The sequence below is a fragment of the Moraxella sp. K1664 genome (assembly GCF_039693965.1).
In the GTDB taxonomy this organism is placed as follows: domain Bacteria; phylum Pseudomonadota; class Gammaproteobacteria; order Pseudomonadales; family Moraxellaceae; genus Moraxella.
In genome coordinates, this window is record NZ_CP155576.1 from 2,131,810 (window position 1) to 2,593,182 (window position 461,373).

At 44.0% G+C, this 461,373-nt stretch carries 397 protein-coding genes, 5 tRNA genes and 7 pseudogenes (2 of these 409 cut by a window edge); 214 read left to right on the forward strand and 195 right to left on the reverse strand.

Annotated elements, in window-relative coordinates:
• On the forward strand, positions 1-935 hold the 3' portion of the coding sequence (gene prmB / locus AAHK14_RS10500) for a 50S ribosomal protein L3 N(5)-glutamine methyltransferase (protein WP_065256663.1). The gene continues 187 nt to the left of window position 1, outside the view; only the last 935 of its 1,122 coding nucleotides appear in the window; the start codon falls outside the window, past its left edge; its stop codon occupies positions 933-935.
• A gap of 114 nt (positions 936-1,049) precedes the next feature.
• On the opposite strand, the gene AAHK14_RS10505 is transcribed toward prmB, so the two are convergent.
• The 5 genes from AAHK14_RS10505 to AAHK14_RS10525 form a co-directional block, all read right to left on the reverse strand.
• The gene (locus tag AAHK14_RS10505; RefSeq protein ID WP_065256662.1) at positions 1,050-1,436 is read right to left on the reverse strand and encodes a hypothetical protein; all 387 of its coding nucleotides are present in this window, start codon (positions 1,434-1,436) and stop codon (positions 1,050-1,052) included.
• Positions 1,437-1,456: 20 nt separating this feature from the next.
• Positions 1,457-1,924, reverse strand: a complete 468-nt coding sequence (gene ybaK, locus AAHK14_RS10510) for a Cys-tRNA(Pro) deacylase (RefSeq protein WP_065256661.1) — start codon at positions 1,922-1,924, stop codon at positions 1,457-1,459.
• Positions 1,921-2,460 carry a hypothetical protein gene (locus tag AAHK14_RS10515; protein WP_065256660.1) on the reverse strand — a complete coding sequence of 180 codons (540 nt, stop codon included), beginning with the start codon at positions 2,458-2,460 and terminating at the stop codon, positions 1,921-1,923. Before AAHK14_RS10515 ends, ybaK begins: the two co-directional genes overlap by 4 nt.
• Positions 2,461-2,477: 17 nt before the next feature.
• Positions 2,478-3,566, reverse strand: coding sequence for a chorismate synthase (gene aroC / locus AAHK14_RS10520; protein ID WP_065256659.1), 1,089 nt, complete (start codon positions 3,564-3,566; stop codon positions 2,478-2,480).
• Positions 3,567-3,892: 326 nt separating this feature from the next.
• Positions 3,893-4,723: a glycosyltransferase family 25 protein gene (locus AAHK14_RS10525; RefSeq protein WP_065256658.1), complete on the reverse strand. Its 831-nt coding sequence runs from the start codon at positions 4,721-4,723 to the stop codon at positions 3,893-3,895.
• A gap of 75 nt (positions 4,724-4,798) precedes the next feature.
• Here AAHK14_RS10525 and AAHK14_RS10530 point away from each other — a divergent pair, with 75 nt between their 5' ends.
• Positions 4,799-5,779 carry a glycosyltransferase family 4 protein gene (locus AAHK14_RS10530; RefSeq protein WP_065256657.1) on the forward strand — a complete coding sequence of 327 codons (981 nt, stop codon included), beginning with the start codon at positions 4,799-4,801 and terminating at the stop codon, positions 5,777-5,779.
• An 8-nt stretch (positions 5,780-5,787) separates the two neighbouring features.
• Here AAHK14_RS10530 and AAHK14_RS10535 read toward each other — a convergent pair whose 3' ends face one another.
• The 5 genes from AAHK14_RS10535 to aspS are packed head-to-tail and all read right to left on the reverse strand — an operon-like array spanning position 5,788 to position 11,603.
• Positions 5,788-6,540: a glycosyltransferase family 25 protein gene (locus AAHK14_RS10535; RefSeq protein WP_065256656.1), complete on the reverse strand. Its 753-nt coding sequence runs from the start codon at positions 6,538-6,540 to the stop codon at positions 5,788-5,790.
• A complete protein-coding gene (locus AAHK14_RS10540; protein WP_227514755.1) occupies positions 6,537-8,129 on the reverse strand; it encodes a glycosyltransferase family 2 protein in 1,593 nt (530 codons plus the stop codon). Before AAHK14_RS10540 ends, AAHK14_RS10535 begins: the two co-directional genes overlap by 4 nt.
• Positions 8,126-8,872, reverse strand: coding sequence for a glycosyltransferase (locus AAHK14_RS10545; protein WP_065256655.1), 747 nt, complete (start codon positions 8,870-8,872; stop codon positions 8,126-8,128). Before AAHK14_RS10545 ends, AAHK14_RS10540 begins: the two co-directional genes overlap by 4 nt.
• Positions 8,869-9,786 (reverse strand): lysophospholipid acyltransferase family protein, encoded by a 918-nt coding sequence (locus AAHK14_RS10550; protein WP_065256654.1) that lies wholly within the window; start codon positions 9,784-9,786, stop codon positions 8,869-8,871. The genes AAHK14_RS10545 and AAHK14_RS10550 overlap by 4 nt, the downstream gene beginning before the upstream one ends.
• Positions 9,787-9,803: 17 nt before the next feature.
• Positions 9,804-11,603: an aspartate--tRNA ligase gene (gene aspS, locus AAHK14_RS10555; protein WP_065256653.1), complete on the reverse strand. Its 1,800-nt coding sequence runs from the start codon at positions 11,601-11,603 to the stop codon at positions 9,804-9,806.
• A 275-nt stretch (positions 11,604-11,878) separates the two neighbouring features.
• On the opposite strand from aspS, the gene AAHK14_RS10560 reads away from it, so the two are divergent.
• The 4 genes from AAHK14_RS10560 (at position 11,879) to tpx (ending at position 16,383) form a co-directional block, all read left to right on the forward strand.
• The gene (locus tag AAHK14_RS10560) at positions 11,879-13,741 is read left to right on the forward strand and encodes a potassium/proton antiporter (protein WP_065256651.1); all 1,863 of its coding nucleotides are present in this window, start codon (positions 11,879-11,881) and stop codon (positions 13,739-13,741) included.
• A 63-nt stretch (positions 13,742-13,804) separates the two neighbouring features.
• On the forward strand, positions 13,805-14,788 hold the full coding sequence (gene sohB, locus AAHK14_RS10565) for a protease SohB (protein WP_065256650.1): 984 nt from the start codon (positions 13,805-13,807) through the stop codon (positions 14,786-14,788).
• Between the two features lie 143 nt (positions 14,789-14,931).
• Positions 14,932-15,798 (forward strand): SDR family oxidoreductase, encoded by an 867-nt coding sequence (locus AAHK14_RS10570; protein ID WP_065256649.1) that lies wholly within the window; start codon positions 14,932-14,934, stop codon positions 15,796-15,798.
• A gap of 81 nt (positions 15,799-15,879) precedes the next feature.
• Positions 15,880-16,383: a thiol peroxidase gene (gene tpx / locus AAHK14_RS10575; protein ID WP_065256648.1), complete on the forward strand. Its 504-nt coding sequence runs from the start codon at positions 15,880-15,882 to the stop codon at positions 16,381-16,383.
• 231 nt (positions 16,384-16,614) lie between these two features.
• Here the strand turns inward: tpx and AAHK14_RS10580 are convergent, their stop codons facing one another.
• Positions 16,615-18,453, reverse strand: coding sequence for a phosphoenolpyruvate carboxykinase (GTP) (locus tag AAHK14_RS10580; RefSeq protein ID WP_065256647.1), 1,839 nt, complete (start codon positions 18,451-18,453; stop codon positions 16,615-16,617).
• A gap of 194 nt (positions 18,454-18,647) precedes the next feature.
• Positions 18,648-20,102, reverse strand: coding sequence for a DASS family sodium-coupled anion symporter (locus tag AAHK14_RS10585; protein ID WP_065256646.1), 1,455 nt, complete (start codon positions 20,100-20,102; stop codon positions 18,648-18,650).
• Between the two features lie 426 nt (positions 20,103-20,528).
• Here AAHK14_RS10585 and xseB point away from each other — a divergent pair, with 426 nt between their 5' ends.
• Both xseB and AAHK14_RS10595 read left to right on the forward strand, forming a co-directional pair.
• Positions 20,529-20,753: an exodeoxyribonuclease VII small subunit gene (xseB, locus tag AAHK14_RS10590; protein ID WP_227514754.1), complete on the forward strand. Its 225-nt coding sequence runs from the start codon at positions 20,529-20,531 to the stop codon at positions 20,751-20,753.
• A 15-nt stretch (positions 20,754-20,768) separates the two neighbouring features.
• Positions 20,769-21,446 carry a TerD family protein gene (locus AAHK14_RS10595; RefSeq protein ID WP_065256645.1) on the forward strand — a complete coding sequence of 226 codons (678 nt, stop codon included), beginning with the start codon at positions 20,769-20,771 and terminating at the stop codon, positions 21,444-21,446.
• A gap of 151 nt (positions 21,447-21,597) precedes the next feature.
• Here the strand turns inward: AAHK14_RS10595 and AAHK14_RS10600 are convergent, their stop codons facing one another.
• The 4 genes from AAHK14_RS10600 to AAHK14_RS10615 all read right to left on the reverse strand — a co-directional run bounded on the left by AAHK14_RS10600 (position 21,598) and on the right by AAHK14_RS10615 (position 24,779).
• Complete coding sequence (locus AAHK14_RS10600) at positions 21,598-22,434, reverse strand: peptidoglycan DD-metalloendopeptidase family protein (protein ID WP_172823644.1); 837 nt, start codon at positions 22,432-22,434, stop codon at positions 21,598-21,600.
• A gap of 37 nt (positions 22,435-22,471) precedes the next feature.
• On the reverse strand, positions 22,472-23,320 hold the full coding sequence (locus AAHK14_RS10605; protein ID WP_065256644.1) for a symmetrical bis(5'-nucleosyl)-tetraphosphatase: 849 nt from the start codon (positions 23,318-23,320) through the stop codon (positions 22,472-22,474).
• A gap of 32 nt (positions 23,321-23,352) precedes the next feature.
• Complete coding sequence (gene rsmA, locus AAHK14_RS10610; protein ID WP_065256643.1) at positions 23,353-24,198, reverse strand: 16S rRNA (adenine(1518)-N(6)/adenine(1519)-N(6))-dimethyltransferase RsmA; 846 nt, start codon at positions 24,196-24,198, stop codon at positions 23,353-23,355.
• Between the two features lie 164 nt (positions 24,199-24,362).
• Complete coding sequence (locus tag AAHK14_RS10615; protein ID WP_065256866.1) at positions 24,363-24,779, reverse strand: DUF4377 domain-containing protein; 417 nt, start codon at positions 24,777-24,779, stop codon at positions 24,363-24,365.
• Between the two features lie 589 nt (positions 24,780-25,368).
• Here AAHK14_RS10615 and AAHK14_RS10620 point away from each other — a divergent pair.
• Positions 25,369-25,860: a septal ring lytic transglycosylase RlpA family protein gene (locus AAHK14_RS10620; RefSeq protein WP_065256865.1), complete on the forward strand. Its 492-nt coding sequence runs from the start codon at positions 25,369-25,371 to the stop codon at positions 25,858-25,860.
• 243 nt (positions 25,861-26,103) lie between these two features.
• Here the strand turns inward: AAHK14_RS10620 and AAHK14_RS10625 are convergent, their stop codons facing one another.
• Complete coding sequence (locus tag AAHK14_RS10625) at positions 26,104-26,541, reverse strand: HIT domain-containing protein (protein WP_065256864.1); 438 nt, start codon at positions 26,539-26,541, stop codon at positions 26,104-26,106.
• A gap of 230 nt (positions 26,542-26,771) precedes the next feature.
• Between AAHK14_RS10625 and AAHK14_RS10630 the strand changes: the two genes are divergently transcribed.
• The 6 genes from AAHK14_RS10630 to AAHK14_RS10655 all read left to right on the forward strand — a co-directional run bounded on the left by AAHK14_RS10630 (position 26,772) and on the right by AAHK14_RS10655 (position 35,510).
• Positions 26,772-28,061, forward strand: a complete 1,290-nt coding sequence (locus AAHK14_RS10630; protein ID WP_065256863.1) for an adenylosuccinate synthase — start codon at positions 26,772-26,774, stop codon at positions 28,059-28,061.
• A 342-nt stretch (positions 28,062-28,403) separates the two neighbouring features.
• Complete coding sequence (locus AAHK14_RS10635) at positions 28,404-30,056, forward strand: ABC transporter substrate-binding protein (protein ID WP_065256862.1); 1,653 nt, start codon at positions 28,404-28,406, stop codon at positions 30,054-30,056.
• Between the two features lie 176 nt (positions 30,057-30,232).
• Complete coding sequence (locus tag AAHK14_RS10640) at positions 30,233-31,873, forward strand: peptide ABC transporter substrate-binding protein (protein WP_065256861.1); 1,641 nt, start codon at positions 30,233-30,235, stop codon at positions 31,871-31,873.
• Positions 31,874-32,080: 207 nt separating this feature from the next.
• Positions 32,081-33,001 (forward strand): oligopeptide ABC transporter permease OppB, encoded by a 921-nt coding sequence (gene oppB, locus AAHK14_RS10645; protein ID WP_065256860.1) that lies wholly within the window; start codon positions 32,081-32,083, stop codon positions 32,999-33,001.
• 12 nt (positions 33,002-33,013) lie between these two features.
• On the forward strand, positions 33,014-33,910 hold the full coding sequence (gene oppC, locus AAHK14_RS10650; RefSeq protein ID WP_216635283.1) for an oligopeptide ABC transporter permease OppC: 897 nt from the start codon (positions 33,014-33,016) through the stop codon (positions 33,908-33,910).
• A gap of 1 nt (position 33,911) precedes the next feature.
• Positions 33,912-35,510, forward strand: coding sequence for a dipeptide ABC transporter ATP-binding protein (locus AAHK14_RS10655; protein WP_194092549.1), 1,599 nt, complete (start codon positions 33,912-33,914; stop codon positions 35,508-35,510).
• Between the two features lie 76 nt (positions 35,511-35,586).
• Here the strand turns inward: AAHK14_RS10655 and AAHK14_RS10660 are convergent, their stop codons facing one another.
• A complete protein-coding gene (locus tag AAHK14_RS10660; RefSeq protein ID WP_065256857.1) occupies positions 35,587-36,813 on the reverse strand; it encodes a divalent metal cation transporter in 1,227 nt (408 codons plus the stop codon).
• Positions 36,814-37,058: 245 nt separating this feature from the next.
• On the opposite strand from AAHK14_RS10660, the gene xthA reads away from it, so the two are divergent.
• The 11 genes and pseudogenes from xthA (at position 37,059) to purF (ending at position 49,680) form a co-directional block, all read left to right on the forward strand.
• Positions 37,059-37,874 carry an exodeoxyribonuclease III gene (gene xthA, locus AAHK14_RS10665; RefSeq protein ID WP_065256856.1) on the forward strand — a complete coding sequence of 272 codons (816 nt, stop codon included), beginning with the start codon at positions 37,059-37,061 and terminating at the stop codon, positions 37,872-37,874.
• A gap of 267 nt (positions 37,875-38,141) precedes the next feature.
• Positions 38,142-38,768, forward strand: coding sequence for an alpha/beta fold hydrolase (locus AAHK14_RS10670; RefSeq protein ID WP_065256855.1), 627 nt, complete (start codon positions 38,142-38,144; stop codon positions 38,766-38,768).
• A 3-nt stretch (positions 38,769-38,771) separates the two neighbouring features.
• Entirely contained in the window at positions 38,772-39,326 is a 555-nt protein-coding gene (locus AAHK14_RS10675) for a hypothetical protein (RefSeq protein ID WP_194092548.1), read from the forward strand.
• Positions 39,295-40,392: a cell division protein ZapE gene (zapE, locus tag AAHK14_RS10680; protein ID WP_065256853.1), complete on the forward strand. Its 1,098-nt coding sequence runs from the start codon at positions 39,295-39,297 to the stop codon at positions 40,390-40,392. Before AAHK14_RS10675 ends, zapE begins: the two co-directional genes overlap by 32 nt.
• Before the next feature lie 114 nt (positions 40,393-40,506).
• Complete coding sequence (locus AAHK14_RS10685) at positions 40,507-41,079, forward strand: nitroreductase (protein ID WP_065256852.1); 573 nt, start codon at positions 40,507-40,509, stop codon at positions 41,077-41,079.
• Between the two features lie 239 nt (positions 41,080-41,318).
• Positions 41,319-42,641, forward strand: a complete 1,323-nt coding sequence (locus AAHK14_RS10690; protein WP_194092547.1) for an NAD(P)H-dependent glycerol-3-phosphate dehydrogenase — start codon at positions 41,319-41,321, stop codon at positions 42,639-42,641.
• Between the two features lie 107 nt (positions 42,642-42,748).
• Positions 42,749-43,246, forward strand: a complete 498-nt coding sequence (gene sixA, locus AAHK14_RS10695) for a phosphohistidine phosphatase SixA (RefSeq protein ID WP_065256850.1) — start codon at positions 42,749-42,751, stop codon at positions 43,244-43,246.
• Between the two features lie 458 nt (positions 43,247-43,704).
• Positions 43,705-45,969, forward strand: a complete 2,265-nt coding sequence (locus tag AAHK14_RS10700; protein ID WP_065256410.1) for a nitric-oxide reductase large subunit — start codon at positions 43,705-43,707, stop codon at positions 45,967-45,969.
• Between the two features lie 474 nt (positions 45,970-46,443).
• Positions 46,444-47,454, forward strand: a pseudogene (locus AAHK14_RS10705) (quinone-dependent dihydroorotate dehydrogenase); the annotation flags it as partial.
• 104 nt (positions 47,455-47,558) lie between these two features.
• Positions 47,559-48,062 carry a CvpA family protein gene (locus AAHK14_RS10710; RefSeq protein WP_062499396.1) on the forward strand — a complete coding sequence of 168 codons (504 nt, stop codon included), beginning with the start codon at positions 47,559-47,561 and terminating at the stop codon, positions 48,060-48,062.
• Positions 48,063-48,165: 103 nt separating this feature from the next.
• A complete protein-coding gene (purF, locus tag AAHK14_RS10715; protein ID WP_065256411.1) occupies positions 48,166-49,680 on the forward strand; it encodes an amidophosphoribosyltransferase in 1,515 nt (504 codons plus the stop codon).
• A gap of 460 nt (positions 49,681-50,140) precedes the next feature.
• Here the strand turns inward: purF and nrdA are convergent, their stop codons facing one another.
• From nrdA to msrB, 9 genes are all read right to left on the reverse strand, one after another.
• On the reverse strand, positions 50,141-52,417 hold the full coding sequence (gene nrdA / locus AAHK14_RS10720) for a class 1a ribonucleoside-diphosphate reductase subunit alpha (RefSeq protein WP_065256412.1): 2,277 nt from the start codon (positions 52,415-52,417) through the stop codon (positions 50,141-50,143).
• Between the two features lie 567 nt (positions 52,418-52,984).
• Positions 52,985-53,614: a DUF2057 domain-containing protein gene (locus tag AAHK14_RS10725; protein WP_065256413.1), complete on the reverse strand. Its 630-nt coding sequence runs from the start codon at positions 53,612-53,614 to the stop codon at positions 52,985-52,987.
• A gap of 74 nt (positions 53,615-53,688) precedes the next feature.
• Positions 53,689-54,456: a DnaA/Hda family protein gene (locus tag AAHK14_RS10730; protein ID WP_062499406.1), complete on the reverse strand. Its 768-nt coding sequence runs from the start codon at positions 54,454-54,456 to the stop codon at positions 53,689-53,691.
• Between the two features lie 107 nt (positions 54,457-54,563).
• Complete coding sequence (locus tag AAHK14_RS10735; RefSeq protein WP_065256414.1) at positions 54,564-56,060, reverse strand: SulP family inorganic anion transporter; 1,497 nt, start codon at positions 56,058-56,060, stop codon at positions 54,564-54,566.
• 141 nt (positions 56,061-56,201) lie between these two features.
• A complete protein-coding gene (locus AAHK14_RS10740; RefSeq protein ID WP_194092546.1) occupies positions 56,202-57,299 on the reverse strand; it encodes an AI-2E family transporter in 1,098 nt (365 codons plus the stop codon).
• Positions 57,300-58,105: 806 nt separating this feature from the next.
• A tRNA-Asp gene (locus tag AAHK14_RS10745) sits at positions 58,106-58,182 on the reverse strand.
• A 39-nt stretch (positions 58,183-58,221) separates the two neighbouring features.
• Positions 58,222-58,297: transfer RNA gene (locus AAHK14_RS10750), tRNA-Val, on the reverse strand.
• Between the two features lie 186 nt (positions 58,298-58,483).
• Positions 58,484-58,963, reverse strand: coding sequence for a glutathione peroxidase (locus AAHK14_RS10755; RefSeq protein WP_065256290.1), 480 nt, complete (start codon positions 58,961-58,963; stop codon positions 58,484-58,486).
• Positions 58,964-58,996: 33 nt separating this feature from the next.
• The gene (msrB, locus tag AAHK14_RS10760) at positions 58,997-59,419 is read right to left on the reverse strand and encodes a peptide-methionine (R)-S-oxide reductase MsrB (RefSeq protein WP_062499744.1); all 423 of its coding nucleotides are present in this window, start codon (positions 59,417-59,419) and stop codon (positions 58,997-58,999) included.
• A 408-nt stretch (positions 59,420-59,827) separates the two neighbouring features.
• On the opposite strand from msrB, the gene AAHK14_RS10765 reads away from it, so the two are divergent.
• Positions 59,828-61,414 (forward strand): aminotransferase class I/II-fold pyridoxal phosphate-dependent enzyme, encoded by a 1,587-nt coding sequence (locus AAHK14_RS10765; protein WP_083108283.1) that lies wholly within the window; start codon positions 59,828-59,830, stop codon positions 61,412-61,414.
• Between the two features lie 179 nt (positions 61,415-61,593).
• Here AAHK14_RS10765 and AAHK14_RS10770 read toward each other — a convergent pair whose 3' ends face one another.
• From AAHK14_RS10770 to AAHK14_RS10780, 3 genes are all read right to left on the reverse strand, one after another.
• Positions 61,594-62,544 carry an IS3 family transposase gene (locus tag AAHK14_RS10770; protein WP_115246899.1) on the reverse strand — a complete coding sequence of 317 codons (951 nt, stop codon included), beginning with the start codon at positions 62,542-62,544 and terminating at the stop codon, positions 61,594-61,596.
• Positions 62,517-63,053, reverse strand: a complete 537-nt coding sequence (locus AAHK14_RS10775) for a helix-turn-helix domain-containing protein (protein ID WP_065256690.1) — start codon at positions 63,051-63,053, stop codon at positions 62,517-62,519. The genes AAHK14_RS10770 and AAHK14_RS10775 overlap by 28 nt, the downstream gene beginning before the upstream one ends.
• A gap of 76 nt (positions 63,054-63,129) precedes the next feature.
• Positions 63,130-64,401 carry a divalent metal cation transporter gene (locus AAHK14_RS10780; RefSeq protein ID WP_065256983.1) on the reverse strand — a complete coding sequence of 424 codons (1,272 nt, stop codon included), beginning with the start codon at positions 64,399-64,401 and terminating at the stop codon, positions 63,130-63,132.
• A gap of 324 nt (positions 64,402-64,725) precedes the next feature.
• Here AAHK14_RS10780 and accB point away from each other — a divergent pair, with 324 nt between their 5' ends.
• The 5 genes and pseudogenes from accB to AAHK14_RS10805 all read left to right on the forward strand — a co-directional run bounded on the left by accB (position 64,726) and on the right by AAHK14_RS10805 (position 68,498).
• Positions 64,726-65,178 (forward strand): acetyl-CoA carboxylase biotin carboxyl carrier protein, encoded by a 453-nt coding sequence (gene accB, locus AAHK14_RS10785; protein WP_062499750.1) that lies wholly within the window; start codon positions 64,726-64,728, stop codon positions 65,176-65,178.
• 16 nt (positions 65,179-65,194) lie between these two features.
• Positions 65,195-66,016, forward strand: a pseudogene (locus AAHK14_RS10790) (biotin carboxylase N-terminal domain-containing protein); the annotation flags it as partial.
• 151 nt (positions 66,017-66,167) lie between these two features.
• Positions 66,168-66,785, forward strand: a complete 618-nt coding sequence (locus AAHK14_RS10795; RefSeq protein WP_065256984.1) for a hypothetical protein — start codon at positions 66,168-66,170, stop codon at positions 66,783-66,785.
• A 194-nt stretch (positions 66,786-66,979) separates the two neighbouring features.
• A complete protein-coding gene (locus AAHK14_RS10800) occupies positions 66,980-68,212 on the forward strand; it encodes a virulence factor TspB C-terminal domain-related protein (protein WP_156065273.1) in 1,233 nt (410 codons plus the stop codon).
• The gene (locus tag AAHK14_RS10805) at positions 68,205-68,498 is read left to right on the forward strand and encodes a DUF2523 family protein (RefSeq protein ID WP_065256986.1); all 294 of its coding nucleotides are present in this window, start codon (positions 68,205-68,207) and stop codon (positions 68,496-68,498) included. Before AAHK14_RS10800 ends, AAHK14_RS10805 begins: the two co-directional genes overlap by 8 nt.
• Before the next feature lie 142 nt (positions 68,499-68,640).
• On the opposite strand, the gene AAHK14_RS10810 is transcribed toward AAHK14_RS10805, so the two are convergent.
• Positions 68,641-70,014, reverse strand: coding sequence for an FAD-linked oxidase C-terminal domain-containing protein (locus AAHK14_RS10810; protein WP_065256987.1), 1,374 nt, complete (start codon positions 70,012-70,014; stop codon positions 68,641-68,643).
• A 385-nt stretch (positions 70,015-70,399) separates the two neighbouring features.
• Here AAHK14_RS10810 and AAHK14_RS10815 point away from each other — a divergent pair, with 385 nt between their 5' ends.
• From AAHK14_RS10815 to AAHK14_RS10825, 3 genes and pseudogenes are all read left to right on the forward strand, one after another.
• On the forward strand, positions 70,400-72,205 hold the full coding sequence (locus AAHK14_RS10815; RefSeq protein WP_194092619.1) for a transferrin-binding protein-like solute binding protein: 1,806 nt from the start codon (positions 70,400-70,402) through the stop codon (positions 72,203-72,205).
• A 177-nt stretch (positions 72,206-72,382) separates the two neighbouring features.
• A pseudogene (locus AAHK14_RS10820) lies at positions 72,383-75,138 on the forward strand (lactoferrin/transferrin family TonB-dependent receptor).
• Between the two features lie 104 nt (positions 75,139-75,242).
• A complete protein-coding gene (locus tag AAHK14_RS10825; protein WP_172823664.1) occupies positions 75,243-76,736 on the forward strand; it encodes a surface lipoprotein assembly modifier in 1,494 nt (497 codons plus the stop codon).
• A 149-nt stretch (positions 76,737-76,885) separates the two neighbouring features.
• Here the strand turns inward: AAHK14_RS10825 and AAHK14_RS10830 are convergent, their stop codons facing one another.
• Entirely contained in the window at positions 76,886-77,446 is a 561-nt protein-coding gene (locus AAHK14_RS10830; protein ID WP_065256991.1) for a transferrin-binding protein-like solute binding protein, read from the reverse strand.
• Positions 77,447-77,480: 34 nt separating this feature from the next.
• Between AAHK14_RS10830 and AAHK14_RS10835 the strand changes: the two genes are divergently transcribed.
• Positions 77,481-77,615: a hypothetical protein gene (locus tag AAHK14_RS10835; protein ID WP_255518745.1), complete on the forward strand. Its 135-nt coding sequence runs from the start codon at positions 77,481-77,483 to the stop codon at positions 77,613-77,615.
• Positions 77,616-77,921: 306 nt separating this feature from the next.
• Here the strand turns inward: AAHK14_RS10835 and hutI are convergent, their stop codons facing one another.
• The 3 genes from hutI to hutH form a co-directional block, all read right to left on the reverse strand.
• Positions 77,922-79,154 (reverse strand): imidazolonepropionase, encoded by a 1,233-nt coding sequence (gene hutI, locus AAHK14_RS10840; protein WP_065256992.1) that lies wholly within the window; start codon positions 79,152-79,154, stop codon positions 77,922-77,924.
• 63 nt (positions 79,155-79,217) lie between these two features.
• Positions 79,218-80,225 carry a formimidoylglutamase gene (hutG, locus tag AAHK14_RS10845; RefSeq protein ID WP_065256993.1) on the reverse strand — a complete coding sequence of 336 codons (1,008 nt, stop codon included), beginning with the start codon at positions 80,223-80,225 and terminating at the stop codon, positions 79,218-79,220.
• Positions 80,226-80,523: 298 nt separating this feature from the next.
• Positions 80,524-82,083: a histidine ammonia-lyase gene (gene hutH, locus AAHK14_RS10850; protein ID WP_065256994.1), complete on the reverse strand. Its 1,560-nt coding sequence runs from the start codon at positions 82,081-82,083 to the stop codon at positions 80,524-80,526.
• A 202-nt stretch (positions 82,084-82,285) separates the two neighbouring features.
• Here hutH and AAHK14_RS10855 point away from each other — a divergent pair, with 202 nt between their 5' ends.
• From AAHK14_RS10855 to AAHK14_RS10880, 6 genes are all read left to right on the forward strand, one after another.
• The gene (locus AAHK14_RS10855) at positions 82,286-82,591 is read left to right on the forward strand and encodes a hypothetical protein (RefSeq protein WP_065256995.1); all 306 of its coding nucleotides are present in this window, start codon (positions 82,286-82,288) and stop codon (positions 82,589-82,591) included.
• Between the two features lie 64 nt (positions 82,592-82,655).
• Positions 82,656-83,768 (forward strand): AAA family ATPase, encoded by a 1,113-nt coding sequence (locus AAHK14_RS10860; RefSeq protein ID WP_065256996.1) that lies wholly within the window; start codon positions 82,656-82,658, stop codon positions 83,766-83,768.
• 88 nt (positions 83,769-83,856) lie between these two features.
• On the forward strand, positions 83,857-86,382 hold the full coding sequence (locus tag AAHK14_RS10865) for a DUF5682 family protein (RefSeq protein ID WP_194092620.1): 2,526 nt from the start codon (positions 83,857-83,859) through the stop codon (positions 86,380-86,382).
• Positions 86,383-86,394: 12 nt separating this feature from the next.
• Positions 86,395-87,588 carry a VWA domain-containing protein gene (locus tag AAHK14_RS10870; RefSeq protein ID WP_083108419.1) on the forward strand — a complete coding sequence of 398 codons (1,194 nt, stop codon included), beginning with the start codon at positions 86,395-86,397 and terminating at the stop codon, positions 87,586-87,588.
• A gap of 21 nt (positions 87,589-87,609) precedes the next feature.
• Positions 87,610-89,769, forward strand: coding sequence for an SWIM zinc finger family protein (locus AAHK14_RS10875; RefSeq protein WP_065256998.1), 2,160 nt, complete (start codon positions 87,610-87,612; stop codon positions 89,767-89,769).
• A 234-nt stretch (positions 89,770-90,003) separates the two neighbouring features.
• Positions 90,004-93,771: a DUF4132 domain-containing protein gene (locus AAHK14_RS10880; RefSeq protein ID WP_065257000.1), complete on the forward strand. Its 3,768-nt coding sequence runs from the start codon at positions 90,004-90,006 to the stop codon at positions 93,769-93,771.
• A 66-nt stretch (positions 93,772-93,837) separates the two neighbouring features.
• On the opposite strand, the gene AAHK14_RS10885 is transcribed toward AAHK14_RS10880, so the two are convergent.
• Positions 93,838-95,142: a YjiH family protein gene (locus AAHK14_RS10885; protein WP_065257001.1), complete on the reverse strand. Its 1,305-nt coding sequence runs from the start codon at positions 95,140-95,142 to the stop codon at positions 93,838-93,840.
• 98 nt (positions 95,143-95,240) lie between these two features.
• Complete coding sequence (gene hutU, locus AAHK14_RS10890) at positions 95,241-96,953, reverse strand: urocanate hydratase (RefSeq protein ID WP_065257002.1); 1,713 nt, start codon at positions 96,951-96,953, stop codon at positions 95,241-95,243.
• Positions 96,954-97,152: 199 nt separating this feature from the next.
• Here hutU and AAHK14_RS10895 point away from each other — a divergent pair, with 199 nt between their 5' ends.
• Positions 97,153-97,857 carry a GntR family transcriptional regulator gene (locus AAHK14_RS10895; protein WP_065257003.1) on the forward strand — a complete coding sequence of 235 codons (705 nt, stop codon included), beginning with the start codon at positions 97,153-97,155 and terminating at the stop codon, positions 97,855-97,857.
• Positions 97,858-97,999: 142 nt separating this feature from the next.
• Here AAHK14_RS10895 and AAHK14_RS10900 read toward each other — a convergent pair whose 3' ends face one another.
• The 3 genes from AAHK14_RS10900 to betB all read right to left on the reverse strand — a co-directional run bounded on the left by AAHK14_RS10900 (position 98,000) and on the right by betB (position 106,482).
• Positions 98,000-102,808 (reverse strand): NAD-glutamate dehydrogenase, encoded by a 4,809-nt coding sequence (locus AAHK14_RS10900; RefSeq protein WP_065274058.1) that lies wholly within the window; start codon positions 102,806-102,808, stop codon positions 98,000-98,002.
• Between the two features lie 258 nt (positions 102,809-103,066).
• A complete protein-coding gene (gene betA, locus AAHK14_RS10905) occupies positions 103,067-104,779 on the reverse strand; it encodes a choline dehydrogenase (RefSeq protein WP_065257005.1) in 1,713 nt (570 codons plus the stop codon).
• 185 nt (positions 104,780-104,964) lie between these two features.
• Positions 104,965-106,482, reverse strand: a complete 1,518-nt coding sequence (gene betB / locus AAHK14_RS10910; RefSeq protein WP_065257006.1) for a betaine-aldehyde dehydrogenase — start codon at positions 106,480-106,482, stop codon at positions 104,965-104,967.
• A 464-nt stretch (positions 106,483-106,946) separates the two neighbouring features.
• Between betB and betT the strand changes: the two genes are divergently transcribed.
• Both betT and AAHK14_RS10920 read left to right on the forward strand, forming a co-directional pair.
• The gene (betT, locus tag AAHK14_RS10915; protein ID WP_065257007.1) at positions 106,947-108,974 is read left to right on the forward strand and encodes a choline BCCT transporter BetT; all 2,028 of its coding nucleotides are present in this window, start codon (positions 106,947-106,949) and stop codon (positions 108,972-108,974) included.
• A gap of 127 nt (positions 108,975-109,101) precedes the next feature.
• Complete coding sequence (locus tag AAHK14_RS10920; protein ID WP_065257008.1) at positions 109,102-109,860, forward strand: MipA/OmpV family protein; 759 nt, start codon at positions 109,102-109,104, stop codon at positions 109,858-109,860.
• A gap of 137 nt (positions 109,861-109,997) precedes the next feature.
• On the opposite strand, the gene AAHK14_RS10925 is transcribed toward AAHK14_RS10920, so the two are convergent.
• Together AAHK14_RS10925 and AAHK14_RS10930 are read right to left on the reverse strand one after the other, a co-directional pair.
• Positions 109,998-110,948 (reverse strand): IS3 family transposase, encoded by a 951-nt coding sequence (locus tag AAHK14_RS10925; protein ID WP_115246899.1) that lies wholly within the window; start codon positions 110,946-110,948, stop codon positions 109,998-110,000.
• Positions 110,921-111,457, reverse strand: coding sequence for a helix-turn-helix domain-containing protein (locus tag AAHK14_RS10930; RefSeq protein WP_065256690.1), 537 nt, complete (start codon positions 111,455-111,457; stop codon positions 110,921-110,923). Before AAHK14_RS10930 ends, AAHK14_RS10925 begins: the two co-directional genes overlap by 28 nt.
• Positions 111,458-112,233: 776 nt before the next feature.
• On the opposite strand from AAHK14_RS10930, the gene AAHK14_RS10935 reads away from it, so the two are divergent.
• The 8 genes from AAHK14_RS10935 (at position 112,234) to AAHK14_RS10970 (ending at position 118,722) form a co-directional block, all read left to right on the forward strand.
• Positions 112,234-112,887: a hypothetical protein gene (locus tag AAHK14_RS10935; protein WP_065254935.1), complete on the forward strand. Its 654-nt coding sequence runs from the start codon at positions 112,234-112,236 to the stop codon at positions 112,885-112,887.
• Between the two features lie 100 nt (positions 112,888-112,987).
• Positions 112,988-114,235 (forward strand): serine hydrolase domain-containing protein, encoded by a 1,248-nt coding sequence (locus AAHK14_RS10940; protein WP_065254936.1) that lies wholly within the window; start codon positions 112,988-112,990, stop codon positions 114,233-114,235.
• Positions 114,236-114,352: 117 nt separating this feature from the next.
• Complete coding sequence (locus AAHK14_RS10945; RefSeq protein ID WP_029102826.1) at positions 114,353-115,285, forward strand: branched-chain amino acid transaminase; 933 nt, start codon at positions 114,353-114,355, stop codon at positions 115,283-115,285.
• A 216-nt stretch (positions 115,286-115,501) separates the two neighbouring features.
• Entirely contained in the window at positions 115,502-115,696 is a 195-nt protein-coding gene (locus AAHK14_RS10950; RefSeq protein ID WP_062501173.1) for a (2Fe-2S)-binding protein, read from the forward strand.
• A 423-nt stretch (positions 115,697-116,119) separates the two neighbouring features.
• Complete coding sequence (bfr, locus tag AAHK14_RS10955) at positions 116,120-116,614, forward strand: bacterioferritin (protein WP_062501171.1); 495 nt, start codon at positions 116,120-116,122, stop codon at positions 116,612-116,614.
• 96 nt (positions 116,615-116,710) lie between these two features.
• Entirely contained in the window at positions 116,711-117,184 is a 474-nt protein-coding gene (gene bfr, locus AAHK14_RS10960; protein WP_062501169.1) for a bacterioferritin, read from the forward strand.
• 78 nt (positions 117,185-117,262) lie between these two features.
• Complete coding sequence (locus tag AAHK14_RS10965; protein ID WP_065256690.1) at positions 117,263-117,799, forward strand: helix-turn-helix domain-containing protein; 537 nt, start codon at positions 117,263-117,265, stop codon at positions 117,797-117,799.
• Between the two features lie 2 nt (positions 117,800-117,801).
• Positions 117,802-118,722: an IS3 family transposase gene (locus AAHK14_RS10970; RefSeq protein ID WP_264753555.1), complete on the forward strand. Its 921-nt coding sequence runs from the start codon at positions 117,802-117,804 to the stop codon at positions 118,720-118,722.
• A 64-nt stretch (positions 118,723-118,786) separates the two neighbouring features.
• Here the strand turns inward: AAHK14_RS10970 and AAHK14_RS10975 are convergent, their stop codons facing one another.
• Positions 118,787-119,662: a MaoC/PaaZ C-terminal domain-containing protein gene (locus tag AAHK14_RS10975; RefSeq protein ID WP_065255991.1), complete on the reverse strand. Its 876-nt coding sequence runs from the start codon at positions 119,660-119,662 to the stop codon at positions 118,787-118,789.
• Positions 119,663-119,784: 122 nt separating this feature from the next.
• Positions 119,785-121,143, reverse strand: a complete 1,359-nt coding sequence (locus AAHK14_RS10980) for a 3-oxoacyl-ACP reductase (protein ID WP_065255990.1) — start codon at positions 121,141-121,143, stop codon at positions 119,785-119,787.
• Positions 121,144-121,370: 227 nt separating this feature from the next.
• Here AAHK14_RS10980 and AAHK14_RS10985 point away from each other — a divergent pair, with 227 nt between their 5' ends.
• The 7 genes from AAHK14_RS10985 (at position 121,371) to AAHK14_RS11015 (ending at position 130,907) form a co-directional block, all read left to right on the forward strand.
• A complete protein-coding gene (locus tag AAHK14_RS10985; RefSeq protein ID WP_065255989.1) occupies positions 121,371-122,654 on the forward strand; it encodes an acetyl-CoA C-acetyltransferase in 1,284 nt (427 codons plus the stop codon).
• 814 nt (positions 122,655-123,468) lie between these two features.
• A complete protein-coding gene (locus tag AAHK14_RS10990; protein ID WP_065255988.1) occupies positions 123,469-125,031 on the forward strand; it encodes an ABC transporter substrate-binding protein in 1,563 nt (520 codons plus the stop codon).
• A 120-nt stretch (positions 125,032-125,151) separates the two neighbouring features.
• Entirely contained in the window at positions 125,152-126,315 is a 1,164-nt protein-coding gene (locus AAHK14_RS10995) for a hypothetical protein (protein ID WP_065255987.1), read from the forward strand.
• 115 nt (positions 126,316-126,430) lie between these two features.
• Complete coding sequence (locus AAHK14_RS11000; protein ID WP_065255986.1) at positions 126,431-127,366, forward strand: ABC transporter permease; 936 nt, start codon at positions 126,431-126,433, stop codon at positions 127,364-127,366.
• A gap of 353 nt (positions 127,367-127,719) precedes the next feature.
• Complete coding sequence (locus AAHK14_RS11005; protein WP_065255985.1) at positions 127,720-128,517, forward strand: ABC transporter permease; 798 nt, start codon at positions 127,720-127,722, stop codon at positions 128,515-128,517.
• Between the two features lie 2 nt (positions 128,518-128,519).
• Complete coding sequence (locus AAHK14_RS11010; RefSeq protein WP_194092740.1) at positions 128,520-129,971, forward strand: ATP-binding cassette domain-containing protein; 1,452 nt, start codon at positions 128,520-128,522, stop codon at positions 129,969-129,971.
• Positions 129,972-130,178: 207 nt separating this feature from the next.
• Positions 130,179-130,907 carry an NBR1-Ig-like domain-containing protein gene (locus tag AAHK14_RS11015; RefSeq protein WP_194092739.1) on the forward strand — a complete coding sequence of 243 codons (729 nt, stop codon included), beginning with the start codon at positions 130,179-130,181 and terminating at the stop codon, positions 130,905-130,907.
• Positions 130,908-130,931: 24 nt separating this feature from the next.
• Here AAHK14_RS11015 and AAHK14_RS11020 read toward each other — a convergent pair whose 3' ends face one another.
• Positions 130,932-131,219: a hypothetical protein gene (locus AAHK14_RS11020; protein ID WP_194092738.1), complete on the reverse strand. Its 288-nt coding sequence runs from the start codon at positions 131,217-131,219 to the stop codon at positions 130,932-130,934.
• Positions 131,220-131,388: 169 nt separating this feature from the next.
• On the opposite strand from AAHK14_RS11020, the gene AAHK14_RS11025 reads away from it, so the two are divergent.
• The 3 genes and pseudogenes from AAHK14_RS11025 to AAHK14_RS11035 form a co-directional block, all read left to right on the forward strand.
• The gene (locus AAHK14_RS11025; protein ID WP_065256690.1) at positions 131,389-131,925 is read left to right on the forward strand and encodes a helix-turn-helix domain-containing protein; all 537 of its coding nucleotides are present in this window, start codon (positions 131,389-131,391) and stop codon (positions 131,923-131,925) included.
• 68 nt (positions 131,926-131,993) lie between these two features.
• Positions 131,994-132,503, forward strand: a complete 510-nt coding sequence (locus AAHK14_RS11030) for an IS3 family transposase (protein ID WP_346818202.1) — start codon at positions 131,994-131,996, stop codon at positions 132,501-132,503.
• 22 nt (positions 132,504-132,525) lie between these two features.
• Positions 132,526-132,963, forward strand: a pseudogene (locus tag AAHK14_RS11035) (IS3 family transposase); the annotation flags it as partial.
• A 193-nt stretch (positions 132,964-133,156) separates the two neighbouring features.
• Here the strand turns inward: AAHK14_RS11035 and mqo are convergent.
• The 3 genes and pseudogenes from mqo to argJ all read right to left on the reverse strand — a co-directional run.
• A pseudogene (gene mqo, locus AAHK14_RS11040) lies at positions 133,157-134,761 on the reverse strand (malate dehydrogenase (quinone)); the annotation flags it as partial.
• Between the two features lie 339 nt (positions 134,762-135,100).
• Complete coding sequence (locus tag AAHK14_RS11045; RefSeq protein WP_065254879.1) at positions 135,101-135,292, reverse strand: NF038104 family lipoprotein; 192 nt, start codon at positions 135,290-135,292, stop codon at positions 135,101-135,103.
• A gap of 43 nt (positions 135,293-135,335) precedes the next feature.
• Positions 135,336-136,550: a bifunctional glutamate N-acetyltransferase/amino-acid acetyltransferase ArgJ gene (argJ, locus tag AAHK14_RS11050; RefSeq protein WP_065254880.1), complete on the reverse strand. Its 1,215-nt coding sequence runs from the start codon at positions 136,548-136,550 to the stop codon at positions 135,336-135,338.
• A gap of 278 nt (positions 136,551-136,828) precedes the next feature.
• Here argJ and AAHK14_RS11055 point away from each other — a divergent pair, with 278 nt between their 5' ends.
• The gene (locus tag AAHK14_RS11055) at positions 136,829-137,194 is read left to right on the forward strand and encodes a hypothetical protein (RefSeq protein ID WP_062498992.1); all 366 of its coding nucleotides are present in this window, start codon (positions 136,829-136,831) and stop codon (positions 137,192-137,194) included.
• Positions 137,195-137,333: 139 nt separating this feature from the next.
• Here the strand turns inward: AAHK14_RS11055 and recD are convergent, their stop codons facing one another.
• The 4 genes from recD to AAHK14_RS11075 form a co-directional block, all read right to left on the reverse strand.
• Positions 137,334-139,454, reverse strand: coding sequence for an exodeoxyribonuclease V subunit alpha (gene recD / locus AAHK14_RS11060; protein WP_065254881.1), 2,121 nt, complete (start codon positions 139,452-139,454; stop codon positions 137,334-137,336).
• A gap of 114 nt (positions 139,455-139,568) precedes the next feature.
• A complete protein-coding gene (locus tag AAHK14_RS11065) occupies positions 139,569-143,438 on the reverse strand; it encodes a UvrD-helicase domain-containing protein (RefSeq protein WP_194092744.1) in 3,870 nt (1,289 codons plus the stop codon).
• A gap of 183 nt (positions 143,439-143,621) precedes the next feature.
• Positions 143,622-144,650: an IS110 family transposase gene (locus AAHK14_RS11070; RefSeq protein ID WP_083108321.1), complete on the reverse strand. Its 1,029-nt coding sequence runs from the start codon at positions 144,648-144,650 to the stop codon at positions 143,622-143,624.
• A gap of 189 nt (positions 144,651-144,839) precedes the next feature.
• The gene (locus AAHK14_RS11075; protein ID WP_194092762.1) at positions 144,840-149,153 is read right to left on the reverse strand and encodes an exodeoxyribonuclease V subunit gamma; all 4,314 of its coding nucleotides are present in this window, start codon (positions 149,151-149,153) and stop codon (positions 144,840-144,842) included.
• A 112-nt stretch (positions 149,154-149,265) separates the two neighbouring features.
• On the opposite strand from AAHK14_RS11075, the gene AAHK14_RS11080 reads away from it, so the two are divergent.
• The 21 genes from AAHK14_RS11080 to AAHK14_RS11180 all read left to right on the forward strand — a co-directional run bounded on the left by AAHK14_RS11080 (position 149,266) and on the right by AAHK14_RS11180 (position 173,596).
• Complete coding sequence (locus AAHK14_RS11080) at positions 149,266-149,430, forward strand: hypothetical protein (RefSeq protein WP_156065270.1); 165 nt, start codon at positions 149,266-149,268, stop codon at positions 149,428-149,430.
• A 289-nt stretch (positions 149,431-149,719) separates the two neighbouring features.
• Positions 149,720-150,748, forward strand: coding sequence for an IS110 family transposase (locus AAHK14_RS11085; protein WP_346818194.1), 1,029 nt, complete (start codon positions 149,720-149,722; stop codon positions 150,746-150,748).
• 469 nt (positions 150,749-151,217) lie between these two features.
• The gene (gene dnaE / locus AAHK14_RS11090; RefSeq protein ID WP_194092556.1) at positions 151,218-155,012 is read left to right on the forward strand and encodes a DNA polymerase III subunit alpha; all 3,795 of its coding nucleotides are present in this window, start codon (positions 151,218-151,220) and stop codon (positions 155,010-155,012) included.
• A gap of 22 nt (positions 155,013-155,034) precedes the next feature.
• Positions 155,035-155,835, forward strand: coding sequence for an RNA methyltransferase (locus AAHK14_RS11095; protein ID WP_065256189.1), 801 nt, complete (start codon positions 155,035-155,037; stop codon positions 155,833-155,835).
• Between the two features lie 119 nt (positions 155,836-155,954).
• Positions 155,955-156,704, forward strand: coding sequence for a molybdate ABC transporter substrate-binding protein (gene modA, locus AAHK14_RS11100; protein WP_083108303.1), 750 nt, complete (start codon positions 155,955-155,957; stop codon positions 156,702-156,704).
• Positions 156,705-156,817: 113 nt separating this feature from the next.
• On the forward strand, positions 156,818-157,504 hold the full coding sequence (gene modB, locus AAHK14_RS11105; RefSeq protein WP_065256191.1) for a molybdate ABC transporter permease subunit: 687 nt from the start codon (positions 156,818-156,820) through the stop codon (positions 157,502-157,504).
• 2 nt (positions 157,505-157,506) lie between these two features.
• On the forward strand, positions 157,507-158,148 hold the full coding sequence (locus AAHK14_RS11110) for an ATP-binding cassette domain-containing protein (protein ID WP_065256188.1): 642 nt from the start codon (positions 157,507-157,509) through the stop codon (positions 158,146-158,148).
• A 174-nt stretch (positions 158,149-158,322) separates the two neighbouring features.
• Positions 158,323-160,632, forward strand: coding sequence for a P-loop NTPase fold protein (locus tag AAHK14_RS11115; protein ID WP_194092555.1), 2,310 nt, complete (start codon positions 158,323-158,325; stop codon positions 160,630-160,632).
• 14 nt (positions 160,633-160,646) lie between these two features.
• Positions 160,647-161,126: a hypothetical protein gene (locus tag AAHK14_RS11120; protein ID WP_194092554.1), complete on the forward strand. Its 480-nt coding sequence runs from the start codon at positions 160,647-160,649 to the stop codon at positions 161,124-161,126.
• 9 nt (positions 161,127-161,135) lie between these two features.
• Positions 161,136-163,628 (forward strand): hypothetical protein, encoded by a 2,493-nt coding sequence (locus AAHK14_RS11125; RefSeq protein ID WP_065256186.1) that lies wholly within the window; start codon positions 161,136-161,138, stop codon positions 163,626-163,628.
• A gap of 20 nt (positions 163,629-163,648) precedes the next feature.
• A complete protein-coding gene (locus AAHK14_RS11130; RefSeq protein WP_156065139.1) occupies positions 163,649-164,119 on the forward strand; it encodes a hypothetical protein in 471 nt (156 codons plus the stop codon).
• 102 nt (positions 164,120-164,221) lie between these two features.
• Positions 164,222-164,506, forward strand: coding sequence for a helix-turn-helix transcriptional regulator (locus tag AAHK14_RS11135; RefSeq protein WP_065256184.1), 285 nt, complete (start codon positions 164,222-164,224; stop codon positions 164,504-164,506).
• The gene (locus tag AAHK14_RS11140) at positions 164,503-165,855 is read left to right on the forward strand and encodes a HipA domain-containing protein (protein ID WP_065274038.1); all 1,353 of its coding nucleotides are present in this window, start codon (positions 164,503-164,505) and stop codon (positions 165,853-165,855) included. Before AAHK14_RS11135 ends, AAHK14_RS11140 begins: the two co-directional genes overlap by 4 nt.
• 147 nt (positions 165,856-166,002) lie before the next feature.
• Positions 166,003-166,131, forward strand: coding sequence for a hypothetical protein (locus tag AAHK14_RS11145; RefSeq protein ID WP_255518630.1), 129 nt, complete (start codon positions 166,003-166,005; stop codon positions 166,129-166,131).
• Between the two features lie 2 nt (positions 166,132-166,133).
• Positions 166,134-166,343 carry a transposase gene (locus AAHK14_RS11150; RefSeq protein ID WP_253842414.1) on the forward strand — a complete coding sequence of 70 codons (210 nt, stop codon included), beginning with the start codon at positions 166,134-166,136 and terminating at the stop codon, positions 166,341-166,343.
• Positions 166,328-167,407 carry an IS630 family transposase gene (locus tag AAHK14_RS11155; RefSeq protein WP_156065137.1) on the forward strand — a complete coding sequence of 360 codons (1,080 nt, stop codon included), beginning with the start codon at positions 166,328-166,330 and terminating at the stop codon, positions 167,405-167,407. The genes AAHK14_RS11150 and AAHK14_RS11155 overlap by 16 nt, the downstream gene beginning before the upstream one ends.
• A gap of 252 nt (positions 167,408-167,659) precedes the next feature.
• The gene (tssH, locus tag AAHK14_RS11160; RefSeq protein ID WP_065256181.1) at positions 167,660-170,311 is read left to right on the forward strand and encodes a type VI secretion system ATPase TssH; all 2,652 of its coding nucleotides are present in this window, start codon (positions 167,660-167,662) and stop codon (positions 170,309-170,311) included.
• Positions 170,302-172,140, forward strand: coding sequence for a PAAR domain-containing protein (locus AAHK14_RS11165; protein WP_065256180.1), 1,839 nt, complete (start codon positions 170,302-170,304; stop codon positions 172,138-172,140). Before tssH ends, AAHK14_RS11165 begins: the two co-directional genes overlap by 10 nt.
• Entirely contained in the window at positions 172,137-172,748 is a 612-nt protein-coding gene (locus AAHK14_RS11170) for a hypothetical protein (RefSeq protein ID WP_065256179.1), read from the forward strand. The genes AAHK14_RS11165 and AAHK14_RS11170 overlap by 4 nt, the downstream gene beginning before the upstream one ends.
• 19 nt (positions 172,749-172,767) lie before the next feature.
• The gene (locus AAHK14_RS11175) at positions 172,768-172,989 is read left to right on the forward strand and encodes a M43 family zinc metalloprotease (RefSeq protein WP_156065135.1); all 222 of its coding nucleotides are present in this window, start codon (positions 172,768-172,770) and stop codon (positions 172,987-172,989) included.
• Positions 172,990-172,999: 10 nt separating this feature from the next.
• A complete protein-coding gene (locus AAHK14_RS11180; RefSeq protein ID WP_065256177.1) occupies positions 173,000-173,596 on the forward strand; it encodes a hypothetical protein in 597 nt (198 codons plus the stop codon).
• A gap of 818 nt (positions 173,597-174,414) precedes the next feature.
• On the opposite strand, the gene AAHK14_RS11185 is transcribed toward AAHK14_RS11180, so the two are convergent.
• From AAHK14_RS11185 to tssI (AAHK14_RS11315), 27 genes are all read right to left on the reverse strand, one after another.
• Positions 174,415-174,771, reverse strand: a complete 357-nt coding sequence (locus AAHK14_RS11185; RefSeq protein WP_065256175.1) for a hypothetical protein — start codon at positions 174,769-174,771, stop codon at positions 174,415-174,417.
• Between the two features lie 101 nt (positions 174,772-174,872).
• Entirely contained in the window at positions 174,873-175,331 is a 459-nt protein-coding gene (locus AAHK14_RS11190) for a hypothetical protein (protein ID WP_065256174.1), read from the reverse strand.
• 242 nt (positions 175,332-175,573) lie between these two features.
• Entirely contained in the window at positions 175,574-175,720 is a 147-nt protein-coding gene (locus AAHK14_RS11195; protein ID WP_156065133.1) for a hypothetical protein, read from the reverse strand.
• Positions 175,713-176,081 carry a hypothetical protein gene (locus tag AAHK14_RS11200; protein ID WP_065256173.1) on the reverse strand — a complete coding sequence of 123 codons (369 nt, stop codon included), beginning with the start codon at positions 176,079-176,081 and terminating at the stop codon, positions 175,713-175,715. The genes AAHK14_RS11195 and AAHK14_RS11200 overlap by 8 nt, the downstream gene beginning before the upstream one ends.
• A 40-nt stretch (positions 176,082-176,121) precedes the next feature.
• Positions 176,122-176,562, reverse strand: a complete 441-nt coding sequence (locus AAHK14_RS11205) for a hypothetical protein (RefSeq protein ID WP_143821943.1) — start codon at positions 176,560-176,562, stop codon at positions 176,122-176,124.
• 7 nt (positions 176,563-176,569) lie between these two features.
• Complete coding sequence (locus AAHK14_RS11210) at positions 176,570-177,211, reverse strand: hypothetical protein (protein WP_062498967.1); 642 nt, start codon at positions 177,209-177,211, stop codon at positions 176,570-176,572.
• Positions 177,212-177,499: a hypothetical protein gene (locus AAHK14_RS11215; protein WP_115247916.1), complete on the reverse strand. Its 288-nt coding sequence runs from the start codon at positions 177,497-177,499 to the stop codon at positions 177,212-177,214.
• A 335-nt stretch (positions 177,500-177,834) separates the two neighbouring features.
• Positions 177,835-178,179 (reverse strand): hypothetical protein, encoded by a 345-nt coding sequence (locus AAHK14_RS11220; protein WP_062498971.1) that lies wholly within the window; start codon positions 178,177-178,179, stop codon positions 177,835-177,837.
• Positions 178,172-178,918, reverse strand: a complete 747-nt coding sequence (locus AAHK14_RS11225; RefSeq protein ID WP_065256171.1) for a hypothetical protein — start codon at positions 178,916-178,918, stop codon at positions 178,172-178,174. Before AAHK14_RS11225 ends, AAHK14_RS11220 begins: the two co-directional genes overlap by 8 nt.
• Positions 178,915-179,466: a PAAR domain-containing protein gene (locus AAHK14_RS11230; RefSeq protein WP_065256170.1), complete on the reverse strand. Its 552-nt coding sequence runs from the start codon at positions 179,464-179,466 to the stop codon at positions 178,915-178,917. Before AAHK14_RS11230 ends, AAHK14_RS11225 begins: the two co-directional genes overlap by 4 nt.
• A gap of 61 nt (positions 179,467-179,527) precedes the next feature.
• Positions 179,528-181,015 carry a type VI secretion system contractile sheath large subunit gene (gene tssC / locus AAHK14_RS11235; protein WP_065256169.1) on the reverse strand — a complete coding sequence of 496 codons (1,488 nt, stop codon included), beginning with the start codon at positions 181,013-181,015 and terminating at the stop codon, positions 179,528-179,530.
• 9 nt (positions 181,016-181,024) lie between these two features.
• Positions 181,025-181,546, reverse strand: coding sequence for a type VI secretion system contractile sheath small subunit (tssB, locus tag AAHK14_RS11240; protein ID WP_065256168.1), 522 nt, complete (start codon positions 181,544-181,546; stop codon positions 181,025-181,027).
• A gap of 28 nt (positions 181,547-181,574) precedes the next feature.
• The gene (gene tssA, locus AAHK14_RS11245) at positions 181,575-182,606 is read right to left on the reverse strand and encodes a type VI secretion system protein TssA (protein WP_065256167.1); all 1,032 of its coding nucleotides are present in this window, start codon (positions 182,604-182,606) and stop codon (positions 181,575-181,577) included.
• 9 nt (positions 182,607-182,615) lie between these two features.
• Positions 182,616-183,131: a TagF domain-containing protein gene (locus AAHK14_RS11250; protein ID WP_065256166.1), complete on the reverse strand. Its 516-nt coding sequence runs from the start codon at positions 183,129-183,131 to the stop codon at positions 182,616-182,618.
• Positions 183,125-186,694, reverse strand: coding sequence for a type VI secretion system membrane subunit TssM (gene tssM, locus AAHK14_RS11255; protein ID WP_065256165.1), 3,570 nt, complete (start codon positions 186,692-186,694; stop codon positions 183,125-183,127). Before tssM ends, AAHK14_RS11250 begins: the two co-directional genes overlap by 7 nt.
• Positions 186,695-186,704: 10 nt before the next feature.
• Positions 186,705-187,964: a type VI secretion system protein TssL, long form gene (gene tssL, locus AAHK14_RS11260; RefSeq protein ID WP_065256164.1), complete on the reverse strand. Its 1,260-nt coding sequence runs from the start codon at positions 187,962-187,964 to the stop codon at positions 186,705-186,707.
• A gap of 60 nt (positions 187,965-188,024) precedes the next feature.
• Positions 188,025-189,359, reverse strand: a complete 1,335-nt coding sequence (gene tssK, locus AAHK14_RS11265; RefSeq protein ID WP_065256163.1) for a type VI secretion system baseplate subunit TssK — start codon at positions 189,357-189,359, stop codon at positions 188,025-188,027.
• Positions 189,360-189,392: 33 nt separating this feature from the next.
• On the reverse strand, positions 189,393-190,136 hold the full coding sequence (gene tssJ, locus AAHK14_RS11270; RefSeq protein WP_065256162.1) for a type VI secretion system lipoprotein TssJ: 744 nt from the start codon (positions 190,134-190,136) through the stop codon (positions 189,393-189,395).
• The gene (locus AAHK14_RS11275; protein WP_062498958.1) at positions 190,123-190,731 is read right to left on the reverse strand and encodes a hypothetical protein; all 609 of its coding nucleotides are present in this window, start codon (positions 190,729-190,731) and stop codon (positions 190,123-190,125) included. Before AAHK14_RS11275 ends, tssJ begins: the two co-directional genes overlap by 14 nt.
• Positions 190,721-191,149, reverse strand: coding sequence for a hypothetical protein (locus AAHK14_RS11280; protein WP_062498957.1), 429 nt, complete (start codon positions 191,147-191,149; stop codon positions 190,721-190,723). Before AAHK14_RS11280 ends, AAHK14_RS11275 begins: the two co-directional genes overlap by 11 nt.
• Positions 191,150-191,614: 465 nt before the next feature.
• Positions 191,615-191,914, reverse strand: a complete 300-nt coding sequence (locus tag AAHK14_RS11285; protein ID WP_194092553.1) for a hypothetical protein — start codon at positions 191,912-191,914, stop codon at positions 191,615-191,617.
• A gap of 234 nt (positions 191,915-192,148) precedes the next feature.
• Positions 192,149-192,856, reverse strand: a complete 708-nt coding sequence (locus AAHK14_RS11290) for a hypothetical protein (protein ID WP_065256160.1) — start codon at positions 192,854-192,856, stop codon at positions 192,149-192,151.
• 19 nt (positions 192,857-192,875) lie between these two features.
• Positions 192,876-194,417 (reverse strand): hypothetical protein, encoded by a 1,542-nt coding sequence (locus AAHK14_RS11295; RefSeq protein ID WP_065256159.1) that lies wholly within the window; start codon positions 194,415-194,417, stop codon positions 192,876-192,878.
• Between the two features lie 11 nt (positions 194,418-194,428).
• Entirely contained in the window at positions 194,429-197,275 is a 2,847-nt protein-coding gene (gene tssI, locus AAHK14_RS11300) for a type VI secretion system Vgr family protein (RefSeq protein WP_194092552.1), read from the reverse strand.
• A gap of 174 nt (positions 197,276-197,449) precedes the next feature.
• Positions 197,450-198,439, reverse strand: coding sequence for a T6SS immunity protein Tdi1 domain-containing protein (locus AAHK14_RS11305; protein ID WP_194092551.1), 990 nt, complete (start codon positions 198,437-198,439; stop codon positions 197,450-197,452).
• Entirely contained in the window at positions 198,439-200,190 is a 1,752-nt protein-coding gene (locus AAHK14_RS11310) for a polymorphic toxin type 15 domain-containing protein (RefSeq protein WP_065256506.1), read from the reverse strand. Before AAHK14_RS11310 ends, AAHK14_RS11305 begins: the two co-directional genes overlap by 1 nt.
• Before the next feature lie 11 nt (positions 200,191-200,201).
• The gene (gene tssI / locus AAHK14_RS11315) at positions 200,202-203,066 is read right to left on the reverse strand and encodes a type VI secretion system Vgr family protein (protein WP_194092550.1); all 2,865 of its coding nucleotides are present in this window, start codon (positions 203,064-203,066) and stop codon (positions 200,202-200,204) included.
• A 255-nt stretch (positions 203,067-203,321) separates the two neighbouring features.
• Between tssI (AAHK14_RS11315) and AAHK14_RS11320 the strand changes: the two genes are divergently transcribed.
• The 9 genes from AAHK14_RS11320 to AAHK14_RS11360 all read left to right on the forward strand — a co-directional run bounded on the left by AAHK14_RS11320 (position 203,322) and on the right by AAHK14_RS11360 (position 209,651).
• Positions 203,322-203,807: a type VI secretion system tube protein Hcp gene (locus AAHK14_RS11320; protein WP_062500990.1), complete on the forward strand. Its 486-nt coding sequence runs from the start codon at positions 203,322-203,324 to the stop codon at positions 203,805-203,807.
• Positions 203,808-203,883: 76 nt separating this feature from the next.
• Entirely contained in the window at positions 203,884-204,645 is a 762-nt protein-coding gene (locus AAHK14_RS11325) for a type VI secretion system accessory protein TagJ (protein WP_065255549.1), read from the forward strand.
• Positions 204,646-204,648: 3 nt separating this feature from the next.
• Positions 204,649-205,104, forward strand: coding sequence for a GPW/gp25 family protein (locus tag AAHK14_RS11330; RefSeq protein WP_062500995.1), 456 nt, complete (start codon positions 204,649-204,651; stop codon positions 205,102-205,104).
• A 16-nt stretch (positions 205,105-205,120) separates the two neighbouring features.
• Positions 205,121-206,950 (forward strand): type VI secretion system baseplate subunit TssF, encoded by a 1,830-nt coding sequence (gene tssF / locus AAHK14_RS11335; RefSeq protein ID WP_065255550.1) that lies wholly within the window; start codon positions 205,121-205,123, stop codon positions 206,948-206,950.
• 2 nt (positions 206,951-206,952) lie between these two features.
• The gene (gene tssG, locus AAHK14_RS11340) at positions 206,953-207,927 is read left to right on the forward strand and encodes a type VI secretion system baseplate subunit TssG (protein WP_065255551.1); all 975 of its coding nucleotides are present in this window, start codon (positions 206,953-206,955) and stop codon (positions 207,925-207,927) included.
• 8 nt (positions 207,928-207,935) lie between these two features.
• The gene (locus AAHK14_RS11345; RefSeq protein WP_065255552.1) at positions 207,936-208,148 is read left to right on the forward strand and encodes a hypothetical protein; all 213 of its coding nucleotides are present in this window, start codon (positions 207,936-207,938) and stop codon (positions 208,146-208,148) included.
• Positions 208,099-208,566, forward strand: coding sequence for a hypothetical protein (locus AAHK14_RS11350; protein ID WP_156065041.1), 468 nt, complete (start codon positions 208,099-208,101; stop codon positions 208,564-208,566). The genes AAHK14_RS11345 and AAHK14_RS11350 overlap by 50 nt, the downstream gene beginning before the upstream one ends.
• A 73-nt stretch (positions 208,567-208,639) precedes the next feature.
• On the forward strand, positions 208,640-209,338 hold the full coding sequence (locus AAHK14_RS11355) for a hypothetical protein (protein WP_065255554.1): 699 nt from the start codon (positions 208,640-208,642) through the stop codon (positions 209,336-209,338).
• On the forward strand, positions 209,331-209,651 hold the full coding sequence (locus tag AAHK14_RS11360; RefSeq protein ID WP_065255555.1) for a hypothetical protein: 321 nt from the start codon (positions 209,331-209,333) through the stop codon (positions 209,649-209,651). The genes AAHK14_RS11355 and AAHK14_RS11360 overlap by 8 nt, the downstream gene beginning before the upstream one ends.
• A 4-nt stretch (positions 209,652-209,655) precedes the next feature.
• Here AAHK14_RS11360 and AAHK14_RS11365 read toward each other — a convergent pair.
• Positions 209,656-210,425, reverse strand: a protein-coding gene (locus AAHK14_RS11365) for an IS5 family transposase (protein ID WP_345952322.1) whose coding sequence is annotated in 2 segments (ribosomal slippage) — positions 209,656-209,937 and positions 209,940-210,425 — 768 coding nt in all. Because the reading frame shifts where the segments join, the coding sequence is not laid out codon by codon here.
• 231 nt (positions 210,426-210,656) lie between these two features.
• Here AAHK14_RS11365 and AAHK14_RS11370 point away from each other — a divergent pair.
• The 3 genes from AAHK14_RS11370 (at position 210,657) to AAHK14_RS11380 (ending at position 212,670) form a co-directional block, all read left to right on the forward strand.
• Entirely contained in the window at positions 210,657-211,496 is an 840-nt protein-coding gene (locus tag AAHK14_RS11370; RefSeq protein ID WP_083108361.1) for a polymorphic toxin type 44 domain-containing protein, read from the forward strand.
• A complete protein-coding gene (locus tag AAHK14_RS11375; protein ID WP_065255557.1) occupies positions 211,493-212,020 on the forward strand; it encodes a hypothetical protein in 528 nt (175 codons plus the stop codon). Before AAHK14_RS11370 ends, AAHK14_RS11375 begins: the two co-directional genes overlap by 4 nt.
• Before the next feature lie 110 nt (positions 212,021-212,130).
• Positions 212,131-212,670 (forward strand): hypothetical protein, encoded by a 540-nt coding sequence (locus AAHK14_RS11380; protein WP_065255558.1) that lies wholly within the window; start codon positions 212,131-212,133, stop codon positions 212,668-212,670.
• Positions 212,671-212,929: 259 nt separating this feature from the next.
• On the opposite strand, the gene AAHK14_RS11385 is transcribed toward AAHK14_RS11380, so the two are convergent.
• The 4 genes from AAHK14_RS11385 to AAHK14_RS11400 form a co-directional block, all read right to left on the reverse strand.
• Positions 212,930-213,005 (reverse strand) — tRNA-Gly (locus tag AAHK14_RS11385).
• Between the two features lie 91 nt (positions 213,006-213,096).
• On the reverse strand, positions 213,097-213,393 hold the full coding sequence (locus AAHK14_RS11390; protein ID WP_065255559.1) for an SH3 domain-containing protein: 297 nt from the start codon (positions 213,391-213,393) through the stop codon (positions 213,097-213,099).
• A gap of 126 nt (positions 213,394-213,519) precedes the next feature.
• Positions 213,520-214,854 carry a glyceraldehyde-3-phosphate dehydrogenase gene (locus tag AAHK14_RS11395; RefSeq protein WP_065255560.1) on the reverse strand — a complete coding sequence of 445 codons (1,335 nt, stop codon included), beginning with the start codon at positions 214,852-214,854 and terminating at the stop codon, positions 213,520-213,522.
• Between the two features lie 116 nt (positions 214,855-214,970).
• Positions 214,971-215,414 carry a (deoxy)nucleoside triphosphate pyrophosphohydrolase gene (locus AAHK14_RS11400; protein ID WP_062500229.1) on the reverse strand — a complete coding sequence of 148 codons (444 nt, stop codon included), beginning with the start codon at positions 215,412-215,414 and terminating at the stop codon, positions 214,971-214,973.
• Between the two features lie 224 nt (positions 215,415-215,638).
• Here AAHK14_RS11400 and AAHK14_RS11405 point away from each other — a divergent pair, with 224 nt between their 5' ends.
• On the forward strand, positions 215,639-215,800 hold the full coding sequence (locus AAHK14_RS11405) for a hemin uptake protein HemP (protein WP_227514671.1): 162 nt from the start codon (positions 215,639-215,641) through the stop codon (positions 215,798-215,800).
• A 240-nt stretch (positions 215,801-216,040) separates the two neighbouring features.
• On the opposite strand, the gene AAHK14_RS11410 is transcribed toward AAHK14_RS11405, so the two are convergent.
• Positions 216,041-221,122, reverse strand: a complete 5,082-nt coding sequence (locus AAHK14_RS11410; RefSeq protein WP_065255561.1) for a translocation/assembly module TamB domain-containing protein — start codon at positions 221,120-221,122, stop codon at positions 216,041-216,043.
• Positions 221,123-221,509: 387 nt separating this feature from the next.
• Positions 221,510-224,467 carry a BamA/TamA family outer membrane protein gene (locus AAHK14_RS11415; protein WP_065255562.1) on the reverse strand — a complete coding sequence of 986 codons (2,958 nt, stop codon included), beginning with the start codon at positions 224,465-224,467 and terminating at the stop codon, positions 221,510-221,512.
• A gap of 72 nt (positions 224,468-224,539) precedes the next feature.
• Between AAHK14_RS11415 and AAHK14_RS11420 the strand changes: the two genes are divergently transcribed.
• A complete protein-coding gene (locus tag AAHK14_RS11420) occupies positions 224,540-225,868 on the forward strand; it encodes an MFS transporter (RefSeq protein ID WP_065255563.1) in 1,329 nt (442 codons plus the stop codon).
• Between the two features lie 26 nt (positions 225,869-225,894).
• Here AAHK14_RS11420 and pdxA read toward each other — a convergent pair whose 3' ends face one another.
• Complete coding sequence (pdxA, locus tag AAHK14_RS11425) at positions 225,895-226,935, reverse strand: 4-hydroxythreonine-4-phosphate dehydrogenase PdxA (RefSeq protein ID WP_065255564.1); 1,041 nt, start codon at positions 226,933-226,935, stop codon at positions 225,895-225,897.
• A gap of 115 nt (positions 226,936-227,050) precedes the next feature.
• Here pdxA and dnaB point away from each other — a divergent pair, with 115 nt between their 5' ends.
• From dnaB to purH, 8 genes are all read left to right on the forward strand, one after another.
• Entirely contained in the window at positions 227,051-228,466 is a 1,416-nt protein-coding gene (dnaB, locus tag AAHK14_RS11430) for a replicative DNA helicase (RefSeq protein ID WP_062500053.1), read from the forward strand.
• 31 nt (positions 228,467-228,497) lie between these two features.
• Entirely contained in the window at positions 228,498-229,601 is a 1,104-nt protein-coding gene (gene alr, locus AAHK14_RS11435; protein ID WP_065255565.1) for an alanine racemase, read from the forward strand.
• Between the two features lie 99 nt (positions 229,602-229,700).
• Complete coding sequence (argF, locus tag AAHK14_RS11440; protein ID WP_065255566.1) at positions 229,701-230,621, forward strand: ornithine carbamoyltransferase; 921 nt, start codon at positions 229,701-229,703, stop codon at positions 230,619-230,621.
• A 271-nt stretch (positions 230,622-230,892) separates the two neighbouring features.
• The gene (gene cysE, locus AAHK14_RS11445; protein WP_065255567.1) at positions 230,893-231,756 is read left to right on the forward strand and encodes a serine O-acetyltransferase; all 864 of its coding nucleotides are present in this window, start codon (positions 230,893-230,895) and stop codon (positions 231,754-231,756) included.
• A gap of 84 nt (positions 231,757-231,840) precedes the next feature.
• On the forward strand, positions 231,841-232,767 hold the full coding sequence (gene prmA, locus AAHK14_RS11450; protein ID WP_194092514.1) for a 50S ribosomal protein L11 methyltransferase: 927 nt from the start codon (positions 231,841-231,843) through the stop codon (positions 232,765-232,767).
• Positions 232,768-232,885: 118 nt separating this feature from the next.
• Positions 232,886-233,986 carry a DUF3426 domain-containing protein gene (locus tag AAHK14_RS11455; RefSeq protein ID WP_065255569.1) on the forward strand — a complete coding sequence of 367 codons (1,101 nt, stop codon included), beginning with the start codon at positions 232,886-232,888 and terminating at the stop codon, positions 233,984-233,986.
• Positions 233,987-234,461: 475 nt separating this feature from the next.
• Positions 234,462-234,719, forward strand: a complete 258-nt coding sequence (gene fis / locus AAHK14_RS11460) for a DNA-binding transcriptional regulator Fis (protein ID WP_065255570.1) — start codon at positions 234,462-234,464, stop codon at positions 234,717-234,719.
• A 104-nt stretch (positions 234,720-234,823) separates the two neighbouring features.
• Positions 234,824-236,416 carry a bifunctional phosphoribosylaminoimidazolecarboxamide formyltransferase/IMP cyclohydrolase gene (purH, locus tag AAHK14_RS11465; RefSeq protein WP_065255571.1) on the forward strand — a complete coding sequence of 531 codons (1,593 nt, stop codon included), beginning with the start codon at positions 234,824-234,826 and terminating at the stop codon, positions 236,414-236,416.
• A 150-nt stretch (positions 236,417-236,566) separates the two neighbouring features.
• On the opposite strand, the gene AAHK14_RS11470 is transcribed toward purH, so the two are convergent.
• The 6 genes and pseudogenes from AAHK14_RS11470 to AAHK14_RS11495 all read right to left on the reverse strand — a co-directional run bounded on the left by AAHK14_RS11470 (position 236,567) and on the right by AAHK14_RS11495 (position 243,845).
• Complete coding sequence (locus AAHK14_RS11470) at positions 236,567-237,205, reverse strand: trimeric intracellular cation channel family protein (protein WP_156065043.1); 639 nt, start codon at positions 237,203-237,205, stop codon at positions 236,567-236,569.
• A gap of 86 nt (positions 237,206-237,291) precedes the next feature.
• Positions 237,292-237,822, reverse strand: a complete 531-nt coding sequence (gene hpt, locus AAHK14_RS11475; RefSeq protein WP_065255573.1) for a hypoxanthine phosphoribosyltransferase — start codon at positions 237,820-237,822, stop codon at positions 237,292-237,294.
• 91 nt (positions 237,823-237,913) lie between these two features.
• Positions 237,914-238,255, reverse strand: coding sequence for a hypothetical protein (locus AAHK14_RS11480; protein ID WP_156065045.1), 342 nt, complete (start codon positions 238,253-238,255; stop codon positions 237,914-237,916).
• 13 nt (positions 238,256-238,268) lie between these two features.
• On the reverse strand, positions 238,269-239,354 hold the full coding sequence (gene ttcA / locus AAHK14_RS11485; RefSeq protein WP_065255575.1) for a tRNA 2-thiocytidine(32) synthetase TtcA: 1,086 nt from the start codon (positions 239,352-239,354) through the stop codon (positions 238,269-238,271).
• Between the two features lie 642 nt (positions 239,355-239,996).
• Positions 239,997-242,360: pseudogene (gene rlmKL, locus AAHK14_RS11490) on the reverse strand (bifunctional 23S rRNA (guanine(2069)-N(7))-methyltransferase RlmK/23S rRNA (guanine(2445)-N(2))-methyltransferase RlmL); the annotation flags it as partial.
• Positions 242,361-242,597: 237 nt separating this feature from the next.
• The gene (locus AAHK14_RS11495) at positions 242,598-243,845 is read right to left on the reverse strand and encodes a mechanosensitive ion channel family protein (RefSeq protein ID WP_065255577.1); all 1,248 of its coding nucleotides are present in this window, start codon (positions 243,843-243,845) and stop codon (positions 242,598-242,600) included.
• Positions 243,846-244,010: 165 nt separating this feature from the next.
• On the opposite strand from AAHK14_RS11495, the gene AAHK14_RS11500 reads away from it, so the two are divergent.
• The 9 genes from AAHK14_RS11500 (at position 244,011) to AAHK14_RS11540 (ending at position 253,008) form a co-directional block, all read left to right on the forward strand.
• A complete protein-coding gene (locus AAHK14_RS11500) occupies positions 244,011-244,226 on the forward strand; it encodes a hypothetical protein (RefSeq protein WP_065255578.1) in 216 nt (71 codons plus the stop codon).
• Complete coding sequence (locus tag AAHK14_RS11505; RefSeq protein ID WP_065255579.1) at positions 244,213-244,587, forward strand: PIN domain-containing protein; 375 nt, start codon at positions 244,213-244,215, stop codon at positions 244,585-244,587. Before AAHK14_RS11500 ends, AAHK14_RS11505 begins: the two co-directional genes overlap by 14 nt.
• A gap of 736 nt (positions 244,588-245,323) precedes the next feature.
• Positions 245,324-246,463 carry an aspartate-semialdehyde dehydrogenase gene (asd, locus tag AAHK14_RS11510; protein WP_065255581.1) on the forward strand — a complete coding sequence of 380 codons (1,140 nt, stop codon included), beginning with the start codon at positions 245,324-245,326 and terminating at the stop codon, positions 246,461-246,463.
• A gap of 239 nt (positions 246,464-246,702) precedes the next feature.
• A complete protein-coding gene (locus tag AAHK14_RS11515; RefSeq protein ID WP_065255582.1) occupies positions 246,703-248,163 on the forward strand; it encodes a FimV/HubP family polar landmark protein in 1,461 nt (486 codons plus the stop codon).
• A gap of 58 nt (positions 248,164-248,221) precedes the next feature.
• Positions 248,222-250,189, forward strand: a complete 1,968-nt coding sequence (locus AAHK14_RS11520; protein ID WP_065255583.1) for a FimV/HubP family polar landmark protein — start codon at positions 248,222-248,224, stop codon at positions 250,187-250,189.
• A gap of 107 nt (positions 250,190-250,296) precedes the next feature.
• Complete coding sequence (locus AAHK14_RS11525; protein ID WP_194092513.1) at positions 250,297-251,268, forward strand: asparaginase domain-containing protein; 972 nt, start codon at positions 250,297-250,299, stop codon at positions 251,266-251,268.
• A 6-nt stretch (positions 251,269-251,274) separates the two neighbouring features.
• Entirely contained in the window at positions 251,275-252,081 is an 807-nt protein-coding gene (gene truA / locus AAHK14_RS11530) for a tRNA pseudouridine(38-40) synthase TruA (protein ID WP_065255585.1), read from the forward strand.
• A 62-nt stretch (positions 252,082-252,143) separates the two neighbouring features.
• Positions 252,144-252,365, forward strand: a complete 222-nt coding sequence (gene infA, locus AAHK14_RS11535; protein WP_029102801.1) for a translation initiation factor IF-1 — start codon at positions 252,144-252,146, stop codon at positions 252,363-252,365.
• Positions 252,355-253,008, forward strand: a complete 654-nt coding sequence (locus AAHK14_RS11540; RefSeq protein WP_065255586.1) for an alpha/beta fold hydrolase — start codon at positions 252,355-252,357, stop codon at positions 253,006-253,008. The genes infA and AAHK14_RS11540 overlap by 11 nt, the downstream gene beginning before the upstream one ends.
• Positions 253,009-253,034: 26 nt before the next feature.
• Here AAHK14_RS11540 and AAHK14_RS11545 read toward each other — a convergent pair whose 3' ends face one another.
• The 4 genes from AAHK14_RS11545 to AAHK14_RS11560 all read right to left on the reverse strand — a co-directional run bounded on the left by AAHK14_RS11545 (position 253,035) and on the right by AAHK14_RS11560 (position 256,104).
• Positions 253,035-254,234 carry a TIGR03862 family flavoprotein gene (locus tag AAHK14_RS11545; RefSeq protein ID WP_065255587.1) on the reverse strand — a complete coding sequence of 400 codons (1,200 nt, stop codon included), beginning with the start codon at positions 254,232-254,234 and terminating at the stop codon, positions 253,035-253,037.
• Entirely contained in the window at positions 254,224-254,889 is a 666-nt protein-coding gene (locus tag AAHK14_RS11550; protein WP_065255588.1) for an SAM-dependent methyltransferase, read from the reverse strand. The genes AAHK14_RS11545 and AAHK14_RS11550 overlap by 11 nt, the downstream gene beginning before the upstream one ends.
• Before the next feature lie 96 nt (positions 254,890-254,985).
• The gene (locus AAHK14_RS11555; RefSeq protein ID WP_065255589.1) at positions 254,986-255,324 is read right to left on the reverse strand and encodes an ATP-dependent Clp protease adaptor ClpS; all 339 of its coding nucleotides are present in this window, start codon (positions 255,322-255,324) and stop codon (positions 254,986-254,988) included.
• Between the two features lie 21 nt (positions 255,325-255,345).
• Entirely contained in the window at positions 255,346-256,104 is a 759-nt protein-coding gene (locus AAHK14_RS11560) for a hypothetical protein (RefSeq protein WP_156065049.1), read from the reverse strand.
• Positions 256,105-256,414: 310 nt separating this feature from the next.
• Here AAHK14_RS11560 and AAHK14_RS11565 point away from each other — a divergent pair, with 310 nt between their 5' ends.
• A complete protein-coding gene (locus AAHK14_RS11565) occupies positions 256,415-257,029 on the forward strand; it encodes a carbon starvation CstA family protein (RefSeq protein ID WP_255518731.1) in 615 nt (204 codons plus the stop codon).
• A 181-nt stretch (positions 257,030-257,210) separates the two neighbouring features.
• Positions 257,211-258,116 (forward strand): carbon starvation CstA 5TM domain-containing protein, encoded by a 906-nt coding sequence (locus tag AAHK14_RS11570; RefSeq protein ID WP_345894482.1) that lies wholly within the window; start codon positions 257,211-257,213, stop codon positions 258,114-258,116.
• 213 nt (positions 258,117-258,329) lie between these two features.
• Here the strand turns inward: AAHK14_RS11570 and AAHK14_RS11575 are convergent, their stop codons facing one another.
• Genes AAHK14_RS11575 through AAHK14_RS11590 form a run of 4 tightly spaced genes read right to left on the reverse strand, consistent with a single transcriptional unit; the run spans position 258,330 to position 262,809 of the window.
• Positions 258,330-259,643, reverse strand: coding sequence for an AarF/ABC1/UbiB kinase family protein (locus AAHK14_RS11575; RefSeq protein WP_062499090.1), 1,314 nt, complete (start codon positions 259,641-259,643; stop codon positions 258,330-258,332).
• A 26-nt stretch (positions 259,644-259,669) separates the two neighbouring features.
• On the reverse strand, positions 259,670-260,458 hold the full coding sequence (locus tag AAHK14_RS11580; protein WP_065255591.1) for a HesA/MoeB/ThiF family protein: 789 nt from the start codon (positions 260,456-260,458) through the stop codon (positions 259,670-259,672).
• Positions 260,451-261,287: a peptide chain release factor N(5)-glutamine methyltransferase gene (gene prmC, locus AAHK14_RS11585; protein ID WP_065255592.1), complete on the reverse strand. Its 837-nt coding sequence runs from the start codon at positions 261,285-261,287 to the stop codon at positions 260,451-260,453. The genes AAHK14_RS11580 and prmC overlap by 8 nt, the downstream gene beginning before the upstream one ends.
• 1 nt (position 261,288) lies before the next feature.
• Entirely contained in the window at positions 261,289-262,809 is a 1,521-nt protein-coding gene (locus AAHK14_RS11590; protein WP_065255593.1) for an MFS transporter, read from the reverse strand.
• Positions 262,810-263,111: 302 nt separating this feature from the next.
• Between AAHK14_RS11590 and AAHK14_RS11595 the strand changes: the two genes are divergently transcribed.
• Positions 263,112-263,510, forward strand: a complete 399-nt coding sequence (locus tag AAHK14_RS11595) for a type II toxin-antitoxin system HicB family antitoxin (protein ID WP_194092512.1) — start codon at positions 263,112-263,114, stop codon at positions 263,508-263,510.
• A gap of 133 nt (positions 263,511-263,643) precedes the next feature.
• On the forward strand, positions 263,644-264,588 hold the full coding sequence (locus tag AAHK14_RS11600) for a LysR substrate-binding domain-containing protein (RefSeq protein WP_065255595.1): 945 nt from the start codon (positions 263,644-263,646) through the stop codon (positions 264,586-264,588).
• A gap of 94 nt (positions 264,589-264,682) precedes the next feature.
• Here AAHK14_RS11600 and AAHK14_RS11605 read toward each other — a convergent pair whose 3' ends face one another.
• Entirely contained in the window at positions 264,683-264,988 is a 306-nt protein-coding gene (locus tag AAHK14_RS11605) for an HU family DNA-binding protein (RefSeq protein WP_065255596.1), read from the reverse strand.
• A gap of 344 nt (positions 264,989-265,332) precedes the next feature.
• Between AAHK14_RS11605 and AAHK14_RS11610 the strand changes: the two genes are divergently transcribed.
• The 11 genes from AAHK14_RS11610 (at position 265,333) to AAHK14_RS11660 (ending at position 274,151) form a co-directional block, all read left to right on the forward strand.
• Positions 265,333-266,031, forward strand: coding sequence for a hypothetical protein (locus AAHK14_RS11610; protein ID WP_227514669.1), 699 nt, complete (start codon positions 265,333-265,335; stop codon positions 266,029-266,031).
• Positions 266,032-266,398: 367 nt separating this feature from the next.
• Positions 266,399-266,914: an Rrf2 family transcriptional regulator gene (locus AAHK14_RS11615; protein ID WP_065255597.1), complete on the forward strand. Its 516-nt coding sequence runs from the start codon at positions 266,399-266,401 to the stop codon at positions 266,912-266,914.
• The gene (locus AAHK14_RS11620; protein WP_065255598.1) at positions 266,911-268,134 is read left to right on the forward strand and encodes an IscS subfamily cysteine desulfurase; all 1,224 of its coding nucleotides are present in this window, start codon (positions 266,911-266,913) and stop codon (positions 268,132-268,134) included. The genes AAHK14_RS11615 and AAHK14_RS11620 overlap by 4 nt, the downstream gene beginning before the upstream one ends.
• A 3-nt stretch (positions 268,135-268,137) precedes the next feature.
• A complete protein-coding gene (locus AAHK14_RS11625) occupies positions 268,138-268,464 on the forward strand; it encodes a hypothetical protein (protein ID WP_065255599.1) in 327 nt (108 codons plus the stop codon).
• Positions 268,465-268,674: 210 nt separating this feature from the next.
• Positions 268,675-269,061 (forward strand): Fe-S cluster assembly scaffold IscU, encoded by a 387-nt coding sequence (iscU, locus tag AAHK14_RS11630; protein WP_065255600.1) that lies wholly within the window; start codon positions 268,675-268,677, stop codon positions 269,059-269,061.
• A gap of 32 nt (positions 269,062-269,093) precedes the next feature.
• Entirely contained in the window at positions 269,094-269,414 is a 321-nt protein-coding gene (gene iscA, locus AAHK14_RS11635) for an iron-sulfur cluster assembly protein IscA (protein ID WP_065255601.1), read from the forward strand.
• Between the two features lie 3 nt (positions 269,415-269,417).
• On the forward strand, positions 269,418-269,960 hold the full coding sequence (hscB, locus tag AAHK14_RS11640) for a Fe-S protein assembly co-chaperone HscB (RefSeq protein WP_065255602.1): 543 nt from the start codon (positions 269,418-269,420) through the stop codon (positions 269,958-269,960).
• 267 nt (positions 269,961-270,227) lie between these two features.
• Positions 270,228-272,099 carry a Fe-S protein assembly chaperone HscA gene (gene hscA, locus AAHK14_RS11645; RefSeq protein WP_065255603.1) on the forward strand — a complete coding sequence of 624 codons (1,872 nt, stop codon included), beginning with the start codon at positions 270,228-270,230 and terminating at the stop codon, positions 272,097-272,099.
• A 127-nt stretch (positions 272,100-272,226) separates the two neighbouring features.
• Positions 272,227-272,568: an ISC system 2Fe-2S type ferredoxin gene (fdx, locus tag AAHK14_RS11650; protein WP_062499074.1), complete on the forward strand. Its 342-nt coding sequence runs from the start codon at positions 272,227-272,229 to the stop codon at positions 272,566-272,568.
• 201 nt (positions 272,569-272,769) lie between these two features.
• The gene (locus AAHK14_RS11655) at positions 272,770-273,936 is read left to right on the forward strand and encodes a hypothetical protein (protein ID WP_065255604.1); all 1,167 of its coding nucleotides are present in this window, start codon (positions 272,770-272,772) and stop codon (positions 273,934-273,936) included.
• 23 nt (positions 273,937-273,959) lie between these two features.
• Positions 273,960-274,151 carry a hypothetical protein gene (locus tag AAHK14_RS11660; RefSeq protein ID WP_062501566.1) on the forward strand — a complete coding sequence of 64 codons (192 nt, stop codon included), beginning with the start codon at positions 273,960-273,962 and terminating at the stop codon, positions 274,149-274,151.
• Positions 274,152-274,192: 41 nt separating this feature from the next.
• Here AAHK14_RS11660 and AAHK14_RS11665 read toward each other — a convergent pair whose 3' ends face one another.
• Positions 274,193-274,498 (reverse strand): transporter substrate-binding domain-containing protein, encoded by a 306-nt coding sequence (locus AAHK14_RS11665; RefSeq protein ID WP_194092844.1) that lies wholly within the window; start codon positions 274,496-274,498, stop codon positions 274,193-274,195.
• A complete protein-coding gene (locus AAHK14_RS11670) occupies positions 274,467-275,081 on the reverse strand; it encodes a transporter substrate-binding domain-containing protein (RefSeq protein WP_065255606.1) in 615 nt (204 codons plus the stop codon). The genes AAHK14_RS11665 and AAHK14_RS11670 overlap by 32 nt, the downstream gene beginning before the upstream one ends.
• Positions 275,082-275,452: 371 nt before the next feature.
• On the opposite strand from AAHK14_RS11670, the gene fba reads away from it, so the two are divergent.
• Complete coding sequence (fba, locus tag AAHK14_RS11675) at positions 275,453-276,490, forward strand: class II fructose-bisphosphate aldolase (protein WP_194092511.1); 1,038 nt, start codon at positions 275,453-275,455, stop codon at positions 276,488-276,490.
• A gap of 63 nt (positions 276,491-276,553) precedes the next feature.
• The gene (ruvA, locus tag AAHK14_RS11680) at positions 276,554-277,180 is read left to right on the forward strand and encodes a Holliday junction branch migration protein RuvA (RefSeq protein WP_065255608.1); all 627 of its coding nucleotides are present in this window, start codon (positions 276,554-276,556) and stop codon (positions 277,178-277,180) included.
• 43 nt (positions 277,181-277,223) lie between these two features.
• Here ruvA and AAHK14_RS11685 read toward each other — a convergent pair whose 3' ends face one another.
• Together AAHK14_RS11685 and tsaA are read right to left on the reverse strand one after the other, a co-directional pair.
• Positions 277,224-277,775 carry a DUF2059 domain-containing protein gene (locus AAHK14_RS11685; RefSeq protein WP_065255609.1) on the reverse strand — a complete coding sequence of 184 codons (552 nt, stop codon included), beginning with the start codon at positions 277,773-277,775 and terminating at the stop codon, positions 277,224-277,226.
• 58 nt (positions 277,776-277,833) lie between these two features.
• Positions 277,834-278,538 carry a tRNA (N6-threonylcarbamoyladenosine(37)-N6)-methyltransferase TrmO gene (tsaA, locus tag AAHK14_RS11690; RefSeq protein ID WP_065255610.1) on the reverse strand — a complete coding sequence of 235 codons (705 nt, stop codon included), beginning with the start codon at positions 278,536-278,538 and terminating at the stop codon, positions 277,834-277,836.
• Between the two features lie 151 nt (positions 278,539-278,689).
• Between tsaA and AAHK14_RS11695 the strand changes: the two genes are divergently transcribed.
• The 3 genes from AAHK14_RS11695 to AAHK14_RS11705 all read left to right on the forward strand — a co-directional run bounded on the left by AAHK14_RS11695 (position 278,690) and on the right by AAHK14_RS11705 (position 280,680).
• Positions 278,690-279,463, forward strand: a complete 774-nt coding sequence (locus AAHK14_RS11695) for a ferredoxin--NADP reductase (protein ID WP_065255611.1) — start codon at positions 278,690-278,692, stop codon at positions 279,461-279,463.
• 74 nt (positions 279,464-279,537) lie between these two features.
• Entirely contained in the window at positions 279,538-279,966 is a 429-nt protein-coding gene (locus tag AAHK14_RS11700) for a hypothetical protein (RefSeq protein WP_065255612.1), read from the forward strand.
• A gap of 126 nt (positions 279,967-280,092) precedes the next feature.
• Positions 280,093-280,680 (forward strand): L,D-transpeptidase family protein, encoded by a 588-nt coding sequence (locus AAHK14_RS11705; RefSeq protein WP_065255613.1) that lies wholly within the window; start codon positions 280,093-280,095, stop codon positions 280,678-280,680.
• Positions 280,681-280,698: 18 nt separating this feature from the next.
• Here AAHK14_RS11705 and AAHK14_RS11710 read toward each other — a convergent pair whose 3' ends face one another.
• Complete coding sequence (locus AAHK14_RS11710) at positions 280,699-281,178, reverse strand: pyrimidine dimer DNA glycosylase/endonuclease V (protein ID WP_065255614.1); 480 nt, start codon at positions 281,176-281,178, stop codon at positions 280,699-280,701.
• 6 nt (positions 281,179-281,184) lie between these two features.
• Positions 281,185-281,607, reverse strand: a complete 423-nt coding sequence (locus AAHK14_RS11715; RefSeq protein WP_065255615.1) for an HIT family protein — start codon at positions 281,605-281,607, stop codon at positions 281,185-281,187.
• Positions 281,608-282,008: 401 nt separating this feature from the next.
• On the opposite strand from AAHK14_RS11715, the gene AAHK14_RS11720 reads away from it, so the two are divergent.
• Complete coding sequence (locus AAHK14_RS11720) at positions 282,009-282,488, forward strand: thioesterase family protein (protein WP_194092510.1); 480 nt, start codon at positions 282,009-282,011, stop codon at positions 282,486-282,488.
• A gap of 95 nt (positions 282,489-282,583) precedes the next feature.
• Here the strand turns inward: AAHK14_RS11720 and hemE are convergent, their stop codons facing one another.
• The 8 genes from hemE to AAHK14_RS11760 all read right to left on the reverse strand — a co-directional run bounded on the left by hemE (position 282,584) and on the right by AAHK14_RS11760 (position 288,669).
• The gene (gene hemE, locus AAHK14_RS11725; protein ID WP_065255617.1) at positions 282,584-283,690 is read right to left on the reverse strand and encodes a uroporphyrinogen decarboxylase; all 1,107 of its coding nucleotides are present in this window, start codon (positions 283,688-283,690) and stop codon (positions 282,584-282,586) included.
• A 61-nt stretch (positions 283,691-283,751) separates the two neighbouring features.
• Positions 283,752-284,867: a glutamate 5-kinase gene (gene proB, locus AAHK14_RS11730; protein WP_065255618.1), complete on the reverse strand. Its 1,116-nt coding sequence runs from the start codon at positions 284,865-284,867 to the stop codon at positions 283,752-283,754.
• Between the two features lie 25 nt (positions 284,868-284,892).
• Complete coding sequence (cgtA, locus tag AAHK14_RS11735; protein ID WP_065255619.1) at positions 284,893-286,107, reverse strand: Obg family GTPase CgtA; 1,215 nt, start codon at positions 286,105-286,107, stop codon at positions 284,893-284,895.
• Between the two features lie 303 nt (positions 286,108-286,410).
• Positions 286,411-286,668: a 50S ribosomal protein L27 gene (rpmA, locus tag AAHK14_RS11740; protein ID WP_065255620.1), complete on the reverse strand. Its 258-nt coding sequence runs from the start codon at positions 286,666-286,668 to the stop codon at positions 286,411-286,413.
• Between the two features lie 40 nt (positions 286,669-286,708).
• Positions 286,709-287,020: a 50S ribosomal protein L21 gene (rplU, locus tag AAHK14_RS11745; protein ID WP_065255621.1), complete on the reverse strand. Its 312-nt coding sequence runs from the start codon at positions 287,018-287,020 to the stop codon at positions 286,709-286,711.
• A 116-nt stretch (positions 287,021-287,136) separates the two neighbouring features.
• Positions 287,137-288,003 carry a dihydropteroate synthase gene (gene folP, locus AAHK14_RS11750; protein WP_065255622.1) on the reverse strand — a complete coding sequence of 289 codons (867 nt, stop codon included), beginning with the start codon at positions 288,001-288,003 and terminating at the stop codon, positions 287,137-287,139.
• Between the two features lie 13 nt (positions 288,004-288,016).
• Positions 288,017-288,418 carry a type II toxin-antitoxin system VapC family toxin gene (locus AAHK14_RS11755; protein WP_065255623.1) on the reverse strand — a complete coding sequence of 134 codons (402 nt, stop codon included), beginning with the start codon at positions 288,416-288,418 and terminating at the stop codon, positions 288,017-288,019.
• A complete protein-coding gene (locus AAHK14_RS11760) occupies positions 288,418-288,669 on the reverse strand; it encodes a type II toxin-antitoxin system prevent-host-death family antitoxin (RefSeq protein WP_062499013.1) in 252 nt (83 codons plus the stop codon). Before AAHK14_RS11760 ends, AAHK14_RS11755 begins: the two co-directional genes overlap by 1 nt.
• A gap of 152 nt (positions 288,670-288,821) precedes the next feature.
• On the opposite strand from AAHK14_RS11760, the gene hflX reads away from it, so the two are divergent.
• The gene (hflX, locus tag AAHK14_RS11765; RefSeq protein WP_065255624.1) at positions 288,822-290,207 is read left to right on the forward strand and encodes a ribosome rescue GTPase HflX; all 1,386 of its coding nucleotides are present in this window, start codon (positions 288,822-288,824) and stop codon (positions 290,205-290,207) included.
• Between the two features lie 42 nt (positions 290,208-290,249).
• A complete protein-coding gene (locus tag AAHK14_RS11770) occupies positions 290,250-290,624 on the forward strand; it encodes a hypothetical protein (RefSeq protein WP_065255625.1) in 375 nt (124 codons plus the stop codon).
• Between the two features lie 154 nt (positions 290,625-290,778).
• Here the strand turns inward: AAHK14_RS11770 and AAHK14_RS11775 are convergent, their stop codons facing one another.
• A complete protein-coding gene (locus tag AAHK14_RS11775; protein ID WP_065255626.1) occupies positions 290,779-291,348 on the reverse strand; it encodes a hypothetical protein in 570 nt (189 codons plus the stop codon).
• A gap of 129 nt (positions 291,349-291,477) precedes the next feature.
• Positions 291,478-295,692 (reverse strand): ATP-dependent RNA helicase HrpA, encoded by a 4,215-nt coding sequence (gene hrpA, locus AAHK14_RS11780; RefSeq protein ID WP_065255627.1) that lies wholly within the window; start codon positions 295,690-295,692, stop codon positions 291,478-291,480.
• A 188-nt stretch (positions 295,693-295,880) separates the two neighbouring features.
• On the opposite strand from hrpA, the gene tolQ reads away from it, so the two are divergent.
• From tolQ to AAHK14_RS11810, 6 genes are all read left to right on the forward strand, one after another.
• A complete protein-coding gene (gene tolQ / locus AAHK14_RS11785; RefSeq protein ID WP_065255640.1) occupies positions 295,881-296,570 on the forward strand; it encodes a protein TolQ in 690 nt (229 codons plus the stop codon).
• An 8-nt stretch (positions 296,571-296,578) separates the two neighbouring features.
• Positions 296,579-297,046: a protein TolR gene (gene tolR, locus AAHK14_RS11790; RefSeq protein ID WP_083108354.1), complete on the forward strand. Its 468-nt coding sequence runs from the start codon at positions 296,579-296,581 to the stop codon at positions 297,044-297,046.
• 17 nt (positions 297,047-297,063) lie between these two features.
• Positions 297,064-298,008: a hypothetical protein gene (locus AAHK14_RS11795; protein WP_065255628.1), complete on the forward strand. Its 945-nt coding sequence runs from the start codon at positions 297,064-297,066 to the stop codon at positions 298,006-298,008.
• A gap of 47 nt (positions 298,009-298,055) precedes the next feature.
• Positions 298,056-299,366, forward strand: a complete 1,311-nt coding sequence (locus tag AAHK14_RS11800; protein ID WP_065255629.1) for a PD40 domain-containing protein — start codon at positions 298,056-298,058, stop codon at positions 299,364-299,366.
• 247 nt (positions 299,367-299,613) lie between these two features.
• Positions 299,614-299,967 (forward strand): hypothetical protein, encoded by a 354-nt coding sequence (locus AAHK14_RS11805; RefSeq protein ID WP_062501681.1) that lies wholly within the window; start codon positions 299,614-299,616, stop codon positions 299,965-299,967.
• Between the two features lie 36 nt (positions 299,968-300,003).
• Positions 300,004-300,363 (forward strand): hypothetical protein, encoded by a 360-nt coding sequence (locus tag AAHK14_RS11810; RefSeq protein ID WP_346818203.1) that lies wholly within the window; start codon positions 300,004-300,006, stop codon positions 300,361-300,363.
• A 54-nt stretch (positions 300,364-300,417) separates the two neighbouring features.
• Here AAHK14_RS11810 and AAHK14_RS11815 read toward each other — a convergent pair whose 3' ends face one another.
• The gene (locus tag AAHK14_RS11815) at positions 300,418-300,540 is read right to left on the reverse strand and encodes a hypothetical protein (protein ID WP_255518641.1); all 123 of its coding nucleotides are present in this window, start codon (positions 300,538-300,540) and stop codon (positions 300,418-300,420) included.
• Positions 300,541-300,797: 257 nt separating this feature from the next.
• On the opposite strand from AAHK14_RS11815, the gene AAHK14_RS11820 reads away from it, so the two are divergent.
• The 5 genes from AAHK14_RS11820 to AAHK14_RS11840 all read left to right on the forward strand — a co-directional run bounded on the left by AAHK14_RS11820 (position 300,798) and on the right by AAHK14_RS11840 (position 304,129).
• Complete coding sequence (locus AAHK14_RS11820) at positions 300,798-301,010, forward strand: hypothetical protein (protein WP_156065051.1); 213 nt, start codon at positions 300,798-300,800, stop codon at positions 301,008-301,010.
• A 252-nt stretch (positions 301,011-301,262) separates the two neighbouring features.
• A complete protein-coding gene (locus tag AAHK14_RS11825) occupies positions 301,263-302,183 on the forward strand; it encodes a transaldolase (protein WP_065255641.1) in 921 nt (306 codons plus the stop codon).
• 110 nt (positions 302,184-302,293) lie between these two features.
• Complete coding sequence (locus AAHK14_RS11830; RefSeq protein ID WP_029102102.1) at positions 302,294-302,458, forward strand: rubredoxin; 165 nt, start codon at positions 302,294-302,296, stop codon at positions 302,456-302,458.
• A gap of 6 nt (positions 302,459-302,464) precedes the next feature.
• Entirely contained in the window at positions 302,465-303,469 is a 1,005-nt protein-coding gene (locus AAHK14_RS11835) for an alpha/beta hydrolase (protein ID WP_065255632.1), read from the forward strand.
• A gap of 57 nt (positions 303,470-303,526) precedes the next feature.
• The gene (locus AAHK14_RS11840; protein ID WP_065255633.1) at positions 303,527-304,129 is read left to right on the forward strand and encodes a fumarylacetoacetate hydrolase family protein; all 603 of its coding nucleotides are present in this window, start codon (positions 303,527-303,529) and stop codon (positions 304,127-304,129) included.
• A 31-nt stretch (positions 304,130-304,160) separates the two neighbouring features.
• Here AAHK14_RS11840 and AAHK14_RS11845 read toward each other — a convergent pair whose 3' ends face one another.
• A complete protein-coding gene (locus AAHK14_RS11845) occupies positions 304,161-305,372 on the reverse strand; it encodes an NADH:flavin oxidoreductase/NADH oxidase family protein (RefSeq protein ID WP_065255634.1) in 1,212 nt (403 codons plus the stop codon).
• A 143-nt stretch (positions 305,373-305,515) separates the two neighbouring features.
• Between AAHK14_RS11845 and AAHK14_RS11850 the strand changes: the two genes are divergently transcribed.
• Both AAHK14_RS11850 and AAHK14_RS11855 read left to right on the forward strand, forming a co-directional pair.
• Complete coding sequence (locus tag AAHK14_RS11850; protein ID WP_065255635.1) at positions 305,516-306,424, forward strand: ATP-binding protein; 909 nt, start codon at positions 305,516-305,518, stop codon at positions 306,422-306,424.
• Entirely contained in the window at positions 306,421-307,404 is a 984-nt protein-coding gene (locus tag AAHK14_RS11855; RefSeq protein ID WP_065255636.1) for a hypothetical protein, read from the forward strand. The genes AAHK14_RS11850 and AAHK14_RS11855 overlap by 4 nt, the downstream gene beginning before the upstream one ends.
• 1 nt (position 307,405) lies before the next feature.
• Here AAHK14_RS11855 and AAHK14_RS11860 read toward each other — a convergent pair whose 3' ends face one another.
• Positions 307,406-307,756, reverse strand: coding sequence for a metalloregulator ArsR/SmtB family transcription factor (locus AAHK14_RS11860; protein WP_227514670.1), 351 nt, complete (start codon positions 307,754-307,756; stop codon positions 307,406-307,408).
• Positions 307,757-307,874: 118 nt separating this feature from the next.
• Here AAHK14_RS11860 and AAHK14_RS11865 point away from each other — a divergent pair, with 118 nt between their 5' ends.
• Positions 307,875-308,468 (forward strand): glutathione S-transferase N-terminal domain-containing protein, encoded by a 594-nt coding sequence (locus tag AAHK14_RS11865; RefSeq protein ID WP_065255637.1) that lies wholly within the window; start codon positions 307,875-307,877, stop codon positions 308,466-308,468.
• A 202-nt stretch (positions 308,469-308,670) separates the two neighbouring features.
• On the opposite strand, the gene AAHK14_RS11870 is transcribed toward AAHK14_RS11865, so the two are convergent.
• Together AAHK14_RS11870 and AAHK14_RS11875 are read right to left on the reverse strand one after the other, a co-directional pair.
• On the reverse strand, positions 308,671-309,699 hold the full coding sequence (locus tag AAHK14_RS11870; RefSeq protein WP_083108321.1) for an IS110 family transposase: 1,029 nt from the start codon (positions 309,697-309,699) through the stop codon (positions 308,671-308,673).
• Between the two features lie 204 nt (positions 309,700-309,903).
• On the reverse strand, positions 309,904-310,842 hold the full coding sequence (locus AAHK14_RS11875; RefSeq protein WP_065256517.1) for a nitronate monooxygenase: 939 nt from the start codon (positions 310,840-310,842) through the stop codon (positions 309,904-309,906).
• A 226-nt stretch (positions 310,843-311,068) separates the two neighbouring features.
• Between AAHK14_RS11875 and AAHK14_RS11880 the strand changes: the two genes are divergently transcribed.
• Positions 311,069-312,283 carry an ATP-binding protein gene (locus tag AAHK14_RS11880; RefSeq protein WP_065256518.1) on the forward strand — a complete coding sequence of 405 codons (1,215 nt, stop codon included), beginning with the start codon at positions 311,069-311,071 and terminating at the stop codon, positions 312,281-312,283.
• Complete coding sequence (locus AAHK14_RS11885; protein ID WP_065256519.1) at positions 312,280-313,131, forward strand: LysR family transcriptional regulator; 852 nt, start codon at positions 312,280-312,282, stop codon at positions 313,129-313,131. The genes AAHK14_RS11880 and AAHK14_RS11885 overlap by 4 nt, the downstream gene beginning before the upstream one ends.
• A 32-nt stretch (positions 313,132-313,163) precedes the next feature.
• Here AAHK14_RS11885 and AAHK14_RS11890 read toward each other — a convergent pair whose 3' ends face one another.
• The 3 genes from AAHK14_RS11890 to AAHK14_RS11900 all read right to left on the reverse strand — a co-directional run bounded on the left by AAHK14_RS11890 (position 313,164) and on the right by AAHK14_RS11900 (position 317,352).
• Positions 313,164-314,549: an MFS transporter gene (locus AAHK14_RS11890; protein WP_062500194.1), complete on the reverse strand. Its 1,386-nt coding sequence runs from the start codon at positions 314,547-314,549 to the stop codon at positions 313,164-313,166.
• A 157-nt stretch (positions 314,550-314,706) separates the two neighbouring features.
• Positions 314,707-316,458 (reverse strand): phospholipase D family protein, encoded by a 1,752-nt coding sequence (locus AAHK14_RS11895; RefSeq protein ID WP_065256521.1) that lies wholly within the window; start codon positions 316,456-316,458, stop codon positions 314,707-314,709.
• 171 nt (positions 316,459-316,629) lie between these two features.
• Positions 316,630-317,352 carry a Bax inhibitor-1/YccA family protein gene (locus AAHK14_RS11900; RefSeq protein ID WP_065256522.1) on the reverse strand — a complete coding sequence of 241 codons (723 nt, stop codon included), beginning with the start codon at positions 317,350-317,352 and terminating at the stop codon, positions 316,630-316,632.
• 240 nt (positions 317,353-317,592) lie between these two features.
• Here AAHK14_RS11900 and AAHK14_RS11905 point away from each other — a divergent pair, with 240 nt between their 5' ends.
• Positions 317,593-318,573 carry an NAD(+) kinase gene (locus AAHK14_RS11905; RefSeq protein WP_065256523.1) on the forward strand — a complete coding sequence of 327 codons (981 nt, stop codon included), beginning with the start codon at positions 317,593-317,595 and terminating at the stop codon, positions 318,571-318,573.
• Positions 318,574-318,588: 15 nt separating this feature from the next.
• Here AAHK14_RS11905 and AAHK14_RS11910 read toward each other — a convergent pair whose 3' ends face one another.
• Together AAHK14_RS11910 and AAHK14_RS11915 are read right to left on the reverse strand one after the other, a co-directional pair.
• Complete coding sequence (locus AAHK14_RS11910) at positions 318,589-319,257, reverse strand: glutathione S-transferase (RefSeq protein WP_065256524.1); 669 nt, start codon at positions 319,255-319,257, stop codon at positions 318,589-318,591.
• Between the two features lie 252 nt (positions 319,258-319,509).
• Positions 319,510-320,766: a nitrate/nitrite transporter gene (locus AAHK14_RS11915; protein WP_065256525.1), complete on the reverse strand. Its 1,257-nt coding sequence runs from the start codon at positions 320,764-320,766 to the stop codon at positions 319,510-319,512.
• Between the two features lie 320 nt (positions 320,767-321,086).
• Here AAHK14_RS11915 and AAHK14_RS11920 point away from each other — a divergent pair, with 320 nt between their 5' ends.
• Together AAHK14_RS11920 and narL are read left to right on the forward strand one after the other, a co-directional pair.
• On the forward strand, positions 321,087-323,150 hold the full coding sequence (locus AAHK14_RS11920; RefSeq protein ID WP_065256526.1) for a type IV pili methyl-accepting chemotaxis transducer N-terminal domain-containing protein: 2,064 nt from the start codon (positions 321,087-321,089) through the stop codon (positions 323,148-323,150).
• A 94-nt stretch (positions 323,151-323,244) separates the two neighbouring features.
• Entirely contained in the window at positions 323,245-323,904 is a 660-nt protein-coding gene (gene narL / locus AAHK14_RS11925; RefSeq protein ID WP_065256527.1) for a two-component system response regulator NarL, read from the forward strand.
• 2 nt (positions 323,905-323,906) lie between these two features.
• On the opposite strand, the gene AAHK14_RS11930 is transcribed toward narL, so the two are convergent.
• Positions 323,907-324,746 carry a Crp/Fnr family transcriptional regulator gene (locus AAHK14_RS11930; RefSeq protein WP_065256528.1) on the reverse strand — a complete coding sequence of 280 codons (840 nt, stop codon included), beginning with the start codon at positions 324,744-324,746 and terminating at the stop codon, positions 323,907-323,909.
• A 150-nt stretch (positions 324,747-324,896) separates the two neighbouring features.
• On the opposite strand from AAHK14_RS11930, the gene can reads away from it, so the two are divergent.
• Entirely contained in the window at positions 324,897-325,574 is a 678-nt protein-coding gene (gene can, locus AAHK14_RS11935) for a carbonate dehydratase (protein ID WP_253842409.1), read from the forward strand.
• Between the two features lie 32 nt (positions 325,575-325,606).
• Here the strand turns inward: can and dnaX are convergent, their stop codons facing one another.
• From dnaX to prfA, 7 genes are all read right to left on the reverse strand, one after another.
• A complete protein-coding gene (dnaX, locus tag AAHK14_RS11940; protein ID WP_346818204.1) occupies positions 325,607-327,637 on the reverse strand; it encodes a DNA polymerase III subunit gamma/tau in 2,031 nt (676 codons plus the stop codon).
• A 153-nt stretch (positions 327,638-327,790) separates the two neighbouring features.
• Positions 327,791-331,354 carry a bifunctional proline dehydrogenase/L-glutamate gamma-semialdehyde dehydrogenase PutA gene (putA, locus tag AAHK14_RS11945; RefSeq protein WP_065256529.1) on the reverse strand — a complete coding sequence of 1,188 codons (3,564 nt, stop codon included), beginning with the start codon at positions 331,352-331,354 and terminating at the stop codon, positions 327,791-327,793.
• Between the two features lie 156 nt (positions 331,355-331,510).
• Entirely contained in the window at positions 331,511-331,708 is a 198-nt protein-coding gene (locus tag AAHK14_RS11950) for a hypothetical protein (protein ID WP_065256530.1), read from the reverse strand.
• Between the two features lie 4 nt (positions 331,709-331,712).
• Complete coding sequence (gene lysS, locus AAHK14_RS11955; RefSeq protein ID WP_062499331.1) at positions 331,713-333,239, reverse strand: lysine--tRNA ligase; 1,527 nt, start codon at positions 333,237-333,239, stop codon at positions 331,713-331,715.
• Between the two features lie 244 nt (positions 333,240-333,483).
• Positions 333,484-333,888, reverse strand: a complete 405-nt coding sequence (locus AAHK14_RS11960; protein WP_065256531.1) for a hypothetical protein — start codon at positions 333,886-333,888, stop codon at positions 333,484-333,486.
• 11 nt (positions 333,889-333,899) lie between these two features.
• On the reverse strand, positions 333,900-334,658 hold the full coding sequence (locus tag AAHK14_RS11965; RefSeq protein ID WP_062501425.1) for a phospholipase D family protein: 759 nt from the start codon (positions 334,656-334,658) through the stop codon (positions 333,900-333,902).
• Between the two features lie 14 nt (positions 334,659-334,672).
• Positions 334,673-335,752: a peptide chain release factor 1 gene (gene prfA / locus AAHK14_RS11970; protein WP_065256532.1), complete on the reverse strand. Its 1,080-nt coding sequence runs from the start codon at positions 335,750-335,752 to the stop codon at positions 334,673-334,675.
• A 172-nt stretch (positions 335,753-335,924) separates the two neighbouring features.
• Here prfA and AAHK14_RS11975 point away from each other — a divergent pair.
• Positions 335,925-340,842, forward strand: a pseudogene (locus AAHK14_RS11975) (type ISP restriction/modification enzyme).
• Positions 340,843-340,892: 50 nt separating this feature from the next.
• On the opposite strand, the gene trmA reads toward AAHK14_RS11975, so the two are convergent.
• Positions 340,893-342,026: a tRNA (uridine(54)-C5)-methyltransferase TrmA gene (trmA, locus tag AAHK14_RS11980; protein WP_065256533.1), complete on the reverse strand. Its 1,134-nt coding sequence runs from the start codon at positions 342,024-342,026 to the stop codon at positions 340,893-340,895.
• A 56-nt stretch (positions 342,027-342,082) separates the two neighbouring features.
• Between trmA and AAHK14_RS11985 the strand changes: the two genes are divergently transcribed.
• A complete protein-coding gene (locus AAHK14_RS11985; RefSeq protein ID WP_083108232.1) occupies positions 342,083-342,649 on the forward strand; it encodes an ATP-binding protein in 567 nt (188 codons plus the stop codon).
• 185 nt (positions 342,650-342,834) lie between these two features.
• On the opposite strand, the gene AAHK14_RS11990 is transcribed toward AAHK14_RS11985, so the two are convergent.
• On the reverse strand, positions 342,835-343,980 hold the full coding sequence (locus tag AAHK14_RS11990) for a beta-ketoacyl-ACP synthase III (protein WP_065256536.1): 1,146 nt from the start codon (positions 343,978-343,980) through the stop codon (positions 342,835-342,837).
• A 200-nt stretch (positions 343,981-344,180) separates the two neighbouring features.
• Here AAHK14_RS11990 and AAHK14_RS11995 point away from each other — a divergent pair, with 200 nt between their 5' ends.
• On the forward strand, positions 344,181-344,717 hold the full coding sequence (locus AAHK14_RS11995; protein ID WP_065256690.1) for a helix-turn-helix domain-containing protein: 537 nt from the start codon (positions 344,181-344,183) through the stop codon (positions 344,715-344,717).
• A gap of 2 nt (positions 344,718-344,719) precedes the next feature.
• The gene (locus AAHK14_RS12000; protein ID WP_264753555.1) at positions 344,720-345,640 is read left to right on the forward strand and encodes an IS3 family transposase; all 921 of its coding nucleotides are present in this window, start codon (positions 344,720-344,722) and stop codon (positions 345,638-345,640) included.
• Between the two features lie 73 nt (positions 345,641-345,713).
• Here AAHK14_RS12000 and AAHK14_RS12005 read toward each other — a convergent pair whose 3' ends face one another.
• Positions 345,714-350,525, reverse strand: coding sequence for an Ig-like domain-containing protein (locus AAHK14_RS12005; RefSeq protein WP_065256294.1), 4,812 nt, complete (start codon positions 350,523-350,525; stop codon positions 345,714-345,716).
• A 568-nt stretch (positions 350,526-351,093) separates the two neighbouring features.
• On the opposite strand from AAHK14_RS12005, the gene AAHK14_RS12010 reads away from it, so the two are divergent.
• From AAHK14_RS12010 to dusA, 3 genes are all read left to right on the forward strand, one after another.
• Complete coding sequence (locus AAHK14_RS12010; protein ID WP_065256295.1) at positions 351,094-352,488, forward strand: DUF3482 domain-containing protein; 1,395 nt, start codon at positions 351,094-351,096, stop codon at positions 352,486-352,488.
• Between the two features lie 49 nt (positions 352,489-352,537).
• Entirely contained in the window at positions 352,538-353,113 is a 576-nt protein-coding gene (locus AAHK14_RS12015) for an N-acetyltransferase (protein ID WP_065256296.1), read from the forward strand.
• A 62-nt stretch (positions 353,114-353,175) separates the two neighbouring features.
• On the forward strand, positions 353,176-354,147 hold the full coding sequence (dusA, locus tag AAHK14_RS12020) for a tRNA dihydrouridine(20/20a) synthase DusA (RefSeq protein WP_065256297.1): 972 nt from the start codon (positions 353,176-353,178) through the stop codon (positions 354,145-354,147).
• A gap of 50 nt (positions 354,148-354,197) precedes the next feature.
• Here dusA and AAHK14_RS12025 read toward each other — a convergent pair whose 3' ends face one another.
• From AAHK14_RS12025 to ccsA, 3 genes are all read right to left on the reverse strand, one after another.
• Positions 354,198-355,157, reverse strand: a complete 960-nt coding sequence (locus tag AAHK14_RS12025) for a WG repeat-containing protein (protein WP_194092709.1) — start codon at positions 355,155-355,157, stop codon at positions 354,198-354,200.
• The gene (locus AAHK14_RS12030; protein ID WP_194092708.1) at positions 355,151-356,095 is read right to left on the reverse strand and encodes a WG repeat-containing protein; all 945 of its coding nucleotides are present in this window, start codon (positions 356,093-356,095) and stop codon (positions 355,151-355,153) included. The genes AAHK14_RS12025 and AAHK14_RS12030 overlap by 7 nt, the downstream gene beginning before the upstream one ends.
• A gap of 359 nt (positions 356,096-356,454) precedes the next feature.
• Positions 356,455-357,249, reverse strand: coding sequence for a cytochrome c biogenesis protein CcsA (gene ccsA / locus AAHK14_RS12035; protein WP_194092707.1), 795 nt, complete (start codon positions 357,247-357,249; stop codon positions 356,455-356,457).
• Between the two features lie 111 nt (positions 357,250-357,360).
• On the opposite strand from ccsA, the gene ffh reads away from it, so the two are divergent.
• The gene (ffh, locus tag AAHK14_RS12040) at positions 357,361-358,914 is read left to right on the forward strand and encodes a signal recognition particle protein (protein WP_065256300.1); all 1,554 of its coding nucleotides are present in this window, start codon (positions 357,361-357,363) and stop codon (positions 358,912-358,914) included.
• A gap of 297 nt (positions 358,915-359,211) precedes the next feature.
• Here the strand turns inward: ffh and pyrF are convergent, their stop codons facing one another.
• The 8 genes from pyrF to AAHK14_RS12080 all read right to left on the reverse strand — a co-directional run bounded on the left by pyrF (position 359,212) and on the right by AAHK14_RS12080 (position 366,080).
• Positions 359,212-359,922: an orotidine-5'-phosphate decarboxylase gene (gene pyrF / locus AAHK14_RS12045; protein ID WP_065256301.1), complete on the reverse strand. Its 711-nt coding sequence runs from the start codon at positions 359,920-359,922 to the stop codon at positions 359,212-359,214.
• Between the two features lie 24 nt (positions 359,923-359,946).
• Positions 359,947-360,345: a LapA family protein gene (locus tag AAHK14_RS12050; protein WP_065256302.1), complete on the reverse strand. Its 399-nt coding sequence runs from the start codon at positions 360,343-360,345 to the stop codon at positions 359,947-359,949.
• Between the two features lie 8 nt (positions 360,346-360,353).
• Positions 360,354-360,692: an integration host factor subunit beta gene (locus tag AAHK14_RS12055; RefSeq protein ID WP_167346510.1), complete on the reverse strand. Its 339-nt coding sequence runs from the start codon at positions 360,690-360,692 to the stop codon at positions 360,354-360,356.
• Positions 360,693-360,875: 183 nt separating this feature from the next.
• Positions 360,876-362,549, reverse strand: coding sequence for a 30S ribosomal protein S1 (rpsA, locus tag AAHK14_RS12060; protein ID WP_156065151.1), 1,674 nt, complete (start codon positions 362,547-362,549; stop codon positions 360,876-360,878).
• Between the two features lie 157 nt (positions 362,550-362,706).
• On the reverse strand, positions 362,707-363,396 hold the full coding sequence (gene cmk / locus AAHK14_RS12065) for a (d)CMP kinase (protein ID WP_065256304.1): 690 nt from the start codon (positions 363,394-363,396) through the stop codon (positions 362,707-362,709).
• A 250-nt stretch (positions 363,397-363,646) separates the two neighbouring features.
• Entirely contained in the window at positions 363,647-364,126 is a 480-nt protein-coding gene (tadA, locus tag AAHK14_RS12070) for a tRNA adenosine(34) deaminase TadA (RefSeq protein WP_065256321.1), read from the reverse strand.
• A 199-nt stretch (positions 364,127-364,325) separates the two neighbouring features.
• Complete coding sequence (ung, locus tag AAHK14_RS12075) at positions 364,326-365,045, reverse strand: uracil-DNA glycosylase (RefSeq protein ID WP_065256305.1); 720 nt, start codon at positions 365,043-365,045, stop codon at positions 364,326-364,328.
• A gap of 78 nt (positions 365,046-365,123) precedes the next feature.
• Entirely contained in the window at positions 365,124-366,080 is a 957-nt protein-coding gene (locus AAHK14_RS12080) for an RDD family protein (protein WP_065256306.1), read from the reverse strand.
• A 168-nt stretch (positions 366,081-366,248) separates the two neighbouring features.
• Here AAHK14_RS12080 and corA point away from each other — a divergent pair, with 168 nt between their 5' ends.
• Both corA and AAHK14_RS12090 read left to right on the forward strand, forming a co-directional pair.
• Complete coding sequence (corA, locus tag AAHK14_RS12085; RefSeq protein ID WP_083108262.1) at positions 366,249-367,469, forward strand: magnesium/cobalt transporter CorA; 1,221 nt, start codon at positions 366,249-366,251, stop codon at positions 367,467-367,469.
• A gap of 866 nt (positions 367,470-368,335) precedes the next feature.
• Complete coding sequence (locus tag AAHK14_RS12090; RefSeq protein ID WP_194092586.1) at positions 368,336-370,513, forward strand: CHC2 zinc finger domain-containing protein; 2,178 nt, start codon at positions 368,336-368,338, stop codon at positions 370,511-370,513.
• Here the strand turns inward: AAHK14_RS12090 and AAHK14_RS12095 are convergent.
• The 8 genes from AAHK14_RS12095 to ispF all read right to left on the reverse strand — a co-directional run bounded on the left by AAHK14_RS12095 (position 370,510) and on the right by ispF (position 375,875).
• A complete protein-coding gene (locus tag AAHK14_RS12095) occupies positions 370,510-371,463 on the reverse strand; it encodes an AEC family transporter (RefSeq protein ID WP_065256308.1) in 954 nt (317 codons plus the stop codon). The genes AAHK14_RS12090 and AAHK14_RS12095 overlap by 4 nt on opposite strands.
• A gap of 8 nt (positions 371,464-371,471) precedes the next feature.
• The gene (locus AAHK14_RS12100; RefSeq protein ID WP_172823643.1) at positions 371,472-371,630 is read right to left on the reverse strand and encodes a DNA cytosine methyltransferase; all 159 of its coding nucleotides are present in this window, start codon (positions 371,628-371,630) and stop codon (positions 371,472-371,474) included.
• Positions 371,627-373,513, reverse strand: a complete 1,887-nt coding sequence (gene mnmG, locus AAHK14_RS12105) for a tRNA uridine-5-carboxymethylaminomethyl(34) synthesis enzyme MnmG (protein WP_065256309.1) — start codon at positions 373,511-373,513, stop codon at positions 371,627-371,629. Before mnmG ends, AAHK14_RS12100 begins: the two co-directional genes overlap by 4 nt.
• A gap of 109 nt (positions 373,514-373,622) precedes the next feature.
• Positions 373,623-373,943, reverse strand: a complete 321-nt coding sequence (locus AAHK14_RS12110) for a hypothetical protein (RefSeq protein WP_065256310.1) — start codon at positions 373,941-373,943, stop codon at positions 373,623-373,625.
• Positions 373,940-374,287, reverse strand: coding sequence for a hypothetical protein (locus tag AAHK14_RS12115; RefSeq protein ID WP_065256311.1), 348 nt, complete (start codon positions 374,285-374,287; stop codon positions 373,940-373,942). The genes AAHK14_RS12110 and AAHK14_RS12115 overlap by 4 nt, the downstream gene beginning before the upstream one ends.
• Positions 374,288-374,359: 72 nt before the next feature.
• Positions 374,360-374,695, reverse strand: a complete 336-nt coding sequence (gene grxD, locus AAHK14_RS12120; protein ID WP_065256312.1) for a Grx4 family monothiol glutaredoxin — start codon at positions 374,693-374,695, stop codon at positions 374,360-374,362.
• Positions 374,696-374,747: 52 nt separating this feature from the next.
• A complete protein-coding gene (locus tag AAHK14_RS12125; RefSeq protein ID WP_065256313.1) occupies positions 374,748-375,314 on the reverse strand; it encodes a cysteine hydrolase family protein in 567 nt (188 codons plus the stop codon).
• Between the two features lie 75 nt (positions 375,315-375,389).
• Positions 375,390-375,875, reverse strand: coding sequence for a 2-C-methyl-D-erythritol 2,4-cyclodiphosphate synthase (gene ispF, locus AAHK14_RS12130; RefSeq protein ID WP_065256314.1), 486 nt, complete (start codon positions 375,873-375,875; stop codon positions 375,390-375,392).
• A gap of 119 nt (positions 375,876-375,994) precedes the next feature.
• Between ispF and mnmA the strand changes: the two genes are divergently transcribed.
• The 4 genes from mnmA (at position 375,995) to AAHK14_RS12150 (ending at position 379,811) form a co-directional block, all read left to right on the forward strand.
• A complete protein-coding gene (gene mnmA / locus AAHK14_RS12135; protein WP_065256315.1) occupies positions 375,995-377,149 on the forward strand; it encodes a tRNA 2-thiouridine(34) synthase MnmA in 1,155 nt (384 codons plus the stop codon).
• Between the two features lie 266 nt (positions 377,150-377,415).
• Positions 377,416-378,189 carry a TonB-dependent receptor plug domain-containing protein gene (locus AAHK14_RS12140; RefSeq protein WP_065256316.1) on the forward strand — a complete coding sequence of 258 codons (774 nt, stop codon included), beginning with the start codon at positions 377,416-377,418 and terminating at the stop codon, positions 378,187-378,189.
• Positions 378,186-378,335, forward strand: coding sequence for a hypothetical protein (locus AAHK14_RS12145; RefSeq protein WP_156065153.1), 150 nt, complete (start codon positions 378,186-378,188; stop codon positions 378,333-378,335). The genes AAHK14_RS12140 and AAHK14_RS12145 overlap by 4 nt, the downstream gene beginning before the upstream one ends.
• Positions 378,336-378,416: 81 nt before the next feature.
• The gene (locus tag AAHK14_RS12150; protein ID WP_083108260.1) at positions 378,417-379,811 is read left to right on the forward strand and encodes a TonB-dependent receptor; all 1,395 of its coding nucleotides are present in this window, start codon (positions 378,417-378,419) and stop codon (positions 379,809-379,811) included.
• Positions 379,812-379,901: 90 nt separating this feature from the next.
• On the opposite strand, the gene ubiA is transcribed toward AAHK14_RS12150, so the two are convergent.
• Positions 379,902-380,825 carry a 4-hydroxybenzoate octaprenyltransferase gene (gene ubiA, locus AAHK14_RS12155; RefSeq protein WP_065256318.1) on the reverse strand — a complete coding sequence of 308 codons (924 nt, stop codon included), beginning with the start codon at positions 380,823-380,825 and terminating at the stop codon, positions 379,902-379,904.
• 394 nt (positions 380,826-381,219) lie between these two features.
• Between ubiA and lysA the strand changes: the two genes are divergently transcribed.
• Complete coding sequence (gene lysA, locus AAHK14_RS12160; RefSeq protein WP_065256319.1) at positions 381,220-382,536, forward strand: diaminopimelate decarboxylase; 1,317 nt, start codon at positions 381,220-381,222, stop codon at positions 382,534-382,536.
• A gap of 193 nt (positions 382,537-382,729) precedes the next feature.
• Complete coding sequence (locus AAHK14_RS12165; protein ID WP_065256320.1) at positions 382,730-383,434, forward strand: hypothetical protein; 705 nt, start codon at positions 382,730-382,732, stop codon at positions 383,432-383,434.
• A gap of 39 nt (positions 383,435-383,473) precedes the next feature.
• Here AAHK14_RS12165 and AAHK14_RS12170 read toward each other — a convergent pair whose 3' ends face one another.
• Positions 383,474-383,617 (reverse strand): hypothetical protein, encoded by a 144-nt coding sequence (locus AAHK14_RS12170; RefSeq protein WP_194092588.1) that lies wholly within the window; start codon positions 383,615-383,617, stop codon positions 383,474-383,476.
• A 255-nt stretch (positions 383,618-383,872) separates the two neighbouring features.
• On the opposite strand from AAHK14_RS12170, the gene ubiE reads away from it, so the two are divergent.
• Together ubiE and AAHK14_RS12180 are read left to right on the forward strand one after the other, a co-directional pair.
• Entirely contained in the window at positions 383,873-384,766 is an 894-nt protein-coding gene (ubiE, locus tag AAHK14_RS12175) for a bifunctional demethylmenaquinone methyltransferase/2-methoxy-6-polyprenyl-1,4-benzoquinol methylase UbiE (protein WP_065255493.1), read from the forward strand.
• Between the two features lie 204 nt (positions 384,767-384,970).
• Entirely contained in the window at positions 384,971-386,602 is a 1,632-nt protein-coding gene (locus AAHK14_RS12180) for an AarF/UbiB family protein (RefSeq protein ID WP_065255494.1), read from the forward strand.
• Positions 386,603-386,672: 70 nt separating this feature from the next.
• On the opposite strand, the gene AAHK14_RS12185 is transcribed toward AAHK14_RS12180, so the two are convergent.
• A complete protein-coding gene (locus AAHK14_RS12185) occupies positions 386,673-386,960 on the reverse strand; it encodes a DUF1315 family protein (RefSeq protein ID WP_065255495.1) in 288 nt (95 codons plus the stop codon).
• Between the two features lie 427 nt (positions 386,961-387,387).
• Between AAHK14_RS12185 and AAHK14_RS12190 the strand changes: the two genes are divergently transcribed.
• Both AAHK14_RS12190 and AAHK14_RS12195 read left to right on the forward strand, forming a co-directional pair.
• Positions 387,388-387,699, forward strand: coding sequence for a hypothetical protein (locus tag AAHK14_RS12190; protein WP_194092585.1), 312 nt, complete (start codon positions 387,388-387,390; stop codon positions 387,697-387,699).
• A 134-nt stretch (positions 387,700-387,833) separates the two neighbouring features.
• Positions 387,834-389,132, forward strand: a complete 1,299-nt coding sequence (locus tag AAHK14_RS12195; protein WP_065255497.1) for a hypothetical protein — start codon at positions 387,834-387,836, stop codon at positions 389,130-389,132.
• Positions 389,133-389,172: 40 nt separating this feature from the next.
• Here AAHK14_RS12195 and AAHK14_RS12200 read toward each other — a convergent pair whose 3' ends face one another.
• Genes AAHK14_RS12200 through AAHK14_RS12210 form a run of 3 tightly spaced genes read right to left on the reverse strand, consistent with a single transcriptional unit; the run spans position 389,173 to position 391,997 of the window.
• Entirely contained in the window at positions 389,173-390,108 is a 936-nt protein-coding gene (locus AAHK14_RS12200; RefSeq protein WP_065255498.1) for a bestrophin family ion channel, read from the reverse strand.
• On the reverse strand, positions 390,105-390,902 hold the full coding sequence (locus tag AAHK14_RS12205; RefSeq protein WP_065255499.1) for a polyphenol oxidase family protein: 798 nt from the start codon (positions 390,900-390,902) through the stop codon (positions 390,105-390,107). The genes AAHK14_RS12200 and AAHK14_RS12205 overlap by 4 nt, the downstream gene beginning before the upstream one ends.
• Positions 390,903-390,926: 24 nt before the next feature.
• Complete coding sequence (locus AAHK14_RS12210) at positions 390,927-391,997, reverse strand: RluA family pseudouridine synthase (RefSeq protein WP_065255500.1); 1,071 nt, start codon at positions 391,995-391,997, stop codon at positions 390,927-390,929.
• A 150-nt stretch (positions 391,998-392,147) separates the two neighbouring features.
• On the opposite strand from AAHK14_RS12210, the gene AAHK14_RS12215 reads away from it, so the two are divergent.
• The 9 genes from AAHK14_RS12215 (at position 392,148) to purB (ending at position 400,731) form a co-directional block, all read left to right on the forward strand.
• Positions 392,148-393,209 (forward strand): outer membrane protein assembly factor BamD, encoded by a 1,062-nt coding sequence (locus tag AAHK14_RS12215; RefSeq protein ID WP_062500242.1) that lies wholly within the window; start codon positions 392,148-392,150, stop codon positions 393,207-393,209.
• Between the two features lie 107 nt (positions 393,210-393,316).
• Entirely contained in the window at positions 393,317-393,664 is a 348-nt protein-coding gene (locus AAHK14_RS12220; protein ID WP_065255501.1) for a PilZ domain-containing protein, read from the forward strand.
• 111 nt (positions 393,665-393,775) lie between these two features.
• Complete coding sequence (locus AAHK14_RS12225) at positions 393,776-394,291, forward strand: adenine phosphoribosyltransferase (protein WP_065255502.1); 516 nt, start codon at positions 393,776-393,778, stop codon at positions 394,289-394,291.
• A 49-nt stretch (positions 394,292-394,340) separates the two neighbouring features.
• Entirely contained in the window at positions 394,341-395,213 is an 873-nt protein-coding gene (locus AAHK14_RS12230) for a DMT family transporter (protein ID WP_065255546.1), read from the forward strand.
• Between the two features lie 96 nt (positions 395,214-395,309).
• Positions 395,310-395,948 carry a DedA family protein gene (locus AAHK14_RS12235; RefSeq protein WP_065255547.1) on the forward strand — a complete coding sequence of 213 codons (639 nt, stop codon included), beginning with the start codon at positions 395,310-395,312 and terminating at the stop codon, positions 395,946-395,948.
• A gap of 10 nt (positions 395,949-395,958) precedes the next feature.
• Positions 395,959-396,672 (forward strand): Smr/MutS family protein, encoded by a 714-nt coding sequence (locus AAHK14_RS12240; RefSeq protein ID WP_156065037.1) that lies wholly within the window; start codon positions 395,959-395,961, stop codon positions 396,670-396,672.
• Between the two features lie 331 nt (positions 396,673-397,003).
• Positions 397,004-398,008, forward strand: coding sequence for a hypothetical protein (locus AAHK14_RS12245; protein ID WP_065255504.1), 1,005 nt, complete (start codon positions 397,004-397,006; stop codon positions 398,006-398,008).
• A gap of 109 nt (positions 398,009-398,117) precedes the next feature.
• On the forward strand, positions 398,118-399,248 hold the full coding sequence (locus tag AAHK14_RS12250; RefSeq protein ID WP_065255505.1) for a L,D-transpeptidase family protein: 1,131 nt from the start codon (positions 398,118-398,120) through the stop codon (positions 399,246-399,248).
• Positions 399,249-399,333: 85 nt separating this feature from the next.
• Positions 399,334-400,731: an adenylosuccinate lyase gene (purB, locus tag AAHK14_RS12255; protein WP_065255506.1), complete on the forward strand. Its 1,398-nt coding sequence runs from the start codon at positions 399,334-399,336 to the stop codon at positions 400,729-400,731.
• A gap of 155 nt (positions 400,732-400,886) precedes the next feature.
• Here purB and purN read toward each other — a convergent pair whose 3' ends face one another.
• From purN to purM, 5 genes are read right to left on the reverse strand one after another with little or no spacing between them, the layout of a single operon-like run.
• On the reverse strand, positions 400,887-401,528 hold the full coding sequence (purN, locus tag AAHK14_RS12260) for a phosphoribosylglycinamide formyltransferase (RefSeq protein WP_065255507.1): 642 nt from the start codon (positions 401,526-401,528) through the stop codon (positions 400,887-400,889).
• Position 401,529: 1 nt separating this feature from the next.
• Positions 401,530-401,919, reverse strand: coding sequence for a type II toxin-antitoxin system VapC family toxin (locus AAHK14_RS12265; protein ID WP_065255508.1), 390 nt, complete (start codon positions 401,917-401,919; stop codon positions 401,530-401,532).
• Positions 401,919-402,152 (reverse strand): hypothetical protein, encoded by a 234-nt coding sequence (locus tag AAHK14_RS12270; RefSeq protein ID WP_065255509.1) that lies wholly within the window; start codon positions 402,150-402,152, stop codon positions 401,919-401,921. Before AAHK14_RS12270 ends, AAHK14_RS12265 begins: the two co-directional genes overlap by 1 nt.
• A 30-nt stretch (positions 402,153-402,182) precedes the next feature.
• Positions 402,183-402,614 carry a hypothetical protein gene (locus AAHK14_RS12275; protein ID WP_065255510.1) on the reverse strand — a complete coding sequence of 144 codons (432 nt, stop codon included), beginning with the start codon at positions 402,612-402,614 and terminating at the stop codon, positions 402,183-402,185.
• 18 nt (positions 402,615-402,632) lie between these two features.
• Positions 402,633-403,679 carry a phosphoribosylformylglycinamidine cyclo-ligase gene (gene purM, locus AAHK14_RS12280; protein ID WP_194092584.1) on the reverse strand — a complete coding sequence of 349 codons (1,047 nt, stop codon included), beginning with the start codon at positions 403,677-403,679 and terminating at the stop codon, positions 402,633-402,635.
• Positions 403,680-404,001: 322 nt separating this feature from the next.
• On the opposite strand from purM, the gene AAHK14_RS12285 reads away from it, so the two are divergent.
• A tRNA-Ile gene (locus AAHK14_RS12285) sits at positions 404,002-404,078 on the forward strand.
• A gap of 467 nt (positions 404,079-404,545) precedes the next feature.
• On the opposite strand, the gene clpB is transcribed toward AAHK14_RS12285, so the two are convergent.
• A complete protein-coding gene (gene clpB / locus AAHK14_RS12290) occupies positions 404,546-407,119 on the reverse strand; it encodes an ATP-dependent chaperone ClpB (RefSeq protein ID WP_194092583.1) in 2,574 nt (857 codons plus the stop codon).
• 351 nt (positions 407,120-407,470) lie between these two features.
• Here clpB and AAHK14_RS12295 point away from each other — a divergent pair, with 351 nt between their 5' ends.
• From AAHK14_RS12295 to AAHK14_RS12330, 8 genes are all read left to right on the forward strand, one after another.
• A complete protein-coding gene (locus AAHK14_RS12295; protein ID WP_065255513.1) occupies positions 407,471-408,025 on the forward strand; it encodes a carboxymuconolactone decarboxylase family protein in 555 nt (184 codons plus the stop codon).
• 356 nt (positions 408,026-408,381) lie between these two features.
• Positions 408,382-408,744 carry a roadblock/LC7 domain-containing protein gene (locus AAHK14_RS12300; protein ID WP_062499263.1) on the forward strand — a complete coding sequence of 121 codons (363 nt, stop codon included), beginning with the start codon at positions 408,382-408,384 and terminating at the stop codon, positions 408,742-408,744.
• A 59-nt stretch (positions 408,745-408,803) separates the two neighbouring features.
• Positions 408,804-409,292, forward strand: a complete 489-nt coding sequence (locus AAHK14_RS12305) for a PAS domain-containing protein (RefSeq protein WP_255529089.1) — start codon at positions 408,804-408,806, stop codon at positions 409,290-409,292.
• The gene (locus tag AAHK14_RS12310) at positions 409,292-410,038 is read left to right on the forward strand and encodes a phosphate/phosphite/phosphonate ABC transporter substrate-binding protein (RefSeq protein WP_065255514.1); all 747 of its coding nucleotides are present in this window, start codon (positions 409,292-409,294) and stop codon (positions 410,036-410,038) included. Before AAHK14_RS12305 ends, AAHK14_RS12310 begins: the two co-directional genes overlap by 1 nt.
• A gap of 63 nt (positions 410,039-410,101) precedes the next feature.
• Complete coding sequence (locus tag AAHK14_RS12315; RefSeq protein WP_194092582.1) at positions 410,102-410,701, forward strand: hypothetical protein; 600 nt, start codon at positions 410,102-410,104, stop codon at positions 410,699-410,701.
• 135 nt (positions 410,702-410,836) lie between these two features.
• Positions 410,837-412,117 carry a hypothetical protein gene (locus AAHK14_RS12320; RefSeq protein ID WP_194092581.1) on the forward strand — a complete coding sequence of 427 codons (1,281 nt, stop codon included), beginning with the start codon at positions 410,837-410,839 and terminating at the stop codon, positions 412,115-412,117.
• A gap of 25 nt (positions 412,118-412,142) precedes the next feature.
• Entirely contained in the window at positions 412,143-412,691 is a 549-nt protein-coding gene (locus tag AAHK14_RS12325) for an ATP/GTP-binding protein (RefSeq protein ID WP_062499259.1), read from the forward strand.
• A gap of 22 nt (positions 412,692-412,713) precedes the next feature.
• Positions 412,714-413,340: a hypothetical protein gene (locus tag AAHK14_RS12330; protein ID WP_065255517.1), complete on the forward strand. Its 627-nt coding sequence runs from the start codon at positions 412,714-412,716 to the stop codon at positions 413,338-413,340.
• Between the two features lie 30 nt (positions 413,341-413,370).
• On the opposite strand, the gene AAHK14_RS12335 is transcribed toward AAHK14_RS12330, so the two are convergent.
• Both AAHK14_RS12335 and AAHK14_RS12340 read right to left on the reverse strand, forming a co-directional pair.
• Positions 413,371-415,137, reverse strand: a complete 1,767-nt coding sequence (locus AAHK14_RS12335) for an ABC transporter ATP-binding protein/permease (RefSeq protein ID WP_065255518.1) — start codon at positions 415,135-415,137, stop codon at positions 413,371-413,373.
• Positions 415,138-415,203: 66 nt separating this feature from the next.
• Entirely contained in the window at positions 415,204-417,369 is a 2,166-nt protein-coding gene (locus AAHK14_RS12340; protein WP_065255519.1) for a TonB-dependent siderophore receptor, read from the reverse strand.
• 602 nt (positions 417,370-417,971) lie between these two features.
• On the opposite strand from AAHK14_RS12340, the gene AAHK14_RS12345 reads away from it, so the two are divergent.
• The 3 genes from AAHK14_RS12345 (at position 417,972) to AAHK14_RS12355 (ending at position 420,752) form a co-directional block, all read left to right on the forward strand.
• Positions 417,972-418,952, forward strand: a complete 981-nt coding sequence (locus AAHK14_RS12345) for an ABC transporter substrate-binding protein (RefSeq protein WP_227712963.1) — start codon at positions 417,972-417,974, stop codon at positions 418,950-418,952.
• Between the two features lie 79 nt (positions 418,953-419,031).
• Positions 419,032-419,961 carry an ABC transporter permease gene (locus AAHK14_RS12350; protein WP_065255521.1) on the forward strand — a complete coding sequence of 310 codons (930 nt, stop codon included), beginning with the start codon at positions 419,032-419,034 and terminating at the stop codon, positions 419,959-419,961.
• Positions 419,958-420,752, forward strand: coding sequence for an ABC transporter ATP-binding protein (locus AAHK14_RS12355; RefSeq protein WP_065255522.1), 795 nt, complete (start codon positions 419,958-419,960; stop codon positions 420,750-420,752). Before AAHK14_RS12350 ends, AAHK14_RS12355 begins: the two co-directional genes overlap by 4 nt.
• Positions 420,753-420,966: 214 nt before the next feature.
• Here AAHK14_RS12355 and AAHK14_RS12360 read toward each other — a convergent pair whose 3' ends face one another.
• Positions 420,967-421,995: an IS110 family transposase gene (locus AAHK14_RS12360; RefSeq protein WP_083108321.1), complete on the reverse strand. Its 1,029-nt coding sequence runs from the start codon at positions 421,993-421,995 to the stop codon at positions 420,967-420,969.
• 303 nt (positions 421,996-422,298) lie between these two features.
• Here AAHK14_RS12360 and purU point away from each other — a divergent pair, with 303 nt between their 5' ends.
• Entirely contained in the window at positions 422,299-423,156 is an 858-nt protein-coding gene (gene purU / locus AAHK14_RS12365) for a formyltetrahydrofolate deformylase (RefSeq protein ID WP_062498304.1), read from the forward strand.
• 95 nt (positions 423,157-423,251) lie between these two features.
• On the opposite strand, the gene ndk is transcribed toward purU, so the two are convergent.
• Together ndk and AAHK14_RS12375 are read right to left on the reverse strand one after the other, a co-directional pair.
• Positions 423,252-423,683, reverse strand: a complete 432-nt coding sequence (gene ndk / locus AAHK14_RS12370) for a nucleoside-diphosphate kinase (protein ID WP_062498305.1) — start codon at positions 423,681-423,683, stop codon at positions 423,252-423,254.
• A gap of 190 nt (positions 423,684-423,873) precedes the next feature.
• Positions 423,874-426,066: a carboxy terminal-processing peptidase gene (locus tag AAHK14_RS12375; protein ID WP_065256279.1), complete on the reverse strand. Its 2,193-nt coding sequence runs from the start codon at positions 426,064-426,066 to the stop codon at positions 423,874-423,876.
• A 43-nt stretch (positions 426,067-426,109) separates the two neighbouring features.
• Between AAHK14_RS12375 and AAHK14_RS12380 the strand changes: the two genes are divergently transcribed.
• The 8 genes from AAHK14_RS12380 (at position 426,110) to AAHK14_RS12415 (ending at position 431,184) form a co-directional block, all read left to right on the forward strand.
• Positions 426,110-426,298, forward strand: coding sequence for a hypothetical protein (locus tag AAHK14_RS12380; protein ID WP_156065147.1), 189 nt, complete (start codon positions 426,110-426,112; stop codon positions 426,296-426,298).
• On the forward strand, positions 426,246-427,313 hold the full coding sequence (gene nagZ, locus AAHK14_RS12385; protein ID WP_065256273.1) for a beta-N-acetylhexosaminidase: 1,068 nt from the start codon (positions 426,246-426,248) through the stop codon (positions 427,311-427,313). Before AAHK14_RS12380 ends, nagZ begins: the two co-directional genes overlap by 53 nt.
• A 112-nt stretch (positions 427,314-427,425) precedes the next feature.
• Complete coding sequence (locus tag AAHK14_RS12390) at positions 427,426-428,097, forward strand: hypothetical protein (RefSeq protein WP_065256272.1); 672 nt, start codon at positions 427,426-427,428, stop codon at positions 428,095-428,097.
• A 67-nt stretch (positions 428,098-428,164) separates the two neighbouring features.
• On the forward strand, positions 428,165-428,728 hold the full coding sequence (locus AAHK14_RS12395) for a hypothetical protein (RefSeq protein WP_065256271.1): 564 nt from the start codon (positions 428,165-428,167) through the stop codon (positions 428,726-428,728).
• Positions 428,729-428,887: 159 nt separating this feature from the next.
• A complete protein-coding gene (leuE, locus tag AAHK14_RS12400) occupies positions 428,888-429,538 on the forward strand; it encodes a leucine efflux protein LeuE (RefSeq protein ID WP_065256278.1) in 651 nt (216 codons plus the stop codon).
• Between the two features lie 185 nt (positions 429,539-429,723).
• Positions 429,724-430,200: an SMI1/KNR4 family protein gene (locus AAHK14_RS12405; RefSeq protein WP_065256270.1), complete on the forward strand. Its 477-nt coding sequence runs from the start codon at positions 429,724-429,726 to the stop codon at positions 430,198-430,200.
• A gap of 64 nt (positions 430,201-430,264) precedes the next feature.
• Positions 430,265-430,741: an SMI1/KNR4 family protein gene (locus AAHK14_RS12410; RefSeq protein ID WP_065256269.1), complete on the forward strand. Its 477-nt coding sequence runs from the start codon at positions 430,265-430,267 to the stop codon at positions 430,739-430,741.
• A gap of 95 nt (positions 430,742-430,836) precedes the next feature.
• Positions 430,837-431,184 (forward strand): hypothetical protein, encoded by a 348-nt coding sequence (locus AAHK14_RS12415; RefSeq protein WP_065256268.1) that lies wholly within the window; start codon positions 430,837-430,839, stop codon positions 431,182-431,184.
• A 158-nt stretch (positions 431,185-431,342) separates the two neighbouring features.
• Here the strand turns inward: AAHK14_RS12415 and AAHK14_RS12420 are convergent, their stop codons facing one another.
• Positions 431,343-433,505 (reverse strand): malate synthase G, encoded by a 2,163-nt coding sequence (locus AAHK14_RS12420; RefSeq protein WP_065256267.1) that lies wholly within the window; start codon positions 433,503-433,505, stop codon positions 431,343-431,345.
• Positions 433,506-433,752: 247 nt separating this feature from the next.
• Positions 433,753-435,351 carry an isocitrate lyase gene (locus AAHK14_RS12425; protein ID WP_065256266.1) on the reverse strand — a complete coding sequence of 533 codons (1,599 nt, stop codon included), beginning with the start codon at positions 435,349-435,351 and terminating at the stop codon, positions 433,753-433,755.
• Between the two features lie 423 nt (positions 435,352-435,774).
• On the opposite strand from AAHK14_RS12425, the gene AAHK14_RS12430 reads away from it, so the two are divergent.
• Positions 435,775-436,230, forward strand: a complete 456-nt coding sequence (locus AAHK14_RS12430) for a chorismate lyase (RefSeq protein WP_065256265.1) — start codon at positions 435,775-435,777, stop codon at positions 436,228-436,230.
• 80 nt (positions 436,231-436,310) lie between these two features.
• On the opposite strand, the gene AAHK14_RS12435 is transcribed toward AAHK14_RS12430, so the two are convergent.
• Positions 436,311-437,624 (reverse strand): citrate:proton symporter, encoded by a 1,314-nt coding sequence (locus tag AAHK14_RS12435; RefSeq protein WP_065256264.1) that lies wholly within the window; start codon positions 437,622-437,624, stop codon positions 436,311-436,313.
• Positions 437,625-437,883: 259 nt separating this feature from the next.
• Between AAHK14_RS12435 and glyA the strand changes: the two genes are divergently transcribed.
• Positions 437,884-439,266 (forward strand): serine hydroxymethyltransferase, encoded by a 1,383-nt coding sequence (gene glyA, locus AAHK14_RS12440; RefSeq protein ID WP_065256263.1) that lies wholly within the window; start codon positions 437,884-437,886, stop codon positions 439,264-439,266.
• A gap of 46 nt (positions 439,267-439,312) precedes the next feature.
• Here glyA and AAHK14_RS12445 read toward each other — a convergent pair whose 3' ends face one another.
• The 8 genes from AAHK14_RS12445 to AAHK14_RS12480 form a co-directional block, all read right to left on the reverse strand.
• Positions 439,313-440,245 (reverse strand): HrgA protein, encoded by a 933-nt coding sequence (locus AAHK14_RS12445; RefSeq protein WP_065256262.1) that lies wholly within the window; start codon positions 440,243-440,245, stop codon positions 439,313-439,315.
• 47 nt (positions 440,246-440,292) lie between these two features.
• Positions 440,293-442,386 carry a glycine--tRNA ligase subunit beta gene (gene glyS, locus AAHK14_RS12450; protein ID WP_065256261.1) on the reverse strand — a complete coding sequence of 698 codons (2,094 nt, stop codon included), beginning with the start codon at positions 442,384-442,386 and terminating at the stop codon, positions 440,293-440,295.
• A gap of 47 nt (positions 442,387-442,433) precedes the next feature.
• Complete coding sequence (gene glyQ / locus AAHK14_RS12455) at positions 442,434-443,384, reverse strand: glycine--tRNA ligase subunit alpha (RefSeq protein WP_065256260.1); 951 nt, start codon at positions 443,382-443,384, stop codon at positions 442,434-442,436.
• Between the two features lie 186 nt (positions 443,385-443,570).
• Positions 443,571-443,656, reverse strand: a tRNA-Leu gene (locus AAHK14_RS12460).
• A gap of 333 nt (positions 443,657-443,989) precedes the next feature.
• Positions 443,990-446,350, reverse strand: coding sequence for a phosphoenolpyruvate synthase (gene ppsA, locus AAHK14_RS12465; RefSeq protein WP_065256259.1), 2,361 nt, complete (start codon positions 446,348-446,350; stop codon positions 443,990-443,992).
• A 130-nt stretch (positions 446,351-446,480) separates the two neighbouring features.
• Positions 446,481-447,749, reverse strand: a complete 1,269-nt coding sequence (locus AAHK14_RS12470) for a GDSL-type esterase/lipase family protein (protein ID WP_065256258.1) — start codon at positions 447,747-447,749, stop codon at positions 446,481-446,483.
• 167 nt (positions 447,750-447,916) lie between these two features.
• A complete protein-coding gene (locus AAHK14_RS12475) occupies positions 447,917-449,143 on the reverse strand; it encodes a DUF459 domain-containing protein (protein ID WP_083108174.1) in 1,227 nt (408 codons plus the stop codon).
• Positions 449,144-449,166: 23 nt separating this feature from the next.
• On the reverse strand, positions 449,167-450,669 hold the full coding sequence (locus tag AAHK14_RS12480; RefSeq protein WP_194092630.1) for an MBOAT family protein: 1,503 nt from the start codon (positions 450,667-450,669) through the stop codon (positions 449,167-449,169).
• A gap of 324 nt (positions 450,670-450,993) precedes the next feature.
• On the opposite strand from AAHK14_RS12480, the gene AAHK14_RS12485 reads away from it, so the two are divergent.
• The 3 genes from AAHK14_RS12485 to sthA are packed head-to-tail and all read left to right on the forward strand — an operon-like array spanning position 450,994 to position 453,973.
• The gene (locus AAHK14_RS12485) at positions 450,994-451,887 is read left to right on the forward strand and encodes a pyruvate, water dikinase regulatory protein (protein ID WP_083108170.1); all 894 of its coding nucleotides are present in this window, start codon (positions 450,994-450,996) and stop codon (positions 451,885-451,887) included.
• A 55-nt stretch (positions 451,888-451,942) separates the two neighbouring features.
• Positions 451,943-452,320, forward strand: a complete 378-nt coding sequence (locus AAHK14_RS12490) for a DUF4377 domain-containing protein (protein ID WP_172823627.1) — start codon at positions 451,943-451,945, stop codon at positions 452,318-452,320.
• A 21-nt stretch (positions 452,321-452,341) separates the two neighbouring features.
• Positions 452,342-453,973, forward strand: coding sequence for a Si-specific NAD(P)(+) transhydrogenase (sthA, locus tag AAHK14_RS12495; protein WP_227514722.1), 1,632 nt, complete (start codon positions 452,342-452,344; stop codon positions 453,971-453,973).
• A gap of 148 nt (positions 453,974-454,121) precedes the next feature.
• Here the strand turns inward: sthA and AAHK14_RS12500 are convergent, their stop codons facing one another.
• The 9 genes from AAHK14_RS12500 to AAHK14_RS12540 all read right to left on the reverse strand — a co-directional run.
• Positions 454,122-454,694: a YceI family protein gene (locus AAHK14_RS12500; RefSeq protein ID WP_062498330.1), complete on the reverse strand. Its 573-nt coding sequence runs from the start codon at positions 454,692-454,694 to the stop codon at positions 454,122-454,124.
• Positions 454,695-454,820: 126 nt separating this feature from the next.
• Positions 454,821-455,870 (reverse strand): RsiV family protein, encoded by a 1,050-nt coding sequence (locus tag AAHK14_RS12505; protein ID WP_065256256.1) that lies wholly within the window; start codon positions 455,868-455,870, stop codon positions 454,821-454,823.
• 255 nt (positions 455,871-456,125) lie between these two features.
• A complete protein-coding gene (leuB, locus tag AAHK14_RS12510; RefSeq protein WP_065256255.1) occupies positions 456,126-457,196 on the reverse strand; it encodes a 3-isopropylmalate dehydrogenase in 1,071 nt (356 codons plus the stop codon).
• 21 nt (positions 457,197-457,217) lie between these two features.
• A complete protein-coding gene (locus tag AAHK14_RS12515) occupies positions 457,218-457,805 on the reverse strand; it encodes a hypothetical protein (protein WP_065274014.1) in 588 nt (195 codons plus the stop codon).
• A gap of 17 nt (positions 457,806-457,822) precedes the next feature.
• Positions 457,823-458,473 (reverse strand): 3-isopropylmalate dehydratase small subunit, encoded by a 651-nt coding sequence (gene leuD / locus AAHK14_RS12520; RefSeq protein ID WP_065256253.1) that lies wholly within the window; start codon positions 458,471-458,473, stop codon positions 457,823-457,825.
• Between the two features lie 167 nt (positions 458,474-458,640).
• Entirely contained in the window at positions 458,641-458,928 is a 288-nt protein-coding gene (locus AAHK14_RS12525) for a GIY-YIG nuclease family protein (RefSeq protein WP_065256252.1), read from the reverse strand.
• 103 nt (positions 458,929-459,031) lie between these two features.
• Positions 459,032-460,060 (reverse strand): IS110 family transposase, encoded by a 1,029-nt coding sequence (locus AAHK14_RS12530; protein WP_083108321.1) that lies wholly within the window; start codon positions 460,058-460,060, stop codon positions 459,032-459,034.
• A 306-nt stretch (positions 460,061-460,366) separates the two neighbouring features.
• On the reverse strand, positions 460,367-460,900 hold the full coding sequence (locus AAHK14_RS12535; protein ID WP_065255842.1) for a YbhB/YbcL family Raf kinase inhibitor-like protein: 534 nt from the start codon (positions 460,898-460,900) through the stop codon (positions 460,367-460,369).
• Between the two features lie 55 nt (positions 460,901-460,955).
• On the reverse strand, positions 460,956-461,373 hold the 3' portion of the coding sequence (locus tag AAHK14_RS12540; RefSeq protein ID WP_065255843.1) for a hypothetical protein. The gene runs 389 nt beyond the window's last position; 418 of the gene's 807 nt are visible here — the last part of the coding sequence; its start codon lies off the right edge, out of view; it ends in the stop codon at positions 460,956-460,958.

The following is a 461,373-nucleotide window of genomic DNA, read 5'->3' on the forward strand; positions in this document are numbered from 1 at the left end:
GCAAACTGCGTGAATATGACGTGGTGGTGGCACAGGGGACGACTGACGAATTTGCCGAAAGCTCGGCTATTGTCCTGCACACGCTAAACCTAGATTGGGGGGCGAATCCTGAGATTTTGGATTGTCGTTTGACCGACAGCGAAAAACAGGCGGTGCTTGACCTACTCGCTGAGCGGATTATTCAGCGTAAGCCGTTGTCGTATCTTATCAACTTGGCGTATTTTTGTAATTTGCCGTTTTATGTGGATGAGCGTGTGCTTATTCCACGCTCGCCCATTGCCGAACTTATCAATCAAAACTTCTACCCGTATTTTGATGTGGATAATGCCAATAAAACCAAGTTTTTTGCCCACGGTTTGCAAGAGTTGCAACTGGCTCCGCCTGAGCGGATTTTGGATTTATGCACGGGGTCGGGTTGTATCGCCATTGCTTTGGCGGTGGCATTCCCTGATGCCAATGTGGACGGGGCGGATATTGATAAAGATGCCTTGGAAGTGGCATGGACGAACGTGGAACACCATGAACTGTCTCATCAAGTCAATCTGATTGAGAGTGATTTGTTTGCCAAAATCCCTGCCGAAAATCAGTATGAGCTGATTGTAACCAATCCGCCTTATGTGGATGCGGCGGTCATGGCGGAGCTACCGCCAGAGTTTTTGCATGAGCCAGAACACGCCTTGGCGGCAGGACAAGACGGTTTGGATTTGGTACATCAGATTTTGTACCACGCCCCCGATTATCTGACAAAAGACGGGCTATTGGTGTGTGAAGTGGGCGATAGCGAATGGGCGTTACGTCAATCCTATCCTGAGATTCAGTTTGACTGGCTTACCTTTGAAAAGGGCGGAAGCGGGATTTTTGCCATTACCTGCGAGGAGCTTTTGGAGTATCGTGATGAGTTCAAAAGACAGGTGGATAGGGTGAAGGGGGAGTAATGGATGAATTGCTTTATTGATGATAAGGTTTTATTTATCGCTTTGACGTTATGACTGCTGAGCGATAAGTGGGTATTTTAAAAACCCAAATCACTAGATTTGGGTTTATGCTTATCAAATACCGCCAGCAAACTCACTCACGCAGGCATTAATCGTCTTGCTTACCGCAGATGTGGCGATTTGCACACGAGCATTTTCATCAATCACAGCTTGACCTAGTTCGGCAAGGGTGACACTTTGCGGGGCTTTTTCGCTGACACAGCCACATACTTTGTTTTCAAGAGCTGTCTTTTGCTCGGCAGGCATCAGCATGGTAATGGTTTTGTAGGCATTATAGCCATTGAGCTGAGTGCGACATTGGATGTCCACAGCATTTTTAAATACTGCCATACCAGCATTGGTTGCGGTATTGATGGCATTGGTTGTGCCATCCGTGCCTGTGGTAGCACAACCTGTTAGCATGGCAACACTCGCCATCATGCTAAGCATTAATTTTTTCATAAAACCTCTCTGATTAAAAATTACTCATCTATGATATCACAAAACTGTGCCGTTAAAACACCTGCTAACTCATCAGGGGCAATGCCAATATCCAGTCCACGCTTGCCACCGCTCACATACATTTTATCAAGGTTTTGGGCGGAAGAATGTATCACGGTTTTTAGGCGTTTTTTCTGTCCAATGGGGCTAATCCCGCCCACGATATAACCTGTTAAACGTTCGGCGTCGCTAGGATTTGCCATAACAAGCTTTTTTACACCCACGGCATTCGCCATTTTCTTCAAATTAAGCAGATGACACACGGGCAATATCGCCACAAAATACGCCTTACCGTCCGTAACGAGTAAGGTTTTAAACACCGTATCAGGCGACAAACCTAACTTTTCGGACGCTTCTAGCCCAAAATTTGTGTTATTTGGGTCGTGGTCGTATTCGTGGACGCTATGGGCGATTTTTTGCTTTTTTAATAGGCGAATGGCAGGGGTCATTGTTGATTATCTTTTAATTGAGAAATTCGCTCTCGCACGACTTTGTGAAAATCGCGATTATCATAGCCATTTGCTCGGTTTTGTTGGATACGTTGCCATGCCTTTTGTTCGGTCATGGGGAAATGATAGCGGTCAGATGCGAGCAAAATATTATAAATGTCATACACATCCTCGTGGCTTTGGTATAATTGCAACAGTTGGTTGGTAATCTCGTCTAAATCATCATCGCCATACATCAAAGTTAGCCGATGATAACCCCACACCATGCAATGATAATAGGCTTCATCGGAGAGTTTCGCCCCAAGCTGTATTTTTTCTGAACTTAACGGCTCATCTGAAAAATATTGCTCATCGCTGGGGCGTAGCATTTGCGAAAATACCGTACCGTCCAAATCTGACCCATAAACCGATTGAAATTGGGCGTAATTTGGGGGCATGACTTTGTACCAATCCATGAGTGTAGGCTCACTGGCAACAGACGACTGCCCAACCAATAATAATGCCAAGCCGATGATTTTAAAAAGTTTATTTTTCATCTTAAACATGATAACTTTTATTCAATCGGCTTTAATGGTTGCACAACATCGGCATTTTGCCCACGATGACGCAAATAATGGTCAAGTAGGACAATGGCAAGCATCGCCTCAGCAATCGGTGTGGCTCGCACGCCCACACAAGGATCATGGCGACCTTTGGTAATGACGTCTGTTGCCTCACCATCTAGGTTAATCGTCTTGCCTGCGGTGGTGATACTGGCGGTCGGTTTTAGGGCAATGGCAACACGAATAGCCTGCCCACTACTAATCCCACCCAAAATCCCGCCTGCGTGATTGGCACAAAAACCGTCAGGGGTTAGCTCGTCTCGGCTGTCATGCCCAAACTGCTCGGCAACCGCAAACCCATCACCAATTTCCACACCTTTGACAGCATTGATAGACATCATCGCATGGGCAATGTCCGCATCTAGGCGGTCAAAAATCGGCTCGCCCAAACCCACGGGGACATTCTCGGCAAAAACCTCCAATTTCGCCCCACAGCTTGTGCCTTGTTCACGCAAGGACGTAACCAACGCCTCAAAACGTGGCAGAGCGTCAATATCTCCACAAAAAAACGGGTTTTGGTTTACAATATCCCAATCTAGTTTCTCAGCCTTTTCAGTGCCAATTTGGGTAACGTGTCCACGAATGACAACGCCCAAACGTTCTTTTAAATATTTTTTGGCAATCGCTCCTGCCGCCACACGCATGGCAGTCTCACGAGCAGACGAACGCCCACCGCCCCGATAATCCCGAAAGCCGTACTTCATCGTGTAGGTATAGTCGGCATGATTGGGGCGAAAAGTTGTGGCGATATTGCCATAATCTTTGGATTTTTGGTCGGTGTTGCGAATGAGTAGCCCAATCGGTGTGCCTGTGGTACGCCCCTCAAACACCCCAGAGATAATCTCCACCACGTCATCTTCTTTACGTTGAGTGGCGAATTTAGAAGTCCCCGGTTTACGGCGGTCAAGCTCGGCTTGCAAATCCGCCTCGCACAGCTCCAAATTGGGCGGTACACCGTCCACAATCGCCATAAGCCCCACGCCATGCGACTCGCCACAGGTGGTTACGCTAAAAAGTTGTCCTATTGTGTTGCCTGACATGGGTTGCTCTCTTTGATTGTCTTATGTTTGGATAAGTATAATTAATTACATAATGATTTTTGATGATCTTGGAAGCTTGTAATCGTAAATTTAAAAGCTTTCAATATTGGCAATCTTGCTTTTCTAAATTACAATTAATTTTTAGCTAATAATTTTTGTGAATGTCACTAGGACGTGCCTGCCTTTTGCATTTGCAATGAAAAATGCCCGTTTAAAAAAGCAGGGGAATTGCACGTTTCTCATGCAAAAACGGTTGGTTTGTTTCTAAAATATGTCTAAATTGTAAATGTTGTTATAAAGGTTCAGTGCGCCCCATATCAAGTGTATTAATCAAGTGTCAAGTAAACAGTTTTTCTCTTTCTATCTATATGGGTGATAATTTTTTTTATCCATCTATAAAATTGCCAGAATGGTCTTTTTACCTCTCTCCAAATCTTTTTATACAAATTTTGATGAATTTTTTCACGCTCAATTCTAAGTATGTTTTCAAATCTGTTTCGACGATCTTGTTCTAGTTGACTTGAAATAATAGTTTGATTGGTCTGTCTGTCGCTTTGTATGCATAGACAGGGGTTTAATTGATATGGATGATACTTGCCATGCTGTATGTAATGTTCAAATACAATGTGATCGACAGCAATAATGCCGTTATATTTAGTATAATCTTTATGAAAGTCCACAAGATTGATAGCGGCATCTTTGGACAATATATATCCTGCACACCCAAGATGAATGTCAATAAGAGGGATTAAAAACCTGTCTTTTGCAGAAATCTTAGTGCCTTTTGACAAAATGATTTTGTCAAACAACTCTATTTTGATAATGTGGCAATCTTTGGGAATCCAGTCGGTATTATTTAGAAATGACTGGCTTGAATTGGCTAAGTATACATCATCCTCAAAGATTCCAATATACTCCAAATCATCATCAATGGCTTTTTGCCATAAACTAACATGACTAAATAAGCATGCCAACTCTCCTTTGGTTAGATTGGCATTGGTGATATCTAGCCCAAATTTAGTCGCTAACTCATCAATTTGGTCTGGTGTAACAGCATCAAAAAATTCAAAATTAATCTCTTTTTGTCCAAATTCTTGTATAATATGTAGACGTCTTTCTTGTGCATTGGCAAGGCTGATGACATAATTTTTAAGCATGGCGTTGGCGAATGAGAAAATTTATGGTATATTGCCTAAATTTCGTCATTTTGTCAAGCTACGATTGGGAGTTGCATGAAAATATTACACGTTTTATTAACTTCCCTACCTATTCCGCCCAATGATTATGGTGGGACGGAACGGGTATTATGGGCGTTATATCAAGGGCAAAAAGAGCTTGGGCATGATGTTAGGTTTTTGACCAAATACGACAATAAAAATCCCGATGGCTTGATATATGATGAAAATAAACCCTTGGAGGGTCAAATAGAAGGCTGGGCGGATATTATTCACTTTCATTTTCCCTATGATGGCGAGATAAATACGCCATTTGTCTGTACTGAGCATAGCAATAGTGATATTGAAAAAGAATTTAATATCAACACCATTTATTTATCATCCAAACACGCTGAGAATTATCATGCCAATTGCTATGTGCATAATGGGCTGTATTGGGCGGATTATGGCGAGCCAAATTTGGACAAGCCACAAAATTATGTGCATTATTTGGCAAAGGCGACATGGCGAATCAAAAACGTACAAGGAGCGATAAAAATCGCCAAAAATGCCAATATACCCATACATATTTTGGGCGGTAAACGCTTTAATCTAAAACGCAATCCATATTTTTATTTATCATCGGATTTGACTTTTCACGGTATGGTGGGTGGCATGGCTAAAAATGACCTTGTGAGAAATTCAAAAGGGCTGATTTTTCCTGTGTTGTGGCATGAGCCGTTTGGGCTTGCCATGATTGAAAGTTTATATTTGGGTTGTCCTGTATTTGCCACGCCATTTGGGGCAATGCCCGATATTGTCAGCGATGACGTGGGGGTGTTGTCGGACAGTTATGCGGTGCTGACCGAAGCGGTCAAAGATGTTGATAAGTTTGACAGACGAGCATGCCATGAGCGAGCCAAATCGCATTTTAGTCATCTGTCCATGTCAAAGGCGTATGTGGAATGCTATGAAAGAGTATTGGCAGGCGAGAATTTAAACGCACAACGCCCAAAATCAAAGGCGAATATCAAGGATAGGCTAAACATGAGAGTGTAGACAGTCAACTACTTAAATGGTACTATCTTGTAGACAAGTCTTTTTAAAATGCTTCGCTTCCATGTTTTCATGCGACGGTTAAATTGTTGGATTAAAGTCATAGGTTGCTCATAACGGTTGTTGCGAGTGGCTTCGAGTGTGCTTTTTAGGGTATTGTCATGCCTATCTGACTGAATGGCTAGAGCAGGGTTTAGCTGATAGATGGTTGAATTAATGCAAGTGTTTCCAAATAAAATATGGTCTATGGCTTGTCCGTGAATATCAAAATCGTGTTGCAAATAACCCATGAGCGAGCAAGCATGGTCTTTTGAGATGATGTAACCGCATGCTCCAACGTGGGTGCTTTTTAGGGGGTGTAATGCCCTGCCATGATGATGAATGATAGGTTTGCCCAAATGCACCAATTCATGCCATGTTTCTAGCTTGATAATATCAAAAGGAAAGTTTAACCAGTCGTCTTGTAAAAAGGCAACGGCATTTTCGCCCAAATATACGTCATCTTCAAAAATGGCGATATGCTCTAAGTTGTCATCTATCATCTTTTGCCATAAAAAGACATGACTTAAAAAACATGCCTTTTCGCCCAATGACAAGCGTTGGTTGTTTGCCAAAGGAATGTTTAATTGCGTGGAAATACGCTCTATGTTGTCTGGCGTAACCGCATCAAAAAATGCAAATTCAATACCTTGTTTGCCGAATTCCGCCTTGATATGCTCTCGGCGGTCATGAGCGGTAGCTAGACTGATGACATAGTTTTTCATGGCTTATTCCGATTCATCTGCCACAGCATGATGTATTTATCCAAGGTATAACCCAAAGACGCCACCGCCAAGATATAGCCGTACGCCCCGCCCATAAAGTCGGCACGGATGACATGCTCACGCACAAACGAAAACCACGAGCGAACAAGCAGTCCTGCCATGCTCACGGTTTTGCCTTTGGTGTGTTTTTCTTTTGCCCAGTCGTGGCTGTATCGGATATTTTTTACCAAAAAATGATGCAGATTGTCGTTGGTGATGTGGGGCAAATAGCCCTTTAATACCACGCTTGGCACGCCTTGTTGGTCAAGCGATTCATGCACTTCTAAGTCTGAATATTTAAACTGCGTGCGAGCATAGAGCCGAGCAAGCTTATCGGTGTACCATGAGCGTGGCTGAACTTCCACGCCACAAAAGGTATTGACCCGAGCAATGGCAAAGACCTTATCTGTCTGCACGGGTTGCCTTAATATATCAGCAATAGACTGCCTTAATTCTTGGTCAAGGCGTTCATCAGCGTCCAGCACCAGCACATAATCGCTTGTAGCATAAGACTGGGCAAGTTGGCGTTGTTTGCCAAAGCCTTGCCAGTCGGTATTGGTGTGCCATTTTGCTCCAAAAGATTCGGCAATCTTGCGGGTATCATCGGTGCTACCGCTATCCAAAATGATAATCTCATCTACCAAATCATGCACGGTATCAAGGCACGCTTTTAGGTGCTTGGATTCGTTTTTGCAAATCATGACAAGCGACAGCGTGCTTTTTTTGTTGGTCAAATCAATGGGCGTGAGATTTTTGGCAAATTCTACCGATTTTAAAAACGCTTGTTCGGCTTGGTTGTGGGTCAAATCGTACAAAATGGCGTATTTGTTAAAGGTGTATTGGGTAAACATCAGCGAATAAATCAACCCATACCTGCCCTGCAAAAAACGCCCGTCCACAAAATACTGTTTAAAAAACGCCCAAAACGGGTTTAAAATTACCTTACTAAATTTGCCTTTTTTGCCCTGTCTGTGCCTATCGTCCGCCCATGCTTTGGCGTATTCTAGACGTTTGGTGAGCCAAAATAGGGGCGTGTCTGCCGTGTGATGTCGCATAAAGCCGTCAAGCGTGGCAGTGCTTGCCCCATTTAGCACGACCGATTCATGCACTAAGTTATTGTCATAGTTATATTTTTTTGGATACAGTCGCCAATGAGCCTTAACCGCCCATAGCCTGTTATCAATCTCATGCCCAAAAATACAGTCTATGCGTTTGATCCCATATACCGTATCATTGGGTGGATTTTTAATGACCGCCAAAATGCTCTGTTTTAGCTCATCGGTAATCTCTTCATCAGCGTCTAATGCCAATATCCATTCGCCTGTGGCGTATGATTGGGCAAGTTGGCGTTGTTTGCCAAAGCCTTGCCAGTCGGTATTGACGTGCCATTTTGCCCCATATTGTTCGGCAATTTCTCGGCTGTTGTCGGTGCTACCGCTATCCAAAATGATAATCTCGTCCGCCAAGCCGTCTAGAGCAGGCAAGCTGATTGCCAAATTTTTGGCTTCATTTTTGACAATCATGACGACTGATAGGGGGTATTGACTCATTGCCAAGCATCCTTAATCCACTCACTTGGCAAAACATGGCGATACCATTTACCGCCCCCACCTGTGATGGCGTCTGGTGGATTAATCTCGCCATGAAAGATGACGATTTTTGCCCCGTGTGGTTTTTTGGGTGGGACAAAATACGCCATGGGAATTTTTTGCAGGCAGTGATATTTAAAACTCACACACCAACTGGCGTCCCAATATTCCAAATGATGATGTTCACGCAGATAATTGGATAAAAACGCCTGTTCGTGGCGAACTTCTGAACGGATTTTTTCAAAATTTTGTTCAAAATAACTAAGTAAGTTCGGATAAGTATTTTGCCCCACTTTAAAGCGATATACCGAACTGTTGCCGACCATTCGCCACGGCTTTTTCCAATCACGGATAATCATCACGCTGTCATCATGCTCCGCTTTGTGCGTAAAAAAGCAGTCAATATTATCCACGATGACAATGTCAATATCCAAAAATAACGCCGTGCCTTTTAAATCATACAATTCTGGCTTAAAGGTGGTGAGTTTTTTCCAGCCACGTTCGGGCAGGTTGGCAGGTAGGTTTAGCTCGGGAATGGGATAGCATTTGACATTATCATCAATGCCCGTGGGGTCGTCCGTCAAGCACACCATTTGAAAATCAAGGGTCAAATGGCGTTTTACCATATTATACAGGCGATTGACGTACTCGGCACCGTATTTGGTTCCCCATTTCATGCAAATCACATAGCGGTTGTCGGTCATGGATTTTCCTTGTTTTTGTCTATTTTATAAGATTTTATTTGGGCGTGCAAATCATCAAAAGGCAACAGATAGGGATTTTCGCCAAAAGGCGTGGTCTTAAATCGCCGATAGCCCCACATATAATGGGCAAAATGCTCATTTATCATCATCTGCATACTATTATTTAAAGCAGTGGTGGCGATGATGTCGTTTTTGTCGTACAAATTGGGGTCGGTCAAATCATAACAAAATATCTCAAATCCGTCCTTGCCTTTAATACACGCCAGACCAACCAACGCACAGCCTGTTTTTTGAGCAAGTTTGGTGGTGAGCGTGCCTGTCATGGTGGGAATGCCAAAAAACGGTACAATCTCTCCGCCATTTTTATCAGGCACATGGTCGGGCAAAATCACAGTAAATCCGCCTGATTTTAGCGTTTTAAAAATCGCCTTAACGCCTGTGCTGTCGGTGGGGACAAGCGTAGCGGACAGCCGTTCACGACCGCTTAGGATAAATCGGTCAAGGCTAGGATTGCCAGACGGTTTATACATAATCGTCAGATCGCCAAAACCGCACAGCCATGCGTTCATCATCTCCCAAGTGCCGATGTGTGGCACCACCAAAATCAGCCCCTTGGGATTGGCAAAACCACGCTCCAAAATCTCACGGTTATGCACCGTTTTGATTTGGGCGATAGACCATTCTGGGGACATTGCCCAGCTTTTGGCACTGTCTAGGGTGCTGATAAGCTGATTTTGCAAGGCGGTAAAGGCAAGCCTGTCTCGCTCGTCCTTATCCATAAAAGGGCGGACTAGCATGAGATTGGTGCAAATACTGCGGTAAATGCTGGCATTTGACCATTTGGCAAGATAAGACGCAAAACGAGCCAATGCCCCCAAAAAGGACATTGGCACGAATTTGATAAGATTAAGCATAAATCACAAGTCTATGATTATTCAGCTTTTTCTTTTTCACGCACACGAATGCCAAGCTCACGCAGTTGCTTATTATCCACGCCAGCAGGGGCTTCGGTGAGCGGACATTCTGCCGTTTTGGTCTTAGGAAAGGCAATAACGTCCCGAATAGAGCTTGCTCCTGTCATGAGCATGACCAAACGGTCAAGACCAAATGCCAATCCGCCATGCGGTGGCGCACCGTATTTTAGGGCGTTCAGTAGGAAGCTAAATTTCTCTTCGGCTTCGGCTTCATTAATGCCTAGTGCTTCAAAGACTGCCTTTTGCATATCTAGGGTATTGATACGAAGACTTCCACCGCCAATCTCGGTACCGTTTAGCACCATGTCATAAGCGATAGACAGAGCGGTCTCTGGGCTGTTTTTCATCTCTTCTACTGTGCCTTTTGGCTTGGTAAATGGGTGGTGAACTGATGTCCACTTACCGTCATCAGTCTCTTCAAACATGGGGAAATCCACAACCCATAGTGGAGCCCACTCACAGGTCAAAAGATTTAAATCATGACCGATTTTGACACGCAACGCACCCATAGCGTCATTAACCACTTTGGCTTTGTCGGCACCAAAGAAAATGATGTCGCCATTTTCGGCACCTGTGCGTTTGATAAGTTCTACAAGCACGTCATCGGTCATATTTTTGATGATAGGCGATTGTAGTCCGCTTTCTTTATCTACGCCGTTGTTGATGTTAGATACATCATTTACCTTGATGTAGGCTAGACCTTTTGCCCCATAAATGCCAACAAATTTGGTGTAGTCATCAATCTGGCGACGCGTAATCTCACCACCTTTTGGAATGCGTAGGGCAACCACACGACCTTTGGGGTCTGCCGCAGGGGCGGAGAATACTTTAAACTCCACGTTTTGCATGATGTCCGCCACGTCCACAAGTTTTAGTGGAATACGCAAATCAGGCTTGTCGGACGCATAATCACGCATGGCTTGTGAGTACGGCATACGCTCAAATTTATCAAATTTTACGTCCAAAAGTTCATCAAATAGCTTGGTGGTCATGCCTTCCATTAAGTCCATGATGTCGTTGTCATCAAGGAATGAGGTCTCGACGTCAATTTGGGTAAATTCAGGCTGGCGGTCGGCACGCAAATCTTCATCACGGAAACACTTGGCGATTTGATAATAACGGTCAATACCGCCTACCATAAGAAGCTGTTTGAATAGCTGTGGCGACTGTGGCAGGGCATAAAACTCGCCATTAGACACACGGCTTGGCACAAGGTAATCCCTTGCCCCTTCTGGGGTGGCACGAGTTAGGATAGGTGTTTCAACGTCCAAAAAGCCATGCTCGTCTAGGTAGTTGCGGATAAGGCTTGTTACCTTTGAGCGAAAACGCAAGCGGTCAAGCATTTCAGGACGGCGAATGTCAAGGAAGCGGTATTTTAGGCGTAGCTCTTCTGAAACGTTGCTAAAATCATCGTTTAGCGGAAATGGTGGCGTTTCGCTCGTGGCAAGGGTTTCAATTTCTTTGGCAAGAAGTTCAATTTGACCGCTTTTCATGTTGGGGTTTTGGGTGCCTTCGTATCTGGCACGCACACGCCCTGTGATTTTTAGGATAAATTCAGAACGTGCCTTATCAGCGGTGGCAAAGGCTTCTGGCGTGTCGGGGTCAATGACGACTTGTAATAGTCCGTCCCGGTCTCTCATGTCCAAGAAAATTACGCCCCCGTGGTCGCGACGGCGGTGTACCCAGCCGACAACGGTAATGGTTTGGTCAATGTAGCTTTCGGTAACACTACCGCAATATTCTGTGCGAATTGCCATAAATTTGCCTTTTTTAAAGTTGCTTTAATTTTGAAAAAGTTGAAACCTGCTATTATGCCTTTAAAATGCAATTTGGGCAAGTTTTTTTGTAAAAATTTGTCAAAAGGATATGACGGAGCAAGTTATCCCTTTGAGCATTTTTGACACTGGCTTTTGGACAAAAATTGGCACGTTTGGGGCGATTTTGTGTTACAATTAGTCTTTTTGACTTACCCTTTGGCGATTGACCGCTGTCAAGTTTTGCCCACAAATTACCCAACCCAAAAAGGAGCGTGATGGACACCCTAAATATTTTGTACCTTGTCTCGGCGGTGCTGATTTTTGTAAGTATTATGACAAGCCAGTTGTCGGCTCGTTTGGGCGTGCCTTTGCTGTTGTTCTTTTTGGGCGTGGGTGTGCTTGCTGGCGAAGAAGGGATTTTGGGGATTGAGTTTGAGCAGTATGCCCTTGCTAATTTTATCGGACAAGCTGCCCTTGCGTGCATTTTGCTTGATGGGGGACTTAGAACGTCTCTCAACTCGTTTCGGGTGGGGTTAAAACCTGCCGTTACCCTTGCCACTTGGGGCGTTGTGGCAACTGTATTGACGCTTGGGGTGTTTATTGCGTATCTTTTGGGGGTGGACTGGCGACTTGGGCTGTTGATTGCCGCCATTGTGGGCAGTACCGATGCGGCGGCTGTTTTTAGCCTGCTTAGAAATGGTGGGGTCAAGCTCAACGACCGTGTGCAAGCAACGCTTGAACTTGAATCGGGGGCGAACGACCCGTTGGCGATTTTGCTTGTTACGGTCATGATTGCCCTAAACCTTGACCCCGAAAGCCAAACAATCTGGACAATTTTGTCGCTACTTGCCACCCAAATTGGCGTGGGGCTGGTCATGGGCGTGGTGTCGGGCTTTGTGCTGTCAAAACTGCTCCCCAAGGTGCATTTGGCGGACGGTATGTATGCCATTTTGATTATGTCAGCAGGCATGGCGGTATTTGGGGCGACCAACCTGTTGGGCGGTTCGGGCTTTTTGGCGGTGTATTTGACGGGCGTGGCGATTGGTAATACCAAAGTGCGTGCCACCGAACACGTCCTTCGGGTCATGGACAGTTTTGCGTGGCTATCGCAGGCGGTGCTGTTTGTGGTGCTGGGGCTACTGGTTACGCCATCTAGTCTTTTGCAAGTGTGGCATTACTCTTTGATTGTGTTTTTATTTTTGTTGTTTGTCGCTCGTCCGTTTGCGGTCATGACAAGCCTGTTGCCTTTTGGCTTTAATTGGCGTGAAATTGGCTTTATCTCATGGGTGGGTCTGCGTGGGGCAGTACCGATTACCCTTGCCATTATTCCCATCATGATGGCAGTTCCCCAAGCCAATTTGGCGTTCAACATCGCCTTTGGGCTTGTGATTTTGTCGCTACTTGCCCAAGGGGCGACCATTCCTTTTATGTCCAGAGCCTTTGGGGTATGGGTGCCAACCGATAGCGAACCAAAGGCGGAGCATGAGATTTGGGTAGGCGACCATGCCAATATTACGCTTTATGAATTTGAAGTGGGCAAGGGGGCGTTTGCCGTGGGACGACACCCTGTCAATATCTCAAGCCGTTTTAATGCTAATGATGTCAATTTGTTTGCGGTGGTAAGAAACGACCATTTGCTTGTTGTCAATGACGACACGGCATTGCGAGCGGGCGATGTGGTGTGGTATGCCATGAGTGGGGACAATGCCAGCTCTGTGGCAAAGATTTTTAACAACTCTGCCACCCAATACCAAAAAACAAGCGAGTTTTATGGCGATTGGCTACTGTCTCCCCACATCAAAATTGCCGATTTGCCGTTTTTTAGCGGTGGGCAATCCTTGCTCAAAACAGACCGACCCAGCACGTCCAAATCCACCAAAAAAACGCCCTTTGACTTTTTTGAAGTATTTACCCCACCCAAATCAACGCTTGGCGGAATTGATGATGAGTTGATTGAAATATTTGATAAGCACAAAAATGAGACCATCGAAGAGTATATGCTAAACCATTTTCATGCTGAGCCTGTCAGTGGCGATAAGGTGCGACTCAACGACCATTGGAGTCTCATTGTGCGTGATGTGGACAATCGGGGCAGACTGCGTGGCGTGGGGCTAAAAAATACGGTCAAAAAGGAATAAGGGACTTTTAAAACGCCAAACAAACCCCATTATTTTTTAAAATTTATCAAAAAAGGTAAAACCATGCTATTTCATTCATCAAAAAAGCCGACTGAATTATCCATTATTCATCTTAATAAACTCCAAGACAAACGCCAAGAGCAACTCAAAGACGCTCTAAAAAACAGCCAAAAAGACGACAAAAAATGCGGTCTGTTTGGCAAATTGTACAAAAAAGCCAAAGATAAGGCAAAAGACAAAAAAGACAAGGCGGACGATAAGAACAAGGGCGACAACAAAAGCGTCTTTGTCCTAGATTTTGACGGCGACATCAAAGCGTCTGCGGTGGCTCATCTGCGTGAAGAGATTAGCGTGATTATCAGCTCGGCAAAATCAGGCGATGAAGTGGTGGTACGTTTGGAGAGTGGTGGCGGACAGGTGAATGCTTATGGTTTGGCAAGTGCTCAACTTGCTCGCCTAAAACAAGCAGGGCTTATTCTCACCGTCTGCGTGGACAAAATCTCGGCAAGTGGTGGCTATATGATGGCGTGTGTGGCGGACAAGATTATCGCCAGTGATTTTGCGGTCATCGGCTCGGTGGGTGTGGTAAGCCAGTTGCCTAATTTTAATAAACTTCTTAAAAAGCATGATGTGGATTTTGAGCAATTTACCGCAGGCGAGTACAAGCGTACCGTTACCATGTTTGGCGAAAATGACGATGAAGACCGTGCCAAGCACCAAGCGGACATTGACCGCATTCATGAATTGTTTAAAACCTTTGTCAAAACGCACCGCCCAAGCCTAGATGTGGAGAAGATTGCCACAGGCGAGATTTGGTTTGGGCAGGACGCTTTGGATTTGGGGCTTGTTGATGCAATTGGTACGTCCGATGCCTATGTGCTTGAACTGATGAAAGAGCATGATGTTTTTGTATTACACACTCGCACCAAGCCGACTTTGGCAGAAAAGTTAGGCTTGTCTGAACAAATGGGCGTAAAGATGGGTGATATGGTTGGACAAATGGTGTCATCGGTAGGCGAACAACTTGCCAAATATCAACGTCCTTAAAGAGTCTTACAAGTGATTGAATGTACACATCATTTTGCTTAAAATTTTGATAAAAATGGTGTAAAATAAGCCATTCAACTTTTTAAAAGCGGACAATGGTTGTTCGCTTTTTTATTGATTTTAACGTATGATTTGGGTTGTTTATGAAAAAACTGGAAGAAGTCTTTGCCAAAGCCGATAAGTTCGGACGAGTGGTTGCCAATAGATTTAGCAAAATCAAAGATTTAAATGACATTCGTGGTATCGGTCAAGGCAAAACGGTGCTGATTACAGGAGCAAGCTCGGGGCTTGGGGCGATGATGGCTCGCAAATTTGCCTTTTTGGGCTATGATTTGGCGATTTGTGCCAGACGACTTGACCGCTTGGAGACCCTAAAAGCCGAGCTAGAAAAAGAATTTGGCGTAAAGGTTTATGTGCGTACGCTGGACGTTACGGTGTATGATGATGTCTTTACGGTGTTTGAAGACTTTGCCAAAGATGTGGAAAATGACGGTGGCACACTTGATAAAATTATCGTAAACGCAGGCGTGGGCGACAGCCGTGTCATCGGGCATGGGCGATTTGCGATAAATCGTGCCACTGCCGAAACCAACTTTATCTCCGCCCTTGCCCAGTGTGAATCCGCCATGCAGATTTTCCGCCGTCAAAACAGCGGTCATCTGGTGGTCATATCTAGCATGTCTGCGGTGCGTGGCTTACCACGTCATTTGACGACTTACGCCGCTGCCAAAGCAGGCTTGGCGGCTCTTGCCGAAGGGATACGAGCTGATACCATTAGTGAAAAACTGCCGATTACGGTGTCCACAATCTACCCTGGTTATGTGCGTACCGACCTAAATATCGGAGCAAAATACCTGCCCTTTGAAGTGGAAGAAGACGAAGGGGCGGACGTGATTGTTAAAGCCATTGAAGCCAAGGTAGATGAAGCCTATGTCCCTGCGTGGCCGTGGTTGCCGATTGGACTGGGTATGAAATATTTACCGTTAAGACTGATTACCAAATTTTTGTAATTAAAAGGTATAGATGATTTGCATTTTATCCCAAAGCGGAGTAATATAGACTATCCCTTTACCGATAATATAGGAGTACGTATGAGCAGTCAAATTACCTTAGGTGGCAATGCCGTAGATGTGGCAGGCGAGTTTGCCAAAGTGGGCGAGACGGTCGCTGATTTTGTCTTAGTGGGCAATGATTTGGCGGATGTCAAATTGTCTGATTTTGCCGGCAAACGCAAGATTTTAAACATTTTTCCAAGCATTGACACGGACATTTGTGCCACGTCCGTGCGTGTGTTTAACCAAAAAACAGGTGAGCTTGATAACACCGTGGTACTGTGCATTTCGGCAGATTTGCCCTTTGCCCAAGCCCGTTTTTGTGGGGCGGAAGGACTGGATAATGTCAAAACTTTGTCCGCTTTTAGAAATGCTGATGTCGCCAAAAACCTTGGCGTTGCCATGACATCAGGGGCGTTGGCAGGGCTAACTGCTCGTGCGGTCATTGTGCTAGATACCGATAACAAAGTGTTGCATAGCGAGCTTGTGCCAGAGATTAAGAGTGAGCCTGATTATGATAAGGCGTTGGCATCTTTGGCTTGATTTACTTGGTTTGCTCAAAAAATAGCCCAAATATGGGCTATTTGTTTAACGGTTTGAAATTTATTTAACATAATCCAATTTTTATCTGGTTATTATCTGTGATAAACATCAAGTTCGTTAAATAAGTTCGTTAAATGGGATTTTCTAAGCGGACAATCCAAGCCGTTACCAAATAAAAACGCCCCAAATTTATTGGAGCGTTTTTTGTACCAAAAGATGTCATATTATTGCTTATGACATGGTTTGTACGCCTTCTAGGATTTTGTCGGCGTGGTCGATTAGTGCTTGTGGCATACGCTCACCCAATTTGTCAAACAACTCTTTGTGGCTTTGGATTTCTTTGACCCACTCATCTTTGTTTTGACGGGTAACGGTTTCAAAGTCTTCTTTGGTAAAGTCAGAATGCGTCCAATTTAGGTCTTCATAAGTCGGCACAAGACCAATCGGTGTGGCATGAGCATTGGCATTGCCTTCACAGCGGTTGATGATCCATTCTAGCACACGCATATTTTGTCCGAAACCCGGCCATACGAAGTCGCCATTTTCATCACGGCGGAACCAGTTAACCTTAAAGATTTTTGGCAGTTGCGTGCCATGTTCTTTAGTTAATTTTTCTAGTTTTTCGCCCATTTCTAGCCAGTTAGTGAAGTAGTCTGCCATGTTGTAGCCAGCAAATGGGAGCATAGCAAATGGGTCTCTGCGGACAACGCCCTGCTGACCAACTGCGGCAGCGGTGGTTTCAGAACCCATCGTGGCGGCTTTATATACGCCATCAATCCAATCGGGGGATTCAGAGATGAGTGGCACGGTGTCGGCACGGCGACCGCCAAAGATAAAGGCAGAGATTGGCACGCCTTCGGGATTTTCCCAGTTGGGGTCAATCGATGGGCATTGGCTTGCCGATACGGTAAAGCGGGCATTGGGGTGCGAGGCTTTCTCGGTGCCGTCATGCTTTTTGCCTTTCCAGTTGATGAGATTGTCTGGTACTTCTTTGGTTTTGCCTTCCCACCATGCTTCGCCATCTTCGGTCATGGCAACGTTGGTATAGATGACATCATGCGATAGCGATGCCATGCAGTTGGAGTTGGTTTTGGTGTTGGTGCCAGGGGCGACACCAAAGAAACCTGCTTCGGGGTTGATGGCGTATAGTTTGCCGTCCGCCGATGGTTTAATCCAAGCAATGTCATCGCCCACGGTTTCGACTTTCCAGCCTTCATAGCCTGCTGGTGGGATAAGCATGGCGAAGTTGGTTTTGCCACAGGCGGATGGGAAGGCAGCTGCCACATAGTGCTTTTTGCCTTCGGGGTTCGTTACGCCTAGGATAAGCATGTGCTCGGCAAGCCAACCTTGTTCACGACCCATGACAGATGCAATGCGTAGGGCTAGGCATTTTTTACCAAGCAGGGCGTTACCGCCATAGCCTGAACCAAATGACCATATTTCACGAGTTTCTGGGTAGTGAACAATATACTTATCATCGTTGCATGGCCATGCCACATCTTTTTCATCATCTGCCAATGGCTTGCCAACAGAATGCACACACGGAACAAATTCACCATCTGTGCCCAGCACCTCGTAAACTGCCTTGCCCATGCGAGCCATTTTACGCATACTGACAACCACATAAGGACTGTCGGTCAGCTCTATACCAATGTGGGCAATATGGCTGCCCAAAGGGCCCATACTAAATGGCACAACATACATGGTACGCCCCGCCATGCAACCGTCAAATTTGTCATTTAAGATGGCACGCATCTCATTTGGGTCTTTCCAGTTATTTGTTGCTCCTGCGTCAATCTGTTTTTCGCTACAAATAAAAGTGCGGTCTTCAACACGAGCCACATCTGATGGGTCAGAAAATGCCAAATAAGAATCAGGATGTTTCTCTTCATTCAGTTTGACCATTGTGCCATTATCAATCATGAGTTGGATTAGGCGATCATACTCTTCTTGTGAACCATCACACCACTCAATGCGAGCAGGTTTGGTCAGTTTGGCAATCTTAGCAACCCAATCAATGATGGCTTGATGGCGAACAAAATCAGGAGTGTTTAGAGTGATTGTGGTCATAAAAATCTCGCTTGATAAAAGTGGGTTTATGGTGAGTTATTTATCAGTAGAATTAAAAAAATACGCTATTAAACCATATTTTCTTATGAATTGTAATATTTATTTTTTTAAAAAATGAATGTATTTTCAAAAAAAATGAACATATCTGAATATGTTCATTTTAGGTTAAGTACTGATATATTAAAGTCAAGAGACTATCTTAAAAAGAAAAAAGCCCATATTGTAACGATGGCAATGGATATGAAGTTTAGGATAAGACCAACTTGCATCATCTCTTTTTGTTTGATGTATCCTGTGCCCATGACGATGGCATTTGGTGGTGTGGCAACAGGTAACATAAACGCACAAGAAGCGCCGATGCCAATGACCATGATAAGTGCCTCAGGGGGAAGACCAAGCTGTACGCCAATCGGAGCAAATAGTGGCACAAGTAAGGCGGCAGAGGCGGTATTTGAGGTGAATTCGGTCAAGAAGATAATGAATGCAGTGATTGCCAAAATAACTACAAATATCGGTGCAACCGATAAGGCATTGGCGATTTGCTCGCCAAGCAAGGCAGAGGCACCCGAGTCTTTCATGATATTAGATAGAGCGATACCGCCACCAAAGAGCATGAGTACGCCCCAGTCGGTATTATCAGACACTTGTTTCCAGCTGACCAAACCGCAGGCAAGCACCGCAACCGCTGCTGATAGAGCGATGATGGTGTCGGGGGATTTAAAGGCGAACATCTCACCGAGTTGTTTGCCAAAAATCCATGATAGGGCAGTAGCCACGAAGACAACGATGGTTAAAATGCGTGATGGTGTCCATGGAATGATCTCATCGGTCATGACCACATTCTGTTTTAGGTTGGGTTTTAAAAAGACGTACATCGCCCCAAGCAGTATCGGAAGCATGACAAGCATCATCGGTACACCAAATTTCATCCACTCTATAAAACTAAGCTCCAATGCTTTGGCAGCAATACCGTTTGGTGGTGAACCAATCATCGTGCCCAATCCGCCGATACTGGCACAATAGGCGATACCTAGTAGGACAAACAAAAAGGTAGAACGGTCTTTTTCTTTGTCAATCTGCCCCAAAAGTCCCAATGCCAATGGCAACATCATGGCGGCAGTTGCGGTGTTGCTAATCCACATGGACAAAATGGCGGTGGCAAAAAAGATGTAAAACACCGCCAAGCCCAGCTTGCCCCCTGCCAGTTTGACCAAGCCAAAAGCGATTTTGCGGTCAAGTTTTTGCACATGCAACGTGGCAGCAAGGGCAAAACCGCCAAAGAATACAAAGATGATGGGGTCGGCAAAACTTGCCAAGGCTTTTTTGGTGTCAAACTCAGGCACGCCAACCAGCACCGCAAGAATCGGCACTAAGATGGCAGTGGCGGTGACGTGAATGGCTTCGGTCAGCCATAATGTGCCGATAAAGACAAGTATCGCCAAGCCTTTATTGACGTCGGTGCCAAACGGCATGACTTGATATAATATGATGGAGACGATGGTGGCGACGGCAAAAATAATCATGCCCTTGATGGCGTCTTTGGTGATGACACCTGATGGCGTTTCGTCGTTACTGTCACCCATAAAGTCGGTGTCTAAGGTAAGCTCGGAGACGTGTTCGTCGTTGTGGGGTTTTTTAGAGTCAGTCATGATTTTCCTTTTTCATCAAATACATGTCATCGCTTGAAAATCAGTCATTGAAAGGTCAATTAGTGAGCATGCATAAAAATGCCAATATCAACACATCATGACTGATGGTTCCTTGTGGTGTCATGTGCGTTGGTATTGGCGTGTTTGACTGTACCATGCCAAATATTGATAAAATGGCACGTTTACATAAATTTAAGCTATGATAACAGAATTGTAATCGTTTGAAAATAGTTTGTTGGTTTTGTTTTTAAAATGAATCGTACCCAACTTACTTGGTAAATCCGTTCTTGGTAAGTCCGTTTGTAACAAAAATACTTACAATAAAGACAGTGGGCTTGACAAAATCTACTTGCTTGATAAGAAGTGATTGGGTAAAATGGGATTTTATTTGTCTAAAATTATCCAAGAAAATTACCTGAGAATGACATGTCCCAAGCCAGTGATACCCCATCTTTGATGACTTTTAAAGAAGCCTACGACATCTTAAAGCACAACGCAGACTCGCTAGAACAAAGTCAGACACTAGACATTGACAACCTAGTGAGCGTGGTAGAGCAGTCCATTGATGCTTATAAAGTCTGCCAAGAACGCATTAACGCCGTAGAGCAGGCATTAAAACATGCCTTTGATGAGACCGCCCTAAAAAACTAACCCATTGATAAGTTTATGACTGATTTTAACCAACACAAAGACAAGGACAACCCGTCCTTAAAAACTTTTTTTGAACCCAAAACCTTGACCGAGCTTGGTGTGTATGGACGGACTTTGACGGTGTCTGTCAATTATGAAGCATGTCAATTTGAAAAAACAGGCGTGCTTGCTTTTGTCAGAAAAATCCCCCTGCTAAAGGGGCTAACCCCGTTTCGCTCGCCAACGCTTGACATGGACATCGATTTGTCCTGCGTGATGCTAGATGGCTCACATCAGGTGTTGGACAAGATTTGGTATGGCAATGTGCGAAGTGCTGATGAGAGCGTGCGTCATGTTGGGTCGCTGGCAGGGGCAGGTCACTTTGAAGAGACGCTCATGCCACAGGAGTTAATAAGTGTTAAGCTAAATGAGTTGCCCAGTGAGGCACAGCGGTTGGTGTTTGTCATGTCAAGCCATCACAAGCATCCGCTTTTCCAAGCCAAAAAAGGCATCACAAAAATCAGTGATGACGACAGCATCATTCACGCCTATGAGCTGGCAACAATCACCGCAGGCGAGCACGGTGTTGTGGCGTGGGTCGTTGAACGTGATGGCGATGATTTTAGAATATCCGCCCCACAAAAAGTTTTGGGCACGTCATTTAATCCTGCCAAACTGGCTGATGAGTTGGATAAACTGGCAAGTGGGTTTTGATGCGTTATGGCATGTAGCATGTAGGGTGTGCCAGATAAGCACGCCTTGATGATGTTATTTGGCGTTGTTTATAAGGTGCTTTTGCAACTGGCCATGCAGTAAACACAACGCCTTGGCATGGAGCAAACTGCAATTTGCCCCATCATGCCGATTATTTTAATACCGTCACAGGGTCAATGTACACGCCATTTTTGGCGATACGAAATTCTAATAAGGTTGCCCCGTTTTGTTGTTGCTTCATTTTGGCGATGAGGTCGCCCACACCGATGTTCTGCCCTTTGCGGACACTCACATCTTTGACATGCAGATAGCTACTGACAAAGCCATCAGAGTGTGAGATGGTGATAATACCCCCTGTGTTAGTGTTGTCAGCATGCACGACTGTGCCTGAGCGAGTGGCACGCACGATGTCGTTATTACTGCCCGTAAACCACATGCCTTCGGCTTTGGTGTTAATGCCGTTAATGTTGCTAATCTCGCCAAAGTGACGAACGATTTTGTTGTTTCTGCCCACAGGATAGTCAAATTTCATGACACCAACATTGCCGACCATGGGATTTTTGACCGTGATGACCCTAGGCGTGGTTGCTGTGGCGGGTGTTTGGGTGATGGTGGTGGTTGTGCCAGCTTGGGCGGGATTTGATGTGTGCCATAGGGTCAGCCACTGCCCCACACGGATGGTGTGATTGCTGTCTAGGCGGTTGATGCGACTGACTTCACGCCAATTAAGACCGTAGCGAGCGGCGATTTTTGAGACGGTGTCGCCACGTTGGACTTGATAGCGTTGGGGTACACCTTGTCTGGCAGGACTGCTGACGGGGGGCGTGATGGTGGTTTGGGCGTTATTTTGTTGGTAGGTGGGTTTGTTGGCACAGGCAGATAGTGCCAGTCCCAGCGTGATGACCACTCCCAATGACATGTTAGAAAATCCACTTTTCCCAGTTAAGGCATGAGATGGGGTGTTGGTACAATAAGATGATTCAATCATGGTTGCTCCCATTATCAAGTATCTGGTAAAATAGTTGTCAAGCATCAAAGCCACTGACGGTAATAATATGCTCATCAGCAAGGCGATAGGCGACAAGTTTACCGCCCCACACACAGCCCCCATCTAAGGCACGGACGTGTTGGGTGGCAATCTTTGCTTCTAGGGCTGCCCAATGCCCGAACAGAATCTTGCGTTTGCGTGCCACTTCCCAATCAAACCAAGGACGATAGCCCAAAGGCATGGTGTCGCCAAGACTTTCTTTAAAAGAAAATTCAAGCGTGCCATGTTTGTCGCACAGTCGCATGCGTGTCAAGTAGTTGGCAATCAGTCGCAGGCGAGTATGACCTATCAGCTCATCCGACCAAGGCTCGGTGGCTTTACTGTATAAATTGGGCAACAGCTTATCAAGCTCATCCAAATCACCACCAAAGGCTTGTGCTAGTTCATTAGCATAACCTTTGGCATCTTTGACCTTCCAATGGGGCGGTATGCCCGCATGAGTCAGTACCGTTGTGTCATTGGGATATACCAAAAACGACTGATGACGTAGCCAGTCCAACAACTCATCACAGTCGGGAGCGACAAATATCGGTGCGGTGTTGTCCTTGGGTTTGATGGGTAAAACGCCCCGCCATGTGGCAATGAGCGTGATGTCATGATTGCCAAGCACCGTGGTTAATGCCCCGATGTCGGACAAACGCTTGACTTGTCTTAGGGTGTCTAGGGAGTTTTCCCCACGAGCCACGATGTCGCCGCATAGCCAAATCTTGTCTTGGGTTTCATCAAAATCCAAAGCAACAAGCAAACGGTTAAAAGCATTAAAACAGCCCTGCAAGTCGCCAATGACGTATTCATGGCGATAAGTTTTTTGTAAATTTTTTGTCATATGGTTTTATTATATCAATTTATCTTATTGTATCAAGTTTGCTTTAATTTTTCAAAAGCCACATCGGACAGTCGCACAAAATCTGCCACACTCAGCGTTTCGGGGCGGGCTTGGGGGTTGATGCTCGCCTTGGCAAAATCATCATCGTCCAATATCGGCAACATGTTCACACTTTTAAAAATTGCTCGCAAAGTTTTGCGTCTGTGGTTAAAGGTCTCACGCACGACATCGGCAAAGAGTTTCTCATCTTGGGCTTGCAAGGGCTTGACCTTAAAAGGCGTTAGGCGAAACACGGCAGACGTTACCTTTGGCGGGGGGTTAAACGCCCCATTTGGCACGGTCAAAAGATAATCAGTGGTGCAATGATACTGCATGATGACAGACAGTCGCCCGTAGGCTTTGGTGTTTGGCTCGGCGGTGATGCGATCCACCACTTCTTTTTGAAGCATAAAGTGCATGTCGGTGATGACATCGCTAAATTCTAACAAGCGAAATAAAATGGGCGTGGAGATGTTATAGGGTAGGTTGCCCACCACACGAAACGCCCCACGCCCCACCTGCTCGGCAAGCGTGCGATAGTCAATGTGCATGGCGTTGTCATTGATGATGGTAAAATCAGGATGGCTGTTCGCCCCGATGTTGATTTTTAGACCATTTGCCAAATCACGGTCAAGCTCGATGACTGTCATGCCATCCACTTCTGCCAATAGTGGCTCGGTCAATGCCCCAAGCCCCGGCCCGATTTCTAGCAAGTTATCGGTGCGAGATAAGCGAACGCTATCAACGATTTGGCGGATGATGTTTGTGTCGTGTAAAAAGTTTTGCCCAAAGCGTTTTCTGGGGGCATGGTTAAATTCTTTTGGCGTGCGAATGGTCATGATGCGTTTGTCTTAAAATTTAGCCAATTATAACACCCTTTGCCAAAAAATAAAAATTGGACGAACCAACCAGTCATTTTATGACGGTAAGCTCGCCCAAAGATGGGTTGAACTAACTTTTAAAACAAAGTCTTTACAACCAAACAATAATTGGCAAACACTAATTACTGTGTAGGGTTGATGATTTCAGGAGTAACTGAGACGATGTTGTTTAGTTTCCATACAGGAACAACTTTGCCCGCAGCTTCGTCATTGACTGCCGTTTGGCTGATGTTTAGCACATAACGGTTACCTTCTTCAAAGGTAAATCCTTCGATGTTGCCACTTAGTACATTGTAGTTACGCTCGTGGGTGCGACGGTATTGTAGGCATTCGCTGGCAACGGCATTGCCTGCGGTGTCGGTCAGCTGACAAGTGGCTTTGCGTGGGGCGATTTCAATATCAAAACTTGGAATATTAACCACTTTAACGGCTTTGACTTCGCCTTCAACGGTTTTAACACGAGTATTGTCAAGCTGAGTGCCAGCACAACCAGTTAGTGTTAAAGCAATAATAGATGATAGTGCGATGATTTTTTTCATGGGACATCCTTTGGGTGTTTGTGATAAAATGATTTAGCAAGGCAAAGACAAAATGAGTAGATAAGCCATTGCCTGCAAATTTATTGTAGACCTTTTTTATTGCTACATCCTTTTTAAAATGTAATAAAAAGTAATAAAGCGTTGATTTTGCCTTATATTTAGACAGTTTTTTCACAAAAAATGAACATGTGATGAGTTTAATTTGGGATATATTGTATTTTGATTTGTATTTTAAAAAATAAAAGCATGGGATGGCTTTGTCTCAATCTTGATTTGTGCTAAGTTTTAGGCTGTATGTTGCTTCTTTGGTTTGCATATCGGTGTTGTTTTTACAAAAAATAGCAATCGCTTAACAAGATAAGCCCATAAATTTGTTATAATAGTCAGCCTTTGCTTGCCAAACTATTTTTGTAGACATTGACTTTTGTAGCATTGACAGTTAATGGATTTGTTTGTTTTGGGGCGTGTCAAATTTTCATCTTATTTTATAAAATGTTATCAATGGTAGGCACGCCCTAATAAAAACATCATCAATGGCAGGCGTGTTTTATTCATTTTATCCATAATACCATCAACCAAGAGAGTAATCATGCGTTTATTTAACATCACTACCTTAACCTTGACCGCTCTAATCGGCATGCAGGCATCTGCCCACTCAACCACGGCGTCTTATTATGCTGATAAATTTAATGGTCGCAAAACTGCCAATGGCGAAGTATTTAGCAATAATGGCATGACCTGTGCATCCAACCGCTACAAACTTGGGACGTATGTGGAAGTTACCAATGCCAAAACGGGCAAATCCATCACTTGTAAAGTCAATGACCGCATTGGTAAAGCAGGGCGTATTGACCTAACCAAAAACGCCTTTAAACAGCTTGCTCCGTTGTCGGTTGGTTTGGTAAAAGTGCAAGTAAAACCTGTGGACAAAGATGCCAAAAACACCAAACAAGATAAGGCTGGCGATGTGATGCTAGCCAAAGACAGCCTTGCCAAAGATAAATTGGCACAAGATGAGCAAAAGACAAGCGAAAATAATCAAGATGGCACGATTAATTTGGCACTTGAACAAGACAAGTGATTGATAAGACAAGCGATTAAATCATCTTTAAAGACCACAAAAATCCGTCATTGGGCATAATGACGGATTTTTCGTTTTGGTGCTAACTGCCAATATAATTTACTTCATTCTCAACTTAAAATAGTAACTTGTTGATTTTTCAATAATTATTTTTTGGTCGTAGGGGCGAATTGCAATTTGCCCTTAATAAATCAATCACTGATATAAAGTTGAGAATGGGGTATAATTTGGAAAATCAACAGCTTAAATGTTGAATTTCCAGTCAAAGGGCATTTCATGATGCCCACGGAGTGCCATCATCAGAGTCTGTTTCATGTGTTGCAAGACTTCGGGGGTGTAGGCGATGGCAGGGCAACCCCAAACAGGGTTAGGCCAGCGAGCGTCATTTTGATAGCGGACGACATGATGAAAGTGTAGTTGTGGCACTTGATTGCCAAGGGCGGCGACGTTCATTTTGTCCGCCCCAAAGATTTTCGCCATTTGGCTAGATACCCAGCTTGATTCGCGCAAAAATTGCACTTGGTCAGCGTCAGACAGCTCGTAGATTTCTTTGATGTTTGAGACACGTGGCACCAAAATCAGCCAAGGAAATTGACAGTCATTCATCAAACGCACGGTACACAGCGGTAAGTCGCCAACCAAAAATGTGTCTTTGGCAAGCGTGGGGTGTAACTGAAACATGGATTCGCCTTTTTTTAATTATGAATTTTAACAGGATATTGTAACATGATTTTGGTAAAAATTTTAAGGGCTTTGGCAAAATTTTGCAAGTTTTTATCAATTTAAATTGATTTGATAAATTTTCAAAATTTGTTCAATTTAAGCTAGTTTTCCCCCTTGATTGTGTGTTAAACTAGATAGGAAAAACGCCAAAATTTGGCATTGGTTTAACTTAAATTAAGGTGAAAGACATGGGTAAAAATGTTGTCGTGCTTGGCAGTCAGTGGGGCGATGAAGGCAAAGGCAAAATCGTGGATTTATTGACCGAAAAAGCAACTGCCGTGGCACGCTATCAAGGCGGACACAATGCAGGGCATACGCTTGTTGTTGGTGGCGAAAAGACGGTGTTGCATCTTATTCCATCGGGGATTTTGCGTGAAGGCGTAACCTGCTTTATCGGCAATGGCGTGGTACTAGCCCCCGATGCTCTACTAAAAGAGATGAAAGGCTTATCCGAAAAAGGCGTGCCTGTGCGTGAAAGACTTCGTATCTCGCCTGCCTGCCCGCTCATCATGCCTTATCACACCGCCCTTGACCAAGCCCGTGAATTAAAGCGTGGCAACGGCAAAATCGGCACAACAGGTCGTGGTATCGGTCCTGCCTATGAAGATAAAGTGGCTCGCCGTGGCTTGCGTGTGGCGGATTTGTTCCGTAGTGATTTGGCGGACAAATTGGCAAATATCTTAGAATATCATAACTTTGCTTTAACCCAGTACTATAAAGCCGAAGCGATTGATTATGATGCCACCCTTGCTCTATGCCAAGAATGGGCAAGCGAGCTAAAAGACTTGGTGGTGGACGTAACAGACGAGCTAGAAACACGCCGTCAGGCAGGCGAGAATTTGATGTTTGAAGGGGCTCAAGGTACCTTGCTTGACATTGACCACGGGACTTATCCTTTTGTAACCAGTTCAAACACCACCGCAGGGGGCGTGGCAACAGGCACAGGTCTAGGTCCTTTGTATTTTGATTATGTGCTTGGCATCACCAAAGCCTATACCACCCGTGTCGGCTCAGGACCTTTCCCGACAGAGCTGTTTGATGATGTGGGCGAGCATCTAGGAACGGTGGGACATGAGTTTGGAGCGACAACAGGGCGTGCCAGACGTTGCGGTTGGTTTGATGCGGTGGCACTTAGACGTGCGGTCGTGCTAAACTCCATGAGCGGTATTTGCCTAACCAAGCTTGACGTGCTAGACGGTCTTAGCGAGATTAAAATCGCCACGGACTATACCTTGCCAGAAGGCGAGATTAAGGGGGCGTATGATGCTGAGTATTATGCCAAAGTAACGCCTGTGTATGAGACCTTGCAAGGCTGGACGGAGTCCACAATCGGTATCACCAAGTTTGATGATTTGCCAGACAACGCCAAAACGTACATCAAGCGCATCGAAGAGCTTGTGGGCTGTCCTGTGGATATCATCTCAACAGGGGCGGACAGAGCAGAAACGATTGTGCTAAGAGACCCATTTGATGCGTGATATTTTTTAACACAAAAACCACTTATTTTTACAATAAGTGGTTTTTTGTTGTCATTATTTTGTCATAATCTTTAAAAAATTCTTGACTTTGGGGTTGTAAAACGATTATATTTAGTTGTCATTTGGGCGTGGGGCATGCCTACCTTTTATATTTGCCGTAAATATGAGAATGATTCTCTGTTTTTAAGAGCCATGTTATTTGTTGTTTTAAAAATGATTTTTAAAAGGTTTTGCTTTATAAAACCTTGACAAATGGATAGGGCTTAGCAAAAGGATGAACGGTGGCGTGTCATGACCCAGATTACAAAAGTCAATTCATTTTTCTGACATAAGGACATCCCCATGAATGCAAAATTTGCACCATCAGCCTTGCTCGTTTCGCTTAGTCTTGCCTTATTTGGCTGTGGCGACAACGAGTCAAATACCAACGCATCAGGCAGTGCATCAGTTGTGACAGGCGAACTTGCCGATACACAAGAGGTGACCATTAACAACGCCGCCGAGCCTGAGTCGCTAGACCCGCACAAAGTATCAGGCGTGCCAGAGTCTAATATCATCCGCCAGCTATTGGTTGGTCTGACATCAACGGATGCAGACGGCAATACCGTGGCAGGCATGGCAGAATCATGGGAGAGTGATGATAATAAAGTGTGGGTGTTTAAAATCCGTGATGCCAAATGGTCAAATGGCGACCCTGTGACGGCTCAGGATTTTGTGTATAGTTTTCAGCGTCTGGTAAATCCTGAAACAGCATCGCCTTATGCTACTTATTTGGCGGCGGTCAAAGTGGTCAATGCTCAGGACATCGTGGATGGCAAGGCAAATCCTGATACGCTGGGTGTCAAAGCCATTGATGACAAAACGCTTGAAATCACCTTGTCTGAGCCTGTGCCTTATTTGCCTGACACGCTCATCCATACATCTGTCAAACCAGTCAATCAAAGAGCGGTAGAACAACATGGCGACAAATGGACAGCGGTAGGCAACTATGTCGTTAATGGTGCCTACAACCTAAAAGACTGGCAGGTTAATGAGCGTATTGTGTTAGAGCGTAATGCCAGTTATTATGACGATGCCAAGACTACCATCGATACTGTCACGCTACTGGCTATCCCATCGGAGGTTACCGACGTGACTCGCTATAAGGCAGGCGAGGTGGACGTCACGGCAGATTCTTTGCCGTCAGAGCAGTTTAAACAGCTCCAATCCGAGCTGGGCGAGCAGGTCAAGGTTCAGCCGAAGTTATGTACTTATTATTATGAGTTTAACCACACCAAAGCCCCGTTTGATGACGTACGTGTGCGTAAGGCGTTGTCATTGGCACTAGACCGTGACATCATCACGGACAATATCTTGGCACAAGGTCAGACGGTGGCTTATCAATACACGCCAAACGCCATCGCAGGCATGATAGATTATGAACCTGATTGGAGGGCATGGGATAAAGCCAAACGCATAGAGGAGGCTAAAAAGCTACTTAATGAAGCAGGTTTTAACGAATCTAACCCTTTAAAATTTGAACTGCTGTATAACACCTCAGAGTCACACAAAAAGCTGGCAGTGGCAGCGGCATCGTTTTGGAAGGATTCTTTGGGCTTTGTTGAGGTAAGTCTTAACAACCAAGAGTGGAAAACTTATCTTGAAACTCGGCGTACTCAAAAACATCAAGTCTCTCGTGGGGGCTGGTGTGCTGACTATAACGAAGCATCAACGTTCCTAAATACATTCGTCTCAACCGATTCTAACAACTATGGCAAATATAACAGCCCGGAGTTTGACCGTCTGATGAATGGTACTTTGGGGGGAGATGTAACAGCAGAACAACGTGCCCAGTTATATCACCAAGCTGAGGCGGTGCTGGACAAGGACAGCGCGACCATCTTTGTCTATCACTATGTATCACCTCGTTTGGTAAAACCATATGTTCTGGGCTATTCAAGCAACGACCCACAAAATACATGGCAAGTCAAAGACTGGAAAATCGCCAAACACTAATCATGTCATGACAGCACAAATCGCCTGTTGGTGATTTGTGTTTGCTGTTTATGATTTTTGACCATCATGCCATTAATAAAATCAGCAACATGTCATCAGTCAGATTAACACAAACATATTAAGTTAGATGACATCTGCCAAGATTTGTCATCCGTTCATCATCATGGAGAAGTAAGATGAAATTATCAACACTAAGTTTTGCCGTACTCACGTTATTTGGAGTTCTTGCTCTGTCAGGTTGTGGGAGTGATAACCAACAGTCTGCACCATCTTTGGCGACAACAACCAAAGATGAGATAACCATTCCTAATGGATCAGAGCCTGAATCATTGGATTTGCATAAGGCATCAGATTCAAGTTCATTTGCTATTATCCGCCAAATGTTTGTCGGATTGGTCAGTGCTGATGAAAAAGGAGCGACCATACCAGCATTGGCAAGTGAATGGGACAGTGCCGATGGTAAAGTGTGGACATTTAAAATCCGTGATGCTAAATGGTCAGATGATACGCCGATTACCGCTCATGACTTTGTGTATAGTTTTCAGCGTCTGACTGACCCAAATACCGCATCGCCATATTCTAGTTATTTGGTGGATGCCAAAGTTGCCAATGCCAAGCAAATATCTGATGGCAAAGCAGGCGTGGAGACTTTGGGCGTGACAGCCATTGATGATAAAACGCTTGAAATCACATTAACTGACCCTGTGCCTTATTTGCCTGATTTGTTGGTGTTGCCTGTGGCGTACGCTGTGCCTAAACAAGCCATCGAAACCCATGGCGACAAATGGCTTGACCCTGCCAACATCGTGGTCAGCGGTGCATATAAATTGACCGATTGGGTGGTTAATAGTCACATCAAGGTAGAACGCAATCCTGCCTACTTTGGAGAGGTGACGGGTAATATCAATAAAGCCACTTTCTTGCCCATCACATCAGCATCCACAGAGGTCAATCGCTATAATAAGGCAGGCGAGGTTGAGATTGCTGCCATTCCATCAGAGCATCTGACCAGCATCAAAAATGAGCTGCCAGATGAAGTGCATTCATCGCCAAAGCTGTGTACCTTTTATCTAGAATACAATCACGCCAAAGCACCATTTAATGATGTTAAAGCTCGTCAAGCCATCTCTATGGCATTAGACCGTGAGACGATTGCTGAGAAAGTGTTGGGTCGTGGCGAGAGGGCAACCTATCAGTTTACCCCGCCTGCCATCTATAACATGGGCGAAGTCAGTCATGACTGGATGGCGATGGATAGGTCGGCACGCATTGAGCATGCCAAACAGCTGATGGCGGATGCTGGCTACTCATCGGGCAACCCACTCAAATTTGAGTTGCTGTACAGCACCAGCGAAGCCGGTAAGCGTATTGCCACAGCAGCGGCGTCCATGCTCAACGAATCGTTCGGCGGTAGTGTCAATGTCTCCATCATCAACCAAGAATGGAAAACCATGTTGGATACTCGCCGTCAAGGTAAGTTTGATACAGCATTTGCAGGATGGTGTGCTGATTATAACGAGCCATCAACCTTTTTAAACGTGTTGCGTTCGGACAACAGTAACAACTCGGGCAAATATGCCAGTGAGACATTTGATCGTTTACTTGACTCAACTTTGAGTGCCAGCCTAAATGATAATGACCGCATGGAAAGATACCATCAAGCGGAGCAACTGCTTGACAAGGAAGCTGCCATTTTACCTATTTATACTGCCGTGTCGGTGCGTCTACAAAAGCCTTATCTGCAAGCAGAATCATTAAATGACCCGAGCAGTAACTGGCAAATCAAGGATTGGGCATTTAGCCGTGATGCAGAATAAACCTGCTGTTTGTTGTGTTTTTTGTGGATTGCAATAGGGTGTATCAGGATTTGATGTTTGCAAGAAAATTTCTGTGCAAAAAAATGATTGGGGCGGGCATGCTCTAATATCAAGCAATACTCGATACGCCCTAGATGATTGCCAGTATTTTGAGGTGTTATCTGCCTTTGTGTTTGCCATGGATTTGCAAATAATAAGAGAGAGCTTATGTTTAAACTCATTTTTAAGCGTGTGTTAGAAGCCATTCCAACCATGCTCTTTTTGATTACCATTTCATTTTTTATGATGCGACTTGCCCCTGGCAGTCCTTTTACGGGCGAGCGTAATCTGCCCCCTGCGGTACTTGCCAACATCGAGGCAAAATATCATTTAAATGACCCGATGTGGCTTCAATTTGTCAATTATCTAAAACAACTTGCCCAAGGGGACTTTGGGCCATCTTTTAAATATAAAGACCATACCATCAATGAATTGCTTGCCCAAGCTCTACCTGTGTCGGTGGAGATTGGCTTTTATGCTTTTGTCATTGCGGTGGTGTTGGGGATTGGTCTTGGGGTCATCGCCGCCCTAAAACAAAACAGCTGGCTTGATTATGTGTTGATGACGCTGGCGATGACGGGCGTGGTCATGCCAAGCTTTGTCAAAGCACCGCTACTTGTGCTGATTTTTGCGGTCATTTTAAAATGGTTTCCAGCAGGGGGCTGGAATGGTGGGGCATTCATGAATCTAGTGCTACCTGTGACAGCATTGGCGATAGGCTATGTGGCAAGTATCGCTCGTATCACAAGGGGGTCGATGATTGAAGTGATGAATAGCCCCTATATCCGCACCGCCAAGGCAAAAGGCTTGCCCTTGTCGCACATCGTCTTTAAACATGCCTTACGTCCTGCCATGTTGCCCATCATCTCGTATTTGGGGCCTGCTTTTGTGGGGATTGTCACAGGCTCTATCGTGATTGAGACGATTTTTGGTCTGCCTGGTATCGGTCAGCTGTTTGTGAACGGTGCGTTAAACCGTGATTATAGCCTTGTGCTGAGTTTGACGATTTTGGTGGGGGTATTGACAATCCTATTTAATGCGATTGTTGATATTTTGTATGCGGTGATTGACCCGAAAATTAAATACTAAAAAGGAATGCGTATGTCTATGAATGCAAGCGAAACAGTGCAAGCCATAGAGCCTGTGGTGAAAGGACGAAGTCTATGGCAAGATGCATGGCGACGTTTTCGCCGTAACAAAGCCGCCATGGCAAGTGGTGTGGTGTTGCTTCTTATCACGGCATTTGTGATTGTCGCCCCCATGCTGTCGCCATTTGGCTATGCTGACACAGATTGGAGTAACATGGGTATCGCCCCGTCTATGGAAACCAAGCACTATTTTGGTACGGATACCTTAGGGCGAGACCTGCTCGTGCGGACAGCTGTTGGCGGGCAAATCTCACTCATGGTGGGGATTGCTGGTGCATTGGTGGCGGTGCTGGTGGGAACGGTCTATGGTGCTGTCTCTGGCTTTTTGGGCGGTAAAGTGGACATGGTCATGATGCGATTTTTAGAAATCCTAAGTGCCTTTCCTTTTATGTTTTTTGTGATTTTATTGGTAACCCTATTTGGGCGTAATATCATTTTGATTTTTGTGGCAATCGGTCTGGTATCATGGCTTGACGTGGCTCGTATCGTGCGTGGTCAGACATTGAGCCTAAAAAATAAGGAATTTATTGAAGCTGCCCGAGTCACAGGCGTGAATAACTGGCAAATCGTGACCCGTCATATCGTGCCAAACGTGCTGGGCGTGGTCGTGATTTATGCGTCTCTTATCGTACCAGGTATGATTTTGTTTGAGTCATTTTTGAGCTTTTTGGGGCTGGGCGTACAAGAGCCGAGAACCAGTTGGGGGGCACTGCTCCAAGAAGGGGCTCAGACCATGCAAGTCGCTCCTTGGCAACTGCTTGTGCCATCTACCTTTTTGGTGGTTACACTGTTTTGTTTTAACTTTATCGGCGATGGTTTGCGTGATGCCTTAGACCCAAAGGACAGATGATATGACATTATTACAAGTAAAAAATTTGGATGTATTTTTAAAAACCGATGAAGAGCTTGTCCATGCGGTCAAGGACTCATCATTTGCCGTAGAAAAAGGACAGACACTTGCCATCGTGGGCGAGTCAGGTTCGGGCAAGTCGGTCACGTCAATGGCGATTATGCAACTTTTGCCAAAAAACATCGCCAGTTTTGGTAAAGACTCATCAGTACTGTTTGATGGCAAAGAGCTACTTAGCTTATCGGAGCGTGAGATGCGTGCCATCCGTGGCGATAAGATTGCCATGATTTTCCAAGAGCCGATGACGTCTCTTAACCCATTTGTCCCCATCGGCAAACAAGTGGCAGAAGCGGTCAGCATTCACAACCCGAGCGTGAGCAAGTCCGAAGCGACCAAACTGGCACTTGACACCTTACAAAAGGTCAAAATTCCCAATGCCGACAAAAAAATGACGGCATATCCGCATGAGTTCTCAGGCGGTCAGCTCCAACGCATCATGATTGCAATGGCGATTATCAATAAGCCCGACCTGCTTATCGCTGATGAGCCGACGACGGCACTTGATGTGACCACGCAGGCGGAAATTTTGGATTTGATGCTAGAATTGCAGCGTGATTTGGGCATGGCGATTATTTTAATCTCTCATGATTTGCGATTGGTCAAAAAGTACAGCGATCAAGTGTGTGTCATGCAGTATGGCGTGATTATTGAACGTGGCACGACCCAAGAGGTCTTTGATAATCCACAACATCCTTATACTGTTGAGCTGTTGACCCCCATTCCCAACAATCACAAACCCATCCTTGATGAATCCGCCCCAAAGCTCATCACAGCAGAGGACATTAAGGTGGATTATGTCATCGCACGCAACTTCTTTGGCAAGCCTACCAAAACCTTTAATGCAGTCAAGGGCATCACACTTGACCTAAAAAAAGGCGAGACATTGGGCATTGTCGGTGAGTCAGGTTCGGGAAAATCCACATTGGGACGTGCCATCATGCAGATTGTACCGTCTGTGGGCGATATTCGTTTTAATGGTGAAAAAATCATTGACACAAAGGGCGATAAACGCCAAGCATTGCGTCGTGATATGCAAATCGTCTTTCAAGACCCCTTTAACTCATTGTCGCCTCGTCTGACCGTGCGTGAGATTATAGAAGAGGGGCTTACTGTACATTTTCCGCAGATGAGCAAAGAAGAACGTCGGCAAAAGGTGGTTAAGATCTTAAAAGAAGTCAATCTATCGCCCACCATGATAAACCGCTATCCGCATGAGTTCTCAGGGGGTCAGCGTCAGCGTATCGCCATCGCCCGAGCGATTATTTTAGAACCAAAATTTGTTTTGCTTGATGAACCGACATCTGCCCTTGATCGCTCTACCCAAATCATGGTAGTCAATCTTTTAAATGACCTACAAAAAAAATATGGACTAAGCTATATTTTTATCAGCCATGATTTATCGGTGGTCAAAGCACTCTCTGACCGCGTGATTGTGATGAGTGAGGGCATGGTGGTGGATATGGGTACGGCAAGACAGATTTTTGAAGAGCCACAACATGAGTATACCCAGCTTTTGGTACAAGCCTCTAATTTGTCTTAACTTTAACATTGACCAAACAAAAACCAGTCAGGCGACTGGTTTTTTGATGATTGTCTTAAAAATCAGTTTAAGCATCCTAGCCGATAATTTGAAAAAATTGTAATAAAAACAATACGGTAAACCCTGCCAAAAACACAATGCCACAGATGGCATAGATATTCATCAAAGGCGAGAGTTTCTTGCCACGGCTTTTGATGAGTGAGTAGTTTAAATAGGCAAAAATCGGTGCAGTAACAAAGGCTGAAATCATCGCAAATTTGAGCAAGGTTGCCATCTGCCCCATAAAAAATGTAATGAGCCCAAAACCTGTGATGGCGGTAATCGTCGTCCAAAATGACGTGATTTTGCCTGTTGATTTGTGTCCGCTGATGAGTGCAAAACATTCGGCATTGGCACGCCCATAGCCATCCACACACGTGATTATGGTGCCAAACATACACAAAAAGGCGATGAATGTCACCAAACCTCTTGACCATTCGCCAATGGTGTTGGTGTACATATTGATGAGCTGTCCGATATAAGCACTGCCCTGCATGGCAATTTCTTGTCCTGTGCCATATTGGACAAACACTCCCAAAGCCAAGAAAAATAACGCCAAAATGGCAGAGCTAAGATAGCCGACATTAAAGTCAAGCAAGCCTTGTTCATGTGTTGGATGGTCATCACGAATTTTTTTGGCGGTCCATACCGATGAGATGACGGAGAATTCTAATGGTGTTGGCATCCAGCCCATCAAGGCGATGATGAAGGAAAGTCCTGCCATGTTAAACGGTGATACTGCCACAAAGTCATGGGCAGGTGGTGGTGCTTTTGCCCCTGCGATGATGACCGCCAAGATGGTCGTAACGGTCAGCAAAATAATGATCCATTTGGTCACATTATCAAGCATCCGAAAATGCCCAAAGATAAGCAATGCCCAAGATGCCACCACCATCACCGCCGACAGTACAACTGTGGAGAGTTCAAAGGGGAGCATATAACTTAAAATCACCGCTGTCAGCAGTACCACAGCCCCTGTACTGATCATGCCTGATATCATGGATAGAATGAAAAATGCCCAAAGATAAAATTTAGACTTTTTGGCGTAGCCTGCAATGAGACTCTCACCCGTTTCATAAGCGTAGTCGGTGGCAAAGCGAAAAAAAGGGTATTTAAAAAAGTTTGCCAATAAAATGATGATGGCAAGTTGCCAACCATATAACGCCCCCGCCTGTGTTGATGCGATCAAGTGTGAACCACCAATGGCGGCAGATGCAATCAAAATACCTGGCCCAAAGGCTTTCCAGTTAATGCCAATTGCCATAATTACCCCAAAGTAAACATAAAGTAGAAAATAAAGTTTTTGAATATTAACATATTATATCTTATTATTTCATAATTTTTTATGATAAATTATTTGTATTTTTATACAAACAGTTATATATTGAGCCAAATTTGGTCTGAATGCACTTGACTGTGTCATTTATTTAAGCCGTACCCTTTGTATTTGAGTATTTGCCCCCATCATATGTCATTATTTTTTAAGAGCCATTGTAAATGACCGCTTCAATGACCACATTTGTCAGTTTTAACATTAATGGGCTACGTGCCAGATTACACCAACTCGTTGCCGTGCGTGATACGCTTGGGGCGGATGTTATTGGTTTGCAAGAAACCAAAGTCCATGATGATGCCTTTCCCCTAAAAGACGTGGAGAGCCTTGGTTATCATGTGGAATTTTTTGGGCAAAAGTCGCATTATGGTGTGGCGATTTTGTCCAAATTTGAGCCGATTTTTGTGCAAAAGGGCTTTCCCTTTGCTGATGTGGATGCTCAAAGACGGCTCATTCATGCCCGATTTGATGTCAATGGGCGTGAGATTGATGTTATCAACGGCTATTTTCCCCAAGGCGAAAACCGTGAACATGAGACCAAATTCCCCATGAAACGTGCTTTTTATGCCGACCTAAACCGCTACATTGACGAGCTAAAAGGGCAGGGGCGTGAGCTTGTCATCATGGGCGATATGAACATCTCGCCCCATGACAACGATGTGGGCATTGGCGAGCCAAACGCCAAACGCTGGCTAAAAAATGGCACTTGTTCGTTTTTGCCCGAAGAGCGTGAGTGGTATGATGCCTTAATGAGTCGTGATTTGCACGACACTTACCGTAAGTTTAAGCCTGACAGTGCAGACGAGTTTAGTTGGTTTGATTACCGCTCAAAAGGCTTTGATGACACGCCAAAACGGGGTTTGCGGATTGACCATATTCTGTGTACAGACAGACTTATCCAAGACTGCGTGGATGCAGGAATCAGCTATGACATTCGTGGGCTAGAAAAGCCGTCTGACCATGCACCGATTTGGGCAAGGTTTGGGGTGTGATAACACAAAGGCAGTCATTATAATTGGTGTATTTATTGGGGTAAATGGCAATTTACCCCATATTTGACACGTTTGACACGCCAATTTTTTAAAATCATCTTGATTGGCAAATTTCCCTTTTTATTTTAAAAATTTATTTAACATAATCCTAATTATTTACCCCTATTTTACAAAGAAATTCAAAAATCTCATCATAAAAACCTGCCACAAAACACCTGTATAAGCCTGATTTTATGCTATAATGGCTCATTTTATACTTTTAAAAACATGAAAAACTTAAAACCCACAACCCTAATCCCCGCCCCGCACATGGGCGACAGTGCGGTGCTTGAAGTGGACGCACATTGGGCGAACTCGGACACGCTGGCTTTGATATTACACCCCAACCCCAAAGCAGGCGGGACGATGAATAACAAAGTGGTTACGACCCTATACCGCTTTTGCAAAGAAGCTAGCATGGATACCGTGCGGTTTAATTATCGGGGCGTGGGGCAGTCAAGCGGTGAGATTGAGTATGGTAATGGCGAGTATTTGGACAGCCTATGCGTGCTTGATTGGGCGTTGAAGCAGACGAATGCCAAGACACTGTGGCTGGCAGGATTTTCTTTTGGGGGATTTATTGCGTGCCGTGTGGCGGATAAGGTGTTGACGGATACAGATGTGAATCTACAAAAACTCACGCTCATCGCCCCGTCCATTGAAAAAAACGACCCAACAGGGCTAACACTACCGACCGATACGCTCATGATTTATGGCGACCAAGATGAATTTGTCCGCCCAAGCAGTATGGCGGATTTTGCCGATGAGTTTGGCATACGCCGTAAAGTGATGACAGGGGCGAGCCACTTTTTTCATGGGCGACTTGGCGAGTTAAAAGAATTGATTGAAAAATAAACCATGTCAAAATCACAAGACCCAAACAAAGTCAGTCTCGGCGAAGTGTTTGCTTTAATAACAAGCAATAAAGCATTATTTTGGGTGGTGGTTTTGGTTACGGGTTTGATAATTGCCGTGCTTTGTGGGATTGCTTACCACAATCAGCAAAAAACCATAAAGAAACACGAGTTATTAAAAGACAATGGCGTGTTGATATTAGCCACGTCCTACCGTGAACATTGCGGAAAAAACGCTAAAAGATTTTATCGTTTTGATGTAAATGGTAAAAGTTATATTAAATCTGTTGGAATGTTTTGTGGCAAGCCGTTGGGCGATACAGTTGAAGTGTATTATTTAAAAGACAAACCGCACATCAATTTATTTAAAACAGAGTTACAACGTGGCGTGCCAAGCCATTGGCATTCGGTATTTATGATAATCGTGTGTACGTGTTTGTTGTTATTTTTGACCGTTTATAAAATCATACATTCTTATTTGGTTGCCAAAAAACATTCACAAAACGAGCTTAAATTAAGGAAAAATAATGACCAATTTATCCCCCCAAAAACGCTATGATGAAGCCCTAGCCACAGGTAATTTTAGCCATGATGACGTGCAAGCTAAGGCAGTTGCCTATCTTGACAAACTGCACCATGAAATCATGGCAAGCCAAAACACCAATCAAGGCTTTTTTGCCAGTCTGTTCAAAGCCAAACCTACGCCCCCTAAAGGCTTGTATATGTGGGGCGGTGTCGGACGTGGCAAGACGTGGCTTATGGATATGTTTTATGACAGCTTGCCGATAGAGCGAAAAATGCGACTGCATTTTCATCATTTTATGAAGCGAGTACAGTCCGAGCTTGTCAAATTGCAAGGGCAAGTCAATCCCCTACAAAAAGTGGCGGACATTATACATAGCGAAGCGGTTGTCATTTGTTTTGATGAATTTTTTGTCTCCAACGTGTCGGACGCCATGATTTTGGGCGATTTGTTTAGTATGCTCTTTGAGCGTGGCATTACGCTTGTGGCGACGTCCAACATTGAGCCGTCTGGGCTTTATAAAAACGGCATTCACAGAGACCGCTTTTTGCCCGCCATTGAGCAGGTTGAAAAGCACACGACCGTGATGAATATTGACGCAGGCGTGGATTATCGGCTAAGATTGTTAAAGCAAGCCAAACTTTACTCATCGCCCCTAACGGACGACACCAAAGACTGGCTGTCCGAGCGGTTTGATACGCTGGCAGGCGGACAAAAGGTAGTAACCGACCCCATTGTCATCGGTGGGCGTGAGATTGCTATCATTAAGCGTACCGAGACCATGCTTTTGGCAAGTTTTAGGGATTTGTGTATGCAACCCCGTTCAGCGTCCGATTTTATTGAGATTGCCAGTGATTTTGATACGGTCATGGTGGATAATGTCCCTGCCTTGACGGATACATTTATGGACCCGACCAGACGGTTTATTTATTTGGTGGACGAGTTTTATGACCGCCGTGTCAAATTGCTCGTGCGTGCTGAGCAGTCTATTTTGGAGTTGTATCAAGGCGAAAAACTCGCCTTTGAGATTGAGCGGACACGTTCACGCCTGCTAGAAATGCAGTCTGAGGAATATTTGTCAGAAGAGCATCGGGTAGAATAGGGGGTTTATAGTAATCCCAATTTGTACCAATAAACCTTGATTTTGGGCGAATAAATTGCCCCCATATATTCATATTGCAAACTGATTAAAAGTAAAAATCAAACGAGAAAAACCATGAACGACCTAATATCCCTTATCCACGCTCGCCGTAGCATTGGCAAACTCTCCCTACCCATGCCAAGCCATGATGAGCTAAATACCGCTTTTGCGTGTGCGATGACCGCCCCCGACCATAAGGTGTTACGTCCTTATCGGTTTAGTGTGATGACAGGCAAAGCTCTTGATGAATTTGGACAGGTACTGCTCCAAGCAGGGCTTGCCAAAGCCGAGACGGACGGCGAGAGCCTAGACGACACCGCACGCACCAAGCTCATCAATATGCCAAAACGGGCTCCGATGATTATCACGGTGGCAACCGATTATAAATCACACCCAAAAGTACCAGAGTTTGAGCAACTTCTGTGCGTGGGGGCGGTGGTGCAAAACCTGCTGTTGGCACTGCAAAGCATGGGCTATCGCACGGTATGGCGTACGGGCGATTTGTGCAATGAGCCTGCCGTCAAAGCCCATTTTGGGGTTAGCGATGATAACACCGTGTGCGGATTTATTTATGTTGGGTCAAGTGATATTGTCATGCCTGAGCGTGAAGCGGTGGATTTGGCAGAATTTGTTTATTTTTATCAATAGATTGCCCAATCTCAACGATTTTTGATTGTTTTTGAATGGTAGGGGTAATTTATTCGCCCTTGATAAAACAGTGATATACCAAAAGAACTTTAAAAATGATACAAAATTTATCATTGACCGTAGGGGCGAATTGCAATTCGCCCGTACAAAGCCGTATCAAATTTTAGGTTCGGTAAGTATGAATAAAGTTGAGAGTGGTATAATAACTTATCAATGAAAATTTAAAAAAGGACAAGCCCATGAAATTGCCAAAAGATAACCCCAAAGTTAAAAAAATTGTCGATGTGGCAAGCCAAAGCATCAATCAAGGCCTAGAAGAAGCCCGTCATCTGTTCGAAAAATCCGAAGCCGAAGGCGGAATTTTGGCAAACCTTGCTCATCTTGCCAAAAAACGCAAAAAAGAGCCAGACCCCGACACATTTGGCGTTCATGTGGATAAGAACATGGATGCGCCCCTGCGTATCGTGGTACTCGGTGGGGGCAGTTTTGGCACGGCAATGGCAAATCTATCCGCCAAAAACGGCTGTGAGACGACCCTGTGGGTGCGTGATAAAAAGACGGTCAAAGCCCTACAAAAAACCCGTATTAACAAAAAATACCTACCCAATCATGTACTAGATAGTCGTTTGGCGTTTAGTCATGATTTGGCAGAATCAGTCAAAAACAAAGACATTATCTTTGTGGCGGTGCCAAGCTCGGCGGTGCGTGAGACCTTGCAAAATATCCGTCCACACATCACACATCAAGCGGTGGTGTCTTTGACCAAGGGCATAGAAAAAGGCACGTTTGCCCTGATGAGCGACATCATCAAGGAAGAGTTGCCACAGGTGAGTTTTGGCGTAATGAGCGGGCCCAATCTTGCTCTTGAAATCATGAATAATATGCCGTCCGCCAGTGTGATTGCCAGTCCGTCCGAGCCACTTAGAGTGGCGGTACAGACAGCACTGCACAGTGCGTTTTTTCGGGTGTTTGCGTCCGATGATGTCAAGGGTGTGGAGTTAGGCGGAGCCTTAAAAAACATCTATGCGGTGGCAATGGGTATGGCAAATGCCTATGGCGTGGGCGAGAACACCAAAGCCATGCTACTGACTCGGGCGTTGGCGGAGATGAGCCGATTTGGCGTGGCGGTGGGGGCAAACCCCTTGACGTTCTTAGGTTTGTCGGGTGTGGGCGACTTGTATGCCACTTGTAATTCTACCCTAAGTCGCAATTATCAAATCGGCAATATGCTTGGTAAGGGCATCACGCTAGATAACGCCATTAAAAAGCTCGGACAAACCGCCGAAGGGGTCAATACCATTGCTCAGGTAGAAGAGCAAGCCAAAAAACTAGGCATTTATATGCCAATCACTCACGCCCTATATGCGGTGTTATACGAAAATAAATCGGCTCTGAGTGTGGCGGTAAACCTTATGGAAACGGGGTTTCGAAGTGATGTGGAATTTGTCATGCCCCATGATGAGAGCAATGAAAAGCTGTCAAAAGAGTTTGATAAGGTCTTAAAAGCAAGTAAAGAGAATAAACCCAAAGATGATGAAGCTGTTGATGATACTGATAAATAGGTCGTGATTGTTAAATTGGGTTGTATTCTTACAATGCACCTTTGAAATTTTAACTAAATGTGTAGGGGTAAATTGCAATTTACCCTATATTAAAAGAAGGATTTACCATGAAACTTATCTTTATCCGACACGGTCAAGCAACTGCCTATTGTGCTGATGATGCTGGGCGTGATTTGACCGAATTTGGGCAAGCTCAGGCGAACCAGACTGCCACGCATCTCACCGAGCGATATAGCCTTGACATGATTATCGCCAGCCCCTTTAACCGTGCCGACCAAACCGCCAAAATCTTACAAAATATCGCAAATAACAAAGGACAAAACCCCACATTCATCACGTTGGGTAGCATTACCCCTGATGATGACCCCGTGGCAGGCGTGGCGGACATTGAGCAAATCATCACATCGCACTATGGACATGAGCATGATAAAACGATAGCGGTGGTATGTCACATGCCGATAGTCGCTCGCATGGTGGCGTATCTGGACACAGACGGTTTGCCCCCGCCGATGTTTGATTTGGCAGAATATCGGGTTATGACAGCCGATGTCATCGCCCAAGGTCTAGCACGTCAAAGCGAGAGATTCTCGCCTGTGCAACCTTGATGGATTGATAAACATAACCGCTTTGTAGGTTAATTTAATAAACCGCTACCTATTTGGGTGGCGGTTTTTAGGGCGTGTTGAATATTGGTATTTGCAATGAAAAATGAGAAAAATCGCAAGTTTTTTCCTTGAAAAACAAGATTTAGCCATTTTTCATGCAAAAATTGATAAAAGTGTTAAATTTTTATCTTAATTTTATAAAATGTTATCAATGTTCAACACGCCCTATTTACCTTTAATAAAAATAAGTTACCTTTTATTTATAAATACAACAAATTATTAATAAGCATAACAAATTTTAAAAATTGTGTCATAAAGCATTGACTTTTGGCGATGGGTGGGCGTACAATGCCATTTTAAAGATATATTTAAAATATATTTTTAAAACAGTCATTAAGATAATGCGATTATCTTATCAATCACAATTCCCAATCAAGCCACGAGATAAGGAGCAAGAGATGGGTGAGTATAAAAAGCACTGGTGGGTGCTGTTTGGGGTGCTACTTTGCACCTTTACATTGCTTGGATGGGGTGGGGCGGAAGTTTATCGCTCTGCACCGCCCATTCCACAGCAGTTTGTGGACAGTCAAGGTCAGGTCATCATGACAGATGATGACATCCTGCAAGGTCAGTCAGCATGGCAGACGACAGGTGGCATGCAGTTGGGTTCGGTGTTGGGGCATGGGGCGTATCAAGCTCCCGACTGGACGGCTGATTGGTTGCATCGTGAGCTGGTCGCATGGCTTGACATTCGTGCCAATGAAACCTACGGCAAGGGATATGATACTCTAACATCATCTGAGCAAGCAGGACTGCGTCAAGCCCTAAAAGAAGAATATCGCACGAGTGCAGATAATGGCGTACAAACCGTAGTACTCTCCGACACACGCATCAAGGCAATCAATGAAGTTGCCCCTTATTATATCGAGCTGTATGGCGATAATCCCGAATACGTCAAGACTCGGGAAAATTTTGCCATGAAAAATAACACTTTGCCTGATTTGACCGCACGGCAGCATTTGGCGAATTTTTATTTTTGGACGGCGTGGATTTCATCGGCAAATCGTCCTGGTACAGATGCCACATTTACCAATAACTGGCCACATGAGCCACTGATTGATAATGTACCAACCGCCGAAAACATCATTTGGTCAGTGGCTAGCGTGGTGTTTTTGATTGCGGGCGTGGGATTTTTGATTTGGGCGTGGGCATTTTCCAAAAAAGAAGAAGATGTCAAATTGGCGGTGCCAGAGTCTGACCCTTTGACCAAGATAAGTCTAACACCATCGCAAAAAGCGTTGGGCAAATACGGACTGCTTGTGGTGGCGTTATTTGTACTACAAGTATTTTTGGGTGGTTTTGTTGCTCATTATACGGTAGAAGGACATTCGTTCTATGGCATTCCTGTGGCGGACTGGTTGCCTTACTCACTGGTGCGGACATGGCACATTCAGTCGGCACTGTTTTGGATTGCCACGGCATTTTTGGCGGCAGGCTTATTTTTGACCCCCATCATCAATGGTGGCAAAGACCCTAAATTCCAAAAACTGGGCGTGGATATCTTGTGGGTGGCACTCATCATCGTGTGTGTGGGTTCGTTCATCGCCCAGTTCTTTGCCCTAAAACACATCATGCCTGCCCATCTTAATTTTTGGTTTGGACATCAAGGCTATGAGTTTATTGATTTGGGGCGTTTTTGGCAGATTTTAAAATTTGTTGGTATTTTGCTGTGGCTTGTACTGATGGCACGTGGCTGGGCTTATGGGTTTAAACAAAAAGGCGATAAAAACCTATTGTTTATCTTTGTGGCGTCTGTGGCGTGTGTCGGTCTGTTCTACGGCTCGGGTCTGTTCTATGGTGAACGCACCAACATTGCCATCATGGAATACTGGCGTTGGTGGGTGGTACATCTGTGGGTTGAAGGATTTTTTGAAGTATTTGCAACCGCAGCATTTGCCTTTATCTTTTATAACCTTGGGCTGGTGCGTTATAAAACCGCCACAGGGGCGACCATCATCTCAGCGGCATTGTTCTTATTGGGCGGTGTGCCAGGGACGTTCCATCATCTGTATTTTACAGGAACGACTACGCCAATCATGGCAATCGGTGCGTCATTTTCGGCATTGGAAGTTGTGCCACTCGTGGTGCTTGGCTATGAAGCCTATGAACACTGGGAAAAACAACATCAAGCCCCGTGGATGGACAAGTTAAAATGGCCCATCTTGTATTTTGTGGCAGTCTCGTTTTGGAACATGGTCGGAGCAGGCGTGTTTGGATTTATGTTAAATCCGCCATTGGCACTGTTTTATATCCAAGGGCTAAACACGACTGCCGTCCATGCTCATGCGGCGTTATTTGGTGTGTATGGCTTTTTGGCTCTCGGCTTTGTGCTGTTGATTGTGCGTTATATTCGCCCTAATCATGTCTTTGATGACAGTCTGATGAAGATGAGTTTTTGGGCTCTGAATGCAGGTCTTGTGCTGATGATAATGACAAGTTTGTTGCCTATCGGGGTGTATCAAGCCCATGCATCCATTACCGAAGGCTTGTGGTATGCACGCAGTGAAGGCTTTTTGCAACAGGACTTTTTGGTCATGCTAAGATGGATTCGCACCATTGGTGATGTGGTCTTTATTATCGGGGCGATAGCAGTAGCATGGCAAGTAGTAAAATTGGTCTTTGCCAAAGCAGGTGATGATAATCATCAGCCTAATGCCCTGTAAATCGTTAAATCTTTGTCAGTATTATAACCGCTACTTAATCTGGGTGGCGGTTTTTAATAGACTTCTTTCCAAACCCCGATTTTTGTGGATTTTTAAAAATCTCAACCCCAATACTTATAAGGGTTTATTTTTAGTTTGGAAAGAGATTTAATGGTAAAAAGGCGATCAAAAGTCAATCACAGGGCAATCGCACTATATTTAATTTCTAGCAAATAAAATTATGTTTTTGAAGAAATTGGCAATTTTTAGACACAAATTATTTAAAAACTCACCAAACCAATTATATTTTGAATAATTTATTAAAAATATATTTATATAAAATTAACTATAAATACTAAATTTGCTTGATTTTTAATCAATTTCATGTAAAATTTTGTAGTGCGATTGCCCTGAAGTCAATCATGAGTGATATTTAATCTTTTGATAGAATGTGTTATAATGTCAAAAGATGTATTTATCCATTTTGAGAGACCCATGTCATATAGTTTGCTTCGCCCTTATCTATTTTCCATGCAACCTGAAAAAGCCCATGAATGGACGCTTGAAAATTTAGAGCGATTGCACAAAGCACGCCTGCTTGGGTTTGCTTATCCACGCCAGTCAATGCCGACCAACTGCATGGGCATTAGCCTGATGAACCCTGTGGGACTGGCGGCAGGGCTTGATAAAAATGGCGAGTATATTGACGCTTTGGCTGAGCTTGGCTTTGGTTTTTTGGAGATTGGTACAGTCACGCCACAACCACAGGCGGGCAATCCACGCCCGAGAATGTTCCGTTTGGCGGACAGTGGGGCGATTATCAACCGTATGGGCTTTAATAACGATGGCGTGGATAAGATGATTGCCAACATTGAGCGTGCCAAATACAAAGGCGTGCTTGGTATTAACATCGGCAAAAATGCGACCACGCCTGTTGAGAATGCTTTGGATGACTATGTGTACTGCTTGGAGCGAGTTTATCCGTACGCCAGTTATATCACGATTAACATTTCTAGCCCCAACACCGCCAATTTACGAACCCTGCAAGGGGCATCTGAGCTGGCTCATCTGTTGGATGGCATTAAGACTTGCCATACAAAACTGGCAAGCGAGCATGGCTACTATGTGCCACTTGCCCTAAAAATCGCCCCTGATTTGGACGAGAGCCAAATAGATGACATCGCCAAAAATCTCACCAACTTTGACATTGATGGGCTGATAGCCACAAATACCACGTTATCACGAGTGGGTGTCGAAGACCAAGAGCATGCCCATGAAGATGGTGGTTTGTCAGGCAGACCGCTTAGTCATCAAAGCACGTTGGTACTGACGGCATTTGCCGAGCGACTGTCGGGCAAGGTGGATTTGATTGGGGTGGGCGGTATTGATACGGGCGATTTGGCGGTGCGTAAGCTGACCGCGGGAGCGACTGCTGTACAGCTGTACTCAGGACTGGTTTATAAAGGTCCTTCGCTCGTGCAGGACTGTGTACAAAGCATTGCCAACTACAAAGAGCGTGCCTTGGTCGTGGCGGATAAATCTGATAGCTTGGATAAAAACGTGGACGATAATGATCCAGACAAAAATGCTTCGGGCGAGCCAAACAAAGCATGAGCATTCTTGATATTGGTATCGCCTTTATGGTGCTTGTTGGGTTGTGGCGTGGTTTTCAAGCAGGGGCGATTAAGACAGCGATGTCACTGGTGGCATGGTTTGTCGCACTCATTGTGGCATCAGCTCTTGCCAAAGAGTTCTCGCCTTTGTTCGTGGGTGTGGTGGATAACGAAGTCTTACAGATTTCGCTGGCGTTTTTGGTGATTGTGCTGATTATTGTGAGTATCACGCACGTTATTTCGTGGCTGGCATTAAAAACCTTAAAATTTTTAAAATTGGGCTTTTTGGATAACATTTTGGGTGGTATCTTGGGGGCAAGTAAGGGCGTATTAAAAGTGCTGATTATCCTAAGTATCGCATCCCCCTTGCTCGTTAAATTGCCCCAATGGCAAGAGTCCATTCTCGCCCAAAACCTACTGCCCCTTGCCCCTGTGGCACAGGCGTTATTGACCGAAGTGCTTGGCGAAGCATGGAACCAAGTGGAAAATCCGTATCAATAGGACGGATTTTTTAATGCAAAAAATTTGTTAAAACTAACTTTGTATTAGTGGTAAATCTCTTTAACCTAATTGGCGTGTTGCCAAACTTTTGGAGTGAGTGACTATGTGTGGTGTGATTGGTGTGTGTGCCCATGAGCCTGTGGGTCAGATGTTATATGATGGCTTGACCATGTTACAACATCGGGGGCAGGACGCGGCAGGGATTGTGACCCTAAAAGATGACCGCCTGTATCTGCGTAAAGACAACGGCATGGTGCGAGATGTGTTTTTAAATAAGCACATGGTGCGTCTGGTGGGGAATTTTGGCATCGGGCATGTTCGCTATCCGACCGCAGGCACGTCAAGCACGGCAGAAGCTCAGCCTTTGTACGTCAATTCGCCCTATGGCATTGCCTTGGCACACAACGGTAACCTAACCAATGCCGAAACCCTTGCCAAAGAAGTCTATGAGCATGACCGTCGTCATTTGAACACCGACTCGGATTCGGAAGTGTTACTCAACATCTTTGCTCATGAATTGCAAAAATTCACCAAAACCAAACTTGCTCCCGATGATATTTTTACCGCCTTACAAGCTGTCTATGACCGCTGTCAAGGGGCGTATGGCGTGGTAGCGATGATGGCGGGGCATGGCATGCTCGCATTTAGAGACCCGAACGGCATTCGCCCACTGGTCTATGGTCGCCGTCTGACTCCTGCTGGCGTGGAGTACATGGTGGCGTCGGAGTCAGTGGCACTGACTGCGTTGGGCTTTGAAGTGGTGCGAGACATCAACCCCGGTGAAGCAATTTTTATTGATTTAAATTATAACTTGCACACCAAACAATGCACCGACAAAATCAAGCACACACCTTGTATTTTTGAATATGTCTATTTTGCCCGTCCTGACAGTATCATCGATAACATCTCGGTGCATAAGGCTCGCATGCGGATGGGGGAGAAGCTCGCTCAGCGAATCATCTCTGAGTGGGGCGAGAATCACGAGATTGACGTGGTTATTCCTATTCCTGATACATCTCGCAACTCGGCATTAGAATGTGCTACTTATCTGGGTGTGAAATACCGTGAAGGCTTTAACAAAAACCGCTATATCGGGCGTACCTTTATCATGCCTGGTCAGTCCATGCGTAAAAAGAGCGTCCGCCAAAAGCTAAACGCCATTCCTTTGGAGTTTAAAAATAAAAACGTCCTACTGGTGGATGATTCTATCGTGCGTGGGACGACCTGCCATGAGATTATTCAAATGGCACGAGACGCAGGGGCGAAAAACGTCTTTTTTGCGTCTGTTGCCCCGCCCGTGATTTTCCCGAATGTCTATGGCATTGATATGCCAGTGCGTAGTGAGCTGATTTCATCGGGGCGTACGGTTGATGAAGTGCGTGAGATTATCGGGGCTGACCGCTTAATTTTTCAAGACTTAGATGATTTGGTGGAAGCGGTAAACAACACTAAATACAGCCGTGTTGATGGCTTTGACTGCTCGGTGTTTGACGGTTGTTATGTGGCAGGGCAGATTACCGAAGAGTATCTACAAGAGCTACAAGCCAAACGTAATGACGGTGCCAAAAAACAGCAAGTGGCAAATAACCCTGTGGACATTACAGGAATTATGGAATAAGTTCATGCTTTGTTTTGTGAAAATAGGTCTTGTCTGTCAAGATCTATTTTTATAGACACCCAAGAAACTTTAAAATTACTGCAAACACAATGATGTTTGGATGTAGGGGCGTGCTGTGCACGCCTTGTGTGGTAATGTCATCAAAGGGTGTACTCAGTACACCTGCAAACCCGTGGCAAATATCAAGTTGGCTGGGTGTGTACATTTGCCCTTTGATAAAGTGTTGATTTTTGGGCGAATTGCAATTCGCCCCTACACGTCCAAATTTTGAAATATATTTCTATTTAACAATTCCGATTTTTCATTAAAAAGGTGCGTGGTACGCACCTTACCATACGACAAATAAATTTTTAAAATTTAGCATTGGTGAAATTGGGGTTAATTGACTATATATTTGCCAACGCTTTGACAAGTCAAAAAAAATAAGCCCAAATCCATGAGCTTATTTTTATGTTATTCATTATAATTTACACGCCCCGCCTGCACAGCCGTCATCTAACTCGCCTTGGCTGTCGTCTGCTCCGTCTCGGGTATTATGATAATACAGGGTTTTTACGCCCAGTTTATAAGCGGTGAGCAGGTCTTGAATCATGATTTTCATGGGGACTTTTCCGCCTTCAAACTTACTAGGGTTATAATTGGTGTTGGCAGAGATGGACTGGTCGATGAATTTTTGCATGATACCAACGAGTTTTAGGTAGCCGTTATTGTCAGGCATTTGCCATAATAGCTCGTATTTATTTGCTAGGTTTTCGATATCAGGCACGACTTGTTTTAAAATACCGTCCTTTGACTGCTTGACCGACACCAAGCCCCGTGGCGGTTCGATACCGTTGGTGGCGTTGGCGATTTGGCTGGATGTCTCAGATGGCATGAGAGCTGACAGGGTGGAGTTACGCAGACCGTGCTGTTTGATGTTGGCACGCAGGGCTTCCCAGTCTAGGTGTAGTGGCTCATTGCAGATGTTATCCAAATCCGCCTTATAGGTATCAATCGGCAAAATGCCTTGGCTGTATGTCGTCTCGCCAAAGGCAGGGCAAGCCCCTTTTTCTTGGGCAAGTTTGTTCGATGCTTCTAATAGATAATACTGGAACGCTTCAAAAGTGCGGTGAGTTAGTCCAATCGCCCCCATGTCCGAGTAGCGTGTGCCGTTTTTGGCAAGATAATAGGCGTAGTTAATCACACCCACACCGAGTGTACGGCGGTTCATACTGCCATTTTTGGCGGCGATGACAGGGTAGTCTTGATAGTCAAGCAAAGCGTCCAACGCACGCACGATAAGCTCGGCAGGCTCTTTCATCTCTTCTAGTTTGTCAATCTTGCCTAGGTTGATGGCGGACAACGTACACAGGGCAATCTCGCCATGCTCGTCATTGATATTATCAAGCGGTTTGGTGGGTAGGGCGATTTCCATGCATAGGTTGGACTGACGAACAGGGGCAACAGACGGGTCAAAGGGGCTGTGCGTGTTGCAGTGGTCAACGTTTTGGACATAGATACGCCCTGTGCTGGCACGCTCTTGGAGCATGAGACTAAACAGCTCGCGAGCAGGGATTTTGCGTTTGCGAATGCTCTCGTCATTTTCATATAAGGTGTAGAGACGTTCAAACTCGGCTTGGTCAGCAAAAAATGCGTCATAAAGCCCTGCCACATCAGACGGGGAGAATAGGGTGATGTCTTCGTTTTTGATGAGTCGGGTGTAGAGTGTTTTGTTAATCTGTACGCCATAATCCATGTGGCGGACACGGTTGTCTTCGACGCCACGGTTGTTTTTTAGGACAAGCAGACTCTCCACTTCTAAATGCCACAGCGGATAAAACAAGGTCGCTGCCCCGCCACGCACACCGCCTTGTGAGCAGGATTTGACCGCTGCCTGAAACATTTTAAAAAAGGGAATACAGCCCGTGTGCTGAGCTTCACCGCCACGAATGGGCGAGCCCAACGCACGAATCGCCCCTGCATTCACGCCAATACCAGCACGCTGTGAGACGTAGCGGACGATGGCGGATGTGGTGGCGTTAATGCTGTCTAGGTTGTCGCCACACTCGATGAGTACGCATGAGCTAAACTGACGGGTGGGGGTACGCACGCCTGACATGATGGGGGTGGGCAGTGAGATGTAGAAGTTGGATGTGGCGTCATAAAAACGTTTGACATAGTCCAGCCGCACCGCTTTATCATAGCTGGCAAATAGGCACATGCCGACCAAAATGTACAAAAATTGGGGGCTTTCATAGACTTTTTTGGTGACACGGTCTTGGACGAGATATTTGCCCATCATCTGCTCAACCGCCGCATAAGCAAGGTTCATGTCACGTTCGTGGTCGATGTAGGCGTTTAGCTCATCAAATTCGGCACGGTCATAATCTGCCAAAATGTGTTTGTCATATTTGCCCATTTCGGTCAAGCGAGCGACATGGTCATACAGATGTGGCGGTTCATAGTCGCCATAGGCAATCTTGCGTAGATGAAAAATGGCAAGACGAGCCGCCAAATATTGATAATCAGGCGTTTCGGCTGAAATCAAGTCTGCTGCTGCCTTGATGATGGTCTCGTGAATGTCACGGGTAGCAATGCCGTCATAAAACTGAATGTGTGATTTTAGTTCCACTTGCGACACGGAGACATTGTCTAGCCCTTTGGCTGCCCATGTGATGACCTTGTGAATCTTGTCAAGGTTGATGGGTTCAAAGGTGCCGTCTCTTTTTTTGACTTTGATTTGGTCGATGTGTGTCATAAAATCACCCGTTTTTGTTGTAAATTGTAAAAAATTACCAAATCTCAATGACTTAGCGATTTTTCTATTTAAAAATTAACCACTAGATGTAGTAATGCATTTCTAAGGTAGCACAATATAGCCTAAAAATTTTTAAAATACTAGCTTGTATTTTGTGCCAATCTGTGATTTTATCATTTTAGCCAAACTTGAAAAACGTACAGAAAAGACAGGGTAAGGCTTTGGGGCTTGTCAAGAGATGGATAAAATTTTTTAAGAAAATTTTGTAAAGAAATTGGGTAAAATTTAATCAATTTGTTAGACAGGCGATTATCATATTTTTGATAAATTTTATAAAAATTATAAAAAACCAACCAGTTGGATTTTTAAAATTTATTTAACATAATCCATTTTTTAGATTCTTATTTTGAAAAGAAAAATGCACGTCAAATCAATCATTATATTTTTAACCATAGAGAATTGTTTTTTTGCTTAATTTCAAAATCATCTCCTTGGCGTATGCAGTTTATAGCCAACAAAAAAGCCGTCCAAAGACAGCTTTTTTAAAATACTTTTAAAATACCTAAATCATTTTTCAACCCATTGGCGGATTTTTTCACGCTCTTCGGGGGTGGCATTGAGCCACAGTTGCATAAAGCCGTCTAGGTTGTCCTTAGGGGCGACCATGGTTGGGGCGGTAGGCTGCGTGGGGGCTTGATTAAGGGCGGCGATGGCTTTTTGGTTGGCTCGGGTGGCGTCATCACGACCGAATAGCCCGCCAATGCTGTCACCCAGTGTTGATAAAATGCCCGTGCGACTCTCTACGGTCTGCTCAGAAGCCAACACTTTGCCATTTTGGCTGATGGCAAGGGTAGGGGCTTTGGCGTATTCTTTGGCATCTCTATAATTGTTTGGCTGATTTGGCATGACCAGCTGATAAGCTTGGTTGTCCGCTAGGTCGGCGGTGATGGTAACGTTACCTGATTTTAGGTAGTCATGCTCGCCACGGGGCAAGTCAAATAAGCGGTCATAGCGAGCGGTGATGACATGGCGACCAGCGTCAAGGGTAAACTCACGTTTGAGTGGTTGCAAAGCCCCGTGTTTAATCTCTTGCCCGTTGATGGCGGTTACTTTGATATGCTCATCCACATTCAGGCGTACCTCGGCAAAAGCAGGGGTGGCAAGTGCGATGGCAAGCAGTAGGCTTAATTTTTTCATGGTATTTCCTATTGGGTGGGTGGAAGTTGGAAAAAGCGAGAAAACGCTAATTATTTAAAATCAGTAAAGCAAAATCAGTCGCTCATGTCATCGATGTAGTCGCCCAGCTCCAAAAGTAAGGTTTCTTTATCGATGATTTTTTTGGTGTCCTCTAAGGTTTTTTTGCTTACGGGCGTGCGTGCCAATCGTGTGAGCAGGGGCGAGATACTGTCTAGCACGCTCATCATGTCCGTGGCATTATAAGGACCATCACTGACCAGATATTCAAAAATAACAGGGGGCAGTCGCCAGTTTTTACGTCTTAGAATGGACTTTAACATTGCCTCACGGTCGGCAGGGTTATCGCCATCGGGCAGTTTAAAGGCAGGGGCAAGCGACAGCCGTGTGAGCAGGTCAAGCAAGTTGATGTCTAACTCACGAGCAGGGTCGTTGGCTAGGAACACGAGCTGTTTTTGTTCACGTCTGACTTCATTTATCAGATGAAACAGCCCCTCTTGCCATTCATGACTGCGTGCTACTGCCTCGACATCGTCTAATATCACAAGGTCAAACAGCTGTAAGCCTTGTAGGGCGGACGCATCATCGCCCTCGCTCTCTATCATTTTGTCAAGCGATAGACTGATGGCGGTTTTGCCTGTTTTGGTGTATTCGTTGTAGATGGCGAGAGCGAGATGGGATTTGCCAGAGCCTTTTTTACCATAGATAAAGATTTCGGGCAACTCGCCTTGGCAGAGCTTTTGGGTGGCGATGATGACTGCTTGATAGCCCACGGACGTAAAATCCGAAAGCCGAGATTCCTCTTGTACATCAAGGTCTAGGGCGGACTGAAAAAGGTCGGTCATGTAAGCTTGGTATCCAAAAGTCTGCTAGAACCGCTCAGCGGTTTTCAACTGATTTAAAAATGTGCTATATATACCAAATTTTTGGCGGTTTTGCAAGTCATATCGCCTTAATGCTCAAAAATAATATCCTTGCCATCATGTTTGTCATGCACGCCAAATTTATCCACCAAGGTTTTGCTGGCTTCATTTAGCCCAAAGACTTCCACCGATACGCCTTTTTTGCGGTATTTCATGACGATTTTGTCAAGGGCGGATACGGCTGTTACGTCCCAAAAATGAGCATAAGTCAAATCAATGCTCACCGCCTTAACAGGCTTATCAAAATCAAACTGAGCGACAAATCTATCAGCACTGGCAAAAAACACCTGCCCCACCACGCCATAGGCGAGCGTGGTCTCATCTGGCGTGGGCAAGGATTGTACCGACATAAAGCGACCGATTTTATTGGCAAAAAACAAAGACGCAAGTAGCACGCCCGCCCCCACGCCAAGGGCTAGATTGTGGGTATATAGCACGATGGCGACCGTGGCAATCATGACGACATTAAAGCCCAAGGGGTGCGTTTTTAGCTCTTTGACCGACTGCCAATTAAACGTGCCGATGGACACCATAATCATCACCGCCACCAGTGCTGGCATAGGAATGACACTTAGCACATCGCTCAAAAACACGACCATAATCAGCAAAATCACACCCGCTAAAAACGTGGATAGACGTGTGCGACCGCCTGATTTGATGTTGATGACCGACTGCCCAATCATCGCACAGCCTGCCATGCCCCCAAAAAATCCCGCCACAATGTTGGCGACCCCTTGCCCTTTGCATTCTTGGTTTTTGTCGCTTGTGGTGTCGGTCATCTCGTCCACGATGGTTGCCGTCATCAAGGATTCAAGCAGACCCACCGCCGATAGGCTAAGTGCATACGGCAAGATAATCCACAATGTTTCCAAATTCAAAGGAATGTCAGGCAACAAAAACACAGGCAACGTATCGGGCAACTCACCCATATCGCCCACCGTCCGCACATCAAGTCCCATCATCACGCTGATGATGGTCAAGGTGACAATGGTAACAAGGGGTGATGGCAGGATTTTGCCAAGCTTGGGAACGTAAGGAAAAGCATAAATAATTCCAAGCCCAAGTGCAATGAGAATATAAGTTGCCATGCCACGCCCCAAAATCTCAGGCAGTTGTGCCATAAAAATCAGTATCGCCAATGCATTGACAAAGCCCACGACCACCGCACGGGCGACAAATTTCATGAGATACCCGACTTTTAAAAAACCAAAAATGATTTGTATCACGCCTGTCAGTAGCGTGGCGGCGAGCATATATTCTAGCCCATGATTTTTGACAAGACTTGCCAAAACAAGTGCCATCGCCCCTGTGGCTGCCGAAATCATGGCAGGGCGACCACCAAAAAAGCTAATCATCACCGCAATGCAAAAGGACGCATACAGCCCCACTTTTGGGTCTACCCCTGCAATGATAGAAAAGGCAATCGCTTCTGGAATGAGTGCAAGGGCGACTACAAGCCCTGACAGCACATCGCCACGGACGTTTGAGAACCATTGGTCTTTGGTAAAGTGGTTAAGAATATTCATCGGTTAAGTCAGTACAGTATCAAAAAACCGCCTATTATAGCGTATCTGCCACCTAAACCCAAATAACCGCCCAAAAAAATAATGGCAAAGACAAACCCTGCCATTATTTATTTTTTAAAAACTCGATAGTGGTTTAAAAATTCACCACAACGTCAGCTGTTTTTGCCCTTTATACCAATCGCTATCCAGATAAGCACAGTACGCATGATGAAACAGGACATTTAAAATCGCTGAGACGGGCAGGGCGATGAGCATACCGACAAAGCCAAACAAAGACGCCCCTGCCAACACCGAGAAAATCACCCACAATGGCGACAGTCCGATTTTATCGCCGAGCAGTAGGGGCTGTAACACATAACCTTCCATTGCTTGACCAACCATAAATGCCCCAATGATAAGACCGATGTAAATGGGGTCAAAACCAAATTGGAACAGCCCCACAACAATCGCCGCAATAATCCCCACACCAAAACCCAGATACGGCACAAAACTTGCCACGCCTGCCCCGATACCGATGAGCAGTCCGAATTTTAGTCCGATGAGTTGTAGCTGTATGGCATAAATTGCCCCAAGCAGTAACATGACACTAAGCTGACCTTTGATAAAGTTCATGAGCGTGGTATCGCAGTCTTTGGCGATTTCTAGGGCTTTTTTTTGATGAGGTTTGGGTATGGCATGCAGCCATGTATTTAGACGTTTTTGCCAGCCGATGAGAAAATAAAACGTCAATATCGGCACCATTACTGCCATGCCAACATTATTTGCCACCATGATGCCTGAGCTTAGCACTTGTTTGATGAGTGACTGGGCATCTGCCACCTGATAATTTTTCTGAGCGTATTCAATGAATGCATTTGAGATGACATCAACTTCAAGCGGCATGGGACGTCCGCCCATGTGCTGACTTATCCATGTTCTTGCTGTGGTGTTATACCACTCTACAAGCAAGGGTAGTGACTCCCACGCCAAAGTGATTTGTTGCCACAATACGGGCACAAACCACACAACCAACGCCCCCGTCAGTAGAATGCTGGCAAAATACACCACCACAATGGCAAGCATGCGATTCATGTAACGAGCCAATCGTGTTACCAACGGGTTTAGCATGTATGCCAAAATAAACGCCGCCACAAAAGGCAAAATCACCGCACGCATGAGATACAGGGCGTACAGAAAAATCACCCAAAACAGCACAATCAGTATTCGGCGAAAAAAGGGGTCAAGGGTACGATGTCGCATGATAAAATAGCACAAAAAAGTGGGCAAATATCCGCCTATTTTATGCTATTTTTACCAAAAAGGTAAGTTATTTATGATGAATTTTGTAAAAATAAATGATAGGGCGTGCTGAACATTGATAACATTTTTATAAATAGACTTCTTTCCAAACCCTGATTTTTATGGATTTTTAAAAACTTCAACCCCAATACTTATAAGGGTTTATTTTTAGTTTGGAAAGAGATTTAATATAATCAAAGAACTTTAAAATCACCACAAATTTATGATGTTTGGGTGTAGGGGCGCGCTGAGCACGCCTATAAAAATCGCTGTGTCATCAAAGGATGTGCGGAGCCAGTCCTACAAAGCTTGTGGTAAATATCAAATTCGTTGGGTGTAAGATGAAAATTTAATGTTTTAAATCAATTTTTGCATGAAAAAATGGCTATCTGACCACTTAATTTAAAAAATTAAGTAAAACTCTTAAAATTTACCCAGTTAATTTTTGAAAGATTTTTTGAAAATTTATTGGCAAATAATTGGGGCGTGTTGAACATTGATAACATTTTTATAAAATAAGATGAAAATTTAACGCTTTTATCAATTTTTGCATGAAAAATGGCTAAATCTTGTTTTTCATCGTCAAAAACTTGTCTGATAGAAGACTCACAGCCTTTGTTTTTTCCTTGAAAAACGTGCGATTTTTCTCATTTTTCATTGCAAATACCAAAGTTCAACACGCCCTGATAAATAGACAGGCAAAAGACATAAAAAAATCCCTAAGTCAGGGGAGACTTAGGGGATAAACTGGAAAAACCAGTTAAAAATGGCGCAGCGGACGGGACTCGAACCCGCGACCCCCGGCGTGACAGGCCGGTATTCTAACCAACTGAACTACCGCTGCTAAGGTCACTAATCTTTTTTAACCATAAAAGATTTAAAATGGTGGGCGGTAACGGATTCGAACCGCTGACCCTCTGCTTGTAAGGCAGACGCTCTACCAACTGAGCTAACCGCCCGAACTTAACTTACTTAACTGTTTTAATAAACAATTTAAACCATGTTTATTTGTTATGTATGTCGTTCGTTGTGGTGCGTATTATATAGATTTTTTGGTGGGTGTCAAACACTTTTTGCAAAAAATTTTGAATTTTTTTATAAGTGTTTGATTTTTATTAAATTAAAAGCTATATAAATTTGCCAATTTAAGCCAATGCTTTGACAATATCATCTTCCAAACTCTCAGGTTTGGTGGTGGGGGCGTAGCGGTCTAGCACCTTGCCATGACGACCGACCAAAAATTTGGTGAAGTTCCACTTGATTGCATCGGTCAAAATTCCGCCTTGCTCGCGCTTTAAAAACTCAAAAATCGGGTGAGCGTTGTCGCCATTGACATCAACCTTGCTCATCATCAAAAAGTCCACGCCATAGTTCATTTCACAAAAACTTGCAATGCTAGTTTCGTCATCGGGTTCTTGTCCGCCAAACTGATTGCAAGGAAAGCCGATGACAACCAAACCTTTGTTATGGTATTTTGCGTGTAATTCTTGCAAACATGCAAGCTGTGGCGTAAATCCACATCTGCTGGCGGTATTGACAATGAGCAATACTTTGTTTTTAAAATCGGCAAAATTAACCACATTGCCACGAATGTCGGTGGCGGTAAAGGTGTAAATGGTTGTCATAGATTTTCCTAAATTATTGATAATTATAACAAATTATTGATTTTCAAGGTGAATGGACGCTGAGTTAATGCAATATCTCATGCCTGTGGTCTCTCTTGGTCCGTCTGGAAAAACGTGTCCCAAATGTCCACCACAATTGGTACAAGTCACTTCAATACGTCTCATGCCGTGCGACAAATCAAGCGTCTCGGTCAGGGCGGTATCACTGATTGTTTTGTCAAAACTTGGCCAGCCACAGCCTGAGTGGTATTTGTTATCGCTGTCAAACAGCTTGGCATTACAGCCCTTACAGCGATACACGCCCTTATCAAACACATCGGTATAAAGACCAGTAAAAGCTCGCTCGGTGCCTTTTTCACGCAAAACATGATATTCATCATCGCTTAGGCGGTTTTGCCAGTCTTGTTCGGTTAATTGGGCGATTTCATCGGGGGTTAGGGTGTTGTCAGATAGCATAAATGTTTCCTAATCAAAAATGCAAGTGTAGCATAATTTGACACGGTGGCAAATTGGCTTTTTGTAACGGCTTTTTGGTGGTAAAAGGGTAGGGCTTGGGGTATAATGAAAATAAACACAAAAGGTAGCATATGTGGCTAAAATTACTTCCTTATATCCAATTTATTTGCTTTATTATCTTTGTTATAGGGGTAATAAAATATGCAATTAGAACAAAGACATTTTTTATCATGCCAAACATGAAACACCCAAAACACACCAAAGATGAAATTATTTTAAGCGCTTTTGGACTGCTTGGCTTTGTTATTAGCAGTAATTTAAGGGGATTTTTGGACATATAACAAAATCGCTTGCAAAATCCCCCAAACAGGCGTATGATAATTGCAACTTTTACTTGCAATGACCGCCATGACCACCAACACCCACCCACCAAATACGCCCACCACGCAGGGCGAACGCCTAAAACAGCTCCGCAAATCCTTAGGATTATCCGCCCAAACCCTAGCCGATAAGTTAAACGCCCACGGTGCGTCCGTCAGTCGTGGGGCGATTGCCAATTGGGAATGCGACAAAAATGGCATCACAAGTAGCAAGCTCCCCATTGTCGCCCAAGTGCTAGGCACGACCGAAAACTATCTTTTGACAGGCAACGTATCGGCAAATCCAACCGCCAATAACGCCAGTCAAGAGATTGATTTTCAAGAGATTGATTTACAAGACAATTTATCAAATTCACACAATCATTCTCACAAGGTAGCCCTCATGAAGCCTTTAAAAAAATCCGCCAAACTTGCCAACGTCTGCTATGACATTCGTGGTGAACTTTTGCAAACCGCCAACCGCATGGAAGCCGAAGGTCAGCGTATCATCAAGCTAAACATTGGCAATCCTGAACCCTTTGGGCTGTTGCCCCCTGATGAGATTGTGCAAGATGTGGCGATGAACTTGCATAATGCGTCTGGTTATTCGGATTCCAAGGGGATTTTTTCGGCTCGTAAGGCGATTTTGCAATATTATCAAGCCAAAGGTCTGCTGTCGGCGACTGATGTTAATGATGTGTATATTGGTAATGGCGTGTCGGAGCTGATTGTCATGACCTTGCAAGCCCTGCTTGATGACGGCGATGAAGTGCTTATCCCTATGCCTGATTATCCGCTATGGACAGCGTCCGCCAACCTAGCTGGGGGCAGGGCGGTGCATTATCGCTGTGTCGAAGAAGACAACTGGCACCCCGATTTGGCGGATATTGAGAGTAAAATCACCGACAAAACCAAAGCCATTGTTATCATCAACCCCAACAACCCCACAGGGGCGTTGTATAGCAAGGAAATCTTAGAGCAGATTGCCGATTTGGCAGTCAAGCACGGCTTGGTTATCATGGCGGACGAGATTTATGACCGTATTTTGTATGATGATGCCGTGCATACGCCCATGTGTACGATTACCGATAAGACGCTCGTTTTGACGTTTAATGGCTTGTCAAAATCGCACCGCATTGCAGGCTATCGCTCGGGCTGGGTTATGTTGTCGGGCAAAAAAGACCATGCAGGAGACTTTATTGAAGGCTTGACCATGCTTGCCAGTATGCGACTGTGTGCCAACGTGCCTGCCCAATACGCCATACAGACGGCAATGGGCGGTTATCAGTCCATGCAAGCTCTGACCGCACCGACAGGGCGACTGTACAAACAGCGTGAAATGGCAGTCTCTCGCCTAAATGCCATTAAGGGCATTAGCTGTACCAAACCGCAAGGGGCGTTTTATTGCTTTGCTAAGATTGACAGAGATATCTATCCCATTGAAAATGATATGAATTTTATGATGGATTTACTTATCCAAGAAAAAGTTCTAATGGTGCAAGGCACGGGTTTTAATTGGGATAAGCCCGACCATTTTAGGGTGGTATTTTTGCCCAATTTGATAGATTTAGAAGATGCGATGGATAGGCTGGATAGATTTTTTGCCAATAAACGTAAGGAATTTGGCACGGAATAGGGTAGGGTACAAGGAAAACCGCTCAAAGTGAGCTAAGTCGAACCACAACGTTTTCGTTACCCTTCGACAAGCTCAGGGCGAACGGAAAACCTAGTTTGGCATACTTTTTAGGCTACCACCCAAAAATAAAGGGCGATTGATGTGAACCGACCCCCAAATCTTAGACATAAGATTAAAGGTTAGGTTGTTGCAAGTGGTTGTATTAACCCTAATTGGACTAAGTTTCTGTACTTAACAGGACTTAGTCCTTTTAATTTGCTCTTTATTCTATCATGATTGTAGTAGTGTATGTACTCATCAATCACTTGTTTAAGTTCATCTGTTGATGTAAATGTGGTTGTCTCATAAAATATCTCTTGTTTTAGCGTACCAAAGAAGCTCTCTATCACAGCATTATCCAAACAATTGCCTTTTCTTGACATGCTTTGGGTTAAGCCTTGTTCTTTTAGGGTTTGTTGATACTGGTGCATTTGATAGTGCCAGCCTTGGTCTGAATGAATGATGGGTTTGTCATCCATCTTTTCTTGGCTTAGCTTGGATAGGGCATCATTTAACATCTCTTTGACCAACTCATACGTTGGTCTGTCCTTCATCGTATAACTGACAATCTCACCATTAAACAAGTCGATGATGGGCGATAGGTAGAGTTTTCTTTGAATGACACTGCCATCATTTGCCTTGTCTTGTACTTTAAACTCGGTGATGTCTGTTGCCCACTTTTGATTGGGTTTGTCTGCTTTAAAGTCTCTTTTGAGTATATTGTCCTGAATGGTATCTTTGCCCATTGTGCCTTTGTAAGTATTAAACTTACGTTGACGACGAACCAATGCTTTGAGTCCAAGTTTAGCCATCAGTCGTTGCACTCGTTTATGATTAATGACCATGCCTTTTTGGGCAAGCTGATTGTTAAGCTCTGATGTGATTCTACGATAACCATACCTGCCCTTGTGTTGGTGGTAGATGTGGTTAATGTGTTCTTTTAAGTCAAGGTCTTTGTCAGGCTTTGTACTTTGACGAATGTGGTAATAAAACACACTTCTTGGCAAGTTTGACACTGCCAATAAGTCAGCAAGTTTGTGCTTATGCCTTAATTCTTGGATGATCAGGACTTGTTCTTTGTTTGTACTGATTGTTCCTTTTGACGAATTAAGGCATCTAGCTTTTTTAGATAGTCATTCTCTGCTCTAAGATAGGCAAGTTCATCAAGCAAATCATCCACACTTTTTTCGTGGTCTTGTTTGGTTTTCCAAGTTGATTTGGTTTTATTAGCGTTGTGTTTGTTTGACATTGCTTTTTTGCCTTTGGGTTTGGGTATTAGTCCCATTATACCAAAGGCTTGGTAGGACTTTAACCAAGTTGACAGTAAAGAAGGTTGTGGCAGATTAAGCTCTATGGCAAGTTGTGTAAGCGATTTGCCCTGTTGTATGGCTTGAACGGCATTAAGCTTAAAATCTGTGTCATAGACAGCCTTTGTGTGTCGTCTTTTTATGCCATCAATGCCATGTGCTTGATAGAGTTTAACCCATAGCTCTACGGTTGTGTGGTTTAGATTAAAGTGTTTGGCGGTTTGTTTGTAGCCATGATGATTAAGATAATACCCAATCACAGACAGTTTAAAGTCGGTTGTGTATTTTGCCATAAAAAGCACCCCAAAGGTTAGTGTGTCTAACTTTTGGGGTGCGGTTCAATGTCGCCCTTTTTGATGTGTTTTTGTTTTAACCAATAATCCCAAAAAACTGCAATAAAAACAATCCTGCAAATCCCGCCAAAAAGGCAATGCCAAGCAGGGCGTAGATGTTCATCTTTGGGGTAAGTAGGTTTTCAGATTTTGCCAAAGAGTAGTTCAGATAAGCAAAAATCGGAGCGGAGACAAATGAGCTAATCATCGCAAATTTGAGCAGACTTGCCATTTGTCCTGCAAACACGTTAATCAAGATGAATCCACCGATAACCATGGCAGTCGTCCAGCGTATGACGTATTTTTCGGTAAGCTCGGTTGTGCCTGTTTTGATGAGCGACAGACTCTCGGCATTGGTACGCCCATAGCCGTCTGCACTCGTGATGACCGTGCCAAACATACACAAAAAAGCGATGAATGCCACGAGAATTTTTGACCAGTTGCCAATGGTCTCTGTGTACATATGTACAAGCTGACCGATGTAAGCTCCGCCTTTGGTGGCAATCTCTTCGCCTGTGCCGTACTGTACAAACACGCCAAGCGTCAAGAAAAACAACGCCAAAATCGCCGATGTAAAGTAGCCCACGTTAAAATCCACCACGCCTTGAAAATGGCTTGTGTGGTCGGTGCGAATTTTTTTGGATGTCCAGACGGATGTGATGACCGAGAATTCAAGCGGAGCAGGCATCCAGCCCATCAGAGCGATGATAAAGCCCAAAGACGCCAAATTCCAAGGCGACATCGGCACAAAATCAGAGGTGACTTCTTTGGGCGACATACCTGCGATAATAACCGCTGCAATGGTGGCAACCGTCAATGCTAGGATAATCCACTTTGAGATGTTATCCAAAACCTTATAATGCCCTGCAATGAGTAGCCCCCATGAGACCGTCATCACGATGATGGATAGAACAAGTGGATTTAGCTCAAAGGGCAAAATAAAGCCCAAAATGGTCGCACAGAGCAGGGCGACTGCCCCTGTGGTTATCACACCTGACACAACAGATAAGCCAAAAAATGCCCAAAGATAGGCTTTGGATTTTTTGGCATAACCTACCACAAGGCTGTCGCCTGTTTTGTAGGCGTATTCTGTACCAAAGCGGTAAAAGGGGTATTTAAAAAAGTTGGCAAGCACAATCATAATGGCAAGTTGCCAACCGTATAATGCCCCAGCTTGGGTGGACGATACAAGGTGCGAACCACCAATGGCGGCGGACGCCATAAGAATGCCTGGTCCGAAGGCCCTCCAAGTGAGTTTTTGTGTTTGTGTGTTGGTCTGTGGCGATATGCTTTGTTCGGCTGTTGTCATGTTTATTCTCAAATAAAAAAACTATCAATCAACAAAGATATAAAATATAGATAAATAAGATAACATAGTTTATACAGAATAAAAAGTGAAATATTTTTGAGATAGGTTGAATAAAATGGTGTTGTTTAGGCACTCTTCCCGATAGGTCAGGGGTGAAAAGTTTGCCCATCTACCATCAGTCAAAAACTTGCCCCATTTAGCGAGATATTTATAAAAATCAAATACTTGTATTTATAACACATGCATGACCTATCAAAATGTCTAGACAAATTTGCAAAACTTTTTTATAATCACAGTCCCACCCACACATTTTTAGGGACAATAATGAACATCGATTTTGACAACTTAGCCCGCCTTATCAAGCTGACCGAGACCGCCCAAATTCACTCGCTAGAAATCCAAGACGGCACACAAACCATCAAACTTACCAAATACCCATCTGATACGCCACCTGCTCCTGTTGGACACATCGCTCCTGTGCCAACAGCCGACACAGCCCCCACCAGAGCCACTCAAACACCCGACAATCCAAGTGCCAAACACACCATCACATCGCCCATGCTGGGGACATTTTATCGCAAATCCGCCCCCGATAGCCCAAATTTTGTGGAAGTGGGCGACACCATCAAGGCAGGCGACACCTTGTGTATTGTAGAAGCGATGAAAATCATGCACGAAGTCAAGGCGGACACCGATGGCGTGGTGGCTGAGATTTTGGTAGAAGAAGGTGACATGGTGGAATATGATGCACCATTGTTTGTCATCGATAACAAATAGACAACAAGGACAGTCCATGAACCCAACTCCCTTCAAAAAAATTCTCATCGCCAACCGTGGCGAGATTGCCCTAAGAATTATCCGTGCTTGCCGTGAGCTTGGCATTACATCGGTGCTTGTGCATTCTACTGCCGACAAGGACAGCTTGCCTGCCCGTCTTGCTGATGAGACGGTGTGTATTGGCAGTCATCTGCCCAAAGATAGCTATCTAAACCAGCGTGCCATCGTATCGGCAGCCGAGCTTTTGGGGGTGGACGCCATTCATCCTGGTTATGGGTTTTTGAGCGAAAATGCCGATTTTGCCGAATTTGTCAGCGAGCAGGGGTTTGTGTTTATTGGCCCTACCGCCCAAAATATCCGCATGATGGGCGATAAAGTCGCCGCCAAAAACACCATGATAGCCTCAGGCGTACCGTGCGTGCCAGGCTCTGATGGGGCGTTGCCTGATGATGACGAACAAATCATCAAAATCGCCCAAGATGTGGGACTACCTGTCATCATCAAAGCCGCTGGCGGTGGCGGTGGTCGTGGCATGAGAGTCGTTGAGAGTATGGACGAGCTATTGTCTGCGGTCGCCATGACCAAAAAAGAAGCAATGAGTGCCTTTGGTAATCCTGTGGTTTATATGGAGCGATACCTAAAAAACCCACGCCACATTGAAATTCAAGTCATCTCAGACACGCACGGCAACGCCATTCATCTGGGCGAGCGAGACTGCTCCATGCAACGCCGTCATCAGAAAGTCATCGAAGAAGCCCCTGCTCCCTTTATCAGCGATGACGAGCGTGCCAAAATCGGACAAGCGTGTGTCAAGGCGTGCCTTGATATGGGCTATCGTGCCCACCATCATCACCATCCAATCTGCCATCTGGGAATACATCAGAAAAGACAAAGACGGCCAAGACCTAAAAGTCACGCAAGACCGCCTAAAAATCAACTTTACAACCGAAAAAACAGAAAACCTAGAAACAGTGGATGTCATTTACAACATGAATGATGAACCTGTCAAAGAGGGGGCTGTGCTTTCAAACTTTGTGCCTATTTTGAACCTGATGGACAGCAACGGCAACCAAGGTTTTTCCTCAAAACGTGGGGTTGTGCCTAACAAAATTTGGAATGCTGAAAAAAAATCATGGGAAACAGTCAATGAGGAATATGACCATGATGAAAACATGATTAATAAACGCATCGGCGTGATTTTTTTCCAAAACTGGTATGTGAACGCAGAGAACGAACTCAAATCGAACACAAAAATCTATACAGTATATAGCGAAAAAGGTCGTCAAACAGGGGGCGACATCGCCATTGATAAGACCTATGAGCCTGATGACAACAAACACTTAAAAGAGCTGTGCCAAGAGGCTTTACAGGTTTCCTTGTCTCGTAAAGAAAAGGCTTTGGCCAAGCAAAAAGCCCAGTTCAAAGAACTGGAAAAGGCTAAAAAACCCCTGCCTAATGTACAATTAGGGTCGTACGACAACGCCAAAGAAGTGGATGAGGTAACGCCTAAGGCGGAAAAGTACGCCAAACCTGCATCTCATGACCTTGAAGTGGATTTAAGTGATGCGGACATTGAGCGAGAACTCAGTGGGGACAGCGACAGCTAATTAGGGTTCTCGCCTGCCAAAATCTACCAAAAAATAAGCCCATGAAACATCATGGGCTTATTTTTATTGGGCTATTTATCATCGTCATCCGTGGATGCGTTCGGTGCGTTGTTTTTGGTTAAAGGATTAGAGATGTCGGGCGTGCCTTTGTTATCAAAATAACGAGGGCAATCTTTACCTGTATCACAAGACCATTGAATATAAGGTTTGGGGTTGCTGTTAAAGTTGGTAAAGTCGGCAGGGCTTTAACGCCTGCTGGTGCTTTGGCTTGGTGTATTTCAAACAAAAAGAAATGCGATGATATCATTGATGATACTGTTGAAATTGTCTGCGATGTCTCAGGGGTTTGTACTGCTGAACGCAAAGACGACGATTACAATAACGACTCAAATTTATCAGACGAAAAATGTCTAATGTATTCAACTGATGGCGATTATTACTATGACTTATCTAAAGTGTTAAATGATGCCAAAGAACGAGTTCAAAAATCATCTGGCAAAACATTGATAATGTCACAGCGTGATATTATTGAACTCCAAAATAAATCTAAGTCTTTATTTAATTCTTCAAACTCTGGTGCTGGCTCTGACTACGTCAGATTATATTATAAGCAGGGTGATGAATATAAACAGCATACTGTATCAATCAAAGTTTCTTATAAGACGTTATCAAATGATAATTGCAATCCTGGCTCCGACAATGTCAATTCTGAAAAAAACCACAAACAGTTATCAAAAGATGAGCTAACAGCACTCGCTAAAAAAATCGCTGAAAAAATGGACGATGACGATATCAAAAACTACTACAACACAAAGTATGACGATATCATCATCAATAACAATCACTACTACGGCGATGAAATTAACAGAGAAACAAACATTGACAAGTATTGTGAGTCTAACGCTTGCAATGAAATATCAAAAGAAATTGAGCAAGACATCAAAGATAAAAAATATGACATTGACGACGTTAATGAAAAAAATTGCACTATGGAAGAAAACACAGGCAAATACATAGCTTGTAACATGACAATCAATAACGAAGAAGAAAACACCCAGACACCGCCCAAAGACGATACAGACACACCCAAAAAAGAAGATGATGACCCTTTAAGCTGTGATAGTTCCAAATTTCATAAAAAAATTTGTGAATGGATGGACTGGACACAAGATGACTTAGAAGTACCAGATGAAGACAAACCAAAGATTAAAGATTTATCAGATGATTTACAAATAGATAAAAATCGTGTTAATTTCGGTCGTGCTTGTCCCGTGGGCGATAATCTAGCTTTATCACTGCATGGGATTAGCATATCGCACCAAATTAGCTATCAGGGGCTTTGTGATGCGTTTACTACCATGCGTCCGTTCATCATTGGCATTGGTGGCATTATTTCTGTGATGATTATTGGGGGTCGCCGTGTCTAGTCTAGCCAATCTTATTTATAATGTCGGTGATAAACTCCTACAAGTTGGCATAAAAAAAGCCCTTGCCGGTGCCGGTCTTGGTCTTGCTACTTATGCCGGCGTATCAGAGATGTTAGATAAGATGATATCAGAAGCCAATGCCATGCTTGCAAGCGGTGACGGCAAAATTTTATCACTTATCGGCTTAACTGGCATTGATGTCGCTTTAAGCATGATTTTATCTGCGTGCGTGATTCGTGCAACGATTTCTACTTCATCAGTCTTTGTTACAAAACTTGACAAATAACCATTGGGACTACTTCGCATAATATATATTATGTTAAATAGTAAATATCGCACCACATTCAGTCAGCCCCATTTAAACACAGACATCCCCTGTCTGTCCCCTGTCTGTGTTTGGATTTTCCATAATAATTCATCATAATCCATCATTCCCAAATCTTATCAGGATTCATGATGTTTTTGGGGTCGATGGCAGATTTGATGGCTTTCATGACTGCCAAAGCACCACCATGCTCTTTTGCCATGTATTTACGTTTGCCTTGCCCCACGCCATGCTCGCCTGTACAGGTGCCATCCATATCAATGGCACGCTCGGCAAGACGTGATAGGATTTCTTTGGCGTGTATCACTTCACGCTCATCATCCATGTCCACCAATAACAGCACATGAAAATTGCCATCGCCCACATGACCCACCACAGGCCCTAACATGCCACGCATCTCTATGTCCTTGACCGTCTCAGTTACACACTCAGCAAGGCGTGAAATCGGCACGCACGCATCGGTAGATAGCCCGCTGGCAGTCGGGCGTAAAGCACGGCTGGCATGATAGGCGTTGTGGCGTGCCGTCCAAAGCTGTTTACGCTTACTCTCATCCGTATCCCACGCAAAATCCTGACCGTCAAAGTCAGCAATAATATCCCCGAACAGCTGTGCCTGTTCTGCCACGCCTGCATTAGTGCCGTGAAATTCCACCAGTAGCGTGGCGGTCTCTTTGAGCGACAGCCCAGAATAAGCGTTGCACGCCTTGATTTGTGTGGCGTCCAGCAGTTCGATACGAGCAATCGGCAAGCACATCTGTATCGTCGCCATCACCGCCTGACACGCCCTATCCACATCGGGAAAATGACAAATGCCACTGCCGATACACTCAGGCAAACCAAACAGCTTCACCGTAATCTCAGTCACTATCCCAAGCGTGCCTTCGGAGCCGATGATGAGCCGTGTCAAATCATAGCCTGCCGATGATTTTTTGGCACGACTGGCGGTGCGGATAATCTCACCATCAGGCATGACTACTTCAAGCGACAGCACCACATCTTTCATCGTGCCATAACGCACGGCATTGGTGCCACTGGCACGAGTCGCCACCATTCCACCAAGCGTGGCATTCGCCCCAGGGTCGATGGGGAAAAACAGCCCCGTGTCTTTTAGGTATTGATTAAGAGCTTCTCGGGTCACGCCTGCCTGCACAGTGGCGGTCAAATCTTCACTATTGACCTGCAAAATCGCATCCATCTGACTCATGTCAATGCACAGCCCGCCATGCGGAGCATTTAACTGCCCTTCTAGTGACGAACCTATCCCAAAGGCGATAACAGGCATGCCGTGAGCATGGCAAATTTTGACTGCATCGGCAACGTCTTCTTTGGATGTGGCGGTCAGCACCGCATCGGCAGGTTCGTTATCTAACCATGTCATGGTATGGGCGTGCTGCTCTCTAATGGTTAGATTGGTACTAAGAGCGGTGCCAAAACGGGCTTGTAATTCGCTGATGGCGGCGGCAAATCTGGCGGTCATGGGGTGTCCTTGTGGATATGGAATGAATGGTAAATACAGGGCGTAAAATAAAATTATCCTTGATTTGTCAGGGTTTTGCAAGTGCATTTATCAAAAAGTGTAGGCTTGGATAGACCTTACTGCTTTGTTATAAAAATTTAAAATATTTGTTTCTTTTTGTAGATAAAACTGCATAAATATCATGCATTTTTAAGATAAAATTGTCGATTTTTAAAATTTTAATAATAAATATTTATCATTTTAACAAAAAACAATCAGTTTTCATTTTTAAGGTAACCCTAATTGACAAATTTTGTAAAAATTTATACAATAACATAACAATAATTATTACTATTTGATAATAGTAATATTAGTGAACAACATTTTTATTTAATGGTGAAATTTTATGAAAATGACAACCAAATCCACACTGACCCTATCCTTGGCGATACTGATGACCGCTTGTGCGTCCAACAAAGGCGATGTCGCACTGACTGCCATCGAACCGATAAAGCCGCCCAGTACCAACACCCCTATCCATGAAGATGTCCCCACGCCACCTAGAACCGCAGAAGAGCTTGATGCACTCATGGAGCCATCACTGGGCTTTCATATGGCAACCGTCAGACGTAACTTGCACGCAGACAGCACAGAAGAACATGTACCCCTGTCTGCTGACATGATTAAGCCCATTAATGACAGGCTTAGCAGAGTGGTTGACAGACACAAAAAAGACTTGAACAACCTAAACGGTGCGTCCAGTCTTTATTCGGATAATTACGAAGACTCACACAGTCCCGTGCCAACATCCGCAGGTGCATGGTATGGCAGTCGTGACCGAGACTACATGAAATTTGTCAAATCAGGCTGGGTGGCTGATTTGCAGCCCAGACCGAACTTTGCCACAAATACCATCCATAATGGCATGAACGGCTTTGTGTTTTATCAAGGCACCAATCCCGCCACCGCCCTACCCACCCAAACCATCACCTACAAAGGCACTTGGGATTTTATGACGGATGCCAAAAAAGGACGTAGCTCTGATGAGTTTCACAGCGAATACAAGAAAAATGCAGGGGCGGATTATAGTGCGTTTTCTTTTCATGAATCCACCAAAGATGATGCCAAATGGCGTGATGAAGGCAGAACAGGCGATGTAAGTCACACCAGCGTCTTTACCGTGGACTTTGCCAACAAAACCCTGACAGGCGAACTCTCTCGCCACAAAAGCAAGTCTGAGAAAGTCAAACGCTATGACATCAAAGCTGACATCAAAGACAATCGCTTTCGGGGCAGTGCCACAGCAAGCAACCCTAACGACCCATTTTTTAAATCCAACTCTAAAAGCTTAGAAGGCGGTTTTTTTGGGGAGCATGCCGAAGAACTTGCAGGCAAATTCTTAGCCGATGACAATTCTTTGTTTGCCGTGTTTGGGGCAAGACAACATAAAGACGGCAAATGGGATGACATCGACCCTACCGAAAAAGCCTTTGATGCGGTCAAGTTTGGCATTGATGAGCTTGACAAAAGCAGTCTTGATACCTTTGGCGATGCCACAAAATTGGTGATTAACGGCAGAAGTTTCTCACTACTGCCTGCTACAGGCACTGCTGACTTTATCCAAACCAACAAATACGACGTCAATGGCAAGAATTTGGTCATCAGTGCTTGCTGTGGCAACCTAAACCACGTCAAATTTGGCACTTACTTTTATGATGACAATGGCTCAAAATCAGACGCTTATCTATTCTTGACGGGCGAGCGGACGGCATTGTCAGAGATGCCAAAGGCAGGCGAGCTAGAATATCACGGCACATGGCAGGCTTATATCTTGACCAAAGATTCTTTGACGGGTGCGATTGATGCTGGCAAGGGTCAAAACGCCAGTCGGGCAGAATTTGGCGTTAATTTTGACAACAAAACGCTCAAAGGCACGCTATACGCTGGGGGTAGTGTCGCCCCTAGCATCATCATTGACAACGGGGTCATCAGTGGCAATGGCTTTACCGCCGATTTTAGAACTGGCGAGAAAGGTCTAAGCCTAGATAAAAGCTCAATGAGTGGTGCTGTGGCTCATCTGTCAGGTAAGGTTGATGGTGGTTTTTATGGTAAAAATGCCACAGAGCTTGGCGGGTCGTTTTATAGTGAACGTACCAGTAAAAAAGACGGGGTTGCTGGCGTTTTTGGTGCCAAACAACAGGTTAAAAAGTAACCGTTAGCATTTTTAAAATATATGATGAAATCTTGGCATGTCAGGCATTGGTGTGCCAAGATTTGGTTTTGATTTATTTAAAAATTATTAGGAAATATCATGTTATCATCTTATGTTATCTCACGTCCGACCACGCTACATTTGACGGTGCTGTCTGTCTTTTTGGGAATGGGCAACATGGCTTATGCCAACACCACAGAAAACCCAAGCACGCCCCACTCCGATGATGAGCCACACGTCGTCTTAGAGTCAGAAACCATTAAAATCGTACGCAAATTAGGACGTAAAAGCACCGAAGTGACAGGGCTGGGCAAAATCGTCAAATCTACAGATGACATCAACAAAGAACAAATCATGGGCATTCGTGACTTGACACGCTATGACCCTGGTATTGCCGTGGTTGAGCAAGGACGTGGGGCAAGTAGTGGCTACTCCATCCGTGGCGTGGATAAGAACCGTGTGGGTTTGCAAGTTGATGGGATTGTGCAGGTGCAATCCTACATCAACGATCTAAGCAACAAAGCCAATGGCGGTGCCATCAATGAGATAGAATATGAAAACGTCCGCTCCATTGAGCTCTCCAAAGGCTCAGCGTCATCTGAGTTCGGCTCTGGGGCATTGGGTGGGGCGGTGAGTTTTCGCACCAAAGACGTGGGCGACATCATCAAAGATGGCAAAGATTGGGGTGTCTCTACCAAGAGTGCATACAGCAGCAAAAACAACCAATTTGCCAATACCGTTGGACTGGCAGGACGTGCTGGCGGTTTTGAAGCACTTATCCAGTACACGCACCGCACAGGCGAAGAAACCAAGGTACACAAGGACGTGGCAGACCTGCCCCAAAGCCTTACCCGTGTGGGGGCTTTTACCGATTTGTACGAACTGCGGGGGTCGCCGTGGAACAACACAGGCAACACTGAGATTGTGAATAATCACAACTGGTTTATCCTACAAAATGAATGCCCGACACGAGACTGCACCCCAAAAATGCTCGCCAAACACACGCTGGACAACCCCTATACCATGCGTACCGACCCGCCCTACACGCCTGCCGAACAAGAAGCCTACGACAAGATGAAGCACATCACCGAAACCGTGAGTGCCAGCGACTACACAGGGGCGAATCGTATCATGGCAAACCCCATGGATTATAAATCCAAATCCTACCTTGCCAAAGTCGGCTATCGTTTTGATGATACGCATTATGTTGGCGGCGTATTTGAGAACACCAAGCAAGAGTCCGACATCCAAGACATGAGCCAAGAAGCCTACATCACGCCTGCGTTTCTTAAAAAATACATGAGTGGCACGCCTGCCATCCGTGGGGTGTATTATGGTGACAATCTACTATCAGGCTTGGTCGTGCCGATAGCCCCACATAACCTAAGTCTGGGCTATACCCGTGGTTTTTATTTTGATGAACATCACGACAAAAACCGCCATGGCATCAACTATCACTACACACCAAAGGCTCATGCGTGGATTGATGACTTGCGTCTTAGCTATGACCGTCAGAGCATCAAACTTGACACGCTAAGACGAGAGACCAGTTGTGCTGTTTATCCGACATTTGATGAAAATTGCCGAGCAGACATCACCAAGCCACTGTCAGGCTATCTGTCTGAGCGTAACACCTATAAAGAACAGCAGACGTGTTACAACTGTCCGCCCAAAAGAGCTTTAAATTTGCCAATACCGAGCATAGGGTTAATGTCTTGATGGGCATGGATAAGTTTGATTCTGCTCTAAGACGTGGCGATTGGTACTCCGAACAAGCCCAAACTAAGGTGACTAATCTGGGCGGTAAGGGCAAACAGGATGACCCTTATGTTTATCAGTTTGAGCCCACAACCATCCACACCGAGCATTTTTGTAAAGATGGGTTTAGCACCCAAGACTGTACCGACCGCAACATTACAGGGTACAACCATTTCTTTGCCATACGAGACCACATCCAACTGGGCGACAAAGTGGACTTGGGACTGGGCGTGCGTTATGACAGACACAAATTTGACTCCGATGATGATTTTGCTGCCACAGGCAAATACAGCAACTGGTCGTGGAACACGGGTCTGACCTTTCATGCCACAGACAACATCGCCCTATCCTATCGTCGCTCCAATGGGTTTAGGGTGCCAGCATTTTATGAGTTGTACGGCACTCGTGGAGCTTATGATGGCAGTAACGCTGTTAGTGTGGCAAGACAATACATCTCACAGCTTGACCCTGAAACATCATCCAATCAAGAATTTGGCATTGGTCTGACGGGCAATTTTGGATATCTTGAAGTAAGTCATTTTGATAACAAATATCGCAATCTCATCACTGTCGGCGAGAAAATCGGCAATGGCAGTGAACGCAATGACGGCTATCATAACCTACAAGACATCAGACTCTCAGGCATTAACGTGCTTGGCAAAATCGACTGGTATGGCGTTTGGGACAAACTGCCCGATGGTCTGTACACCACGTTGGCTTATAACAAAATCACTCCCAAAGAGCTAAGTATCAAAGAAGGCTACACCAAAGTGCGTACACCCATACTGGACACGCTCCAACCTGCTCGCTATGTGGCAGGGCTTGGCTATGATTCCCCTGATGATAAATGGGGCATCAATCTCATGGCAACTTACTCAAAAGCCAAAAATGCGGATGAATTACAAGGGGTAAGCACCTTTGGTATTGACCGAGCCATCGTGGCAACCCAAGGGGCAACAAAACGTTGGTACACCTATGATTTATCAGGTCATTATCATGTCAATGACAGCATGACTTTGCGGGCAGGCGTGTATAATCTGTTTAATCGCAAATACAGTACATGGGAGTCTGTCCGCCAATCTTCTATCAATGCTGTCAATCCAACCACAGGCAACACCGCCCGTTATGCCGCCCCAGGGCGTAACTTTAACGTAGCGTTAGAATTTAAATTCTAAATTCTAGCTTGTAGATATGCTTAATTTTTGTTAAAGTGTGCGATTAGTCGCACACTTGCCGTTTATGGGCATTTAATAAACCTTTGTGGACTTTCATGTATTTTATGCAAAAATTTCATCTCCCATCACGTTTAGCTCTCCTGCCTTTTATTGGCTTTTTTGGCATGGGCTTTGGCGTGAACATCGCCCACGCTGACGCTCTGACCAAACAAGACGACAGACGTATCCAAGACAGTCATCTACAAAGACAGGTAGAACAGCAGAATCTGCCCCCATTCTTGCCATCCATGGATGTCCCCATCATAGAATCTTCTGATGACAGCACCGTCTCGCTAAGTGCCGATGAGCTAAAAGAACATCCCCAGCTTATCGTGCGAGCCTTGATGGGCAGTCTCATCCAAAACCAAGCGGACAACGTGGCGTTTTTATTGCCCTATTATCAAGACCTGCCTAAGCATCAACGTGAGCCGATGATAGAGTATTGGGCAACAGGACTGGTTGCCGAACAAGTAGGCAAAAACAGCCAAGCCATCCATGCGTATGAACAAGCCCTAACTTATAATGAGCATGCTAGCCTGATTCGTCTGCGACTTGCCATGGTGCTGTTTTATGATAAACGCTTTGTCAATGCCGAGCAAAATTTTCATCAGCTTTTAGGCGAACCTGACATGCCCGATGAGCTAGCCACACTCATCAATGCACACCTACAAGCCATCCACGCCCAAGAGAAAATCCCCATCCAAGGCGGGGGTAACTTTTTGAATGATAAAAACATCAACAACGCCCCTGCCAGTCGTGATTTGGGTAGGGGCTGGGTGGCACCCGAGCCAGAGTCCGCCCAAGGCATTGGTCTTTATCTCAATGCCCACAAAAAATGGCTAAGACCCGATGGCTTTTATCATGAAGCCCGACTGGATAATAACGGCAAATATTATTGGGACAATAAACCCTACAACGAACTCACCAGTCGCTTATCCTTAGGCATGGGACATGCCAACGCCCATCATGACATCACGCTTTTGCCATTTAGTGAACATACGTTTTATGCAGGTGGAAGTAAAGACTCGGATGACTTAAAGCATTTTTCACAAAATAAGGGGCTGGCAGTCGAGTGGCAATATCGGTTTAACCCCCAATGGCAGAGCAGTATTTATGGCGAAGTTGCCAAACAGACCTACCACACACGCCCCCATCTAAACGGTATCGCTCGCAGTCTAAGTGCCAGTGCCATCTACTCGCCAAATGCCAAGCGGTATTGGCTGGTTGGTGTGGACGCTCATCGCACAGACGCTCGTGATGCCGATGATTCGTTCATCAGACGGGGTGTGCGGGCAGGCGTAGGACAGGAGTTTGACAATGGTTTTGGTGCTCGTCTTAATGTCGGCATGGCACATAAAGACTACCGTGGGGCAGGTTTTTTTGGTGAGATTCAGCACAACAAAGAATACACGCTTAGCACGTCTGTGTGGAACAACCATTGGCAAATGTTTGGTATCATGCCACGCTTGACATGGAGTTATCAAAAAGTGGACAGCAATCTACCCTTATACAAATACGATAAAAATCGTGTGTTTATCGAAGCAACAAAACGGTTTTAAGATTTTTTAAAGTGCATTTGAGATATTTTAAAAATAAGTCTAACTTTAAAACCAAAGTCATCCACACCAAAAAAAATCCCTAACAAAACGGCAGGGATTTTTATCATGATTTAGCTCTTAAAATGAATTGCAAATGAGCATTGTGGCTTTTACTGCTTTTTCGCCCCATACGCCCCTTTGACTGCACCATCATCACTGGCAAAGACACCGCTAAGCTCGCTGGCGTTTTTGCCATAAAAAGCTCCTTCGGTGCGGATGTTGATTTTATCGTTTTGCTGAGTGCCCGAGAAGGTGTTGCCTTTGATGGTTGCTGATAGTTTTATCAATTCATTTGGCAAATCCACGCCTGCCACTGTACCCGTCAGAGTTTTTTGGTCAAAATTAACAGAGAACTTAGAGCCCGCACCGACCCTGATGCCATTGTCATGCACATAAAGTGATGAGCCATCATAGCTGACCACCCCTTTGGGCAGATCATCAACGCCAGTCTTAGTGCCTTGATGGAACAGATGCGTGGCTTTTGTTTCTTTGTCAAAGACATAGCCGTATTTGGCATTGCCCAGATGAGTGCCACTGACCATCAAGGTGTGGTTCTCATCGCTGGTATTTTGGATAAAGTTTTCGCTCGTCCCTGTGCTGGGTGCTAAGTTGTAACGCTTGCCATCTATAACCAACGTATTAATGTCGGCAAAGGTTAGCTGACTTAGCACAGGCTTGTTATCTTTGAAAGTGTAGCCTTGGGAGATGTTAGTGTCATCAACAGTATTGCTTGGGTTGCTTGGTGTGTCATCACCTGATTTTTTATCATTGCTATTGGTTGGCGGTGTGACAGGCTTGGGTGTGACTGATGGTGTGGTGTGGTTAGCGTGGTTACTGTGACCACCGCCACTACTACATGCACTGATGGTTAGGGTAGAAAGTAAAGCAAGTGTTAATAATGTCGTTTTTTTTCATAAAATTACCGTTAAGGTTATGAGTGCAAAATACAAAAAGTCAAGAAAATAATCAAGACCTAGATGTCGGCACAATAAGGGCAGGTACGCCCAAATGATTCTTATAAAATATAAAATAATGCACTCTTGTTAAAAATACCCCACCCGATTGGGCGGGGCGGCATTATAACACATCTGTTCTTATAATTCAAAAAATTAATACCAATATTTTAAAAAAACAATGATTTTAAATTCATGTTTTTGGAACCTGCCGACCTGCCACCCAAAACCCTTGCAATCGGTTTTGCCCGATAAGATAAGACAAATCGGCAGGTCGGTCAATCTGCCACAACGCCACATCAGCATCCATACCTACCGCAATTTGCCCTTTGGTGTCTTGTAGCCCCAAGGCTTGGGATGCGTGAATGGTTGTTCCTGCCAGAGCTTCTTCGGGCGTTAAGCCAAACAGCGTACACGCCATGTTCATGGCAAGCAGTAGGCTTGTTGATGGCGATGTGCCAGGGTTGCAGTCGGTAGATACTGCCATCTTTACGCCATGTTGTCGCATGGCATCGATGGGGGGCAGTTTGGTTTCTTTTAGGACATAAAAGGCAGTCGGCAACAGCACGCCCACCGTACCATGTTTTGCCATCTTGACAATACTGTCGGTGGACAGATATTCAATGTGGTCAGCAGACAAGCCATCAAACTCTGCCACCAGTCCCGCTCCGCCCATATCGCTCATCTGCTCGGCATGAAGTTTGACAGGCAATCCTAGCGATTTGGCAACTTCAAAGAGCCTGCCCACTTGATGAGTGTCAAAGGCGATGGATTCACAAAACGCATCCACCGCATCCACCAAATTCTCATCATGCAACACTTTTAGCCACTCGCACGCCTGCTTGACATACTCGTCTGCTTGCCCTTGATATTCTGGCGGTAGGGCGTGTAGGGCAAGGTAGGTTTTTTTGACGGTAATGCCAAAGTCATCGCCCAATTTTTTGGCAACTTTGAGCATTTTGCGTTCGTTATCCAAGTCAAGCCCATAGCCCGACTTAATCTCAATCGTCCCCACGCCTTGACTTACAAGACTTCTAAAACGTGGCAAACTAAGCTCATACAAATCATCAAAATCCGCTTGTCTCGTGGCTTTCACAGTGGACAAAATCCCGCCACCTTGTTTGGCGATGTCTTTGTAATCCACGCCATTTAGACGCATCTCAAATTCATTACTGCGATTACCGCCATAGACCACATGGGTGTGGCAGTCCATCAAAGCAGGGGTTAGCCAGCCTTGTTTGGCATCAATTATCTTGTCAGCAGTTGCCGTGCCAAGCTCGTCCATTGTGCCGACAAAGGCAATTTTGCCATCTTTGATACCAACCGCACCGCCATGTATCGCCCCATATGGGGCGTCTTTGGTAAAGCCAAATGTATCGCTCATGGTGGCGATGTTGGCGTTGGTGATTAGGGTGTCAAATTGCATGGTTTTTTCCTTAGATATTGGGTTGATATTTATCAATAAGCTTTAAGTTTAATGTAATCCCAATCACACGCCATCAAGCAATGCCCGCTCCACACACACCGCAAGCAGTCGTGCCACGGTTTTTGCCCCACGGCTGTCAATGTCGTAAGTTGGGTTAAATTCAGCAAAATCCAAGACGTTGACTTTGCCTGTTTGAATGAGTTTTTCAAGCAAAAATTCCACCAAATCAAGCTCAATGCCCTTGGCATTTACCGCACTGACCGCAGGCATGACACCACTTGGCAGACAGTCCAAATCCACCGTAACATACAGCACATCAACACCCCGAGCAAAGCCATCAAGCCTTGCCCAAATCTCATCATAAGTCAAGCGATGGCAGTCGTCATCACTAACAACACCAACGCCCAAGGCACGGGCTTTGTCAAATAGACTTGCTGTATTACCAAAACGGCTAATGCCCACACAAAAATAATAAAACTCATCGCCCATCATATCAGCAATTTGCAAAAATGGCGTACCTGATGTGGCGTACTCGTCCGTTCGCAAGTCAAAATGGGCATCAAAATTGATAATACCAATCTTGGGTAAGTCCTTACTATTTGATTTTAGATACTCATACAACCCCAAAAAACTGCCATAAGCAATCTCATGCCCACCGCCAAGTCCCACCGCTAGGGCGTTGTTTTGTAGGGCGTGAGTGATGTGCGTGGCATAATGTTTTTGGGCGGATTCCAAACTGTCCTTAACGATGGTATCATTGTCATGACACACCACATCGCCACAGTCGCCCACCAAGTCGGACAAATTGGCGTATTTGTCCTGCACGTCTTTTGTGATGGGCAATTTGGCAAAAAACTCCCTAATGACAGGCGGAGCGGACTTTGCCCCCACTCTGCCCAAGTTTCGCCTTACCCCTTGATGGCAAGCAAAACCCACCAAGGCAACAGGCTGACGGTCAAAGGCTTGCACGGCATTGTGCCAATACATCGCCCTATCGCTCTCAAAAGGGTCGGTGCGTCCTGTATAATGGGCAGGGTCAAAGGGGATATGGGTGGTGTGGATGTCGGTCATGGCTTTTAATTGGCTTAAAATGGTTAATTGGCTTAAAATGGATGGATAAAAATTAGGATATATCCAGCGAACTTGATATACTTGCTTAACTTCAAAATGTAGATTGGTGCAAAATGGGGTTAATTTGCTATATTTACCACAGCAAGATTTGTAAGGTGTGCCTTTTTATAAGGGCGAATTGCAATTCGCCCCTACGGGACAATCACGGATTTTGTATCATTTTTTAAAGCTCTTTGGGTGGATAGTTTACCTCTACAAAAATTGGCTAGATGCCTATGGAGCAAACACACCCCAACCATTACACATTGCTAAACCAGTTTTGGCGTAGCTCGTCCCAACCGTCAAGCAATTCGCCCGACAAGACAAGCTGTTTGGCACTTTCAATATCAGGGGCAAAGTAGCGGTCTTTGTCATAATGAGCAATGCTCGCATGCACTTTGGCATGAACGTCCGTTAGCACCTTATCGCTCTTGTAGCCCAAGTCCTCGCTGTGAATGTCCACGCCTTGGGCAGCAGCAAGCAGTTCAATGCCAACCACGACAGCGGTATTGTGTGCCATCTCAAACAATCTTCGCCCTGCATAGGTCGCCATTGAGACGTGGTCTTCTTGGTTGGCAGACGTTGGAATGCTGTCCACCGATGCAGGGTGGGCGTGTGATTTGTTTTCGCTAACCAAAGCGGCGGCGGTAACATGAGCAATCATAAAGCCAGAATTCACGCCTGCATTACGCACCAAAAACGCAGGCAGTCCTGACAAACTACTGTCAATAAGCAGAGCAATACGGCGTTCGCTCATTGAGCCAATCTCGCTGATGGCAAGTGCCAAGGTGTCGGCAGCAAAGGCGACAGGCTCGGCATGAAAATTACCGCCCGAGATGGCAACAGGCTCATCATCGCCAAAGATAAGCGGATTGTCGGTTACGGCATTGGCTTCGATGAGCAGTGTCTTACCTGCTTGATTGATAAGGTCAAGGCACGCTCCCATCACTTGGGGCTGACAGCGTAAGCAGTAGGGGTCTTGTACACGCAAATCCGCCTCGCCACGGTTTTTGCCCCTAAATCCGCTATGTTCAAGCAATGCCTTATAGGTCTTGCCAAGCTCAATCTGCCCATGATGTCCACGCACCTCGTGAATGCGTGGGTCAAAGGGCGAATCATTTCCACGAGCTGCCTCTACCGACAACGCCCCCGTTACGGTCGCACTTGCCAGTAGGTCGCACGCCATAAAATAGCCACGAATGGCAAGGGCGGTGGACGTTTGGGTGCCGTTGATAAGTGCCAAGCCCTCTTTGGCAGCAAGTGTGATGGGCGACAGTCCTGCCTTGGCAAGGGCATCTTTGGCGGACACACGCTCGCCACGAACCAACACATCGCCCTCGCCCAAAATCGCAAGTGTCATGTGCGACAACGGGGCAAGGTCGCCTGATGCTCCCACTGAACCTTTGGCAGGGATGATGGGTGTGATGTCATGATTGATAAGGTTGATAAGTGCGTCCACCACTTCACGGCGAACACCCGACACCCCTTGCGATAGGCTTGATACTTTCATGGCGATGATCAGGCGAACTACGTCCGCAGGTAACGCCTCACCCGTGCCAACCGAATGGCTTAGGATAAGATTTCTTTGCAAAAGTTCAAGCTCATCGTCAGGGATACGAGTCTTGGCAAGCAGTCCAAAGCCTGTATTGATGCCATAGGCAGGCTTATCACGGGCGATAATCGCTTGCACGGCTTGGTGCGACTTTTCGATGGCATCATAAGCCGATGGGTCAAGGCTGATGGTAACGGGGCTGTTGTAAATGGCACGCAACTGCCCAAAGGTGAGATGGCGTGGGGTTAGGGTAATAGCGGGTTTCATGAACTGTCCTTATTTAAATAAAATGAATAAACAAAAGATAAATTTGTCTATACAAATATAACAAGAAATTCCACCGAGTGCAAGCCCTAAGACAAAAAATTTATCCCACAAAACCGTCCATTTTATCGCTAGTCAAAAAATTTAAATTATGATATAAATACTTACAAAAATTAGGTAATTATAGTGAAAAAAGGGGCTTATCATGATTTATCTGTTTTCGTTTTTGATTTATGCCGTGGTTTTTGGGGCGGGGTTTTATTTGGTTAGAAAAAACCCTACCAAAGTCGAGCGATTAGTTGGGCGGATTTGCTTTATTGGGCTTATCCTGCAACTGTTTGTCAATTATCTGTTTTGGGGCAGTATGGCAAGTGCTTTCAACCCTTTGGCAGTCATGATAAGCCCTGAGCGGAGTGCGGTAAACTTGATGTTTTTGGCACTCATTAGCATTTTTTGTTATGCCAGTTTGCTTGTGGTTTTGTTTAAAGCGAACGATTTTTATAACGAATAAGTCATTTGCAATCGTCCCTTAAAATAAGTACAATGGCAATCATTTGCTTTTTTAAGGGACGCTCATGCCACGCAAAAAAACCACCGCCACCGACACACTCACCATTCTTCGCCAAAGTGCCGAACAAAAATACGCCCACGAACTTGACCGCCTAAAAGAATCCGACAAAGCCCCAAAACCCCAAGGCTGGCAACTGTCCGCCCATGCGGTACGCAAGTTTATTTTGGGCGATGATGAGCTTGGCATTAGCCAAAAATTCTATGGCGATGATGCCCTTGTGGACAGAAGTTTGGTAACGCTCATGGGCAAGCAAGGACTTATGCTCGTAGGCGAACCTGGCACTGCCAAATCCATGCTCTCTGAGCTTTTGAGTGCTGGCATCTCAGGCAACTCCAATCACACCGTACAAGGCACAGCAGGCACGACCGAAGACCACATCAAATATTCGTGGAATTATGCCCTGCTGCTGTCGCAAGGACCAAGCGAGAGTTCGCTTATCCCATCGCCCATCTATCACGCCATGAAACACGGCAAAATCGCCCGCTTTGAAGAGATTACCCGTTGCCCTGCCGAGATTCAAGACGTGATGATTTCTCTGTTGTCCGAAAAACGCATGATGATACCAGAAATGGGGCAAGATTATGCCCTAGAAGCCCAGATTGGCTTTAATGTCATCGCCACTGCCAACCTAAGAGACAGGGGCGTGCATGATATGTCGTCCGCCCTAAAAAGACGTTTTAATTTTGAAACTGTCAAAGCCATCAAAGACCGCCAATTTGAAATAGAACTTATCAACACCCAATTAAAACAAGAACTAAAAGACTTATATAAAGAAGTCAAAATTCATCAAAACGTCATTGAAATTTTGGTAACGGTATTTAATGAATTACGCACAGGACAAAGCCATGAGGGGGCAAGCCTAAAAACCCCCAATGCCGTAATGAGTAGTGCCGAAGCGGTAAATATCGCCCATAGTGCGTGTTTGCAGGCGATTTATTTGGGCAATGGCGAATTAAGTGCCAATCATATCGCCGAGCAATTGGCAGGCGTGGTATTTAAGGACAATAAAGACGATGCCAAAAAATTATCCTATTACTTAGACACGGTTGTCAAGGAGCGTGGCAAAAAAGACAAAGATTGGCAAGCGTTTTATCAAGGCAGTAAAGGATTTGAATAATTTATCCATTTAAATCTGTTTATTTAATTTATTAGGGCAATTATTTGCCCTAACCTTTATTTTTTATCCGCCAATCATTTGTCACGCCATGAAAAATACCCACTCTGCTTTATTACCAAAAACCACCCCAAAAAGACTGGTTCACGCCTTTGATTCGCTTGATTTTTTGGCAAACCAGAATATCCATTTTGCTCCCATTCGTCATCACAGCCCCATGTGCAGTTTTGCATTGATGGCATATATCAAAGCCCTTGCTCCCACGCATATTTTAATTGAAGCTCCTTATACTTTTGATGTACTAATTGATGATTTAACCACCCATCACACCAAACCTCCTGTTGCCATATTCGCCCAAGCGGTCGCCAAACAAAAAACAACAAACAAAAATAATCAAGAAGATGATGAACATACCGCCCCTACCATTCACTCTGCCTTTTTTCCTTTTTGTGAATATTCGCCCGAATGGATAGCCTTACAAGAAGGCAAAAAAATAAATAGCCAATGTCAATTTATTGATTTGGACTGGGCAAGCCAAAGTGAATTTGACAGCCAAGCCGACAAACAAACCCATCAAAAAAGCCTAATGCAAGAGCGGTATTTGGCACACAGCACCTATATCAAAATCCTTGCCAAAAAATTGCATTGCAAAGACCACGATGATTTATGGGAGCATTTATTTGAATTAAGACAGCCCAATACCCTATCGCCCAAAGATTTTTTTAATGATGTATTTACATGGTGTGCTCTTGCCAGATTGGATTATGAAGAAGAAGTGCTATATCAAGAAGGCTCACTTCACCGTGAATACTGCATGATTCAAAAGATATTGCCCCATATCAAAAATGATAACAAACTTTTGATTATTACAGGCGGATTTCATACCCTAAGTCTTATTGAAAACTTGCATAAGCATTTTAATAATACGCCCATTACCCCCTATGCCATAAATAGCACTTATGAAGAAAATTCATGGCTTATTCGTTATAGTTTTGATAGATTAAATGCCCTAAATGGCTATGCTTCTGGTATGCCATCGCCTGCCTATTATCAGTATTATTGGCAGTATTTATTATCCCATGCGGACGATAATAAAAACCAAGATACTTCTGATAATAACGATTTGGCGATACAGTATTTTTATGATTATGTGTCTTTATTATGCCACCATCTAAATGACAAACAAGACTTGGAAATCAATCCCTTTATCGCCACAAAACATACGTTGGAGATTGCCACGGGATTATCCCTACTAAGGGGGCATTATTATCCAAGCCGTTATGATTTGATTGATGGCATAACAACTGCTCTTATCAAAGGCGACTTAGATGACGGTCAGGCGTATTTATGGCAAGTGGTTTTTGATTATCTAAGTGGCAATCAATTAGGACAAGTCGCCAAAACCCAAAAAAGCCCTGCTTTATTACAAAACACCCATGCAACCGCCCAAGCATTTCGTTTTAAACTAGACGATACACTAACCAAAACTCGCAAATTAGACACATATAGAAAACCCCTACATAGAAAGATTAGCCAGTTTTTGCATTTGTTGTTATTTTTGGAGGTTGGATTTGGGCAATTTGTCTCGGGGGCGGATTTTATTCGTGGGGTCAATTTGGATTTATTGTTTGAAGAATGGCAATATGCGTGGACACCCAGCGTTGAAGCACGATTGATTGAATTATCTGAAATGGGCAATGATTTATCCCAATTAGCAATCAATAAACTGCTCATTCAAAAACAAGCCTTACAAAAAGACGGGCAGTTACCATCAGCTCATCATACCGCCGAACTATTCGCCCAAGCGTGCAAAATGGGCTTGCATAAAGCCATCAATGAATTAACACACGAATTAACAACGCACCTAAATAACGACAGCAATTTGTCATCGCTCATTGGAGCAACTGGGCAGTTATTTTATTTATATCAAGCAAGACAACTGATTGACATAAATGGCGATGAATTAAAGGCAAATATCTTATTGGGCATTCGCCAAAGCTGTTATTATCTGCATACGCTGTATGATACCACGCCTGAGCATATGGATGATAATCTTGGTCGTATGATTGCCCTAAATAAACTTATCAAAAATACCGCCATTTATTTTGATATGCCTGATGATTATTTGCAACTGTTTTATCATAAATTATCACACGATGAATTTATGAAACTTGAACTGCATTCATTGGCAGGGGCATTACAAACGCTGGCGTATTTGGATAATAAAATTGATGACACGCAATTACAAAATGCCATTAACAAAGCCTTTGCCATTGGCACATTGCCTGCTGATTCTGTGGCGTATTTACAAGGGATGTTTCAAGTCGCTCCTGAATACTTTATCGGCTCGCCTGTGGCTATTGGGGCGTTGTATGAGCTTATCAAAAGCTGGGATAATGAGCTGTTTTTGAGCATATTGCCCGATTTGCGTTTTATATTTAGCACATTAACCCCACGCCAAAGCAAAGAGATTGCCAATATCATTGCCAAAAAGACTTTAATTGACGACAGTGATGAGCTTATTGCCGTGGATTTATCCATTAACCAAAATGATATGCTCTATGGCATCTCTCTTAATGAAAAAATGCGTTGCTTATTAAAAAATGACTTTTTATAATTAGGAAAAATAATGACAGACACCCCACACACCATATCAGACGACACCATCAACACAAGCGATTGTGATACTGCCGATTATGATAATGCCAGACGTTGGCGATTGATTCTTGGGCGATATGCCGATGACGCTTTGAATAATGCCAATTTATCCGCCGGTGAATTAAAATTGGAGCGGTGCTTGGATTATCTGTATCGCCACGAATATCAAAGACGAGGCATAAAACAAGGCAATCGCCAAAATGGTATTGGAGGCGGTTTGGAATCATCGCAACTGTCCGCCATCAATTGGCTCAACCAAAGTCGCAAGCTCTTTCCAAAATCAACCTTTGAGCGTATGCAAAATCACGCCCTAGAACGCTATCAGATGACGGATATTCTAAAAAAAGCAGAAAACATCAAAGCACTAGAACCCAATCCTGCCACTGCCAAAGCCTTATTATCACTTCGGGGTCATCTTAATCAAGAAACCAAAGAAGCCATTAAAGAGCTAATTGGCAAAGTCGTGCAAGAGATTATGCAAAAAATACGCCCAAACTTTATTCAAGCGTTATCAGGCAGACGTAACCGTTTTTCTTATTCGCTTATCAAACACTCCCAAAATTTTGATTATAAAAAAACCATTCGTCATAATCTAAAAAACTACAATCCCGATAGTGGACAGCTCATTATAGAACGCACTTTTTTTAATAGCCGTGTACAAAAACACCTTGAATGGGAAGTGATATTATGCGTTGACCAAAGTGGCTCGATGTCTGATTCTATCATGTATGCGTCTGTTTGTGCCAGCATATTGGCAAGTCTGCCATCTGTGGCAACGCATTTGGTGGTATTTGATACCCAAGTTGTGGATTTGTCGCATATGGCACACGACCCTGTGGAGGTGCTATTAACCATTCAATTGGGCGGGGGTACGCTTATTGGACAAGCCATTGATTATTGTGCCAAAAAAATAACCAACCCACGCCGAAGTATTTTGATTGTGATTAGTGATTTTGAAGAAGGTGGTTCATTGGCTCATCTTTATAAATCCATCTCAAAACTCAATGAACAAGGCACAAAATTATTAGGGCTTGCCGCTTTGGATAATAATGCCAATCCCTGCTATGACCCTTATGTGGCAAATGAATTATCAAGTCGTGGTATGAATATTGGGGCAATGACACCTGAGCATTTGGCAACATGGCTTGGCGATGTGATGAATTGATTGTTAGAATAAGGAAACCCCATGAGCATTTATTTAAGTTATGATGATGACACCTTAGCCACATTTGCCAATATGGGGCTTGTCAGACGTGCCAAAAAAACCATTGATGATGTGGTATGTGTTGATATAGATACCATGACTTTTGAGACAGAAAGTTTTGTGGTGCAACTGTCCAATGACGGCATTCAAAAAGCCACTTGCACCTGTCCAAGTCATGAGTGTTGTAAGCATATTTTGGCAAGTATTTTATTTTTTCAAAAAAATTACGCCAATCTTGATACCAAAGACAATAACAAAGATAACGACAAAGACAACAATAACACCAAAAAAGATAATACTGACAATAATACCAAAAATAGCAAACCTAAGCAAAAAACCACCGATAAAAAAACCCCAACAGAGTCATTATCCGCCTTACAAGACTTATTAACGCTTGACCCTATTTTATTACAAAAATCCGTCAAAAAATCTGAGCGAATACTAGCCCATACGCTTTATGATGATTTAATAAAAGACAATGTCGTATCCGTTATAGAGACAAATAACAAACTTACCATCACATTAACCCATCTTGATACGTCCGTTTATTATTTTAATGGATTGTCATTGTCAGGTATGGTATCACAATTACCCGACAAACAAAAAACCGCCTATCATCTGGCAATCATTGCAAGTTTGTTTACCATGAATAACGCCCCTTGGCAATGGACAGATGATGTCAATATCGTGATACAAGCCAGTTTTGAATTAAGCGATGATGAATTGGCATTTATCAAAGAATTAAAACAGCTTTGTATCAATTTTTTGAAACAAGGCATATCACACATAGCCAAAGAATCTGTGCTGTCTTTGCATTTATTTAACCTACAAGCACGCACTCATCAAATGCCACGCCTTGCTGGTATCATTCGCCGAGTATATGGAGCGATGATGGATTTATTAACTGATGACATTCATATCAAAGAAAGCATGATATTCGATGAACTTGCTTTTTTATATCATTATCTACAAAGTTTTATTAACAGCCATCACGCCAAAAATCAAGAACAGATTGACAAACTTCGTGGCAAAGTCATCAAAGACTATGACGAGATTGGCATTAACAAACTTATTCCTTTGGGCGGTACATGGTGGCAAAACAAAACAGGGGCTAGGGGGGTGGATTTTTGTTTTTGGGATTGCGACAACAATGAATTAAAAAGCGTTACCAATGGACGTGCCAATGCCCTAGATACCACTTTTACCAGTCATTCTGCCTATCAAACGGGCATTTGGGGAGCGTCCATTGACTATCTAAGTCGGCATATCATCAGCCTAACTCATGCCAAAATAGCCGATAATGGCACACTTAGTCCAAGTGAGCTGACCCGTTATCGTGAACTTGGCGAATTAAAATCCTTATCCGTTCAAGCCTTTTTGGATAATGCCAAAGGTATAGATGATTGGCAAGAGATAATTGGGCTAATTCGTCCTGATTCACGGCTTTTTTTGACTTATCCCAATTATCTGTTATTGCACCCCAGCGATGTTAGCGAGATAGAACTTGATGAGATTAACCAGCAGTTTTTTTGTCAAATCAGCGATAAAAACAACCGCCAATTAACCCTAACGTTGCCTGTATCGCCTTTGTTTGAAAAAAGACTAAAAAACTTTGGCTTTTGGGCAAAGTTTCATCAGATTGTGTCGATATTAACCAAAGTACAAATACAAGACAATGAAGCAAGTTTTTTGCCTGTGGCATTAATCATCAGCGAGCCGTCTGGTATTTATGTGTTTAATTTGGATTTTGATTATGTGCCTTATGCCAAACAAAAACAAAAATACCTAGATAATTTATCAGGCAGAATTGCCAATCTATTAGCACAAAAACAAAAATCTCGTCATACGCCCATTAACAGCGACAATTTGACAATCGCTGTTAATCAGACCTTATCCATCATCAATTTTTATGCCAATACAGGTCGCCATATTAGTCAAGATGACAAAGACACCTTAACATCGCTTGGGGTGTATTTTTACAATATGGGCATAGATATTATCCATCACGCCATAAAAGATATGTGCCAGCATGATGGCAATAAGGACAAATTATTAAGACTTCGGTATTTGATTGGACTGTTGCAATTACAACGTTTGGCATTACCGATTGTTGATGGCGAGAGTGATTACGAGAGCGATTAAAGATATTGTTAATGAGTCATATCTATGGATAAATTTGTAAAGAAAAATTACAATTTGTCCTTTGTAAAAAATATTGATTTTTGAGAGAATGTAATTCGCCCCCTACACGCCCTTATTATAAAAATTGCTTTTTTAACCAATGTCCATTTGTACCACAACCAATCCCAAAAAACACCTATACATTTCCCTTTATTTGTTATATGATAATCCCTATCATTTTTGTAAGGACATACCATGACCACACTTAGACATCATCTACCAGCCCATGAATTACAGGATAAGACCTATACCCTACTGACCCAATACGCTCGCCCCATCTCTCATATTGACGAGACACACGAGAATGAGTTGCTTGGTTATATTTTGACAGGAGAAAAGCCTGAACTGTTATTGACATTGCACGGATACAATAACGACAAAGGCACACAACTTTATGGCAATATGGCAAAGTATGGCTATCACTCTTCTCATAACAGTTTTAAAAAAGATGTAAAAAAAGACGTGCGAGTGGGTGTAACTGCTCGTGGTATACTCTACAACCATCTGTTTGAGCGACTGACAGGCGAGCAGATTATCCGCTACGCCAAAAGCATGGTTGCCATCACCTGCGAGCAAACCAATCCTAAGTTTCATGATGATGTGCCACTGTGGTTTAGTTATCTTATCTCAGATGCGTTTCGCACCACAAATTCGTCTGGCTCACTAGCAAGCCGTAAATCGTGGACACTTGCCAATCTCATCAACTTACTCATCTTGGACGGGCATGAGCATGAGCAGGCGGTTAGGATAATTTTGGGGGCGTTTTTTGAGCGTAAGGGCGATTATAGCTACTGGTACGATGATGATATGCTTCACGTCTGCCAACTGCCTGATTTTGATGAGTTTATCGCTGACAATGCCAGTATTGCTACCGCATTTATTCCCACATTGTCAGTGCGTGGGCAGACGGTGTTTTTGGCTTATCTCAAACCTGCCAAAGCCACAGCGCCCCTTGCCATGCTCATCACCGCCCTTGCCCTGTCTGGCTCTAAGAGTATCAAAGAGCTTGCCACGCCTTTGCTTGCCACGTTGCCCGATGACCTACTGGGCGAACATCTGTCGCATTATCTTATCAATGGCGACAGCAAACAGCGAGCCAACTCTGCCGACTATTTGGCACGAATGGGCGAGACGGCTCGCCCCATCTTGGAGCAAGCCCTAACAAATGAAAAAACCAAATCCGTACAATCCGCCATCACGTCCGCCTTGTCTCGCCTTGATACGGTGCAATCCGTGGATGATGATGACATTCCGCTTGAAACCATGGTAGAGCCTGTGATTGGCACATTACCCGACCAGATAGCCACGCTCATCGCCACAAACTTCGACATCGTTAAAAAACTATACGAACAGTTTGCCGAAGAAGAAATCGCCTACAACGAAGCCCACAAAGGCGATAAGAATTTTTATAAAAGCACATGGCGACAAGACGACTTAAAAAGATTTAACAAAACCAACAAAGACAATTTTGTCAAAAAAGCTGCCGCCTACCTACAAGGCACAGGCTCAGACAAGGGCTTTAATCGCCAGTATTTGTCTGAGATATTAAACACAGATAAATCCTTTATGGCTTATCCTGAGTATGGGTTATATCATGCCATTTTGATTAGCATACACCCACATTATTCTTGGATAAATTGGTATGAGGTTTTTAATACCCACTCAAAGCCTGAGTATTGGCAGGACGTGGAGCTAAGACAGCTTGCTTATCTCTTGGGTAAAGCAGGCATAGAAGACCCCAAACGTGTGATTGCTGATGGCTATCTTAGTCATTCGCTGTCTGAATACATCAACGAGCCTGCCAAGGTCTATCCGTTTTTTGTTGAAAATATCGAGTATGTGCAAGAAGCCTTTGGACTGCTACCAAGCCAAGCCGATAGCCATTACTACGCCTTTACGCCACAGCAGGCGATAACTCTGCTCAAACAATTCCCACGCCTGCCCAAGATGTTCATCGCTCCCTTGTTGGAGCTGGCTTTGGGCGAGCAAAAAACCTTACGTCATGATGCCCAAGACCTGCTGGCAAGCCATTTGCCCAACACCGTTTCGCTTGCCATAGAAGCGTTGGAGAGTGGCAAGCAAGACATTCGTATCACTGCCATTCGCTGGCTGACTCGCTTGGACGACAAATCTGCCATCAAGCCTTTGTACGATTTACTCAAAAAAGAGAAAAAAGAGGTCGTCATCGCTGAGATTTTGACCGCTCTTGAAGCCTTGGGCGAGGACATCAGCAAATACCTTGACCCAAAAGCTCTCTTAAAAGACGCTCAAAAAGGACTGACCGCCAAGCTGTCATCGTCTTTGGCGTGGTTTGATTTTGATACCTTGCCCACGGTTTATTGGCAAAATGGCAAAGAAGTCCATGCCGACATCATCAAATGGTGGGTTGTCCTTGCCGAAAAACTAAAAGACCCCAAGCCTAATGCCTTGTTTGTCCGCTATTTGGAACTGCTTGATGACAAAAGCCAAAAAGCGTTGTCGCTCCATCTGCTCCAAGCCTTTATTGCCGAGGACACCAAGCACCCAAGCCTAGACGAGGCGACCGCCCTTGCCGACAAAGAAGGAGAGAGCCGTCTTAAAAATTATCAGTATTGGTACAAGCAACATCCTGAATATTATACCAGTTACGCCAATGCAACGTTGGAGAGTGTCAAAGCCGAGATAATCCGTGAACACATGGCGATATATCTGGGCAGTGCCATCAAGTCCAAAGGCATATTGGCCCTAAGTGCCAAAACCCAAGGGGCAACGGCGGTAAAAATCGCCCAAGACTTCATGAAAAACCACTACACTCGCCGTAGCCAAGTGGAGGCGATGCTAAGTAGCTTTGCTACAAGTGATGACCCGCTTGTCATTCAGCTACTGCTTGGCATATCCAGACGCTATAAGATGGCGAGCATTCAAGAGCTTGCCAAACGCTTGGTAAATGAGATTGCCGAACGCAACGGCTGGACGGCAGACGAGCTAGCTGACCGCACGATACCGACTGCAGGGTTTGACGATGATGGGATTTTGCGTATTGACTATGGCAGTCGCAATCTTATGGCGTATATTGACGACAAAGACAAATTCGTCCTAAAAAATGAGGACGGCAAAGTCATCAAAGCCCTGCCCACCGCCAAAGCCGACGATGACAAAACTGCCATCAAAGAAGCCAAAGCCCTGTTTAGCACCGCCAAAAAAGAGTATAAGCAAGTGCTAGACCTACAAAGCGTTCGCTTATATGAGGCGATGTGTGCCGAGCGTTCGTGGACAAGTGGCGACTGGCAAGAATATCTGGCAACCCACCCCTTAATGAAAAGGCTCATTGCACGGCTGGTATGGCTTGAAGTGGATAATGATGGCAACGTCATTCAGTCGTTTCGCCCTGCCGAGGATGGGGCATTACTCAACCTAGATGATGATGAAATCACGCTACAAGAGAACAGCCACATCAAAGTCGCTCACCGTGTCTTGCTTGATGACGAGACAGCGATGGCATGGCGTGAGCATTTTGAGGATTATAAAGTGGCGTTCTTGTTTGAACAGATGACGCGCGCCCTGCCTGACTTGTTATCGGCTCCCGACCACCCAGAACAAGCCTGCACCGATGCCGAGATTAACACCTACAAAGGCTATCTGACAGATACCTATACCTTGCGTGGGGTGGTTACCAAGATGGGCTATGTGCGAGCGAGCATTGAGGACGGTGGGTCGTTTGATAGCTATTATAAGCCATTTGATAGCGTGGGTTTGTCGGCGGTTATCTCATTTAGTGGCAGTTATGTACCTGAGGAGAACCTGCCTGCGGTGGTGTATGGGCTGTATTTTGAGGATACTACCGTCCGCTCATGGAACAAACCTAGTAAGTCCCTAAGCGAAGTACCGCCTGTACTATTGGCGGAGTGCTTTGCCGATTATCACGCCCTAGCCCAAAAAACCCAAGGCTATGACAAAGAGTGGGAGAAAAAGACACCGTGGTAAGGGTGGGCTAGGCGATAAATAGGCTATCTGATAGCCTATTTTTATTAACACCATCGCCAAAACGTGCTAGCCAAGCCAGCCCATCATCATGGCAAATTGCCCAAACCACCCTGCCAGCACAATCGACAACGCCACACGAATCAGCCATACAAGCACCATTTTGCCAATGCTAAGCGGAATTTTGGTGGCAAGCACACAAGGTATCATTGCCGAAAAGAAGATAATGCCCGACACCGACACCACCGCTGTTACATAACGAGTCAAAATATCAGTGTTGGCAAGCAGTAAGGCAGGCAAGAACATCTCTGCCAGCCCTGACGAGATGCCTTTTGCTGATGTCATCGGCTCAGGCAGTCCACCAATGAGCGTAAAGGGATACAGCACCACACCCAAAATATCAAAAACAGGTGTGTACTTTTCTAATAACAGTCCAATCAAACCAATGGCGATGATGGATGACACGATGGCAGATGCCATATTGATACCATCTTTAAAATTTTGCCAAAGCAATGTGGGCAGGCTTGGGGCATTTTTGGCAGTGTGAATGCCTGTATCAATGGCGACTTTTAGGCGTGGGGCGGTTAATTTGTCATCATCGGCAATGCGTTTTTCATCGTTAAATCGGCTAATGGGCGGAATGCGTGCCGTGATTGCCGTTACCAAAAATGTGATAAAAAGACACGACCAAAAATACACACCCCAAAACGGCATAAGCTCCAATGTCTTGGCGACAATCACCATAAAGGCGGTGGATACGGTCGAAAATCCTGTGGCGATGATAACCGCTTCTTTGGCAGAATACGCCCCTTGCTGATAGACCCTATCAGTAATCAAAAGCCCCACCGAATAACTACCCACAAAAGACGCCACCGCATCAATGGCGGATTTGCCCGATGTTTTAAATATCGGTTTCATGACAGGTTGCATGAGTACGCCAACCATTTCAAGCAAACCAAATCCCAACAAAAACGACAGCATGACCGCCCCAATCGGCACAATCATACCCACAGGCAAGGCAAGTTTGTCAAACAAAAAAGGCAACATATCTTTTGCCATCAGACTGGCAGGGGCGGTATTGGTAACATAAAGGCACGCCAGCACAAACCCTACCACCTTTAAGACGGTTAAGATTTTATTGGTTAGATTGGCGTTAAATGATTTATCCCTAATAGGCTTGATAATGCCATATATCATCAAGCCAAATAATAAGACAATGGCAAAACTTCTTTGCTCTTTGACTAAATAACTTGCCATGTGGTCAAAAGCGATGGTGTTTTTGCCACCGATGTCAATCGGCACAAAAAACAAAAATATCCCAAGCAAGCTAAAACCGATAAGTTTGGCAAGTGCCATGCGATTTTGTGTTGTCATACATTATCCTTAATTCATCTTACAACCTAAAAACAAAACAAGCCATCGACTATTGCCAATGACTTGTTTTTTAATTATAGCTTTTAAATCACCAAAAGCTATTTAACCATCGGCAAATTTAGCCCATAATTTTTGGCGGTTTCGATGGCAAGTTCATAGCCTGCATCAGCGTGTCTCATAACCCCACTGCCACAGTCATTGACAAGCACATTGGCAAGGCGTTCACCAGCTTCGTCTGTGCCATCCGCCACAATCACCATGCCCGAGTGCTGACTGTAGCCCATGCCAACACCGCCACCGTGGTGCAAACTTACCCACGTTGCCCCGCCTGCGACATTGAGCATACCATTTAACAACGCCCAGTCGGACACCGCATCGGTGCCGTCTTTCATGGATTCGGTTTCACGGTTGGGACTTGCCACAGAGCCTGTGTCTAGGTGGTCTCGCCCGATGACGATGGGAGCTTTTAGTTCGCCATTTTTGACCATTTCATTAAAGGCAAGCCCTGCCTTATCACGCTCGCCCAAGCCAAGCCAGCAGATACGAGCAGGTAAGCCCTGAAAGTGAATGCGGTCTTTTGCCATATCAAGCCAGTTGTGAACGCGGGTGTTATCGGGGAACAGCTCTTTGATTTTTTGGTCGGTTTTGTAGATGTCTTCTGGGTCGCCAGACAGTGCCACCCAGCGAAAAGGCCCTTTACCTTGACAAAATAAGGGGCGAATATAGGCAGGAACAAAGCCGGGGAAATCAAAGGCGTTTTTTACCCCTTCATCAAAGGCAACTTGGCGAATGTTGTTGCCATAGTCGGTAGCAGGCACGCCCATCGCTTGCAAATCAAGCATGGCTTGCACATGAACAGCACAGGACTTGGCAGCATCTTTGGTGAGCTTGTCGTGCTGGCTTGGGTCTTGTTGGGCGGATTTCCACTCATCCACCGTCCAGCCCATCGGCAAATAGCCGTTAATCAAGTCATGAGCGGACGTTTGGTCGGTAACAAAATCAGGCTTGATGTCGCCATTTTTGGCACGCTCAACAATCTGTGGCAAAATCTCAGCAGCATTGCCCAAAAGTGCAATCGACACCGCCTCACCCTTGGCGGTATGTTCTTTGATAAGCTCATAAGCGTGGTCTAAATCACGAGCCTGCTTATCCACATAGCCTGTCCGCAGACGAAAATCAATGCTTGACTGCTGGCACTCGATGTTGAGACTCACCGCCCCTGCAAAAGTGGCAGCCAGTGGCTGGGCTCCACCCATACCGCCAAGTCCTGCGGTCAAAATCCAGCGACCCCTCCAGTTGTCGGTGGATTTGTCCTTGTCATTGCCAAAGTGCTGACGACCCGCTTCGGCAAAGGTTTCATAAGTCCCCTGCACGATGCCTTGCGTGCCAATATAAATCCAGCTCCCTGCGGTCATCTGTCCGTACATGAACAAATCTTTGCGGTCAAGCTCATTAAAATGCTCCCACGTTGCCCATTTTGGCACAAGGTTTGAGTTGGCAATCAGCACTCGGGGGGCGTTTTTGTGGGTGTTGAACACGCCAACGGGTTTGCCTGATTGGATTAGCAAGGTTTGATTGACTTCAAGCTCTTTTAGGCTTGCCAAAATTTGGTCATAGCACTCCCAGTTGCGAGCAGCACGCCCAATACCGCCATAGACCACAAGGCTTTGGGGGTTTTCGGCTACATCGGGGTGCAGGTTATTTTGAATCATGCGGTAAGGGGCTTCGGTCAGCCAGCTTTTGCAGGTAAGCTCTGTACCTGTAGGGGCTTTGATGACACGGCTTGTGTCGGTGCGAGTAAAGTTGCTCATATGCGTTCCTTATTTTTTTGGGGTTTTGGGGTGTCTTGTGAATGACTGAGTCAAATTCAAATTTGTCTATACAAATTTAAGACTAATTTATCAAAAATTTTGGGGGAATGCAAGGGGTTTTTAGGTGTTTTTTGCCAAAAATCATCGTCTTTAATTTTGGTTTAAAATACGCTATACTATCTATTTTTCCTATCAAACCATGCCAAAAACACCCGCCTACCAACGCATCAAATCCGCCATCTTAGCCAAAATCCACGCAGGACAATGGGCGGTTGGCTCTGCCATTCCTACTGAGATGGCGTTGTCTCGTGAATTTGGCGTGGCTCGCATGACTGTCAATCGTGCCCTAAAAGAGCTGACAGATGAGCAGGTATTAGAACGCCGTCAAGGGTCGGGGACGTTTGTTGCTCAGCAACAATTCAACCAGACCTTTATCACCGTTCGCAACATCGCCCACGACATAGAAAGCACAGGCAAACGCTACCACGCCAAAGTCGTAAGCCAGCTTGCCTTGCCCCATAGCGACCTACCGCCATCGGCTCGGGCGGTATTTCACGACACTCAGCGTCTATATAAGGTGGAAATTGTGCATTTTGGCGATGATAAGCCTTTGCAATTTGAACGGCGTTTTGTGGATTTGGCAATTATCCCTGCCTTTGAACATCAAGATTTTAACAAAATCAACACAAGCGACTACCTTATCAGCCAAGTACCGCTTGTGCGTGGACACTATTTTATTGAAGCCAAGCCCTGCCCGTCTGATGTGGCGACTTGTTTGGGTTGTCCGCCAAACTCGCCCGCCCTGCGTTTGTCTCGCTACACTTATTCAGGCGATAAGGTTGTTACCTTTGTGCAGATGTGGCACGATGGGGCGACTTTTCGGTTTGATGGGGAATTGGGATAAGGCTGGGTTTGTCATAGATTTGTCGCATGGTGTGATACATGCTTTTTAAAAATAAGTTTTATGAACAAAACCCCAATCTAACCTTAGATTGGGGTTTTTGATGGCTTAAATTTTTAAAAATATTTATAAATTTAGAGCTGTTTTAAACCATTTTTAAACCATTAACTTCGCTCAGCAGTACCGACAGCTCCGCCAGTCCCACTTTGTCCGATAAGCCATCTATCTGCTCTGACAGTACCGCCAGTCGCTCACGGTGCTTATCCTGCCATGCTGACAGACCACCCACCGCCAGTACATCGGTGATGAGTGCCATGAGCGTGCGGTTAAACTCACCGGTGAGTGCATAAGACGCTTTTCTATCCCAATAACTCTCAGCAGGCAAGTCCGCCACCGCTGATGTTAGCTTGTCCATGTGTAGCTGTGAGAATACGCCAAAATATGCCTGTGCCACGTCAGTCACTGCCACGCCTTTTTGGTCGGCAAGTGCCACGACATCTAGGGCATGCACATAGATGGGCAGGCGGGCAAAGGCATGGGCATCATCATCGCTAAGCCCTTTGGCAGTCAAATCAGCGACATCTTTGGCGATATACGCCCCAAAATGCTCATCAATGACATCATAAGAGAACAAGTCCGCCACCAAGTTTTTAAAGGTTAGTGCCGTCTGTGCCACACTCTCGTCTGTCAGCTGACGGTTTAGGAACCATGTCATGCCTTGTTTTAGCACATCTTGGATGGTAAGTTCAAGCTCGATTTGGGTGTTGCCAGCGACGGCATTGTCAAGGCCTGACAATCTGTCCCACACCGCTTGCACATCAAAGACATCACGCACGATGGCATAGCTTCGGGTAATGTCCGCCACGCTATGACCTGTCTCATCACTCATGGCAAACACATTTTCTATGCCCAGACGGTTCACCAGTCCGTTAGTCAGATAAGTACAGATAATCTCACGGTGCAGGCGGTGGCGGGTCATCTCATCAAAGAACTGCTCGCCCAAGGTATTTGGGAAATACTTTTTAAGCTCATGCAAGAAGTAGGCATCTTCGGTCAGACCACTGCCAAGCAATTCATCATACACCCACATTTTACCATAAGACAACAGTACCGCCAGCTCAGGGTTGGTTAGTCCACGCCCATCTTTTGCCTTGCGTTTGGTTAGCGTGTCATCGCTTGGCAGATATTCGATGGCACGGTCAAGGCGACCTGCTTTTTCTAAGAAATTCATAAAGCGAATATGCTCGCCTGCACGCTCAGGGGCTTGATAAGCTGACAGCTCAATGGTCTGTGGCTGTAAGTAGTTTTGGCGTAGCACCAGATTTGCCACCGTATCGGTCATGCTCGCCAGCAAGTCATTACGCTGTTTGATGGTCATATCCCCACGTTCGGTGACTGAGCCCAACAGGATTTTGATGTTGACTTCATGGTCTGAGCAGTTCACACCGCCTGAGTTGTCAATGGCATCGGTGTAGATACGTCCACCATTTAGGGCGTACTCGATACGTCCACGCTGAGTACAGCCTAAGTTACCGCCTTCACCCACGACTTTGGCACGCACTTCACGCCCATCCACACGAATGGCATCGTTGGCACGGTCACCCACATCGCTGTGGTCTTCATCAGATGACTTGATGTAAGTGCCAATACCACCATTCCAAATCAAGTCCACAGGGGCTTTTAAAAGCTTATTTAGTAGCTCATTGGGCGTAAGGCTATCTTCAGCGATGTCAAAACGCTCTTTCATCTGTGGGGTGATGGCGATGGCTTTGTCGGTGCGGTTAAATACCCCACCACCTTCGCTGATAAGCTCTGCCTTATAATCCGTCCATGCCGAACGTGGCAAATTGAACAGACGCTCACGCTCTTCAAAACTTGCTTTGGCATCAGGATTTGGGTCAATAAAGATGTGCAAGTGATTGAAGGCTGCCACAAGGCGGATATTTTTGGATAATAACATACCATTACCAAACACGTCTCCGCTCATGTCGCCAATGCCCACCACGGTAAATTCATTACGGGCTTGAATGTCCTTGCCCATCAAGCGAAAATGACGTTTGACACTCTCCCACGCCCCACGAGCGGTAATGCCCATGCCTTTGTGGTCATAGCCTGCCGAGCCACCTGAAGCAAAGGCATCTTGTAACCAAAAATTGTATTCGGCGGACAGGGCGTTGGCGATGTCTGAGAAAGTCGCTGTGCCTTTGTCGGCTGCCACCACCAAATACGGGTCATCTTCGTCATGGCGGACAGTATTGGCAGGCGGAACAACGTTGCCATCAACCAAATTGTCCGTCAAGTCCAACAAGCCACGGATGTAGGTCTGATAGCACGCCACGCCTTCGGCTTGCCACGCCTCACGGCTTGTCTGCTTGGATTTGTCTTTGCAGACAAAACCGCCTTTTGAGCCCACAGGCACGATGACTGAGTTTTTGACCATTTGGGCTTTGACAAGTCCCAACACTTCGGTGCGGTAATCTTCCATGCGGTCAGACCATCTAAGTCCACCACGAGCCACCTTGCCACCACGCAAATGCACCCCTTCAACCCTTGGCGAGTACACATAAATCTCAAACATGGGCTTGGGCTTGGGCAAATTGGGAATATCGCTTGCTTTGAATTTAAAAGACAAACGGTCTTTTCTTGCTCCATCTTTATCGGTTTGATAAAAGTTGGTGCGTAGCATGGCGTTTAACAAATCCAAGAACCAACGCACAATGCGGTCTTCATCAAGGCTGGTTACCAAGCTAAGCTCACTGTCAATCTGTGCTAAAATCGGTGCGGTGTCCGTCTGCTCAGTAGGCGACATCTTGGCATGGAACAGCTTGACAAGCAAACTGGCAATGGCAGGATTGCCCACCAACGTACTGTGAATGTAATCGGTTGAAAATGGGGCTCGGGCTTGGACGATATAGCGAGACAAGGCACGCAGTACCACCACATCATAGGTGTCAATGTCTGTGGTCAAAATCAGCTGATTTAGGCGGTCGGACTCAACCCGTCCTTGCCAAATCTCATCTAAGGCATGCTCTACCTGCATTTTGACTGCGGTCAAATCCACCGTCAATCCTGCTTTTAGGGTGAGTTTATACTCTTGTAGCCACAAATCATCGCTGACATCAGGGGTATCTTGCCCACCAAAGTCATAAGTGGACGCTGAGATGACTGCCACCCCAAAATGCTCCAATATCGGTAAGACGTGCGATAACGTCAAAATCTCGCCCCTGCCGTAGAGTTTTAGGGTCAGACTGTCCACACGCTCGCCCGCCGACTGATACAAATGCCAAATCTTAGGTTTATCATCATCAAGCGACAGCAGTTTGGTGGTATCCGCCACTGCCGTATGCACATCAAACCGCTCACGATACGTCAAAGGAATGCTCGCCCCCAATGTCGCCAGTATTTCTCTGGCACGACTCTCGCCTGTCTGGGCGGTTAGGGCTTTGGCGTATTCATCCGTCCAGTCATGCATGAGTGCCGACAGTTCACGCTCCAACTTGGCTAGGTCATAATCCTTGACTTTGCCCGTCTCGGTGCGTACATGGATATGCACACGGGCATGATGAAGCTCGTTAAATTCGGTTGTAAAGCTTGATGACACACCGCCAAAGGCTTGGGTTAGGATGTCTTGGATTTTTTGGCGTAAGTCGCTGTTAAACTTAGACAACGGCACATAGACCAGACACGATACAAATCTTTGATAATGGTCGGTACGCACGAGCAGGCGTAGGCGGTTTTTGTCCTGCAAGCTGGCAATGCTCGCCACCATCGGGTAGAGCTCATCGGTACTGGCTTGGAATAGGTCATCACGGGGCAAGGTATTGACGATGTGAGCAAGTTTGAGATAAGCATGGCTGTTTTTGGGCAGGCGTGACATGGCAAGGATTTTGCCCGCTTTTTCGTTGAGTAGCGGAATGTTCGCCACGCTGGTCTGATATGCCCGTGATGTCAGCAGTCCGACAAAGCGATATTCGCCAATCAGCTCGCCTTGGTCGTTGTATTTTTGAATGCCCAAAAAGTCCAGATAAGCAGGGCGATGAATAGGCGACAGACGTGCTGATTTAGACAGCAGTAGCACACGTGGCTCGGCTATCAGATGTTTTAGGTGCGTGGGCAGACCATGAAAGCTCTTGGATAACTCATCGGTCTCTTTGCCTTGTAGCACGCCCAGTCCGCTACCGCCCACCGAGTACAGCTCAGGTGTGCCATTGTCATTTTCAAAACGGTATTCACGATACCCCATAAAGATAAAGTTATCACGCCCCACCCATTCCAAAAAGCCCGTCACCGCTTCTTTGGTATAATGCTCTGTGGGAATGGGCAGGCTTTTTAGCTCTTCTTTAATCTCGTCCAGCTTATCCGCCATCGCCCCAAAGTCGCCAACGATGACATCAATGGTGTGGATTTTCTTTAATAACATCTCTTTGATGTCCGCCAACTTGTCATCGCTTTGGCGGTCAATTTCAATATGCACCAACGCAAAACAGCTGTTCGCCCGACCACTGCTCTCATCGACGGCTTGAATGTCGCTGATGTGTCCGTCTGTGCGTTCCACCTTGATGATGTTATTATAAATGCGATGAACGCCAATGCCCTGACGCTCCAAGCTCATCAGGAGCGTGTCGGTCAAAAAGGGACGGTCAATGGCGACCAAAGCAATGATGGTACGCTCGCTATTAAACAGGTGTGACTCGCCCAAAGGATTGATGACGCTGATATTGGGGCTTGTGCCGTTATGTGTTTTTAGTAAGCTAAAATGGTGTAATGCCATGCCCGACAACGTCTCATCGGAGAATCTGTCCGCCATCTCTGTGGGCAAGTGCTGATAATAGATGGGGATAAACTTCGCCAATATCTCTTGATGGTTGGCGTGGTTGTCATGATGATGGCTTATGGCGTGACGGGCGATGTTGCTGACACGTTTTGGGCTGATGGTTAGATGGTTGCTTGTCATGTTTTTTCCTATTGGTTTTTAACCGTAAATGTTTAAAAATAAACGTGTATAAACTAAACCAAAGCGGGCAAAATAGCAAATGGAAAATCTTTGTATTATTATTAGTTTTTATGATAAATATAAAATTTTTTAGATATATTTCTGATAAGTGTTTTGGTGTTGGATTTGAGATGTACTGACATCCGTCTTTGTAGTTTAGATTTTACAATGAAAAATACAAAAATAAAAAGGACGGATAAATCCGCCCTTTACAAACCCTTAAAGCATCATACTCGGGTCAAACGCTCGCACAGGCTCTTGTCTTAGCACGTTGGGGTCGGCTTTATAATAACCTGCCGTTGATTTTGGTAGTTTTTGCCCACGCATGACATCGGCGATTTTTTCTGCCATCATAATGGTGGTGGCGTTTAGGTTGCCGGTGATGATAAGGGGCATGATAGACGCATCAACCACACGCAAGCCTTCTAAGCCATGCACACGTCCCTGCCCGTCCACAACCGCCATATCGTCCATGCCCATTTTACAGCTACAAGACGGATGATAGGCGGTCTCGGCATGATTACGCACAAATTCATCAAGCTCGGCATCGGTCTGGGCATGACGGCTTGGGCTAATCTCACGCCCACGGTAGGCATCCAAAGCAGGCTGGTGCATAATCTCACGGGTGATACGAATGCCGTCTCTAAACTCTTGCCAGTCTTGCTCGTGCGACATATAGTTGAACAAAATGCTTGGGTGGTCATGGGGATTTAGCGATTTTAGGCGGATACGTCCACGAGACGGCGAACGCATGGAGCCAACGTGTGCTTGAAAACCATGCTCTTCTACGGCATTTGAGCCGTTGTAGTTAATGGCAACTGGCAAAAAGTGATACTGGATATTTGGCCATTCAAATTCAGGACGAGTACGGATAAAGCCCCCTGCCTCAAACTGGTTGCTTGCCCCAATGCCCGTTCCCAAAAACAGCCACTCAGCCCCAATGGCAGGTTGGTTGTACCATTTTAGGGCAGGATACAGCGATACGGGTTTTTTGCATTCGTATTGTAGGTACATCTCCAAATGGTCTTGTAAGTTCTCGCCCACCCCTGGTAAGTCATGGACAAGAGGGATTTTAAATTCATCAAGCAAATTTTTTGCCCCAACGCCCGAACGCTGTAAAATCTGTGGAGACGCAATCGCCCCTGCCGAGAGTATCACTTCTCGCTTGGCGTGGACGGTTGTGGGGTTTGTGTCATTACCTTGTAGATACTGTACGCCAATGGCACGCTTGCCTGAAAATAGGATTTTGTCGGTTACAGCGTGGGTTTTTATGGTAAGATTGGGGCGTGATTTTGCCATGTCCAGATAGCCCCGAGCCGTGCTAGAACGGCGACCTTTTGGCGTAACCGTTCTGTCCATAGGTCCAAAGCCTTCTTGCTGATAGCCGTTCAAATCATCGGTGCGTGGATAGCCTGCTTGCACGCCTGCTTCTACCATGGCATTAAACAGCACGCTACTGCCAATGGTTGAGCCACGCTGTGAAGTCGTTACGCTCACAGGGCCTGTGCCACCGTGATAGTCGTTTTCGCCCACATCACGGGTTTCTGATTTTTTATAATAAGGCAAGCAGTCGGCATAGCTCCAATCTTCTAGTCCGTCCATTTTTGCCCAATTGTCCAAATCCATGGCATTGCCACGAATGTAGCACATACCATTGATAAGCGATGAACCGCCAAGCCCCTTACCACGTCCGCACTCCATACGGCGGTTGTTCATATAAGGCTCAGGGTCGGTCAAATACGCCCAGTTGTAGCGTTTGCCTTGCAAGGGGTACGCCAGTGCTGCGGGCATTTGCGTGCGAAAATCCAAGCGATAATCAGGACCACCTGCTTCCAAAAGTAGCACGCTCACATCACTGTCTTCTGTCAGACGTGTGGCAAGCACATTGCCTGCCGAACCTGCACCGATGATGATATAGTCATATTCTGTCATGAGTTTTCCTTAATAAGTTAATAAAAATAAGTTAATAAATTTTGATAATCTGCCCCAATCTCAACTTAAAATGCCAACCTATTGGTTTTCCAATGATTATTTTTTTGGATTGTGGGGACGAATTGCAATTCGCCCTTGATAAATCAATCACTTACACAAAGCTGAGAATGGAGTATGATATGGTGTTATTTAAAAATAGATTCAAATTTACCCATTTCTATTTGAATGGATTTGACTTGGGTATAATGCTCTAGCGTCATTATGCCGTTTTCACGCCCCACGCCTGATTGTTTGTAGCCCCCCACAGGCATTTTGGCGTCCGACTCGCCCCATGTATTGACCCAGCAAATGCCTGCCTGCAAGGCGTGAGTAATGCGATGAGCTTTATTTAAATCAGACGTAACCACGCCCCCTGCCAAGCCAAAAATTGTGTCATTGGCACGCTCTATCGCTTCATCTTCATCATCATAAGTCAAAATACTCATGACAGGGCCAAAAATCTCATCAGTAACAATACTCATCTCATCGGTACAATCGGTAAAGACGGTCGGTAGCACAAACGCCCCCTTGGACAGCGACTCGCCACGCTCGGCAAAATCGTCCGCCACCGCACGCCGTCCACCAAACAGCACCGTTGCCCCTGCTTTTTTGCCCTGCTCCATATAATCAAGCACTCGCTCCATGTGGGCAAAGCTCACCAAAGGACCCATGTTGGTTGTCTCATCAGTCGGGTCGCCCAAGCGAACCTTGGGCAGGCGTGCCAAAATGGCTTGTTCAAAGGCGTGTTTTTTGGCAGTTGGCACAAAAACTCGTGTGCCATTGGTACACACTTGCCCTGTGCTATAAAAGTTTGCCATCATCGCCACATCGGCTGCCAGCTCAATATCAGCATCATCACAAATAATCAAGGGCGACTTACCGCCAAGCTCCATGGTTACGTCTTTTAGTGATGACGCTCCTGCAAGGCTCATCACTTTTTTGCCCGTTGCCACCGAGCCTGTAAATGAGATTTTGGCAATGTCAGGGTGTTCGGTCAGATACGCCCCCACATCGCCACCGCCTTGCACGACATTAAACACCCCGTCAGGCACACCAGCTTGGCTATAAATCTCGGCAAGTTTTAGGGCGGTCAAAGGCGTAACTTCACTCGGCTTAAAAATCATGGCATTACCAGACGCCAAAGCAGGAGCGGATTTCCATAGGGCGATTTGAATGGGATAATTCCACGCCCCAATCCCTGCCACCACGCCAAGCGGTTCTCTTTGGGTATAAAAAAAGCTCCCTTCTTTGCCAGTACGAAGTGGCACCTGCACCCCTTCAACGGCTGTGGCAAGCCCTGCATAATACTCCAACACGTCCGCCCCTGTAACAATATCCACATAAGCGGTTTCGCTGATTGCCTTGCCTGTGTCCGCCGTCTCCAAGCGTGCCAGCTCATCATTTTGTTCACGCAAAATCGCCACCGCTTTTAGCAGTATCCGAGAACGCTCCACCGCCGTCATGCTTGCCCAGATTTTTTGTCCTGCTTTGGCACTTTGCACCGCTTTATCCACGTCCGCTTTTGAAGCACTTTGTAGCTTGGCAAGCGTGTCTGCCGTGGCAGGGTTGACCGTCTCAAAAAACTCCCCACTGCTGGCGGATACATATTTTCCACCGATATATAACGATGTTTGTTCTACGTTTGGTAGTGATGACAATGGCATAACAAGACTCCTGTATTTTTAAAAATATATCATCAAAACTTATAAATTTTATTCAAAGGTTGATGAAACCAAAAAGATAGGTTATGATAACAAAAAATCATCTATAACGCAAATAATTGATTTTTAATGAATTTCTTGTTTAATTTGTGTTAAATGATTGTGTATTGCAAATTGATTTTTGTAAACTTTTTGTAAATTTATTAGGTTTTTTGAAAATATTTAGAGCGTGTTAAACCTTGATAACATTTTCATAAAATAAGATGAAATTTACACTTCAATCAATTTTTGCATGAAAAAATGGCTAAACCTTGTTTTTCTGCACCAAAAACCTGCCTGATAGAATAACTATCAGCCTACGTTTTTTCCTTGAAAAACGTGCAATCTTTCTCATTTTTCATTGAAAATACCAAAGGTAGGCACGCCCTATCAATTTTATATCATTAACAAACTTGGAAGGTAACGCTATGGAAGATACCAAATCCAAAGACGGTCGCCTAAACCGAACGGTATTTGCCTGTTCGGCGGTGATTATTGTCTTTTTTAGCTTATATACCATGCTGTTTAATGACAGTGCATCCGCCATTTTGGACGGTGTGTTGGCATGGGTAAGTACCACTTTTGGTTGGTACTACTTTTTTGCCGCATCGGTGTATATCATTTTTGTACTGTTCATCGCCTGCTCTCGCTATGGCAACATCAAGCTAGGCCCCAAGCACTCCCAACCTGAATACAGTCTTTTGACGTGGTCATCCATGCTGTTTGCTGCAGGGATTGGCATTGACATCATGTTCTTTTCGGTGGCAGAGCCTATCATGCAGTACATGAATCCGCCTGTTGGGGACGATCAGACCACACAGGCGGCTCGTGAAGCCTTGATGTGGACGATTTTTCACTATGGGCTGACGGGCTGGTGTATGTATGCGTTGGTGGGCATTGCCCTTGGCTATTTTGCCTACCGCTACAATCTGCCCCTAACCATTCGCTCGGCATTGTACCCCATGATCGGCAAAAAGATTGACGGACCAGCAGGTCATGCTGTGGACGTGGCGGCGATTTTGGGGACGATTTTTGGTATTGCCACCACTTGCGGTATTGGGGTGGTGCAACTAAACTACGGACTGCACGTTATTTTTGATTTGCCCGAAAACTTACTTTGGCAAATCGGACTTATCGCCCTAGCGGTCGCCATTACCATTGTGTCGGCAACCACAGGGGCATCTAAGGGTATCAAAATCCTATCGGAGCTTAACATTTATTTTGCCTTGGGGCTTATCTTGTTTGTGCTGTTTTTGGGCAATACCGAATTTTTACTAAACGCCATTGTCATGAACGTAGGCGACTATCTTAGCCGTTTTCCGACTTTGACTTTGGATACTTTTGCCTACAACCAAACGCCCGAACAAAAACAATGGATTCAAGACTGGACGCTGTTCTTTTGGGCGTGGTGGATTGCGTGGTCGCCTTTTGTGGGGCTGTTTTTGGCTCAAATCTCAAAAGGTCGCACCATTCGTGAATTTGTCATTGGCACCTTGTCCATTCCCTTTATGTTTACGCTCGCTTGGCTGTCGGTCATGGGTAACAGTGCCTTAAATGAAGTGCTAGGGGGCAACCTTGCCTTTGCCGAAAAAATCATCGCACGCCCTGAGATTGGCTTTTATGAGCTGTTATCCACTTATCCGTGGTTCTCGGTAACGGCAATCATCGCCTTTGTCTCGGGACTTTTGTTTTATGTAACATCGGCAGATTCTGGGGCGATTGTGCTTAGTAATTTTAGCTTTAAAAGCCAAAAAAACACCGACACGCCCCCCATTTGGATACGCCTGTTTTGGGCGGTGGCAATCGGTATGCTGACGGCTGCCATGCTGATGACGGACGGCATCACCGCCCTACAAAAAGCAACCATTGTCATGGGTTTGCCATTTAGCTTTGTTATGTTTTTTGTCATGGTGGGGCTGTTTAAGTCATTACGTCTTGAAGATTTTAGAGAAGAGATTACCAAAATCAACGCCGTGCCTGTGGCAGGGGGCGTGGACGTGAGCGACTGGCAAACTCGCCTGCACCGCATTACCGCCTACCCTGATACCCAAGACACAAAAGCGATGATGACAAATGTCTGTCTGCCTGCTCTGACTGACGTGGCGGACGCTCTACGCCAAAAGGGGCTGTCGGTGCGTGTGGAATCGGTCGCCTTGGACGATGAGCCAAGCCTTGTACAACATATGCTGACGGTGGATTATAAGGACGAGTACAACTTCGTCTATGGCATCGTCCCTGTCAAATACCCCGTGCCAGAGCGTCCAACGGTTGATGATGGGCAAGAGTTTTATTATCGCTTGGAGACATATTTGTTTGAAGGCTTGCAAGGCAATGACTTGTCAGGCTTTAACAGCGAACAAGTCATCAATGACGTACTTGACAAATACGAGCGTCATCGGGCGTTTTTGCACTTAAATCGTGAAACCCCTGGCAATCGCCCTGTGTTTCCTGAATGATTTGTCAAAAAATAAAAGCGTGTCAAAAGGCACGCTTTTTTATTAAAATCCCCCTAAACTGTCATTCCCAAACTGCCATTTTTGCATTATAATAGCCCTATTTAAATTTTACCCGTGAACAGTTATCATGAAAAAATCCTTACTTAGCCTAACCCTACTTTGCCTTAGCTTGTCCGCCCATGCCCAATCAGACACATCAGCCCTTGACGGCTTGACCATTGGTGCCTTAGCCAGTTTTGGTTCGCACGCCTATGCCACCGATGATAAAGTGGGGGCAGTGCCACTCGTGCTATACGATAACGACTATTTTTATGCCGAAGGCTCGGAGCTGGGTTTTTATGCTCACAAAGACAGCGAAAACTGGTTTCGTGTGGGGGCGGGCTATGAATCTCGCCACTTTGAGCCAGATGACGCAACCATTACCGCCCTAAAAGGCTTAAACAGCCGTAAATCCAGTGCCAATATTGTGCTAAGTTATATGCGTATCACGCCGGTGGGCGGTTTTGAGATTAAGGCAGGCACGGACATGATGGACAGAAGTGGCGGTCAAACCGTCTCGCTGGCTCATCGCAGTTTGTTTAAATTCGCCGATGACAAACTCACCGTGTATCCCAAATTTGGCGTAAACTGGTACAGCGATGATTATAACCAATACTACTTTGGCGTATCCGAACAAGAAAGCACCAAAACAGGCATAGACACCTACACCGCCAAATCCAGCTACTCGCCCTTTGTCTCGGTCTCTGGCAAATACCAATTTACCGACCACATCGGTGCCTTTGCCAACACCAAAGCCGAATGGCTCTCATCAACCCAAAAAGACAGCCCCCTAACTGATGATAAAGTGGACATTGGAGCAAATGTGGGTTTGACTTATACCTTTTAATGGTTAAATTTATATAAGTGCTTGATTTATCAAGGGCGAATGTGATTCGCCCCTACAAACCAAAAATAATTATCAAACAATAAAAAGGGCAAACCCACGTTGAACCGACCCCCAAATCTTAGACATAAGATTAAAGGTTAGGTTGTTGCAAGTGGTTGTATTAACCCTAATTGGACTAAGTTTCTGTACTTAACAGGACTTAGTCCTTTTAATTTGCTCTTTATTCTATCATGATTGTAGTAGTGTATGTACTCATCAATCACTTGTTTAAGTTCATCTGTTGATGTAAATGTGGTTGTCTCATAAAATATCTCTTGTTTTAGCGTACCAAAGAAGCTCTCTATCACAGCATTATCCAAACAATTGCCTTTTCTTGACATGCTTTGGGTTAAGCCTTGTTCTTTTAGGGTTTGTTGATACTGGTGCATTTGATAGTGCCAGCCTTGGTCTGAATGAATGATGGGTTTGTCATCCATCTTTTCTTGGCTTAGCTTGGATAGGGCATCATTTAACATCTCTTTGACCAACTCATACGTTGGTCTGTCCTTCATCGTATAACTGACAATCTCACCATTAAACAAGTCGATGATGGGCGATAGGTAGAGTTTTCTTTGAATGACACTGCCATCATTTGCCTTGTCTTGTACTTTAAACTCTGTGATGTCTGTTGCCCACTTTTGATTGGGTTTGTCTGCTTTAAAGTCTCTTTTGAGTATATTGTCCTGAATGGTATCTTTGCCCATTGTGCCTTTGTAAGTATTAAACTTACGTTGACGACGAACCAATGCTTTGAGTCCAAGTTTAGCCATCAGTCGTTGCACTCGTTTATGATTAATGACCATGCCTTTTTGGGCAAGCTGATTGTTAAGCTCTGATGTGATTCTACGATAACCATACCTGCCCTTGTGTTGGTGGTAGATGTGGTTAATGTGTTCTTTTAAGTCAAGGTCTTTGTCAGGCTTTGTACTTTGACGAATGTGGTAATAAAACACACTTCTTGGCAAGTTTGACACTGCCAATAAGTCAGCAAGTTTGTGCTTATGCCTTAATTCTTGGATGATCAGGACTTGTTCTTTGTTTGTACTGATTGTTCCTTTTGACGAATTAAGGCATCTAGCTTTTTTAGATAGTCATTCTCTGCTCTAAGATAGGCAAGTTCATCAAGCAAATCATCCACACTTTTTTCGTGGTCTTGTTTGGTTTTCCAAGTTGATTTGGTTTTATTAGCGTTGTGTTTGTTTGACATTGCTTTTTTGCCTTTGGGTTTGGGTATTAGTCCCATTATACCAAAGGCTTGGTAGGACTTTAACCAAGTTGACAGTAAAGAAGGTTGTGGCAGATTAAGCTCTATGGCAAGTTGTGTAAGCGATTTGCCCTGTTGTATGGCTTGAACGGCATTAAGCTTAAAATCTGTGTCATAGACAGCCTTTGTGTGTCGTCTTTTTATGCCATCAATGCCATGTGCTTGATAGAGTTTAACCCATAGCTCTACGGTTGTGTGGTTTAGATTAAAGTGTTTGGCGGTTTGTTTGTAGCCATGATGATTAAGATAATACCCAATCACAGACAGTTTAAAGTCGGTTGTGTATTTTGCCATAAAAAGCACCCCAAAGGTTAGTGTGTCTAACTTTTGGGGTGCGGTTCAATGGTCTGCCTTGTTTTTTGGTTTTTTGGGATTGAAATTTTATGGAAATTTTTTTCTTATTATCAAAGAGTTTGCAGAAAAAATATTTAATAAATAAAATTTTCTATTTAAAAGGTGCGTGTTACGCACCCTACCATACTATTTTGTGTAGTTAGGGTATAATCTTTATATGTCAAAAATATTCTATCATGAAGAATGGGCGAACACTGCCTCTCTTTTGGGGTTGATTCTTTATCCAGTAGTCATTATTGCCATGCTTATGTCGAACCATTATGGCTATTCTGAATTTAAACTAAAAAGTTATAATAAATTTTTCCTCTTCTTCTCGTGTGGTTATATGGTGGTTTTTGTTAAAATTGATGAATTTTTTAAGAAAAAATATGTCAATCAAGATCTGATAAAAACAGATGATAAGTACGAATATAAAGATCAATACCCAATATTCATGGCAATATTATATTGGCTGTTTTGTTTCTTTCAATCAGCTTTCGTGCCTGCTATGCTTTTAACATTTGTATTACTATACTCCAAATAAATACACTCAACAAACCACAAAATCACCACACACCCCCATGTTCCAAAACAACTCATCTAAATCATCAGTATGGTAGGGTGCGTATTACGCACCCTACCATACTGAGTATGTCTTTTTTATTTTTATTGAGTGTAAATTTGAGTTCAAAAGGGTGAGGTTTATAAAATTGCTGTTTTTTTATGGAAAAACAAAAATGTTTAAAAAACCCTTATCATTTATTTTAATATCATCACTACTATTATTGGGTTGTGATTTTAGACCTGCTCATAAAGTCATAGAATATCAAGAGGAGGTAAAACTATCCGATGGTAGTTTTATATGGGTGGATATTAAAAGACATTATAGATTGGCAGGAGAACCTTTTCAAAAAGCAAACTATTTACCCAGTATTGTAGAGATTAGTTGGGATACGGGGTTTCCTAATGTGGGTAGGCAGTCATTATCATTTGTAGATGATATTTATTTGCTTGACAAGATAGATGGCAAATGGTATGTCATTGGAAATACCTATGGACAAGCTTATGATTTTGATAATTCTAAGTTGCATAATTGCGTAACAAGCGGTACTTATACGCCAAGAATGCACATATCACCAATATGTCTTGTTGTTCTTGATGAGAAAGGTAAATATCAACAAATGTCAAAGGGTATTGTGACAGATGTTACTTTCAATATTCTAAGAGTTCGTTTTATAGATACCCTAAGCAAACCGCCTACTGAATTAAATAATCAAAAGTTAATTTGGCAACAAAAACTTGATTTGCAACAACATCAACCTGAATTTTCACGCAACATAGGCAAAACTTACCAAGCCTATTATGACCCTAAGGAGTATGGTTATGAATAATACAGATGTATCAAAGAATGCAGTGTATGCTATCTTGTAGATTTTGAATTTTCCCCCAAATTCTTATACAATAAGCCATTTTTATCATTAGGTACAGACCATGTGGCAAGATTTTCCCGAACTGCTTTCTAAATTACAATTTGACGACTCGCCTGCCGGTGGCTCACTGGTCATCACTCACAAAGGCGAGACGGTGGTAAACACCGCCATAGGGCAAGCCTTGCCACACCAAGACTGGCACGCCCACACACTATCGGTAAATTTCTCTATCGGCAAAGGCGTGATGGCGACCCTTGTGGCGGTGCTGGTCTCAAAGGGGCTACTAGACTATGATACGCCCATTAGTTCGTATTGGGCGGAGTTTGGGGTAGGGGGCAAAGAGCATATCACGCCACGCCACATCTTGACCCACACCGCAGGGCTGTTTAACATCACCACGCTCACCCATGACACCGATGAGCTGACCGACTGGCAGACGATGACCGCCAAAGTCGCCCAAATGTCGCCTGACACCCCCAAAGGGCAGGACGAACAGGGCTATGGCAGTGCGTATAGTGCGTTGGTTTCGGGGTGGATTTTGGGGGGATTGGTGGAGCGTATATCGGGATTACCCTTGCAACACGCCCTAGATGAATACCTTGCTACGCCCTTAGGCATACAGGGCGAGCTGTATTATGGACTACCTGCCGATAAGCTAGGGCAAGTTGCCAAGCCAGTGCGGTATTTTGATGGCACGCCCACCACCAAACGCAAACCAACCCTAAAACCTGACACCCCAGAGATGTTGGCGGTCTATGCAGGGCTTGACATCACGCCATTGTGGGCGGATAAAGCAGAGACGCTTGGTACATCTGGCATTAATAAGCTGTATTTTGACACCGCCAAGATGAACCTTGTCAATTATAAAAACGCACTCATGCCAAACGGACGTGATGGCGTGGAATATCATCATGATAAGGTGTTGCAAGCGGTCATTCCTGCCGCCAATGGGGTCTCTACCGCTCACGCCCTAGCGACTATTTATGCCATGCACGCCAATGGTGGCGTATGGCAAGGGCAAACGCTCATCACGCCTGCGGTACTTGCTGACATGCGTGCGGTGCGTGTGGACGGTTTTGATGCGGTCATGCCTGCCAATATGCGGTGGCGGTCGGGTTTTCATCGCCTGTTTAGCTTGCAACACACGCCAAACGCCTACGGACACATGGGTTATAATGGCTCGGTGGCGTTCTGCGACCCTGACAGGCACTTGTCGTTTGCCTTTATTCATAATTTTGATACAACCATGCTAAATGACGTACGTCAGTTTGTACTATCAGAGACGGCAATCGCTCGCACCACGCCTTAAAAAACTATTGCAAAACGCCCAAACGGTGTTATAATCATGCGATTACTTTTATTTTATGAACGCTCTAAGTTTATAAAATAATTTTATTAAAAGCTCTTTTTTATCAAGGAAAAACTTATGAGTTTAGCAACCCAAGACGGCAAAATGTGGCTAGATGGCGAACTAATCAACCAACCTGATGCCAAAGTCCACGTTTTGACCCACAGCCTGCATTATGGTTTGGCGGTTTTTGAAGGCGTGCGTGCCTATCAGACCCCTGACGGACGTACCGCCATTTTCCGTCTGCATGAACACACCGAACGTCTGCTTAATTCTGCCAAAATTTTTCAGCTAGACGTGCGTTATAGCCATGATGAGCTGGTCAAAGCCCAAAAAGACGTGGTGCGTGAAAATGGCTTGGCGTCTGCCTATATTCGTCCGCTCATCTGGGTGGGTTCAGAAAAGCTCGGTATCGCCGCCAAAGACAATACCATTCATTCAGCCGTTGCTGCATGGCACTGGGGGGCATATCTGGGCGAAGATGGTATCAAAAATGGTATCCGTGCCAAAACATCAAGCTATACACACCATCACCCTAACGTAACCATGTGTAAGGCAAAAGCCGCCGCCAACTATCCTGTCTCTATTCTAGCCAACCAAGAAGCGACCAAAGCAGGCTATGATGAAGCCATTCTTATGGACCCACTGGGCTACGTATGTCAAGGCTCGGGCGAGAACTTATTTTTGGTGAAAAATGGCGAGCTGCATACCCCAGACCTTGCAGGCGGAGCGTTAGACGGCATTACTCGCCGTACGATTATTGAGTTCGCTCATGATTTGGGTATCAAAGTCGTAGAACGCCGTATCACTCGTGATGAGTTCTACCTTGCCGATGAGATTTTTATGACAGGCACCGCTGCCGAAGTTACCCCAATCCGTGAATATGATGACCGTGTCATCGGTAAGGGCGGACGTGGCGAGCTGACCGAAAAACTACAAACCTTGTATTTTGACGTGGTGCAAGGGCGTAATGACAAATACAAGCACTGGTTATCTTTTGTTGATGAATAATCAAATTTGATTGAGTTTTTAACAATCCCCAAGATATGATGTTTTGGGGATTTTTATTCATCAAAATTTTTAAACTTTTTTATAAAAATTATCAATTTTTGCTTGCAAATAATAATAATTATTGCTAATATAACGCCATAAGTTAATAAGAATAACCGTTCTTATTTTCGTTTAAAAAATAGCCGATCCACAACAGCATTCACCAAGGACTTCGCCATGTATGTTTGTATTTGCCATGACATCAAAGACACCCAAATCAAAACTGCCATGCTACAAGGCGTTGATAGTGTAGAAGCGTTGCAAAGTGAGCTACTGGTCGGCACTTGTTGTGGCTGTTGTATGCCAATGGTGCAGGACTTGGTTGATGAACATCATGCCAAATATGTGGCGGTAGATGCCATGGCGGTGTGATTACTGGTATTTTTTGTAAATATTTGGTAAATTTATTGCTATTATATTTCTGAATATAAGCGTCTTTGCACAATCTTAGCTAGATTAAAATTATCAATCAATAGTCATTTTCAAGTTGATAAAATTAACTAATAAGCCTTATTATTTGCAAATCATTAAAATGGTAAAAGGAATTGTCATCAATAATAAAAATAACAACATAATCAATAACTTAGCATATTTGCCAAAACCATTTTCTCCAATTCACCTAAGATGATTTCTTAGGTGAAAATTTTTGTTATTGTAATAGCCATTCTCACAGCGTAAGTCGTTCGCAGTTCCTTTGCCATACAAATACCCCCTTGTCAATCCCTATCTTTGTGCTATGATATGTCCCATACAGCATTTGCTGATTTTCCCTTTATCTAACACAGGATTTTTATCATGAAATCATCTCAAAAAGTCATTGATTATCTAAATTTCTTATTGGCGGGCGAATTGGGTGCCAGAGACCAGTATTTTATCCATTCACAAATGTACGCTGAATGGGAATTGGGTAAATTGCACGACCGCATTTATCACGAAATGGAAGACGAGACCCTACATGCACGCCTGATTATCAACCGTATCATCATGCTAGGCGGTACGCCAAATATGCAAGTGGGCGAGATTAACATCGGTGCCGATGTGCCTGCCATGCTAAAAAGCGATTTGGAGCTAGAATACACCGTGCAAGAACACCTAAAAGAAGGGATTGCTATCTGTGAAGCCGAGCGTGATTATGTAACCCGTGATATGCTCGTGCGTCAGTTAGAAGACACTGAGCAAGACCACGCCCACTGGCTAGAAAAACAACTACGCTTGATTGAGCTGATGGGATTACAAAACTACCTACAAAGCCAAAGTGCTGAGCCTAACATGGTCGGTGCCACGCACTAAGTAGGGCGATAAGGCAGAAAAAGGTAAAAAAGGGGGTGTGTATGCACCCTTTTTTAAAAAATTAAACGTTGAAATTAAAGATAAAAAGGTAATAACATGAAAGGCGATAAAGACGTTATCCGTCAGTTAAATTTGGTATTGGGTCAGTCCCTAATTGCCATTAACCAGTATTTTTTGCACGCTCGTATCGTCAAAAATTGGGGCGTGGAAGAGCTAAACGACTCATTTTTTAAGCAGTCCATTCGTGAGATGAAATGGTCAGATGAGCTGATTGAGCGGGTTTTGCTGTTAGAAGGTTTGCCAAACTTACAAGATTTGGGTAAGCTCATGATTGGCGAGACCGTAGAAGAGATTTTGGCGTGTGATTTGCGTTTGGAAAAGCGTAAACATGACGTGTTGGTAGAAGCGATTGATGTATGTACCGCCAAGCGTGATTTTGTTTCTCGTGAGCTACTCATCAAGCTAAAAGACGGCAATGAAGAATACGAAGACTGGCTAGAAACCCAGCAAGAGAAGATTGCGGACATCGGCATTCAAAACTATATCCAATTACAATCAAGCGATGATTGATAAACGGATAAACAATAAAAAGGGCGTTCATGAACCGCACCCCAAAAGTTAGACACACTAACCTTTGGGGTGCTTTTTATGGCAAAATACACAACCGACTTTAAACTGTCTGTGATTGGGTATTATCTTAATCATCATGGCTACAAACAAACCGCCAAACACTTTAATCTAAACCACACAACCGTAGAGCTATGGGTTAAACTCTATCAAGCACATGGCATTGATGGCATAAAAAGACGACACACAAAGGCTGTCTATGACACAGATTTTAAGCTTAATGCCGTTCAAGCCATACAACAGGGCAAATCGCTTACACAACTTGCCATAGAGCTTAATCTGCCACAACCTTCTTTACTGTCAACTTGGTTAAAGTCCTACCAAGCCTTTGGTATAATGGGACTAATACCCAAACCCAAAGGCAAAAAAGCAATGTCAAACAAACACAACGCTAATAAAACCAAATCAACTTGGAAAACCAAACAAGACCACGAAAAAAGTGTGGATGATTTGCTTGATGAACTTGCCTATCTTAGAGCAGAGAATGACTATCTAAAAAAGCTAGATGCCTTAATTCGTCAAAAGGAACAATCAGTACAAACAAAGAACAAGTCCTGATCATCCAAGAATTAAGGCATAAGCACAAACTTGCTGACTTATTGGCAGTGTCAAACTTGCCAAGAAGTGTGTTTTATTACCACATTCGTCAAAGTACAAAGCCTGACAAAGACCTTGACTTAAAAGAACACATTAACCACATCTACCACCAACACAAGGGCAGGTATGGTTATCGTAGAATCACATCAGAGCTTAACAATCAGCTTGCCCAAAAAGGCATGGTCATTAATCATAAACGAGTGCAACGACTGATGGCTAAACTTGGACTCAAAGCATTGGTTCGTCGTCAACGTAAGTTTAATACTTACAAAGGCACAATGGGCAAAGATACCATTCAGGACAATATACTCAAAAGAGACTTTAAAGCAGACAAACCCAATCAAAAGTGGGCAACAGACATCACCGAGTTTAAAGTACAAGACAAGGCAAATGATGGCAGTGTCATTCAAAGAAAACTCTACCTATCGCCCATCATCGACTTGTTTAATGGTGAGATTGTCAGTTATACGATGAAGGACAGACCAACGTATGAGTTGGTCAAAGAGATGTTAAATGATGCCCTATCCAAGCTAAGCCAAGAAAAGATGGATGACAAACCCATCATTCATTCAGACCAAGGCTGGCACTATCAAATGCACCAGTATCAACAAACCCTAAAAGAACAAGGCTTAACCCAAAGCATGTCAAGAAAAGGCAATTGTTTGGATAATGCTGTGATAGAGAGCTTCTTTGGTACGCTAAAACAAGAGATATTTTATGAGACAACCACATTTACATCAACAGATGAACTTAAACAAGTGATTGATGAGTACATACACTACTACAATCATGATAGAATAAAGAGCAAATTAAAAGGACTAAGTCCTGTTAAGTACAGAAACTTAGTCCAATTAGGGTTAATACAACCACTTGCAACAACCTAACCTTTAATCTTATGTCTAAGATTTGGGGGTCGGTTCACCATCTGCCCTGTTCTTTTTTCACCCATCATAAAAACGTAATTTTACCGAGTAAATGCGGTTTTTCCGTGCCTGCCGCATACAGGGCAAAGGCTCGCCCATCGCTCTCTTGGCGTGCCACAAAGTCAATCTTGGACGGCAAGAAAATGGGCGTTTTAAATGACACGTCCACTCGGTAGGCCTTTGGCAAGTCATAAAATTGAGCAATGCTCGCCGCCTTTGACCACATACCATGAGCGATTGCCTTAGGAAAGCCAAACGCCCGAGCCGATAAGGGGTGCAAATGGATTAGGTTAAAATCCCCCGACACGAACGCATACCGCCGTCCGATGTCTTCTGGGATATTAATCAGCTCCGCCCAACCATTGTCATCAGGCTCTAAGCGTGCCACGCTCTCAGGCACAGATTTGACCGTGCGTTCTTCCTTGGGCTTTTTTTGGCGAGACAGATAGGTTGATGTCCCCTGCCATACCAGCTCATCATCGATATGCACTTCGGTGATAAAATCAAAGGTCTGCCCCTTGTCATGGGGGGTTAGGTTATCAAGTCGCACGCTCATCTTGACCGTTTCGGTATCAAAAATCGGACGATACTGCGTAACACTGTTTTCTAAATGCACCAGCCCAAGCATGGCAAAAGGAAAATCAGGCTTTGCCATCATGTTCATCTGCAACGTCTGCGACAGCACCGCAAAATACGTTGGCGGTACACGCCCATCATCAATAAACCCACAGATTCGCCGATAGTCTCGCAAATTGTTCTGGTCAATGGCGAGTTTGTCCACTGCATACACCGAATCAGGCAATGCTCCTGCTCGGTTGTCGCCATGCGGAATCAAACTTTTGATAACGTTGGCGTAAGTGGTGTGCATTTTTGGCAATTCTTTAAAATTTTGTTCTGCCATATCATACCTTTAAATATAGAATAATTTTGGTAAATTTTAATGGATTTTTGGGGGAATGTAAATCAAAAATGTACAAGTGTACGGCTGATATATTTCACATCAAAATTTACCAATGAATAAAATCACGCCCCAAGCACGCTTTGACCGCACACACGCACCACGTTGCCATTAAGCCCTGACGCTTTTGGCGACAGTAGCCACGATATCGTCTCTGCCACGTCCACAGGCTCACCGCCTTGACTCATCGAGTTCATACGGCGACCAGCTTCACGAATGGCAAAGGGAATGGCACCGGTCATCTTGGTCTCGATAAATCCAGGGGCGACCGCATTGATACGGCGTGCCGAACCGTCTAGGCTCTTGGCGGTTGCTTCAACCAGACCGATAACCCCTGCCTTACTCATGGCATAGTTGGTTTGCCCTAGATTGCCGGCAATGCCTGAAATACTAGACACGCAGACGATACGAGCCGACTCGGACAAGCCGTTATTGGCAAGCAGGTAGTTATTAATGGTGCTAATGGCTTTTAGGTTGATGTTTAGCACCAAATCCCATTTGTCAGCACTCATGTTGGCTAGGGTCTTATCACGAGTAACACCAGCGTTATGCACCACGCCGTCCAACACGCCACACGCCTTTAAAATCTGCTCGCCAGCGTCCGTTTGGGTGATGTCCAGTGGTAAGGCATGACCGCCCAAATTGCCAGCAACTTTTTGTAAATCTGCCAAAGACGCAGGCACGTCCAAACAGTACAGCTCCGCTCCGTCTCGTGCTAACACTTTGGCAACCGACTCGCCAATGCCACGACTTGCCCCTGTTACTAGGATTTTTTTGCCTTTTAGGGGTTTGGTTTCGTCAAAATCAACCAATGACAGCTCATCGCCATTATCCTTGATATAGACCGCCTGCCCTGACACATATGCTGATTTTGCTGACATAAAAAAGCGTAAGGCGTGGTCTAGGTGCTTTTCGGCACCGACTTGGGTGTATAGCACATTAGCGGTAATGCCTTTTTTGAACTCTTTGGCGACTGATTTAACAAATCCCAACACCGCCCGTTGTGCTAAGGCAAAATCAATGTCCGTACCTGTACAGCAAGACGGACGAGCAATCAGCACAATCCGACCAGACGGTTTGATACGGCGGGCGATTTTATGGAAAAATTCATACACCGCCTTTAAGCCGTCCGTGTCTTTGATGTTGGTTACATCAAAAATCGCCACTTTAAAACGCACATTCTCGTCCGTTAGGCGGTCATCTAGTTTATCGGCAGTGGTAATCTTGGCGTCCAATGCGGTCAAAATCTCATTCACGCAACGGCTCACATCGCTGTCGCCGACCGCTCCAAATGCCACTTCGCCACGCACCACAGGCTGACCGACTTCAAAACGGTCAAGTTTAATGGGTGTGGGTAAACCTAGATTTTTTGCAACAGTTCTACCCAGACCTGATTGCACCAATTCACCATAACGGTCGCTCATAGGAGTATCCTTTTGTTTGTCAATACGATAAGCCCCATTCTAGCACAAAAATAAATGTTGGCACAAAATTTTCTCTATTATAAAAATAAGTTATAAATTTTAAATAAATAACAAAAAATTAGTTAATAAAGCAAAAAACATTTTCCCTTTTAAGTCAAATGATGATAAGCTAGGATAAGCTAAATCAGCCTTTTACCTTTATCAATTCATTTCATTAAGGATAAGTCATGACCATCAAAAAAGTTGCCATTCTTGGCGGAAACCGCATTCCCTTTGCTCGCTCAAATGGTGCGTACGCAGACGCCAGTAATATTGATATGCTCTCATCGGCATTGGACGGTTTGGTTGCTCGCTTTGATTTGGCGGACAAAGAGATTGGCGAAGTGGTTGCTGGCACGGTCTTAAAGCATAGCCGTGATTTGAACCTAACCCGTGAAGCCCTGCTAAACACCGCCCTATCGCCCACGACCCCTGCCTATGACATCTCGCAGGCGTGTGGCACAGGTCTGCAAGCCACGTTTGCCGTTGCCAACAAAATCGCACTGGGTATCATCGACAGCGGTATCGCAGGCGGGACGGACACGACATCGGACGCACCGATTGCACTCGGGGACGGCATTCGTAAGCCCTTGCTTGCCATCAATAACGCCAAAACCGCCAAAGCTCGCCTAAGTGCCCTAACCCACATCAATCCCAAAGACCTACTGGCATTCCCTGCCAATGGTGAGCCACGCACCCGCCTATCTATGGGCGAACACCAAGCCATCACTGCCCTAGAATGGAACATCAGCCGTGAAGCCCAAGATGAGCTGGCATTTAACAGCCATCAAAATCTGGCTCGTGCGTATGACGCAGGATTTTTTGATGATTTGATGACCCCTTATAAAGGGCTAAACCGTGATAATAACTTGCGTGCAGACACCACACTAGATAAGCTCGCCACGCTAAAACCTGCCTTTGGTAAGCGTAACGCCAACCCAACCATGACCGCAGGTAACTCCACGCCACTGACTGACGGTGCGTCTTGCGTGCTACTTGCTAGTGATGACTGGGCGAGCCAACACGGTTTTGAACCGCTTGCCTACATCACTCACCAACAAACGGCGGCCGTGGACTTTGTGGGTAAAAATGGACTGACCGAAGGACTGCTTATGGCACCTGCCTATGCCGTACCAAAAATGCTCGCTCGTGCTGGTCTGACCTTGCAAGACTTTGATTTTTATGAAATTCATGAAGCCTTCGCCAGTCAGGTACTCTCTACTCTGACTGCTTGGGAAGATGAAAACTTCTGCAAAAACCGCTTGGGATTAGATAAGCCATTAGGTAGCATTGACCGCAGTAAGCTCAATGTCAATGGGTCAAGCCTTGCCGCAGGACACCCCTTTGCTGCCACAGGCGGACGTATCTTGGCAACCGCCGCCAAACTACTCGCCCAAAAAGGTTCAGGGCGTGCCTTAATTTCTATCTGTGCCGCTGGCGGTCAAGGTGTTACTTGTATTTTAGAACGCTAATCACACCAAAAATTACCCTAACGCAAAACCCCAATCTGTCATGGATTGGGGTTTTTGGTTTGATGTGTTAAACGATAAAATGGGGTTTTATACACCCAGCCAACTTAATATTTACCACGGGTTTGTAGGGGTGTGCTGAGCACACCCTTTGATGACATTACTACACAAGGCGCGCTCAGCACGCCCCTACATCCAAACATCATTGCGTTTGTAGTAATTGGCAGTAAGGTGCGTATCACGCACCAATAAGATTTTTCATTAATTTCCAAACACATCAATCAGCCATTTATATAAAATTTTTAATAATTTCAATAACTTATAAATTTTAACATATATTCCTGCTCAAAGGACGAATGTAATTTGCCCCTGCATTCAAAACTTTTTAATAAATCCAATTCCCCCACCATTTCAAATAATTACCAATAATGAATTTTTCAATTTTCTATGGTTAATAATGATGTGTTTAAATTTTCATTTTTTCCATTTTAATAGTTTACTAAAACAAAATGTATTATGTTAAATAAATTTGATATAAAGTGAAACAGGGGTTTAGGTTTTGGAAATTAGAAGAAATTAGAAATTGGTAAAGTGGGGAAATTGGAAAATTTGGAATTTTCCCTTATAAAGTTTTAAGAAAAATAGGATTATGTTAAATAATTTTTTAAACATTTAAACCAGTCCCCACGCATTTACTCTAAAAATTCATTCATTGACAACGCTTGTTGATTTTTTATTTATAAGTGGCTTGTATTTTTGTAAGTTATATAATAACATAGCTTACTTTTTGCCATTTGGCTGACCTTAGGATTTTATCATGACTTTTAAATACACCGCCCTAGCCTGCTCACTTGCCACCGCCCTAGCCTTGACCGCCTGCGGTAATGACGACAAGGCGACTACCGCCACAGACAACGCCACGCCTGCCACGAGCGATAAGACACTCACGGTCGTTACCCCTTGGGAGATTACCAATGCCGACCCCAGCACATCGGGCTTTGTTTATCAGCGTATGGGTATTGGCGAGACGCTCGTGGACGTGGACGACAAGGGGGTGATTATCCCTGCCCTAGCCGAAAAGTGGGAAACCGCCGACAACGGCAAAACATGGGTATTTACGTTGCGTGATGATGTCAAATTCCATGACGGCACGCCCATGACTGCCAAAGAAGTGGTAAACAGCCTAACACTTGCCCTAAATAAGCCCACCGCCCTAGAAAGTGCCAATATCGAGCTTATCAAGGCAGTTGATGATAAAACCGTAGAGTTCACTCTTGCAGAGCCTTTGACCACCCTGCCGTCCTATTTGGCACACGCCACCGCCATTATCCTAGCCCCAGCATCCTTTGATGACAAAGGGCAAGCCACCAAAATCATCGGCACAGGGGCGTATCGGGCGGATAAAGTTGAGCCACCACAAAAGATTGAGCAGTCCGCTTATGCCGACTATTGGGGACAAAAAGCCCACATTAATCGCATTAACTACCTTGCCAATTCTCGCAGTGAGACCCGCACCCTGCTCGTGGAAAGTGGCGATGACCATTTGGTGTACACCCTAGACAGTGCCAGCCTAAAACGCCTACAAAACAACAGCGACCTACAAGTGGCAACCCAAACACTCGCTCGCACCATTGCCATTAAGATGAACATCGCCAATCCACTCTTTGCCGATAAGACCACCCGCCAAGCCCTATCTGATGCCATAGACCGTGAAGCCATTGCCAAATCGGTGCTACGCATTGGCGATGCAGGGGCGTATGAGCTACTACCACCCATGTTTGGCGGTTGGCAGGCAGGCGTGGCAAAATCCGCCCCTGATTATCCTGCCATTAAAGCCAAACTGCTCGCCAATGGCTTTAGTGAAGGGGCAAATGGCGTGCTACAAAAAGACGGTAAGCCCTTTACCATATCGCTCATCACGTTCTCTGACCGCCCAGAGCTACCGCTTATCGCCACCGCCCTACAAGACCAATGGCGTAAAATCGGCGTGGATTTACAAGTTAATATCACCAACTCATCAGAAATTCCCAAAGCTCATCAAGACGGCTCCCTGCAAATGGCTCTGTACGCTCGTAACTACGGCAACACCCCAGACCCACTAGCTTCACTACAATCCGACCTAAGTCCACAGGGCAACGACTGGGGCGTGATGAATTACCAAAACCCCACACTTACCCAAGCCTTACATGACATCGCCACCACGACTGACGATGTCAAGCGAGATGAACTCAAAAAACAAGTCGCCACCATTTTGGCAGATGAGCGTCCACTTATCCCTGTCGTGTACTACCAACAAAGTGCGTCCGCTCACAAGTCGCTACAAGGCTTGACCCTTGACCCCTTTGAGCGTAAATATAACCTAAATCAGCTTAAATGGTAAGCCCATAAAGACCGTGTTATGCGGTCTTTTTTATGTTGTCAATGTTGCAAATTTTGTTTAAAATTTTAAAAACCACACACCCTTATCATTTCGTCATTTTTGTCATCATTGGAGCTTATCATGAGTGAACAGAACGTGAACAAAAAAGGTAAAGCCAAATTCAAGCCCACGCCCAAAGCCAAAACCGCAGGGCGACAACCTGAAAAATGGTTTAATGTCTTTTTGTGGATTGTGGCGATGATTTTTGCCGGCTTTTTGATTGGATTGGGTAGCAAAATCGTGGCGGATTTGCCGATGATTAGCACCGATTTTGTGGAGCTGTCTGACTTTGTCGCCGACCGCCCTGCCTATGACCGCCTAAAAGACGAACTGACCCAAGCCGAACAAAAAGAGCAAGACATCACCCACGAATGGGAACAAAAAAGCCACGAGCTAACCCAAAAACAAACCGAAAACATCAATGCCCGTGAGACCTTTGAAAACTGGCTTGCCACACGCTCTGTTACCGAGCAATCCGACCAAAATCCCGAAGTCATCAAACGCACCAGCGAGCTTGACGAATTAAAAGCCCAAGAGCAAGCCCTGCAAGGCGAGCTGTCCGCCATAGAAAAACGCCAATTAGACAGACGGCAGACGGTGGAGAATATCGAAAACCAAATCATGCTCATGGAAGCGGACGCTATGGACGGCTATAACCGCCACAATAACCGCACCGAATTGCAGGTATTTATTTATCGTTTGATGATTACCTTGCCACTGCTATTATTGGCAGGTTATCTGTTTAAACGCTATCGCCACACCAACGCATGGCCGTTTGTATGGGGCTTTGCGTTTTTTGCCTTATTTGTGTTTTTTGTGGAGCTTGTGCCGTATCTACCCAACTATGGCGGTTATGTTCGCTATGGCGTGGGGATTATCGTAACGGTGGTCATCGGCAAATACGCCATTGGGGCGATGAATGCCTACCTAGAACGCAAACGAGTCGAAGAAGCCCTATCCAGCAACGAACGCCAACAACACATGGATTATGATGAAGCCCACATCAAAATCGGCAAGGGTATTTGCCCAAGCTGTGAACGCTCGCTGGATTTTAACAACACCGATTTGGATTTTTGTCCGCATTGTGGGATACATTTGTTTGAATATTGCCCAAATTGCACCACTCGCAAAAGCACCTTTAATCATTATTGCTTTAAATGCGGTTTGGCAAGTCGTGCGGAACGTTCGGACGAACAGGTTTTTACCCCTGTGATAAATCCAGATACTCCGCCCACCCAAGCATAAACAACAAACCCCATACTGTGCGTGGGGCTGTCTATTTTAAAAATATTATGTTATTACATTTGCTTTTATTATCAATAAAAATTATAATAGCCCAATTTTTCTTATCACTACTACCATGCTAAAACTACTCACATCACGGCTTATCCAACTGCTCTTGGTCGTTTGGTCGGTCGGCACCTTGACCTTTGTTCTGATGCGAAGCCTGCCCGGCGACATGGCATATCGTATCGCTGCATCTCGCTATGGCTACGACCAAGTAACCGCAAGCTCTGCCGACCAAGTACGAGCCGAGCTCGGGCTTGATTTGCCGTGGTATGAGCAGTATATAGCATGGTTTGGCGACCTGCTTCGCTTGGATTTAGGTAATTCGCTCGTCAGTGGGGCAAGCGTGTGGGACGAGATAGCCCACCAGTTTGGACACACGCTGTCGCTGGCTTTGGTTGCTTTGGTCATCTCACTCATCATCGCCCCACCGATAGGCATACTCTCCGCCCTGCGACCTAATGGCGTCTTTGACCGTTTTACCTTATTTATCGCCACCTTGCTCCGCTCTGCCCCTGCCTTTATCATTGGCGTGCTACTCATTACCATTTTTGCGGTGCAATTAAAATGGCTACCTGCTATCGGCTACGGCAAACCGATTAACTACGTCTTACCTGCTCTCACGCTTGCCTTGGGTCTGTCGGCAGTGTCCATTCGGGTCAGTCGTAATGCGGCGTTGTCGGTGTTTAGTGCCACTTATTATGAATTTGCCAAATTAAAAGGGCTAACCCCTTGGCAAGCATTTAGACGGCATGGCGTGCGTAACCTTGCCATTCCCATTGTTGCTTATCATGGTGTACAGCTTATTTATCTCATCGAAGGCGTGGTTATCGTGGAGAGCCTGTTTGCATGGCCGGGTATCGGTCATGCCCTAGTCCATGCTATCATCGCCAGAGACATACCAATGATACAAGGCTCGGCGTTGGTCATGGGGGCGTTGTTTGTCGTGCTAAATACAGTGCTTGACATCATCAATCGGCTCATAGACCCACGTTTTGGGGTGCAATAGCATGGGCTTTTTAGCTTTTAATTTTTAATTTTTAATTTTTAATAAATTGATAAATTGATAAATCAGCTTTTGTTTTTTATGGCAAATTAACGCCAATTTACACCAATGCCACATTTTTTAATAAGACATTTTTAGGGTGGCGTACCACACACCTTTTGAAGGAAAAATCTTATTGTTGCGTGATACGCACCTTACTGCCAACGGTGTATTTTGAAGTTAAACGATTATAAATTTTAAAAACAACGTGGCATTATCATGACAAACACGCCAACTTATCAAGGTTTTATCAAGTTACAAAAAACACCGCCAACCCACGATTTATCAGATGATAATTTTACTGGTTAATGATTTATATGAACATACTAAAAAAACTCACGCCTGCTCAGCTTATCGGACTTGTCATCTTAGTGGTACTACTTGGCTTTGCCTATGGCAGTCCGCTCGTACGTCCCTATGACATGGCACTGCAAAACCTAGATGTTATCCTATCTGCCCCCAGTGGCGAACATCCCTTTGGCACCGACCATTTGGGGCGTGATATGATGGCACGGTTGGCGTCCGCCATTCGCCTGTCTTTCTCGCTCATTATCGGCTCGGTGGGGGTGTCGCTCATCTTTGGGCTACTGTTTGGCTTGCTGGCGGGGATTTTTGGGGGGATTTTGGATAAGTTTTTTAACTTTATCTGTGATTGTATCATGGCATTGCCTGGTTTATTGTTTATCCTGCTGTTTGCATCTATCGCCCCTAACAGTTTTTGGTCGCTGTATCTGGGCGTGTCGCTGGTCATGTGGGTGGAGTTTTTTAAGATGACCCGTGCGATGAGCCTAAACCTACGCAAATCAAGCGAAGTACAAGCCAGTACACTCATGGACATGGGGCTGTGGTACATCATCAAACGCCACTATCTGCCACGGCTCGCCCCTGTCATGTGGACGCTCTCGGCATTTGGGGCGGGTAATGCGGTGCTAGCCCTTGCCACGCTCGGCTTTGTCAATGTCGGTCTTAAACCACCGACCGCCGAGCTGGGTCTGATGATGACCGAACTATTTCCTTATTATTATGAAGCTCCTTTGGTGTTCTTTTTGCCGATTATCACCGTGTTTTTACTCGTGCTTTCTTTTCAATTATTATCAGGCAAACAGGACGGCTAATCATGCAAAACACCCAAACATCACCAGATATTTTAATCCAAATCAACAACTTATCCGTCCACACCACAGACGGTGCTACCTTGGTTGAGCCCATTAGCCTTGGCATACAAAAGGGACAAAATTTGACCATCTTAGGCGAGACAGGCTCGGGCAAAAGCCTACTTGCCCAAGCGATTATAGGGGCATTGCCTAAGGGCTTGACGGTCAAAGGGCAAATTCTCATCAACGGCAAAACACTCCATGACGAACAAGGCGAACTTGATGAACATCAATTTGCCAAGCTGTGGGGACGTGATTTGACCATGCTCCCCCAAGAGCCGGTGCGTTCGCTTGACCCCACCATGACGGTGTTTCGCCAGATTTGGGAGAGCCTACATTTTGTCAAACGAGCCGATAACACCACCGCCAAAGACACCACCTTACGCACCTTAGAGCAACTCTCGCTAGCCCATGCCAAAGACTACTATCCGCATGAGCTGTCAGGGGGTATGGCACAACGTGCGTCCTTTGCGTCTGCCACCGTGAGCGGGGCGTATATGGTCATCGCCGATGAACCCACCAAAGGGCTTGACCACACCAATAAAATCGCTGTCGTGGACATGCTCGCCCAAGTCGCCAAACAAGGCGGTTGCCTTTTGACTATCACGCATGACATCGAAGTGGCTAACCGCCTAAGTGGCGATAATGACCTGCTTATGGTCATGAAAAAAGGCAAACTCTTGGAGCAAGGGCAAGCCACCGACGTCCTACAAAATCCCAAATCCGACTACGCCAAAGAGCTGATGAGTGCCAACCCTGCCACATGGACAAAGGCGGACATCGCTCCCACTGAAACGCCCCTTTTGACCCTAAAAGACGTGGCTATCAGTCGTGGCAACAAAGAGCTGTTTAGTGGGCTAAACATCACGCTCCACGCAGGGCAAGCGGTGGGACTCATCGGCGATAGTGGCATTGGCAAAAGCTCGCTGGGGGACGCCATTTGCGGTCTTATCACCCCATCCAAAGGGGTGATGACATGGCACACCAAGCCCAAACGCCACCAAGTGCTAAAACTCTACCAAGACCCACCGTCCGCTTTTGCTCAAAACATCAAACTTGGCACGCTCATCGATGACGTGGTCAAACGCCACAACCTTGATAAAAGCCAAATCGCCCCGCTCATGACCGCCTTACAGCTCCACCCCGACCTACTACACCGCACGAGCGAAAGTGTCTCTGGGGGCGAGCTTCAACGCATTGCTATCATGCGAGCCTTGATGATGAAGCCTGTACTACTGTTTGCCGATGAAGTTACCAACCGCCTAGACCCCATTACCCAAAAAACCACACTAGACCTACTCACGCACGCCTGTCGCACCCAAAACTGTACGCTGGTTATGGTGAGCCACGACCACGATTTGACACGGTATTATTGTGATACGGTGGTGGATTTGACGGATTATAAAAGGGGTTGATGAATAAATGGGCGTGCGATAGACGATGATGTTAAATTATTTATTTTTCAAAATAGACAAGGAGAAATGATTTAAAAACAACATCGTTCAAAATTCTGACGATTTTTAAAAATAACGTGTATTTTTGTTGCTTTTTGTGTCATATTTATTATAGGATAAAAAGTTATGTTACAGATGTTTTAATCATTCTTTTATTTGGTATCTTATATGACCCAGCATAAGCAACCCTGCCCTAAACTCATGTCCAACTTGGGCGTTTATGTTCGTCAGTACTGCTCACAGCACGACGTTAGCATGGAACGACTGGCCAGTAACGCTGGGCTTGCCAAAGCCACACTCTATGCCTTATTAGACCCTACCAAAGATGCCCGCATGAGTCAAATCATCAGTCTGGCACGGGCGATGGGCGTACACCCACAGATATTATTGCAGATGAAATGGGCGGATTTTGATGTTGGCACGATTAATGCCATCATTCCAAAACAGCACTTTACCAACAGCACTCATGCAGGCAAATTAGATGCCAGTGCTTTTGTTACCGAAGCACCGCCTGATGGTCTGCTCATCGCTCCCAACACCCGATTTGTCAAAAGCTGGACGATTCAAAATGTGGGACGCACCGTGTGGCAAAATCGTTTTTTGACCTGTCAAAACCCCAAAACAGACATTATCTATCCCAACAATCAAACATCTGCCGACTATCATTTCACACCCCTAACCAATCAAATCGCCATCCCCACAACACACCCTGGCGAATGTATCACACTCTCAGTTGAATTCATCACGCCCAGCACATCAGGGCAATACATCTCTTATTGGAAGATGACCGATGAGCATGGCAATTATTGTTTTGGCGATGGCATCGGCTTATCCACGCTAATCTTGGTGCAGACTTTGGGGTATCACAACTCATTACTCATCAGAGCTAAAAGCTGATAAAGCTGATAAATGCGATAAATATCACAACGCCCCATACTGTGACCACCGCTCGCCTGTATCATGGCGTGCTTTGTGGGCGTGTAGCTCGTAACACGCCCAGATATGTACGCCAAACAGCACCGCTATCGCCATCCATGCAACGCCTTGCCCTTTGATGATGTTTTTGCTTTGCAGATATGTTAGCACGCCTGCGATGATGGCGGTAAGTGCCAGATAGCCCACACCCCAATCAAATATCCACAGATACACCCCAAGCATGATGAGTGCCGCCCAGCTAATGCCTTGCAGAAAACGTAAAAATTTTGTCATGTTTTTGGTTTATTTAAATTATCGGCTTGTTTTAAATTACAGTCATTGGGGTAAATATGATTCACCCACACGTCTAAATATTAAAATCCATAACTATTTGATAAAAAATAAAGGGCAAATCTGAACCGCACCCCAAAAGTTAGACACACTAACCTTTGGGGTGCTTTTTATGGCAAAATACACAACCGACTTTAAACTGTCTGTGATTGGGTATTATCTTAATCATCATGGCTACAAACAAACCGCCAAACACTTTAATCTAAACCACACAACCGTAGAGCTATGGGTTAAACTCTATCAAGCACATGGCATTGATGGCATAAAAAGACGACACACAAAGGCTGTCTATGACACAGATTTTAAGCTTAATGCCGTTCAAGCCATACAACAGGGCAAATCGCTTACACAACTTGCCATAGAGCTTAATCTGCCACAACCTTCTTTACTGTCAACTTGGTTAAAGTCCTACCAAGCCTTTGGTATAATGGGACTAATACCCAAACCCAAAGGCAAAAAAGCAATGTCAAACAAACACAACGCTAATAAAACCAAATCAACTTGGAAAACCAAACAAGACCACGAAAAAAGTGTGGATGATTTGCTTGATGAACTTGCCTATCTTAGAGCAGAGAATGACTATCTAAAAAAGCTAGATGCCTTAATTCGTCAAAAGGAACAATCAGTACAAACAAAGAACAAGTCCTGATCATCCAAGAATTAAGGCATAAGCACAAACTTGCTGACTTATTGGCAGTGTCAAACTTGCCAAGAAGTGTGTTTTATTACCACATTCGTCAAAGTACAAAGCCTGACAAAGACCTTGACTTAAAAGAACACATTAACCACATCTACCACCAACACAAGGGCAGGTATGGTTATCGTAGAATCACATCAGAGCTTAACAATCAGCTTGCCCAAAAAGGCATGGTCATTAATCATAAACGAGTGCAACGACTGATGGCTAAACTTGGACTCAAAGCATTGGTTCGTCGTCAACGTAAGTTTAATACTTACAAAGGCACAATGGGCAAAGATACCATTCAGGACAATATACTCAAAAGAGACTTTAAAGCAGACAAACCCAATCAAAAGTGGGCAACAGACATCACCGAGTTTAAAGTACAAGACAAGGCAAATGATGGCAGTGTCATTCAAAGAAAATTGTACTTACTGTACTTACAGCTAACAAATTTGAATTTTGCCACGGAAACCGTTCTCCCTGAGCTCGTCGAAGGGTCGGTTTCCGTCATGGTTCGACAGGCTCACCACGAACGGAAACTGTAGCACTTTTTCATTTTGTAGAGTGTACACGATAAAGGATAGACCAATATACGCATTGGTTAAAGAGATGTTAGATGATGCTTTATTAAAGTTAGGTGGTGCAGATAGATATGATAAGAGCAATAAAAATAGCAAGCTCATCATTCATTCAGACCAAGGCTGGCACTATCAAATGCACCAGTATCAACAAACCCTAAAAGAACAAGGCTTAACCCAAAGCATGTCAAGAAAAGGCAATTGTTTGGATAATGCTGTGATAGAGAGCTTCTTTGGTACGCTAAAACAAGAGATATTTTATGAGACAACCACATTTACATCAACAGATGAACTTAAACAAGTGATTGATGAGTACATACACTACTACAATCATGATAGAATAAAGAGCAAATTAAAAGGACTAAGTCCTGTTAAGTACAGAAACTTAGTCCAATTAGGGTTAATACAACCACTTGCAACAACCTAACCTTTAATCTTATGTCTAAGATTTGGGGGTCGGTTCAATCCACTCACCCTTTATTTTTGTATTTATGTCATGCTTATGCTACTTTTTTAGGCTCGCTCTGGCTCTCTTCGCCCACTTCTACCACTGGCTCTTTGGCATCAGGAGACGGCACAAACTTAGTCGGCTCTGGCACGTCTGCACTATCCTGTGGCTCGGGAGTACTTTGGGTTTTTGATGTATAGACCAGACCCAATGTGCGACTGGTGTCGGTACGCACCTTATCAAGCAGTTCTGGATTTTTTGCCAAATCCTGTCCATAAGACGGGATAATCTCCAAAAGTTTGGCATTCCATTTGCCCTGCACTTCATCAGGGAAAGATTTTGCCAACAAATCCAACATCATGTTTGGCGATGTAGACGCCCCCGGCGATGCACCGAGCAAGGCACTAAGCGTGCCATCTTGGGACGCAAAAATCTCTGTCCCAAACTGTAATTTGGCAGGCTCATTTGGCAGTTTTTTGATGATTTGCACACGCTGACCGCCTTGATTTTCTATCCAGTCGGCTTGCTTGGCTTCTGGATAATATTTACGCAGTTCCGCCATTTTTTGTTCAGGCGAGAGTGATACTTGACTGACTAGGTATTTTACCAAATCCAAATTATCCAGTCCCACCGCCACCATAGGCAAAGCGTTATCTTTGGTCGCTGATGCCAATAAGTCGGCTTGTGAGCCATTTTTTAAAAATTTATTTGAATACGTGGCAAAAGGTCCAAACAGTACGTATTTTTTGCCGTCAATATAGCGAGTATCAATGTGTGGCACGCTCATGGGTGGTGCTCCAAGTTCGGCACGTCCATAGACTTTGGCGGTGTGAGCATTGACCACATCAGGGTTATCGGTCATCAAAAACAGACCACCCACAGGGAATCCTGCATAATATTTGCTCTCAGGCAGTCCTGTCATTTGTAGCATTTTTATCGCCGCACCACCTGCCCCGATAAAGACACGGCGAGTCTTAGTGTGTGAGACACTATTATCGGCAAGATTTTTGACACTCACCGTCCACGTGCCGTCATCATTACGGCTAATACCCGTCACTTCGGTGCTAACTTTTAGGTTAAAATTGCTATTTTTGCCCAAATGATTGATGAGCTGTGTGGTGATTGCTCCATAGTTTACATCTGTACCGATGTCCATGCGAGTGGCGGCGATTGGTTGGCTGTCGTCACGCCCTTTGGTAACGAGCGGTGCCCATTGCCCTATCTCTGCCTTGTCTTCGCTATAAATCATGTCGCTAAACAAAGGGGATTTTATCATGGCTTCGTGGCGACGTTTTAAAAAGTCCACGTTGTCACCCCACACAAAGGCAATATGTGGCACTGGATTAATGAATGTTTTGGGGTCGCCCAATGCTCCGTTTTTGACTTGGTGCGTCCAAAACTGCTTGGAAATCTCAAACTGTACGGCAGTTTTTTCGGCACGCTCAATCGAGATACTGCCGTCTTCGGCTTCGGCGGTGTAGTTCATCTCCATGAAGCCTGAATGCCCCGTGCCTGCGTTATGAAAGCCGTTTGAGCTTTCTTGGGCGACTTTGTCAAGGCGTTCGTACATTTGTATCTTCCACGTCGGTTCAAGCTCCGACAGATACGTGCCAAGCGTTGCCGACATGATGCCGCCGCCCACCAGCACCATGTCCACCACAGGTTCATCACCTGCCAATTTCACTGGTTTGGTCGCCACAGGACGAAACAAAAACAGTAGCACCGCCACCAAAACCACGATTAACAAAACCCCGACAATCATCAAGATTTTTTTCATTTTATTTGTTTTTGTCATAAAACACCTAAATTTACAATGCATTTGCAAACAAAAACGGACTTAATTTAAAATTGCTTAATCATTAAAATTGGTTAACCATTAAAATTGTTTAATATTTTATTTAGTTTTATAAATTATTAAACAATGTATGATTAAAAAATCTCAACCTAAGTACGTTTCAAAGCCGGCTATTATAAAGAAAAAATCTCAAAAGGGTTAGTTTTGTAATATTATCCGCCCTGATAATTACAAAAACACAACATTAGAACAGTTTTTTGTCCCAATGTTGTGTTTATCATTTTGCTAAATTGTAACTATTTTTTAATATTCATTTAATATTTAATCATCATCTTTGCTGTCTTTTTTGTCGCCATCAAGAATGACCGCCCCAACCACTTTTGCCGTGCCTTTAACCACGCCTTTGGTGGTCTTGTAGGCAACTTTGGCAGGGGTGGTGACGACTTTATGAACACAGCCTTGCAAGATTAGGGTAGATAAGGTTAAAGTTAAGATGATGGATAATTTTTTCATGGGTTGCCTTTTATTAAGTAAATTCCGATTTGCCTTGTGTCAATTATGAACGATAGTCCGCATTGATACTCACATATTCATGCGACAAATCGCAAGTATAGACCGTATCGGTGCAATCGCCCTGCTCTAAATCAATACTGACCGTTATCTCAGGGCGACTCATGACCGCTTGCCCCTGCTCTTCGGTATAACCGTCCGCCAGTCCGCCACGCTGACAAATAGCAATCTCGTCGAGCGATACACTCACACGGCTTTGGTCAAATGGCACGCCCGCATAACCCACCGCTGCCAAAATCCGCCCCCAGTTCGGGTCGGACGCAAAAAATGCCGTCTTGACAAGGGGCGAATGAGCCACCGCATAGGCGACTTTGGCACAGTCGTCCGTGGTCTTACCGCCTGTTACCTTGACCGTGATAAATTTGGTCGCCCCTTCGCCGTCTCGCACGATGAGCTGGGCGATTTTTAGCATTACTTCTTTGATGGCTTGATAAATGGCTCGATAATGGGCGTGGTTTTCGCTGTTTATCAAATCCCCCACTTTGCCTGTGGCGATAAGTGTACAGCAGTCATTGGTGGACGTATCGCCGTCAATGGTAATGCGGTTAAAGGATTGATTGGTTAAGTCCACCAAGATTTTTTGGAGCAATTCTGGGCTAATGTGAGCGTCTGTCGCCACAAAGCCCAGCATGGTCGCCATGTTCGGGCGTATCATGCCTGCCCCTTTACTGATACCCGTTACTGTGTAGGTCTTACCATCTATCGTGGTCTGCACGCTATGCCCTTTGGGGGTGGTGTCGGTCGTCATGATACTGTGGGCAGCGTTTAGCCAGTTATCCGCTGTCAAGTCCGCCAACGCCTTATCAAGCCCTGCGATAATCCGCTCGCTTGGCAAAGTTTCGCCTATCACACCCGTGGAGTATGGTAGCACCTCGCACGCATTCACACCTGTTTTGTCCGCCAACGCTTGACAAGTCGCCAACGCCCTATCCAAGCCGTCCTGCCCCGTGCCTGCATTGGCGTTACCTGTATTGATAAGTAGATAGCGTGGTGTGTGCGTTTGGATGTGTTTACGCACCACTTGCACGGGAGCTGCCACAAAGTAGTTTTGCGTGGTAACGACCGCCACGCTCGCCCCATCATCTATCTCAAACACCGTCAAATCACGGCGGTTTGCATAGCGGACACCTGCTTCACAAATACCGATTTTTACGCCATCAACGGGCAACAATGGCACAAGACTAACATCACCGACTGGCATGGTTTTTTCCTTATTTGGTTTAAAATAACAATTTGATTTAAAATAAAACCATTGTACCAAAAATTTGTGTATTTTTGTAAAAATTTATGGAGCAAAATCATGTGGATGGTTTTTTATTTTTATACTTTTGAAAAATGGATTATGTTAAATAAATATAAAGACAAAACATTACCATTGTGATAATAATAAGAAAATAAGTTTTGTTAAAATGGCTAAGCATAGCTATGCATATTAGCATGTCATTAATAACACACTTTATATTTTATCAGGAATACGTTATGAACATCACTACCCTACGCTCTGTCGGTGCCATCGCCTTAGTTGCCATGGGCTTGACCGCTTGCCAAAGCACACCCACCAACCCTGTCATCGCTCGGGCGGATAACACGTTTGAGACCACGGGACTGGGTAAAACCAAAGCCACCGCCCAAAACAACGCCCTAGCGTCCGCCAAAGCCCAGTGCGGTTACAAAACCCCCGTCGTCATCAATGACACCACCACCTACAATGGCGTGATGGACGAACGCATGGGGCGAGTCATGGAACAAGGGGCAAAAGTGGTCGGCACGATACTCGGCACAGGCTCCCCTGAACTAAGCCGTGATGATGATTATGAATATTTTATTAAATTTCAATGTCAATAATTCTCATCTTTTTTATAAAAACATTTTTATAAAAACATTGGGTTAAATATTTATCCCAATGTTTTTATTTTTTCAAATAAATTATTTAAATTTGACAAATTTTAATTTAACCTATTTTATATTTAAAATTTTTAAAAACTTATTTTAAATCCACCCCACTTTTTATGTCATCATGTACTAATAATCCTGTTTGGCGGATTGTTGGGGTGTTGACCGCTTTTAATAACGCCTGCTCGGTGCTGTATATCGCTACTTTGGTTTTGGCACGGGTAATGGCGGTATAAATCAGCTCTTTGGATAACAAACGCTCGTTATCGTCATTAAAAACCACAGCGACTTTTTCAAATTCCGACCCCTGTGATTTATGCACAGTCATCGCATAGGCGGTCGTGGCAATATCGCCGTCTAGCATATTAATCGGCAAGCCTTTTACCGAATCACCAAAATACACCGATAATTCATGACCCCGTTTGCCACTTTGCAAGCAAATGCCAATATCGCCATTAAACAATCCCAAATCATAGCGATTTTTTAATATCATCACAGGGCGACCATGATACCAAGGCGATTTTACCGTGGGCAGTTTTAAATAATCACGGTGTAATGATTCAATAAAGCCATTAATCAACTCATCACCACAACTACCAATATGCGATGCGGTCAAAATGCGATATTGATTAAACCGCTCATTTAATGTTTTTAGCTGTTTTTGTTTTTCATCATCACTATATGTGGCAAACTGCTTTTTTAATGTTTTGGTTAAAGCAAAAAAGCCGTCAGATGTCATATATTCATCAGCGATGTTTTTATAAAACTGCTGTCGCAAAAATGACGGCTGTGCTGTTAAAAAGGCAATGTCCGTCCATGACAGATGGCTTTCTTGATGAATGAGTGCGGTGAGCTTGTCAAAGGCGATATTCTCCGGTTGATTGACAAGCTCTGCCAAACGCCCAATGCCCGAATCCTTAGAAAAACGGTTGGATACGACCAAATGCGTGCGTGTCGTCATCAAGCTCGGTATGCGACACAAGTCCGCCAGCACCGCCCCTGCGTCCACCGCCGAGAGCTGATGAGCGTCGCCAAGTAGGATAATCCTAGCCCCACGCTTGACGGCACAGAGCAGATGACGTGCCAGCTCCGTGCCAAGCATGGACGCTTCATCCACGATAATCAGCTCATACGGCAGTGGGTTTGACGCATGGTAGCGGGGTGTGCCACTCATGCCAATGCCAAGCAGACGATGGATGGTCATCGGCTCGGGCAGGACGATATTGGTCTGACTGCCCGAGAGTGCATTTTGAAGCGACTCCGCCATACGCTGTGACGCCTTGCCCGTGGGGGCGACCAGTGCCAAACTCAGCTCTCCGCCCACATCTGACAGGGCATGGTGCAACGCCAGTACAATCTGTGCGACCGTAAAAGTCTTGCCCGTCCCCGGCCCGCCCGTGATGATACTAAATGGCTCGCTCGCCACCTGTCTGATGGCTTGCTGTTGCTCGGGGTTTAGCGATGGGTTGATGGGCAAATCTAGGGCGTGGATGGGACTGTGGCGAATCTCATGAATGGCGGACAACAGCTCACGCTCCGCCTGATAACTGCGACCAAGCCACAGATACAGCGTGTCATCATCATGATAAAACACCACCGCCCCATCCGCTCGCTCATCATAGCCATGAACAAAAAAGGGGCTGGCGTGCAATCGCTTGATAAACTCATCAAAATCCCGACCCAGCGTAATACTCGTCACATAATAAAAACGCAACGCACAAATCATCAGCTCGCCAAGCTGTGCCACCACCTGCTCATCTGACTGATGACTGTGGCTTTTGGTGATGATACTGTGCCGATAATACCGCTCTTTTAGGTCGTGTTGGGTGTGATGGATATAATGAGCCAAAGCCGTTTTATCATTTGATAATTCATCAATACGCCCAAAAATAGCATTAAAATCCAACTCATCCCCCACTTTATCGCTAATTAGCGACATCACGGGATGTAATACTGACAATTGCCACGGGCTTAATTTATCATAGACGGTATTTTGATTATTGTTAATATCATCATGCTTCTTTAATACTAGCACCGTATGCCCGTCATGTAATAACTGACTGATGACAAAATGAATCAAACAAAATATCGTCTCATCAGCCGTATTAAATACAAAGTCATCAATACGCCCTGTCTCATGATACCAGTTAGCATTATCCTGCATGCGTCTGGTGAGATATTGGGCGATGTTGTTTTGATAGGGGGTATTCATGGATTTCCTTTTATCTTAGCGGTTTATTTTAAAATAAATAACGCTCATTAATCGGTTTTAGCCAAATTGTCTGATTAAATCATTTAATAAAATATAAAAACTTAATCAAATCACTTAACCAAATAATTTATCCAACGCATAAATAAGTGGTAATGGCACTTGCCAAGCAATATGCCCCAAGGTCGGGTCATGTTTATCCACGCCCCGCAAAAAGACAAATTCCACCGCTCCCAAATACTGCTCTTCACGCCCGACATAATCTTTTATGCGTAATTTTAATAAACGGTGCAATGCCACTTGATATACACACGCTTGGAGCCAATAGCCTGCTTTGTTCATGGCGGATTCTAATGAGTCATGGCGATAATGCGACAGACTCTCGCCGATAAAGTTGGATTTATAATCCACAACATAAAACTTGCCTTGATGTTCATAAACCAAATCCATCTCGCCATTGAGATATTTATAATAAGCAGATGGGTTTTGCTCGGTGAGTATTATCTCTTTGTCGCTGTACGTTTTAAATATCTCATTTAGCTCATTGATATTAAAAGACTCGGTCAATCTTAGGGTAAAAGACATTTCTTTGGCAAGGCGATTGGGGGCTAATGCACTCAAACTTATCTTTGATGATAAAAATGGTGTGTGGCTAATGTCATACAGCCATTCTATCAATGCTTGATGATGGTTTAATACAGCCTGATTAGCCAATTCATCATCTGATTCATTCGATATATCGCCATGGGTGCTGTGATAAGCATGGGCAAAGTTTAATTGGCGAATCTCATCATCAATGTGACTGCTGATGTTGTTTTTATCATTGGGGTCGATAAATTGTAATAAATGATGTAAAAATGTTCCTGCATTTACGCCTTTTTCAAATAATGGGCGAATGTCATTCTCAGGATAAGGGATAATATCATCCATGGGCGTCGCCATTTGTGGGATGATGGTTATCTCATCATCGATGGCATTATCATCATCCATCACCGATGGTTTATTAAACGCACTCATCAATGCCGTAGCACTGGTCTTGGACGCCCCATAAAAATACGCCTTGGCAAATACTGTCTGCCACGGCTGATAATGCATCGGGGTCAATACCATATCATCGCCTTGATAGCTATCGGTTATCAGCTGTTCTGATTCTGCCAACTTAACCACATTTACATTATCCGCCAATCGCTCGGGCAATACGATTTCTTTTTCACTACAACCGAACCATAAGAATAAAGGTCGCTCATCTGTTTGCTTGGCACTATATAAATCCTGCCCGACCACAAAAGTCTGCTCTGATGCTCGGGTCAATGCCACATAACCCAGTCGCAAACGCTCATCAAGCAATTCTTGGTCTTGTTTGGTTTTATAATAATTGCTTATTATCTCATTATCAGCCACTTTATCTTTGATGGGGGAGATACGGCGGTTATATCGCTCATCACTATAAGCATAAAACATGTCTTTCTGGTTCTTGCTTGTGGCAGGGTCATCCAAATTCATCACATAGACAATGGGGAATTCCAAACCTTTTGATTTGTGAATGGTCATGAGATTCACGCCCGACTCGCTTGGCAATATTATCCGTTGATAATCTTCATTATCATCTTGTCCTGTCATTTTATCAGCAAGCCAATTCATGAGTTTTATCTCATTATTATCCTGATGGGTATATTCTCGCCCTATCAGTTCGGTCAGTTGCCACAAATCCGCCAAATATCGCTCGCCTGCCTTGGCGGATGTTTGCCACAGATTGTCATCGGATAACGGATGGTGCAATAAAGCATAAGTCAAAGCACTGGCAATGCCATATTTTAAAAACCGCTGATGGCATTCTTTTAAATAAAAAACAACGGACTGGACGACTTGTTCGTCATTTAACAAATCAGTAACTTCTTTTAACTCATGGCCAAATAATCGGGTAATCAAAAGTCGTCCCAAAATCTCTCGCTCTTGGCTTATCATGGCAGTGAGTAGGGCATATAAATCTTTTGCCGACTCTGTGGTAAAAACATTAATGTCGTTGGGCGAAATCGATGGAATGCCCAATTTATCCAACTGTTTTTTTAATTGTGCCAAATCTTTTTTGGTGCGTGCCAATACCGCAATGTCATCAGGTTTTATTTTTTTATCATCAAGGGTATGTCCGCCTTGCAATAAGCTATTAATATGATGGGCGATGTATTGGTATTTATCCAACTTTTTGTTGTCATCATCTTTTTTATAAGGCAAATGCAATAATGTTAATGGTTTATGCCCTAAATAATCAAACAATGTGGAATTATTTAAATATTGCCATGATAATAAACTTTGCTCTTTGTGGGCAGTGATGGACTGATAATAAATACCGTCGCCCAGATAAGCAGGGTTATGGGCGTTATCTTGATGAGCAAACCAATAATTTAAACTGTCGATTAACCCGCTATTAGAACGGCGGTTGGTCGTGAGTTTCAGATCGCTGTTTAATAAAGACGGTGATGTATCAGTCTGCCCATAATGTTTAATGCTGTTATAATTGGCAACATCCCCACCCCGAAAACGATAAATCGCCTGTTTGGGGTCGCCAACCAATAATAAAAATCCCGTTCTAGATTTGCCTTTGTCTCGCCTTTCTTTAAAATAATCCAAATAAACAAGCTCTATTAAGCGTTTTTGCAGTCCATTAATGTCTTGGGATTCATCAATCAATGCCACAGGATAATGATGGCGAATGTGCCTTGCCAGCTCAGGGCTATGCTCTAAGGCTTCGATGAGTCGCACCATTTGAAAGGTAAAGGTGCTTTTATGCTGACGCTCTAAGGTGCTTTTTAATAATGCCCGCACATCTTTGGCGATGGTTTGGTATAGATAGGATTTATAATAATCAGGAATTTCCTTGATGGCAGTCACTGTTTCACTGATGATTAATAATTTATCTAACGGCAAAGCAAGAAAGGCTTGTTTGTTATCTTCAAAATTGTTTTTAAAATTTGTTTCTTTTTTAATGTCTTTTAAGTCATTCAAAAAACTTTTATCTTCATCACTGATATGATTCACAAAATCCAATCGATGGATTTTTATCATTTCCATGATATTTTTTAAACGTCCAAATTCTTTGACGGCTTTTCCACGATTTACAAACCCAAATGCCAACATATAATCAAGCTCATAAAAAGGCTCAAAGACGGATATAATCTCAAAGACAGACATCAGCCGTTTATCCAATATCGCCAAATACTCATCCACACTTGCCATGGTATCAATGGGAGTGTCATAGAAATTCAACGCCACGGCAACTGCTTGATGTGCCGAGCCGACATCGCTAAACACCGCCTTATCAATGAGTGCATACAGTGGCAACTGGGCGACTCGCACATGCTCACGGCGTAAGGCGTCATGAATGAGAGCATGGGTTAGCTCATTGCTGCTCGTGCTAAGCTCGGTGTTCATCTGATAGCCGATTTGGTCGGCAAATTCTTTGAGCCACTTTTGGGCAAGACTGTCTAGCGTTCCCACAAACAGCTTATCCAAGGTCGCAAGCAGGAGCGAACACCGCCGAATCGCCAGCGTCAAGGCATTGGGATCGCTGTCTGTGATGAGCTGTTTTATCAAATGCTCATTAATCGGGTCGTTATGGTCGACAATGCCTGCCACGCCTGCCTGCTCTACTATCTGCCCCCATGTCTCATTGATGTCTCTGGCGGTATCGCTGTCCGTATCTTGGGCGTGATAAAACCAATGGGCATGGGTCGCCTTTTGCCCGTTTAGCCAAGAGAGATAACGATAAAAACTGCTGATACGAGCCTGTATCCGCTCTTGCATTTCGCTGGCGGACGCTCGTGTGAAGGTCGTGGCAATAATACGCTCGGGGGCGTATTTTTTCTCTATCAATAGCCGTAAAATAATGCCGGTCAATGTCCATGTCTTGCCCGTGCCTGCGGACGCTTCTATCAAATAGCCATTACTGAGCGTGCAAGCAATGGCAGGGATGTGGGATTGGGTTGTCATTTATTGTCCTTATCACTTTTTTCATTAATTCTGGTTCAAAAAGTATGCTACAAAGAAAACCGTTCATGGCGAGCCATGCCTACCCATAACGGTTTTCCGCCACCCGCAGGCATAGCTCAGATACCATGATACCCCACCTAAGTCAATGGTTTTTTAAGTATCTGGTATCTAGTATCTTACAAACTAACTTAAAGATACTTGTTGCTCAAAGGATGTTTGGGTTTTGATAACACCAAAACAGATATGTACCAATTTACGCATACAAGCACATAAGGCTTGCATTTTGGTTTTACCGTTTTGTTGTAATCGTTCATAAAATGCCTTAATGGTGCTATTATAACGAATGGCACTCATTGCAGACATATACAGCTTAGCACGCAAAGAGACTTGCCCTTGTTTGGACAGTTTGGTTGCTCCCTTAAAGACACCTGACTGTCTTTGTTTGGGTATTAAGCCTAAAAACGAAGCCATCTGTGAGGCTTTTTTAAATTGTTTGGTATGTATTAAGCATACCACTTCTTTGGCAATAACAGAACCAATACCGTCAATGGTTTCAAGTAAGGTTTTGTCTTGCTTTAAACTTGGTTGTTTGTCAACAAAGTCATCAATGTCTTTGGTGAGTTTGGCAATTTCCTCTTGAAGGACACTGATGACTGTTTGCATGGATGCTTTAACCAAATCGGGCAGATTGGGTGATAAGAGCAACTCTTGTCGGTTTTGCTCTCGTTGCAAATCTTCTTTGAGTGCTTCTAAGCGAGCCAATAGAGCTTTTAGCTGTTTGGCTTCAATGCTAGGTGCTACCCAAACCTCAGGCTTGTGGCTATAACCATACCTTGATAAAATAATGCTGTCTTTTTTATCAGTTTTATGGATTACCCCCAAACTGTCTGCAAATTTGCGGACATAGTTAGGATTGACAATGCTTTGCTTGATATTATTATCATCAAGAAACTCACTTAGGTGTTCATGATAAACCCCTGTTGCTTCTAGGATGATGTGTAGCTCATCAAGATGATTGCTGACATTGGTTTTTAACCAAGCAAGCAGTAAATCAAAGCCTGCTTTGTTGTTGTTAAAAACCTTGGTTTTTACTTTATTTGTGCTTGGGTTTATAAATGCAACATCAAACTTTGCTTTGCTGATGTCTATGCCAATATAGTGTATCATCTGTCTCTTGCCTTGTTTATGCAGTGTCTGTTTTAATAAACGCACTTAGATACCATTCAGAGTTAAGATGACAAGCAAAGGACACCATCTGAGCACCAGTGTTAAGACACTAAGGGCGAACCCGTGTTCTCTTTGCTTGTATAACCCAACAACATTCTAGCAGATAATCTAGGTTTGGTGTTGGGTTGATACAAGGGCGAACGGAAAACCGAGTTTGGCATACTTTTTAAACTATTACCTTTTTTCATTTAACTTATCAACAGCAATCAGCGAGCCAAACATCAGCTGATACAGTGGCAACGCTAAGGGTAGATATGTCGTCAGGGCTTTGTAGGGGTCAGCCCCTTGTAATGCCAACTGCCATGTCTCATGGCGACTGTCGGTTTCATAAATATCACTATATTCATACCCTATCCATTTTTCAAACAGCTTAGGCGTGATTTTCGCATCATCGGTCTGACTACGGGCGATGTACGCCAAAGCGTCTCGGTGCGTCATGACAATCAGCTCACGTTTGGCAAGCTGTGCCAATACGATTAGGTTTAGAATATGGGCTTTGGCGGTGCGTGTGTCAATGCCCCCGATGGCAAATGTCCGCCCCGACAGATGAGTGTCCCCGCCTGCCTTACGGTATTGCCACAGGCTAAATTTATCATCATCGCCCGTCATCTGCCATAACAGATGATGAACAAAAAAACGGAACAAATGCTCAGCTCGGGCGGTGTTTGGTAAGATGGTTCGCCATGATGTGTCAGGTGTGTTAGATAGGTCAGATGTGTCATTGGTCGGCAGACTGGCAGTGATGTCAATGTGGATGTCATCACAGATGAGTGGGGCACTTTGTTCAGAAGTGGTGCTTAGCACACCGCCCCCAGTACCTAATGCCTTGGCATAACGCTCATCCTGCCTGAGTGTATCTAGCGTATTGCCAAACTCGCCAAGGTCGTCTTTGAGCTGGGTAAAATACTCATCAGGCGTGGATAAGCGTAACTGCCCTGCTGGCAGTCGGTCGCCATAATACAGCGACTGCATGGCAAAGATGGCGTCATTATGGCGATGGTCGCCTGCCCTACTCATGGTGTCTAGCACCTGCCGAAATGACTCATCGCCCGTCTGCGTGTCAAACAGCCCAAACTGTGCCCCACGAATGAACAGCTCATTCATGTGATAATTAGCCAATGAGTCTAAGCTCAACGGCTCGTTTTGCTCATCGGGGGTGCGTTCTTTGTCAATCTTGACTTTGTCGTGTAGGTAGGTTTTGCTTAGGTTTTTAAAGCGACCGATAAGCTCGCCTGCCTGCATGTGTGTCGGCAAGGTCAGCTCATAATGCTCGCACATCGCCTTGATATGATGGGCAAGTGCCTTATCATCTGGGCAAGCCAAAGACTGCCCAAGCCAGTCTGCTAACTCCTGCACTGCCTTATCATCCATGATAAGCGATGATGGCTGTGGCGTGGCGACTGGGCTGTCTAGGGTGTGGCGGATGTCTTGCCACAGCTGTGGCGGGGGCAGGGCTTGTTTTTGGCGGTGTTTTAGAGCGGTCAGTCTCGCTGTTAGGTGTGCTTTGAGCTGTCCTGCCATGTCATCGGCAGGGGTTATCTGATGGTCATCATGATAATACACCGCCTTGTCAAAGAATGTCGGGCTATGGTAAGTGATGAGATAATCTTCGACTAGGGCAGGCATGAGCTGATTGATGAGCATGGTAATGTCATCATTCATGTCGTCTGTCTCTGTCTCTACATCCGTCTGCCAATCATTCATGCCGTCAGCTCGCCACTGAGCTTCGGTTTTTAAAAACTCTATCAGCTCTCCCACGACAGACGCAGGTAACAGCTTGGTTTTGCCGTCACTGCTTAGTCCTTGATAAAAAATCAAACACGCATCTTTGGTGCATAGCAAGGCATCCAAAAACGCCCCATTATCATCATCTTCGTTATAGCGGTCGCCCAGTCGTCGCACCCCTGCACGCATCAAATCAAGTCGCACCGCCCTGTCTTGGCGTGGAAAGGACGCCAAATTCATGTCTAGCATGACCGTCAAACCAAAAGGAATACTCCGCACCGCCCCAAAGCGGGCAAAGGTAATGACTTCTGATGGCTCGGCACTAATCGCCTGTGCCTTGACTGTCTCGGACAGGCTCTCCAATACGAATTTCATCGACAGGCGAATGTCATCAGCACTTGCCACACTGCCGACCTGCTCCTGCCCCACGGTCAGATGGTGATGATAATAGCGATTCGCTCGCAGGCTACTCATCATGGCGTTTTTGGTGTTAAAAATCGCCCGCATGGCAACGCTGTCATGCCAATGCCCAAAGTAGCGGTTGATGACGTCATGCTCGATGTGGTTCAAAAGTCGCTCCACGCTGTCCACGGCAGTGAGCTGTTGGCGGTTGGCGGACAGTCCTGCATGGATGGCGGTCAAGGCATGAATCACAGGCTCGTCGCCCAGACTTACGCCCATGAGCGGTAGGCTCGCTTCGCCAAACGCCCTTGCACGCCATACAAAGGGATGTAAGGCACGACTTGGGGTCTTGGTCGGGTTCAAGAGTCCCAACACCAAACGGTCTAAGGCATGGCTAAACGTATAACGATAATCGCTGTCATCAGCATGTAAGGTTGCTGACAGGTGTCTTTCATCAAAACCCCGTCTAAACCCTGCCTGCCTTAGTAGCTCCACGCCCCGTCTCATCTCATCAAACGACAGCCCAAAGCTCTCATATAACGCAGGGGTCAGTAGCCACTCATAGACTTCATCAGCATAAAACCGACTGGTCGGTTCGCCAAGCAGAGTATAAAAGCCCATGATAGCCCCTATCAGCTCATCAATGCTCTTATCAGGCGTGCCTGTGATTTTGATGGGCAAAGTCAGTCCGTCCGCCCCCCGTCCGTCAGGGAACACCGAGCGAATGATGTCTTCGCTACTGACGATGTCAGGCAGTAGCACGACCACATCGGCAAGACTTCGCTCGGGGTTATCATTGAGATATTTGGCTATCATGAGTCGAGACAGCTCCAACTGGCGTTTTAGGCTGTGGCAGGCGTGAATGGAGAGACTGCCCATGTCCGCCCCGATGTCTAGCCCAAGCGGTATCTTGGGGCGGACTTTTTGCATGAGCATATCATCTGCCACGTCATCAGCATGGGCAAATAGCTCATCATCGAGCAGAGTCGCCACGACTTGCCCGCCTGCCTGCTCATGGACGTCCTTATCATGGTTTAGCATGAGAATGTCCGCCTTTAAGCCTTGTAGCAGGTTCGGCAGTGTGCCACCGTCAGGCACGGACTCATCAAAATCATCCTGCCAACGCACCTGCCATGTGGCGTGACTGTCGCCCCCTGATAGGTCGGCAAGCATGGCAAAGGTATCTCGGGACTCTTTGCCCAGTCGTGACAGCAGTCCATGCCCGTAGTCTTTGAGATAGACCATGTGCGGACGGATGATTTGCTGAGTTTTTAGCCATTGTCTGTCCACGATGTCCGCCCAAAACATCATCGATGGGTTAAAGTGCAGTAACACCACATCTAGATACAAAGACAACTGTTTTAAAAAATCAAGCTCCACTTTGGGGATTTGTTGCACGGTAAACAGATACAGAGCTTTGGGCAGAGCTTGTATGGCACGCATGGACAAAGTTTCGTTATTGGTATGATTGGCGTTGTTAGCAGTGCCGTCTCGCTTGCCTGACAGCACCTGCCAAAAACGCTCTTCTAACGCCAAGCGATAACGATACGTCTCGCCAAAAAGCTGTTGCCACAGATAGCCAAGCAGTCGCTCCAAATCCAAATAATGCTCTATGAGCCATTCAGGCATGTCGCTGTCATTGGCTTTGTCAGATTTATCATCAGATTTATCATTATCATTGTCATCGATTGGCTGTATCGCCCTAAAGGCTTTATCCAATCGCTCTTTCTCGCTCATCATCTGCTTGACGGTATCGGTGAGCGACACGCCATTTGCCCAGTCGCTAAGCCACTCAGGGCGATGGGTCAAATACCGCACATACAAGCGTGATAACTCATCGCACGCCTGCCACAGCCGAGTCTCGGGCAGGCTATTTGTATCGTCATCATACAAAGGCTTTATCAAAAAATAAAGTGGATGAGCCGTATCATCAAGCAGTTGGGCATTTTTTTCAAACTCACTCATCACAAAGCCAAAAATCCGCCAACGCATGATGGACGCGGACAAAACCGCCACTTCTGGCACGGACAGAGCGTCATGGGGATGTGCCTGTGCGTCTAGCTCCAACACCGTTCTCATCATGTCCCACTGGTATTTACCCCAAAACTGGGCGGTAAACAGCGTGCTAATGCCCACACGGCTCGCCACGGTCTTGGTCAGCCAGTCGCCTAACACCATGGACGGCACGATGACGGTAAACGGGGTAAAAATCAGATGGGCAAGGTCATCTTCTGCGTTATTTTTTTGATAAAAATCAATCAAATGACCCACAAGACGGTCGGTGTTATTGGACTGGATGATGTGAAACATGGACAAATCGGCTCGGTATTGATGATAAGATGATGACTGGGATAGCCCCAAAAAATTTCCTTAATTTTACCGTGATTTTGGTAAATTTTCCATGTTATAATAACCCCATTTAGCAATCATTGACAAATTTATCAAAACAAACCCCAACCCATTGATTCATATCATGAAAAAATCCGACATCAAACACGCCTGCTCCAAATGCTATCCTTATCTTAAAAAAGCCGTGTTAGGTGTCTTGGCGGTGTTTGTATTGCTGTTTGTGGTGTCAATGGGCATAGGCTTTTATCAAAACAGCCAAGAGATTAACCCCATACCTGTGGCGTTGTGATGATGGATTGGTATTTTAAATTAATGGTGTGTTAAGTTAAATTAAATGGATTTGCTGGGAAAAATGGCATTTTGCTTTATGACAATTTTTTTTAAAATTAATATGTTAAACTTCCTGCAAAACTAGTTTTCCGTTCGCCCTTGTATCAACCCAACACCAAACCTAGATTATCTGCTAGAATGTTGTTGGGTTATACAAGCAAAGAGAACACGGGTTCGCCCTTAGTGTCTTAACACTGGTGCTCAGATGGTGTCCTTTGCTTGTCATCTTAACTCTGAATGGTATCTAAGTGCGTTTATTAAAACAGACACTGCATAAACAAGGCAAGAGACAGATGATACACTATATTGGCATAGACATCAGCAAAGCAAAGTTTGATGTTGCATTTATAAACCCAAGCACAAATAAAGTAAAAACCAAGGTTTTTAACAACAACAAAGCAGGCTTTGATTTACTGCTTGCTTGGTTAAAAACCAATGTCAGCAATCATCTTGATGAGCTACACATCATCCTAGAAGCAACAGGGGTTTATCATGAACACCTAAGTGAGTTTCTTGATGATAATAATATCAAGCAAAGCATTGTCAATCCTAACTATGTCCGCAAATTTGCAGACAGTTTGGGGGTAATCCATAAAACTGATAAAAAAGACAGCATTATTTTATCAAGGTATGGTTATAGCCACAAGCCTGAGGTTTGGGTAGCACCTAGCATTGAAGCCAAACAGCTAAAAGCTCTATTGGCTCGCTTAGAAGCACTCAAAGAAGATTTGCAACGAGAGCAAAACCGACAAGAGTTGCTCTTATCACCCAATCTGCCCGATTTGGTTAAAGCATCCATGCAAACAGTCATCAATGTCCTTCAAGAGGAAATTGCCAAACTCACCAAAGACATTGATGACTTTGTTGACAAACAACCAAGTTTAAAGCAAGACAAAACCTTACTTGAAACCATTGACGGCATTGGTTCTGTTATTGCCAAAGAAGTGGTATGCTTAATACATACCAAACAATTTAAAAAAGCCTCACAGATGGCTTCGTTTTTAGGCTTAATACCCAAACAAAGACAGTCAGGTGTCTTTAAGGGAGCAACCAAACTGTCCAAACAAGGGCAAGTCTCTTTGCGTGCTAAGCTGTATATGTCTGCAATGAGTGCCATTCGTTATAATAGCACCATTAAGGCATTTTATGAACGATTACAACAAAACGGTAAAACCAAAATGCAAGCCTTATGTGCTTGTATGCGTAAATTGGTACATATCTGTTTTGGTGTTATCAAAACCCAAACATCCTTTGAGCAACAAGTATCTTTAAGTTAGTTTGTAAGATACTAGATACCAGATACTTAAAAAACCATTGACTTAGGTGGGGTATCATGGTATCTGAGCTATGCCTGCGGGTGGCGGAAAACCGTTATGGGTAGGCATGGCTCGCCATGAACGGTTTTCTTTAATTTGGGGTTTTGCAGGAAGTCTGTTATCTTTTTAAATATGTTTTTCCAACAAATTTACCAAAATACCATACATAAACACGACTTATTTTAAACATGAAAATTTTAAAAGCCATACTTCAATCTCAACTTAAAGTTATAAATTATTGATTTTTCAATGATTATTTTTCAGGTTGTAGGGGCGAATTGCAATTCGCCCTTGATAAATCAACCACTTACATAAAGTTGAGAATGGGGTAAACCATTTAACTTTTAAAAACCATTTAACAGCCAATAACCTTTTATTTTACCAATTATTTTCCCAAACCCATTTTAAAAATTAAAAACAGAGCGAATTTATGTCATTTGTGCATTTGGGTGTGCGTACCGAATACGCCATTGTTGATTCTATCGTCAAAATCAAAGAGCTGGTCAAACGTGCCGTGGATGACGGGCAGACCGCCTTGGGCATTGCCGATCTTAAAAACACCTTTGCCCTAGTCAAGTTCTACAAAGCCTGCCTTACTGCTGGTATCAAGCCCTTGCTTGGCACAGAAGTCATCACGGGCGATGATTTTAGTGCGACCGCTGAGCATGAGAGTTTTAGCGTCATACTCTACGCCATGAACAACGACGGCTACCAAAACATCTTACGCCTAGTCTCAGACAGCTACACCAACCGACCCATGGGCGAGAACGGCAAAGTAACAATCAGCACGCCCATTGTGTTAAAGCGGGATTTGTTCGACCCTGCCAAGAACGCAGGGATTATCGCCATACTCACGCACCGCTCGGAGATAACGTCCGCCTTGCGTGGGGGGATGAATGCGATAGGCACATGGCAACAAGCCTTTGGCGACCGTCTGTATCTGGCGGTCAAACGCACCCACGTCCATGATGACGACCTAAACCGTGACATCATCATGGCAGGGGCGAGATTTGGCGTGCCTATCATCGCTCATAATGACGTGCGTTTTATGAACGCCAGTGTCCGCAGTCAAGGCAAAGAAGACACCGCCAGTACAGACTTTGACGCTCACGAAGCCCGTGTATGTATCGCCAGTGGCTATGTGCTGGCGGACACCACACGCCCCCGCATTTATAGTGAGTTGCAGTATTTTAAAACCCAAAGCGAGATGAGTGCGTTGTTTGCTGACATTCCCCAAGTCATCGAAAACACCGCCCTGCTGGCGTCTCGCTGTAACGTCACGCTCACCCTTGGCAAAAACTTTTTGCCCGCCTTTCCCATACCCGAAGGCATGACCGAAGAAGAGTTTTTCCGCAAGACATCCGAAGATGGGCTAAACAGACGATTAGATAAACTCTATCCGCCCGAGAGCCGAGACGAGAGCTGGGCGGACGTGCGAAAGCCTTATGATGAACGCCTTGAATTTGAAGTGGACATCATCTTAAAAATGGGCTTTCCGGGCTACTTTCTCATCGTGATGGATTTTATCCGCTGGGCAAAAGAAAATGGCGTGCCTGTCGGACCGGGGCGTGGCTCGGGGGCAGGCTCGCTGGTGGCATATAGCCTAAACATCACTGACCTTGACCCCTTGCGATATGATTTGCTCTTTGAGAGATTTCTAAACCCTGAACGTGTCAGTATGCCTGACTTTGATGTGGACTTTTGTATCGAAGGGCGAGACCGAGTCATCGCTTATGTTGCCGATACTTATGGGCGAATGGCAGTCTCACAAATCATCACCTTCGGTACGATGGCGGCAAGGGCAGTGGTGCGAGACGTGGCACGAGTGCAGGGCAAATCATATGGTCTTGCCGATAAAATCTCCAAACTCATCCCCAAAACCCCTGGTATCTCGCTTGATGACGCAGTCAAAGAAGAGCCTTTATTAAAAGATTTGCTCACCAATGCCGACACCCAAGACCACGAACAGGCGGTTGAGATTTGGGAGATGGCACAAAAACTCGAAGGCATGACCCGTAACGTCGGTAAGCACGCAGGGGGCGTACTCATCGCCCCGAATCGTATCAGTGATTTTAGTGCCATTTATGCCGATGATGAAGGGCATTTTGTCAGTCAGTATGATAAAGATGATGTCGAAGCGGTCGGACTGGTGAAGTTTGACTTTTTGGGACTTAGAAACCTGACCGTCATCAAGTCTGCCATTAACAACATCGATGAACGCCTTGCCAGAGAAGGGCTTGACCCCATTGACCTAGATGAATTGCCCCTAGATGACACGGCGGTGTATGAGCATGTCCTACAAAATGGCAACACCACGGCAGTATTCCAGCTTGAAAGCTCAGGCATGAAAAAATACCTAAAACAGTTAAAACCGTCCAACATCGAAGACGTCATCGCCATGTGTGCCTTGTACCGCCCCGGCCCTTTGGAGACGGGAATGGTGTCGGATTTTATCGACCGCAAGCACGGCATACAAGAAGTCGCCTACCCTGACCCCCAATATCAGCACGACTGGCTAAAACCTGCCTTGGAGCCGACTTATGGGGTCATCGTCTATCAAGAACAAGTCATGCAAATCGCCCAGACCTTAGCAGGCTACACCTTAGGCGGAGCGGACATGCTAAGACGTGCCATGGGCAAGAAAAAGCCCGAAGAGATGGCAGCTCAGCGGTCGGTGTTCGAAGAAGGGGCGATAGGGCTTGGCGTGGATGGTGAGCTTGCCATTAAGATTTTTGAGCTTGTGGAGAAATTTGCAGGCTATGGATTTAACAAATCGCACTCGGCAGCCTATGGCGTACTCGCCTACCAAACCGCTTATCTAAAACATTACTACCCTGCCGAGTTCATGGCGGCGGTACTGACATCGGAGATGGATGACACCGATACCGTGGTCTTTTTAATCAGCGACTGTAAGGATAACTTTGATCTAGAAGTGCTACCGCCATCGGTCAATCACAGCCAATTTCACTTCGTCGCTCGTGACCCCAAAACCATCATCTATGGACTAGGAGCAGTCAAAGGCGTGGGCGAAGACGCGGTCGCCAGTATCGTCAAGGCAAGAAGCGAAGGGGCTTTTAAGGATTTATACGATTTTTGTAACCGTGTGGACACCAAAAAAGTCGGCAAACGTGCCTTGGAAGCTCTCATCAATGCTGGCTGTTTTGATGACCTAGCAGGCGTGCTACGTCCCGAACTGCTTGACATTCATGGCAAAAACTTATCCTACCAAATCCGTGGCGGACTCTGGGAACAACTCCCCCAAGCCATGGAAGTGGCTCACCAAAACCGACTAAACAGCGAAGCAGGTACGTTTGACTTATTTGCCGAAGTAGATGAAGGGCTGTCCGTCGCTCCGCCCTTGCCTGACATCATCTGGGGCGACCAAACTCGCCTGCGTGGCGAGAAAGACACGTTAGGACTGTATCTGACAGGTCATCCCATGGATGCTTATCGTGATGAATTGCCTCGCTATACCAACGTCAAAAACCTAAGCGAAGTGTCCGAGACAGGCTATGGTAAATTTGCCTTAGTGGCAGGACTGGTGATAGACGTGGCAAACTTTGGCAACCGTGTCGCCATCACCTTAGATGACGGCAGTTGTCGCTTGGAGCTGAGCTGTTATATGGACAAATACCAACGTATCTCGCCCCTGCTTGAAAGCAACATCAGCCTAAATGCCGTCCTAAGCCAAAAATACGCCCATCTTGCCAAAGAAGACAAAAACTTCAACCCCAAACGCCTAAACATGCAAACATTGGCAAAGATTGACAAAAAAGACTGGGAACAGCTAAACAACCTAAACGGCGTGATTCTCATCGCTCGCATTAGCGTTAGCGAAAATGACGGACGGGTGTTCGCTCGCCTACAAGGGGGCAAGAACATCATCGAGTCTCGCCTAAAATCGTTGGACGGCTTGCACGTCAAACTGCACAGCCACGACACCGAGCGACTGTCGGTACTGACCAGCCTGCTAAAAGAGAACGTCCCGCCCAACCCTGATGAGATTGACAGATTCATCAAATCCGAAACAACGACCGAAGATGGGGGAGCCATCATTGACGCAAATGGCAACACCCCTGACGGCTGTCTGCCGGTGTCGCTGTATCTGTACGATGAATGCAGTATCTGTAAAGTGTTGACGAATGACCGTTTTCGCCTATATCCATCTGACAACAACCTAAACCGCCTAAGATACACCTTTGGGTCGGATTTGGTGGTGAAATAAGCCCTGATTTAGTTGAATTGACATGCCAAACACCCCCCTAAACCGCATTCACACCATCATGGTTAATACAACCCTGCCTGCCAATATCGGCTCGGCAGCTCGTGCCATGCACACCATGGGACTGTCCCACTTGACCGTGGTCGCCCCCCGCCTACCCATTGATGAGACCAGTCACGCCAATGCTGCTGGTGGCGCGTCCGTCCTAGATAATGCCATCATCGCCGACACCATCGAGACTGCATTATCGCCACACGCCTTGATTGTCATGGCATCGGCACGCACTCGCCATCTACCCAAGCCTGTCATCACACCAAATGAGTGTGCGGTGCTATGCCATGATTTTTTGGCTAAAAACCCCCATGCAACCGTCGCCTTGGTCTTTGGACGTGAAGACAGGGGGCTGACCAATGATGAGTTGGCACTGGCGGATTATCATGTACAAATCCCTGCCAACCCTGCCTATCCTGTGCTTAACGTGGCAAGTGCCGTGCAAGTCATTACAAGCACGCTCTATGCCTATTTTGATGAGCAAAACAGCGACAAAACCAAAGACGACACCCATTATAATCAGCACAATCTCAAATACCAGCTTGACATCCATCATCGCACCGAATGGGACGAGCCTGCCATCACCCACGCCCAAAAAATGGGGCTTGATGACGCCATCACAAGCCTACTCATCAAGCTCAATCTCGCCCGAGATGATGAGCTAAAAGACCTACCCAAACGCTTATCCCGCCTATCTTCTCGCCTGCAACTTGACCAAAAAGAATACGCCCTACTGCGAGCGTTATTGGCAAAGATTGATAAGAAGATTGGCTAAATATTGGCGAACTTACCACTTTTGGGCAATGGGCTAGGACGTGATTTTGTTATACAATCATGTCATCTTGCTTTTTCTTAACTTATGTCAATTTTTTAATGGTTGTTTTGGTGTCCTTTATGAAATCTTTGACCCTACCCCTATTATCTACACTCATGCTAAACCTGCCCGTTGCTCATGCTGACGTGACCGTCTATGCAGCAGCCAGCTTGACCGATGTCATGGGCGAGCTTAATGCGATGTATGAGACAAAATACCGCACCAAAGTAAAGACTTCTTATGCATCATCAGGCACGCTCGCCAAGCAGATAGAACAAGGCGGTAAGGCAGATGTGTTTATCTCGGCGGACGTGGCATGGATGACTTATCTTAATAGAAAAAATCTCATTAGCTCTGCCAACACCACGCATTTGCTGGGCAATCGTTTGGTGATGATTAGCCCCACCAAAAAACCTGTCGCAGTCACGATGAGCCAAAATTTTAATATCGTTGGCAGTTTTACAGGCAAACTCTGCACAGGCAACACCGCCAGTGTCCCCGTCGGCAAATACGCCAAAGAAGCACTCACGCACATGACGTGGTGGCAGAGTATCAAACCAAGACTGGTCGAGACCGAAGACGTGCGTGTCGCCTTAAATTTTGTTGCCCGTGGCGAATGTCCACTTGGTATCGTCTACGCCACTGACGCCATCAGCACCCAAGCGGTAAAGACCGTGGCGACTTTTCCCACTAACAGTCACACGCCCATCATTTATCCTGCGGGACTTGTCCGTCCCAATAACAGCGATGCCAAGCGATTTTATCAATTTTTACAATCCAACGATGCCAAAGCAGTTTTTGAAAAATATGGATTTACCCCATTAAAATAAATCATACCTGCGAACACCACTTACAAATGGGCGTTAAAGGACATTAGTGGTCAGATTGCCCATTTTGCTTTATAATGTCGCCATCATTACCATCATTGCCATCATCATTTGCCATGTTATTGTCACTCAGCCCCGATGAGCTTGAAGTCATCAGCTTATCGGTCAAAATCGCCCTATCCTGCTTGCTCATCAATCTCATCCCTGCCATCATGATGGGTTATTTTTTGGCACGCTCACAGTTTTGGGGCAAGTCGCTTGTGGAGACTTTGGTGTATCTTCCCCTTGTCCTGCCACCTGTCGTCCCTGGTTATGTACTGCTTGTTCTATTTGGCAATCAAGGCGTGATTGGCAAGCATTTGAGTAGCTTGGGACTTGAATTTGCCTTTAATTGGAAAGGGGCAGTGCTTGCCAGTGCGGTCATGGGCTTTCCTTTGATGGTGCAGTCATCACGCCTTGCCTTTGAGATGATTGATACACGCCTAGAATGGGTCGCCAAAAGTCTGGGAGCCAGTAGGATTGGTACATTTTTTAAAGTGACCCTACCTTTGTCAGCAAGCGGTATCGTCGTTGGGGCGATTTTGGGCTTTTGTCGCAGTTTGGGCGAGTTTGGGGCGACCATCACGTTCGTAGGCAACGTCGCAGGCGAGACACGCACACTGCCCCTTGCCATGTACAGCTTACTGCAACAGGCTGACAGCGATGTCGCCATCATGCGACTGATGGCGTTCTCGGTCGGTGTGGCATTTGTGGCGTTATTTTTCTCGCAGTGGTATCATCGCCAGCAAAAACAAAAGGTGTAGCAATGAATAGCCATGACAAACCCACCTTTGACTGTGATGTCACCCTAAAACTGGGCAAAATCACCCTATCGCCAAAGTTTTGTTTTGATGACAACATCGTGGGACTGTTCGGGGCGAGTGGTACGGGCAAGACCAGTATTCTACATGCCTTTGCAGGGATTATCACACCCACATCAGGACACATCAGAGTCAATGGCACAACATGGTTTGACAAACAAGCCAATATTAACCTACCCATCCAAGACCGACTGGTCGGTTTGGTATTCCAAGATGGGCAACTGTTCCCCCACAAGAGCGTAATGGACAACCTGCTGTTCGGCTATCGGCACCGTGAAAAGTCTGCCCGCCGCTTCCATCCTGATGACATCATCAGCCTATTAAAGCTCGGACATCTGACCAAGCGTCTGCCTGCCAAACTCTCAGGCGGTGAAAAACAGCGAGTGGCACTCGGACGGGCGTTGTTATACTCTCCCAATCTACTACTCATGGACGAGCCATTGTCCGCCCTAGACAGTGAACACAAACAAGAGATTCTGCCATTTTTCCAAGACATCAAAACGATGAACATTCCTATGTTGTACGTCAGTCATGACATACAAGAGATTGAATTTTTGACATCGAGTGTGTATCGGGTGGTGAGATAGTGCTTATTGATGGTTTGATGTGTTGGATTGTATTTAAGTGTGTAAATGCGGTCATTTATAAATCCTATTTATTGTTGAAGGCACAGTACATACAATTTTAAAAAACCCTACCATTAAGCACACAATCATGCTAAAATTCTGACAGATTTTTATGTGTACACTAAGGAGAAAACCATGACAAACGCCACATCTATTACCATTGACCTAACACAGACAAGCAGTGTTCCGCTTGTTGATAGGGACGCCATTGTTCATCAGCAAGCCTTTGAGCGACTAGATGCTTTACTCAAGAATATCTTAGAGCGTTCTAACACTCAAAGAGATCAAGCCGCAATCTCCCATTTAGAAAAACAACTTTCCAAACAGATGGTGAATAACACCATTTTTATCCATGGTAAAAGAGGTGCGGGCAAAACCACTTTTCTCAAATCTGTCTTAAACCACTATCTTGAACCACAAAATCAACAGAGCAATCAAAGTCGCATACTACCCATTGCATTTATCGACCCAACCATTACGCATACTCATCAACATATCTTGATAGATATTATTGTAAAAATCAACATGGCGACAGAAGAGAAATTTAAATACTGTTCTGACGACAAAAAACGCCAAGAATATCGCGAAAGCCTACAAGCAATGTCTGAGGGCTTAAAACTACTAACAAATCACCAGCCCAATCCTGCCCATGATGCACAGTGGTTCTTACATCAGGCACTCAAAGAATCAAAGCATGGGCAGGTGCTAGAAGAAAGGTTTTATGACTACATTAATAAAGTGATAGACATCCTAGGGGCGGAGCTACTCATCATTGCCATTGATGATGTTGATACAGAAACCAAGGAAGCTTATGAGGTTCTTGAAAATATTCGCTCTATTATTACTCATCCACGAGTGTGTGTATTATTAACAGGTGATGAGAACCTATATAATACCATCGTTCACCAAAAGAAATTAGAAAGCCTAGGAAAAGCAGACGAAAAACAAATGCTGCATCTAGAATCAAAATCTGACATGGCAATACACCTAACTCAGCAGTATCTACTAAAAGTCCTACCCGCCCAGCAACGATTAAAACTCAAAGATTTATACAGTCTACTCAATGACAAAGAAGCAATTGACATCAAATTAAAACATCCAAATCTACCTAACAACAATACCGAAAAATCTCTTAGGGATTTTTGGGTGAATATATTTCAACAGGGACTGTTTTTGATAAAAAAGGAGGCGGATAAATGTGTTGATTTTGTATTACAGCAACCCATTCGCTCAGTAATACAGCTGTCAAAAATCTTGGCAGATGCCCAAGACCCCAAAAACCATGTTAGCCCAACAGCCTTACTAGAGGCATTTGCAAACGTGTTTTATAACGAGCTATTTACCGAAAAGTTTGACATGGATTTGCTTTACAAGCCCAATCCTGCCATTAATGGCATTGGTAAAACCATGGTTGAGTTGTACGCCAAATATGGAGAGTTAGAAACTGGTTTTTATGCTCGCCCTGACACCAACCATGACATGTTTAACGCATGCCAGCTCATCTTATCTACCTTGCTTGCCAATTATAACTCTACCAATAAAAATTCTTCCAAGTTGGGTGGTATGTTAGCCATGATGCTCGCAACAAGTGCACCTTGCAATATATTGGTAAACTATGTACCCGACCATGACAAAAGCGAGAATATTAAGGATTATATTAACTATATCGGACTATCAAACAAGGATGATATTTATAGTGTTGCTGCTCACTATTCGCCCATTATTTTAAACGATATTACCAGTGGTCTTGCGGTAAAATCGGGCGTGATAAGAATCCGCAGAAAAAGCAAAACTGAATTAAAAGAATACCTCAAAGGCATGAAAAGCAATCCCCCTATAAATGGAGTGGAGTATATAGATAATTCAGGTACTTTATCACGCTTATCTCAAACAGCAGAAAATTTATTGGTAGTCAAAGATGATGTGGATAAGAATAATAATATCTTAGCTACAGCCCTTTCTATCATTACTTGCCGCGTCTCAGGGCATGCCATTATGACATCCCGAGGGGTGCATGACCATATATCCTGCTATACCCTACTGGCATTTATTGCTGAGTTATTAAATGCCAAAGATGAAAGCTCTTTTGAGAAAACCTTTTATCAACGCTTAGAGATACCCACTTATAGCTCACCTACTTTCATGGGTAAAGCAGATGGGATGGAGGATATTGACACTGATGAAGAAAATAATAATTTAAATCTAAATACATCAAATAAAGATTTATATAAAGAGATTATTGACATGCTTTGGAATTGGAAGGGCGAGATGGATAAACTAAATATCCAAGGCATTTCTTCTGTATTGCAAGGCAAGGTCTGGACTAGGGTGTTTTATTCCTTAAGCCGTGTTTCGGAAGATTTGCGAAAAAAAGGTTTTTTGATCCCAAAGAAAATCAGAGAAAAAACATTAATGGCGGTTTTGGCATTTTACTACATGAACTGATGACGATACATATCGTGGCAATCATTAATGCGGTTATGATTGAAGAGAGTCGCTTTTTAACATCTCGCAAGGCGGATGAAGGAATTCATAAAGTGTTGCTTACCGCACAAAACGTTAGTACCACTTTGGATAAATTTGAAGAGAGCCTAAAAAGAATAGGGTCTGTCCTCAAAGACACTAGCATTAGTTCAAAGATGCATGCCAAGTTAGGCTTACCTATTGAAGAATTTGAATGGATGAAAGGATTAAAAGAAAAACTACCCTTAACTTACGGCTTAATGACCTGTCCTTTGCTTATACCATTTTTAATTCACCCCCTACATAGTTTTGATGAAACTGCCGAATCCAAATGGAGAGAATCCACCGCTATCAAAGAGACAGTCAAAGCATTGCTGGCTGATAAGGGCTGGAAGGAATGTTTTATATCAGACAATGACTCTCTTCAAATTATTGACATGCATTACATTAGTGCATTACCTATCTTGCAAGCATAGGTAATTATCATGCCACATTTTTCGCCTTATCTACTCTCTCATAACGAAATCTATCAAATCTTGCAGTCGTATTTGCAGGACTTTGATAGACTAACACCTTTGGATGATATCGGACTGGAGGAGCGAATGTATGAAACAGTATACACCTCTTGGTATCAACGTAACCATACACAGCCAGACCATGTATTTTATGGTTATTGGAATCAGTTTAGGCATCAATATGAAAATACTAGCAGTTGGAGCTTAACAACACTCAGCTCTATTGCCACTTATTATTTTGATGTTGGCGATAAGACATCCATCAAGACACATTTATTTGATGAATGGCAGACTTATTTATCCAATCATACCGCTTTGCCAGTTTTGGCAAATAAAATCGCCAACTTCACCTACGAATCTGCCATTGCTGATACTTTTGACCTATTGCACCTACTCAAAGACAGGCTAGGATATCGCCCTTATCTGACACCAGATGAGCCTTTGTTGGATAACTTTATCCAGCGGTTCAAGTTGTATGAAACCCACATGCATTTAAATGGCACCTCCTCATTTGAACACAACTGGTATGATGCTTTATTGCGTCCAAAGGCATTTATCCACAACCTGCAAAAAAGCCATCACAGCAGTAAAAGGGTTAAATTACTCTACGCCACTCACCCCTACCTAAAAAGCCCAATGGATTATCACAAACTCATCGTGCTAGCAAGACACCTTAGAGAATATCTACTGGCTTGGCGAGATGGTCATGATGATGAGACCAAAAACATTCAAAAAAATATCTCAACAATTATTACAGATGGTGAAATAACGCATGCAGGTTATTTTAAATATGAGCAAGTCCAATTTGGTGTAGATTTTAATGATGCTGTTATCAAAGATGGCTTGCTTGACATCTCCGCCTATGATAGTTACATCAAAGAGTTGCATTGGCATATTCAAATACAGCAAAAACTAATGAAGCACCCCAAGCATGAATATGGCGATATTGCTTATTTGTTGTATATAGTATGCATGAATGCCATGCAACGATTATTTGTACAAAGAGATGACCAGTATGGTTTTGATAACTTTCAAAAACTTGCTGATGATGAAGCTCGGGAATTGGTTGAGCAAAAATACACTGACAGATTTTTTCAACTTCACGGACCTTATCATCAGCAAAATGGAGATATGGCAGTTATTGAGGGACGATTTGCACCCAAAGCAACCATCAATAAAAATATTGATATCATCAAAAGAATACTCACTGGATTTTTAGAATATAGCAACGCCATCAATCACAACCAAAATGAGATTGATGCAGATGACTTGGCGACATTGATTGATAAAGTCATCGACCAGCCAACCAAGCTATATCTAATCGCTCACTTCATCAAAAAACCCAAAACAAAAAAGGAGAATTATGAATTTGCCGAACTTCGTAAAGATTTATGGCTAAAAGCTCATCTGCTCATCATGTTAGTGCAAACTTACCCAAAACTCCGTCGTATTTTACAAGCAGTTGATGCCGCCTCTAATGAATTAGAAACACCTCCTGAGGTGTTAGCTCCTGTTTTTCGGTACTGTCGTCATCAGGGCATTAAACACTTTACTTATCATGCTGGAGAGGATTTTGAACATCTCATTGGGGGAATTAGAGCCATTCATGAGGCGATTGAGTTTTTACCCCTACAAAATGGTGATAGAATAGGTCATGCCACTGCCATTGGCATATCGCCAAAATTATGGTTAAACAATACGCCCGAAGGGTTGATTCTAAAAAAAGGAGACTGGCTGGACAATCTTTTGTTTGTTTGGCAAATGATATTATCTCATCATCTCAAAGGCTTTAATCTACTCGAATTAGAAAATCATATATACCAATTATATGCTGAGATTTATGATGGTATTTATATTACCGATGACCAAGGTAATGATATTGGTGCAACCCATTTGAATCTCAATCTAATTTATTTGGCTTACACATATAGATATCTAGACCCTGAAAAGGTCAGTATATTTTTAAACAAAGAAAATCATCAATTATATGAAAAAGAATATCTGCATTTAAGAACGCTCAACACAAAAGCTTTGCGACTCGCCCACATTACTTGGTTTAATGACATCGTAAGAGCTAGAAGAGATTTACTATTTCAAACCAACATGGATTTTAGTGCCAAGCAGTTATTAAAATTACAACAATGCATCCAAAAATCCATTGCTGATAAAAAAATAGTGATAGAGAGCTTACCTACAAGCAATGTTCGAATCAGTCACTATAAATCATTACATGAGCATCATATTTTTAGATGGCTTCACATCAAGGGCAGGGCAGTCGACGGTGATGCAAGAATGCGTATAGTTCTAGGTTCTGATGATCCAGGTATATTTGCTACCGATTTACGAGGGGAGTATTATCATATATTTTGTAGCTTAAAATCTCATTTTGGTTATGGCGAAGAAAAAGCCTTGGATATCATCAAGAAGTTACACGAGAACAGCCAAGTGTATCATTTCAACTAACAGCATTGACCTCTTATGCTTTGACAACATCAAAAAACCATTGCCAAACAGAACAAGGTATTCAAGAGATGGAGCGTTTTGTGGGACTTTTTTATACCAAGGTAAGTAGCAATAAATCACAGATTAGCTTTCGATTTAAACACAAAGATGACTGCTTGTTTTATTTAAAGATTGCCACAGCCATTCTGCCAAGCAAATATTGGCGTATTAACATCTGCCAGTTAACACCCAAACAATCAAGCAATGAAAATACTTGCTCAGAGTGCAACCATGACGCCACACAAAAACCGACCAAAAGACTTTTAAAAGAGCTAAAAAACTTTGAAGGACAAATTACCCACAAAGCCGATTATAATGGCTATGCTGTCAGTACCATCAGACCCAACGCCAAAGGCAAACCCGCTCCAGATGAGCCTGCGTCTGCCATCATGAAATATGTGTGCCATTTGTTGCTTGTGTATGGGTTTGGTGAAAGTATAGATACTAACTAAAATTTACTAAAAGTCAGTTTATACAGCATTTAAAAGAAACCCAAATATTGCTTTTTTGTAAAAAAGCAGTTAATATGTTGCTTTTACAACACCAAAACACCCATGAACACACTTGATAATTTTAGAAAACAGATAAAATCTCGCCGTCTTGCCTTGGGGTTAAAGCAAAAAGACATGTTTGGTAGAACAGGCTTATCAAGACAACAATATCAAAACATTGAAAAAAGTGGTAACCCCACTTTGGAGACCTTGCTACTGATTGCTGACGGGTTGAACTGCGAGCTAACACTCACCCCAAAAAATCCATCACCAACCACACCAACTGCGTCAAACATACCACAAGATGACCCAACCCAAGACCCTTGGCAAGGAATACTTGACTCATGAATGCTTTGGATTTTTTAGAGATTAGATTGCATGAGCAGACAGTGGGCTATCTTGTGAGCCTATCACAAGGGCAAAATCGCCTGTATTTTAGCCCTGATTATATTCATGACGAAAATAGAGCGACGTTTAGTCTGACCACACACAAAAACTTTGCAAATCATCAAAAACTACTTAGCACACCTTGGGTGAGATGGCAAAGACTGCACCCTGTACTGTCCAATCTATTGCCAGAAGGTACGTTAAGGAAACTGCTTGCCCAAAGCCTAAAAGTACATATTGACAATGAGTTTTTATTATTAAAGCATTTAGGACAAGACCTACCAGGAGCCATTACCGCCATTCCAATCAACATACAACAAGTGCCTAACTTCATCATTCATCATCTAGGATTGACCAAAGATGATGTCAATATAGCTCCACAGCAAGACAGTCATGGTGATATACCCATTAAAGACAGCGGTCTATCTCACCCCTTTTCTTTGGCGGGCGTGCAGACCAAATTCTCCATGCGTCAGGTGATGACTCACACAGGCGAGCGGTTTACACTGCCCTTGGTTGGTCAAGAATCCACGCTTGGCAACTGGATTGTTAAGACACCATCGCAATCACACCCTTTTGTCCCCGAAAATGAATACAGCATGATGCGACTGGCAGAACTTGCAAAAATAGAAATCCCACCAATCAAGCTTACACCCATCTCATCACTGACTGGTATTGCAGATACTACCATATTCAATGATGATATGGTAGATATATATAATCCACCACTGGCTTATGCCATACGGCGATTTGATAGGCAAACCCTAGCCGATGGTAGTGTCAGACGGGTACATAGCGAAGATTTTGCCCAAATTCTTGTCAAATACCCCCATGAAAAATATAACGGTGGTAATTATGCCAGTCTTGCTAAAATCCTGTATCAATTTAGCGAACACGGCTTGTCCGATGTTAATCAGCTTGCCAGACGAATCTTGGTAAATATCTTAATTGCCAATGGTGATGCTCATCTAAAAAATTGGAGCGTGATTTATAAAGATGGCATAAATCCTGTGTTATCATCAGCCTATGATTTGGTTAGTACCAAAGTGTATCTACCCAATGAAACCAGCTTTTCACTCAATCTTGATAGTACTAAGCACTGGTATCAAGTCAATATGGCTCATTTTGAACATTGGGCAAAAAAAGCGGACGTGCCTTGGCGAAGTGTCAAACCACAACTGATAGAAGTAATGCAAATCGCCAGAGATACTTGGAAGGGTGCATTAGACGACTTGCCAATGGCACAAATACACAAAGAGATATTAACCAAGCATTGGGCGATGCTTGATAATGATTTTAGGGTGGTTTGATAAAAATCATGGTGCTGATGGGACCGTTGGCTTGATGTACCTGATAATTCTTTATAAGCTTACATTCTTAGTATTTTGTGATACACCCCCCAAACCCAAAATATGCTACAATACCCTAACATCCATTAAACAGAGACTCTAAATACCATGACCCACTCCCTAGACTTTCGCAAAAAAGCTTTGGCACTCATCAATGACAAAGGCATGTCTTATCGCAAGGTAGCATCTTTACTTAATGTCTCTACTCGTCCTTACAAAACTGGCAACAAAACATAGAGATTAAACCCGCCAAAGAAGTAAAGCCTAAAAAGACAGATGATGAAGCATTACTCAAAGATGTAGAAGACTACCCTTATGATTACCTGTATGAGCGAGCAAGACGTTTTGGTTGTACTGACATGGGCATTTACAAAGCTTTAAAAAGATTGGGCATTACTCGTAAAAAAACAAAAGAGTACACCCTAAGTCAGACATCAACAAGCAGTTAGAGTATTTAGATAAACTTACTGTCTATCAAGAGCAAGGCTATCCCATCATCTACATGGATGAGTCAGGGTTTCAAATACACACTTATCGTCCTTATGGGTATGCTCCTATTGGTCAGCCTAGTATTTTGCATCATAACTACCAAAACAGCAGGTTAAGGGTTAATGTCATCGGTGCTTTGTATCACAATCAGTTGTTTGCTTTGTCTTATTACAAACACCACACCAACACCCAAACCGTTTATGATTGGTTAAAACACACCTTAATTCCAAAATTAAAGCAAAAGTGTGTGATTGTCATGGACAATGCTCCTTTTCACAAAAACAAAAGAATCCAAAAGCTATTAAACAGACATGGACATTGTTTATTGTTCTTACCCCCTTACTCTCCTGACTTAAACCCCATTGAGTATAAATGGAGTCAAGCTAAGTTTTTAAGACAAGGCTGGATGACTGATGATTTAGATGAGTTGTTTTGGAACATGGGGGGTGTGGTGATTTTGTGGTTTGTTGAGTGTATGATGAAATACTTTATCGCCACTTTATTTGCCTTTATCCATACAACTGCTTTTTCAGCACCGCCTTATGAGTCAGCAGATTATTACGGTAAGACATATTGCAAACCAGAATGGCAGGTAAAATACAATTATCTTCCCCCGCCCTCGCATATTGGCATACCTCATGACAGAAAAGTTAAACTGATGTCTTTTGATGAATTCTTGACCCGTTTTGAAGTATCTTTGGATAAACATACAGACGATCTAAGTCGTTGGGTTGTAAAAGAAAATAAAGTTCACATCATGCAGTTTAACGAATTAAACAGCTATCTTTATATCGGTAGAAGTCATGGCATGGTTCACTATTTACAATATTACATGCGTCATGAAACAGAAAAAGATAAGAAAAGAACGCATACTTTATCCGACGATGATAAAATGGCAATGATAGAAACCATCAACTTGGTTGTTCAAGACCATCAAAAATCCCAAGAAATATTGGACGAACTGTATAAAAGATATTTAGGTCAGTTAGAGCTTGTTATCGATGGGTATATCTCTGTTTTTTAGAGCATAATGGGAAGTATTTTTCTTTAATAGGTGTTAATACTCATTATCATCCCATAGAAAGATGTAATTTTAAAGTAGTGTATGCCTTATCTATTCTTTAAATGATGATGGAACATCCTCCGTACTGGCAGAAGTCTAATCACAACAAACCTTCATCATTTTCTCATCTACCACAATCATGATTTAGTCGTGGACTTTTGGTTAGATATTTTGTTATGATATTGCTTTTAAACCACCAAACAAGGAACCGATATGTCTCAAATCAACCGCTCTGCTTTATTTGCCAAACTAAATACATCACTATATAAGAGCCTTGAAAGTGCTTTTATGTTTGCCAAGTTGCGTGAAAATCGCCATGTCGAGCTCTCTCACTGGATATATCAGCTTCTACAAATGAATGATACAGACTTGAGATTTATAGAGAGTCATTTTGAACTAAATCATGACTATCTAATAAGCGACATTGCAAACCACTTAAAAACCCTAAAAACAGGCTATGAACAGGTCAGTGACTTCTCTGATGACATCATGGCACTCATTGAAGAATCATGGCTGTACACCTCTTTAAAGTTTAATCAAACACACATCACCACAGGTCATCTTATTTACACACTGTTAGAATCCAACCAGTTTAAACACCAACTTCTTAGAATCAGTTCCGAATTTGGCAAAATCAATACTCAAAAGCTGTATGGCGACTACGACCAAATATGCCAACATTCCATTGAAAAACCCACAGCTCAGGAAGTCTCCTTGTCACCCAATGACCCAACGGGGCAATCCGCCTTGGCACGTTTTGGTACCAATCTTACCGAGCAGGCACGACAAGAGAAGTTAGACCCTGTTACAGGCAGGGATAACGAAATCCGCCAAATGGTGGATATACTCTCTCGCAAAAAGCAAAACAACCCATTATTGACTGGTGAGGCTGGTGTAGGAAAGACCGCTGTCGTTGAAGGTCTTGCCCTAAAAATTGCTCAAGGCGATGTGCCAAACCACCTAAGAGAAGTTGAAATCATCTTACTTGATATCGGTGCACTCAAGGCAGGGGCAAGTGTCTCTGGTGAGTTTGAAAATCGCCTAAAAGCAGTTATCAAAGAAGTTAACCAAAGTCCCAAGCCCATCATCTTGTTCATTGATGAGATTCATACATTGGTGGGTGCTGGTGGTGCCGCAGGTACAGGTGATGCCGCCAATCTTTTAAAACCCGCTTTGGCAAGAGGCGAGCTTCGCACCATTGGTGCAACCACATGGTCAGAATACAAAAAATATTTTGAAAAAGACCCCGCACTTACCCGAAGATTTCAAGTCATTCAAGTGCCAGAACCCAACCAAGAAGTGGCAACCGATATGCTAAGAGGCTTAGTGGACAGACTAGAATCCCATCATCAGGTACTCATCTTAGACGATGCCGTGCAAACTGCTGTCAAATTCTCAGCTCGCTATATTCCTGCACGACAATTGCCAGACAAAGCTATTAGCATTCTTGATACCGCTTGTGCTAGGGTTGCCGTCAGCTTAAACAGCACCCCTCTGTCTATCACCACCAAAGAAGAAAGCATAAAATCCATCGAACAGCAGATTCACCAGCTTCAAAAACAACAAGAATCAGGCTACCTAACCGATGGCGATGTCATTGCACAAAAACAGCAACAAATCCAAGCCATACAGTCAGAGTTAGATGTTATCAATGCACAATATCAAGACCAAAAACAACTTGTCGAGGCACTTCATGCAATCAGAGCATCCATAGCCTCATCGGATGATGATAAACCAGAGGAAATAAATGCCCTCAAAGCAGAGCAACAAGCACTTATCACAAAACTTCAGACCATACAAAAACAAGAGACGTTGGTTCATCCTGTGGTAGATTCTCATCTCATCGCTCAAATCATTGCTGAATGGACAGGCATTCCAGTTGGCAAAATGATGGATGACGAAGTGCAAAAAATCCTTCATTTATCAGAAACGCTCAACCAACGAATCATCGGTCAGCCTCATGCAACTGATATGATAGCCAAACGCATACAGACCGCCAGAACCAATCTAGACAACCCCAACAAACCGATTGGTGTCTTTATGCTAACAGGACCCTCTGGCGTAGGCAAAACCGAAACCGCCCTTGCACTGGCAGACATTATGTATGGCGGTGAACAAAACCTCATCACCATCAACATGAGTGAATACCAAGAACCTCATACCGTCTCCACGCTTAAAGGTGCCCCTCCAGGGTATGTCGGCTATGGTGAAGGTGGTGTGCTGACTGAAGCCGTTCGCAGACGTCCTTATAGTGTTGTCCTGCTAGATGAGATAGAAAAGGCTCATCCCGATGTTCACGAGATTTTCTTTCAGGTCTTTGATAAAGGATTTATGGAAGATGGCGAGGGTCGCTATATTGACTTCAAAAATACCATCATCATCCTAACCACCAATGTCGGCTCAGAGCTTACCCTGACTTTATGTCAAGACGAGCTTCTAAAACCCGATATAGAAGGACTGGCTACGGCATTAAGAGAGCCTCTATTGCAGACTTTTCCGGCAGCACTTTTGGGTAGAATCCAAAACATTCCCTACTACCCACTCAATCACAAGATGATGTCACACATCATCACCCTACAACTAAACAAAGTCATCAAACGCATGCAGGACAATCATAACATCACACTAAGCCATGATGATGCCGTCATCACCCTCATCACCAACCGCTGTCAAGAAATAGAGTCAGGCGGTCGTATGATTGATGCCATCATCACCAATCAAATCCTGCCCATGATAAGTCATGAGATACTTTTATCTATCGGCAATCCCAACCCCATAAGAAACATGACATTGACCGTTGTTGATAATGAATTTAAACTTACCATTGATAGACACACTCAACATGAGGATATCCCATGCCCCTAACTCGTTACTACATCCTAGAGAGCGATACCACCACTGCTGGTGGTATTGTCCAAACAACCACCAATCCTACTATCTTTAATGTCAGCGGTAAAAAACAAAGCTGTATCGGCGATGATGTTTGGTGTCCTGCTTGTCAATCAATGGGCAAAATTGTACCAACAGGTCCAAGATTATCTTTTTCACTCGGTGGGGCAATGCCTGCTTTAAATGATGATTTGTGTCTATGCAAATGTAATCCACCACCAAAACTTATCCATTCTCAGACAAGTTTTAAAGAGATTATTGATGATAATAGGCTTGCCCAATATCGCCAAGCACAAGCACAGTATCGCCAAGCAAAATTACAAAACAATCTAACCAGCACCAAGACTAACGATGAATTGCCAAACTTTACTGCGCATTTTAGAAGACCTGATGATTATCAAGGAGGATATGGGTTTGATTGGCTCCGTGATGAGTATCTTTATGGTACCGATAAAAGCAAAAAGGTATATTTCGGTGCAATAGAAGATTTGACGGAAGAATACCGTAGCTACCAAAGAAAAGAGTTAGTCAATTTATCAGAGATTATTCAATATGGCAGACCCAATGAATATACACCTGCTTGGTTAAACTTATTTTCACCAAGCAATCAATCAAAAACAGGTCTTAGTAGTGTAGATCTACACTTGTATTTTGAGCAGTCAGACCAAGACACACCCTTGACAGATGATGAGACGTTGCTGATATTTAGATGCAGTGATGGACTGATGGTAGATACACCCACTTTGACAATGAGCGATGTGTTGTCCAATATGACCAAAGAAAGCGTCAATCTTATTATGGAGCAGTCAGCCTATCAACAAAAAAAAACCGTGTATACATCAGGGGATGTGCCGACATCTGTAACCAAGACCATTATTTATTACAAGAGCAATTACCCCATGATTACTGTTACTTGTACCAGTGCTTTAAGCCAACTTGGCACCATAGAAGTGTTTGCCAAAAAGAATGGAATAGAAAAACGAGTCGGACTGCTGTGTGTATACCCAAATGCAAAAAGAAGAAAAGTCACGATACAACCCATTGAATTGGTAGCTCATCCATTTTCTGCTACAAATGCTTATCCACAAGATTATCCAAATGCCATTCAAAGCAAACTTTTTAGCCAAGTAGGTATTATAGCAGAAGTCAAAGAAAGTATTGGCATTAATTTAATAAATAAGCAAATTTTTCACAAAGATAAAGACGGTAAAGACACAATCACCACCATCAGTAGCCACCAGTTACAGCAACGACAGGAAATTGATGATTTTACCAAAAAATATCAACAGGCAGTGAATGATGTGAAAAATGTCAATTTGACTCCTTTGAATGGAGATAGTAGTAGAAAAGCCTTTGATGATGCTATTAAACTATTAAAATCTCTAAATATCATTCAGTATGAAACGGGTAATTATGAAAATGTCACCTATCTTATTTTAACCAATTATGTTGTAGCAGAAAATGATAAATTAACATTGGGTATGGCTGACAGAAAAGAGCCTGATGAATATGCAAAACGTCAATGTAAAATCACAAGAAACTGCAATTATTGGGGTAATCATGTCATTATCTACAGAAATATTTATAATGCCCATGATGAAACTCGGACGATTTTACATGAGCTGGGACATAGTTTGGGGTTGGAACATAGTTTTAACCATAAGGAACCAAATCATTTTGTATTGCAAGAATCCCACACAGACAATCTTATGGATTATAACTCAGGCATTACACTTAATAAATACCAATGGGATATTATCTATAATGATAATAATATCATTACTTTACAGGAGAAAAATAAATGAACTTGTTAAAATTCTTTATTGGAACTTTATTAGTTTTTAATACAACCATTTGTCTTGCTAGTGGCGGTTATTATCAGGTCATGCTAACCAATGAACAAATGGCACAGCGTCTTGATAAATATGATACGCTAAAATTTGTAAAATATTCTAAGACTTATGATAAAACAACTGGTCAATTTCATTATAACTTTCCTGATGAATTTATTTTATTCAATAATAAGGTAGAGCTTCTTAGATTAGAGTTGGGACTGAGTTATACAGACGAAGCAGATTGGCGATTATGGATGGACAGACACGATCCAAATAAAGTCAATATTATGACCAACTCAGATAAAGAAAAGATGATTATTCTTATCAGTACCATCACAGATGATAGACAAAAAGCTGAAAAATTGTTTGAGGAACTATACTCGACTTATCTAGAAAGATATGAGAAACTAAAGGATTTGCCTGAATGCAAACAATATTGCCCCATATCCGTAACGATACAATACGAAGATAAAGACATTGATTTGCGTGGCAAAATCAACGAAAGCAATATTTTACAAAACTACCCAAAAAATCGGCATAGTATTGACATTTTTTTTATTGCTGACTATAGATATTAATAAAGACACAATGGTTTTTATGGGTAAAAATCGGACGATTTTACACGAACTGGGACACAGCTTTGGATTGTCGCATACTTTTAGAGATGAGACAGGATTGAGATTTTCATGGGGTTATACCGACAATATCATGGACTATGAACATACCGAAAATGGCGATATTAATCCACACAAAGGCACTCAATGGTCTCTTTTTAAACACCATTGGGATATTATGAACAATGACAACAATCTTGAATAGGAGCAATCTGATGAAATATGTCCATCTATTATGTGTTTTTGTGCTCTGTGTTTATTCACAAATAAGTTACGCTGGTCGTTATCTCCCTATATTTTTAACTGATTTGGAGCTTGTAGAACGCATTGAAAAATACGATGATAAAAAGTTTATTGACTATCGCTTGATAAGCGGTTCAAATTATTATTTTGATGAGCATTATGTGTCACCTGATATCCCTTTTAGTGTTGGGCTACGATACTTTTTTCTTGGATATTTTGAACACTCAAAGGTGGTAAATAGTGGCGGTCGTATTCCGCAGGAGTTTTCATTGTTTTATGATAAAGACCCTGAGGAGCATCTAATATTTGATTTTGAAAAAGACAGAGTTATTACCTTAATTAAGATTGCTACCGATAACGAGAAAGAGGCTGAGGCTATTTTTTATAAACTATATCGTGATTTTTTAAGTCAAACCAAGCAAGAATGTCATGATTATTGGTGTTATATCGGCTCCCAATATATTTATGACGATATTATTATTAATTTTCACGGTAGATTACAGGGGCATGATAAAGATGTCAATACTGGAATTTATTGGATGGATATTAAGAGAATGTCAGAGCGATGATTATGCTCACTTTTTAAATGGCAATGGGACATCATCCAAAACGACAAAAGCATCCAAAAAGGTCAATCATATGTTTAAATCTTTGTTAGTATTTTTGACAATCATAGCATTAACACAAAACGCTTATGCTCTAACCGAAGAGTCGCTTTGCAAGCTATCTTCTTATATCAAAATTCTTAAATACAAATAATGAAAATTTTTAATTTTACATGAGTTGAGGTGTGGTTTTGGTTTAGTAATTGCTTATTTGTTTGAGAGCTAAAATAAGATTATTGGAGTAGAAAAGTTGTAAGATTCTACTATTTGCACAGAGTAAAGATGGATAGCATTACAGATTATATGTTTATGGTTTTTTATCTCTTTAAATACAGGAATAATAAACTATTCATAATGAATAATATCTGGAATGTTATCCAAATAAGAAAATGATTGTTATGACAATAAATAATCGATGACCATATCATATTCCAGACAGTTGAACTTTCTACAAATAAAAATATAAGATATTGACATGCAAAGTAAACAGAAAATAAAAAGGCATATCCAATTTTATTTCTCACTGGGGATAAAAATAGTGCGAAGAAAAAAGTAACTATAGCCAATAATTTAAATGCGACATCATCATCTCCTCCTGCACCATTAATTTGATATAAATACATTATTGAGTATTTATCATATCCAAAACAAATTTTATCATATTTAATAAAAAGTAAGGGAAATGCTGATAAAAACAGACATAGTTTTGATGTTATCAAAAAAAGTTTTGGCATGAGAATTTCTATTTATGGTTAATTAGATGAATAATATATTTTATCCGCCTATTCCAACACTTCAATAGTATATGTTTTTTCAAATTCTTTGCCAACAAACATACTGCCATAAGTACTCCCTGTTAATTTGATGGTAATTGGTTTTAGTTCAGACGGAGTGCCTGTAATAGTTAAGTTTGAGTAATCTGTTCTATAAACAGGTTTATTATATATGTCTTTATGGCTTTCATACACTTTCGGCTCTACCATAATATCTTCATTTGAAACTTGTATGTCAACCGTTTCCTCTATAATGGCGGCTTCTATCTCAATTTTTGCATAATAAGGTTGATTGAGATGTGCTTTGGGTAATTCTTGGGTTACAAAATGTGGACGATTAGCAAAATGCGATGAGACTTTAAACATAATAATTAAAAAAAACAATCAAAAATACTATGGTTGCCAAAAACCACAATGCCACTTTCTCCCATAATGCCATATTTTGCCATAACGCTGTCTTTTTCATGTCATACCCTTTTTACAATAAAAGCGGTTTTATGGTAGAGCATAAATTTATTAAGTGGCAAATTTGACTGAATAGACCAATTGTTCTTGCCCCAAGAAAATACCGTCAAGTGCACTATGTCTGTCAATTTAGTATTTAAATCAATGGCATTTTTTCCACTTCGCAATAAACTTGTCCATACTACCCAATGCTCTGGAATGACACCAAAGGCAGAATTGCCTTTTTGTAGTAATTCTGTATTGATTAAAGAGATAACATAATAATCTTGCTTGGTGAAATAAGCATTTAATTGAATATAATTTGCCAAAGTGTCTAATTCATATGTTTCAATGTGCTTAAAGCCAATTTTTTCCAACCAACCTATTAATTCATGAGGAAGGGTTATTCCTGCAGTCTCATCATCGGGCGATTTGTAGCGTATTCTTTTATTAAAGGTATCTCTTAAACTAGCTAAAGTCATCCAATCCAGTCCTAATATTTTGGGTTCATTATTGGCTTTAAAATAGCTGGTAGGATGTTTGGTTGCGTTCGATGGTTTAAGTTGTATTGATTTGATGTTTGCTACACCATGGTACCACAGACTCCAAACAAGACTTTTGTAGGTATTTTTATCCACTAATAGTAAAAAATAAAAAAATACAGCAGGACCACACAAAGAGGATAAGCCCTGGTCAGGAACCTCTCTACCCTCCAGCCTCTCCCTTAACGCCCTTCAATTACATTCCAAGCAAAAGGATCTAACTGGTCGCCAATGCCGTGCTCGTGTGCGATAAACGGTCTATTGCAAATGGTTTGAGTGATAACTGGTGTGCCAGTACCAGCAGAGGTGCAGGTAGTTTTATCACTCATTATTCATCTCCTTATTTTGCCAGTCCAAGTCCAGTTTAATTTCATAATCATCAGGTGAATCTGTAAAAAAGTGTGGGGTTTGACCATTTTCATCCGTTCTGCCTGAATGTATCTTACCTGTCTTTTTGTTTTTGGCGGTATATGAGACATTAGCATAAGGATAGCCATCATCATCTACAAAGCGTACTGAGGTGCTATAGGTGCTGGGTGTTTGAGTTGGACTTTCTTTTAGTTGAATAGCACTTATTGCCATGCCCTGCGAACTGACTTTTTCTTTAAAACTCATCTGCGAATGCACAAGCTTTGGCGGTGGATTACATTTACATAGACATAGGTCGTCATTTAGGGCAGACCAAGCCATTTACTTTAACAGCCGTAGATTATTGCTAGATTTATTAAAATCAATCAAGACCATCATCTTTTAAACAGTTTTTTATGTTTTTCCCATAAAAAACTTTTTTGTTATTAATGCAAAAATCAAATCCAGAAAATCCATGACCCCCAAGCTCATATTGATATAACATAAAATGATAAATTTTTTTATCATGAATCATGGAGGGGTAATTTTCAATGGTTAATTTTGATACTTTTTTCCCCAAGCCTTGCGAATAAACGGTTTGGCTATCATAACCAATATCAAGACCACTTGCATAACCTTCCTGAATCTCAAAGACTAAATCGTTTTGCTCAATAATTGCATTTTTTAATGAATTATTTTTGACAAGGTCTTTGTCTTGAGACATGATATGACTTATCCATAACATCAAACCAATCACCATAACAAAAAAACATAACATAAAAACAGCAATTGCCTTTATGAATTTTTCTACCCTTTCCATCATACCAGTCCTAAGCGCCAATTGCTTGCTTTACTTTTTCTTCATAAAGTCGAATCACTGCATCCAAATTTCTAGCCCTGACATTAGTTTCAAAATTTTTTGTTATCATTAAGTCGGGGTTTCTTTTAAATTTCAATGCCCAGTAATCAGCTATGATTTCTGCCTGAGATTCCATGTTGTAATCTGACAACTTGGACTTAATTGTCACAATATTAGAGACCGATTTATTCTGAGAAGTTTGCATTTTAATCACCTTGCTTCCAAATGTTTGGTGAATGTTGTATAAATAAGGGTTAGTGTCATTAAGACGAGCACAAGTATGTATTTTAGCACCTATCAAACGCACCCACATGCCCTTACGGCTTTGCCAGACATGAGCCATCTCATGGATGAATAAGTGCTTCATGCTATCGCTATCAAGAGCATAATTTTCTCTATATACCTTTTTTGCTGGATATAAATTGCCATTGGGTGTTACGATGGTTTCTTCTTGTTGATTAGGTAGGTAATCAACCTTAAATACTTTAACTGCTTGATACTTAATGGTTTCACCAAATATTAATCTTGCCAAGGCTATTTCTTCTGCCGTTAAATCTCTGCTTGGTATGTTAATGATTAGCTTGTCACCACTTTTATTGATTGGTATGCCCATTTAGTTGTCTCCATCTTGCGAGAAAAACAGCTCTAAATCCGTAATTTCTGTTTCTATATCGCTATAGAAAATATCTGTATTACCTTCATCATCAAGCTCTCCTTCGTATGTTATACCATCTATCTTTAATCTATATCTCAAAAATGGGGTAATATCATTATTTATTTCTCCAAAGTCGAACTTAATGCGTTTATCAAAAATTTTTGAACCACTCTTTTCCTTGTGATTCTTGGGCTGAGTGTTATAGCCATCATCAACCACTTCCCTAAAACTCGTCTGCGAATTCACCAGCTTTGGCGATGGAGTGCATTTACATAGACATAGGTCGTCATGCAGGGCTAGCGTTTGCCGTTTACTTTAGTGGAAAGTCTGTCTTGTTTCTAAGTTAAAATTCGCTTTATATTTTATCTGTAATAAAGATAATTTATTTATGCAATCTGATACACAAGACTAAAATAATCCTTCATAAAACTATTAAACAATTTTAACAATTTATTTTTTTACACCTTAATACCAAATACTTTCAAATGGATTTAAATAAATAGTCTTCTTCCAAACATTTCATTATAAGAATTTCAATAATGAATTCTTAATACAATCTAAGAATTTATCATAAAATATAGTCACTTATATATATTATCCACCACTCCTTTGTATACAATAATTTCTCTTTTATCAAAACCAACAACAATATTACTTTCAATGCCGTAATACCAAATGGCAATACTATGTATATTATTTTTATCAAAATCATCACAGCTAACCATAGATAAAACCAGACAATCATTTTTATCATATATTAGATCTGGATGTCCCAATCTATCTATAGCTGTATGCATATTATCACCTAAATTATTTACAATGAGATAAGGTTCAAATATTATATATAGCATCAAAATAAATACAATTAAAAATATCAAAATAATTAATTTATCCGCAATTTTCTCTACTTTGGTTTTTCTAATCACACAATCTCTCCTTGTAATTTTCTAAACCGTACACAGCGGCATCATGACCAGCATTATTTCCAGAAAAATCATTTAAAATATCTTTAAAGTATCCGTCCACTCCAGATTTGCTATGATATGCGGAAAAAACACTACCAATATAAATGTAACCAGTAAGAAAACTCCAAGCTAAAAATCCAGTAAAAGGATCCACTGTTCTTCTATATCTATACTGCACCAAGAAATACTGTAAATCAACCCCGTCTGTCGTATTAGGGTGAATACCCAAACTCCTAATATAGGATTGTTCATCACCTATTTCATTGCTGTAAAAATCCGGAGGGTTATCAAAAGTCCAAATACTTCTATTTTTTATAAATAAATCCAATGCTTCACAAAATGAAACTTTTTTTAATGATGTAGTTGGTGCTATAGGCTTATTATACCCAACAGAAATGATGGTTTTGTTCATAGAAATTTCTCCATACTTTACTTTTACTTCATAAGCATTATCATTATATTTCCCATTCATTGTTGGCATAACAAATATTTTATCTATCAAATCATTACCTATATATATTTCAAACCAAACAATATCAAAATAATCTGCATTATACACCTTACTACAGCCATTATCATCAAATACACCGTTATAAGACTTAGATTTTTTAAAAAACACCAATCTATATTTCAGCATTTTTCTAATTTTTTCGGATTTTGATGTAACTTTAATTCTAACAGTAAAATTTTTTTCACTCACAATATCACCTCTTCAAAAAAATGTATCTCAAAAGTTTCTTCTTTGTCCTTAGTTAACACTTCTGTTAAACCACATTTATCAGTCAATCCTTTTAAGATAGTACCGGTATTAGATACAGCAATATAATAAATACCAAAAATTGGGGAACCACTTACACTATCAATGCACTGAAATTGCAACTGATAATTATCATCTATAATAAAATTATCTTTTTGGATCAATGCCTCATTATTTATTGTGCGATTGCTATTATTCTCAATCACCTCCTTAAAACTCGTCTGCGAATTCACCAGCTTTGGCGGTGGAGTGCATTTGCATAGACATAGGTCGTCATTTAGGGCGGGCATTCGTCCATTTACTTTGGTGGAGAGTCTGCCTTGGTCTGGTGCAATCTTACCCATGGATTGACAAGCAGGACACCAAACATCATCGCCGATATAGCTTTGTTCTTTACCATAGACTTTAAAAGATAGGGTATTGGTGGTTTTTTGGACGACACCGCCTACGGTGGTGGTGTCACCCTCTAGGATGTAGTAACGCACAGTCATGATTTATTTCACTCACACAAAAACAAAATAGCAACCCCAAAGCAGGGTTGCTAGATACTCATCAATCCTTTCTTAGCGAAGGTAGTTTTGACACCAATCGCAAGGACACTGTCAATCCCTCAAGCTGATAGTGCGGACGCAAGAAAAACTTGGAGGTATAAAACCCTGGGTTGTCCGCCACTTCTTCTACGATCACTTCGGCTGCCGCCAGAGGTTTCTTGGCTTTGGTCTCCTGGGATGAGTTGACCGGATCGCCATCCACATAGTTCATAATCCAATCATTGAGCCAACGCTCCATGTCTTCACGTTCACGGAAAGAACCAACTTTATCACGCACGATACATTTTAGGTAGTGAGCAAAACGACAGCAAGCAAACAGATAAGGCAATCTGGCAGAGAGCTTGGCATTGGCTGTGGCGTCTGCATCATGATATTGGGTTGGTTCTTGTAGAGACTGTGCCCCGATAAAGGCGGCCAAATTAGAGTTTTTACGATAAACAAGTGGCATCAATCCGTTGGCAGACAACTCCGCCTCTCTGCGGTCGCTAATGGCAGTCTCGGTTGGGCATTTTAAGTCCACACCACCATCATCAGTCTCAAAGGTGTGAGTTGGTAGGTTTTCCACCGTACCGCCAGATTCAACACCACGGATAGAAGTACACCAACCATACTCGCTAAATGAGCGGTTGATATTGACTGCCATGGCATAAGCGGCATTTGCCCATGCATACCCTTCATGGTCTGATACCTGCTCTTCAAAGTGAAACTCATCAACAGGGTTACTGGCACTACTATAAGGTGCTCTCACCATAAATCTAGGTAATGCCAACCCCAAATACCTAGCATCATCACTGGCTCTCAAGTTTCTCCATGCTGCATATTCTGTGTTTTGGAATATTTTGGTGATGTCTCTTGGGTTTGATAACTCCTCCCAAGAATCCATCTGCATAAGGCTTGGATTAGCACCCGTAATAAACGGGCAGTGAGAAGCAGAGGATATCTTAGCAACCTCCGTCAAGATTTCAATGTCTTGTGGACTGTGGTCAAAATAATAATCCCCCACTAAGCAACCAAAGGGCTCGCCACCAAACTGCCCGTATTCCTCTTCATAGATTTTTTTGAATATTGGGCTTTGATCCCACATCACCCCTTTAAACTTCTTGAGGTTGCGAGCGAGTTCTTTTTTGGTTAAAGGCATAACCTTGATTTTAAGCAGGTGATTGGTCTCGGTGTTATTGACCAAATGATGTAGCCCACGCCAAGCACTCTCCATTTGCTTAAATTCTTCGTGATGGATAATCTCATTGATTTGGTCGGATAGCTTTTTATCAATCTGAGCGATGATTGCTTGGATGGTTTGATAAGTGTCCGATGAGTGCTTGACAGTGTTACCCAGTGCTTGGCGAGCCAATGTTTTTAGCGCACCTTGAACCGCATCTTCTGCTTGCTTGGATTTGGGTTTGAATTCTTTATTGACCAAAGCCTCAAAGTCGTTATCAAAAACGGTCTGAGTCTGGGTATGCGTTTGATGTTCGTGTTGCGTAGTCATGACGCCTCCTTAGGAATTATTATCTTCTGATGTGGCGTTTTTTGGCAAAGTTGCCAAAGATTGAAGTAGCTCATTGTCAGATAGAATCTTATCAATCAAATCTTCTGCCCCCGCCTTACCATCCATATAGGAAAGTAGATTTGACAACTCTGTTCTTGCATCCAAGAGTTGCTTTAATGGGTCAATTTTTTGTGCGATTTGCTCTGGTGAGAAATCCTCCATTTTTTCAAATTCCATTTCAATACCGAGCTGAGTCCCATCCTCTTCTAATCTATTATCTACATTAAAAGCAACTCTAGGCTTGATTGATTTCATTCGGTCGTCAAAATTGTCCGCATCAATCTCCATGAATGCTCTATCGGCAATGCTTGGCAACTCCTGCTTGCTTTTGCCTGCCAAGTCAGCAAACACACCCATCACAAAGGGCAATTCTATCTTTTTTTCGGTGCCATACACCTCCACATCATACTCAATCTGAACACGAGGCGAGCGGTTTTTGGCAATAAATTTCTGAGCGGATTTACTACTCATGTCATCTCCTATGGGTTTGACTTAGGTTTTAATTAAATTCATCATCATTAGACAAGGGTTGCCCCACCAAATTTTCCAATCTATCTAATGATTCTGGACTGATGTCTTTCATTATTTCATAAAAATTAAGATTCATCAATTTTTGAATGCGTCTGATAAATAATGGCGCAGGATGTGAAGGTTCGTGCTTTTCAAAATACACATGAATCTTTTCAAGCAATAATTGCACATCCTCTCTTGAATTCACAGAATAGCTCGCCCAATTCATCACAGGCATGACAGATTCTGCTGTTTTTATGTCAGTCATCTTGGTTGGTGTGACATCTTGTCGCTCCAAACCAGACTCTCCTGATTGGCTTAGTAAATCCAAAATCTTTTGAATCAACTGCTCGGTAGGCTCAAATTTTAGACCACTTATCTCATATTTTTCAAATAATGCCTTGATTGCCGATATGAGCACGCCTGCCTCTTTTAGCTGGCTTATGGGCGAGTGCCCATCATCAGAGGCAACAGACAAATCAATGACTAGCCTTTGAATGCCTCCAGCATATAGTGACTCATCATAGCTCTCCAAGAAAGCCTCTATCTCTTTTACCGTATGAAACTTTCCTGACAACCCATTTTTGACCAAAGGGGCATTTCTTAGGTCTTTTAAGATACCATCAGGAGCGAAGAACAAAGACAGTGCATTTACCCGAAAATCAGGGTCGTAATCACCATCTTCATCAACAAGCTTTGGAAAGACATCCTCCCAATATTTCTCAAGATTGCCCTTAATGATAAACAACCCTTCTTTTAATCCCATAAGCCCATTTAGTACAATACCACTTTGAGTAAAATAACTCATGACAAGCAAATCTTTACTCTTATGCAGTAAAATCTGATGACAAGACTCATAAATAGCACGCCAGTCCTTGATTCCAGCTTCAACCACCAAATCGCCATATTGTTGCTCTGGCTTGTCTTGTAGTAGGCTCATCAAGTTTAAAAAATCGTCATCATACTCGATATTATGCCCTGCTACCTGCTCATCGTGCAATGGTGCCAAAAAGTCATCCATCCAATCCTCCTAAGAACTCATGATTAATTTACGATAAAGTGTACTATTTAACTGTGTGGAACTCAAACGCTCTGGGGTACAGCAGGCACTCTGCCAGACACCTTCGTTTAATGGCACTTCAGTTCTTTGCAAAAAATCTTCATAGCCATCCAACAGCTCACCATTATTCATATCTGCAAGCAACGAAATGTCGAAACTCGCCTGCCTAATGGCATCTTGACAACCATCCCTAATCAACATTAACGACTGCTTTTCATATTCATGAAACAACACAAAGGCGAACTCCCTGTGTCTGCTGTCATGACTCGCCAAAAAAATACCTGAAATCTGAACTGGTAAGTCATGACCGTCTATCATAAAAAAATACACGCTTGGTCTTTTGTGATTTTGCTTTAAAATCATCTCACCAAGCTGACCGTGCCCTTGAATCATCCAGCTGGTGATGGTCTTAGACCATAATGGTGGGTTATTTGATGTTAGGAACTCAGCATGGTGAGGCAATTTACCATAAAATGACACTAACATACAAACCCCTTTAACTCACCAAGCAAAAAAGGATTTGTGCCAGAGATAGACTTAAACTCAATATGCACTTCATGTTTATCCAATTCAAAGGTTGCAATCACCCCTTTGTTATCTTTGGTATTAATAATCCGACTTGCCTTATCCATCAATCTAAACACAGACCAATCACCTTTTACTTCCAAGCCATGGCTTTGATTGTTAAAATCCATGGCTTTTAGAGTCATGCTTTTTTGCGTTGATGGCCAGGAGAGTTTGATGCTTTTTTGAGGTCCATGATAATAGGTGGTCTGCGTACCATCATAACTTACGGACAGCTCTTTAATGTCTTTATCCATCGCCATGATTTTCATCGTAAAATCCAATGCAGGGTTTTTGGAGCCCGCCAAAAATTTTGTATTAATTTTTTGGGCGTTTTGGTAATGTTTATGCCTATCGGAACCTTCAAGTAGCGACAAAAAAGGGGTGCTTAGTCGCTCATTCACCAAAATATTACTCTGCAATGTCTGCATGAACAAACCCTCTGAGCCAAATACTTTAGCAAATTCTTGAAGCGATACCTCTTGAGAGGCTGATTTGTCAAAAGGATACTTTCCAGCGATTAAGCTTTCACAGCCTTGCCTGACATGAGCATCTTGTTGTTCAGCGATGGACAGCACCGTTTTTTTTTGCTCTTCGATGACGGCTTGTGCTTGCTCGTCTTTATAGGTTTGCTGATAGTCTTTGCTCGTTTGGGATATCTGCCCCACAAATTGGTCTAACATGGGTCTAAACGGGTCAGGCAGACGACTGACCTGAGCCTGATAGTTAATGACCGGTTTGTTATCAGGCATCAGTGCATCATTGTTTTGCATACTCATCTGCAATGCCACCAAATACACATACAGGTCATTGATTGATTTGGCAATTTCATCCAACTGAGATGGCATGCCTTCACTGCTTTGGACTAATACATGAAATTGAGAAAAATGAGTTGCCACATCCTGCAGATAGCCTCTCATCTGAGCAGAAGTTTCGTTGGTCTTGGCGGTCTTTTTGGCCTGCATCACAGCTTCCTTGCCCTGCTTGACTTCCTGACCTGTGTTCGCCGTAGCATCATTGGCAACATCAGGTGTCGGCTTGGTAACCTCCTCCACAAGGTTGGTATTATCATAAATACCACGGATGATACCTGCCAAAGAGGAGTTTTTTTCTGATAATTGCTTTGACATGACGATGGTTTGTTGTAAATTTTTTGGTTCTAACATCCTAATGTCTGCAATGTACTGTTGCCAATAGGTGATATAATCATTGGTGTATTTTTGATAAATATCTGACAACACCTGCTCTTTTGAGGCAAAAAAAGCATTGTTTGGCATGACCCAATTTTCTGTATTATAAAAATTATCTAGGCGAGTATTGACATAAGGCAAAAACAGATTCTGATAGCCATATTTTGTGTACAGTACTGGCATGGGAGAATTCAATGTCTTGCCACTTACCCTGCGAAATAAGCTTTGCGTAGCAGAACCGCCCATGGACACAAAAGATACGGACGGCATGCCTTTGGTGTCAAGAGTTTGGGTATATCCTATCAAATCGGCATAGACCACATTACCAATATCCTGCCCTGCCAACATCTCTCGGGCTTTATTTATCATCGCCAAATCTTGGGGGTCGTTTGGCGTGATTTTTTTGTCAATCAAGATTTGCTTTAACTGCTCAAAGTTATCAGCGTTTGACTCAAATGCTTCATTAGGTAAGTTGGATTGCACCCATCCGGCGATAAATTTGCCATCATAATGCTTATTATCATAAAGCATGAGATAGGCTTTTAGATTTTGATATAGTCCCGCCAAAGAGCCTTGGGCGGTGTTATTTTTGAGCTTATCTTTGATGGTGGTGGAGATGAGTTCGTTCAAACTCTCCTCAACAAGCGAACGATATTTTTGTTGTGAGGTGGCATAAATCCTGTCATAATCATTTAGACCAACATCGCCCAAAAAACTTTTTTGGGTTAGCTCTGCTGATATGTCACGATTGGGGATAACCCTAACTTTGTTGGCAAAATCAAGTACTGCCAAGGCATTACCACCATCCACCGAGCTTGACATGGCATGAGCCTCTTGGGTGTTTTTCTCCACCTTATCAAGATACGCTGAGTTCTTGAAGAAAGCCTTGATAAAAATCACCGCACACGCAATGGTTAATGCCGACAATAACAAGCACAACCCCCAATAAACCATTCTTTGCTTCTTGAGCCAAGAAGCATCCGTCCCTGCCAAATTGGACGCCTCCATCAAAACAAAATGGTAAAAATGATTAATAAAATAAGGCTTCGAACCAAACATTAAGCCGTTATTGTCTTGGATGTATTTGGATTGCAGTTGGTATTTGGGATTGGCATGAGCCATTTCCCCCATTTCCTGCTGAGCAGAACTGGTAAAATAAACCCCGCCCAAATGAAGCATGGCATCATATTTTGACAGATTTAGGAGTTTTTTGAGATAGCTTTTTAGGTGTGTGGTAAAGTCAGCAAATTCTGAGGCAAAAGACAATGCTAAATCCGATGGTTCATTCTGCTGATTGTTATATGCCACACTGTTAAATATATTTAACTCAATGGATTCTGCGATGTCGTCTAATTTTTTGGTGATGATATTTATCTTTTCTGCCGAATTATCGGACAAAACATCCAAAGTAATACCAAATACCTTATTTCTATCCTCTTCGGTAAGATAATTAAAATACTGCCCAAAACCAGTGATGAGGTCAATTTTATTAATGACCACATAAAATGGGAAGCTGATGTTAAATGTGTTTTGCACCTCTTGCAATCTAATTCTAAATTCGGACAGCTGGCTTTCTAGATACTGTTCATCATTTTTCATGATGTCGTCCGCCCCAATCATCAACACCAGTCCATTGATGGGCTGTTTGGTACGGCACCGCTTTAATAGATGGAGCAACTCCTGCCAGTCACCACTGTTTTTTGACTGATTGTCCTGCTCAACGAATCTACCTGCTGTATCAATCAGTACCGCATCATCCGTCAAAAACCAGTCACAATCTTGTGTGCCTGCCAACCTAGAAGTATTCTCCACAGTGCCAATGGGGAATTTCAACCCCGAATTTAGAATGGAGGTGGTCTTTCCAACGCCTGAAGCACCCACCAACAAAAACCAAGGTTTTTGATAGATATAACCTTTTTTATCCGTAAATAGTCTTTGTACAAGGTTTTTATTTTGTGTATCATTATGTTTTTGCAAAATCAAATCCACCGAATTGAACTGTTCGGTGATTTTGTTTTTATTGACTGCTTTATCATCAGAGGATAGGTCGCTAGCTTTTAGCTCTTCCATGACGTGTTTGTTAAGCTGTCTTTGTTTATACCATTTATAGGCATTTACCCCGATTACCACCAGCACAATAAGGCAACTTAACAAGACTTTTACCCAAGTTGGCTCCAAAGGCTTCCATGTACCTATCTGAAGATAAGCACCCCCAAACCAAATCATAGAGATTAGAGATACCGCCCCAAATCCACCCCATAGCATCCCAACATTTATCATCGATAAAAAGTTCATTATCACCCCATTATTGTATTGTGTTAATTTGCGTGCCTTCGGTATCTTTTAGCAATGGCGAACCTTCATCCAAATACACAATGATTTCTACTCTGCGATTTTTCGCTCTGTTTAATTCAGAATCATTAGGCAGTACAGGATTTTGGTCGCCTTTACCCTCAGAACGCACTCGAGAAGCATCTTCAATATATCTGAGCAAAATCTGCTTAACTGCATCCGCCCTTCCTTGTGATAGGTGCCAGTTAGAGGGGTAAGCCGAACTACTGATTGGTCTATCGTCAGTATAGCCTGAAACAATAATCTGACCATGGACGATATTTAGGGCTTGGCTCACACTTGCCAATACAGGGAAAAATCTATCTTCTATCTTGTCTGAGCCTGAGGCAAACAGCTCATCACCCAAGATGGTAATCTTGCTTGCTGTTGGTGTCTCACTGACCTCAATAAGCCCGCTTTCAATCTCATTTTTGAGTAGTGGTGTCAGCCTTCTTGGTTGTGTGCTTGCAACGGGCGTTTCTTGCTTGACGGGAATGGTCAGTGCTTGTATGGATTGATTGATGCTGTCTGTTCTGTTTGTAAGCTGATAATCAAAGATTTTATAAAGCCCCAATAACAGCAAACCAAAAGCCAGTGCCATCACCCAAATAGGCACCACCTTATTTCTAATACCGCTTAGCTCGCCTGCTGATGGCCTATCCATGAGCAATGGCGATGAGGGCAATGGCTTGTATTTGGCGATGAGTTTTTCTAGCTCTTTTTTGAGGTTATGAATGCTGACCTGTCCATTATTGAGTACTTGATATTTACCCATATACCCAATAACCAAACAATAGTACATAAACTCAATTAAGTTAAGATTCTTTTGGGGCTCTGCCTTGATTTTATCCAACATGGCAAAAAACTGCTCGCCACCCCACGTCTCACTATGAAACGTGACCAATAGACTGTTTGCCATCCACTCTTGATCCGCCCAACCATGCTTGGCGGCAAATTCATCAAGCAGCGTGCATAAACAATATCTGGCAGCACGAACCGTCTCATAACGCACACCCATGCCCTCAGACTGCTCTTCAAAAGCCTCAATCTGTGCTTTTAGATGTTTTAATACTTCTGCACTCCCTAGATTGCTATAGTAGTACTTCATCTGAGAGGCTATCGCAAACAAGGGGATGGCTGATTTTACCAAAGGATTGCTGTCATCAGCACTGATAGAGGCACTCTGCTGACTGGATAATCCTGTCTCAATTTCTTCAAATCTGACCGCTTGCATGATTTGTCCTGTTTAAATACATTATTATCACAACTTAACTAACTTATCATGTCTGTTTAATCAATAAACAGGTTTGATTGCCCAAAATTCAATTTGCAACTCTGGAAATTCACCCGCCAGATGTAGTGCCATGCCTGATGATTGGTGCAAATCCGCCCACAACTCAGAAGTCTTATCAAGCTCAAAGTAGCTAAACCCTGCATAATATGGGAGCTCTCTGGGTGCTGTTGCCAATGCATTAACCTTGACCCCAGGCAGATGATAAGCCACCAAATCTTTTATTTTTTCAACAGAGCCGATCTTGATGGTCGCTGGCAGCGTCTGTCTTAATGCCTCCGGCTGGATATTGGCATTCACCGCCAATACAAAACGGCAATTATTAAGCAGTGACTTATCGGGTGTAATAGCAACTCGGGTCGTCTCATCAGTCATCTCAAACGGAATGAGAATGGCTTTTTGTTCTAGCACAATCGACAGAGCCTGTTTTAGCAACGCCATGAGTTCAGCATAACATTCTTTGAGATTGTCATGGTGGTAACTCGGCAATGCCAAGTTCATTTTGGTTGGCTCGAACGTGCTTAGGTCACCATAGAGTTTTAACCAACTTTCATATAATTCACAAGGATGTATCACAGGCAATGTGGCGGTATGGTGCATATAAGCCTGATAGCGATTGAGGGTCTGTAAAAACAGGAAGTCTCTAACATCATTACTTGTCATTAGAGATGGGTTGATCAAAACCCCGGTCAAGGATTGAATACGCTGTTTTAATATGCCATGCAACTCTTGATGATGGTTGGCTAGAATCTCATTTTTGTTCACGTTCAAAAATGGCGGAATGAATGTCTTGTCTAGAAAATACTCGCCGTTAGCGTTGCTTGATAAAATCTTGGCAACAGGCAGGTGAATCATGCCATCGCCAAGCTGGCTTGATAACACCAAACGCAAGTTTTTATTGGCAACGACGACCTGTCTTTTGGCAGAATTTAATTCGGTGACATCTGACAGTTCAATACCGTGCAGGATATACTGAGCATTTATACCATCAGCATCATCAATCATGGCATAGTTTTGCTGGTATACAGACTCATTTGACCATGCCAAATACACGGTTTCGGATTCTATGTTTGGCGGAATTTCTATCTTTAATCTTGGACAGCTTTGAGAAGTCTCTTCAAAATACAAGCCATTTTTAAAAAAACCGCTGACCTGTGCCACTTCCAAAATACCCATTTCCTTGGCGGATTCATTAAAATCCAAGTTTTTAAAACCCCAATGATGGTTTTTATTGAGTGCAAAATTATTAATCAGTGTCTCAAAATAACGCTCTTGCTGTTGAAAATGCTGAGGTGAGATTAACGTACCCTCTCCCCAAACAACCTTAAAATCAATCATACGCTCACCTCTTGTAGAAATATCAAAATCACATCAATCCGCCATCAATACTTTATCCGTAGCAGTTTTACCATCCCCCAAGACATCAACCACATCCAGCTTTGGCTTGGGTGATGAAAAATAACCCTTTGACATGTCAGCAGGTGCGGATTCTTCAAGTGCTTTTTCAAGTTTTTTTAATGCTTTGTCTTGCTCACGCTTGGTGAGTTTTTTAAAATCCTCCATGCTCTTGCCCTGCTCTTTGAGTTTAAAGGCAAGCATTTTGCTTAAAGCTTCTTGTTTGGATAACTGAACCACGCCCTGTGGCTGAACATGCAAGTATAAAAAATGATTGTCCCTGACTTGATACCAGCGTTTATCCTGCTTTTGCAGGGATTGCTTCCAATCATTTGACTCATCACGATAAGCTGTCGCCACTCCTAGGTATTTGGTTTTGTCATTTAGGGGAAGCTTGAATTCTAAAAGCTCATCAGGTCTTAGGGTGACATCAGTCTGTTCAAGCATGCTTCCACCCAAAAGCTCGCCATAGGATTTGTCATCACTCATCATATGTGGCAGTTGTCTAAACTGTATCTCAGAACTTAGCTGTAATAATGTCAGACGAACAGGTGAAGCAACACCCAATATATCCTCGTTGATGTCGGCGTCAGACATCAAAATCACGTCAATCTCAGAGGGTGCTTTGTCATCACTTGACGGCAAAGAAGCACAGCCATACAGAGCCATCATGGGTAGCAAGATAGCCCACAGACCTTTTGTGCGTTTAATAATATTCATCATCATCCTTATCTGGATTATCAGGCTTGGCATGTTGGTCTAAGATGTTTTTGGTGGTTTCTTTGAGTTTTGTTAAAAATAACTGCTCTTGAAGTTCTTTTTTATGCTCATAAGAGAGGCTTGACTGAATGTACTGTGACAAATAAACCGTCATGTCATCAGAGGGCTTATCTACGTCGCCTCGGGTGCGGCTGTCTTTGTACATCTGTCTAAGCTGTGCCACATCATACAAATCCATGTAAATGGTGGCGATTTTTTCATTCAACCAAGAGTCAAACTCAGATGAAGATACCGACTCTGCCATGCTCTGTTTTAGCATGGATGAAGTCGCTTTGTCCTCATGGTACTGTTTGATAAGTTCTTTTTGCTTATGGGTTTTGATAAGCTCAGCAAGCGCTTCATTGACCAGAGTCTCGGTATCGCCTTTTAGAAGACCTGGGATTTGATGGGACTGAGCCACTTGATGGGCAATAAAGTATTCATCATCTAGGTCAGCCACTGCGATGGTCGATGTCGTCAGCAGTCCTAGCAACATCATCTTTGGCAGTAAAACCCAACTGCGTGTAAAGCTTTGGGACATTAACTTATTTTTCATCTGCCTTGTCATTCTCATGGTTGGTCTGGTTCGTCTGACCTTCTGATGTCTCATCATCCACTGCTGTCTTATCGGGTGAATCATCAGGATAAACCAAAGCAGAACGATGCTCCATGCCAAAATTTCTATCCAAAAAAAACTCATGCATTGACTGTTTGAGTTCTAATAATTTTTTTGCCAGCAGTTCATTGTTGTGACTGTCTGTGGTTGGTGGGGTCTGAGCCATTTGTAACTGTGTCAGTGAATGCTCATGCTCCTTTTGCAAAATCAAATACGCCTTGATAATCTCATCCTCAACCTGTCTCTCCTCTGCGGTGAGCTCTCTATCTGCCTCTGCTAAGCTCTCAAAAATGGCTTGGCGAGCATACTGCCTTGCCTTATCTTCTGATGCCCCAGTGTTGGCGTGTGCGGTCGTCATACATAGCACACAACCCAATATTCCTAATATATTTTTGCGTTTAACCATACTTCACCAATCATCAACGTTGCTATGCTCATAATAAATCAAACAAAAGAAGCCACCCGACCACATCAAATAGATGTCTAAATCACCCTATAAAATCATACATCATTTAGAACAAAATAACAACAATTACTATTAAAATTTATACAGCCACACTTGGGTTAAAACGTTCGCCCCAATCCTCCTTTTTTGACTGTACGAGCGTGAGTGTAGGGGGTTTGTATAACCCCTACATGATGGCAACATCATACCACAATTATACACAAGGACGTTTACGACCACGGCTGTCTTTGCAGGTGGGCATGATAGATTCATGGCGTTTCCAGTATTCTAAATCTTTAACAGGAATGGTAGGAACACCATTTTTACAAATAAAGTCATTTAAAGCTAAGGGTAATTGGTGTTTGGTTGTAAAGGCATTTAATTTGCCCCACTACGGATTTCACGACCTTGGCAGTCTTTGGGAAGTTTGGGGGCGTCGCCATCGCAGATAAAGTTACCACCGATTTCACGGGGGAGACCGTGTTTTTCTGGATAGCTATTTCCTTCATGAGCATGTATAAATCCTTTTTGACAATCAAACCTCGCCTCACCTCGAGCATTTTTAAATCTCTTTGATTTACCATTTGCCCCTGCTTCTTGACCATAGCCTCTTAGACCTTTAAATGGGTCGCAGGCGGTTAGGGTAAATGATGATAAAAGGATTAGACTTCTTTCCAAACCCCGATTTTTGTGGATTTTTAAAAACCTCAACCCCAATACTTATAAGGGTTTATTTTTAGTTTGGAAAGAGATTTAATATTTATTCATCATAAATTTTCCACTAATGTCCAAGCAATCTCCATTGCCTCGACTGTACGCCAGTTGGCATCTGTGTGAATAAAGACATCAAGGGTTTTTGTCCATCTCTAAAAAAATAGACGGTTAGGTGTGCAGATGGTAGCAACTCAATCATCAAGTAACCGAAAAACTAGTTAGCCTATTTTCCTGACATTTAGGATTTTTAGTATCAACAGAATAAATGCCCATTAATTCAAATAATCTGCCTTGATGCTCCACATTAGCTACAACAATATCTTGTGCCAAAAATTCTTTTTTATCAAGTTTCTCTTGATATATACTTTCTAACTCTGATAGAATCTGCTCAGATTTGAACGGATCATCAATAACAATGCTTAACAAAGTGATAAGCTCTTTCTTTTCTTGTTCGAATAATATAGTTTTATTGTCCGATATTGTATGATTGGCAAAATCATAATCAATATAATTCATTGAAAAATTATTATTTCTACCGCTACCCAATCCAATACTTCCACTTATTGACATCCTTATGAAATTTGTATTTTCTTTGGACTGATAGTATAAATAGCCGAATCCATCGAATGTTACCCTATTGTTATTTATTTCATCATCCTCAAACAGAGTATTAAAATGGTACTTTTCCATTCTTTCTCTCAATAAGTTTCCTGAAATAATACCATCTTTTGCTTTTTCTCTCATCTTATCCGTAAGTGTAATGGGTATAGGCACTTTTACACTAGTAGATATTTCTTTATCCGTACAGATATTTTGATTTGTCACATTTGGAAAATTGTTTATTTCTTTGCAAGAAATAATTATCAAGCTTAGTATTAGTAAAAAAATTTTTGTGCATTTAACCATTTTTCTCTCCTTACGCTAATCACTTATAAGAAATACTACTATCTTTTCTTAAAATTTCCCATTGCCATTTAAATAATGACCACATATACTTCGCAAACTTATTGCTTTCTCCACGTTCGCCTTTTGGCACAGGCACATACGAATAATCCATCAAATTATCTGTATAACCCTGATAAAAAGTGTGGTTACTGTTGGGTGGTGTTTCAAAGGTGTGTGGCAAGCTAAGGCTGTGCCCAATCTCATGAGCAAAGGTAGATAAATCAGTATTGCCTTGATTAAAGAGTACAACTGCATTCCCCCAAATAATTGGGCAATCTGCCACCAAACAAGCCAAAGATTCAAACATTCCACGTTCTCTAGTTGCCGCACTACCTAGTGTGGTATAAGTAATTGAGGTAGCTGGATCTGTATTTTGAACCAAATAATCTGTGAAAATAACAAAAGTGATTTTGCTATTTGGATTTTCAATGCCACCTTTGGGTACATACTTTTGACTAAACTCTTCATAAAGGGCGATAATGTCTTTTTTAAGCTCGCCACCTTTGGATCGGGGAACTGTCTGTCCAATGGGGTATTTGGTAATGAATACTTTTATTTTTCCCAACTTTCTTCTTTCTTCAGAAGTAATGGTGCCTTTGACAACTTTTGCGTTATACTCATTTAGATAATCTACAAGATTAAAGAATGAAATGCCTTTTATTTCTGCTCTAACCAAAGCTTGATTAAAAGAGCGTTTTTTTAAATAATCCTGATAGGCTGGCGGTGTTGGCACTTCTCTAACGCCTGCTCGTGTAGAAAAATGAACAATGCGTATGTCTGCTTTTGGTATGATAGCATTGGGGTAGACCATTAAAAGACCAACCGTCTTTTTAAGGTTGTTTTTGCGAGCAATAACTTTAATGTAAGCAGGTTCTGAATAAACATCGGTTGCTGTTATTGTTATGGCAGTCTTAGTTAAGTGGCGGTAAAAGCTCTTTGATGAGACACCCTGATGACTAGAGCTTAGGTTTTTTTTGGTGGGCGACTTCTCAATCAATTTAGCTAAGTTAATTTTTTCTGGACTAATTTTTAAGCCTGTGCTACACTCAAATATCAACTCCGTACCATCATCCGTCAAGACTTTAGCTGAATCCTTATCATCTTGGTCTATTTGCAAATATAATTTTACCCCATCTGTGTTTATTTTAGAAGAAGCGTTATTGTGTTTAGTGTGCTTGGTACTGGGAAAAATAGCTAGCCATGCAGGGATATAAGGCTCTGCATTCAAGGTTTTGATCTCGTTAATGTGGCTAATTTTTTGACCTTTGAAATGTGTATACTCTTTGATTAAATTTTGAATATTACCCTTGTATAAGGCTTTTTTGGCTTTGGCAACCCTAACCCTAATCTCGTCATACACATACTCATCTCTTAACCAATCAAAACCAAAGCTGCCACTATAACCAGCTTTTTCAGGACGTCTAAAATGAACATAAAAATGTCTAAGGGAGGTTATTTTTTGTCTCACTGTGCGGTCGCCAGAATTGGTAGTAGTGCCAGTTGTTGTACTGCGATTTGTCATTTTGCCTCCCATTAGATATGTAAATAAACTTCAATTTGATTAGGTTTATCGGAATAAAAATACTCTGTAAATCCCTCATTATCTGTGACACCAATCAAGGTTTCTCCAGTATCCTTATTGATCGCCTCATATTCGGTATTGGGATAGGGTATGCCATCATCATCAGTAAAGTGAAATCTTAAACTGTAAGATTTCGGCAACCTCACCACCTCATACCCCACATACTCACCCCCCTCCATCACCTTCTCATTACTCTTGACTCTAAACACCCCAGGTGTTGTGATAAACACGCCTTGTTCGTTCATTTTAAACTCAGAACCACAGATGTTGATGGATAATTGAGTGGGGCTTGTGATTTGGATTTTACCTTCTGTTGAGATAATCTCTATGTTGTCTTTGGCGATGTGTTTGATGTTGCCTTGTTGAGCTTGTAGTTCTATGTCGTCTTTGGCGGTGTAGTGTTTAATGCCTCCGGTTTGGACAAAGACTCTGATGCCGTTTTGGACGGTTAGGTTGTATTTTGAGGTGGTGGCAAGGCTTAGGTCTTTGTTTGTGGTGATGGCAAGGTTGTTGTCAGTGGTGATGTGAATGTTTTGTTTGGCAGTTAAGGTCATGCCCGCCAGTGAGGCAAGGGCAATATGTGGGTTTGACAGCTCTGGATGATTTAGGGTGTCATCTGAGTCGTCATCGTGGTGATTGGCATGGTCTACGCCCTCCCCTGTCATGCTTGTGTTAAGCTCATCTAAGGTGGGCATGAGCGTGTCATCCAAGGCTCGCTCTTCGCATTGTGCTTGGATGCTACTTTGTATGAGTGATGAGTGGGTGCTTGTGGCGTTCTGTAGTTGAGCTGTGGTCTCTTTGATGTCTTTGATGTGACTTGTGGCATGTGGCCTCCCATGCGTGGTAATCACCATGCCTTTATCTGCTCTTATCACCCCATGCCCATCAGTTCTTACCTCAAAGCCCTCGCCTCGGTATTCACCTCGTCCTTTGGGGGTAGTCAGGCGTCTGATGTGTCCTAGGTTAATCTCGGTGTGTAGGTGGTCGGATTTTAATTGGGTTTGGAGTTTACCTGTGGTGTCATCCATGATGAGTTGGTTGGATTTATCTCCGCCATACTCTTTGGAGCGGATGCCAGAGAGGACTTTTTCATGAGGCAGGGTGTATAGAGGCATGTTGTTTGGATTGGTCAAGGAGCCTGCCACATAGGGCATGTCAGGATTGCCTCCAAAGAAGTCAATGATGACCTCTTGGCCTGCTCTGGGTAGTGCAATGTACCCAAAGTGATCTCCTGCCCAGGTACTGGCAACACGAAGATAGCAGGTGTTTATCTGACTTAGGTTGTCTTGGTTATCATCAGTGCGATTGTCTACAAGGTGTCTTTGGGTGAGTGTGGGTTTATCCCAGTGGAACTTGACTTTGATGCGACCGTATTGGTCGGTGTGTATCTCTTCACCTTCTGGGGCGACAACAGTGGCGGTTTGGGTACGGGCAATGGGTCTTGGGCAGGGGGTTGTGGGTACAAGCGGATGTGTGGCAGGGTATGCGGTGAAGCTTGTATCGGCGGTGTAGTACTGATGGGTGTTGTTGTCTTCATCGATGGGCTTGATGCTCATCTGTAAGGCGTAGACAACCCAGTCGGTATTCATGCTTTGATTGGGATGACCTGTTAGGGTAAATAGGTGAGCGATTTGTATGCCCTTTAGTCTGCCATGTGCTGTGGCACTTAGGCTTTGATGTTGATAAGAGGCGGTGAGCTGTTCGTTTCGTGTGACTATCTCGTCATTGCCTGCTCGTCTGCCTTGATGCCACTCATAGCGTTGTAGATGATGGATGAGTGCCTGATGTGGTTTGTGTGTGTCAGTTTGTGCCTCTTTGATGGTATCATGAGCCATTAGGGGCTCACCTGGGGTTTTAAACTGATAATCAGATAAGAGACTTTGGGCACAGGTCAGTATGCTTTTGGGGGTAAAGTGCTCTAGGTATTCAGCATACTCTGGCATGCGCTGATTGGGCGGGTAGAGTGTTAGGGTGTCATAAAAGGGATTGGCATGTCTTTTTAGATGACTGACATGGTCGGTGATGATTAGGGTGTGGTTGTCTTTGGTGTGTTCAAAGTAAAAGCTGATGCCATGCTCACTCATGAGGCGAGTGATGAATGCGTGGTCTGATTCGTCATATTGGGTTTGGTAGTCTTGTACAGGATAGTCATGGGTGAGTTCAAACTGCCAAGGATAGGGGTAGCAGGATAATACCTCTTCGATGATTTGTGGGATGGATTTGTGTTGGTGGATGTGGTAGTTATTTGTTTTGGTGAGTAGGTAAGTCCATGGAGATAAGGTGAGTTCATAGACGGCATGCCTGTGATGGGTGGTGAGTTTGGCACAGCCGGTGATGATGCCATGTCTTATGACTTGTCCTGTGATGGTTCTATCATCGATGGGGTGTTTGTCATTTAAGTCAAGGGATATGCCTAAGGGGGTACCGATGAGGGCGGTTAGGTCTAAGTGAGAGGCGACGCTTTGGTAGGAGATGGTGCCTTGGTGGGAAGGCATGTGGGGTGTGTGGGAGACATGAGAAGAATGGAGAGAAGAGAGAGAATGGGAAGAAGAGAGAGAAGTGTCATTGTCTTTGGGGTGGATGATACTGCCATGATAAGCTTCAAAACTGACATAACCTTCTAGTCCCTCTATGCCATGGGCAGGGTTGCCATGTTCGTCTTTGGCTTTGACGATGAGTTTGTATTCAAACAGTCCGTTGATGCTCTCTACCCCCTGTAAGCTGTCGAACCATAGATAAGGGGTGCCAGATACACTTTTGGGCAGATAAAGAGAGTGTAGATGAGCACGATGGTTCATGGGGATGTCCTTATTGAAAGATTGAATGATTGAATGGTTAGGTGGGGTTAATGAGAATGATTTAGGAGTGATTGGATTGTAGCATGGGAGGTGGGAGGGGGTCAAGGGGGGGGTAGAGAATTAAAAGAAAAACACAGCTAGGGCGAGCTGTGTTTTTTAGGAAGTGTGTTTAAATTATTTTTTTGCATTGGCGAGGATTTCTTCTGGGATGAGACTGATGCCATGCTCTGTGAGTTTGTACCAAACATAAGCCTGTGATTTAGATAAGTGGCTTGGGGTTGGGTAAATGGGTGATACATCACCGATGTTTAAGTAGATGACTTTTTTAGTCATGCGGTCTTGGTAATAACCTGATACAGTAGCAGGTTGTCCTTCTTGGATGATGCAGGTTTCATCGTATTTGGGTGGGGTGGTTGGTGGGCTATTTTGACTGGCAACAAAGGCGGCAGCACTCTCTGGGGTGATACCTAGATTATCCACCACTCTATTAATGTCCATCATAATCTCAAAGGGTTCTAACTGCGTGATAAAGTTAATGTGTTCAAAGATATTAACCTTTTGTACATTTTGCAGAAGTTGCTTACCGCCCAAGGCAATGGCTGGCACAAAGGTATATATCTCATCTTCTTTGAGTTTGCCATAACTGGCAAGACAGCGGTTAAAGAGGGGGGTGTGGTGGATGTCGGTTAAATCATAGGATTTTTCGCCTTTGTATTCAACGACACCAGCAGCCACAGTTAAGCCAATGGCGTGCTGTCTTTGCGTTAGTTGGCGATTGTCTAGGATTCTTGGAAAAATCTGCATATCATCAATATAAATGGTTAGACTGGATTTGGTCTGCCGACCCATCACTTTTAAAGTCCCAAACGCCGTTCTACCCAGCACATACCAATCATCGTGGGCATAAAACGGCGTGGGTTTTAAAATCTCATCAAGCAGGTCAGCATAATCATCAGGATTTACCAGCCAAAATCCCCCATCATCAAAACAAGCAAAGCCGATTTGCTCCCAAAGATACCACAACGGTCTTGGGAAAAAATCACCATAGGTCTTGATAAAGGCTTGGGTGGGTTTGGCACCTGTTTCTATTTTGATGTTTTTAAATTCCCAATATTCTATTGATTCATCAATTTCTTGTTGTGCGTCTGGTTCTAACTCTTGCATTATTTGCACCTCTCTAACTTAACATTCATACGAGTGTTGGCTCGCTCACTTTCGGGAATTGATTTGATGGCTTCATCAATAGCACCCACTCGGGTACGCCCTTTGTCCGATGGGTCTATTGTAGCATCATCAGGCACATTTTTCCACTGACTGCCGATGGAAGAATTGACATTTTTAAGTCCCATATCCATTGGTACTTTGCTGTTAAGGTTGCCATCAATCAGTTGGTCTGGGTTATGTAAGGCAGCCAAAGTTGCCATCACATTGTCGGTGGTGGTATTTGCTTTTTGTTCAGCCTCTACTTGTGACATACCGTTTTCTTTATATTCATTTGTGTAACGCTCCAATAAATCCGCCCTAAATTTATCCCTTGTCTCTATTTGGTCTTTGCCATCGCCTCGCCCACTGCCTTGAGAGGCTTTTCTTGCTTGAAATGCCTTTCTTCCTGCCTCATACTCTGCCACCGTCAAACTGTTAATGCCAGCCTCTTGCATTTGCAATTGTCTGTCAGTTTCTCGGTTCAGATAGTCGTCTGCCGATGTACTGTTACCAAAACCAGCAGGGTAATCATTTTTAATATTTTCATCGGCTCGTTTTTTGGCTTTATCAGTATTGACACGATTAAAACACGCCACCCGCTTTTGGGGCATTTGTTTGAAAACAGCTTTTTGGCTTTTTTGAATAAGGGTGGATTGTGTAGGAGCATTTAGATTTCCTCCGCCCCCAATATGAATATTTTGCGTAACCTTACCCCCATTTGCCACCATTGCCATTGCATAAGGCGTGGATAATAATCCATCCACTTTTTCTGTAATTTCTTTAGCAATTTGATCAATATAATCATTGATTTGACTGGCAATTTCATCAACTCTTTTAAATAATGCATCAAGCCCAGTATCCAATGATTTTAAACTGGGTCTGTCTTTAAAATTAACGCTATTAGCACTACCAAATGTTTTAAATTTATACGATAATTCTGATAGATATTTTTGAATGCTAGTTTTTGCTCTATCCGCCAGTTCTTGCCAAGGTTTGGTTTGCAACCAACGAATTGGATTATCCTTCCAAGGAATTTGATTGCCTGCCCCTATTTTTCTAAGATAGGTTTCACAGGTTTCCATAATCTCAGCTAAAGCTTTTATGTCAGCAAAGTCTTTATGTCTAATCACCTTAATTAAAGTCTTGACAACAGAACCTACCGTTGGTATTAAACCAAAAGCAGTCAATGCCAGATTGATCCAGTTCTCTTTGTTTTCTCTCTCAATCTCATTTGTCAATGTAAGAACATTTGCCACCAAATCTCTAACATCTGACACTTGATCCGCCACAGGAATGATACTTATCAAACCTGCAACAATAGTTTGGCTAAGTGTTGGCTCTTTATTAAAATCCCCAATAATGGCACCCCAAGCCCAAGACACCCATTGCTGTATTTTATCCCATACACCATAATCATCATTAACAATCGCCACCAAATCAGCAGAAACCTCTAAAAGTGAGCGTTTTAATTCTTGGGCAACATTCTCCCAATCATTAGGATGATTAACAATCCTAATGATACCATTTTTTAATTCGCCAGCCCCAAATGCTGGTGAAAGTTCAACATAATTGCTTTTAAGTTCAGGTAAATATTTTTCCAATAGTTCTACTGATTGACCAAACTCATACTTAATATAATCAGAACGATTATTGATATTTGTCCAAAAATTTCGGTTAGCCAACTCTCTGTCATTATCTTGAATATCACTCATCTTATTTATCCTTACTTCTGTGTTGCCAACTCATATTCAACCGTTGCCTCTCCTATTGGAGCATTTTTGATAACTGCTTGCCCTTTTTCATCTAAAATACCTGTTTTTTGTGAGCCATCTGCGAATGTAACTGTATATTTCGCTCCATAGATAGGTGTTCCATCGGCATGCAGATATTCCAAAACTAGATCGGATGGGTCAATCTTGACGTTTGGCAAGGTTGGGATTTTTAAGCTCACCCTCTCACCCCCCTCCATCACCTTCTCATTACTCTTGACTCTAAACACCCCAGGTGTTGTGATAAACACGCCTTGTTCGTTCATTTTAAACTCAGAACCACAGATGTTGATGGATAATTGAGTGGGGCTTGTGATTTGGATTTTACCTTCTGTTGAGATAATCTCTATGTTGTCTTTGGCGATGTGTTTGATGTTGCCTTGTTGAGCTTGTAGTTCTATGTCGTCTTTGGCGGTGTAGTGTTTAATGCCTCCGGTTTGGACAAAGACTCTGATGCCGTTTTGGACGGTTAGGTTGTATTTTGAGGTGGTGGCAAGGCTTAGGTCTTTGTTTGTGGTGATGGCAAGGTTGTTGTCAGTGGTGATGTGAATGTTTTGTTTGGCAGTTAAGGTCATGCCCGCCAGTGAGGCAAGGGCAATATGTGGGTTTGACAGCTCTGGATGATTTAGGGTGTCATCTGAGTCGTCATCGTGGTGATTGGCATGGTCTACGCCCTCCCCTGTCATGCTTGTGTTAAGCTCATCTAAGGTGGGCATGAGCGTGTCATCCAAGGCTCGCTCTTCGCATTGTGCTTGGATGCTACTTTGTATGAGTGATGAGTGGGTGCTTGTGGCGTTCTGTAGTTGAGCTGTGGTCTCTTTGATGTCTTTGATGTGACTTGTGGCATGTGGCCTCCCATGCGTGGTAATCACCATGCCTTTATCTGCTCTTATCACCCCATGCCCATCAGTTCTTACCTCAAAGCCCTCGCCTCGGTATTCACCTCGTCCTTTGGGGGTAGTCAGGCGTCTGATGTGTCCTAGGTTAATCTCGGTGTGTAGGTGGTCGGATTTTAATTGGGTTTGGAGTTTACCTGTGGTGTCATCCATGATGAGTTGGTTGGATTTATCTCCGCCATACTCTTTGGAGCGGATGCCAGAGAGGACTTTTTCATGAGGCAGGGTGTATAGAGGCATGTTGTTTGGATTGGTCAAGGAGCCTGCCACATAGGGCATGTCAGGATTGCCTCCAAAGAAGTCAATGATGACCTCTTGGCCTGCTCTGGGTAGTGCAATGTACCCAAAGTGATCTCCTGCCCAGGTACTGGCAACACGAAGATAGCAGGTGTTTATCTGACTTAGGTTGTCTTGGTTATCATCAGTGCGATTGTCTACAAGGTGTCTTTGGGTGAGTGTGGGTTTATCCCAGTGGAACTTGACTTTGATGCGACCGTATTGGTCGGTGTGTATCTCTTCACCTTCTGGGGCGACAACAGTGGCGGTTTGGGTACGGGCAATGGGTCTTGGGCAGGGGGTTGTGGGTACAAGCGGATGTGTGGCAGGGTATGCGGTGAAGCTTGTATCGGCGGTGTAGTACTGATGGGTGTTGTTGTCTTCATCGATGGGCTTGATGCTCATCTGTAAGGCGTAGACAACCCAGTCGGTATTCATGCTTTGATTGGGATGACCTGTTAGGGTAAATAGGTGAGCGATTTGTATGCCCTTTAGTCTGCCATGTGCTGTGGCACTTAGGCTTTGATGTTGATAAGAGGCGGTGAGCTGTTCGTTTCGTGTGACTATCTCGTCATTGCCTGCTCGTCTGCCTTGATGCCACTCATAGCGTTGTAGATGATGGATGAGTGCCTGATGTGGTTTGTGTGTGTCAGTTTGTGCCTCTTTGATGGTATCATGAGCCATTAGGGGCTCACCTGGGGTTTTAAACTGATAATCAGATAAGAGACTTTGGGCACAGGTCAGTATGCTTTTGGGGGTAAAGTGCTCTAGGTATTCAGCATACTCTGGCATGCGCTGATTGGGCGGGTAGAGTGTTAGGGTGTCATAAAAGGGATTGGCATGTCTTTTTAGATGACTGACATGGTCGGTGATGATTAGGGTGTGGTTGTCTTTGGTGTGTTCAAAGTAAAAGCTGATGCCATGCTCACTCATGAGGCGAGTGATGAATGCGTGGTCTGATTCGTCATATTGGGTTTGGTAGTCTTGTACAGGATAGTCATGGGTGAGTTCAAACTGCCAAGGATAGGGGTAGCAGGATAATACCTCTTCGATGATTTGTGGGATGGATTTGTGTTGGTGGATGTGGTAGTTATTTGTTTTGGTGAGTAGGTAAGTCCATGGAGATAAGGTGAGTTCATAGACGGCATGCCTGTGATGGGTGGTGAGTTTGGCACAGCCGGTGATGATGCCATGTCTTATGACTTGTCCTGTGATGGTTCTATCATCGATGGGGTGTTTGTCATTTAAGTCAAGGGATATGCCTAAGGGGGTACCGATGAGGGCGGTTAGGTCTAAGTGAGAGGCGACGCTTTGGTAGGAGATGGTGCCTTGGTGGGAAGGCATGTGGGGTGTGTGGGAGACATGAGAAGAATGGAGAGAAGAGAGAGAATGGGAAGAAGAGAGAGAAGTGTCATTGTCTTTGGGGTGGATGATACTGCCATGATAAGCTTCAAAACTGACATAACCTTCTAGTCCCTCTATGCCATGGGCAGGGTTGCCATGTTCGTCTTTGGCTTTGACGATGAGTTTGTATTCAAACAGTCCGTTGATGCTCTCTACCCCCTGTAAGCTGTCGAACCATAGATAAGGGGTGCCAGATACACTTTTGGGCAGATAAAGAGAGTGTAGATGAGCACGATGGTTCATGGGGATGTCCTTATTGAAAGATTGAATGATTGAATGGTTAGGTGGGGTTAATGAGAATGATTTAGGAGTGATTGGATTGTAGCATGGGAGGTGGGAGGGGGTCAAGGGGGGATGAAAATTTGCTTGATTATTTATTTTGTTTTCGCTATAATCACATGAACTCATTTAAATGAGATACGATATTATTTATAAAGTAGCGTATCTCCCATTGATGAGTTAATCAACCTCACATTTTCTTTTATAAAGGTGCACATTATGGCTATAGATATTTTCTTAAAAATCGATGGTGTGAATGGCGAATCCAAGGATGCAGGACACAAGGATTGGATTGATGTTCATAACTTTACATGGGGTGCCAGTCAGCCTGCCACTCTAACCACAGGTGGTGGTGGTGGTGCAGGCAAAGTCAACTTCCAAGACCTAAAAGTAACAGCCGCTATTGATAAGGCAGCTCCTACCGTTCTCAAACACAGTGCCATTGGTCGGCACATCCCCAAAGTGGAAATCTCAGTTTGCAAGGCAGGTGGCGAACAGATTGAGTACTCTAGAATCACACTAGAAGACGTCATGGTAACTGGCGTTGAGTTCGTCGGTTCCAAGGACAATGAAGTTCTTTATGTGAATTACTCATTCCAAGCCGTCAAAATCAAAAACCAATACTGGGAACAAACCGAGCGTGGCGGTCGTGGTGCCGAAACTCAAATGGGTTACGACATCAAACAAAACAAAGCCATCGGCTAATCAGCCATTTCACCTTTTTAAAACACAACCTTATATTAATATTAGGTTGTGTTTTTATATCAGTATAGGTCACCTTATGATTATTGATAACATCACTCACCATATAGAGACACTCATTAGCCAGCTTAAAAAAGATCCCATGAACCTAAATGCCAGACTGGCACTCATTCAATGTTATTGCCTAGAGGCGGATTGGCAAAAAGCCTTGAACACCACCGATAATTTTCTAAAAATCCATAACGACCCACACGTCAAATCCCTACTTAAACAAAACATTCTTTGCGAGATACAGCGAGATGAAGTGTTTAAAAACACCAAAGCACCGCTTGCTTACCCTGATACAGCTTTTCATGACAATCAGACCCTGTTATTACAAGCCTTCTATGGCGATAACGATAATATAGTGGATATTTTCAGCCAGCTCATTGATGAGTGCGACTTTTGGGCAACCATCGCCACATATGACGAACAGAACTATCAAGATTCATGGATTGACAGTGATTTTAGATTGTCTAGTGTCTTTGAGATATTTGTGGATGCTCATTACTACTGGTTACCCGCCAATAACATCCGATCCATTCATTTTTGGCGACACGAAGTACTCACAGATATTTTGTGGCGACGTGCCAAAATAACCTTACAAAACCAACAGGAAATCTCAGCCTTTATACCTGCCAGATATCCTATTTTAACCGAGGTATCAGAAGACATCAAACAAAACAAGCGCACCCAATGGGAACAAATATCTAAATTATCATGGGCAAACGGTCAGAAGACATTGACATCAGGCGATGTGGATATCCCCCTGCTTGATATTGATGTCATCACAAGAGGGTAACTAATGGCAAACAATACCGCAAGTATCTATGACAGGCTCATGCAGTACACCTCTGGTGCTAGCATCTCTCACAGTCAGTTAAGAGAGTTTGTGATTCGGGATTTGCTCTCTTTATTAAATACCGCAAGTTACTACACAGACAATCACGCCTATTTTAGCCAAAACGAAACCTATCACTGCGTCATGAATTATGGCATACACCCCTTATCAGGTAAAAGAGCCTCAGAGATCAACTGGCTTGATGTAGAGAGCAACATCACCGCATCCATCAGAGCCTTTGAAAGTCGGATACTGCCAGAAAGCTTGGAGGTAAAATGCCTAACAAAGCACGCCGATGACATCCTACACAATCAAGTAAGCATACAAATCACAGGGCTAATACGCTCAAGCCCACATCCCGAGCGATTTGTATTAACCACCAAACTAGACTTAGAAACAGGCAGTTTTAACCCAACATAATATCTAGGAGCATGTCATGAACCGCAACTTTTTGGAAAAATACCATCAAGAACTAAAAAATTTTCGTGAAGCCAGTAAAGAATTTGCCAAAGAGCATCCTGCCGTGGCAGGACATCTTGGGTTATTAGCACCAGAGATAGAAGACCCTTATGTTGAAAGATTGATTGAAGCAGTGAGCTTCTTAACTGCTCGCATCAATCTAAAAATCGATGAGCAATACCCCAAATTTCTAGAACACATCTTTCAAGTCATCCAGCCAAGTTTTAATAAGGTCATACCCAGCTGTGCCATCGTCTCTTGTTACACCAATGAGAACACCCCCTTTATCATTCCTGCTCAGAGCTCCGTATTCACGCATGCCAAAAAAAAGAATACAGCTACCTGCAACTTTTCCACCTGTCATCCGCTACAAATCACTCCTTTTCACATCCAAAAAGTCAATTACATCAAGACCTTTAAAAACAATTACCTCTCCCAAGAACGCCAAAAAGCCAAATTAGACATCATTTTTAGCTTTCCAAAAACACTGTCCATTAAGGACATTGACTTTTCTTGTATCCATTTTTACATCAAAAATACCGACCATTATACCGCCACAGAGCTATTATATCACCTATCAACCAAAGCCACTTCTCTTAGTGTCAGTCAAAAAGACCATAAAAACATCTACTCCCCCAAAATTAAGCTTACTGGCATGGATTTTAATCTTGACATATCCAACGATAGAAAAATCAGCCATTTAAAAGATGTGGTGGAATACAGCATACTGCCTGAAAAGACCTTGTTCTTTACCATAAACGATTTACAGGCTATCATAATAGATTGCCTAAAACGACATAAAAAAACCTCCTCTGATGACATGGTGGAGTTTACTTTATCGTTTGGCTTAAGTGACTTTTCTGATAATATCGAAAAATATCTCACCCATGATTGTCTAGACCTAAACAGCATGATTATTAGCAATCATTTTATCAAAAAAACACGTTTTGTCATCAACCAAAATACCAACGAACAACACATCGTCATGGACAAAATCAGAGCCAAAGATTTTGAAATTATCTCCATAAAATCCATGGAAGGATTTAATTCAGTCAATACCAAAATAAAATCTTTTGAACCCATCTACAAAGTCGATGGTTATCACACCTTGGAGAGCACCCAAGATGTTGGATTTTATACTGACACCTATCGCTCAAACCAACTAGCCTCTACGAACAACTCCTACAAGGGTAATGAATGCTATGTTACCATCACCAATCAATATCAGCACATCACTCAGCACGACCTAAATCAACTATCGGTTGAGGCTTGGTGTAGCAACCGAAGTCTGGTCAGAGACATCAGCTGGACGCTTGATGAAGATTTGCAGCTCGATGACCGATTCAAGATCACCAAAATCGTTAGGCAGTGTCGTTTCACCGAACCTTTGGACTCACCCTCTCACACTGTCGCCCAGTGGCGACTGATGAATCTGATCGCCTCTAATTTCATCATTGATGATTTGAATAATGTAGAATCACTAACCAACCATATCAAAGACAGTCTGCTGACCATTCATGAAATGTCAAAAAATCAATCTTTTAAAGCACAGATTGATGCAATCATTAGCATTACAGCCTGCAAAACTCACGAAAGCCACAAACGCAATCGCAAGCTCATCCCCTTAAATGGCTTACATTTTGAAATCATCATAGATGAGGCAGTCATGAGTCATGCCCATCCTTATATTTGGGGCTGTGTTTTGCTCAGTCATCTAAAAGGGTATTCGCCCATCAATCATTTTACCAAACTAACATTACGCAATAAAAAGAATGAGATTATTGCCACATTGAGTTCTTTGGAGTAGTTATGTCATCTGATATCCCAGTTCAAGCAACCCCTTTAAACACCGATGACATGCAACTGTTTGCTCTACTTAGATATTTACATCTGCACGCCAATCTTACTAGAAACATCGGAGACGAGGTACAACTAACAGAGCACAACGTGCGATTTGGACAGCTCGCCAAACTATCATTTCAGGAGCGACAAGTACACCAAATCACCTCACAGGGTAAATTTCTCAAAGTCAAGATAAAAGGCTTTGGCATGCTAGGGGCAAACGGTGCCCTACCCTTGCACCTATCCGAGACGATTTATGAGAAGAATCTACACGAAAAAGATCATACCTTTAACGATTTTTTAGACATCTTTCATCATCGTCTAATCAGCCTATTTTATAAAGCGTGGCTTAGTTCAGAACCTGCGGTCATGCTTGACAATAAGAGCAATCCTCTATTTAGTGAGCACATCGCTGGCTTTGTTGGCAACCAGCCTTTGGCTGATGAAGGCATGGAGGGACTGTTAAAATACAGCCAGTTTTACTATTCTAGCTTATTACTCAATCAAAATATGCCCACACACAACCTTGTGGAAATATTGCGTGGCTATTTTGATGTTCCCATACAGATTGAAGAGAATATTGGCGAATGGATTCCTGCCGAAGCACACACCACCACCCTTTCTTCTCAACTTTTAGAACCTTTAGGTTCAGAACTTTTGATTGGTACACATTATTTTGATGCCACTCAAAAATTTCGAGTCATCATCGGGCCTGTGAGCACTGCTAAATATTTGGATTTTTTAAAAGGAGGACATCTATTTGATAAGCTCATCAGGTGGGTCGTCCGATACACCAAGCACAGCTATCAATTTGACATCAAAATCATTGTCGATAAAGACGACATCCGCCCCAGTCGCCTAGACACTTTGCACCCACTAGGGCGTAACAGTTGGCTTGGGCAACCCAAAGAAAACCCCCATGTCATCATAGATATTGATTAGGGCGTACTATGACTTTTATCATCGCCATACAAGCCAAAGACAGCATCGTGGTCGTCAGTGACACATCAAGTTTCTACATCACTGATGACGGTCGTATAAAGCCACACTCTCACAAGCGACTGCCCAAACATCTTATTAAAACCCAATTTATCAGAAATAGGAAAATTAAAGTTGACACCAAACCAACTAACAGCCAGTTTAGGTATTTTGGGTTGTATTGAAAAACAGGGTGGATTTTCTGAATGCGGGGAATTATTTATTGACAACATTAAAATCCAAGAATTTTGGCTGTCACTTGATAATAAAATTTATTACATACCACCAAAGAATATTGCAAACTCAAAGACAATAACTATAGATGGTATTGATTATAAGATTGAAAATGAGTTAACGATTGTTGGAAGTATGGCTGATACTTCGCATTCGTTATCCCAGCAATTTGAGAATCTAAATCAATTAAAGAAAGACTATGTCACAAGATTTGGTCAGGATAATGCCAATGTGATACTTATGAATGGGTTAAATAGATATTTGATTGTTTTGGAGCATATTCATACCTTAAAATGGAAACAGTCAGAATTTGCAGAATTTTATCAAAAGATTTCTGAGTCTCAATTAAATTTTAAGGATTCTGTCTAATGAGCAAAATTGACTATGTATTTTTTAAAGAGACGGGCGTACATAAAGTGATTTTAAAAGGAAAAAGGTTAGAATGACACCCATTTTGCAATATGGCATATATTTACCCGACCCTTTTAGTAGCACGGTTCACCGAGCATCTTTAGAAAAAATGGGAGATTTTGATGTGTGTATTAATGGGCAATGGGATGGCTATAACATTGGTACAAATGCCAATCAAGGACTGTCCATTCTTGCCAATGATGAGATTTATGGTATGCCCTCACCTGGTCTTTGGAGCATCTCTCAAACCCTTGATTATCAATGGATAGTAAAAGAGGGAGACCCAACAACACAGCATCATACAGGGATAGGGGGACTGTGTCCTTTAATTATTAATAGTCTGCTTTATGGAGAAAAAAATGTGTATACCAAAAGTGATTTAAAAGATATTATATTATATGGAGAGCCTAAACCAGAGCATAAAAAATATCTGTTGCAAAGAAGCTCTAAGAAATTTCATGATTTAAATCTGGCTTCAAGATCGGGACAAGTGGGCTTTGGTATCAAATCCAATGGTAATGTGGTGATATTTTTAGAGGAAGATAAAACCGCAAAAATGAGTTATTATGCATTTAGAGACTTATTTGAAGGTGAGGGCTGTATTCATGCCTTTGCTTGTGATGGCAGTGATTCTGTGTTTTTATATTTAAATAAAAAATGGAAAGTTAGAGCGGCTCTTCATAAAGACAATACCCAAACTTCTGGTATAGGATTTAGAATTGATGATTGATATTAAAATTTTATCACACGCCATTCTTATAGCTGCTTGGATTATTACCAATTTTTATTGGGTTAGTGTACTTCATACTCGTTCTTTATATGAATTTATTTGGGTTTGGTGCTCTAAATCAATATCTAATTTTTTTGAATTTTATTATCTTGGATTTTTATTAAATCTGATGGTTTTAACTCCTGTTGTTTATTTATTGTTGATTTTAAATAAAAAAGTAAAATTATTTTTATTAAAAAGATTTAAAATAATACTTTTTTCTCTTTGTTTTCTTGTGGTTTTATACAATGGAGACTTTATTAGAGCACGTTGAACATTCACAACAATCTCACCCATTGACAAACAAAAGCCAAAGCTACTGTACCTTCATAACACACCAGTAGCTTATCATACCTTGTAGCAACCGCTCTAAATCTTTTGCATTTTTCAAAGGCGTTTTCTACTAGGTGTCTTAATTTGTATAAGTAGTCATCTATTGGGTTTTGGTCTTTACTTTTGCTATTACTGCGTTTTGGTATGTTGGGTGTTGTATTGGTTTGTTTAATTTGCTCCCTTAGGTCATCACAGTCATAACCCTTGTCAGCACTTAATACTTCTGTATGCTTTGTAAAACTTGTTTGTTTTGTTCTATCAGCTGTGGAGCAATCTTAACATCATGAACTTGTCCACCTGTGATGATAAAGTCTATGGGATTCCCACAAGCATCTACCACAAGATGAATTTTTGTGGTATTTCCACCCACACTTTTGCCAATGCCTTGTTCTGTCTTGTTAGCGACATTACAAGCATGTTGATGAGCTTTGATGTAACTGCCATCTATAAATACCCATTCAGCATCAGCTTCTTCGGATAAGCATTGAAACAATTTCATGAGTTTGCCTAGCTTAGACCAACGCACAAAGGTTTTGTAAATGGTGTTATGATAACCAAAACAAACTGGTAAATCTCGCCAAGGTATGCCTGTACGAATGCGAAACAAAATGCCTTCTACGGTTAATCTAAGATTGTGCTTGTTGTAGATACCAAGTTGTAGTAGAATAATCTTTAACTTGTACCATTGTTCATTTGTGAGTAAGGTGCGAGCCATAACGATTTTGGTGCTTTGTTTGGGTTAGAGCTTGCATTGTACCAAAATCGTTTTTTGTTTTGTTAATAAAGTTCAACGTGCCCTATTTTTGATGTTAAATTTTATCCATTTAACCCCCATATTAATGAAACTGTCTATTGTGAGTATTTTAATTATTTTTCTGATAACTATTTACAATCTGGCGGTTGTGATGTTCCTGATTAATACTTAAGGTTATTTAACGTACAAGTGATGTTAAACTCTGACGCCATAAATACAAAAACCGTATTTATGAACACAATACAAACCACCACCGCCACCAATGCACAAAATCCCAATCACAATAAACAAACAGCAATCTGTCCTCACAATCAAGATGGAGCGATAGAAGTAGCGAAATATATTGTCGGCGAGATTAAGAGAAACGTAAAATCCTTGGTTGCTCAAAAAATTCGTTATCATAATACCGGAGAGATAGGAGCAGAATTACAAAGAGAGTTTGATAAGTCAAATGAGAGAATTGGCAAAATTAAAGACCCATTTGAATTCGGACAACCCATTCGTAACCCAGAAATCCAAAGAAACCCCATAATATCGCTTAAATTATGGCATGACATGGTTGATACGAATAAGCCTTGGGATCATAAGTGGCAGATAGTAACAGATGAAAAATTACTAAAAGTAACAGTACATAGACTAACTCCTAGAGGGGCATGTTCTCACAGCCATTATCATAAATATAAAAAATTTGATTATTTCTATGATATATGGTCAAATATTCACTATGGCTATGTTGGGCTTAGTGTTGGGTTTTCCGAGCAGGCCTTGCTGTCAGGATCTTGGGTGCAACAAGTTGGGAGTGATATTATATCTGCATTCAAAGAAAGAAGATTGCCAAGAGCAGATACCTTAGATGACAATACTGCAATGAAAATTGGCTTTGAGCTTTATAAAAAACGTGGTAAATTTGCTGACAAATTAACCCCTGAAGACATGTTGTATATTTTCAACACACCACAAAACCAACTACCAAACTCAAAACAAATCCATTGGTGCAACAATCCAAGCAACCCAAATAGGATTAAAAAATGAAAAAATTAAATTTAGTAAAATTAATAAAGAAATATAAAAAAACTTCTTTTTTTGTATTTTTAATATTTTTATTTTCAATATACAGTGAGTTTTCTTTATTTTATTATGATACAACTTTCAAGATATATAATAAAAGCAATCATCTAATTAAATATACAAAAGCAGAGATTCCCAATGTTATAGACCCTATGTTTAGTGACGAAGAATTATCAACCTTGAAATCTTACTATGATTTAACAAAACAGAAATCAATAACACTAGTATCTAATAGCAAATATTGGAGAAAAGAAAAAAGACGTTTGACTCTTAATTTCTACACTACGGATTTCATAGAGATGAATCACGCTAGCTTTATAGATGAACCCACATACCCCAACCAAAAACCTTCTTGCTCTTTTAAAATAGAAGTTGATCCTGATAAAACTGTGGTAACACCAACCTATAAGCGGTTTTGTAAAAAGCCGATGTATAACTATGAGAATTTTAATCCTTACAATCCAAAACACCAATCACAATCTTATTAACCCCATAACAGTCTGTTAGGCATTGTAGATAACATACCACAAAACCAACTACCAAACTCAAAACAAATCCATTGGTGCAACAATCCAAGCAATCCAAATAGGATTAAAAAATGAAAAAATTAAATTTAGTCAAATTGATAAAGAAATATAAAAAAACTTCTTTTTTTATTTTTTGCGTCACAACAATGTATTTATACGTACAATTATCTATATTTTTTTACGATACAGTATTTGAAATACACAATAAAACAGGCAAACAAATTTCTTTCTCAAATTTTCAATACAAACATAAAAATGAAGATAGTTTTGATTTTGAAGATAAGGATGAATATAAAAGTTTTAAATATTATTATGACATAAAAAGGAATGGAAAATCAAAATATTTCTTAAATCCAAAGTATCACCATGAACAAAATCAGGTTTACGTTTCTATTGAAATAAGATATGGCGGAAAATATTTAACTAACAATAATATTTATCAACGTTTTCATGTAAATTTTTCTACAAAACCAATAGAAAATCATCAAAAACCCTCCTGCTCTTTTAAAATAGAAGTCTATTCTGACAGAACTGTGGTAACACCAACCTATAAGCGGTTTTGTAAAAAGCCGATGTATAACTATGAGAATTTTAATCTTTATGATATTTAGGTGTGATATTTAGTATAATAGACCTCTTGCGAGATTAAGATTTTATCGAGCTTGTCAAAATTCTAAATCCAATAAATCAAGGTTTGCAAGCCAAAATTTTTGAATTTCGCAATAACTCTAATACAAAACAGCCATAGCTCATATAGACAAACTGAGCAACTCTGTAATAACCATCTTCAATCAAAATTCACTCCCCTATATTCCTTAAGTCTCAAACAACAAAAAAGCCCAAACCTTTCGATTTGGGCTTTTTAAAATTTGGAGCGGGAAACGAGATTCGAACTCGCGACCCCAACCTTGGCAAGGTTGTGCTCTACCAACTGAGCTATTCCCGCATATCAGCATTCGCTGTATGGGTGCGTATTATATAGCATTTTTGGCAGACGTCAAGCACTTTTTTAAAATTTTTTTTAAAAAGCACCCAAATTAGTAACAACTGATAAACTCACGAAACACCCAACCGATGTATCTATCAGTTCTGGCATTAAATACCAATGCCCATGGACGTCCTTTATCATCATAATCATACTCTGAGACATAGACAGTCGTACCATTTTTGACTTGCCCGATAACTTTACCGTTAGGCGTGGCACGGGCATTAAGCGGAGTGCCTGTCGGGTCGGTAACTTTGCAAGTTTGGGCAAATGCAGTGGTTGGCATGGCAAGTGCCATACTAAGTCCGATGGCGGTTAGGGTGGGAGCTAATAAAGATTTGATTTTCATAACAATGCTCAAAAAATAACTCAAAAAGACGTTTATTAATCTTTAAATTTACAACAAAACAGGGTATTTGTCAGCATAACACAAATACTCTGTCATTAACAACCAATTTAGCAAATAAACAACCGATTAATTATTCGCCATCACTTCCGCCACACGAATGACCTGCGTGCTGTATCCCATTTCGTTGTCATACCACACATACAAGGTTGCACGGTTGTCGGTGGCGATGGTTGCCTTAGCATCAAAAATCGCCACTTTTTCAGAACCAACAAAGTCGGTAGATACCGCCTCTGGGCTGTCTGAGTAGTCAATTTGCTCTTGCCACTGCTCGCTTTGTGATTTTTCTTTGATAAAGGCGTTTAGCTCATCAGCAGAACCGACTGCTTTGTCAAAGTTAAGGTTTAAAATCGCAAGCGAGACGTTTGGCGTTGGCACACGAATGGCGTTGCCTGTGAGTTTGCCTTTTAACTCAGGAATGGCTTTGGATACAGCAGAGGCAGCTCCCGTTGAAGTCATGACCATATTTAAGGGAGCGGCACGACCACGGCGGTCGGATTTGTGGTGGTTGTCTACCAAGTTTTGGTCGTTGGTAAAGGCGTGGACGGTTTCCATATGTCCGTTTACGATACCATAGGTGTCGTGTAGCACTTTTAGCGTTGGCGTGATGGCGTTGGTGGTGCAAGACGCTGCCGATACGATGGTGTCGCCCCCGATGGTGTCATGGTTTACGCCATAGACCACGTTTTTGATGTCGCCTTTGGCAGGGGCGGTGAGTAGTACTTTTTTCACGCCTTTGCTTGCTAGGTGCTTGCCAAGCCCTGCTTCGTCTTTCCATTTACCTGTATTGTCAATCACGATAGCATTATCAATGCCGTGGGCGGTGTAGTCAATCTCGCTGGGGTCAGAGGCGTAGATGAATTTGATAAAGCGACCGTTCACGATGATACCGCTATTGGCGTTGTCAATCTCCACCGAGCCGTCAAACCAGCCATGCACACTATCACGCTCCAATAGCGAACCACGCTTATCAAGGTCGCCGTCTCCTGCGGGGCGTACCACGATGGCTTTTAGTTGTAAGCCCTTATCAGAGGCAGGACGGCTCATAAGTAGACGTGCCAAGATACGCCCGATACGCCCAAAGCCATAGAGTACCACGTCCGTGGCAGGGATTTCGGTGCCATTGGCAAAATCGCTTGCTTTTTTACCTTCTTTGACCGCTTGTCCCAAATCGGCGGTGATATTGGTAGCGGTGATGTCTTTGGCAAGGGCAAGGGTGTCCGCCACGTCAAGTCCTGCCTTGGCGTGCTTGGCCAGAATGTCCGATACCGACAACGCCACGCGCTCACCAAAAAACAGAACATTGACGTTTTGGGTAGACAATTTGGCAAGGGCAACAAGCAGTTCTGTTGCTTGGGTTTCTTGGGTTTGGCGTTTGGTTAGGTGGTCTTGATAAATGCTCATATGCTGTCCTATCATGAATGAATGGAATGGATAATATAACAAAACACCCAAATTTTAAAGGAATTTGGGTGTTTTGACAAGGGTTATTTATTTTAAAAATAGGGGTATTTTTTAATTTACATACTATCCAACCACATCAAAATCTGCTGATTTGCTTGCGGAAACCGTTCATCACTTTGTAATAAAGTCATTTTATCAAGCCATAATAAAGCCTGATTATCCAAGCCAAATTTTTTGTCTTTAAAATCAAGATATTGGCTATCACTCAAAATAATATCATACACATATAGTCTAACTGCTTTATCTTCATAATCGTGATAAACTTGCCCAAGCTCACTCATCGCATTATTACTAATATCCAAGCCAAGCTCTTCACTCACTTCACGGATTAGGGCGGTTTGGGGTGTTTCATCTGGCTCAATCTTACCGCCAACAAATTCCAATTTACCGCCTTGATGTTGATGAGCATGACGGGTCGCCAGTAAAAATTCATCGCCATATCGCAATACCGCTACCGCCACAGGGGTGATTTTTGGAGAATTTTTGCCTTTGGTAGTCATATTTATACCTTTTATCAGAAAAATGGTCAAATTTATCAAATTTTGCAATTTATATTTGCAATCTTAGAAAAATTTGATATTATATCAACAAATGATAACTTTTATTGTTTGTAAAAATTTAGTGTTTAGATAAAATTATCATTTTAAGCTAATAGTTATTATCAGCCAGACGGCTCGGAAAAATATCCGCAACCCGTCCAATCATAAGGAAACTTGTCATGACCATGACCATCGCTCGTTATTTTAGCAACCGTGAATCCACTCGTCTGCCCACCCTGCATTCACAAAACTTATTCGCTTTGACCAAGGAAGTGCGGATTGAACATCAGGGCGAAGAATATCGCTTGCGTCTGACACGCAATAACCGCTTGATTTTAACCAAATAATTTATCAAAATTTTCATAAACTCCAAACCAAAAAGTACGCCCCTAATCGTGGTGTGCTTTTTGGTTTTTAGCAAATAGGTAAGGATAAATTATACCCCATTCCCAACTTTGTATAAGTGATTGACTTTTCAAGGGCGAATGTAATTCGCCCCTACAACTCTAAAAATAATCATTGAAAAATCAACAAGTTACCATTTTAAGTTGAGAATGAAGTAAATTATACTTATCCCATTATCCAACCTAAAACTTCCAACGATAAATCACATCAACCATGTTTTCAGCGGCAGATGTCGCCTGTACATAGACACGGCGGGTCAGCTGATATCGCATGGACAGTTCAGTCTCGGCATTAAATACGCCCACACCATAGCGGATATATAGGTCAGGCGTGATGTAGCCTGTAACATTAACATGCGTGTCGCTTGAATTACCTGACGCGTCCACCGTCAAGCTCTCAAAACCCAACGCACTGCCGATTTGGTTGGTAAGTCCACGTGTGCCTGACAAACCAAGGTTTAACCCTGCCGCCGCTAAGTTATTGGTGACCTGCGAGCGAAAACCTTGTTCGGAGATTTGACTGTCTGCCGATGGTGACAGTCGCCCTGTGATGATGGCGTTCATCGCTTGTTGTTCGGACAGCCCTGCGTTATTAAACACGCTAATATCTGGAGCATTTGCCGTGCCTTTGATGCGTACACCCACCGTTTGTCCTTCTATCTCTTTTTCAGCTTCGATAGATAGACGGGGGTTTAGCATATCGCCATTAAAGCGAATTTGGGCATAGTTGAGTTCGAGATTTTGCCCAATACCATCAATCTTGGTGCGTTCAGACACCTGTATCACGCCCCGGGCTTGGGTTTTTCCCTGTCCGCTTTGGGTCAGGTGCAACGCCCCTGCCAGTGGGAGTTTAGCACCAAAACCACGGAATGTCACATCATCGCCCAAATCCAGTCCGATGTCAGCATTGATACTCCATGGGGCGGACACTGCCAACACCTGTGCGACATTGCCCGACAGGCGACGGTCAAGCACCGACACATCAGGCGACTGAACCACGACATCGCCCTGTGCTTCGGGCGGGCGAATGGTCGCTGATGGTATGACCACCACGCCTTTGATGTCCACATAGCGAGATAAGGGCTTGACCACCACTTCAAGGTCGGGACTGACCTGTGCCACGACCATGGGGGGCGAGCTGATGGTCAAATCATCGGCGGAGAGATTTACTTTGGCTTGGAGTTCCTGTTGCCAATCTACCTGCCCCGTCAGCACGCCCTGCCCCTGCCCACCAACAAAATCACCTGTCAGTGTCGCTTGCGTGCCTGATACCTGAGCTGATAGGTTGATGTTTGTCAAATCCAAAGGCACATCCATGACCGCCAAATGCCCATCCGTCAGCTCAGCATTACCATAGAACAAGGGGCGAGACAGCGTACCGCCCACACCACCTTGGAGCGTAACGTTGCCCGATAGGGCTTTTAGGCTTGGCAAAAATGGACGCACCACCGCCAAATTAATGTCATTAACCACCACCGCCCCCGAGATGGGCTTGTCATCGGCGAATGGATTCATCAGCACATCAGCATAGCCTTCGCCTATCGTCCCTGCCACATCGGTGCGTAGTTTTAGCCCTGTGGGCGTACTTTGGGCGATGACCGAGATACGCTCATAGGGCATTTCCACATAGCCTGTATCATCGCCATACAGTCCCAGTCGTCCATTATCCGAATATAGTACAGCATTAATTTGGGGGTTGGCATTGCCTTTTTTATGACTGATTTTGGCTTTGCCATTTAACTTAGAATGCCAAAAGATATCACTGGGCATGGCAGGCGAGAGTACGGACGTATCAAGGTCTTGGATGACCAAATCCGCTTTGATTTCATTGGGGGTATAGACCAGCGTGTCTTGTAGGCACAGCGACCCTGTACCGCCTGCACGGGTTTTACTTGTCTGCCAGCAGTGCGGGGCAATTTGTAAGCTCTTATCTAGTCCTATCTTAAACTCGGTCGGCTGTCTTTGTGATAACAGCCCAAAGCGGGTCTCCATCCGCCCTTCGCCCAGTACGCCTTGGTAAGTCTTGGTTTGACTGTTAAAACCGCCCACCACTTTGGCACGTGCCTCCACCTGAGCATTTTTGGTCGTCAGTGCCAACTCGTGCTTATCCTGCGTGCCTTTAAAATCAAGCCGTGCCGACTTCACTACCCGTCCCATGGCGATGATGTCTGACACCTCAACTAATAGCTGACTGGGGGCATTGCCCAGATTGACAATCTTACCCACCAAGCTCGCCTTTTGGACAATGACATCCGCTGTACGCACGTCATTGGCATTTAAATCCACATAAATGGTCGGTAACTCGGTGCGATTATCCACCAAAATCACACCGCCTTTTATCGCCCCCCGAGCACTCGGAGTGAGCTGACTTAGGTCGGTAAGATTAAGTGCTGTGGTGAGATTTTGCTCATTGCCATGCATGCTTGCGACATTATCGCCCATGCGAACTTGGACTTTCTCGGCATTTAGCTTACGGATGATTTGGCGGGTTTGTCTGGTGTTTTGTTCCAACTGACGCTGAAAATCGGTAATGCTTTGCAAGTCAAAACTCTCAGGACTGGTTTTTAGACTGCCAATATATCCACCCAAATCATCAGGCAAATCAAACTCCCCCGACAGCGACCCTGTGGCAGTCACATCCTGCCCTCGCATGACACCTGTCAGAGCCAAGCCATCAATGGCGATACGCTGAATGTCCTTACCCCACCGCCCTGTCGTGGTAAAGCCCCCTGTCAGCTCGCTGTCCATGTCACGCACAAAGCGACCGATGTTCAAGGCATTCATTTTCGCCGTCAAATCCCACGCCATCTGCCCGATATCCACCGTCCCTGACGCTGACAGCTCACCTGCCCCCCCTGTATGCTCCAAGCGATGTACCACAAAGCGGTCATTCGCTCCGCTAACATCTACCATCAGCTGACCGTCTGGCACGTCATCATGAGCGACTTGACCGTCAAATTTGGCGGTAAGTTTGCCCAGTTTACCATCTTGATAACTGCCTGTGCTACTCATGTCGCCTGTGATGACAGCAAGCAAGCTCGTATTATCCACCACAGTAGACGTGTCTATCTCATCAAGTCGAGCCTTGATGTCCCAACCAATGCCTTGGGCGAGCGTCAACACCCCCGAACCTGACAGCCCGCCTTTGGGCGTGCGATAGTCTAGGGTGTTGATGTTCATCTTATCTAAGTTGCCATAAACCCCAAGCACAATATCGCCCGTGCCAACCTTGGGCAGTAGACTCTGACCAAATCTGCCCTTAAAATCGGCGGTAAAATGACTAACGTCCGCACCTGCCATCTGCACCAACGCCTTGCCCTCGCCTGATAGAGTCATGGTGCTGTCATCAGCAAGGGTCGCTGTCAAGTCCGAGCGAATGATGTTAATCTCATGCGACTGTCTTGTATGATTTGGCTCTTTGGGCGAGCTTGTGGTATTTGTCTTTGCCTTGGTATTTTGCCCATCTTCACGCATTCGCCCTGTGGCTAGGATGGTGCCTTTGATGAGTGAAAATGGGGTCTTATCAGGGATGTCAAAATACGCATTGGGCATAAAGCCATCGGTCGCCAAATCAAACTGCCAAGCCAACGGCGTGCTGGTTGTAGCAAGGTCAATCCGCCCTGTCCCCGTCAAGCCCCCAAGCTCGCCTTGATAATGAAAGTCCATCAGATGAATCCGCTCGCCCTTTTCGATATTGGCACGAATGTCATAATCCCCCACAGGGGCAACCGATAACGCCTTGACGTTTGCCTTGCCCTCAATGTAGGTTCGCCCCTCTTCTAGGCGAATGCTTGCCGTGCCGTGTGGGCTATTGATGTTATCAATGTTTGGCACGCCTGTTCGCACCAAGTTTTGCCAATCGGCATGAATCCGCCACGGGGCGTTAGGGCTGTCTTGGCTTTGGGCGAGCGTTGCCTGCACTCGCTCGCCATCTTTTTGGGCTAGGTCAAATGCCAAGCGAGTCTCATTGGTCGCCTTGTCCAGATAAAAATATTGAAAACTCAAAGCCCCATCTAGCACCATCGGCAGATACGCCTGATAGTCGGTGTATTCAACAGGCATGAACTCACGCACTCGCACGCCATCGCCACGCACCGTCACATCCATCATGAACTCATCTGACCACTCCATGTTGCCATCAGCATGGAGCTGTCCGCTCGGGGTGTCTGCCGTCAGTGTCTCGATGTCCATGCCACCATCACGCACCACGCCCCGACCATAATACCGACCGGTTGGTATGTCTCTACCTGTCAAGTCGGCATTCATGCGTAGCTCAATGCGTTCAACCACGCCATCAGCGGTAATTATCCCATCTTTTATCGTGATGTTCTGCTCCTCGGCATAGGGCAGAACGGCATGATTGACGTACAGTTTGGCACTAAATGGCGAGCCGTCATCTAGCCCTTGGGCGACGAACTCACCATGAATGTCGTGTTTGTTGTATTTACTGGTGACTTTGCCGTGCGTGCGTTTGAGCGTGCCTTTGGCGGTGGCGTGTAGCGTGTCAAAATACGCCTTATCCAAGGCGGACACCTTAACATCCGCCGTGGCGGAGAGCGGATAGTCGCCTGTCAGACGAATCTCGCCATTGACATTACTCACGCTCACGTCATGATTAAAGTCAAGACTCCCGCCTTTGATATGCACATCCGTCCCTACCCATTTGCCATCTGTCAAAGCAATGTCGTACAGATAAATGGCGTCTTTATAACCGCCCGTGCCATCACTTTGGATATAACTGACTGTGCTTGCGGTCGTGTTTTGTAGGCGTAGGCTAACGGGCAAATCAATGGTCGCATAATCAAACGGCTCGCCTGTGGGCGGTTTGTGGTTGATGATGTCAAGCTTATCAATGCTCGCTTCTGCCAAATGTACTTGACGGGCAAAGACCGCTCGCCAGCCCAATTTAACATAGGCTTGATTGACCTTTATTTCCATGTCTTCGCCTTGGGCGATGATGACATCATTCACCCACACACCCCCACGCAAACTGCCTTTGCCATAGGACAGCTTGGTGCCAGTCTCGGTTGCGATTTTTTCTAAAACAAATTTGGTGCCAGTCTCGGTGCTAATGGCATAAAACAGCAATGCAAAAATCAGCATAAGCACGATGACAATGGCGACAAACAGCCGAATGAGATACACCTGCCATTTGGGTTTTGGCGGTGTGTGTGATGGGTCTGTACCCAACTGATGAGGCAAATCCGTCCCTGCCTTATCATCAGGCGTGGCATTTTTAGGGTCGGTGGGCTTGTGGTCAGTCATGGCAAACAGTGGTCGTTAGGCGATAAAAATTATCATAAAAAATGATGCATTAAACCATAATTTGAGCAATTTTTCAATAAATCTCTTTCCAAACTAAAAATAAACCTTTATAAGTATTGGGGTTGAAGTTTTTAAAAATCCACAAAAATCGGGGTTTGGAAAGAAGTCTAATGTAAAATCAACGTAAAATCAATCATCATAACAAATAAGAATATATGCCAAATTTGAACATACAATAAAAAATTGCTCACTTAAAAATCAATACTTTACAGCTTTATATGGGACAAATTGCAATTTGCCCTTACAAATCCATCCAAAGACATCATCCATTTACAATACTCACGAATATTTCAAATGCAAATTTGAACGGACTTATCATTTAAATTTTTAAAAAGGAGCCCCGATAAAGAAGTGCAATTTCACCGATTTATCTTTTTCTCCCACGCCCGTTGCCACATCCAGTCGCACCTGTCCTACCGGGGAGGCATAACGCACACCCACGCCTGCTCCAACTTTGGTGTCATTTTTAAAATCCTTATCATAGGCATTGCCCACATCGGCAAATACACCCAATCTTAGCCCTTCTAGGACTTCATAGTTATACTCACCGCTTGCTACGGCTAAGGCTTGACCTCCTGTCAGATAACCTTTATCAGATAAAGGTGATAAGCTGTCATAGTTGTAGCCACGAATGCTTTGGTCGCCACCTGCAAAAAAGCGTAATTTATACGGTACAGCATTAAAGTCATCTGCCCACAAATAGCCCAAATTAAGACTGCCAATCAGCTGGTGCTGACGGTCTTTTCCATGGCTGTTATCACCAAAGCTATACACGCCACTTACCCCCGCTCTTAGTATTGCCATATCGGTATCGGTTAATAAGCCCTGTTTGCCAAGCTCTAATGAGTAGTGCTGACGATAACCTTTCATGGGATTTGCCAAATTATCCGCCACCATCTTATTCATGGCATAACCTAGCAGTAGTGCTTGTTGGGTAGGTTTACCATGTTCAAATTGCACTGGCAGATCCTGCCATGTCTCCCGTGGGGCGTTGGTTTTAAGCTCATCTAAACGATATTTTAGCGAATAGGTGCGATTCCAACCATTGTCTTTGACAAGATTACGGCTTAATCCTGTCTCTAAGGTTCTGCTGGACAAATCAAAATTCCCCACACCTTGATTAATTCTCTCCTCGTTATAGCCCAGTGATGCTTTGGCTTTATCATTTAAGGGGTGACCGATGGGGCGAGTAATGTAAGTATCTACACCTTTTTTGTTTTGTGATATCCGTACATCCGCTCCTGCTTGCATGCCATCACGGTTGAGTAAATTATGCTCAATCCTTGTGATAAATCTTGTGCCACTGTCTGACCCCCAACCCACACCGATTTGGGCATCTCGGGGCTTGTCCGACATCACAAAGACATACAGTGGCACTTTTTTGTCTTCATAGACATCCTGCCCACCTTTTCGCCCTGCCAGTACAGGCGATTCTACACCTTCGGGTAGCTCTGGCAGGACATCGCTGGACTCATCGGGCAGTATCATCTTAGCCACGCTACTGACCGCATCCGAGATACGCCCTAGGATACTGCGTGACTGCTTACTGCTGTCGGTGACAAGCAGGCGGTCATCAGGGGCGTTATAGAGTCGCTCGGCTTTTTGTTTGACCAACGCCAGTTTGTCGCTGATAATCTCACTTGTGGTAAAGTCAATCGGGTCAATGGTCGCCGTCACGCCATCACCCAAATCCACCGTCTGGCTACCATCATCCGTCTCGGCTCGGACAGTGGTATTTTCAAAATTAATCCCCGTCTCTGGGGTCTGACTGGGTAGGACTATCTCGGTATTGACCGCATTAAAATAACCCGTGGCAAGTAAGTTATTGCTTAGGTTGCGTGTGGCGGTGCGATTATAGGCATCACCCATCTCAAAGGTGACCAGTTTGCGTAGCACTTCGGGCTTGACGGGCAGTTTGTCAGGGTCGGTCGTCAGCTGACCTGTGTTCTTATCCACGGTAAAAAACACCACATCATCAAAGCGGTATTGCTCGCCTGTATCATAGACCAAGTTCACGTCCGCCACATTATCAGGCAGTATCACGTCCGCAGAGTTGCTAAGCCATCTACCATCAAAATAACCATGCTCGCCACTGACTTCATCAATGATTGCCTTATTGTCTTCATATTTGCCATGATGAAAGACATCGCCCTGTTTGAGCGGAGCGTTGTCTTGGGCTTGGACATAGGCAGGGTCATCCGCCCCCAGACCACGCACATCCAGTACCGCATTATCCACAACGACAGGCTCGCCCAAATCATGCATGACCAGATTTATCTCGCCTGCCCCTGCCCGCTCTATGCTAAAATTTAAATCATAATAACCCACCGCTTGACCTGCGGTGATGACCGTCTGCCTAAGGCGTGCCACCGACGCCCCAAAGTCTGCCACACTCTCAGCACTAATCTCTTCTAAGGCGGTCACGATGTTGGCAAATGGTTCGGATTTTAGGGTTTTACGGGCGACTTTGTCGGCATTGTCGGTGGCTTTGGCGTTATTCATACGTCTTGCCATCATCTTGGCTCGCAGGGCTTCAAAGTCATCCAAACTCTCCACCGCCGTATTCCAGCCCACACGCTCGCCCCCGTGATAGACATTGACTTTTAGGCGAGTGACCGCTTCTACGCCGTCATTGAACAGGCGGCTGTACAGGCGTTTGATGAGATTTGGCGGTTTAATCTCATCAACGACGGCATCAGGACGTGGGGGCGGTGTGTTCGCTTCGTATTCGTACTCAGGCAAATAAGCGGTCGGGTCAAGCTCGCTTTGTGTCTCATCCTGCCCTGCGGTCACACTCTCATAAGTGGGCAATTTGGTAATGGCACTCTCGTCCAGCCCGATGGGCGTCTTATCCGTGCCAAGCGTGGCAATGTCGCCATCTTCAATCTTGGCAAAACCATCTTCATGGCGGGTGTCGGCATGACTGACATCTGCTGTCTCATAAAAGCGGTTGTCCGTACTGGCATCTTGTAATTTTTTCTCAATCTCTGCCGTGGTCAGCATTTGACTGGCGGACATGTCCCCAAAAAACACATCATCAGGCAGACCATTCGCCAACATCTCTGTATCGCTCAGCTTGCCATTATTCATTCCATCATTATCTGTCTTGCTTGGCTCGCTATTGTTGGTCTCGCCTGCCATCTCAGACATGGACGCATCAGGGCTGACTGCGGGCGGTAAGGTCGGCAACTGACCAGCACTCGCAGGCAATGCCCCAACCCCCATCAGGGCATGCAAGCACAAGAGCAGGTGTGTTTTTTTGTGTACAGATACAACTTTTTTCATGATAAATTTTAAAAATTTTAAAAATCTCTGCTATTATAAACAACAACATTTCTATTATCAACACAAAGCATCATGGCATCCCAATTCTCTTTATTTAAAACTCGTCGTTTTAGTTCAATGTTTGCCACTCAGTTTTTAGGGGCATTTAATGACAACATATTCAAACAAGCACTCATCTTGGTGCTTACCTACACCGCCGCCGCCAAAATGGGGGTTGCGGTCAGCTTGCTTAACAACCTTGCCGCCTTGCTATTTATCCTGCCTTACTTTTTGTTTTCGGCATTGGCAGGGCAAATCGCCGATAAATACGAAAAATCACAACTCACCCAAAAACTTAAAGTATTAGAAATCATCATCATGACTTTGGCGGCGGTCGGGTTTGTCTTTGAGTTATATCCCTTGCTGTTTGTGGCGTTATTTTTGATGGGCACGCATTCTACCTTTTTTGGTCCTGTCAAATATGCCTATCTGCCCGAAGTCATGCACAAAGATGAGCTGGTCGGGGCAAATGGGCTGTTTCAGACGGGTACCAGTCTTGCCATCTTAACAGGCATGATGTTGGCAGGGGTCTTAACCCAGCTTGATAACTCGCTTGTGTGGATATCAGCAACCACCTTATTTATCGCCGTTTTGGGTTTTATTGCATCTGGCTTTGTGCCTGCTATTGCACCCCACGAACCCAACTTAGATATTGATTATCATATTTTTCGCACCAGTTTTGGGGTCATCAAATATTTATACAGTTTGCCGTTATTATTTTTTATCATTTTGGGCAATAGCTGGTTTTGGTTTTATGGGGCGACTTTTTTAACCCAAACCCCTGAGTTTAGTAAAGTGATTTTGCATGGTAATGAATCTGTGGTGATTTTATTATTGACCCTATTTTCTGTTGGTACTGCCATTGGGTCGTTATTATGTAAAACACTCACCAAAAACCAAATCAGCCTAAAACTTTTGCCCATTGGCATCATCGGACTTAGCTTATTTGCTGTGGATTTGTATTTGTCACTAAGTGGCATACATATCATCGCACCTGCCCATGGTACTTATACCATCAGTGAGATATTAAATCTAAATGGCACAATTCGGGTGTTTGCTGATTTGTTTTTATTGGGTCTATCAGGGGGTATTTATATCGTGCCATTATATGCCTTTATGCAGGCTTATGCCCCCATCAGTCATCGTTCACGTATTATTGGGGCAAATAATATCTTTAATGCGATATTTATGGTCGGCTCTGCCATTTTCTCTATTATCATTTTAACGGTATTAACATTATCCATTCCCCAATTATTTTTAATCACGGGTATGATTAATGCTGTTTTTGGCATATTTTTATACATCAAATTAACCCGTTACAAAGACAGCATGGCAATGGCAGAAGATGATGGCATGATGTGATGAACTGATAAAACAGACAAATACCGTCAGCCCCCACTCATCATCACCGCCATCTCGGTAGCACGCCTAAGACTACTGCTGCTCGCCTGCCCTGTCCCTGCCAGCGTCAATGCCGTGCCATGATCAACAGAGGTACGCACATAGGGCAGACCCAAAGTAATATTGACCGTATCGCCAAAACCGTGCGATTTTAAGGGAGCAAGCCCTTGGTCATGATACATGGCAATCACCACATCCGCCGCCGCCAAATTCCGCTCGGTAAAGAGTGTATCGGCAGGCATGGCAAGACTGACATCCATGCCTTGTTTGGCAAATGTCTGCAAAACAGGGTTAATCACGGTCAGCTCTTCATCACCCAGATGTCCGTCTTCGCCTGCATGGGGGTTTAGTCCACAAACTAGGATTTTGGGGCGAGTTATGCCAAATTTATACACCATTTCATCGTGCGTGATTTGCACCGTTTGGCGAATCTCTTGGGGTGTGATGGCACTGGGTACGTCTTTTAGGGGGATATGCGTGGTTACTAGGGCAACCTTCATCTTGGCATTGGCAAGCATCATCACGACCTTATCCACGCCTGCTTTGTGCATAAAATACTCGGTATGACCGCTAAATTTATCGCCATTATCTAGGCACACCCCACCATCTATCATCACCGATTTTTGTAGGGGGGCAGTGATGATGGCACGAACTTGGCGAGTGGTGGCGAGCGTGTGGGCGATGTCAAGTTGAACCTTGACCATGCGGGCGTTATCGACATTTAGCACGCCTGCGACCACAGGGGCAGGGCAAGGCACATGGAGCAGATAGATAGAGCGTGGGGCAGATAGGTCAATCTCACCGATGTCATCTATCACTGCCATATCCGCCAGTATGTCTGTCTGTGCCTTGCTGTGTCTTTGTAGCTGTGCCACTCGCTCAGCAAAGGCGTGTTTGTCCGCACAGATAATCAGGGGCGTAGGCAAGGCGTGGGCGTGATGGGTCAGCGTATCGATGACGATGTCCATGCCAATGCCGGCAGGTTCGCCTGTGGTAATGAGTAGGGGTTTGGGGGGCGTGGTCTGCATATTGATGTCGTATGTGGATAAATGAGTCGTCTATTTTACCGATTAATCAATATTTTAAAAAGCACATTTTTGGGCTTTGTGGTAAAATTTACCACCATTTTTAAAAATAATCACCATGACCGAAGTTAGCACCCCAAAAGACACCAAAACCACCAATGATGACCTACTGACCCTGCAACCGCCACACAACATGGACATTGAGCGGGCGTTACTGGCGTCACTCATGAGTATTGATGATTCCTTTGAGAAAATCGATGGCATTGTCAAGGCAGAAGATTTTTATGGCGAGCGTCATCGGCAAATTTTTAATGCCATCAATCATTTATCACGGGTCAATCAACCTTATGATACGCTGATGGTGCATGACTTTTTGAGTCAGCAAAATCTACTTGCCATGGCAGGCGGGGAAGAATATCTTATGCAAATCAACCAAAGCCCTGCCACGCTCTTTAACCTAATCCCCTATGCCGAGCGGGTGCGTGAGTTCTCGGTCTATCGTCAGCTCATCAAATCCGCCAATACCATGCTCAATCTGGCGTATCATCCCAAAAAACAGACCGTGAGCGAGATTTTGGACGTGGTTGAAGCAGATATTTTTCGCATCAATGAAGACTACTCTCGTGGCACGGGCAAGCAAGGGGTTCGGCGAGTCGAAGACATCTTGCAAAGCGTGACTGACCAACTTGTTGAGATTAAAAGCCGTCAAGGCGGACTCATCGGACTGCGTACACCCTTTGAAGAGCTCAATAATAAAACCCAAGGCTTACAGCGGGGCGACCTGATTATTTTGGCGGCACGTCCGTCCATGGGTAAGACCACCTTTGCCATGAATCTCGCCCAAGAAGTGCTGGTGCAGGAGCTACCCGTGGTCATGTTCTCCATGGAAATGCCTGCCGAATCCATTCTCATGCGGATGATGTCAGGGTTTAGTAGCATTAACCAAAGCAACCTACGCTCAGCACAGATGAGCGAAGATGAGTGGGTGCGTCTGTCGCAGGCGATGACCTTTTTTCAAAACACTCATCTGTACATTGACGACCGTAACAACCTACCGCCATCCGAAGTCCGCTCCACCTGCCGACGTATCGCCAAGAACCACCCCGAAGGCTTGGGCATGATTGTCGTGGATTATTTACAGCTTATGAAAGTGCCGGGCATGGAGAACAACCGTGTCCAAGAGATTGGCGAGATTAGCCGAAGCCTAAAAGCCCTAGCCCGTGAGATGAACTGCCCTGTCATCGCCTTATCTCAGCTCAACCGTAGCCTAGAACAGCGTACCGACAAACGCCCGATGATGGCGGATTTGCGTGAATCGGGGGCGATTGAGCAGGATGCTGATCTCATTATGTTCATCTATCGTGATGAAGTGTATTATAAGGACAAGGCGGACAACAAAGGCTTTGCCGAGATTATCATTGGCAAACAGCGTAACGGCCCTATCGGCAAACTACCCCTTAGGTTTGTGGGTGAATACACCCGCTTTGATAATCTCATCGTTGGCGACAGACCCGATGATTATGAAGAAGAATGACAAATAAAATGACAAATAAACAGGACAACCCATGCGACACACCCACATCACCATAAGCCAAACCGCCCTAGCCCATAACTTGGGCGTAATCAAACGCCACACCCCCCATGCACACGTCATGGCAATGGTCAAGGCGAATGCCTATGGGCATGGGGTCGCCCACTGCCTACCTGCTCTCATGCAAGCAGATGCTTTTGGCGTGGCAAGTTTTGATGAAGCCCTGACGATTCATGAGCTTTGTGGGCAGTTACCCAAACGTATCATTCTCATCGAAGGCGTGTTTAGCCAAGATGAGTGGCTTACCGCCCAAACACACGGTTTTGAATGCGTGGTGCATTGTCAAGCCCAACTAGACTGGGCGTTATCGCACACGCCTGCCACAGACAACCCCACACGCACCATTTGGCTCAAATACAACACCGGCATGAATCGCTTAGGCTTTGGGCGTGATGACGTACTAGCCTGTGCCAAACTTTTACACGATAAGGGATATCGGCTGATTCTTACCAGTCATTTTGCCTGTGCTGATGACAAAGACCACCCTGCCAACGCCCTACAAATCCAGCGATTTGATGATGTGCTAACCACCCTAAAATCCTTATATGGCGATGTACAAGGCTCGCTGTGCAACTCAGCAGGAATCATCAACTTCCCCCACGCTCATCATGACTGGGTGCGTGCAGGCATTGCCTTATATGGGGCAAGCCCTGTGGCGGACAGCTCTGCCGATGAGCTCGGCTTATCCCCTGTGATGAATTTTACCGCCCAAATCTTTGCCACGCATGAGCTAAATATAGGTGAGCAGGTCGGCTATGGTGGGCTATGGAGTGCGGACAAACCCACTCGCATTGGCGTGCTAAGTGTCGGCTATGGCGACGGCTACCCCCGTGTGGTTACTGATGCTAAGGTGTCTATCGTCAAAGACACTCAAACCTATCTTGCCGACATTGTCGGGCGGGTCGCCATGGACATGATGATGATAGACATCACAGGCTTGCCTGTGGGCGTGGGCGATACGGTCATGCTGTGGGGCGATGATTTGCCTGCCGATAGTGTGGCACATTGGGCGAATACCATTAGTTATGAGCTGTTTTGTAAAACCACCAACCGCCCATATCGGGGTGTTGTGGCATAAGTTTATTTACCAATAAAATCGGTTAAGGCATTGCATTTTTATAAAAAGATTTGTTATACTCATGCCTTTATTTTTCCATGATTAAAACAAGGAGTTGGCATGAGCGTTCGCCATTTTTTAACATTACTTGACTTATCCAAAGAAGAACTTCGCACCGTTATCAGTCGTGCCAGTGAACTTCGCCAAATGCAACACAAAGGCGAGATTTATCGCCCCTTTGTCGGTCGCACGCTTGCCATGATTTTTGAAAAATCCAGCACTCGCACCCGTGTGTCCTTTGAGACAGGCATGGGGCAGTTTGGCGGTCAAGCTCTGTTTTTATCGCCCAATGATACCCAGCTTGGGCGTGGCGAACCGATAGAAGATTCGGCGCGTGTTATTAGCTCGATGACCGATATCGTGATGATTCGTACATTCGCCCATGAGCGTGTAGAGACCTTTGCCAAACACTCGTCCGTGCCTGTCATCAACGCCTTGAGCGATGATTATCACCCCTGCCAACTACTTGCTGATATGCAGACCTTTTTTGAACACAAAGGCGACATCAAAGGCAAGACGGTAACATGGGTCGGCGACGGCAACAATATGTGCAACTCATACATCTTAGCGTCCGAGCAGTTTGATTTTCATCTGAACATCGCCACGCCAAAAGGCTATGAGCCAAACAGTGAACTGGTCGCCAAATACGCTCACCGCTTGACTTTGACAAATAGCGTTGCCGATGCGGTCAAAGACTCACACCTTGTCGTTACAGACGTATGGGCGAGCATGGGGCAAGAAGCCGAGCAGAAAAAACGTGAAGCTGACTTTGCAGGTTTTCAAATCACGCCCAAGCTACTAGACACCGCTGATAAAGACGTGCTGTTTATGCACTGCTTGCCTGCTCATCGTGGCGAAGAGATCAGCCATGACCTGCTAGATGACCCCCGCTCGGTGGTGTGGGACGAAGCAGAGAATCGTTTGCACGCCCAAAAGGCACTGATGGAGTTTTTGTTAAAAGATAAAATTAAATTGGCTTAATACTGATTGTCCGCCATCAAGGGGTGTGCCTAGCATGCCCCTACATCTATATATCATTGAATTTACCGTAATTTTAAGTTTTTGGGCATATTTATCCTACCCCATGCCCTTTTTAAAACCCATCGTTATATTAGGCATAAATAATTTGGATTATGTTAAATAAAATTTCCCTTAAAAATTTCTCAACTTAAACATCTCAAAAATCAAACAAGCCCTATACTCAGCGAGCTTTTGATGGTAGAATAAGCCATTTTAAAATGCGTTATCTGCCATGAGTATCTTTTCCAAGCTAAAAAATTCCAAACTCAAAAGCCTAGCCTGTGCCATCGATGATGATTTGAGTGCGGTGCTAGAACGTGACCCTGCCGCTCGCACCAAGATTGAGATCGCCCTGACTTATCCGGGCATTCATGCTCGCACCTTGCACCGTGCGTCTCACACCCTATGGCAGGCTGACCACAAATTTTTGGCAAGGGGTTTGTCGCACTTGACACGCATGGCAACAGGCATTGAGATTCATCCTGCCGCCAAGATTGGCAAACGTCTGTTCATTGACCATGGCATGGGGGTCGTCATCGGTGAGACAGCCGAGATTGGCGATGACGTGACTTTATATCATGGTGTCACGCTTGGCGGGGTGTCATGGGAGAAAGGCACAAAACGCCACCCCACACTTGGCGATAATGTCGTGGTCGGCGCAGGGGCGAAAATCTTGGGTGGTTTTAGCGTGGGCGACAACGCCAAAATCGGTTCAAATGCCGTGGTTGTCAAGCCTGTCCCTGCAGGGGCGACCATGGTCGGTTCGGCAGCTCGCATGATTGACAAAAACATCAAAAACACCGAAACAAGCGATGACATCAAAAGCGACACACCCAAGCCTAGCACCCCCGATAAGGGTATCCGCCTAGAATCTACCAATGACGCCAGTTTCAACGCCTATGGGCTAAGCCCAAACAGTGCCGACCCTGTGGCAACGAGTATCGCCAAACTACTCGCTCACATCCAAGCCCAAGATAAGCACATTGAAGCATTGCAAAATGCCATCTGTCGTCTTGACCCTGAGTTCTGCAAATCCAATATTGACAACCTTTGCAAAGACGATTTGGCAATCTTAACCGATGATGACGGCAAATAACCATCAAACCCAAACCCTACTTTTATCCACTTATTATTTACCAATCCAGTCTAATTTGACACACCAACATCACAGGAAACTCTCATGGCATGGCAACAAATTCACCTACAACTGACCAAAGAGCAAGTTGAACTTGCCGAAGCACTGTTCTATGAAGCCGAAGCGGTCTCCATCCTACTAGAAGACGCAGGCGATGAACCGCTGTTTGAGCCCATGCCCGGTGAAGAGCCATTATGGGGCGAGGTGGTGCTGACCGCCATTTTTGACACCAACACCGATGGGCGATTTGACGGCACCAACTTTGAGAGCCTTGCCCATGACATCGCCGCCGAAGTCAGGGCAAGCCGTGTGTGGCTATCAGTGCTTGATGATAAGGACTGGACACGTGAGTGGATGACCCATTACAAGCCCATCCAATGTGTTGGTAATCTGTGGATAGTCCCCGAATGGCTAGACGCTCCCGACCCAGACGCTACCAACCTTATCCTAGACCCCGGTCTTGCCTTTGGTACGGGCTATCACGCCACCACTCGGCTGTGCCTTGACTGGCTGACCACGCAGGATTTGACCGATAAAGTCGTCATTGACTATGGCTGTGGCTCGGGGATTTTGGGCGTGGGAGCGTTACTGCTTGGGGCTAAGCAAGTATTGGCGGTGGATATTGACCCCCAAGCGGCGCTTGCTACCCACCAAAACGCCAAACTAAATGGCGTCGAAGATAAGATGTTGGTATTTTTGCCCGATGAATTTAAGGCTTATCAACAAACGCATGATGTACAAGCGGACACGATTACCGCCAATATCCTAGCCAAGCCACTCATTCACTTTGCTCCATTGTTTGCCACCTTGTTAAAGGATAAAGGCAATATTGTCTTGGCAGGGCTTATTAAAAACCAAGTCAATGATGTTATGATGGCATACCAACCCTATTTTGACCTTGACACGCCCTATCATTATGACAACAGCGAAGACCATCATTGGTATCGTTTATCCGCTATTAAGCACAGCTGAGCGGATTAAAATTGTCAAATTCGTAACAATTTAGTAGCATAAAGAAAAATAGTGTATACGATGTTGATGATATAAAAATCATCATCCAACCTTTGTCTAAATTGGATTTAACAAAAACATGAGCAACCAAACTAAGTGCCCCCATTGCCAAACGACCTACCCCATGCCGACCGCCAAACTTGGCGACCCCAATGCTCGTGCCAAATGCGGTAAGTGTCAGCAAGTGTTTTTTCTAAATGCCAATCTGGTCAGTAGCTCGCCTGCTGCTCAAGCTCAAAGACAGACAAATCCCACCCCACAACCCCAAGCTCAGACAGCCCAAACAGTGGCACGCTCTGCCCCAACCACCTCACAAGAGCCATCCACCCCCAAACGTACCAAGCGTGTCAAACCTGTACCCACCGAAGGCATGATTCATGACGAGATGGATGGCATTGAAGAGAATAAAACCAAAGCTGTCTCTGGCGTGAGTTTTTCTGATGATGAGTTGGACAGCTTTTTAAAAGACAACATCAGCTTTGCTCCGACAGTCGCCAAAAGCACCAAGGATGAGATGGCGGATAACGAAGGGGAAGAATCTTGGGCTGATGATTTACTCAAAGACACCAAGCCTGTCAACATCACCCAAACCACTAATACCAGCTCTGCCATAAACAACGTCGATTTGGATGCCATCATCCCTGTCGCCACACCCAAACCCAAAAAACCAACCAACATCAAAGAAATCCAATCAAACAAGCCCACCGCTCAACAACTTGCTACCAAAAAATCCTTAGGGTCACAGTTACTATGGCTTGTCGGGTGTTTGTTGCTCGTTGGGCTACTGGCAGTACAATATGCCCTGTTTAATGTAGATAAACTTGCCAAAAACCCCGAAACCGCCAGCCTTGCTCATACCGTCTGCGGGGTCGTTCCTTGCAACATTCCATCAGCAGATTTAAATGGCTTGGAAGTCACATCATCCCTAGAAAATCAAAAAGACGTCATCATTGACATCACCAACAAAACCAATTTCGAACAACTGTTTCCTTACTTACTGGTGCAGTTTAAAGACAGTAGTGGTGTGGTCGTGGGGGACTTTGTGGCGGACACCAAAGACTACCTTGGCGAATCTCAGACCACCTTACTTGCCAATCAGCACAAGCGGATCATGCTTTTAGTGAACCCTACCCCCAAAGCAAGCTCGGTAACAGTTACGCCATTTTATCAACAACCCTAAGTCACCTAGCACCAAGCTAACTTGCTCTGTTAGATAAAGATTCATCCCATCATTTTGACGGATAAATGACCACTTTGTAATTATTTATTAACACAAATTAACAACAGGATAATACAGCTTAACATTAAAAACATCTCATGACTTGCCAAATTACGGCAATTATTTTACAATAATTCTAGGAAATACGCCTTCTACTAACAGGTGATTGATAGATATTGACTAGGACGTGTTAAACTTTTGTATTTGTAATGAAAAATAGGGGAAATCGCCCGTTTTTCAAGGAAAAAACTTGAGACTGATAGCCATTCTATCAAGCAAGTTTTTGACGATGAAAAACCAGATTTTAGCCATTTTTCATGCAAAAATGCACCTTTATTTCTAAAATATTTCTATATTTTAAATTGTGTTATAAAGGGCAGGCACGCCCTAGCCTACCACTCGCAAGAACAAGGTTAAGTGAGACACAGGAGCTGTTATGATGACCCCCACGCCCCCCATCCAAGAAACCACCCCGCTACATGATGAAGTTAAAAAAGCGGTGGAGAGTTACTTGATGCACCTAAATGGCGAGAACACCACCAACATGTATGAGATTTTTTTACATGAGCTTGAAAGACCCCTGTTGGTAACGGTCATGAGACACACACGCAACAACCAATCCAAGGCCGCCCAAATGCTTGGGCTAAATCGTGGCACACTCCGCACCAAGCTAAAAACGCATGGCTTATTATAATTTTTCCATGTTTTGTACCCGTCATTTTTGGCGGGTTTTCGTTTTGTTTTAATCCCACTTTTAATCCCATTTTATCCACCCTTGTAACCCAAAAAGGTATTTTTATGAAAAAATTTGCCCTACTCTCCGTCTCTGACAAGGCAGGCATTGTAGAGTTTGCCCAAGAATTATCCGCCTTAGGCTTTGGTATTTTGTCCACTGGTGGCACCTTCAAACTCTTGACCGACAATGGTGTCCATGCCACAGAAGTCTCCGCCCACACCGGTTTTGCCGAAATGATGGACGGACGAGTCAAAACCTTACACCCCAAGATTCATGGCGGTATCTTAGGTCGCCGTGAGATAGATGGCGACATCATGGCAAAGCATGGTATCAATGCCATTGATATCGTGGCGGTGAACCTATACCCCTTTGCCCAGACGGTTGCCAAAGATGACGTTACCATGAGCGATGCCATTGAAAATATTGACATTGGTGGCCCTGCCATGGTACGCTCATCTGCCAAAAACCACAAATATGTGGGCATCATCACAAGCCCTGCCGACTACGCCACCGTCATCAACGAGCTAAAAGCAGACGGCAAATTATCAGACAGCACTCGCTTTGATTTGGCGGTTAAAGCCTTTGAACATACCGCCAGTTATGACGGCATGATAGCGAGCTTTTTGGGGGCAAGACTGCTAGACAAAGGCGAGCCATTAAGCGATGATGCCACCGCCAAAACCCAATTTCCACGCACCTTTAACATTCAGCTTAACAAAGTCCAAGAACTCCGCTATGGCGAAAACCCCCACCAAACTGCCAGTTTTTATGTAGAAAGTGGGACAACAGAAGCATCTATCGCCACCGCCAAACAGTTGCAAGGCAAAGAATTATCCTACAATAACATTGCCGACACCGATGCCGCCTTAGAATGTGTCAAATCCTTTGCCAAGCCTGCCTGCGTAATTGTCAAACACGCCAACCCTTGCGGTGTGGCGGTATCGCTTGACGGCATTTTAGACGCTTATAACCTAGCCTATGCCACCGACCCTGAATCTGCCTTTGGCGGGATTATCGCCTTTAACCGTGAGCTAGATGTGGATACTGCCAAAGCCATCATCGACCGTCAATTTGTCGAAGTCATCATCGCCCCAAGCGTGGCAGACGGTGTGCTTGACATCACGTCCACCAAGAAAAACGTGCGTGTACTGACTTGTGGCGAATTGCCAAACATTGACGAACGCACGCCACAGCTTGATTATAAGCGTGTGAATGGCGGTCTGCTTGTCCAAGAGCAGGATTTGGGTATGATTGACAAATCCGACCTAAAAGTCGTTACCAAGGCACAGCCCACCGAACAAGAGCTTGATGATTTGATTTTTGCATGGAAAGTTGCCAAATACGTCAAATCCAACGCCATCGTCTATGCCAAAAACCGCCAAACCATCGGTATCGGTGCAGGGCAGATGAGCCGTGTGAACTCCGCTCGCATTGCCGTCATTAAAGCCGAACACGCAGGACTGCCTGTTGAAGGAGCGGTTATGGCATCGGACGCCTTTTTCCCATTTAGAGACGGCATTGATAACGCCGCCAACGCTGGCATCAAATGTATTATCCAACCGGGGGGTTCGATGCGTGATGAAGAAGTCATCGCCGCCGCCGATGAGCATGGCATTGCCATGGTGTTTACCGGCATGAGACATTTTAGACACTAAAAATTAGGACATATCCCAACCAACAATAAACCCCTATCTTGGGGTTTATTTTTTGCTTATATAATCACCAAAGGGCGTGTTCAACACACCCCTACAAAGGCATTTTTCAAGATTTGACATTGGTGCAAATTGGGGTTAATTTGTTGTATCTTACACCATACGAATGCTTGGCAAATGCCAATCATACCGCACCGCCAGCATTCGCACACCAAACACCACCATCAGCATGGCAAGCTCGCACAGCCACGCCACCACACCCAGTCGTCCCAGCCCCAGATAGGTCAGCGACCCCAAGATACTGGCGGTAATATAAATCTCCTTTTGCAGTACCATCGGCAACTCTTGGCAAATCATGTCTCGCATGATACCGCCTGCGATACTCGTCATCACCGCCATCATCACGGCAATCAGCGGTGTCGCCCCCATCGATAACGCCACCGTCAGCCCAATCACACTAAATGCCGACAGCCCAATGGCGTCAAACAACTTTAACACGCCGTTCATGCGTGCCGTCGGACGAAAAAACATCTGACATAGGATTGATGTTATCGTAATGGCGAACACATAATTTAAATCTATCGTCCAAAAGAGCGGATGTCGGTCAAGCATGACATCACGAATCGTCCCACCGCCAATGGCATTGACCATAGACACCAAGATACAGCCAAACAAATCAAAACCCTTACTAATGGCAAGCATGGTGCCTGCCACCGCACAGGCAATAACTCCAACAAAATCAAGTACATAAATCAAACTTGCCGTATTAATCGGCTGAGCTAACTCTATCATAATCATTCTATCATCAAAAAATCGGGTAAGATACCCGATTTTTATTTATAATCTTAAAATAGTTTATATAAATCAATGGTTTATTATTACAACCCAATCTCACCGATGAATGGCAAATGGCGGTATTTTTGTTCATAATCCAAGCCATAACCCACGATAAAGCGGTCTTCGACTTCAAAACCCAAAAACTTCACGTCCATGTCTATCTCACGGCGAGACGGCTTACTGACCAGCGTGCATAGCTCAATGGAGTTTGGCTCACGGGTTTTTAAAATATCCACGACCTTAGACAAGGTACGCCCAGAGTCAATAATATCTTCGACAATCAGCACATCTTTACCACGAATGTCGCCGTCCAAATCTTTTAAAATCTTAACATCGCCACTAGATACCGTGCCTTTGGCGTAGCTGGATGCGGTCATAAAATCAAACTCATGCGGTTTGTCAATCGCTCGGCACAAATCCGCCATAAAAATTACCGAACCACGAAGTAGCCCGATTAAAATCAGCTCTTTGTCGCTGTTGGCATAATGGGCGGTGATTTGTTTGCCAAGCTCGCTCACTTTTTGGGCGATTTCTTCGCTACTAATCATCACGTTTAGATTTGGTATGGTCATAAAACTACCTTTTGGTTTTGTTAAAATTGATTTAAATTTGATATTATTTGGTGCGTACACACCCTACCACTCTTGATATTAAAAAGTGGAATTAAATGGAAGCCATCATCGCTGGCGAATATATCGCCCAAACAAAAGCTAGGGCGATTAAAAAAGACAGCACAAGCACCAATAGCCCAATATGCCATTCTTTTTTAATGATTGCCACACTGCCAATGATTAAATTAAGTTTTGGGATTAGCCAAATGGCTTTTGCTTGGGTGATTGACAGCATAAAAGCCGTATAAGGCACAATCTCAACGCCAAAACCCTCCCACATTCTAAGCAATTTATTTAACTCGTGTGGATTATAACCGCCAAGCAGATAGATAAACACACCTTGAACACCTACGCATATCAGCAGTAATAGGATAAAAAGTGCTTTTATTATCATATTTGACTCACAATCAATCCAACACAGGATTTATCGTTGGGATTTTGTTGCTAAATTTTGGGTTAAAGGTCTGCACTTGTGGGGCGGTTGGCAAGCCAATATCGGCAAGTTTTTCACTCACGCCCACTTGGATATTATCGCCTTCAAAGAGCCGTTCATCGTCCGTCCGCTCGGTTTTTAGACTTTCAAAATCAAACAATTCACGGTCGGCAAGCTGACTTGGGGCGACATTTTGCAAGGCTTTAAACATACTGGCTAGGCGTTTTGGGTGAGCGTTATCCCATTCCCGAAGCATATCATTTATCATCGCCCGTTGCAGGTTTTCTTGTGAGCCACACAGCCCACAAGGAATAATGGGAAACTGCTTATAATTGGCATATTTAATAATATCCTTTTCGGCAACATAGGCAAGCGGACGGATGAGCACGTTTTGTTTGTCATCGGATAACAGCTTAGGGGGCATGGCTTTTAGACTTCCGCCATGAAACAAATTCAAAAAGAAAGTCGCCAAAATATCATCACGATGATGACCAAGTGCAATCTTGGTCGCCCCAATCTGCTTGGCAAAGCCGTACAACGAGCCACGTCTTAGGCGAGAGCAAGCCGAGCAGTAAGTTTTGCCTTCTGGCACGACTGATTTTACGATACTATACGTGTCCTTTTCTAGGATATAATGCGGAATGCCTTGTTTGGATAGGTATTCGGGCAGGACGTGTTCGGGGAAATTGGGCTGTTTTTGGTCAAGATTGACCGCCACAACATCAAAGTTAATCGGAGCAATGCGTTTTAAAAACAGCAAAATATCAAGCAAGGTAAAGCTGTCCTTACCGCCTGAGATACACACCATGACGACATCGCCGTCTTCAATCATGTTAAAATCACGAATCGCCCACGACACTTCTTTACGCAGTTTCTTTTGTAGTTTCTTGAAACGGGCGGATTTGATGCCGTCATCAAAGTCATGCTCATCATCGCCGTCCGTGTCCGTCTCTCGCTCGCTGTCGGCAGATAGGGCGTGAATGATTTCAGAATGGCTTTCTACATCGTTTAGAATTTCTTGGTTTGAAATGTCATCGTTCAAGGTTTGGCTGTCGGTCATGGCTGTTTCTCAAATTTATATTTGGTTTAATATTGGGCGAATTGCAATTCGCCCCTACATTCCAATAAAAAACGGTTATTTGGTGTGTGGTACGCACCTACCATTTTTAAATCTATTTTTAAATCATGATTTTGGTTTTACCGTATATTTTTTGGGTTTGCCCGATTGATTGGTTTGGGTGTTGTCAATGGGTATGGCAACCAATTTACCGTCAATCTTTTCATAGCGTACTTTTGGCTTATCTGATTTAGCAGGTTCATTATCATAAAATCTGTCTTTACCTGTTTGTCTTTTATCAAATGGTTTATCAGATTTATCAAATTTTTTATTAAAAGATTTGTCTTTATCAAATGACTTTTTGCCATTATCTCTAAAACCACCTTTAAAATTATCTTTTTTAAAGTTGTCTTTTTTGTCATCTTTTTTAAATCGTGGATTGTCTGATTTATCAAATTTTTTATCAAACGATTTTTCAAAAGATTTATCAAAAGACTTTTTAAATTCTCGCCCTTTTGAATGTTTTATCTCGCCTTTTTTATCATTGTTTTTGTCATGACTATAATTATCATGATAAGCCGTTATTTCATCTTGCCAATCGTCATTCACCGTATCAAATGCACTTTCAAATTCATAAACTTTCATCATTTGATTTTTGTGCGTGATTTTAAAACTTTGATGAATGGGTTTTTTAAGATTAAAATCCACGCCAATGGTTTTATCGGTGATTGGCGTTACGTCATAGCGGGCTTTGACTTCATCGTCCAACACAAATTTGGTAAAGTTATTACTAAAATACAGCACGCCATTTGGGGCAAGGCGGTTCATGGCACGGCTAATCAAGGCAACATGGTCTCTTTGTACGTCAAATGTTCCCTTAAACTTTTTGGAATTGGAAAAAGTGGGTGGGTCAATGAATATCACGTCAAATTGTTCGGTGTTATTTTTTAGCCAGTCAAATACATCGGTGGCGATGAATTGATATTTTGGTGTATCGTCTAGGGTTTTGGCGGTCAAATCAAGCCCATTTAGAGCAAAATTTTGTTTGCCCCAATTTAAATAATTGGCGGATAAATCCACACTCGTTACCGATTTTGCTCCGCCCATTGCCGAATGCACGCTGGCGGTACAAGTATAGGCAAATAGATTTAAGACATTTTTGCCACGACTGGCATTTTTTATCATTTCACGGATATTGCGGTGGTCAATAAATAGCCCCGTATCCAAATAATCAGTAAAATTCACATACAAATACGCCCCATGCTCATGAGCGACATACATTTTTTTAGACTTTTGATTATCGTCTTTGGTGTTTTTGGTATATTGGTCATTGCCCGATTGTCGCATACGGGTTTTTATAAAAATGCTTTCACGGTGAACATTAAAAATATCCCGAATGGCAGATAATACCAAATTAAAACGGGCTTTGGCAATATCGGTGGGAATTTGTTTTGGCGGGGCGTATTCTTGGACATGAATTTTATCGCCATAAATATCAATCGCCACATTATAATTGGGCAAATCAGCGTCATAAATTCGCATATTGCTGATATTGTTTTTTTGGGCGTGTTTTTTTAGGCTTGTGATATTTTTTTGTAAACGGTTGATAAATTCTTGGCTGTCAGGATTATCAATTTCTTTTTTATTAAAATTGACAATCAATTCATGTGCCAAACGGTCGGTTTTGGCAAATTCTACCGCCCCATGACGAAAATAGACAGTCAATGCCCCGTTGTGGCATTTTAGGGTGTTTGGTTCGCTAATCGGCAAGGTGTCAGCGTGTTCAATGTGGCTTGCCAGCACCGCCATGTCTGCACGCCCCACATGGCGTAAACCGTCCGCCACGATAAGCCCCAAGCCGTGATACAAAGGCTTGATAAAATCGCTCTCGCCCAGCCGTTCGCCATAAGGGGGGTTGGTGATGACAAGCGGATAGGCGGTGGCAAGCTCGCTCAGCACGGCTTTGGCGGTGGCAAGCGATCGCTGTTCTAGGCGGACGTACTCGGCAATGGGGGCAAGGGCGGACGCTATCAGGTTCTTGTGACAGGCACGCACGGCATGAGCGTCAGCGTCTAGGGCAAGGGCGGTAAAGTCGCCTTTGATAATCTCTTTTTCTAGGCTTGCAAGGTTGGCATGAAATTCGTCCAAGGCTTTACTAGCAAGGGTTTGCCACAGCTCGTCATCGTGGTGTTGCCAATGATAAAAGCCAAAATCGCTTGCTTTTTTGTCAATGCCCACAGGGTAGGCGGTTTTCATGAGCAAGGCTTCGGTAATGAGCGTGCCAGAGCCACACATGGGGTCAATAATGGCGGTATGCTCGCCCTTGTGCCAGTTGCATTCATAAAGCAACGCACTTGCCAAATTTTCCTTTAAAGGAGCGTCCGTGTTCGCCACACGATAGCCACGGCGGTGTAGGCTTGTGCCTGATAAGTCCAAATACAGCTCGGCAAGCTCACCTGTGGCGTGGGCGTAAATGTGAAAATCGGGGGATTTATCCACGTTTGGTCGCTCGCCTAATTTTTTGTTAAAGCAGTCGGCGACAGCGTCTTTGATACGCAAGGTGGCAAATTGTTGGTTTACCGACAGGCGTTTGTCGGTGGATAGGCGTATGGCGAAGGTGTTTTCTACACCAAACACGCTTGTCCAATCATAACGACTGGCGAACTCATACAAGGCGGTGGGTACGTCTTCGTCAATGACTTTGGTCTCTACCGTGCGAGTGGTTTTTTTACCGCCACTTTCACGCACTTGGTTTACGGTTTGGGTTTTTTGGCGAAAATAATACTCGCCAATGGGCAGTAACACACGGCTTGCCACTCGGCTATATAGGCAAATTTTGTAAAAGTCGGCAAGCGACACGCCCACACGCACACGCCCCGTCCGCACAACCTGCCCGACTAGCCCAAATAAGTCAAGCTCTATCAATAAGGCATTTTCAAGACCGTCCGCACAAGTGATGACAACGTCAAAGGCGGTGGGGGTAAAGTCGGCGAAGGGTAGTTTTGGCATGGTGTGGGCTTAGGCTTTGTAAGAATTTTGGTAAGGGGGTTTGGGTAAACCAAGTATTATAGCATAATTTGGGGCAGGTGTGGTAGTGGCGGTTGTTGTTTTTGGGATTTTAAAGGAAAATAGGTCAAGTAAATGATGTTGATGTCATTGTTAAAATGGTTGTTTGTTATTATCAATTTAAATCACAGATAATTGTATAAATAACATCAATTTATTTAAATTAACTTTTATTACTTGTTATTGCTTTTTTATAGCACTCTCTACATCTTCTTCTTTATCATTGATATTTTTATCTAATACTTGATGAATTACTGCTAAGCGTTTTTCTTTATCATCTGAGCGGTTAAATAATATCTCTTGATAAGGATAAGGAGTTTCAAATCCTGCTTCATCTAAGGCTCGTTTAATACGCTCATTGATGTTTTCTTTGATAATCGGAATACGGGCAACCGATAATGGAGCAACCCAAAAACGCACAATAAAATAAATGGCATATTCGCCCACTTCACTGACGGTCGCCATAGGGGCTGGGTGTTTTAAAATCACTTCATCTTTACTTAATGTTTTGATGATGATTTCTTTGGCGTGGGCGACATCATCATATAAACCAATTCTTGCTTTGACATCAAATCTTATCATCTTTTTGGACGTTAGGTTAATCACTTCCGATGATGACATGGTCGAATTAGGAATGATGATAATGATGTTATCACGGTCAAGAATTTGCGTGGCTCGCAGGGAGATTTTGACCACTCGCCCTTCTTTATCACCCAACCGAATCCAGTCGCCCACTTGAAACGACTGTTCTATCAAAATGGTAATGCCCGCAATGAAGTTGGCAAGCGTGCTTTGGGCGGCAAAACCCACTGCCAAACCCACAATACCCAAACCTGCCACTAAGGAGACAATATCAAAACCGAACTGGGCGAGTACGCTTGCCAAAGCAAAAACGATAATCAGCACCAAAATCAAGTTTTTAAGCAGTTGTTCAATGGACGCATTGAGTTCATAGTAACGTAACACTCTGGCGACCATTTGCCCACTGGTCGCCCACAGCACATAATAAAACCCCGCCCAAGTCGCCGCTTTTGCCGTTGCCTTAATGGTCTCTGCCTGCGTGCCAATCTGCGTCATCACCGCAAGCAAGCTCGCCACAAACCATGTATAGCGTAGCACCGCCCGAGCAATCCAAACATGACGCTGTGATAGGTGTAGCGGACGGCGACAATGCTTTAATAAATAGACCAACAGCCAATAAAAAAAGCCAATAATAACCAATAAAATCAATATCTTAATACTGATACTGGCAAAAGCCATGCCCCGCTCTGTCCAGTTTAGGGTCTCATCTTCGAGCGAACCGCCAAGCGACACATACACGCTTTGGTACAAATCATTTAGGATTTTTTCAAAAAAATGGGGTAGGTTCATGAGCTGACGAATGGACGATGATAAAATGGGCGATAGCAACCGACAAATAAACCACATCAGCAAAGATGTGGTAGAATGAATAGGGTTTGTGAATTATAACATAAAGCCTATGATATTAAAAAGAGTTTTAGCCAAATATTGACCGAAAAGCGTTTTATTGGGTATAATCATCATACCAATGATTAACAACACTTTATTAAACGTTTGACATAGGAGCATGCCATGATTTTAGACATTCCCCCAATTATAGAACAAAATATTGCCATTCAAGCTCAAAAACAGGGCATGAGTGCCAATGAATGGGCAATTTCGATTTTACAAAAAGCCAGTAATCCTGATGAAATGCTATTGGCAGATTTTATCAAGAATAAACAATTAAACAGTTTTCAAGGCAATCCTACGGACATTCAAAAGGCAATGCGTGATGAATGGCAATAATTACCTGCTAGATACTTGTTTTATTTTAGGGATTTATAATGGCGATGAACACGCCCTATCTTTAATGCAAAACATTAGCTTAAAGCAATGCTCGGTTAGTGTGATTACTTATATGGAATTACTTGGCTATCATGGCATTAGCCCACAAGATGAAAAAGAACTAACTCAATTTTTAAGCTTAGTTAAATGCATTGATATCAGCCAAGATATTAAACACACCACCATTCAACTTAGAAAACGCCATAAAATAAAACTTCCTGACTGCATTGTATTGGCAACGGCTCTTGTTGATGATTTACAATTATTAACCGTAGATAATGGATTAAAGAATAAATTTTTAAAAGAGACGAATAACTTCTAATAATTTTATTTTTTGATCATGTTAATTAATGATAATATTAAACAGATTTTACAGATAGTGAATTACATAGCCAATTAACCCCGATTTGCACCAATGCTAAGTTTTAAAAAATTTATTTATCTTATAGCAGGGTGTGTAATACGCATCTCACTGTAATTAGTGTATTTTGAAGTTAAATGATTATAACCCCTTACCCTACCAATTTTACCTACCAAAAATTCAACTAGGATTATGTTAAATAAATTTTGATAAACATAAAAAAGAGCGAATATTTTCGCCCTTTTTATCAAGTCCAATTACCACGCCTGCGACAATGCCGACAATACGCCTTTTAGCATGGCAGAGACGGTACTGCTACACACGCCAAAAACAGACATACCCCAAACCACACAAAAATAAACCCAGCTTATCACTAAGCTGGGTGTGGGTAAGATTAAAATGAATTTTCCTTGCCATTCCTAACGGCGATTTAGTTCCTATTATCCTGGTTTTTTTCTTGATTTTATCATCGATTTTATCACCATATTTTTGTGTATTATAAAAATTCTGCCCATCGCTGACCATTGGTAAAATGCCTAAAATTTTGTAAGCGATTGCCGACATTTGTGTGAAAACTTATCAGTTTTACTGATGTTTACTGGAAAATTTATGAAATTTAACAAAAACACTTGCTTTTTTTGCCCAAAAAAGGCATAGTTATGGGTTACAACTTTTTAATAAATTTAAGGTGTTAATTATGGCAGATAAATTAACTGTCGGTCTTGTGGGCTGGCGTGGCATGGTTGGTTCGGTACTCATGAACCGCATGATTGAAGAAAATGATTTTGAGCATATCACTCCTGTGTTTTTTTCAACCAGTAATGCAGGTGGCAACGCCCCTGATTTTGGTGGCAAAATCAAGAGCGATAGCACATTAAAAGACGCAAACGACATCAATGAGCTTGCCAAATGTGATGCCATCATCACCTGTCAAGGGGGCGACTACACCAAAGCAGTACACCCTGCCTTGCGTGAAAGCGGTTGGAATGGTTACTGGATTGATGCGGCAAGCTCACTGCGTATGGACGACAACGCCATCATCATCTTAGACCCAGTTAACCGCAACGTCATCGATGATGCTCTAGCCAATGGCAAAAAAGACTTTATCGGTGGTAACTGCACCGTAAGCCTTATGCTCATGGCAATCGGCGAGCTGTTCCGTCGTGATTGGGTAGAGTGGGTGTCTGCCATGACTTATCAAGCAGCAAGCGGTGCAGGAGCCAACAACATGCGTGAGCTTATCTCTGGTATGGGTGTACTGCGTGATAGCGTGGCAGACAAACTTGCCGACCCTGCATCTGCCATTTTGGAGATTGACCGCACCATCGCTGACACTCAGCGTTCGGATGAGTTTCCCAAACAGCATTTTGGGGCGGTGCTTGCAGGTAGCCTAATCCCTTATATTGACAGTCAACTTGATAACGGTCAATCCCGTGAAGAGTGGAAAGGTCAAGCCGAAACCAACAAAATCCTAGGTAAAGCCGACAGCGAACTTATCAATATTGACGGTATTTGTGTGCGTATCGGGGCAATGCGTTGCCATAGCCAAGCCTTGACCATCAAACTCAAAAAAGACATTGCCCTTGACGAGATTGAACAAGCTCTGATTGATGCAAAAAGCCCTTGGCTTGACGTTGTCCCCAACAACAAACCCGACAGCATGGCACGCCTAACCCCTGTGGCGGTAACGGGTACGCTAAATGTGGCGGTCGGTCGTCTGCGTAAGATGAACATGGGTGGCGAGTATTTGACTGCCTTTACCGTGGGCGACCAACTACTGTGGGGGGCTGCCGAACCACTTCGCCGTATGCTTGCCATCATTCAAGGGCGTATTTAACCCTTAAACCTGCTTAGCCTACCCAAGCAGAATGTTGTTAGGTTGAGCGGTTTTGGTTTTTGCAGATATTGTAAAGTTTTGCAAAAATCTTACCGCTTGCCTACATTTTAATACCATATATTTGCAAATTATCAAAATAAGCTAGCATTTTTTGCCATATTTTGTTATAAATGCACCATAAAACCGTTTATTTGACGGTCTCTTTTTATTCATTATTGACAACCCTTTAAAGGATAACTATGTCTTGGCATAAAACTCACCGCACTACTTTTATTTATCAAGCAGTGCTTGCTTCGTTGTTTGGTATGGTAAGCCTAAATGCTTCTGCCATGAATCTAGGTCAAGCCAACATCACATCGGCACAACATGAGCCTTTATCTGCCACGATAAATGTTACCAATATTGATGCGGCAAACTTCCATGCATCTGTCGCCAGTAACGACATCTATCGCCAGATGGGTCTTAGCCCCGATGCTCAGATTTCGGTGAGTTTTACACCCACATCAAACAACGCAGGTCAAATCACCCTAACTTCCAACCAACCCATCAGCACACCCTTTGCTGATGTCGTACTAAACTTAAATAACAACGGCGAGCAAATCATTGAGCCACAGACCTTGCTCATGCCTTTGCCTGCCACCAATGCTTTCACCCTACCTGAAGACAAAGTAACGCAGGTAGTGACCGCTGAGACCCGACCCAACCTACCCGAAACCAGTCCCATCACCGAAACACCTGATGACTTCATGCAGTTTGACGAACCAATAACACAGGTCATTACTCAAGGCACCCCTGTGCTTGAACCCGTACCCACTGCCATAGGCACCAGTGAAGGCAACATCATCTCCAAAGAAGAAGCGGTATTATCACAAATCACCCCTGAAGGCACCAACAGACAAGTTGATATCCTAACCGAAGAGATAGTGCGTCGTGTATACCCTGCTGGGCAAGTACCGCCGATGCCTACCGCTCCAACGTTTGATGAGCCATTCATCGCCCAAGACACCATGGCAGAACAACCCGCATCACAACCTGAGCAAACCCAAACAACAGCACCTACCGAATCCCAGTCAGGTCAAGCGACTTATGTTGTGCAACAAGGCGATAGCTTGTGGAGTATTGCGAACGTCATTGCACAAGCAAACAACATGAGTGTTAATGAAGTGATGACTGCCATCCATGAAACCAATCCTGACGCTTTTAACAAAGGCAACATCAACCAACTCAAAACAAGTGCCAACTTAAACCTACCCAGCTATCAAGTTGTGCCATCACAAAAAGCGATTGCCGAAGCGATTGAAGCCAGACGTGCCAGCAGAGAGCGGGCCGTTACCGCAAGACAATCAGCAAGCAGAAGTAGCACAGCAAGACAAACCAGAAATGACACGCCAAGACGTGGCAGTCAAGTGACCGCCAAGCCCGCTCAAAAAGCACTACCAAGAGCTCAAATGACCTTGGTAACACCTACTCAACAAGGCAGTGCCACAGGCACCAACAGCAAACCTACATCTAACACAACAGCAGGTGGTGGTAACTTGGCAGGCACCCTTAAAAATACACGTCAGCAAACTGCCAATAACGCCAAACGTGTCAATAGCCTAAACGAAGAGCTCTCATCAGCTGCCAGAAAAGTTCAGTTGCAAAACCAAAGGCTTGCCGAACTTGAAAATCGTCTAAAAAATCTCAAAGAGAAACAATAATTAACAAGGGTAATACCCACCAAGCCTGTTCAAGCAGGCTTGTCAAATTGGAGTTATTATGGAAACCATTATTATTGCCATTGGTGCTGTTGTTGTAATTGGTATTGTGGCATTTTTTGTATTAAAAAAACTACAAGCCCAAAAATCAGAACTACCTGCCAGCCCACAAGCCCACTTGCCCACTCAGCAAGCTCCTGTGGCACCTGCACCCACACCCACCGCTACTGATGAGCTTGCCACGGCTGATGCACACATTCGCAACCAAAATTATCAAGAAGCCATAGCTGAGCTCAAACGCGTGTTGATGACCAATCCGCGTCATAACGGTGCCATGCTAAAACTACTACAAACTTATGGTGTTACTAAACAGTTTGCCGCCTTTAATCAACTTCATCAAAAAATTCACGAGATTGCCGATGGCGAGACCATTCGTGAAGCTGATTTTTGCAAATCTCTACTAGAAGAAGAGATGACTGGTGCGACAGTTCAAACACCTGCACCAATGCCACAGCCGACACCTGCCCAAACTGCAGCTGTGGTTGCTCCTGCTGCTGCAACAGTCGCTACACACAACCAGACATCCACCGCCTTTGACAGCGGTCTTGACTTTGAATTTGAGACACCTGAGCCTGCCCCCATGGCACCAGCTCCCACCCCTGCCGTCTCTAATGATAATGTTCATGGACTTGATTTTGATTTTGATACATTACAAGATCCAGCACCATCAACCAAACCTGCTGTTACTGACAATGATTTTGACCTAAGTTTTGACGTTCCGTCCCAAGAGCCACAGTCTACCGCAAAGCCTGCCTTGGAAGAGCCTACCTTAGATTTTGATGATTTCTCTTTTGACGAACCATCAAGCACACCACCAGTCAGCGAGCCGACCCTTGATTTTGATACGCTAGATGATGGTTTCAACCAAGACTTGGGTAGCGATTTAGACACCGGTTTGGATGGTGGATTAGCTGGCGACTTATCAGCTGACTTTGACACCACGTCAGCACCAAGTACAGTTGCTCAAACAGCTCCAGCCCCAAGCTCCGATGAGTTAGATGCGTTTGATTTTAACTTTGACGCTCCTACTCCTGCTCCTGCACCAACTCCAAGTGCCAGTTCCGACAGCTCTGACGACTTAGGTTTTGACTTTGATTTGGCACCCGAGCCAGTTGCAACCCCAGTTACCACTGCACCTGTTAATGATTTGGCATTTGACGACTTTGATTTTGATGCCGACTTGTCATCCACTCCTGCACAACCTACCATACCAGCTCCTGCCCCAGCACCCCAAGCTGACGTATCAGACTTTGGCGACTTTGACTTGTCATTTGACACCCAAACCACCCCAACAGCACCTACGCCACAAACGAGTGCTAATGACGGATTGGATTTTGACGGTCTGGATGCTGACTTTGGCTTGGTTGGTGAGCCTGAGCCTGCCGTCAAACCAGCACCCACACCTGCTACCCCCAGTGCTGACTTTGCTGATTTTGACCTAGGTTTGGATAATACGCCAACACCCGAGCCCACCCCTGCCAATACTAATGATGGCTTGGATTTCGGTAGTTTTGACCTAGGTTTGGACACGCAAACAACCCAACCTGCACCATCAAAACCAGTTGCACCAGTACAAGATGCCACACTGGCATTTGATGCCAACGAGCTGGTGTTTGATACAACACCTGCACCTGCCACCGAGACGAGCGACCTTGATTTTGGCGGTTTTGATTTTGCTGAAACACCAGCAGCCACCGCTCCAACAGCCACCCCAAGAGCCACACCACCTGCTCAGCCAGTAGCCACCGAATCCCCTGTGGCAAAACAACCCGCCCAAACAGCAGGGGTGCCATCTGAGCTGAGCTTTGTTGATAATCTTGATAATACAGGGGTAACACTCAATCTTGCCAAACAATATCTTGATCTTGGCGAGTACGACAGTGCCAAACGTCTGCTTGATGAAGTGATACAAACAGGCAGTGCCGCTCAGCAACAAAACGCTCGTGAATTACTGGCTCAGTTAGCATAAATCACGACTTGACAACACAATTAAAGGCATGTCTTACGATGTGCCTTTTTTGCTTTTTTATAAAAACCATGCTATGATTTGCCCAATCATTTTACACTTAGCTTATCATGCTCTATCAATCAGACGACATTCATCTTATTTATGCTGGCGGTACTTTTGGCAGTCATGGCACGCCTTTATCGCCCTTGTCTGCCCATGAGTTTTTACCTGTTTTACAAAATTTATTAAACAGCCGATTAGACAGCAGACAAGTCATTTTGGATAATGACTGCATTAAAGACAGTAGCACCTTAACCCCTGCTGACTTTACCCATTTTTATGAACTCATCCGCACCGCCCATCAGCAAGGTGCCAGACGATTTGTACTGATAACAGGCACGGATACCCTAAGTTTTTTGGCAAGTTTTTTATTTCACGCCTTTGCCGACAGCGACCTATCCTTGGTGATTACAGGGAGCATGAATCCACTACTTGTGGCAGATAATCCTGCTTATCACATAGATGATACCAGCGATGCTTGGCACAATCTATCAGATGCCATCAATGTCAGCCAAACCCATCAAGGTGTGTTTGTGCAGTTTTGCCACCAAACCTTTTGGGCGGACAACACTCAAAAAATAGACAGTCTCAATCCTAATGCCTTTTATGGCACACACGTTAGTCATCCAAGCCTGACATTACCCACAGTCTGCCCCGAGCCTTTTGACATCATCAAACATCACACCAATACCGCCAACATCAAAAGCGTTTTTTTATTGCCTAATGACACAAGCCACATCGCCCAAGAGCTAGCCAATATCGATGACAACACCACCGCTGTCATCCTTATCGCCTATGGGGCAGGCAACCTACCCAAAAGTGATGCTATTATCGCCGAGCTTGACCGACTGCATGAGCAAAACATCCCTGTGATATGCACCACCATGTGTCCTTTTCATGGAGTGAGCACCACTTATGCCGCAGGGTCTTGGCAATATGCTCATCATGTGTGGTCAGGGGGCAAATTGAGCATTCCTGCCATCTATGGGCGACTTTTATGGCTGGCGGTAAATAACGCCTTATGTTCTGATAACTGGTGATTGGTGATGAGCATGATAATCCACGCCATTGGCATTGAGTTCATTGGCACGCATTATAAAGGCTGGCAACGTCAGCAAGAAGTGGACAGCATTCAAGCTCGCCTTGAATACGCCATCTCCAAGGTCGCCAACGAGCCTGTGGAAGTCATTGCCGCAGGTCGCACTGATGCAGGGGTGCATGCAGGTAATATGGTCGCTCATTTTGCCACCACCGCCCATCGCACGCCCCACCAGTGGCTTCGTGGCGTAAACACCCTACTGCCCGACGACATCGCCTTAACGTGGGTCACGCCCATGCCTGATGACTTTCACGCACGCTTTGGTGCCATCGCTCGCCGTTATCGTTACATCACCCTAAACCAACCCTATCGCCCTGCCATCTTACGCCATCAAGTCACTCATTTTTATGAACCCCTTGATGTCAATGTCATGGTACAAGCCAGCCAGCTTCTGCTTGGCACACATGATTTTAGCAGTTTTCGCTCATCCATGTGCCAATCCAACAAACCTGTCCGAGACGTTCATCATATCCATCTATTTAAACATGGGGCGTATCTTGTGTTAGACATTCAGGCGGACGGTTTTTTGCACCACATGGTGCGTAACATCATGGGCACGCTTTTTGCGGTTGGCACAGGCAGGCTCCACATTGATGCTTTGCCTGCACTCATCGACACCAAAGACCGCTCACTACTGCCACCCACGGCAGATGCGGACGGGCTGTATTTTATCAACGCTTATTATCCTGATAAATTTCAACAGCTACTGCCAAAACAGCTTTTGACCCCGTTGTGGCTTGGTTTATTAGAGTAATCCATTGCTATTTTATGCAATTTCTACTATAATACCGCTTTCATTTTTAACTTATTTGACTTATGGCAAAAAAAGACGACATCATCGAGTTTGAAGGCGAAGTCATTGACACGCTACCGAACACCCTATTTAAAGTCCGCCTTGACAACGGACACGAAATCATCGCTCACATCTCAGGCAAGATGCGTAAACACTATATCCGCATTCTGACAGGCGATAAAGTCAAGGTTGAGATGACCCCTTACGATTTATCCAAAGGTCGCATTACTTATCGTGGCAAATAAACCCACCACGCTCGTCTTACATGGTTTACACCAAACCAGTTTGATTGTTTATCCGCTTGCCAGATACATTCGGCGAGCGGGTTTTGTCGTGCATACACCCACCTATCACAGTCTACGTCAAGACGTCTCGGCACACGCCAAACGCCTAAATGACTATCTGCTCACTCATCACAACCCCGACAAGCCCATCAATCTCGTGGCTCACAGTCTGGGCGGATTGGTGATTCGGCAGTTCTTGCATGACTATCCCGCATGGCAGGTTCATCGCTGTGTCTCCCTTGGCACGCCCCATCAAGGCAGTGTCTGTGCCACTTATGTCAAACGCATGCTGTCGCCCCTAGTGGGACAGTCCTATATCGGAGCGTTGGACGGCACTTGTCCGAGTGTACCTAATGACGTGGAATTTGGCGTGATTGCAGGGGATAAGTCCCAAGGCTTGGGTTTGCTGTTTTTAAATTATCACAACCGCCACTACCGCACCCAACATGCCCATGACGGCACGGTATTTGTCCATGAGACAGAACTGCCTTCTGCCACTGACAGTCTGATTTTGCCTGTCACTCACACGGGCATGCTAACCAGCTCTGCTGTTGCCAACCAAGTGGTGCATTTTTTGGAATACGGTAAATTTAGACGGGCTTAGCCTATCTAGGGTGTGCTTTTGGCTTTTTAGCTTACCTTTATCGGTTGCAATTTTAAAAGCTGAGCCACGCCACGCCCCACCGCCTGCCCTGTGGCAAAACATGCCGTCAAAAGATAACCACCCGTCGGAGCATCAAAATCTAACATCTCACCACAGACAAAGACGGCAGGATTGGATTTGAGTTGCAATTCATCCGTTAATGCCGTCCGCTTGACACCGCCACCTGTACTAATGGCTTCATCCATCGGACGAAAACCATCGAACGCCATCGGCAAGCATTTGACAAAACCTGCCATGCGTTCGTGATTTGCCCAGTCTGCTTTATGGGTGCATTCACGAATTAGGGCGATTTTGATGTCATCCAAGCCGATTTTTCGTAAAATGTTATTCAAAGACTGCTTTTTATTTTTGGTAAATGTCTTGGCGATGTCATCTGGTGATTTGTCAGGCAATAAATCCAAATACACCCTTATCCCATCATGACACGCACGCATGGCTTTGTTGTATTTATAAATCAGCCCGCTCTCCACGCCATAATGAGTGATGATGATGTCGCCTTGGGAGACAGGCTCGCCATCTGTCCACAGACCCACCCTTTTTAACGGCTTACCAAAAAATTTATCCATATAAGGCGACCACGACCGCACCACCCCGACATTACTGGCATACAGTGGGGTCAGTTCATCATCAGACAGCCACGCCTGCCATGTGCCTGTCGCCCCCAATCGCCGATACGAACCACCACCACACGCCAGCACGATGACATCAAATGTCTGCTCAAACTCCGCCCCATCATGAGCAAATCGCACGGCATTACCATCGATACCCAAGCACTCGTAGCGATAAAAAATCTGCACGCCCCTTGCCATCAAGCGACGCAACCACGCCCTTAGAAATGCCGATGCTTTCATCTGCACAGGAAAAATCCGCCCACTTGACCCGACATAGGTCTCAATGCCCAGCCCAGCGAGCCAATCCACGACCCACGCATTATCACAGACTTGCAAAAAAGGTGTCAACCAGTCAGACGGGGTGTAACGCCCCACAAAAGCCGTCATCGGCTCGGCATGACTGACATTTAGCCCTGTCTTGCCTGCCCATAGGATTTTGCGACCTGCACTTGGCATTTGCTCATAGACACAAATGTCCACATCATAAGCGGACAAATGCTCTGCAACCATAAGACCACTCGCCCCTGCCCCAATGATGGCAACCTTAAGCTTCATCGCTTGGCGACCATGATAAATGTAGGGGCAATGTCTCATCAAAACGGGTGCGATAACCGCTCGGCTTGGTAATGATAAGCTCTTGGCAACGCTCGCCCCGTGCCAAATATTTAATCTCAAAATGCGTGCGTGCCGACGTCGGCTCTATCTGCCTTTTGGTATAAGGCAGTTGCCACACATCAGTAAGCAGTCGCTCAGCTTCATCGATATAGTCGCCAATGTTACTTGCCAAAATAATCTGCCCGCCATCTGCCATCTTTGACAATAACAGCTCAAAGAATGGCATGTTCAAAAAACGCTGGTTTTTGTTTTTGGGTTCGGGATTGGGGTATAAAATAAAGCAGGTTTGGAGCTGCTTGGGATACACCGCAAAGGCTGTCCACGCAATGGCGTCAGCGTGAATGGCGGTGAGATTGGGCGGATTTGCCATGCCTGCTTGCTTGTCAAACGCCCCAAACTTTATGGCGGTACGTTCTATGGCATACAGGTGCTTATCAGGATTTTGGCTGGCAAATAGCAAGGCATGTTTACCCTTGCCCGCTCCGATTTCAAGGCAAATGGGTGTGTCAGCAATGGGGTAAAAATCCCTAGGCGGACGTAAACTGGCTAAATGAAATATTCGGGAAAAATGATGAGATAATGGACTAGATGACATAAAAATGATGGATAAAAATGATGGAAAATGACAGTTTTTGTAGCAATACTGTTTTAAAGATAAGATAATGATTTTACAAAAATATATTTTATCTCATTATGCTCTCTTTAAAGTAACCAATAGCGGAAATTCGGCTTCTTCGGCATACTCTTGTACGATGGCGATTTTCATCTCACCAATCTCTTTGGGCAGGGTCGCCACAATCGCCTGCCCCGTCTGATGAATGTCCATCATCAAAGATACGGCTTTATCCATGCCATGAGCAAACACTTCAACAAGCACAAACACCACAAAATCCATCGTGGTAAAGTCATCATTGTGCATGACCACATGAAATAACGGTACTTCTGCCTGTTCTGGTGCTTGTTCTGGCACGTGTTGTGGCTTAGTCACCACATCACTTTGATTGTCAATATCAGATTCATGTTGGCTCATACCACACCTTTGCTTTTACCGTTATTCGCCTGTGCCGATGGGTCGCTCACTCACGCCCCTGTCTTCTTTTTGTGCGATAAATTCGCCCACCTGCCAGTTGTAGAGCTGTTCAACACGCTCGCCACCTGTATTGATTTCAAATTTGATTTGCCTGGGAGCAAAACCGTCAGGCATGACAAACCGCCCACGAATCCGTTCCACGTCTTTAATCTCATAAATGGCAGGTTTTAGGGGGATTTGCACCATGCTGGTGGCATTTAGCAATGTCATCTTGGGGGTCATGCTCATCGGCGAGCCTGTTGATGACACCATCGCCACATCAAAACGATACTCGTAGGTATTATCCGCCAAAGCAACAATCTCACCGCCCAGCACTTCAAGGGGGATGCCACCATCTTTGGCAAGTTTGCTTTTGAACAGCTCATTAACCTGTGTCAGTTGTAGGTTTTTTGTGGTCAGCTCTTCATTTTTTTCACGCAAGCTCTCTAAATTAGAAAGGCTAATATCACGTTCTTTGACCGCCGAGTCAAGCTGTTGTTTTAGCGTGGCTTCATTGACCGTCATGCCTTGGAGCAGAGCATCCCCGCCTTGCTGAGCTTGCAAAGTCGCCCCTTTTCTAAGCCCTTGTTTGTGTCCGATTTTGTAGCCAAAAACCGCCATGACCATCGCCACCAACGCCAAAGCGATGACGAACAACACCAAAATCTGCTGTGCTGAACCACGCTGATGAGAAATGCTCTGCCTAGATGAGCGATAAGGCATATTTTTAAAAAAAGTCATGATGGGACAAAACCACACAAAGTCAAAGATAAGAACTTTAAACGCATAAAGTGCATTATTATAGCAAAAATCAAACAAGAGTTGCCCTAAAATTTTTAAAATTTTATGCTTTAAAAAATAAAAAGTATTTATTAATAAAATAAATTACAAAAATCAATCAACTACCCAAAATGGTGCATTGACGTTTTTGTCGGTTTGCGGTATTGTAAGCGTCGGTAAATTTTGGTTAGTTTTTTAAAATGCCATTATTTATTAACTTTATTTATTATGCAATAAATTATTCTGATAAAGCAATCTTAGGAGATTGTTTATGTTGTGGTTTTTCTTTTGTGTCGCCGTGTTGGTGGCAGGCTATTTTGTATATGGCAAGATGATTGAAAAAATCTTTGTCATCAATCCCAACAAAAACACCCCTGCCTACACCATGACAGACGGCGTGGACTACATCCCCATGTCCAAAAAACGCATTTGGCTCATCCAACTGCTTAACATCGCAGGCACAGGCCCAATTTTTGGTCCAATCTTGGGGGCGTTGTATGGTCCTGTGGCAATGCTATGGATTGTGTTTGGCTGTATCTTTGCAGGGGTGGTACACGACTACATGTGTGGTATGCTCTCGGTGCGAAATGGCGGGGCAAGTATGCCGTATCTGACGGGCAAATATCTGGGGCAACCTGTCAAGCATTTTATTAACTTACTTGCCGTTGTCCTGCTCGTGCTTGTTGGTGTGGTCTTTGTGGCAAGTCCTGCCCAACTTCTTAGCTCCATCACCATGGATACTTTTGGCACCGCTGCCACAGGGGCGATTAATGTCAATAATGCCGAGAGCGTTGCTGTTGCCACCGAAACGGTCAAAAATACCGTGTTTGGCATGGAAAAAAGCACCATCGTGGTGTTGTGGACAGCCCTGATTTTTATTTATTAAACTTCTTTCCAAACCCTGATTTTTGTAGATTTTTAAAAACTTCAACCCCAATACTTACAAGGGTTTATTTTTAGTTTGGAAAGAGATTTATTATATCATCGCCACATTACTACCCATTGACAAAATCATCGGTCGGGTTTATCCATTTTTTGGTGGATTATTGCTATTCATGTCGCTTGGCATGACTTATGGTTTGCTAAAAAGTGAATTTAGTAGTGGTGGCGGTTATTTCTTTAATAGCATGGGCGGTTTGACGGTTGAGAGTTTCTTTATGAACTTACAACCCAAAGGCGACTTGCCCATTTGGCCCTTGCTATTTTTGACCATTACCTGTGGTGCATTGTCAGGCTTTCACGCCACCCAGACCCCGCTCATGGCTCGCTGTGCCGAGAACGAGTCCGAAGGTCGCTTTATCTTTTATGGAGCAATGATTACCGAAGGGATTATTGCTCTCATCTGGTGTGCGGTCGGCATGTCATTCTATCCTGATTTGGTAAGCCTACAAGGTGCCATTGCTGACGGTTCGCCTTCCAAGGTCGTCTATGACAGCTCCATTGCCTATCTTGGCACCATCGGCGGCATCTTTGCAGTGCTTGGCGTGGTCATCCTACCCATCACATCAGGTGATACAGCGTTTCGTGCAGCACGGCTTATCATTGCCGAGTTTCTAACCATGGAACAACGCACGCTCATGAAACGCTTGTGGATTGCCATTCCACTATTTGTCATCGGCTTTATCGTCTCAAAAGTGGACTTTCAAATCCTATGGCGGTATTTTAGCTGGGCAAACCAAACGGTGGCGGTCGTCATGCTGTGGACGGCGGCAGGTTATCTGTACCGTTATCGTAAGTTCCACTGGGTTTGCACATTGCCTGCCATCTTTATGAGTGCGGCGTGTTATACGTTTTTGGCGTACAACAAAATCGGCTTTGGGCTTGATTATACGCTGTCGGTGTGGATTGGCATTGGGCTTACGGCACTGACCACAGGGGCGTTCTTTATGTTTGTCAAACGTGAAAGCGTGGCAGGCGACCCCGATGCGGTGGTGGTAGAAGAAAAAATCACTTCCACAGCGATAAAGATTTGATTTAACACATAAAAACCACGTCCTAGGGCGTGGTTTTTATTTTAACAAAAATTAAATACAATAGATTTCTTGCGATACTAGGCTTTCCGTTCACCCTGAGCCTGTCGAAGGGTAACGAAAACCGTTATGGGCAGGCATAGCTCACCACGAACGGTTTTCTTTAATTCGGGGTTTCGCAAGAAGTCTAATTTGTACTACAAAGGCAGGTACGCCTTAATTTAACACTCTTTGCTCTGTCACCACCTTTAACCGCTCGCCTTCAAATAACTCCATCTCAGGGGCGAGTGTCACCATAAATCTATCAAAATACAACAGCTGTTTGGTTAATAACGCGAAATCCCTAGGAAAATGCACGCCATAACGCTTACCAATCTCCACAAGTTCTAGCATGAGCAGATTAAGGTTATCCGTCTCTTGGGGCGAGCCATGCACCTTGTCCATCATCGCTTTTAGGTCGTCTGCCAGTTGCCCTACTTTGATTTTGTCATGGCTGTGGGTCATGCCAATATCAACCATCGCCTGTGCCATGCCATGATAATCGTTAAGCTGTAAAGACTGCACCAGTGAGAAACACGCCTGCAAACTGCTCGGTTTAATCTGCCCCATCAGCCCAAAATCCAAAAAGGCAATCCGTCCATCGGTTAGATACATGAGATTGCCCGCGTGCAAATCGGCATGGAACTCACCCGTCATCATCAGCGACAAAAACCACGTATCTAGCACGTCCGCCATCACTTTTTGGGGCGTGGTGCGGTTGCTTTGAGCGATGTCGCTAAGCAAGCTCTCATCAACAAGCGACTTACCAACCAGTAAATCCATGACCAACACACGCTTGGTTGATAGGTTGTGATGGACTTTGGGGGCGGTGATGTGCTGACTGTCTGTTTTATCTAAAAATTCACGAAACTTATCAATATGGCAAGCTTCCGCCAAAAAATCAGTCTCAGCAGTCATGCGAGTGCGAATCTCATCGATAATGGGGGCGAGATTGGCAGTTTTCATCATTGGCAAGACCCGCTCCATCGCCCAAAACGCCCCATGTAACACCCCTAAGTCGGTCTGCATAATCGCCCCAACATCAGGCTTTTGGATTTTTAAGGCGACCTGCCGTCCATCTTTTAGGGTTGCCTTATGCACCTGTGCGATACTCGCTGACGCCAGTGGCACAGGGTCAATGGACGCAAAAATATCATCAAGCCCACGCCCATCATCGGTCAGCTCCTCGGTCAGCACTGCTTGCATTTTGGCAAATGGCACAGGCGGTGTGGCATCCAAACAGTCAGCAAAAGCAAGCACATACTCACGGGGAAACAGTGATGGGGTGCTGGCGATGAACTGTCCAAGCTTGATATAAGTCACGCCCATCTGCATAAAGGCATCTTTTAATAGATAAGCGTCCATCTGCTCGCCCTTGGCAACACGCAAGGCAGATAGCCCTGCCACGCTGGCACTTTTGTGTAGGCGACCTAGGACATTCGCCCCTGTATTTAGGGATTTTTTGGCAAATTGCAATGGTGATGTTTTCATGGTTTTATCGTCTAAGAGTGGTACGGCTAGGCGTGGCACAGTGGGCAGTGTTTATTGGTGGCAAATCGCATTTTTTGTAAAGTCATGGTTCTGCCCTGCCATAATAACAGCTCGTGAGCGATGGGGTTATGCCCCCGTCCGAGATAATCTAGAGCAATCTGTGCCGACATCGAGCCGATGATACTCACGGTACTAGACAAGACCCCTGATGTGGCACAGTTTTGGGTGATACTACTGTTACTGTCTTTGTCCTGCCCAAACAAACACTCATAACAGCCCGTCTGTTTATCAAACAACGCAATCTGCCCCACTTCGCCAATGGCGGAGTTGGATAACAAGGGCAAACCGAGCGTTCGGCAGGTTTGGTTAATCAAATAACGACTGGTAAAATTATCCGTGCAATCAATCACCAAATCCGCACCACTACCCCCAATTATCGCTGTGATGTTGTCTGCATTTAGCTCCACGTCCTGATGGGCGATGTTAATAAACTCATTATGCATCGCCAATGCACGGCTTGCCACCGCCACTTTGGGCTGACCGATGTCTGACTCTCTAAATAGTGTTTGGCGTTGCAAATTACTACGACTCACCACATCAAAGTCAATCAAATGCATGCTCCCCACGCCTGCCCGTGCCAGAATCTGTGAGACAGGACAGCCCAGACCGCCCACACCCACAATCAGCACACGGCTATTTTTTAGGCGTAGCTGTGCATCCATATCCCAGTCATTTAGTAGAATCTGGCGGGCATACCGCATGAGTTCATTATCACTAAGCTCACTGGTAGTCATTTTTTTATCATTATCACTCATCACAAACCCCCATCGTGATTCTATCATTGTCACCATAGTCTTTGATGGTGCGAACATCTTTAAAACCTGCCTTGGCAAAAAGTTCCTGCACGCTCGCCCCTTGGTCGTAGCCATGTTCTAAGGCTAATACGCCACTAGGCATGAGATACGCCGCACTGCCCTTAATGATTTTTTCAATATCGGATAAGCCGTGATTGTCCGCCACCAATGCCGTGATAGGCTCCGCCCCCAACTGTGCCAAATGCTCATCGGTGCGTGCGATATAGGGCGGATTGGCAACGATGACATCAAAGCTCTGCATGGGGATATTTTCATACCAATTTGATTGGATAAATTGGCAATTTGTCACTTGCAAATCTTGTGCATTTCGCCGAGCAACGTCTAAGGCATGATGGAAATAATCCACCGCCAGCACCACACTAGACGGCAACGCCTTTGCTATACTCAGGGCAATACACCCCGAGCCTGTTCCCAAATCCACTATCCGAACCTGCCCCAAACCCTTATCCGCCACCATATCAAGCACCGTCTGCACCAACATCTCTGTATCAGGGCGTGGGATAAGCGTGTGTTCATTGACCGCAAACTCATGCCCAAAAAAGCCCTGCCTGCCGATGACATATGCAAGTGGCACGCCCGAGCATAGTTTTGCCATGCCACTTTCAAGCCTATCATATTCATCAGCGGTCAGCAGATAATCATCATGGGTAATTAAAAAGGCTTTGTCTTTATTTAGCACAAATAACAGCAACGACTCAAACCAATAATAGGGCAGGTGTGCGTGCGATAGCTTGCGAAATCGGGCTTTTAGGGCGTTGATGGTGTGCATGTCATTCTTTGTCAAGTACGGACTCGTCCAGCGAGATGTGTTTATTTACCAAATGAATCAAATATAAAATCGGCAGTCCAATCACAAATGTGATGGCAAAAAACGTGGGATAATTGGTCGCATCCACAATCGCCCCCGAATAACCACCCAAGATTTTTGGCGATAGGGTCATGAGTGATGAAAACAGGGCATACTGCACCGCCGTAAAGCGAATGGATGTCAGTGCCGACAAAAAGGCGATGAATACCGCACTTGCCAAACCTGCCGCTAGGTTATCGGTAATCACCGCAAAATACATGACCAGAATGGTCGGCATATTGGCAAGGATGATAAATAACAGGTTCGTGGCACACGCCAGTATCGCCCCCACCATCATCGCTCGCATGACCCCCACCTGCTGAGCCACCCAGCCCCCAACAAAGCCACCACCAATACTGGCAATCACGCCCACCACTTTGACCGCATTGGCAATTTGGGTTTTGGTAAAGCCCAAATCTTGATAAAACAGGTTGGAGATATTGCCTGCCACGATGTCCGAGATACGATACAAGCCAATGAGTGCCAGCAGTAGCATCGCCTTTTTGCCATAACGCTCAAAAAAATCTGCAATCGGACGCACCCACATGGCATGGGCAATCTCTTTGGCAACCAAGCCTAATTGCACCAACACATAACCAATCCCAAATGCCACCGCACCGCTTGATACAAATCGCACCACGCCCATCATAAAGCTTGCCATAACTCCATCCATGTCGGGCAATACCCCACCCAAAAAGCGGTAAGTCATGATAAAGCCAACAACGGCAGACACAAACACCAACAGCAGTCGCACATAGTCCGCCACAGGACGAAGTTCTTTTTTGGTGTAGATGTCAGGCTCTTTGATAAACAGCGTGGTCGCCACCGCCACGCCCATGACACACGCCATGATAAGGTAGGTTTTTTGCCATGCCAGATAGTTGTACAGTTCTTTGCTTGACCCAAAAAAGTCCGCCAAATACAACGCCCCCGCTCCCGATACTATCATGCCAATGCGATAGCCTGCCACATAAGTTGCTGATAGTGCCGTTTGCATCTCGCTCGGGGCGGACTCAATACGATAAGCATCTATCACGATGTCTTGGGTCGCTGCCGAAAAGCCAAGCAGCACCGCCCCCATCGCCATGATGGTCAAATTCGCCCCTTGCGGGTCGGTCATCGCCATGATGACAATGGCACTTATCATCAAAATTTGGGTCAAAAGTAGCCATGCTCGGCGTTGTCCTAGCCAACCACTCAAAAATGGCAAGGGCAAAGCGTCCACCAAAGGCGACCAGATGAATTTAAACGAATAACCCAACGCTGCATAGCTAAACATGGTAACGGTCGCCCGCTCAATGCCTGCTTCACGAAGCCACAATCCCAAACTAGAAAAAATCAGCAAAATCGGCACGCCTGCGGCAAAGCCCAAAAATAGCATGGATAAAGCCTGACGATTAAAATAAGCCGTCTTAAATGCCGAAAAATCAAATTGTCGTATCATCGCTGTGCATGAGTTAAAAAATAATCTGCCATTTTAGACTATTTTTGGTTATTTTACAAAAAGTTATTGTGATATTTTAAAAATCGGACGTGCCCACGCTCACTTGTATGCTCTACACATTCAGCCAAATACACCCATCAATAAAGACAATACTCACCCAAATCGCAAATAACACCCACCTAAGATACGTTTGGTAAACAAATCATCCATCTAGCCTTTTAAAGTTACCGCTAGTCTTAACTTATTGCCAATTTATTATATTTATGACAAAATAAAAATCCCTTTTAGCATATCAATCCATCATGAAACTTTTTAGCGTTGCCATCAGACAAGAAGATGATACTTTTTATGCCCAAGTACCCGATTTGCCAGACATCCATGTTGTCGGCAACAGCATTGCTGATACGATTGATAAAGTACGTTCTACCTTGATTGGGCATTTGCAACAACTGGCAGATGATGGCAACGACCTGCCCCAACCTGAGAACATCAGCATTCATCTGACCAACCCCAAATTCGCAGGGCAGACGTGGGCGATGATTAGCCTAAACTCCACGCTCTTTAACAGCAGGCAAAAATCCTTTAATCTACACCTACCCCGTGCCTTGCTCACCCAAATCCAAGCACAAATCGGCTATGACGAACACAACATTGAAGCCTTTATCCTAAAAGCGATAGAGCATGAACTTGCCAATGCTTAGCAGATAACCCCATCATTGCACCACAAATGCCGATATTCCCAATCGGCATTTGTTTTTTCTTTTTGGGTATTTTCTTTTTTGATGGTGGCTTTTATAATGACAGCACTTTATAAATCAGATTAAGGGGCGTATCATGGCGATAGATGTGGTCATCAACCAAAAGCATTTACAAATTCAGCTCAAACAGCTAGAAACCGTTTGGCATACGGTCGTCAATGGCTATAACTTATCCCAAGCTGCCGAACTGCTCCACACCAGTCAGTCCAGCCTATCCAAACAAATCGCCGCCCTAGAAAATCAGCTTAAAACAGACGTATTTACTCGGCAAGGCAAACGCCTAACGGGGCTAACCCCCATCGGCAAATCGCTACTGCCCCACATCGAAGCGATTTTTGCCGAGATACGCACCATCGAAAACCTAAGCCTTGATTTTAATAACGCCCAAGAAGGCACACTGACCGTTGCCACGACACACACCCAAGCCCGCTATGTTTTGCCCAGCATTGTCAAGGTTTTTTTACAAAAATTTCCTAAGGTTAATCTAGTACTACAACAAGCCGACCCCGAGACCATCGCCCAAATGGTCATTCGTGGTCAAGCCGACATTGGCATTGCCACCGAGAGCCTGCTCAACAATGCCGTGCTACGCTGTCATCGCTATTATGACTGGTCGCACGTGGTCATCGCCCCCAAAGACCATGAGCTGGCAGAGCTGGCAGACGTGATGGATGGCGTGGATTTGCCTGAGCTGGCAAGTTTTCCCATCATTACTTATCATGGCGGTTTTACAGGGCGAAGTGCCATTGATAGGACGTTTGAGCAGGCAGGGTTACAACCCAAAATCGTGCTTGCCGCCCTAGACTCAGACGTGATTAGCACCTATGTGTCGGCAGGTCTGGGCGTGGGTATCATTGCTGAAATGGCGTACGAGCCTGCCAACTACCCTGACCTTATTGCCATTCCTATCAGTCATTTTGGGCGGTTTACCAGTTGGATTGCGGTGCGTGATGACAGCGACATTCGCAAGTTTGGCGGTGAGTTTATTAAACTGTGTCAAGGTCAATTTGATAAACGCTAAAACTTAAAGAACCAATAAAAAACGCACCGAATAGGGGTGCGTTTTTTCATTTTAAACATTCTAAACAACGTTAAAACTGTTAAAATTGTTAAAATTATTTTTTGCCTTTTTTGGCAGCTTTTTCGGCAGGGTTTACCGCATCTTTTAGACCTTTACCTGCTTTAAAGCCGGGTACTTTGCTGGCAGCGATTTGTAGTGGTGCACCAGTCTTAGGGTTGCGACCGGTACGGGCAGCACGCTCTTTGACGCTAAAAGTACCAAAACCGACCAATACCACGTCATCACCACGCTCTAAGGCACCTTGTACGCTAGAAGTGAAAGCGTTAATGGCTTTGGTGGCTTGTTCTTTGGTAAGACCTGCTTCGCTGGCAACAGCATCTACTAATTCTGATTTATTCATGATTTGTCCTCATGGTGTTGATGATAAGAATGTGAAATGAATTTACATTTTGCCCCATCTTACAATACCGATGAAGCTGGCAAAAGCAAATTCTAAGCCCACAACACACGCTTGGGCTTATTTTGAGTGCATTGTATAAGGGTATTGCCCATTTTACAAGGGGTATGGCAAAATATTTTTATCTTTTTTACAAAAATACCCCATCAAAGGCGGGATATTTACGATAAAAGCCTACTTTTATCCTTTATTTGCCAAAAAATCACGCATTAGTTACATTAAGGTGGTTTACTTTTTTTGGATATCATCTTATCATTAGCATTATTTTGTGAATTGATAATATCTGTATGACCGACCAGCCGACCCATAGCCCCAAGCCTAGCGACCCACAGCCAACCTATCGCACCGATGACAGCGATAATGGCGGTGTCTCTCGTGGACTGTTAAATGTTCTATTGGTGTTTTTAGAATCAGCCATTACTCTAATTCTTCGCTTTGACCCCAAACTGCGGCAGCTTGCCTACCCGCTTGCCGAACGTGGTACGGTGGTCTGCATTCGCACCTACCTGCCCCATGTGCAGTTTTATGCCACGTTTGGCTATCGTGGCGTACTGCTCGATGACCGCCTACCCAATGACAAGACCACGCCTGACATGACGGTCAATGCGTATAGTTTTCAGCTGATTAATGCCATCACCACGCACAAGAGTAGCAATGTTGAATCCTTACAAATTCGTGGCAGTCATGAAGATGTGCATGATTTTAAGGCATTTTTGGTGCAGTTGGGCGTGGGCGGTGTCATTCAAAACTTACTGGGCAAAGTCAAAGGCAAACCTGCTCCCACCCCCGAACAAAAAGCCGAAAAACAAGAAAATTACAAAGCCAAAATCGCCGAGCAGTCTGCTCGCATTGATGAGCTAACCTTACATAACCACAAGCTAAATACCGCTCTCATCGAACTACAAGGCAAACAAAAAAGCACCTTTATCGCCCTTGTTGTGGTGGGCATCATTGCATTGGTTGCCATCATCATGAACTTTGTTTGATTGTTTTTTACTCATAAAAAGGCGAACTTTCCGCCTTTTTATTTATTTTATAGGTTATTTATTGGCTTAATTTTTTACCCTAACGCCAAATATTAATTCCTACCCCCTTAGTCGGATTGCAAACCACGTCTGCCGTGCTATGATAGCCATGCTATGACAAATATCAATTTTTGGCTTGATTTGGACTATATTTAACAGTTCATTTAAAAGATAAATTTATGATGAATTTTATCAATGGCAAAAATCAATTACTTTGATAAAAAATAATCTTGACTAAATTACTAGGAATTATTATAATAGCCAAATATTATCTACCCACGCCCAGCTTAGTTATCAAAGTTAGGCTAGGCAATTTGGAAACCATATTATGCGATTGACAACTCGTGGACGCTATGCCGTAACTGCTCTGCTTGATTTAGCAGTACAAGAGAGTCGCCATCAAGGAGCGGTGTCTTTGTCTGATATTGCAAAGCGTCAATCCATCTCCATCTCTTATCTTGAACAACTTTTCTCAAAACTACGCAAAAAAGGTTTGGTAAGCAGTACTCGTGGGGCATCTGGCGGTTATCATCTTGCCAGACCCTTAGATGAGATTGATGTCATGAGCATCATTAGTGCCGTTGATGAGTCCATTAACGCCATGCAGTGTGGTGGTAAAGGTGATTGCCGAGATGGCGAGATGTGTCTTACACACGACTTATGGCACGATTTATCCAATCATATTGAAGCGTATTTAAGCAATGTTAGCCTAGCCCAGCTCCTAGAATCCAAGCACACAGGAGACATTGCTGACCGCCAACAAAAAATCGCCGACGAAAAAGGTGACGAATCCAATTCAATTCACACAATCCATACAATTAACTTAGGGGTCAATCCAGCATGAGCCAATCATCACTTATTTATTTAGATTATGCCGCCACCACGCCAGTCGCCCAAGAGGTTGCTGACAAAATGGTCAAATACATGACTTTTGATGGGGTATTTGGCAATCCTGCCAGTCGTAGCCATGGTTTTGGTTGGCAAGCCGAGGAAGCGGTGGAAAATGCCCGCATGCAGATTGCTGAGACAGTCGGTGCTGACCCTCGTGAGATTGTGTTTACCAGTGGTGCAACCGAGTCGGACAACCTTGCCCTAAAAGGTGTGGCTCATTTTTATCATCAAAAAGGCAAACACATCATCACATCTAAAATTGAGCATAAAGCCATCTTAGATACTTGCCGTCAATTAGAAGAAGAGGGCTTTGAGGTTACCTATCTTATCCCCCAAGAAGCCACAGGCATCATTACACCCAAGCAGGTAGAAGAGGCCATTCGCCCCGACACAATTTTAGTCAGTCTCATGGCGGTAAACAATGAACTGGGCACGGTAACAGATATTGCCAGTATTGGTGAGATTACCCGTGCCAAGGGCGTACTGTTCCATGTGGACGCTGCCCAAGCCGTTGGCAAAATTAAGATTAACCTAGAAGAGCTAAAAGTGGATTTGATGAGTTTTTCAGGACACAAAGTCTATGGCCCTAAGGGTATCGGTGCGTTATATGTTCGCCGTAAGCCTCGTGTGCGTATCAAAGCCGAACAACATGGCGGTGGGCATGAACGTGGTATGCGTTCTGGTACGCTTGCTACGCACCAAATTGTCGGTATGGGCGAAGCGTTTGCCTTATCAACCATCCGTTTTGATGAAGACCACGCCCACATCACTCGCCTACGTGATAAACTGTGGAATGGTTTGCAGGGCATTGAAGAGATTTATCTTAACGGCAGTTTTGAACAAGGCGTCCCAAACATCCTAAACGTCAGCTTTAACTTCATAGAAGGCGAAAGTTTGATGATGAGCCTAAAAGATTTGGCGGTATCATCTGGTTCAGCGTGTACCTCAGCTACCTTAGAGCCATCTTATGTCCTGCGTGCCATTGGGCGTCCCGATGAACTGGCTCATTCATCCATCCGTTTTAGTATTGGTCGCCATACCACCGATGAGGACATTGACCATGTTCTTGCCCAAATTACCGATGCGGTAAATAAACTGCGTGAGCTGTCGCCCCTTTGGGACATGTTTAAAGAAGGCGTGGATTTTAGCAAGGTTGAATGGCAGGAGCATTGATATATGAACAAGAAATATTTTTTAAGAAAAACTATCTCGGAGTTATATAATACCCAAAAAGACACTTGTATTAATGCAAAACTATTGTCGGAATTAGAGCAACAAGATATTGAAGAGTTAGATGCTTTTCATGCCCAAGATGTAGTTATACTTGAATTGCCAGATGAATATTTCTGTGGCATAAGAGCTGACCATTTTGTCATTGAATTTGGTTGGAGCGAACTATATTATCATGATGAAGGTGAAAATCCAGTTGCTCAAATTTTAATTACAGCAAACCATAAAGGCAAGCGAGCATTAACACTTCTCCATTGCCCAAAAGGCTTTTGATTTTTGATTTAAAATTTTAAGTAATTTACCCCATTCTCAACTTTATACAATGATTGATTTACCAAGGGCGAGTTGCAATTGGTCTCTGCAATTCAAAAATCATTATTGAATAATCAATAAGTTGCTAGTTTAAGTTGAGAACGAAGTATAATTTGATTATTCCAAGCCTAACATGCAAGGCAATAATCCCCAAAAACAGAGAGAAAAACCATGGCATACTCAGACAAGGTCATTGACCATTACGAAAACCCCCGCAACGTGGGCAACCTAGACAAAAACGCCAAAAACGTTGGCACTGGCATGGTCGGAGCCCCCGCCTGTGGCGATGTCATGCGTTTGCAAATCCAAGTGGGCGATGACGGCATTATTGAAGATGCCAAATTCAAAACCTATGGCTGTGGCTCAGCGATTGCATCAAGCTCACTTGTTACCGAATGGCTAAAAGGCAAAACCATTGATGAAGCTCGCACCATTAAAAACCTAGACATCGCCCAAGAGCTTGCCCTACCCCCTGTTAAAGTGCATTGCTCTGTGTTGGCAGAAGATGCGATTAAGGCGGCGATTGAAGATTATCAATCAAAATCAGTCATTGCCTAATTTTTAGTAAATTTATCACATAGGAAAGACTTATGATTACTCTAACAAACAAAGCGGTAACACATGTCAAAGACTTTTTGGCAAATCGGGGCAGCGGCGTTGGCATTCGTGTGGGTGTACGAACGGCAGGGTGTTCAGGTCTTGCCTATGTGCTTGAATTTGTAGACGAGCCAAACGATACCGATGAGCGTTTTGATAATGATGGCGTGGGTGTGTTTGTAGACCCAAAAAGCCTTGTTTATTTGGACGGTCTGCAAATGGACTACGTAACCGAAGGGCTAAATTCTGGCTTTAAATTCACCAACCCCAACCAAACAGGCGAATGTGGTTGTGGCGAATCCTTTACGGTGTAACTCATGGCTTTAATAACCAATAATTTTTTTGAATTGTTTGGCTTGCCTGTAGCGTTTGGCATTGACAAATCCGCCCTAAAAGCGACTTTTTTGAACCTGCAAAAACAGCACCATCCCGACAATGCCGACAATATCGCCCAAGCCGAGCAAAACACCGCCTTGATTAACCACGCTTTTGACACTCTAAACCGTGATGACAGCCGAGCAATTTATTTGCTTGAATTATCAGGCGTGGCATTTGATTCAGACAAAACCATCGCTGATGAGCCGTTTTTGATGCAGATGATGAGCCATCGCATGGATTTGGAGGATGCCATGATGGATGGCGATAAGAGTGCAATCAGTCAAATTACAAATGGCGTCCATGCGTTAATGACTCAAACAGCAGATGAATTTAGCAGAGCATACCAAACAAAAGATTGGCAAAATGCTCAAATCATCGCCCAAAAATTGCGTTTTTTGGGTAAATTGCATGATGACATGACAACCGCCTTATCCAAATCATCAAGCCAAGATGACGGGCAAGATGATGATTTATATGTGTGATTTTTAATTGTTTGCCCCATTCTCAACTTTATATAAATGATTGATTTATCAAGGGCGAATTGCAATTCGCCCCTACAACTTGGAAATAGTTATTGAATAATCAATAAGTTATAATTTTAAGTTGAGAGCGAAGTATTATTTTTAAAAATTTAAAAGATTTAAACAACCCATAAAACGCCAAAAATTTTAACACCCAATTTATCCCAAATGAGTAAAACCATGTTAAAATTTTAGCCAACTTGTAAAACCATAAAATACCATAATACCATGTCTCTACTTCAAATCAGCGAACCCAACCAATCCGCCAAACCCCACCAGCACCGCTACGCCTTAGGCATAGACTTGGGGACGACTCATTCGCTTGTGGGCGTGGTACGCTCAGGACGGGCGGACGTGTTGCCCTTTGGCGATAGTCCCCTATTGCCGAGTGTGGTATATTATGGCGACAAGGCAGACACCCCCATTGTCGGCAAGCACGCCTTGACTTACAACGACCCCAAAAATACCATTATCTCCGCCAAACGCTTTATGGGGCGGTCTTTGGCAGACATTAAATTTAGCCACCCTTATGAATTGGTTGGGGGCGACAACGCCATGCCAGCGTTCGTTACCGCACAAGGTGACAAATCGCCCGTTGAAACGTCCGCCCATATCCTAGCCAAGCTCCACAACCACGCCAAGGCAAGCCTACCGCCTGATAGCATACAAGGGGCGGTGATTACCGTGCCTGCCTATTTTGACGAAGCCCAACGCCAAGCCACCAAAGACGCAGGGGCAAGCATCGGGCTTAACGTATTACGCCTATTAAATGAGCCGACCGCCGCCGCCATTGCCTATGGGCTTGACAAATCCGCCAAGACAGGCACTTATCTGATTTACGACCTAGGCGGGGGGACGTTTGATGTGTCGGTGTTGTCCCTAAAAGACGGGGTGTTTGAAGTCTTAGCCACGGGCGGAAATTCGGCTTTGGGCGGAGATGACATTGACCGTTTGATTGCCAATTTCTTTATCAAATCGGCAGGACATGACCCCAAAAACGTGGACAACGCCCAAAAAAGCACCCTTGCCAACCTTGCCAAAAGCTACAAGCAAAAACTCTCCGAGCGTCAAGCGGTGTCGGTAGACGTTGAGATTGACGGTGTGCCATTTAGCACGCTACTAAACCGAGACACGCTCGCCCAAATCTGTGAGCCTGTGATTCGTAGAACGTTGCAACTATGCGAACAAGTGCTAACTGATGCACGCCTTGACAAAACCGCCATTGATGAAGTGGTGCTGGTCGGCGGCTCTACTCGTATGCCAATTGTGCAAAATGCGGTACAGGCGTTTTTTGATAAAAAACCCTTATGCTCTATCAATCCTGACGAAGTCGTGGCACTTGGGGCGACACGGCTTGCTCATCAGCTCATCAACAAACAAGACGATAACCTACTCCTACTGGACGTAACGCCCCTATCGCTTGGGCTTGAAACCATGGGCGGACTGACCGAAGTCATCATTCCACGCAACACCCCCATTCCTGTGGCACGCAGACAGACCTTTACCACGCACACGGACGCTCAGACGGGTATGGTAATTCATGTGGTGCAAGGCGAGCGTGAGACCGTGGCGGATTGTCGCACTTTGGCGAATTTTACGCTAACAGGCATTCCACCCATGAAAGCAGGGCTTGCCCGTGTGGAAGTTACCTTTGCCATTGACGCTAACGGACAGCTGACCGTATCGGCAATGGAGACGACCACCAAAGTCGCCAGTAAAATTGATGTCGTGCCAAGCTATGGGCTGACCGAAGAGCAACAAGAAGAACTTTTAAAAGCAGGTTTCATCCACGCCAAAGCTGACAAAGAAAAGCGTATGCTCATCGAGACCAAAGTAGAAGCCGAGCGTGAGATTTTGGCATTGCAATCGGCATTGGCAGAATTTGGCGACTTACTTGATGACAACGACAAAGCCAAATTAAGCGAAAAAATGACCGCCGTCAAATCCGCCATTGACACCGCCCAAACTGCCGATGATAAGACAATGCTGGATAAGGCGGTGAGCGAATTAAAACCTTTGTCGGATAATTTTGCGTCCGTCATCATGAACCAAAATGTCAAACAGGCATTGGCAGGGACAAAGGCAAGCGATTGGAAATGATTGCATTTCTATCAAGCAGGGGCAATTGCAATTACTCAACCCAGTCCCTAATTGTTAAAAAATTAACCCTTAAAAATCCGTAGGTTGGACAGTTGTCCAAAACCCATTAAAAATAAAAGTGAGTATCATGGTAACAATCACCGTACTTCCCCACCACGAAATCTGCCCAGACGGGGCGACTGTTGAGCTAAACTCAGGCGAAAACCTGCTTGAAGGCTTGCATGAACACGGCATTAACATTGAACACGCTTGCGACTGCTCCAAGGCGTGTACCACTTGCCATGTGGTTGTCCGTGAAGGTTTTGACAGCCTAGAAGAAATGGACGACATAGAAGCTGACCTGCTTGACCGTGCGTGGGGCTTAGAGCCAAACTCTCGCCTATCGTGCCAATGCGTGGTTGCTGACGAAAACTTAACTGTCTATATCCCCAAACACACGCTAAACCACGCCAAAGAAGGTCATCATTGATTAAATTTACAAATAACAACCGCTTTTATACAGATAAAGGCGGTTTTTTTTATGTGCTTTTATGTATAATTCCAAACATAATTTACTTATCCATATCTATCATTTTGACATATCCCACCAAAAATCACGCATTTATCATAAAAAATTTCCAAAAAATCCAAGAGTTGGTATAATAAACCTTTTTATGCAGTAGGCATTATTATGGCGACTTTATATTATATCAGCACCAAAAATCTACTCAAACTTGACAACGGCAAAGAGTCCACCATTTCTTGCCAAGCCATCAATCAATACACCAAAAATATCAAACAAATCAAAGACAGAAGAGCATGGAAAACCGAAGGTGCTGGGGCAATGTTTATGGGTACAGCACAAGCAGAACAGGATGATTTTGACGCAATTTACCCCACCGCCATTGCTTTTATGGACGACAACACCTATGTCTATAGTGCCAGATTGCAAGAAGGTACAGCGATTCAGTCCAAACCAATCGGTAGCGACACGGCAAGCGAGGAGCTGATTTTACGCAAGAGCGATTTTCAGGTATTTGATTTGTGCTATGATTCAACGAATAAGCGAATTATCGCCTCGGCAAGCGACACCTCTTACGCCAGTCCTTATGGTGAGCGACATTTGTGCGTATTATCGCTTGACAGTGCTCGCACGCAGTTTGTTACCGAAGGCGAATGCCAAGACAAAAACCCAAGCGTAGACCCCAATAACAGCACTGTGATTTATTATGATTCTTGTGGACTTGCGTACACCCAAGATAACGTTGTGTTTAGTCCCCGTCAAGTCAATCGCTTAGACCTCGCCACGGGTGAACTTGAGACGGTACTGGCAGACGATAAATTTGACTATTTTGCACCCATTATGGACACCCAAGGCAACCTTTATGCCATCAGACGACCCTACCGTGAGCATGATAGCACCGACCCTGTGGGTACTGCCAAAGACCTGCTCACAGCACCTTTTAAAATCCTAAAAGCCATCGTGGGCTGGCTGGACTTTTTTACCAAACGCTATTCAGGCGAATCTTTAAAAACGTCAGGTGCTAACCCCGCTCGCACCAAACCCAAGAGCGAAGAAGAGCTGTTTATTGAGGGAAATCTTGTCAAAGCGGATAAAAATTTGCTAAAAAATCAAGCGGACGGCGAGAAGTTTGCAGGCTTTATTTCCAAAAGTTGGGAGCTGATAAATTGCCTGCCCACAGGTGAGATACAAATCATCAAAAAAGGCGTTATGGCGTATTGTCTTGCAGATGATGATGTTGTCATCTCCAACGGCAAATCAATCGTCAAAATCACTAACGGTCAAGAAGAGCTGATTGCTCATGCTCCCAAAGTTGCCAAACTGATGTGGGTGTAAATTTGCAAAACAAAGGAAAACTTATGGCGATTCAATCCCCTAATTTTAAAGACAAACCCCTAACTTTCATCTTTACAAATTTCCAATGGCTTTTGACGTTGGTTATCCTATCGGGCGTGTTTGGCTCGGTGGTGGGTGTTGGGGCGTGGGTTGGGGTTTGGGCGGTGGTTTTATTAACTCCCATCCTTTTGCTTTTTTACAAACCTTATCAATGAAAAAAGACTTGGAAATACCAAGTCTTTTTAAGCAATTTAACCTATTTTGTGGCAGGTAATCGCTCTGGTGCCACATCAAACCATTTTTCATGAATTTTGGCATAAGTGCCATCGGCGACAATGTTGGCAAGTCCTGCATTGATTTTTTCCATCAACTCGTTTTCAGACTTTGGTGTGATGATAACCATGTCGTAATGCTCAAAAGCCTCACCCTCACCGACGATTTTAAAGTCAACCTCAGGGAACTGCTTGGCATAGTAACGTAGCACACCTTCATCTGCCAATACCGCCTCAGCATTGCCTGTCGCCAATTCTTTAAAAGCTAAGGAATGCGGATGGCTTTCCAATAATACTAGGATTACCTTGACCAATCTCTTCTTCCAATTGCGGAATGTAGGGGCTATCAGCCAATGTTGCAACTTTCTTGCCATTTAAATCTTTTAAGTTTTTGATACTGTTGTTTTCTGCGGAAACAGCAAGTGCATCTCGTCCCCATGCGTAGGTATTAGAAAGTAAGTATTTTGCTTCTCGCTCATCGTTTCTTGAAAAACCTGACATGACAATATGGCTTTGGGCATTATCCAAGCCTTTGACAAGCACTTCCCAATCCTGAGAAATGACATCCACGCCAAAACCTTGATTTTCAGCGATGGCTTTGATGATGTCCACGTCAAAACCTTGGGCGTTACCATTTTCATCCTTAAAATCATAAGGAGGATAGTTAGCATCGATACCGACCACATAACTTTGAGCGTTGGGTGCAGTGGCACTCGCACTGGCTTGCTCACCCGTGGTCGGGGCTGTTGCGGTAGGTGCTGGCTCGCTCTTAGGTTCACTGGCGGTTTCGGAGGCTTTATCGCTACATGCCATTAATGCCGACAACATCAATGGTAAAATGGCATACTTTGCCTTGGTGCTAAATTTTTTCATCAAGGTGTCCTATAATTAAACAAATGAATTATCCAATCATTTATTGGGTTTTATGATAATACCATGTTCACATGTTTCAAGATAGCCTTGTGGCGACTTTTATTAAATCTCTTTCCAAACTAAAAATAAACCCTTATAAGTATTGGGGTTGAAGTTTTTAAAAATCCATAAAAATCAGGGTTTGGAAAGAAGTCTATTACATTTTATTACAAATAATTTGTTTTAAAAATAATGATTATTGATAAATTTTTATTTGATTTGTTTTTGGTATCCAGAAAATTAACAATAACTGCGTGATTTGATACAAAATACCATGATTTTCACGTTTTTTTTTGATATAATTTGACAAATTTAATCATTTTGGAGCTATCATGGCACTTGTATCCTTACGCCAACTTCTTGACCACGCAGGCGAACACGCTTACGGTTTGCCCGCCTTTAACGTAAACAACCTAGAACAAATGCGTGCCATTATGATGGCAGCAGACGAGACCGACTCGCCTGTCATCGTACAAGCATCGGCAGGAGCCAGAAAATACGCAGGAGCTCCCTTTTTACGTCATTTGATTTTGTCCGCCATTGAAGAGTGGCCACACATTCCTGTCGTCATGCACCAAGATCATGGCACAAGCCCTGCTGTCTGCCAACGCTCCATTCAGCTTGGATTTAGCTCTGTCATGATGGACGGCTCATTGAAAGAAGACGGCAAAACTCCTGCCGATTATGATTATAACGTGGGCGTAACCCGTGAAGTCGTCAAAATGGCTCATGCGTGTGGCGTGTCAGTCGAAGGCGAAATCGGCTGTTTGGGTAGCTTAGAGACTGGTATGGCAGGCGAAGAAGACGGCGTGGGTGCAGAAGGCATGCTTGACCATAGCCAACTTTTGACATCAGTTGAAGAAGCTCGTCAATTTGTCGCCGATACCAACGTGGACGCTCTTGCCATTGCGGTGGGGACTTCACACGGTGCGTACAAATTCACCCGTCCGCCTACTGGCGATATTTTGGCGATTGACCGCATCAAAGAGATTCACGAAGCCCTGCCAAACACTCACCTTGTCATGCACGGCTCATCAAGCGTTCCCCAAGAGTGGCTAAAAATCATCAACGAAAATGGCGGTAACATTGGCGAGACTTATGGTGTGCCAGTGGAACAGCTTGTAGAAGCGATTAAGCACGGTGTTCGTAAAATCAACATTGACACCGATTTGCGTTTGGCAAGCACAGGAGCGATTCGTAAATTTATGAATGACAATCCTGCTGAATTTGACCCACGCAAATACTTACAAGCAAGCATGAATGCCATGAAAGACATCTGTGTGGCTCGCTATGAAGCCTTTGGTTCGGCAGGTCATGCCAGCAAAATTCGTCCAATCTCATTAGAGAAAATGGTGGAATATTATAAATAATCGATATAAATCGTACATAAGGACGAAGAGATTCGTCCTTATTTGTATTTTAAAGGAAAAACAATGATTGGTATGATTACAGGGCAAGTCGCCCACCTATCCGCCCCTGTCGCTTGTGTCATGACATCAGGCGGGGTCGGCTATGAGATTGAGATGACCTTTGGCGGATTTTGTACGTTGTCCATTGGCATGAATGTTACGCTTTATACACAACTGGTCGTGCGTGAAGACGCTCATCTGCTGTTTGGTTTTACTGACAAGTCTGAGCGAGAAATTTTTAAAAAACTCATCAAAATCAATGGCGTGGGGGCAAAAATGGCACTTGCCATACTCTCAACCTTACCGCCTAGCGAACTACACCAAGCGGTAGAATATGGCGATGAGCCCGCCTTAACCCGCGTGGCAGGCATTGGCAAAAAAACCGCCCAACGGCTTATCATTGAATTAAAAGGCAAATTAGACGGCACATCGGACGATTTATTTACCCCAACCACCACCCAAGATGAGCCAACACACACCGCCAACCCCATGCACGCCATATATGAAACCGAAAGTGCATTGGTGAGCTTAGGCTATAAAGAAAAGGAAGCCCAATCCGCCATTAAGACCGCCAAACAGTCGCTGTCCGATGATGAGCTGACCACATCAAACCTGTTAAAGGCAAGTTTAAAGATTTTATCGGGGTTTTAAGTCATTCGCAAAAAAACACCGTCATCACAACGGTGTTCATCAGTCATTCTGCAAAAATCCGCTCTATCTCTTTTTCAATATCTTGTTGCATTTTTTCATTATCGAGATTGGGGTTGTCAATCAGCATTTGCACAACCAACTTTTGTAACTCGTCCATGTATTCAGGTGTCATTATGTTGGTTTTTTGAACAACGCTTTTGCCAATGGGCGTGCTTAGAAATTCATTATAAGCATCAATCTCTTCTTGGGTGTAGTATTTTTTGGCGACATCAATAAAGATTTGGTTTATTTTTTGACGACTTTGCGGTGTTATCACTTGACCTGTAACTTGATTCACATATTTTTCAAATACCATGCCTACTTGTTTGGCTTGCTCTGGAGTTACACCTTCCTTTTGAGCGATTTGGGCTTCAAAAACCTGTCTCTGTGCGTCCAAACTGCCTTTCATGCCAAGATCAAAGGCTTTATCCATCTCTGATAATTGCATGAATTTTATCAACGATTCATCAGACGGCACTTGGGCGGTGGCGTTCATGGTAAAGGTTAGAGATATGCCAAGTAGCATGGCGGTGAGTGATTTTTTCATGAGTTTCATGGGATTGTCCTTAGCTAAAAAATCTTATTTTAAATAAATCTCATTTATTTTTCAAGCCCTAAATCACTCGCACCCCACTCACCACCATCACGCCCTGCTCATTCATCACAAAATCCACGTCCACCGCCCCATATCGCATGGCACACACCACTCCGATTTCAGACTGGCGGTAGGCAGGGCGTGGGTCTTGGGCGATAAGCTCGCCAATGACGGCTTTATCATCAGTGGTTAATAAACCCGATTTTATCAACACATTAAATTCATCATTTGCCTTATTATCAAAGATAACATTCCGACTGGTCGGTTTATCAAACCCTGTCGCTTCACGCACGCCGTCCACATAGGGCAAATACGGCTTGATGTCTAGTATGGGCGTGCCGTCCACCATGTCCGCCCCTATAATGTGCAAAATCACTTGATTATCAACCACTTCCACCTTATCAAGCCCCACCACTGACAACCCTACCCCAGACGGGCGGTACATACTGCGTGTGGCAAACACCCCAATTTTGTCGTTACCACCCAAGCGTGGCGGACGCACCTGCGGACGAAAATTGGCTTGTTCTTTGTTGTGATGAAATTGCCACAAAACCCACAAATGGCTATACTGCTCAATGCCGACAAAGGCATCAGGTGTGCCATAGGGAGCGACAAAGCGGATATGGCTTTTGACAGCGACCAGATTGGGCTGACGTGGAATGCCAAACTTTTGGGATAGGGGCGAGCGATGATAACCGATAGTCGGCAAAACGTGTGTGTTCATGGTATTTTTGGGTGGTTTATGCTAAAATGACAAATGGATATGCCAATTTTTAAGTAAAATTCGGCATAAAAAATCGCTATTATACACAAAATTTGCTATCATATCATTGTATTTCAATGTAATAATCGATTCTTAATAAGTGGATAATGTCATGTCAAAATTTATTACCGAAACCGTAACCTACGTCCATCACTGGACAGACCGCCTGTTTACCATTAAGACCACTCGTAGCGACAGCTTGCGTTTTAGAAGTGGCGAATTTGCCATGATTGGTATCGAAGTGGATGGCAAACCGCTTGTCCGTGCCTATTCTATCGCCAGCCCCGCTTGGGCAGAAGAGCTAGAATTTTTCTCTATCAAAGTCCAAGACGGCCCTTTGACTTCACGCCTGCAACACATCAAAGTGGGTGACACCCTGCTTGTCTCCAAAAAACCCACTGGCACGCTTGTGCTTGATGACCTACTACCCGCCAAACATCTGTATCTACTTGCCACAGGCACAGGGCTTGCTCCATTTTTGTCGCTCGTGCGTGAACCTGAAATGTACGAACGCTTTGAAAAAATCATTTTGGTACATGGCGTGCGTCATACCGAAGATTTGGCGTATCGGGACTTTTTTGAAAATGAATTGCCCAATGATGAGATTTTTGGCGAATGGGTGCGTGAAAAACTTATCTACTATCCCACCGTAACCCGTGATGAGTTCAAAAACCAAGGGCGTGTTACCGACATCATCAAATCAGGCAAACTCTTTGCCGACATCGGTCTACCCCCCATGAACAAAGACGATGACCGTGCGATGATTTGCGGTAGCATGGCGATGAATGCCGATATGTCTGCTATCTTAGATGACTTTGGTTTGACTGTATCGCCACGCATGGGCGTACCTGCTGATTATGTGGTCGAACGGGCGTTTGTGGGCTGATTTTGCCTAAAATAATCAAAAACTTGGGCTTATCTTAACAAGTCCAAGTTATTTTATTTTACCAAGGAATATTTATGAATATTGAATGTAACAGATGTCATGCTCACAATCATGTCGGTGATATTTTGATTGAATGCATGAATTGCCGTGCTGATTTGAGTGATGTTTATTTAAAGCAAGCTCGCTCCAAACAAGCATTTTTTAGCAACTTATTGAAAATCATCATTGTTGCATTCATTTCATCAGTTATCTCGTTGCTTGCTTACGAATTTTATTTTCAAGACAAAATATTTTCGCCAACGCCCAGACATTCTACAACCGCTGAATACTTAGCCATTAACGAATGTATGCAAAAAATTCAAGTGCCTAGCGGAAAATCACAAGAGCAATTAGACATTTGCTCAGAAGCATTGCAAAAATTACAAATAGAAAATCCCAATTTACAAGAAATTAACCCTAGAATGCTAGACGGTTATGCACAAGTGATTCTTTCACAGCAATAATCATAAATCACTAAACGTACTTTTATGGTGCGTTTTTTGTTTTTACAAAATCCACTTTTCATATTTTTTTCACAATTCATCAACTGTTGCCATGCTATGATAAAATTTTAAATATGGAAAATTTTGATGAAAAAACGCACTGTCTTGCCCTTATTTGCCACTATCATTTTATCCGCTTTTGGATTTAACTTTTATCAAAACTCGCCTGCCAATCCCACGGCACACGCCACCACCTTATCGCCCAGACAGCTTGAACTTGTCAATCAACCACCCCTAAGGGCAGGCACACAGATTGACAAACTCATCGTTTATAAATCAAAACGGGAAATGCACGCTTTACATCAAGGCAGTTTGGTAAAAATTTATCCGATATCGCTTGGCAAAAACCCGATAGGACACAAAGAATTTGAAGGCGACATGAAAACCCCCGAAGGGGTCTATACCATCAACGACCGTAATGCCAATAGTGGTTATCACAAAAATTTGGGCATTTCTTACCCCAACGAATCCGACATTGCCCACGCCAAAGCTCACGGCAAATCAGCAGGCGGAGCGATAAAAATCCACGGCATAAAAAACGGTCTTGGCGACATCATCGGGGCAAATCATCTACTAAAAGACTGGACGCATGGTTGTATCGCCGTAACTGACCGCCAGATAGACGAGCTGTTTATGGCGGTCGTGGAGAATGCGGTGATTGAGATTTTACCTTAATGCTTAAATTATAGCCACTTACAACCAATCAGGACTTGGACGACCCGTATACGCCAAAATATCCGCCTTGCCACAGCGATAATAGGCACGATAGGCACTAACGGTATCATCGACTTGATATTCATCAGGCATGACCTGCGGGGGTGCGATAAAAGGCGTGTCGGCAGAGATGGGGCAGTTTATCAGAATGTGGCGGAGCTTTTGGTCGGTCAGATGAACCTTGTCATAGCGGTGCGTATATTCATCGCACAGGGCTATAAACAGCCGATAAAGCCAGTCATAATGCGACTTTGAGTCACGCACCCACACCGCACATGGGTGGTTTTGGTGTGTGCATTTATACAGCACCGCCCGCTCATCATCGCTAAGGACGTTGTCACACAAATGATGAGCGGTACACAGTAGTTGGGCGTATTCCAATATCATCTTGACCACATGCTTATTACCATGAAAACTGGCACAGCGTATCGGGTCAGGGTCAAGGTAGAAAATATTCAAAACACCCTACTTACTGTCAATGACCGCACGGATTTTACTTGCCAGCTCTGTCAGCTCGTCTTGGTCTGCCATGACACTCTCGTGCTTGCCCAGCTCGTGAACGTGGGTTGGGATTAGGTGCATGTGATAGTGGAACACGCTTTGCCCTGCACTCGCGTGGTTAAGTTGCATTTGGACAATGCCATCCACGCCTAGGGCAGTGCGTTGGGCGGTGATGACTTTTTGGGCGGTTTTGAACACCGCACAGGCATATTCGCACGGCAAATCAGACAGCTCCACCGCTTCACATTTTGGAATGACCAGCACATGACCTGTTGCCTGTGGCATGACATCCATAAAGGCAAGGGTTTTGTCATCTTCATAAACCTTATGGCAAGGAATCTCGCCACGCAGGATTTTGGCGAAAATGTTGGTGTTGTCGTAAGTCATGGACTGCTCCTTTTACAAAAATAAATACCTACATTCTAACACAAACCATGTTAAAATGCCTTGATTTTTAAATTTTTAATAGAGCGTGCCTGCCTTTGATATTTGCAATAAAAATGAGAAAGGTCGCACGTTTTTCAAGGAAAAAACAAAGGCTATGAATTTTCTATCAGACAAGTTTTTATCCGACCATTTAATCGTGTAAATTTTAAGCATTTTACTTAATTTTTTAAATTAAGTGGCTGGATAGCCATTTTTCATGCAAAAACGATTGGTTTTTTCTAAAATATTTCTATATTGTAAATAGTGTTATAAAGGGCAGGCACGTCCTAAAGACACATCCTAAAAAAGATGATATTTTTTGTATTTCGGTGTACAATGGTTAAAAATCTTAGGAAAAGCACATGACCATTCAAACAGACCCTATTTTTAGCAACCATTACACAGACCCTATTTTTAGCAACCATTACAAAGTCTATATCAACCACACAGACGCTGGTGGCATCGTCTATCATGCCAATCATCTGACCTTTTTTGAAAATTGCCGTCGGGATTGGCTGACATCACTCGGTTTTGACGGCTATTTTTTTGACACGGACGGGACGGCAGATGGCACAGACGGACAGCAAGGCAAGGTGCATTTTGTGGTCAGCCGTGCTGATTTGACTTATAAATTACCACTTTTGGTTGATGACAATCTTGTCGTTACCATTGCTGATGTGGTCAAAAAATCCGCCAGTCTCATCATGACTCAGCACATCTACCGCAGTGATGATGATTTTAACCATGGCAAGGTCGCCACCACAGGTGTGATTACCCTTGCCTGCGTGATGAACAGCGAACACGGCATTCGCCCTTGCCGTCTACCCATGGCGTTTCGCTAATGATTTGTCAAATAGCCAAATCACAAAAAATCATTTGACTTAATCATAAAAAACAGGAAGTATTTTCTTCCTGTTTTTTATTTTTTTAAAGTAGCTTACAGTCTAAACTCATGCACACTATCCACAAATACCCTAGCGTGTTCGGGTTTGACCCATTGGGTGATGCCATGCCCAAAGTTTGCCACATAGCCCGTTTTGTCATTGACATAGGCATCTGATAGCATATCATGTACCGCTTTTTTGATGTCGGCAGGCGAGCCGTATAGCGTGGCAGGGTCAAGATTGCCTTGAATGGCTTTTTGGTGTTGTAGCTTTTTATGCTTGACGGTCAAAGTTCTTTGAGCATCATTAAGCTCACGTCTTGCCTTATCTAGGGGCATTGTCCAGTCCAGTCCCAAGCAGTCGGCTTGGCTGTCCGCTTGCACATCAAGCCATAAGCCACCACCTTTGGTAAACATCACCACAGGCACATCGGGGTGCTTGGTTTTGAGCTTGGCGATGATTTCACGGTTGTAATTATGGCTAAATTCCACAAATTGGCGATGACCTAACGCCCCACCCCAACTGTCAAAAATCTGTACAATCTGAGCCCCTGCGAGTATCTGAGCGTCCAGATAATCCACGACAGCGTCCGAGATTTTGGCAAGCAGAGCGTGCAAAAACTCGGGACGGGCGTACATCATCTCTTTGGTATGGCGAAACTCACGGCTAGAACCGCCCTCCACCATATAAGTGGCGAGCGTCCAAGGACTACCACTAAATCCAAACAGTGGCACTTGTCCGTTTAGCTCTTTACGGATATTGGTTACTGCTTTCATGACATAGTCAAGCTGGCTATTGACATCAATTTTTGGCAAGCGTTCAAGGTCGGTTGGCGTGCGGACGGTGTATTTAAACTTAGGGCCTTCGCCTTCTTCAAAATACAGTCCAAGCCCAAACGCATCAGGGATTGTCAAAATATCACTAAACAAAATCGCCCCGTCAAGCTCAAAACGGCGTAACGGTTGCAGGGTAACTTCGGTCGCCATGTCGGTGTCTTTGCACAGACTCAAAAAATCGCCCGCTTTAGCACGCACTTCTTTATACTCTGGCAAATACCGCCCTGCTTGTCGCATCATCCACACAGGCGTGGTATCCACAGGCTCAAAACGCAAGGCACGCAGTAGGCGGTCATTTTTTAGGGGAGCAAATTGTTGGGTCATTGTCTTTCCACTGGTTAAGTTAATTTTTAGTTAAGTTAATTTTCAAAATTTTAAATATCTATCATAAAACCGCCATGTCATCACGGTGTACCATAATGGCTTTGTCGTTGTCGCTTAGGCTTAGGATTTGTAGGACTTCATCGGTGTGTTTTTGGGTGATTTGCTTGGCTTGACTGCTGTCAAAACCAACTTGACCCACCGCCAACCGCACTTTTTGGGTGTTGACAATCTCCACCACATCACCTGCGTCAAAATCGCCTTGTACGTCTAGCACACCCACAGGCAATAGCGATTTGTGCTGTTCGGTAATCGCCTTGACCGCTCCGTCATCGATGATGAGCGTGCCTGCCATACGAATGTGCGTGGCAAGCCATTGCTTTTTGGCAATAAGGCGGTCGGCATGGTCGGTCGTGAGCCGTGTACCGATAGACTCGCCGTCCGCCAGTCGCACGATGACATTTTCCACTTTGCCATTGGCGATAATGGTCGGGCAGTTCGCCATGGCGGTCAATCGCCCTGCACGGATTTTGGTGAGCATACCGCCCGACCCCCATTTACCCCCGTCCCCTGCCACGTCAAACAGATAATCCGCCATGGCTCGCTCGCTCGTGATGAGCTTGGCGTTGGGATTGGTGCGTGGGTTGTCGGTAAATACGCCGTCTTGGTCGGTTAGGATAATGTACAAATCCGCCCCTATCATGGTCGCACTCATCGCCCCAAGCGTGTCATTATCGCCAAATTTTATCTCGCCATAGCTGACGGTATCATTTTCGTTAATGACAGGCACGACCCGCCAATCCACCAACTGATTAATGGTTTGGCTAATGTTCAGATAGCGTGAGCGATGAGCTAGGTCGTCATGGGTAAGTAGGATTTGAGATGACTGCACGCCTTTTTGGATTAACGCCTGCCACCATGTCTCAATCAGTCCCATTTGCCCAATGGACGCACAGGCTTGCAAGGCAGGTAATTTTTTTGGGCGTTCTGGCAAATTCATGCGAACCACGCCTTCGGCAACCGCCCCACTCGACACCAGCACCACTTCAATCCCACGAGCGTGCAACGTGGCGATTTGTCTTGCCCATTCATAAATGGCGGTGCGGTCAAGCCCCCGACCATTATTAGTCAAAAGCGATGAGCCGATTTTTACCACGATACGTTTTGGCGAATTATCCATGCTATTTCCTTATATCAGCTCATCATCAGTACGGAGCGTATTCCACCGCCACATCGTAGTCGTCATCATTCCAATCATCATCGTCATCGTCCGATAGCCCTTCACGCTCGGCTTTACGCTTAGCACGGTAGGCTTCTTTTTGGATTTCGGTGTTATGGCGAACTTCTTCTTCTAGACGGGCAAACCGCTCAGCTTGGGCTTTGGCAAACTCTTCATCGTCCGCTTCACGCTCTTGCTCTTCTTCGATTTCGTTCATGAGATGATATTTAATCTCGTCCACGCCTTGTCCGCTAATGGTAGACGTGCGAAACACTTCGCCCTGCCAGTCTAGCTCTTTGACGATATTGTTACAAACTTCATCAATCTCATCATCTTCTAATTGGTCAATTTTGTTTAATACCAAAATTTGGGGCAATTTGGATAATTCGGCAGAGAATTTTTCAAGCTCATTTAGGATAATCCGTGCATTCTCCACAGGATTTGACTCATCAATGGGTTTTACGTCCACGATATGAAGTAGCCGTCTGGTGCGAGCAACGTGCTTTAAAAAGCGAATGCCAAGCCCTGCCCCGTCTGATGCCCCTTCAATCAAACCCGGAATATCCGCCATCACAAAGGATTGGTGCGTCCCCACGTCCACCACGCCTAAGTTTGGTACAAGCGTGGTAAAGGGATAATCCGCCACTTTTGGGCGAGCGGACGACACTTGACGGATAAAGGTAGATTTACCTGCATTCGGCAAGCCAATCAGTCCCACGTCCGCCACGACTTTTAGCTCTAATTTTAAATTTTTGGCTTCGCCAGCAAAACCGGGGATTGCTTTACGGGGGGCTTGGTTGGTGGACGTTTTAAAGCGGGTATTACCAAACCCACCATCTCCACCTTTGGCAACCAGCACCACTTGCCCCACTTCGGTCAAATCGCCAATCACGACATCAAGGTCGGTATCAATAATGGTCGTCCCCACAGGCACTTTTAGATACACATCGTCCGCCCCTTTGCCTGAGCAGTTTTTTGAGCGACCATTTTCGCCCCGTTTGGCCTCAAATTTACGAGTATAGCGAAAATCCACAAGCGTGTTGGTGTTGTCATCGGCAATCACATAGACATCGCCACCCTTGCCACCGTCTCCGCCGTCTGGCCCGCCTTTTGGGACGAATTTTTCACGGCGAAAGCTCACGATACCATTACCACCATCGCCTGCTTTTACGCTGATTACAGCTTCATCAATAAAACGCATAATTTCTCAAAATATTTTTAAATTAACTGGCAATTATATCACATTTTTGTTATTTTAACGAGTGGCAAATCTTAAATTGACATAGGGCAAATTGCAATTTGCCCCTACAATCATACCCCAATCATCAACCCCAATCATCATCAATCAAAACCAATTGGCAAATAATATCCGCCCCATACTTACAAAATTTCAAATTTTTTTAAACAATAATACCAAATTAGGATTATGTTAAATAAATTTTCCAAGCAAAACAAAAACCCCACAAGCTTTCACTTATGGGATTTTGAACTGTTTTAACAAAAATTATTTTGCAACAACAGACACATAACGGCGGTTAAATTGACCTTTGGTCTCAAATTTTACCACGCCTTCGGTTAGGGCAAATAGGGTGTGATCACGACCCATACCTACGCCTTCACCTGCGTGAAACTCTGTGCCACGCTGACGAACGATAATGTTACCTGCAATAACGTCTTGACCGCCAAAGATTTTTACGCCAAGCATTTTTGGGTTAGAATCGCGACCGTTTTTGGTGGAACCACCAGCTTTTTTAGTTGCCATGAGAATATCTCCTGTGAATACTTTTTATAAAGTATATAAATTAACCATTGATTGCGTTGATTTTAAGCTCGGTGTACCATTGACGATGACCTTGCTCTTTGTGGTAGTGCTTACGGCGACGGTGCTTAACGATACGCACTTTTTTGCCACGACCGTGAGAAACCACTTCTGCAACCACGCTGGCACCAGCAACCACAGGCTGACCGATTTTTACACCAGAGCCATTCACAACCATTAGCACATCTTCGATGTTTAGGGTTGCACCCACTTCTGCTTTTAGAAGCTCAACTTTCAAAGTCTCGCCAACGCTAACACGGTGCTGTTTGCCACCGCTTTTGATAACTGCGTACATCGCATTCTCCAATAAACCTGTGTGCCGTGGCTATCCCTTGATAGCACTTACTAACGAACACGACTAGGACAAAAATAAGGCGGTATTTTACCTTATATCAGCCCACTTTGCAAGGGTTATTTTAGCATTTGCCACATCTTTATCGCCTGTGCCATGTGAGCGACATCATGCACCCGTACAATGCTCGCCCCCTTTTGAATGGCAAATAGGTGAGCAACCGTGCCTATCACATCTCTGTCGGTTGGGGCGTGGTCTTGGGCAGGGACAAATGTACTTAAAATCTCGCCTAAAAAGCGTTTGCGAGACACACCAAACAGCATGGGCAAGCCAAAATGAGCAATGATAGTATCCAAATGTTGCATCAGCGTGATATGATGAGCGTGATTTTTGGCAAAGCCCATACCCACATCTATCACGATGTTTTCACGTCTGACCCCTGCATTTAGGGCGTTTTGAATGTCTCTATCCAGCTCGCTTATGACTTCACGCACCACATCATCATAATTGGCAAGGCTGTTCATCGTCTGGGTCATCGTATCAGGCTCGCCCCGTGAGTGCATGATAACCACAGGGCAATCAAGGCGAGCGACCACATCGCACACCCCGTCTCGGCGAAGTCCACGCACGTCATTGACCATGTCCGCCCCTGCACGAACGCCTTGTTCCATGACAGCAGGACTACTCGTGTCAAGTGATAGCCACACATCTTTGCCAAACTCCGCTCGCAACGCCTCTACCACAGGGATAACCCTATCAAGCTCGGTATCAGTTGCCACACTTGGGGCGTTGGGGCGGGTGGACTCTCCGCCAATGTCAATAATATCCACGCCCCAGCGTATCATCTCATCAGCATGGCGTAAGGCGGTGTCTATGCTGTTAAAACGTCCGCCGTCTGAGAATGAATCAGGCGTTACGTTTAGCACGCCCATGATTTTTGGGGTGGATAGGGATAGGGTTTTGTTGTTAAAAAATAGGGTGTTCATGTTTAAATTAAGATTACAAACTTTGGGTATTTAAAATAAAAGATTTGTCATATTGCAAAATGGCGTTATCTGCCGTTAAAAGTTTTAAATTTTCAAGTTCGGCTTGGACAATCAGCAAACGGTCAAAAGGGTCTTTGTGGATTTTGGGTAAATTACCAATTTCAAACAAATGTGAAAATTCAATTTCCAAACAATCAAATCCCAATCTCAATAACTCTTGGGTAATTTGTTTGGGATTATAATCAAAATCAGGCTTACCCAAACTGTATTTAATGCTAATTTCCCAAATGCTTGCTTTACTAAAATATAGGCGGTTATTTTCATCAAGCAAAATCCTTTGGCAATTATCCGACATTTTTTCACAATTTGCAGTCAAAAACCACAACAAAACGTGTGTATCTAATAAATAACTCATCATTCACCTGCAAACATATCCGCAATTTCATCAGCAAAAGCGTTATCAAAATTATCAGGAATGCTAATTTTGCCTTTTAATGTTCCCATTTGACGTTTGGCTTTTGTGTGTGTAATTGGCACAATCATCACTTTTGGCGTGCCTGCTTTGGCAATGGTAATCGGCTTGCCTGTATTTGCCACTTCATCAATGAGACGTGATAAATGAGTTTTTGCATAATGAATATTAAAATGCTCGGCGGTGGTTTGCATGATTTTCCCCAAATAAAAAGCCAAACTTAGTTTATAAGTTTAGCTAATTTTATAAAACTTGTCAAAATAAAACAACACGCCACGTCCAACCCTTGAAATTCAAAACAAATACCGCTACTATAATGGCATTTATCCCATTTTAAGGACTTTTCTTGCAACATTTTGACCGAGCAGACGGCACAGAAAACGCCATTTTGGTACACCTTGACATTCGTGAGATGATTGACCCTGATGATTTAGAAGAGTTTCGCCTGCTGGTGCATTCGGCAGGGGCAAACGAGCTTGACATCATCACAGGCACACGGAGTAAACCGCACGCCAAATACTTTGTCGGCACAGGCAAAGCCGAAGAAATCGCCCAAAAAGTTACTGAGACTAATGCCGATATTGTGCTTTTTAATCATAAACTTACGCCCAGCCAAGAACGCAATTTAGAAAAAATCTTGCAATGCAGGGTCGTTGATCGCATGGGGCTGATTTTGGATATTTTTGCCAAGCGAGCAAGGACTTATGAAGGAAAATTGCAGGTAGAATTGGCACAGCTCACCCATTTGTCATCAAGGCTTGTGCGTGGCTATGCTCATCTTGGTCAGCAAAAAGGCGGTATCGGACTACGGGGGCCGGGCGAAACCCAGCTTGAAACCGACAGACGATTGCTCCAAGTTCGTGTCAATCAACTAAAAGCCAAACTTGCCAAAGTCAAACAAACCCGCTTACAAGGACGTGCCAAACGACAAAAATCGGACACGCCTACCATTTCGCTTGTCGGCTACACCAACGCTGGAAAATCCACGCTCTTTAACCGCCTTGCCAATGACAACGTCTACGCCGCCAACCAACTGTTCGCCACGCTAGACCCCACACTTCGCCGTGTCAAATGGACAGGCGTGGGTAATGTGGTGCTTGCTGATACGGTAGGCTTTGTGCGTCATCTGCCCCATGAGCTTGTGGAGAGCTTTCATGCCACGCTACAAGAGACCCTAGAAGCCGACCTACTTTTGCACGTCATTGACAGCAGTAGCCCCGACATGCACGAACAGATTGATGCGGTCAATGCGGTACTAGATGAGATTGGAGCAACAGCTCCTGTGCTGTTGGTGTATAATAAGATTGACCGTACCGATGAGATGCCAACCATTCACTACAAAGAGCTAGGCGTGCCACACCGTGTCTATGTGTCCGCTCGTGAAAACTTAGGCATGGACAAACTCGCCCAAGCCGTGCAAGAGCTACTGGTGGGCGGACTGTCCGACTTTACGCTCACCCTACCCTATCACGCAGGGCAATTTAAAAATACCTTGCATGAGCTTGGGGTCATCACCCATAGCGAATTTGACGATACAGGGCATGAGATACTCACCGTTCGCCTTGCCAAAGCCAAATTAAAAGAATTGCTTGGCAGGTATCATCTGAATGCCTTTGACGTATTACCGCCACACGAGGCGAGCCAATTTGTGCCAGAATTGGAAGAGTTTGAAAAGGTGGCGATTAAGGTAAATGATGATAAAGATGAGGATTTAGACCCGTTTTGTTTGTAAATAAAAATACTCCAATCATGTAAGCCAAAATCACAAAGTAAAATGAATAAATTTTCCCCAATTATCATCGTAGAATATGTATTTTTATTGCTATTATTTTTTATGATAATGGGTGATTGGGAATGGGATAGATTTTATCAATTTATAAAATCATCAAATGTTGATATAATTTTTGGTCTGATTATTGGATTTTTATTTATCATTTTTAGTAATTTTTTAAATGATAAAATCATTGATTGTTTAAAAAAACGTTGGAATATCAAAACATCATACTCCATTAAATTTTTATTAAAAATTTCTATCCTATGGTTAATTTGCAAAATATATGCTTATTGTGCGTGGCTTATTATGGTAACATCATTTTTAAAAAGACGGTTTGTAGCCACTTGCGACACGCTAACAAATGATGATAAGTAGTAATGTGCATCGCCCAATGACAAACTTTTTTTTAAAAAAATCAATACTTTAAAATAAGTTAAAAACAAAAACCAATCCCATTTTAATAAAAACCTACAAATTTCAACACAAAAGGGCAAGTTTAAACCCGCCCTTAAAGTCTTAAAATCAATCATCAATAAAAATCATGTCTTTTAACAAGCCAATTGCCATTGCCATATTCATCGAGCATTTCCACATGCCTAGTAACTGTTTCGCCTGAAACATCGGACGAATACACCACTTTAAATTTCAAAGAATTTTTGGCAGGTTGAGACCAAGAACCGATATTTTGCACTGTCATACATTGGCTTTTTGGGTGGTAGGTGGTGGATGTCATGGCAGAGACCATGAAAGTGGAACTTGCTTGCGGAGACTGCAATGCTCCCGCTTCAAGCTCGATAGATGTCGCACAACCCCCAAGGAGCAACACCTGAGCAATGTTTGGACTTGCTTTGGCAATCACGCTATCCAAAGCGGTATTGGTGGGTTGATTGACCGCATTGACAATCTTTTGCATTTGTGCGTCCGTGGCATTGGCAAAATGACTGGTGGTGGCTTGGGTGCTTGGGGCAGTCGTCCCTGTGGCAACGCTCAACACTTTGTTTACACCACCTAACGCATTATTTACTTTATCTAAAAAATTGGCGTGTGCGGTGGTGGCGGTAAAAGCCATTACTGTGGCAAACAAAACGGTGTGTTTCATCTTTTTAAATCCTCTTTAAATCAAAACAGACGTTCTTATTTTAAAGCAACACTTATCCAAAAGCAAGCATATCATTCCTATTGGAATAACGACCCACTCCACACCCCCCCCCCACAACTCGCCAGCAACCTACCTAGTCATCACACTCGCCCACACCTTATCGAGTCGTTTTGCCGAGACAGGCACTGCCGTTTTCATGGGTTGGGCGAACAGTTGTATGCGGTATTCTTCCACGAGCCAACGATATTCGGCAATCTTGGGGTCATGCACACGGTTTGCCAGTCGCTCCATATGCTCATCAAGCAGATACACCGCATCGGTGTCGCCGTCTAGGTTGTTTGGCAGTCTGTCAAGGCGGATTTTTAGGGCATTAAGATAGCGTGGATAGGCTTGCCACACCGCAAAATCGGTGCGATAAATAAAGTCATGAAGCGACAAATCATCAAGCTGGTCTTCAATGTCGTCAATGCTCTCGCCAAAAATCTCACGGTCAAGCATGAGCAGTTGCCCACGCACGCTTTGCCATGTGGTATAAATCTCTTTTAGCACCTTTAACATCTCTTGCCCCACCGTCAAAAACTGCCCGCTTATCACGTCTTTGACCGCCCCAAACTCGCCTGCATTTAGGGGCAATTTGTCAAGCAAATCCCCCATACGCTCATCACGCACAAAGCCTGCCACCTTTTCACGCACATGGCTATCAAAGGGCTTGGCGTATTTATCAAAAGTCGCTTGCAATGTTGCGTCCACCAGCACGCTTTTTAATTTTTCCAAATCGCCAAGCGGAGCAAATGCCATTTTAAAGGCTTTATCAATTTGCGACGTGAGCTGTTTTTGTTTTGCCCCAAGCGTCATCTTGACAAGCGATAGCACGCCTTTTTTGTGCATGGCTAACGCCCCTGCCAAGTCGCCAAACTCCACCACCGCCACCTTGCCCGTCTCATCAGGACTTAGGGCAAAAAAGGCTTGCGTTACCATGCCCTTATGATGACGGGTTTTGATGAATTCAAAATGCTCAGGGAAAGTGTCATGAATGCCTTCGGACACGGTCTGCACTTGGGCGTGCGTGCGGTACTTGGCTTGCAATTTTTCCAAATCTCGCCCTTTTTCAATCACTCGCCCCTTGTCGTCAAGCACGCAAATCAAGGGTTGCAGATATTTATCAATCTCATGAATCTTAAAATCGTCCGCCCCTACTTTTACGCCCATTCTAAGCAGGTTATGACAAAGTTGGTCAAGCAGTCCCACACCATTGCCCTGCGTGAGTTTATCCATAAGGGCGTGGGCGGTGTCAGGAATGGGGACGATTTTTCGGCGAATGTCTTTTGGCAAGGTTTTTAATAACCCCGATACAAGCTCAAACCGCCACCCTGCCACGCCCCACAATAAATCCACGCTGTCAAGCTGAGACAACGCCCCTGCCCCCACTTTCACGCTCACACCGTCATCGTCCGAGCTTGGGTCAAAGACATAGGACAAGGGGAATTTGACCGCCCCCACTTGCCAAAATTTGGGAAATTCTTGTCCGACATTGACGACATCATTCACGACATCTTCATCTTTGAATTTTAAAAAGTCATCATCGCCCATTTTGCCAAGCCAATCTTCAAACGCCTTAGCGGACGCAATGTGGGGCGGAATTTTGTCATCATAAAACTCATACAGTCGCTCTTCGTCCACGAGTAAATCTCGCCGTCTTAGCTTGTCTTCGGTGTCGCCCACGTCTTTGATTTTTTGGCGGTTGTGCGTCAAAAACGGCAAGGCTTTGGGGTATCGCTCGTCCGCTTGACTGTCCTGCACGTCCCCCACCAGAGCATCACGGATAAATATCTCACGGCTAGCTGGCAGGTCAATGGTTTCATAATTAACCAATTGTTTGTGAACAATAATCAGCCCAAACAAGCTAATTTGAGCATAGGCTTGCACTCGCCCTGCTTTTTTTGACCAATGCGGTTCAAAATAATGATATTTTAAAAGATTTTTGCCTGCCGACAGTATCCATTCAGGTTCAATCTTGGCAAGTGTACGCATATACACTTGTGAAGTTTCCACCACTTCAAAGGCAAGCACCCAATCCACGCCCTTTTTATGCAAGGTACTGGCAGGAAAAATGCGTGCCTTTTGGTTTTTGGTCATCAGATACTCGCCCACCGTGTCGGTTTTGTGAGCGACAAAGGACAACAGAGCAGTCAATAACGCCCGATGAATGCTGGTATAATCTTCGCTAAACTGCGGTTTGGTTTTGCCTTGTTCTTTTAGGCTTGCCAAAATCGCACTGTTGCCCACCTTGGCTTTTTTACCGCCTTTTAAGCCAATGCGACCTTTTGGGGTGTCTTTTTTATCATCAGCTTTTTTATCATTGGCTTTATTGTCAAGATTATCATTGTTATTATCGGCAATCTGATAACCCAAATCCGCCACCATTTGGGCAAGCTGTTCATGCGTTTTTTGCCATTCTTTGATACGGGGAAAGGACAAATAATGCTTTTTGGCAAAATTCTTGCGTCCGTTGCCCGTGAGCTTATCGCCCCCGTGCATTTCATGGGTGCTAAACAGTACGTTAAACAGTTCTACATAAAACAAAAAGTCCGAATTATCACGGCGGAACAAGGCGTGCTTTTGGTCAGCTTGCGACTGCTTGTCGGCAGGTCGCTCACGCACATCTTGCACAGCAAGGGCGGAGACGATGACAAGCATTTTGTCAAGGCAGGCAAATTCATGCCCTGCGATGAGCATACGGGCAAGGCGTGGGTCTATCGGCATACGAGCCATTTTTTTGCCAATGTCGGTGAGAGCGGAGTGTTTTTGTTTGCTCGTTTGTCCTTTTAGGGCTTTTTTAAAGGCGGTTTTGGTTGGCACATCGGACAACGCCCCAAGCTCGTGCAAGAGCTTGCGACCGTCATTGACAAGGCGTAAATCAGGCGGTGTGATAAAGTCAAAATCCGCCACATCGCCTAAGCCCAAATGCTCCATTTGCAAAATCACGCTTGCCAAATTGGTACGCAAAATCTCAGGCTCGGTAAAAGGCGGACGACTGTCAAAATCTTCTTTTGAGTACAAGCGTATGCACACACCGTCCCCAATCCGTCCGCACCGCCCTTGGCGTTGGTTCGCCGCCGCTTGGCTAATCGCTTCAATGGGGAGTCTTTGAATGCGTGAGCGGTAATTATAACGGCTCACCCGAGCAAAGCCCAAATCTATCACATAGCGGATATTCGGCACGGTAAGAGCGGTCTCGGCAACGTTGGTTGAGATGATGATTCTGCGACCGCCTGTGGGGTTAAAAATTCGCTGTTGTTCGGCAAAACTTTGGCGAGCAAACAGGGGCAAAATCTGGGTATGGGGCGGTGCGTGAGCGGTCAAAATCTCCTGTATCTCACGAATCTCAGCTTCGGTACTGGCAAAGATGAGAATGTCTGACTGCGTGGGGTGTCCTTTGGTGCGTGCGTCTTCAAAACACTCGGCAACGGCAGACGTTAAGGCTCGGGGCAGTTTGTCTTCCATGTCGTCAAAAGCGTCATCGTCATGGCTTTTGACAATCTCATCAATGAGCGGACGGTAGCGGGTCTCCACAGGATAGCTTCGCCCTTGTACATTGATAATCGGCACATCGCCTTTGACCGCACTTTTAAAATACTCGGCAAAGCGGGCGGTGTCTAGGGTTGCTGACGTGATGATGACCTTTAAATCAGGGCGTTTTGGCAGTAGACGTTTTAGATAGCCCAAAATAAAGTCAATATTTAGACTACGCTCGTGGGCTTCGTCAATGATAATGGTGTCATAGCGTGTCAAAAATTTATCCGAACCCAGCTCGGCAAGCAAAATACCGTCCGTCATGAGCTTGATAAGGCTATCACGACTGCCCTGCTCGGTAAATCGCACCTTAAAACTCACCGTCTGCCCCAAGCTCTCGCCAAGCTCGTCTGCAATCCGCATGGCGACACTTCTCGCCGCCAAACGGCGTGGCTGAGTGTGTCCGATTTGCCCTGTCATGCCACGCCCTGCTAACATGGCAAGTTTGGGGAGCTGAGTGGTTTTGCCTGAGCCTGTCTCGCCTGCCACGATGATGACTTGATTGTCTTGTATCGCACGGATAATCTCGTCCGCTCGGGCGGTAACGGGCAAATCGGCGTTTAGCCTATCTTTTAAATCAGACGGCACGCTGTCCATGCGAGCTTGTACCGCTTGGGTAGAACGCTCTATGATAGTATCAAGCTGGGCTTGTTTTTTGGCTTTAATGTCGGCAGGGAAATTGCCACGCAATTCACGTTCTAAGCGATGAGCGATGTGGCGGTCTTTGGCGAGAAGTTGGGGGGTGTTGGGATTTTGGGTTGTATTTGGCATGAGTTTTGGCATTGTTGTGTTATCATCAATGATTCTAAAAATCAGATAAATGGGGCTTATGCAAGGATTTACAAGCCGTGCCACTGGCATTAAGGATAATTGTCATACCGTTTGTAAACTTAGGCACACTTTTTGGTGTGGTTTTTAAAAAAATCGGCTATAATAAGCCATTTTTGGCAAAATTTTATATGATGAGCGAACTTAACGTTTTAGATTTGATTTTAGAAGCCAGTTTGCTTGTGCAACTGGTCATGGGATTGCTACTGCTCCTATCATTGATTGGTTGGGGGCTGATTTTTCGCCTATCCGCCAAACTCGGCAGTGCCAAACGCTTTGATAGCGATTTTGAAGCGTGGCTATGGTCAGGCAACACCCTTGCCAAACAGTATAGCTCAGTCGCCAATGAGCCTGAACGCACCGGCTTAGAGCAGGTATTTTTTGTCGGTTATGGCGAATTTTTAAAAGCCCAAAAATCAGGGGCAGTGCGAGCCGACACCCTAGACAGTGTTGAGCGTAAATTTAAAGTCGCCATTGGCAAACAACAAGCTGTATTAGAGCAGGGCTTGGCAACCTTAGCCAGTATCGCTTCGGTGTCGCCTTACATCGGACTGTTTGGCACGGTGTGGGGGATTATGACCGCTTTTATTGGGCTATCTAGTGCCGAGAGTGTGAGCCTTGCCACAGTCGCCCCTGGTATTGCCGAAGCCTTGATTGCTACCGCCATGGGGTTATTTGCCGCCATTCCTGCCAGTCTTGCCTTTAACCATTTTAGTGCCAAGGCAGGGGCGTTGTATGAGTCTCGGGCGTTGTTTTGTGAAGAGCTGACAGGGGTATTTGCTCATGAATACACCATGGCACAGCGTACTGGTCAGAGTTAGGCGACATCATGAAAAACAGCTACGCACGTGCCAAAAAGCCCCTAAACAGCGAGATGAATGTCGTCCCTTACATTGATGTCATGCTCGTGCTACTCATCATCTTTATGGTAACCGCCCCCATGCTCACCACAGGGGTAGAAGTCAATCTGCCAAGCAAGAAAACCAGTAACATCACCAAAAGTGAGCTAACCCCTGTCATCGTCTCACTCACCAAAGACGGCGAGCTGTTTGTCAGTCATGAGCGAGCCATTGACCAAGCCATTAGTGAGAGTGAGTTGTCCGCCCTGCTTGCCGACATGGCACAGGCAAACATGGGAGACAGTGGCAGTCAGCTCCAAGTACTGATTAATGCCGACAAGGACAACGCCTATGAAGCGGTCATGCACGTCATGGCACTGGTGCAAGGGACAGGTGTTACCAAAGTTGGACTGTTAAGCGGTCGAAGTAGCACAAGCAAGCAATCCACCAAAAAATAAAAAAATAACAACCTATCATGAACCAGCAAACCGCACGCCTAGACTTAGACAACATCGGCACCAAAGAGCCTAATCCCCTACTCTCGCTCGTGGGTAGCGTCGTGGTGCATGGGCTGATTGTGGCAGGGGTGCTGTTTGCCTACACCCAACAAAAACCCTTACCCGAGACCATCTCCTTAGAAGCAAGTCTAGTTACAGGGGACGACCTAGCAGGGGCGGAGTATGCCATTGCCACCGCCTTTGCCGAGCATCAAGCCCAGTCCCAAGCCCAAGCTGACACCCAAAGCACCGACACCACCCAAGAGAGTAATCGCGGTGCTCAGCTAGAAGCCTATTATGATGACCTTGCCGAGCGTGAACGTGCTTACCAAGCTCAAATGGCAGAGTACGCCAAAAGCCTAGATGAAGAGATACTCTCCGAAATAGAAATGCAAAGGCAAGCCATGGAAAACGAGAGACGTGAACGTGAGCAAGCGGTGGCAGAGCTACGAGAACGGGAGCGGAGCAACGATGAGATTGCTCGTGAAAACAGTCAAGCACTCAATGAAGTGCGTGAACGCCAATTACAAGAACTATCAAAACAAAACCAAGTCACCCAAAAAAGCCTAAGCGAAGGCGAACAGCTCATCAAGGACACCCCCACCACCCCCACCGTAGGACGTGGCGGGGCAGTCAGTGGGGGTAGTAGCAGTGGGGGCAGCAGACGAAGCAGTAACCGTAACGAAGTCATCTCTGCCTTACAAAACCATATCCGCTCGCATTGGCGAGCTACTGGTAAAAACCAAACTTTGCAAGTCAAACTCAAAGTGGATGGCAGTGGCAACATGCTAAACGTGCAAGTCTCGGGCGGTGATGAATATTTGCGTGAACAACTCAAAGACACCATTAACCGAGCCAGCCCACTCACACCCATTGTTGGCACCAATTATCGTGACTTGAATTTTAATTTTAAAATCAATTAGAATATATATCCCAAATATCATATTTTAAACATTTTTAAGGATACCCCATGAACATCAAAACCCCCTTATCATACCTAGCCCTAGCTGTCGCCCTAGTCGTGGCAAGCCCTGCTTTTGCAGTGGGTTACGGTTCTTTGAACAGTACAAGTAGCGACAGCGAGCTTAACTTTGACATCGACGTTGATGGTGTACAAAACCCCTATCAAATCGCCTTTATTCCCTTTGCTGGCGACAGCATGGTCAGCAACACCGTCATCAATAACCTAAGCCACACCGAACTAAAAACCACCAGCCAAAACCTACCCCAACGTGCCTACTCATCTGCCGAGATTAGCCAAAACCTATCACATTGGCAAAACACTGGCTTTAACTATGTCGTGGTCGGACACGCCCAAAGTGCCACAGGGGGCAAAATCGCCATCGTCTTTGAAGTCATCGAAGTCGCCACAGGGCGTGTCATGCAAGGCTTGCAGACCCGATACAGCGACAACAACCCCAGTGCCTTACGCCACACCGCCCATGTCGTGAGCGATAAAATTTATGAAATCATCACAGGCGAACCGGGGGACTTTACAGGGCGTATCGCCTATGTCGAAGAGACGGGCGACCCACGCAACAAAACATCCACCCTAAAAGTCATGGATGCTGACGGACAAAACGTCCGCATCCTATTTAGCACGCAGGGTTCTATTTTTAGTCCTGCTTGGTCGCCTGACGGTCAGCGTATCGCCTACTCGGTACAAAAACCCAACGGCTTGCCAGTCATTCATCTGCAAAATGCCAACAGCAGTGGTGGCGGTCAAGTCATTACACCATTTCGTGGCAACAATCTGGGAGCATCATTCTCGCCTGATGGCACGAGCATTCTTTTCTCAGGCAGTCATGAAAATAACGACCCGTCCATCTATGAGCTACACATCGCATCAGGACAACTAAAACGCCTAACCAACATGACGGGGGCGGAGAACTCACCGCAGTATACCCCTGATGGGCGTTCGTTTATCTTTACTGCCGACAACGGCTCACGCACGCCACGCCTATATCGCTACAACATGAACACAGGACAAGCATCAGCCATTGGCGGTGCAGGGGCAATCCCCCGAGTCAGTCCAGACGGCAGTAAAATCGCCTACGTCTCAGGGCGTAGCCTAGTGGTGACAGGTGTCGGCACGATTGACACGACAGGCATTGATGAGTCAGCGAGCTTCTCGCCCAATGGCAATCGTATTGTCTATTCATCCTACAAAGGCGGGCGTGGACAGATGACCATCCGCTCTTTAAAAGCAGGGCAGTCTTTTACCCTACAAACCCAAGGCACCGTGCGTGAACCAACATGGTCACGTGGCGGTATCAACTGATTTGGACTTGGGCGTGTTGAATATTGGTATTTGCAATGAAAAATGAGAAAAATCGCACGTTTTTCAATGAAAAAACGCAGGCTGATAGTCATTCTATCAGACAAGTTTTTATTATGAAAAACAATCCGACCACTTAATTTTAAAAAATTAAGTTAAAATCTTAAAAATTTACTTAATTAAGTGGTCGGATAGCCATTTTTCATGCAAAAATTGGTTGAATTTGTCAAATTTTATAAGAATGTTATCAATGTTCAACACACCCTTATCAATCACCCCAAAAAAACGCACGACTCATCTGCTCGTGCGTTTTGGCTTAGTGCTACTTTGTGGCATGCTCAGTGCCTGCCAACACATCCAGTGGGTGGACAGCCCCCTGCCCGTCACCCTAAACCCGAACCTTAACCCCAACACTCCCGAACACACGCCCAACCTACGACAAAAGCACCTGCCCATCCACCCTTATTATGACAGAGCAATGTGCGATGACATTAGCTTTGCCAAAAATCCTGCCATCAAAAATCGCCTAGCTCCCAAGCCATGCACCCCCAAAGAAGCCAAGCGTTATGAAAAGCCGTTCTTTTTGTTGGAAGATTGGTTTTAGAAGATGGGTTTTGATGTTGGATAAAGGATGAATGTTGTGGCATTGATGGGTTCTGGTTTTATTCGTCATTTTGATAAAATTTTTAAGGTTTATGCTGTCATCTTACTTACCATCGGATTGGTTGCTGAATTTTTTATGTTCGGTTTCTCGGCGACAACCTTTTATTTTGCCATTACTTTTATATACATATTTATCAATATCGGTAAATATAAAAACAACCCAAAACAAAATACAGAGATTTATTGCCTGCTTGCTTTTCTATGCTTGTTCTCTTTTCATGCCTTACAACCAGTTTTTCACAATGTAGAATTTACACATAATAAAGACCGATTATACAAAACAACAGGCATTATCCCCCAACACCACGATAAAGTGTCTTTTGGTCGTAATAATTAGGGCGTGTTGAACATTGATAACATTTTTATAAAATAAGATGAAAGTTTGACAATTTCAATCAATTTTTGCATGAAAAATGGCTAAATCTTGTTTTTCATCGTCAAAAACTTGTCTGATAGAATGACTATCAGCCTGCGTTTTTTCCTTGAAAAACGTGCGATTTTTCTCATTTTTCATTGCAAATACCAAAGTTCAACACGCCCTATAAATATTTTTTAAATTTTAATGGCGTTTATTTATCATGTGGTATCAACATTGGACATAATCCTTGTGATTTGATTTATGATTATCATGGTCAAACAGCCACGATTTATTGGCAACCCATAGGGGAGTATGAGAAATATCATAATTTGGCTTATGAAGTCACGGTAAATGACCAAATAATCTATCAATTTGACAAACAGCTGTCCTATTTTATTAGCGAACAGAAGCTCATGAAACAACAAGCGTATTGGTTTTTGAGTTTTTACATTTTTCCTTTATTATTGCTTTTAATTATTATCATCATAAATAATCGCAAAATAAAAACCCTTAATCAAAACACAGATGACATATCGCCATTACAAGAAGAATTTTTGATGTCACTTGTTGGTATCGTGCCTATTTTTATCCTTGCTCTTTTAGTATGGTATTTCATGAATTTTTAGAACATGTCTATTTTGGTGTTGTTAAATAAAAATAGGAAAATCGCCTGTTTTCAAGGGAAACATCGTTGGATGGTTGTTATTTTACCAGACAAGTTTTTAACATAAAAATTGATTGGGACGTGTTGAATATTGGTATTTGCAATGAAAAATGAGAAAAACCAATCAGCACAAACCCCAACTTTTCCCAACAAACATTTTGCCAAACGCTCACATTTATGGTATGTTAAAGCACTTTTATCATCAAGGATACCCATGAACGCCCTAACCGCTCTCGCCCGACACACCACCATCGTTGCCGACACAGGCGACTTATCCGCCATCGCTCGCTTGCGTCCACAGGATGCCACCACCAACCCCAGCCTAGTCACATCCGCCCTACTCTCAGGCGAGCATGATGAGCTCATCCACCAAATCAAAGGCTTGGGACTGTCTGATGATGACACCATCGACCGTCTCACTGCCGAGCTTGGCAAGCAGATACTATCACACATCGATGGACGGGTCTCCACCGAAGTAGATGCACGCCACTCCTTTGACACCGACAAGACCGTGCAAAATGCCCTAGCATTCATCGAACTCTATGACAAACTGGGCGTGGACACCAGTCGCATTCTCATCAAAATCGCATCCACATGGCAAGGCATTAAGTCCGCCGAAATCCTAGAAAAGCAAGGCATTCACTGCAATCTTACCCTACTCTTTACCAACACCCAGGCCCGTGCGTGTGCCGACGCTGGCGTACAGCTCATCTCGCCATTTGTGGGGCGACTGACCGACTGGCAAAAAGCACATGAAAACCGCCAAAACATTGACATCAATGATGATTTGGGCGTAAACTCAGTCAAGAATATTTATGAGTTTTATAAATCACACGGCTACCCCACCGAAATCATGGGGGCAAGTTTTCGCTCCACCGCCCAAATCCTTGCCCTAGCAGGGTGCGACTTACTCACCATCTCGCCTGCCTTGCTTGATGAACTTGCCAGCATGAATACAGACGTTATCCGCCAATTAAGCCCAAGCGACACCATCCTAGACCGCCCCACACCCCTTGATGAGCAAGGCTTTAAAACATTACAAGACAACACCCCTGTCAATGAACTGCTGTTAAAAGGTATTGACGGCTTTGTCAAGGCTCGGGCGGATTTGCAAAAGCAGTTATTTGAAAAATAATTGAAAAATAACACTAAAAAAATACGATTGATTTTTCAAATCAAAAAAGGCTTTACAAAATGGGCGTATGAGTGTAAACTGTACGCCCATTTATCAATGAAGCTGTCGCCATGAAAAAATATCAATGTATCGTCTGCGGTTGGATTTATGATGAAGCCTTAGGCTGTCCCGAAGAAGGCTTACCCGCTGGCACACGCTGGGAAGACATCCCAAATGACTGGACATGCCCCGACTGTGGCGTGAGCAAAGAAGACTTTGAAATGGTTGAGATTTAATCATTCATGACCCATTTGCCACCGCCCATCGCCCACACACCACCGCCAAGCTGGGATAAGTTCAATCAAGACTGGCGAGCGTCCGACCTGTCGCCCCATTTTTATCAAAGCATGGTTGATGTCGGGCGTGGCATTACGCTGTGTGTCGAAGCAGGGGGCAATCCTGACCATCCGCCTTTACTGTTCATCACAGGCTTTGGCTCGCAAATGCTGTTTTGGTCGGATACTTTTTTAAAAAGATTTATGGATGCCGGGTTTTTTGTCATCCGATTTGACAATCGTGATACCGGTCTTTCCACCAAAATCAAGCACCTAACCAAACTGCCCCACACCAACATCCTAAAAATGATTGCCAAAAACCAAATTGGCTTATCCAACGCCCGTGAAAAAGTCGCCTACACCCTACCCGACATGGCGGACGATGTCGCAGGACTAATCGGTGCGATGAATCTAGGCAAAACACATCTGGTCGGGGCGAGCATGGGCGGTATGATTGCCCAAATCGTCTGTGCCAAATACCCCCATTATGCCGACAGGCTCGCCCTGCTGTTTAGTAGCACCAACCACCCCTTTTTGGTGCCACCCAAACCCAAAGAATTCTCCACCTTTTTTAAAAAAGCCCAAAGCAACAGCGAACGGGACATGCTCCGTCATGCGGTGTGGTTCATGACAGCGGTCGGCTCCCCCGGTCACTTAGACATCAAAGGCACTCGCCACATCGCGTCAATCCGCTACCATCGCTGTCATCATCCGCTTGGCATGGCACAGCAGATGAATGCCATCCTTGCCACAGGCTCGATTTTCCAGTATACTCGTCAAGTGACCGCCCCCACACTCGTCATTCACGGCAACAAAGACGGGCTACTGCACCAAAGCCACGGCAAACACATCGCCAAAATCATCCCAAACAGCCGATTCGTGGCGGTGGACGGCATGGCACACGACCTGCCGGTGTATTATCAGCCGTATTTGGCAAGTTTGATAGTGGGGCATTTGTCATCACAAGCCTAAGCTCCTAGCCCCGTCGGCTACGTTTTACTACTTTTGCCCCACTTTTTGGAATTTATCATGACCACTGTCTTTATCAACAAGCAAGCCTACCCCATCAACACCATTTACTGTGTCGGACGTAGCTATGTGGAACATATCCATGAGCTTAACAACGAAATCCCTGCCGAACCATTGGTGTTTTTAAAGCCCAACAGCAGTATCATAACAGGCGATACGCTCACGTTGCCCGATTTTTCGCAGAATGTCCATCACGAGACCGAACTTGTGCTACTCATCGGCGAAAACAAACAAATCATCGCCTACACGGTGGGGCTTGATTTGACCGCCAGAGACGTACAGAGCATCTGCAAAACCAAGGGCTTGCCGTGGCTCAAAGCCAAAGGCTTTAAAGGGGCGTGCTGGCTTGGGGAATTTAAGCCCTTTATCCAAAAACAGTATCATTTATCCTTAGCCATCAATGGCGAGATTCGCCAAGACGACAGCACCGAAAAGATGATGTATTCGTTTGAGTATTTGGTGGATTATTTGGATAATCTGTACGGCATACAAGCAGGCGACATCATCATGACCGGGTCACCAAAGGGCGTGGGAAAACTAGAACGTGGCGATGGCTTGATGGTAGGGATAGATGATGATAGGTATGAGCTGAGCGTTCAGTAATATTAAATCAGTCCCTATGGACTCATTTTTCCTAACTCCTCCCCGTACTTAGCCCCGCCTTGCCATTCTCCCAAATGGTCTTGGCAAGTACACGCCAAGCCGACAGTTTCGGATTGGGCGATTTGCCTTGTCCGATAAGTGCCATCTGGCTCATATACCAGTCCATTTCTAGCACCGAGCCGATTTTGTCATCAAGCGGTTTAACGCCCGTTTTAATCCGCTCGGTTTGCACCGTTTCATAAGTGCCGTTTTGGATTTGATTGGGCAAATCAGGCACAAGAGCAAAGGGACGAGCCACGCCCACCATGTCCAAATGACCGCTTAACAGTGCATCATTCATCGCCTGCTCGGAGCGAAATCCGCCTGTGATGATAAGTGGCACAGAGCAGACCTTGCGAGCCTTTTCAGCATAGTCCAAGAAAAAGGCTTCACGCTCCTTCGTGCTTGGTTTTGCCGTCAGCATTTGTGGGCTTTCATAATTACCGCCAGAGATTTCAATAAAATCAATGCCCAGCTCAGACAAGGCTTGCACCACGGCAATGCTCTCGCTTTCATCAAATCCGCCCTTTTGAAAATCAGCCGAATTGAGTTTTACCCCCACCAAAAAATCTGCTCCGACATTCGCCCGAATGCCTTTATAAATTTTTAATAAAAAATTCATACGGTTAGCAAGACTTCCGCCCCATTCATCATCACGGCGGTTGTGGTGTGGCGACAAAAATTGGTTGATAAGATAGCCATGAGCCGAATGAATCTGCACGCCATGAAAGCCTGCTTGCTCGGCAAGTTTGGCGGTATTGATAAATGCTTGAATTAACTCGTGAATTTCAGAATTTTGCAACTCTCGTGGCGGATTGATAAAGCCGTCCATGCCGACAAGCGGTACGGCACTTGGAGCGACAGGCGTGGCATTGACCGCTTTGGGCGACTGTTTGCCTGCGTGGTTGATTTGCATGATGATGAGCGTGTCGTTTTGTTTGCCAGCATTTGCCCATTTTTTGAGCATGGGCAAACTGCTCTCATCGTCCGCCACCACGTCATTGACCGAGCCTTTGCCCTGCTTGTTTATCATGACATTGCCCGTAACGAGTACGCCCGCCCCGCCCTTCGCCCAAGTGTCATACAGGCGTACAAGCGTGTCGGTTGGCTTGCTGTCGTGGGCGAGCTGTTCTTCCATTGCCGATTTGAAAAAGCGGTTTTTGGCGGTCGTGCCGTTTGGGAAAGTAAAAGGCTGAAATAGCATAAAAGGTCTCTTTTAAGTTGATATGTTTAAAAACTTAAACCTATTATAAGCGATTTTTTGGGGAAGTCAAGGGGTTGATAGGCTTTATTTTTAGGTGGGTTTTTGTTAAAATATCACACAAAATCAAACTCTCAGAGTACAAAATGAAAATTCAAGAAGTGCAAATTGAAGGTCTATTTGGCAAAAAAGACATACTTTGGAAACTCAATCCCCAAGTAAATGTTTTGGTTGGGGAAAATGGGAGTGGGAAATCTACAATTTTGTCTATCATTAGATGTGTATTATCTAACGATTTAGACTTTTATGATAGATTTCTCAAAAACTACTGTACTCACGGAATGCTAATCTTTGAATATGGGGTAAAAAACATCATTTTTCAGCACAATATTGACTTTGAAAATATAACAAGACTAGAAGCATCTACACCAGAAGAACTATTAGATTTGGCGAGGCAATACATAAAAGAAAAGACTACTTCTATGCAAATTGCAGGAGAAGTTCCAAACCACCCCACAAAAGAAGAAAATCTATATATTGACATTATTGAAGCTAATCTAACAAATTCCAACGCCAACCATATTATCCAAAAAAGCAATCAAGAAACAACCAATGCTTTGGATATGGAGATTCGTGAAACTATTTATGAATTAAATAAAATTCAATCCAAAGAAGTGATTGATAGATTGATTTTAAGTTTAAATGTCTTTTTTAACCAAATTGGTAAAAATGTTATTTATCAGGATAATGAGCTAATTTATACCGATATTCAATTGCAAAAACAACTTAATTATTCTGATTTATCATCAGGTGAACGCCAACTGATTTATATTTTATTGCGTGTGGCATTAAGTAACCAAGACAAAAATAAAACCGCCATTATTTTAATGGACGAACCAGAGATTTCTTTACATGTAAATTGGCAAGCGGATTTTATTAAACAATTAACTTTATTAAATCCAGATGCTCAATTTATCATTGTTACACACAGTCCCGCCATTATTATGAATGGCTGGAATGATGTTTATGTCAATATGGAAGAAATCACACAATGAATGTAACATTTTTTGAAAAATATTCACAAGCCTATAACGAGCTATTAGCAGAGTTTGAAAGTAATGACAAAAGCAAATTAGGCGTGATTTACATTGAAGACATTACCGATAAGCAATTTTGGCAAAAAATAGCGACAAAACATGAAGTTAAATTATATTCTGAAAATGGCACGACCATTACAGGAAAATCAAAATTATTGCAAATTTGTAGTAAAAATCAACTGATAGCAATTGACAGCGATTTTGATTATTTATGCCCCAATCACAGAGATAAAAGTTTATTAATCAATAACAGTCCTTTTGTTTTGCAAACTTACGCACATGGGCGAGAAAATATTGTATTTTCACCTGATTGCCTAGGTCAAATATTAGATGAAAAATTCCAATTATATTTAGACAATCATAACAATGAGATTGTCAATATTTTTCAGCAATTATCCGAAATTTGGTTTGAGCCTTATCAAAAATTTTTATATTTATTTAATCTAAATAAATACGAGCATGATTACTGGGTAGAAAACATTAGATTGAAAGGTAAGGAATGTCAAAACATCACCTTAAACCTTGATTTTTCAGATTATAAAGCTAGAATGTTAGCACTAGATACACAATTAAATCAACAAATTGACAATCAAGATGAATTTAATGATTTTTGTAAAGAACTAACCAAAAAATCTTTTGAAAAATACAACGTTTGGGCATTTATTCGCTGTCATAACTTTAAAGATAATTTTGTTATACCCTTACTAAAAACAATCATTAAGCACAGACAGGATAAAGAACTTGGCGACGTACAGAATAATTATGCACAAAATGAAATCTCTGACAGGAGAAAAGGGGTTACCAATTATTTTAAAGATATTAACAGTATAGAAACGGTGCTACACCATTATTTTTATGATGTCTATTTTAAAAAAGAAAAGCAAAATCATCAGTTTGTCAGCAAGATTATTAGCGACTATGATGCCATTATTAAATGAGTTACACCCCACCACTCGGACAATACACTCTCATCAGCTCCACCAATTCCCCCAGTCGTTCAATTTCATCTTTCATCGCCAAACTGTAAAACCGCTCTTTGCCAATCTGCTCCACGCTAACAGCATTGGCGGACAGCATGATTTTTAGATGATGAGACACCGCAGGGCGAGATAGGTGCAGATTGTCAGTGAGTTGATTGACGTTCATTTTGCCATTATCCAGTAGCAGTTTTAAAATCAAATGGCGGTTTTCGTCCGCCAGCACCGTAAAAATGGGAATGCAGTCTTTCATGACGGACATGGCATGGTCGGGGCTTGGTTTGGGGGTCGGCTTAATATTTGATTGGGTCATGGGTGTTGTTTTTGGTTTAAGAGTTTCAACGCATTATAAAGCGGACTTGGCGATAATTCAATGATTTATTTGCCAAAACCATGCTATACTAAACCCACACCCACAAAAAGGACACCCCATGCAAACCCTATATATCAGCACCACATCGCCTTATACTCGTATGCTTCTTATGATTGCATACACCAAAAACATTGAGCTTGCCCTGCGGTTTGTCGTGCCGTGGGAGAACCCAAGCGAGCTTGTCGCCGTCAATTCATTTAGCCAAGTTCCTGCGTTGGCGTGGCAAAATGGCGATGTCATCACCGAAACCCCGCTCATCATTCAGGCACTCGCCCCCGATGTGTACACGGACAACTCCGCCTACAACCTGCCACGCATTGCCAAGGCGTTAGGCATTACCGCACAAGGCGTGCGAGCCTATTCCACTCAAATTTTTGGCAAAGATACGCCCCACCCTTTTGTGGCACGCTCCACCGATATTTTGACCAGCACTTTGCCTGCCTTGCCTACGCTTTCGGCGGATAGCGATGAATGGGGCGATAAGCTTTTGCTTTGTTCGCTGATTTGGATTGGCATTCGCCTACCCCATGTCTTTGATACGCTAAGCGATGACAATAAAAAAGCGGTGTCGGCATTTAGCCAAACACCACTTATGCAAAAACTCACCACCGAAATGCTAGAAAATATGCCAAAAACGGTGCAGGAGTTGTGATTTAAAAAAATGCAGGGAAAATAGTCGCCCTGCATTTTATTTTTGGGTTTTGGCTCAAAAAGTATGCCACAAGAAAAACCGTTCGTGGTGAGCTTGTCGAACCATGAAAAGGTTTTCTTTCACCCTTCGACAAGCTCAGATACCATGATACCCCACCTAAGTCAATGGTTTTTTAAGTATCTGGTATCTAGTATCTTACAAACTAACTTAAAGATACTTGTTGCTCAAAGGATGTTTGGGTTTTGATAACACCAAAACAGATATGTACCAATTTACGCATACAAGCACATAAGGCTTGCATTTTGGTTTTACCGTTTTGTTGTAATCGTTCATAAAATGCCTTAATGGTGCTATTATAACGAATGGCACTCATTGCAGACATATACAGCTTAGCACGCAAAGAGACTTGCCCTTGTTTGGACAGTTTGGTTGCTCCCTTAAAGACACCTGACTGTCTTTGTTTGGGTATTAAGCCTAAAAACGAAGCCATCTGTGAGGCTTTTTTAAATTGTTTGGTATGTATTAAGCATACCACTTCTTTGGCAATAACAGAACCAATACCGTCAATGGTTTCAAGTAAGGTTTTGTCTTGCTTTAAACTTGGTTGTTTGTCAACAAAGTCATCAATGTCTTTGGTGAGTTTGGCAATTTCCTCTTGAAGGACACTGATGACTGTTTGCATGGATGCTTTAACCAAATCGGGCAGATTGGGTGATAAGAGCAACTCTTGTCGGTTTTGCTCTCGTTGCAAATCTTCTTTGAGTGCTTCTAAGCGAGCCAATAGAGCTTTTAGCTGTTTGGCTTCAATGCTAGGTGCTACCCAAACCTCAGGCTTGTGGCTATAACCATACCTTGATAAAATAATGCTGTCTTTTTTATCAGTTTTATGGATTACCCCCAAACTGTCTGCAAATTTGCGGACATAGTTAGGATTGACAATGCTTTGCTTGATATTATTATCATCAAGAAACTCACTTAGGTGTTCATGATAAACCCCTGTTGCTTCTAGGATGATGTGTAGCTCATCAAGATGATTGCTGACATTGGTTTTTAACCAAGCAAGCAGTAAATCAAAGCCTGCTTTGTTGTTGTTAAAAACCTTGGTTTTTACTTTATTTGTGCTTGGGTTTATAAATGCAACATCAAACTTTGCTTTGCTGATGTCTATGCCAATATAGTGTATCATCTGTCTCTTGCCTTGTTTATGCAGTGTCTGTTTTAATAAACGCACTTAGATACCATTCAGAGTTAAGATGACAAGCAAAGGACACCATCTGAGCACCAGTGTTAAGACACTAAGGGCGAACCCGTGTTCTCTTTGCTTGTATAACCCAACAACATTCTAGCAGATAATCTAGGTTTGGTGTTGGGTTGATACAAGGGCGAACGGAAAACCTAATTTAACATACTTTTTAGACTACCACCCTATTTTGCACTAATTCATCAACTCATCAATCAATTCTTGTACGCTTTTGATACGGTCAATGGCAGAAATCCCATTGCCCACCGACACATAGCCATTGTCAAAATCGCCTTCTAGCATTCCCAAACGCATACCCGTTCCGGCATTCATCACTTTGGCGATGTCGGCTCGGCTCGCTCCACTTTCACTCATTTGAAAGCATTGTTTGGCAAGCTCGGTTGGCAATGAACGGTAATAATACGGCTCGGTGCGGAACAGTAGCAAATCGTTGGCGGTAGAATCCACAATCCACTGTTTGACTTTTTCACTCGCTCGGCATTCTTTGGTGGCGATAAATGCCGTGCCAACCCACACGCCTTCTGCTCCAAGCGTTTGGGCGACTTGCACCGATTTTTTGTCAGCGATACCGCCAGCGAGCATGATTGGCAAATCCACTTTACCGACAAATTCTGCCAACACATTAAAGCTACCAATCTCTTTCATCGGCAAGGTGCCGCCTTCATCAAAGTCCGTCAGTACCAAAATATCCGCCCCAAGTTCTTGGGCTTTTAGGGCGTCCGCTAGGTTGGGGTTGGGCAGACGGCAGATGATTTTGATACCCGCTTGTTTGAATTTGGCATAAATTTGAGGGTCAAGCAAGCCATTATCCAGCACCACAGGCACACGCTCTTCGATGAACAAATCCACCATCAGCGGAATCAAGGCAAAATTATAAGACACGATAAACGGCACGCCAAACGGTTTATCGGTCAAGGCTTTGACTTTACGAATCTCGTTACGCATACGGTCAAGCACTTCTTCGTTGGACGTGGGGTCGGTCGTTTGCCCTGCGTGCGGTGCCAAAAACCCGAGTCCGCCTGCTTCGGCAACGCTTGCCACCAGATGAGCGTCCGTCAGCCAGCTCATCGGGGCTTGAACGATGGGGTGTTTGATGTTTAGGATTTGAGTGATACGGTTTTACATGATTGTTCTCTGTTTGGTAAATGTGAGGGTATTGTAAAGGTTTTAATTTTGGTTGGGAATGGCTGTTTTTGGGAAGTTGGTTTTTATATTTGGAAAGGTGATTTTTTATGCTTTTAATAAGTGCTATTTTTTAGAAAAGTTTTAAGTATGATATAAACTTTTTTAAAATTATGCTATAATTTTTACTATACTTTTAATAAATTGATTAAAAAATATGCAAAACCTTATTTTTCGCAAGCAATATTTGGACAAAATCATGCCCTTTATGGGCAAAAAACTCATCAAGGTCATCACAGGGCAACGCCGTGTTGGCAAAAGTTATCTATTATTTCAGCTTATTGAAAAAATCAAACAATCGGACAGCACTGCCCACATCATTTATATCAATAAAGAAGATTTACAATTTAGCCACATCAAAACCGCCCAAGATTTGGCGGATTTTGTCCTTGCCAATAAAAAAGCAGGGGTCAAAAATCATATTTTTATTGATGAAATTCAAGAGATTACCAATTTTGAACAGGCACTTCGTTCATTATTATTAGATGATGATTTGGATTTGTATTGCACAGGGTCAAATGCCCAATTATTATCAACCGATATTGCAGGCACATTGAGCGGACGGGCAATAGAAATTCAAGTTTATGCCTTGTCTTATTTTGAATTTTTGGAATTCATGCAATTAGACAACAATCCCAAATCTTTGAATTTGTATTTTAAATATGGTGGGTTGCCATTTTTAAAAGAATTGCCTTTGCAAGATGATGTTATTTTTGAATATTTGAAAAACATTTATTCCACCATTGTTGTGCGTGATATTGTTAATCGCTACAACATTCGCAATGGCTTGTTTTTGGAGCAATTAACGCAATTTTTGGCAGATAATATCGGTAATTTGTTTTCTGCCAAAAAAATCAGCGATTTTTTAAAATCACAAAAAATTAATATATCCAACATTCAAGTACAAAACTATGCCGAATATCTAAGTAATGCCTTTTTGATTCATAAAGTAAACCGTTATGATATTGAAGGAAAACGCATTTTTGAAATTGGTGAAAAGTATTATTTTGAAGATTTGGGAATCAGAAATGCCCTGATTGGCTATCGCATTTCTGACCGTGCCAAAATCTTGGAAAATATGGTGTTTCATCATTTAAAAATCGCAGGATTTGACATTAAAATTGGCGGATTAAATAACCAAGAGATTGATTTTGTGGCGGATAAAAATGGCGAACGCATTTATGTGCAAGTGGCTTTGATGATTGATAGCGACAAAACTGCCGAACGAGAATTTGGTAATTTATTAAAGATTGCCGACAATTATCCCAAATATGTGGTAACGCTTGATGAATTTGACGGCAACAGCATAAATGGTATTAAGTGCTTGAATTTTATTGAATTTATTACAGAGATTTTGGGAGAAACCCCATGAACCTAAACGCCCTACGCCTATTTATCAGCGTCTGCCAAGACGGCAGTTTATCCAAAACGTCCGAGCGACTTGGTGTGCCGATTGCCACCATTAGCCGTCAGATTAGCGAGCTTGAAAAATCTTTAAACATTCAATTATTTGACCGCTTTAAATCAGGGGTTAAGCCCACCATGGCAGGGCAACGCCTGTATGAACAAACTCATCTTGCCATGGGTAATCTTGTGAATGCCGAACAGGTGTTGTTTGAAGAACAAGGCAATCTAAAAGGCGTGTTACGCATCTCTGCCGTGCCTGCGTGCGAGCCGATTTTGGCGTGGGTGGGCGAGTTTCAAGCACAGTTTCCCCATATCCAAATCCATTGCACCATGACCGACCGAGTATTGGATATGACCGCAGACGGCATTGACGTGGCGTTTCGCATGGGGGAGTTGCATGGCGAGCAGTTTATCGCCAAAAAAGTGCTGTCCGTCTGCTCAAAATGGGTGGCTCGCCCCGACTTACTTGCCCGATATGGCACACCCCAAACGGTACAAGATTTGGCAAATTTTCCTTTGGCAGGTTGGGCAAGAAATGGTGAGACGGTTTTGTCTTTTAAAATTGACAAACAAACCTACCATTTACCTTATATGTTTGCCAGTAATGAAAGCTCAGCGGTGGAGTTTATGGCGATAAATGGGCGGGCGGTATGTCAGCTTGCCGACTATACGGCAGATAGGCTGATTAGGGATTGTGGGCTAACAGAAGTCTTGCCAAATGTCGTGTTGCCAAGCTATGATGTGTCCATGCTCTACGCTTCCCACCGTTATCCGTCCAGCATTGTGCGGGCGTTTGTGGTTTGTCATGGATAAAGCCACATGATTAGCACATGATTAGCACATGATTATCTGGCGATGTCTCGCTCACTTCTAGGCAGATAGTAGATGTAAAAACTTAAAAATATCGTGACAAGTCCCACCCACAACAGATACAAGGCAGGAGCAAGGGGCAGATGAAAAGTAGCAAACGCCAGTAGTGATGGCACACCACCTGCCACCAATGCATAAGTGACGTTATAGGTCAAGGCAATGCTGGTTAGGCGGATTTTACTGGGGAACAGTCGCACCAAGACCGCAGGAAGCGTGGCAATCATACCCCCCGAAAAGCCAAGCAGTGCCGACCACAATAATATCAACTCGCCACCATATCTAAGCTGAGCAAAAAATAGTGAGGTATTTACAATTAGCAAAATCCCCCCAAAAATCATGACTTTGCCGATATTCATCCTGTCTGCCAAATAGCCATAAAACACACAGCCAATCATCATAAATAACGTGGCAATACCCGACCCAAAAATCAGATTACTCTCTGAAATGCTAAAATTAATGTTTAACAGCTCAGGCATTATCATGGCAATAACGATAAACACGCTTAAAACAATCCATGATACCAATATGGCAGGGATGAGACTGGACAAGCGATTTTTGGTGATGATTTGCAAAAAAGAGTGCTTTTGGGCGACCTGCTTGTCTTCATTAAAAATGTTGGTATTTGCCAAATCTTGGATTTGAGTTTTGGTCAATCCATCAAAACTCATGGCACTGAGCGTATGTTCTTCGGTGTCATGACGGTCTTTGGTTTGGGTAGAAATGGGCGTTTCTTTAAGTAGCTTTAAGGACAGTAGCAATCCTGCCGATAAAACCCCACCCACCAAAAACGGTATCCGCCAACCATAGCTTAGCATGTCAGTATAACTTAAACTACCCACCAAGTAAGTAACCAAAAACTTAATAAATAGCAATCCGGCCAAGGCTCCTGCCACCACAATACCACAACCAAAGCCCACATGACGCATGGGTAGCTGTTCAGTAATCAGCACTAACGCAGATGGAATCTGACCGCCATAAGCCAGCCCCTGCCCAAAGCGAGCCAGTATGAACAAAATCGAAGCCAGCACTCCCAAATGCTGATAAGTTGGCAAGAAAGCAAGAATCAGCGTAAACACCGTCAGCCCAAACAAGCTTAAAAACAGCACCGCACGCCTGCCATTCATGTCGCCATACTGCCCGAGTAAAAACCCACCAATGGGGTGAGCGATATACGCCCCCAAAAATAGCCCTACCGCCTGCATCGAATACAACCACATCACTTCACGCCCACCAAAGAAATTGTCAGCAATCACCTCTTTGAGATAAAACACCAAGGCATAATCAAAAAATGCCAACATGGTCACCGAAGCGACCGTGGCAATCAGGCGGATATGATGAGAAGATAAGGTAGCTTGTGGCATTGTAAATATTTGTGTATTATTTTTGTATAATGTACTAAAAATTGATTAAAATAGCAACAATTTCCATTATTTATTACCAAAATTAATAAAACACATGGATACTTAACTAAAAATCAATAAAAAATTGTGGGTTTATAACATGACAAAAATCAATCCATTATAAAAGCCAATCAATCGGCAACCAGCTCATGATGGTCACACCCATACGCTCAGGAATGTTCATTTTTGGTTCTTGATAAAAGATAACCTCTTTGCCGTCTTCGATGGTTCGCCATTGTAATCGCCCATCAACCAAACGCACCTCATAGACTTGATGCAAAATCGCCAGATTCTCTTGATCATCTGCGTTATTTAGGGCATCGTGAAGCTGATGTGCCAATTTTTTATCATAAATCATCACACCAAGCTCGGTATTAATGTTCGCTGAACGTGGGTCAATATTATACGAACCGATAAACACTTTATGATCATCCACACCAAAGGCTTTGGCATGCAAGCTGGTGCTGGTCATGTGTTTGGTACGCCACAGTTTATTTTCATCTTCACTCATGCCTTTGGCGGTTGATTTTAATTCATAAATTCTCACGCCTGCCGATAACAGTGCAAAACGCCAATGCCCATATCCTGCATGCACTGCTCCGACATCGGTGGCATCAAATGAGTTGGTCAGTATGCTCACCCTCACACCATCCTTAGCAAGAGCAGTTAAGGCATGCACACCGTCTTTGGTAGGGACAAAATATGATGAAATGATGCTCAAACGTTCTTTGGGGCGACCGAATTCATGGCGTAATTTATTCACCAAATATTCATCTTTGGCGTTTTTATTTTTAGTTTTGGGACTAAGTTTTAACGCATCGTCTGCCAAAAACTTCATATCAACCCAGCGAAATGGGACGTTCTTATTGAGTAAATCCTCACCAATGGTACTGCTTGCCACAGCACCACGATAAGTGCGTAAAGCCCGCTCATCTTTTGTAATATCTAAATCATTATCTTTATCAAATAGCGTCATCGATGACGAAGATGACCTCTGTTTGTCTGTTGATACCAGCGTTTCAATATCATAAGCAGTGGGTGATTGCCAATATTCATCAAAACTTTTGGTGATATCATCAACCACTTGACCGATCAGCAAAACATCCAAATCAGCAAAATGATTGTTGTGATGATTGTTTAGGTATTCGTTACCGATATTACGCCCACCGATGATACTAATGTGATTGTCAAATGTCATGCTTTTGTTGTGCATGCGTACATTGATACGCACAGGCGACGTTAGGTAATTCATAAACTTATAACGACGATAGGTAAAGGGATTGACCACACGCACGGCGATGTTGGGATGCTTGGCAAACAAGGCAAGCTGTTCATCAAGTCTAGGATTGCCATTAAAATCATCCAAAAGCAAACGAACAAGCACACCCCGCTCTGCCGCTTGCCACAAATCTTTTAGCATCAAAAACCCTGCTTCATCATCATGCCAGATATAATACTGCACATCGATGGTGTGGGTTGCCATGTCGGAGAGAATACTGCGAGACGCAAAAGCATTGGCACCTGTGGCAATGGGATAATAACCTGATAAAGTGGGATGATATTCGGTCTGCTCATCAATGATGGTACTCAAAGACGACTCGCCTTGTGTGGTTGGGGCATCTAATGCTCGATTGATTTCTTTGCCCAAAAAACCTGTGTCCCTATCATCATCTCGCTGGTTGAGATAGGCTTGACTGTGATCGCTTTGGTTATTCATGCGTTTGGCAAGTAACGCTTCATGTGCCAAATGCACCCGTTCGGTCAGTTGGATACTGTCTGGTAAATGGGCGGTGGGCGGTAATGACTGACAGGCGGTCAAAGTCACGCCCACCAAAAACACCATCATCAACATACGAGAAGTCATCGCCATAAACTCATGCTCACCAAAATTGACAAATTATAACAAATAATTAAGTCATGTTGAACCTTTGCCAAACATTTGTTGCAAGATAATTTGTTGCAAGATATCATCAATATCCAACAAAAAAACGCTCTAATTAAGAGCGTTTTTATTTGGTCTTATTTAGAGTAGGGTCATCGGTCATTCTTGTAAATAACCAATCAAACGTAAGAATTCAATATACATCCACACCAACGTTGCTAATACGCTAATGCCATACACCCATTCAAATTCTTCATTGACACCATACATAACACCATCTTCAATATTTTTAAAATCAAGCAACAAGAAGAACGAAGCGATGAGCGTGGTAAATACACTAAAACCAATAGCAATCATGCCACCGTTAAACAAATGGGGGATAGAACTGCCAAACACCAGCGACATAATCCACTGAATGGCATAAACAATCATGATAGCGATAGAGGCAGATACCACCAATGAGCGGAATTTTTCGGTTACTTTGATGATGCCAGTACTGTATAAGGTTAGCATCACCGCTGCACTGACAAAAGTCGCTGACAAGGCAAGCAGTGGCACACTTGGGGCTTTATAAAAGGCAAAAGCACTTGCCACACCAATGACAACCCCTTCTAGGGCAGCATAAGGTACTGACAGTGTTTTGGCAAGGTGTGGTTTAAAGGCAGTCGTCAAGCCAATGCCCATGGTAGCAAGCATTGCCACAATAAACAGCCCAACCAACACCCCTGATGATATACCACTCATCAGAGCAAAAAAGAACAGTCCAAAACCTGTGGTAGCAGAGATGCCAAGCAGTAGAGCGGTCTTTTTGACCACGCCATTAACGGTCATTGGTGCATCGCCTGCAAGCAGTTCGGTACGACTAATAATAGGGTTTGCCATAATTTTCCTTATATAAAATTAAGAATAGATTGATAAATTGAGAATTAAAACAGTTTAGTGTTTTATACTATATTTACTTTTAAAAATCAAGTATTTTTACTGTTTTGATAACTCAACATGGGTATTTTTTTGATTAATGGGGATGGTAGCATCATTTACAAGCTTTATGGGTTTTTACTTGTAGTCTGGGTGGAGTTTGGTTATCATATATTTTTTATTTTTTAAAGACAATCAGCCGTCATGACCGAGACCGCCATTTCACCGACATCTTTTAATATCCAAAAGAGCCATTTTAAACGCATTGGACTCATGGGGCGTGCTGGCAAAAAAAGCATTACCGCCACATTAAATGAACTCATTAACCTGCTGTCAGGGTGGGGGTTAGAGATTACCATTGATACCAGCACCGCCAGCATTGACGGCATACACATCGATTTTGACAGAGATGACAACCCCATCAAAATCGTGCCACGTGGTCGCATGGGCGAGCATTGTGATTTGGTCATGGTGGTCGGTGGCGACGGCTCTATCCTACAAGCAGGCTCTGTATTGGCGGGAACGGGTGTGCCTGTGCTAGGGGTCAATCGTGGGCGACTGGGATTCTTGGCGGACATCAACCCTGAGCGTTTGGAGACGGAGCTATCAGAAGTCTTTGCTGGTGAGTATCACACCGATGAGCGTTTTTTGTTAAAAATGCAGGTACTCGGGCGAGATGATGACGGCAACACACAGGTGTTTCATGAAAGCTACGCCCTAAATGATGTGGTGCTACACGCAGGTAAATCGGTGCATACCATTGATTTTAAACTGCAAATTGATGACATTGACGTCTATCGTCAGCATGCTGATGGGCTGATTGTGGCAACCCCAACAGGTTCTACCGCCTATTCGCTCTCAGCAGGAGGCCCTATCATTCATCCAAGCCTAGACGCCATTTGTCTGGCTCCCATGCACCCACACACACTGTCTAGTCGCCCCATCGTGGTCGCAGGCACCAGCAAAATCACCATTAACATTCATAAAGATAACCGTACTCAGCCCATGGTCAGTTCTGATGGTGAGGCAAGTGTCCCTTTGGATAATAATCAAACCCTACTCATCACCAAGCACGACAAATCCCTAATCCTACTACACCCCTTGGATGTGGATTTTTATCAAGCCTGTCGCACCAAACTTAATTGGAGCTTATACACCGAAGAGTTTTCGTTAAAGGATGAGTAATTTACACATAGTTTATCACTCATAACTTTGTGCCATCTCAAAACTGGGACGAGATTCGCAGTATGCCAGCCAGTTATGGACATACACCCATTTATCAGGCAGTCCACCCGATTTTCTCATCTGAGCAATGCCAAAATGCAGATGAATATCCACAGCACCAAACACCCCCTGCCCTGCCCCCGACAGATAATGCCGATTTGCCAAACGCTCATTAAGCAGGGCTAATGCCTTATCCACATTGGGCGAGATAAAGGACTTCTCAACGCCCTTTTGCACACTTTTGATGATAGGACGGATAAAAAATGGCGACTTTTGCACGATTTTAGCAAACACCAATCGCATGACCAGATTTGGCATGAGTGAACTTTCGGCAAAATGCAGCCAAAAAGCATAATCTTCCCACGCTTCATCGCTTGGAGAGAGTTTTGCTTGTGTGTCATAATGACGCAACAGATATTCAATGATAAAACCCGATTCAGCAAGTGTTTTGTTACAAGACTCATCTATTAAAATCGGGGCTTTACCCATGGGGTGAATGTCTGTTAGCTCTTTTGGGGCAAGGTGGCTTTTGGTGCGCTCGTGTTTGATGACACGAAAAGACGTGCCATACAAGGCATTTAATTCGCACAACAGCCATAAGATACGAAAAGAGCGAGACTGGTTAAGATGATGAAGGGTGAGCATGGGATTTCCTGTTGGGGCATGATTGGGCTGGGTGTGGTGATGTTACCCTGATTTTAATCATACCAAATTCTGTGATTTTTGGTGCCATCATGAAAACGCAGATAAGCCTACTTTTCTTACTTGGTTGTTTTATCAGGGCAATTTTTATATTGGCACATCATACCAAACCCCTACCCAAAACACAAACAAAAATCAGGCGACCCGTCATAGACCGCCTGATTTTATGGCTTCTTTTAGCCGATGTTGTATGATTTATTTTTTCATCTTTAACATCGCCTGATGACCTTCTTCCATTTTTGGTTTGACTTCCGAGATATAAATCCACACAAGGCTGACCCACACCACACCAAACATAATCATAAATGCCGATGAACGCACGCCTGTGATGTCCACCGCCGCCCCAAACATGATGGGTAGGATAAATCCACCCAACCCCCCTGCCAGACCAACCACACCAGAGACCGCCCCCATGTTTTCTTTGTATTCATCCGATAAATATTTAAATACAGAGGCCTTACCGATGGCAAAGGCAATACCCAAAAAGAAAATCAAGATGGTAAAAATGGTGGCATTTAGACCAATGTGAAACGCTCGCTCACCGTGTACCGTTTTGACCACAAGATCTGTTTGGGGGTATGATAAGATGAACAAAAACAAAAAAGATGCCCACAGTACCCACCATGTTACGGTATGGGCTGAGTATTTGTCCGACAGCCAACCACCAAGTGCACGCAGTACGCCCCCTGGCAAGCTAAAACATGCCGCCAAAAATGCTGCTGTTTGTAGGCTAAATTCATACTCATTAACATAATATTTGGTCATCCACAAAGCAAGGGCAACATAGCCACCAAAGACAATGGAATAATACTGACTATAACGCCACACATTGGGGTCTTTTAACACCGCCAATTGACTGGCAAAACTTACATTACTTGCCGAACGGTGAGCCTTATTATCAAAAGACATGAACCAAAAGCCAATGGCAGTAACAAGCATTATCCCTGCATACACCTTTGGCAAAAACTGCCAACCGCCATAAGCGATGATGGCAGGGCCTACCATTTTGGTGAGTGCCGAACCTGCATTACCTGCCCCAAACACACCCATGGCAAACCCTTGACGGTCTGCTTCAAACCACTTAGCGACATAAGCAATCCCAACCGAAAATGAGCCACCTGCCAGCCCTGCAAACAGACCCAGCACCAAAAACTGCCAATAGGCATTGGCATAACTCATCAAAAATATTGGCACAACACATGCCATCATCAAAGCAAAAAGCACAACCTTTCCGCCATATTTATCCGTCATCATGCCAAGTGGCAGACGAACAAGAGAACCTGTCAGCACAGGTGTGGCAGCAAGTAGCCCAAATTGGGTCTCAGATAAGTCTAGTGCTTTTTGGATTGGGATGCCAAGCACCGCAAACATCATCCAAATCATAAAGCAGACGGTAAATGCGATGGTCGATGAAGTTAGTACAAGCAGTTGTTTTGATTTTTCGGTTGCCATAATCCCCCCTTAATTAGGGTATAATTGGCGTGGCTAATGATAAAGTTGCCCTACCTGCCATCGCCAAGTTTGTTAAAGAACTGTTTCAATATTGTTGTTGTTATCATAGTGAAATTTTATTAAAAAATCCTTGATTATAATCAAGTTTTTATTGGCAAAATTTCTATATAATAGCCAACTACTTCTTTGGTAGTATGGCTTAATTTGGGTTTATCGCTTATAAAATACCATTTTTTTCAACTACTTATAAAAAGTAGCTGACCAATTTTACTAAAAATCATTCATCATTTTTAGTCATGAACTTTTTGGGAGTATAGCTCGTGCCACTTGCCTTGTTAAAACAATTTGCCCATTGGATAAGCCCGACCACAGTCGGGCATTCCATGACACGGCGTGCAGGCTTGGCGGTGGCGTTTATTTTTTGTACGATTTTGACCGCTTCCACATACAGCTTTTATCTTGCCAATACTGCCGAAAAGGACGCCCAAGCCATCAATGACGCAGGTTCCATTCGCATGGCAACCTACCGTATCAATCACGAGTTGGCACTGTCGACAAACCCAAATTCACCCCACACGCCAAACCCCATCTTGGCAGACGACATGACCGCCCGTCTTGACAAACTAAGCCTATACCAAGCCAAAAACAGCAATAAACATGGCGACATTGATGAGACACTTACCGAAATCCGCCATGATTGGGAACACACCTTACTGCCAAGTTTAGAACAAAGCGACAGCACGGCATTTTATCAGCATTCTTTGGTGTTTTTGGATGATGTCAATCATCTGGTGGACGCCATCGGCAAACGCAACGAGCACCGCCAAGAACACCAACAACACGTCCAAATCATCTCGCTACTACTCATCACCTTTGTGATGTTGGTCGGCATGTGGGAGCTACACCGCAATGCTTTAACCCCCCTAAAAAACCTAACTGCCACCGCTCGGCATTTTAGGCAAGGCAAATCGCTTGACATGCAAGCGGGCAAGATGGACATCAAAGGCTATCAAGAGCTAAACGAGCTGTCGGACGCGTTTTTTGCCATGCTGACGCTCATCAAAAACCACCAAGCTGAGCTTGAAACCGAAGTCAAACGCAAAACGCACCATCTCACCCAAAGCAACAAGGCTCTATATAGCCTGTACCATTTTGCTGAGAAAATCGCCACCACGCACCATCTTAACACCGAAGAGCTTCATGAACTCATTCAAAATTTCGCTCACCTACTGCCCAACACAGAGCTGTCACTGTGCATTCATGGGCAAAATTTTGAAAATAACGTCATCATGAGTCTGTCGGAGCGTAAACACCATGACTTTTGTACGCCTGACGACTGCGAGCATTGCGACCTAAAAACCGACACGCACACCCGTATCATCCCCATCAAAAGCACCGATACCAACTGGGGTGAGCTACTGGTGCGTGAGCCTGTCAGCCCTGTGGCAAAAAACCGCATTGCCTTACTTAACATCAGCGACGATAACGGTTTGTCCGAGCAAGACCTGCTCGGCATTTTGGCACAGCTCATCGCCTTGACCTTTATGTCAAACCAACGCCAAAAACAAGCCGAAGAGCTGCTGCTGTCCGAAGAGCGTAACACCTTTGCCCGTGAATTGCACGACTCCATCGCCCAGACGTTGTCGCACCTAAAAATCCAGTCCGCCATGCTAAAAACCCTAGGCGAACAAGAGAAAAAACTGCTTGCTGATGAGCCAAACCTACAAAACAAAGAGACTTTACTAAAAATCCATCAAAAACAAGACAAAGTCCGCACCGACCTAAATGACGGCACCAGCCACGCCTATGCCCAGCTTCGGGATTTGTTAAACACCTTCCGCCTAAAAGTGGATGGGGGTGATTTTAATGACGCCTTAAAAATGACGGTTGAAGAGTTTGAAGCCAAAGGCGGATTTAACATTAACTTTGACAACCAAGTACTGACCCTAAACCTATCTGCGTCCGAGCAGGTGGATTTGTTGCAAATCACCCGAGAGGCCCTGTCCAACGTCCACAAGCACGCCCACGCCAAGAACGTCAATATCACGCTCTACCAAGACAGCATCAGTTATGAAGTCATCTTGCGTATCAGTGATGATGGCATTGGCATTTGTCAAAGCGACAAACAAAAGCCTGAACATTATGGGCTTAGCACCATGAGTGAGAGGGCATTGAATTTAGGTGGCACGATAAGCACCGAACCAATTCGCCCCACAGGTACCGAAGTATTTGTTCGCTTTTTACCCCAATTTTTCTTAAAAAAGCTCAAAAGCCCACGCCCCAAACCCAAGCTCAAAGAATGGACTGCCGAACAAATCAGCACCGCCACTTATGAGCTTACCCATGAACTCGATGATGAATTTGGTAAAACATCGGAGTCATAAATGGGGTATAATAGAGTATTCTGTCACATTTATTAAACCGATTATTTATTTAACTTAACCGATTTCACCTAACCAACCAGCCAAAGATATTATCATGAGCCAAAAAATCTATACCGCCACCAGCCCTGCCCGCCTATTGCTTGTTGATGACCACCCCATGTTACGACGTGGCGTGGCGGACTTGCTATCCTTAGAGATGGACATTGAAGTGGCAGGAGAAGCCAATCATGGCATTGAAGCGTTGAGCTTTTTACAAGATGAGAGCGTGGATTTGATTGTGCTAGACCACAACATGCCCGTGATGAACGGACTTGAAACCCTAAAAGCCATCCGAGAACGCCAAATTGACGGCAAAGTGCTACTATTCACCGTCTCTGACAACATCAAAGACGTTCAAGACGCCCTAGCGTTGGGCGTGGACGGCTATCTGTTAAAGGACATGGAATCCGATGAGATTATTGGCAATATCCGCCGTATCCTGCGTGGCGAGCTTGTTATTAGCCCTGCTCTTGCACCCATTTTGGCAGCTGCCATACGAAAGCCTGTCCAACCTGAAAGCAACCCTGATTTGACCGAGCGTGAATTACAGGTGCTCTATATGATACGAGATGGCATGAGTAACAAAATGATAGGTAACAAATTGGGCATTGCTGAATCTACTGTTAAAGTGCATGTCAAGCACATTTTGGCGAAAATCAGCTTACGCACTCGTGTGGAAGCTGCTGTGTGGGCGGTAGAAAATTTGGACAAATAATCCTAGTCACTAACCAACGCAAGCAATCTCTCAGCATCCATCAGGCAGTATTGCGACTTGCGTTTGGTGATGAGTCCTGCACCAATGAGTTCTTTTAGGGTGCGAGAGAGTGTCTCAGGACGCAGTCCAATTTGCCCTGCCAACTGTTTTTGGCTAAATGGCAACTCAAACGGCACACCCACAGGATAATGTGTCAAAAAGTAATAGCTGAGTTTGGATTTGGCTTGGACAAAAGCAAGTAGGTCGCTACTGATGAGATGATAGTACATACGCTTACTTATGGTGTTGCAAAACCACATGATAAGATTACCCAAATCAAAATCAGCAATACTCTCAAAATAAGCCTGCACTGGCAACGTCGCCACGATGGTCGGCTGTTTGGCGGTGGCGGTCAGCTGATGAATGCCCCGCTCTTTGACGAGCAGTTTGGAATGACGTGTGGCGATATTGGCTTTACTGGGGGCTTGTCCACCCACATCATCCATCTGTCCGACCTGATGAATGCCCGTGCCAAAGTTAGGATAATCATCTCGCTCCAAGCCCCACAGCACGCTCTCGTTAATCAGCCCCATCTCATGATAGCTGGCAATCAAGCATGCCTGCCCGCTCGGCAGTTCACGATAACACATCACCTGCCCATCTAGCAAAAAATACAAATTCTCAACCACGCTGTGCTGAATAAAAATCAGCTCACTCTTGGCGTATTCATGAATGACAACCTGATCAAGTAACTCATCTTTGACTGTCTCTCCTGCAACAGATTGGGGCAAAAGAGCAAATAAAGGATGAGTCCGTAAGGTATCAAGGTAGGCTTTTTTGGTGTGTTCAGCAGATTTTATCATCTTCTTAGCCATACAAAATAAATGATGCCATAATACTGTGCTGTATGTGCCATCCATATTCCCCAAAAGCACAGATAAAACCCATCACCTACCCCTTTTGGCTAGTATTTGGTTACTGACTTTTGGCGGTTATTGGTATGGCAATGCTTGATGAATGTGCTATTTTATGGCATATCAAACTTATTCACACCTTTGGAGCATGACATGTTGTCCGACTTATTGACATCCAACCGTTTTTGGGCTCAAAGTTTATCCGCTCGCAATCCTGACTATTTTCCAAGCCTTGCCCGCCAGCAGTCGCCCAATTATTTTTGGATTGGTTGCTCTGACAGTCGTGTTCCTGCCAATGAAGTGGTTGGACTCATGCCCGGAGAATTGTTCGTGCATCGCAATGTGGCAAACATGGTCGTCGCCACCGACATGAATCTGCTTTCCGCCCTGCAATACGCCGTGGACATGTTAAAGGTTGAACACATCATTGTTTGTGGTCATTATGGCTGTGGTGGGGTGCGTGCTGCCCTATCACACCAAGAATTTGGGCTGATTGATAACTGGTTACGCTCCTTAAAAGGCATTTATTATCAGCATTTGGATAAATTTAACAATTTAGACATTGATGAGCAAATTGACCTTTTATGTCAGCTTAACGTCAAGCGTCAGGTAACCAATGTTTGCCACACCACCATCGTCCAAAACGCATGGCACAGGGGGCAAAAGTTGTCCGTACACGGCTGGATTTATGGGTTAAAAGATGGCTTGATTCATGACCTACAGGTAAGTGTGAATGATTTTAGTCAGCTAAAAGACGCTTTTGTGTATGAAGTGTAGCACCCGCTCTACTTATTTAACCACTCGTTTAATTACTCATTTAACGTCAGTCGCACCGACGTGATGGCATTGTCATCATTGATAAAGTTATCCCGATACAGGCTTTGTAAGACAGGGCTGTTTAACAGCTGATTGCTGGCGATGACTAATACCCGCTCATCTCGCTGTTTTTGTTTTTGTACAGGCGTGGCAAGATGAGCAAATTCGCTTTGGGACAGCAGTGGTGTCTCATCACGCAAGCGACCGTTTGCAAAATCTTGACCAAATTTTTTGGCAAAGCTCTTAAAACTTGAAAAAATCTGCTTGTTATGCTCAGGCACATACAGCTGACTCTCGCCATCTATCTGCCCCACCATCATCGCATGACTCACCATCGCCAATTCATCGGCATCAAGCTTATGCTCACGGCGTGCCATCGCCACCCAATAATCCCATTTTTCTGGTGTCCACTCGCCTGCCAACGCTACCTGCTGTGGCATGAGTTCATTTTTTAACTGCTCTTTGGTTATCTGCCCTGACGGTTTGATGTCGCTGATTGATTGAGAATTGTTTACCTCTTGACCAATTTCTTGATTACCAATTTCTTGATTACCAATTTCTTGATTACCAATTTCTTGATTACCAATTTCTTGATTACCAATTTCTTGATGATAATTTTCTACAATTTCTGTATTTTGTGAAATCGCCAAACTTTCATTATTTAAACTTTCATTATTTAAACTTTCATTATTTAAACTTTCATTATTTAAACTTTCATTATTTAAACTTTCATTATTTAAACTTTCATTATTTAAACTTTCATTATTTAAACTTTCATTATTTAAACTTTCATTATTTAAACTTTCATTATTTAAACTTTCATTATTTAAACTTTCATTATTTAAACTTTCATTATTTAAATTTTGATTGATAGGATTATCTATTTCTTGATTTAAAATTGGTTTGGGTTCTTGATAAATCACTTCATGAGTGGCAAGCGGACGAAACGCAAGCAGTCGCAAAATCCCCATTTCCAACGCCTGCATGGGCGTACTGGCAAGGCGAACGCTGTCTCGTGCCTTAACACTAATCTCATAATAAAGCTGTATGACATCGGCAGGCAAGGTGCGAGCAAGCTCATAAAACGCCTGTTTTTGCTCATCGTTCATATCAAGGGGCATATCGGGCAAAATCTGCACGAGTGCCATCGCATGAAAGCTGTCCACAAGGCGGTCAAGCAAGGCGGTAGCGTCCACCATTTGCTCACGCATTCTGGCGATGTGGCGAGCCACGCCCGAGCGGTCATCGTGATAAATATCACGCACCAAATCCAGCACATCAAGGCTATCCACAAGCCCGAGCATCTCCATGACGGTATCCGCCCCCACCTGCCCGCCACCAAACGCAATGGCTTGGTCGGTCAAGGATAGGGCATCACGCACTGAGCCTTTGGCGGACTGAGCCAACTGCCACAAGGCGGTATCATCGTGGGCGATGTTCTCAGCGTGCAGGATTTTGGCTAAGTGGGCGTGGAGCAACGCTTGCGACATCGGACGAAGCACAAATTGCAAACAGCGAGAGACAATGGTAATGGGGAGCTTTTGTGGGTCAGTGGTCGCTAGGATAAATTTGACGTGCTCAGGCGGTTCTTCGAGCGTTTTTAACAGGGCATTAAACGAATGCGTGGAGAGCATATGCACTTCGTCAATGAGATACACCTTGTACCGCCCTTGGGTGGGGGCGTAGGGGACATTTTCTAGCAAGTCCCGAGTGTCTTCTACTTTGGTGCGAGAGGCAGCGTCAATCTCAATTAGGTCAATAAACCGCCCATGATCAACACTGATACAAGTATCACACACACCGCAAGGAGTGCTGGTGATGCCTGTTTGGCAATTTAGGCATTTTGCCAAAATCCGTGCAATGGTCGTCTTACCCACACCCCGAGTACCTGTAAACAGATAAGCATGGTGCAATCGCCCTGCATCAATGGCATGTGACAAGGCTTGGGAGACATGAGTTTGTCCCAATAATTCGCTAAAATTCTTGGGGCGGTATTTGCGTGCTAAAACTTGGTATTCGGACATGACAGATGGGCAAAGCGGTATAAATTTATGCCATTATACCGCATTTTGTCTATTTAGAATACCGATTTTGGCTTTACTTGTGGCTGACCACACGTTTTGACCACGGTTGATTTTTCAAAAGTTGATTTTATTCAAAAGCCATTTGAATGCCCATCAAGCACTTGCCATCAGACTGGCATTACCTCCTGCTGCTGTGGTGTTGTAGCTTTGGCTAATCTCATGATAAAGGCGTGCCATATCAAAGCTATCTGTGGCATCAATCACACGGCGAATCGCCCCATCAAGCTCTGACAATCGCACTTTTTCATGAACAGCTAATTCGGACAACGCCACGATGATGGTGTTTTTATCCACATTTTCTTGCTCCATCACCTCTAACACCCCTGACAGCTCATTAGCATAAGAGGCAAGCTCATGCTCTGGTGTGATGTGTGCCTTAGTACCATTTAGGGCAAGCACAACAAGAGATGCCAACGCCTTATCCAATGCACCACTTGTCAAAGCAACCGAGTGCGGGGCATGCCATGATAAAGTATTAACCTCACCTGTTGGGCCTTTTAAGGTGGTTTGGGCGTGGTTTAATGCTCTTTGGCGGGCTGTCTTGATGGTGTCATCCAAATTAACACCAACCGACTGGGCGACATTCATAACAGAGGCCACAGCATCATCATAAGTTGTGGCAGGCTTATCAAGAGTTGGTACATTCCAACTGTCCAGACGGCTTAGACGTTGTAAATAAAAGCATCCACCAGCTTTTGGCCCTGTACCTGACAGACCATGACCACCAAAGGGTTGCACACCCACAACCGCCCCCACAATGTTGCGATTGATATAAACATTACCTGCCTGTATGCGACTGGTGACATGCTCTATCGTGCCATCAATGCGACTGTGAACGCCATGTGTTAAAGCATAACCCTTATTGTTAATGCTGTCTATGATATCATCAAGCTCATGGGTGCGATAGCGAACAACATGCAGTACAGGTCCAAAGACCTCTTTTTTAAGCTGTGATAGGTCTTTTAGTTCAAATAAAATCGGCGCAACAAAAGTACCATGCTCACCACCCACAACACGCACCTCATGATAATCACTGGTTTGTTTTAGGGTGTTGATGTGTTCTAGCAGATTTGTTTGAGCATCACCATCAATCACAGGCCCAACGTCTGTACTTAATAGACCCGGGTCAGATACGATAAGCTCATCCATCGCCCCTTTTATCATCTCAATCATATGTGTAGCAATATCCTCTTGGATACATAAGATACGCAAGGCAGAACAGCGTTGACCTGCTGAGTCAAAGGCAGATGCCAGCACATCGGCACACACCTGCTCTGGTAAGGCAGTAGAGTCTACAATCATGGCATTCATACCCCCCGTCTCAGCAATGAGTACAGGATTGTCAGAGCGTTTAGCAAGCAGGGTATTAATACGCTTAGCAACGTCTGTTGAACCTGTAAAAATCACGCCATCAATACGCTCATCTGCCGTCAAAGCACCCCCCACATCCCCTGCACCCAGCACCAGTTGCAAGACATCGGTATCAATGCCCACCTCATGCAACCACGACACCGCCAAATGAGCGATGATTGATGTTTGCTCGGCAGGTTTGGCAACAACCGTATTGCCTGCACACAAAGCAGACACCACCTCACCTACAAAAATTGCCAAAGGAAAGTTCCATGGACTGATTGCCACTACCGTACCCAGTGGTGTGTTTAAGTTTAGGCGTTCACACTCATCGGCATAATAACGACAAAAATCTACCGCTTCACGCACCTCAGCAATGGCGTTTGGTAAGGTTTTGCCTGCTTCACGCACCGCCATCATCATAAGTAGTGCCATGCGTTTGGGCTCTTCCATCAAATCAGCAAAGGCTCGTATCATATCGGCACGCTCTTTTGGTGAGACTTTCTGCCATTTTTTTTGGGCAGCGGTGGCAGCACCGATCACCTCCAAAGCACCATCTGGCTTCATAAAAGCAACTTGCCCAACCACATCTTTATGATTGGCAGGGTTTAACACGGCAAAGGCAGGGGCATGAGCAACACGGTGATGCGTCAAAGAACTGACATTAAAGTCAATGCCACTTGCCATCGTCATGTTCTCTTGTAATTGCGCTAAGAGATGTTCATTGGATAAATCCACGCCCCATGAATTTTTGCGTTCGCCATAGATATGACGTGGATTTGGTGTCAATGGGTTTGGCGTGATTTGGTTGAGATTAATCTCATCTAAGGGCGAGACAACCATCTCATCAATGCTAACCTTCTCATCTACGATACGATTGACAAAGGATGAATTTGCTCCATTTTCTAGCAAGCGACGCACCAAATAAGCAAGCAAAGTCTTATGCGTACCCACAGGGGCATAGATGCGTACACGGCGACCGAGTTTGTCTCCGACTACCTGATCATATAAGGTTTCACCCATACCATGCAAGCACTGAAATTCAAAATCAAGCTCTTTGCCCATCTCATAGATGGTTGCCAGTGTTTGGGCGTTGTGTGTGGCAAATTGTGGGAAAATGACATCTTGGGCTAAAAACAGTTTTTTGGCACATGCCAGATAGGATACATCTGTATGGACTTTACGGGTAAAAACAGGATAACCGTCCATACCATCTACCTGAGCCCATTTAATCTCGCTGTCCCAATACGCACCTTTGACAAGACGAATCATGAGTTTTTGGTTGTGGCGACGAGCCAAATCAATGAGATAATCAATAACAAAAGGACAGCGTTTTTGATAGGCTTGCACCACAAAGCCAATGCCAGCAAAGCCCGCCAAATCAGGATCGGATACCAACGCTTCCATCAGTTCAAGCGACAACTCCAAGCGATGTGCTTCTTCGGCATCAATATTTAGCCCAATATCGTACTCTTTGGCAAGCAAAAATAACGCCTTTAACTTAGGCAACAGCTCACTCATTACACGCTTGTGCTGTGAACGAAAATATCTGGGATGAATGGCAGAGAGTTTGACCGAGATGCCATTACCATCATAAACACCTGCACCTTTGGCATCTTTACCAATGGCGTGAATGGCATTGACGTAATCATTAAAATAACGGTCAGCATCCGCCTGTGTCATAGCAGCCTCGCCTAACATGTCAAAGCTAAAACGATAACCTAAGCGTTCACGTTCTTTGCCATTACTAAGGGCTTCATCTATCGTCTGCCCTGTTACAAATTGCTTACCCAAAAGTTTCATGGCATAATTGACACCGCCACGAATAAAAGGTTCACCACCTTTTTGTAGAACACGGGTCAAAGCTGAAGCCATTGAATCATCTGAGACATCCGTGGTAAGCTTACCTGTCAAAACCAGCCCCCAAGCGGCAGCATTGACAAACATGGACGGGCTGTTACCGACATGACGTCGCCAATCCCCGTCGGCAAGCTTATCACGAATGAGCTTATCTCTGGTGGCGTTATCAGGGATGCGTAGCAGGGCTTCGGCAAGACACATCAGGGCAATACCTTCTTCGCTAGACAACGAAAACTCATGCATGAGAGCATCCACGCCCGATGACTTGGAGCGGTCGGCACGCACTTGGGTGATGAGCGAGCGAGCCAGTGAATGGATGCTGTCTTTTTGGGCTTGGGTAAAGTCAAGCGTGCTTGCCAAATTTCGTACCGCCACCGCTTCATCCAAGCGATAAGCGGCGGTAATGGCATCTTTTAATGGGGATTGTGCATGAGTAAAATGAAACATGAGTTTTCCTTTGATTTTTGTTAATAACGGACAATTTTAACACAAATTTGGGCGGTGTTAATATGATTTTCATCCCAAAATTTTTACCCTTGTATATTCCAGCCATAAAAAATCGGCATTAAAAAATACCGATGTGATGGTCGCCAAGGTTTGCTATTAGGTTTTATTTAACAATGTCACAATTCCATAACCCGCAAGCACCAACAACAACCCACAAACAAAAATGGTGGTTTTGGGAAAATTACGATAACATTTATCCCAAAACCACCCCAGCACTTCACGAAAGAACAGCTCCCACACCACCCACACCACAAAACGCAGTGGAGCGAGCAGTAGGCGGGAGATCTCTTCCATACTCTTAGCCCTTATGTCTCATGTGCGGGAACAAAATCACATCACGAATGCTTGGAGCGTTGGCAAAGAGCATGACAAGGCGGTCAATGCCAATGCCCTGCCCTGCGGTGGGCGGTAAGCCGTATTCCAACGCCTCAATAAAGTCGGCATCATAGTGCATCGCTTCGTCATCGCCTGCGTCTTTTTCGGCAACCTGCTGGCGGAAACGCTCGGCTTGGTCAATGGGGTCATTAAGCTCGCTAAACCCATTGGCAAGCTCACGCCCACCGATAAACATCTCAAAACGGTCGGTAACGTGCGGATTGTCATCGTTACGGCGAGCCAGTGGCGACGTTTCGGCAGGGTATTCGGTGATAAAAGTCGGTTGGCGAAGTTTGGTTTCTACCGTCTCTTCAAAGACAATCGTCTGCAATTTACCCAAACCAAAAGACGGTTTAACTTCTTCTTTTAACTCATTTTTGACAAAATTTGCCAAAAATTCACGGTCATTGACATTGTCGGCGGTAAAGGTCGGATTATGCTCCAAAATCGCATCAAACATCGTGATTTTCTTAAATGGACCTTTAAAACTAAATACTTCATCGCCATACGGTACATCGGTCGTACCCAAAATATCGGTCGCCAATGTTTCAAGCATACGCTCGGTTAGACTCATCAAATCCTTATAATCGGCATAGGCTTGATAGAACTCAATCATCGTAAATTCAGGGTTGTGGCGAGTGGATACGCCTTCGTTACGAAAGTTACGGTTAATCTCAAACACACGGTCAAACCCACCGACAACAAGGCGTTTTAGGTACAGCTCAGGGGCGATACGCAAAAACAGCTCCATGTCAAGGGCGTTGTGGTGCGTTACAAATGGACGAGCAGACGCACCACCAGGGATGACGTGCATCATCGGCGTTTCTACTTCCATAAAACGCTCGCCCACCAAAAACGCACGAATGCCAGAGACGACTTTGGCACGGATTTCAAAGGTTTTGCGGGTGTCTTCGTTGACCATTAAATCAAGGTATCTTTGGCGGTATTTGACTTCGGTGTCGGTTAAGCCGTGGAACTTATCAGGCAAGGGACGTAACGACTTGGTCAAAAGCTCAAAGTCTTCTAGGTGAATGTACAAATCACCCTTGCCCGAACGCCCAATATAACCGCTCGCCCCAACAATATCGCCCAAATCTAAGGATTTAATCAACTCCAAGGTCTCGGTAGGTAGCCCTTTTCTGTCCACATAGAGCTGAATCCGCCCTGTCATGTCGCTAATCACGATAAACGAGCCACGGTTTAGCATGACACGTCCTGCCACTTTGGCATAAGTCTTATTGCCTGCTTCGGCATCGGCTTCTAGGGTTGCTTTATCCACATCGGCAAATTTGTCTTGCAAATCGGCACAATAATCGGTCGGCTTAAAGGTGTTAGGATAAGCGGTTTTGCCTTGCTCACTTGCCTTTTGTTTTAATACATCTAGCTTTTCAAGACGTTGGCGAATAAGTTCGTTGGTGTCGGTCAATTCGGTTTTGGTTTGGTCGGTCATGGGCGTTCCAGTTTTGGTTAGGGTTTGGTTAAGTTAAATAAAGGTAGTGGTTCAAAAAAGTATGCTGAACTAGGTTTTCCGTTCGCCCTGAGTTTATCGAAGGGTAGCGGAAAACCGTCATGGTTTGACAAGCTCACCACAAACGGTTTTCTTTTGTAGCATATCTTTTAAACCAGAAACAAATAAAATGTTTGGTTTAAAATTTATTAAATAAGCAATATGCCAATTTAATAAAAATCATTTATCAATCCACACAAAGGGTCTGTGCTTGTCCGTCATGGATAAAACTGCGACAGCCAAATGGATTATTATTTGCTTTACATACGCCTGTGATTGGGGTATTTATGTTTTGGGCATTGTCAGATTTAGGTTCGCACGCCCCACTTTGGCAGTCATCGCCCTTGGTACACGTTTTGCCTGCGTCAGGATAAGTGATGATACATTTATCAAATTGTAGCATACCCACTTTTTGCACTTTTCCGCCTTGTTTTTGGCATTCGGTAATCTCGGCAGGGCTTGCGTTTTTGGATTGAAATTCAATTATCTTTTTTGGGACGGATTTTTGGGTTTCTTGAATATTTTCATTATGAGATGAATGAACACAGCCTATTAAAGATAAAGCCAAAGTGGCAACAAATAATAATCTCATGGTTTTATCCCTTATCTAAATAAACTTCTTAATTTATCAGCAAAACTTTGTTTTTCATCTTCAAAAGAAATATCCAAATCTACCGACCAAACAACAAAATAGCCATATTGCCCCTTTCTTACTTCACCGCCAACTTCACGCCCTTTATCTGTTAAAAAGACATTTTTGCCTTTTAATTCAATATAGCCATTTTCGGCAAGCATTTTGGTAAATTCATTGTTATCAATGCCAAATTTTTCTGCCAATTTAGCAGTGGTAACTTTATCATAATTTCTGAGCTTGGTGTTTTCTGTTTTTGGTTGCTCTTGGTTTATTGTCGGTTTTTCGGTATCGGCTGATAATCTTACTTCTTCACTAATGCGAATAATACGCAAAACTTCTTCATAAGTATCAACATATAATTGACTGTCATTATTTTTATCAATCAATACACCCATTTCATTATTATTGACTTGGCTAAATTCATATAAATTTAGACTGGTAATAATACATTCATGTTCATTTAAATAACATTTGGCGTGTAAGTTTTTACAAAAACTTGTTCTAACAAAAGTCAATTCTTTGAGCCAATTTATCTCTTGTGGCGATAATTCACTTTTACCATAAACAATGCGAATGTCAATTTTTAGGCGGTTTTTATCTTCTAGCAATTCTTTAATACGCTCATTAAATTGCAAATAAGGGCTAATTAACACCAATCTATCGGTTGCCTTTTTAATCAATTCTTCTAAATGATAAGTCGTACCACTGGTGTTTAAAAATTTTGCCATAATTATCTCCTAATTTATTCCGCCCCCACACTCGCCATTAAATCGGCTTGGTGTTCACGCAAGAGTGCATCAAGCAATTCGCCCAAATCGCCTTCCATGATAGCGTCCAGCTTATAAAGCGTTAGATTGATACGGTGGTCGGTCATTCGCCCTTGTGGGAAATTATAGGTGCGGATACGCTCGGAGCGGTCGCCTGAGCCAACCAAATTTCGTCTCATGTCGCTTGTGGCATCAAGCTGGGCTTGGACTTTGGCTTGTTGGATTTTGGCAACAAGCATTTTCATCGCCTTGTCTTTGTTAGCATGCTGTGAGCGTTCTTGTTGGCACTCGGCAACCACGCCTGTGGGAATGTGCGTGATTCGCACGGCAGAATCGGTGGTATTGACGTGCTGACCGCCCGCCCCGCTTGACCGATAGGTATCAATGCGTAAGTCGGCAGGGTTAATCTCAACCGTGTCATCAAGCTCAATCTCAGGCATAATCGCAACCGTACAAGCGGACGTATGTACACGCCCTTGGCTTTCGGTGGCTGGCACACGTTGCACCCGATGAGCCCCACTTTCAAATTTGAGTCGCCCATACACGCCCACGCCCGACACTCGGGTGATGATTTCTTTGTAGCCCCCATGCTCGCCTTCGTTGGCGGATAGGACTTCCACTTGCCAGCCTTGGGATTGGGCGTATTTTTGGTACATACGGAACAAATCGCCACTAAATATCGCCGCTTCATCGCCTCCTGTCCCTGCTCGGATTTCCAAAAAGGCGGTCGCCTTGTCGTTGGGGTCTTTGGGGAGCATCATGACGTTGAGAATTTCGGTTAATTCGTCAATTTTGGATTTTGCTGTCTCAATCTCATCTTGTGCCAGCTCTTTCATGTCAGGGTCGCCAAGCATTTCGTTGGCGGTCGCCAAATCTTCTTCGGCTTGGCAAAACTTCCCCCAAACGTCCACAAGCTCGGACAAATCGCTATGCTCAACCGACAAGGCACGGAATTTTTTGCTGTCGGAAATGGTATCAGGGTCGGACAACAAGGCGGTAACTTCTTCAAATCTGTCCGCCATTTGGTCTAGGCGGTGGCGTAGGGATTCTTTCATGATGATGATTTAATTCTTTTAAAACAGGCTATTTTGCCATATTTTTAAAATTTTTGCATTAAGTTTTACCAATTTATTGGCATTTTTATCAATCGCAACCCCCCTTTCTTTTATCACCAAAAATCTGTTAAAATAAAAAATTTTCTTGACATATATACAGTAGGACTACAAAATGACCAACCAACCAACCAACCAACCAACCAACCAACCAACCAACCAACCAACCAACCAACCAACCAACCAACCAACCACATTATCGGACATTTTAGAGCAATATCAAACACTTTCTCACACTCAGCGTGAAAAAGGCACCTATTTTGAACGCTTGTGCATTGATTATCTTAGCACCGAAAATCATTACAAAACCCTTTATGATACCGTACTTCCCTTTACCGAATGGGTAAACCAGCATAAACCCGATTTCCCCAAAACTGATACAGGCATAGACCTTGTCGCCATTGGCAAGGACGACACATTCACCGCCATACAATGCAAAAATTATTCTGCCGATTATCACATTGCCAAATCTGACATTGACAGCTTTTTTACCGCATCTGGCAAGACAGATTTTAGCCACCGCCTTATCATCACCACAACTGACCATTGGACAGCAAACGCCCAAAATTCCCTTGAAAATCAACAAATCCCCGTCAATATCATCAGTCGTAGCGACCTTGAAAATAGTATCATTGACTGGTCAAAATACACCCCCAATCACACCCCTATACTGCACCCCAAAAAATCACTTCGCCCCCACCAGCTAGAAGCAAAAAATGCTGTCGCCAAAGGTTTTTCAACCGCCAATCGTGGCAAACTTATCATGGCGTGTGGTACAGGCAAAACCTTTACTTCTCTAAAAATTGCCGAGCAACAAGCAGGCGTTGGCAAGACGGTATTATTTTTAGTGCCGAGTTTGGCTTTATTATCGCAATCCTTGACCGAATGGACACAACAGTCCGACATACCCATTCATGCCTATGCCGTCTGTTCGGACAATGACGTTGGCAAACAAACCAGCGATGACATTCTCAAAACCCAAATTCACGAACTACAATACCCAGCCACCACCAACGCCCACGCCCTTAGCAAGGCGTTTGGCAATCGTACTGACACCGACAAAGATACGGTCATGACCGTGATTTTTAGCACTTATCATTCCATTGACGTTATCAGTCAAGCCCAGAAATTGGGCATGGGCGAATTTGACCTTGTGATTTGTGATGAAGCCCACCGCACCACAGGGGCAACTTTTGAAGGCGAAGCCGAAAGCCAATTTGTCCGCATTCATCATAATGATTTTATCCAAACCAAAAAACGCCTATACATGACCGCCACACCCAGAGTGTATAGCGATAGTGCCAAAAAGACCGAAGGCGTGGAGACGCTTTATTCTATGGATAATGCCGAGCATTATGGCGAGACCTTTTATACCATCAGTTTTAGCAGTGCCGTTCATCAGGATTTATTGGTGGATTATAAAGTGTTGGTACTGGCGGTATCCGAAAGCCATATCAATCGCCAATTAGAAAAACTGCTTAACGACAGTGGCAACGAATACAAGGTAGATGACGCTGCCAAAATTATTGGTTGCTGGAAAGCCCTATCCAAATATGGTGTAGAAAATGATTTGTCCGATGACAATTTGCCAATGAAACGAGCCGTTGCCTTTTGTCAAGTGATTGAAAAAGAATACAGGGGCAACAAACATAAAGTCAGCTCAAAAGCCATCAGCGAAATGTTTGGCAATGTCGTATCCGCCTATCAAGCACAAGAGATTGCCAACCTAAAAGACAAAGACAACCCAGACCAATCCCTAAAACTCATCTGTGAAGCTGAACACATAGACGGCTCTATGAATGCCAGCGAAAAACTTACCAAAATCAACTGGCTAAAAGCCCAAACGCCCGACAACACCTGCCGTATCCTATCCAATGTGCGTTGTCTGTCCGAAGGGGTGGACGTGCCTGCTCTGGATGCTGTGCTGTTTTTGACCGCTCGCAATTCTCAAATTGACGTGGTGCAATCGGTTGGGCGTGTCATGCGAAAAGCAGACGGCAAAAAACGGGGCTATGTCATTTTACCCATCGTCATTCCTGCAGGTGTAGAACCAGAAACCGCCCTTGATAACAACGAAAATTACAAAGTCGTCTGGCAGGTATTAAACGCCTTGCGTTCGCATGATGACAGATTTGATGCCATGCTCAACAAGTTAGAATTTGGGGCAAGTACGGACAAAATTGAAATCATCGACATTAGCAACAACATCAAACCCAGAACCAAAAAATCCACCAAAAAGACAGGGCGTGGCTCAAAAACCATTGGGGGTAAAGACGAAAAACCACCCGTACAAGGCGAATTGGATTTTAATATCAGCGACATTGAGCGAGCCTTAGTCGCCAAAATCGTCAAAAAATGTGGTAATCGTATGCACTGGCAAGAATGGGCAGAAAATGTTGCCAAAATTGCAAACACTCATACCGACCGCATTAAAGCCATATTAGAAAATGACAACAATCATATTCAAATCAATGCCTTTAATAAATTTGCTAATCAATTACGCCAAGATTTAAATAACACCACCACCGATAATGAAGCCATAGAAATGCTATCACAGCATTTAATCACCAAGCCTATATTTGATGCGTTATTTTCTGAGAGTGAATTTGCCAAATTCAACCCAATGTCCATTGCCTTAGATAAAGTGATAGACGCATTGGCACTGACCAATATTTCGGATAAAGAAACCAAAGAATTAAATGAATTTTATGATGCGATTGCCATTCGTGTCAGTGGCATTAAAGAACCTGCCCACCGCCAAAGAATCATTAAAGAACTTTATGATAATTTCTTTCGTACCGCTTTTCCAAAACTTGCCGAAAAAATGGGCATTGTCTATACACCCATAGAAGTGGTAGATTTTATCATTCATTCAGTAGAGCATATTTTACAGACCGAGTTTAATTCAAGTTTATCCAATAAAGGCGTACAAATCATTGACCCATTTACAGGCACAGGGACTTTTATCACAAGACTGCTACAAAGTGGCATTATCCCCACCAATCAACTGCCACAGAAATATCAAGAAATCCACGCCAACGAAATGCTTTTATTGGCTTATTATATTGCCGCCATCAATATAGAAAGCGTGTATCACAGCTTAATTATTGATGATTATAAACCTTTTACAGGCATTTGTCTGGCGGATACTTTTGCCATGTATGAAAATGATTTGGTCAGTCATAGCAATAACAGCGAACGCCAAAAACGACAAAAAGAACTGGATATTACCGTGATTATGGGAAATCCGCCTTATTCTGTTGGTAAAAAAAGTGCCAATGATAGTATTGAAAATATGAAATATCCAGTATTAGATAGTCGTATTGAAAAAACTTATGTTAACTTATCAAGCTCTGGATTAAAAAGAAATATGTACGACCCGTACACTCGTGCTATTCGCTGGGCAAGTGATAGAATTAGTGAAAAAGGAATTATTGGATTTATTACCAATTCTGGATTTATTGACTCCAAATCTGCCGATGGATTAAGACAATGTTTATCCAATGAATTTAGCTCATTATATGTTTTTAATTTGCGTGGCGATATTCGTGCAAAAACAGGAGATATTGCCAAAAAAGAAGGGCAAAATATTTTTAATATCATAACAGGTGTTGCTATTTCTATATTGGTTAAAAATCCAAATTCAAAAAATCAAGGGAAAATTAATTATTATGATATTGGAGATTACTTAAATCGCAAAGAAAAGTTAGAGATTATTGAAAATCTTGGTTCAATAAAGAATATCAAATGGGAAAATATTATCCCAAATACTTATCAAGATTGGATAAATCAGCGTAATGAGAATAGCAATTTTGAAAGATATATATCAGTCCACAATGACACTGGTATATTCTCATTATCATCATCAGGTGTTGTAACAAATAGGGATATTTGGGTGTGCAACTGCTCACAAACACAATTACATATCAACATTAAATCAATGATAGATTTTTACAATTCTGAACTAGAAAAATATCAAAAATCAGATAAAACGATTGATGTGTCAAATTTTATTGATTTAAATCCACAAAAAATCAGTTGGAGCAGAGCCTTAAAAAATCATCTATCAAAAGACAGAAAAGCAACCTTTGATAGCAAAAAGATCAGAAGTATTTTATACAGACCTTTTTAAACAAAAAATTTATTTTGATAAAATGCTCAATGAAATGCGATCCAATTTACCTAAAATTCTTCCAACTGAAAAACACAATAATCTTATAATTTTTATAAAACACAGATGGAAAAAGGAAGGTTTTTTGTCTATTATCTCAGATAAAATAATGGAAAACCAAGCAGACGGTGGTGGTATTTTATTACCGCTTTATATCTATGAATCCAATAACGATGGTAATTATACTCAAAAATCCGCCATTAGTGATGAAGCCTTAGCTCATTTTAAAGAATTTTATAATGGTGCAGAAATTAGTAAAGAATGTATCTTTTATTATATTTATGGATTACTCCATAGCACCGATTACCGTGAACGCTATGCCGATAATTTATCCAAACAATTACCACGCATTCCACGAGTCAAATCGGTAGATGACTTTTTGGCTTTTAGACAAGCGGGAAAAGAGTTGGCAAATTTACATCTAAATTATGAAAGCGTAGCAATGTATGACGGTGTAAAATTAGATGGTGGTATTAGTATTCACAATGATAAAATTATTGGTGGTAAAGACGATGATTTTTATGTGAGCAAAATGAAATTTGGCAAGCGTAAAAATACTGATACAGGCAAAAATGAAGACGATAAAACAGTGATTATTTATAATGATAATTTTACTGTAAGTAATATTCCATTACAAGCCTATGATTATATCGTCAATGGCAAATCGGCAATAGAATGGGTAATGGAACGCCAGTCCATTAAAACCGATAAAAACAGTGGTATCACCAATAATGCCAATGATTGGGCAATAGAGACGATGAATAATGCTCGCTATCCCTTAGAATTATTACTGCGTGTCATAACGGTAAGTATTGAGAGTATAAATATCGTGAATAATTTGCCCGGTCTTGTGATTGAGTAACATCATAAAAAGCGGATAAAATCTTTATCCGCTTTTATACTTTTTGAGCTTTATTTTTTACTAAGCCAAACCCCACTTTCAATATGATGGGTATAGGGAAATTGGTCAAATAAGGCAAAGCGTTTTATTTCGTGGGTATGATTTAAACATTGTAAGTTTTCAAATAAAGTATCAGGATTGCACGAGATATAAATGATATTATCAAAAGTTGCCAAAATCTTTAAGGTTTCATCATCAATCCCTGCTCGTGGCGGGTCGACAAAAACGGTATTAAAGTCATAAGATTTAATATCAATATCACTCTCGGCAAGTCGTCTAAATTCACGCTCACCATTATGGGCTTGGCTAAATTCTTGGGCGGATAGGCGAGCAATCGCGATATTAGAGATATTATTATAATCAATCGCCCATTTGGCAGAATTGACCGATGATTTTGCCATTTCGGTTGCTAGAACTTTATTAAAATATCTAGATAACGGCAAAGTAAAATTACCATTACCACAATATAATTCCAACAAATCATTTTTATCATGTTGGCTAATATTATCCGCCACATCACAGGCAAAGTTTAGCATATGACGACATACATGAGCATTGGGCTGGCTAAATCCGCCTTCTATTTGTTGATAATAAAAATCTTGGGGTTGTCCTTTAATATCCACACTCATTTTTTCAATGACAAAATCATCGCTTAATACCAACTTTTGTCCACGACTTCGCCCAATGAGTTTGATATTTAATTTATCCGCCAATGAATTTGCCAATGCTTGCCAGTTTTCATCTAACTTTTTATGATAAATGAGCGTAACGAGCATTTGCCCATGCAAGGTATTTAAAAAATCAATTTGAAATAATTTATCTTTTAATAGACTATGTTGTTTTAATTCATTTAATAAAACAGGCATTAGCTCGTTAATAGCACGACTGGCAATGGCAAAATCGTTAATCTCAATCACCTTTTTTGATTTACCGTCTCGCTCAAACATCGCATAAAACATATCGTCCGCCCCGTCTCGCTCGGTATGCCAAATTCTAAATTCGGCACGCTGGCGAAAATGACTCATCGGCGATTCATAGACTTCTAGGGCAGGCGGATTAAAGGGGGTGAATTGGGTGTCAATGCGGTCAATCTTGGCGGATAATTGGGCGTGGTACTCATCGTGCGTAAAGGCGGTGTGTGTCATGGCGGTATCATTACAAATAAAACCGCCATTTTATAAAAATATTCGCCAAAAAGCAAATGGCACGCTATAATGGTGCTTTTGTTAATCACACTCTATTTATCCAAATGACCGTCAAAAAAATCCTGCTTATCGGTGCCGAATGCACTGGCAAATCCACGCTCGCCCACGCCCTAGCGGACAAATACCACACCACTTACACGCCCGAATACCTGCGGACTTATCTAGAACAAAAGCCAACAGGTTATGTCTGCACTTTTGATGATTTAACACCCATCGCACAAGGGCAAATGGACAGCGAAAAGCGTGCGGTTGCTACCGCCCATCGCTATTGTTTTATAGATGCGTCATTATTGCTACTGCATATTTATAGTCAGTATTATTTTAATAAAACGCCTGATATTATTTTAAAGCATTTAAATAATCAATATGATTTAATTTTAGTAACCGATGAAATTGGCATTACATGGATAGATGATGGCATGAGAGATTTACCCAATGGGCGTGAACAAATGCGACAAACGATTATTAAAGAATTAGAAAACCGCCAATTACATTATCACACCATTTCGGGTAATTTGGAGAATAGAATAAAACAAGTTAGGGAATTATTAAAAGGTCTTTAATTTTATAAATTTAATAACAATAAAAAGAGCGAAAATAATCCGCTCTTTTTATTATAAATAATTAATTTATTATTGTTAATTAACCCTTTGGATAGATTTGTAGCGGTAAATTGCAATTTTCCCTATGTCATGGCATTGACTTTTGGGCGAATAAATTACCCCCACACGTTCATATCACAAATTTATCACACCTTCTTAACAATCACCGAACCAATCGAATACCCTGCCCCGAATGAGCAAATCACCGCCAAATCACCGCTGGCAATGCCATCTTGACAACGATGAAAGGCAATCATCGGACTTGCCGAACTGGTATTACCAAACTCATCAATGACAATCGGAGCAATGGATTTATCCGCATCTTTACCCATAACAGTGCGTAAAATCAGGTCAATCATGTTAATGTTGGCTTGGTGTAGCCACAGTTTTTTGACTTTGTCGGTGCTGATATTATTTTCTGCCAAATGCGTGCTGATGATTTCAGACACTTTGGGGCAAACTTCACGGAATACTTTACGCCCTTCTTGTAAGAATAATTTGTCCGTAACAGGCTCGTCTAGGTCAGGATACATGGACGTTTTGGCGTGCAAAAATTCACTTCTGTCCATAAAGCCAAATTCATTTTTGATGTTGGTTGAAAACTGCGTCCACAGCTTGCTATCTAGCACTTCATAGCCTTTTGGCGTGTCGGTCTCTTCGATAATAGTCGCCGCCGCCACGTCCCCAAAGATAAAGTGGCTATCACGGTTACGCCAGTTTAGATGAGCGGACGTAATCTCGACATTGACCACGGCAATGCGTTTGGCAAGCCCTGCCTTGATAAAACCGACCGCTTGGGCGATACCAAAAGTTGCTGCACTACACGCCACGTTAGTATCAAAGGCAAATCCGCCCACCATACCCACCGCCTGCTGAATCTCAATGGCAATGGCAGGATAGACACGCTGAAAGTTGGAGCAAGCACAGATAATGCCGTCCAAATCTTTGCCTTCCAAGCCTGCATTAGCTAAGGCTTGATTGAGTGCGTCCGTTCCCATCTCTGCCATGATAGACAGCTCTTCGCCAAGTTTACGGGCAGGGAAAATCGGTGCCATGATATTTGGGTCTAAAATGCCTTTTTTATCAATGACATAGCGAGACTTGATGCCTGACGCCTTTTCGATAAATTCTGCGGTAGAATGCTGTAAAGCGACCTTTTCGCCAGATTCAATGGCTTGGGCGTGGGCTTCATTATAATTGTCCACATAAGTATTAAATGCCGTTACCAACTCTTCATTGGTGATTTTGTCTTTGGGAATGTGTAGCCCTGTGGCGGTAATGCAGATGGTCATGGATACTCCATTTTTGTTTTGAAAAATTTGGTTACAGTTTAGCACACTTTTACCCAAAAAAATAGCATACATTTGTAAGCTATTTGTCATTGTTGCTTATCGGTATTGTTAAGATGGTGGGATTTTTCATGGTAAAATAATAAGGGCAAATCTGAACCGCACCCCAAAAGTTAGACACACTAACCTTTGGGGTGCTTTTTATGGCAAAATACACAACCGACTTTAAACTGTCTGTGATTGGGTATTATCTTAATCATCATGGCTACAAACAAACCGCCAAACACTTTAATCTAAACCACACAACCGTAGAGCTATGGGTTAAACTCTATCAAGCACATGGCATTGATGGCATAAAAAGACGACACACAAAGGCTGTCTATGACACAGATTTTAAGCTTAATGCCGTTCAAGCCATACAACAGGGCAAATCGCTTACACAACTTGCCATAGAGCTTAATCTGCCACAACCTTCTTTACTGTCAACTTGGTTAAAGTCCTACCAAGCCTTTGGTATAATGGGACTAATACCCAAACCCAAAGGCAAAAAAGCAATGTCAAACAAACACAACGCTAATAAAACCAAATCAACTTGGAAAACCAAACAAGACCACGAAAAAAGTGTGGATGATTTGCTTGATGAACTTGCCTATCTTAGAGCAGAGAATGACTATCTAAAAAAGCTAGATGCCTTAATTCGTCAAAAGGAACAATCAGTACAAACAAAGAACAAGTCCTGATCATCCAAGAATTAAGGCATAAGCACAAACTTGCTGACTTATTGGCAGTGTCAAACTTGCCAAGAAGTGTGTTTTATTACCACATTCGTCAAAGTACAAAGCCTGACAAAGACCTTGACTTAAAAGAACACATTAACCACATCTACCACCAACACAAGGGCAGGTATGGTTATCGTAGAATCACATCAGAGCTTAACAATCAGCTTGCCCAAAAAGGCATGGTCATTAATCATAAACGAGTGCAACGACTGATGGCTAAACTTGGACTCAAAGCATTGGTTCGTCGTCAACGTAAGTTTAATACTTACAAAGGCACAATGGGCAAAGATACCATTCAGGACAATATACTCAAAAGAGACTTTAAAGCAGACAAACCCAATCAAAAGTGGGCAACAGACATCACAGAGTTTAAAGTACAAGACAAGGCAAATGATGGCAGTGTCATTCAAAGAAAACTCTACCTATCGCCCATCATCGACTTGTTTAATGGTGAGATTGTCAGTTATACGATGAAGGACAGACCAACGTATGAGTTGGTCAAAGAGATGTTAAATGATGCCCTATCCAAGCTAAGCCAAGAAAAGATGGATGACAAACCCATCATTCATTCAGACCAAGGCTGGCACTATCAAATGCACCAGTATCAACAAACCCTAAAAGAACAAGGCTTAACCCAAAGCATGTCAAGAAAAGGCAATTGTTTGGATAATGCTGTGATAGAGAGCTTCTTTGGTACGCTAAAACAAGAGATATTTTATGAGACAACCACATTTACATCAACAGATGAACTTAAACAAGTGATTGATGAGTACATACACTACTACAATCATGATAGAATAAAGAGCAAATTAAAAGGACTAAGTCCTGTTAAGTACAGAAACTTAGTCCAATTAGGGTTAATACAACCACTTGCAACAACCTAACCTTTAATCTTATGTCTAAGATTTGGGGGTCGGTTCATCTTCTTTGCCCTTATAAAAAACCGCCCATCAAACCTTATAAAATAAAGTTATCAAGCTTAACTTCAAACACCCCTTCCACCTTGGCAAAATCAATGGCATCTGCACCACCTTCGCCATCGGCGTCATAGGATAGGACTTTGGTGTCTTTGTTGTAAGTGATACGCTCGGTTAGGGTGCTTGCGTCCACATCAAAGACCGCTTTGTCAAGTTTGATTTTGTCGCCCGTCTCAAAGTCGGTAATGGTATCCATCGTGCCATTTAGCAGGGTACTAAACACAAAAATATCATCGCCATCGCCCCCTGTCAAAATGTCCGCCCCCAAACCGCCAATTAAGGTATCGTTCCCTGCCTTGCCAATTAGGGTATTGCCCATGTTGTTGGCGGTCAGTACGTTGTCAAGCTCGTTGCCTGTGGCGGTTTTGGCGGTAATACCAATCAAAGTCAGGTTTTCAAGCTCCTGCCCATTTAGGTCAAAATCAACATGACTAAACACGCTGTCCACCCCTTCGCCTGCAAGCTCGGTAATGCTATCGCCTGTGCTGTCGATGATGTAAGTGTCGTCCCCGACCCCGCCGATGAGCGTATCATTGCCAAGCCCGCCATCTAGCACATCATTGCCAAGCCCGCCACGAATGGTATCGCCCCCTGCTCCGCCAAAGATGTGATTGTCCGCATCGTTGCCTGTCAATGTGTCGGCATATTCCGAGCCAATCAAATTCTCAATCTGTGTGCCATAGCCAATAAAAGCCTGACCTTGGGTGTAGTTGTTAAATTCTTTGGTCTTGTCGGTCTTTTTGAGGCCATAGACAATCGTATCGTTTGCCCCAAGCCCAAAATAATCTGCTATGGTAAAGCTTTTTTTGCCAGCAATGGCAAAATTGCGATGCAATTTATCGCCCACATAAATCCACGAACCAGGAGTAAGATTAACATTCACGCCTTGGGTTTCTTTGGATGCATCAAAGGTGTCCACACCATCACCATCCCAAATATAACGGTCACCATCACTTAGTACGGTGTTATAATTTTTAAAGGTATAGACATCATCACCTGAGCGTGCATTTCTATTAACCCCAAATTGGCGGTGAATGTGTGCCAAATCATACATTCTAAGACCACCCAAATTTATGTGCATATTATGGTTCATAGAGACATTATAAGACATCACCGAAAATTCCAAACCATCCTCTGGCAGATAGTCGCCCTTAAAGTTATCATGAGTGTGTCTCATATTAAGCGTATGTCCAATCTCATGCAAGGCAATATAATAATTAAAGGGGTTGTGTTCACTTTGGACATCAGTATAACGATTTGACCACCAAATATTGCCACTGTGATAGGCAAATGCTGAACTGTTGGCATAATTGCCTGCTAAATCAGCCGAAAACAGATTGGTATTGGCTTCAAAAGCATCATCCACTTCCATAAATTCAACATTGGCGTATTTGGCATACTCACCATACGCCTTACGGACAATGGCTTTCATGTGCTCATTGTATGCTTTTAGTGTATTTACTTTGGCGAAGTTTTCGCCCTGCACTCCGCCATTTTTGCTTTTTAATTTTTCAAAATCCTCTGGTGTGGCAAAATGGTATTTAATTACAGGTTTTTCGCTATTATCATAACCACCCACATCAATACCAAATGCCTTTGAATTCATGCCATTAGTGCTTAGATAACGAACAAAATAAGGCATCTCAAAATTTGGGTCGGTGTGGTCAGTACTGGCAGGTTCTGTGATTGGTGGTTTTTTTATGGTAAAATTTTTTAGGGCACGCTTGGTATTAATAAAGCGTTCGGTATCTTGCACCGTAATGGCATTACCTGCTAGGTCTTGTGTGGTCAAACTTGCAACGACAAGATTATCATCATCTTTGTCCAAATCTGAGGTTTTTACCATCGTCTTAAAGCCTTTGTCCATTCCTACAACGGCTGTATACTTAACTCCTGCCACATCAATACTTACCACATCATTGGGCTTAATATTGCCTGACACCACGCCACTAATCATAGACATCGGCTCGCCAGATATCGCTACACGATAATCACCATCTGCATTTTTGCTCAAATAAGGACTATCAATATTCACGCTTTTGACAACATCAGATGGTTTGGTAAATTGTTTGGTAATTGTCGTGGTGATTTGTTCACCCACCATAAACCGCCCCATGTCAAAATCAGTTAATTGATAGAATCTGGGGTCATAGACAAATTCATAATCCAACACCTGTCCATTTAGATGTTGCAATTCATCAAAAGGCACATCAAAGTAAAACCTACCTTCTTTTAGTCCAGAATAATAAGTTTTATCACCAATTTTGACGCTCACATGACGTACCGCCAAGTGATTCATGCCCATGCCAAAGTGTCCTGTAAATTCAAATTGTCCGCCAATTCTAACAATTGACTCTTCTTGGGCAACATTTAGCCCAAAATCGTCATCAATATTGGTAATGTCAATTTTGGCAGCGACATTGGCACTTACCTTGTATGTCAAATCAGCTCTTGCTTTGGCGTTGTTTTGTCCTGTGGTAGTGGCCCAAATAGTGTAAGTTGGCACATCTTTTAGCACACTTGCCAGTATGGGCAATTTAAATACACCATCGGCATTGGTGGTTGTCTCAAATTTTTGCCCACCAATGCTTAGAGTAACAGGCTGACCAGGCAGTCTATCCACCCCTGTAACTTTACCTGTAATAACAACCTCACCTGCAACTTCGCTTTCATTGATGAGGTTGTCGGTGGTGATGGGATCAAGGGTAATTGCTAGCTCCTTGGATTGTACCGTATAGCTAACGGTATCGCTTACGGTGGCGGTATTACCCACACGATTTTTAATATTAAGGGTAGCGGTCAAAGACTTGGTGCTGTCTTTGGCTAAAATGTCAGCAGGTACGGCAACCAAAAATATGCCTTGGGCATTTAGTTTGGTAGGGTAGGTGCTATTACCAATACTTATCACCACATCATCTTGACCATTGTAGTCGCCCACTGCACGACCTGTAATGATGATATTACCATTACTGTCGCCTGTACGTTCTGTTTCGTCAATGATACCATCATTGGCAATCGGATCAAGTTTAATGGCAACCTGTGGAGTAGTTAGGTTGACATCATAACTCTTTTGATGGCTCACAGTTGCCACATTACCCGCCCTATCTTGGACAGTAACCTGAGCGATAACCTGTGTTTCCTTAACCAAATCTGCCATGGAGACATTGGCAGTATAGGTATTTAAATTGCCTGTCTTTATGGCGGTATAGGGTATACCATTCACCATCAAGACAACAGAGATAACCATCTCATCTGCCCCCAAATCATTCACTACAACCGACAACACGGCGCTATTTTGGGTAATATCGTTTTGATTGATAATATTATCATCGGTAATGTTATCAATCTGTATCGTAGGAGTGGGTGCATCCATATCCACACTGTATGTCTTTTCGGTACTGGCAGTGGCGGTATTTTTAGCATTATCCACAACAGTTACGGTAGTTTTGATGGTGTTATTGCCCGCTCTTACCAAATCGATGGTCGGAAAATTTACCGAGAACTCGCCATTTGCTTGAACTTTGGCATAAATCTCTTTCCAATCTGTACTAGCACAGGTACTACAAGAACACGCCACAAGCACATTTTGCCCTACAGGCACGTCCGTTACCTTCCCACTAATGGTGATGGTATCCTGCTTGCTTTCTGACTTATTTATAATATTATCCCCTGCAATATCGTCAAGGGCAATGGTTGGCGTGGCAATCTTAGTTTGCACGCTCACATTCTTAGAAAATGTGGCAGTGGCGGTATTATCATGCTCATCATGGGAGGTGATGGTTGCACGGATTGTTTTGTGATTAATAAGGGCAACAGTATCAACAAATGCACTAAATTTACCATCAACAATTTTAGTGGTTGCAACCGCTTTACCAATCGTCAATGTCAGAATCTCGCCATCGTTCACATTCTGAACTGACCCCATAATAAGCGTAGTTGGGTCTTGGCTTTCTGCTAAGTTGATGATATCATCTTGGGCAATTAGGTCAAAGCTAATGGCAGGTTTATCCACATGCGTATCTACAAGATAAGCTGTTTGGGCGGTAGCGGTAGTTGTTTGGTCTGTCGTGGTGGCAGTGATGGCAACGGTGATGGTGTGCGTGCCTTGGGCATATGCCAACGTTTGCCCATCCAATGCTAATGCCCAGGTCGTGCCTTGAATGGTTGCTTGATGAGCCACGCCATTGATTGTCAAGGCAATTTGGACGGCAGCGTTCGGATTTGAAACCTCAAATGTACCAGATAAAACAATATCTTCATCCAAGATTTTTTGGGTAATTGTACCCACATCATGAATGGTGACTGCTGTTGTTAAAGGTTTAGGAGAGATAGGTGCAAGGTCAGCATTTGGTAAATGCCCATCATCTGACTTGGCGATGCCCACCACCAAAGCTGCCGCCCCACCAATCATCGCCAGTTTAGTTCCAGCAGTTGCATACCAAGGTGTACTTACCACATCTGCCATCTCACTTACGGTTGGCACGGCAAGTTTGATATCAGTAGGGCTAAAAGGGTTACTCATGTCAGCCAAATACTCTAAATCGTTTGCAGGATACGCCACAGGGTGTACATTGTAATATTTTTCAAGTACAAGCTCAACCGCCTCACCTACTTCGTCAAACACCCACAAATCATCTCCTACTCGCTTAGTCTTTGGTTTTTGGATGGGACGATTTTGTTTGTCTATCAGTTGATACTGTGCATCGGCATCGACCAACATTTTAACAGTCCGACTCTGAGATATGGCGATGGCTGATGTTTGGGTGGGGGTTTTGACAAGTAACGTTTTCATAAAAATACCTAAAACTAATGATGGATGAGTTGTATTATAGCAAGTTTTATGCCAATATTTTTTGATATTTTTAAAATTTCACTTTATTTTATTTAAATCAATGAATATCAAGCTACATTTCTATCAAAAATAAAATACAATTGTAGCATTAAACTTTCTGAAAAACCCTAATTTTATTAAATTCATATTTCTCACAAAAGCTTTCAATACGGATAATCGGATTGTTGCTCATCAGTTTTGTAGGAAGCCTATTAAAATCAACCATGCTTGCCCACCAAGTGCGATGATATGATGGTAGGCACGCTCATGGATATCTGTTATAAGATAACAAATACATGCACAAGCATACATCAAATCTCTTAAAATGATATTAGAAATGGTAAAAACAAAAGAAAAGTCACATTCCCCAAACTGATTTCAAATCAGCTTTTCATCATTTAAAAAGCCATTCTCACGTTTTTGATGATTTACCACAAGCTGACAACTAATTTTTATCAAAAACTCATCATCTCTATCATTCTTTTTCCATTTATTTTATAATAAAGCCAATTTATCACGACCGTTCATTATGTCACACCAACCTGCCACGCCCATCAAACTCATCGTCATCGGACACACCAATGTCGGCAAAACATCACTCATGCGAACCTTGCTCCGAGATGGCGAATTTGGCGAAGTCAAAAATGCGTCCGCCACCACCCGCCATGTCGAAGCCGTCACGCTCTACGCCAACGATGGCAAGCCTTTGATTGCCCTGCATGACACCCCCGGACTAGAAGACGGCTCGGGTGTGATGGATTTTTTGCATGAACACACCGATGGGCGAGCCGATGGTGTGGAACGTTTGCAAGCCTTTTTAAGGGCGGTCGCAAGCAGTGACCCCAAACTGGGCGATGATTATAGTCAAGAAGCCAAAGTCATCAACGCCCTACTCTCTGCCGATGTCGCCATTTATGTCGTGGACGTGCGTGAGCCTGTGCTGTCCAAATACAAGGACGAACTGGCGATTTTGGCAAGCTCGGGCGTGCCTGTACTGCCTGTGTTTAACTTCATCAAAGATGAGCGAGCGAACTTCGATGACTGGCGTGAGACTTTATCACGACGGGCGTTGCATGCTTATCAGCCTTTTGATACCATCGCTTTTGACTTTGCCAGCGAGATGGCGTTATGGGACAACCTAGGCACGCTCACCCATCATCCTGTCTTTGCTACCTTAAAGCACGAACGCACCGAGTTGTGGCAGGACATGGCGGAGACAGGCAGTTTGGTGATTGCTGATTTTCTGGTTAATGTGGCAAGTTTTCACAAAAAAATCGGGGAAGATGACGACCCCGCACCCACACTCACCACCATGCAACACGCCACCCGTCAAGCCTTTGATATCATGCAACAAAAGCTGTTGGATTTGTATAAATTTTATCATGTGCAGACCGAGCATGGCGAATTTGCCGTCACAGGTGCCGAGCAGGATATTTTCGACAGTGAACTGCTTGCCCGTTATGGCATTCGCACCGCCAGTGGTAGCATGGCAGGCATGATAGTCGGGGCAGGCATTGATGTGGCGACCCTTGGGGCAAGTCTGGGGCTAGGTACTGCCATTGGGGGCGTGCTTGGTGGACTGCTACCTAACAGCGGTACCATCAAGGATAAAGCCATGGGCGTTAAGACCCTGACCATCAACGATGAGACACTTGCCCTGCTCGCCATCCAAAGCCAAAACCTACACTACACCCTACGCCACTTAGGACATGCCAGCCTTGACATCATTAGCACTCATCATCATGACACGTTGGTGTGGCAAGCAGGCAAGCTCGCCGCACCACTTAAAAAAGCTCGTGCCTATCCGCATTATAGCAGTCTGGACGGGCGTTATGATGACAAAAAAGCCGTCCGCTCCGAGCTGTCGGACAAGCTAAGTGACACCCTACTAACCCATCTGGACAACATGGAAAAATCACGCTAACGCCACGCCTGCCCTATCGGCAACACCCACCACAAATCAAGGACACATCATGACCACATCCGCCCCAACCATCCGCCCCGATGACATCCGCCTACGCCAAGCTGACATTAGCGACGCTCAAGCTCTGGTCGCACTCCTAGACCGCTGTTACCGCAACGATGAAGGCTGGACAAACGAAAGTCAGCTCATCGGTGGTATTCGCACCACCTTAGCCGAGATAGAAAAGACCATCACTGCCGATGGGTCGTATGTCTTTGTGTTTGAGCCAGAGATTGATGGCAACAAGCAAATCTTAGCATGTATCGGAGTGCAGTTTACCACCATGCACGACAAAAATGTCGCCTACATCGGCACCTTTGCCGTCTCGCCCGAACTCCAAGGCAAAGGCGTGGGCAACACCCTACTGACAGCGGTCGAGACCTTCGCAGGGCGACATGCCACACGCCACGCCCTAGACGGCTGTGCCATGTCCATCCTATCGCACCGCCCCGAACTGCTCGCCTACTACGAACGGCGTGGTTATCAGCTCACGGGCGAGAGCATGCCTTTTCCTGATGACGGCAATAATGGCAAGCCCAAGCGAGATGATTTGGCGTTGCATTGGTTATTCAAACCCATGCCCTAAAATCATGAGCGAATAAAACAGCCGTGAACCATCTGCCTAATACAACCACAAGATTTTACCAAATGATTGATTTTAAAGAAAATAAACGTATCAGCCTTGCCCCTATGATTGACTGGACGACAGCCGATTTTCGCTATTTTGCACGGCTCTTTAACCGTCATATACATCTGTACACCGAGATGATAAGCACGAGTGCCATTTTAAAGGGCGACACTGAGTATATTTTGCGATATGATGACAGCGAACACCCTGTGGTGTTACAGCTTGGTGGGTCAAATCCGACAGAGATGGCACACTGCGTACAGATTGCTGACAAGATGGGCTATGATGAATTTAATATCAATGTTGGTTGTCCGTCCGACCGTGTTCAGCATAACAAAATCGGGGCGTGCCTTATGGCAGAGCCAAACATCGTGGCGGGTATGGTGCGTGCGATGAAAGGCGAGACCGACAAGCCCGTTACCGTCAAGCACCGCATTGGTATTGACACGTTTGATAGCTATGAGTTTATGCGTGATTTTGTGGGGACTGTGGCGGATGCTGGGTGTACGCACTTTATTGCCCATGCTCGTATCGCATGGCTCAACGGCTTATCTCCCAAAGAAAACCGAGAAATCCCGCCCCTACGCTACGATGATATTTACCGCCTAAAAACAGAATTTCCCCATCTTTTTATAGAAATCAATGGCGGTGTGGACAATCTTGATGGCATCAAAACCCACCTAACCCATGTGGACGGCGTGATGATAGGACGAGCGTTTTATCATAATCCCATGCTGATGGGGGCGTGCAATGAGTTTTGGGGCGAGCCTATCCCAACGCACCGTGAAATCCTAGAAAATCTCTACCCTTATCTTGAAAAACGAGCCGAGCAAGGGGCGAATTTGGCAACCTTGACACGGCATTATCTAGGGCTATTTCAAGGCTTGACAGGGGCGAGAAAATGGCGACAAGATTTGAGCGGTAAGCGAAATCTCAGCGTGGACGACATCAGGCGAGCAGGCGAGAGCGTGCTTAGCCAAAATGGGCTTTGATGAAGTCATTGCCCAGTCATTACCCAATAATTGCTTAGCCATTACCCGTCTTATCTATTTGCCAATATCTTGCCTGCCTTATTTATGGTAATGGTCTCATCACCAAGATACATCTCTTCGGTCGCCCCATATGACTGCGTGATGAAGTCATATTTGACAGGGAAAATCTCCTTACCCGTGATATCAAGCAGTCCATAGTACTGCTTATCACCGATTTGCTTTGCCACCCTTATTGTTGTCGCCCCAAAACTTGACAAGTCATCAAACTCCATCTGAGTCAATGCCACGCCTTTTTTATCCACCAAGCCATACTTATTATCACCATCGCTTGATTTGCTCACGCCAATCGCCCCATTATCCAAAATCCATAAACCTTCATGTACAGGAGCAATGATTTCTTGGTAATGCTCATCAAGCAAGCCCCATTTACCTTGTCTTAAAACAGGTATCATGCCATATTTTAACTCATCCATGTCATCATATATGAATTTGGTCAAAGGCTTATTTTGTTCATTGATTAACGCCCATTTATCATTTTTTTGAACTGCCCATAGGGTTGGCGTGATAAATTCAATCTTTTGATAATCAAATCCCGTCATGGCTTTGTCATATTGATACAATGCCACTTTATCATCTTTTTTGACAATAAAAAATGACATGTCAGGCGAATAAATATCATCAAAATCAAAAGGCAATAGCAAATTCATGTTTTTATCAACCACGCCTGCATGATGTTTATTTTTTAAAATATAATAATCCTCCGTCATAACCCCACCATGAAAAGTTTTATCAATTTGATAATCAAGCTCAAATATCAGCTTGCCTTGATTGTCAATAATACCATATCTATCATCATCTGCTGGCATGGTTTCATCTTGATTTAAACGCTTATTTTTTACTGTAAAATATTTATCGTTTAATACAAATATGTCATCAAAGCGATGAAAAGGGACGATTTCTTTTAATTCGTGATTAACCAATGCCGTTGGATAACCTTCTTCATTTAACAAAGTTGCGATGTATATAGGACGGTTGTTATTATCATAAAGAAAGTTGCGATGTATATAGGACGGTTGTTATTATCATAAAGGTTGCTTGGAAGGTGCAATCTCATGTCCTTTTTTAAAATATCGCCATTAAAATTTGCAATAAAAGAATCATCATCCAAGGTTAATATTAAATAATGCTCATCCACATATTCGATATTATCGTATTTTATGGGAATGACGACATTACCCATGCGGTCAATCGCACCTTCTTTATCATTTTTAGTGACAATATTTAGCCCATGTTCAAAACCCTCAACAAAATCATAATACTGATAATCAATGGCAAACTCTCCTTCTTTATTGATATAGCCAAACTTGCCATTCTTTTTAACCATAAAAAGCCCATCATTAAAACTCATCCCCATTGATGAGATGTCTTTTGGCACATCAAATACCTTATTGCCTTTTTCATCAATAAAATAATAATCACGACCTTTGCCATCCGCTCTTTTTTGTACAACCCAAGCCAAACCTTCTGAAAACCTCCAAGCATCATCATAGATAAAATCAATGACCGTTTCGCCTTGTCGATTGATATAGCCAAATTTACCATTTGATTTGGCTAAGATAAGATTGTCATCTTTTTCAAAGATACCGATATGTTCATACTTAAAAGGCAGTTTTATGCGACCGTCTTCATCAATTAATCCTGTTTTACCATTCACGACCATGTCAATCCCTCTGCCATATTCATATAATAAATCCACCTTGGCAAATAAAACATTACCCTGCTTATCTACGACGCTATAATATTCATAATCGTGATTGCGTTCTATCAGATTGCCAACACAGCGAAAATCGGTTATGGGTTCGTCCAAGGGCTTTTCATAAATGCAGTGAGCATGGGCGAACATTGCCATACATAAGCCAATGATGATACAGAGTGATTTTTTTATCATGATTTGTCCTTTTTGGTATAATATTTATTTAAAAACAGGGGTATTGCACATTTTTCAAGGAAGAGATGAAGTTTGACAATCATTCTATCAAGCAAGTTTTTATTATGAAAAACAATCCGACCACTTAATCATATAAGTTTTAAGATTTGCATTTAGCTTTTTTAAGTTAAGTGGTTAGATAGCCATTTTTCATGCAAAAACGGTTGATTTGTTTACAAAGCCTTTTGAATTATAAATGGTGTTATTAAGGGCAGGTAAACCCTAGTTATATCTTTAAATAGGCTTGCAGGGACAAATTGTAATTTACTCTGTGATAAAAGATTGATTTTTGTGCAAATAATTACCCTATATAACCCAATTTATTTTAAAATCAGCTCCAACACCACCTTTGACCCCACAAACCCGATGGCAAGCAGGATAAAGCCATAAATGGCAAAATTGGACGCTTTTTTACCCCGCCAGCCAAAACGGTAATGCCCCGCAATAAACACCCCGAACACGAGCCACGACAGCACACTAAACACAAGCTTATGTGCCACATGCTGAGCCATGATGTCATAAGTGGTCGCCAGCCCAAGCCCAATGGCAACACTTAAAATCACAAAGCCCATGAGTATCATATCAAACAGCAGGCTCTCCATGCTCTGCAAAGACGGCAATTTGGCAACCCAAAAGCGGTGTATCGTCTGGTGCTTTAATTCACGGATTTGTAGTCGCAAAATCACCGCTTGCACGCACGCCATCAGTAGCACGCAGTACGCCCCAAACGACAGCAGGATGTGCGTTTGTAGTCCCATGTTCATGTCAGTAATCGGCTGATATGGGGCTTGCCCAAACTCACCAAAACTCATGCCAATAATGGCGGTCGGCACGGCAAGCACGCCTAGGCTCAGAATGGGGCGATACAGACTAAACAGCACAAAAAAGATAAGGCAAAACAGCCCTGTTAGACTAAGGACGTTAAAAATGTTAAAATTAAGCCCGTAGAGCGTGATGATTTGTGGGGCGAGTATCACGCCATGCAAGATGATGGCGATGGTTAGGGCGGATAACGTGGCGGTCTTAAAAATTGGCTTATTTTTAACCAAAGCGTGATACAGATGAAGCCCCACCCCTGCATAAATCATCACGCCAATCAGGTATAAAACGAACACAACCACCCCTTTATCATAAAAATTGGTATAAAATATGCAATAATAATAGCATAATTTTTAAATTTAGCATAAAATAACCCAAATTTTTCTATTAATTTTTTGGAACTCATCATGTTTGACACCTTAACCGAACGACTCTCTGGCACACTTCATAAACTGGCAGGTCAAAGCACCCTAACCGAAGACAACATCAAAGACACCTTGCGTGAAGTGCGTATGGCACTCCTAGAAGCGGACGTGGCACTGCCTGTGGCTCGTGATTTTGTCGCCAAAGTCAAAGAACAAGCCCTTGGGCAAGAAGTGCTAAAAGAACTCGCCCCTGGTCAAGCCTTTGTCAAAATCGTCTATGACGAGCTGACCGAGATGATGGGTTCGGCAAACCAAGGCTTAGAGATGACAGGCAAACCGCCTGTGGTCTATCTGTTGGCAGGCTTGCAAGGGGTAGGTAAGACCACCACCGCAGGTAAACTTGCCAAGTTCCTACAAGACAAACAAAAGAAAAAAGTCATGCTCGTGTCGGCAGACGTGTATCGCCCTGCCGCGATTAATCAGCTTGAATTTGTCGCAGGGCAAGTGGGGGCGATGTTCGTACCATCGAGCGTAAACGAGAATCCGATTGACATCGCTCATCGTGCCATCGAACAAGCCAAAATCCAGTTTGCTGACATTCTCATCATCGACACCGCAGGTCGCCTTGCCATCGATGAAGCGATGATGACCGAAATCAAAGAGTTGACCGCTGCTGTCAATCCTACCGAGACTTTGTTTGTCGTAGACTCAATGACTGGTCAAGACGCTGCCAATACCGCCAAAGCCTTTAATGACGCCCTGCCACTAACAGGCGTGATTTTGACCAAGACAGATGGTGACGCTCGTGGTGGTGCCGCTCTGTCCGTGCGTGTGATTACTGGCAAGCCCATTAAATTTTTGGGTCGTGGTGAAAAACTAGAAGCCTTGGAGCTGTTCCACCCCGAGCGTATCGCCCAGCGTATTCTTGGCATGGGGGACGTGTTGTCATTGGTCGAAGAAGTTGAAAACAAAATCGACCGTGACAAAGCCGAACGCATGGCGAAAAAAATCCAAAAAGGCGGTGAGTTTGACTTAGAAGACTTATTGACCCAGTTCCAACAGATGAAAAACATGGGGGGCATGGCAGGATTTTTGGACAAAATGCCGGGCATGAGCGGAGCAAACATCCAAGACGCACTCGCCCAAGCCAAACCCGAAGAGAAAGTCAAAGAAATGGAAGCACTCATTCATTCCATGACGCCCTTTGAACGCCAAAACCCCGACAAAATCACCCCAAGCCGTAAACGTCGTATCGCCGCAGGTTCGGGCAAACAAATCCAAGACGTCAATGCCCTGCTAAAACAGCACAAGCAGATGGCAAAAATGATGAAAATGATTAGTCGCCCCGATGGTATCGAGAAAATGATGAAAGCCGTGCAGGGGCTGACTCGTGGCATGTCTGGCAGTGGTGGCGGTCCTTTGTTTGGTGGCAACAAACAACAAGAGTTTGCCAAAATGACCAGTGACATTCATGACATGGGCGTAGACCCCAGCACCATCAATCTGGGCATGAGTGAAGAGCAAGTTCGCCAAAAAATGAACGAACTACAAAATGCCAGTAATGCAATGGGCGGTAAGTTTAAAAAGCGTTTTTAATCTTGCCTAGTACACACAAAAACACCGCCATGAGCGGTGTTTTTTATTGGCAAAGTTAAATTGATAAAGTTAAAATAAATAAGCTTAATCATCAAATACAAAATATTGAAATGATGTGTTTTACACCTAAAAACTTTAAAATTACCACAAACGCAATGATATGTGGATTGTAGGGGCGTGCTGTGCACGCCTTATAAAAACAACACCATCAAAGGGTTTGCTCAGCCCTAAAAAACCCGTGGCAAATATCAAGTTCATTAGATATAATTAACAACACCAAAGTATTGATAAACAGCCTTAAATCATCTGTAAAATCTTAGCCAATTTCTGTCTTGGCTCATCAGCTTGAGTAATGGAACGCCCAATCACCAAATAATCCGAACCATTGTCCAAGGCTTCTTTGGGCGCACAAATGCGTTTTTGGTCGTCCTTGCCATCGTCAGGCAGGCGAATACCAGGGGTAATGAGTTTAAACGCCTGCCCGAACGTAGATTTTAAAAGCGATGCTTCTTTGGCGGAGCAGACCACCCCATCAAGCCCTGCACGATGAGTCAGACCCGCCAGTCGCATGACATGCTCATCTAGCGTGCCTTGCACCCCAAGCTCACCGAGTACGTCTTGCGTCATGGATGTTAGCACCGTCACTGTGATGAGCAGGGTATCATAACCACCGTCATTTAGGCGAGTCTTACACAGTGCCATCGCATCAGAGCCGATAGATGCATGCACATTCACCATCCACACACCCATGTCGGCAGCCGCCAAGACCGCCTGAGCTGTGGTGTTAGGAATATCATGGAACTTTAAATCCAAAAAAACTTGAAATCCACGCTCATGAAACGCATCCACCACATCTCTGCCACAGGCAGTAAACAGCTCTTTGCCCACCTTTAAACGACATAAACTCGGGTCTAAGCTGTCCGCAAGTGCCAAAGCCGATGGTAAATCATGCTTGTCCACCGCAACGATGATGGGGGATGTAATTGGGGGGCGTGTATTTATTTGCATGGTTATTCGTCTTAAAAGTAATGATTATAAAGAACGAGTATCAGACAGGGGGCGAGTGTCGGATTCTATGGTTGTGACGGTCTGCTCAGGGACGGTAACTTTAGTTTCGTCTGCTAAGATATGCGACTGGCGAGAATGCTCAATCACGACATTGGCTTCGTTCAGTTTAGCTTGTAGCTCTGCTTTTTCTTTGTACAAACGGCGGATTTCTAATTTGTTTTGTAGCACCCTAAATAACAGCACCGACAACAAGATACCGATGAACACCCCCAAAGCAATGGTTAGGACAAGCAATAACCCTAAATTGGTGGTTGGCACCTGCGAGAACAGCAGATTGACCGCAATTTCGCTGTTATTGGCAAGCACCAAGGCGATGGCATACCCAAAAAACAGCACCAACAAAACAATGATAAATAAAGACATAAGCCACCTTATCTGTTATGGATATCTACGAGCTCACGCAGTGCTTTACCGGGTTTAAAGTGTGGCACGGCTTTGGCTTCTACATCCACATATTCGCCCGTTCTGGGGTTGCGAGCTCTGCGGGCATCACGATGATGCAAACAAAAACTACCAAAACCACGAACTTCTACTCGCTCGTCTTTGGCTATGCTATACGTCATCATATCCAAAATCTCACGCACCGCTTCATCAACTGCCATCTCTTCTAAATTATCACATTTAGATGCCACATTTGCAATCAAATCTGACTTTTTCATCACATCTTCGCTGTTATGGCTAGACTTGTTCTCTTGCTTGATTTCTTGCATTTTTTCACCTTTTGAACCACACCTTACTCAAATTCACAACAAAATTACCAATGAGCAAGGTTCAAGTTAAAGTGTAATCATACCGCAATTTTACCAAAAATAAAATCAATTTTTTGTTAATTTTCAAATATTTAATCCAAAAAAAGACCTTGAATTACTTCAAGGTCTTTGATAAATCAGCGATTAGCCTTTTAGTTGGTCGGCAAAGATGTCGCCCAAAGTTTTTGGCTGATTTTCAGTGGCTGCATTTGACAGCTCTTTTAGTGCTTGACGCTCATCGGCTTCGTCTTTGGCTTTGATGGACAAAGTGATGTTGCGAGCTTTACGGTCAGCACGAACGATTTTGGCTTCTACTTCGTCGCCCACGTTTAGTACTTTTGATGCGTCTTCGGTACGCTCACGAGCGATGTCGGCAGCGGCTAGGTAGCCTTCTACGTCATCCGCTAGGGCGATAACTGCACCTTTGGCATCTACTTCTTTAACTGTACCTTTAACGATGGCACCACGCTCATTGGCAGATAGGTATTCGTTAAATGTGTCAGAGTTAAGTTGTTTAATGCCTAGGCTGATACGGTTACCTTCGGCATCCACTTGTAGCACTTGGGCTTCTACGGTGTCGCCTTTGGTGTAGCTACGGATGGCTTCTTCGCCAGACTCATTCCAAGAGATGTCAGACAAGTGAACCAAACCATCAATACCACCTTCTAGACCAATGAACAGACCGAAGTCAGTGATTGATTTGATGGTGCCAGTGATTTTATCGCCTTTTGAGTATTTCTTATCAAACTCTTCCCATGGGTTTGGCATGGTTTGCTTGATACCTAGGCTGATACGACGACGCTCGCCATCGATTTCAAGAACCATCACATTCACTTCATCGCCCACTTGGACAACTTTTGATGGGTGAATGTTTTTGTTGGTGTGATCCATTTCAGAAACGTGTACCAAACCTTCAATACCTTCGGCAATCTCAGCAAAACAGCCATAATCAGTTAGGTTAGTTACGCGAGCTTTGGTGATGGTGCCAACTGGGTAAGTTTGCTCAACTTCGCCCCATGGGTCAGAACCAAGCTGTTTTAGACCTAGGCTAACGCGGTTACGCTCACGGTCGAACTTCAATACTTTAACTTTAAGCTCTTGACCCACTTCTACCGCTTCTGATGGGTGCTTGATACGCTTCCACGCCATGTCAGTGATGTGTAGTAGACCGTCGATACCGCCCAAATCAACAAACGCACCATAATCAGTTAGGTTCTTAACGATACCTTGAACTTCCATGCCTTCTTCTAGTTTGGCAAGCAGTTCATCACGCTCAGCACTATTTTCAGCTTCCATAACGGCACGGCGAGATACCACGATGTTGTTACGAACTTTGTCAATCTTGATGACTTTAAATTCTAGCTCTTTGCCTTCTAGGTGAGTGGTCTCACGGATAGGACGTACATCAACCAAAGAACCTGGTAGGAACGCACGCACAGAACCAATCTCAACCGTAAAGCCACCTTTAACCTTAGATGAGATAAGACCAGTAACAATTTCGTCATTCTCATGAAGTTGTTCAAGTGCACGCCAGCTTTCTTCACGTTTTGCTTTTTCACGAGAAAGCACTGTTTGACCCATGCCGTTATCAACTTTTTCGATAACCACGTCCACAGTGTCGCCAACAGCAACTTCAAGCTCGCCTGCTTCGTTTAGAAACTCGCCACGCTCGATGATGCCTTCTGATTTCAGACCTGTGTCCACGGTAATCCAGTCGTTGTCAATCGCAACAACCTGACCTTGGATAACTGCACCAATTTCAACTTTTACTTCGTTTGCATTGCTTTGTTCAAACAGTTCAGCAAATGATACCATTATGTATACCTTAAAAATAGCCGTAGCCTGTCCAGTCAGTACGGTTCAGATGATTGCCAGTCGTTTGCGATACTGGTTTTGGCAAATGATAGGCAAATAAAAAATAAAACGGCAATATTATAGCAAAGTTTTTGGATAAATGCACACCTTTTTTGATGATTTATAATTTGCCCTGTGCAAACGCCAAAATCTCATCAAATACATCATCTGCCGATTTGTCCGAACTGTCAATCACAAGGGCATCCACGGCAGGGCGACTGGGGGCAACGGCACGGTTTTCGTCTCGCTCATCTCGCTCGATAATGTCCGCCAAAATCGCTTCATAATCCGCCACTTTGCCCGCCGTTTGTAGTTGTAGCACCCGTCTGTCGGCACGAGCCTTGGCACTTGCGGTCAAAAATACCTTGACAGGGGCATCAGGGAAAATCACCGTCCCCATGTCTCGCCCGTCCGCCACCAGTCCTGCTCTGTCTTTTGCCATGTTTTTTTGTAGGTCAAATAAAGCTGTTCGCACGCTTGGTAATACAGCGACACGGGACGCATATCCGCCCACGATTTCGTTGCGAATGTCGTCCGTTAGGGGGGTATTATCCACTAGGATTTCCACCGTTTTTGTGGCGGTGTTGGGGCGAAAAGATAGGTTTAAAGACTGGGTTAGTTTAGCAACTTTTTGCTCGTCAATTTCCGCATTTTCAAGCAAGCCGTTTTTAAATGCCATTAGTCCAACAATGCGATACAACGCACCGCTGTCTAATAGCTCAAAACCAAAATGCTCGGCAAGGCGATATGCCACCGTGCCTTTACCTGCACCCGAAGGGCCGTCAATGGTGATGATTTTTGGGGTTGTCATGGGGTTCTCTTTTTATAAAATACATTGGAATTAGGTGATAATTGCATTTTATCATAGGGCGAATTGCAATTCGCCCCTACAAAAAACACAATTATAAATAAATTTTGGTCAAATAATAATTTTAAAATATCATAAAAATTTAATCATTGAAAATCATATTTTGGGCGAATGTGATTTACCCCTACAATATCAATTTTTTATAATAACATTAAATTAAAATGCCATAAAAACAGAATTAAAAATACAAAAATCAATTCTCGCCATTTAACCGATTTTCAATTTTCGCCTTTTTCTTATCGGCTCGTCTTTGTTTAAAAAATTGGCTTAACATCATTGAACTTTCATTTGCCAACAGTCCGCCTTGAATATTGATGATGTGATTATAAAAAGGCTCTTTGGCAAGGGTTAGTTGGCTTACCACCACCCCTGCCTTTGGCTCATACGCCCCAAACACCACACGGCTGACACGAGCATGAATGAGCGAGCCAAAACACATGGTACACGGCTCTAACGTAACATACAGCGTACTGCCAATGGGCAAGCGGTAATTTTGCACGCTTTGGCACGCCTGACGCAAGGCGACAATCTCGGCATGGTGCGTGGGGTCGTGCGTGCTAATCGGGCAATTAAAGCCTTCGCCCAAAATCTGCCCGTCATGCACCACCACCGCCCCCACAGGTATCTCGCCACACTCCGCCCCACGTCTGGCAAGGCTTAAGGCATGGTTCATCATGGCGACATCGACAGGCGACCAAAATTTTAATAAGCTAAAATTTATTGGTTTAGCTTTGTTATTTTGATAAAAATTTTGATGGCACTTTAAACGCATTAAACAAATTTTCCGTACGAATCGTTTTTAGAATTTCCCACAGTTTTCAACAGCCTAGATGTGTCGGTTCGAGTCTGACCACTGATACCAAATTCAATAATTACTGTGGCAACGCCCAATCAATCGCCCCTTTGCCGTGTCTCACTAGATAATCATTGGTTTGCGAAAACGGACGAGAACCAAAAAATCCGCCACGGTTCGCCGATAAGGGGGACGGGTGATTGGCGGTCAAAATCAAGTGGCGAGACGTGTCAATAAACCGCCCCTTTTTCTTGGCATAACTGCCCCACAGGATAAAAACCGTGCGGTCGGTTTGGCGGTTGATGACATCAATAATAGCATCCGTAAATTCTTCCCAGCCTTTGCCTTGGTGCGAACCTGCTTGCCCATTTTCTACTGTCAATGTGGCGTTAAGCAGTAGCACGCCTTGATTTGCCCAATGGGTCAAATCGCCATGAGCCGAGACGGGAATGCCCAAATCGGTCGCTAATTCCTTTAAAATATTGGCAAGGCTTGGCGGCTTGGGAATGATTTTTGGTACGCTAAACGACAGCCCCATGGCTTGCCCTGCCCCATGATAGGGGTCTTGCCCAAGTATCACAACTTTGACGGCTGATAAGGGCGTGGTATTTAAGGCGTTAAAAATCAAGGGCTTGGGCGGATAAATGGTTTTGCCTTGGGCATATTCATTTTGCAAAAAAGCACGCAAATTATCCATAACGGGCGATAATAATATATCCGCTAAGGCAAATTTCCAATCATTGGGTAATTGCACTTTGTTTAAAGCGGTTAATTGGTCTTGGGTGAGATTGGTATTCATGATTGCTATATTAATGATTTAAATGGTGCGTGATACGCACCCTACCTATTTATAAAAATATTTATCAAATAATTTCATTTATTTTTTGGTTTTATCCAATTGCGAAGGTTTGGCTTTTACCGTTAATGTCTTAGTCATTTTATCATGCCAGCCTTGTTTTTTCTCATTGGCTTTTGCCATACCATAATTTACCGCAAGCATTCCCATCGCAGGTAGTCCCGACATGATACTCGCCCCAATCGCATAAACCACAATCAAAAACAACGTCCGCATAAACACAAGCGTGCCAAAACTGGGTAATTTGCCTGTTTTTTCGTCCACGACACGAATGCCCATAACCAGTTTGCCAAATGATTGCCCACGCATGATAATAAGCAAAAGCTGAATGCCAAGCAACGCCAAAAACATAAGATTGCTTATCATGACCGTGGTCTTTGACACTTTATCCACCAAACTTTGACTATATGCTTGCAAGGCTTGATAATCTTGGGCATGGCGTGCTATCTCATTGACATCCACCACCTGCATGAACGCCATAATGAGTGGCAACAGTGCCAAGATATACAGTGCCACATTAATGGCAAATGCCGAAAAGCGAGCCAAAATACTGGCATACTCTATCGTACCGTCATCTTTTGGCACGCTTGCCACACGCTCTTTCGTACGGGTATTTGGCTCAGTCCGTTTTGGCTCGTCATTCTGACTGGCGTTAGGGTCTTGTATGGGTTTACGCCCATAGAGTTCGGCAACCGACACCCGCTTTTGCTCAGGCTTGTCTTTGACAAAATCAACATTATCGCCAAAGCCCCGCTGTTCGGGCTTGGCAGTGGGGGGCGTTGGGCTGGGCGGGGTTTGCACAGACGGCTGATAAGTATAGACCCCGCCTGTCATCTGCCCGACCGTCTGCCACTCGCTCATGCCCGTGTGCCACATCAGGTCAGTCAAGGCAACTTCGCCCGATAGGAGCATGCGGTTTAGTTCATCTAAGCTATAAGGTCCTGCTTGGACGTTGTTTCGTGCTAGGTAGATTTTCATGTTGTCATATCAAGGTTAAAATTTGGCTTATTTTACCACTTTTAGCCCCCCATTAGCCACAAAAAACCATGAAATTTTGTTTATGCCGACCAACAATTTTTGCCACAACAAGGCAAATCTTGCTATAATATCGCATTTGCTTATTTATTTTGATTTTTAGGGGACGGCATGCCACACACCACGCCTACAACAAAAACACCCACCACACCCCTACAAGAAGAGCTGTTTGAACCTGCCGATTTGCCCAGCGAGCCTGATGACGACCTAAATCTCCACGACGAAGAAGACAGTTACATCTACGGCGACGCTGACGCCACCGATGAAGACACCATCGAGACCATGACGGTCTATGACCCCGATGCTGACCGTTTTGAAGACCTAGAAGAGAACTCAGGCGACAACGAAACTGTCGTCTGCTACGCCTACTCTCGTAAGACGGGCGAGCCTGTTGCCACACTCGCCATCGATGAAGTCAGTCGCCAACTAACCAACAACAGCCAGTTCATCTGGCTTGGGCTACACGACCCCAGTTTTGAGACGGTCAAGGAAGTCCAAGACGCCTTTGATTTGCACGAACTTGCCCTAGAAGATGCCTTTGCCGACCACCAACGCCCCAAAGTCGAAAGCTATGGCAACGACACCATTTTCGTGGTCGTGCGTACTGCCAAGCTCGAAGACAACTACATCCGCTATGGCACGACCGCCATTTTTATGGGCAAAAACTTCATCATCAGCGTACGGCGTGGGGCGTCCAACTCCTACACCCCCGTGCGTGAGCATTGCCACAGACGACCCGAGAAACTTCGCCTAGGCCCGATTTTTGTCCTGCACGCCATTTTGGACTTTATTGTCGATAACTACCTGCCGATTACCGACCGTTTGGGCAACTATTTGCGTGAGCAAGAACGTAACATTTTCTCGTATGAGTTTAGCAAATCCACCCTAAAAAGCCTGTACGAACTAAAATCGCAACTGGTACACATGCGTGCGGTGATTCTACCCGTCCAAGACGTGTGTAACTTTTTTATCAACCACAAAAAAAACGAGCTGGTCTCCGCCTTTCCTGCCGCCGCCAAGCCCTATTTTCGGGACGTGAACGACCACCTGCTCCGCTCCATTGATGCGGTGAACGGTCTTAACGAGATGCTCTCAGTCGCCATGGACACCTACATGGCAATGGTCACCATGGGACAGAACGACGTGGTGCGAAAACTCGCCGCTTGGGCAGGTATCGCCGCCGTGCCGACTGCCGTGGCGGGGGTGTACGGCATGAACTTTGATTTCATGCCCGAGCTTCATTGGAAATACGGCTATTTTATGGTCATCGGCACGGTCTTGACGGTGTGCTTCTTTTTATATTATAAATTTAGAAAAGCAGGTTGGTTATAATAATGATAATTATTTACCGCTTGGAAAATTGAAATTGGAAAATTGAAATTGGAAAATTGAAATTGGAAAATTGAAATTGGAAAATTGAAATTGGAAAATTGAAATTGGAAAATTGAAATTGGAAAATTGAAATTGGAAAATTGAAATTGGAAAATTGAAATTGGAAAATTGAAATTGGAAAATTGAAATTGGAAAATTGAAATTGGAAAATTGAAATTGGAAAATTGAAATTGGAAAATTGAAATTGGAAAATTGAAATTGGAAAATTGAAATTGGAAAATTGAAATTGGAAAATTGAAATTGGAAAATTGAAATTGGAAAATTGAAATTGGAAAATTGAAATTGGAAAATTGAAATTGGAAAATTGAAATTGGAAAATTGAAATTGGAAAATTGAAATTGGAAAATTGAAATTGGAAAATTGAAATTGGAAAATTGAAATTGGAAAATTGAAATTGGAAAATTGAAATTGGAAAATTGAAATTGGAAAATTGAAATTGGAAAATTGAAATTGGAAAATTGAAATTGGAAAATTGAAATTGGAAAATTGAAATTGGAAAATTGAAATTGGAAAATTGAAATTGGAAAATTGAAATTGGAAAATTGAAATTGGAAAATTGAAATTGGAAAATTGAAATTGGAAAATTGAAATTGGAAAATTGAAATTGGAAAATTGAAATTGGAAAATTGAAATTGGAAAATTGAAATTGGAAAATTGAAATTGGAAAATTGAAATTGGAAAATTGAAATTGGAAAATTGAAATTGGAAAATTGAAATTGGAAAATTGAAATTGGAAAATTGAAATTGGAAAATTGAAATTGGAAAATTGAAATTGGAAAATCCCCATCTCTTTATTTGATACACACATGAGAATCCCTGACACCACGCTCGAACGACTAAACTCATCTGCTGACTTGGTCGCCATCATCAAAAAACACACCACCCTAAAACCTGCTGGGCGTGAGTTTAAGGGGTGCTGTCCATTTCATGGCGAAAAAACCCCGTCATTTTATGTCAATCCCCAAACCAACCTATACTACTGTTTCGGCTGTGGCGTCAAAGGCAACCCCATCACCTTTTTGCGTGAATTTGAACGCATGACTTTCAAAGAAGCGGTTGATTATCTGTCCGAACAAACAGGCATAGAACTGCCCAAAGACGACAAATTCGCCCAAAAAATCCGCTACACCAAAAACAAAACCCCAAACCCCAACAGCCAAACACCCCAAAAGACAAACCAAGGCAATACAGACAACTCAAATACCCAACCAACCAACCCATCCATTCATCATGATAATACCGCTCCATCAGTCAATGATAATTATCCTGATTTTGCCGATAATTTTAATGACGGTTATGATAATGATTTTAACACCAACTTTAACACTGACTTTGACAGTGGTTTTAATGGCGGTTATAACGACAACCATAACAACCCCCCTTATCAAGCGGATAACACCCCTTTTAATAGCACCAATCCGCCATATCACACTCCCCAAAATGGCGAAGGGGATTTATACACCCTGCTGTCCGCCATTGCCCAGTTTTATCAAAACATGCTCCATCAAAACCCCACGGCAAAGGCGTATTTTGTTTCACGGGGGTTAAGCGATGAGACGATAGCCACGTTTGGTTTGGGCTATGCTCCGAGCGGTTGGCAACATTTGGAGCAGGCTTTTCCCCATGACATCGAAGGCTTGCGTATTCTAGGACTGGTCAGAACATCACAAAAGGGGCGGGATTTTGACCTGCTACGAGACCGTGTGATTTTCCCCATCAAGGACAGACAAGGGCGAGTGGTCGGTTTTGCGGGGCGGTCGCTGGGCGATGAGATGCCCAAATACATCAACTCATCAGAGTCGCCCGTATTTAGCAAACAGCACATCCTATATGGGCTGTACGAAGCCCGCCAAACCAAAGCAACAAGCTATCTCATGGTAGAAGGCTACATGGACGTCATCGCCCTGCACCAAGCAGGGATTTATGGGGCGGTCGCTCCGATGGGAACGGCAGCCAATGACAAGCAAATTGCCGGACTGTTAAAATATAACGACACCCTAACACTGTGCTTTGATGGCGACACCGCAGGACAACGGGCGGCATGGCGAACCCTAGAAGTTGCCATGCCTGTGTTGCCTGATGGTAAGACCTTAAAATTTCTCACCCTGCCCGATGGTCATGACCCCGACACCTACATCAAGGCTCATGGGGCAGATGCCATGCACACCCAAATCACGCACGCCCAAAGCATGGCGGATTATATCCATGGCGTGCTACAAAACCGTTATGATTTATCCCTACCCGAAAATAAAGCCCGAGTGGTCGCTGAACTAAAAGAACTGACCGCCAAACTGCCCAAAGGGTCAAGTTTTAGATGGTGGCTCAATAACGACTTCTGGGCGAGACTCAGTGGTAAAAACAACAAACAAACCGCTCGGGACACCGCCAACTACCACCAAGAGACGGATAGTAGCACTCAGCTGTATCTGTGCCTGCTCTACGCCCCCCACATCATCAAAGACAACCCCCTAACCGCCCTACTGACCAGCTCTGGCGTGGCGGATGCCCATAAGCCGTATCTGGCTCACTTAGAACGCCAAGGGCTGTCCGTGCCTGCTCTGCCCGACTGGCAAGACATTGATACTGATTTGGCGGAGTTGGTTCGCACCATTGACATGATTTTGGGCATGGCGGACACAGGGGCTATCGCTCAGTTTGATCTACATGACAAATCGGCACCCGCCATCGACGGCAAGGCTCATCTTATCATGGCAAGCCTGCCCAATGTGGAGCTACAACACCATCTTAGCAGGCTGTGGCGTGAGTTTTTCTATCTGAACCAACATCATTATTTGGAACAAATGGCACTGCTGTTTAACGAACTTCTGTGCCAACGCCTCCAAAATGTACTAAAAAAACAAGGCGAAAATGCCAAAAATATCGTCTTGTCCGAGATTTATAAACGCCGCCTACACACACTCATCGCATGGGACAGTCAGCACACCAAGGCAGATGTGGCAACATTGATAGAAAAAAGAGTCTAAACCCATCCCAAACCTCTAAGCCACGCCATGCCCACCGCCATGCCAATCATCCCAAAGACTGCCGTAAACCCCAAAATATTTGCTGCCAGTACATCATTACCGCCCATCGCCTTTGCCATCACATAGCTTGCGGCAGCTGCTGGGCCTGATACCATTAAAAATAACACACCAAATTGTAAAGGTTCTAAGGCAAATGCCACACCCACACCCACCGCCAAAAGTGGTGCAATGACAATACGCCCAATGCTTGCCTGCATGGACACACCAGACAGTCCCAGCATGGATTTCACATCCAGCGTCGCCCCTGCACATATCAAGGCAAGCGGTAGGGCAATGTTTGCCATCAGCTCACCTGTTTTAGCAATCGGTGCAGGTGGTAAGGGCAAACCAAGTGCTTTATAAATAAAGGCAGACACCAATGCAATGATGAGTGGATTTTTAACAATCTTGATGAGAATGTCCCAACTTTGAACCGACAATCCTTTAATACTGCTCGTGCGTGATAAAGTGATGACCGCCAAAACATTACATAAAATGGTGATGACCCCCACATACACCGCCCCCACGCTTGTTCCTGCCACCCCATAAGCATTGGTTGCCACTGACAGCGAGATAATCGCCATGTTAGAGCGAAACACTCCCTGCACAAATACGCCCTTATCACGCGCCTGCTTGATGAATATTTTGGCATACGCTTCTGCCCCAAAAAACAGCACAAAAGTTGTAACAACCCCTGCCATGATGAGTGCCAACTGCTCATCATAATCCACATTATTTTTTATCACACTAAAAAACAGCAGACATGGCAGAGCAAAATTAAAGACAATGTTGGACGCTGTGTCAATAAAATGAGTGTTGATTTTGCCCATTTTTTGTAGATAAAAACCCAGCCCCATCAAGGCTAGGTTTGGAGAGACAATCATCAAGGCAAAGCTTATGGCATCTAACATCACATTCCTTAATCTGCCAACTTATGTAGCAAACCCAAACTTAATACCTGCTCAAAGCCCAAACGAATACCACCAATGCCTGCAAATAAATCAATGGCTTTTAAGTAAATTTGGGGGTGATTTTGTCCAAACTCAAAAGATATTTGCTTCATATCACGCTCAATCATGTCATCACTGCTTGTGTTTTTTTAAGTTTCTTTATCGTCATCGCCAAAAGACTGACCGCCGCAGGGGTAACGCCACTGATGCGACTTGCCTGCCCAAGCGTTGTCGGGCGGATTTGGCTTAATTTTTGGACAATCTCATTGGATAAACCAGACACACTGGCATAATCAAAATCAAGCGGTAAGAGCGTATTTTCAAGACGCTTCATTTGCTCAATCTCATCATTTTGACGCTCAATATAACCTTGATATTTAACACTTATCTCAATCTGTTCACCCACCTTAGCACTCACTGTGCTGTCTGACACTTTGGCAATGTCATCAAAGGTGATATTTGGGCGTTTTAATAAATCCAGTAACGAATTTTCTTTGGTCAAAATCTCACCTGTGTTTGCCATAAAATCTTGACCAATGGCATTATTTGGGGTCGCCCAAATGTCTTTTAGGCGGGCAGTTTCACTGGCGATAGACTCCATTTTTTGACTAAATCTCGCCCAGCGTTCATCGTCCACCAACCCAAGCTCTCGTCCGATGGCGGTCAAGCGTGCATCAGCATTGTCCTCACGCAAAATCAGGCGATGCTCGGCACGGCTTGTGAACATACGGTACGGCTCTTTGGTGCCATGGGTAATCAAGTCATCAACAAGCACACCCAGATAAGCCTCGTGTCTTTGTGGTGTCCACGATGCCTTGCCAAGTGCCATGCGTCCTGCATTTAGCCCTGCCAATAACCCCTGTGCCGCCGCCTCTTCATAGCCTGTTGTGCCATTGATTTGCCCTGCAAAATACAAACCGTCAATGGATTTGGTTTCTAGCGTAGGTTTGAGATTTTGTGGGTCAAAATAGTCGTATTCAATGGCATAACCTGGACGGGTAATGTGGGCGTTTTCAAGCCCTTTCATGCTATGGATAAACTCAATTTGCACATCAAACGGCAGGCTTGTTGAAATGCCATTGGGGTATAGCTCATGCGTGGTCAAGCCCTCAGGCTCAATAAAAATCTGATGACTGTCTTTGTCGGCAAAGCGATGAATCTTATCCTCAATACTTGGGCAATAACGGGGCCCCACCCCTTCAATCTTACCGCTAAACATGGGTGAACGGTCAAGGTTGGCACGGATAATGTCATGCGTGCGTTCGTTGGTGTGGGTGATATAACAGTTGATTTGGCGTGGGTGCATGGCAAAATCACCCATATAACTCATGACAGGCAAAGGTGTATCGCCTGACTGCACGGTCATCACGGAGAAATCCACCGTACGAGCATCAATGCGAGCAGGTGTGCCTGTTTTTAGGCGTCCAACAGGCAGTTTTAATTCACGCAAACGGTCAGCAAGACGAATGGCGGGCATGTCGCCTGCTCTGCCACCACTTTGATGGTCTAAGCCCACATGAATCACCCCACCCAAAAATGTCCCTGATGTCAGCACCACCGCACGAGTATTTAGACGAATGCCTGTGGCTGTTACCACCGCCACCGCACGAGTATTTTCAACAATGATATCATCCACAGATTGCTGAAAAATTGTCAAGTTTGGCTGATTTTCAAGCGTGTGGCGAATGGCTGCCTTATATAAAATACGGTCAGCTTGGGCGCGTGTGGCTCGCACTGCTGCCCCTTTACGGCTGTTTAGCACCCGAAACTGAATGCCTGCCTTATCGGTTGCGAGTGCCATCGCCCCACCAAGCGCATCCACCTCACGCACCAAATGCGATTTGCCAATACCGCCAATGGCAGGATTACAGCTCATCTGTCCGAGTGTCTCAATGTTATGCGTGATAAGTAGGGTATTAGCACCCATGCGAGCGGACGCAAGAGCGGCCTCTGTGCCTGCGTGTCCGCCACCGATGACGATGACATCAAATGTTTTGGTTAAAAAGCTCATAAGTATACATTCTTTAAAAAAGCCGATTATTTTAGCATAATTTTAATCATTAATCATATTAAACATTAAAAAGAGCGTATCAACGCCCTTATATTTTATCAGAATTTTATCAGATTTTATCCAAATACTTTAATTGCATCTCTTTTGGCATTTTGTCAATCAAAGATAACTTCATCTGCTTATCCGCGCCATTTATCACCATGTCAATAAGTGGCACACCATCAAAAGGCAAATCATCCACTTTTTGGGCAAAGACCGCCAAATAATACGCCCCATTCACATCATTATCCGCCATAACTCTATCATACACCGCACAAAAGGCGGATTCACTTGCTCCATTATTGGCAATCAGCCAATGAATCGCTCTCAAAGCGGTATTTGGCTTTTGGCAAAGGCTGATGATTTGCTCAGAAATGTTTGGCATGTTCATGAAAATACACCGCTTTCTTGTCGGATTTGTTCTAACATCTCTTGATTGACCAGCATGGATAATGAATTATTAAGTTCACCCCCAAATTCACTGACCATTTTTATTAACGGCTGTATGTCTATGGGACAATTTGGCTCTGATATGGCCTGTATGATTCGCACCAAATAATAAGCCGATTGCACATCCATGTCTGCACAAATTCGCTTGTAAATAGCACAGATGGCATCTTGTTCAACATTTTCGTATTTTATCCAATATGCCAATGCGGTCAATGCTGTGTCAGGTGTTTGGCACAACTCTACAATTTGTTGACTGTTTTTATGAATAAAACCTTCATCAAGCATCACATTACCTTACTGCTTATGATTTATGGTTATCAATAAAAATCGGTTATTTCAAATAACCGATTGTCTCCATCACACTTCTGGGCTATACTCTTCAATCAGTGGCTTTAATTCGCCCGATTGGTACATTTGTAGGATAATGTCGCTACCGCCAATCAGTTCGCCATTTACCCATAGCTGCGGGAAGGTTGGCCAGTTGGCGATGAGTGGCAAGGTGCTACGGATTTCAGGGTTTTCTAGGATATTGACAAAAGCAAAGGGTCTGCCAATTTGGGTCAGCACCTCTACTGCACGTGCTGAAAATCCACATTGGGGAAACTGGGGCGTGCCTTTCATATACAGTAGGACAGCATGGTCTTTGATTTGGTTTTCAATTAAGGTTTTGGTTTCTGGGTTGATGTCGGTCATGGTTCGCTCCGATTTGAGAAATTTGGGTTATTATGGGGGCAAATGGCAATTTTTACAAGGTGTATTTATGTAAAAGTTCAGCACTTGTAAGTACAGTGGCAAATTCACCATGCAAATTGGCAAGACTGATTTCATGGACAAGCTGACTGTCAAATCGCTCGCCAGTTGCTCCCATTCTATCAAAAGTCGCTGTGCCATCGGATACCACAAAAGTGGTAAAGCCCAAATTAGCTGCCATGCGTGCGGTTGTGGATACACAGTGGTTGGTTGTCAGCCCAACAAGAACAAGCGTATCAATGCCCGCTTTGGTCAGTTGCTGCTGTAAATCTGTGCCAATAAAACCGCTATTGACATGCTTTGTAATGACAGTTTCATGAGCTTGGGGCTTAGTCAGTTCAATCCAATCAAAACCTTGATGTGTGGGGTGTAAGCGTGATTGGGGCGTGGTCGATGAATGACGAATGTGAAAAATGGGCAAATCTTGCTCTCGCCAATGGCTAAGTAGTTCAAAACAAACCTGCTCACAGTTTGGGTTGTTGCGATTGCCACCCCAGTAGGCTTCATCATAAAAGCCTTGTTGTAAGTCAATGAGCAATAAAGCGGTATTTTTAGCAATCATTTAGACTCCATATTTATTTAGACCCCATATTTATTGTCAATGACAAAAACAAACCAAACAAACACACCACTGTTTTTAATAAGCATGGTTTTTAATAAGCAGCACCGTCGCACTTGCCCAAATGCCCTCACTACGCCCTATCCAGCCCATTTTTTCGTTGGTGGTTGCTTTGATACTCACACAGTCCACACCCACATCAAGCACGCCTGCAATGGTCTCACGCATGGCGGTGTTGTGTGGGGCGATTTTTGGACGCTCGCAAATGACTGTCATGTCGGCATTGCCAAGCGTATAGCCGTGAGATTTGACAAGCTCATAGACGTGCTTTAATAACACTTTACTATCCGCCCCCTTAAATGCAGGGTCGGTATCGGGAAAATGCTGTCCGATGTCGCCCAACGCCAACGCCCCCAAAAGTGCGTCTGATAAAGCATGAAGTAGCACATCACCGTCCGAATGAGCCTTAATGCCGTGCGTGTGGGGAATTTTAACACCGCCAAGCGTTACAAAATCGCCTGTGGTAAAAGCGTGAACGTCTATGCCTTGACCGATTTTTATCATGATTGAGCCTTTTTGATTTGTCTTAGTTTATCTTGGTTTAGAGCAGATAAGGCTTGTAAAATAATTAGCAAGCCTTATATAATGGCAAGTTTACCACAATTTTATAACAAGAGACAATCATGACCCCCTACCGCCTATCCGATGTCGCTCAATTTCACGGCAAAAATCCCAATCAAATCAAAGTCATCGTTGGTATGTCTGGCGGTGTGGACAGCTCGGTGTCGGCAGTCCTTCTAAAAGAAGCAGGCTTTGATGTCGAAGGCTTGTTTATGAAAAACTGGGAAGAAGATGACGGCACCGAATACTGCACCGCCATGACCGACCTAGCCGATGCCCAAGCCGTTGCTGACAAAGTAGGCATACCGCTCCACACCGCCAACTTCTCGGCAGAATATTGGGACAATGTCTTTGAGCATTTTTTGGAAGAATACAAAGCAGGTCGCACGCCAAACCCTGATATTTTGTGCAACAAAGAAGTCAAATTCAAAGCCTTTTTGGATTACGCCTTGACACTTGGGGCGGACTACATCGCCACAGGGCATTATACTCGCCGTAGCTTTGAGACGGACGGACAGGCAAGCCTGCTTCGTGGACTCGACACCAACAAAGACCAAAGTTATTTTTTGCACGCAGTGGGGGGCGACAAAATCGCCAAAACCTTATTCCCTGTGGGCGAGCTTGAAAAAAGCGAAGTCAGGGCAATCGCTGAAAAATACGAACTTGCCACCGCCAAGAAAAAGGACTCAACGGGCATTTGCTTTATTGGCGAGCGTAAATTCAAAGACTTTTTGCAAACCTACCTACCCGCCAAACAAGGCGACATTTACACCGATGACGGCGTAAAAATTGGCACGCATGACGGTCTCATGTACTACACGCTTGGACAACGTGGGGGCATTGGTATTGGCGGTGTGGCAAACCGCCCCGAAGAGCCGTGGTTTGTCTTGCACAAAGATTTGGTAAATAACCGCCTAATTGTCGGACAAGGGCATGACCACCCTTGGCTACAATCCACCGAGCTGACCGCCTATAAACTAGATTGGGTAACAGGCGAACCACCCCAAATCCATGAAAACGGACTAAAATGCACCGCCAAAACCCGCTACCGCCAACCTGACCAAACTTGCACTGTCTTTGCCACCGACACAGGCGTGCGTGTGGTCTTTGATGAGCCACAACGAGCCGTAACCGCAGGGCAATCGGTGGTGTTTTATGTTGATGACGTTTGCTTGGGCGGGGGCGTGATACAAGGGACGAATGCAAGTCAGAAATAAAGGGTTGGGTAATTACCCCCTATTTCCACCCAACATACTCACCATTCCACCACCTAACACCCCACCCAATACCCCACAGCCGAAATGATGACGTCATTTCGGCTTTTTATGCGTCTTTATTTTTAAAAATAATAATTATCATTTTATAGAATAATTGATAACGATTATTCATTGTGTTATCATAATTATGTTACAAAAATGATATGTTTTGTAATAATTAATATACATTTGTAAACATTTATTGTACTCGCTTATTAGGGATTTTTATGCACTACCTTACTCATCATTTATTCAGACAACCCTTTAAACCCAGTGCTTTGGCATTGGTTCTACTGCCAGCCATGGCTTGTGCCAATGTCAATGACGACGACGTTGCACAGGATGACACAAGCACGCCGACGGTCATGTTAGGGCATGAAACCATTCTCATCTCTCGCCAACCCAAATCTACCACCACAGGCATCGCCCTATCCCAAAAAGACACACCCCAATCGGTTGCCACCGTCAGCAAACAAGAACTCCAAGAACGCAACATCAGCGACCTAACCGAAGCGGTCAAAACCACCATAGGCGTGAATGTCGTCAAAGACCAGTCCCGTGTCCGCTTTCAGTCTCGGGGCTTTTATATGGATCAGCTCTCCGAAGACGGCATGAGCCAAAACCTAGGCGGACGCTCGGGCTACTCGGACAAAATAGACGTATCCACCATGACTGACCTTGCCATTTATGACCGCATTGAAGTGGTGCGTGGGGCGACAGGTCTCACCCAAGCCAACTCCGAACCGGGCGGTACGATTAATCTTGTGCGTAAACGCCCCACCCATGATTTTCATCATGCAGGTGAGCTGTCGGTAAACAGTTGGGGGTCGGTGCGTGGTATGCTTGACGTGTCAGGCGGTCTAAACACATCAGACAGCGTGCGCGGGCGAGCGATTGTCGTTCATGAGGACAACCAATCTTTTAAAGACAGAGTAGAAGGCAAAAAGACACTCGGCTCGGGCAGTGTGGAATTTGACATTGGCGACAATGCCACGCCATGATAGGAGCAACTTATCAGCACACCAAAGACATGCCTGATTTTGGTGGGGTGATTTTGCCGTGCGTGCAGACCAACCGTTGGGCGAGCAAATGCGAAAATGACGGATTACAAGACTTTGACCACAAAACCTACCTTGGCATGAACTAGAACAAACATGACCTTAAAAAGAAAAACTATTTTGCCGATGTTAAATATTATCTACCAAACGGTTGGACATTAAAAAGTGCCATCAACCACACCGACCAAAAGTCCGACACCCGTATCGGCTCAATCTTTGCCGATACCGAGACATGGCCGGGCGTATCAGCAAGCGGTTATTATAGCACTTTCACCCTAAACCCCTTTCGCTATGACAAAACCGACAAACAAACTGCTTTTAAGCTTGATTTGACGGGCGACTATACACTGTTTGACAAGACTCATGATTTTTATGTGGGCTACACCTACAACAAAGAAGACATTCGCTCACGCTACATCAAAGTATGGAATGACGTGATTTATTGGAAAGACTCGAACCCTGGACGGGGCTGGAACCAAACTGCCGGCAAATACAACCCCTTTAACCTAACAGGCGATGAAGTCCCCGAGCCGAATTGGGATTTGTACGATGATTGGGGCGACCATGTGGATGTTTACCCTGAATATGATAATTTTGAAAAATTTCGCCGTTATAACTACAATACCTACGTCAATACCGCCAAACATCACGGAGCGACATTTAGCACTCGCCTAAACCCTACCGATAAATTACACTTACTGCTTGGCGTGCGATACAACCGCTTTAACATGGGTTCGGTCAAATGGATGCACGTCCTAAACGGCTATGGCGAGATGTACCGCCCAAACATCTATGGCGATGCCAAGCAAGTGGGCGAGATGCCGGGCAAAAAATGGGTGCCATTTGCAGGGATAAACTACGACCTAACACCCGACCACACCGCCTATGTCAGCTATGCCGAGATTTTTAAACCCCAAGAAGACACCGATGTCAGCTATACCGCCATGCTACCGCCCACCATTGGTACCAACTACGAAATCGGCCTAAAAGGGACGATGCGAGACGGACGACTAAACTACGCTCTGGCTCTCTTTCACACCGAACACAAAAACCGTGCCATTACCCGCCCCGACTACGGTCGCTGGCTCACCTATGCCGACCCTGTGGGCAAAGTCGTCAGCCGTGGCGTGGATGTAGAGCTGTCGGGCGATGTTACGGACAATCTACGCCTGTCCGCCAACTATACCTACAACAAAAGTGATTATAAAGATGTCAATGCTGGGGTATTTGAGCATTTATCACGTTATAATTTTAATAACCACACGCCCAAGCACATCTTTCGCTTGCACAGCCAATACCAACTGCCCAACAGCAAATGGCAAATCGGTGGCGGTGTGTCCGCCCAGAGCGAGACCAGTAGCCTAAGGGACATCCAACAAGGTGGCTACGCCCTATGGCACGCCAATGTTCGCTATGACATGAGTGATAATGCCAGCGTGAGTTTAGTAGGTAATAATTTGACCGATAAAGTGTATTTTGAAAATAACCCCAACCGCACTCGGGGCAAAAACAACTTTTATGGCGAGCCGAGAAACTTTGCTTTAAAAGTGGATTGGAAGTTTTAGGGGGATTTTGCCACAAAGGTAGACATGTGGATATAGGGACGTGCCAAGCACGTCCTTTGCGTTTGACATCAAAGTGCTTATCCTTATTTATCATCCCCCCAACATCATCACCGACATCACCGCCACATACAAAAACACATACCGCCCCACCCACGCATTTTGGCGAAAGGCGGTAAAGCAGTTTAGGCGTTCACGAGTTTTGATTTTGTCATATTGCATGGCAAACAGCCCTGCCAAACCGACCGCCAAACCACACGCAGACCACACCCCAAAAAAGCGATGCACCAATGCTATCATGATGACCAAAAACACGCCATTTAACGCCATGATAAAATAAATGTCTTTGTCGCCAAACCATTTTTCAAACAAAATGGCGGTGGATTTTACCCCAATCTTGACATCATCGTCCTTGTCGCACATGGCGTACATCGTATCATACGCCACCGTCCAGCACATATAGGCAACAAAGACAAGCCAGCCTGTCAGCCCAACACCGCTTTGTCCCTGCTCACTACGCACCGCCACAAACGCCATCGGCACCGCCCAACCAAACGCCATTGCAAGTACCACTTGGGGCAGGTGCGTGTAGCGTTTCATAAACGGATAGATAAACGCAAGAAATACCGCCACCAGCGACCAATAAAACACCTGTATCGGCAAAAAAAAGAGTAAACACGCTGACAGTCCCGACAAGCCCACAAAGGTCAAAACGGCAGTTTTGGCAGACAGTCGCCCGTCTGCCAAAGGGCGGTCTTTGGTGCGTTTGACTTGTCCGTCCACCTTGCGGTCGGCAAAGTCATTGATAGCACAGCCCGATGCTCGCATAAGCACCGCCCCAAGCGTAAAAATAACGATGTGAGCCATGCTCGGCAATCGCCCCACGCCTGCATTTGCCAAAAACAACGCCCACAAAGTCGGATACAAAAGTAGCTCCGTCCCCACAGGTTTATCAAAACGGGTCAGTTGTAGCCATGCGATGAGTTTGTCTTTAAAGGTGTAAGTGGTTGCAGTCATGATGTCAAATGGTTAATTTTTGGGGTATTTTATCATAAAGCCTTTTTTATATAACAATGAAAAATGGTTTATATTTAAAAAAAATCGTTAGGGCGTGTTGAACTTTGGTATTTGCAATGAAAAATGAGAAAAATCGCACGTTTTTCAAGGAAAAGTCCGAAGTTGATATTGAAATATCAACAAGGATTTTGACGAAGAAAAACAAGATTTAGCCATTTTTCATGCAAAAATTGATTTAGAGTGTTAAGTTTTTGCCTTACTTTATAAAAATGTTATCAATGTTCAACACGCCCTATATATTCTGCCCAAACCCCAATTATTTTTAAAATAAAAAATGACAAACCAAAATTTTTTGTTAAAATAAACCCCCAAATACTTTTTTAACGGAAAAACCATGGCAGACAGCACCGAACACTCAATCCTAACCATAGACCCACGCACGCACGTGGCGGATTTGCCTTTTATCGACTACCAAGACGACACACTATTTATTGACAACGTCAGCACCAAAACCCTAGCCCAGACCTATGGCACACCGCTTTATGTGTACAGCAAAAACGCCCTACTTGCCAATTACCGTGCCTATGTGGAGAGTTTCGCCCCCTTGTCAGACGTGCAGATTTGCTATGCGGTCAAATCCAACTCAAACCTTGCCGTCCTTGCCACGCTTGCCCATGCAGGGGCAGGCTTTGACATCGTGTCAGCAGGCGAGCTTGCCCGTGTATTAAAAGCAGGCGGACAGGCGGACAAAGTCGTCTATTCGGGCGTGGGCAAAACCAAAAGCGACATCGCCACCGCCCTAAATGCAGGGGTTGGGTGCTTTAATGTCGAAGCGGTGAGTGAGATTGAACTCATCAGCCAAGTGGCAAGCGAGCTTGGCAAAACCGCCCCCATTGCCCTGCGTATCAACCCCGATGTAGATGCCAAAACGCACCCTTACATCTCCACAGGCTTAAAGGACAACAAATTTGGTATCAGCCATGATAACGCCCTAGATGCTTATTGTTTTGCCAAATCCTTGCCAAACCTTGACATCATCGGCATAGACTGCCACATCGGTTCACAGCTCACCGACACCCAGCCTTTTGTGGACGCTTTGGATAAAGTCATTGAGCTCATTGACGAGCTACACGCACAGGGCATTAGCTTACGCCATGTGGATTTGGGCGGGGGCTTGGGCGTGCGTTATACCGATGAGACCCCTGCCAGCGTGAGCGAATACGCCAACGCCCTACTGCCCAAACTGCTTGATTTACAAGAAAAATATGGTCTAGGGCTACACTTAGAACCAGGGCGAAACATCTCCGCCAATGCAGGGGTGCTACTCACAAATGTGGACGTACTAAAACCCACCGAACACAAAAACTTTGCCATCGTGGATGCGTCCATGTGCGAACTCATGCGACCTGCCCTTTATGGCTCGGTCATGGCGGTTATTCCTGCCGATTTGACCGCCACGACCACCCCCCAAGTGTGGGACATTGTCGGCTCGGTATGTGAGTCGTCCGACTTTTTGGCAAAAAATCGCACGCTTGCCCTAAACGTGGGCGACACCCTTGCTATCACAGGAGCAGGAGCTTATGGCTTTGTCATGGCAAGCAACTACAACACCCGCCCCAGACCTGCCGAGATTATGTGTGATGACGGCTCTCATCGAGTCGTGCGTGAGCGTGAGAGTTTGGACGATTTGTGGCGTGGCGAGAGCGTTTGATTCAAACCGACCAGTTGGTATGTTTTATGGTAACACAACCATTTAAATCGCCATGATTTTAAATAAAATAGGAGTGCAGGGATTGACTCTGCACGCCTTATAAAAAACAATTCCGTCAAACTTACAAATCCGACCTTTAACCCAACCTTGACTCATTTTAACCCCACTTTAACCCACCAACAAAATTAACGCCATGTCCCAAATCCAAACCCTAGTCGATATGCTAAAAGCCTATCAAGCCCTACCCCATCACACCAATCCTGCCCTAAAACAGGCACTTAGCGATGTACAAGCATGGCAAAAGGCTCGTATCAAACGCACCAATCACGCTCTATTTGCCGATGACAAAACCGCCCCACTTGCCAATTATCTCATTGAGCGGATTTATGGCGATGATGATTTTGACGTGCTTGCCGACCAGCTGTTAACCGCAGGGACGAACGCCCTAAATGGCTCGGGCAAACTAGAAAAGCTCATCCCCACCAACGCCCTAGGGGCAGGCGTGCTTGGCGTGCAGTCGGCAGTTCATGCCATCAGTCTTGATTTAACATTGGCAACGTCCCTACTGGCTGACTTTGGCGAGCGTTACACCAATGGGGGTATTGATGACACGCTCATGCATGACGTGTATCGGCACGTCAATGCCAAAGACGAACGTATCGCCCAAATCCACACCATCAAAGACGTGTGCGAGCAGTCTTATAAATATTTTAATTCCTTTATCCTGCAAAACGCCTTTAAACTTGCCAAAGGCATGGCATACGACAACGGCTATCAGCCCCTGTATGACTTCATCGGGGACGGACTGGTCGCCATGAAACCCCTAAAACGCATTGATGATTTTACCGTGCCGTTTGTGGCAAATGAGCTTGTCGTGATTCATGAAATTCATGAATGAATTTTTGGTACTAGGGCGTGTTGAACATTGATAACATTTTTATAAAATAAGATGAAAATTTAACGTTTCAATCAATTTTTGCATGAAAATGGCTAAATCTTGTTTTTCATCGTCAAAAACCTGTCTGATAGAATGACTATCAGCCTCAAGTTTTTTCCTTGAAAAACGTGCGATTTTTCTCATTTTTCATTGCAAATACCAAAGTTCAACACGCCCTACTCAATTAAGATATATTTTAAAATTTGGACGTGTAAGGGCGAACACAACACCCAAAAATCAATACTTTATCACAGGGTAAATGTAATTTTCCCCTACAAGTCCACCCAAAGACATGGTAAATTAACAATACCGAATTCTTTTAATTTTCCCAAAACACGCCCATTCTTGCCCAAATTAGCGTATAATAAGGGCGTGTTTTTAAAATTTGGAAAAATAGCCATGACCGACAACGACTTTACCAATCCCAACATCCTACCCACAGGTAAGCCCCAAGGACAATCCGCCATGCAAACCCCTGCCAATGGCGAGCAAGTCCAAGCCAACAGCCAAACTGATGACAATTTGGACAACCGCTATTCTGAAAACATTGGCGAGACCACCCATTTTGGCTACCAAACCGTCAATGCTCGTGAAAAAGAAGCCAAAGTCGGACAAGTGTTTACATCGGTTGCCACCAAATACGACATCATGAACGACTTGATGAGCTTTGGCATTCACAGGCTTTGGAAGCGTTTTGCCATTAAGATGAGTGGCGTGCGTGCAGGGCAGCACGTCCTTGACATCGCAGGCGGTACGGGCGACTTGGCAAAAGTGTTCAGTAAAGAAGTCGGTCGCTCGGGACGTGTGGTCTTATCCGACATCAACGAAGCCATGCTGGAAGTGGGTCGCACACGCCTTATCAATGCAGGGTGCAACAACGTGGATTTTGTGCTTGCCAATGCCGAAACCTTAGAACCCTTCGCTGATAACTCGTTTGACCTAGTTACCATTAGCTTTGGACTGCGTAACGTTACCGACAAACAAAAAGCCCTAGAAGCCATGTGGCGTGTGCTAAAACCAGGTGGGCGACTGCTCGTGCTAGAATTTAGCAAACCTGTGTTTGAGCCACTATCAAAGGCGTATGATTTGTACTCTTTTACCGCCCTACCACTCATGGGTAAAGTGGTCGCAGGCGACAGCGAAAGCTATCAATATCTGGCGGAGAGTATCCGTATGCACCCAGACCAAGCCACCCTAAAAGCCATGATGGAGCAAGCAGGGTTTGTTAATTGTGATTATCACAACCTAACGGGCGGTATCGTGGCGGTACATCGTGGCTTTAAGGCTCGTTGATTGTTTATATTCATTTAACTTCAAATATACTCGGGGCATGGAAAGCACGCCCCTACAAAAGCATTTTTAAAATTATGGGTAAATTGATTTACCCCTACAATCCATTTAAAATAAAGATTTTAAATACCTGCCAAAAGGTAAATTTTACCCATTTATCTTTTGTCTTTTTAAAACTCCTTTTATCAAACCCCATTTTACCTAACCATGCTCATCTCTTATAAAAACCGCCTGTTTGACCTATATCGCATTTGTGCCAAATACCGCCTTGACACCCATTTTGCGGACGTGCCAGAGCTTGTCCCCTTGGCACGGCTTATCAAAATGCACCCTGCAAGCATTGGCAAATCGCATAACCCGCTAGGAGTCAAGCTCGCCCTAGAAGAGATGGGAACGCTCTTTTTAAAGCTCGGGCAACTGCTCTCCACCCGCTCTGACCTACTGCCCCCCGACATCATCGCCCAATTATCGCTACTACAAGACAAAGTTGCCCCGTTTGACGTTGAAGTTTTAAAACATGAAATAGAACACCCCAAAACAGGGCTGGGTAAGCCAATTGGTGAGATATTTAGCCGATTTGATGACAAGCCACTCGCCGCCGCCAGTATCGCCCAAGTGCATACCGCTTGCTTGCCTGACGGTCGGGAAGTGGTCGTTAAAGTCGTCCGCCCCGACATTCGCCCTGTTATTATCAAGGATTTTGAGCTACTTCGGGAGCTTGCGGGCTTCCTATCGGCTCGCATGGAGTCGGCTCGGGCGGTGCATATCGTGAGTATCGTGGAAGACTACCGTCAAATCATGCTAAACGAGCTTGATTTGACCTTGGAGTCCGCCAACGCCACTCGCATGAGAAACAATTTCACAAACTCGCCACTCATCTACGTCCCCGAAGTCTATATGGCAAACAAGTCCGTCATGGTCTCGGAGCGGATTTTTGGCGTGCCGATTTCACAGACAGATGAATTTGACGCATTGGGCTATGACCGTGCCGTCCTTGCCAAAAATGGCTTGACGATATTTTTTACCCAAGTGTTTCGGGATAACTTTTTTCATGCCGACATGCACCCCGGTAACATCTTTGTGGAGACCATGCCAGACGGTCAAGCAGTGGCAAATCCACGCTATCTAGGGCTAGATTGTGCGATTATGGGGCAACTTGCCCCCGATGACCAGCTCGTTGTCGCTCGTATGCTCCTATCGGTCATGAATGGCAACTACACCACGCTGGTGGACATCATCAGTCACGCAGGTTGGATACCACCGTCCGCCGACAAACACGCACTCATCGCCGACATGGCTCGCACGGTAAGCCCCATGGTGTCTAAGCCCATGAGTGAGCTTGATTTTGCAGGGATATTGTTTGAGATTTTAAACATCGCTCGCCGTCATCAGATGAGTATACCGCCACAGCTTATGCTCCTCCTAAAAACGCTCGTCCATGTGGAAGGGCTTGGGCGTGAGCTATACCCTGACCTTGATATTTGGTCGCTTGCCAAGCCGATTTTGACTGATTGGGTAAAATCACAGCTTGACCCCACACGTTTTTTGAATGATTTTTATGACAAATTGCCCGAACATCTACTGTCCGCCACTGACCTGCCTAAACTTGCCACCCAAAGCATTCAATCGCTTGCCACGCTTGGTGGACGACAGGACAAACAACTAAGAGAAATCCAAGCCCTACGAGCCGACTTTTTAAACCAAAAACGCCATGATTGGATAGCCTTGGGTGGATTTTTGACCTTTATCGCCATTGGGCTGACCGTGCCGATTTGGTGGGTGGGCGTGGTGTTTCATGTGCTGGCGTTGGGGTTTGTGGTGTGGCGGATTTTAGCCTAATAGCCGAATTTTAGACTTAAAAAACTTTGGACATGAAAAAGGCGACATGACTCGCCTTTTTGCTTTTTAATCACTTAAACTTCACAGGTCGCTCAGCATTGGGATAATGATGTTCATGTTCCACATCACAGTCCTCGCCCACGGTATTGCCTTTGTCATCTTTGGGCTTTTCAATATAGCCCGTGCGTTCTTCTACGGGCAAATACTCATGCTCCCACACCATGACCGCTTGCATACAGGTTTGGCGTTGTTCGTCTGTTAGGCGAACGCCGTTATCCCATTTGCCAATCTCAATGGCGGTGCGGAATTTAGCGACGATTTCGGGGGTTAGGCTGTTTAGGATGTCTTGTTTGTTCATGTTTGACCTTTTAATTTATTATTTGACAATGATTGTTGATTTTAAGATGCGCTTAGGGCATGTTGAACATTGATAATATTTTATAAAATAAGATGAAAATTTGACAATTTCAATCAATTTTTGCATGAAAATAGCTATCCGACCACTTAACTGTGCGATTTTAAGATTTTTACTTAATTTTAAAATTAAGTGGTCGGATTGTTTTTCATAATAAAAACTTGTCCGACAGAAAACTTACAGCCTTTGTTTTTTCCTTGAAAAACGTGCGATTTTTCTCATTTTTCATTGTAAACACCAAAGGCAGGCACGCCCTAGCACTTTCCATCTGTTTTTGTGAACACTTGAAGCATATTTTATAAAATAATGGTTAATTTTTATAAAATATATGTTACAATAAGTTTGTTTTGTTAGTAAAGGAAACAGTTTCATGCAAGATATTTACAATTTAGACATAAATGTCGTCAATCAGTTAGCAGGCATCGACCCCGTTCTAAACCCCGACTGGCAAGAGATTTTAGATGGCATTATACCACAGCTCGACGAAGAGTCGCAAACGGTCGTTGCAAGCACTGTTTTAGCCCCTAAAGGTATCATTTATAGCAAGACCACAGGGAAGTATTTCGCCAAAAAACCTGCCACGCTTGCCCAGACTTTACAATCACTTCCTTTGCAAAATAAACAGCTCATCAAAGCTGCCCAAATCTTGCAGGACGTTTATCAGACTGCCCCCCCCCCCTGATAACGAAACTCAATCCTATGATGTGCACTTACTTATCGACGAATTAGAAGCTGCCCTAACCTAATCTTGATAAAGTTCCAATCAGTCCCGATAGGAATGAACATAAACAACGTACTGCCATCAGAACCGCCTTTTTGTATGAATTTTCTGATTGGCTTGACACCATCAAACTGGAAATGCCCAAAAGTGTACGCCAAATCAATGAACGCATTTTTAAGATTTTTACCAAAGAAGTCTTTATTAAATCACTCATTCAAGGACGAGATTTTCGCTACCTAGAAGCGGTGGATTTGGATCTGTATGGCGTTACCCATTTTCCAGCATTTATCCAAAAAGAAGCCAGCAACCGCAAATTGCTCATCGTTGAGACTAAGCACATTTGGTTTATCGTATCTCCGTCCGAAACCTTGGGCAGTAACCCATTCTCACTAAGACGATTTTTAGCCGAAGATATCACAGGTGGGTTTGCTTATTTTAATGGCTTAGCGCTTACCAAATCCTTATGTGACAAACCAGAAGTGCAAGAAGTCATGCTAAAATTTGTCAATCGTATTTTTAGCCTTGACCGCAACATCTCTGATGAACTCAAAAAATATGCCATTCACATTCGAAAAATGGTCAAAGAGCAATTCACTCCCATCTTACTGGATAGTAAATTTACCGCAGACGGTAGTAGTGCGGAAAAAACCATTGCCAGACGGATTATTAAATTTGAAGAACTACTGACCAGTTCAGTATTACGACAACTGCCTACCATGATTAGCATTGCCAAAAATTCTGAATTTGACCAAGAATTTTTGTTTCATCGTTTAAATGGCTTTTTTAATGAACTACTCATTTTGATTAAGAATTTTAGAATGCACCCACTGGCTCGCCACGCCTTTGTCGCCCAGCATTTGCAGTTGCGTGTATTAGCACTTGATGTGTTAATACAAAAAAACAGGGGGGCGATTTTTGACCCCACCATTAGCACCGAAGAGCTAAGAGAAAAGCTCGGTGAAGCAATGAACGACATTCGTGAGAGTTACGAAGAAGGGCTTAACAACATGGCGGAGATAGAAGAGCTTATCGCCAATACCAAAGCTTACGATGACAAAAAAGCCTCCGGTGGATTTTTTGCCAAATTAGGCTTTGGCAAACCCAAATACACAATGGAAGAACTAAGAGAGGCGAAACAAGAGCTAAATGAAGAGTTTTTTGTAGAAATTGTACGCCTTGCCAAAAAACATAAACAAGCAATTGTGTATGTGGAATACGAAACCGACTTTGAGATTAATGAGGATTATCGCCACTATGCCATCGCTAACGAAAGTTATGGCTTGGCACGCCTGCCCTATATCATCGCCCTACCAGAAGACCGTGAGACGTTCTCATTAGAGGCACTAAAAGACGATGTATACTGGGAAATTTTTGACCAAATTTATAACGTATAAAGCACCAACAAGGGCGAACGTGATGTTTGCCCTTTTCTTTTCACAAAAAATTAAACCGCCCATCATCACCCATCGCCTGTGGCAAATCATCCGTTGCCACGCCCATGAGTGCCAAGGTCTCACGCTCTATCAGCCGTGTAATCGTATCTAGGGGCAAATCATTTTGTGCCACGCCAAACGGCTCTTCCAACTGACTGCTTAGCTCGTCCAGCCCCAAAAACATGTAGGCAAGCAGTCCCACCAAAAACGGCGTCCAAATCCCCAGTACCGACTCAATGCCAAACGGCAACATCCAACAAAAACAAAACACCGCCCGATGCAGCAGCACCGAATACACCAGTGGCAAGGGCGTGCTACTGATACGGTCGCACCCTGCCTGAATGTTACCCATTTCGATGATGTGGCGTTGGATACTGGTGTAGATGATGTCACTGATTTGTCCTGATTTGACGGCATGGATAAGGCGGTGTTGCATTCGCTCTAACACCACCTGCGGAGCGTTGATGTGCTGACGAATGAGCGTATTTAGCTCATCTTTGTCTTTATCATCAATGCCCAGATAATCGGCAAATCTCTCTACGGGCAGTTTTTGATGACGTAGGCGGTCTCTAAATAAATTGACAAAAATCAGCATATCCACCAGCACCGCCCGTCTGTCGTCCGCATTCAAAAAATGCGTATCCCTACTAAAATGACGAGTATTAGCAATGAGCGAACCCCACAGTTTACGCCCTTCCCACCACCTGTCATAGCAAGCATTATTCCTAAATCCCAAAAAGATAGATAGCACCACGCCAAACACCGTAAAACCGACCGCAGGGACGTTTTTGACGGTGTAGAGCTGATAATGCGACAAGCCCCACGCTATCATAGACACCGCCATGAGCAGGATTATCATCGGTAGCACTTTGGGCAGTATCGTGCCATGCCACATGAACAGCAGTTTTAGGCTGTTGTGTTTATCACGGACTATCATAACTTAACAATCACAGTCGCCATACGTCCTGTGGCGGACTTTTTGGCATGGGTTTGCTGGCGGTATGAGTAGTATTTTGGGTTAGCATAACTGCACGGAACAGTATCGTTTATGACCGTGATGTCTAAATGGGACAGTTGTAATTTGGTTAATTTTACAATATCAATCAAGCACTTATCATCGTCTTTATCCGTGATAATCTGTTGATATAACTCATCAAATGTCAATGCCACTAGGTTTTTATCACTCACTTGGCTGATGATGTCATGAGCTAAGGTTTTGTTAATCTCATAATTATCATGGCTGATACACGCCCCGATGACGGCTTTGATGTTGTTTTTATCATGAAAATTCTCATAAGTATTTTTAATGATACCTTTGGTGAGCCCTTGCCAACCTGCATGAATACAGGCGATTTGGCCATTCTCATTATCTGCACAATCATCATTAAAAAGAGCAATCGGCACGCAGTCGGCGGTCATGATAGACAGTGCCACGCCTGCCTTATCAGTGATGAGTGCGTCTGCGTCTTGGGGGACTATGGCGGATTTGGCGTGTGCCACGATGTCGCTGTGGATTTGGTTTAACCAGTGGATTTGGCTCACGTTATCATTTGTAAGTCCGTTTAACCTATCTAACAACGCCATGCGGTTGGTAAGAACTTGCTCGCTGTCATCGCCAACGTGTAACCCCATGTTAAACGAGCCATATAAATCATTGCCCCATTTGTCAAACTCGCCTGCGTGGGTCTGGACGATAAGCACATGGTCATTTTGGTATAATATATCAAACATGATAATCCTGTTAATTTTATAAAATTATTCTTGCAAAATCCCAATCATCACCGCCATATCAGACGGCATATCACGGCTAAATACCAACGCCTTGCCCGTGGTCGGGTGGATAAAGCCGAGCTTATGGGCGTGCAAGGCTTGACGGGGAAAATCTATCACCGCTTGGCGAGTGGCAGGAGCAAGACCTGATTTGGGAAGTCCGCCATAAACCTTATCGCCAAGCAGGGCATGACCGACATGGGACAGGTGTACACGGATTTGGTGGGTACGCCCCGTCTCCAAGCGAACATGGAGCAAGCTATAATGCGTACCCAGTGGCGTGGCGGATATGATGTGCGTGGTGGCAGGTTTACCGCCGTCCGTTACCGTCATCTTGGTGCGATGAATGCGGTGTCGCCCTATCGGTGCGTCTATCGTGGCATGGCGTAAGATGTCGCTTGGCACACCTGTGGCGATACATTGGTATTCCCGATAGACCGATTTGTCTTTTAGTTGTTCGGTCAAATCAAGCTGGGCGGATTTGGTGCGAGCGACAATGAGTAGCCCCGATGTGTCCTTATCAATGCGATGAACCAGCCCTGCCCGTGGCAGGTGGGCGTTATCAGGATAATGATATAGCAAGGCATTGACGAGCGTGCCTGTGCGATTGCCCGCCCCAGGGTGGACGACCAGACCGACAGGCTTATTTATCACAATCACGTCATCATCGGCATAGACCACGTCAAGGGGGATATTTTCGGGCAAATCTTCGCTGTGATTGTCAAGCTTGGCGGATAGGGTCAAAACATCGCCCAGTTTGACACGGTATTTGCTTTTTTGGGGCGTGTCATTGACAAGCAAGCTCTCATCATCAATAAAGCCCTGTATCTGCACTCGGGAAAAGCCGTCAAACACGTCTGTGGCGATTTTGTCTAGGCGTGTGCCGATGTCGGATTCGCCCACGATGTAGCTTTGGGTGAGCGGATTTGGCGAGTCTGTCTCGGCAAATTCATCATCATTATCATTTAAACTGGATAAATTGGGCAAATCAGCTAAGTCATCATTACTGGCGGTCTGACTAAAAGAATGTAAAGAATGTAAAGAATGTTCTGTCATGGCGATATTTAAATTGCTTTTTTAAAATTACTTTGAAAATAAGCCATTTTAGCATTTTTTGTTAAAAATAGCCGATTTTATTTTGGTGTTGTTCATTCTTAAAATTTTGTGGTAAACTATTTCAAATTTTTATTGTGATTTGGACAAAAAATGAACAAAACCGCCAAACTTACCCTGACCGCCATCATGACATCCGCCGTGCTACTTTCTGGTTGCTCCACCCTAAAAGGCATTGGCAAAAAAGACAGTGAAGTTGTACAAAGTGCCGAGCAGTCCGAGATTGGTTATTATCAAACCGCCCAAAACGCCCTAGATAGAAACCGCTATAACGAAGCGATGAGTGCGTTAAATAGCTTACGCACGTTTTATCCGACAGGACAGTATGCCGAGCAGGCGTTGCTGGATTTGATTTATGCTCAATATCGTGCCAACGACTTTGAAGCGGTAACCAAAAGCACTGCCGAATTTATCCGCTCCTACCCAACCAGTCGCCATGTCGATTATGCCCTATATGTCCAAGGCGTAACCAACATGGGCGGTGCTCCTAAGTCGTCTCGCCTATTTAATCTTGACCAATCCCAACGTGATGTATCCTACCTACGTTTGGCATTTCAAGATTTCTCCAATCTCATCAAGCACTTCCCAAACAGTGCCTACGCTCCTGACGCCGCCCAGCGTATGAGAGCGATTTATAATGACTTTGCCGAGCATGAACTGGTCGCCGCTCGTTGGTATGTCAAGCGTGATGCCCATGTTGCCGCCGCCAACCGTGCCAAATGGGTGTTTCAGTACTTCCCCCAATCAACAGGCGTGCCAGAAGCCATCGCCATCTTAGCACACAGCAATGAGCAGTTGGGACTGACTGACACCGCCAACCAATACAAGACCCTACTCCAAATCAACTACCCCCAATACCTTGGGGCAAATGGACAGGTCAATATCGGCAAAAGCCAATCTTTTACCAAAAAAGCCTTATCATCGGTGAGTTTTGGTAGATTTGGGCGTGCCAAAGATACCCCCACCTATCAAGGCGGTCAGTATGATGGTGCGACACGCACACAAATCATCACTTCCGCCCAAGCTCTTGCTCTGCCTGAGACCACAACCGAAGTAACCGCTCCACCAACAGCCGACACACGCAACGCCCGTCACATCGGCTTGGGTCTGCCCGCTGACGAAGCCGAAGCGGGCAACATCAACCAAACCCCCTAATATCATCGCATTTGACAGCCAAAAACCTACCTTTTGGCGGTCAGTTTTGCCAAATCATGGTGTTGATGATAAAATTGGTTTTATTTTTTTGATTTTTAGGAAAAGCTATGGCAATGCCTATTCGTGGCGGTATCTTAACTTGTAATATCGCCGACACCCAAACCCTATACAGCAGTTATCTCTCTTTTGTCACTCATGGCGGTATTTTTGTGCCGAGTGCCAGAAAGCACAACCTTGGCGAAGACGTGTTTGTGGCATTTACCCTACCCGGCTCTACCGAGCGTTACCCACTCAACGGCAAAATCGTGTGGATTAATGAAAAAGGCACACCCAGTAAGCCTGCTGGTTTTGGCATGCAGTTTGGCACCGACCCCAACAGCCTAAAACTCAAAAACGAAATCGAGCGACTGCTTGCCGGTGAGGTTGAGGCGACTAGACCCACTTATACCATGTAAGTGTTGTAGGCAAGATTGTTAATTACACGATTATTTGTTATAATTATAGGGCACGGATTTTTATTCGTGCTTTTTTATGGCAAATTTTAAGATAATTTTTAAAGAAAACTTATGAAGCACTCACACCCTTTTTGGCAAATCATTCGCACCGTTCCCAATTTCCCCAAAGCGGACATTGATTTTTATGACATCACGCCCCTGCTGTGGCATGTTGATGAACTCATTAACGAGCTTTTAAACGCCCTGCCCGATGGCATGATTGATGAAGTGGAATGCTTTGCCACCACCGAAGCACGGGGTTTTGTCATCGGCAGTCTGCTATCAGGACGTACTGGCAAACCACTCTTACTCATTCGTAAAGCTGGCAAACTACCACCCCCAGTCCATCGCCAAAGCTATGACCTAGAATACGGCACCGACACCCTAGAAATCAAAGCGGATGCCCCCAAATCCAAGGTACTACTGGTTGATGACGTGCTTGCTACCGGCGGAACGTTAAAGGCGAGCAAACTTCTGTGCGAGCAAGCAGGGCATGACGTGCTTGGGGCATTGGTACTGCTTGATTTGCCAAATTTACATGGCGATATCGGCATGGATACTTATGCGGTCATGGCTGACACAGACTGATGGCGACAAAAAAGAAGGGCACACCCCAATCATTTTAAACACAGCCATCATGTCAAACCCCACCCTCACCAACCCCAATCAAGGCTCGTTCTTTGGCTCTTTTTATATGGTACTGGCGTGCCTGTCATTTGCCATTATGCTGATTTGTATCAAATTTGCAGGGCAAAAGTTTGCCATGCACACCTATGAGCTGACCTTTTGGCGAGTGCTGTTTTCACTGATTGTGCTTGGTGGGTTCTCGTGGATTAAGGGGAGAGATTTTCGCACGGCTTATCCCAAGGAGCATTTTTGGCGGTCGCTGGCAGGTTCGGTTGCCCTGCTCATGAATTTTTATGTGGTGCTACATCTGCCCCTTGCCACCGCCAGCACCCTACAAAATACATCTGCTCTATTTTTGGGTTTGTTATCCATTGTTATTTTAAAACAAAAACCCACGCTCATTAACTGGCTATCGCTTGCTTTGGGCTTTGTTGGCGTGCTTATTTTGCTAAGACCGAGTGGTGGGGGCGACACCTTTGCCATGCTCGTGGGACTGGGCAGTGGGGCAATTAGCGGTTATGCGTATTTGCAAGTGCGTGAGCTGTCCTTGCTTGGCGAACCTGCGTGGCGGATTGTGTTTTATTTTTCGTTATTATCCACGCTGACATCGGGCGTTTTGGCGTGGTATTTTGGCTTTACGCCTGTGAGTTTGGCAAGTTTGCCTTATATTGTTGGCATTGGCGTTACCGCTCTTTTGGGGCAATTACTTATGACTTATGCATATCAAGTCGGACAAAAATTTGTCGTGGCAACCTTGTCCTATCTTGGCGTGGTATTTGCCATTGTCTTTGGGGCGGTGCTGTTTGGCGAACGGTTGGACGCATTAAGCCTTGTTGGCATTGGCGTGATTGTGGCAAGTGGGATTTTGGGGGCGAAGAAGTAATTTCACACAAAATTCACACAAAACCTGCCAACTACCCACCAAAGTTTGTTATAATTTGCACCCATTTATCACAACTTGACCGCCATGGATATTATTCTGCAACTTTTTGATTTTATTTTACATATTGATGAGCATTTAGCCGTATTTTTGGCGGATTATGGCTTGTGGATTTATGGCATTTTGTTTTTGATTATCTTTGTCGAGACAGGCTTGGTGGTCATGCCATTTTTACCAGGGGATAGTTTGTTGTTTGCGGTGGGGGCGTTGGCGGCATTTACAGGCGAGCTAAACCCCGCCCTGCTTATCGCTCTGTTGTTTGTGGCGGCAGTGCTTGGCGATACGCTCAACTATCATATCGGTAAATACATCGGCCCAAAGGTTTTTGAGAAAAATTACCGCTTTATCAACAAAGAATATCTGTTCAAAACCCAAGCCTTTTTTGAAAAGCACGGCGGAAAAACCGTGATTTTTGCCCGCTTTTTGCCCTTTGCTCGCACTTTTGCCCCATTTGTGGCAGGGGCAGGGAGCATGAATTATAAGCGGTTTATCAGTTATAATGTCATTGGCGGATTTTTGTGGATTGCATCTTTTATTCTACTCGGCTATTTTTTTGGCAATCAACCCGTCATCAAGGATAATTTTACTTATGTGATTTTTGGGATTATCGGGTTTAGCGTGTTGCCGATTGTTATTACGTTTATTAAGCAAAAATTAAACCAAAAAGCCACCAATTAACTAACAAGGTATCATCATGACTACATTTAAAGACTTACTCTCCAAAGACGCCCAAACCCAGCTCAAAGAAATGGGCGGTAAATCATCCACCAAACCCGAGACCGACAGCAACGGCAAACCCACCAGTGCCAATGTCATGGGCAAAAAAGAAGTCGCCCAGCACGTCAAACGCTTTGGCAGTGAACTCATCGATGACGACAAAGTCCTGTTCATGCAAGCGATGAGCGGTGTCCGCCCCCTAAAACACGAAAAGTCGGTCAATCACACCCAAAAAACCAACCCCAAAGACCCCACTGCCCTATTTCGCCGTGCCAATGCCGAAGGGACTGATGAGCTCACCCAAGCCAGTTTATCCGACATGCAAGCCCTGCTAAACCCTGTGGCGGGCGAAGCATTTTTGAGTTACAAACACCCCACCCTGCAAAACAAAGTCTTTGAACAGCTAAGACAAGGCAAACTGCGTTGGTATGATGCGGTGGATTTGCACGGATCAAGCATTGATGAAGCCAGAGATGCCGTCCAAACCATCATCGCCAATGCGGTCAAACATGGCGAAACCGTGGTCAAAATCGTCCACGGCAAAGGCACAGATGCCATCATCAAAACCTGTGTGAATGGCTGGTTACGCCAAATCCCTGATGTCTTAGCGTTTGTTTCCGCCCCTGCCAATGATGGCGGTAATGGAGCGGTGTTGGTGCTGATTAAGAAAAAGAAAATAGGCTAAATTCTAGGGTGTGCCTGCCGTTGGTATTTGCAATGAAAAATACCTGTTTAAAAAAGCAGGGGGAACGCACGTTTTTCAAGAAAAAACAAAGGTTGTGAGTTTTCTATCAAGCAAGTTTTTATTATGAAAAACAATCCGAACACTTAACTGGGTAAATTTAAGAATTTTACTTAACTTTTTAAATTAAGTAGTCGGATAGCCATTTTTTCACATAAAAATAGATTTAAAATTATAAAGTTTTTATAAAATTTTAATAAATGTTATCAATGTTTAACACGCCCTAGTAATAATATGATATGATTTGGATAAATTTTGACAGCTTGGTGTTTTTATGTTACCCATCATCTCTCGCCCCACTTTGTGTTTACTAACCTGTCTTGCTCTGCCTGCCTTTGCTCATGCCAATGACACCATGACATCAGACACGGACAGCCCCAATCTAGAACCTGAAAACAACACATGGCTTGATGACACCCGAGACGACACCAAAGGCTGGCTCAATCGCACCGCACGACACATGGACAGCTGGTTTGGCGAGACCGACCCTAATGAGCCCGCTCGTGCGTCCATCCGCCTAATGCTTGACACGCATTATAATGAATATGATGGCACGACCGTCAAGCCCCGTATTCGTGGACGTATCAAACTGCCAACACTTGAAAATCGCCTAAGCGTGATGATTGGTGATGATGATTTGGACTTGGAACAAGGGGGCGGTATCTATAATGATGGACGTGCCGTGACTTATGGCGACAGCACCTTTGACCGCCGTCAAAGTCGTGAAGACAACACATCGCTCGCTCTGCGTTGGTCAAAGTTCCAAGACGACATCGGCATAGAGACGGATGCTGACATCGGCCTGCGGTCTAGTGATTTGTATCTTAAACTGCGAGCCGAGAAAAAATGGGAGCTCGACCACCGCATTAACGCCCGCTTTGAACAGATGTATCGCTACGGCACCAAGAGCGAGCATTATGCCCTATCCACGCTTGAATTTAGCCAACCCCAGTCCAAGCACCGCACGCTCGTCAATCGCACGCACCTATCCTACGCCCACAAAGACACCGAAGAGACCGCATGGAGCAACAGCCTGTACCAACAGCACTACCTAGACGGCAAGCACGGCACACGGGCGTTTAGCTATGGCATTTATACAGGGGGCGATGTCGTGGACAAGAAGTTTGAACTTGACATTTATGGTCCTTATGTCAGCTATCGCCAACCTGTATGGCGAAAATGGCTGTTTGTGCAGACGGACATCAGTTATTATAATGACAAAAACCAAGACCGTGATCATCATTTGGGGGTGTTTAACCGCCTAGAAATGGTGTTTTAGGCGGATTGGCGACACAAAATTTACAACAATCCTACTTGTCCACCCTTGTCATTTGTGCCATTTTCACGCATAATAAGCGGTGTTTTTTGTTTATAAAATGAGATTTGCCATGTTTTATTTTAAAAAGTCCTGTTCTAAAAAACTCACCACATTAGCACTGTCCATGCTTGCCATCTGTGGCACGACTGCCTTTGCCCAGCTTGATGTTCAAGTCAGTCAATCGGGGGCAAAAAACACCTTTGACCCCACGTTACTGACCACTGACGACAGCGACACTGCCAGTCAGATTGACACCAAAAAAACCAGTAGCGACACCGCCACCATCAAAAGCCTTGAAAAGTCAGGCAAACGCTACACCAAAGTGGATTTATCCGAATATGCCAAGACCGTAAACGAATCCACATGGTCGCCCAACATGAAAGTCAATAGTGCCATGACGGTCAAGATTCAGGCACTGCTAGACCAACACCATGCGTCCGTTGGGGCGATTGATGGCGGTTGGGGCAATAACAGCAAAAACGCCCTTGCCAACTTCCAACGCATGAAAAACCTACCCGCCACTGGCAAGATGAACCAAGAAACATGGGACGCTCTAAGCGTGGGGGCGGATGACGTACTGGTCAGCTACACCATCACCAAAGACGACATCACCAAATTTGGCAAATTACCAAGCAGTGTCGAAGCCCGCTCCAAACTTAGCGACCTAGGCTATGAGAGCATTCAAGAGAAACTTGCCGAACGCTTTCACATGCGTATCGACTATCTCACCAAAATCAACCCCAACAAAAAATTCGTGGCAGGCGAGAGCATTACTGTGGTCAATACCAAAGATGCTTTTGAAGGCGGTTTTGACAAAATCATCGCCAACACCGCAACCAATACCGTCACCGCCTACCAGGGCGAGACGCTCATGGCAAGCTACCCTGCCACCATCGGCAACAGCAAAAAACCTGCCGAAAAAGGCGTTTACAGCCTAAACAGCAAAGTTAAAATGCCCCACTATCGTGCCACCGTCACCAAAGGCGACAACAAACAAACCTTTATCCTGCCCCCTGGTGCCAATAGCCCTGTTGGTGTGGTATGGATGAGCCTAGACAAGGCAGGTTATGGCATTCATGGCGTGAGCAACCCTGAAATTATCGGACAGCCTACCCCGATTGGCTCTATCGGTTTGTCCAACTGGGACGTGTTAGAGCTGTATGCCAACGTCCAAGAGGGCGTAACGGTTGAGATTAAATGACATCATTCATGTGTGATTTATAGGCTTTTCCACCAAATCCAAACCCCACCAAACCCATTCATTTTCACCATTAAAGGAAAACTCCATGTCCAAGCCGTCTTTTTCTGCCTTGACTGCCCTATCTCCCCTTGACGGTCGTTATGCGTCCAAATGCGATGCTCTGCGTCCATATCTGTCCGAATTTGGGCTCATTCACGCCCGTGTTACCGTTGAGATTCGCTGGTTGCAAGCTTTGGCAAAGCACCCTGATATTGGTGAAATCACGCCATTTAGCCAATCCACCAATGATAAGCTAAATGCCATTGTTGCCAATTTTAGCGAACAAAACGCCCTACGAATCAAAGAGATAGAACGCACCACCAACCATGATGTCAAGGCAGTAGAGTACTTTTTAAAAGAGAAAATTTGCGACATTGATGAGCTAAAAAATGCAGGTGAGTTCATCCACTTTGCTTGCACCTCCGAGGACATTAATAATTTATCACACGCTCTCATGCTAAAATCAGGTCGTGATGTTCTAATAACATCCATGCAAACCATCATAGATGAGATTGCCAAACTTGCCGATAACCATGCCAGCACGCCCATGCTCTCTCGCACACATGGACAAACCGCAAGTCCTACCACGCTTGGCAAAGAGATGGCAAATGTCGCTTATCGCTTGCATCGCCAATTAAAGCAGTTTAAAAATGTAGAACTTCTTGGCAAAATCAACGGTGCTGTTGGTAACTACAACGCCCATTTGTCTGCTTATCCCAACATTGACTGGATAAAGCATTCACAAAATTTTGTAGAGAGTTTGGATTTGACCTTCAACCCTTATACCACGCAGATTGAACCACATGACTATATGGCGGAGCTTTTTGACGCATTACGCCGTTTTAACACAATTTTGATTGACTTTAACCGTGATGTGTGGGGCTATATCTCACTGGGTTATTTCAAGCAAAAGCTCAAAGATGGCGAAGTAGGCTCATCAACCATGCCTCACAAGGTAAATCCCATTGATTTTGAAAATTCAGAAGGCAACCTTGGTCTGGCAAATGCGGTATTGTCTCATCTTGGTGAAAAACTGCCCATCTCACGCTGGCAACGAGATTTGACCGATTCAACCGTTCTTCGTAACATGGGCGTAGGCTTTGCCCAAAGCCTTATTGCTTTTGAAGCATGTTTAAAAGGCATTGGCAAACTACAAATCAACGAACAACGCCTAAGCGATGACCTAAATCACGCCCAAGAAGTGCTGGCTGAACCCATTCAGACTGTGATGAGACGCTACAATATTGAAAAACCATACGAAAAATTAAAAGCCCTCACTCGTGGGCAGATGATGACTCGTGAGATGATGACAGACTTTGTAAACAGCGATGAACTGTCTGCTGTTCCTGCCAATGCACGTGAACGCCTGACCGAACTAACCCCTGCCACCTATATTGGTAATGCTGATAAACAGGCAATGGCATTAAAAGATTATTTAAAATAAAAGGATTGTTTAAAATAATTTTTTTGTTTTGGTAAAATAGATGGGCATGATATGATTTTATCATGCCCATTTTTATCAGAACACGTCCATTTATATTGTTTATCATAACAATCAAGGTCATCGTCATAAATGCCAGCCTAATTATTGGTCTCGGTTTACTGCCCCCAAAAGCGATAAGCATCGCCCACATTGTCCACATCTATCACACCACGAACGATAAAATCTATCGTGCGTGGCAGAAGCTGATGTTCTAGGGCATGAACTCTATTTTGTAACGTGGCAGGCATGTCATTGGGGTGGACTTCTAGCACCGCTTGGCTAAGCAGTTGCCCTGCATCAAGCTCCGCCGTTACCAAATGCACCGAACAACCATGATACCGCTCACCTGATTGCAATACTCGCTCGTGCGTGTCTAGCCCTTTATAAGCAGGGAGTAAGGACGGGTGCAGGTTTATCATGGGGGCGTTTAGCTCATCTTTAACCCCATTGATAAATAATGGCGTTAGGATTTTCATAAAGCCTGCCAGCACCACCAAATCCACACCCAACGGCTTTAACACATCAAGGGCAAGCCGTTCAAATTCGGCTCGTTTATAGGTTTTGCCTTGTTCGTTTTTGTCAATGACAAAGGCGGGGATATTGGCGTTTTTGGCACGAGTTAGGGCATAGGCGTCTGCTTTGTTGCTTATGACTGCGACAATGTCAATGGGCAATTTACCTGCTTGCATTTGGTCAATCAACACTTGTAGGTTTGAGCCATTGCCAGAGACTAGGACGGCGATTTTTAATGTTTTCATATTAGCTAATACATTCAATGGGATATTTTACAATTTCACTATCCACCGTTAATACCGTTAAATGCTCGCACATGGCTTGGCTGATAATCATACGGTCAAAAGGGTCTTTATGATGAAATTCAAGGGTTTGTAGGTTTAGAATATGCGTTTGGGTAATTGGAAGGATTTCATAAATCCCTTTATCTTGAATGATTTTTAAGGCAGTTGATAAATTTGGCTTTAATTGTAATTTATCAAGCTGAATTTTGATTTGCATTTCCCAAATGCTTGCCATACTCAAATAAAAAGTATGATGATTTTGAGATAAAATTCTTTTAATGCTATTTGGGATTTTAGTTGGTTCTTGATTTGCCCAAATAAAAATTTGCGTATCTAATAAATATTTTGCCATTACGCATCTTTCCCAAGCCAAAATTCATCGCCCAAATCATCATTAAAATCATCGGACATATAAACTTCATCAAATATTTGAATATCAAGTGGTGCCAATTTTTTCTTTGATTGCATGATATTTTGATTTTTTAAAAAATCAATCACAGAAAAACGCTCTTCATTTGTCAATTCTTGCAACATTGGTAATATCGCTTGTACTTTTGGCGATAATGCTGTATTAGAAGTTTGCATAAAGTATCCTTTTTAACTATAACAGAACTATCATTCTGGACAATCAAACCCAGTTAGTTGATTATTGGTAAAATCTGCCGTAACCGTACCAGCATCTACCTTATAGGCTTGCCAAGTGAGTGTGTTTTGATGTTGAAAATTAAGCTCTTTGGGTTTGCCAAGCCAAAATATCGCTGTCTCTTTATCCATACCGAGTTCTATTTTATGGCAATAATCACCTGCAAACCAATGCCAATTATCAACACAAGTATTGTCCTTTATGCATTGTTTCATACTATTTAGGCGATAGCATTTTGATTTCACGCTACCCCACTTACCGCCCAAATCTTCACAAATTTGTCTTTGCTGTGTGCCTGTACAAGCTACCAATAAGATTGCACAGATTAAAATAATTAGTCGCATTGCAACCCTTTTTAAATTGGGTTTATCTTTAAGAAACAATAAACCCAATTTACCAATCATTTAAAAGTCATTTAGCTTTTAAACATAAACCACCGCTTTATCGGCACGCTCTACGATTTGCCCGATTTGCCAAGCGGTTTCGCCTTGTGCAGTCAAAAATGCCAAAGTTTCGTCTTTTTTGTCGGCAGGGACGACAATCACAAAACCCACGCCACAGTTAAAGGTACGCACCATTTCACTTTGAGCGATGTTGCCTGCTTGTTGTAGCCAGTTAAAAACGGCAGGAAACTCCCAAGTGGCGAGATTAATCTCGGCAGATAAATCATCGGGCAACACACGAGGTAAGTTTTCAGTCAGACCGCCACCTGTGATGTGTGCCATGGCGTGAATGTTTGCATTGCCAAGCTGTTTTTGCAGGGCATGTACCGACTTGACATAAATGCAAGTGGGTTTCATCAGAGCATCCGCCAAAGTCTCGCCATCGCCCAGCGTGTGAGTATTAATGTCCACACCCGAAACATCAATCACTTTTCGCACCAAAGAATAGCCGTTGGAATGCACGCCACTACTTGCCAGAGCAATCAGCACATCACCTTTTTGGACGTTTGCCCCTGTGATGACTTCATCTTCTTCCACCACACCCACACAAAAGCCCGCTAGGTCATAATCGTCATCTTGATACATACCAGGCATTTCGGCAGTTTCGCCACCGATTAAGGCACAATTTGACAGTTTACAACCATCGCCAATACCCTTAATAACCATCTCGGCAACATCCACATCAAGTTTACCTGTGGCATAATAATCCAAGAAAAATAATGGCTCAGCACCGCACACAAGTAAATCATTGACACACATTGCCACAAGGTCTTGACCGATGGTTTCATGGCGATTTAGGTCTAAGGCAAGTTTTAGTTTGGTGCCAACGCCGTCTGTACCAGAGACTAATAGGGGCGACTTGTAGCCTTGTGGAATGCGACACAATGCCCCAAATCCACCAAGCCCTCCCACCACCTCAGGACGTGTTGTGGCACGGGCGACAGATTTGATACGCCCAACAAGGGTCTCGCCTGCATCAATATCAACGCCTGCGTCTTTGTAGCTAAGTGATGTTTGGGTCGTCATAGTTGCACCTATAAAACATAGAAAGTTAAAAATCAGAGTGTATAAAAAGTATATAAAACTGGGCTAATTATACCAAATTTCTTATCCAACTTAATGAAAATTTGCAATTGTTATAAAAAAAATTAAAAACCCCCACTTTTTTGATGGCAAATGTTCTTAATTCAAAATTTTTTGCTTTGCCTTTTACTCATCATGGTGTATAATGGCGACCTATTGCAAAGCGGTCTACCATAACATCTACCAAAAAAGATTTGCAATGGTTTTAAAGATATTGTACAATACACTCACTTAATAAATTACTATACTTATTGAGTATTTTTAAGGGCTCATAGCTCAGTTGGTTAGAGCAGAGGACTCATAATCCTTTGGTCGCAGGTTCAAGTCCTGCTGGGCCTACCATATTAAAATAAGTAAAATCAAGGTTTTAAGAGATTAGAACCTTGATTTTTTGTGTTTAAAAATAACCAAAAATAAAATAATAACCATATAACAATCAACGTTCGTAATGTACTTCCCACTCCTTACCGCCAGAACAAGGAGTTTCCCACACTTGTCACACGTGATTAACGCACGATACAACAGCATACATGACGACATGTAACAGCCAAATGCCATCAACCCAATTACCAAAACCGAAAAACTTACCAAAAATCACCACGTTTATTTTGGGTTTTGTTCTCATGGATCATCTATTTTTCAATAAAACTGGCAGATTTGAGATGGTCTATCATTAAGATGGTCTATCATATAGTCATTTGGTGGTTAAGTGCAATGTATGATGCGTTTTTGCTCACTGCCAACACGACCCTAATAAATGAACGATTTACCCCCTTTTTTTGGTGGTAAATCGTTGTTTACTGATAAGTTTAGCTAAATCTTAGTTTATCAAAGGTCAATACCCCATTGTCCACACCTACCGAGATGGTATCACCTGCGATAAACTCGCCTGATAAGAGTTTTTGAGCAAGGGGGTTTTCAATCTCTTGAACAATGGCACGTTTAAGCGGTCTTGCTCCAAATACAGGGTCATAACCTACCGACACAAGCTCATTTATCGCATCATCTGATAAAACAAGCGAAAGCTCACGCTCTTTTAATCTGGCTCTTAGGCGGTCAAGCTGAATGCTGGCAATGCCTGCCATCTGCGACTGCCCAAGTGGATGAAAGACCACAATCTCATCAATACGGTTGATAAACTCAGGGCGAAAATGAGCGTTCACTGACTCCATGACTGCTGATTTTATCTCTTCGTACTCATCGCCTGCCATGTCAAAGATTTTATGACTGCCAAGGTTTGATGTCATGATGATGACGGTATTCTTAAAGTTCACCACACGCCCCTGAGAATCGGTCAAACGCCCATCATCTAAGACTTGTAGTAGAACATTAAAGACATCAGGGTGAGCCTTTTCCACCTCATCAAATAAAACAACACTGTACGGTTTACGGCGAACCGCTTCGGTCAGCACGCCCCCCTCTTCATAACCGACATAACCGGGGGGAGCTCCCACCAAACGGCTGACACTGTGTTTTTCCATAAATTCACTCATGTCAATACGTACCATCGCCGTCTCATCATCAAATAAGAAATTAGCAAGCGATTTGGTCAGCTCAGTTTTACCAACACCTGTTGGCCCTAAAAATAAGAATGAACCGCTTGGACGATTGGGGTCGGAGAGTCCTGCACGGCTGCGGCGAACAGCATTGGCAACCGATTTGACCGCTTCATCTTGACCGACCACACGTTCATGCAAAATTCTCTCCATGCCCAGCATTTTATCACGCTCGCCTTGCATCATCTTGGCGACAGGAATACCCGTGGCGTGCGACACCACCTCGGCAATTTCATTATCTGTTACCTTATTTCTAAGCAATTTAGGCGTATTTGTATCATCATACTGTTCATCGGCAAGCTGTTTTTGCAAATTGGGGATAATCTCATGTTGCAATCGCCCCGCCTGCTCCCAGTTACTATCACGTTGGGCTTTTTCTAGGGCAATGCGTGCCTTGTCAAGCTCAATCTGAGCATGCTTGGTACCCTCTACCAGTGCCTTTTCAGCCCTCCAAATCTCCTCTAAATCATTATATTCTTTTTCCAATTCATCAATTTGAGTTTGTAGCTGCTTAACTTGTGCCTGACTTGCTGCATCGTCTTCTTTTTTAACAGTCTGTAACTGCATTTTTAGCTGAATGATGCGTCTGTCAAGTTTGTCAAGGCTTTCAGGTTTACTGTCAAGCTCCATTTTAATGCGAGATGCTGCCTCATCAATCAAATCAATCGCCTTATCAGGCAATTGGCGGTCGGTGATATATCGGTGCGACATTTTGGCAGCGGCGATGATGGCAGCATCCATGATTCTAACCCCATGATGTAGCTCATAACGCTCTTTTAACCCACGCAAAATGGCGATGGTGTCCTCCACACTCGGTTCATCTACCAACACCTTTTGAAAACGTCTCTCCAAAGCAGGGTCTTTTTCAATGTACTGGCGGTATTCATCAAGCGTGGTCGCCCCCACACAACGCAACTCGCCACGAGCCAGTGCAGGTTTTAGCATGTTGCCAGCGTCCATTGCCCCACTGGTCTTGCCCGCCCCAACCATGGTATGCAATTCATCAATGAATAAAATGATGTTGCCATCTTGTTTGGCAAGGTCATTTAGCACACCTTTTAAACGCTCTTCAAATTCTCCATGATATTTCGCCCCTGCAATGAGTGACCCCATATCAAGCGATAAAACTTCTTTGTTTTTTAAACTCTCAGGCACTTCGCCATTGACGATACGCTGGGCAAGCCCTTCGACAATGGCGGTTTTACCCACGCCCGGTTCGCCTATCAAAACAGGATTGTTTTTGGTGCGTCTTGACAAAACTTGCACAGTACGACGAATCTCATCATCTCGCCCAATGACAGGGTCAAGTTTACCCTCTTTTGCTCTGTCGGTCAGATTGACGGTGTATTTTTCTAAGGCATCTCTGGTGTCTTCGGCATTTTGAGTTTTCACAGTGTCTCCTCCACGGATATGGTTAATAATGGCTTGTAGTTTTTGGGCGTCCACGCCTGCATCGGTCAGTACTTTTTTGGTGTCTGCTGTCTGACTTAGAGCAAAAAGCACCCATTCGCTTGGCACAAAGCTGTCGCCTGCATCAGTTGCAAATTTCTCAGCAAGATTTAGCACTTGCACCAAATCAGGTGCAAGATTTGCCTGCCCTGTTGGTGTGGACAAAGTTGCCAAATCACCGAGTTTTTTGGTGGTGTCATGATTGAGTTTGTTTATGTCCGCTCCTGCTTGGCTTAGCATGGCAACATTGCTCTCATCTTGGAGCATGACGGACAAAATATGTATGGCAAAAATTGCCGTATTGTTACGGCCAACCGCCAAGGACTGGGCATTTTGTAGGGTTGTTTGTACTTTTCGGGTCAGTTTATCAAAGTTCATGGTTTACCTTTTAGTCTGTTAAAATATTATCTGTTAAAATTGCGTTTGGAAGTTTTCCTGCTGGTCAAATATATGCTTGACAAATGCAAAATTTTCAATGATAAAAATCCAATGGGTCGTAAATTTTTTTTAAGCCATTGATTTTTATATAAATTTATAAATTTTCAAAAAGCGCTTGCAATTTTTATATCCACTCCCATATAGGTTTTGTTATTTTAACTCACCCAAACATGAATTTGTATCTATCTATTACTGTCAAGACAAAACGATGAGTCTTGGTTGGGAAGTACATGAAGTACAACAAGACAAACCAATGATGTGTTGACCCAAGAAATAAATCAGGAGCATTTTATGACCCGTCTTACTTTACACACTGTTGACACCGCCCCAGAAAAAGCCAAAGAGCGTGTTGAAGCGGTACAAAAAGCCAATGGCTTTATCCCAAATCTCATCGGTGTGCTTGCCAACTCACCACAAGCCCTTGAAATGTATCAAGAGGTAAGTAAAATGAACAGCAAAAACTCTCTGACCGCCGAAGAGGTTGAAGTTGTTCAGATTACCGCTGCTGCACATAACGGCTGTGATTTTTGTGTGGCAGGACACACCAAGGTTGCCGAAGTTCGCCTAAACATGCCCCCTGCCATTGTAGAGGCATTACGTGGTCGCACTAACATTGACCAAAATGCCAAATATCAAGCCTTAGCTCAGTTTACCATGCAACTCATTGACAAGCGTGGTCAGGTCTCTGATGATGAGTTAGAAGCCTTTAAATCAGCAGGTTATAACGACCAAAATGTTTTGGATGTCATCATGGGTGTGGCACTGTCTACTTTATGTAACTACGCCAATACCGTTGCCAAAACAGACATTAACCCAGAGTTGGCAGCTTTTGCTCCAAATCGTTAATGCTTAACCTTTGTGGTTATTTTTAACTCTTGCTAACAAAACACAAAACCCTTATAATAGTAAGGGTTTTGTGTTTTATCATAGGTTGTATTTGCCTTTGGTACGCTTTGGTTTTTATGGACAAACTGTTTAAAATCCGCTTAATTTCACCAAATCCAATTCAATAATAAAGCACAATCAAAAAGCATGATCAACAGCGACTAACAAACGTCTGCTTTTCATATTGTATTTATTATTAAAATGCTTGTATTTATCATTAATACTTGTATAATAGCTCCGATTGGCGGTAACAGTTTACCAACATCAATCCAACCATTTAATTTTATCAAAATTTTATCACCCAAAGGAGACACACCATGCGTACCGACATGTTCCAACAAATCCTAGATGACCTAAACAGCTCATCTGCCGACGTTGAGGCCTCTGCTCTTATCTCAACAGACGGCTTGATGATTGCCTCTGCCCTACCCTCTGGTATTGACGAAGATCGTGTGGGTGCCATGAGTGCCGCCCTACTGTCTTTGGGTGACCGTGCAGGCTCTGAACTGGCTCGTGGTAAGATTGACCGTCTGCTCGTACAAGGCGAAAAAGGCTATGTCATCATGACATCAGCAGGTGGTGAGGCGGTACTGACCATTCTTGCCAAACCAAACGCCAAACTGGGTCTGATATTTCTAGACATTAAACGAGCCTCTGAGGCATTGGCAAAACTCATCTAAATCTTTACCCTTTTATTGATAAGCTATGAAGTATTGATAAGTTATTAAGGAGACTTGTTTTGAGCATTCAACTAGATGATATGGCAAAGCCCACTGGCGATGCTACTGAATATAACCTAACCTTTTTTGATGGCACAACACGCACCGTCTATGATACAGGTGTAGAGCGTCCATACCCTGATGGCAGACTCATCGTCTCTCGCACGGATTTAAATGGCGTATTAACTCATGTCAATGATGCCTTTGTTGAGATTAGTGGCTATACCGAAGATGAACTGATTGGCAAACCCCAGCACATTTTACGCCATCCTGACATGCCAAAAGCAGCGTATGCTGATTTGTGGAAGACCGTCAAAGAGGGCAAAAAATGGCATGGCTACGTCAAAAACCTATGCAAAGATGGCTCACACTACTGGGTATATGCCACTGTCGTGCCAAACGTACGTCGTGGTCAGACTGTGGGTTATACCTCCGTACGCCGTAAGCCCAGCCGTAGCAAGATTGAAGAGACGACAGCTCAATACCTTACCATGAAAGGAGCAGAATAATGGCTTATAATTTTTTAATTGCCCCTGATTTCTCACCAGAACGTTTTGCAGGTTGGCACATGTTTAATACCTTGCTACAAAAACGTTCAGGTCATGACCTACACCTTGTTACACCCGCCTCGCACGCCGAACAAGAAGACAGTTTGGCAAAAGATGATATCAAAGTCATCTATGCCAACCCTTTTGATGCTGCCAAACTCATCCGTGAAGATGGCTATCGTGCCATCGCTCGCCCCATTGGTAAATCTGATGAAATGACAATCATTTCATCAGCTGGTGGTAATATCAAGTGCCTAGATGACCTAAACGCAGGCACTAAGATTGCCATGGCAGATAACCGTGATGTCAAACTCATCGGTCTGCGTCTGCTTGAAGCGGTAGATTTGAGCGAAGATGATGTTGAATTTATCATCACCGAGACTTATCAAGCCGCTGCCAAACAAGTGGTAAAAGGCGAAGCGGATGTGGCGTTTTTTATCGCTGAAATTTATCACTCACTGTCAAAACTCACCAAATCACAACTAAACGTACTCATTGAAAGCAATATCGCCACCATCTCTCATGTCATTTTGGTCAAAGACGGCTTCACCCAAGCAGATGATATCGCCAAAGTCATTTTATCCTTAAAAGATGATGCTGATGGTCAAGCGGTGCTAAGTGAACTTGGCATGACAGACGGCTTTGAACCCATAGATGATGAAGATGCTGAATTCATGATTGACCTAATGGAAACCCTGCTTGACTAAGTAAGAGATAAGTGGGTTTGACACTTGACCCACTTGTTTTTATTCATCATCACAGACCAGTTTATGAACAGAATCCATCACGCTGATGACTACCATCACTTTCGTTATTATTCTCGTGCTGTCCTAAAAAATCCATCGGCAGGACAGTATCACAAAGAGCGAATCAATGTCGCCAAAAAATTAGACGAAAGCGAACCTCTACAAGGGGCATTATCGGATTATTTTTTTGGCTGTTGGTATGATGCACCCATGATGAACCTAGAATTCATCCAAACCTTTAAACCACGTCTTAACACCCAAGCTTGGCAAATCATCAACGACTGCATAACACGTAAATATTATTTACAAAAAAATAACCTTCTGGCGACACGTTGGAGCGTACTTACCACACCCACACTTGATGTGCCCAGTCATAAACTGCGTGTCAGTAGTGATGATGCCACTTTGCTTGCCCAACGCCTGTTGGAGTCTATTTTGACAGCTCACAAAGCCCAAAATCATGATGAGGTCATGCGTTTAGAAAATGAATTTTTTAACCATTGTTTGGCTTGTCATGACTTAGTGGCGTTCATGAAAGCATGGTTCAAACTTGGCAAACATAATTGGGTATTTGACATGCGATGGGTGGCTTGTCGCACTGAACTTGAAAGGTTGATACATTAGATTTTTCATACATAGATTTTTTAAGATTACTTTTTATACATAGATGATATGGCACATAGACGATATGATAGAGGGTGAACATTCTACTTATTTTTATGCGTCTGCAACCACTAAAATCTGGCTTTTGGAGATACTATGGCATTAAAAATATTATTGGCGGGTTTCTCAGGCCCTAGTGCTGGGGCATTAACCTTGCTATTACAACGTAACTATCCTAATGTGGAGCACTTAGTATTGGAACGCTGTTTTAGTGATGATTTGTGTCTGACCTTACCCACGCTTGGCAGAGATGCTGATGATGCCTTTGCTGCCATTATCAATCTAGATGGTGTGGGCATGTCGCTGTTTAATAACCAACACATCAAAAATTTGGTGGATTTTTTGGATTTTCGTGCATCCTTATTATTGACACGTGGTCATATCAAACAGTGGCAAAATGCTGACTTTTTACCCCATGCAACCAACTTCTTTTTGAGCACCCCATATGCCAAACATGACATGGAAGCGGTGCTGTCGCAACTCATTGACGCCGCCACACGCCTACAAAAAAACCCTGCTGATGCTGCCAAAAATCGTGCCTTAATATATAGCAAATCTGTCAATCATCTACACGATAGTACCGATACCAAGCAAACAGAACTGACCAAACACACGCCCAGCGAAAATGGCAAATTCATCCAAAGTGTGATTAATACTTGTTTTAGTGGTGTCTGTCCCAATAATGTCATCTATGAATTGATTCATATTTTTGCCCAAGAACATCCTTTTAAAATCGTCATTGGCAACCAAATGGTCTATGTCTATCCTAAAAAAGCCATCGCCCTGACACAAAACCTTGACCGTCTGCTTGACTATTTTTCCATCGCAGGTAACTGTCAGGTACTAAGAACCAATATTACCAATATCGCCCTAAGTGATGCAGAATTTGATAGAATGCTACACAACATCAAAAATGAAGGTTATCGTCGTTATTCACTCAACAGTTTTTTGTGGCAAATTTATTCAACCATCTTACCTACTCGCATTAATGCCCCCAGAAATACCTTAAAACTAAAAATTCGCTACATGCCCAACTTTTCAGGCATGAAAGACATCCCCGAATACGTCCATGCAATCGTATCATCATGCCTAATCGTCCCTAAAAACCTTGACCAACTTGACATGGTATTTGGTGAGTTGACCCAAAAAAACCCATCCATCCTGCACCGCATATTTTTGCTATCCATCCTGTCTGGGTCGGCAGATATTGAAGTACTAAAAAACTCTTTTTATCTACAAACCCCCCTAGATAAACTGCTACATGAAAAGAATAAATACGACAAAGAATCTACACCCAAGACAACTGCCAATAAAGGCGTAACCCAAGCTGTCAAAACAGGATTTTTTAGACGCCTGCTTAACAAATTATCATTTTAATACCAAACACAAAACGGAGAGTGCAATGAGTGCCATCAATGAAGTCCGTGAACAAACCTATAAACTCATCATCGCAGGCCCTGTGGGGGCAGGTAAAACAGCTGCCATTCAAGTGTTGTCTGACAAAGGTGTGGTAACGACCGATGAAGTTGCCTCCGATGACACCAAACTCATCAAAAAGACAACCACGGTTGCCATGGACTATGGGGTTATGATACTAGACAGCGGTGAACAGGTGCGACTCTATGGTACGCCAGGACAAAGACGTTTTGACTTTATGTGGGAGATTTTAAGTGAGAATGCCTTGGGTCTTATCCTACTGCTAAACGCCGAAGAAAAAGACCCTGTGAATGACTTGGATTATTATCTTGATGCTTTCTCACCACTCATCAAAAGCAGTGCCTTAGTGGTCGGTGTTACCCATGCTGAAAATATGCCTTGGGATTTACATGAGACACTCTCAAAACGATTGATGGAACGTGGTGTCGGTGCTAACGTCATGATTGTTGATGCCCGTGACCGTGAACAAATGCGTCGTATGGTGCGTTCACTCATCTATATGATCGCCTCTTAGTTTTTATTTTCGGTAATCAATCATGCCAAATGACCACCAAAATCCCTATCTTACGCTAACACCATCTGGTGTCATGCATGCTTTTGCTTATGCCACACCCAATGACAAGCACAAAGCTCTACAAACGCTCGTCTCGCAGACTCATGTCATGTCTACCAAAGAGTGGTTAAATAAGTATTCACATGAATGGCTAGATGAGTTTGATGAAAAAGGTTGGGTACAACACCTATCACAGAACTTACCTGCTCCTAATATGCCATTGGATAAATTCTTACCTTATGTCGTGGCAAGTCTGTCAGGTACTCGCAAAGCTGTCATTGGCTCTAATGAAGGTTTTTGTTTGGCTCGCATTGGTTACACAACCGATGAAGCGGATAGGCTGGCGGTGGCAGGGGCGGACTTTTTTGACTTTTTTGTACGTCAGCATGAACGTGGACTTGCCATCGCTGGACAGGCTGTTTCACTCTTTGGTGATGTTGAACTGCTCATGCCAACCACAAGTTTTATGTTTTTGTGGATTGATAATACAGGCTATGTACTCATATTAGACGGTGAACCTTTAACCAACAATCGTGCCCTGGTAGAGCTTGTTTGGGCAATTAAGACATCGGGATTACGGTTTAATAAAAGCGATGATGATTTGACATAAACCAAGTAAAATATAAACCGCCAACCCATTTTAACCCCACCCAAGCACCACCCTTTTATCATGAAACGCCAAAAGCGTACTTCTATGCCCCACACTCACGATAATCGCTTGGGGTAGCTCGTCCCTTAGCGTGGTATAAAGGGCGGTCTCGGTCGGCTCATCTAGGGCGGACGTGGTTTCATCAAGAAATACCACAGACGGCCTAACGAGCAACGCACGCAAAAACGCCACTCGTTGTAACTCCCCTGGTGATAGATTAACCTGCCAATCGCTGTCCACATCTAGGGCGTGAATGTGCTTGCCCAGATGACAACGTGCCATGACCGCCTTTATCTTGTCATCGTTTGCCCGTATGTCAGGATAGCAAATGGCATCTCGTAACGTGCCTTGGGGCATATAGGGGCGTTGGGGCAAAAACAGCGTTTTGGCGGTAGGCATGACCGCTTGCCCTGTCGTACCAAAAGGATAAATCCCTGCCATCGCCTTTAACAGCGTGGTTTTGCCTGTGCCTGACGTGCCTTGTATCAGTAGAGCTTGCCCTGCGTGTAGCGTGATATTTATGCCATCAATCAACACCTTATCATCAAATGTTTTTATGCCAAAGTCTTTTAATATCAATACGTTATCATCATGTTTTACCGTTGATTTGTCAAGTGGCGTATTATCCAGCACATCAAGGCGAGTCAAAAAGCCATACAGACGGTTCAGCCGTGCTTGATACAACGTAAAGCTCTCATAAAACAGCCGAAAAAACGACAACGCTCGCATAAGACGGTTAAACGACTGCACCGTTTGGTGCATATCGCCCAATTTTATCTCGCCTGCAAAAAAACGTGGGGCTTGGAGCATGAGTGGCAATAGCTGAGCCACTTGGGTTACGCCTGTATTAAAGCCGTCCAATCCCAAAAGCCTACGAATTATCGCCCATCGGTTGTCAATAATCGCCCCAAATCGCCCTGCCAAATGGCGTTTTTCTTGGTGTTCGCCATCATAAAAGGCAATGCTCTCGGCATTGTCCGCCACTCGTATCAGCGAATAACGATAATCGCCATGCAAACGTTCTTTATCAAAATTAAGCCTGATGAGCGGTCGCCCAATCCACACCGACAAGGCAGTCGCCACGATGATAAAACCATAAATAAAAAATACCACACCCTTTGGCACACTCACGCCAAACACGCTCAAAATCCCCGACAGCCCCCACAATATAATCGTAAACTCAATGATAGACATCACCGCATTGATAACCCCACGCACCATCTCCACCGTGATTGTGATAAACTCCTTAGCGTCCTGCTCGATACGCTGGTCGATGTTATCAGGGGTACGCAGGTCGTGGGTGTGTTTTAGGCGGTAGTAGTTTTTGTGCGACAAATAGCGGTCAAGTAGCACGGCATTAAATCGCTCCCACCATTTAATCTCAAAGGCTTCGCCCACAAACCTATCCACCACGTCTTGTGCCACTTTAAACATCATCAAACTGGCATTTAGCAGAGCAAAAAACCAAAACGCCTGTGCGTCCATGTCTTGTAATGAGCTGTACAATTTATTATAAAACTGCGTATTTAGCACGCTGATTTTAACTTCCAAAAGCACAAAGAAAATCAAAAGCCCAATCATCACAAGGGCTTTTGCGGTGTTGGCACGGCTTAGACAAGGCTTGGCAATGTGCCAAAATTTTTTGCCAAAGGGGGTAAATTTTAACGCCCACACCGCCACCGACAGCACCACCGCCACCCAAAAAAATGCCTTAAATAACCAAAATACCGCCGTGATAAGCTCGTATTGCCAATCCATAACTTGCCTTATTTTTAAAAATAAAAACCCTTTTTCAAAGCGAAAAAGGGCAAAGGGTGCGTGTTATCAATATTTAAAAGTCAAAGTCGCACGAATGTTGCGTGGCTCGCCATAAGAGACAAGCTGGGAGTTGGGCGTTGTGCCGATAAGATAGTCTTTGTCCGTCAAGTTTTTGACCGCCAAACCCACACCCCAATTTTTGGCTTCATAGCCTGCCTTAGCGTCAAGCACGGTATAGGCTGGCAAATCAATAAAATGCGTGGTTTCTACCCCACGGTTATTGACCGCTGTCCGCCACGCTCGTCTGTCGCCTTGATAACGCAAGCCACCACCGACATACCAGCCCAAACGGTCAGGGCTAAAATGATATTGCGTGGACACGGACGCAGAGTGTTCTGGGATTTGGCTGATACGCTGACCGACATTGGACGCACGGCTGTTTTCCACGATTTTGGCGGTTGGGATATAGCTGTACGAACCCGAGATATTCCATTGGTTATTCATCACAAACGCACTTTCAAACTCAAAACCTTTGGTGCGTTGCTTACCCACAAGCTCGCTATATCCTGTGCCAACCCCACTATCGTCATAAATCGTTTCGGCAACATTTTTGCGAGTGATGTCATAGGCGGACACATAGCCTTGCAAACGTTTGTCAAAGCCTTGAAATTTTACGCCAATTTCGGCATTTTGACCTTTTTCGGGGTCTAGCACTTCGCCATTTTGTCCTGTGCTGGTGTTTTGTTGAAAGGACGTACCAAAGCTGACATAAGGGGCGAATTTGCCTTGATAATCATACATGGCGGACACACTGCCTGTAAATTCGCCGTCTGTGCGTTTGGCATTGGCTCCTGTCAGCACGTTATCCACGTCCGTTTTTGCCCAGTCGTGGCGGACGCTCGCCCCAAAAATCCAGTCATCATAACGCATACTGTCCTTGGCGTACAGCCCTGCGTATTGAGTAGTGGTAATATTTTGGCTAGGCGTACCTTCTGTAATGCTTGATACGTCATAGCTTGGATTGTTGATGTCAAAATTGGGATAAGCTCGGTCATTACGGCGATAATAGTCGCTTTTTTCACGCAATAGGTCAAGCCCTACTGTTACATCATGCTCAACGTTACCTGTATTAAAATAAGTCTCAAAGCGGTTGTCGCTGGTGAGCATGGTGTCTTTTTTGATTTGATTGTTAATTTGGCGACCGATATTGCCCGTGCTATAAAAATTGTTATGAGCGGTTGAAAGTACAGGCTTGCCGTCTGTGTCGGTTTTGTTAATGGCAAAAATGGACTTAAAGGTGAGCTTGTCATTGATATGATGAGCCAAATCATAGCCCAAACGCAAGGTTTTTTGTTCATAACCATAATCAGGCAAGCCAAAAAACGTACTGGACGAATACTGCTCGTGGGCATTGCGTACGGTTTGCTCGCCTGTGGCAAGGTCTATGGTGTTGTTGTGTGGCAAGCCCTGCTGACGGAGATATTCACGCCATTGATAACTGCCCAAAAGGGTCAAATCGGTGTCATCGCCTAAATCAAAAGTATAGCTTGGGGCAATGTAGTTGTCTTTAAAATAGACATAATCCGTTGCGTCATCATGGTCAGAAAAACGCCCATTTAGGCGAAACGCTCCTTTTTTGTTGTCGTTTGGGGCATAGTTTAGGTCATAGGCAAGCTCTTTGTTATTAAAACTGCCAACCGTGATTTTGCCTTTGGCAAAGGTCTCGCTGTCAGGGCGTTTTGAGGTGATATTGACAATCCCGCTTGGCAATGCCATGCCGTAGCCTGTAGTGGTCGTGCCTTTGACTACTTCAATGCTGTCCGCTCCTGCCACGTCCCACGCTCGCAGGTTATTGGACGACATCTGTACACGCATACCGTCCACATACATCTGATTGGATGATACTTGCCCACGAATGATAAAGTCATCCCACCCGCGCCGACCCTGCACGCCTGATGACACGCCTGCCACATTTTCCAAAAGCTCGGCAACGGTGCTGGCTTGTTTTTGCTCTACCTGCTGTGGGGTTAGCACGCTCACTGATTGGGCGGTCTCATACAGGGGACTGTCGTCTTTTAGGGAATTGGGCGTGATGGCGACATATTTGCCAGCGTCTTTGGAGATGGTGATGGTCTCATGTCCTAGCATGACGGTCGGCTCGCCATCATTTGCCTGAGCATTGGTCGCAACAAGTATGGCAACACTTAATAAAGACAAGGGAAATTTACGCATGATACAAAGTACCTAATAAAAATGATAATGAGTTGTATTATGTATTATATTTGTAAATGGGTGCGTAATACTATTGCAAATATGATTTATTTTTTAAATTTATTAATTTTGTTTTTTAAATAAAATTATCTTAGGGCGTACCTACCTTTGGTATCTGCAATGAAAAATGCCTGTTTAAAAAAGCAGCGGAATCACACGTTTTTCAAGGAAAAGTCCGCAGTTGATATTGAAATATCAACAAAGATTTTGACTTAGAGCCATAATCCGACCACTTAATTTTAAAAATCAAGTTAAAATCTTAAAAATTCACACGATTAAGTGGTCGGATAGCCATTTTTCATGCAAAAATAGATTTAGAATGTTAAGTTTTTAGCTTATTTTTATAAAAATGTTATCAAGGGTAGGCACACCCTAACACCAAAGTGGTCTTATGATGACAAGCCCACTTTTATTTTGCCAACCATTTTTTAAAAATTTTTATATTTTCATTCCAAAAACTATTGTCATTACTCTGTAACTACTCTATAATAAAAGTCATCATATTGTTACACAAGGAGTTCGTCATGACGACCATCAGTGCCAAATTTCCCAAACTCATCGGCATGAGTATGCTTTGCTCGCTACTGTTTGCCTGCGGCGGTGACAAACCTACCAGCCAAAACGAGACCACCCAAACTCCCACGACTGCCGAGAGCAAATCGATTGCCATTACTGCCATCGTCGAACACCCTGCACTGGACGCCGTTCGTCAAGGCACACTTGAAGCCTTAGCCAGCGAAGGCTTTAAAGAAGGCGAGAACCTAACGGTCAATTTCCAATCCGCCCAAGGCAACCCTGCCACCGCAGGACAAATCGCCAAACAGTTCGTGGCGGACAACCCTGACGCCATCGTCGCCATCGCCACCCCATCTGCCCAAGCGGTTGTCAGTGCCACTACCACCATTCCCGTGGTATTCTCTGCCGTGACCGAACCTGTGGAAGCCAAACTGGTGCCCAAACTAGATGGCTCTGGCACGAACGTAACAGGGGCATCGGACGTGCTACCACTTGAACCGCAGATTGACCTTATCAAAGAGCTAATTCCTAGCGTCAAAAACATCGGGTTCGTGTACAGCCCAGGGGAAGTGAACTCCACCGTGACTTTGCGTAACCTAAAAGCCATCGCCGAACCCCAAGGGCTCACCATCGTTGAAGCCCCTGCCCAAAAATCATCAGACATCGCCATGAGTGCCCAAAGTCTGGTTGGCAAGGTGGACGTGATTTATACATCAACCGACAATAACGTCATCAACGCTTATGAAGCCCTTGCCAAAGTCGCCAAAGAAGGTAAAATCCCCCTTGTCTCATCTGACCCTAGCGTGGTCGAGCGTGGGGCGAGTGTTGCTCTTGGCGTAAACTATCATGGTCTGGGACTAGAAACAGGCAAAATCACCGCCCGCATCCTAAAAGGCGAAAAAGCAGGCGACATCGCCGTGTACAGTGCCAGCGAGCTTGACTTGATGGTCAGCAAGAAAAATGCCAGCGAGCAGGGTTTGAGCGTACCACAATCCATTTTGGATAAAGCCAAAACAGTGGTAGAATAATGCCTTTTAGATAATTATTTTATAAATACAAAATGCACGCCAAATCGTGGGCGTGTGTTTTGTTTTGATTGGAGCAGATATGTCATTGATTGCCTTTTTAGGGGCGTTAGAGAGCGGACTGATATATGCCATCATGGCACTTGGGGTGCTCATATCGTTTCGCATTTTGGACTTTCCTGATTTGACCGCCGATGGTAGTTTTCCCTTGGGCGGTGCGGTGGCGGCAGTATCCATCATCGCAGGCTTTAACCCTTGGGTGGCTTGTCTTTTTGGCATGATGGCAGGCATGATGGCAGGGGTTGTGACCGCATGGCTGAATGTCAAGATTGGCATATTACACCTACTGGCAGGTATTTTGGTCATGACCGCTCTGTATTCGGTGAACCTACGTATCATGAATGCCCCTAACCTATCACTACTTGGTGAGCCAAGTGTTTTTACCCCCTTTATCAGTGGCGATAATGGCATGTGGGTGCGTGTATTGGTCGCAGGGGCAGTTGTGGTTGTGGTCAAACTCCTGCTTGACTGGTTTTTTAATACCGAGACAGGGCTTGCCATGCGTGCCACAGGCTCCAACCTAAAAATGGCACAAGCCCAAGGCATTAACACTTCCTTTACCATCATGCTCGGCATGGCGATTAGTAACGGCTTGATTGCTCTATCAGGGGCGTTATTCGTGCAGACCCAAGGCGGAGCGGACATCTCAGTGGGTATCGGCACCATCGTGGTCGGTCTGGCGGCGGTCATCATCGGTGAGACCGTGCTAAGTGCCAAAAAAATCTTTCTTATCACGCTCTCGGTGGTCATCGGTGCGGTGCTGTATAAACTCTTTATCCAAATCGCCCTATCTAGCCAAACCTTACGCAGTATCGGTTTTGGACCGCAGGACTTGAACCTAGTGACCGCCCTACTGGTAGCGATTGCTCTGATTTTACCCAAATTTCGCTCAAAAGCCCTAAGTGCATTTGGCATGGGCAAAAAATCTGCCAAAACAGGGGGTGCCTCATGATGACCGCAACCGATTTGCGTCTGACCTTTAACGCTGGCACACCCATCGAAAACCCTGCCTTGCGTGGGCTGTCTTTGCACATCAACGATGGCGAATTTGTGACCGTCATCGGTACTAACGGGGCAGGCAAATCCACTTTCCTAAACACGGTAAGCGGTGCCTTACGCCCCGATACTGGCTCGATTGTGATAAATGGCATGGACGTTACCAAAAAGCCCACGCACAAACGCAGTCACTGGGTCGCCCGTGTATTCCAAGACCCGATGGCAGGCACTTGTGAAGCCCTAACCATCGAAGATAACATGGCTCTCGCCTTTAAACGTGGGGGCGTGCGTGGCTTACTTCCTGCCCTAAATAGCAAAAATCGTGAGCTGTTTCGTGACAAACTTGCCATCTTAAATCTAGGGTTAGAAAACCGCCTAACCGACCGCATGGGACTGCTCTCAGGCGGACAACGCCAAGCGGTCAGCCTACTCATGGCAAGCCTACAACCATCCAAAATCCTACTGCTGGACGAACACACCGCCGCCCTTGACCCCAAAACCGCCAGTTTTGTCCTAGAACTCACCGACAAAATCGTGAATGAAGGTCGGCTAACCACACTCATGGTCACGCACTCGATGGCTCAGGCATTGGCTCACGGCACACGCACCGTCATGCTCCATCAAGGGCAGGTAGTTCTTGATGTCTCGGGCGATGAACGCCGTGGTATGGACGTCCAAGACCTACTAGACATGTTTGAAAAAACCCGTGGCGAGAAAGTGGCGGATGACAGTTTGATATTGGGCTAGGGGTTTTGGTTACACCAAGGATTTAAAGGTTAAACGACTTTTAAATCCTTTTTTATTTTAGACTTCCTGCAAAACCCCAAATTAAAGAAAACTGCTCAAAGTGAGCTAGCCTGCCCATAACGGTTTTCCGCCACCCGCAGGCATAGCTCAGATACCATGATACCCCACCTAAGTCAATGGTTTTTTAAGTATCTGGTATCTAGTATCTTACAAACTAACTTAAAGATACTTGTTGCTCAAAGGATGTTTGGGTTTTGATAACACCAAAACAGATATGTACCAATTTACGCATACAAGCACATAAGGCTTGCATTTTGGTTTTACCGTTTTGTTGTAATCGTTCATAAAATGCCTTAATGGTGCTATTATAACGAATGGCACTCATTGCAGACATATACAGCTTAGCACGCAAAGAGACTTGCCCTTGTTTGGACAGTTTGGTTGCTCCCTTAAAGACACCTGACTGTCTTTGTTTGGGTATTAAGCCTAAAAACGAAGCCATCTGTGAGGCTTTTTTAAATTGTTTGGTATGTATTAAGCATACCACTTCTTTGGCAATAACAGAACCAATACCGTCAATGGTTTCAAGTAAGGTTTTGTCTTGCTTTAAACTTGGTTGTTTGTCAACAAAGTCATCAATGTCTTTGGTGAGTTTGGCAATTTCCTCTTGAAGGACACTGATGACTGTTTGCATGGATGCTTTAACCAAATCGGGCAGATTGGGTGATAAGAGCAACTCTTGTCGGTTTTGCTCTCGTTGCAAATCTTCTTTGAGTGCTTCTAAGCGAGCCAATAGAGCTTTTAGCTGTTTGGCTTCAATGCTAGGTGCTACCCAAACCTCAGGCTTGTGGCTATAACCATACCTTGATAAAATAATGCTGTCTTTTTTATCAGTTTTATGGATTACCCCCAAACTGTCTGCAAATTTGCGGACATAGTTAGGATTGACAATGCTTTGCTTGATATTATTATCATCAAGAAACTCACTTAGGTGTTCATGATAAACCCCTGTTGCTTCTAGGATGATGTGTAGCTCATCAAGATGATTGCTGACATTGGTTTTTAACCAAGCAAGCAGTAAATCAAAGCCTGCTTTGTTGTTGTTAAAAACCTTGGTTTTTACTTTATTTGTGCTTGGGTTTATAAATGCAACATCAAACTTTGCTTTGCTGATGTCTATGCCAATATAGTGTATCATCTGTCTCTTGCCTTGTTTATGCAGTGTCTGTTTTAATAAACGCACTTAGATACCATTCAGAGTTAAGATGACAAGCAAAGGACACCATCTGAGCACCAGTGTTAAGACACTAAGGGCGAACCCGTGTTCTCTTTGCTTGTATAACCCAACAACATTCTAGCAGATAATCTAGGTTTGGTGTTGGGTTGATACAAGGGCGAACGGAAAACTAGTTTTGCAGGAAGTTTTTTAGAAAAATCAACACAGCCCATTTTAAAATCCAAAATAACATCTTTTACCAAAAAATTCCCCCATCGGGCTCATATGGTGGTAAAATTAGCACTTTTTTAATGAAAACAGAGTAAGACCATGAATCAAAACATTGCACGACTTTTGGTAACTTGTGCCGACCAAGCAGGCATTGTCCAAGCGGTATCAGGCTTTTTATATCATCACGGGGCCAACATCATCTCGCTTGACCAACACACGACCGAAGCCTATGGCGGTAAATACTTCATGCGAGTAGAATTTCATGTGGAAGATTTGGCAGACAAAAAGCAAACCCTGCTTGATACCTTTGCCAAAAATGTCGCTGACAAATACCAAATGAGCTGGCGGTTGTCTTGTAGTTTTGATGTCAAAAAAATGGGGATTTTGGTATCCAAAGAAGACCATGCCTTGTTAGAACTTTTGTGGCGTTATAGCCGTGGGACATTGCCCTGTCAGATTACCAAAGTCGTCTCCAACCACGAAGATTTGCGTGCCGATGTTGAAAGCTTTGGCATTCCTTTTGTGCATATTCCTGTTGGTAAAGACAACAAAGACGAAGCCTACGACAAAATCGATGAAGTCATGCAGGGCAATGATTTGCTGGTGCTGGCTCGTTATATGCAAATTCTTACGCCAAGTTTTGTCGATAAGTGGGAGAGTAAAGTCATCAACATTCATCACTCATTTTTGCCTGCCTTTGTGGGAGCAAACCCCTATAAACAAGCCTTTGATAAAGGGGTCAAACTCATCGGGGCGACCGCTCACTATGTCACAAGCGAGCTTGATGAAGGCCCCATCATCGAGCAAGGCGTGGAGCGTGTTAGCCATGCCTTTGATGTGGCAGAGCTACGAGAACTTGGGCGAGACATTGAGCGTGAAGTGTTGGCTCGTGCGGTCAAATGGCACCTAGAAGACCGTATCATCCTAGATGGTAATAAAACGGTGGTTTTTGACTAATTTTTGGCGGATTTTTTATATAAAAAACCGAACCATCTATCATGGCTCGGTTTTTTTGCTTAGCAGTTTTGCTTAACAGTTTTTGCTTGGCAAAATTAACGAGTGCGTGGGCAAACTTCGTTATCGGCAAAGAAATACGCAATCTCACGCTCAGCCGATGTGGTGCTGTCAGAACCGTGAGCAGCGTTCTCATCAATGCTGGTAGCAAAGTCAGCACGGATGGTGCCAGCAGCTGCTTCTTTTGGGTTGGTCGCACCTAGGATGTCACGGTGAGCAAGTACCGCATTTTCACCTTCTAGGACAGACACCACCACAGGGCCTGAGGTCATGAATGCCACTAGGTCATTAAAAAAACCACGCTCTTTATGCTCAGCATAAAAACCTTCGGCTTCTTCTTTTGATAGATGTTTCATCTTGGTAGCGATGATTTTTAGACCATTTTTTTCAAAGCGAGAGAAAATCTCGCCGATGTGGTTGGCACCCACTGCGTCTGGTTTTACGATAGAAAGTGTGCGTTCAATAGCCATGATATTTCCTTAAAATAAATGGATGAATAAGTTCGTAATTTTGCCGTTTTGTCGGTCAAAATCTTTTTTATTATAACCAAGTTTTGATAAAAATCCTAGGGGATAACGATAAAATTTGGTAAAAAAGCATGACAAACCGCCATGCTTTATTTTATCTTTGCTTGCTTTTATCCTTGCTTTTATCCTTGCATTACTCCACCAATGTCTTTTTGTCTTTGGCTTCAAACATCAAGGTCGCCGCTTCGATGACAAATGCTTCACTCTCGGGCAGTTGCGGGCGTTCGTTTTCTTTCATCAAGCTACGCTCTTCGGCCAGGGCGTCCATACTCGCCTGATACATCGACCAGTCGGTAAATGGGGTCTCGCCCATGGCTTGACGACGGGCATTTTCGGCAGCCAAGGTTTTTTGCTCGATAAGGTCACGCTTGGCACGGCGTTTGTCAATGTCCACATTGGCAGGTTTTTTGTCATCATCCATGGCACGAATGTCGTTCAATGCCGTTAGGTATTTGAACTGCGGATTGCTCTCTTGGCGTGCCTTTGATGATGCGATGAGCGATGCCATCAAATCCTTAGAATATTTACCATGTGCCATGAATGGCGTGGTTTTGATGGTGTCCCACTCCAAGGGGTTTTTGTACTCACGCTCACCAAACTCAATGCCTTCATAGATGTTCACCAGTGGCACATCAGGCACCACGCCCTTGTTTTGGGTGCTACCGCCTGTGATACGATAAAATTTACGCTGTGTGAGCGTCATCGACCCGAGTGCCAAATCATCACGCTGTACCTGTGCCGAGCCTTTGCCCGTGGTCGTACTGCCCACCACCAGTCCACGTCCATAGTCTTGAATCGCCGCCGAGAAAATCTCTGACGCTGATGCCGAGCCTAGATTGATAAGCACTGCCATCTCGCCTGCATAGAGCTGTTTACCACCGTCTTTGTCCGCAAATACCTGCACGTTGCCTTTGTTATCACGGATTTGCACCAAAGGCCCTTCTTTGATAAATAGCCCCAGCATTTTGGCGACTTCATCTAACGAGCCACCAGGGTTATTACGCAAATCCACCACCATACCATCAATGTTTTGCTCATTTAACGCCTTGATGGCTTTTTCGGTGTCTAAGCTCACCGAACGATACTCGTCCGCCCCTGCCCCACTACGACGTGCGGCAAAGTTAAGATAAAAACTGGGAATCTCTAACACACCCACACGCTTGATGCCACCATCATAAGGCACTTCAATCACGCGGTGATGTACCCCTGACTCTTCTTGTTTGATGACGTCACGCACGATGGTAACTGTACGAGCCGAACTGTCAGGCGTGTTGGGCTGTTTGACACGAATGGTAACAGATGTACCTTTTGCCCCCCGAATGAGTGCCACTATCTCACGGGTGCTAAATCCGACCGTATCCACCATGCTCTCGCCATCTTGGGCAACCCCCAAAATCAAGTCATTGGCTTGGACTTGTCCTGTTTTTTGAGCAGGACCCCCGTCCACTAGGCTCACGATACGGATATAATCAGGGTTTTTGCGGTCGGGACGAATGGATACGCCAATGCCTTCTAATTGCAAATTTGACTGGATTTGCATTTCATTGGCTTGCACAGGAGCAAAATAGTTGCTGTGTGGGTCGTAAGTCAAGGTCGCCGCATTTAAAATTGTTTCCATGATTTCATCATTTTTTAGGCGGGCAAGCTGTTCTTGCTGACGGTTTAGGCGGTTAAGCAAAATCTCAGTGGGCGTACGCTCATCGCCACGCACCAAATCCTGACCCCGAGCCAACTCAGGATTGTCCAAAAATGCCTTGTCCTTTGCTTTATCATCTTCTTGACCAAGTGTTAGCCCAATGAGTGCATAGGTGGTCTGCGTTTGCCAAAACTCTCGCTGCTCATCAACACTCTTAAAACGTGGGGCTTCTTCACGGTCTAGCACGATGGTTTTGTCGGTGTTTAGATTGACATCGGTTTTTAAAAATTCTTTGGCAAAATCATAATACTCATTGGAACGTGTGCGATAACGCTCAAACACTTCAATCCCTGCCGACAAGTCGCCACGTTTTAGGCGTTCGGCAAAATTATCAGCATATTTGGCATTTAACTCATCGATGTCCGACTGTAAAAACAGCGTGCGTGATGGGTCAAGCTGGTCATAATACATGGTCAAAATCTTCGCCCCCATTTGCTGATTTAGGGGCTGTTCTAGATAATGGGCTTTATCCAATAATAATGACACTTGACGGGTGGTGACTTTTTGTTCAGCAGTCGGCTCAAACCCGACTTTGTCCTGTGCCATCGCCACGCCCACATAACTTTGGGCAAACAAACCGCCTGCGATGACTGTTGCCACCCCTGATAAAAAAAGTTGTTTTTTTGACATCATAGTACTTCCAAACACGGTTGTCACAACTGACAAATTAAAAATGACTTATCATAACATATCTTTATTACTTGTGTGTCTTTATTTTGTGATGTTTTTTGGGAAAAGTTACACAGATTTTGTGGCGTTTTTGCCGTTTCATGGCATAATAAGCCTTTTAACTTCTTATGGGGCGATTTATGGCAACTGGTATCATCATGGCGGACGTGGACGGCTTGACGCTCACCGATGACGATAAGGCATTTTTGGCAAATGACGCATTGGGTGGGGTGATTTTATTTAAACGCAACGTACAAGACCCTACCCAAGTGCGAGCTTTGACCGACAGCATGAGAGCGGTCAATCCCAATCTCATCATCAGTGCTGACCAAGAAGGCGGACGAGTGGCACGATTTAGGGACGGTTTTACGCCCTTGCCTGCGATGGGGCGACTGGGCGAGATTTATGATAATAACCAACAGCTTGCCCTATCGCTTGCCTATGATACAGGCTATCTGATGGCGTGTGAAGTCTTGGCGGTGGGCGTGGATATCAGCTTTGCCCCTGTGATGGACATCAATGGGTGTAGCCTTGTCATTGGCGACCGTGCGTTTCATGCCGACCCCCAAGTCGTTACCGCCCTGTCATCACGCTTTATAGATGGTATGAATAACGCCGGCATGAAAGCCACAGGCAAGCACTTCCCCGGTCATGGCTCTATCGCCCCTGACTCGCACGTCTCCGATGCGGTAGATGACCGTTCGCTAGATGAGATTTGGGGGTGTGATTTAATCACTTTTAAAAACAACCTTGCCAAACTATCCGCTCTCATGCCTGCCCACGTCATTTTTAGTCAAATTGATGACAAGCCAGCAGGCTTTTCAAAAGTATGGCTCCAAGAGATTTTACGGGATAAAATGGGTTATGACGGTGTGCTGTTCTCGGACGATTTATCCATGAAAGCCGCCCACGTGGCAGGGGACGTCACCGCTCGGGTCAAATCCGCCATAGAAGCTGGGTGCGACATGGCACTGGTGTGCAACAGCCGTGATGATGCCCTGCGTGCGGTAGAGTTCGCCAAAACCATGCCTGACGTGCCAAACCGCTTTGGCAAAATGAAAAGTGTGATACCTGCTTGGCAAGGCGACTTATCTACCACTTGTCAAGCATTTGCCCATTATAATACCGCTCGGGATAATGTGCTTGGGGCGTTTTTTGATGATGTTGGTAAGCAAGACGAGAAAGACCCGACGAATTATAAGGTTTAGGATTTGCAGATGGGTAAGTTTAAATTTAAAATTGGTGGATTATACCAAATCTACGGATGACTGACTTTTTAAAACGGTTGAGCATAAACACCCATCTTGGAGAGATTTAATCATGAAAAAACCATTGATTTTATTGGCTTTATTGTTCACTGCCACCCGCATTCAGGCAGCTCCGAAAAACGAAATCCCTGCTGTGTTTCAGGGCAAATGGGTGGAAGCAGGCGAAAGCTGCGAAGAATACCAAAACGGCGAAACCACACGCTGGTGGAGCATCAAGCAAGACAAAATCTCGCAATACCGTGCTAGCTGCACGCTGGACAAAGTGTTTACCGCCACACCACAGCAACTGCGTGCCAAATGGCGTTGCGAAGAAGTAGATGACAATGACGATGACAAAATCATTCAGTCCACGCCCACCGATACATTCACCTTAAACGGCAAGCAATTAACCGCATTCAAACAAAAATACCGTTTTTGCGGCAAGCACCAAAGCAAAGACGTATTCGTCTGCCGCAGCGACAAAATCAACATCGCCGTGAGCAACCATGACAACGACTACCACTACACCGCATGGTCAAAATCGCGTGCAACGCCTGATTTGTTTTTGCAAAATGGCGATGTCCGCATAGACGGCACAGGGCGGTATTTGCATTCGGTTTACACGTTTACGCGTCCAAACGGCTGGCAATATGAAGTGCGTGATGTCGCCGAATCAGAGTACATCAAAGGTCGGGTAACGGTAACATGGCATGGCAAAACTGTTTCAGAGATGGTTTGCAAATAATTTGCCGGCAACCTGCAAACACATACAGAAATAATCAATTCTCAGACAGCATAAACAGGAAAACATCATGAAAAAATATGCACTTATCGGCTTATTGGCACTGTTGAGCCACCACGCCCACGCCACAGAACAGTCCATCAGCAAAGACTTGGACGGCGACGGCAAACCCGACCGCGTTTGGCTGCAAGATGACGTGTTGCACATCAAATTATCCAGCCAAAACAAAGTCATCACAGAACACAATGTTTGCGATGAACCGCCCCATTTAAACAATGCGCGTGTGGGTTTTATCGTATCGTGTAGCGCAATGCGACACGGCAGCCGTTACCACTACGCCCACAATCCCGCCAATGGCAAAATGCAATACATAGGCTACGATTTTTGGGCTTTGGGCAACGCGGCAAATGACGGTGCAGGTCAAGACAGTGTGAATTTAAAAACGGGCGATTACATCGGCAAGTGGCGTTTGCGTAATAACCCCACAGAAAAATTGCGTGATTACACCATTCAAACACGTTTACCGAACATCCAGCCCATTAACGTGAACCACCCCGACGCACAACAGCAATGGCAAACACTTTGGGATGCAATCAAACAAGAAAAGCGACGCCGTCATTTACCGATTGATTAGGGTGTGCTTATCTTTGGCGTTTACAATGAAAACATCTGTTAAAAAACGGAATAAATCATCGGGTTTTTATTAGTTTTCAATAACATGTTGACAATGGCAAGTACCCCCAATCCCAATATAATCAAATCTCATCACCCCCATTTTTTTGAGTGTAATTTCATGTTCGGCATCACAGACCTAGCCACTTACCTTGTTGGCGTAATTATCATCATCACCCTACCCGGTCCAAACAGCCTATACTGCCTATCGGTGTCGGCAAGTCAAGGCAGGCGAGCGGGCATGGGGGCGATGTCGGGGATTTTGGTGGGCGATACGATACTCATACTGGCAACCGTCTTTGGGGCGGGGACGCTACTCAAACTCTACCCTGCGGTCTTTGATGTCATCAAGCTCATCGGTGGGTGCTATTTGGCGTATCTTGGGACACGGCTTATCGTTGGGGCGTATCACACCTTCAAAAACCGCCACGCCATTGTGGGTAAAAGTTTTAATCCGCCCAAAGTCCAAAACCAAAACCATTTTTACCGCTCGCTATCATTAAGCCTTACCAATCCCAAGGCGATTTTGTTTTTCTTGTCGTTTTTTGTGCAATTTGTCAGCCCAACTTATGACAAGCCGTTTTTGACGTTTTTTGTGCTGGCGGTGATTTTGCAACTTGTCAGCTTTTTGTATTTGCTCCTTTTGGTATTTAGTGGCAAAAAACTTGCCGATGTCTTTGGCTCTCGCCCGATTATCATGACTTTGGCGATGTTTGGCGTGGGGTGTTTATTTATTGGGTTTGGGGTGAATTTGTGGTTGGCAAGGTTGTGATTTGGGTTTTTGACAAACCTAATAAAACCATGATTTAACTAGATAGTAATACGTATGACACACTAATGTGCTTTTTTATTTAAAAGGTGCGTGGTATGCACCCTACGGAACTAGTTCCATCAAAAATACATAACGATGCCGTAAAACATATTGGCGAAGGTGCTTTAAGTGAAGGTAGATAAACAATGAAACAGTTAAAAATTCTTGATGACAACGGTCAAACGGACATTCAATTAATTAGGGATTTTGAAGAAGAGTACAATATTACCCTTCCAACACCTTACGTTGAGTTAATCTCAAGGCATAATGGTCTAAGGCTTTATAATAATAGGTTTGAGTTTGTAGATATAGAAGGCACTATTGATTCAACAGAGATATATTTTTTAATCTTTGGCGATGCTTGGTATGATAAAATAGTTGATTATCAGTGGAGTGGAGATCCTTATGAGCACGAAAACATTATTCCATTTGGTATTAATGCCTTGGGAGACCGCATTTGTTTTGATTACCGACAAGACTTAAGCTCAAACAATCCTCCTGTTTGCTTGGTTGATTGTGAAGACACTTTTACTGATGAACACGGTCAAGAAAAGATGGTTATTTTTCCAGTTGCTAACAGTTTTGATGAGTTTTTAGATATGCTTTATGAAGAAAGTGAATAATCCCATAAATATCTAGAATGTAAAACATACTGCCGAAGGCTCTTTAAGTGAAAGTAGATAAATCATGAAACAATTAAAAATTATTGATGACAATGGTCAAGCAGATATTCAATTAATTAGAGATTTTGAGAAAGAGTATAATATTACCCTTCCAAATTCTTATGTTGAGCTAATATCAAAACATAATGGCTTAAGGCTTTATAATAATAGGTTTGATTTTATAAATTTAGATGGTTTAATAAGTTCAACTGATATATATTTTTTAAGCTTTGGTGATGATTTTTCTGAAAACATGGCGGACTTTCAATGGTGTGGTGATTCTTATTCATACGAAAATCTTGTGCTATTTGGTGTTACTGCTTATGGAGATAGTATTTGTTTTGATTACCGTCCAGATTTAAGCACAAACAACCCTCCTGTTCGTCTAATGAGACACGAAGACACCTTTATCAATCAATACGGTCAAGACAAAAACATTGTTTTTCCTATCGCCAACAGCTTTGATGAGTTTTTAGATATGCTTTATGAAGAAAGTGAATAATCTCATAGAAAGTAAAAACCTATTTAGTTATAAACCCATTTCTAGAATTAACATCAAAGTTGCTGACAACAATCAAACCAAAAGTGAGACCAAATATGAACGATTTAAGCAATGCCTATTATGAGGTTTTAGATTGTTTGCTTTATGTCTATATGGGATTCTGTAGAGATTTTCGCCCCGAAGAAAAGAATCATTTAGAAATCATCTATATGGTAGATTATGATTTTACAATTTTGGAGCGTCATCCGCTAGAGCTGTTGATACACTATACAGGTATGTTGTCTTTGTGTTCTAGTTGGCACCCAGATGCCAGCAATTATTTTTTGAGAAAAATCAATGAGATTATTTCTCAGCATAATCTTGATGATTTGTTATCTCTACTCAATGAAGAGTGCTTTGATCAGTTACAAAGAGATCTAAAAGTATTAAATGTTATAAGTTGATATTATTTTAGTGGTAGGGTGCGTACCACGCACCTTTTAAGTGAAAAATCTTATTGGTGCGTACTACGCACCCTACTGTCTGTGGCAACTATCATTTACCAAAAAACCCAAAAACCCCAAACTAATTTGGGGTTTTTGTTTAGCCATAGGGCGGTTTATCAGTCGCCCTGATACCCTTTTAGCTTTAATCTTGCCTTGTGTAGCAGTGGCTCGGTATAGCCAGACGGCTCGGTCGCCCCCTTAAAGATAAGGTCGGCGGCAGCGTGAAAGGCAATGTTATTATCAAAATCAGCCGACATTGGACGATAGGCAGGGTCAGATGCGTTTTGTTCGTCCACGACTTTTGCCATGCGTTTTAGGGTGTCCCACACTTCATCGGCAGTTACGACACCGTGAGCGAGCCAGTTGGCGACGTGCTGAGATGAGATACGCAAGGTGGCACGGTCTTCCATTAGCCCCACGTTGTTGATATCAGGCACTTTGGAGCAACCCACGCCCAAATCAACCCAACGCACCACATAGCCCAAAATGCCTTGGCAGTTGTTTTCAAGTTCACGGCGTTTTTCGTCTGCTGTCCAGTTTGTGTCGGTGGCAAGCGGAATGGTCAAAAGGTCATCAAGGCTAGGCGTGGCAAGGCGTGCAAGCTCTTCTTGACGGTTCATGACATTGCATTTGTGATAATGAATGGCGTGAATCACCGCACCGCTTGGAGACGGTACCCATGCACAGTTTGCCCCTGCTTGGGGGTGCTCAATCTTGGTGCGATACATATCGGCAAGCTCATCAGGCTTAGGCCACATGCCTTTGCCGATTTGGGCTTTGCCACGCAGTCCTGCTTTTAGACCGATTGAGACGTTACGCTCTTCATACGCCCCAAACCACGCCTGCCCCTTAATCTCGCCCTTACGCACAAACGCCCCTGCGTGCATGGCGGTGTGAATCTCATCGCCCGTTCTGTCCATAAAGCCTGTGTTAATAAAAATCGTCCGCTCACGGGCTTGGGCGATGCAGTTTTTAAGGTTGGCAGAAGTTCTACGCTCTTCGTCCATGATGCCCATTTTTAGGCTATTTTTGGGCAAGCCAATGGCTTCTTCGGCACGAGAGAACAGCTCAACGGCAAACGCCACTTCGTCCGAGCCGTGCATTTTTGGCTTGACGATATACATCGAGCCTGTGCGAGAGTTACGCAAGGTATTCTCGCCACGAATGTCAACGGCAGAGAGCATGGGCGTGATAAGTGCGTCCATAATCCCTTCAAAAATCTCTTCGCCACCCACTAGGATAGCAGGGTTTGTCATCAAATGCCCCACGTTACGAAGTAGCATGACCGAACGCCCGTGCAGGGTCTTAGCATTGCCATTTAAGTCAGTATAAGTGCGGTCAGCGTTTAGGGTACGGGTAATGGTTTTGCCATTTTTTTCTAAGGTTTCGGACAAATTGCCTTTCATTAGCCCAAGCCAGTTGCGATAGCCTTCTACTTTTTCTTCGGCATCTACCGCCGCCACAGAGTCTTCTAGGTCTTGAATGGTGGTAACGGCAGATTCTAGCACCACGTCTTTGACCCCTGCTTTGTCGTCTTTGCCGATTGGGCTTTCTGGGTCAATTTGGATAATGACGTGTAAGCCGTTGTTTTTTAGGATAATTTCTCTAGGATTGTCAGGCGTACCATTGTAGCCGACTACTTTATTTTCGGTTAAAGTGGTTACTTTATCGTCAATTTTGGCAGATAATTTACCGTCTTTTATGGTGTAAGACGTTACATCAGCGTGCGAGCCGTCCGCTAGGGGGAATGTTTCATCAAGAAAATTCTTGGCAAATGCCACAACCTTCGCCCCACGCACAGGGTTATAACCTTTGCCTTTTTCAGCTCCGTCTGTCTCAGGAATCACGTCAAAACCGTACAACGCATCATACAGCGAACCCCAACGGGCGTTACCTGCGTTTAGGGCATAGCGGGCGTTACGCACAGGCACGACCAATTGAGCTCCTGCAATGGTGGCAATCTCATCGTCCACGTTTTGGGTACTAATCTCAAAATCAGCAACTTCGGGTTCAAGATAGCCGATTTCGGTTAAGAAATTTTTGTAAGATGACAATTCATAGGCGTTGTTTTTGTGCCAATCGTCAATCTTGGCTTGCAGTTCATCACGGCGAGCAAGCAAGGCTTTGTTTTTTGGGGTCAAGTCAAGCACAACCTGCTCAAAATTTTTCCAATAAGTGTCGCTGTCAAGTTTGGCGACAGGCAGGGCTTCATTTTCAATAAAGTCAAATAAAATTTTGTCAATGGCAAGCGAGCCTTTGGTAATGCGTTGGGTAGCCATAATTTTGTCCTTAAAATAAAATAATGATGAAATTTGGATAATAGGGCAAATTGCAATTTGCCCCTACAAATCCGCACCGAACGGATAATTTAAACAAAAACGGTGTTCTACCTTAACAGCAAAACACCGTTTTTTATTCATTTGACAGACCAAGCGGATAAATGCTAATGCGAGAAAAACGAGCGAAGTTGTACAAGTAGTACTACGAGCGAGTTTGACGAAGCAGTAGCGTTTAGCCGAGTAGGTCTCAACCGCCAAATTGGTTCATGGTGTTTTTACTCGCATCACCTGCTTTAAGAGCGTTCTCACCAGAGAAAATCTCTTTGTGGTCATCGCCAATGTCAGAACCTGCCATGGCTTGGTGTTTCACACAAGCGATACCGCCACGGATTTCTTTACGCTGAACGCCAGCCACATAGGCAAGCATACCCTCATCACCGAAGTAGCCTTTTGCCAGCTCGTGAGTAGATAGAGCGGCGGTGTGGTAAGTCGGTAGCGTGATTAGGTGGTGGAACACACCTGCTTCACGGGCAGCATCTGCTTGGAAGGTACGGATTTTTTCGTCCGCATCACGGGCAAGCTCGCTGTCGTCATATTGAGCGTCCATTAGCTTGGCACGGTCATAGCCTGATACGTCTTTGCCCTCGGCAACCCAGCGGTCATAGGCTTGTTGGCGGAAGTTGATTGTCCAGTTAAATGACGGAGAGTTGTTGTACACAAGTTTAGCATCTGGCACTTGCTTTTTGATGTCATTCACAAAACTTGCAATGCCTGCCACGTCTGGGGTTGGGGTCTCAATCCAAATCATGTCCGCACCGTTTTGGAGCGAAGTTACGCAGTCTAGTACCACACGGTCGTGCTGTGTACCCTCACGGAACTGATACAAGCCAGACGCTAGGCGAGTTGGGCGGTGTAGCTTGCCGTTACGCTTGATAAGGATTTCGTCTTCCTTAGCTTCTGAGATGTCAATTTCGGTGGTTTCTAGGTAGCTGATGTATTTGCTCGCTAGGTCGCCTGGTTCACGGCTGACAGGGATTTTTTGGGTAAGGTCAGCACCTTCTGAGTCGGTACGGGCAACAATCACGCCCTCGTCCACGCCAAGCTCCAAGAACGCATAACGCACGGCGTTGATTTTTGCCAAAAAGTCTTCGTGTGGTACGGTAACTTTACCTGCTTGGTGTCCGCACTGCTTGGCATCTGAGACTTGGTTTTCAATTTGAATGGCACACGCACCCGCTTCAATCATTTGCTTGGTAAGTAGGTAAGTGGCTTCTTCGTTACCAAAACCTGCATCAATGTCAGCGATGATTGGCACAACGTGGGTTTCAAAGTTGTCAATTTGATTTTCTAGCTCTTTTACCTTAGCGGTGTCGCCTGCTTGCTCGGCTTTTTGTAAGGCACGGAACAAGTCGTTTAGCTCTTTGGCATCTGCTTGGCGTAAGAACGTGTAAATCTCTTCAATCAGCTTTGGCACAGCAGTTTTTTCGTGCATAGATTGGTCAGGTAGTGGACCAAACTCAGAGCGAAGGGCTGCAACCATCCAGCCTGATAGGTAGATGTAGCGTTTGCTCGTTGTGCCGAAGTATTTTTTGTTGGCAATCATTTTTTGTTGGGCGATAAATCCATGCCAGCAACCTAATGATTGGGTGTATTTGGTGTTGTCAGCGTCATATTCCGCCATGTCTTTACGCATAATGCTTGCGGTGTATTTGGCGATGTCAAGACCTGTTTTGAAGCGGTTTTGGACAATCATGCGAGCGGCATCTTCTGGGCGGATAGCGTCCCAAGTGCCACCTAATTTGGCTTTAACGTTACGAACGTGTTCTAGGGCGGATTGGTAAGTCATGAGAATTTTCCTTATAGGTTCATGGGTCTAGGACCGTGAATGACAAAACTGCCAACTTATGAAAAAAGCAATGCAAAACCATCTGTATTGCTCGTTTGTTTTTCATGTGCCTAGCATACCCAAAAGTTTGGCATTTATCCAATAGCCTGCTTAAATTATGACTATTTTTTAAAAAAATGATGTTGGTTTTTTCATTATAAAAATTGATGATAATTAAGACAAGCGATGTGATAACCCTTTGAAAAGTGGGGCGATTTTCTCAAAATGGGATGTATAAATTGTCTTGATGATGATGTTTGATTTTTTCTAAAAATTTTTTGAAAAATCTGCCAAATTGTAACAAAACATCTCAAAAATCGCCCCATCTCGCCCCTACATTGGTCATTTTGTGCTAAAATTTGCCAAATTTCACAAAAATTTATCATGCCTACGCCACCCACCACCCTAACCCCTTATCTCTACTCTCACGGCTCGCTGACCGCCTTATTAGAACAGCGAGCAGGGCAAGCCTTGCGTGTAAACGTGATACATGAAGGTCATCAGTTAATTGATTTCACCACCAAAAAACTCTTAGGACTGCCTGTCCACCGCCCTACCCTTGCGTGGGTGCGTGAAGTAGAGCTGTTTGGCGATGATGACGTGGCGTGGGTGCGTGCCAAAAGCATATTTCCCTTGACAAGTCTAGTCGGCAATGCCAAACGCCTACGCCACTTAAAACGTACGCCGATTGGCTATGTCATGTTTAAACACAACAAAAATCTGCCCCATGCTCGCACTTACTTTTTTGATAATAATGAACATTGGGGACGAAATACGGTTTATGATTGGCAAGGGCGAGCGGTGTTGGTGCAGGAAGTGTTTTTGACGGATTTTTCATAAAAATTCTCGGCAGGAAAGACAAATTTGCAATAAAAACCGCCCAAATCACATTGAGCGGTTGTTGTTGGCTGATATTAGCCTTATGCCAAAGGAATGACCCCAATGACAATCGCACTTGCCAAAATCGCCACCGACAAGCCCCAAATCCACATGAAAGAATAGCGGATATGCTTACCCATTGACAAATTGGCAAGACCTAAGCCCATCCACAACGCAGGCGATAGCGGCGTAACAAACGTCCCCACGATACTGCCGATAAGCATGGCGTAGCCTGCCGATGTCGGGGCGACCCCAGCTTGGCTGGTGATTTGTTCCACCACAGGAAACAGCCCAAAATAATAAGCGTCCGTGCTAAGTACCAGCTCCAAGGGTACGCCCAGCATACCGATGATGATGTGTAGGTATGGCAACATGGCATTTGGCAGGATTTTGACCAAATCATTGGCAATGGCATCAAGCATACCCGTTCCCTTTAAAATCCCCAAAAACGTCCCTGCCGCCAAGATGATGCTTGCCATCATAATCGCCCCGCCTGCATGAGCATTAATGCGTTCAAGCTGTTCTTTGGGATTGCGATAGTTGATGAGTAGCACCACCGACGTGGCAATCATAAACACATAACCAGGTGGCAATTTGCCCGAAAATAGCACCGCCATCGCTAGGATAAATATCACCACATTGACCCAAAACAGCTTTGGTTTGGCAAGGCGTGTCTCTTCGTCCGTCATTTGGGCAGGAGCGATAAGCTCGCCCACATCAGGCAATACGCCAAATTCTTTGGTAATACGTCTTTTTTCACGCAAACCCAAAAACACCGCCAACGCCACAATATACGTCAAAGCAATGACCTGCACACTAAACAAGGGCTGATACAGCTCGTTTACGTCCATTTCTAGAACCGTTGCCACTCGTCCTGTCGGGCCACCCCAAGGGAGCATATTGACCACGCCGGCACTGGCCGCCAGCAATAAAAACAGCATATAAGGGTTCATGTGCAATTTTTTATACAAAGGCAACAAGGCAGGTACAACAAGCAAAAACGTGGTCGCCCCCGCTCCATCTAGCTGTGCCACCACCGACACCAACACCGTGCCGACACTCACGGCAATGATGTTACCCCGAGTGAGCTTAACCAAACCATTGATGAGCGGACGAAACAGCCCCACATCACTCATGATGCCAAAAAACAAAATGGCAAAAATAAACATGATGACAATCTGAATCACCGAACGTGTGCCATCAGTATAAAAATCCTTGACCTGACCTAAGTCAAAGCCTGCCACCAATACCCCAATAAGTGGCACAATGACCATCGCAATCACAGGCGAGACCTTTTCGGTCAAAAGAAGTGCCACGATTATCACGATAATCGCAAGCCCAATAAAGGTTAGCATACGCATTCCCCATGAATTATTGAAATGATATAAAATAATGTTTATTTTAGAGTAATTATTCAAAAAAATAATTATCAAAAACAGGTTAATCTATCATATTATGGGGTATTTGTCTTGATTTTTTTGTTTTTTCTTTTAAAGGTTAAAACAATCGTTCTTACCCCAAAAAATACCCCTGCCATTTTAGACAAAATATGATACACTTAGCATGTTTATTTATGCCATTTCATTTCTAATCTTTCCAACCTAAGGATTTTTTATGTTCAAAGACATCTCCCTACACGCCATTGACCCTGAGATTGCCACCGCCATTGATGCCGAAGGGCAGCGTCAAGAAGACCATATTGAGCTGATTGCGTCAGAAAACTACTGCTCGCCTGCCGTCATGGCAGCCCAAGGCTCAAACCTAACCAACAAATATGCCGAAGGCTACCCCAACAAACGCTATTATGGCGGTTGTGAACACGTAGACGTGATTGAGCAGATTGCCATTGACCGTGCCAAAGAGCTGTTTGGGGCGGACTATGCCAACGTACAACCACACTCAGGGTCTAATGCCAACGCCGCCGTTTATCTTGCCCTACTAGAAGCAGGCGATACTGTGCTTGGCATGAGCCTTGCCCACGGTGGACACTTGACACATGGGGCAAGCGTGTCGTTCTCTGGCAAGACTTATAATGCCGTGCATTATGGTATTACCGATGACGGCTTGATTGATTATGATGAAGTGGCTCGCCTAGCCCGTGAACATAAGCCCAAGATGATTATCGCTGGCTTTTCGGCATATAGCCAAGTTATGGACTGGCAAAAGTTTCGTGAGATTGCCGATGAAGTTGGTGCGTATCTTATGGTGGATATGGCACACGTGGCAGGGCTTGTGGCGGCAGGCGTGTACCCGAACCCCGTGCAGATTGCGGACGTAACAACCACCACCACCCACAAAACCTTGCGTGGCCCCCGCTCGGGTCTTATCCTTGCCAAAGCCAACGAAGAGATTGAGAAAAAACTAAACTCAGCCGTCTTCCCCGGTACGCAAGGCGGGCCCTTAATGCACGCCATTGCCGCCAAAGCGGTATGTTTTAAAGAAGCGATGAGCGATGAATACAAAGAATACCAACAACAAGTCGTCAAAAACGCCAAAGCCATGGCGGACACGATTATCGCTCGTGGTTATGATGTGGTGTCTGGCGGTACCGAAAACCACCTTATGCTAATCAGCCTTATCAAACAAGGCATTACAGGCAAAGAAGCGGACAAATGGCTTGGGGACGCTCACATCACCGTAAACAAAAACTCCGTGCCAAACGACCCCAAATCACCTTTTGTAACAAGCGGTATCCGTCTTGGTACACCTGCCGTTACCACTCGTGGTTTTAAAGAAGCCGAGTGCGTGGAGCTAGCGGGTTGGGTGTGCGATATTTTGGACGCCAAAGGTGATGAAAAGGTTATTAGCGAAGTGCGTGCCAAAGTTGGCGAAGTTTGCCAAAGACTGCCCGTTTATCAAAAATCAAAAACCAAAGAGTTATTTGGTAAAATCAGCGATATGATTGACGAGCAAGCCGACAGCGAATTTGTCCACACCGCCAAAGACAAATTCAATGAGTTCTACGAAAAAGCGATGACCAAAATCAATCAAAAATAAGCACTAAATTAAATCCGCCCCGTGATGATGTCATGGGGCGGATTTTTTATTTATTCCAATTTTCCTTAAAAATATCGCCTGTACGATAATATACCGATACATATTTGATATAACGCTCAAAGTCTCTATTTTCAGCAACAATGCGATTGACCGATTGCCAATCGATGTTTGTTTTACGTTTAGCAGGCAACACAATTTCGCTTTCTGTAATGTCGTCTAAATTTAGCACAATCACGCCAATGCCATGCAAATCCGACAAAATCCGCAACTCTTCGGACACGTTTTCAGCAATACTACTGGCGACCAAATAACCTTCGTTTGCCCAACTTGAATTGCTCACTGCCTGAAAAAAGCTGGCTCGCACGTTGGATTTATTGAGTTCCTTTTTCACTTCAAAAGACCACAATCGCACATTTGCCCCAGAGATTTTGACGCAGTCTTGCACCGCTTTTTTCCAAGATTTATCAATAGCTTGCATGGCAACTATATCAGGGTGTAGCCATTGATTGCCGTTTTGTCCATGACTGTTTTTAGAGGTTTTCTCATCAATTCTTAGGCAATACAAGCCAAATTCTGTGGATAAAAACTCTATCAGTTTGGGGTATAACTCATGCTCGGTCAATGTATTTTTGGATTTTTGAATGTCTTTTTTAAAGGTGTTATCCGTCTCTTGGATTGGTAATTTATCACTGACCAAATCTGTCGTTTCAACATCAGACGCATACCAAAATATTCTTGGGCGTGGTTTGTCTTGAATGTTGATGTTATTAGACATATTTAATAATTGCTTAGGATTTGAACCAATTTCTGCCACCATTTGAGCGATAAACGCTTTTTCATTTGGATACTTTTGTCGTTTGTCGATAAAATCTTTTGCATACGTCTTGGTAATTGCCAAAGCAATTTCTCTGGCGGTAAATGCTTGATTGGCATGTTGTTTTAAAAAAGCAATCACCTTTTCATTTAGGGTTGTTTTCATCTCTTTTTATTCTCAAACAAAAGCCCCACAACAGCAGGGCTTTTTTATCAACCTTGAAGCACTCCAATATCCGCCACACTCAAAAACAGCGTACGCACTTGCCCAAGCAAGGCTAGGCGGTTGTTTTTAAGATTCTCATCATCGGCATTTACCATGACATTATCAAAAAAGTCGGTCAATGGACTTGCCAAGGCGGTCAAGGCGGTCAATACCCCTTGATAATCGGCATTGTCTTGCAAGGGTTTTACCGTCTCTTTGGCAGTCAAAATCGCCTGATACAACGCCTTTTCTGCCGTCTCGGTCAAAAGACTCTCATCTATGCTATCGCCCACGTTGTCGGCTTTGGCAAGGATATTGGCAACACGTTTGTTGTTTTCTGCCAACACCTGTGCCTGTGGCAACGCACGAAACGCCTGCACGGCACGGATACGCTCATCAAAATCAAGGGGCATGTGCGGATTTATCGCTTGCACGGCTTGAATGGTATCCACCGCTACGCCCTGCTCGGTGTACATGGCACGATAGCGTGAACCGACAAATTCCATGACAGCGTTAAAAGTTTCGCTCATGTTATTGATTTTATTACCATAATTTTTGATGGCTTCACCCACAAGGCTTGCCAGATTTAGCGGTAATTTATTTTCAATCAAAATACGCAAAACACCAATACTTGCCCGTCTTAGGCTAAATGGGTCTTTTGAACCTGTTGGAGCTTCGTTAATTCCAAAAATCCCCACCAATGTATCTATGCGATCGGACAAGGCAAGAGCGATGCCAATTGGTGTTTTGGGCAATTCATCACCACTAAATTTGGGCAGATATTGTTCACTAATGGCTTCTGCCACCTCTGCTTTTTCACCTGATTTATAAGCATAATACGTCCCTGCAATGCCTTGCAACTCGGGAAACTCGCCCACCAATGTGGTCGCCAAATCTGCCTTTGCCAAAATCCCTGCTCGTACCACATCATCGGTTGATACCTGCCAGCCATGTGAGTGCAAATTTTCACTGATAAAGGCGGATAATTTGGCAATGCGTTCGCCCTTTTCCCAAATTGTACCAAGTTTATCTTGAAATACTCGTGTTTTTAGGGTTTCGGCAAAGTCAGTAAGCGGACGTTTTTGGTCTTGCAAAAAGAAAAATTCAGCGTCCGACAGGCGTGGGCGTACCACTTTTTCATTACCCAAAATTACCGCAGATTTATCAAGGCTATCAATATTGCTAATAAAAATAAAGTTGGGTTTTAGCTTGCCATTGTCGTCCGTGAGACAAAAATATTTTTGGTCGGCTTGCATGGTGCTGATAAGGGCTTCTTGGGGAACCGCCAAAAACCGCTCGGGAAAGCTCGCTCGCAGGGCAACAGGATAATCCACAAGGGCGGTAACTTCGTCAAGTAAGTCATCAGGGACAATGGCAGTCGCACCGATTTCATCGGAGAGTTTTTGGACTTGGGCAACAATGTCCGCTTGGCGTTTGGCAAAATCCGCCACCACAAACCGCTCGGCAAGTAGGTTCTCATAATGCTCGGCATGGTCAATCACAAAAAAATCAGGGGCGTGATAGCGATGACCACGAGACTGATTGCCCGTGTCATGCCCTTGAATGCGTGCAGGAATGACGGTATCGTCCGCCATGAGTACCACCCACTGCACAGGACGGACAAACTCGCCCTTGCTCGCCCCAGAACGCATACGTTTGGCAATCGGCAAATCATCGAGTGCCTTTTGGATAAGGTTTGGCATCATGTCGGTAACTTTTTTGCCCTTAATAGTCAGCTCATAAGCGATGTATTCACCTTTTTTATCGCTGATGGTGATTAAATCATCTGCTGTAAGATTTAGACCATTGGCGTTAAGCCCTTGCAAAAAACCCTGCCCTGCACGAGACAAATTCCCGTCAGCATCAAAACTTGCCTTGATATTTGGGCCTTTTTTGATTTCGGTGCGGTCGGGCTGATGGTCGCCCACGCCTTTGATGAGTAGTGCCAAACGGCGTGGAGCAGAGTATGCCTTGATGTCATCAAAAGCAATGTTTTGCTCACCCAATGCTGTCTTGACATGGTTGTATAGGGCATTTTGCAAAGTTTTTAGAGATTTTGGGGGCAACTCTTCGGTGCCAAGTTCAAATAGGATTGTACTCATTGTTTACCTTTAATATTCTTAATCTTTGTTTTATAAAATCAATCGGTTTAATCTTCTTTGACCAACCATTTTTCCAACGCTTCTGGCTTATGGGCATCATCTGCCAAAGGAAAGCCCAATTTCGCTCGTGCAACGGTATAACTCTCCGCCACTTTACGAGCCAATGTCCGCACACGCAAGATAAAGCGTTGGCGTTCGGTAACGCTAATTGCCCCACGAGCGTCCAATAGATTAAAAGTATGGCTGGCTTTTAGTACCATCTCATAGGCAGGCAATGGCAGATTTACACCCACCAAGCGGTCGGCTTCATGCTCATAAAAGTCAAATAATTCAAAAAGTTTGCTAATATCTGCATGTTCAAAATTATAGGTAGATTGCTCCACTTCGTTTTGGTGGAACACATCGCCATAAGTCACACGCCCAAACTCGCCGTCCGTCCACACAAGGTCATAGACGCTATCCACGCCTTGGGTATACATGGCAAGGCGTTCCAATCCATAAGTAATCTCGCCCGTTACAGGAAAACACTCAATCCCACCCACCTGCTGAAAATAGGTAAACTGGGTAACTTCCATGCCGTTTAGCCACACTTCCCAACCAAGCCCCCACGCCCCAAGCGTTGGACTCTCCCAGTTATCCTCAACAAAACGCACGTCATGGGTCAGCGTATCAATGCCCAAGGCCTGCAAAGAACCCAAATACAGCTCTTGAATGTTGGCAGGATTTGGCTTTAAGACCACTTGAAATTGGTAATAGTGTTGCAAACGGTTAGGATTATCGCCATAACGCCCATCGGTTGGGCGACGAGACGGCTGAACATAGGCAGCATTCCATTTTTCAGGCGTTAAAGCACGCAAAAATGTGGCGGTGTGAAACGTCCCTGCCCCCATTTCCATGTCATAAGGTTGCAAGACCACACAGCCACGCTCTGCCCAGTAGTTTTGTAGGGTTAGGATAATTTGTTGAAAGGTTAATGCTTGTTTTGATGTTTGTGTCATAGTCATCACTTTTGGATTTGGTAAATGACTTATTTTAACACAAATAGACAGGATAAAAAATGGTTGTGGTTTTAAGTTGCTAAGATTTTTATTGATAAATAGAAAATGACATAGCGGATTAAAGGATTGGGGATATGATTTTACTTTTAAAAACAAAAAACCCTTGAAAAATCAAGGGTTTGTAGTTGGTACCAGTGGTCGGACTCGAACCGACACGCTTATTAGGCAACGGATTTTGAATCCGTCGTGTCTACCAATTTCACCACACTGGCATGAGTGGTTAGCTTGTTTGCTATGGGTGCGTATTATAGCTTATTTTAAAATTTCGTCAAGGGGTTTTTATAAAAATTTTAAAAATATTTTAAAGACTGAGCTTTTTACAGCCCAGTCTTATAGGGCGTGCCTGCCTTTTGTATTTGCAATGAAAAATGAGAAAAATCGCACGTTTTTCAAGGAAAAAACGTAGGCTGATAGTTATTCTATCAGACAAGTTTTTGACGAAGAAAAACAAGATTTAGCCATTTTTCATGCAAAAACGATTAGTTTATTTCTAAAATATATCTGAATTGTAAATAGTGTTATAAAGGGCAGGCACGCCCTAACCATCATTTATCCGCCAAAAATAACCAAGTATCCAGCACCGTATCAGGGTTTAGCGATACCGAGCTGATACCTTGCTCCATGAGCCATTTGGCAAGGTCTGGGTGGTCGGACGGCCCTTGACCGCAAATGCCGACATATTTACCCTGTTTACGGCACGCTTCAATCGCCATGCCAAGCAGTTTTTTGACCGCAGGGTCTCGCTCATCAAACAAGTGCGATACAATGCCACTATCACGGTCAAGCCCTAGCGTAAGCTGAGTTAGATCGTTTGAGCCGATTGAAAAACCGTCAAAGTAAGCCAAGAACTCATCAGCAAGCAAGGCATTGGTTGGCAATTCGCACATCATGATAATTTCAAGAGAATTCTCGCCACGTTTTAGCCCATTTTTTTCAAGTAATTCAATAACTTGGCGAGCTTCGCCTGTGGTACGCACAAACGGAATCATGATTTTGACGTTGGTTAGCCCCATGTCATCACGGACGTATTTTAAGGCACGGCATTCTAATTCAAAGCAATCACGGAAATTGTCCGAGATATAACGACTCGCCCCACGGAAACCAAGCATTGGGTTTTCTTCGTGCGGTTCGTACAGCTTACCGCCGATTAGGTTGGCATATTCGTTGGATTTAAAATCACTCATACGCACGATGACAGGCTTGTCTTTGAACGCCACGGCAAGCGTTGAGATACCTTCGATGAGTTTGTTGATATAAAACTCCACAGGCGAGTTGTACCCTGCGATACGCTCAAACACTTGGGCTTGGGTCTCTTGTGGCAAGGTGTCCACGTTCAAAAGAGCCTTGGGGTGTACGCCAATCATGCGGTTAATGATAAATTCTAAACGAGCCAAGCCTACGCCCTCATTTGGGATTTGGGCAAAGTCAAAGGCACGGTCGGGATTACCCACGTTCATCATAACCTTAAAGCCAAGCTCAGGCATACTGGCGACAGAATTTTTTTGTACTTCAAAGTCCAAAATGCCGTCATAAATAAAGCCCGTATCGCCCTCGGCACATGATACCGTTACCGCCTGACCGTCTGTCAAAAGCTCGGTGGCGTTACCACAGCCGACAATGGCAGGTACGCCAAGCTCACGAGCGATAATCGCCGCATGGCAAGTGCGTCCGCCACGGTTGGTGATAATCGCACTGGCACGCTTCATCACAGGCTCCCAATCGGGGTCGGTCATGTCAGACACTAGCACATCGCCGTCTTGGACTTTGCTCATCTCGTTCAAATTGGTTACGATACGCACCTTGCCCGCACCGACACGCTGACCGATAGAACGCCCTTCGCATAGGACTTTTGCCCCCTTGCTATTGATGACATAACGCTCCATGCTCGTTTTGTCTTGGCGAGATTTGACAGTTTCGGGGCGAGCTTGTACGATGAATAATTCGTTGGTATCGCCGTCTTTTGCCCACTCAATATCCATAGGACAGCCATAGTGTTTTTCAATGATAAGGGCTTGTTTGGCAAGGCGAGTTAGCTCATCGGTATTTAGGGCAAACTGCTGACGGTCGCCTTTTTCTACGTCCACGATTTTGGTGGAGCGTTTGGTCGTACCTTCATCGCCATAGACCATTTTAATGTGTTTTGAGCCAAGATTACGACGAACCACAGCAGGGCGATTCTCTGCCAATAGTTTTTTGGATAAATAAAACTCATCAGGGTTTACCGCCCCTTGCACCACCATTTCGCCCAAGCCATAGCTTGCGGTGATAAACACCACGTCATTAAATCCGCTTTCGGTGTCAAGCGTAAACATCACGCCAGACGTACCCGTCTCCGAGCGTACCATACGCTGAACGCCTGACGACAACGCCACGCCTGCGTGCTCAAAGCCTTTGTGTACACGGTAGGCAATCGCACGGTCGTTATAAAGACTGGCAAACACTTCTTTGATGGCAATCAGTACGTTGTCAATGCCACGAATGTTAAGGAATGTCTCTTGCTGACCTGCAAAAGACGCATCGGGCAAGTCTTCGGCAGTCGCTGATGAACGCACCGCCACCGCCACATCTTGACCACCTGTAAGCGTATCAAATGCGGTGCGAATCTCATCTTCTAAGTCTTTTGGCAGTGCTTGGGCGATGACCCAACCACGCACTTTTGCCCCCACTTCGGCAAGTTTTTCGACATCATCAACGTCCAAGCCTTTTAGTTCGGCATTGATTTTGTCAAGTAAACCTGTTTCGTTCAAAAAGCGGTTAAACGCTTCTGCGGTCGTGGCAAAGCCGTTTGGCACAGACACGCCAACATTGGCAAGATTGCTAATCATCTCGCCCAAAGACGCATTTTTACCACCGACAATCTCAACATCGTCTTTGCCTAGTTTGTTAAAGGGGATAACTTGTGCCATACGAACACCTTTTTAATCTATAAAAATTTGTCAAATTATAACGAGAAATTTGCCAATACTCAATGTTATTTTTTATAAAAATAGGTGTATTTATTATCTAAATACACCTATTTTAACCTTTTAATAAAGACTAATTAGCCCGTTCAATGCGGATAAACCCACGCCCTTGACCGCCCTGCCCTGAGCTGATACTTGGCACATCATTGGGGCTGTATGTCGGAGCGGTGTTAGGATAAGTGGCATTCGGATACTGCGTGGGGGCTTGTGCCTGTAATGCCAACAGCTCATTTGCCAACTCATTACCCAGACGAGTGTAGCCTGACTGACTAAAATGCACGCCATCTTTACTGGCAAGTCCACGACTTATCCATGATTTCATCGAGCAAGAGCCACCCATCGCCCCTTGCCAATCCCAATATAAGGTGCGTTCGGCTTGGGCGACTTGCCGTTGGGCGGTTTGCACGTCTGTGAGCGTGGCAGGGCGTGTGCCACACCCACCGCCTGTGCTTTTTAGAGCTTCTGGCGAGCCGAGTACCATGACCGCCGAACGTGGACTGACGGCACGGATTTGGCGGATTTTTTCGGTCAAGGTCGCACGCACGCTCTCGCCTGACACGCCATTATACGCTTCATTAGTGCCATAGGCGAGTACGATAAGCGTGGGGCGAATGGTCGCAAGCTCATTTTGCCACGCCTGCGCATTCCATCTGCCCCAATGCGACAGCTCCGCCCCATTGATACCCAGTGCCGATACCACCGCCCCACGTCCACTGGGGTTAAACGCCCACCAACCGCCAATCGCCGAGCCTGTGGCGTTGTCATTATAAATGGTAAACGGCAAATTCACGTCCACACTCACCATCTGCCATGTGCCGTCTTTGCGTGCCGTTTCTAGCACAAACCGCTTGCCATAAGCGTCCACCCCTGTAAATCTGCCGTCTGTCGGTTGCTGACGAATGCTCACCCAGATACGCTGAGCAGGTTCTGCCCCTTTTTTGGGTTTTAGGGTTAGACTTGCCCCATTGACCTTGGGTCTGGCAATCAGTCCGCCCAGCGTATAATACTCGCTTTGATTGGTACGGCTAGAAATTGGCGAAAAATCCACATTATCATAACTAAACCGTGCCATACGCTGACCGCTAAAATACATCGGCATCGCCCAGCCCATGCCACCATCGCCCATCACGCCCTGCAAGCGATTTCTTAGAGCGTCCGTCATGGTGTCGCCAGCGGTGTGGCTGTCGCCGAGTTGGACGATATGTACCGAATGGTTTGTCATGGCTTGGGCTAAGGCACTGGTATTGGGTTCGCCAAAGTTGGTTAGATTGGCATGAGCTGATACCGACACGCACGCCATGATTAATAAGGTAGGCTTAAAGCTAAGTTTTGTTAAATTCATGAATACTCTTTTTAATAGACAACTCCATTTTCAACCTTATATAAGTGATTGATTTTTCAAGGGCGAATTGCAATTCGCCCCTACAACCTAAAAATAATTACCATTTTAAGTTGAAAATGAAGTAATAATTATCAAATAAAAACATCATCGCTTAGTGATTAAATTCATCACTCAATGATTAAATAAGATTGCACTTCTTTGGCAAGAATCCGCTGACCATCGCCAGAAAAATGAATACCATCACCGCTACGCATTTTAATGTTTTTGCCGTCTTTTTCAAGATAATCATTGTAAACATTGTTACGCCCACCCATGATAGGACGTGCATCAATCACTTTGACATTATGACGAGTAAGCTCATTCATCATCACATCATTAAGCTGAACCATTTGTTCATTTAATTTATTTTTTTTCATATTTGGCGGTGTTACCCAAATCACGCCCACCTGCCTTTCTTTGGCAAAATCCAATATATCTTTCATGCGTGCCTGATATTCTGCTATCCATTCTTCGCTATTAAATTTTAGGTATTTTCCCTGTTTATCTGGCATATCCCAAGGGTCATTTGCCCCCAGCATGACAATGAGTACTTTGATACTACTATCTGATTGTAACGTATTTTTAATGGTGCTATTCCAATCAAAGAATTTAGGATATGCCAAACCGGTACTTTGTTTGCTAAGATTGACCGAATCCACGCCTAAGCCTTGTAAATACTTTTGCATATGTGGGGCAATGCCCTGCATCATCGAATCTCCAGCAAAAAATACTTTTTGGCTTTTATTTAATGTCAAAGATTGTTCTAATTCATTTTGGGCTTGATTTTCTTTTAGGGCTTGGGCTTTTAATTGTCTTTCTTGCTCTTGACGTAATTGCTCTTGACGTGCTTTTTCTGCCATTTGGGCTTTATAAGCAGGGGTATAGGCGTAATTATCATTAAACTCATCAATCACACTTTTATTCATATTGCCGATATTATTGGCGATATTATCATGAAAGGCATATAATCCATCGCCAATATCGCCCCCTTTTTGCCATAACGGACTATTAATCAGATTTAACGGGCTGGACTGATGATAAGTTTGTAGATAATAGGCATTGATTGATTTTTGCATTATCCAAATACCCATGACGGTAGATAATACCAAAAACATGAGCGTGGTGATAAAAGATTGTTTAAAATTATCATCTAGGCTAATGACTTCATTATCCCAATCATCGCTATCATCTTGATGAATGATTTCTTTATCTGTATTTTCTGTATCAATGTTTTCTTTGTTAATTTTTTCTTTATTAATGTCTTTTCGATGAATATTTGCTTGATTGACATTATCTTGACTGTCAATATCAGCCTTGTTAATATGATTAATCTCATCTTGTTTATGTTCGCTCATGATAATATCCTTTATCTTGTCTTTTAGAAATTTGCATAAATAAAACCGGGAATGCCAGACGGAGCCAAAATGACCACCGCCATAAATACCATAAAGCACAACACATAAAAAATCACGCTTGGCATTTTATTTATTAGCCGACCGACCTGTGTTTGATGACGATGAAATAATGGATAAATCAGCCATGCCAATGTCAAAATCGCCAATAGATAAATCGGGTTATTTGTCCATGCCACATTAATATGATTAAAAAATAAGGCATTAAAAATCAATAACGCTTCATCTAATGTGGTCGCCCTAAAAAAGACAAAGGCAAATACCACAAAATGCACGGTGATTAATACGCCCAGCGTTTTACCAATGATGCCTGTATTTGCCAAAAAGTTACGACCTTTATCATGACCGCTTATTTTTTGGCACGCCAAATCGCCTGTATTTAATAAAGCAATGGCTAAGGCGTGTAATAGCCCCCAAAAGAAAAAGTTAAAGGTTGAGCCATGCCAAATCCCTGATAGCACCATCGCAATAATAAGATTGAGCTGGGTAAACCAAAAGCCCTTTCTACTACCACCTAAGGGAATATAAATATAATCTCTTATCCATGTCGATAAACTAATATGCCATCTGTCCCAAAAATCTCTAATATTATGAGCCAATAATGGGGCATTAAAATTCATGGGTAAGCGAAAACCGAGCAATAATCCAAATGCCACCATCATCTCACTATATCCTGAAAAATCTAAAAATAATTGCAAGGTATAACCATAAATGGCGGTCAATACTTCTAAGCTATGAAAGCCTGTGGGATTGGCAAAGACGGGATTAACCCAATTATCTGCCAAATACCCTGCCAGCCACCATTTTTTGGCAAGGGCAAGCACGATTAAGGCAAAGGCGATTTTTGGGTATAATAATTGGCGTGGTTTTGGTTCATTTAATTGGTCATACATGGCACATTCTTTGCCAGTAATGTCTTTTAGTCCTTTGGTATAAGCCACACGAGTAATCGGGCCTGATGAGATAGTGGCAAAAAATGAAAAATAGGTTAATGATTGCCATAAACTCAATGGCGTTTGGGGCTGATGATTGTTTTTGGTTTGTTGGTATAAGGTCGCCAAATAACTAATGGCTTGAAATGAATAATAAGAAATACCCAATGGGAAAATAATATTTGCCATAAGTCCCGTATTATCTAATTGCCACATCTCTAAGGCACGGCTAATATTGGCACGGAAAAATTCATAATATTTAAACACTGATAGATTTATCAAAGTGATGATAACGCCCATCGCCATCCATGATTTTTTGTGGCGACTGATGATGATTTGCCGAGCAATGAAATAAATGACAATACTAAAAATAAACAGCATGCCAACTGCCATCAAGCCTGCCATTAAATAAATAATGGCATAGCTGATAATGAGCAACAACATATTTTGAATGTCTGGTCTTTTTTTAAATGCCCAATAAAGCATAAAAAACACCATGAACAATAACGCAAATTCTACCGATAAAAATGAAAACATTGCATTCCTTAGCCATAAACCATCTGAGAAACCATGAATACGCCCTACCCAAAGATGTGATTGTTGTTATTATGGTTAGCACCGCCCTTTTATCCAATCTACACTTTTTATATTGACAAAAAGGTCGTTCATTTTAACAAAATTACCACAAATGCACAATGGGATTTTATCCGCTTTTTCATGCTGTTTTAATCATTGTCATTTACTTGTCCTGTTTCTTATTATCATGCCACAGTTGATAATTTTTCCTACAAAATCCCCTGTTTTTGTGCTATACTCTTATTTGAGTTTACCCATGTATGGCACAGGACATAAAGGATAGCCATGTACGTTCACACCCCCACACCCAGCCAACAAGACCAGCAGGCTCGGCAAGCCAAGCAGTTTAAAGCCCCCGAGCTACTTCGCAGTGCTTTTTTTATCTCTGACGGCACCGCCATCACCGCTGAGACGCTTGGGCGATCGCTACTTAGCCAATTTGGCAATGTCAAATTTGACGTCAAAATCATCCCCTATGTGGACACTCCCGAGCTGGCTCATGAAGCGGTCAAACGTATTAACGAAGCCCATCATTTATCAGGACTTAAACCCTTGGTTTTTGACACCATCGTCAGTGATGAGATTCGCAGTATCATCAACGGGGCGAACGCCACCAATCTTGATATCTATGAAGGGTTAATTACCCGCATTGCCAACGAGATTGGCGAGACCCCCGACCCCCACGCAGGCATGGCACACGGACAAGTGGACAGCGAAGACTATAAAGCAAGGATTGACGCGGTGCATTTTGCCCTAGATAATGACGACGGGGCAAGAACCAATCACTATGATGGGGCGGACATCATCTTAGTTGGCTTATCACGCTCGGGAAAAACGCCCACAAGCCTATATCTTGCCTTACAGTTTGGCATTCGTGCCGCCAACTATCCTTTGACCGAAGACGACCTAGATAGTAGCAATCTGCCCAAAGTATTACAGCCCTATCGCCACAAACTCTTTGGTCTGACCATTGACACCGAGCGACTGGTACGTATCCGCCAAGAGCGAAAAGCAGGTTCTCGCTATGCGTCCCTTGCCCAATGCCAAGAAGAACAGCGTGCCATCCAAGCCATCTACACCGCCCAAAAAATCCCCAATCTCAATGTCTCTGAGATGAGTATTGAAGAGATTGCCACACGGATTTTACAAATCACAGGTTTGGCACGGCGGATTGGCTGATTGTTAAAGCATTTTAAATAGCATGATTTTAAAACTGACAAACTCTGAGAAAAACATGAAACATCGCTCCTTGTTACTCTTACCCCTAACACTCATCATCTCGTTGAGTGCCTGCCAAAGTCGCCCCCCTGTGCCCGAGCCACGTTATATCCCTAATGTGACCCTAAACGCCAGCGAAACGCTAGAAGTCATGCCTTATCGCAGTGCCTGTCATTCTGCCACGCCCATGCAGTGTCTACTGGTCAAGCCCGTCGGGGCAGACGATGATGAGCTGTTCGGCATTGGCTATAATGACATCATCGGCTTTACACCAATCATTGGCACCGCCTATACCATCAAAGTACGTCAAGAGATAGACCAAAATACCGGCAAACCCACAGGAATGTGGCAGCTAGATGAGATTTTAACGCAAAATATTCATTCATCAAATTAAACAAAAACAAAAGGCAATATCATGACCAAAACCAACCCCACCGAGACGGCAGGTAAATCCCAAAACTCCGCCACAAACGAGACCAAGGCAGAGAACGCCATCAAAGAACAAGCCAAACGTTCCGCCCTACCCGAGACCGAGACCAAAACCAATCCCCCTGACAACACAAACACGCCCAATCACGAAGAGCATGACCCCAGTCACTTACTCATCAGTCCCCTTGATGGTCAGCGTATCGCCATTGCTCCCCAAAAACGCAAATCCCGCCACGGCTTTGAATACGATGCGGTGGTATTAGGGGCAGGGCCTGCCGGTGAAGCAGCGGCGATGAAACTTGCCAAATCAGGGCTTAAAGTGGCGGTCATCGACCCCAGAGACCAAGTGGGTGGCAACTGTGCTCATGTCGGCACCATTCCTAGTAAGGCACTTCGCCAATCGGTGTTTAACATCATTGGCATGCGACGCGACCCCATTTTTAGCTCATTTACCGATAATTTTCAAGTACCACTTAACAAAGTACTAAGCAAAGCACGGCGAGTGATTGCCAGTCAGGTCAATACCCATAAGCTGTTTTATGAGCGTAACCGTGTTGAGATTATCCAAGGCTGGGGGCGTTTTATTGACAAAAACACCCTAGAAGTTGAACAGATTCATGCCGATGGTGTCAAAACCGTCACCTTTGAAAAAGCAGTCATTGCCGTGGGTTCACGCCCTTATCGTCCCGATCTGCTTGACTTTGATCATCCCCGTGTCTTTGACTCAGATAAGATTTTGCAAATGGATTATGTCGCTCGTAAAATCATCATCTACGGAGCAGGCGTGATTGGCTGTGAGTATGCGTCCATCTTTACAGGTTTGGGTTATGTTGTTGATTTGATTAACAACAAAGACCAACTACTCAGCTATTTGGATAATGAGATTTCGGATGCCCTATCGCACGACTTTCGTCAGTTTGGCGTGCGTATTCGCAACAATGAAGAGATTGAACGCCTAGAAACCTTTGATGACTGCGTGGTCTTGCACCTAAAAAGCGGTAAAAAAATCAAATCTGACGCCATTCTTTGGTGCAACGGACGTTCGGGCAACACCGACGGGCTCAACCTAGAAGCGGTTGGCTTATCCGCCAACAATCGTGGACAGCTCGAAGTGGATCAAACCTACCGCACCAAAGCTGAACACATCTATGCCGTGGGCGATGTCATCGGCTGGCCGTCTTTGGCATCCGCTGCCTACGACCAAGGGCGAAATGCCGCTGGCTTTATGGTGGGTGACAAACACGCTGAGTTTGTCAATAGCGTGCCTACTGGCATCTATACCATTCCTGAGATTTCAAGCATTGGGGCGACCGAAGAAGACTTAACCCGTGACCAAATCCCTTATGAAGTCGGACAAGCCTTTTTCAAACACCTAGCTCGCTCCCAAATCATCGGTGAGCGTTCAGGCGTCCTAAAAATCTTATTCCACCGTGAAACCCTGCAAATCCTAGGCATTCACTGCTACGGCAACCACGCATCCGAGATTATCCACATCGGACAGGCGGTGATGAAATGCGGTCACACGCTAGAATACTTTATCAACACCACCTTTAACTACCCCACCATGGCAGAAGCCTATCGTGTGGCAGCGTTAAACGGCATGAACCGTATTTTTTAAAGCCCAAAGGACGTGTTCAGCACGTCCTTACGTCCATGGTATAAATCTGTGGCAAATGTAACTTTTACCCATATCACCCATCCTTTATGCAAATCACAAAAAATCACCCCAACATGATTTGGGGTGATTTTTGATTCTTTAAAACAAATTATTTCTTAGCGGCTTCTACTTGAATGTCAATGCGGACATTTTTTGCCATGCCAACATTCACCAAATAATCCATGCCCCATTTGGTGCGGTCAATGGTCGTGCTAAAATCACCGCCACAAACTTCGGTTTTTGCCATGGGGCTGTCATAGCAATTGAACTTATTGGCGTGCAGACGAACAGGGTGTGTTTGACCAAGTAGGGTAAGTTTGCCATCTACTGAGCTTAGTTTGCGTGCTTTGCCCTTGCCTGTGTAGTTGAATTTGGTAGATTCAAAACGCATGGTTGGATATTTTTCGGCATCAAACAAATCGGCACTGAGCAGATGTTCAGTAAACTCCTTAGAGCTTGATTGTAGGTTTGCCAATGGCAACTCGATGTCAATTTTACCTGTGCGTTTGGCTTTATCAAACTCCATCTCGCCTGTTAGACCATACACACCGCCCACGTTGGTACTGGTTTTAAAATGATCAATGGCAAAACGGGCATTGGTGTGAAATGGGTCAATCTCATAAGTGGCAGCATTTGCCATGCCTGCTAGGGCAACAAGAGACAGTAGGGCTAGCTTTTTCATAACAACTCCTTGGGTTTGATGAATAATGTTATTGGTACAACACCAATGCGATAAATTCTAGCAAGGCTGATTAGGAAAAACAAGCACGATTAAGAAACGCATTGTTAATGTTTGGTTAATGATACATCAGGACTTATCCGCTTGGCTTGCCTGCTCCGCCTTTTGACTTACTGACTCTTGACTTACCGATTCTTGGTTTGCTGTTTTGGCTGTCTGCTTAGGTAAGTATTCCTCTCGGATAATGCCTTGTAATTTATCATACGGCACCACAATCTCAACAAAACCCTGTGCAAAACCTCCCATTTCATAAGGTTGATACACCAGCACCACCCCATTTTTACCAAAATACACATTTTCGGTCATCTCAAACTGCCACGTTTGCTCGTATTCTTGGATGTCTTTTTTGGTTGTGATTTGTAGCTCATCTTTTAGATATTCTTTAAACCCCGCATAAGCCAGCTCATGAAAATCACTCGCCCTATCCGCCACAATCACATCAGAAAAATCAATCTGCGTCTGCAAATCCATATCAAACATCAGATACTCCATAAATGGCATGCCATGAGCCCCACCCATATAAACATCGCCTGCGATGGCAACCTGAGCTAAGTTTTTGTGAGCAGGGATAAGCTCTGGGACAACCGTCCAAGCATAGCTCGGTGCTGACTCAAAGGGCTCGCCATTTTCTTTGGCAACGTCTTTCATCTCATTGATAAACATCAAATGCTCACCCACAAATTCATCAACATTCTGCTTAAATTTAAGCAGTTTAGGATTGTCATCGTTGGTAATTGTTTTATTGACAATCTGCTCTATCCAACGTGGTTCAACTTTTGCCAATTTGATATTGATACTCGTGCAAAAGCCCTCTTTATAAAAACCTTCGTCATCTTTGGGTGTTTTTGGGTCAAAATTGCACGCCTGCTTCATCTCATCGGGCAGTTCATACTCATAGGCAACCGTGCTAAATTTAATTTGTTCAGACTTGGTAATCTTGCCTACATTGGCAAGTTTTTGATCAAGGGCTTTAATGGTCTCACTTGGGGTTAGCTCGCCACTTGGCATGACTTGATTTTTTTGAGCATCCAAATATTCTGCTTGATTGTTTTTGACCGTTTCATCTTGACCACAAGCAGTCATTAACACCGCCAAAGCCAGCACCAATACTTTTTTCATCATCTTACCCCTTTTTACACTTGTTTAACTTCAAAATACACCAATGTAGGGGCGTGCTTTCCACGCCCTATAAACCAATGTATCATCAGGGCGTGCAGAGCCAGCCCCTACAAAAGCATCTTTTAAAATGTAGCGTTGATGTAAATTGAAGTTAATTTACTATAAATTAAACTGCCATTCATTGTAAAGCAAAATCAATCACTTGGCAAATAAAAAGCCCACAATCATGGGCTTTTTGTGTTAAGTTAACAAGGCTTACAACGCCTGCACCACTTTATCGCCCATGTCCGCACAGCCAACCAATGTCGTGCCGTCTTCATAAATATCCGCCGTGCGATAGCCTTGTTCTAACACTTTTTGCACCGCTTGTTCTATTCTCACCGCACGATTTTCATCATTTAGGCTATAACGCACAAGCATGGCAAGCGACAAAATGGTCGCCAGTGGATTTGCCTTATCCTGCCCTGCAATGTCGGGGGCAGAGCCATGAGACGGCTCGTACAGCCCTTTGCCCGTCTCGTTTAGGCTTGCAGACGGTAGCATGCCGATAGAGCCTGTGAGCATGGACGCTTGGTCGGACAAAATATCGCCAAAAATATTGCCCGTGGCAATCACATCAAACTGCTTGGGAGCTTTAACCAGTTGCATGGCACAGTTGTCCACATACATATGCGACAGCTCAACGTCAGGGTACTCTTTGGCAACGTCCGTGAAAATCTCTTTCCACAGCTCGGTCGTCTCCAATACGTTCGCCTTATCCACGCTACACAGCTTTTTGCCACGTTTTTGGGCGGATTGGAACGACACATGAGCGATACGGCGAATCTCGCTTTCGCTATAACGCATGGTGTTAAAGCCTTCACGCTCGCCCTTGTCGTTGGTGTGAATGCCCCGTGGCTCGCCAAAATAAATGTCGCCCGTCAGCTCACGCACAATCAAAATATCCAATCCTGATACGACTTCGGGTTTTAATGTGGACGCATTTGCCAATTCTTTATACAAAATCGCAGGACGCAAATTGGCAAATAAATTTAAATCCTTACGAATCGCCAAAAGTCCACGCTCAGGACGCAGTGGGCGGTCAAGGTTGTCATACTGGGGCGAGCCAACCGCACCTAATAGCACTGCATCCGCCTTTTGGCAAATGGCTTGGGTCTGGCTAGGATATGGCGAGCCGTATTTGTCATATGCCGAACCGCCCAAATAAGCGTATTCATAGCTTACGTCCAAACCGTCAGCGATGAGTTTATCAAGTACCTTCACGGCTTGGGCGATAATCTCAGGACCGATACCGTCGCCTTCTAAAATGGCAATGTGTTTTGTCATGGGGGTTTTCCTTTTGTTACTTTAAACTTTAACAATTAAATATTGAAATTGATATGTTGGCTCGTATTGTTGCCAATTTAACAGATAATCATTTTTTAACTGCAATGTCTTATCTATCTTTTTCTCATCTTTCCATTTCAAGGTTCCTGATAATATCTTTTCATTTTGCAAGCCAAAATCAAAATAATCAGTATTGTCTTTTGGCTTACTTTGATAATATATATCATTTGTTAGAAATATGGCATAGCCTTGCGATATTTCAAACTTTTCCATTAGCTTTTCAAGCCTAACGATATCATTAACAAAATGGTAACGCCCCCAATTTTGAGCACCATGATTTCTTAAAGAAAAATTTTCGCCATTTAATTCAAATTCAAACTTCTTCGTTTTATACTTTAATTCAATGGCAATTATTTTATCATCAATTTCAACAATTAAATCAATGTAAAATGGTCTACCGTCAATCAGATATGGTTTTTCAATACGGATATTTGCATTTGGATAACACATTTGAATTTCCCACGCCAAAGCGTGTTGAAAATCCGCTTCCGAATGAAAAACAGGGCGTTTTTTAGCAAGTTGTTTAAGAATATTTTCAATATCTATCATTGGGAAATTCCTAAAAATCAAGCCGTCAATTCTTTAAATACCCAAGGGCGTTCTTGTTTGGCTTTTTCTTCAAAGGCTTTAATATCGTCCGCATTTTGCAAAGTCAAACCAATATCATCTAAGCCATTTAATAAGCAATGCTTACGAAATTCGTCCACGTCAAAGGCGTATTCTTTACCGCTTGGGCTAATCACTTTTTGATTTGCCAAATCTACGGTTAATTGATAGCCGACATTATCAAAACATTCTTTAAATAATTCATCAATGTCGCCCTCTGATAAAATCACAGGGAGCATGCCATTTTTAAAGCAGTTATTATAAAAAATATCGGCAAAACTTGGAGCAATCACAGTACGAAAACCGTATTCATTCAATGCCCAAGGGGCGTGTTCACGGCTAGACCCACAACCAAAATTAGCACGAGCAAGCAGGATTGTCGCACCAGCATAGCGGTCTTGGTTTAGGACAAAATCAGGATTTTTTGGGCGTTTGGCAATGTCCTGCCCCAAAAAGCCTTCGTCCAAATAACGCAATTCGTCAAATAAATTATCGCCAAACCCTGTGCGTTTAATGGATTTTAAAAACTGCTTGGGGATAATCAAATCGGTGTCTACATTGGCACGGTCTAACGGGGCAACAATGCCGATTTCGGTGGTGTATTTTTTCATAGCTTTTCCTTTTTTAAAAAAGATTTGTTTAAGTGAATTTTTTTGAGAAAACTACTCATGGCGTATTAGCAAATTGTTCAAGTGTGCTAGAAAACCGTTCGTGGTGAGCTTGTCGAACCATGACGGTTTTCTTTCCCAACTCAGAGCGAGCAGAGAACTTAACATTATCAAGAATTAAAATAACTTTTTGATAATAAAATCAATTTATCCCAATCGCTATTTATCAAGGCGATTTTCTTTGCTCTTGACCAACCTTTTAATTGTCTTTCACGAGCCAATGCATTTTCTCGGCTTTCAAACTGCTCTGTAAAAACCAACTGAATAGGACGTTTATTAAATGTATAGCAGGTTGAAAATAACCCTGTTTCATGTTCATATAACCGCTTTTGTAAATCATCAGAATGACCAACATAAAAACTATCATCTGAACATTGCAAAATATACACCCAAAACATCTATCAATTCCAAAAATCCTTCACCCTTCGACAAGCTCAGATACCATGATACCCCACCTAAGTCAATGGTTTTTTAAGTATCTGGTATCTAGTATCTTACAAACTAACTTAAAGATACTTGTTGCTCAAAGGATGTTTGGGTTTTGATAACACCAAAACAGATATGTACCAATTTACGCATACAAGCACATAAGGCTTGCATTTTGGTTTTACCGTTTTGTTGTAATCGTTCATAAAATGCCTTAATGGTGCTATTATAACGAATGGCACTCATTGCAGACATATACAGCTTAGCACGCAAAGAGACTTGCCCTTGTTTGGACAGTTTGGTTGCTCCCTTAAAGACACCTGACTGTCTTTGTTTGGGTATTAAGCCTAAAAACGAAGCCATCTGTGAGGCTTTTTTAAATTGTTTGGTATGTATTAAGCATACCACTTCTTTGGCAATAACAGAACCAATACCGTCAATGGTTTCAAGTAAGGTTTTGTCTTGCTTTAAACTTGGTTGTTTGTCAACAAAGTCATCAATGTCTTTGGTGAGTTTGGCAATTTCCTCTTGAAGGACACTGATGACTGTTTGCATGGATGCTTTAACCAAATCGGGCAGATTGGGTGATAAGAGCAACTCTTGTCGGTTTTGCTCTCGTTGCAAATCTTCTTTGAGTGCTTCTAAGCGAGCCAATAGAGCTTTTAGCTGTTTGGCTTCAATGCTAGGTGCTACCCAAACCTCAGGCTTGTGGCTATAACCATACCTTGATAAAATAATGCTGTCTTTTTTATCAGTTTTATGGATTACCCCCAAACTGTCTGCAAATTTGCGGACATAGTTAGGATTGACAATGCTTTGCTTGATATTATTATCATCAAGAAACTCACTTAGGTGTTCATGATAAACCCCTGTTGCTTCTAGGATGATGTGTAGCTCATCAAGATGATTGCTGACATTGGTTTTTAACCAAGCAAGCAGTAAATCAAAGCCTGCTTTGTTGTTGTTAAAAACCTTGGTTTTTACTTTATTTGTGCTTGGGTTTATAAATGCAACATCAAACTTTGCTTTGCTGATGTCTATGCCAATATAGTGTATCATCTGTCTCTTGCCTTGTTTATGCAGTGTCTGTTTTAATAAACGCACTTAGATACCATTCAGAGTTAAGATGACAAGCAAAGGACACCATCTGAGCACCAGTGTTAAGACACTAAGGGCGAACCCGTGTTCTCTTTGCTTGTATAACCCAACAACATTCTAGCAGATAATCTAGGTTTGGTGTTGGGTTGATACAAGGGCGAACGGATTTTTTTTAAAAAGCTACTCTTAGTTAGTTAGAAAACCATTCGTGGTGAGCTTGTCGAACCATGACGGTTTTCCTTCCACCCGCAGGCAGACTGGTGGTGAGCGAAAAACCTAGTTTGGCATACTTTTGAGCTACCACCAAAAAAATTACCAACTATAATAAGCTGTCAAACTTGCCGTTGCCAACACTTTGCCATTTAAATTAAAGCCGAGTACCGCAGGACTAATGGTATTTGGCAAATCTAGCACGTCATTTAGGGCGTATAGCGTAAAAATATAGCGGTGTGGTTTGTCGCCTTTGGGCGGGAATGCCCCGATAAAACCGTTTGATCCTGCATCATTTTGCAATTCTACAATGCCATTTCCAAAATCATTGGATTGACCTTTGGGAAGTTTATTCCAGTCGGCAGGGATATTAAAGGCATTCCAATGCCAAAAGCCCGAGCCTGTCGGTGCATCAGGGTCGTACATGGTTAGCACAAAACTTTTGGTATCGGCAGGAGCGTTACCCCACTCAAGCTCTGGGCTAATGTTACCCCCTGTATAGCCCCAAATGTTAGCGACATAATCATTTGATAGCGTGCTACCTTCGGCAATGTCGCTACATTTTAGGGTCATCTCGCCTGTGATTTGAGTGGGATTACGCACGTCTAGGTAGGTGTTTTGGGTTAGGTCGGTCATGGTTTTTCCTTAATTCACTTATAATCAAACTAATACAAATTAATCAATTTAAATATCAATCAATTTGCTTAAACTCGCCTTCAAAAATATCTGGCATTTGTTTTTTAAGGTTTTTTAAATCATCTGAAATCTCTTCATCGGTGTATTCTACCGCCACATCAAAAGTTTCATATAATCTTTTACTCATCTTATCCATAGATGCATAAGTAATACCACCTGAAATAATACCACCCATAACAGGAATAGCCTTAGAAACACCTTTTGCAAAAGTATCTTTTGTTAATTTTATACCAATCATTCCTGCAATTTTTTTAACCAATGGGTAATACCATGTTTTGGTTAATGCCATTTGTGGTAATTTTTTTAGAGCTTGTTTTGATAAATTTCCTGCTGTTAATCGAGTTAATTGTGATGCCCCACCAATACCAAACATAACACCCAAGAATAACATTAATTCATGTTCAACTTTTTCA

Excerpts from the sequence above, each read along its gene's own strand:
- AAHK14_RS10505 (WP_065256662.1), bottom strand. The coding sequence starts at position 1,436 with ATGAAAAAATTAATGCTTAGCATGATGGCGAGTGTTGCCATGCTAACA.
- ybaK (WP_065256661.1), bottom strand. The coding sequence starts at position 1,924 with ATGACCCCTGCCATTCGCCTATTAAAAAAGCAAAAAATCGCCCATAGC.
- AAHK14_RS10515 (WP_065256660.1), bottom strand. The coding sequence starts at position 2,460 with ATGAAAAATAAACTTTTTAAAATCATCGGCTTGGCATTATTATTGGTT.
- aroC (WP_065256659.1), bottom strand. The coding sequence starts at position 3,566 with ATGTCAGGCAACACAATAGGACAACTTTTTAGCGTAACCACCTGTGGC.
- AAHK14_RS10525 (WP_065256658.1), bottom strand. The coding sequence starts at position 4,723 with ATGCTTAAAAATTATGTCATCAGCCTTGCCAATGCACAAGAAAGACGT.
- AAHK14_RS10530 (WP_065256657.1), top strand. The coding sequence starts at position 4,799 with ATGAAAATATTACACGTTTTATTAACTTCCCTACCTATTCCGCCCAAT.
- AAHK14_RS10535 (WP_065256656.1), bottom strand. The coding sequence starts at position 6,540 with ATGAAAAACTATGTCATCAGTCTAGCTACCGCTCATGACCGCCGAGAG.
- AAHK14_RS10540 (WP_227514755.1), bottom strand. The coding sequence starts at position 8,129 with ATGAGTCAATACCCCCTATCAGTCGTCATGATTGTCAAAAATGAAGCC.
- AAHK14_RS10545 (WP_065256655.1), bottom strand. The coding sequence starts at position 8,872 with ATGACCGACAACCGCTATGTGATTTGCATGAAATGGGGAACCAAATAC.
- AAHK14_RS10550 (WP_065256654.1), bottom strand. The coding sequence starts at position 9,786 with ATGCTTAATCTTATCAAATTCGTGCCAATGTCCTTTTTGGGGGCATTG.
- aspS (WP_065256653.1), bottom strand. The coding sequence starts at position 11,603 with ATGGCAATTCGCACAGAATATTGCGGTAGTGTTACCGAAAGCTACATT.
- AAHK14_RS10560 (WP_065256651.1), top strand. The coding sequence starts at position 11,879 with ATGGACACCCTAAATATTTTGTACCTTGTCTCGGCGGTGCTGATTTTT.
- sohB (WP_065256650.1), top strand. The coding sequence starts at position 13,805 with ATGCTATTTCATTCATCAAAAAAGCCGACTGAATTATCCATTATTCAT.
- AAHK14_RS10570 (WP_065256649.1), top strand. The coding sequence starts at position 14,932 with ATGAAAAAACTGGAAGAAGTCTTTGCCAAAGCCGATAAGTTCGGACGA.
- tpx (WP_065256648.1), top strand. The coding sequence starts at position 15,880 with ATGAGCAGTCAAATTACCTTAGGTGGCAATGCCGTAGATGTGGCAGGC.
- AAHK14_RS10580 (WP_065256647.1), bottom strand. The coding sequence starts at position 18,453 with ATGACCACAATCACTCTAAACACTCCTGATTTTGTTCGCCATCAAGCC.
- AAHK14_RS10585 (WP_065256646.1), bottom strand. The coding sequence starts at position 20,102 with ATGACTGACTCTAAAAAACCCCACAACGACGAACACGTCTCCGAGCTT.
- xseB (WP_227514754.1), top strand. The coding sequence starts at position 20,529 with ATGTCCCAAGCCAGTGATACCCCATCTTTGATGACTTTTAAAGAAGCC.
- AAHK14_RS10595 (WP_065256645.1), top strand. The coding sequence starts at position 20,769 with ATGACTGATTTTAACCAACACAAAGACAAGGACAACCCGTCCTTAAAA.
- AAHK14_RS10600 (WP_172823644.1), bottom strand. The coding sequence starts at position 22,434 with ATGATTGAATCATCTTATTGTACCAACACCCCATCTCATGCCTTAACT.
- AAHK14_RS10605 (WP_065256644.1), bottom strand. The coding sequence starts at position 23,320 with ATGACAAAAAATTTACAAAAAACTTATCGCCATGAATACGTCATTGGC.
- rsmA (WP_065256643.1), bottom strand. The coding sequence starts at position 24,198 with ATGACCATTCGCACGCCAAAAGAATTTAACCATGCCCCCAGAAAACGC.
- AAHK14_RS10615 (WP_065256866.1), bottom strand. The coding sequence starts at position 24,779 with ATGAAAAAAATCATCGCACTATCATCTATTATTGCTTTAACACTAACT.
- AAHK14_RS10620 (WP_065256865.1), top strand. The coding sequence starts at position 25,369 with ATGCGTTTATTTAACATCACTACCTTAACCTTGACCGCTCTAATCGGC.
- AAHK14_RS10625 (WP_065256864.1), bottom strand. The coding sequence starts at position 26,541 with ATGTTTCAGTTACACCCCACGCTTGCCAAAGACACATTTTTGGTTGGC.
- AAHK14_RS10630 (WP_065256863.1), top strand. The coding sequence starts at position 26,772 with ATGGGTAAAAATGTTGTCGTGCTTGGCAGTCAGTGGGGCGATGAAGGC.
- AAHK14_RS10635 (WP_065256862.1), top strand. The coding sequence starts at position 28,404 with ATGAATGCAAAATTTGCACCATCAGCCTTGCTCGTTTCGCTTAGTCTT.
- AAHK14_RS10640 (WP_065256861.1), top strand. The coding sequence starts at position 30,233 with ATGAAATTATCAACACTAAGTTTTGCCGTACTCACGTTATTTGGAGTT.
- oppB (WP_065256860.1), top strand. The coding sequence starts at position 32,081 with ATGTTTAAACTCATTTTTAAGCGTGTGTTAGAAGCCATTCCAACCATG.
- oppC (WP_216635283.1), top strand. The coding sequence starts at position 33,014 with ATGTCTATGAATGCAAGCGAAACAGTGCAAGCCATAGAGCCTGTGGTG.
- AAHK14_RS10655 (WP_194092549.1), top strand. The coding sequence starts at position 33,912 with ATGACATTATTACAAGTAAAAAATTTGGATGTATTTTTAAAAACCGAT.
- AAHK14_RS10660 (WP_065256857.1), bottom strand. The coding sequence starts at position 36,813 with ATGGCAATTGGCATTAACTGGAAAGCCTTTGGGCCAGGTATTTTGATT.
- xthA (WP_065256856.1), top strand. The coding sequence starts at position 37,059 with ATGACCACATTTGTCAGTTTTAACATTAATGGGCTACGTGCCAGATTA.
- AAHK14_RS10670 (WP_065256855.1), top strand. The coding sequence starts at position 38,142 with ATGAAAAACTTAAAACCCACAACCCTAATCCCCGCCCCGCACATGGGC.
- AAHK14_RS10675 (WP_194092548.1), top strand. The coding sequence starts at position 38,772 with ATGTCAAAATCACAAGACCCAAACAAAGTCAGTCTCGGCGAAGTGTTT.
- zapE (WP_065256853.1), top strand. The coding sequence starts at position 39,295 with ATGACCAATTTATCCCCCCAAAAACGCTATGATGAAGCCCTAGCCACA.
- AAHK14_RS10685 (WP_065256852.1), top strand. The coding sequence starts at position 40,507 with ATGAACGACCTAATATCCCTTATCCACGCTCGCCGTAGCATTGGCAAA.
- AAHK14_RS10690 (WP_194092547.1), top strand. The coding sequence starts at position 41,319 with ATGAAATTGCCAAAAGATAACCCCAAAGTTAAAAAAATTGTCGATGTG.
- sixA (WP_065256850.1), top strand. The coding sequence starts at position 42,749 with ATGAAACTTATCTTTATCCGACACGGTCAAGCAACTGCCTATTGTGCT.
- AAHK14_RS10700 (WP_065256410.1), top strand. The coding sequence starts at position 43,705 with ATGGGTGAGTATAAAAAGCACTGGTGGGTGCTGTTTGGGGTGCTACTT.
- AAHK14_RS10710 (WP_062499396.1), top strand. The coding sequence starts at position 47,559 with ATGAGCATTCTTGATATTGGTATCGCCTTTATGGTGCTTGTTGGGTTG.
- purF (WP_065256411.1), top strand. The coding sequence starts at position 48,166 with ATGTGTGGTGTGATTGGTGTGTGTGCCCATGAGCCTGTGGGTCAGATG.
- nrdA (WP_065256412.1), bottom strand. The coding sequence starts at position 52,417 with ATGACACACATCGACCAAATCAAAGTCAAAAAAAGAGACGGCACCTTT.
- AAHK14_RS10725 (WP_065256413.1), bottom strand. The coding sequence starts at position 53,614 with ATGAAAAAATTAAGCCTACTGCTTGCCATCGCACTTGCCACCCCTGCT.
- AAHK14_RS10730 (WP_062499406.1), bottom strand. The coding sequence starts at position 54,456 with ATGACCGACCTTTTTCAGTCCGCCCTAGACCTTGATGTACAAGAGGAA.
- AAHK14_RS10735 (WP_065256414.1), bottom strand. The coding sequence starts at position 56,060 with ATGAATATTCTTAACCACTTTACCAAAGACCAATGGTTCTCAAACGTC.
- AAHK14_RS10740 (WP_194092546.1), bottom strand. The coding sequence starts at position 57,299 with ATGCGACATCGTACCCTTGACCCCTTTTTTCGCCGAATACTGATTGTG.
- AAHK14_RS10755 (WP_065256290.1), bottom strand. The coding sequence starts at position 58,963 with ATGACAACCATTTACACCTTTACCGCCACCGACATTCGTGGCAATGTG.
- msrB (WP_062499744.1), bottom strand. The coding sequence starts at position 59,419 with ATGCTATCTGACAACACCCTAACCCCCGATGAAATCGCCCAATTAACC.
- AAHK14_RS10765 (WP_083108283.1), top strand. The coding sequence starts at position 59,828 with ATGACCACCAACACCCACCCACCAAATACGCCCACCACGCAGGGCGAA.
- AAHK14_RS10775 (WP_065256690.1), bottom strand. The coding sequence starts at position 63,053 with ATGGCAAAATACACAACCGACTTTAAACTGTCTGTGATTGGGTATTAT.
- AAHK14_RS10780 (WP_065256983.1), bottom strand. The coding sequence starts at position 64,401 with ATGACAACAGCCGAACAAAGCATATCGCCACAGACCAACACACAAACA.
- accB (WP_062499750.1), top strand. The coding sequence starts at position 64,726 with ATGAACATCGATTTTGACAACTTAGCCCGCCTTATCAAGCTGACCGAG.
- AAHK14_RS10795 (WP_065256984.1), top strand. The coding sequence starts at position 66,168 with ATGAATGATGAACCTGTCAAAGAGGGGGCTGTGCTTTCAAACTTTGTG.
- AAHK14_RS10810 (WP_065256987.1), bottom strand. The coding sequence starts at position 70,014 with ATGACCGCCAGATTTGCCGCCGCCATCAGCGAATTACAAGCCCGTTTT.
- AAHK14_RS10815 (WP_194092619.1), top strand. The coding sequence starts at position 70,400 with ATGAAAATGACAACCAAATCCACACTGACCCTATCCTTGGCGATACTG.
- AAHK14_RS10825 (WP_172823664.1), top strand. The coding sequence starts at position 75,243 with ATGCAAAAATTTCATCTCCCATCACGTTTAGCTCTCCTGCCTTTTATT.
- AAHK14_RS10835 (WP_255518745.1), top strand. The coding sequence starts at position 77,481 with ATGTTAGTGTCATCAACAGTATTGCTTGGGTTGCTTGGTGTGTCATCA.
- hutI (WP_065256992.1), bottom strand. The coding sequence starts at position 79,154 with ATGCAATTTGACACCCTAATCACCAACGCCAACATCGCCACCATGAGC.
- hutG (WP_065256993.1), bottom strand. The coding sequence starts at position 80,225 with ATGACCGACATCCACACCACCCATATCCCCTTTGACCCTGCCCATTAT.
- hutH (WP_065256994.1), bottom strand. The coding sequence starts at position 82,083 with ATGAAACCCGCTATTACCCTAACCCCACGCCATCTCACCTTTGGGCAG.
- AAHK14_RS10855 (WP_065256995.1), top strand. The coding sequence starts at position 82,286 with ATGATTTATCTGTTTTCGTTTTTGATTTATGCCGTGGTTTTTGGGGCG.
- AAHK14_RS10860 (WP_065256996.1), top strand. The coding sequence starts at position 82,656 with ATGCCACGCAAAAAAACCACCGCCACCGACACACTCACCATTCTTCGC.
- AAHK14_RS10865 (WP_194092620.1), top strand. The coding sequence starts at position 83,857 with ATGAAAAATACCCACTCTGCTTTATTACCAAAAACCACCCCAAAAAGA.
- AAHK14_RS10870 (WP_083108419.1), top strand. The coding sequence starts at position 86,395 with ATGACAGACACCCCACACACCATATCAGACGACACCATCAACACAAGC.
- AAHK14_RS10875 (WP_065256998.1), top strand. The coding sequence starts at position 87,610 with ATGAGCATTTATTTAAGTTATGATGATGACACCTTAGCCACATTTGCC.
- AAHK14_RS10880 (WP_065257000.1), top strand. The coding sequence starts at position 90,004 with ATGACCACACTTAGACATCATCTACCAGCCCATGAATTACAGGATAAG.
- AAHK14_RS10885 (WP_065257001.1), bottom strand. The coding sequence starts at position 95,142 with ATGACAACACAAAATCGCATGGCACTTGCCAAACTTATCGGTTTTAGC.
- hutU (WP_065257002.1), bottom strand. The coding sequence starts at position 96,953 with ATGAGCAACTTTACTCGCACCGACACAAGCCGTGTCATCAAAGCCCCT.
- AAHK14_RS10895 (WP_065257003.1), top strand. The coding sequence starts at position 97,153 with ATGCCAAAAACACCCGCCTACCAACGCATCAAATCCGCCATCTTAGCC.
- AAHK14_RS10900 (WP_065274058.1), bottom strand. The coding sequence starts at position 102,808 with ATGACAAGCAACCATCTAACCATCAGCCCAAAACGTGTCAGCAACATC.
- betA (WP_065257005.1), bottom strand. The coding sequence starts at position 104,779 with ATGACAGAATATGACTATATCATCATCGGTGCAGGTTCGGCAGGCAAT.
- betB (WP_065257006.1), bottom strand. The coding sequence starts at position 106,482 with ATGCCATTGTCATCACTACCAAACGTAGAACAAACATCGTTATATATC.
- betT (WP_065257007.1), top strand. The coding sequence starts at position 106,947 with ATGGAAGATACCAAATCCAAAGACGGTCGCCTAAACCGAACGGTATTT.
- AAHK14_RS10920 (WP_065257008.1), top strand. The coding sequence starts at position 109,102 with ATGAAAAAATCCTTACTTAGCCTAACCCTACTTTGCCTTAGCTTGTCC.
- AAHK14_RS10930 (WP_065256690.1), bottom strand. The coding sequence starts at position 111,457 with ATGGCAAAATACACAACCGACTTTAAACTGTCTGTGATTGGGTATTAT.
- AAHK14_RS10935 (WP_065254935.1), top strand. The coding sequence starts at position 112,234 with ATGTTTAAAAAACCCTTATCATTTATTTTAATATCATCACTACTATTA.
- AAHK14_RS10940 (WP_065254936.1), top strand. The coding sequence starts at position 112,988 with ATGTGGCAAGATTTTCCCGAACTGCTTTCTAAATTACAATTTGACGAC.
- AAHK14_RS10945 (WP_029102826.1), top strand. The coding sequence starts at position 114,353 with ATGAGTTTAGCAACCCAAGACGGCAAAATGTGGCTAGATGGCGAACTA.
- AAHK14_RS10950 (WP_062501173.1), top strand. The coding sequence starts at position 115,502 with ATGTATGTTTGTATTTGCCATGACATCAAAGACACCCAAATCAAAACT.
- bfr (WP_062501171.1), top strand. The coding sequence starts at position 116,120 with ATGAAATCATCTCAAAAAGTCATTGATTATCTAAATTTCTTATTGGCG.
- bfr (WP_062501169.1), top strand. The coding sequence starts at position 116,711 with ATGAAAGGCGATAAAGACGTTATCCGTCAGTTAAATTTGGTATTGGGT.
- AAHK14_RS10965 (WP_065256690.1), top strand. The coding sequence starts at position 117,263 with ATGGCAAAATACACAACCGACTTTAAACTGTCTGTGATTGGGTATTAT.
- AAHK14_RS10975 (WP_065255991.1), bottom strand. The coding sequence starts at position 119,662 with ATGGCAGAACAAAATTTTAAAGAATTGCCAAAAATGCACACCACTTAC.
- AAHK14_RS10980 (WP_065255990.1), bottom strand. The coding sequence starts at position 121,143 with ATGAGCGACCGTTATGGTGAATTGGTGCAATCAGGTCTGGGTAGAACT.
- AAHK14_RS10985 (WP_065255989.1), top strand. The coding sequence starts at position 121,371 with ATGACCATCAAAAAAGTTGCCATTCTTGGCGGAAACCGCATTCCCTTT.
- AAHK14_RS10990 (WP_065255988.1), top strand. The coding sequence starts at position 123,469 with ATGACTTTTAAATACACCGCCCTAGCCTGCTCACTTGCCACCGCCCTA.
- AAHK14_RS10995 (WP_065255987.1), top strand. The coding sequence starts at position 125,152 with ATGAGTGAACAGAACGTGAACAAAAAAGGTAAAGCCAAATTCAAGCCC.
- AAHK14_RS11000 (WP_065255986.1), top strand. The coding sequence starts at position 126,431 with ATGCTAAAACTACTCACATCACGGCTTATCCAACTGCTCTTGGTCGTT.
- AAHK14_RS11005 (WP_065255985.1), top strand. The coding sequence starts at position 127,720 with ATGAACATACTAAAAAAACTCACGCCTGCTCAGCTTATCGGACTTGTC.
- AAHK14_RS11010 (WP_194092740.1), top strand. The coding sequence starts at position 128,520 with ATGCAAAACACCCAAACATCACCAGATATTTTAATCCAAATCAACAAC.
- AAHK14_RS11015 (WP_194092739.1), top strand. The coding sequence starts at position 130,179 with ATGACCCAGCATAAGCAACCCTGCCCTAAACTCATGTCCAACTTGGGC.
- AAHK14_RS11020 (WP_194092738.1), bottom strand. The coding sequence starts at position 131,219 with ATGACAAAATTTTTACGTTTTCTGCAAGGCATTAGCTGGGCGGCACTC.
- AAHK14_RS11025 (WP_065256690.1), top strand. The coding sequence starts at position 131,389 with ATGGCAAAATACACAACCGACTTTAAACTGTCTGTGATTGGGTATTAT.
- AAHK14_RS11045 (WP_065254879.1), bottom strand. The coding sequence starts at position 135,292 with ATGAAAAAATTATCCATCATCTTAACTTTAACCTTATCTACCCTAATC.
- argJ (WP_065254880.1), bottom strand. The coding sequence starts at position 136,550 with ATGCCAGTCGGTGATGTTAGTCTTGTGCCATTGTTGCCCGTTGATGGC.
- AAHK14_RS11055 (WP_062498992.1), top strand. The coding sequence starts at position 136,829 with ATGAACATCACTACCCTACGCTCTGTCGGTGCCATCGCCTTAGTTGCC.
- recD (WP_065254881.1), bottom strand. The coding sequence starts at position 139,454 with ATGAATACCCCCTATCAAAACAACATCGCCCAATATCTCACCAGACGC.
- AAHK14_RS11065 (WP_194092744.1), bottom strand. The coding sequence starts at position 143,438 with ATGACAACCCAATCCCACATCCCTGCCATTGCTTGCACGCTCAGTAAT.
- AAHK14_RS11080 (WP_156065270.1), top strand. The coding sequence starts at position 149,266 with ATGAAAAAATCCGACATCAAACACGCCTGCTCCAAATGCTATCCTTAT.
- dnaE (WP_194092556.1), top strand. The coding sequence starts at position 151,218 with ATGTCATTTGTGCATTTGGGTGTGCGTACCGAATACGCCATTGTTGAT.
- AAHK14_RS11095 (WP_065256189.1), top strand. The coding sequence starts at position 155,035 with ATGCCAAACACCCCCCTAAACCGCATTCACACCATCATGGTTAATACA.
- modA (WP_083108303.1), top strand. The coding sequence starts at position 155,955 with ATGAAATCTTTGACCCTACCCCTATTATCTACACTCATGCTAAACCTG.
- modB (WP_065256191.1), top strand. The coding sequence starts at position 156,818 with ATGTTATTGTCACTCAGCCCCGATGAGCTTGAAGTCATCAGCTTATCG.
- AAHK14_RS11110 (WP_065256188.1), top strand. The coding sequence starts at position 157,507 with ATGAATAGCCATGACAAACCCACCTTTGACTGTGATGTCACCCTAAAA.
- AAHK14_RS11115 (WP_194092555.1), top strand. The coding sequence starts at position 158,323 with ATGACAAACGCCACATCTATTACCATTGACCTAACACAGACAAGCAGT.
- AAHK14_RS11125 (WP_065256186.1), top strand. The coding sequence starts at position 161,136 with ATGCCACATTTTTCGCCTTATCTACTCTCTCATAACGAAATCTATCAA.
- AAHK14_RS11135 (WP_065256184.1), top strand. The coding sequence starts at position 164,222 with ATGAACACACTTGATAATTTTAGAAAACAGATAAAATCTCGCCGTCTT.
- AAHK14_RS11140 (WP_065274038.1), top strand. The coding sequence starts at position 164,503 with ATGAATGCTTTGGATTTTTTAGAGATTAGATTGCATGAGCAGACAGTG.
- AAHK14_RS11145 (WP_255518630.1), top strand. The coding sequence starts at position 166,003 with ATGACCCACTCCCTAGACTTTCGCAAAAAAGCTTTGGCACTCATCAAT.
- tssH (WP_065256181.1), top strand. The coding sequence starts at position 167,660 with ATGTCTCAAATCAACCGCTCTGCTTTATTTGCCAAACTAAATACATCA.
- AAHK14_RS11165 (WP_065256180.1), top strand. The coding sequence starts at position 170,302 with ATGCCCCTAACTCGTTACTACATCCTAGAGAGCGATACCACCACTGCT.
- AAHK14_RS11170 (WP_065256179.1), top strand. The coding sequence starts at position 172,137 with ATGAACTTGTTAAAATTCTTTATTGGAACTTTATTAGTTTTTAATACA.
- AAHK14_RS11175 (WP_156065135.1), top strand. The coding sequence starts at position 172,768 with ATGGGTAAAAATCGGACGATTTTACACGAACTGGGACACAGCTTTGGA.
- AAHK14_RS11180 (WP_065256177.1), top strand. The coding sequence starts at position 173,000 with ATGAAATATGTCCATCTATTATGTGTTTTTGTGCTCTGTGTTTATTCA.
- AAHK14_RS11185 (WP_065256175.1), bottom strand. The coding sequence starts at position 174,771 with ATGTTTAAAGTCTCATCGCATTTTGCTAATCGTCCACATTTTGTAACC.
- AAHK14_RS11190 (WP_065256174.1), bottom strand. The coding sequence starts at position 175,331 with ATGACTTTAGCTAGTTTAAGAGATACCTTTAATAAAAGAATACGCTAC.
- AAHK14_RS11195 (WP_156065133.1), bottom strand. The coding sequence starts at position 175,720 with ATGAGTGATAAAACTACCTGCACCTCTGCTGGTACTGGCACACCAGTT.
- AAHK14_RS11200 (WP_065256173.1), bottom strand. The coding sequence starts at position 176,081 with ATGGCTTGGTCTGCCCTAAATGACGACCTATGTCTATGTAAATGTAAT.
- AAHK14_RS11205 (WP_143821943.1), bottom strand. The coding sequence starts at position 176,562 with ATGATGGAAAGGGTAGAAAAATTCATAAAGGCAATTGCTGTTTTTATG.
- AAHK14_RS11210 (WP_062498967.1), bottom strand. The coding sequence starts at position 177,211 with ATGGGCATACCAATCAATAAAAGTGGTGACAAGCTAATCATTAACATA.
- AAHK14_RS11230 (WP_065256170.1), bottom strand. The coding sequence starts at position 179,466 with ATGACTGTGCGTTACTACATCCTAGAGGGTGACACCACCACCGTAGGC.
- tssC (WP_065256169.1), bottom strand. The coding sequence starts at position 181,015 with ATGACTACGCAACACGAACATCAAACGCATACCCAGACTCAGACCGTT.
- tssB (WP_065256168.1), bottom strand. The coding sequence starts at position 181,546 with ATGAGTAGTAAATCCGCTCAGAAATTTATTGCCAAAAACCGCTCGCCT.
- tssA (WP_065256167.1), bottom strand. The coding sequence starts at position 182,606 with ATGGATGACTTTTTGGCACCATTGCACGATGAGCAGGTAGCAGGGCAT.
- AAHK14_RS11250 (WP_065256166.1), bottom strand. The coding sequence starts at position 183,131 with ATGTTAGTGTCATTTTATGGTAAATTGCCTCACCATGCTGAGTTCCTA.
- tssM (WP_065256165.1), bottom strand. The coding sequence starts at position 186,694 with ATGAACTTTTTATCGATGATAAATGTTGGGATGCTATGGGGTGGATTT.
- tssL (WP_065256164.1), bottom strand. The coding sequence starts at position 187,964 with ATGCAAGCGGTCAGATTTGAAGAAATTGAGACAGGATTATCCAGTCAG.
- tssK (WP_065256163.1), bottom strand. The coding sequence starts at position 189,359 with ATGATTGATTTTAAGGTTGTTTGGGGAGAGGGTACGTTAATCTCACCT.
- tssJ (WP_065256162.1), bottom strand. The coding sequence starts at position 190,136 with ATGAATATTATTAAACGCACAAAAGGTCTGTGGGCTATCTTGCTACCC.
- AAHK14_RS11275 (WP_062498958.1), bottom strand. The coding sequence starts at position 190,731 with ATGAAAAATAAGTTAATGTCCCAAAGCTTTACACGCAGTTGGGTTTTA.
- AAHK14_RS11280 (WP_062498957.1), bottom strand. The coding sequence starts at position 191,149 with ATGACGACCGCACACGCCAACACTGGGGCATCAGAAGATAAGGCAAGG.
- AAHK14_RS11290 (WP_065256160.1), bottom strand. The coding sequence starts at position 192,856 with ATGGTTAAATGCACAAAAATTTTTTTACTAATACTAAGCTTGATAATT.
- AAHK14_RS11295 (WP_065256159.1), bottom strand. The coding sequence starts at position 194,417 with ATGACAAATCGCAGTACAACAACTGGCACTACTACCAATTCTGGCGAC.
- tssI (WP_194092552.1), bottom strand. The coding sequence starts at position 197,275 with ATGAACCATCGTGCTCATCTACACTCTCTTTATCTGCCCAAAAGTGTA.
- AAHK14_RS11305 (WP_194092551.1), bottom strand. The coding sequence starts at position 198,439 with ATGCAAGAGTTAGAACCAGACGCACAACAAGAAATTGATGAATCAATA.
- AAHK14_RS11310 (WP_065256506.1), bottom strand. The coding sequence starts at position 200,190 with ATGAGTGATATTCAAGATAATGACAGAGAGTTGGCTAACCGAAATTTT.
- tssI (WP_194092550.1), bottom strand. The coding sequence starts at position 203,066 with ATGAACCATCGTGCTCATCTACACTCTCTTTATCTGCCCAAAAGTGTA.
- AAHK14_RS11320 (WP_062500990.1), top strand. The coding sequence starts at position 203,322 with ATGGCTATAGATATTTTCTTAAAAATCGATGGTGTGAATGGCGAATCC.
- AAHK14_RS11325 (WP_065255549.1), top strand. The coding sequence starts at position 203,884 with ATGATTATTGATAACATCACTCACCATATAGAGACACTCATTAGCCAG.
- AAHK14_RS11330 (WP_062500995.1), top strand. The coding sequence starts at position 204,649 with ATGGCAAACAATACCGCAAGTATCTATGACAGGCTCATGCAGTACACC.
- tssF (WP_065255550.1), top strand. The coding sequence starts at position 205,121 with ATGAACCGCAACTTTTTGGAAAAATACCATCAAGAACTAAAAAATTTT.
- tssG (WP_065255551.1), top strand. The coding sequence starts at position 206,953 with ATGTCATCTGATATCCCAGTTCAAGCAACCCCTTTAAACACCGATGAC.
- AAHK14_RS11345 (WP_065255552.1), top strand. The coding sequence starts at position 207,936 with ATGACTTTTATCATCGCCATACAAGCCAAAGACAGCATCGTGGTCGTC.
- AAHK14_RS11355 (WP_065255554.1), top strand. The coding sequence starts at position 208,640 with ATGACACCCATTTTGCAATATGGCATATATTTACCCGACCCTTTTAGT.
- AAHK14_RS11360 (WP_065255555.1), top strand. The coding sequence starts at position 209,331 with ATGATTGATATTAAAATTTTATCACACGCCATTCTTATAGCTGCTTGG.
- AAHK14_RS11370 (WP_083108361.1), top strand. The coding sequence starts at position 210,657 with ATGTTAAACTCTGACGCCATAAATACAAAAACCGTATTTATGAACACA.
- AAHK14_RS11375 (WP_065255557.1), top strand. The coding sequence starts at position 211,493 with ATGAAAAAATTAAATTTAGTAAAATTAATAAAGAAATATAAAAAAACT.
- AAHK14_RS11380 (WP_065255558.1), top strand. The coding sequence starts at position 212,131 with ATGAAAAAATTAAATTTAGTCAAATTGATAAAGAAATATAAAAAAACT.
- AAHK14_RS11390 (WP_065255559.1), bottom strand. The coding sequence starts at position 213,393 with ATGAAAATCAAATCTTTATTAGCTCCCACCCTAACCGCCATCGGACTT.
- AAHK14_RS11395 (WP_065255560.1), bottom strand. The coding sequence starts at position 214,854 with ATGAGCATTTATCAAGACCACCTAACCAAACGCCAAACCCAAGAAACC.
- AAHK14_RS11400 (WP_062500229.1), bottom strand. The coding sequence starts at position 215,414 with ATGACTACCAAAGGCAAAAATTCTCCAAAAATCACCCCTGTGGCGGTA.
- AAHK14_RS11405 (WP_227514671.1), top strand. The coding sequence starts at position 215,639 with ATGACCATCGCTCGTTATTTTAGCAACCGTGAATCCACTCGTCTGCCC.
- AAHK14_RS11410 (WP_065255561.1), bottom strand. The coding sequence starts at position 221,122 with ATGACTGACCACAAGCCCACCGACCCTAAAAATGCCACGCCTGATGAT.
- AAHK14_RS11415 (WP_065255562.1), bottom strand. The coding sequence starts at position 224,467 with ATGAAAAAAGTTGTATCTGTACACAAAAAAACACACCTGCTCTTGTGC.
- AAHK14_RS11420 (WP_065255563.1), top strand. The coding sequence starts at position 224,540 with ATGGCATCCCAATTCTCTTTATTTAAAACTCGTCGTTTTAGTTCAATG.
- pdxA (WP_065255564.1), bottom strand. The coding sequence starts at position 226,935 with ATGCAGACCACGCCCCCCAAACCCCTACTCATTACCACAGGCGAACCT.
- dnaB (WP_062500053.1), top strand. The coding sequence starts at position 227,051 with ATGACCGAAGTTAGCACCCCAAAAGACACCAAAACCACCAATGATGAC.
- alr (WP_065255565.1), top strand. The coding sequence starts at position 228,498 with ATGCGACACACCCACATCACCATAAGCCAAACCGCCCTAGCCCATAAC.
- argF (WP_065255566.1), top strand. The coding sequence starts at position 229,701 with ATGAGCGTTCGCCATTTTTTAACATTACTTGACTTATCCAAAGAAGAA.
- cysE (WP_065255567.1), top strand. The coding sequence starts at position 230,893 with ATGAGTATCTTTTCCAAGCTAAAAAATTCCAAACTCAAAAGCCTAGCC.
- prmA (WP_194092514.1), top strand. The coding sequence starts at position 231,841 with ATGGCATGGCAACAAATTCACCTACAACTGACCAAAGAGCAAGTTGAA.
- AAHK14_RS11455 (WP_065255569.1), top strand. The coding sequence starts at position 232,886 with ATGAGCAACCAAACTAAGTGCCCCCATTGCCAAACGACCTACCCCATG.
- fis (WP_065255570.1), top strand. The coding sequence starts at position 234,462 with ATGATGACCCCCACGCCCCCCATCCAAGAAACCACCCCGCTACATGAT.
- purH (WP_065255571.1), top strand. The coding sequence starts at position 234,824 with ATGAAAAAATTTGCCCTACTCTCCGTCTCTGACAAGGCAGGCATTGTA.
- AAHK14_RS11470 (WP_156065043.1), bottom strand. The coding sequence starts at position 237,205 with ATGATAGAGTTAGCTCAGCCGATTAATACGGCAAGTTTGATTTATGTA.
- hpt (WP_065255573.1), bottom strand. The coding sequence starts at position 237,822 with ATGACCATACCAAATCTAAACGTGATGATTAGTAGCGAAGAAATCGCC.
- AAHK14_RS11480 (WP_156065045.1), bottom strand. The coding sequence starts at position 238,255 with ATGATAATAAAAGCACTTTTTATCCTATTACTGCTGATATGCGTAGGT.
- ttcA (WP_065255575.1), bottom strand. The coding sequence starts at position 239,354 with ATGACCGACAGCCAAACCTTGAACGATGACATTTCAAACCAAGAAATT.
- AAHK14_RS11495 (WP_065255577.1), bottom strand. The coding sequence starts at position 243,845 with ATGTGGTTTATTTGTCGGTTGCTATCGCCCATTTTATCATCGTCCATT.
- AAHK14_RS11500 (WP_065255578.1), top strand. The coding sequence starts at position 244,011 with ATGATTTTAGACATTCCCCCAATTATAGAACAAAATATTGCCATTCAA.
- AAHK14_RS11505 (WP_065255579.1), top strand. The coding sequence starts at position 244,213 with ATGAATGGCAATAATTACCTGCTAGATACTTGTTTTATTTTAGGGATT.
- asd (WP_065255581.1), top strand. The coding sequence starts at position 245,324 with ATGGCAGATAAATTAACTGTCGGTCTTGTGGGCTGGCGTGGCATGGTT.
- AAHK14_RS11515 (WP_065255582.1), top strand. The coding sequence starts at position 246,703 with ATGTCTTGGCATAAAACTCACCGCACTACTTTTATTTATCAAGCAGTG.
- AAHK14_RS11520 (WP_065255583.1), top strand. The coding sequence starts at position 248,222 with ATGGAAACCATTATTATTGCCATTGGTGCTGTTGTTGTAATTGGTATT.
- AAHK14_RS11525 (WP_194092513.1), top strand. The coding sequence starts at position 250,297 with ATGCTCTATCAATCAGACGACATTCATCTTATTTATGCTGGCGGTACT.
- truA (WP_065255585.1), top strand. The coding sequence starts at position 251,275 with ATGAGCATGATAATCCACGCCATTGGCATTGAGTTCATTGGCACGCAT.
- infA (WP_029102801.1), top strand. The coding sequence starts at position 252,144 with ATGGCAAAAAAAGACGACATCATCGAGTTTGAAGGCGAAGTCATTGAC.
- AAHK14_RS11545 (WP_065255587.1), bottom strand. The coding sequence starts at position 254,234 with ATGAAGCTTAAGGTTGCCATCATTGGGGCAGGGGCGAGTGGTCTTATG.
- AAHK14_RS11550 (WP_065255588.1), bottom strand. The coding sequence starts at position 254,889 with ATGTCATCTAGTCCATTATCTCATCATTTTTCCCGAATATTTCATTTA.
- AAHK14_RS11555 (WP_065255589.1), bottom strand. The coding sequence starts at position 255,324 with ATGAGCCAACATGAATCTGATATTGACAATCAAAGTGATGTGGTGACT.
- AAHK14_RS11560 (WP_156065049.1), bottom strand. The coding sequence starts at position 256,104 with ATGACTTTTTTTAAAAATATGCCTTATCGCTCATCTAGGCAGAGCATT.
- AAHK14_RS11565 (WP_255518731.1), top strand. The coding sequence starts at position 256,415 with ATGTTGTGGTTTTTCTTTTGTGTCGCCGTGTTGGTGGCAGGCTATTTT.
- AAHK14_RS11570 (WP_345894482.1), top strand. The coding sequence starts at position 257,211 with ATGACTTATGGTTTGCTAAAAAGTGAATTTAGTAGTGGTGGCGGTTAT.
- AAHK14_RS11575 (WP_062499090.1), bottom strand. The coding sequence starts at position 259,643 with ATGAAAACATCACCATTGCAATTTGCCAAAAAATCCCTAAATACAGGG.
- AAHK14_RS11580 (WP_065255591.1), bottom strand. The coding sequence starts at position 260,458 with ATGAGTGATAATGATAAAAAAATGACTACCAGTGAGCTTAGTGATAAT.
- prmC (WP_065255592.1), bottom strand. The coding sequence starts at position 261,287 with ATGCACACCATCAACGCCCTAAAAGCCCGATTTCGCAAGCTATCGCAC.
- AAHK14_RS11590 (WP_065255593.1), bottom strand. The coding sequence starts at position 262,809 with ATGATACGACAATTTGATTTTTCGGCATTTAAGACGGCTTATTTTAAT.
- AAHK14_RS11595 (WP_194092512.1), top strand. The coding sequence starts at position 263,112 with ATGAAACTTTTTAGCGTTGCCATCAGACAAGAAGATGATACTTTTTAT.
- AAHK14_RS11600 (WP_065255595.1), top strand. The coding sequence starts at position 263,644 with ATGGCGATAGATGTGGTCATCAACCAAAAGCATTTACAAATTCAGCTC.
- AAHK14_RS11605 (WP_065255596.1), bottom strand. The coding sequence starts at position 264,988 with ATGAATAAATCAGAATTAGTAGATGCTGTTGCCAGCGAAGCAGGTCTT.
- AAHK14_RS11610 (WP_227514669.1), top strand. The coding sequence starts at position 265,333 with ATGACCGACCAGCCGACCCATAGCCCCAAGCCTAGCGACCCACAGCCA.
- AAHK14_RS11615 (WP_065255597.1), top strand. The coding sequence starts at position 266,399 with ATGCGATTGACAACTCGTGGACGCTATGCCGTAACTGCTCTGCTTGAT.
- AAHK14_RS11620 (WP_065255598.1), top strand. The coding sequence starts at position 266,911 with ATGAGCCAATCATCACTTATTTATTTAGATTATGCCGCCACCACGCCA.
- AAHK14_RS11625 (WP_065255599.1), top strand. The coding sequence starts at position 268,138 with ATGAACAAGAAATATTTTTTAAGAAAAACTATCTCGGAGTTATATAAT.
- iscU (WP_065255600.1), top strand. The coding sequence starts at position 268,675 with ATGGCATACTCAGACAAGGTCATTGACCATTACGAAAACCCCCGCAAC.
- iscA (WP_065255601.1), top strand. The coding sequence starts at position 269,094 with ATGATTACTCTAACAAACAAAGCGGTAACACATGTCAAAGACTTTTTG.
- hscB (WP_065255602.1), top strand. The coding sequence starts at position 269,418 with ATGGCTTTAATAACCAATAATTTTTTTGAATTGTTTGGCTTGCCTGTA.
- hscA (WP_065255603.1), top strand. The coding sequence starts at position 270,228 with ATGTCTCTACTTCAAATCAGCGAACCCAACCAATCCGCCAAACCCCAC.
- fdx (WP_062499074.1), top strand. The coding sequence starts at position 272,227 with ATGGTAACAATCACCGTACTTCCCCACCACGAAATCTGCCCAGACGGG.
- AAHK14_RS11655 (WP_065255604.1), top strand. The coding sequence starts at position 272,770 with ATGGCGACTTTATATTATATCAGCACCAAAAATCTACTCAAACTTGAC.
- AAHK14_RS11660 (WP_062501566.1), top strand. The coding sequence starts at position 273,960 with ATGGCGATTCAATCCCCTAATTTTAAAGACAAACCCCTAACTTTCATC.
- AAHK14_RS11670 (WP_065255606.1), bottom strand. The coding sequence starts at position 275,081 with ATGAAAAAATTTAGCACCAAGGCAAAGTATGCCATTTTACCATTGATG.
- fba (WP_194092511.1), top strand. The coding sequence starts at position 275,453 with ATGGCACTTGTATCCTTACGCCAACTTCTTGACCACGCAGGCGAACAC.
- ruvA (WP_065255608.1), top strand. The coding sequence starts at position 276,554 with ATGATTGGTATGATTACAGGGCAAGTCGCCCACCTATCCGCCCCTGTC.
- AAHK14_RS11685 (WP_065255609.1), bottom strand. The coding sequence starts at position 277,775 with ATGAAACTCATGAAAAAATCACTCACCGCCATGCTACTTGGCATATCT.
- tsaA (WP_065255610.1), bottom strand. The coding sequence starts at position 278,538 with ATGAACACACACGTTTTGCCGACTATCGGTTATCATCGCTCGCCCCTA.
- AAHK14_RS11695 (WP_065255611.1), top strand. The coding sequence starts at position 278,690 with ATGTCAAAATTTATTACCGAAACCGTAACCTACGTCCATCACTGGACA.
- AAHK14_RS11700 (WP_065255612.1), top strand. The coding sequence starts at position 279,538 with ATGAATATTGAATGTAACAGATGTCATGCTCACAATCATGTCGGTGAT.
- AAHK14_RS11705 (WP_065255613.1), top strand. The coding sequence starts at position 280,093 with ATGAAAAAACGCACTGTCTTGCCCTTATTTGCCACTATCATTTTATCC.
- AAHK14_RS11715 (WP_065255615.1), bottom strand. The coding sequence starts at position 281,607 with ATGACTTACGACAACACCAACATTTTCGCCAAAATCCTGCGTGGCGAG.
- AAHK14_RS11720 (WP_194092510.1), top strand. The coding sequence starts at position 282,009 with ATGACCATTCAAACAGACCCTATTTTTAGCAACCATTACACAGACCCT.
- hemE (WP_065255617.1), bottom strand. The coding sequence starts at position 283,690 with ATGACCCAACAATTTGCTCCCCTAAAAAATGACCGCCTACTGCGTGCC.
- proB (WP_065255618.1), bottom strand. The coding sequence starts at position 284,867 with ATGGATAATTCGCCAAAACGTATCGTGGTAAAAATCGGCTCATCGCTT.
- cgtA (WP_065255619.1), bottom strand. The coding sequence starts at position 286,107 with ATGCGTTTTATTGATGAAGCTGTAATCAGCGTAAAAGCAGGCGATGGT.
- rpmA (WP_065255620.1), bottom strand. The coding sequence starts at position 286,668 with ATGGCAACTAAAAAAGCTGGTGGTTCCACCAAAAACGGTCGCGATTCT.
- rplU (WP_065255621.1), bottom strand. The coding sequence starts at position 287,020 with ATGTACGCAGTTATCAAAAGCGGTGGCAAACAGCACCGTGTTAGCGTT.
- folP (WP_065255622.1), bottom strand. The coding sequence starts at position 288,003 with ATGAACACCCTATTTTTTAACAACAAAACCCTATCCCTATCCACCCCA.
- AAHK14_RS11755 (WP_065255623.1), bottom strand. The coding sequence starts at position 288,418 with ATGAGTTATTTATTAGATACACACGTTTTGTTGTGGTTTTTGACTGCA.
- AAHK14_RS11760 (WP_062499013.1), bottom strand. The coding sequence starts at position 288,669 with ATGCAAACCACCGCCGAGCATTTTAATATTCATTATGCAAAAACTCAT.
- AAHK14_RS11770 (WP_065255625.1), top strand. The coding sequence starts at position 290,250 with ATGAATAAATTTTCCCCAATTATCATCGTAGAATATGTATTTTTATTG.
- AAHK14_RS11775 (WP_065255626.1), bottom strand. The coding sequence starts at position 291,348 with ATGAAACACACCGTTTTGTTTGCCACAGTAATGGCTTTTACCGCCACC.
- hrpA (WP_065255627.1), bottom strand. The coding sequence starts at position 295,692 with ATGCCAAATACAACCCAAAATCCCAACACCCCCCAACTTCTCGCCAAA.
- tolQ (WP_065255640.1), top strand. The coding sequence starts at position 295,881 with ATGATGAGCGAACTTAACGTTTTAGATTTGATTTTAGAAGCCAGTTTG.
- tolR (WP_083108354.1), top strand. The coding sequence starts at position 296,579 with ATGAAAAACAGCTACGCACGTGCCAAAAAGCCCCTAAACAGCGAGATG.
- AAHK14_RS11795 (WP_065255628.1), top strand. The coding sequence starts at position 297,064 with ATGAACCAGCAAACCGCACGCCTAGACTTAGACAACATCGGCACCAAA.
- AAHK14_RS11800 (WP_065255629.1), top strand. The coding sequence starts at position 298,056 with ATGAACATCAAAACCCCCTTATCATACCTAGCCCTAGCTGTCGCCCTA.
- AAHK14_RS11805 (WP_062501681.1), top strand. The coding sequence starts at position 299,614 with ATGTTCAACACACCCTTATCAATCACCCCAAAAAAACGCACGACTCAT.
- AAHK14_RS11815 (WP_255518641.1), bottom strand. The coding sequence starts at position 300,540 with ATGAAAAATGAGAAAAATCGCACGTTTTTCAAGGAAAAAACGCAGGCT.
- AAHK14_RS11820 (WP_156065051.1), top strand. The coding sequence starts at position 300,798 with ATGAAACAACAAGCGTATTGGTTTTTGAGTTTTTACATTTTTCCTTTA.
- AAHK14_RS11825 (WP_065255641.1), top strand. The coding sequence starts at position 301,263 with ATGAACGCCCTAACCGCTCTCGCCCGACACACCACCATCGTTGCCGAC.
- AAHK14_RS11830 (WP_029102102.1), top strand. The coding sequence starts at position 302,294 with ATGAAAAAATATCAATGTATCGTCTGCGGTTGGATTTATGATGAAGCC.
- AAHK14_RS11835 (WP_065255632.1), top strand. The coding sequence starts at position 302,465 with ATGACCCATTTGCCACCGCCCATCGCCCACACACCACCGCCAAGCTGG.
- AAHK14_RS11840 (WP_065255633.1), top strand. The coding sequence starts at position 303,527 with ATGACCACTGTCTTTATCAACAAGCAAGCCTACCCCATCAACACCATT.
- AAHK14_RS11845 (WP_065255634.1), bottom strand. The coding sequence starts at position 305,372 with ATGCTATTTCAGCCTTTTACTTTCCCAAACGGCACGACCGCCAAAAAC.
- AAHK14_RS11850 (WP_065255635.1), top strand. The coding sequence starts at position 305,516 with ATGAAAATTCAAGAAGTGCAAATTGAAGGTCTATTTGGCAAAAAAGAC.
- AAHK14_RS11855 (WP_065255636.1), top strand. The coding sequence starts at position 306,421 with ATGAATGTAACATTTTTTGAAAAATATTCACAAGCCTATAACGAGCTA.
- AAHK14_RS11860 (WP_227514670.1), bottom strand. The coding sequence starts at position 307,756 with ATGACCCAATCAAATATTAAGCCGACCCCCAAACCAAGCCCCGACCAT.
- AAHK14_RS11865 (WP_065255637.1), top strand. The coding sequence starts at position 307,875 with ATGCAAACCCTATATATCAGCACCACATCGCCTTATACTCGTATGCTT.
- AAHK14_RS11880 (WP_065256518.1), top strand. The coding sequence starts at position 311,069 with ATGCAAAACCTTATTTTTCGCAAGCAATATTTGGACAAAATCATGCCC.
- AAHK14_RS11885 (WP_065256519.1), top strand. The coding sequence starts at position 312,280 with ATGAACCTAAACGCCCTACGCCTATTTATCAGCGTCTGCCAAGACGGC.
- AAHK14_RS11890 (WP_062500194.1), bottom strand. The coding sequence starts at position 314,549 with ATGCCACAAGCTACCTTATCTTCTCATCATATCCGCCTGATTGCCACG.
- AAHK14_RS11895 (WP_065256521.1), bottom strand. The coding sequence starts at position 316,458 with ATGGCGATGACTTCTCGTATGTTGATGATGGTGTTTTTGGTGGGCGTG.
- AAHK14_RS11900 (WP_065256522.1), bottom strand. The coding sequence starts at position 317,352 with ATGGCAAACCCTATTATTAGTCGTACCGAACTGCTTGCAGGCGATGCA.
- AAHK14_RS11905 (WP_065256523.1), top strand. The coding sequence starts at position 317,593 with ATGACCGAGACCGCCATTTCACCGACATCTTTTAATATCCAAAAGAGC.
- AAHK14_RS11910 (WP_065256524.1), bottom strand. The coding sequence starts at position 319,257 with ATGCTCACCCTTCATCATCTTAACCAGTCTCGCTCTTTTCGTATCTTA.
- AAHK14_RS11915 (WP_065256525.1), bottom strand. The coding sequence starts at position 320,766 with ATGGCAACCGAAAAATCAAAACAACTGCTTGTACTAACTTCATCGACC.
- narL (WP_065256527.1), top strand. The coding sequence starts at position 323,245 with ATGAGCCAAAAAATCTATACCGCCACCAGCCCTGCCCGCCTATTGCTT.
- AAHK14_RS11930 (WP_065256528.1), bottom strand. The coding sequence starts at position 324,746 with ATGATAAAATCTGCTGAACACACCAAAAAAGCCTACCTTGATACCTTA.
- can (WP_253842409.1), top strand. The coding sequence starts at position 324,897 with ATGAATGTGCTATTTTATGGCATATCAAACTTATTCACACCTTTGGAG.
- dnaX (WP_346818204.1), bottom strand. The coding sequence starts at position 327,637 with ATGTCCGAATACCAAGTTTTAGCACGCAAATACCGCCCCAAGAATTTT.
- putA (WP_065256529.1), bottom strand. The coding sequence starts at position 331,354 with ATGTTTCATTTTACTCATGCACAATCCCCATTAAAAGATGCCATTACC.
- AAHK14_RS11950 (WP_065256530.1), bottom strand. The coding sequence starts at position 331,708 with ATGGAAGAGATCTCCCGCCTACTGCTCGCTCCACTGCGTTTTGTGGTG.
- lysS (WP_062499331.1), bottom strand. The coding sequence starts at position 333,239 with ATGACCGACCAAACCAAAACCGAATTGACCGACACCAACGAACTTATT.
- AAHK14_RS11960 (WP_065256531.1), bottom strand. The coding sequence starts at position 333,888 with ATGAGATTATTATTTGTTGCCACTTTGGCTTTATCTTTAATAGGCTGT.
- AAHK14_RS11965 (WP_062501425.1), bottom strand. The coding sequence starts at position 334,658 with ATGGCAAAATTTTTAAACACCAGTGGTACGACTTATCATTTAGAAGAA.
- prfA (WP_065256532.1), bottom strand. The coding sequence starts at position 335,752 with ATGAAAGAATCCCTACGCCACCGCCTAGACCAAATGGCGGACAGATTT.
- trmA (WP_065256533.1), bottom strand. The coding sequence starts at position 342,026 with ATGACACACACCGCCTTTACGCACGATGAGTACCACGCCCAATTATCC.
- AAHK14_RS11985 (WP_083108232.1), top strand. The coding sequence starts at position 342,083 with ATGGCACGCTATAATGGTGCTTTTGTTAATCACACTCTATTTATCCAA.
- AAHK14_RS11990 (WP_065256536.1), bottom strand. The coding sequence starts at position 343,980 with ATGACCATCTGCATTACCGCCACAGGGCTACACATTCCCAAAGACAAA.
- AAHK14_RS11995 (WP_065256690.1), top strand. The coding sequence starts at position 344,181 with ATGGCAAAATACACAACCGACTTTAAACTGTCTGTGATTGGGTATTAT.
- AAHK14_RS12005 (WP_065256294.1), bottom strand. The coding sequence starts at position 350,525 with ATGAAAACGTTACTTGTCAAAACCCCCACCCAAACATCAGCCATCGCC.
- AAHK14_RS12010 (WP_065256295.1), top strand. The coding sequence starts at position 351,094 with ATGTCACACCAACCTGCCACGCCCATCAAACTCATCGTCATCGGACAC.
- AAHK14_RS12015 (WP_065256296.1), top strand. The coding sequence starts at position 352,538 with ATGACCACATCCGCCCCAACCATCCGCCCCGATGACATCCGCCTACGC.
- dusA (WP_065256297.1), top strand. The coding sequence starts at position 353,176 with ATGATTGATTTTAAAGAAAATAAACGTATCAGCCTTGCCCCTATGATT.
- AAHK14_RS12030 (WP_194092708.1), bottom strand. The coding sequence starts at position 356,095 with ATGATAAAAAAATCACTCTGTATCATCATTGGCTTATGTATGGCAATG.
- ffh (WP_065256300.1), top strand. The coding sequence starts at position 357,361 with ATGTTTGACACCTTAACCGAACGACTCTCTGGCACACTTCATAAACTG.
- pyrF (WP_065256301.1), bottom strand. The coding sequence starts at position 359,922 with ATGCAAATAAATACACGCCCCCCAATTACATCCCCCATCATCGTTGCG.
- AAHK14_RS12050 (WP_065256302.1), bottom strand. The coding sequence starts at position 360,345 with ATGTCTTTATTTATCATTGTTTTGTTGGTGCTGTTTTTTGGGTATGCC.
- AAHK14_RS12055 (WP_167346510.1), bottom strand. The coding sequence starts at position 360,692 with ATGCAAGAAATCAAGCAAGAGAACAAGTCTAGCCATAACAGCGAAGAT.
- cmk (WP_065256304.1), bottom strand. The coding sequence starts at position 363,396 with ATGACAACCCCAAAAATCATCACCATTGACGGCCCTTCGGGTGCAGGT.
- tadA (WP_065256321.1), bottom strand. The coding sequence starts at position 364,126 with ATGAACCATGCCTTAAGCCTTGCCAGACGTGGGGCGGAGTGTGGCGAG.
- ung (WP_065256305.1), bottom strand. The coding sequence starts at position 365,045 with ATGAATACCAATCTCACCCAAGACCAATTAACCGCTTTAAACAAAGTG.
- AAHK14_RS12080 (WP_065256306.1), bottom strand. The coding sequence starts at position 366,080 with ATGAAAATCTACCTAGCACGAAACAACGTCCAAGCAGGACCTTATAGC.
- corA (WP_083108262.1), top strand. The coding sequence starts at position 366,249 with ATGCCACACACCACGCCTACAACAAAAACACCCACCACACCCCTACAA.
- AAHK14_RS12090 (WP_194092586.1), top strand. The coding sequence starts at position 368,336 with ATGAGAATCCCTGACACCACGCTCGAACGACTAAACTCATCTGCTGAC.
- AAHK14_RS12095 (WP_065256308.1), bottom strand. The coding sequence starts at position 371,463 with ATGTTAGATGCCATAAGCTTTGCCTTGATGATTGTCTCTCCAAACCTA.
- AAHK14_RS12100 (WP_172823643.1), bottom strand. The coding sequence starts at position 371,630 with ATGATTGAGCGTGATATGAAGCAAATATCTTTTGAGTTTGGACAAAAT.
- mnmG (WP_065256309.1), bottom strand. The coding sequence starts at position 373,513 with ATGAGCTTTTTAACCAAAACATTTGATGTCATCGTCATCGGTGGCGGA.
- AAHK14_RS12110 (WP_065256310.1), bottom strand. The coding sequence starts at position 373,943 with ATGAACATGCCAAACATTTCTGAGCAAATCATCAGCCTTTGCCAAAAG.
- AAHK14_RS12115 (WP_065256311.1), bottom strand. The coding sequence starts at position 374,287 with ATGCTTGATGAAGGTTTTATTCATAAAAACAGTCAACAAATTGTAGAG.
- grxD (WP_065256312.1), bottom strand. The coding sequence starts at position 374,695 with ATGACCGACATCAACCCAGAAACCAAAACCTTAATTGAAAACCAAATC.
- AAHK14_RS12125 (WP_065256313.1), bottom strand. The coding sequence starts at position 375,314 with ATGATTGCTAAAAATACCGCTTTATTGCTCATTGACTTACAACAAGGC.
- ispF (WP_065256314.1), bottom strand. The coding sequence starts at position 375,875 with ATGATAAAAATCGGTCAAGGCATAGACGTTCACGCTTTTACCACAGGC.
- mnmA (WP_065256315.1), top strand. The coding sequence starts at position 375,995 with ATGACCCCCTACCGCCTATCCGATGTCGCTCAATTTCACGGCAAAAAT.
- AAHK14_RS12140 (WP_065256316.1), top strand. The coding sequence starts at position 377,416 with ATGCACTACCTTACTCATCATTTATTCAGACAACCCTTTAAACCCAGT.
- AAHK14_RS12145 (WP_156065153.1), top strand. The coding sequence starts at position 378,186 with ATGATAGGAGCAACTTATCAGCACACCAAAGACATGCCTGATTTTGGT.
- ubiA (WP_065256318.1), bottom strand. The coding sequence starts at position 380,825 with ATGACTGCAACCACTTACACCTTTAAAGACAAACTCATCGCATGGCTA.
- lysA (WP_065256319.1), top strand. The coding sequence starts at position 381,220 with ATGGCAGACAGCACCGAACACTCAATCCTAACCATAGACCCACGCACG.
- AAHK14_RS12165 (WP_065256320.1), top strand. The coding sequence starts at position 382,730 with ATGTCCCAAATCCAAACCCTAGTCGATATGCTAAAAGCCTATCAAGCC.
- AAHK14_RS12170 (WP_194092588.1), bottom strand. The coding sequence starts at position 383,617 with ATGAGAAAAATCGCACGTTTTTCAAGGAAAAAACTTGAGGCTGATAGT.
- ubiE (WP_065255493.1), top strand. The coding sequence starts at position 383,873 with ATGACCGACAACGACTTTACCAATCCCAACATCCTACCCACAGGTAAG.
- AAHK14_RS12180 (WP_065255494.1), top strand. The coding sequence starts at position 384,971 with ATGCTCATCTCTTATAAAAACCGCCTGTTTGACCTATATCGCATTTGT.
- AAHK14_RS12185 (WP_065255495.1), bottom strand. The coding sequence starts at position 386,960 with ATGAACAAACAAGACATCCTAAACAGCCTAACCCCCGAAATCGTCGCT.
- AAHK14_RS12190 (WP_194092585.1), top strand. The coding sequence starts at position 387,388 with ATGCAAGATATTTACAATTTAGACATAAATGTCGTCAATCAGTTAGCA.
- AAHK14_RS12200 (WP_065255498.1), bottom strand. The coding sequence starts at position 390,108 with ATGATAGTCCGTGATAAACACAACAGCCTAAAACTGCTGTTCATGTGG.
- AAHK14_RS12205 (WP_065255499.1), bottom strand. The coding sequence starts at position 390,902 with ATGTTTGATATATTATACCAAAATGACCATGTGCTTATCGTCCAGACC.
- AAHK14_RS12210 (WP_065255500.1), bottom strand. The coding sequence starts at position 391,997 with ATGACAGAACATTCTTTACATTCTTTACATTCTTTTAGTCAGACCGCC.
- AAHK14_RS12215 (WP_062500242.1), top strand. The coding sequence starts at position 392,148 with ATGAACAAAACCGCCAAACTTACCCTGACCGCCATCATGACATCCGCC.
- AAHK14_RS12220 (WP_065255501.1), top strand. The coding sequence starts at position 393,317 with ATGGCAATGCCTATTCGTGGCGGTATCTTAACTTGTAATATCGCCGAC.
- AAHK14_RS12225 (WP_065255502.1), top strand. The coding sequence starts at position 393,776 with ATGAAGCACTCACACCCTTTTTGGCAAATCATTCGCACCGTTCCCAAT.
- AAHK14_RS12230 (WP_065255546.1), top strand. The coding sequence starts at position 394,341 with ATGTCAAACCCCACCCTCACCAACCCCAATCAAGGCTCGTTCTTTGGC.
- AAHK14_RS12245 (WP_065255504.1), top strand. The coding sequence starts at position 397,004 with ATGTTACCCATCATCTCTCGCCCCACTTTGTGTTTACTAACCTGTCTT.
- AAHK14_RS12250 (WP_065255505.1), top strand. The coding sequence starts at position 398,118 with ATGTTTTATTTTAAAAAGTCCTGTTCTAAAAAACTCACCACATTAGCA.
- purB (WP_065255506.1), top strand. The coding sequence starts at position 399,334 with ATGTCCAAGCCGTCTTTTTCTGCCTTGACTGCCCTATCTCCCCTTGAC.
- purN (WP_065255507.1), bottom strand. The coding sequence starts at position 401,528 with ATGAAAACATTAAAAATCGCCGTCCTAGTCTCTGGCAATGGCTCAAAC.
- AAHK14_RS12265 (WP_065255508.1), bottom strand. The coding sequence starts at position 401,919 with ATGGCAAAATATTTATTAGATACGCAAATTTTTATTTGGGCAAATCAA.
- AAHK14_RS12270 (WP_065255509.1), bottom strand. The coding sequence starts at position 402,152 with ATGCAAACTTCTAATACAGCATTATCGCCAAAAGTACAAGCGATATTA.
- AAHK14_RS12275 (WP_065255510.1), bottom strand. The coding sequence starts at position 402,614 with ATGATTGGTAAATTGGGTTTATTGTTTCTTAAAGATAAACCCAATTTA.
- purM (WP_194092584.1), bottom strand. The coding sequence starts at position 403,679 with ATGACGACCCAAACATCACTTAGCTACAAAGACGCAGGCGTTGATATT.
- clpB (WP_194092583.1), bottom strand. The coding sequence starts at position 407,119 with ATGAACTTTGATAAACTGACCCGAAAAGTACAAACAACCCTACAAAAT.
- AAHK14_RS12295 (WP_065255513.1), top strand. The coding sequence starts at position 407,471 with ATGACCCGTCTTACTTTACACACTGTTGACACCGCCCCAGAAAAAGCC.
- AAHK14_RS12300 (WP_062499263.1), top strand. The coding sequence starts at position 408,382 with ATGCGTACCGACATGTTCCAACAAATCCTAGATGACCTAAACAGCTCA.
- AAHK14_RS12310 (WP_065255514.1), top strand. The coding sequence starts at position 409,292 with ATGGCTTATAATTTTTTAATTGCCCCTGATTTCTCACCAGAACGTTTT.
- AAHK14_RS12315 (WP_194092582.1), top strand. The coding sequence starts at position 410,102 with ATGAACAGAATCCATCACGCTGATGACTACCATCACTTTCGTTATTAT.
- AAHK14_RS12320 (WP_194092581.1), top strand. The coding sequence starts at position 410,837 with ATGGCATTAAAAATATTATTGGCGGGTTTCTCAGGCCCTAGTGCTGGG.
- AAHK14_RS12325 (WP_062499259.1), top strand. The coding sequence starts at position 412,143 with ATGAGTGCCATCAATGAAGTCCGTGAACAAACCTATAAACTCATCATC.
- AAHK14_RS12330 (WP_065255517.1), top strand. The coding sequence starts at position 412,714 with ATGCCAAATGACCACCAAAATCCCTATCTTACGCTAACACCATCTGGT.
- AAHK14_RS12335 (WP_065255518.1), bottom strand. The coding sequence starts at position 415,137 with ATGGATTGGCAATACGAGCTTATCACGGCGGTATTTTGGTTATTTAAG.
- AAHK14_RS12340 (WP_065255519.1), bottom strand. The coding sequence starts at position 417,369 with ATGCGTAAATTTCCCTTGTCTTTATTAAGTGTTGCCATACTTGTTGCG.
- AAHK14_RS12345 (WP_227712963.1), top strand. The coding sequence starts at position 417,972 with ATGAGTATGCTTTGCTCGCTACTGTTTGCCTGCGGCGGTGACAAACCT.
- AAHK14_RS12350 (WP_065255521.1), top strand. The coding sequence starts at position 419,032 with ATGTCATTGATTGCCTTTTTAGGGGCGTTAGAGAGCGGACTGATATAT.
- AAHK14_RS12355 (WP_065255522.1), top strand. The coding sequence starts at position 419,958 with ATGATGACCGCAACCGATTTGCGTCTGACCTTTAACGCTGGCACACCC.
- purU (WP_062498304.1), top strand. The coding sequence starts at position 422,299 with ATGAATCAAAACATTGCACGACTTTTGGTAACTTGTGCCGACCAAGCA.
- ndk (WP_062498305.1), bottom strand. The coding sequence starts at position 423,683 with ATGGCTATTGAACGCACACTTTCTATCGTAAAACCAGACGCAGTGGGT.
- AAHK14_RS12375 (WP_065256279.1), bottom strand. The coding sequence starts at position 426,066 with ATGTCAAAAAAACAACTTTTTTTATCAGGGGTGGCAACAGTCATCGCA.
- AAHK14_RS12380 (WP_156065147.1), top strand. The coding sequence starts at position 426,110 with ATGACTTATCATAACATATCTTTATTACTTGTGTGTCTTTATTTTGTG.
- nagZ (WP_065256273.1), top strand. The coding sequence starts at position 426,246 with ATGGCAACTGGTATCATCATGGCGGACGTGGACGGCTTGACGCTCACC.
- AAHK14_RS12390 (WP_065256272.1), top strand. The coding sequence starts at position 427,426 with ATGAAAAAACCATTGATTTTATTGGCTTTATTGTTCACTGCCACCCGC.
- AAHK14_RS12395 (WP_065256271.1), top strand. The coding sequence starts at position 428,165 with ATGAAAAAATATGCACTTATCGGCTTATTGGCACTGTTGAGCCACCAC.
- leuE (WP_065256278.1), top strand. The coding sequence starts at position 428,888 with ATGTTCGGCATCACAGACCTAGCCACTTACCTTGTTGGCGTAATTATC.
- AAHK14_RS12405 (WP_065256270.1), top strand. The coding sequence starts at position 429,724 with ATGAAACAGTTAAAAATTCTTGATGACAACGGTCAAACGGACATTCAA.
- AAHK14_RS12410 (WP_065256269.1), top strand. The coding sequence starts at position 430,265 with ATGAAACAATTAAAAATTATTGATGACAATGGTCAAGCAGATATTCAA.
- AAHK14_RS12415 (WP_065256268.1), top strand. The coding sequence starts at position 430,837 with ATGAACGATTTAAGCAATGCCTATTATGAGGTTTTAGATTGTTTGCTT.
- AAHK14_RS12420 (WP_065256267.1), bottom strand. The coding sequence starts at position 433,505 with ATGGCTACCCAACGCATTACCAAAGGCTCGCTTGCCATTGACAAAATT.
- AAHK14_RS12425 (WP_065256266.1), bottom strand. The coding sequence starts at position 435,351 with ATGACTTACCAATCCGCCCTAGAACACGTTCGTAACGTTAAAGCCAAA.
- AAHK14_RS12430 (WP_065256265.1), top strand. The coding sequence starts at position 435,775 with ATGCCTACGCCACCCACCACCCTAACCCCTTATCTCTACTCTCACGGC.
- AAHK14_RS12435 (WP_065256264.1), bottom strand. The coding sequence starts at position 437,624 with ATGCTAACCTTTATTGGGCTTGCGATTATCGTGATAATCGTGGCACTT.
- glyA (WP_065256263.1), top strand. The coding sequence starts at position 437,884 with ATGTTCAAAGACATCTCCCTACACGCCATTGACCCTGAGATTGCCACC.
- AAHK14_RS12445 (WP_065256262.1), bottom strand. The coding sequence starts at position 440,245 with ATGAAAACAACCCTAAATGAAAAGGTGATTGCTTTTTTAAAACAACAT.
- glyS (WP_065256261.1), bottom strand. The coding sequence starts at position 442,386 with ATGAGTACAATCCTATTTGAACTTGGCACCGAAGAGTTGCCCCCAAAA.
- glyQ (WP_065256260.1), bottom strand. The coding sequence starts at position 443,384 with ATGACACAAACATCAAAACAAGCATTAACCTTTCAACAAATTATCCTA.
- ppsA (WP_065256259.1), bottom strand. The coding sequence starts at position 446,350 with ATGGCACAAGTTATCCCCTTTAACAAACTAGGCAAAGACGATGTTGAG.
- AAHK14_RS12470 (WP_065256258.1), bottom strand. The coding sequence starts at position 447,749 with ATGAATTTAACAAAACTTAGCTTTAAGCCTACCTTATTAATCATGGCG.
- AAHK14_RS12475 (WP_083108174.1), bottom strand. The coding sequence starts at position 449,143 with ATGAGCGAACATAAACAAGATGAGATTAATCATATTAACAAGGCTGAT.
- AAHK14_RS12480 (WP_194092630.1), bottom strand. The coding sequence starts at position 450,669 with ATGTTTTCATTTTTATCGGTAGAATTTGCGTTATTGTTCATGGTGTTT.
- AAHK14_RS12485 (WP_083108170.1), top strand. The coding sequence starts at position 450,994 with ATGTACGTTCACACCCCCACACCCAGCCAACAAGACCAGCAGGCTCGG.
- AAHK14_RS12490 (WP_172823627.1), top strand. The coding sequence starts at position 451,943 with ATGAAACATCGCTCCTTGTTACTCTTACCCCTAACACTCATCATCTCG.
- sthA (WP_227514722.1), top strand. The coding sequence starts at position 452,342 with ATGACCAAAACCAACCCCACCGAGACGGCAGGTAAATCCCAAAACTCC.
- AAHK14_RS12500 (WP_062498330.1), bottom strand. The coding sequence starts at position 454,694 with ATGAAAAAGCTAGCCCTACTGTCTCTTGTTGCCCTAGCAGGCATGGCA.
- AAHK14_RS12505 (WP_065256256.1), bottom strand. The coding sequence starts at position 455,870 with ATGAAAAAAGTATTGGTGCTGGCTTTGGCGGTGTTAATGACTGCTTGT.
- leuB (WP_065256255.1), bottom strand. The coding sequence starts at position 457,196 with ATGACAAAACACATTGCCATTTTAGAAGGCGACGGTATCGGTCCTGAG.
- AAHK14_RS12515 (WP_065274014.1), bottom strand. The coding sequence starts at position 457,805 with ATGATAGATATTGAAAATATTCTTAAACAACTTGCTAAAAAACGCCCT.
- leuD (WP_065256253.1), bottom strand. The coding sequence starts at position 458,473 with ATGAAAAAATACACCACCGAAATCGGCATTGTTGCCCCGTTAGACCGT.
- AAHK14_RS12525 (WP_065256252.1), bottom strand. The coding sequence starts at position 458,928 with ATGTTTTGGGTGTATATTTTGCAATGTTCAGATGATAGTTTTTATGTT.
- AAHK14_RS12535 (WP_065255842.1), bottom strand. The coding sequence starts at position 460,900 with ATGACCGACCTAACCCAAAACACCTACCTAGACGTGCGTAATCCCACT.